This is a genomic window from Delftia sp. PX-1, from assembly GCF_055797465.1.
Map to the genome: position 1 here is coordinate 4,573,290 of NZ_CP184763.1, position 451,286 is coordinate 5,024,575.

Genomic DNA, 451,286 nt, shown 5'->3' on the forward strand with positions numbered 1-451,286 from the left:
GCCTACTGGCTGACCCATCTGCGCTCGCGCGCACCCAGCGCGGCGCTCAAGACCTTCAGGCAATGGCTGCTGGCGCAGCTGCAATAGCCACGGACGCCCGCGGCAAGACCCGCAGGCCGCCCGACTTTGGCCCCGGCGCTATCATCTGCCGCTTTTGGCCCCTAGCCCGGTTCCCGCTCCATGACCCAGACCCTGCCGGTTCTCTACTCGTTTCGCCGCTGCCCCTACGCCATCCGCGCCCGCCTGGCGCTGGCCCATGCCGGCCTGGCCTGCGAGCTGCGCGAAATCAACCTGCGCAACAAGCCGCAGGCGCTGCTCGACGCATCGCCCAAGGGCACGGTGCCCGTGCTGGTGCTGGAGGACAGCCGCGTGATCGAGCAGAGCCTGGATGTCATGCTGCACGCGCTGCGCGCCAATGACCCGGACGGCTGGCTGGCACCGACCAGCGGCTCGCTGCAGGACATGCTGGCGCTGATCGAGCGCAACGACGGCTTTTTCAAGCACGCCCTGGACCGCTGCAAGTACCCCGAGCGCTATACGGCCGAAGAGGTCAACCACGCCCAGGCCGATGCCCTGACCTGGCTGGCCGAGCTGGACGACCAGCTGGAGGCCACCGGCTACCTGTTCGGCCAGAACCCCAGCCTGGCCGACATGGCGCTGCGCCCCTTCGTGCGCCAGTACGCGCGCATCGACGAGTCGCAATGGAACGAGCAGCCCTGGCCGCACCTGCAGGCCTGGCTGCAGCGCTGGATCGACTCGGCCCTGTTCGCCGAAGTGATGGAAACCTACCCGGGCTGGGTGCCCGGCACGCACGGCCCGGTCTTTGCCGCCGGCGGCGTGGGCAGCGACTGACGCCTGCCCGCCCCGTGTGCCCTGCCCCGGGTCGGCAGGGGCTGCGCACGGCAGGCAAAGCTGGCACAGTGGCAGGCTGTTGCCAACCGCATGAGCCTTCGCCGACATGACCCTCGCCACCCTGCTCGTCTTCTCCCTGGTCGCGCTGATCGCGATCATCACCCCCGGTCCCACCGTGCTGCTGGCCCTGGCCAATGGCTCGCGCCACGGCGTGCGCCGCGCCCTGCCGGGCATGCTGGGCGCCGTGCTGTCGGACTTCGTGCTGGTCGGCGCTGTCGCGCTGGGCCTGGGCGCGCTGCTGGCGGCCTCGGAGTTCTGGTTCTCGGTGGTCAAGTGGGCGGGCGCGGCCTACCTGGCCTGGCTGGGCCTGCGCATGCTGCGCAGCCAGGGCGGATCGCTGTCGGCACCCCAGGGTGACGGCAAGGCAGAGACTGGCGCCGACGGCTACAGCGCCCGCACCGTGCTGCTCAAGTCGTTCCTGGTCGCCGTGACCAATCCCAAGGGCTACCTGTTCTGCTCGGCCCTGCTGCCGCAGTTCATCGACCCGGCGGCCGCCCAGGCGCCGCAGTACATCGCCATTGCGCTGGTGTTCGCGCTCATCGATTTCCTGGTGATGCTGGCCTATGCCTTCGCCGGATCACGCGCGGCGCGGCTGCTGCGCGGGCGGGCCGTGATGTGGCTGGACCGCCTGTGCGGCGGCATGCTGCTGGCGCTGGCAGGCTCGCTGGCCTTCTACCGCCGCGCGTCGAACTAGGCGCGCCGCCCAAGAGCCGCGCCTCCCCCGCTGCGTCAGCGCGTCGTCCCCATGACATCGTCCAGCTGCAGCACGGCAGCGGCGTTGGCCGTGGTGGTGGCCAGGGTGTCAATGGCGCCGGTGCGCAGGGCTCCCAGGATGGCCGTGACCTTGCTGGATTCGGCCGCCACGGCGATGACGTTGGGTATGCGCAGCAGGTCCTCGCGGCTCAGGCCGATGACGCGGTCCTGCATGGGGGTTGCGGCCGGCTGGCCGTGGATGTCGATGAAGTCGTAGCCCATCATGTCGCCCACCGTGCCCGCGCGGCGGGCGTCCGAGATCTCCTGCGCGGAAAACCAGCCCATGCGGGCCATGTTGCTGTCCACGCTGACATCGCCCACGCCGATGAGGGCGATGTCGGCGCGGCGCGCCTTGTCCAGGGTGTGCCTGACGGTGTCGTTGTCCAGCAGCGCCTTGCGCAGTTGCGGATCGCCCACCAGGGCCGGCGCATAGAGCGACTCGGACTTGCCGCCAAAGCGCGCGGCCAGGCGGCGCGCGATGTGGTCGGCGTTCATCGCCTCCCCGCCACGGTAGGAGCCGCCGATGGCGCTGACGAAGTGGCACTCCCGCCGTGTGGCGGACAGGGCGTGCTCGGAGACCGAGGACACGTTGCGCCCCATGCCCACGGCCACGATGGAGCCATCGACCAGGATGCGCTCCAGCTCGCTGGCCACCAGCCCTGCCAGCAGTTCGCGCTGCCGGTCGGCATCCTTGTGGTCCACCGCGATCAGCGCGCGCTTGATGTGAAAGCGCTCGGTCAACTGCCGCTCCAGGTCGGCGGAAACCAGCGAATGCGGCCGCACGCGGATCTCGACAATGCCCTCTTCCTGCGCCCGGCGCAGCAGCCGCCCGACGGTGGCGCGCGAGATGCCGAACTCCTTGGACAGTTGGTCCTGCGTGCATCCATCGACGTAGTACAGGGTCGCCAGTCGCGTCAGGTCGCTTTCAGTCAAGGGTGCCTCCAAGGGTGCCGGGAAAGGCGCGCAGTGTAGCGCCGCTCACCGGGCCTCGCCAGCGTGGGGCAGCAGCAGGACCTTGACCGAGTCCATGGAATCGGCCACCCGGATGGCGCTCTCCCACTCCGACAGCGCATAGCGGTGGGTGACGATGCCCTCGGAGGTGACCAGGCCGCGCGCCAGCAGGTCGATGGCAATGGGGTAGCAATGGGCGCTGAGGTGGGCGCCGCGCAGGTCCAGTTCCTTTTCCTCGCCGATGATGGACCAGTCCACCGTGGTCTCGCGCCCGAAGACGCTGAACTCCACGAAGCGGCCGAGCTTGCGCACCAGGTCCAGCCCCTGCGTCACCCCCGAGGGCGCGCCCGTGGTCTCTATGTACACATCGCAGCCATAGCCGTCGGTCAGTGCGTGCACGATGGCGCGGGCATCCTCGCGCGCGGGGTTGATGGTCACGTCGGCGCCGCAGCGGCGTGCCAGCGCCAGGCGCTGGTCCGACAGGTCCATGACCACCAGCCTGCGCGGCGTCTTCAGGCGCGCCACCTGGGCCATGAGCAGGCCCAGCGTGCCCGCGCCGGCGATGACCACCACATCATCGAGCTGGATGTCGCCGCGGTTGACGGCATGGATGGCGCAGGACAGCGGCTCGGTGATGGCCGCATCCTCGAAGGCCACGCTCTCGGGAATCCGGTGCACCACGGCGCGGGCGGACAGGCGCATGTACTCGGCCATGCCGCCATCGGCCACCTGGCCCTGGAAGCCGTAGACATCGTGCACCTCGCACATCCAGCGAAAGCCGGTCTTGCAATAGCGGCAGGCATGGCAGGGCACGATCTGCTCGGCGATCACCCGGTCGCCCAGCTGCACGCCGTGGTGCTCCTGGGCACCCTCGCCCACCTGCACCACATGGCCCCAGAACTCGTGGCCCGCGATCACCGGCGGGCGCACATAGGCGGGGCGGCCTTTTTCCGGATCTCCCCAGAAGCGCGGCGCGCCAGCCCAGCATTTGCAGTCGCCCGCGCAAATGCCGCAGGAAGCCACGCGGATGACCAGCTCGCGCGGCCCGGCCTGCGGACGTGCGACGCGTTCGAGCCGGTAATCCCTGGGGCCGTGGCAGACCACGGCCAGCATGTTCGTATCGGCGGCGTCAGGCAGGGTGTTTTGCATGGAACTCTCCCGGGTTGCAGGTTGTGGACAGGACGTGGGCGCAGCGCTTCATGCCCTGCGGCGTGAACTGTCGAGCAGCACGGCGCCGACGATGATCACGCCCTTGATCAGCTGCTGGTAGTACGAGGACACGCCCAGCAGGTTCAGCCCGTTGTTGATCACGCCGATGAGCAGGGCGCCGACGACCGTGCCGCCCAGGCTGCCCGTGCCGCCCGACAGGCTGGTGCCGCCGATCACCACGGCCGCGATGGCGTCCAGCTCGTAGGACACGCCGGCCTGCGGCAGCGCCGCCGTGGTGCGCGACGCCAGCAAAATGCCGGCCAGCCCCGCGAGCAGGCCGCTGACCACATAGACCAGCAGCACGATGGCGCGGGTGTTGATGCCGCTGGTCTTGGCGCTGCGCAGATTGCCGCCCACGGCGTAGATGTAGCGGCCATACACGGTGTAGCGCAGCACGAAGGCGAACACCGCGACGGCAACGGCAAAGATCACGATGGGCATGGGCACGGGGCCCAGCTGGCCGGCGCCGATGGCAAGAAAGCCGTCGGGCAGCTCGGACACCGGCATGCCGTCGTTGTAGATGTAGGTCAGGCCGCGCGCCGCACTGAGCATGCCCAGCGTGGCCACGAAGGGCGGCACCGCGAACCAGGCCACCAGCAGGCCGTTGACACCGCCCAGCAGCATGCCCACGCCCAGCCCGGCGCCCACGCTCACCGCCAGCCCCTGGCCATCGGCCGCCAGCCAGGCGCCGACCATGCCGGCCAGCGCCAGGATGGCACCCACCGACAGGTCGATGCCGGCCGTCAGCACCACGCACGTCATGCCGATGGCCAGGATGCCGTTGATGGAGGTCTGGCGCAGGATGTCGGCCCAGTTGCCCCAGGTCATGAAATGGGGGTTGGCCAGCGCCAGCGCCGCGCACAGTGCAATCAGCGCGATGACCACGCCGTAGCGCTCGCGCAGGCTGCGCAGGTCCAGCGCGCGCCGCCCCAAGAGCGGCGGCGAAGATGCGGCTTGAAGATTCGTCATGGAGGACTCCCGCGTTGATGGAAGAAAGGCGTGGGGCCGGCAGGCCGCTCACTGGATGGAGTAGCCCCCGTCGATGACGATGTTCTCGCCCGTCAGCATGCCGGCGTGCGTACCGGCCAGGAACACGGCCAGCCGCGCCACCTCCTCGGGCTGCGCAAAGCGGCCCGTGGGGATGAGTGCCCGCATGGCCTCCCCCACCTGCCCGGCCCAGGCCTTGCGGCCCAGCGGCGTGTCCACCACCGTCGGCGAGATGGCGTTGACGGTAATGCCGTCCGTCGCCCACTCCAGCGCCAGCACGCGCGTCAGCCCCACCAGGCCCGCCTTGCTGGCGCAATAGGCGGCATGGCGCCGGAGCGCGACCACGCTGGCCTGCGAGGCCAGGTTGATGATGCGTCCGTGGCGCTGGCGGCGCATGGCCGGGGCCACCGCCTGGGCCAGCAGCAGCGGCGCCGTGAGGTTGACGGCCAGCGTGCGCTCCCACGCCGCCTCGCTGATTTCGCCGGCCGGCTCCAGCAGCGCCACGCCGGCGCTGTTGACCAGGATGTCGATGCGGCCCGTGGCCTCCAGCACCGTGGCCACCGCCTGCTCCACGCCCTCGGGCCTGGTCACATCCACCGCCAGCGCCAGGTGGTGCCGGGGCTCCGCCAGGCTGGCAGCGGCCACGTCCAGTGCCTGCCGCTCCAGGTCCAGCAGGACGACTCGCGCACCGCCTTGGGCGAGCTGCCGGGCAATCGCCAGGCCGATGCCGCCCGCGCCGCCGGTGACCAGGGCCGTGCGACCGTCGAAGTCCCGCTCCAGGCCGGCGGCGCTCATTTGCGCACCTTCTGCAAGAAGGCGTCGGCATTGGCGGGCACGATGGCGGTCCAGGGCACCTCGTAGGATTTGGCCGTGCCATCGCCCCAGGGCATGGCCTGGGCATACTCGCTCCATACCACCGAGCGCGGCCGGTAGGACGGGCCGACAAGGTGGCGCAGCAGCACATCCAGCGCGCCCTGCGCCTGGGCCTGGGCATCCTGGAAATTGGTGGTCATCTCGCCGCGCTTGACGGCCGTGATGGCGGCGGCCACGCCGTCCACGCCCACCACCGGGATGGTCTTGATATCGATGCCCTTGGTCTTGATGGCCTGCACCGCGCCCAGGGCCTCGTCGTCGTTCTGGGCGATCACGCCCTGGATCTGGCCCGGGAATGCGGTCAGCCAGTTCTCCATCAGGCCCATTGACTCGGCGCGCGACCAGTTGGCGGTCTTGCGCGCCAGCACCTTCACGTCCTTGTGGCGGGCCAGCACCTCGTCATTGCCGCGCGCCCGCTCGATCTGTGCCGACTGGCCTATGGGCCCCTCGATGACGACGATATTGCCCTTGCCGCCGATGGCCTTCATCAGCGCCTCGGCCTGCATGCGGCCGGCCACCACATCGTCATTGCCCACGTAGGAGGTCAGCACATCGCCCTGCACGCGCGTGTTGGAGCCCACCACGGGAATGCCGGCCTTCACCGCCTTCTGCACGGGCGCCGCGCCCGCCTTCAGGTCGATGGGCACGAAGAGGATGCCGTCGTACTTCTGCGTGATCATGGTGTCGAACTGGTTGCTCTGCGTCAGCGCGTCGTAGTTGCCGTCGAACACGGTGATCTGCACCATGCCGTCCTTCACGGCCGGATGCGCCTTCAGCTCCTTGGTCCACATCTGCATGAACTCGCCCTTGAGCCCATAGACGGCCGCGCCTATGCGGTAGGGCTTGGCCGGCGCTGGTGCTGGTGCCGCCAGCGGGGCCGGAGCCTGGGCCCGGACCTGCGCTGCGGCCAGGAACAGCCCACCGGCAAGCGCGGCTGCAAGCACGGTGGTGAAACGAAAAAACGGCATGGTCATGTCTCCTGTGTGTTGTGAAAGGCAAGGGGAAAAACGCTGCATGGGCATCGCCCGGGCTCAGGAAGCGAGGTGCATCAGCGCCTCCTGCGTGATGCCGTGGCCGGCCACCACGCGGTCAAGCCGGCCTTTGCGGAAGATGGCAATGCGGTCGCTCAGCTCCAGCAGTTCCGGCGCCTCGGACGACACCACCACCACGGCATGGCCTTGCGCGGCCAGCGAGGCCAGGAAGGCGTACACCTCGCGCTTGGCGCCTTCGTCGATGCCGCGCGTGGGCTCGTCGCACAGCAGGCAGACGGGATTGGTGGCCATGCAGCGGGCCAGCACCACCTTCTGCTGGTTGCCGCCGCTCAGGCCCGACACCGGCATGGCCGGGCTGGCCAGCTTCACGCGCAGGCGCTGCAGCAGGCCGCCCACCAGCACGCGCTCTGCCGCGCCATCCACCACCCTGGCGCGCTGCAGGCCCGGCAGTGCGGGCAAGCTGGTGTTGAAGCGCACCGAGGAGCTCATCACCAGCCCCGTGGCCTTGCGGTCCTCGGTCACCAGGGCCAGGCCCGCCTTGATCGACGCCGCCGGATTGCCGCGCGGCAGGGGCAGCCCGCCCAGGCTCGCCTGCCCCTGATCGGCGCGCGTGAGGCCGTACAGGCAGTTGAGGAATTCGCTGCGGCCCGATCCCATCAGTCCGTAGATGCCCAGCACCTCGCCGGGGGCGACGTCCAGGCTGATGTCCTCGAACTCGCCCCGGCGCGTGAGCCCCTGCACCGACAGCAGCGGCTCGCCCGGCGCCGCAGCCCTGCGCTCGCTGGCGGCAGCGCGGACCTCCCGGCCCACGATGAGCTTCACCAGCTGCCGCCGGTCGATATCGGCCAGCGCGCCGGTCTGCACGAAGCCGCCATCGCGGAACACCGTGTAGCTGTCGGCAATGGTGAAGATCTCCGTCAGGCGGTGCGACACGTAGAGGATGCCGGCGCCCTGCGCGGTCACGCGGCGTATCGCGTCGAAGAGGATGGCGGTCTCGCTTTCGCCAATGGCCGAGGTGGGCTCGTCCATGATGATCAGCTCGCTTTGCCGGCTCAGGGCCTTGGCAATCTCCACCAGCTGGGTCTGCGCCAGGCTCAGGCGGCCCATCTGCGCGCGCGGATCGATATCGAAGCCCAGCTGCCTGAGCAGCGCATCCGCCTGCTCCAGCAGCGCGGCATGGCGGACCACCATGCCGGCGCGCCGGGGCTCGCGGCCCAGGAAGATGTTCTCGGCCACGCTCATGCCCGGGATGGGCGACAGCTCCTGCGTGATGATGGACAGGCGGTGCGCCAGCGCCTCATGCGGCGTGGCGAAATCCACCGGCCGGCCCTTGAGCAGTATCTCGCCGGCATCGCGCCGCAACAGGCCCATCACGATGTTCAGGAAGGTGGACTTGCCTGCGCCATTGCCCCCGCACAGCGCTTGCACGCTGCCCGCCTGCAGCTCAAGGCAGCCGTTGCGCAGCGCAGGGACGCCGCCAAAGCTCTTGGCCACGCCGCGCGCCTGCAGCAGTGCGGTGCCGGTGCCGGTGCTGGTGCCGGTGCCCATGGTCACGCGCCCTGCCCGCGCCCGGCCGCGGCGGCCTGCGAGCGTTCGAAGCCGGTGATGGCATCCACCTTCAGGGCCGAGCTGCCGCCATCGAAGCGCGATGCGAGGAAGCGGTCCACGATGGCCTTGGCCAGCTCCACCCCGATCACGCGCGAGCCCAGCGTGATGATCTGCGCGTCGTTGCTGCGGCTGGCGCGCTCGGCCGAATAGGTGTCATGGGCCTGCGCGGCGCGGATGCCCGCCACCTTGTTGGCCGCAATGGCCATGCCTATGCCCGTGCCGCACAGGAGAACGCCGCGCTCATGGCGGCCCTGGACGATGGCCTGCGCCACCGCGATGCCGATGTCGGGGTAGAGCACCGGCTCGCCGTCGTGCGTGCCGAAGTCGGCCACTTCGTGGCCCTGGGCCAGCAGGTGCTGCTTCACGGCGTTCTTGAGGTCGCAGGCGGCTTCGTCGCAGCCGATGGCCAGCTTCATGGCATCCCCTTCATTACAAAAGACCAACACATGATCATTTGATCATTTTTTTATGAGAGTCTTCTCAATCGAAGAGCAGTTGTCAAACAACGATAGCTATGTGAGTCGGCAAGATGAATACGTAACCTGTTGAATTTTCTACAAAATTCATCAAATCCTATCGTTTTCCCTTGGCTATTGAATAGCCAAAAGGCATTGACACGCCAATTTCAACAAATCAAAAATGACCACTCAATGATCATATGAACAGTCTTCGGCACACCCGCCGGGACTGCACCTGGAGGAGACAAAGGCATGACGACCAACCGCGTGATCAACGACCCCGACCGGGTGGTGGAGGACATGCTCCAGGGATGGATCGCCGCCCATGGCGACACCCTGCGCATCGACGCGGGCAGCCCCCGCGTCGTGCGCCTGCATGGCGCGCCACGCAGGGGCAAGGTGGGCATCGTGACGGGCGGCGGGTCGGGACACGAACCGGCCTTTCTGGGCTATGTGGGCGCAGGCCTGTGCGACGCCGCCGCCGTGGGCGAGGTGTTCTCGTCCCCCACGGCCAGAAGCTTCTACGACGCCATGCGCGCGGCCGATGGCGGCGCCGGCGTGGCCTGCCTGTATGGCAACTACGCGGGCGACAACATGAATGTGGCCATGGCCGTGCAGATGGCCGCGGCCGAAGGCATGGCGGTCAGGACCGTGGTGGCCAACGACGACGTGCCTTCTGCCGCGCGGGGCGACGAGGCCAGCCGCCGCGGCGTGGCCGGCGAGATCCTGATGTGGAAGGTGGCGGGCGCCCGGGCGGCCATGGGCGCCAGCCTCGACGAAGTCATCGCCATCGCCCGGCACGCCATGGCCCGCACGCGCAGCATCGGCATCGGCCTGTCGGCATGCACCATTCCCGCCGTGGGCAAGGCCAATTTCCATATCGAGCGCGGCAGCATGGAGGTGGGCATTGGCCACCATGGCGAGCCCGGCATGTCCGTGCACCCCACGACCACGGCGGCCGGGATGGCCGAGCGCATGCTGGGCGCCCTGCTGCCCGACCTGCCCTTCGCCCCGGGCGACCGCGTGGCCGTGCTGCTGTCCGGCCTGGGCGCCACGCCGCTGATGGAGCAGTACATCCTCTATGGCGAGGTCGCCCGGCGCCTGCAAGAACGCGGCATGCAGGTGGCCTTCCGGCTCGTGGGCAATCTCTTCACCTCGCTGGAGATGATGGGCATCACGCTCACGCTGATGCAGCTGGACGACGAGCTGCTGGCCTGCCTCAACGCGCCCTGCCAGTCAGTCGCCCTCACCGTGGCCGGCGGGCTGCCGCCCCAGCCGCAGGACGCCATTCCAACGCCGCCCTCTGTTCCGGCAAGGACGCCGGCACAGGCCCAGGAACAGGCACAAACCGCCCGTCCCCCAGCCGCAAGGCGCACCAGCGAAGGGCCGGCCATCGCGCTTGATGGCGCGGGCAGCATCGTGCGTGAACTGATCACGGCCATCGTCGGCCACCGGGAGTTCCTGAGCGAGATCGATGGCCTGATCGGCGATGGCGATCACGGCATCAACATGGCCAAGGGCTTTTCCGGCTGCGGCGCACGGCTCGATGCCATGGAGGCCAGCCAGGCGGCGCAGCTGCCTGCGGCGCTGCAGCAGCTGTCCCAGGCCTTGATGGACGATATCGGCGGCTCCATGGGCCCGCTGTACGGCAGCTTCTTCCAAGGCTTCGCCGATGTTCTTGGGCCGGAGCAGGAGATGGATGCCACCCTGTTCGGCCAGGCGCTGGCGCGGGCCGTCGCCGATGTGCAGGAGATGGGCAAGGCCCAGGTGGGCGACAAGACCCTCATCGACACGCTGGCCCCGGCCCTGCAGGCCTACCGGCAATCGCTGCAGGCCGGCGCCGGTTTCCGCGAGGCGCTGCAGGCCATGGAGGCCGCGGCCGAGGCGGGCAAGGAATCCACGCGCCACCTGCAGGCCCGCATCGGGCGCTCGGCCCGGCTGGGGCCGCGCTCCATCGGCGTGCTGGACGCGGGCGCCACGTCCTGCTGGCTCATCCTGAGCACCATGTCTCAGTCGCTGCAGCGGCGACTGGCGCAAGCCTCAGCCTAGGGCTCAGCGCCTGCGGGCAGCGCCGCGCACCAGCAGCACCAAGACGGCCACGCTCATGATGGCAAAGCAGATGAAGGACCAGTTGGCGATGGAGCCGCCCAGAAAGCTCCAGTCCACGGCGGCGCAGTCGCCCGAGCCACGGAAGATCATGGGCACGGCACGGCTGATGGAGTAGTTCTCGATCATTCCGTAGAAGTCGCGGCCGCAGGTGGCGAACTCGGGCGGATACCACTGCAGCCAGCTCTGGCGCGCGGCGACGAAGGCGCCAAAGCCTGCGGCGACCAGCGCCGCGATGCCCCAACCCATCAGCCAGCCGCGCCCGCCGCGTGCGCTGCCCAGGCCCGCGAAGATGGCCACGCCGATCAGCGCGTAGCGCTGCACGATGCACATCGGGCAGGGCTCCAGCCCGACCACATGCTGCAGATACATGCCGAAGGCCAGCATGGCCACGCAGGCCAGGCTGATGAGCGCCAGGATGCGGCGCGGAGCGTTGTCAAACCATTGAAGCATTCTTGTCTTTCGTCACCCGGTTGAATGAAATCAGGGCTGCGGCGCCGGCCCGGCGCTGCAGCCCTGTTCAGCGGGTGCAGGAAACCGTTGCCGCGCCGTCAGATGCCAGCCGCCTCGTCCAGGAACACCTTGGCGCGGCGCGGTGTCACCACCAGGGTTTCCCCCTCGCGCAGCGCCATGTCCCTGAACTGCTGCGCAGGAATCTGCGCCTCGATCAGGCCACCCTCTTCGGCATTGTCCGTGCTTTCGGTGCTCTCCGAAGGAATAAGTTCCAGGCGCGCAATGGGCCCCACGACGATGGCGCGGGCCAGCTGCACGACGATGCCCGTGGGCCGTCCCTGGACGTCCAGGTTCTGGCCGGGCGAGTAGCGCTCCACCTCCAGATCGTGCGGGCGCACATAGGCGAAGGCCTTGCTGTCGCTGGCGCCCTTGGCGTCGTGGCTGTCCAGCTGGGTGCCGTCATCCAGGTAGACGCGGCCATCGCTGGCTCGGCCCTTGAAGAGGTTGACGTCGCCCAGGAAGCCGTAGACGAAGGGCGTGGCCGGGTTGTCCCAGACCTGCTGGGGCGTGCCTTCCTGCTCGATGCGGCCCTGGTTGATGACGACCACGCGGTCGGCCACTTCCAGTGCCTCTTCCTGGTCGTGGGTCACGAAGATGGAGGTCACATGCAGCTCGTCATGCAGGTGGCGCAACCAGCGGCGCAGCTCCTTGCGCACCTTGGCATCCAAGGCGCCGAAGGGCTCGTCAAGCAGCAGCACCTTGGGCTCCACCGCCAGGGCGCGGGCCAGCGCGATGCGCTGGCGCTGGCCACCCGACAGCTGGGACGGAAAGCGGTCCGCGATCCAGTCCAGCTGCACCAGCTTGAGCAGGCTCATCACCTTGTCGCGGATCTGGGCTTCGCTGGGGCGCTGGCTGCGGGGCTTCACGCGCAGGCCGAAGGCCACGTTCTCGAACACCGTCATGTGGCGGAACAGCGCGTAGTGCTGGAACACGAATCCCACGTTGCGCTCGCGCACATGGACGTCGGTCGTGTCCTCGCCGCTGAAGTGGATGCTGCCCACGTCGGGCGTCTCCAGGCCCGCGATGATGCGCAGCAGCGTGGTCTTGCCGCAGCCCGAGGGGCCGAGCAGCGCGATGAGTTCGCCGGACTGGATGTCCAGGCTCACATCGCGCAGGGCCTGGAAATCGCCGAACTGCTTGCTGACGTTGCGTATTTCAATGCTCATGGTCTTGCTCTTGCTCTTTTCTGGTCGGGGCGGGCCTCAGGACACCTGCGGCACACGGGATGCCTGGGAAGCCGGCGTGGGGCGCTCGGGAGGCAGCTCGGCTGCGGCCTCGGCCTGGTGCTCGGCACGCCACTCGGCCACCGACTTGATGACCAGGGTCACCAGGGCCAGCAGAGCCAGCAGCGATGCGGCAGCGAAGGCGGCAACGGACTGGTACTCGTTGTAGAGGATCTCCACGTGCAGCGGAATGGTGTTGGTCTGGCCACGGATGTGGCCCGAGACCACGGACACCGCGCCGAACTCGCCCATGGCGCGCGCATTGCACAAAATCACGCCGTACAGCAGGCCCCACTTGATGTTGGGCACGGTGACCTTCCAGAAGGTCTGCCAGCCCGTGGCGCCCAGCACGATGGCGGCCTGCTCCTCGTCGCTGCCCTGCGCCTGCATCAGCGGGATCAGCTCGCGCGCGATGAAGGGGAAGGTCACGAAGATGGTGGCCAGCACGATGCCGGGCACGGCGAAGATGATCTTGATGTCATGCTCGGCCAGCCAGGGGCCGAACCAGCCGTGGGCACCGAACACCAGCACGTACATCAGGCCCGCCACCACGGGCGAGATCGAGAACGGCAGGTCGATCAGCGTGATCAGAAAGGCCTTGCCACGGAACTCGAACTTGGCGATGCACCAGGCCGCCGCCACGCCGAACACCAGGTTCACCGGCACGGCGATCAGCGCCGTGATCAGCGTCAGCTTGATGGCCGACCAGGCATCGGGCTCCTGCAGGCCGGCGACATAGGCATCCCAGCCCTTGCGCAGCGCCTCGGTGAACACGGCCGCCAGCGGCAGCACCAGGAACAGGCCGATGAAGGTCAGCGCAATGCCCGTGAGAATCCAGCGCACGGCGCGCGGCTCGGTGGTGGAGAGCTTTTCACGCCGGCCCTTCGGGGGCGCCGTGAGCCTGTACAGCACCAGCACGGCGACCAGCACCGCGCCAATGATCTTGAGAAGCAATGCTTCCTGTGGAGACAACGCCATCTCAAGCCCCTCCCGAATGCTTGCGCTGCCATGCCTGCAGCGCGTTGATGACCAGCAGCATCACGAAGGAGAACAGCAGCATCACCACGGCCACGGCCGTGGCGCCTGCGTAGTCGTATTGCTCCAGCTTGCCGATGATGATCAGCGGTGTGATCTCGGAAATCATGGGCATGTTGCCCGCGATGAAGATGACCGAGCCGTACTCGCCGATGGCGCGTGCGAAGGCCATGGCGAAGCCCGTGAGCAGCGCGGGCGTGATGGCCGGCAGGATCACCTTGTAGAAGATCTGCCAGCGCGAGGCGCCCAGGCTGGTGGCGGCCTCCTCCAGCTCCTTCTCCGAATCCTCCAGCACAGGCTGCACCGTGCGCACCACGAACGGCAGGCCGATGAAGATCAGCGCAATGACCACGCCGTTCGGATTGAAGGCCAGCTGGATGCCGTAGGGCTCCAGGTACTGGCCCACCCAGCCATTGCCGGCCAGCAAGGCAGTCAGCGAAATGCCGGCCACGGCCGTGGGCAGGGCAAAGGGCAGATCGACGAGCGCATCGACGATCTTCTTGCCCGGGAACTTGTAGCGCACCAGCACCCAGGCGATCAGCAGGCCGAACACCAGGTTCACGCAGGCCGCCGCGAACGAGGCGCCAAACGTCAGCCGGTACGAGGCCAGCACGCGCGGCGAGGCCACGGCCTCCCAGAACTGGGGCCAGGTGAGCGAGAAGGTCTTGAACAGCAGTGCCGACAGCGGGATCAGCACGATCAGGCTCAGATAAAACAGCGTATAGCCCAAGGTCAGCCCGAAGCCGGGCAAAACGCGCTTGGCGCCGCGCCCCTTGCGCGCCGCACCGGTCGGTGCGGGCACAGGAGCGTCGGCGCCAGGCCTTGGGCTGGTCGGAACGGCAGACACCATGTTGGATTCCAAATCAGCCAGTGTGGGGAGGGGGCCTCAGGCGGACTTCGCCGCCTTCATGCCTGCTTGCGTGCTTACTTGCCGGGGACGTAGATCTTGTCGAACTGTCCGCCGTCGTTGAAGTGCACCTTCTGGGCTTCGGACAGCGAGCCGAAGTACTTGGCCACGGTGAACTGCTTGATGGGCTTGAACACATCGGCGTGCTTCTTGAGCACGGCCTCGGAGCGGGGGCGCAGCGCGTGCTGTGCGGCGATTTCCTGGGCCTCGTCGGAGTACAGCCAGGCCAGGTAGTCGTGCGCCAGCTGGCCCGTGCCCTTCTTGGCCACGGTGCGCTCGACCACGGCCACGGGGTTCTCGGCCACGATGGACACCGAGGGATGGACGGCATCGACCTTGCCCTTGCCGAATTCGCGCTCCACGGAAACCACTTCGGACTCGAACGTGATCAGCACGTCGCCGATGTTGCGTTGCAGGAAGATGCTGGTCGCATCGCGCCCGCCCTTGCCCAGCACGGGCACGTTCTTGTATAGCTGCTGCACGAACTCGGCCGCCTGCGCGTCGGTGCCGCCCTTCTCGCGCACTGAACCCCAGGCCGCCAGGTAGGCGTAGCGGCCATTGCCGCCCGTCTTGGGATTGACCACCACGACCTTCACGTCGGGACGGGTCAGATCGCTCCAGTCCTTGATGTTCTTGGGGTTGCCGTTGCGCACCAGGAACAGCATGGTCGAGGTGGTGGGCGATGCGTCATTGGGGAATTTCTTGGCCCAGTCCTTGGCGACCACGCCGCTGTCGGCCAGGAACTGCACGTCGGTCGTGGTGTTGAAGGTCACCACATCGGCAGCCAGGCCGTCGTTGACGGCGCGCGCCTGGGCGCTGGAGCCGCCGTGCGACTGGTCCACCTTGATGTCCACGCCCTTGGTCTTCTTGTAGTGGGCGACGAAGGCGGCGTTGTAGTCCTTGTAGAACTCGCGCGCCACGTCGTAGGAGACGTTGAGCAGCTGGTTCTGCGCCGATACGGTTCCTGCGGCGGCCAGCGCCAGGGTGGCCAACAAAGTCTTGAGCTTCAAAGAATGCATGGTTCGCTGCCTTTTATTAGTGGACATCTCTGCGGTGGATTCACAGACAGTCACATTGTGCGAACGCTGGCTTAAAACTCAAAAGAATATATTTTTGTTTGTTAATGGCCTGCTTCCATATAAGAAGCCTGGCCCACCGTCTTCGCCAGCCGCCACCTCACAGCCCGGCGGCCCAGGGGGCGCCCGCGCCTGCCGGCACCGCTGCCCGTGCACCGGCAACGCGCGGCGCACGCACGGCAGGCCGGGGTTGCGCGGGCTGCCAGCTGTCACCCTGCATCAACGACTGCAGCAGCGCCAGGCCCAGGGGCCAGTCGCCGAAACCCGATTCGACATTGATGTGTCCCGCGTTCTGCAGCCGCACGAACTCGCTTCCCCAGGCCCGCGCATAGGCGCCGGCCCGGCGGATCGGACAGTAGGGATCGTTGCTGCTGGCCACCAGCACGCTGCGGTACGGCAGCGGCGCATAGGGCACGGGCGCAAAGTCGGCCAGCTGGGCACGGCGCTCGGGATCGGCCGGCGCCACCAGCAGCGCACCCTGCACGCGGGCGCTGGCCTCGGGCCCCATGTGCGCGGCCGTGATGCAGCCCAGGCTGTGGGCGGCCAGCACCACGGGCTCGGGCCGGGACAGCACCAGTTGCTCCAGCGCGGCCACCCAGGGATCGCGGTGCGGCACGAGCCAGTCGTCCTGTTCCACCCGCTCGGCATGCGGCAGCTGCTGTGCCCACAGGCTTTGCCAGTGGTCAGGGCCGGAGTTGCGCCAGCCGGGCACGATGATGATGCGGTGGGGATTCATGGGTTCTCCTGGACTGTCCATTGCTGGACATGGGCCCCGATTGTGGAGAACGCCGCCGACGATCCCAACGAACGATTTGTTGTTTTCTTATGGCGTGGCGGGGTGCAGCCTCAGCGCGCCACCGGCTCGCGCGTGGCGTGGCTGTTGCGCCCCGGCACGGTCTCTCCCAGGAAGTCCAGGAAATGCCGCACGGCCGGCGCCAGGCCGCGCCGCGAGGGGAAGACCGCATGCACGATGCCCTGCGGCGGCTCCCAGCCCGGCAGCAGATGGACCAGCCGGCCTTCGGCCAGTTCCTCATGGCACATGTAGTCGGGCAGCCAGCACATGCCGCTGCCGGCCAGCGCCGCGAATTTCAGCGTCAGCAGGTCATCCACCACATAGCGCGGCTGCAGCTGCAGGCGTTGCTCGCGGCCTTCGGGGCCGACCAGCAGCAGGCTGGACTGGCCATCCACCGCCGACATGGACATGCTGTCCAGGTGCTGCAGGTCGGCCAGTGCACGCGGCGTGCCCTGGCGCTCCAGCAGCTCCGGGCTGGCCACGAGGATCTGGCGCGCCACATCCAGCCGCTTGACGACCATGGAGCCGCTGTCCTCCAGACTGGGGCGCACGCGCAGCGCCACGTCGATGCCCTCCTCCACCAGGTTCACGGGCCGGTTGGTCACCTGCATCTCCACATGCACCAGCGGGCAGCGCTGCAGGAACTGGGGCATGAGCTCGCCCAGCACGGTCTGGGCCAGGGTGACGGGGCAGCTCACGCGGATGGTGCCGCGCGGCTCGGTCTGCACCTCGGCCACGGTGTCGGCGGCGGCCAGGGCCGCATCGCGCATGGCCTGGCAATGGCGCAGATAGGCCTCACCCACCTGGGTCAGCGAGAGCTTGCGCGTGGTGCGCTGCAGCAGGCGCACTCCGAGCCGGGCCTCCAGCTCCGCCACGCGCCGCGACAGCCTGGACTTGGGTATGCCCAGCGCCCGCCCGGCAGAGGCGAAGCCGCCGCGCTCCACGACCTCGGCGAAGTACAGCATGTCGTTGAGATCCATCATGTCGCTCGTCCCTCCCTGTGCTCATTGGCTGCAAATTCAGGACAATCTATCGCAATTTCTGCGGCTTATCAAAGACTCTGTCCAAATTCACAATTGATCCCATCGTCGGCCCTACAAGCTTTCCCGAATGGCCGATCCCAACCGCGATCCCAACCGACATCTCAGGAGCTTTTCCATGCAAGTGCTGCACATCGACTCTTCCATCACCGGCGCCGCTTCGGTGTCCCGCCAGCTGACCGCCCAGACCGTGGCTGCCCTGGTCGCCGCCAACCCCGGCGCCAAGGTCGAGTACCTGGATCTGGCCGTGAACGCCCCCGACCACCTGAACGCAGTGTCCATGGGCTTTCGCACCGGCCAGGCAGCCACGACGGAAGCCGAGCGCGCACAGAACGCCATCTCCGAAGCCCTGGTGAGCCAGTTCCTGGCGGCCGATGTGGTCGTGGTCGGCGCTCCGTTCTACAACTTCACCATCTCCAGCCAGCTCAAGGCCTGGATCGACCGCATCGCCCAGGGCGGCCGCACCTTCCGCTACACCGCAGCCGGCCCCGAAGGCCTGGCCAAGGGCAAGAAGGTCATCGTGGCCTCCACGCGCGGCGGTGTGTACTCCACCAGCGAAATGGGCCAGGCCCTGGAGCACCAGGAAAGCTACCTGAAGACGGTGTTCGGCTTCCTGGGCATCACCGATGTGAGCATCGTGCGCGCAGAAGGCGTGGCCATGGGCGATGAGTCCAAGGCCAAGGCCCTGGAATCGGCCCGCAACGACATCGTGCGTGCAGCGGCTGCCGCCAATCAGGAAGCGGCCATCGCCGCCTGAGCTCGGTCTTGCGCATAAAAAAGCGCAGGCACCCTGACCGGGGCGCCTGCGCTTTTTGCTGGCCGCCGAGCCTGGCAGCCGTCGCAATCAGCGCACCAGCGGACTGGTGCGAACGACGGCGTACGCGCCGGCGATCAACAAACGGTCCTGGCGGTCGAAAGCAATGGCTTTGACGTGCAGCAGCTTGCCAGGCAGCGGCCCCAGCTCGTATGCCAGGGGTGCGCTGTCCACACGTCCTGCCACGATGCTGAGCTGCCCGCTATCCGAGAGCTTTTGGACCAGGGTGCTGCGGTTGCTGGTCACAACGTAGATGCCATTCCTGCTGTCCAGGGCCATGGAAGTCACGTTGTCATCCAGCCTAGCCAGCGTTTGGCCTGTCGTGTAGTTGAGGATTTCTCCACCACGGGCCACCAGCAGTTGCCCATTGCTGGCGACGGCGAGCGCGTTGAAACCTTCGCCTGGCAACGTGGTGACCTCACCATCGGCCGTGACCTGGCGCAGCCTGTTCCAATCCAGCACGAACAGCCGGCCATCGGGCGTACGTCGCATGGCATGGGGGCCGGAAAAAATCGCTGCAGCGCCAACGCCATCCTTAGGACCACTTGAATTGGGCCCACCACCAGCCAGCGCCCGCACTGCGCCCGATGCCTGCTGCACCCAGACGCCCATGCCATTGCGGGGCATGCCTCCACTGAAGACAGCGCACTCTGCACAGGTCAGGCCATCCGCAACAAAGACCTCGCCACTGCCACCTGCTGCAATAGCGCGCGGATACAGATAGTTGCGGGGCTCGCCCCAGTCGCGGTCACCCCCTGTGGAGAAGGTGGACACCACACCTTCCCCCGCAATCCGGCGAATGCGAGAGCGCTCGGGCGTGGGGCAAGGCGGCTGCGGTGACACAGGCGGATATACATCTTCCGACACATAAATATCGCCAAGCGGCGAAAGGGCGAGATCGGTGATTCTCGAAAACCGCGCCTGCGCGCCCACGCCGTTGACCTGACCACAGTGGTCCTGAGCCAGTGCGTCGGGCTTGCTTGCAAGCGAACCCGCCAGCAGCGACATCTGCACAGGCGCCGGCTGCGGCTCGACAACTGAGCCATTGCCATCGCCTCCCCCACCGCCGCACGCCGCCAAAACGGTCACCAATGCCACGCTCAGCGCGCCGCCCCTGCACAGATTTTTCCAGCCCTTTTTTTGCATCTTGTCTCGCCCTTATGGATGAATGTCGTCATGTACGTCACGCCAGCAGTCTAGTGGGCGTTACCAAACAAAACAGGTATCCGCTTTTTCCGCTTCTTTGAAAAATCCAATGCCTGCCTGGCCTTGCACGACACACGAAGCTGTTAGGCTGAACCATCACCGCCATATTCGCGGCTTTGTCCGACACGAACCGTCTGTATTTCAGAAAGTCGGCGGACCTGCCGATATCCAGGCAGCCTCATTGCATTCACTGCCTTCCATCCATGCCAGCCACAAGTCCCCGCCCCCATGTCCGGCCCCGCGGCCCTGTCCATGCCCGCCCTCCGTCCGATGAAAACCTGGTGATCACGGTGATCGCCGTGTCCCTGCTGGCCATCACCGTGGTGGGCATTGGCGTCTACCAGTTCCTGCAGTACCAGCGCGAGCAGGATCAGGAGCAGCTCAATTCCCGCGTGTACCGCAGCTATGTGCGCAACACCGACGAGGCACCTGCGCCCGAGGAGCCCGATCAGCCCGCCGCAGCGCCCACCCCCGCCAAGCCCAGCCAGCAACAACTGAACCAGGAAATGACGCGCAAGCTGCTGGCCCATCCCGGTGTGACGCCCGGTGCCGGCTTTTCGGCGCCCGGTGTCAAGTCGACCGGCGTGGTGATCATCGATGCCATCGACCAGGCCCAGGCGCGCGAGAAGGCATCGTCCGCCGCGCGCCCTGCTGCGGCGATTGCCAACCCGTCTCCCGCTTCCTGACGCTGCCTGAGCTCTGCGCTCGCAGGCCCCACAACGCAAAAGCCCGGCATTGCCGGGCTTTTTTGTGTCTTGAGCGGCCTTGCCGCACCGCTCACTGGTGCTTGCGCGCCCAGGCCGCGAACTTCTGCACGAAGCCGTTCACGAAGTCGCGGCTGCCGGCGCCAATGGAGCCGTCTTCGGCAAACAGGCCGTCCTTGGCCTGGATGAAGATTTCGGGCTGGGCCAGCGTGGGCATGTCCAGGTAGGCCAGCACATTGCGCAGGTGCTGCTGCGCCAGCGCCGTGCCGATGGCACCCACGGAGACGCCGGCCACGGCAGCGGGCTTGCCGGCCCAGACGCTCTTGCCGTAGGGGCGCGAGCCCTGGTCCAGCGCGTTCTTGAGCACGCCGGGAATCGAGCGGTTGTACTCGGGTGTCAGGAACAGCACGGCCTGGGCCGACTGGATCTGGGCGCGGAACTGCTTGACCACGTCCGCCTCATTGCCGTCATGGTCCTGGTTGTACAGCGGCAGGGCATCGATGGCGACCTGCTCGAAGACCAGGCCTTCGGGTGCCAGGCGCGCAATGGCGTCGGCGAATTTGCGGTTGAAGGAATCCTTGCGCAGGCTGCCCACGATGACAGCGACCTTGATCTGGCTCATGCATTGCTCCTGGAGGAAGTGGCGAAAAACGGGTGGGAGGCGTACCTCCCGCAGGCAGCCATTATGTGGCTGCCTGCACGGCGCTTACTGTAGGAAAGTGGGCTTGGCATAGCCCTGGAACTTGCTGTCCACCACGGCCTTGAACTCCGCCGAACGGTAGACCTCGGCCAGGTCCTTGGCCCATGCCGCGCCCTGGTCCTTCTTCTTGATGGCCACGACGTTCAGGTAGTGGTCGGGGGTCTTTTCCAGCGAGACGGCCTCGGTCAGCTTCAGGCCCGAGGAAATGGCGAAGTTGCCGTTGATGATGGCGTACTCGGTGTCGCCCAGCGAGCGCGGCAGCTGCGCGGCTTCCAGCGGGATGAACTTGAGCTTGCGCGGGTTCTCGGCCAGGTCCTTTTCGGACACGCGCAGCGGGTCGATGCCGGGCTTGGCCTTGATCAGGCCGGCCTGCTCCAGCAGCACCAGCGCGCGGGCCAGGTTGCTCGGGTCGTTGGGCAGGGTCACGCGGTCGCCTTCCTTGGCCTCGGCCAGGGTCTTGCGGGTCTTGGAGTACACGCCCAGGGGGGCGATGGGGCCTTGCACCAGCTCCACCAGGTCCAGCTTCTGGTCGGCCGCGAACTTCTGCAGGTAGACACGGTGCTGGAAGAAGTTGGCATCCAGCGAGCCCTGGGCCAGCGCCAGGTTGGGCTGCACGTAGTCGTTGAACTCCACCAGCTTGACCTGGTAGCCCTTCTTTTGCAGCAGCGGCACGATGCCCTGCTTGAGCTGGTCGATGTTGGAGCCTGCCGTGCCGCCGATCACCAGCTGCTTCTTGTCGGCCTGGGCGTGGGCGGGCAGCGCCAGCACGCTGGCAGCGGCAAGGGCGGCGGCCGAGGCCAGCAGGTGGCGGCGCACGAAGGAAAGGGATGCGGTCATGTCGGAATCCTTTTTTTGGGAGGGAGCGGGAAGAAAGAAGAAAGCGGGTCTGGACAGCGCGCTCAGCCGCGCTTGTCCAGGCGGCGGGCCGCCGTGTTGCCCACGAACTGGATGACCTGGACCATGGCCACGAGGATGGTCACGGTGAGCACCATCACATCGGTCTGGAAGCGGTAGTAGCCGTAGCGGATGGCCAGATCGCCAATGCCGCCGCCGCCCACCACGCCGGCAATGGCCGAGTACGACAGAAAGCTCACGGCCAGCACGGTCAGAGCCAGCACCAGGCCCGAGCGCGCCTCGACGATGAGCACGCGCCAGACGATCTGCAGCTCCGAGGCGCCCATGGCGTGCGCGGCCTCGATCACGCCGCGCGGCACGTCGCGCAGGCACTGGTCCACCAGGCGTGCCAGGTAGGGAATGGCCGCCACGGACAACGGCACTGCCGCAGCCAGCGGGCCGATGGAGGTGCCGGCCAGCCAGCGCGTGAAGGGCACCAGCGCGACCAGCAAGATGATGAAGGGGAAGGACCGCACGGTATTGACCGTCCAGTTCAGCACGGCAAAGGCCGGGCGGTTGTCCAGCGACTGGCCGGGGCCCAGCAGGAACAGCAGCACGCCCAGCGGGCCGCCGATCAGCACGGCGGCCGACAGGCCGATGCCCAGCATCAAAAGGGTCTGGCCCATGGCCAGCCACAGCTCGGGCAGGATTTCGACGATGTTTTCAGACATGGGAATGCGGAAGCTAAAAGAAGAGGAAAACGGGACCGGGCGAAAGCCCGTCAGTGCTCGGAGCCGCCCACGGCGCGCAGCACCACGGGGCGGGTGGCGCCGCGTTCGCGCAGGGCCTTGTCGGCACGCTCCACGCGCAGGGCCTCAAGTTCGCTGCCCAGCAGCGTGGCGCGCTGCGGCGCCTCGTAGGCACGGCCCTGCGACAGGGCGGGCAGCGTGAAGCGTTCTGCCACCTGGCCCTGCTCGATGATGGCCACCTCGCTGCACAGCGCATCGACCACGGCCAGCTCGTGCGTGACGATGACGATGGTCACGCCCAGGCGGCTGTTGATGTCCGCCAGCGTCGCCAGGATGGAGCGCGTGGTCTCGCTGTCCAGCGCCGAGGTGGGCTCGTCGCACAGCAGCACCTGGGGGCGCGGCGCCAGGGCACGCGCAATCGCCACGCGCTGCTTCTGACCTCCGGACAACTGGGCCGGATAGCTGCCGGCCTTGTCGGCCAGGCCCACGATGTCCAGGCATTCGCGCACGCGCTGCTCGATCTGGGCGCGCGAGTGGCCGCCATGGATGCGCAGCGGAAAGGCCACGTTCTCGAACACGCTGGCGTTCTGCAGCAGGTTGAACTGCTGAAAAATCATGCCGATGTTCTGGCGCGCCTCGCGCAGCGCGCGGCGGCCCAGGTCGGTCAGGCGCTGGCCAGCCACCACCACCTCGCCGCTGTCGGGACGCTCGAGCAGGTTGATCAGGCGCAGCAGCGTGGACTTGCCCGCGCCGCTCTTGCCGATCAGGCCGAAGACCGTGCCCTGATCAATGTCCAACGACACCGAACGCACGGCATCGAAGTGCTTGCCATCGGCTGTTACAAATTTCTTTTGCAGGTCGCGCAGGCGGATCAGCGCGTTTTCCGGGGCCAAATGGGCGGTCTGGACGGTCATGGAGTCTCGGTTCGGCAGTGAAAACGGTCCTGGGATCGGCAACGGCAGCCTTTGCACCGCCATCTCCAGGCAATGGCGCGCAATTTCCGGGCCCTGTGCTGCGCAGTTGGACGCAGTTGCAAGCCGATGGGCATGCGTTGTCTTGCGTCGTCGCCAAGCACAGGCGAATCCCCAGGATCTGCCGTCATTAGTGTTCTAACGAGTGTGTTGCAAAACGTTGTTCAAACAAAAGAATAAAAAATACGGTGCTTATATCGATTGCCGTCTTTCAAGCCTTGATGTACGGCCTGGACGGCATTGCTAGAATCCGCCCCCGACAGGCCTGTACAACGGCAAGATTCCTTGTGGTTGCGTGCATTACAGGTAAGTACCCGCTTTCATTCGCCATGCCTGAATCCTCCCGAACTGCCGACTGCCCCGCCTGCGCCGCCAGCCTGCGCGTGGAAGCGGTGCGCCTGCGGCGTGGCATCACAACCGTCTTTGATGGCCTGGACCTGCAGCTGGACGAGCCGCGCGTGGGACTCATCGGCGACAACGGCGCGGGCAAGACCAGTCTGTTCCGGCTGCTGTGCGGCCTGGATGCGCCGCAGGCCGGGCGCGTGCTGCTGGACGGCACCGAACTGCACGAGGCCCGCGCCAGGCGGCCGGGCCAGGTCGGGCTGATGTTCCAGAACCCCGACGACCAGATCATCTTCCCCACCGTGGAGGAAGAGCTGGCCCTGGGATTGCGCCCTTCGGGCATCTCGCGGCGCGAGGCCACGGAGCGCGCCCGCGCCCTGCTGAACAGCCGCGGCCTGGCCGACTGGGCACCGCGCGCCGTGGCCGGACTCAGCCAGGGCCAGCGCCAGCAGGTGTGCTGGCTGGCCCTGCTCATTGCCGCGCCGCGCGTGCTGCTGCTGGACGAGCCCTTCGCCAGCCTGGACCTGCCGGGCCAGGCGCGGCTGGCCAGGGACATCGCGGCCGCCGAGCAGCAGGTGCTGGTCTCCACCCATGTGCTGGACCACGTGCGCAGCTTTGGCCGCGTGCTCTGGCTGGAGCGTGGCCAAGTGCGCGCAGACGGCCCCGGCCACGCGGTCTGCGCGGCCTATGAAGCCGACGTGGCCCGCCGGCTGCAAGCGCAGTCCTGACGCAGGAGCCGGCCGCCATGGGAAGCCTCTACAGTGAATACACCAGCTGGCTCCATGCCTGGAGTGCGGGCCGCAAGCTGCTGCTCATGGCGCTGCTGGGAACGGGCCTGTTCCTCATCGATTCACCGTGGCTGCTGGCCATGGCCGGCGCCGCCTGCGGCCTGCTGTGGCTGTCGCTGGGCCGCGCCACCGAGGGCGCACGGCGGCTCATGCTGTCGGTCACCGTGGCCGCCCTGCTGGTGGCTGCCTTCCATGTGTGGATGCAGCATTACGCCCTGGCCGCCGCCAGCGCGCTGCGCCTGGTCTGCGCCTCCACGCTGGGCATGGCGCTGACCGTGAGCACGCGCCCCAGCGATCTGGTCGATGTGCTGGAGCGGCTGCTGGCGCCGCTGGAGCGCATCGGCATCTCCCCCGAACAGGTGGCCCTGCAGCTGGCATTGATGCTGCGTTTCACCGAGCATTTCTTCGTGCAGTGGAAGCGCATGGACGATGCCCACCGGCTGCGCACGGGCCGCGCCGGCGGCCTGCGCCTGATTGCGCCGCTGACCATCCACATGCTGCAGGCCACGCGCCGCGTGTCCGATGCGCTGTGGGCGCGCCTGGGCCGCTGAGGCCTGCCCTGCCGATTTGCCCTTCCGATTTGCCCTGCTGAACTGCCCTTCCTGACCGACAGCGAGAACTCTCCATGACCGCTCCCTCCACCGTCTCACGCGCCTCGGCGCGCTCCATGGCCCAGGTCTCGCTGTTCGCGGCGCTGATGGCGGTCATGGGCCTGATTCCCAAGATCGACCTGCCGCTGGGCGTGCCCATCACCATCCAGTCGCTGGGCGTGATGCTGGCCGGCGTGATGCTCGGCCCCTGGCGCGGCATGCAGTCCATGCTGCTGTTCCTCGCAGCCGTGGCCGTGGGCCTGCCCCTGCTGTCGGGCGGGCGCGGCGGCATTGCCGTCTTCATGGCGCCCTCGGCCGGCTACCTGCTGGGCTACCCGCTGGCGGCCTGCATTGCCGGCCTGGTCATGCGTGCGCTGCCCCAGGGCTCTCCCCGGCGCGCGGCGCTCAGCGCCTTTGCGGCCTCGGCGCTGGGCGGGCTGGTGGCCCTGCATGCCTTCGGCGTGCTGGGCCTCATGCTGATGGCCAAGCTCAGCCTGTCGCAGGCCTTCATGGCCACCTTGCTGTTCGTGCCCGGCGATCTGGTCAAGTGCGTGCTGTGCGCCCTGGTGGTGCACACGGTGGCGCGCGGCATGCCGGACTGGCCGTTCGGAGGCCGCCAGCATGGCTGAGCCATCCGCGCGTCATCCGCTGGCCGCGCCGCTGCAGCACCCGTGGACCCTGGTCCATGGCCCGCTTGAGCATTGGGCGCGGCAGCGCCCCGATGCGATGGCGCTGCAAAGCGAGGCCGGCCAATGGAGCTTTGCCGCGCTGCATGCCGCCGTGCTGCAGCGCTCGGCCGCGCTGGTGGCCGGCCAGGCGCCAGAGATGCTGCTGGTGGACACGGGCGGCAGCGCCAGCACCGTGGATGCCATCGTCGAATTCCTCGCCATCCTGCACAGCGGCCGCTGCGCCGCCGTGGCCGATCCTGATTGGCCCGAGGCCGTGCGCAGCCGCATCGAGGGCTGGCTGCCCACGGCGCCCAGCGCTCTGGCCGAGGCCACGGCCACCGGCGCCTTCTACACCGGCTTCACCTCGGGCAGCACCGGGCTGCCCAAGGGCTTCATGCGCCACCACCGTTCGTGGACAGAGAGCTTTCGCGTCTGCCTGCAGGACTTCGGCGCCGTGGCCGCGCAGCGCACCATGGCGCCCGGGCGCATCTCGCATTCGCTGTTCCTGTTCGGCGTGATGCAGGGCCTGTGGTGCGGCGAAGGCGCCGTGGTGCAGGAGCGGTTCTCGGCAGCACGCTGCCTGGCCAGCCTGGCGCGCGGCGAGGCGCCCTGCCTGGTCGCCGTGCCCAGCCAGCTGCTGCTGATGCTGCAATGGGCCGCACACCGCGCGCTGGCGCCCATCCCCGAGGTGGAACTGATCATGATCAGCGGCGCGCGCTGGATGCGCGCCCAGACCCCAGCCCTGCGCGCGCTGTTTCCGCGCGCACGCATCATCGAGTTCTACGGCGCCTCGGAGGCCAGCTTCATCGCCTGGATGGAGGCCGACGAACAGGCCCCGCCCCAGGCCGTGGGCCGGCCCTTCAGCAATGTGCAGTTGCAGATCCGCCCCGCCACGCAGCAGCCCGGCGACCAGCCCCTGCAGCCGGGAGAGGACGGCCTGATCTACATGCGCAGCCCCATGCTGTTCATGGACTATGTGGGCGAGGCGCGCGACGGCACGGCCGCGCTGCGCGACGGCGAATGGCTGTCCGTGCGCGACATGGGCCATATCGATGCCGGCGGCCAGCTGTGCCTGGCCGGGCGCCAGAGCCGCATGCTCGTCACCCAGGGCAAGAACCTGTTCCCCGAAGAAGTCGAAACCCTGCTGGCCGCGCACCCGGGCGTGGCCCAGGTCTCCATCCAAGGCCTGCCCGACGCGCTGCGCGGCATGCAGGTGCACGCCGTCGTGCAATGGCACGGCGCCGCGCCCGCAGGCTCCGCACAGGCGCTGGCGGCCTGGCTGCGCGACCGGCTGGAAAGCTACAAGCTGCCGCGCCAATGGTGGAGCTGCACCGACTGGCCGCAGACCGCCAGCGGCAAGACCGACCACGGCCGTCTGGCGCGCGCGCTGGCGGCCACTGCCACCGCCACGGCCACTGGCCAGGCACTGCCCAGCGAACCCGCACTGCTGCCCCTGCCATGAACCCGCACGACGCCCCCGTCATCCTGGCCTGGGCGCGCAGCCCTGTCGCCCCCGTGGGCGGTGCATTGCGCGAATTTGCCGCGCACGAGCTGGGCGCGCCCGTGCTCCAGGCCTTGCTGGCCCGGGCCGGCCTGCCTGCCCGGGCCGTGGATGCCGTGGTCTTAGGCAACGCCCTGGGCGCAGGCGGCAACCCGGCCCGCATGCTGGCCCTGGCTGCGGGCCTGCCGGAGCGCTGCGCGGCCCACAGCGTGGATACCCAGTGCTGCTCGGGCCTGGACAGCGTGGCCCTGGCTGCAGGCCTGCTGCTGTCGGGCCAGGCCGATATCGTGGTGGCCGGTGGTGCCGAGGCCTGGAGCCGTGCCCCCATCCGCCAGACGCGCCCGCGCCATGCAGGCGAGCTGCCCGTGCCCTTTGAACGCCCCGCCTTCGCCCCCGATCCCGCACGTGACCCGGACCTGCTGCAATCGGCCGCCGACCACGCGCTGGCCCACGGCATCACCCGCGCCGTTCAGGAGGCCCATGCCATCCACAGCCACGCGCTGGCGCTCGCGCACCGCGACCGGTTGGCCCAAGAGATCGTGCCCCTGGCCGGGCTGGACCACGACGCCTATCCGCGCGCCTTGAACCCGGCCCGCGTTGCCCGCATGCCCGTGGTGGCCGAAGCGGGTGGCGCCGTTGACGCCCATGCACGCCAGCGCCATGCGCTGAGCACACCCACCATCTCGCCCAAGGCCGATGGCGCCGCCCTGGTGCTGCTGGCCACGCCGCAGGCCTGTGCACGCCTGGGCCTGCAGCCACGCGCCCGCTGGGTGGCCAGTGCCTCGCTGGGCCATGCGCCCGAAACACCGCTGGTCGCCGCCGCACTGGCGGCCCAGCAGGTGCTGGAGCGTGCAGCCGCAGCGCTGCAGCTGCCTGGCCTGACTGCGGCAGAGCTCCAGGCTGTGGAGCTGCACGATGCCTTCGCCGTGCAGGCCCTGGCCTTTGCCGAAACCCTGGGCCTGCCGCTGCAGCAGCTCAACGCTGGCGGCGGTGGCCTGGCGCGCGGCCATCCCATAGGCGCATCGGGCGCGGTTGCGCTGGTGCGCATGCTCTCAGACCTGCACCGCACGCCAGCAGCCCACAGACCGGCCCTGGGCCTGGCCGCCATTGCAGGGGCTGGCGGCATAGGCGCGGCCTGCCTGGTGCAGGCGCTTTGAATCCATGGACTCCGCATTTCCCATGTCCGCCAACCCACCGTCCGACACCCTTCCCTTTGGCGATGCGCATGAGGCCCTGGTGCACGCGCGCCGCTCCGTGCGCGCCTACCGGCCCGATCCTGTGCCGGACGCGCTGCTGCACCAGTTGCTGCAATCGGCCCGCCGGGCGCCCAGCGGCGGCAACCTGCAGCCAGGCCAGTTCATCCAGGTGCGCGGCAGCCTGCGCGGCGCACTCACACAGGCGCTGCTGGCCGACTGGCAAGGCGGAGCACCTGAGCGCGAGGACTACGGCTACTTCCCCCGCCCCATGCCCATGGCGCTGCGCAAGCGCCAGGTGGCGTCGGCCCAGGCCCTGTACAGCGCCCTGGGCGTGGCCCGCGAGGACCGCGCCGGGCGCGACGCGCAGTTCGGCCGCAACTACCGCTTCTTCGATGCGCCCGTGGCCCTGGTCGTGAGCATCGACGCCCGCTTCGGCGCAGGCGGCTACATGGACCTGGGCATGACCCTGTACGGCCTGCAAATGGCCGCAGCCGCCCAGGGCCTTGGCAGCTGCGCCATCGGCGCCCTGGCCTCCTACCCCGACACCGTTCGCCGCGTGCTCGACCTTGCGCCCGGCGAGCACATCGTCTGCGGCCTGGCCCTGGGCTGGCCCGACGAGGCCGCCCCCGTCAACCGCACCCAGACCACCCGCGCACCGCTGACCGAATACTTCAGGGTACTGGGAGAATGAAAAAAAGCTGCCAATGGCAGCTTTTGCAATTCAGCCCTCGCTCGCACTGAACACGGCGACCGAAACCGGCGCAACACATAGCGAGGGACACCGAGCAAGGGCCGCCCCGCAGCGAGGGTGTCGTCCCCCTCCCGCGAAGCGAGAGAGGGGGAAGCGGCGTCAGCCGCTCAGGGGGTGCTTCCTATCAAAACGCAGGGATCACCGACCCCTTGAACTGCACATCAATGAACTGGCGCACTTCATCGGAGTGGTAGGCCTTGATCAGCTGCGCCACCCAGGGCTTGCCCTTGTCGGCATCGCGCGCGACCAGGATGTTCACATAGGGGTTCTTGGCGGCTTCCTGCGCAATGGCATCGGTCTTGGGGTTCAGGCCTGCCGAGATCGCGAAGTTGGTGTTGATGGCCGAGGCGTCCAGGTCATCCAGCGAGCGTGGCAGCTGGGCTGCGTCCAGCTCCACGAAGCGCAGCTTCTTGGGGTTGGAGACCACGTCCAGCGGCGTGGCCTTCAGGCCCGCGCTTTCCTTGAGCTTGATCAGGCCCTGGGCCTGCAGCAGCAGCAGCACGCGGCCACCGTTGGTGGGATCGTTGGGGATGCCGAACTTGGCGCCCTGGGGCAGGTCGGCCAGCTGCTTGATCTTCTTGGAATAGATGCCGATGGGGAAATTCACCGTGTCGGCCACCCAGCCGATCTTGTAGCCGCGGTCGCGCACCTGGGCGTCGAGGTAGGGGCGGTGCTGGTAGCTGTTGGCGTCCAGGTCACCGGCAGACAGCGCGGCATTGGGCTGCACGTAGTCGCCGAATTCAACGATCTGGATCTTCAGGCCGTTCTTCTCGGCGACCTTCTTGACCTGCTCCATGATCTGGGCGTGCGGGCCGGCCGTGACGCCGACCTTGATGGGCTTGTCCTGCGCCTGCGCGGGCATGGCCAGCAGGGTCATGGCGGCGGTGCTGGCAATCGCGGCGGCCGTGAGCGTGCGGCGGAGGAAATGGCGCTTGGTGGGCATGGATGCGGTTCCTTGTAACCTGTCAAAAACACAGGCGCACACTGTAGCGCCAACACAGCGCGCGGCGACCGTACCGGCACACTGCGGCTAGACAGTTTTTTCAGTAGCTCACAACCGGCGCCGCAGCGCGGGCGTCAGCGGTCCTGGAACTCGGGCGTTGCCATCACCTGGTGGGCCACGACATCCAGTACGGGATGGGGTTGCTCCTGGCGGTCTATCCAGACCTTGGGCGTGAAGCTGCCCCGCAGCGCCACGGCATCGCCTTCGATCAGATTGCGCAGCACCTCGCAGGCCTGGGCGTCGAATGCAACCACGTTGACCGGGATGGAAGTGCCATCGGATGCCTCGGAACGCACGCGGGCCACCATGAAGGGGCGCCGATTGCGGTCGCTGCGGTGTTCGGGCGTACCGGTGAGTCTGCCGGTAATCAGTCCATCCATCATGTGCGAGACCAGGAAGAAATCGTCAGTTACAAAAGACGCCATTGTAGGTGCAGGTCTTACGCATCCAGACCTGGCGGCGCATCTTCACGGTGCATGGAGTTTTCTGCGCTGGCTGCCCTCGCCATCCGCGAGGGAGCCGCCTGGCGGAACTGCACCAGCCCTTCGCCGCAAGGCACATTCGCGCGCAAAATCGAACGTACAAAGCAAAAAGCTCCTGACGTTTCCGTCAGGAGCTTTGCGTTGTGGTCGGCGTGGCGGGATTCGAACTCGCGACCCCTTGCACCCCATGCAAGTGCGCTACCAGGCTGCGCTACACGCCGAAGCATTGAATTATAGGGACTAAAAACGGGCCTTCAGGGAAAAAGCAGAGATTTTTCAAAAATGTCTGCAAATTCCTGAAATGGCGACGTTCAGCCCCCCGCATCTTCTCACCCCTGATGCGTGGCGCGCACATGGTCCAGCAAGGCCTCCAGCGGATGGCGCACCTGTCGTGCGGACAGGCGCTTGACCTGGCTGCGGCAGGAGTAACCGGTGGCCAGCGGCTCGCCCAGCTCCTGCTTGCCTTCGATCTGCCGGGCCCATGACTGGGTATAGATGGTCTTGGAGGTTTCGAGGTTGCGCGCCTCATGCCCGTAGGTGCCCGACATGCCGCAGCAGCCCGTGGCCTCCACGCTCAGGCGCAGGCCCCGTCGCTCGAAGAGCTGTGCCCACTGCTTGCCGCTGTCGGGCGCGTTGGTCTTTTCGGTGCAATGGGGCAGCAGGCGGTACGCAGTGCCTGCACTGCCCTCGTTCGTGCGCGCCTCGGGCAGCACCTGCTGCAGCCATTCCTGGGGCAGCGCCACCTTGGGCACCTCGCCCATACCCGGCACCTTGAGGTATTCCTGCCGATAGGCCAGCGTCATGGCCGGGTCCAGCCCCACCAGCGCCACACCGGACTGAGCCAGTTGCACCAGCTGCGCGGCATTGCGGATGGCCGCCTTGGCAAAGGCGCCCATGAATCCCTGCACATGCAGCGGCTTGCCATTGGGCAGCAGCGGCGCCAGCCAGACCTGGAACCCCAGGCGCGCGGCCAGCTCGATCAGCACCTGCAGCTGGCCGGTCTCGAAGTAGCGGGTAAAACTGTCCTGCACGATCACCACGCTGCGCGCGCGCTGCTCGGGCGAAAGCGCGGCCAGCGCCTGCGCATCGGCCGCGCGCACCTTCCATTGCTGCAAGGTGGCTGCCAGGTCCAGCCGGCTCAGCAGCGGGCCATCGACCATGCCGATGCGCCGGCTGAGCACATCGCGCATCCATGGCGAGCCCATCACCCCGTTGTAGAGCGCGGGCATGCGCGCCAGCCAGGGCATGGTGAACTCCAGCGAGCCGATCAGGTAGTCGCGCACGGGCCGCAGGTAGCGGCGGTGGTAGAGCTCCAGAAAGCGCGAGCGGAATTCGGGCACGTTGACCTTGACGGGACACTGCCCGGCGCAGGACTTGCAGGCAAGGCAGCCGGCCATGGCGTCATAGACCTCGTGCGAAAAATCGGCCTCGCCGCGGCGCGCCGCGCGGCTGTTGCGCCAGCGCGCGGCCAGGCTGGACAGAAAGGGCTGGGGCCGCTGCGCGACCTCCAGCACGTTCACGCCGGCCTGCCCCTGCAGGCGCAGCCATTCGCGCATCAGCGAGGCCCGACCCTTGGGCGAATGCACGCGCTGGCGCGTGGCCTTCCAGGAAGGGCACATGGCGTCGTCCGGGTCGAAGTTGTAGCAGGCGCCGTTGCCGTTGCAGTGCATGGCCGCGCCATAGCTTTGCCATACGCGCTCGTCGATCTGCCGGTCCAGCTCGCCGCGCGTGGTGACGCCGTCCACCTTTAGCAGCAAGGTCTTGCTGGCCGGCGGCGTGGCGATCTTGCCGGGGTTGAGCTGGTTGTGCGGGTCGAAGGCGGCCTTGAGCTGCTGCAGCGAGGGATACAGCTCGCCGAAGAAGGCCGGCACATATTCGGAGCGCAGGCCCTTGCCGTGCTCGCCCCACAGCAGGCCGCCATGGCGCTGCGTGAGTTCGGCCACCGCGTCGGAGATGGGGCGCACCAGGGCGGCGTCCACGGGGTTCTTCATGTCCAGGATGGGGCGCACATGCAGCACGCCGGCATCGACGTGGCCGAACATGCCGTACTGCAGGCCGTGGCTGTCCAGCAGCGCGCGGAACTCGGCAATGAACTCGGGCAGGTTCTCGGGCGGCACGGCCGTGTCTTCGACAAAGGGCTGGGGCCGCGCCTCGCCCGCCACGTTGCCCAGCAGGCCCACGGCGCGCTTGCGCATGGCATAGACGCGGTGCACCGCTGCATTGCCGGCCGCCAGCGTGTGGCCCAGCCGCTCCACGGAGGTATCCGCGCCCAGGTGCGCGATGAAGGCCTGCACGCGGCCATCGACCTCCTGCGGATCGTCGCCGCTGAATTCCACCAGGTTGATGCCCAGCGTGGGGCGCTGGCCGTCCTGCGGGAAGTACTCGGCCACGCTGCTCCAGACGAAATCCTTCATGGCCAGCAGCAGCACTTTGGAATCCACCGTCTCGATGGACAGCGGCCGGTGTGCCATCAGCGCGCGCGCATCGCGCAGCGCGTCCATGAAGCCCGCGTAGCGCACGTTGACCAGGACCGAGTAGCGGGGAATGGGCAGCACGTTGAGCCGCGCCTCCACCACGAAGCCCAGCGAGCCTTCGGCGCCGCACAGCACGCTGTTGAGGTTGAAGCGCCCGTCGCCTTCGCGCAGATGGGCCAGGTCATAGCCGGTGAGGCAGCGGTTGAGCTTGGGGAATCTGGCCTCGATCAACTCCGCCTGGTCCTCGCTGATGCGCCGCGCCGTGCGGTGCACCTTGCCGATGCGCCCCGAATCGGCGCACATGCGCTCCAGCGCCTGAGCATCCAGCGGCGCGCTGTGCAGGCGCTCGCCGCCCAGCAGCACGAAGTCCAGCGCCAGCACGTGGTCGCGCGTCTTGCCATAGGTGCAGCTGCCCTGCCCGCTGGCATCGGTGTTGATCATGCCGCCGATGGTGGCGCGGTTGGAGGTGGACAGCTCGGGCGCAAAGAACAGTCCGTATGGCTTGAGCGCGGCGTTGAGCTGGTCCTTGACCACGCCTGCCTGCACGCGCACCCAGCGCTGCTCGGCATTGATTTCGAGGATGCCGTTCATGTGCCGCGACAAGTCCATGGTCACGCCATGCGTGAGCGACTGCCCGTTCGTGCCCGTGCCGCCGCCGCGCGGTGTCAGCACCACATCGCGGAACTCAGGCCGCGCCAGCACCTGCGCCGCCCTGGCCACATCCTCGGCGTGACGCGGGTAGATGGCCGCCTGCGGCATGCGCTGGTAGATGGAGTTGTCCGTGGCCAGCACGGTGCGGCTGGCATGGTCCGTGTCCACGTCGCCCTCGAAGCCGGCGGCCTTCAACGCTTCAAGAAACTCAAGGTATTGGGCAGGCACGGGGGCGCTGGCGTGAGGCAGTGGGGCAATCGACATGGAAGGCAAGGTGGGGAGATTTGTTGCTGGCGATCAGCTCAGAAAATCCATGCATGCAATACACGATTTCAGGCCGACCATGGCCGCAAGTATCTCTACACTCTCCCTCTGGAACAAACGAAAATTGCAACCGCGAACACTGCATAAAACTCATGAATTACCGACGCCTGACGCCCTCCATGTCCCTGCTGCTGGTCTTCGAGGCGGCCGCGCGCCACGAAAGCTATGCGCGAGCGGCCGAGGAGCTGTCGCTCAGCCAGAGCGCCATCAGCCGGCAGGTGCAGACACTGGAGGCGCAGCTGGGCATCAGCCTGTTCCGCCGCGAGGGCCGCACGGTGCGCCTGACTGATGTGGGGCGCCGCTACTTCATCGACCTGGGCGCCGCGCTGGGCCGCATACGCAGCGCCACCCTGCAGGCCATGTCACGCCAGTCCGGCGGTGGCACCCTCAACCTGGCCACCCTGCCCACCTTCGGCTCCAAATGGCTGCTGCCGCACCTGCATGGCTTCTACCAGGCGCAGCCCGGGGTGACGATGCACATCCACTCGCGCATCGGCGATATCGACTTCGACAGCGCAGAGATAGACGCCGCCATCACCGTGGGCACGGGAGACTGGTCCGGGCTGACCGCGCATCGCCTGTACCACGAGTTTCTGGTGGCGGTGGCCAGCCCGCAGGCGCTGCAGCAGGCCGGGCAGGCAGCAGCCTCGCCGGACTGGGCGGGCCAGCAGGTGCTGCTCACGGTGGCCAGCAACCGGCAGGCCTGGAGCGAGTGGTTCACGCACTATCGGCTCGATCACCGGCAGATGCGGATAGGGCCGAGCTTCGAGCTGACCTCGCACCTGATACAGGCCGTGCTGGCAGGCATGGGCGTGGGCCTGGTGCCACGGGTACTGGTGGAAGAGGAGATAGCGCGCGGTGAGCTGCATGTGGTGGGAGACGCCATCCCCAGCCAGCGCAGCTACTACCTGGTCTATCCCGAGAGGAACGCGACACTGCCGGCGCTGGCAGCCTTCCGGCAATGGCTGCTTGCAACCTGCGCTGAGGGTTGATTCCTGCGCAACGGCCGCTCCCCTTCAGCGGTTGGTAGCGGTTGGCAATGGCACAAAGAAAAACGGACCACAGCCAGAAGCTGTGGTCCGTATTCATTTATGGTCGGCGTGGCGGGATTCGAACTCGCGACCCCTTGCACCCCATGCAAGTGCGCTACCAGGCTGCGCTACACGCCGAAGAATTCAATTATATACAGCTTTTTGCTCTCAAATAGAAAGCAGCGCACGAATCTGCAAAAGCTCCTCGCGCACGGCCTCCGGCTCCAGCGGAACGCTGGCCGCGGCATCGCCACCGAGCAGCGGCGCGGCAGCCGGCGCCGACACCGCGACACCGGCCTGCAGCGCGGGAACCACGGCAGACCCCGAGGCCTCACGCAGGCGGTTGCGCGCGCCATTGATGGTGAAGCCCTGCTCGTAGAGCAGCTCACGGATGCGCCGGATCATCAGCACCTCATGGTGCTGGTAGTAGCGGCGGTTGCCGCGCCGCTTCATGGGGCGCAGCTGCGTGAACTCCTGCTCCCAGTAGCGCAGCACATGCGGCTTGACGTCGCACAGATCCGCGACCTCACCGATGGTGAAGTAGCGCTTGGCGGGAATCTGGGGCAGAAGTGAAGCCATGGCAAATGTGGATGAAGTCAGGATGTGCAATGCCGCTGGTGCGCGGGCGCCGATCCGGGAAGAAGGCCGAGCCTACTGCACAGCTCGCCTGCAGGCCAGCACCCTGTCGTAAAAACAGCCCATCCACCGCGAGGCAGACAGGCTGGCGACAGCTGGCCATGCAGGCCCGGGCAGGCTTTCCTCAGGCCTGGGAGCCCGATGTGCCTTCCTGGATCTGCTCCTTGAGCTTGCTGCTCGCATGGAAGGTCACGACGCGGCGCGCCTCGATCGGAATGGCCTCGCCCGTGCGCGGATTGCGCCCCGGACGCGGCGCCTTGGTGCGGATCTGGAAGTTGCCGAAGCCCGACAGCTTCACATCCTCGCCCGACACCAGGCTTTGCGAGACCAGCTCGAAGAACGCATCCACCATTTCCTTGGATTCGCGCTTGTTCAGGCCGATCTCGTCGAACAGCAGATCCGCCAGCTGCGCCTTGGTCAGCGCAGGCGAATCAAGACTTTCCACCGCCAGTTCCATCACAGGATCTCCTTTCACGGCATGCACCCTCCATCATGCGCGCAGGCGCGCACCCAGACGCTGCTGCAGCTGCTCGAGCACGGCCTGCACGGCCTGCTCGATCTGCACATCCGTCAGCGAGCTGTCGTCATGGCCCAGCGTCAGGCGCACGGCCAGGCTCTTTTCGTCCTGCGCCAGCGCGCCCGGTGCCGCTGTCTCGCCGGCCTTGAGCGCCTTGGGACGGAACACATCGAACAGCACGGCAGAGCGCAGCAGGCCGCCGGTCTGGGCAGCTTCCACCGCCTGCATGAGCTGGGCATGCGTGGTCTTTTCGTTCACGACCACGGCAATGTCGCGCTCCACGGCCTGGTGCTTGGCCACGGGCTTGAACACCGGCACCTCGCGCGCCAGCACGGCATCGAGCTCCAGCTCGAACAGCACGGGCGCCTGGGCCAGATCCCATTGCTGGCGCCACTGGGGATGCAGCTCGCCGATGAAGCCGATGGACTGGCCATCGAGCAGCACGCGTGCGCAGCGGCCCGGGTGCATGGCCGGATGCTCGGCCGGCTCGAACACGGGCTTGCGCGGCGCCAGCAGCGCCTCGACATCGCCCTTGACGTCGTAGAAGTCGACCTTGGTCTCGCCACGAGCCCATTGCAGCTGCTCGGCAGCTCCCCAGGCCAGGCCCGCCACGCGCATGGGCTGGTAGAAGCCCTTGACCGTGGTGTCGCTGTCAACAACGCTGTCATCCTTGAGGAAGACACGGCCCAGCTCGAACACGCGCACGCGCTCGGCCTTGCGGTCGGCATTGAACTTGAGCACCTGCATGAGCGAGCCGATGAGGCTGGAGCGCATCACGCTGAGCTGGCTTGCGATGGGGTTGAGCAGCTGGATTGGATTGGCGTTGCCGGCCAGATCCTTCTCCCACGCGGCTTCCACAAAGCTGAAGTTGATGGTTTCCTGGTAGCCCAGATCGGCCAGCGCGCGGCGCACGGCGAACTGGCTGCGGCGGTTTTCGGCGCGCAGCTTGGGCGCAATGGGCGCCAGCGGCTTGGTCGTGGGCAGGTTCTCGTAACCCACCATGCGCGCCACTTCCTCGATCAGATCTTCCTCGATGTTGATATCGAAGCGGAAGCTGGGCGGCGTGACGGTGAGCACGCCATCGCCCTGCTCCACCGGCAGGCCCAGGCCGGCCAGCGCATCGTGGCATTGCTGCTGCGTGAGCGGCATGCCGATGACCTTGGCCGCACGCGCCACGCGCAGCGTGACGGGCTTGGGCTGGGGCATGTTGGCCTGCTGGTCGTCGACGGGGCCGCAGACGGTCTCGGGCGTGCCGCAGATCTGCAGCACCAGTTCCGTGATGCGCTCGATGTGCTCGACGGTCAGCTCGGGATCGACGCCGCGCTCGAAGCGGTGGCCCGCATCGGTGGAGAAGTTGTAGCGGCGCGAACGGCCGGCAATCGACTTGGGCCACCAGAAGGCCGCCTCGATGTAGATGTGGCGCGTGTCGTCGGACACGGCCGTGGCGTCGCCGCCCATGATGCCGGCCAGCGATTCGACTTCGCGCTCATCGGCGATCACGCCCACCTGTCCATCGACGGTGACGGTGTTGCCGTTGAGCAGCTTGAGCTGCTCGCCTTCCTTGCCCCAGCGCACCTGCAGGCCGCCGTGGATCTTGTCCAGGTCAAAGATGTGGGAGGGGCGGCCCAGCTCGAACATCACATAGTTGGAGATGTCCACCAGCGGCGCCACGCTGCGCTGGCCGCAGCGCGCCAGGCGATCGACCATCCACTGCGGCGTCTTCGCCTGGGTGTTGACGTTGCGCACCACGCGGCCCGAGAAGCGGCCGCACAGGTCGGGCGCCTCGATCTTCACGGCCAGCCTGTCCTGCACACCCACCGCAGCAGGCGTGAACGACTGGGGCTTGAGCGGCGCACCGGTCAGCGCAGCCACTTCGCGCGCCACGCCATAGACGCTCAGGCAATGCGCCAGGTTGGGCGTGAGCTTGAGCGTGAACAGGGTGTCATCCAGGTTCAGGTATTCGCGGATGTTCTGGCCCAGGGGCGCATCCAGCGGCAGCTCCATCAGGCCGCCATGGTCCTCGGACAGCTTGAGTTCGCGTGCCGAGCACAGCATGCCGAAGCTCTCCACGCCGCGCAGCTTGCCGATCTTGATGAGGAAGGGCTTGCCGTCTTCACCGGGTGGCAGCTCGGCCCCAACCATGGCGCAAGGCACGCGGATGCCCACGCGCGCATTGGGCGCGCCGCAGACGATGGTCAGCAGCTCGGGCCCGCCCACATCGACCTGGCACACGCGCAGGCGATCGGCATTGGGATGCTGCTCGGCAGCCTTGATCTCGCCGACGACGATCTTGGTGAACGGCGGTGCCACGGGCTCCAGCTCCTCCACCTCCAGGCCGGCCATGGTCAGGATGTCGGCCAGCTCTTGGGTGGTCAGCGGCGGATTGCAGAACTCGCGCAGCCAGGATTCGGGAAATTGCATATCAGACTCTTTGGCGTTGGTTCGGTCCGCGCGCCGCGGCGCTGGCGGACCCCATGAACGTATTGACGACTCTCATTCCAAGCCCCCGAACAGCCTGACCATGCGACTGGCGTGGTTCAGGCCGGAGACGCCGAGCAAGAGCCGCCTCGCGGCGAGGGCGTCGTCCCCCTCCCAGGGGGATGGCGCGCAGCGCCTCAGGGGGCGATCCATTTCTAACGGAATTGCGACAGGAAGCGGATATCGCCGTCAAAAAACAGACGCAGATCGTTGACGCCATAGCGCAGCATGGTCAGGCGGTCAGGACCCATGCCAAAGGCAAAGCCGATGTACTTCTCGGGGTCCAGCCCCATGTTGCGCACCACGTTGGGGTGCACCTGGCCGGAGCCGGCCACTTCCAGCCAGCGGCCGGCCAGCGGGCCGCTCTGGAACTGGATGTCGATCTCGGCGCTGGGCTCGGTGAAGGGGAAGAAGCTGGGGCGAAAGCGCAGCACCAGGTCGTCGCTCTCGAAGAAGGTCTTGCAGAAGTCGGTGAAGACCACCTTCAGGTCCTTGAAGCTGACGTTCTCGCCAATCCACAGGCCTTCGCACTGGTGGAACATGGGCGAGTGAGTGGCATCGCTGTCCACGCGGTAGGTGCGGCCCGGCGCTATCACGCGGATCTCGGGCATGCCCTGGCCGGCGTCCAGTCGCTCGCGGTATTTCTTGACGTGCTGCACAGCGTGGCGCACCTGCATCGGGCTGGTGTGCGTGCGCAGCAGATTGGGAGCCTGCTCCGTGCCGCCTTCCACGTAGAAGGTGTCGTGCATGGAACGGGCAGGATGGTCTTCCGGCGTGTTCAGCGCCGTGAAGTTGAACCAGTCGGACTCGATCTCGGGGCCCTCGGCCACATCGAAACCCATGGAGCCGAAGATGCCCTCGATGCGCTCCAGCGTCAGCGACACGGGGTGCAGGCCGCCCTGGCCACGGCGGCGGCCCGGCAAGGTCACATCCAGCACCTCGGCCTTCAGGTGGGCCTGCAGTTCGGCATCGGCCAGGGCCTTGCGGCGCGCGGTCAGCGCGGCCTCGATGCCTTGCTTGGCCACGTTGATGGCGGCTCCGCGCGACTTCTTCTCTTCGACGGAAAGCTGCGCCATGCCCTTCATGAGCTCGGTCACCTTGCCCGACTTGCCCAGAAACTGCGCCTTGGCGTTTTCCAGATCAGCGGGGGTTTGTGCCTGCGCGAACAGCTGCTGCGCGCTCTCGACCAGAGAATCCAACTCGTTCATATCGACTCTTTATCGACTGTGAAAAGAAACAAGGGCTAGCAGCCTTTTCAAGCCCTAGCCCTTGCTGTTTGCGCTGCAGACCATCACGAGGATGGCCGCAGACCGTTATCTCAAGCAGCCAGCTTGGCCTTGACTTGATCAACGATGCTGCTAAACGCAGCCTTGTCGTGCACCGCGATATCGGCCAGCATCTTGCGGTCGATCTCGATGGCTGCCTTCTTCAGGCCGTTGGCGAACTGGCTGTAGGTCAGGCCCAGTTCACGTGCAGCGGCGTTGATACGGGCGATCCACAGACGGCGGAACACGCGCTTCTTGGCACGGCGGTCACGGTAGGCATATTGCCCAGCCTTCATCACCGCCTGCTTGGCGATGCGGAAGACATTGCCGCGGCGGCCGCGGAAACCCTTGGAAAGGGCCAGAACTTTTTTGTGACGGGCGCGGGCCGTTACACCACGTTTGACGCGAGGCATGTGTTTTCTCCTTGTTCGTCAGTGAATTACAGGCCAGCCATCGGCAGCATTTGTGCGATAGAGCCCATGTTGGTCTCATGCACAGACACTGCACCACGCAGGTGACGCTTGTTCTTGGTGGTCTTCTTGGTCAAGATGTGACGCTTGAAGGCTTGACCGCGCTTGACGGTGCCACCGGGACGAACGCGAAAACGCTTCTTCGCGCTGCTCTTGGTCTTCATTTTGGGCATTTGAATGCTCCTGTTGTTTGTGCTCGTGAGGCGGCTCGCAACACTGCGCGCACTTGCTGGCCCCGAGACACTTCTGTGCCAGCCCGGAGGCCGGCAAGAACAAGGGACATGGAAACCATGTCCCTTGCATCGCACGCCCCGCGCAATCGACTCGCGCACGGCCTGCAAATTCTGTCGCCCCTCAACGAAGGGCGAAACCGCGATTATGCCTTATCAGCCACCGCAGGTGCAGCAGAAACTTCTGCCGGCTTGCCGCCAGCTGTGGGCTTCTTGCGCGCAGGGGCGATCATCATCACCATCTGGCGGCCTTCCAGCTTGGGGAACTGCTCCACCTGGATGGAATCCGCCAGATCGTCACGCAGACGGTTCAGCAGGTCCAGACCGATCTGCTGGTGCGTGATTTCACGGCCGCGGAAACGCAGCGTGATCTTGCACTTGTCACCATCGGCCAGGAATCGGCGAATGTTGCGCAGCTTGATGTTGTAGTCGCCGTCGTCGGTACCTGGGCGGAATTTCACTTCCTTGATTTCGATGACGGTCTGCTTGGCCTTGGCTTCGGCAGCCTTCTTCTGTTCAAGGTACTTGAACTTGCCATAGTCCATCAACCGGCAGACAGGCGGAGTGGCCGTGGCGGCGATTTCCACCAGGTCCACGTCCAACTCGCCCGCCATGCGCAGCGCTTCCTGCAGAGGCACGATGCCCAGCGGCTCGTTCTCCGGGCCGGACAGACGCACTTCAGGCGCCATGATTTCACGGTTGAGACGATGCTTGCGCTCTTCACGGTGGCGCCGATCACGAAATTCAGTAGCTATGGTTCTCACCCTTGGATTTAAGTTGCTACAACAGCGTAGCCGCTTGTGTGCAGTACACGCCAAACGGCTAACGCCTTTGGAGATGCTCCGTCAGGCCTTCGCCGCGATGTCCTTGGCCACGAGTTCAATGAACGCGTCGACCGACATCACTCCGAGGTCCTTGTTGCCCCGTGCGCGCACTGCCACTGCACCAGCGGCCTTTTCCTTGTCGCCTGCAACAAGGATGTAAGGCAGCTTTTGCAACGAATGCTCCCGTATTTTATACGTAATCTTTTCGTTGCGCAGATCTGTCGCCACCCTAAGGCCTTGATTCGGAAATGCTTTTTGCAGCTTTTGCGCGACTTCCCGCACATAGTCCGCCTGCGCGTCAGTGATATTGAGCACGGCCGCCTGAACAGGAGCCAGCCATGTCGGCATGGCACCGGCATGCTGCTCGATGAGGATGCCGATGAAACGCTCAAGGCTGCCGACGATGGCGCGGTGCAGCATCACGGGGCGATGGCGATCGCCGTCTTCACCCACGTATTCCGCATCCAGGCGCTCGGGCATGGAGAAGTCGACCTGGATGGTGCCGCACTGCCACTGGCGACCGATGGCGTCCTTGAGCGTGTACTCGATCTTGGGACCGTAGAACGCGCCATCGCCGGGCGAGATCACGTACTCGCAGCCCGAAGCCTCCAGGCTGTTGATCAGCGCGGCCTCCGCCTTGTCCCAGCTTTCATCGGAGCCGATGCGCGCCTCGGGGCGCGTGGCGACCTTGTAGATGATGTCGCTGAAACCGAAGTCCGCGTAGACCTTTTGCAGCAGCGTGGTGAAGGCCAGCACCTCGGGCTGGATCTGGTCTTCGGTGCAGAAGACGTGGCCGTCATCCTGCGTGAAGCCGCGCACGCGCATGATGCCGTGCAGGCCGCCCGTGGGCTCGTTGCGGTGGCACTGGCCGAACTCGCCGTAGCGCAGCGGCAGGTCGCGGTAGCTCTTGATGCCCTGCTTGAAGATCAGGATGTGGCCGGGGCAGTTCATCGGCTTGAGCGCGTAGTCGCGCTTTTCCGACTCGGTCGTGAACATGTTCTCGCGGTACTTGTCCCAGTGGCCGGTCTTCTCCCACAGGGTCTTGTCCAGGATCTGCGGACCCTTGACCTCCTGGTAGCCGTTGTCCCGGTACACGCGGCGCATGTACTGCTCGACCTCTTGCCACAAAGCCCAACCCTTCGGATGCCAGAACACGGTGCCTGGCGAATGCTCGTCGATGTGGAACAGATCCAGTTCACGGCCCAGCTTGCGGTGGTCGCGCTTTTCGGCCTCCTCCAGCATGTGCAGGTACTGCTGCAGGTCGTCCTTGGTAGCCCAGGCCGTGCCGTACACGCGCTGCAGCATCTCGTTGCGATGGTCACCGCGCCAGTAGGCGCCAGCCACCTTCATCAGCTTGAAGAACTTGAGCTTGCCGGTGCTCGGCACGTGCGGGCCGCGGCACAGATCCTCGAAACCGCCTTCGCGGTACAGGCTCACATCCTCGTTCGAGGGGATGCTGGCGATGATCTCGGCCTTGTAGTTCTCGCCCATGCCCTTGAAGTAGGCCACGGCCTCGTCGCGCGGCAGCACGCGGCGCACCACGGGCTCGTCCTTGGCAGCCAGCTCGGCCATGCGTTTTTCGATGGCGACCAGATCCTCGGGCGTGAAAGGACGCTTGTACGAGAAGTCGTAGTAGAAGCCGTTCTCGATGACGGGGCCGATGGTGACCTGGGCGTCAGGAAACAGATCCTTGACGGCATAGGCCAGCAAGTGGGCCGTCGAATGACGGATCACGTCCAGGCCATCTGCATCCTTGGCCGTCACGATGGACAGGGGCATGTCCTTGTCGATCACAAAGCTGGTGTCCACCACCTTGGCGTCGTCGCCCGTGCCAACCTTGCCAGCCAGTGCAGCCTTGGCAAGGCCCGTGCCTATCGATGCAGCCACTTCGGCCACGGTGACCGGACCGGGATACTCGCGTTGCGAACCATCGGGAAGCGTAATGTGGATCATGGGATTCCTAAAAATATTTCTCAGGGGGTGCGCCATCCCCCAAAAGCAAAAAAGCGCGGAGCCGGGTCCGCGCTTTGTTGGGGTCGAGTGAATCTCGTGCAGGCGCGAACCGCCAGCCGCTAGCGGCCGGTGTACATCTCCGATGTAGTTCGCGGTGTCATAACCATGATGCCTTTCTCGCCCTTGTCAGTTGAAAACTCCTTGCATTTTAACCTCAGCAAAGAAAAAGCGCCCGAAGCACAAGGCCCCGGACGCTTTCTCACCCCTATCTACCTGAAGTTGCACTCACCGAAGCCGCGCTTCAGTGGAACTGCTCCTCTTCCGTGGAGCCGGTCAGCGCCTTGACGCTGGACGAGCCGCCCTGGATCACCGTGGTCACATCGTCGAAGTAGCCTGCACCCACTTCCTGCTGGTGCGACACGAAGGTGTAGCCTTGTTCGCGGGCTGCGAATTCGGGCTCCTGCACCATGTTCACGTAGTGCTTCATGCCTTCGCCGTTGGCGTAGGCGTGGGCAAACTTGAAGGTGTTGAACCCTCCAGCAATACGGTAAGTAGCAGATTTTCAAGGGTTTTTCCCGTTTTCGAGCCTGCGCCTCCCGCCTCACCCACACATGCCCCAAACTGTCGCAGTGACCTGTTTGCTGGGTTTTCAGCTTTTGGGCCATCACCCCAGGAATGAGGGGGAGGCTTTGACCCCACGGACCACCCAGCCCCATAGGATGGGCAGGTGATCGCGTGCGTGGCGCACCTCGCTTTGCCCAAATTTTAGGCAGCTTTTTACGCGCTGGGCCTCCAACTTGTGTCCACCACTTTGGCTGCAGCATCCACCGCAGACATCAGAGTCTCATCAGCCAGGTGGCTGTAACGCGCCGTAGTCTTGAGCTGGGAGTGCCCCAAAAGCTTGCTCACCACATAGATGGACTGGCCGGAGTTCACCAGATTGCTGGCGAACGTGTGACGTAGGTCGTGCATCCGCAGTTCAGGCATCCCGGCCTCCTTGCGAACCTTGTCCCAGGGGTGGTACAGGTTGCCAAACGGCTGCTTGGTATTGGGATTGGGCACTACGTAAGGGCACCCGTTCCAACGTGGCAGCGCTTGAAACACCTCCAAAGCCCTTTCAGAGATCGGTACGTTTCGCGGCTTCCCGCTCTTGGACATAGGAATGCGCCAGTTGCGCCGCTCCAGATCGACGTCTTCCCAGCGTGCATCCAACAACTCACGTTTGCGACATCCGAGCAGCAGCAAAAGAGCAACGATGCTCTTGAACTGGGCGGAGCCACACCGGGACAGAACCTCGTGCAGGCGTTGGGTCTCAACCGCACTGAGATACCGCTCCTTCGCGTTGTTCGGGTTGAACAGCACCACACCGTCGGCAGGGTTGGACTCGCTTCCCGGGATGCCTTTCTTCCTCGCCAGATTGAACATGATCTTGAGCAGGATGGGTATCTTGTTGGCATGAGCCAACGCGTAGCCCCTCGTGCGCAGATCCTGGTGAGCCTCGGCCAGCATGTTGGTCGTGATTTCGTCCAGGTGCTTGGCTCCAAAGCGCGGCAGGACATGGCACTTGATGAAGCTCAGCGTGGACTGAAAATTCCTCCGGTGCAGGTGGATGTGCGGCACATAGGTATCGCGGATGAACTCGGCCAGGGTCGGTACCGCACGCAAGGCTTGGCGCTCCTTCAGAGGGTTGCCGCCCAGCTCAACCTCCGAGCGCAACCGCATGGCCTTCTGCCGGGCCTTGTCGTAGCTGACCGCAGCAGCATCACCGATCTTGCATTGGCGCAGCTTGTTGTGGCTATCGTGATAGCGCAGGTAAAAGGTTTTACCCCCTGAAGGTCGAGCCTCCAGAATGAACCCTTTGAGTGCACTGTCGTAATAGTCCACCTTGGACTTTCCGGGCGGGCAAACCGCTTCATGCACAAACTGCGCACTGAGTTTGACAATGGGCATACAGCCTCTCCTTTCATGAAGTTGATTGATAAAGAACCGTGCCCATGGAGATAGGCGCCGAAGCAGTAGGCGCACGAACGCCTCTCCACATGGACATGGATACTCACAAGAAAATGGGTTAACAAAGATGCAGAACAGTCCCACTGAGACCATCACCGCAGGAATCGACGATGATCAAAATCATCGGCTTAGGAAAAATCACTTGAAAACTAGAGGCAACGGCCACCACTGGTTTCACAAGTGAGCACACCACCTTTCACTGTGGCGGGGCCCCCGATCACTATTTCAGAACTCTGGAATCGGCGGATTTCCTGTACGCAGAGGTTTCTCTTCCTCCGGGGGCAGTTCACTTGGCAACTCTGGCAGATACCGTGCAAAGGCATCAGCAAAATCACGCACCTCATAGCCCTTGGGTGTAAAGTCCGATTTCATGCGCACAGTCTTGGTCTTTACTCCATAGGCACTCATGAATTTTGCCAGCTGACGCGCCGAAAGTGGTTTACCGCCACTGTAGGTACCCCAGTCCATATCCTCAGCGTCATGGAGCTTTTGCAACAAATATGCCGACGGGATGTACTTTTCCGAATAGTCAGACAAGACCTCGCGGATATCCTCCAGCAATTGATTGGAAGATGCCTTAGGCGGCGCTGTTTCTTCACAGTTTTTCAGGGCTGCCTCACACGCTTTTTGATACCACTTCTTGCCAAGGCAATTTGCAATGGCTAGCAATGGCTCCCAATTGTCTTGCTGGCGATCACTGAGTTCCTGTGGCATCTCATCCCAGCCCTTCGCCAAGGCATCCTTGTTATCTATAACAAATTTCAGAATACGAGAACGCAGGCCTCTAAAAACCTCTGGATCGGCAGAACGCAAGCGCTGAACATTGTCGCCCTTGGTCTTGCGCCTCATGGGAATCTGGATACCTCGACTCATTGTGGCGCTCGGCAAGTGCCGCTCAAGCATGATTCCGGCCATGACTTTAGGGCCATAAACCACATAGGCACGCTCGACAAGCTCTTTCCCCACGGCCTCTACCCGCAAGACAAATCCTCCTTTTTCGTAGCCCTTGTTCACTACCCCAGCAAATTCTGTTTTCCCCTCCATAAATGTGTCTGCTTCATCGATCAGTAGCGTAGGCATAAAATTAGTGATCAACCTAAAAAGTGCTGCCAAGGTAATATTGGCTGACTCCATTGGTCGAAACACAAATTTCTCCACCACCTTTAGCAGCTGAGTTTTCCCACATTCTTTCTCTGGGGCGTTAATCAGCAACAGAGGGCAACGCTGAAAATCCCTATAGCACCATGTATTAATAGACCACAGCCCCACAATCAAGGCATCATGATCCGATATGATCACGTGATTTTTAATGGCACGCATAATTTCAGTCATCAGCATGCCGCAATCGATCGCACCCTCAAACGGCTCGACATTATTCGCGTCCAGGCTCTTTGAAATGATCGACGAAGTTGAACTCACAGGCTTAGTTTTCATGATCCATCCTTTAAAATTTTTCGGTTGCTTTGAAATTGCACAGTTGAGAAGATGGACTGGCCAATCCGTGGTTCGCTGAGTGCAGGCAGCGATCCAGGACTGAATTCTTCATAAAAACCGCATCCTCGCAACCCACGCCACTTAACCCTCCATGGCGCCCCCTTAAAATTCATGCCAACTCTCGGATCACGGTAATCAAAGCACTAAGGATGGAGGCACAGCAAACAAGGAAATTAAAATATATAAGCCTTAACGTAATTCTGCATGGGATTAAATTTTCTCTAGAAATAGAGCGCCTTCAAGAAGCGAGTCGCAAAAATCTAAGGAATGGAGGCACACCAAACAAGGAAAACAAAATTCCTTGGCTTGGAAGCACTTCTAGCTGGGGAGTTTTTTGAGCTTAGGAAAGAAGTACTTCTGCGAAGGAGCAAAGAAGGCAAGAAGCCAACCATCGCACTCCAAATGTAAAAATTTGAAAAATCTAGTAACCAATGGCAATAATTCTCTTGCTTACAACATCACTGCTTTTCAGGCAACATATTGGGCAGCGCCCCCCCCCTCTGCCCCGATACGCAACATCCGCAACGCCGCAACGTTGTTGCAGGGCATGGCCCGATGGGTGGCGCCGTGGCAGATGTGGCGGAGTTCGGGGAGGGCAGCCCCCCGTGGGCCGGGGTGGCAGCGGGACGGGGCAGCACCTCGCCGCCCCGGCTGGTGCCCAGGTTGCTCCCAGGCGAGCCCGGCAGGGGTCCGGGATCACCCCCCTCATGGGGCGGCCGCCGCACGTCGCCATGGCCCAACCCTCGCCCCCCAGGGCGCAGAGGCTGGAGCGGACTTCCTCCGGGAGCTTGGCTCAGTCTATTTCCGAAAGTAGCCCACCCACAGTGCAGATCCCGCGCCAACCAGAATCACGATCAGCAACAGGGGATACATAAAGGTCAGCGCAGCGGCAGCAGCTATGGCCATGGGACGTGTAGCGTTGAACCACATGCCCAGCACCAATACCGTAACCAAGGCGGCCTGTATGCCCGGGGTCAAGCCCCCTCCTTCGCCTTCCGGCGCGACTTCCCTGCCATGCTGGCGGCACTGCCATCGTCCTTTGCCTTGGGCGGGTTACGCATGATCCCCTCCAGAGTGGCCCCAAGCACATGCTCATGGAGCCGCGTGTTCACCTCGCCCGGCCGGATGAGCCCAAGATCCCGTAGCGCAGCCAGCACGAAGCCGCCTGTGTTGATGGACTTGCCTGGATGCAGGCAATGGAAGCTCTTGGCGGTCAGCTCCTGCGCTCCCGAAACGATCGCCTCGATGGCCGAGGCTGGCGCCCAGTCCTTGCACCACACGCCGTTGCCGGTGCTATCGGCGATACGCAGGTACAGCGCGTTGTCGCCCTTGCCCTGGCCCACCGTGTAGGTGAGCGTGCTTCGGCCCGACACTGACAGGCACTTGCCGTTGTAGATGCTGTCGATCGATACGGGTTGCTGCCCGTTTTCTGTCGCTTCGATTTCACTCATAAAGTTCTCCTTGGTAGATGAATGCGATAGGCAGGTGGCCTATCAGATAAGGTGGCAAAACGCCCTCAGACAAAAAAAAAGCCGCCTCGATGGGCGGCAGGTGGTGGGTGGTGAAGGCAGGTCACTGTGATCTGGCCCTCACCTGGCTGGCGCAATAGGCCGTCAGCAGGGGATCAAGATCCGCATGCTTGGGCACGTAGATCACGACACCGAAGCCGTTATCACTGAGCACCAGGGTCAGCTCGAACCATTCCCGATGGCTTTCGGCGACATCGCAATGGCGGCCAAGAAGTGAAAAACCCAGTTCCGAATCAACAGCAGTGAATGCGTCGCTGGGCTCCAGAACCAGGATTTTGATGAGACTGGACAGGTCATCTACCTCATATTCGGACAACTCCTCAATGCGCCGGCCGATCAAGTCACCCAGCTCGCTACCCAAGGCCTGAGTAAAGGCGTTGTGAATTGATAATGAATCAAAATAAACGTACATAAAATTCCTTTTGACAAAAAAGAAAGCCCGCCGAGGATTTCTCCAGGGCGGGCAAGGGCGGAAATAACGAACTATCGCAATCAACTATCTCTTAAGAACATTTTCACTTCTCTAAACGTCTTTCAACCACACTCTTAAAAGTAGTAAGTGGCACATGTTCATAAAATGGTCGAACTCTTTTGCGAACAAACCCGAGATCTCTTAAAGCGGCCATTATAAATCCTCCAGTATTATTAGATTTCCCATCCTGCAATGCATAAAAATTTTCGCCTGTCAGTTCAGACTGATTTAAAACAGCTGCATCAATTTTTTTCCCACATATCCAGCCCCTCGAAAAACTCCCATCTTTCACATTATCATATATACAAATGTAATAATCCCCATCGCACTCACCAACTGCATAAGTCAGCATTCCGCGCCCGGAAATTTTCCTACATTCGTTCATATAAACGCAATTGATGAATTCTTTAATCTCATTTATATCACTACCAGCCATACTCTCTCCCATCTGGAAAAACCACCATAACATACGATCATATCACGACCCACATTTCCGATTCGGCCGAGCTTTTGCCGTGGCCTCAGAAGAATTTTTAATCAATCATTTTCACTTTTTAACGTAGCGAAAACAACCCCTCCCACGGATACCAGAAAAGGCACTCCCAGCATTACGGTAAACAAAGGTAGCAAACGTCCCGTCCCGATAAGAGAAACACCCTCTGATATCAACCCCAACGTTAACGCGTTGACACCTGTGCTGAACAAGGCGATCAAGTGCCAGGTCGCCATTCCCACCGCCAGCAACAATGTGCCAATCCAGACCCGCTTGAGCACCTTATAGGTCGCTTGCGGAAGGAACGAGCACCAAGCCATAGCAGCGAGCAGCGCAGCCGCCACGCTCGTCTTGGGCCAGAGATACATGAGCAGCAGCACCCACACACAGGCAGAGGAGAGGATGGCCGTGGCCCAGCGGGCGAAGTACTCACTCGCTGACAACTGATCAATGGCCTGCAGATAGGGCCCTGACAGCTTCTCCCCGAACAGCTTCAGCAGCAGACCGCCCAGGATCAGGGTCACGCTCAGGATGATGTTGACCAGGCGGTCATGCATCAAGCCGTTGTTCGTGATCCGTCGCCCTCCCATACCATCGACAGCAACATCGCTGCCCAAGGCGAGGATGAGCAGGGCGATGCCCACAAGCATGATCGCGGTTGAAATCCTCTTCATTCGTTACTCCCTTCTTTAACTTGCCCTAACTCGGCCCTGATCTCGGCTTCGTGACGATTGCTGACCTTGGTGACGTAGTAGCAAGTCCAAATCAGCATTCCCAGGCCAAACCACCACGCCATAAAGAAACCAAGGACGGTTCCCAACATGAGGAGGCCAAATGCCCAGTTTTCTCCTTTGGTGAATCGTTTGTTGGCAAGTGCGCTGATATGTGCATCTACCTTCTTCTTGGCCTCCTGGCCTACTCGCTCTTCCAGCACGGAAGCTGCATCATTTGATACGTGCTCCTTGGTGCCGTGCAGTTGGGCCTCGATCTCCTGAATCTTCTGCGCCGCCTCCTTCTCGGCAGATTCTTTAATCGCCCTCTCTTGGGCTTGCTCCCTTTGCCTCTGTTCAAGCCCCTCCTGCCGCTTGCGTGCCTCCTGGGCTGCCTCATCCTTTTTCAATTGCGCCCTTCTCTCGGCAATTTTTTGGTTCAGGTCCAATTTATTCCTCGCTCAGTAGATTGCTCAACACCGCCCCTGCGGCGACCATGCCCGCTGCCCCGACGGCGGCTCCCCGCCCCTTGCGCTTGGCCGCGTCTTCGGCACGAATCACATCGTCAATGCACCTCGCGGCTCTTGCGGCGCGCTCCGATTCCGGCACTCTCCTTTCAAAAGTGATCATCAAGGTTTCTCTATCTGCAACAACGAGATGCCTCTGCATGACTTTTTCCATAAACACCAAGCGCCATCCTTCCGACGCCATGGCATTGATATAGGCCTCCAGAACTTCTGTTTCGATTCGACCTTCTCCGAGCAAAAGCGAACTAATCGCCCCATCGGCTACGTCAATGACCTTGTACTCGTACTCCATCTAATCCTCCAGGTTGAAAAACACCAGCTCATTTATAAAAATATCCAAATTTATTACCGCCAAACAAAATAAGAAAATAAAATATATTCAATCAAATTCAGGCATATTTAACTAGAAATTCGCCACTATATGAATAATTAATCACTTATACATGTAACGTTTTTCGTGACGACACGTTACCACAGTGTAACGAAACTCGCTACATGAAGTCCGTATCCTTGGAACTACCCAACGTCGTAGGACGCCGTATGCGTGCTCGACGTGAAGCCCTTCAGTGGTCTCAAGAAAAAATAGGAGTGCTAATCGGCATTGATGAGTCATCAAGCCGTGCCCGCATCAGCAGGTATGAGTTAGGAACGCATGAGCCTCCAGTGAAGACCGCAAGGCTGATCGCAGGCGCACTAGGTGTTCCACTCGCCTATTTATATTGCGAAGATGACGAAATAGCCGAACTGCTTTTGGCAATAAAAATGCTCAGCCCTTCTGATCGTCAGCATACAATTGCGTCTTGGTTTAGTCAGCTGAAAGACATCTCGAGCAGAAGAGGCTTGCCTGATTGACTTCACTAGCAACGCTCAATTTTTTAGCGTTGCGGATCTCCATATATGGTATTGGGTATCCAGTCAGCTCAGGCCAAATTCATGAAACTACTTCATTAATATTCTCTTAAATCTCAAATTGACTGGCCACTTGGCAGAATATACATGAACGACACTTCGATAACATTACAGCAGTTACAGTTACCGCTTCTTGCGTCCTCAGCGGCGACTCACTGTGGGTCTAACCCGATTGATGACACGATGCTGTTCGAGTCCCTTTTCTCCGCGACTGCCTTAGAGGCAGTATTCGAAGAGAAATTCGCGAGCACTACTGGAAAAGGTATTGATCGATTGAACGGTTTTCAATTCGCAATAAACGCAAAAGCCTTGTTAGCGAACGCATCGGCAAAGTGTAATTTTGGTACGTATAGGTTCTCTCCGTTCCTCGAAGTTCTAAAAACGAAAGGAAGAGACAAGAACCCTAGATTGATTGGAATTCCCACAGTCAGGGACCGGGTGGTGTTGCATCAGCTGAATAAATTTCTCGCCACCCTTTACCCAGAACGTGTCCCAAAGAACGTAGCGAGTACATTTGTGCGAGAAATCTCAAATGACTTAAAAGGCAAGTCTCCAACAGAAACTTGGATTTGCAGCACTGACATCAAAACCTTTTATGACTCGATCCAGCGTGACCTCACCTTAGAGGTGCTAGCAAAAAGGGTTAAATCTCAGCGTGCACTAAAGTTGATCGGCCATGCGTTGGCAACACCCACCGTGCCAAAGAATACAAAAAAAAACAGGCATTCGGACTACCGGACAGAGGTGGGCGTTCCGCAGGGGCTGGCCATATCAAACATATTGGCGTCAATATACATGCAGGATGTCGACGAAATCATGCCAGAGATGGGCATCACCTATTATCGATACGTTGACGATGTACTGATGTACGGCGACTACGAATCTGTGCAAAAAGCTTTCGCTTCACTTCGAGAGAGACTCAAGCAACGCGGGCTTAGTTTGCATCCCATTGGGTCGGGAAAATCGCACATGCACCAGCTATCTATGCCTTTCGGCTACCTGGGGTATACGTTCGATTGGCCTTTGATCTCAGTGCGAGACTCTACAACCGAACGTTTCCTCCTGTCGATAGCTGCTAAGTTTAGTGACTATAAGCATAATAAGATGCGACGCTTGGAAAGGTTTAAATATCTTACCCCAGACAGACTAAAGAAGATTTTCATCCTCGAACTCAACGAAAGAATCACTGGAGCCATTTCCCAGAAGAAGCGTTATGGATGGATCGCGTACTTCAACCAGATCAGTGACTTGAAGTTACTTCACCACATAGACAAGGCAATCGAGAATATGTTCAAGCGCATGCCGGATTTTTACTGCAAAGCTCCGGCTGATCTAAAGAAACTACGACGCGCCTACTTCGAAATGAAGTTCAACCCACAGGGTGGGTATGTGCGGGACTATGACAAGATCACAACCACGACAGAGATGCTGGCTATGCTCACCGAACGAGGCCGGGTTGGGCCAGATGATGCACTAACTGATGAGCAGATCAAGGCTCGGTACGAGAAGTATCTGCAGCACATTCTGATCGCCATGCACAAGGACGAAGGGGCACTTTATGGCTAAAATAGCTTTGCGGGTGGCGCCTATCGCGCAAGCGATACCTCGCAGGATTTGGTTCCTGCGGGCGGAAGTGCTCTCTACTCTGCGCAGGCATGGGACGTCACGATTTGTGACAAGACCTTCTCAAGGGGATGCTCAGCATCACTGCTAGGGAAGTGGATATGACCTGATTTTTGAGGCGTCCCCCGCACCTCACACCTTGGCACGCTGTTATCAATGAGAAAATTCATCTCGGATCTCCGTACAAAAGCTTGGCGAACTGCAGGATCGCGTTACAACGCAGCTCGGCGTCTGAGGCAACGGGAGACGTTTTCCACTTTCAGCCTTGCAATGCTCTCTGCATTGAGTGTCGCAACGGCGCTGGCACAGCGCATTTACTCGCCACAACCAGGGACACCGCTGGATAACTACCTTACTGCTGTTTCGGTCACGCTTGGTATTTTTCTCCTGACTATTAGTCTTCTCGAGTGGGGCGCCTCTTATGGTGCGAAGGCTGATACCTTGCATCGAAACGCCGAAGAACTGACGGCTTATCAGATCAAGCTGGCGTACATACTTGCAAAAATGGATTCCGGCAAATTGATCGAAGAATCAGAGATTGATGCGCTGCGAGTCGAATATGAAACGATCAAAGATCGCTGCCCCAATAACCACGCACCGTCTGATGACAAGCTTTTCAGAGCTCAACAGCGCATGGCCCCTGAATTTGGAGCAACTGCTAATAAGCCTGGGATGAATTGGTGGGAAGTTCTGTTGGTCAAGGCAAGTTGGAAGTGGTCAACCATCTGGCTTTTTCTCTTAATATGGATAGCTGTCACAATCGTTTTTGTCTACGCCTTTTTTATTCCAAAAACGTAGGATAGCCAGTTCCACCGCCTGTTTGGTCTTCCACGGCCCGCGCCGATGAATGACCTCGGCCTTGTAGAGCCCGTTGATGGTCTCGGTAGGCGCGTTGTCATAGCTGTCGTCCTTGGAGCCCACTGAGAGCTCGATGCCGGCTTCGGCCAAGCGTTCGCTGTAGCGGATGGACAGGTATTGCGAACCCCTGTCGGAGTGGTGCGCCAGCTACCGTCGTCAGGCGGCTTGCGGTCGTACAGCGCCTGCTCCAGCGCGTCGAGCACGAACTCGGTGTGCATCGAGCCGCTCTGCCGCCAACCCACGATGCGCCGGCTGAACACGTCCACCACGAATGCCACGTAGACCCAGCCCTGCCAGGTCGAGACATAGGTGAAGTCCGAGACCCAGAGCTGGTGAGGCCGCCCGGCACGGAACTGCCGATTGACCCGGTCCAGCGGGCATGGCGCCTTGGAATCAGCAATGGTGGTCCGCACCGCCTTGCCGCGTCGCACGCCCTGCAGCCCGAGTTGGCGCATCAGCCGCTCGACGGTGCAACGTGCCACCGCAACACCTTCGCGATTGAGTTGACGCCAGACCTTCTCGGCGCCATAGACTTGGTGGTTGGCCTGCCAGACGCGCTGCACCTGCGGCAGCAGCTGTGTATCGCGCTGGGCTCGCAACGAGCGCAAGGCCGGGCTGCGCTGACACGCGGCGTGGCGCCAGTACGCCGATGGGGCGATCTGCAAGACGCGGCAGATCGACTCAACCCCAAGCTGCTGGCGGTACTGGTCGACGAATGCCTTCAGGACTTGATGCGGCGCAGGAAGGCCTGCCCGTCGAGCTCCGCCTGGGCGAAAAACGCGCTGGCCAGCTTCAATATCTCATTGGCTCGACGCAGTTCCCTGACCTCGCGCTCCAGGTCCTTGACCCGCTGGGCCTCGCTGGTCGTCACGCCTTCGCGCACGCCGGCATCGACCTCGGCTCGCTTGACCCATTCGTTGAGCGTCTGCGGCACACATCCAATCTTGGGTGCGATGGACTCGATTGCCGCCCACAGCGACGGGTACTCCCCACGGTGCTCGTGCACCATCCTGACTGCGCGTTCACGGACCTCGAGCGTGAACTTGTTGACTTCTTCATGGCTTCATCTTCTCAAGAGTTGAAGCCTCCTCAAAACCCGGGGCGATTCAGAGTGGTGCGGGCGCCGCCATGCAGGCGGATTGCTAGTTCTTTCTCCTATTCCAAGCTTAAAAATACACCGTGACTTAAAGGAACCGTACATCCCATTCTATTGACTGTTTGGCGACTCCCATGCCCCAACCCGGATGAACACTGTAGATAACCTGAAATTTCGCATCTATGTGGAGCTAATTTTATTGACTGATACCATAATTCCCATATCTAACTTCAGACATGCAATTTTCATCAATCTCTTAAGAGTACGGATATCTGCATTTTCCGAAGGATTTTTGTCAGTTAACTCATTTTTTAACATATATATAAATTCAAAAACACAATCCTTCTTAGGGGAGAATTTTTCAAAATTTTCTCCATCAAAAATTATTTCAAATTTAATACCTTCATTGACGTCCAAAAATTCAATGTCATACTTTTGGTACTGTTTTATCTTTTTTATTTTCTGAACCTTCGCTTTGATAAACACAAGGCCAGGGTTAAATATTTCAGTTATTTCGCTTACAATTTCAGGCAGCAAAAAATCACCAAAAGCCAAATTTATTCGACTTACAATTGGAAGATTATTACCATCGAAGCATAGACAACCATGATCAATGTCATAGTCGACATTTATTACATTAGTATTCTTGAATACCTCCCTTGAGACTGGGTTCTTTGCAAAAGGGTTATGAAATATAAAAACACCATCTGAAAGATATTCAGGATTAGCAGAAGATACTATATGAGCTTTGTAGTAAGGTATATCTGTATCGTGACGGATATTAATAACTGAATTTATTTTTAAATACCCCTCATCTTTAGATATCGCTAGCGAAGTTAATTTTCCTAGCGTAGCAGTACAGCTAAATATCACGGCAGAAATATGAGACAATTTCCCATCCAGAAAATTTCCAATCTGTATTGGAGCATCTGATCCCGGCTTTTTAATACTCCCCTGCTTTAAATATTTACCCGTTTTATTGTCGATCACTAGGCCATATGCCCAAGCAATCATTGCATAGTGAAATTTATTTCCATAATTAATTTGCTCGTAACCACTAAGCGCAATTAAGTAAGGGGTATTTACATCAAAATGATTGTCTTTTTTGTAATCATCATACTTCTTCACCTTACTCGAGATTGCATTTGCATATCTAGTAATTGACTCCCTCATCTCTAGTTCGAAGTTTTTTTGCTGATATAGAGGCCGAATCATTGAAAATACATCTTCAATGGTTCTAGATTCTTCCCCTTTCCCATTTTGTTTAATATTTGCAACCACCGCCTCAATATACATCGAGTGCGGCTGTTTTATTATGAAATCTGGCCTCTGTTCTGAAAAATCAATCTCAAGACCAGCTTCTTTAAATAAAGCAAATAAATAGAATTCCCAGAAAGACGAATGATAGCTTGTTTGAAATTCTTTAACAATTTTATTATCTCTATCCTCAAACCCCCTCACCCATTCACCAATTATCGATTGCTCCCCCGTAAGAAACAATTGATCTCTTAGCACTAGGTATTTGTTGTGTAATTTTTCTTCTGGAATATTTTTATCTTCAAAGATATCAAGCATATTAATTCGAAATTTGTAAGAAATATATTTATATTAACCAAAAGATTTTTAGTATTTTAGCATCTAGTCATATCTATTCCTGTGAATTTATAGAATCGCGTCGCACGAATAATAATTCATTATTAAAGCTAATACTATCCGCACCCTGAACGCACTTGAGTACGATTGTGAATTCCGTGCCGGTGCAGCAACCGCGTCGCCTCAAAGCTTGAGAAGAAGCGGTAAACCCCCACAACTAATATTCGAATCAATAATCGCTAGTACCCACGAACTCTCAGAATGAAGCCGTCGCCCGGGCACCTGTAGCCACCAACTCCTGCAGCCTGGTTGTGGCTGGATAAAAGCAAAAACCAATTAACTAATGAACCAGCCAACCTGACGACAAATATCAGGAAGACTTTAATATAGTATTAGGAATTTACTCAACTTGCCTACCTTTATAGTTTTCATTGCTACTCAACCTGCGCCACGCTCTATCACCTCGTTCCCAAACAAATTTGCCTTCGGATATCTTTCGAAACTCTCGAAGAACGTCTTTGCCTATAGCAAGATTTCCATTTCATTGGGGTAGTCAAAATTATTGCCAAACTGGTTTTTTATTTTATATACCACTGTTTCTTGGTATAAGAGTGGCTAACACCACTTCGTCACAGACCCCCGCAGAGCAGTTATGCTCGCTGCCCTCATGGCACGACGACCTGTAAGCAAAGAACTGTGGCGACAGCTACAACCCCTCATCCCTGCCTTCGTACCTTCCGCCAAAGGCGGTGCGCGCAAGCTCGCAGTCAGCGATGAAGCCGCCCTCAACGGCATCCTGTTTGTGTTGCAAACAGGCATTCCGTGGGAAGACCTTCCCCAATCCCTTGGGTACGGCAGCGGCATGACTTGCTGGCGCCGCCTGCGCGACTGGAACGCTGCTGGTGTCTGGGAGCAGCTGCACCAGGCCATGTTGACTCGCTTGCGTGAACATGACCAGATTGATTGGAGCCGGGCTAGCATTGATGGCTCCTCGGTACCAAGCCCCCGGGGGGCCAGGAAACGGGCCCCAACCCCACGGACAGAGGCAAGCTCGGCTCCAAGCGGCACATCGTCGTAGATGCCAGAGGCATCCCGCTGGTGATCTTGGTCAGCGGCGCGAACCGGCACGACTCCAAGATGTTCGAGAGGTGCGTGGACGCGATTCCTGCGATTGCAGGCTTGGGAGGGCGCCCCCGCAAAAGACCATCGAAGTTGCATGCCGACAAGGGCTATGACTACAAGCGTTGCCGTGCGCACTTGAGACAACGGGGCATCGCCAGCCGCATTGCCAGGCGAGGCGTTGAGAGTAGCGAGCGACTGGGCAAGCATCGCTGGGTGGTGGAGCGGACCCATGGATGGTTTGCAGGCTTTGGCAAGTTGCGAATCCGCTTTGAAAGACGACTGGATATCCACGAAGCGCTGCTAAAACTGGCAGCGGCGATCATCTGTGCACGCTTCGTGGATCGGTGGTGTTAGCCACTCTAAATAATTTTGAACTTTGAAATGATCGAACATCATTGGGCAATGTCTTTAGCCGTAACCAATTCTTTCTCCTACGCGCTTTAAAATATAGCCAAAATGTGTAGCTCTGCTTACACACACTAATCCAGGCATAAAAAGAGAAGCAGCAGTCTCAATAAAATTTTTGGTTAATGCCACGATTTCGAGAGTGAAGCTTGTTTTTAACTCACAAAATACCTAATACTTCTGGTACACAGCACTTCTTTGATTCGGACCACTTCCGGCACGCGGTAGTTACAAACTCACACTTTTGACTACTTTGAAGTGAAGTGCAATAATTGAAAATAGATTCAAACAGGCGCATCCATAGCAACTCATGTGCTTACTTTAGAATACGTCGTCTTTCCACGAAGGTCACTCTGAATTTTAGAGGAAATTTTGCCTACCAAAGATTTCATGGCTTTCAGCGTATCAGCGAAATACTGAGAATTCACTGGAACTTGCTCTCCATCACCTGCTCTTTGCAGATCGCCGGCTTTTTTTAAATACGTGTCATTTGCGATGCCAGAGTTATGGACAATAATATCGCGAGTAGCCTTCGCCTCAAACCATTGCCTTAAAAGCACTTCATCCAATTCTATGCCCGTGACCTTCTGGAAGTATTCAAATTGAAATTTCGGCGCCGCATAGAAGACTTGCCCCAGTTCTTTTTTAATTAGGTGATCTATTAGCTGATCCTGATTAGCAGCATCAATAAGCTCGTCTACATCAATAGACTTTGTGTGATTGATGCCATGGATACGAGTCTTCAGTCGCCTCTTGTCTGATCGCAGAAGAAGCGTGAGCACATCGTTGAGAAACGCCTCTACTTGTGCAACAGCGTAAACGAAGACCGCGTAAAAGATCTCTCGATCGACCGCTCGTGAGGCTATCTGCTTAAGGTCTTCGGCACTGCGGCCAACCTCCTTGTTCATAGTCTTTGATGGCACCTTGAACCGCTTTTGATTGAGAAACTGCTCATCGGCCTTAGCGGATTCTAGGGCCGCACAAGCGAAAGAGCTCCAAATGTATAGGTCGTTCAACCCCCTCTGATGTACGTTTCGTAGTTCTCCCACACGCTTCGCCACATCCCGCTTGTTCATATGTCGCTCTTCATATTCAAAATTCCACTAAGTGTGTGCCCTGCGTAATTAAGCCAGCATACCGTGGAGGGCTGCTATCCGCCTGAATCATTCACCTCAGGGACCACCTCTGAAGACTGCCTGGTTGACTGGTCACCCTTTGCACTTGTTCATAGAGGTCAGGTCAATAACAATTGTGCGGTTGAAGTTGCAGCCGATCTGCAGCCTAGATTTTGCCTAGCGCGTAGCTAGGCTATGTAGTCGTTTATCAAGTGTCGCCTTGTATCCATTTCATTGGTACGAGTTTGGTGCCGTTGCGCCACTCTTTCAGACCGACAATTCCGGGTATGTCGCCCCAAAGGTCGCGAGACGCGTGATCTAGCACAATGACCTGAAGTTGACCCTTAGCCTGTAATACAACCTTGCTCAAGACCTCAAAGACCTTGTGCACAGCATCAATGTCCTCGTCGCGCAACTGCAACTCCTGTTCTTCCTCGCCTAAATTCTTCGAGACATTTTTAGGAAAGTAGACTTGACTTGGTTGATCCAGAACAAGAAATCCTGGCACAGGGCTGTTCGGCTGGGATATATAAAATTGATGTAAGGCCAAAAGAATAGCTAAGTGGTAGGAAAGCCAATTGGATCCGCTACCTATCTCTGACAGATAGTCATCACGGTCAACGCCACGAACTTTGATAGTGAGATCGTTAATTTCTAGTGAGATAGGGTGATCAGGATTCTCGATATCCAATAGAGGCAACAGTCGCCCAGCGTAACTGTTGACGACATTCAAGGCGTTCCGCTTTCGAGAATCCACATTCTGCTCTCTCAATTCTGAATCTAGCCGCTGAGCCGTCTCACGCAGCTTCACCACTTCGTCAACCAATGCGCTATCGCTGCCAAGCCGTCTATGCAAATCCAGTGCAGCTTCAAGATTTCCAACAAATCGCTCTGCTTTTTTCGCAATGAATTGCCGCTCGCTAGCCTCCTTTGATCGGCCCGATAACGCCCGCTTGCGAAGCTGGACAGCGCGCAGGCGTTCCGTCGCCACGCCAACTTCCGTTGTCACGCGTTGAAGTTCTCGATCAAAGGCCGCAGGCACCTCCTTGTCTATTCCGGCTTCGGCTTCAATTTCCTGCAATCGGGCAGACAGCACTTCAAGTTTGCTGCGGGCCGATGCCGTATGACTGCCGCACATAGGGCAATCAGCCCCTCCTTGAGCGTGACCAGCCAGCCATGTAGACAGCTGCAACCTGCCTCGTTGCAAGGCAATGGCCGCATCATACTGATCACCGCCAACGTACATGCGATTCATCTCCTCCAACCTGTGTCGCAAGGTCGTCAGTTCGCGCGACACCTCGCGCTCCTCGCGCTCCAATTCTGTGAGCTCTTTTAAAGCTTCGGATATGGTTACCACGCTAACGGAAATCGTCAAATCCGTGCGCGCAACAACCTCTTCGAGCATTTCGAGCATCTGCTCTCTTGTCAGTGGTTGCTCGGGCTTAGGTGTCAAGCCCAACTCCTGGGCCTCACTGAATTTAGCAGTAAGGTCAGCCAACCAGCGGACCGATACTTCCTGCGCTTCTTTGAGCTCTCGCTCTTTTCGCCGAAGTTCTGCCTTGGTGCGCTGCAATTCGAACTGCTTGGCCATGAGACTTGGCGTCACGGCTCCTAGTACGTACGGGAAAATTTTACGGAGCTTCTCCCTGTGCTCGTAGCTATTCGTCTTAAAGAACAAAATATCGGGGTTGGCCACAATATTCTGCGGCTGGAATGTGAACGCCGCAAGATCTCGAAAGCTGGGTCGGCCATCGAATCCTATGGACTCGTCTCCACCCGAAAAATCCAGAGTTGACAATGCAGCTAGCTCGTCTAGCAGGCGCTTAACAGCTTCAGCGCTGGTGTTTTTGGTGATGTGATGAGGGATGTCAACAATGGCCTCCGCCTCCATCAAAAACATATCGTCTGTGCTACGCTGCGCACCAGGCTCACGGCGAGCTATCAGCTTGTCACCCTGAGCAGTGGCAACAATCACTCCGAACCACTCGCAGTGCTTACGAATAGTATTCACAGGTATAGAGCAAGTGCTAGCCCCCAAGCAGTAATCGATGATCGGAATGACAGCTGACTTGCCGGTACGAGAGGCGCCACTGATCACATTGACCTTACCCAAATCAAAACGCAGCCGGCGAGGCTTGAAATTCGGATTACGAGGCCAAAGCAGGATTGAACGGATCTGGAAGAACATCAGAGCCTGACCTTTAATGTCGTAATTATTTCATGTAAGGTCAGTGAAGCGCACCAAGCACCGAGCTTTTCCGCATCAATCATCAGTTGCTTAACTTCATCGGGCAGACCACGCGGTTTAGTCTTAGAAAGAGCAATTACCTCACCAAACTCGGCCAGATGAACCAATCTTCCAGCCGCAGCCAACTCAATCGACTGCATTGTCAGCGTTCTCCAGCGCAGCGATCGCTGATGTATCTGCAGCAGTAGGTCCTGCTTGACAACAGCAGAGTCGCCAAATTTGGCTGCAAAAGCCCTCAGTCCCGATCTAGCATGCGTACGCCGCAATAGGTCAGCGGTTGCTTGGTGTAAAACGATAGGTAACACTATAAAGAGCGTGGGTAGTGGAGCTGCAGCATTCGTCGGATGAGTCGCAGCAAAAGCACAACAGAAGCGCCAAATAATTGCCGCGCCCAATGCAGGGTTCTGTACGTTCTGCGCTTCTCTAGCAAGCATCGTCAAGCTACCTTCTTGGCCTGAAGCTGACTAGTGAAGTCGGGATGCCAGCCTATAGACAAATCGTCGGCCAAACGGTGCAAGCAGCCTGGGATGAAGTGATCAGGCGCTTCCTTTTGCTCTACCGCCACTTTCACATCCATACAGTCTGTATAAAGCGCAAGGCCTTGCGCCTCAAATGCTTTACCGCCATGCGCCACTTTGCAAGCAAGTCGTTTGTTCCTCCATGTGCGCTGGAGGCTGATGTCAAGCTCATCGAACGAGGTTGCGTCCACATCACCGCTAATGGCCCATGCCGTACGATCTGCTGCGGCCAGCAAATAGTCGCCCACTGCTTCGAGCTTGTCTTCAAACGGCAATCCGATCAAGTCCAGTTGTCGGACGAAAACACGAGGTAGGTGACTCTGCACCTCCTTGTCACTAGGTCGTTTAGCATGACTTCGAAGCACCATATCACGGTCGATTTTGCGGACATACGCGGTGTACCAAGTATGAAACTCGTCGCGAGCAATGATTGCAGGCTTGCCCATCTCTAAGAGTTCGTCGACGCGACGCTTAACAATGCCACTCATGTGGTCAGCGATATCGCGAATTTTGCTCTGCGTGATCGGATGTGTCTTGAGGATAGCTTCGACGTCTGCCTGAGGGCTTCCCGAGCCACAAGTCAACACAAAGTTCTTGATAACCCGTGCCACTAGCGCCTGATCCGTGTTGAATACTTTATCGACGTAAGGCGCAATTTCCGACGCGACATCGCTACGCTTGGCACACTTCGGCGCTTCGCCCCACATTGTGTCACGTGCCAGCTGAAGGGCGGCCCGTGCCGTATCCAACGTTGTAGAGCAGGAAAAAGCATTTACCAGCGGCCCCGAAACGGTACGTGACACATACATTTCAAAGACAGTGCGGTCGGGCTCGCATCCGCCTTCTGACGCAAGAGTGACCCAGTTTGACAAGGTCTTCCAAAGCGATTTGGCGCGATCCGCCACCGGGTTGGCAGTCAGTGCGCTCTTACTTTGGCCGAGAGTGACACGCTCCGCACCTTCCTGAGCGATATCGTCTAAGTATTCCATACTGCAGGCGCTTCCAGGTTCGGCCCGCAGTAGCAATTGCAAGAGACGGGTGTACTGAAGCCCAATACCCAGTGCTTGGCCCGGGACTTCGGTCTTGCGTTTTCTTGGCAAAGTATCTTTGCTCATTGACATGTTCATATGCTTCTGCAGGGATGATAGCAACACAACCTTACAAATGGCAACAAACAATTCAGCCAAATGCGGCTAATCGTAACCAGCCCGACCAGCAACAACTATTCGTGCAATCCCAGCAAAGAAAAAGCGCCCGAAGCACAAGGCCCCGGACGCTTTCTCACCCCTATCTACCTGAAGCTTGACTCACTACAGCCGCGCTTCAGTGGAACTGCTCCTCTTCCGTGGAGCCGGTCAGCGCCTTCACGCTGGACGAGCCGCCCTGGATCACCGTGGTCACGTCGTCGAAGTAGCCTGCGCCTACTTCCTGCTGGTGCGACACGAAGGTGTAGCCCTTCTCACGTGCGGCGAACTCGGGCTCCTGCACCATGTTCACGTAGTGCTTCATGCCCTCGCCGCGTGCGTATTCGTGGGCGAATTGGAAGGTGTTGAACCAGTTGATGTGGATGCCGGCCAGCGTGATGAACTGGAACTTGTAGCCCAACGCAGACAGCTCTTCCTGGAAGGAGGCAATCTGGCTGTCGTTGAGGTTCTTCTTCCAGTTGAACGAGGGCGAGCAGTTGTAGCTCAGCAGCTTGCCTGGGCAGGCACCATGCACGGCCTGGGCGAACTCGCGGGCAAAGCCGATGTCAGGCACGCCGGTTTCGCACCACACCAGGTCTGCATAGGGTGCGTAGGCCACGCCGCGGCTGATGGATTGCTCCATGCCGTTCCTGACCCGGTAGAAGCCTTCCTGCGTGCGCTCGCCGGTCAGGAACGGCTTGTCGTTGGCGTCATGGTCGGAGGTGATCAGGTTGGCGGCTTCAGCATCGGTACGGGCCAGCACGATGGTGGGCACGCCCATCACGTCGGCGGCAAAGCGCGCGGAGATCAGCTTCTCGACGGCTTCCTGGGTAGGCACCAGCACCTTGCCACCCATGTGGCCGCACTTCTTCACGGCGGCCAACTGGTCCTCGAAGTGCACACCTGCCGCGCCAGCGGCAATCATGTTCTTCATCAGCTCGAACGCGTTGAGCACGCCGCCGAAGCCGGCTTCGGCATCCGCCACGATGGGCAGGAAGTAGTCGATGAATTCCTTGTCGCCGGGGTTGATGCCACGGCTCCACTGGATTTCGTCGGCGCGCTTGAAGGTGTTGTTGATGCGGCGCACCATGGTGGGCACCGAGTCATAGGCGTACAGCGACTGGTCGGGGTACATGGTTTCGCTGGTGTTGCCGTCGGCAGCCACCTGCCAGCCCGACAGGTACACCGCTTCCAGGCCGGCCTTGGCCTGCTGCATGGCCTGGCCCGCAGAGATGGCGCCAAAGGCATTCACGTAGCCTTTCTTGGCACCGCCGTTGATCCTGTCCCAGAGCAGTTCCGCGCCGCGCTGGGCCAGAGTGTATTCAGGCTGCAGGCTGCCGCGAAGACGCACCACGTCAGCGGCGCTGTAGCCACGCTTGACACCCTTCCAACGGGGGTTCTGCGCCCAGTCTTTCTCAAGGGCGGAAATCTGTTGTTCGCGGCTCAGTTGCTGGGTCAGGGATTGGGGCATGTTGCTCTCCTGGGAGGTTGTTGAAACAAGCGGCTTTCTTGCGTCGGCCTTGGGATCAAATTTAAGTCTTATAGAAGACCCGATCAACATCTTGTGTCTTATATAAGACTAAATTTTTTTTCATAAAAATCAACAGCTTATTTTCATATTTTTCAATGTGAAATTGCATTTCTCGTATTGAGAAAAAATGGCGCAACGCAGCAATTCATTTTTTCACAATGCAAAAAGAAGATTCCATGCAGTGAAAATTTGCCACAGCATGGCAAGCATTCGCGACACAGGTATGTCACGGGTGCCTGCCGTGCTCGCAGGTACCATCGCGCGTTCAGGCAGCGCCACCGCCGCCCCAAACTCCACAAGCCGTGAACACCTCCCATCGCAGATCTGCCTATGCCTGCCTGGCGCTGAGCATGTCCCTGGTCGGCAGCTATGTCGCCCTATCCAAGCCCTTGGCCGCCATTTTTCCGGTGCTGTTGCTGGCCTGGCTGCGCTTTGGCATAGGAGCCATCGCCATGCTGCGATGGCTGCGCAAGCCGGCTGACGAGGCTCCCTTGCCGCGCCGCACACAAGGACTGCTGTTCCTGGAGTCGCTGTTCGGCAACTTCCTCTTCACCATCTGCATGGTTACCGGCGTCAGCCTGACCAGCGCCGTCACGGCAGGCGTGACCATGGCCGCCATTCCGGCCGCCGTGGCCTTGATGAGCTGGCTTTTCCTGCGCGAGCGCGTGGCCGCGCGCACCTGGCTGGCCATTGCACTGGCTGTGACCGGCATAGGCTTGTATGCACTGTCGCGCCCCGATGCGGGCACCGCGGCAGCCTCTTCGACCTCGTCGCAGGCATGGCTGGGGCAGATGCTGCTCGTCGGCGCCGTGCTTTGCGAGGCGTTTTACGCCGTGATCGGCAAGCGCCTGACCACATCCCTGGGGCCCAAACGCATCACATCGATCGTCAACCTCTGGGGATTTGCGCTGTCAACTCCCTTCGGGCTGTATCTGGCCTGGCACTTCGACTTCGGCAGCGTGCAATGGAGCATCTGGGGACTGCTGCTGTTCTACGCCCTGGCTGCCTGCGTGTGGACCGTATGGCTGTGGATGACGGGCCTGCGCAGCGTGCCAGCCTCGCAGGCGGGCACTTTCACGGTTTTGCTGCCGATCAGCGCAGCCTTGGTCGGCATGTGCGTGCTGGGCGAACGGGTCACATCCATGCAGGCGCTCGCCTTCGCGATCGCCCTGCTGGGCATTTTTGTGGCTACCTGGCCCGCCCGAAAACTCTCTTCGGAACCTTCTTCCACAAGCGAGGCCCGCCTCCTCTGAGAGCGCTGACTCCGACGGCCCTCCAGCCATGGCGGCCCCCGAAAGGGAGCAGGAATGCAAAAACTCTTCAAAAAACAGCGCCACAGCAACAAATCGAGGCAAAAATTTGACGGGTGAGCTTGGAAGACCGTTTTTTTCCCATTAGCATCAGCCTGCCAGTGGATAGCGACGGTTTTTCGCTGGTAAAGAATCCACTCCATACTAGGAACAAGCAACATGGCAACTGCAAAGAAGGCAACGGCTGCTCCGGCAGCTCCCGCAAAGAAGCGCACTCCCAACGCCGCCTTCATGAAACCCCTCACCCCCAGCCCCGCTCTGGCTGCCGTGGTGGGTTCCACCCCCCTGCCCCGCACCGAGATCATCAGCAAGCTGTGGGTCTACATCAAGGCCAACAAGCTGCAAGACGCTGCCAACAAGCGCATGATCAACGCTGATGCCAAGCTCAAGGAAGTGTTCGGCAAGCCCCAAGTCTCGATGTTCGAGATGGCTGGCCTGATCGGCAAGCACGTCAAGTAATCCCCGGGCCTGCCCCACGGATGAAAGCCGGCCCATGGGCCGGCTTTTCTTTTTTCCGGATGTCTGCCACCGGCGATGCGCCATCGCCCCCCTCCAATGCCATGAGCCAAGTGCCCGCACTGCAAGCCGTTCCCGACGGCATCATCAATCTGGCCGACCACGAGATCCAGGCGCGGCAGCGGTTGGACGACAACGCCTGGGCCTACTTCTCGGGCGGCGCGGCCGATGAGCACAGCCTTGCCGCCAACCGCAGCGCCTGGGATGCGCTCACGTTGTGGCCACGCGTACTCAGGCCTCTTGCAGGGGGAAACACACGGCTGCAACTGCTGGGGCGAGAGCTGGCCTGCCCCCTGCTGGTCGCCCCCATGGCCTTCCAGCAAATGGCGCATGCCGACGCAGAGCTTGCAACAGCCTATGCGGCTGCGGCGCTGGGCGCGGGCATGGTGCTCAGCACCCAGGCCAGCCTGCCGCTGGAGACTGTGGCGAAGGCCGCACAGCTCACGCCGACCCGCGGGCCGCTATGGTTCCAGCTGTACCTGCAGCACGACCGGGGCTTTACCAGGCAATTGATCGAACGGGCCGAGGCGGCAGGCTACGAAGCGCTGGTGCTGACGGTGGACGCCCCCGCCAGCGGCGTAAGGGACCGTGAACGCCGCGCGCGCTTTAGCCTTCCCGCCGGCATTTCTGCCGTCAATCTGCAGGGCCTGGCTCCATCTCCGGCCGTCCGGCTCGCACCGGACCAGAGCGCACTGTTCGACGGCCTGCTGCAGCATGCGCCCACCTGGGATGACGTTGCCTGGCTGCAGCAGCAGACACGCCTGCCAGTGCTGCTCAAAGGGGTGCTGCATCCGGCTGACGCGCTGCAGGCGGCGAGATCGGGCGTGGCAGGCATCATTGTTTCCAACCACGGGGGACGCACGCTGGATACCGTTCCCGCAACGGCCACCGCACTGGCGCGCGTCACCAAGGCCTTGCGCAACTCGGGCCATGCGCTCCCTGTGCTCGCCGACGGCGGCATACGGCGAGGCACCGATGTGCTCAAGGCCATCGCTCTCGGTGCAACGGCTGTGCTGATAGGCCGCCCGATAGTCTGGGGTCTGGCCAATGCAGGTGCCGCTGGCGTGGCCCACGTACTGAGGCTGCTGCGCGACGAACTGGAGGTCGCCATGGCCCTGACAGGCTGTGCAACCCTCGCGCAGGCCACTGTGGAGCTACTGGATACCGAGTAAAGCGCAAGGCCATACAGCCCTACAGACAACCAAGAATTGCAAATGCGATGAATTCTCATTTATAATTTTTCATCTCATCAATAGCCAGCCATTACTGCCTGTAGCCATGATCGTCTGTGTATGTCGCCGGGTTTCCGACCGTGAGATCGCACGCCACGCTCACGCTGGCATGAGCTTTGACGAAATCCAATTCGAATTGGGTATCGCCATGCAGTGCGGCCGGTGCGAGAGTTGTGCCCGGGATGTGGTGGCGCAATGCTGCGCAACCCAGCCCGTGGCGGCCATACACAACGAGATCGCGGCCCAGACCGTCCAGCTTGCCAACAATATCCTGGAGAGCAAAGCATGGTCCTCCTCTCAGCACTTGTCGGCAGCCTGATCCTCGTCGTTACATGCACTTGGTGGATCCTGCGCAGTTGATACTCCGTCTTCCGAGCGACAGCACCCGGCACCTATCCGCTGTCAGCTCCTTCTGTCTCTATGTCCCAGTCTGATCGTTTTGGCCCCCCCGGGGGCCTTGGCCGTAACGTGGCCATCGCGGGTTCGGTCGTGGTCTTGCATGCAGCAACCCTCTGGGCGATGCAGCATGGCCTGCTCCAGCGCGCCCCCGAAGAGGTCATCGTGCCAGCCCAGGTGATCGCGGAATTCATTTCGCCACCCGCGCCCGAGCCCGAGGCCCCCAAGCCACCTCCGCCGCCACCGCCCCCCCCCAAGCCACAGCCGGTCGTGAAGAAGGCGCCGCCTCTGCCCAAGGCCATTGCCGATCCCAAGCCGGCACCTGCGGCGCCGCGAGGCACGCTGGAAGACGAGCCCAAGCCCGTCGTGGAGGCACCGCCGGCCCCCCCGGCACCGCCCGCCCCACCTGCCCCGCCCGCGCCTCCTGCCCCTCCGGCACCGCCCAAGATCGAGCTGCCATCCAACAATGCAGCCTACCTGAACAACCCGGCGCCCAACTACCCTGCCATCAGCCGGCGCATGGGCGAGCAGGGAACCGTGATGCTGCGCATCTTCGTGGATGCGCAAGGCCTGCCTCAGAAGATCGAGGTCAGCAAATCCAGCGGCTACGACCGTCTGGACCAGCAGGCCGTGGACGGCGTCAAGAACTGGAAGTTCGTCCCCGGCAAGAGCAACGGCACGCCAACCCCCATGTGGGTTACGGTCCCGGTCAAATTCACCCTCAATTGATTCTCAGGAGTATCCATGGATTCCCAATTCGGCATTGCCCACGTCTGGACGCAGGGAGACTTCGTCACCCGTGCCGTCGCCGTCATCCTGCTGGCCATGTCGGTGGCCTCTTGGCTGGTGATGATCATCAAGGCCCTGGACATCGTGAAGTTCAAGAAGTACGCCCGCAACGCCCAGGACTTCTGGCACAGCCCCGACCTGGCCAGCGGCCTGGAAAAGCTCGGCAATGACCGGTCCAACCCCTTCCGCTACCTGGTGCTCGAAGGCCGCGAAGCCACTGCCCACCACCGCAAGACCAGCGCCCACCTGCACGACACGCTTGACATCAGCGACTGGGTGACCCGCTGCATGCGCAACGGCATCAGCGAGTTCACGGCCCGCCTGCAATCGGGCCTGGCGATTCTGGCCTCCGTGGGCTCGACAGCTCCCTTCATCGGCCTGTTCGGCACCGTCTGGGGCATCTACCACGCACTGGTCGCCATCGGCCTGTCGGGCCAGTCCTCCATCGACAAGGTGGCAGGCCCCATCGGCGAGGCGCTGATCATGACGGCCCTGGGTCTGGCCGTGGCCATTCCGGCCGTGCTCGGCTACAACGCCGTGGTGCGTGGCAACAAGTCCATTCTCAACGCACTCAACAGCTTTGCCCACGACATGCACGCCTACTTCGTGACCGGCGCCCGCGTGTCCATCGACGGCAAGGAAGCCGGCAATGTGCTGCCGCTGAAGAAAGGCGCGTAAGCCATGGCATTCGGAACAATGGATGATGACGGCGAAGAGGTGATGAACGAGATCAACATGACGCCGCTGGTCGACGTCATGCTGGTGCTCCTGATCATCTTCATCATCACCGTGCCGGTGATGAAGCATTCGGTGAACGTGGACCTGCCCCGCGCCACCAACCAGCCCGAAGACGTCAAGCCCGCCACCGTGCGCCTGGCCGTGTCCGCTGATGGCCAGTACCACTGGAATGGCGTGGCCGTGAGCGATACGCAGTTCGAGGAAAACCTCAAGGCCGAGGCAGCCAAGGAGCCGCAACCCGACCTGCACATCCAGGGCGACAAGGAAGTGCGCTACGAGCGTGTTGCCCAGGCCATGGCCGCCGCCCAGCGTGCCGGCGTGCGCAAGATCGGCTTTGTGACGGACCCCGTCAAGTAGGCCGCGAGAGCGGCATTCGTTGCCTGGCGCTCAGCGACAACGGCCCTTCGGGGCCGTTTTCCATTGCGACCCGCTCTTGGAACAAGCTCGCGAGGTGATCAGGCGTTCGGTCGTTCGGGGGGCAGAAACCACAATGAGAGTAAGTCTCACTTGATTTTCAATTGAGAATTGTTATCATTCACAAAACTTTCCAATTTTTGAGGAATTCCCTGCATGTCTGCCACTTCCGCCGCCACCTCGCATCTGTCCGGCAACTCCACAGCCCAGGCCTTTGCAGCGCTGCAGGCCGCAGCATCCGCAGCCCTCAGCGGGGCCGCCAGCGGACTCGACAGCACCTTGCTGCTCAATGGGCAGAAGGCTGTGACCATCGTGCACAACGGCACACCCTATCGTCTGCAGGCCACCAAGCTGGGCAAGCTCATCCTGACCAAATAACCAAGATTGCAGCCGTCGGCGGGTCATGTTCGGGTCCGCTGACCGCTTCTTTGTTTCATCGTGGGGCGACCTTGGGGCTTCCAGTCCCAAAGGTCGATTAGCCAGCCAACAGAATCTTCGGATTTTGCGTAGCCAAGCATTTTTTCCCTGCGCTGCAATGTGGATCGCTTCAAAGAAAAAGCCCCTGTACCTCAGTACAGGGGCTTTTTCTTTGCCTCATGAATCGGCCCGAAAGGCAGATTCATGCAGGGTGCATCAGGGGCTTTTACAGACCCAGAGCCGCAATGCCGGCGCTGGCCACCTGGGCATCCTCGTTGGCCTTGACGCCGCTGACGCCCACGGCACCCAGGCACTGGCCGTCCTTCATGATGGCCACGCCGCCTTCGAGCAGGCCGTCCACCGTGGGGGCGCTCAGGAAGGCCGTACGGCCGTTGTTGATCATGTCTTCATAGCCCTTGGTGTCGCGGCGGCCCAGGGCAGCCGAACGGGCCTTGGACGGAGCGATATGAGCCGAGACTGCGGCGGCGCCATCGAGGCGCTGCAGCCACAGCAGGTGACCGCCGTCATCGACGATGGCAATGGTCACGGCCCACTTGTTCTTCAGCGCCTCGGCCTCTGCGGCGGCGGCAATGGCCTTCACGTCGGCCAGTTCGAGTTCATGCTTGGTCTTCATAAGATTGCAGTTATCCATTCCATCACAAATGTCCTATAAGCATAGCAATCGTATGAGGACTGACAATGCATGCGCAGAACAAAACATTCGAAACCAAACCATGGCAGCGGCTCGGGGTATTGCAAGCGGCGCGCGAGCCGCCACCTAGAATGGGCAAGTCGCAACAACACTCCTTCGGAGGACTGGCCACATGAATGATCAAGTCACCACACTGGGCTCTGCGGGCTACGGTGTCTCGCAGCAAGAGCGCAATCGCGTATTGCGCAACACCTACTGGCTGCTGGCCCTGAGTCTTCTCCCCACCGTGCTGGGCGCTTGGCTGGGCGTGGCCACGGGCATCACGCGCTCGCTGAGCGGCGGTCTGGGGCTCATCGTCTTCCTGGGCGGCGCCTTCGGCTTCATGTTCGCCATCGAGAAGACAAAGCACTCGGCAGCCGGCATTCCCGTGCTGCTGGGCTTTACCTTCTTCATGGGCCTGATGCTGTCGCGCATGATCGGCATGATCCTGGGCTTCAAGAACGGCTCCGAGCTGATCATGACCGCCTTTGCAGGCACGGCCGGCGTGTTCCTGGTCATGGCCTCGCTGGCCACGGTGATCAAGCGCGACCTGTCGGGCATGGGCAAGTTCCTGTTCGTGGGCGTGCTGGTGCTGTTCGTGGGCTCCATCATCAACGTCTTCATCGGCTCCACGGCCGGCATGATGGCGATCTCGGTGGCGGCCATCGGCATCTTCAGCGCCTACATGCTCTATGACCTCAAGCAGATCATGGACGGCGGCGAGACCAACTACATCAGCGCCACGCTGGCCCTGTACCTGGACCTGTTCAACGTGTTCCAGAGCCTGCTGGCCCTGCTGGGCATCATGGGCGGCGAACGCGACTGATGCCGCACGCGCCAAGGCTGCGCCTTGCGTGCTGCAACACCAAAGGCCTCCTTCGGGAGGCCTTTTGCATGTCCGGGATCATCATTCGTGCAAGGCGGGCTCAACTTTTCCCGGGTCGTGCCGATAATCTCGTCAAGATGACCATGCCTAATCTTCCCCGCACCTTCGCCATCCTGCTGCTGCCCACGCTGCTTGCCGGCTGCAAGCTGGATGATATTCCGGGCCTGGGGCCGGACCCCCGCGCCATCGCCAAGGAGGCCGAGGCCAAGGCCATTGGCGGGGCCTGCCGCCATGCCCTGCGCGGGCTGGAGGATTGCTACACGCTCAACCCCAAATCGCCCAAGGCCCTGGTGTTCGCAGGCTGGAAGGATATGGACGAGTACATGCGCGCCAACAAGATCGAGGGCACGCCTTCGGTCCTGGGCCAGAGTGACCGCCGCCGCAGCGACAAGGAAGATGTGCCTGCCGAGCCTTCGGCAGGACGCAATCGCAGCTGATCCGGCAGGCATCCGGATCCGGCCGCAAAAAAGCCGTGGCGCCCTCAGGCGGCCACGGCTTTTTCATGCAGGGTCTGAGGGGCCGCCGTCAGTCCACGCGACGCTCGAACACCGCCATGCTCTCCACATGGGCCGTGTGCGGGAACATGTTGACCACGCCGGCCGAAACACAGCGATAGCCGGCCAGGTGCACCAGCAGACCGGCATCGCGCGCCAGCGTGGCGGGATTGCAGCTGACATAGACGATGCGCTCTGGAAAGCGCCAGTCCTCATGCCCTGCCGGCAGGGGCTCGGCGCCTTCGGCGCCGATGCGCGCCTGGTGGATGTCGGCCAGGGCCTTGGACAGCGCAAACGCTCCTTCGCGCGGCGGATCGACCAGCCACTTGCCGGCGATGCCGTCGGCGAACAGCATCTCGGGCGTCATCTCGAACAGGTTGCGCGCCACAAAGCGCGTGGGCGCGAGCTTGTCGCCCTCCGCCCGCTGCGCGTTGTTGGCCGCGTAGTTTTCATGGGAGCGCTTGACCAGGGTGTCGCTGCCCTCGATGCCCAGCACCTCGCGCGCCTGCGTGGCCAGGGGCAGGGTGAAGTTGCCCAGACCGCAGAACCAGTCGATCACGCGCTCATCCTTCTTGACATCCAGCAAGCGCAGCGCGCGCGTGACCAGCACGCGGTTGATGTGCGGATTGACCTGGGTGAAGTCCGTGGGCTTGAACGGCATGGTGATGCCGAAATCAGGCAGGCCGTAATCGAGCTGGGCGCCTCCCTGCTCCATAAGGTGCACGGTGTCCGGGCCCTTGGGTTGAAGCCACCACTGCACGTTGTGCTCGGCCGCGAAAGCGCGGAGCCGGGCCTGATCGTCCTCGGACAGCGGCTCCAGGTGGCGCAGCACCAGGGCCGTGACGGAGTCGCCGCAGGCGACCTCGATCTGCGGGCAGGTTTCGCGCGCATCCATGGAGGCGATCAGCGCGCGCATGGGCAGCAGCATGGCATCCACATGGGGCGGCAGGACCTTGCAGGTTTCCATGTCGGCGATGTAGCGGCTCTTGCGCTCGTGAAAGCCCACCAGCACCTTGCCCTTCTTGGCCACGTAGCGCACCGACAGGCGCGAGCGGAAGCGGTAGCCCCACGACGGACCCTCGATGGGGCGCAGCAGCGTCTCGGGCCTGACCTTGGCCAGATGCCAGAGGTTGTCCTCCAGCACGCGCTGCTTGATGGCCACCTGGGCAGCGACGTGCAGATGCTGCATCTTGCAGCCGCCGCAGGCGCCGGCATGCAAGCCGAAGTTGGGGCAGCCGGGGCGCACGCGCTGGGAGGATTCGCGGTGGATGGCCGTCAGGCTGGCGGCTTCCCAGTTGTTTTTCTTGCGATGGGTATTGGCGCTGACCAGCTCGGTCGGCAGTGCGCCGTCGATGAATACCACCTTGCCATCGCTTTTGCGGGCCACGCCCTGGGCGTCCATATCCATGGACAGCACCTGCAGCCAGCCTTCGGGCAGTGCAGGGGCGTCGGCGTCGGCTTCGGGCAGGTTGTCGGGGATCTTGTTGTCGCGGGGTTCACTCATGGGGCCAGATTGTCTCAGGCTCTCCGATTGCCCTGGTGGCGGCCCCCCAAAAAAGCCCCGAACTCGCTTTTGCCTCTCAGGACCGCGGAGTGCTGCTGCGGCCCAGGTCCCGCTGGCGCTCCTGGCGCGCCCGGGCCAGTTGCTCGCGTTCGGCCAGCAGGTTGATTTCGGTGATGCAGTTGAACTCGTCCAGCGTGAACACCATGGTGGCGCCGCGCTCGATCTTTTCCACGGTCTGGTGCAGCGGCAAGGTCAGGTCCACCGGCGGGCGGTTGGAGCGGTAGATCAGTTCCTGCTCGGGCGTGTAGACGGAATAGCAGGCGGCAGACGCAGCCTGCGCCAGCGCGCAGGCGGCCAGCACGGTGATGGCACGCAGGTTTTGCACAGCAGTCATGGTGTTCCCCTCAAAACGGCGGCCCGCCTGTGTATGTACTGGGTGGCAGGCCAGGCTGCCCAGCATTATGGAGCAGCACATGCCGCGCCCCGCCAGGCGCCGCCTCCGCGCTGCAGCCGGTTTTGATTTTTCAGCTTTCTCAAATTTCTCTCTTGACAGAAATTTCAGGCCTGCAGACACTGAGGCCATGCAACTGAGTCCCATCGCACACCGTTTCATCCACCATTGGGGAGACATGGGCAGCTCCTGGGGGGTGAACCGCACGGTCGCCCAGATCCACGCCCTGCTGTTCTTCCATGGCCGCCCGCTCAACGCGGAAGAGATTGCCGACACGCTGGGCGCCGCTCGCTCCAACGTGAGCAACAGCCTCAAGGAACTGCAAGGCTGGGAGCTGATCCGCACCAGCCGCAGGCCTGGTGACCGCCGCGACTACTTCGAGACCTCGTCCGATGTCTGGGAGTTGCTGCGCACCATCGTGCGAGAGCGCAAGCAGCGCGAGTTCGACCCGACCTCCGAGATGCTGCGCGAACTGATCGCCGAGCCCGGTTTCGATGCCGAATCCCCCGACACCCAGGACCGCGTGCACGAGACGCTGCGCCTCATGGAGTCGCTGGGCATCTGGACCGACGAGATGCTGCGGCTGTCGCCCTCCACGCTGGACAAGCTCCTGCGCCTGGGCGCCAGCGTGCAGCGCTTCGTGCGCTCCGAGGCCGCTGACACCCGTGTCAAGCGCGGACGCTGAGCCTGAAATTTCCGTCACAAGAGAAACTGGAGGTCACCATGCGCATTCTGGTCTGCGGCGGCAACGGCTTCATCGGCCGCCATATCGTCAACCTGCTGGCACTGGCCGGCCACGACCCCGTGGCGCGCAGCCGCCATTCACTGCCTGCGCTCGACTACGCCAAGGCCACCACGCCCGACGCCTGGCTGCCGCACCTGGCGGGCGTGGATGCCGTGGTCAATGCCGTGGGCGTGCTGCGCGACAGCGCCTCCCGGCCCATCGATGCCATGCATGCCAAGGCCCCCATCGCCCTGTTCGATGCCTGCGCGGCAGCCGGCGTGCGGCGCGTGGTGCAGATCTCTGCCCTGGGCATAGAAGGCAGTGCCACGCGCTACGCCACCACCAAGCGCGCCGCTGACGAGCATCTGCTGGCACTCACGGCAGCCGGACATCTGCAAGGCTGCGTGGTCCGCCCCAGCGTGGTGTTCGGCGCTGGCGGCGCCAGCAGCGAGATGTTCCTGTCCATGGCGCGCCTGCCGGCGCTGCTGCTGCCGCGCCCCGTGCTGCAGGCCCGCGTGCAGCCCGTGGCCGTGCGCGACCTGGCCGAGGCCGTGGCCGGCCTGGTGACGCGCCCCGAGCCCGTGGGCATGATCGAGATCGGTGGCCCCCTGCCCTTGCCGCTGGCCGCACTGATTGCCAGCCTGCGCGCGCAAATGGGCCGCGCCCCCGCCCGCGTGGGCACGCTGCCCGGCTGGCTCACCCGCGCCAGCGCACGCGCTGGCGACTGGGTCAGCGCCTCGCCCTGGTGCAGCGAGACACTGGCCATGCTGGCCAGCGACAACGTCACTGATCCGGCTGGCCTGCAAGGCCTGCTGGGCCGGCCCGGCGTTGCGCCCTCCCAACTGCTGTCCACCTTGCGCCATGGATGAGCGCCGCTCTCGCACCGTTCCAGCGCCGCTGCGCACCATGCACTTGAGCCTGATCGCCGTCTGGCTGGGCACGGCCCTGGTCAGCGCCATCGAGCACCGCGGCCTGAGCGTGCAGGTGCTGGCCGATGCCGGCATCCACGATGCGGGCTGGCAGACATTCCTGATCTGGAGCGGCCTGCTCGCCGACCTGGCCGTGGGCCTGGCGCTGTGGCTGCTGCCCGGCCGCAAGAGCTATCTGGCGGCCCTGCTGCTGATGGCCGCCATGACCGTACTGGCCACGGCGCTGCAGCCCACGCTGTGGCTGCATCCGCTGGGGCCGCTGCTCAAGAACCTGCCGATCGCAGCCATGCTGCTGCACCTGATGTCGGCGCCCGTCACGTCCAAGGAGTCCGCATGAATCTCTACCTGTTGCTCAAGACGCTGCATATCGCGTCCAGCGTGCTGCTGGTCGGCACCGGCCTGGGCTCGGCCTTCTACATGTTCTTCGCCAACCGCAGCGGCAGCGTCGCTGCCCAGGCCGTGGTCAGCCGCCTGGTGGTGCGTGCGGACTGGTGGTTTACCACGCCCTGCGTGGTCATACAGCCTGTGAGCGGCATTGCCCTGGCCCATATGGCGGGCTGGCCGTTGACCACGCCGTGGCTGGCACTGTCGCTGGGCCTGTACCTGCTGGCCGGCGCCTGCTGGCTGCCCGTGGTCTGGCTGCAGGTGCGCATGGCCGCCATGGCGCGCGGCGCGCACGCAGCGCAGGCCGCCCTGCCCGCGCTGTATGCCGTCTACGCCCGGCGCTGGGAGGCGCTGGGCTACCCGGCCTTCATCGCCATGGCCGTGACCTACTACCTCATGGTCAACAAGCCGATGCTCTGGGGCGGCTGAGCATCGGCAGTGCCTTCAGTGCCTGGCCTCAGAGCTTGGCAATGGACACTTCGGTGGACTTGACCAGGGCCACCACGTCGGAGCCCACGACCAGGCCCAGCTCGTCCACCGAGCGCGTGGTGATCACCGAAGTGACCACGCCCCAGGGCGTCTGCACATCGACTTCGGAGACAACGTCGCCTCGGATGATTTCGCGCACCTGGCCCTTGAACTGGTTGCGCACGTTGATGGCTTGAATGGACATGTTTTTCTCCTGGGGATCAAAAGGAATCAAAGGAAGGTTGGGGAAAACGAAAAGTCAGACCGCCCAGCGCAGGCCATGGGCCGGCACGCCGGGCCAGGCCGTGGTGTCGGTCAGGGGGTTGGAGTCGGGCTCGGCGGCGGGCTTTTGCAGCACGCGGTCGAGAATGCGTTGCTCGATGGCCGCCAGCGCCACGCTGCCGTGCACGCGCGGCCGTGGCAGGGCAATGCGTTCGTCCAGCGCGATGCGGCCGTCCTCGATCAGCACCACGCGGTCGGCCAGGGCCACGGCCTCCTGCACGTCATGCGTGACCAGCAGGGCCGTGAAGCCGTGGCTCTGCCACAGGCCTTCGATCAGGCGGTGCATCTCTATGCGGGTGAGCGCATCGAGCGCGCCCAGCGGCTCGTCCAGCAGCAGCAGTTGCGGGCGGTGCACCAGGGCGCGCGCCAGGGCCACGCGCTGGCGCTGGCCGCCAGACAGGCGCGCCGGCCATTCGCCCTCGCGGTCGGCCAGGCCGACCTGGGCCAGCACTTCGCGGCCACGTTCCTGGGCCGAGGCGGGCAGGCCCAGCGTCACATTGGCCAGCACGCGCCGCCAGGGCAGCAGGCGCGCATCCTGGAACATGATGCGCGTGCCGCCCTGCGCGCCCTGCACGGCGCGGGCGGGCTCGCCGTCCAGCAGCAGGGTGCCGGCCGTGGCCTGTTCCAGGCCTGCGACCAGGCGCAGCAAGGTGCTCTTGCCGCAGCCGCTGCGGCCCACGATGGCGACGAATTCGCCAGGCTCCACCTGCAGCTGCACTTCGTGCAGCACCTCGCGCTGACCGTAGCGCTTGGTCAACCCGCCGGCCTGCAGGCGCACGCCAGGGCGCGGTGCGGATTGGGGGGATGCGGACTGCGGCGCATCGTCGTTCTGGGCCAGGCGGTCGCTGACGTCCAGGCCATCGGCGTCGAACGAGGCCTCCCAGGCCATCGCCGGCGCGGTGGTGTTCAGCTCCACGGCCTGTGCCAGCGTGGTCTTCATGCGGTTCCATCGGCTCATGTCGTGCTCCTTGTGTCACTTGGGCTGGTAGCCCGGATGCCAGCGCAGCCACCAGTGCTCCAGCGCACGCGCAAACCAGTCGGCCAGCTTGCCCAGCAGGGCGTATAGCAGGATGCCGACCAGCACCACGTCGGTCTGCAGGAACTCGCGGGCGTTCATGGTCAGGTAGCCGATGCCCGACTGCGCCGAGATGGTCTCGGCCACGATGAGGATCACCCACATCAGGCCCAGCGAAAAACGCAGGCCCACCAGGATGGAGGACAGCGCGCCCGGCAGGATGACCTCGCGGTACAGCTGCCAGCGCGTGAGGCCGTAGCTGCGCCCCATCTCGATCAGCGCGGGGTCCACATTGCGTATGCCGTGGAAGGTGTTCAGGTAGATGGGAAAGAACACCGACACGCTGATCAGGAACAGCTTGGCGCTCTCGTCGATGCCGAACCACAGGATGACCAGCGGAATCAGCGCCAGCGCGGGAATGTTGCGCACCATCTGGATGGTGGAGTCCAGCAGCGTCTCCGCCCAGCGCAGCGAGCCCGTGAGCAGGCCCAGCACCAGCCCCAGGCCGCCGCCGATGGCCAGGCCACCCAGCGCGCGGCCCGCGCTCACCTGCACATGCTTGAGCAGCTCTCCCGACTCGGCCAGCGCCTGCGCGGCGCGCAGCACATCCAGCGGAGCGGGCAGCACCCGCGTGGACAGCCAGCCCCACGCCGAGGCGGCCTGCCAGACGGCGATCAGCGCCAGCGGCACCAGCCAGGGCACCAGGCGGCGGCCCACGCCGGCCGCAAAGCGCAGCAGCGGCGACCAGGCATCGCCGGCCGGGGGGGCCGAGGAGGCCGGCAGCGCAGTAACGGTACGTGCATCGGACATGCGTGACTCCCTCAGCTTTGCGACGCGCGCGGCGAGTACAGGTTGGCAACGGTCTCGCCCAGCGGCCCGCCCACGCCGCCAGCCAGCCTGTCGCGCACGGACAGCGGCAGCAGCGGGAAGACCAGCTCGGCAAAGCGGTAGGCCTCTTCCAGGTGCGGATAGCCGGACAGCACGAAGGTGTCTATACCCAGGTCCGCGTACTCCTTGATGCGGTCGGCCACAGTCTGCGCATCGCCCACCAGGGCCGTGCCCGCGCCGCCGCGCACCAGGCCCACGCCGGCCCAGAGGTTGGGGCTGATCTCCAGCTCGGCCCGCGTGCGGCGGCTGCCACCGGCATGCAGGGCGGCCATGCGGCGCTGGCCTTCCGAGTCCATGCGCGCGAAGGCGGCCTGGGCCTGGACCACGGTCTCGTCCTTGAGGCGGCTGATCAGGCGATCGGCATCGGCCCAGGCCTCGTCCTCGGTCTCGCGCACGATGACGTGCAGGCGGATGCCGAACTTCACGCTGCGGCCATGGCGCGCCGCCTTCTCGCGCACATCGGCAATCTTCTTGGCCACCTCGGCCGGGGGCTCGCCCCAGGTCAGGTAGGCATCGACCTGCTCGGCGGCCAGGTCGTGCGCGGCTTCGGACGAACCGCCGAAGTACACGGGCGGATACGGCTTTTGCAGCGGCGGGAACAGCAGCTTGGCGCCCTTGACCGAGAGGTGTTCACCTTCGTAGTCGAGCGTGCCGCCCTCATGGCTGCGCTCAAGGATCTCGCGCCAGATGCGGATGAACTCGGCCGATTGCTCGTAGCGCTGCGCATGGTCGAGGAAGACGCCGTCGCCCTCCAGCTCGGCGCGGTCGCCGCCCGTGACCAGGTTGATCAGCAGCCGCCCGCCCGACAGGCGGTCGAACGAGGCCGCCATGCGCGCCGCCAGGCTGGGCTGGTGCAGGCCGGGACGCACGGCGACCAGGAACTTCAGGCGCCTGGTGACCGGAATCAGGCTGGATGCGACGACCCAGGGGTCCTCGCAGGAGCGGCCCGTGGGAATCAGCACGCCCTCGTAGCCCAGGCTGTCGGCCGCGATGGCGACCTGCTTGACATAGTCGTGGCTGAGCGGGCGGGCGCCCTCGGCCGTGCCGAGGTAGCGGCTGTCGCCGTGGGTGGGAATGAACCAGAAAACCTGCATGCGCTGCTCCAGTCAGGGGACGGAATCGAGGAAGGGAATCAAAGGGCGGAAGAAGGCCGCGCCGCCACCGGCTCGGCCAGCCGCGCGTACTCGGCCGCCGAGGGCCGCCAGACGATGTCGGCCACCTGCACCTGGCGCGGAATCAGGCCCAGCCGAAAAAATGCATCGGCCACGCGCTGCTGGTCCACCACGGTCTGCGCAGCCAGCAGGCCCACGGGGGAGCTGGGCCGGCGCGCAATGAAGCGGCTGACCACCGCCGTATCCAGGCCGCTGAAGCCGGCCACCAGGGCCACGGCCTCCTGGCGTGCGCTCTGGGCCAGGCGATCGGCGCGCGTGAGCTCATCGAACAGCGCGCGCAGCACCTGCGGATGGCGCTCCACCAGTCCGCGCGCGGCCAGGTAGAACGAGGCGTTGCCCGACAGGCCTTCGCCATTGGCCAGCACGCGCGGGCGAATCGCCAGCTCGGTGGCCGCGTAGAACGGGTCCCAGATGGCCCAGGCGTCCACGCTCTTGCGCTCGAAGGCGGCGCGCGCATCGGCCGGGGCCAGGTAGACGGGCTGGATCTCGTTCCAGGCCAGGCCCGCCTTGTCCAGCGCGCGCACCAGCAGGTAATGGGCGCTGGAGCCTTTTTGCAGCGCCACGCGCCGGCCCTTGAGGTCGGCCAGGGCGCGCAGCGGCGAGTCCGACGGCACGAGGATGGCCGAGCTCTCGGGCTTGGGCGGCTCGGCGCCCACGTACAGCAGGTCGCGGCCCGCGGCCTGGGCAAAGACCGGGGGTGAATCGCCGGTCAGGCCGAAATCCAGGCTGCCGGCGGCCAGGGCCTCCAGCAGCTGGGGGCCGGCCGGAAACTCCAGCCAGCTGACCTTGGTGCCCGCAAAGCGCTTTTCCAGCACGCCCTGCTGCTTGAGGATGACCAGGTTGACGGCCGACTTCTGGTAGCCGATGCGCAACTGCTCGGGTCCGGCCACGGCGGCCGGCGTCTCTGCGCGTGCGTACTGGCCGGCCAGGCTCCAGCTGAAGGCGGTGGTGCCCAGCAGTTGCAGGGCCTGGCGGCGCACGCGGTCCAGGCGGGGCTTCTTGGGGATGGCGTTCATGGTGCGGACTCCTTGCAGTGGGCTCAGGGACGCGACGCGATCAGGTCCACCGGCGCGGCATGCAGCAGGTTGAGCTTGCGGGGGATGAGCTTGAGTTCGAAGAAGGTGTCGGCGATCTGCTGCTGCTCGGCCAGGATCTCGCGCGTCACGGACGAGGTGCCGAAGCGGGCACGGCTCAGGTACAGCTCGGTGATGGACTTGTCCAGGCCCAGGATGCTGGACAGCTCGGCGGCCGCCGCCGTCTGGTTCTTCGAGGCCCAGCGGTCAATCCCATCGACCTCTTCGATGGCAATGCGCAGCACATCGGCATTGCGCGTGGCGAAATCGCGCGAGGTGAAGTAGTAGGCGCGGTTGTTGACCACGCCCGTGGCATCGGCCAGCAGGCGGGCGTCCAGCGTCTTTTGCGCGGCAGCCAGGAAGGGGTCCCAGATCAGCCAGGCATCGACGGAGCCGCGCTCGAAGGCGGCGCGCGCATCGGCCGGCGCCAGGAAGACGGACTGCACATCGCCGTACTTCAGGCCATGCTTTTCCAGCAGCTTGACCAGGAAGTACTGCACGTTCGAGCCCTTGTTGTAGGCCACGCGCTTTCCCTTGAGGTCCTGCACGCTGCGGATGGGCGAGTCCTTGGGCACGATCACCGCCTCCAGCCCGGGGCGCGGCACGGTGGCGCCCGCATAGACCAAAGGTGCGCCTGCGGCCTGCGCAAAGATGGGCGGGGCCTCGCCCACATCGCCGAAGTCGATGGAGCCCACGTTCAGCGCCTCCAGCTGCACGGGGCCGGCGTTGAACTCGATCCAGCGCACGGATACGCCCAACGGCGCCAGCCGCTTTTCCAGCGTGCCCCGGCTCTTCAGGATGGACAGCCAGCCCTTTTGGTGGCCCACGCGCAGCACGCGGTCACCCGCCTTGTCCTGGGCCAGGGCCGGGCCGCCCACCGTGGCGACTGCTGCGGCTAGGCCCGCGCCCAGCAGCTGGCGTCGGCGCCAGTTGGCTGTGTGTCGGGGGAAAGAATCAAACGAGACCATGACGGACATCCTTGGAAGAGTGGTGCGTGGTGCGTGGCGCAGGCAAAGCGCTGCCCATGCATGCGCGCGGCATGCAGCCAGAAAACAAAAAAAGGGAAGGCGGAGCAAGGGGCAGCCGCCTGCAGGGCCGGGCCTGCAGGCGCACCGCACGGAGTCGTCAGGTGCTACATCGCCGGCTGGCGAAGGCCATGGTCTCGAAGCGAGGAAAAGAGCTGGATGCCACCACGCCTGCCACGCATGCCTTGCCTGCCACGCATGCCTTGTGCATCCGCACGCCTGCCTGCGCCGTGCGGCGCGGGGCCTGCAAAGAGTGACGGGAAGTCAGCAAGATGGACATGGCGGATCGTGGTAGTTGGCAGAGATCTGGGAAAGCGGGTGAATCAGTGGGTGGGCGCCGGCCGGGCCGGCGCGCCGCACTCACTTCTTGGTGTAGATCTGGTCGAAGCTGCCGCCGTCGGCAAAGTGGTCCTTGTCGGCCTTGGCCCAGCCGCCAAACGCCTGGTCGATGGTGACCAGCTCCAGCTTGGGGAACTTGTCCGCGAACTCGGCCTTGACCTTGGCATCGGTGGGACGGTAGTAGTTGCGGCCGGCGATGCGCTGGCCTTCCTCGGAGTACAGGTACTTCAGGTACTCCTCGGCCACGGCGCGCGTGCCCTTCTTGTCCACGACCTTGTCGACCACGGCCACCGAAGGTTCGGCCAGGATGGACAGCGAAGGCACGACGATCTGGAACTTGTCGGGACCGAACTCCTTGAGCGCCAGGAAGGCCTCGTTCTCCCAGGCCAGCAGCACATCGCCCACGCCGCGCTGCACGAAGGTGATGGTGGCGCCGCGCGCGCCCGTGTCCAGCACGGGCACGTTCTTGAACAGCTTGCCGATGAAGTCCTTGGCCTGTGCGTCGCCGCCGTACTTGCGCTTGGCGAATTCCCAGGCGGCCAGGTAGTTCCAGCGCGCACCGCCGCTGGTCTTGGGGTTGGGTGTGATCACCTGCACGCCAGGCTTGACCAGGTCGTCCCAGTCCTTGAGGTTCTTGGGATTGCCCTTCTTCACCAGGAAGACGATGGTGGAGCTGTAGGGCGCCGAGTTGTGCGGCAGGCGCTTTTGCCAGTCGGCCTTGAGCAGGTTGCCGTTCTTGACCAGGGCGTCGATGTCGCCGGCCAGCGCCAGCGTGGCCACGTCGGCGTCGATGCCGTCGATGATGGAACGCGCCTGCTTGCCCGAGCCGCCGTGCGACTGCTTGACGCTCACGTCCTGGCCGCTCTTGGCCTTCCAGTGCTTGGCGAAGGCCTGGTTGTATTCCACGTACAGCTCGCGCGTCGGATCGTAGGAGACATTGAGCAGTTGCACCGACTGGGCCAACGCCGGCAGAGCCGACAGGGTCAAGCCCGCGATCAGGCCGGCGGCGACAGGAAACTTGATAAAGTGGCGGCGAATTTTCATTGGAGTGTCGGTAGAGAGTGGAGACGACGGTCTGGTGCCGTGGAAAGCATTCTCAAAGCCAACTCTTAAAACTCAAACCAATAAGATTTCAGTTTGTTATTCCCAAAACATCTGAATCTCTGCAAGACAAGGACTCAATTCCCCATGGCACGTACCGTTCACTGCATCAAGCTTGGCGTTGACGCTGAAGGCCTGGATTTCCCGCCCTACCCCGGCGAGCTGGGCAAGCGCATTTTTGAAGGCGTGAGCAAGCAGGCCTGGGCCGACTGGCTCAAGCACCAGACGATGCTGGTCAACGAAAACCGCCTGAACCTGGCCGACGCACGCGCCCGCCAGTACCTGGCCCGCCAGATGGAAAACCACTTCTTCGGCGGCGGCGCCGATGCGGCGGCCGGCTACGTGCCTCCTACGGCCTGAGCCGCTTCGTGCCCTTTCACCGCCCCCGTCGCACCGCGCCGGGGGCGGTTTCATTTGCGGTGCCGCAAACGGCCGCCGCCCAGAGACCGCCTACAATGCCCGCCTTCTTGCGCTGGACGGCGCAGTGGCCGCACACCCTGCGGCGCGGGCCGGTCTTCATCCGAGGTTTTCCGTGCTTCCATCCGTCTCCCTGCTGGAATCGTTCCAGGCATCGCAGTTCACCGTCATGCTGGTGATCTACCTCGTGGCCATCACGGCCGAAGCCATGTCGGGCGCGCTGGCGGCGGGCCGGCGCAACATGGACATCTTCGGCGTGGCCGTGATCGCCTTCGTCACCGCGCTGGGCGGCGGCACCATCCGCGACATGGTGCTGGGCCACTACCCCATCGGCTGGACGCAGCACCCTGAATATGTCTACCTGGTCATCTCGGCCGGGCTGCTGACCATCGTCGTGGCGCGCCACATGCACCATCTCAAGCAGGTCTTTCTGCTGCTGGACGCCATGGGGCTGATCGCCTTCTCGCTGATCGGCTGCAACGTGGCGCTGGAGCTGGGCTACCCGCCCGTGGTGGTGGTGATGTCGGGCATGCTGACCGGCATCAGCGGCGGCATTCTGCGCGACGTGCTGTGCAACCAGGTGCCGGTCGTCTTCCGGCGCGAGCTGTACGCCAGCGTGTCCCTGGCCGTGTGCCTGCTGTTCCTGGGGCTGCGCACGCTGGACGTGGGCTCCAACCTCAGCACCGTCGTCTGCTTTGCCGGCGGACTCACGCTGCGCCTGGCCGCCATCCGCTTCAAGTGGCGGCTGCCCGTGTTCTCCTACCAGCAGCGCTGGGAGGAGTAGTTCTGCCCCTTGCCCATGTCCGAACCCATTGACTGGCTGCCCGATGGCACGCCCTACAGCCCGCGCTTCGGCGACCGCTACCACAGCGAACTCGGCGGCCTGGACCAGGCCCGTCATGTCTTTCTGGGCGGCTGCGGCCTGCCGGCGGCCTGGGCCGATGCGCCGCAATGGCGCATCCTGGAGACCGGTTTCGGCTTCGGGCTGAATTTCCTCGTGGCCTGGGAAGCCTGGAAAACCGATCCCCGGCGCCCGAGGCTGCTGCATTTCGTCTCGGCCGAAGCCTTTCCCGTCAGCGCCGACGCCATGCGCCAGGCCATGCCGCGCGAGCCAGGATTGCGCCTGCTGGCCGAGGAGCTGGCCACCCGGTTCCAGGGCCTGCTGCCCGGCGTGCACCGCCTCGCCTTCGAGCAGGGGCGCGTGCTGCTGACGCTGTACATCGGCGATGCCCAGGCCATGCTGCGGCGCCAGCAGCTCACGGCCGACAGCATCTACCTGGACGGCTTCACGCCGGAACTCAACCCCGACCTCTGGAGCGCCGATACCCTGCGCGCGCTGGCGCGCCATTGCCGGCGCGGCACGCAGTTGTCCACCTGGTGCGTGGCGCGCACGGTGCGCGATGGCCTGGCACAGCACGGCTTTCAGGTGCGCAAGGTCGATGGCGTCCCACCCAAGCGCCACAACCTGCATGCCGTCTTCGACCCGGCCTGGCAACCGCGCGGGCCACGTGGGCCGCGCGGGCCGGGAGCGCAGCCGCAGGAAGCCATCACCCCACGGCGCTGCATGGTGCTGGGTGCAGGCATCGCCGGTGCGGCCGCCGCCGCCAGCCTGTCGCGCCGTGGCTGGCAGGTCACCGTGCTGGATGCTGCCGAGGCGCCTGCAGCGGGCGCCTCGGCCCTGCCCGCGGGCCTGTTCTGCCCCCATGTCTCGCCCGATGACAGCCTGCTGTCCCGCCTGAGCCGCGACGGCGCACGCCTGACCCTGGCGCAGCTGCAAATGCTCTCCGGCCAGGGCCTGCTGCAACCGGGCACGGACTGGTGCGATACCGGCGTGCTGGAGCACGGCGTGGAGGCCGCCCCGCGGCTGCCGCGCGACTGGCAATCCCCCGGCCCGGGCGACCACTGGAGCCGGCCCGCAAGCGCCGATCAACTCTCGGCGGCCGGCCTGCCCGCCGACGCCCCTGCCTGCTGGCATGCGCAAGCTGGCTGGGTACGCCCGGCACGGCTGGTGCAGGCGCAACTGGCGCTGCCCGGCGTGCGCTGGCAGGGCCGCGCCTGCGTGGCGCGTCTTGCACGCACCGACACAGCCGGTGGCGCGCCCGTCTGGCAGGCCCTGGATGCACAGGGCAATCTGTTGGCCGAGGCTGAACTGGTCGTTCTCGCCCTGGGCCCCGCAACCAATGCGCTGCTGGAGCACAGCCTGGGCGCCCAGGCCGCCTGGCCGCTGCAGCCCATTCGCGGCCAGGTCAGCTGGGATGTGCACACCCCGGCCAGCGCGCAGGCCATGCCGCCCTTTCCCGTCAACGGCCATGGCAACCTGGTGCCTGCCATGCCGCTGCCCGGCGATGCAGCCGGGCCAGGCTGGGTCATGGGATCGACCTTCGAGCGCGACCAGACCGCGCTGCCGCCCAGTCCCGAAGACCAGGCCGCGGCCCATGCAGCCAATGGCGCCAAGCTGGCGCAGCTGCTGCCACGTGCCTACCAGGGCCTGCAAGGCTTCTTCGACGCACCACCGCGCACCACCTGGGGCGCCGTGCGCGTGGCCTCGCCAGACCGGCTGCCCGTGGTCGGACCGGTGTCCGACCAGGCTCCCGGCCTGTGGGCGCTGACGGCCATGGGCTCGCGCGGGCTCACGCTGTCGCTGCTGTGCGGCGAGCTGCTGGCAGCACGCCTGCACGACGAACCGCTGCCCCTGGATGCCAAGCTGGCGGCTGCCCTGGCCAGCGAACGCCTGGGCCGCAGGCGCTGAGCCGTTGAACCGCCCGGCTGCTGAACGGCCGGGCATTCACACAACGGCCTGAAAGAAAACCCGAGTCTTCCCGCAGACGGTTTTTTGTCACTCGTTATGTTTATCAGTATATATCGCTAGAATCCGGAACCTGTTTTCAAAAGGAAACAACCAGCCGCCCCGCGTCCACTCACACAACCACCGAAAATCGTGCCTCTCCAGCCCCGCTACAGCGCCCCAGCCTCCTCCCCTGCCTTCCGCCTGCAATCCACGCTGGCTCACGCCCTGCTGCTTGCGGGCCTGGCCGCCAGCACCCAGGCACAAGCCCAATCGGGCACGTCTGCAGCACAGTCTTCGCAGACCTTCCAGCTGGGCACGGTCGATGTGCGCGATGATCGTGAAGAGCGCGACGCCATATCTAACTATGAACAACGAACGGACGCCGCCGAGATGCGCCGGCGCAATGCAGACACCGTGGCCGATGCCGTGCGCCTGCTGCCGGGCGCCACGCTGTCGCGTAACAATCGCAACGAGGAAATGATCTACCTGCGCGGCTTCGATCCGCGCCAGGTGCCGGTCTTCGTGGACGGCGTGCCGCTGTACGTGCCCTATGACGGCTATGTGGACTTCGGCCGCTTCACCACGTTCGACCTGTCCGAGATCCGCGTGGCCAAGGCTGGCGCCTCGCTGATGTATGGCCCCAATACGCTGGGCGGCGCCATCAACCTGGTCACGCGCAAGCCGGTCAAATCCGTCGAGGGCGATGCGCGCATCGGCGCAGGCGCAGGCGGCGAACGCAAGGCCGCCGTGAACCTGGGCGGCAATCTGGGCTCCTGGTACTACCAGCTTGGCGCCTCCTACCTGGACGCGGACAGTTTTCCGCTGCCCAAGGGCTTCAAGGACTTCAAGAAGCAGCCCACCGACACGGGCAACTACCGCGACAACGCCTACCGCACGGACAGGCGGCTGTCGTTCAAGCTGGGCCTCACGCCCAATGCCACGGACGAATACGCGCTGGGCTATGTGCGCCAGGAAGGCGAGAAGGGCAACCCCGTGTACACCGGCAGCGCCACGGGCAAGAACGTCATCCGCTACTGGCGCTGGCCCTATTGGGACAAGGACAGCGTGTACTTTCTGAGCACCACGCGCATCAATGCCGACAACCTGCTCAAGACACGCATCTACCACGACACCTACCAAAACGGCCTGGACATGTACACGGACGCGAGCTACTCGCGCCATGACCCCACCAGCAGCTACAAGGACATGAGCCAGGGCGCCAGCGTCGAGTGGGCCAACTACAGTTTCAAGGGCCATGCGCTGCGCCTGGGCGCGCACTACAAGATCGACGAGCACACCGACGCTGCCTCGGCCAAGGACCCCAGCAAGCACTACCGCGACGTGACGCGCTCCCTGGTGGTCGAGGACACGATCTCCCTGGCCGAGCGCTGGAGCCTGAACCTGGCGCTCAGCCACGACCAGCGCGATGCGCGCGAGGTCTACCAGTGGCCCACGGGCTCGGCCAGCGCCACCAATGGCGTGGCCAAGCTCGGCTATGCGCTGGGCGGTGGCAGCGAGGCGTATTTCATCGCCTCGCACAAGACGCGCTTTCCCACCATCAAGGACCGCTACTCGGCACGCATGGGCACGGCCCTGGCCAACCCCGACCTGCAGCCCGAGACCGCCAACCACCTGGAGCTGGGCGTCAGCGGCTCACCCTGGCAGGGCGGCCAGGGCCAGGCCGCGCTGTTCTACAGCCGCGTGCGCAACCAGATCCAGACCGTGGTCGTGGCCTCGGCCGAATGCGGCGGCACCACCTGCAACCAGGCGCAGAACGTGGGGCGCACGCGCAACATCGGCATGGAGCTGTCCCTGGCCCAGCAACTGTCGGCGCAATGGGGCGTGAACGCCGGCTACACCTACCTGAACCGCCGCAACACCAGCGACTCCAGCATCACGCTGACCCACACGCCGCGCCACCGCCTGCTGGCCGGTGTCCAGTGGCGTCCGCTGGCGCAGTGGGAATTCAATGCTGAGGTCGAGACCGAGAAGGGCCGCTACGTGCCGCTGTCGGGCAGCGGCCAGCTGCAGACGCTCAAGCTGCCCGGCTACGGCATTGCCAACCTGCGTGCACGCTACAAGCCGCGCAGCGACATCACCGTGGACTTTGGCGTGGCCAATATCGGCGACAAGTGGTACCAGTTCGATGACGGCCTGCCCATGCCGGGCCGCAGCTGGTATGTCAACCTGGGCTATCGCTTCTGAGGAGCGGACCTGGCGCGAAGCGCCCGCCCACGTCTGCCTGCGCTCCGGGTCCAGCCAAGCTGCCCATGGTCAACGACACCGGGGTCGGGCAGGAGTACAACAGCCCCATTGATACGCATCAACCTGCATGCCATGAACCCGCCCTTCACCACCCTGCCCCTGGCCGCCCTGGTCCATCCCGACGACGAGCATGCAATGGAGCTGCTGCTCGAACGCGTGGCACGCCGCCTGCAAGGCGCGGGCTGGCGCGTGGGCGGCCTGGTGCATCGCCAGGACCGCTATGCCAACGGCAACAAGCGCATGCAGCTGTTCGACCTGCGCAGTGACCGCCAATTCGAGCTGTCCCAGGACCTGGGCTGCGCCTCGCGCGCCTGCAGCCTCAACCCCCAGGCCCTGGCCCAGGCCAGCGCCGTGCTGCGCCAGGCGCTGGACGATGGCGTGGATCTGGTGGTGATCAACCGCTTCGGCATCGTCGAGGCCTCGGGCCAGGGCTTTGCCGCCGAATTCGCGGCCTTTGTCGAAGCCGGCACGCCCGTGCTCACGGCCGTCGCGGCCCGCCATCTTGAAGACTGGCGCAGGTACACCGGCAGCCTGCATGCCGAGCTGGCAGCCGATGAGGTGCAGATCGAGCAATGGTGCCAGGCACAGCTTGAGCGCCGTGGCTGCGCCAGCCCCATCCCCTGACTTTCATGACCGATCTTCTGTTCACCCGCCGCCGCTGGCTGGGCCAGGCCATGGCGGCACTGGCCTCATCGGCGCTTGTTCCCGGCCATGCCCAGGCAACCACGATTGCCGCCCGCATGGGACAGATGCCGGACCCTGCCAGGCTGCGCCGCGTATTCGCGGCCGGCCCCCCCGCAGGCGTGCTGGTGGCCACGCTGGCACCGCACAAGCTGCTGGGCTGGCCCCAGCAGCTGGACGATGTCTCGCGAGCCTATCTGGGGCCCACGCTGCAGGCGCTGCCGCACCTGGGCCGCCTGTCCGGGCGCGGCAGCACCATGCCGCTGGAGTCGCTGCTGAAGCTGCAGCCCGACCTGGTGCTGGACGCCGGCACGGCCGATGCCACCTATATCTCGGCCACCGAGCGGCTGGCGCGCCAGACCGGCCTGCCCTGCGTGCTGATCCAGGGCTCGCTGGCCGACCACGCACGCCAGTTGCGCGAGGTCGGCGCCCTGCTGGGCGAGGCCGCACGTGGCGAAACCCTGGCCCGCCATGCCGATGCCGTGGCGGCGCTGGCGCAGCGTGCCACCCAGGGCCTGGCACCGGCCGAGCGCCCGCGCGTACATTTCGCGCGCAGCGCCAATGGGCTGGAAACAGGGTTGGCTGGCTCCATCAATGTGGAAGCCGTCGAATATGCGGGCGGGCGCAATGTGGCCGCCGATGCAGGGCGTGGCGGGCTCACGCGCGTGTCCATGGAGCAGATCCTGGCCTGGGACCCGCAGGTCATCGTCACGCAGGAACCCGGCCTTGCCGAGCGCATGCGCCAGGACCCGCTGTGGCGCGGCGTGGCCGCCGTGCGCTCGGGCCGCGTGCACTGCGCGCCGGTCTGGCCCTTCGGCTGGCTGGATGGTCCGCCCGGCGTCAACCGGCTGATCGGTGTGCGCTGGCTGCTGGAAAAACTCCACCCGCAGGCGCCGGCCCTGCAGGGACTGCCGCCGTTGGAACGCGAGGTGCGCGACTTCTACCGCCTGTTCTACGGCGCCGACCTGTCGCCCGCAGCGCTGGGCAGGCTGATGGAGACTGCGCGTTGATGCCTGCCACAGGCCGCCGCCTGGGGTGGGTGCTCGCACTGGCCTTGCTGGCCGCCGTGCTGCTGTGGGCACTGGCGGTGGGTCAGTTCTCCATCGCGCCGCAGCAGCTATGGCAGTCGCTTCTGGCGCGCGCCACGGGCACTGCCTCACCCTTGTCCGCCAGCGCCGAGACCGTGCTCTGGAACATCCGCCTGCCGCGCATCGCCGCAGGCCTGGCCGTGGGCGCCACGCTGGCGGCGGCAGGCGCAGCCTACCAGGGCATGTTCCGCAACCCGCTGGTCTCGCCCGACATCCTGGGCGTCTCGGCCGGTGCCGGCCTGGGCGCGGTGCTGGGCATCTTCCTGGGTTGGTCCATGGCGGCCGTTCAGGCTCTGGCCTTTGGCGGCGGGCTGGCCGCCGTGGCCGTGGTGGTGGCCATCAGCACCAGCGTGCGCCGCCATGACCCGGTGCTGGTTCTGGTGCTGGCCGGCATTGCGCTGGGCGCGCTGCTGGGCGCGGGCATTGCCTTGGTCAAGACGCTGGCCGATCCCAATACGCAGCTGCCATCCATCACCTTCTGGCTCATGGGCGGCCTGAGCGCCGTGACCCTGCCCGAGCTGGGTGCCACGGCACCCGTGATGCTGTGCGCCCTGCTGCCCCTGATGCTGCTGCGCTGGCGCATCAACCTGCTGGGCCTGCCCGACGAGGAGGCGCTGGCCCTGGGCGTGCCCGTGGCACGCCTGCGCCTGCTGCTGGTGGCCTGTGCCACGCTGGGCACGGCGGCGGCCGTGTCGCTGGCCGGCATCGTCGGCTGGGTGGGGCTGGTGGTGCCGCATGTGGCGCGCCTGCTGGTCGGCCCCAATTTCGTGCGCCTGCTGCCGGCCTCGGCGCTGCTGGGCGCGGGCTTCGTGGTGGCGGCCGACACCCTGGCGCGCAGCGCGGCACGCATCGAGCTGCCGCTGGGCATTCTCACGGCCCTGGTCGGCGCGCCCTTCTTTCTCTACCTGCTGTCGCGCACGGGGCGCAATGACTGAAGTGCAGGCCCCACCCGTGCTGCAGACGCTGGCCCTGGCCACGGGCCATGGGCGCCGGCGCGTCAGCCAGGGGCTGGACCTGGCCATCACCGCAGGCGAGGTGCTGTGCCTGCTGGGCCCCAACGGCTGCGGCAAGACCACGCTGTTCCGCACCGTGCTGGGCCTGCTGGCGCCGCTGGCCGGAGAGGTGCGCGTGCAGGGCCAGCCCGTGCACAGCTGGCCGCGTGCCGAGTTTGCGCGGCGCGTGGGCTATGTGCCCCAGGCTCAGGCCGGCGTCTTCGGCTTCGAAGCGCTGGACATGGTGCTCATGGGCCGTGCCGCGCGCCTGCCTGCGCTGGCACGGCCTTCAAGTGCCGACCGTGCCCTGGCGCTGGGCTGCCTGGAGCAGTTGGGCATCGCCCATTTGGCGCTGCGTCCCTACACCGAGCTGAGCGGCGGCGAGCGCCAGCTGGTGCTGATCGCACGCGCCCTGGCCCAGGAGCCCGCGCTGCTGGTCATGGACGAGCCCACGGCCAGCCTGGACTTCGGCAACCAGATCCGCGTGCTGGACCAGATTGCCGCGCTGCGTGCACGCGGCATGGCCGTGCTGCTGTCCACCCACCAGCCCGAGCATGCGCTGCAGGTGGCCGACCGCATCGCCCTGCTGGGCCGCGGCGGCCTGCAGGCCTGCGGTGCGGCGGCGCAAGTGGCGACACCGGCCGCGCTCGCTGCGCTCTATGGGGTGAGCGAGGCGGCGGTGGCGGCGCGGCTGCCGGCAATCCCTAAGGTCTGGGCGGGCGCCACTTCCAGCACGGCGGCGGCGTCAAGGGCCGGCCTGCATCCTTGAGCAAGCGCTGCAGCAATTGCTGCTCGCTGTGGATGGAAGGATCGGCCAGCAGCCGGGCAAACCGGGCTCCTCCGTCCTGCATGCCGAGCGGGGCGGACGCTTGCATCAGCCACTCCAACTGGCGGCGCCGGGCCTGGGCCGCGGCGCGCTCGGTCGGGGTTTTGGCCAGCCGGCGTTGAATCGCCAGCCCAAAGCCCTCGTCCAGCACGGTCGATGAGCGCTGCGTCAGCAGGTGGGCTACATGCAGGCAGTCGGCCTCGCGCGCCGGGGTTTTGCCCATCGCTTCGGGTTTGCAGGTATCCAGCAGCGTCTTGTAGCCCGTCAAGGGAAAGGCTGTCCAGATACCTATTGCAGTGATCACCGCGCCTTCCTCGAGCCGGTAGTTCGGACTGCCACCCAGCGCCTGCAGCTCCTGTGCCGTGGGCGGATGGCGCAGCAAAGCGGACTGCATCCAGCGCACGCCGTCATACATGTGCAGGTCCGCGTAGCGGCTTTCGCGCGCTGCAACCAGCAGTTCCTGCGGTCCCAGCGCCTGCTGCATCAGCGCAGAGAAATTGCTGGGCTCCAGCGCCAGCCAGCGGCGGGCAGCCTCGGAGCGCACTTCGCCTTCGTCCTCAGGGGCCTTGGAGGCCAGCAGTTGATAGGCCAGCGCATCCTGCCCTGCCCGCTCCAGCGCGTCCTGGCGCCAGCCCTCGGCCTGGCTGACAGCGCTTTTGTCGCGGGGCGACAGATTGATCAGGATGGCCGCAAAGGCCAGATCGCGCCCGCTGCCGGAACCGGCCAACTGCGCCGCCACGCGATGCAGATACGCATCCCAGGCTGATTCCCGTGCGGAATCGTCGGATTCAGGCGTGTCAGCTGTGTGCGCTGCTGACAACGGGGACGGCGGCGGTGCCGGCTTCTGGGCCTGCGCCTGAGCAGCAGTTGCCAATGCCAAGGCCAGCCCGATGGCGGCACAACGGTTTCGCATTCTGAAATCCTCCCTCTGGCCGGAAAGCATATCGGCCACTCATGCGTTTGACATGCCCAGCCCCACAAAGCCTGCTGCCATTCACTTATATCCATATCCACATACTTGCAGGACAAAACAATCGTTTGCTTCTATAAGGCCATTGCTTACATTTCCGTCCATGCAGGGTTCTGCGCGCGTTTCCCGCAAGTGCCTCGGTGCCACGCAATGAACCCCTGCACCGCCGCCACTGGCGGCAGTCGAAGACCCCACATCCGAAGCGCCATGTACCAATACACCGAATTCGACAAACAGTTCATCCGCCTGCGCGCCGAGCAGTTCCGTGACCAGCTCGAACGCTGGCAGGCCGGCAAGCTCTCGGAGGATGAGTTCAAGCCCCTGCGCCTGCAAAACGGCTGGTATGTGCAGCGCTACGCGCCCATGCTGCGCGTGGCCGTTCCCTATGGCGAGCTGTCCAGCGCCCAGCTGCGCGTGCTGGCCCGCGTGGCCCGCGAGTACGACCAGCCCGACGCCGCCCTGCTGGCCGAGGCCCGCGCCACCCAGGCCAAGCTGGGCGACATTCCCCTGCACGACGGCCGCCGCATCGGCTCCGACCTGAAGTTCGGCTACGGCCACTTCACCACGCGCACCAACGTGCAGTACAACTGGATTCCGCTGTCCAAGGCCGCCGACGTGATGGACCTGCTGGCCAGCGTGAACCTGCACGGCATCCAGACCAGCGGCAACTGCATCCGCAACATCAACAGCGACGCGCTGGCGGGCATTGCCATCGACGAGATCGCCGACCCCCGCCCCTTCACCGAAATCCTGCGCCAGTGGAGCACGCTGCACCCCGAGTTCAGCTTCCTGCCGCGCAAGTTCAAGGTCTCCATCAGCGGCGCCGAGGAAGACCGCGCCGCGCTGGGCTGGTACGACGTGGGCCTGCAGTTGCTCAAGAACGAGGCTGGCGAGCTGGGCTTCAAGGTGCGCGTGGGCGGCGGCATGGGCCGCACGCCCACCATCAGCCCGGTGCTGCGCGAGTTCCTGCCCTGGAACCAGCTGATGAACTACCTGGAAGCCGTGATCCGCGTCTACAACCGCTACGGCCGCCGCGACAACGCCTGGAAGGCGCGCATCAAGATCCTCGTGAAGTCCGAGGGCCAGAACTTCATCGACCAGGTCGATGAGGAATTCCGCCAGATCGTCGAGGTCGAGGGTGGTCCCCACACCATCACGCAAGCCGAGTACGACCGCGTGGCCGCCAATTTCCGCGAGCCCGAGCTGGACCTGTCGCCCGCCAATGCCGAGGCCGAGACCCTGGCCCTGCTCCGCACGGCCGCCGAGGAAGACAAGGACTTCGGCCGCTGGCTGATCAGCAACGTGCGCCCGCACCGCCACCCGCAACTGCGCGCCGTGCTGCTGTCGTTCAAGCGCCTGGGCTACGCGCCCGGCGACGCCACGGCCGACCAGATGGATGCCGCCGCCGCGCTGGCCGACCAGTTCTCGGCCGGCGAGATGCGCGTCACCCACGAGCAGAACCTGCTGCTGCCCTGGGTGCGCCGCGACCAGCTGCCCCAGCTGTACAAGGCGGCCAAGGCCCTGGGCCTGGCCAAGCCCAACATCGGCCTGCTGACCGACATGATCGCCTGCCCCGGCGGCGACTTCTGCTCGCTGGCCAATGCACGCTCCCTGCCCATTGCCGAGGCCATCACCGAGCGCTACCAGGACCTGGACGAGCTGTGGGACCTGGGCGAGATCGACCTGCACATCAGCGGCTGCATCAACAGCTGCGGCCACCACCACAGCGGCCACATCGGCATCCTGGGCGTGGACAAGGACGGCAAGGAGTGGTACCAGATCACGCTGGGCGGCGCCGACGGCTCCCACCTGTCCGGCCCGGCCACGCCCGGCAAGATCATCGGCCCCTCGTTCAGCGCCGCCGAAGTGCCCGGCGTGATCGAGGCCCTGCTGGCCACCTACCGCGAACAGCGCCAAAGCGAAGGCGGCCGTTTCGAGACCTTCATCGCCACCGTGCGCCGCGTGGGCATCGAACCGTTCAAGGCCGCCGGCAATGCAGCCCGCCACCCCGCCAAGCACACCGAGGAAGCGGCCGCCTGACCCCAGGTGAGAGCCGCAGGAGATCCCCATGAAAATCATCGCCGCCCACGAGCACCAAAGCCCGGCCGAAGGCCAGCAGACTGTCATCGCCCCGGCCAATGACGCCGACCCCTTCACGCTGGACCTGACCGGCGTGCAGCGCATCGACCTCAACTTTCCCAAGTTCACCGACGGCCGCGCCTTCAGCCAGGCCCGCCTGCTGCGCAAGCGCCTGGGCTTCCAGGGCGAAATCCGCGCCACGGGCGACGTGCTGATCGACCAGCTGGTGCAGATGCAGCGCTGCGGCTTCGACGTGGCCGTGCTGCGCGAAGGCGTGGACATCTCCGATGCCCAGCGCCAGCTGGACCGCTTCCACGGCTTCTACCAGGGTGATGCCGTCCATCCCGAGCCTCACTTCGTCAAGGCGGCCTGACATGGGTGCGCAAAGCTTTCTGTCGCGACAGGCATCGGCCAAGGCCACCGAGGTCAACGGCCGTGCCAGCAGCGGCTTTGCCGACAAGCTGGCCGCCACCGAGGCCTTGCTGCGCGAGGCAGCGGCGCTGGGCGCCGAGGCCGTGACGCAGGCCTCCAGCCTGGGCGCCGAGGATGTGGTGATCACCGACATCATCCACCGCCTGGGCCTGGACATCCCCGTCTTCGTGCTGGACACCGGCGCGCTGCACACCGAGACCCTGGCCCTGCTGGAGCGCACCCAGTCGCTGCCCGGCCTGAGCGTCAAGGTCTACCGGCCGCAGCTCGAATCGGTGATCCACTTCATCCGCGACAACGGCCAGGACGCCATGTACCGCAGCATCGAGCTGCGCAAGGCCTGCTGCGGCGTGCGCAAGATGGAGCCGCTGGCGCGTGCGCTGGCCGGCAAGAGCGCCTGGATCACGGGCCTGCGCCGCGAGCAGTCCAATGCCCGCGCCGACGTGCCCGCCGTGGACCGCAGCGAGGTCGAGACCAAGGGCCTGACCAAGTTCAACCCGCTGACCGACTGGACCCAGGGCGATGTCTGGCACTACATCGCCAGCCATGGCGTGGACTACAACCCGCTGCACGACCAGTTCTATCCCAGCATCGGCTGCGCACCCTGCACGCGCGCCGTCAGCCTTGGCGAAGACTTCCGCGCCGGCCGCTGGTGGTGGGAGGACGAAGCGGCCAAGGAATGCGGGCTGCACGCCAAGAAGTGAAACGACAGCGTTTGACACCGATTTGATTGGAAACCAAGAAATGAACGCCCGTGTGGACACCTCCGTGCTGAGCCATCTCAGCAACCGCCACCTCGACGCCCTTGAAGAGGAAACCATCTTCGTGCTGCGCGAAGTGGCCGCCGCCTTCGAGCGCCCCGCCCTGCTGTTTTCGGGCGGCAAGGACTCGCTGGTCATGCTGCGCTGCGCCGAAAAGGCCTTCGGCAAGGGCCGCATCCCCTACCCGTTGCTGATGATCGACACCGGCCACAACTTCCCGGAAGTGACCGATTTCCGCGACCTGCGCGCCAAGGAGCTCGGCGCCGAACTCATCGTGCGCAGCGTCGAGGACTCCATGGCACGCGGCACCGTGCGCCTGGCCCATCCGGGCGAAAGCCGCAACGTGCACCAGTCGGTGACGCTGCTGGAGGCCATCGATGAATTCCGCTTCGACGCCCTGATCGGCGGCGCGCGCCGCGACGAGGAAAAGGCCCGCGCCAAGGAACGCATCTTCAGCCACCGCGACAGCTTCGGCCAATGGCAGCCCAAGGCACAGCGCCCCGAACTGTGGACGCTGTTCAACACGCGTCTGGCGCCCGGCGAGCACTTCCGCGTGTTCCCCATCAGCAACTGGACCGAACTCGACGTGTGGCAATACATCGAGCGCGAGCAGATCGCCCTGCCCAGCATCTACTACACGCACAAGCGCGAAGTGGTGGAACGCCGCGGCCTGCTGGTGCCCGTGACCGAACTCACACCGCCGCGTGACGGCGAGGAAGTCGTGGTGCGCGACGTGCGCTTTCGCACCGTGGGCGACATCACCTGCACCTGCCCCGTGGAAAGCGATGCCGCCACGGCGGCCGACATCGTGCTCGAAACCCTGGCCGCCGATGTCAGCGAGCGCGGCGCCACACGCATGGACGACAAGACCAGCGAAGCCTCCATGGAAAAGCGCAAGAAGGACGGATATTTCTGATGACCACCGCAAGCATTGCCGCCGGCGCAGCCGTTGCGGATTCCCCCGCCACCGAGGCCTCCAACGCCTCGGCCCTGCGCTTCATCACCTGCGGCTCCGTCGACGACGGCAAGAGCACGCTGATCGGCCGCCTGCTGGTGGACACGCGTGCCGTGCTCCAGGACCAGCTCGCCGGCGTCACCAAGAGCGGCGAGACCGACCTGGCGCTGCTGACCGACGGCCTGTCGGCCGAGCGCGAGCAGGGCATCACCATCGACGTGGCCTACCGCTACTTCGCCACCGAAAGCCGCAAGTTCATCATCGGCGACGCGCCGGGCCATGAGCAGTACACGCGCAACATGGTCACCGCCGCCAGCAGCGCCGACGCCGCCGTGGTGCTGGTCGATGCCACCAAGCTCGACTGGAAGAACCCGCAGCTCACCCTGCTGCCGCAGACGCGCCGCCACAGCCTGCTGGCCCACCTGCTGCGCGTGCACTCGCTGGTGTTTGCCGTCAACAAGCTCGACGCCGTCGAAGACCCGCAACTGGCCTTCGTCCACATCCGTGGCGCGCTGCAGCGCTTCACGGCCGAGGCCGGCATCGCCTCCGCGGCCACCGTGCCCGTCTCGGCCCTCAAGGGCTTCAACGTGGTCAACGCCGAGCCCGGCTGGGCCGGCTACGACGGTCCCAGCCTGCTGCAACTGCTGGAGCAGTTGCCCAACACGCCGACCGACACCGGCCTGGCGCTGGCCTTCCCCGTGCAGTGGGTGGAGAAATTCTCGTCCTCGGCCGATACCAGCCAGGGCCGCCGCGTGTTCTGGGGCCGCGTGGCCGCAGGCCGCGCACGCGTGGGCGACGCCGTGCAGATCCTGCCCAGCGGCCAGCAGGCCGTGATTGCCCAGGTGCTGGACCATGCCCGCGTTCCCGGCTCCATCGACGCAGGCCTGTCGGCCGGCATCACGCTGGACCGCGAGGTCGATGTCTCGCGCGGCGACTGGATCGTCGCCGCCCCGGTGGCTGCGGCAGCAGTGGCAGACGACGACTTCGATGCCCCCGGGACACAGCCGGCATGGCCCAGCCAGCGCGAGCTGACCGCCACCGTGGCCTGGATGGACGAGCAGCCGCTGGTCCCCGGCCGCACCTACCTGGCGCTGCACGGCCACCGCTGGATCAAGGCCAAGGCCCGCCGCGTGGTGCACCGCCTGAACATCCACACGCTGGCCCAGGAAGAGGCCACCCAGCTGGAGCCCAACGCCATCGGCCGCGTGGAGCTGCTGCTGCAGGAAAGCATTCCCGCGGCGCCCTTCGCCCAGGCCCGCCAGCTGGGTGCGCTGATCCTCGTGGACACGGCCAGCCACGCTACCGCAGGCGCTGCACTGCTGGATTGAGCAACTGGACAGTCCCGCTTCGCGAGCCGGCACATGCCGGCTCGTGGGCTTTCAGAAAACCGCAGCAGTCCGCGCCAGAATCTCTTGCATGTGCAGGACCGTGTTCCGAAAAATTCTAGAATCCCGGGTTGATACCGACATTCACACCGCAAATAAAAGACTCCCATGACTCACGTCGTCACCGAAAACTGCATCAAGTGCAAATACACAGATTGTGTGGATGTCTGCCCCGTGGACTGCTTCCGCGAAGGCCCCAACTTCCTCGTGATCGATCCTGACGAGTGCATCGATTGCGCCGTGTGCATTCCCGAATGCCCGGCCAATGCCATCTTTGCCGAGGAAGACGTCCCCGCCGACCAGCTCGCCTTCATCAAGCTCAATGCCGAGCTGTCGCTGGAAAAGGGCTGGAAGAGCATCACCAAGCGCAAGGCCTCGCTGCCCGACGCCGACGACTGGAACGGCAAGCCCGGCAAGCTGGACCAGCTCGAACGCTGAAGCCGCGCAGCCCATGCAAGACACCTCCGGCGCGCAACCGATCCAGACCGATGCCCTCGTCATAGGCGCAGGCCCGGCGGGCCTGTTCCAGGTGTTCCAGCTGGGGCTGCAAGGCATCCGCTGCCATGTCGTCGATGCCCTGCCCCATGTGGGCGGGCAGTGCGCGCAGCTGTACGGCGACAAGCCCATCTACGACATTCCCGGCATTCCGGTGTGCACGGGCCATGAACTGGTCCAGTTGCTGCAGCGGCAGGTCGCGCCCATGGTCGCGCAACTGCACCTTTCCCAGCAGGTCGCCCAGCTGCAGCGCATGGACGATGGCCGCTGGCTGGCGCAGACCTCGCAAGGCCTTGAACTGCATGCGCGCAGCGTCTTCATTGCGGCTGGCGTGGGCGCCTTTGTGCCCAAGGCGCTGAAGGTGCCCGGCGTGGAGCTGCTGGCTGCAGGCCAGCTCCACTACCATCCCGCCGATCTGGACATGGTGCGCGGCCGGACCGCCATCGTCCACGGTGGCGACGAAGAGGCCGTGGCCGCGGCCATTGCCTGCGCCGACAAGGCCCAGACCACCTGCCTGCTCTACCGCCGCGACGCCTTCCAGGCTTCGGCGCCATTGCTGGAGCGCCTGCAGGAGCTGCGCGACAGCGGCGCAATCCGCGTGGTGATCGGCCAGATCACGCAACTGCATGCCGACTCAGGCCTGCTGCGTGCCGTGCAGTGGATGGATGGCGAAGGGCAGGAGCATGAACTGGCGGCGCAGCAACTGGTCGTCTGCCTGGGCATCTCCCCCCGCCTGGGCCCGGTCGCCGAATGGGGCCTGGCCATGGAGCGCAAGCAGCTGCTGGTGAACCCTGCAACCCAGGCCACCGATGCGCCAGGCATCTATGCGATTGGCGACATCGTCAGCTACCCGGGCAAGCACAAGCTGATCCTGTGCGGCTTCCACGAAGCCACCATGGCGGCCTTTGCCGCCGCCGAGTACCTGCAGGGCGAGAAACCGCTGCTGCAGTACACGACGACCAGCGCACGGCTGCACGCCATCCTCGGCGTTTCCCATCCGGACGCCTGAGCTTGGTGTTCGCCGCCCGGCGACCCTACAGTTCGGCGCGGCAGTGCCGATAAGGTGGGCAGCGTCCACTCATGCACATCAAGCCTATGGTTGCCACTCTAGAAGCCCCTCCCAGCACTGCCGTCGCGCCACCGGCCGATCCGCGCAGCTTCACCTTCCAGATGCCGCTGTTCCGCCCGGGCACGCAGGTCACACAGAACGGGAAGGCCGAGAAGGTCAGCCACGTCATACTGCGCCGCCGTGAACTGATGGTCTATCTGGTCGGCCATGAAGACCCCGTCAGGCCAGAGCGGCTGAGCATCGCACCCTCGATGTTCACCACACAGCGGCGCCCTGAAGCCTTGAGCTGGATTCTTTGACAGGAAACCGGGCCTGGGCCCGGTTTTTCATCGACGATCCTTCGAGACTCAGGCCTCGCCGCGCCCGGCCATCTTCTGGCCCAGGCGCACGGACGCGGCATGTGTCCACTGCGCGTTGAAGCGCAGCCCTGCCGATGCGGGAAACAGCATGACGACGGTGGAGCCCAGCTGGAAGCGCCCCATTTCCTCGCCCTGGCCCAGGACGATGGACTGGTCGTCGTAGCGCCAGTCCTGGATGCGGCCGGGCCGCGGCGGATTGACGATGCCGTGCCACACCGTTCCCATGCTGCCCACGATGGTGGCCCCCACCAGCACCAGCACCATGGGACCGTGGTCCGTATCGAAGACGCAGACCACGCGCTCGTTGCGCGCAAACAGGCCCGGCACGCCGCGCGCCGTGACCGGGTTGACCGAGAACAGTTCGCCGGGCACATAAATCATCCGACGCAACCGGCCGGCACAGGGCATGTGGATGCGGTGATAGTCGCGCGGGCTCAGGTAAATGGTGGCGAAATGCCCGTTGTCGAACTGCCGCGCCAGCTGCGCATCGCCGCCGACCAGCGCCGTGGCGCTGTAGCTGTGCCCCTTGGCCTGGAAGATCTGCTCGCCCTCGATGGCGCCGATCTGGCTGATGGCGCCATCCACCGGACAAACCCAGTCAGCCGAAGCCAGCGGCCGCACACCGGGCTTGAGCGCCCGCGTGAAGAACTCGTTGAAGCTGGCATAGGCCGCAGGATCGGAATCGGCCGCCTCCGACATGTCCACGCCATAGCGTGCAATGAAGCGACGGATGACTGCCGTGGTCAGGTCACCCGCACGCGCCTGGGCCAGGCGCCCCATGACGGCAGTCAGCGCCTGCTTGGGCAAAAGATACTGGGAGAGAACGGCAAGTCGATCAGACATCGAGGTTTTGCTATAAAAGTAATAGAAGCTGTGGGCGGATTCTAGCCAACCCGCGACCATCGCCCCTCCTCGGCCACCGCGGCCTTCAACCCTGGCCGGACCACCCCAAAGCCTCGCGCACGTTTTTCGAGGCCATCTCATCACACGCGGATGACAAAAGCCTCGCCGTCCCAGCACGAATCCGACCTGTGTTTTGCGTACGATGGCCGCTTTGAGCACCGCCCGCACGGCGACGAATACAACACTGTAGAATCAGGAAGTTTAGGTGTTGCCGGGCTTCGTCTTTGCGACACCGTTGTGACCTGGTCCTCTGTCCGGTCTGCGCCTTTTGCGCAGAACATCCACAGCCTTTTCAGCCTGACCACGTACCCCATGTTCTGTGGGCCAGGCAAGGTTTTCGTGGTTCCGACAAATGAGTGCCGCAACCGACCCAGACCTAAGAGATTGAACACATGGCCAAAGAAGAACTGATTGAAATGCAAGGCTCCGTCACGGAAGTCCTGCCTGACTCTCGCTTTCGTGTGACGCTGGAAAATGGACACCAGCTGATCGCCTACACCGGCGGCAAGATGCGCAAGCACCATATCCGCATCCTGGCTGGCGACAAGGTATCGCTGGAGATGTCGCCCTACGACCTCACCAAGGGCCGCATCACCTTCCGCCACCTGGCCAACCGTGGCCCCGGCCCTGGATCGCGTTGAACAGAAAATTCGCACATTGCGAAAATACCCATTTTTTTGACGCTACAATAGCGTTTTAGTCGGAGCGTAGCGCAGCCTGGTAGCGCATCTGCTTTGGGAGCAGAGGGTCGCGAGTTCGAATCCCGCCGCTCCGACCAAATGATTCAAGCCCCTGGTTCGAAAGAGCCAGGGGCTTTTGTCTAACAGAATCCAAAGCGTCCAACGCAGCGCCGCCAGCACGAGCCCTCGCTTCAGGCCAGCAAACCGACCACCGCGACGGTATGGCAGGCGCTGCCGGCAACCACGAACAGGTGCCAGATGCCATGCGAATGGCGCATGCTCGAAAGGCTTCGGTAGAACACCGTTCCTGCCGAATAGAGCAGTCCGCCCGCGAGCAGCCAGGCCAGGGTCTGCGCACCGTGGTGCAAGGCCATCGGCACCGCGCCCCCCAAGCTGAGCCAGCCGAGGCTGATGTACAGGGACAGGCGCGGCGGCGAATCGAAACCAAGTGCACGTATCGCGCCCTGCAATGCGAGCGCCCATACACCGGCAAGCAAGGACCAAGCCCACAAGCCAGAGGGCGCCATCAAGGCAAAGGGCGTGTGGCTGCCGGCAATCAGCAGGTAGATGCAGGCGTGGTCGACGCGCTGCCAAAAACGCTTGCGTGCCCCGGTGCAGCCATGAAAGAGGGCCGAGGCACCGAACAGCGCCGCCAGAGAGAGGCCAAACGCCACAGAGCCCGCAATCTTGCGCGCATCGCCGCCGGCCACCGTTTCGCAGATGAGGCCCACACTGGCCACCACGCCCACGAGCAGGGCTGCCAGATGACTCCAGGTATTGAACCGCTCGCCGGGCTGGCACCAAACGCTCGTGCCGCTCGGCAAGCCTGCCTGCAAGTCTGGCATGAAGCCTCCTGTCGCATGACCAAGGAACGCCGGACGCCGTGCCCGGCTCCGCCACCTTACGGCTCAGACGTGACAGGGCAATGATTGCAACTCACACGCTGCAGCGCCGTCCGCCGGATACCCCACGACGCGCCGCGTCAAATTGCAACGCCAGGCCTTGAAACCATCCACAAACCATCCATATGGATGGCATAAGGATGTTCCATGGCCGCAAACACAACCACCTCCAACCCTCGCGTGAGCGAATCCGAGAAGCTCACCATCAATCTGGGCTATGTCGACCTGGGCCAGATCGACCTGCTGGTCGCCGAAAGCTTCTACGCCAACCGCAGCGATTTCATCCGCACAGCGATACGCAATCACCTGCGCAGCCATGCGGACGCGGTGCAACAGGTCGTCGCCCGCAAGATGCTGGTCCTGGGGATGCAGCATTTCTCCCAGGCCGATCTCATGCGGGTGCAGGCTGCCGGGGAAAAGCTGCAGATCCGCGTGTTGGGCCTGGCCAGCATCGCGCAGGACGTGTCTGCGCAGCTTGCCGCCGAAACCATCGAATCCATCACGGTGCTGGGAGCGCTCCAGGCCAGCCCCGCCGTTCGTGCCGCTCTGGCCGGCCGCATTACCTGAGAACCATTCCATGAAACAGCTTTTTCAAGACATGCTGGGCGAGGCGACACGCCTGACGCGCACCGGCCATCTGCTGGAAGCCACCGAGCTGATTCAGCGCACGCTGCGAGGCCAAAGTGCGCCCACACCCCACGACAAGCCAGCCGCAACCAGTCATCGGGATGCAGGCTGGATCGTCGATGCCGAAGCCCGCTTCATCGACGATGCTCCCGAACTCGCCGTGCCTGCGGGCTCATCGCAGGCAGGCACCTCCAGCGACGAGCAATGGCTGCTCGGCAGCTACTGTCACGGAGGCCGGCAGCTGGCCTATCGGCTGTACGTGCCGCCAGGCAGTGCCCTCGAAGCGGGACCTCGCCCGCTCATCCTCATGCTGCACGGCTGCACCCAAGGGCCGCAAGACTTCGCCGCCGGCACGCGCATGAATGACCAGGCGCGCAGCGCTGGCGTACTGGTGCTCTATCCCGAACAAACACAGCATGCAAACTCGCAAAAGTGCTGGAACTGGTTCAAGGCCCAGCACCAGCAACGGGGCCGGGGCGAGCCCGCACTGCTGGCAGGCCTCACGCGCCAGGTGATGGCCGACCATGGCGCGGACGCATCGCGGGTCTATGTCGCCGGACTTTCGGCCGGAGGTGCAATGGCGGACATATTGGGACGCACCTATCCCGAGCTGTTCGCCGCCGTGGGCGTGCATTCGGGCCTGGCCGCCGGTGCCGCGTCCAATCTGCCCTCAGCCCTCGAGGCGATGCGAAGAGGCGCAGCATCTGGCTCGGCCAGCGGCCCCAGCGTGTGTGCAGTGATCGTGTTTCATGGTGACGCGGACACCACGGTACATCACGACAACGGCGCAGCCGTCGTGCATGCTGCACGCAGCGCGCAAAGCCCCACAGGCGCACCTCGCGTCAGCCAGGGCCATGCGCCGAACCGCCAACGGTTCACCCGCTCTGCCTATATCGCAGCCGATGGCAGTACCGCCATCGAGCACTGGCAACTGCATGGCGCAGGCCACGCCTGGTCCGGCGGCAGCGCAGCGGGCAGCTACACCGCGCCGGGAGGAATCGACGCCAGCGCCGAGATGCTGCGCTTTTTCCTTTCGCACCAGCGTGCGCGCAACTGCTGATTCGGCGCCGCTGCTCGCATTCGCCAACCACATGATTTCAAAGGCTCACAAGGGTTAGGAATGGTTGAGCATGGGCCTATTACTCCGGAAGAGCAGGCTCAGCAATAAATGGGCTGGCCAGGACAGCAAAAGGGCCCCCAGGGCCCTTTTTTGCCTGCATGGATTCAAGCTGCCTCGAAAGGCATGGGAAATCACCGCGAGGCACAAGAGACAAGGCACCAATATGAAATTCAATGATGGGTCGAAAGCTCTGCCAGATGAGATAAGCACAGCCCTGACCATTTCGGAAGCTGGAATGCAAGAGCCTTGTCCATCCTTGTCCATGCTGGAGACCTTGATAAGTCCGGCTACGACTGCGAAGGATATGCAGTGAAAGCCAGGATTTCCTTGGAGGCCTGGCCTGCAGGCCCGCATGGCAGCAGATGCTGCGCAGTAATACGCGGTGGACGCACTGCCAGCGCCAGCGGCATGGTCCGCGAGAGATACCTTTACCGCGCTCTTCCACATGTCCAGCTCGGTCTGGGAGACCTTCGGGCAAGACAGCGCTCAGTCGCACTTTCCCGGACAGCTGCCGGCCGATCGAACCCACACGGGGACCCACAAAAGAAAAGGCCCGCGACTGCGGGCCCTTGATCAGATTCAGATCTCGAAAGCGGTTCGGTCCGCTGCGTCCTTGATCCAGCCGGGAGGCTTGCCCCGGCCGGTCCATGTTGCGCCAGTGGACGGATCACGGTACTTGGCCACACCTGTACCAGCAGGAGACTTGCGCTTACCGGTAGCAAACACGTCTTCCTGGGTCAACTGGAACTGCTGGACCAGTTCACGGACCTTGGCGATGGCACCGCCTTTTTCGGCTTTGAGGACCTCTGCAATGCGAGCCTCGATCTCGGCCTTTTGCTGAAGGAGAGTCTTGTAATCAGATGTCATGGCTTTTTCTTTGGATGCATGCTAGCAAAAACGCATTCTATTCAAAAAATGCTCCGCACCCCAAAGCACAAGCTTTCCACCGCCGTGTGCTGGGACAGAGAAGCCCTTCCGCTTGGCACCCCACAGCCGTGGAGCGAGGCTCCGTGGCCGACGCGGCGGCTGCCCAGATCAATCGCTGCCGCACCTCTGCACACTTGCGCACACCTCTTCGCGCCAAGGAGTCAGCCCCTTGGGCAGCAATGACTTGCCCTCGGCTGCCGCGATGTGGAATGTGGAGATAGTTGCCCCGGCACGTCAAAAGAAACGGTGCTCTCCCCTGCGGCGAGCGATGGCAAAAGCAAGAACGATTCACCGCCCAAACAGGAGTGGCGGATTGATGAGAAGCAACGCAAATAGATCGGGACACTTGACCCATCGCTCTTGGCATGGCGCAGGCCTCGAACGATGCAGCCCCCTCCGAAACCCTGTGGACTGTCTGGCAGCGTCCTTCATGCGCCGGCGCGACCTGAGCTTTCACACGCCCGTCGCCCTGGCTGGCAACCCGACCGCAGATCGGCGTATGCGACTTTGGGAAATGGCAGCAGCCTCTGTGGAACCCGTTCCTACAGCCCTCCAGAATGCGCCAAGCCAGACTGGGACCTTTCCAATCAAGAAGGAATTCCCATGAATCCCAACATCCTCCAGCGCCGCACCTCTCTCGCCATCGTGATGGCCGCCGCACTTTTGGGCGCATGTGCCCAGTCCCAGCCCTCGCCCAACGCGCCGGTCACCGCCGTCATGGGCACGGTCGATCTGAGAGAGCCCATGCCGCTCCCGTCCGATGCCGTGCTGGTTGTGGAGCTGCAGGACACCTCTCGCGCCGATGCCGCCGCCCCCGTGATATCTCAGCAATCCGTGCGGCTTGAAGGCCTCAAGCCCCCGTTCAGCTACAAGCTGCCCGTGGAGCCCAATCGTCTCAATCCTGCGGCGCAATATACGGTGACCTCACGCATCACCCAGGGCAACCAGCTCATCTTCACCAATGACACCGTCCACCCGGTCCTGACCCGTGGAGCAGGCCCGAAGGCCGATATGGTGCTGGTGCGGGTTGCCCCCTGACCTTCCCTAAAAGACAAAGCCCGCAGGACATTCCGGCGGGCTTTATAGCGCAGAGGGCACCAGGCGGCCATCAAGGCATGCCGTTGGCACCATGCGTGCGAAAGCCTGGGCGCTCGCAAAGCCGCTCATAGTACGCCCGGACTGCGGGCAAGTCAGGGCGCTCCATCGGGGCAGACAGCCAGCGGTGGGCAGACAGGCCAAGCACGATGTCGGCAAGGGTGAGTTGCGCGCCTGCAGCAAAGGCGCCTGTGCGCGACAGTTGCTCCTCCAGCATGCGCATGTGGCGATGCCAGTTCGCCATGCTGCTGGCCAGCAGCGCAGGATCCTGATGCTCGGGACTGTTTCTCACCAATCCCATGAAGGCATAGCGCCATGAGTTGTTCAGTTCGGTCGCCTGCCAGTCCATCCATTGCTCGACGCGTGCGCGCTCTGCGGGTGCTGCAGGCAGCAGGTCATGCCGAGCCTGGCGCGCGGCAAGATAGCGGCAAATGGTGTTGGACTCCCACAGCACCAGCGCCCCATCAAGCAGCACGGGAACCATGGCATTCGGGTTGAGTGCAAGAAATCCCGGCTCCTGCGTTGACCGATGGCCCGAACCCCACTCTTCCTGTTCGAACGAGACTCCCAGCTCCACGCAAAGCCACAGCACCTTGCGCACATTGATGGACGATGACTTTCCCAGAATCCTGATCATTCGCAGCCTTATTCGGTTTCGGTGATTTGCAATCCTGCATTGTCCCGTCCAATCCGATGAGGAATGCGGTCAGATTCCCACTGCTGTCGCATGATGCAGACATGCCTCTGGAACAGCTTTCATCCCGCCGAAACCACTCTGGCCCTTCTCCGACCGACACTGACCTGTGGACTGCATACATCGATGCAAGCGCACTGCCCAACCCGGGTCGCATGGCCTTGGGAGCCGTCATCACGGCGCCCGACGGAACACGGCAGCTTCTGTCCCAGGTCTGCCCCGAGCAAGGCTGCAACAACGAAGCCGAGCTGCGGGCCTTGATGGCTGTGCTGCAGACCCTGCTAGGCCTGCAGGCTCGCCGGCTGGCCATCTTCACGGACAGCAGCGTCCTGGTAGAGCAGTTGGCGCCATCGCCCCGCCCCACCAGGCCCATCGTGCGGCTGGCCGACCTTTTCGATCAGGCCCGCGCCATGCTGGCCGAGTTCGAGCATGTGCAACTGCGCTGGATTCCTCGTCACCGCAACACCGAGGCCGACGCGCTGGCCAGAGCGGCCCTTTTGCAGCCGTGACCCCGCGCTTGCCGCACTCAGGCGGACTGCTGCCTGTCCAGCCGCTTGAGGAACACACCAATCTCCTTGACGACCTGGGCATCTCCCTTTTCCTGCGCACAGGCCAACCCCGTGCTCCACGCCTGCCGAGCCCCCGAAGCATCGTCCAGCGCCAGCAATGCCCGGCCCAGAAGCTTCCATGCCACCGAATAGCCGGGATCGAGTTCAGTGGCGCGCTGCAGGTGCGAGTGCGCCACAGCAGGCGCATCGCCATCAAGATACGCCTTGCCCAACGTGCAGCGCATCAAAGCCGAGTCCTTGCCGGACGCCAGGAGGCCCTCGAGCCTTTGCGTCATTTCGTTCATGGTTTCATCCTTTGGTGGCAATGCATGTTCTCGATCCAGCTGAAATTGCGGTCATGCTACAATCTCGCGGTTGTCTGCGCAGGCAATGCTGTATCTCACGCCGGCGCGTCGTGCACTACGACGAAAAAAACAACGGTGACAGCCGCAGAGACGTTCTGCCGTAAAACGATGGTCGCGTAAGAGCCATCGTCCACATCACCCGCAAAAAGCCCGCTTTCAAGCGGGCTTTTTGCATTCCCACTGCATGGCTGGTCTCACGATGGCGTGTGAAAAACAGGATTTACGACTCAGTTGCATGCAACTTCACCCGAGTTAGCTCCGTCAAGCACCTTGTTTCAATTTACACTTGACAACCAGGAAGGACCGGAGGCGCCAGACGCCAGCGCTCTCATTTCAAACTCTTAGCATGTGTCCTTCCAGGATTGATCGCATGGAACGCTCCATTCAGCGCCCCGGCCGCCTCCGCAGCCGGGGCGTTTTTTCTTGACGACGATCGCTCAGGCGCCCTGGCAACAACCGAAACGGGCACAAAGGCAAGTTTTTTCTCAATTCCAGAGAAAAGCACAGGTTTATTTGAGAATGATTCTTGTTTGCGTGTATGATTCAACCCATGCCGCAGCATTCATGGTGTTGCAGCAGTTCAGTTTCATCGTGGGGCGACTCGTCAGGCCAGTTCAGCCTGCAGTCGTTTTTGCCAGCCAGCGGTATGCCGGTTAGCCAGGCTCTTTTTTTAAAGCACGATCATTTCTGGATATTCAATGCATCAGTTGCACTGAGCAGCGTCCACAGCAGGCGCTTTTTCTTCGCCTCAACACTGCCATCGCGCATCCATCGCGCACCGGCCTGCGACTGCACGCCAAATTTCTCTGAACTCCATCGCATCCAGGCAATGCCCTGGCTGCAGATTTCCTTCGCGCAATGCAACAGGCCCGGCCCGCGCCAAGCGCAAGCCGGGCCTTTCCCGTTGCCGGATCAGGAACCGCGACGGCGCAAACGGATGGCCAGCCCGCCCATCATCAGACTCAGCAGAGCCACAGCCCATTCGCTCAGTGAAGGAATCGCCGCTGGCGTGCCGCCGCCGACCGCCGCAGCAGGCACAACCAGTGCAGAGGGATCTTCCACCCGGCCGTTGGCCACCAGATCGTCATCACCCAGGCCACCATCGCGCAGCACGAAGGAGACGACGCGCCCCTGCAGCGTTGCCGGTATCCGATACCAGTGCTGCGTGGCGTTGTCGCTTGTGCGCCCCCACTTCCAGTACTCGGCACCGCTGGGCAGATCACTGGGATAGGTCAGCTTGACAGTCACGAGCGCACCCGCATCACAGCCATCGGTATTCAGCTTCAGCAGTCCGTGGGGCACCACAGCCCCCGGACGCGGTGTGCCAGGCGCCGCCATGACCTGAGGCGGCTCGGCCAGGCGGCAGTTGATACCGCCGCCGGCGACTTCGCCCGATACCGCTATCTGGCCCGACCCGGTGATGTTGAAGCGGTTGGCCTGGTCCACAGGACCTGCAGCAGCCGCCAGCAACGGATAGCTGGCAGTCACAGCCGCATGGACCCCATCGCTCACGCTCAGCTGCAAGCTGGCCGAACCGGCCACCGATGCCAGATAGACGGCGGAGCGAAATTGCTCCGACACCTGAGCGGGGCTGCCGCGCAACTGTATGCCCGGCTGCGCGGCATCGGCGTCCTCCAGTCCAAGCACCTGCCCGTTGCTGGCAACAATGGACAGCGTCACGACAGGGCTGTCGGCATCTGCCACCTGCACATCGGCCAGATCGGCCGCCTGGCCAACCACCACGGATTGCGCATTGGCGGGCAAGCCACTGAGCGATGGTGCCTGCCCACCGAAATTCAGACCCAGCAAAATCGGATTGTGGTCGCTGGAACGATAGGCCGTCGGCGCATAGAAGCCGGCCTGCTGGTCCAGCGACTTGAACTCGAGGTTGTAGTCCAGGACTTCAGGCTCCTCGGCATTGATGGCCCACTTGACCGCGCGCCCCACGCTCGGCTGCAGGCTGGCACTTACCAGCACATGGTCCAGCGAGCCCCACATTCCATCGAACGCATAGGACAGGCCCTGAGACACCTTGGCGTAGCCGCCATCCTCCAGCGCCTTGATGGGGTCCTCCTTCGAGTACGCATTGAAATCCCCGACCAGCACCACATGCGGGCTGGTCGTGCCTGTGGGCCGGGTTGCCAGCCAACTGCTCAGTTGCTCGGACGTCTTCACACGCGCGGCGTTGTTGGCGCCCTGGCCGTCAAGCGCGTCTGCATTGCCCGGGCTACTGAGCACACTGCCCTTGGATTTGAAGTGATTCACCACCAGCGTGAACTGCTCCGTGCTGCCGCCTACCGCAAAAGTCTGTGCAATCGGTACGCGTGCTCCGCCTACGCCTGGGTTGAAGGCGTCGTAGGTGGTGACGCTGGGTGCCGCTGCGCTGCCCACCGGCGTGACACGATCGCTGCGATAGAGGATGGCCACGGTGATCGCATCCGTGCCAGCACCCGCCACCGTACCTGAAGCCTCGCTGAAAGGCGCCTTGACCACTGCATATACGGCGCCGGCAGGCTTGTCCGCACTCGCGTTCAAGGCGTCGGCCAGATCCTGGATGGCGCTGCCCGGGCCAAAGCCGTTGTTCTGCACCTCCATCAGGCCATACACATCGGCGCCCAGCCCCAGCAGATTGGCCACGATCTTGGCGCGCTGCCTGTCCAGCTCGGCAATGCTGTTGGCACCACGAATGCCCTGCTGATTGCCCAGGGGCGTGCTGAACATCACCTGGGAAGAGCCGCTGGTGGCGCCCGTCAGGTTGAAGAAATTGAGCACGTTGGCCGAGGCAATCTTGAGCGATGCCGCCCCCACAGCCTGCTGCAACTGAGCAGCCGAGGGACGCGCCGCCCCCGAGAACTGCGGCGTCTGCGTGGGCTGTACGCGGTAGCTGGTCAGATACGGCTCGCTGGCAGCTGCATCCGAGAACTGATCGAGCACGCCGATGACACGGTCCACGCCATCGCCGGCACGCAGCGTGTTGGAGGCCGACAGAGACTGTCCGCCGCGGCCCGGCACAGAGGCGGGATTCTGTGCGCCAGAGCGATCATCCAAAATGATCTGGCTGCGCTGCAATGTCTGCACATAGGCGGCATAGCCCGTCACGCTGGGCGCATTGAGTTCGGTGTACTGCGCCAGCGGCGCGTCGGCAGACAGCGTGACATTGCCGTAGCGGCCCAGCGTGCGGTTGTCGCTCACCACCAGCTTGCCGCCCGCAGTGGCGGACGCGACCTCCACACGCATCCCCTCCAGACGCTCCCACTGCCCCATGTCGCTGACAGGCAGCGTGACGCGCACGGGCTCCGGCAAGGCGGCCGCGCCACGGACCACGAAGTCCGTGACGGCGCTGAGCTGGGTCTGGTTGCGAAACTCGCTCACCGAGGCGGAGACCTGCACCAGCTTGCCTACCGTGCCCTCATCCACCCCGGGATTCGCATTGCCGTAATAGACGAAGACGCCCTCCGAGGTGGCAGCATCGCCATCGGAATCCGCCTCCTCCTCCTGCACGAAGAAGCCGCTCAACCCTGGCATATAGGCCGTTACCACGGCGCTCACTGTCACCTTCTGCCCCACCAGGGGAGACTGGTCGCCGGAACCCTGGAGTGCAGAAATTCTGGTGATGGGCGGCTCGCCCCCCGTCGTGAAGCCCAGCGCCGTGCCGGTCCACACATTGCCCGAGGTATCCAACACCGGCTCGCCCACGGGAACCAGGCTGTAGGACGTATTGACCGCCAGCCGCACACCCGCGTTGAGCGTGATGGTCGAGCCACTGAATTTCACCTGCGCCGCATCGCCAGCCTGCAGCATTGCCACCACGGTGCTGCCCTGGCGCAGTTCGAAGCTGCCGCTACCGGGTTTCACCGCCTCATCAAAGCTCAGCTTGATTTCGGGATTCAGCGCCACCCCGGTTGCCGCCGCAGCAGGAATGGTGGCCTGCACTGTGGGTGGCGTGGTATCGGGCAGTGCCAGGGCGATGGAGACATCGTCAACGGCCAGGCCGTGATCGTTGCCCACATCATTGAGCTCGATCCAACGCAGCCACAACGTGGCGCCTGGCGCCCAGCCCAGACCGCGCAGATCGCCGCCCACATCATTCACCCGTCCGGCCACATTGCCATCCACCGGGGCGGCAGTACCGGTAGCGATCGGCGATTTCCAATTGAAATTCGCACCGGCAGGCAGCCATTCAGGCACATCGGCAAAGGTCGCGCCCATGCCGTACTCCAGCTCCATGGGCTGCTCGGAGGTGTTGCCGCCATTGCGCCATTGCTCGCCACTGAATCGCAGGCTGATGCCATCCACCGCGCCGCCCGTGTCATTGCGCATCGCCAGCGCAATCCAGCCGGCCACGGCACCCTGGGAGGGGCTGCCAAAGTAAGCTCCACCCGATGCCACACCACCCAATGCACGGTCCGCATCCAGCCCCAGGCTGTAGAAGCTGCCGGCATTGGACGCGCCATTGCCTGCCGCATATGCAGTGATGCCCGCCAGGTTCCTGTTGAAGAGAAACCAGCCCGGCAGGGTGCTGTCATTGGCCCAGGCCAGCCCCGTCCCGGATGCGGCCAGGGTGTCGAAATTCTGCGCATAGGTGCCGGTGAAAGGAACCTGCGCCCATACGCCGGCGGAGGCCGAAAGAAGCAGGCCTGCACCATACAGACGCCAACGATGGCGCTGCAGCGGCGGACTCATCGGATTGGCCGGGTTGAATACAAACGGAATCAGCGTGCGGGCAATGGACATGGATGTGCAATAAAAAAATAATGCGCATCCCCTCGTGGTTGCGCAACTTTCGGTTTATCGCGCATGGACATGACCAGCCTGTGACTCGGCGGATGCTCCCGCGTCCTACGCGCAGACTGGCCGCTCACCCATCTGCCAACCCCGATACGCCATGCATCATTGCACCCAGTTTCTGAATCGTTTCATTGCCGGCCCTGGGGCATTTCCTCCTCCCTCCCTCTCATTCCCCCAGGAAGCCTTCAAAAAGGCACCGGCTCTTTCTTCCCAGGCCAGCGCAAGCCGCTGGCCTTTTTCTTGGGCGCGCCTCGTCGCCACAACCATCCTCGTCACCCGTCTTGAACGCGCCACGTCGCTGGTGGCTTTTCGTGCGTCCGCACACTCCCATACTCTTTTTCTTACTCATAACTTACAAAAAATTCATTCCCGTGATATACACGCGCATCTCCCACTGAAAATCATCATCGCCATGACATCCGACTACAGGGCCCTGCTGCAACAAAAAGCCGATCTTGAGAAAAAGATCGACGCTCTGATCAAGCACGCAAGAACGGATGCGATCACTGAAGCAAAGGCCATGGTGCAGCAATATGGCCTGACGAAAGAGGATGTCTTCCCCTCCGCCAGGGTCAAACCTCGCCAGACCGGACAGCGCAGCGTGGGCGAACCCAAATTCCGCAACCCCGAAACCGGCGCAACCTGGACAGGCCGCGGAAAGCCGCCCAAGTGGATAGAAGGCAAGGACCGCGCAAGCCTCGCCATCTGATCGCCAGCCATATTCAGGCGCGATGCCATACCATGTGCTTCCATCACCAGGAGGAAGCACACATGAGCAAACAGAACTCGGACACGCTGTTGGCTGCAGAACTGGCCGACCACTTCATAGAAGTCATTTTGTCGACCAAGCCCGAACTGCTGGTGTCGGGCATCGGCGGAGTGGCAGACCTGAACCATATACAGCATGGAGCCAAGGCCCTGGCACATTTCCGCCTGACGCTGATCCAGGAACTGTCCCAGCAGCCCATGCCCGACATGAACAGCCACTGAGGCAGGCGCGAGGCAACGAACAGGCAAGAAAAAACCGCCACACACTGAGGTCTTCAGTGTGTGGCGGTGTCTTGGATGGTGGAGCTGGCGGGAATTGAACCGCCGTCCAGTCCTTTATCCATGCTGGTACCGATCTGATCCGTGCGATTTCCGTGCGAATCCTAAAAATTCGACCGACACCATCAGACACCAGAAACGACAAAGCCCCCTCGGCGCCGTGATGGCAGCCGAGGGGGCTTTTTGCGTTTTGGGGTTGGCTAAACTGCGGCATGCTCGCAGCCACCCTCCTTTGCCTTGTCGTCGGCATCAGCGATGGCGACACCCTCACCGCTCGGTGCCCGACCGAAAGCACAGAGCATCCATACAAACAGGTCAAGGTCCGCCTGGGCGCCATCGATGCCCCGGAGAGCCGGCAGCCGTATGGCGCCCGTGCGAAACAGGCTCTCAGCGACTTGGCATACAACAAACAGGCCGAGCTGCGCTGCAACAAGATCGACCGCTACCAGCGCCACGTCTGCAGCGTCTGGGTCGCGCCGGCATCGGCGCCAAATGGCCCACGCACGCTCGACGCTGGACTGGCATTGGTCAGTCAGGGCATGGCCTGGTGGTATCGCTACTACTCCAGCGAGCAGAGCCCGCAGGAGCGCGGGCAGTACGAATTCGCGGAGACAGAGGCCAAGGCCAAGCGCGTGGGGTTGTGGTCCGATCCTGAGCCAGTCGCGCCCTGGGACTGGCGTGCACAGCGTCGCGGCCGCTGATCAACCATCGAGTTTCAGGGCCTGCAGCTGCTCGGCCGGCAGCAACGCCTCTTCCTCGGGCTTCTCTGCTCCACTGCGCAGCACACCCAGCGGCGGCAGCTTGATCAGCGCTTCCGCCTGCGCGGCCGTGCCGTGCAGCCATGCATCCCAGTCGCCGGGCTCCAGCATCACGACCCCGCGCTTTTCCTTGCCGGGCCTGTGCATCATGGACAAGACGGGGTGCCCATCAGCAGGCTGCGTGATCATCGTGTAGTTCGGGACGAGCTCGCCAGTCGCCGGTTCCACCCACTCCGAATACAGGCCGGCCAGGGCCGCAGGCTCCCCATCGGCCCGGCGGAACGACCACCACACATTGCGCGACCCGAGGCCCCAATACGGCTCGACCCAACTCTCGACAGGAATCAGGCAACGCTGGCCCGCACGCCAGGCCGGCGCGAACGTCCAGGACTTTGCGATGGTCTCGCGCCGCGCGTTGTTCGTGGACATAGGCGTCCCGTCGCGGGTAGTCGGCCGGCGCGTGGGTGAGCTGCGCGGGATCATTCCCCACTGCCCCACCTCCAGTTCCCCGCCTGGCTTGATGTACGGACCCAGAGCCAGGGGCGTAACGTGCGGCTTCCACCAGCGGTTCGGCGCCTGTCGCCCCAGCGCAAACGCGCGCTCGATCTCGATCTCTTCCGGCGGGGTGTAGCGATTACACATAAGGCCACCTCTTCACGGGCCGCTCGATCTGGGCCTTGGCCGCAGCGTACTGGCGATTGAGCCAGCTTTGCATCAGCTGCAATGCCGGGTCAATGCCAGCGGCGTCCGGACAGCACAGCCATGTCTGCGGCCACTGCCTCAGCTCCCCCTCGTCCCATTCCACGCCCTGCAGCAGCATTGAGCCATCAGTGCGGGCCTTGAGCATCTCGACGCGGATCATGCCGCGCGTGAGCTCATTGCCTGAGCCACCAGGATCGATGATGTGCACTCTGTCGTCGCCACATTCATTTGTCGTAAGCAGCAGGCCGGTCACTCGGTGCACTCTGCGGAGCGTGTGGACCGGCATGTAGACACCGCAAAAGCGGAGGCGCAGCATTGTCACCGGCCAGCCTGCGTCCAGATGCCCCTCGCGCTCCCGCAGGCTGCCAGGGGAGCAGCCGTCGCGCTTGTACCGTCCCGGCAGGTCGGGCAACCCTGTTGATTCGTGGGACATGACATTTTTACTGTATGAATGTACAGTTATTATGCAAACCCGATCTCCAGGAGGTCCAGATGATCACCCCTCAAGCAACCCAGAAATTCGCCCTGCTACGCATGCCCGAATGGTTCGGCGTGCCTGAGATTGAGCCGCTGCCAGCGCCTCCAGAGGCCTATCGGATCGTGGAAGCGCAGCCTGGGTGGTTCGAGGTTCGAGGTCCCGGTGGCGCACTGGTGTACAGCGGCCTGGGGCCGGTCCAGATTCTGGCGAACCACCATGTATGAAGATGACGACCCGCTGAACTGCCTGCACCCCACAGTGGTATGGCCATCGGGCTGGGCGGCGGTCTGTGGGCAGGAGATCCTCCCGCTGGCCCCGGAGTGCTACCGGGTTGTGCACACGGCTCCATGGTGGTCCATCGTCCTGGACCCGGAGGGCAATGTCGTGTACCGCGGCTTCGGGCCTGTCAGCGTGATCCGCTCGCCTGCGCCATTCTGATTCGGGTCACGGGCACAATGCCGCCCATGATCGACCCCACAAATCCGAAACACACAGTCCACCAGCGCGTCGTCGCCGGCTTCATGGGACATTGGAAGGCCCACGGCAGCGACAAGTACCCGCAACGCTTCCGACTGCCGCCCGAAGAGCTCTACCATCTCGACCACGTCATGCACAAGGGCGAGCACCCGGGAATCATGTGGGGCGTGCCGCTCGAAGCTGACCCCGCGACGAAAGGCGAAATGGTCGCAATCGACGGCACGGTGGTTTCGATAGCGCCGACTGACCCGGCGCCTGCGGCTTAGGCGCCAGCCGCAAGCTTGTCGCGCAGCCGGAAGCCAAGCAGCTCCCAAATTTTCTCCACGGCATCGGCGCGGGCTTCCTTCCGGCCGAGATCAGCGTCGTGCTGGTCCGGGTCGATGGCGCCGTAGTTGATGCCTACGAGCTTGGTGCCATTGCGCAGGCGCAGCACACAGATCGTCAGCAGCGCCAATTCGGCGGGCACGTCGCCGAAGTCGCGCGGGTTCAGCGCCTCAGGGTGGCCGGCGCCTTGAGCGGCGGTGAAGTAGTGCTCGCCCACAATCTCGGCTTCGATGTCAGCGAGCGTCACGCGCGGGCCGCCGCTGGCTGGGGCCTACTCACCCTCGTAGCCGGCGCTGCGCATCAGGTCGTCACTGGCCTTGTGGCATGGGCATGCCGCCACGCCATGCACCAGGCATTTGTGCTGGTCGGCGCGGCCTGGGTAAGCGTTCATCCCACAGCGCAGTTCGGCCAATGACGCAGGAGCCGACTGCACCAACATCGCGTCCAGCGCATCGCGGATGTTGTTGCCCACGGACTTGCCCGGGAATGTGGGATTGGCGACCAATGCCCCCATGCCGTGCGCCAAGGCTAGCTCCAGCTCCTGACGGTGGGAGCGCTCGCGCGATGACACGGCAACGGTCTGCTCCCCGAGCTTGCGGAGTATCTGCTCAGCCAAGCCGGCAATCGGCATCAGCAGCAACGCCACGCCCAGCAGCATGAAAATCCCGAGATCGATGATCTGGGCGGACTGGCTGAACATGCGCCAGCCGGAGATGATCAAGAGCGCGGCGATTGCCACGATGGCAGTGGCCTGCCAGTGTTTTTTCAGAAAGGTCATGGGTTGCGTCCGATAGAGACGCCTGCGGCCGGCAGGCTCGGGATCACGGGCCAGGCGGCACCGAGGGTTTGGACATCAGCTGCGTGTCCTGCAGCCTTTGCTGCCATGTCCCCATACGCTGCGCGGCAGTCTTCAAATACGGCTCCGAGGGCAGTGGCGTACTCAAGGACGGCAGCGGGGGGAGCGTTGGAAAGTCGGCGGGCGGCATCTGCGGTTTGCTCGCGCAGGCTGTCAGAGACAGCGCGCAGCTGGTCAAGATCACGGCGCAGCAGCGCCTCACGGGTCCGGGCAGCATTCAGCGCCTCCTGGTAGTTGGTGTTGATGGACTGCTCTGCCCGGCGCACGCGGGCGTCTGCCGCGCGCTGGGCTGTGCTGACAGCCAGCTTTTCGCCCGCAGCTGCAGCGCGGGCCTCGGCCAGCTCGGCGCCCAGGCGTGCGCCCTGGTAGTTCCAGGTCAAGAACGCGGCCAGGCCGGCAGCGGCCAGATGGGTGATGGCGCGCACGCTCATTGCTGCACGTCCACGCATGCGGCGTGCCGCGCCTGCTGGCGAGTCCAGACACCACGGCAAACCTTGTTGCCGGGCGTGCTGCAGTCGAAGCGCCACCGGGTGGGCTGCCCGCCCGCGCTCCACTGGTAGGCGGCGTAGCCCTGCAGGGGCTGGGCACTGGTCATGAAGCGATACGCTAGGTAGGCATTGCAGGCGCCGGCATAGTCGCCGGCCCGCGTGCGCGCCAGCATCGAGGACCCGCGCCAGGCCCCGCACCCATACTGCCCGGCGAAGTCCACCGCCTGGGCAAACTCGACCTGGTGCACCAGCGTGTCGCCCAACGAATCACGCACACAGGCGCCGTACTGCTGCTCCAGCAGGTTGATGGCCAGCTCGCGCGCCCGTTCGCGGGTGATGGGCGGGTCGGCCATGGTCACGCGCGTGCCGTCCTCGTAGCGCGTGGCGCCATGGCCGATGGTGGGCACATCGCCGCGAACCGGGATGATCGGGTCTGCGCTGAAGCCTTCTGCGGCAATCCAGGCCGCGAGAATGGCCGCGCCAATGCCCAGGCCTGCAGCTGGCATGCGGGCCGTGCTCATGGCGCGCCCCAATCCGTTTCAGGCTCAGGCTTGAGCCCAGCCAAGCGCGCGAGGCGCTGCCGCTGCTGGGCACGCTGATAGTCCTGGCGCCACTTCCAGACCAGATATCCGGCCTGCAGCGCAATGAAGGCCAGGGACGCCACGACGAGCCAGTCGCTCAGCGGCAGACCCCAGACCTTGAACACCCCCGTCGCGGCGGCGCCCGGCGTGGCCTGCATGATTGCGCCGGCAATGTCCTGCCGCTGCTCTGCGCTCAGGTGCTGGTGGATGCCCATCAGCGCGAGCAGGGATACGAGGTATTTCTTCATGGCCCCGATGATTCCGGGGCCGGGCCGCGCTGGCGAACCCTACACGGGGGCCGCAGGCCAGCCGGCCGCGACATCGATCTGCGACAGCGCCAGGGCGTCGTCGGCCGCCGCATCGATCTGGTCCTCGATGCGCTGGCGCGTGCCCGTCAGCAGCCCATGCACCTGCCGGTACTTGTCGTCCTTCTCGCGGATGCGATCGGCCAGCACCAGGCGGTCCAGCCCACGCGCCAGCGCTGCGGCATCGATCCAGGGCGTGGCCGCCGCCGGGTCAGCCTCCAGCGCCCTCGCCTCTTCCGTCTGCACGGGCCAGCTCTCGCGCTCGCTCAGCGGGTAGCCTGCGGCGATCACCTGGATGTGCTTGCGGTACTCTGCGGCCAGGGCCAGACGCAGGCCCGCCGCGATCTCGGCTGCCGGCCGAAGCTCGGCAGGTAGCGGCACCCCACCTGCGGCGAGCCAGGCGCGGTATTCAAAATAGTCGGGGTTTGTATTTGGGAAATTCCGCGTGTCAACGGTTGGCACCTTCGTGTCGCCGTCACGCACCACGTAGCCTTCTGCGGTAAGTCGATATGTGGTCATGAATATTGCCCCCCCGTTTCACGGACCCCTGCAGAATTTCCGGGAAGGTAGTTTTCCCCACCATTTGTTACCACGCTTGAGCTGAATGCACTGCGATAACGAGTTCCAGTCGCAGAACCTGCAAAAGTTGCCTGCACGAAAATCACACTACAGTTTCGCTCGGCTGTAATAAAAGCGTTCGAAAACGCCGGATTATTGGTGATGGTTACTGTATACCCCACAAAATAAGCAGTGCATACGTCGTAAGTGGCAATATGAGAAGCTGCCCCACCGGAGATCTGATAAGATCCTGTTGCTCTAATTTGGGCACCATTAGCAACCAGCAAGTGCTGGCCAGCGGTTTGGCCAAAATTAATGTTTGCCCAAGTTACCAAAATACCGGAGCCTTGCACAAAGATGCAAGCGCCGGATGCGGTTGTCTGCAGTTTCAAGTACTCAAAGTGGTAGCGACCAAAAAATTCACCTCCAAAACAGTCGGCAGAATTTGTGCTTATTACTGTATCTGTTGTGTTGTTGTTTACGCCTCTGATCGTTACCTTGCCAGCGCCTGTGAGGGTTCTAAGAAGAGTGGGGGCCGTCCATGTTCCAATACCGACATTGATCACAATGTCATACAAGCCTAAATCAAGCGATGCTGCTGTATCAACTGCCTTCTGAATCGTCGCAAAAGCACCGCCGGAAGTATTGTTCAGACCAGTATTGCTGTCGTTGCCATCGGTGCGCACGTAGTATGTGCGCGCGGCGGTGAGCAGCTCGCGCACGCCGGGCAGGGTGTCGCCCGTAGGCAGTTGCCGAAAGCGCCCGCCCACTCTTACAAGAGGTCGCCGGACTGTCATATCAGAGGATCACATAGCCCAGGTCATCTGTGACAAGCTCTGTAGCGCTCTTGGCCGTGCCCAGCTCCTGGCAGACCTTGTTCGCGTTGGCCGTGTCGGTGGGGTCGAGCGCTGCGGCGATGACGCCGCCCGCAGTGCCCAGCCAATACCGGCTGCCAGGTGTAAGTCCCGTGAGCGCGGAGTTCGTGGTGTCCAGGGGGTAGACGGTGGCATTTGCAGCCGAGGCCACGGCATCCTTCACAAAGCCATCGGCTTGGCGGCCGTTGCTGTTGTCGGCCAGCCGCACGTTCAGCGCACCAGCATTGGCATGGAAATTCACGAACTTGCCCGCCCCGATGGCCTCGCTTGCCGGTGCGATGGTCGTATTGGCGCCGATCCCGGCGGGCAACAGTGAGGTGTCCAGCCGCCCGTCCGATCCAGTGGCCACGAGCTTGCCGGCATCCGCCGCGCCGGCAGACACGGCCAGGCCGAACAGTTGGCGGGTCTTGCCCGAGACGCGGGCCAAGAATCCCTGGGTGGGTTGAGTTGCCATGGTGCTTACTCCAGTGAAATAGGGTCTTGCAGATTCAGCGCGATGCGCGTGGGGGATGTGGCAGAGCCGATGAGCAGGTCGAATCCGCTTGTGGGGGGCGCTTGCGTCAGCGCTCCGGCGGCGCCGAGATAAACCCGGCCCGGCAGCCAGTGCCAGCCGCTGTCCTCAATGGCGCCCAGTCGCTGCACATTGACCAGCTCACCGGCTTGGGCCGCCGTCAGCGTGATGCCCAGCAACAGGTCGATGTGCGCCGCATCGTCAGCGCTCAGCGCGCGCACCACGCCATTCAGTTCGTACACCGCGAGCAAGGCCGACAGGTTCGTGCCGGCCGTTCGCTGCACCGATGCGCCGCCGGCAGGGCCGGGCTCGCCGGGACGGCCAGGAGGCCCCTGCAGTCCCAGCTCAACGATCTCGGTTTCTTGAACCTGCTCGACCAGCACTGAGTCCTGCGCCTCTTCGGCCAGGATCTCGGTCTCGTGCACGATCAGCACGTCAGTCACGGGTGACCTCCGGGCTCACACAGCAGGAGCCTTCGGCCAAGCGCGTGACCTCGCCACCGGGGTGCACGATCTCCAGATCAAACACCCCGCCGCTCCAAGTGATGGCCGCCGTGGTGCCCGCGTCGACCAGCAGATCCACCGTGCCGGCCGTGCCACCCAGCGCAATTCGGCCGTTCTCCGTGGTCAGTTCCAGCAGCGTGGCTGTGGATTCGATTTCCTCGCGCACCTGCATGCGGGCAGTGCAGCCCGTCAGGTCGATCGGTGTCTTGTCGGGGTTGAGCCAGCGCAGGCGCCGCCGGAATGTGGCGCCTTGGTAGATCGTGAAGTTGAGCTTGGCCGGCTTGGTCATGCCCCGCAGTTTCCCGGCCAGGGTGCCAAGGAGCGAACCCTAGCCGGGGGCGGCATCAGATCTGACCGCTGTAGTTCCAGCTGACACGGCCATCAATCTGGGCCTGAGCTGTCACCATCGACAAGGCGCTGGCCAGTTGCTGGGCCTTTGCAGTGAGGCCCACCTTCGCAGCCTCCATGCGCGCATCGTTGGCATGGGTGACGGCATCATTGTTGGTTCTGGCAACCTGGTACGTGATGTTCATCCCGGCTTCGTATTGCTTGATCTCGGACTCCCATCGACGCGCATAAGATGTCGCCTGAGCCTCAGCGGCAGTTGCGCCGATGCGGTAGCCGTCGACAAGGATGGCGGACTGCCGGGCTGCGCTCTCTGCGCGCGCCGTGGCGGCGGACAGGCGAGCTTTCCACCCGTCCCATTCGAGACCCTTGGCCGAGATCAGGGCCTGGTACCGGGCCACCTCGACGCGCGCCTGCTCGGCCTGGGCACCCACCTTGGATGCATAGGCCTGCGTGAGCGCACGATAAGCGTCCACCTTCGCGGTCTCAGCCCCCACCTGGGTCTTATAGATGTCAACCAGTGCCGTCTGTGCGTTGACCGTGGCCACGAAGGCCTTGACCTCTTCGCCGCCGGCCTGGATACGCGCGCGCTCGAGTTCGACAAGGGTCTGGGCCGCGCCCACGCGGGCCTTGTAGATCTCGACCACCGCCATGCGCCCGTCGATCTCGGCGCGGTAGCGATCCACCAGGGACTTGTTGATGTCGGCCTTGGTCTGCTCGGCCGCCAGCATGGCCTTGTAGACCTCGACCTTGTTGAGTTCGGCCCGGATCACCGTGTCATAGGCGGCAGCATAGGCCTGGTAGCCGGCCAGCAACGCCTTGTAGTGCTCGACCGCCGCATTGAAGGCGGCCAGGGCATTGTCGGCAGTGGTCTTGGCGGTCTCGAACGCCAGCATCTCCAGCTTGTAGGCGTCGTCCAGCAGCGTAGTCTCCAACTGCAGGGCCTGGGTGATGGCGTCCTTGACGTTCTGCTGCTCCATCTCAGCCTGCTTGATGGCCACATCCCGCGACAGGCCCGACAGCTTGTCGTGGAACTCGCGGCGCGCGTCAGCCAGTTGGCCCGCCAGCGCGCCACTGGGCAGCGGGAAGCCCAGAGCTTCGGCGCCGCGCAACACCTCCTGCTCGCGCGCCAGCGCCAGGGCCGTTTCGCGGTCGCGCGCACGGTCCCAGATCTGCTGCTCGACCGCAGGGAGGATTCCGGTGCCGCCCTGCAGACGTGCATTGAGGCTGGCCTTCAGATTGTCCAGCAGCTGAGAAGCATACTTGGCTCCAGGCTGGTACTGGAATGGCGCGGGCTGCAACACGGACAGCGTGGGGATGTCGTCCAGCTTGGCAAGCCAGTCCTCATGCAGATCCACACCTCCAAACGTGTGCGTCTGCAACTGCAGGAATTCCGGCGCACCAGGCAGCACCACATCCGGCGCATCAGGCACGGCTACGTCCCGCAACTGAGGCAGTGTCGGCGCCTGGCCGATGGTCAAGACAGGTGCCTGCCCGAAGTTGAGCGTGGGCGGCACCACATCGAACCCGTCGATGGGCACGTCCCGTATCTGCGCCGACAGCGGCCCGGGCATGTCGGCGGGCTCCACAAGCGTCGCATCGGGCAGCGCTGGCATATCCGGGATGGGCGGCAAGTTCGGCGCAGGCAGCGTCTGCCACCGAACGTCGATCTGCGAAGGCTTATAGAGGCTGTTCCTCAGATCGTCCGTGAAAGACGCAACTTCCTTGGAGGCGGCGTCAGCCATCGCCATGCTGCGCTCGTACTTGTCCTGGACGATCTCTGCGGGTCCATTCAGATCCAGTGCCATTTCATGCTCCTACGCGGCGGGTTTTGGACGAGACCGTCACGACTTCAATGCGGTCCAATGTGAAGGTTTGGCCGGCCGGCGTGCTCAGGCCGAAGCCCATGTAGTTCTGGCGGATGCCGCGGCCTGGCTGGCACCGCGTCTGGCCGGAGGCCCCGAGGGGGAAGCTGTAGGCCCAGCGCTCCGCGTTCGGCCCAAGCACCGCGAACTGCGCGCAGCCGCGCCCCCGCATGGACAGATAGACCATCTCCAGGTGCTTCTTCAGGGTCGATTCGCGTAGCGTGGCTGGCAGCCGCAGCTCGGCGACGATGGGTAGGCCGTCGTCGGTATCACCGCTGGCCAAGGCATATAGGCCCGTGGCGCTGCCGCCATGGGTCGGTGTCAACGCATGGAAATCGTGGCGCGTGTACTCGGACACGGCGCCGCTCAGGGTGTTGCAGACGAGGGTGTTCATACGGAAATCAGGCTTTCGTCGGTGCGCACGCGCGCCGTGTGGTCCATCGGCATCTTCATGATGGTGTGCAGTTCCCGGGCGCCGGTGTCGTCGGCAACAAAGATCCAGCTGCGCAGCACCGTCTGGCGGTCCTCTGCCGTGTACTGCATGAGATTGGCGCAGACAGCGCCGGTCCAGGGGTCTACCGCGGCCGACACTGCGAAATAGTGGGGATCAGCATCTGAAATATCGATGCTGGCGACGATCTGGCCCCGGCACTGCACGAGCACCTCCCCACGATTTGTGTAGACCGTGCCCTCCAGCCTGGATGGCACCGCGAGTGGATACCAATTGCCGTCAGATGTCTGAGCGGATTCATACACCGCCGAATAGTCGCCGCGTTGAATCTTCTGAGCCTGGATCACCAACTCTGTAGTGGGATCGAAAAACAGCACCTGCAGCATCTGCCACGACTCTGCCCAGTCTCGGATGAATCCGGAGGCTGCGTATGTGAGGGTCACGCCATCTGCGACGGTTCGCGTGACAAGCAATTCGCTACTGCTTTGCCCCGCCACGCTGGGGAATGTGATGTCGTGACCATTGATGCGGATGAGCCCCCCCGGATCCGAGTAGTCGCCCGTCAGGAACAGGCCCTCATTCTCAAGCGTGATCGGCCCCCGGATCGGGTCTACACCTATCACTTCACCCGAAAATGACTGCCGGTATGTCCAGTGCTCCAGCCTCCCGCCCCCACCCAGCAGAACCTCGAAATCCCGCCCCTTGCCGTCGTATCCATATGTGGCATTGCCAAAGGAGATAGGACCCATGCGGGTGCCTGTGATGTTGGGCTCCAGCTCAGTGCCGGTGTTGGTGGATTCCTCCCATCCTTCGATGCGATAGCCGCGCTCTGACGTGGCGACAATTGAAAGACTGGCATCGCCAACGGCCAGATCAACGAGCAGGAAATTGCCCAATACCGTGATGAACACAGCGCGCAACCGTTGGCCGTCTGCGCTTGAGGACAGCGAGTCCCATTTGACAGTGTGGCCTGCGGGAATGGGCAACGTAGCGACCAACTCCCCAACTACGCCGCCTGGCGGGCGGTACTGCTGGCCCCACAACTCGATGCGCTGCGGCCCCCCTGCAAACTTGGCCACGGCCTGCATGATCCAAAGGGAGCCATTGGAGTGCTTGCGGAAAAATGGCAGTGGCTCGGCGTCGGATCGAAACTCAGCCACGGGGCGGCGCACGCTGTAGACACTGAATCCAGGCCCGTAGGTGCCATAGCGATAGGCGCGCATATTGGTGCCGCCCAAGGCATCGAAGCTCGGAGGGGGCGGCAACTGGAAGAAGGTGGATACCCCATCCACTCCTGTGAGGTAGAGGTCAGGCAGGCGTGTCTGGAACACGGCCTTGCCGCCGTTGTATCCGTTGACCTTGCGAACACGCCAGCGCCCGGTACAGATGCGTGTGCCAGGAACTACTTCCGGCGTGAGGATGAAGGGCTGCGGGCTCGTCCCGTTGGAGTGCGTGAGCTCCGGCACAAGATCGCCTAACAAGTCCACCATGGTGATGCCGATTCCGCTCTCGCGCTCGTTCGCTGCATCCTCCGGCCAGATCTCCATGGTGGTCGAATTGCCGATGCGCACGATGCGATAGGCCGTGCCGTCGGGCAGCCGACCGGCCTCCACTGGATTGGGCACGACCGACAGCCGCGCCATCATGCAGAAGCGGTAATAGGCCGCCTGAGCCATGCCTAGCTGGTTTGCCGAGGCCGGCGAGCCGTGCACGCGCAGCGCCGGCGGGGCCACCGCGCCGATGGCCTGGCCGTCGGGCCGGTAGGTGTAAGGGTCCCAGATCGTCATTGAGGCACCGCCAGGTACTGCGGGATCTCGTTCACCAGGCGGAACGTGGCGGCAACTTCGCCCACCGGCGTCTTGAAACGGTTGGCCGTGAGACTGAAGGTCTGGCCACCCGCGAAGCCGGCCACGATCTCGCCGCCTGCGATGCACACCATGGCAGGGCCCGAGCCGGTGCCATCGCCCAGCTTCAGGTAGCGACCCGGCGCCGCGACGGCTGATCCCGGCACGACAGGCCCAGTTTGGCGCTCCAGGTAGGCCAGTTGGTCGAAGGTGCTCCCCGACAGAAACACCAGATCCTCGGCTGTGCCCACATAGATGCCATCGTCCACGGGCACGATGCCGGTGATCGGCGCAGGCATGGGGCGGAAGTCGCGCCAGTCGGCCAAGTGCGGCGCCATGGGCCGGCTGGCCCACAGCACATTGCCCTGGGCGACAAGCACCCGACCGCGCCACGCAGCCGTGATGGTGCCCACAGGGAACGGCTGAGCATCCAGCGTGCGGCAGGGCAGCACCAGGGCCGAATTGGGGCCGCCGACTTCAAAGCTGCTGCCCGTGGCAACGCCGGCCAGATAGGCACCCTCCCCGTCCTGGCCGGAGAGGTAGACGTTCAAGGCGTAACCCTCGCGCACCGGCAGACCGTCCAGGCGCAGGCCACCGTCGGCAATCTCAATGGGTGCAGAGCTGATGGCCGGGCCTTCGAGCCGGTCAGCCAGGCGCACATGGCTGAGGTGGTAGCGGTACTGGCCCGGGTGCAACTGCCCGAAGGCCGCGTCTGGCGCGCCCAGGCCCGCCGGCGTGGGCACGCTGCGCTCCTGGTTGGCCAAGCCATCGGTCACACCTTGGATCAGGCCATTTGTCCAAGTCGTGCGGCCGTCGGGAAGGTTGCAGTACCAGACCCGCTCAGGCCCAAGGGATGGGTGGATGACGTGGCGCGTGCCGTCGGGATGGATCGCTGTCAGCTGCGCGCCCACCGTGGCGAGCATGAAGCCGCGGGCCTGGTGCAGGTTCTTGTGGCAGAGGTCGGAGACCTGCGTGATGCCGGCCCGGCGTGTGATCTCGCCCGTGAGCCCGATGTCCACGTTCTCGGCCGCCAGCAGCGCATCACCGCCCAGGCGGTGCTCAGGCAGCACGTTGTTGATGCCGCTGAATTTCTCGTAGGTCAGCATGTGTTCTCCCTGGCCACGGCCGGCATGCCCAGCTGCAGCGGGAAACTGGCGCGTGCGCGGACGGTTGTGGAAGGCAGGCCGGGCGTGCCCAACTCCAGGACATAGGCGCTGGCGGCCAGCAGCTGCGCGGTGGGTAGCGCGATGCTGGCCGTGCCCGCGCGCACCAGATCAATGCCCTGGACTTGCAGCGCCACAGCCACCGTCGGCACGCCAAGCTCCAGAGGCCGGGCGGCGCTGGCCTGCAGGCGAATGCCCGCGGCGGGCATGCCGAGTTCCAGCGCCTGCGCACCCTGGGCCTGCAGCCGGATACCTGCGCCCGACGCGCCCAGCACCAGGGGCTGCGCGCTGACGGCTTGCACCGTCACTGCGCCGGGCCGAGCCTCCGGCGTGCCCATCTCCAGCGGGCGGCCGCTGCGGGCCTGCACCACCTGGTCGGGTGCTACCTGCTCCAGCGTGATGACTGCGAAGTCCGTGCGAACGAGGTCCAGCCCTTCGATGCCCAGGGATGCGTCCAAGCCATTGCGCACGCGCAGCGCGCCCAACTCAAGCGGCTGCGCGCCTTGCGCCTCAAGCACCATCTCCGCCATAGCTCGCCCCGCTGTGACGAGATCAATGCCCGGCGGACGCAGGGCCGTGTTGTAGCGCGCCGTGGCCTGCCCTGCGTTGACAAGATCCAGGCCTGGCGGACGCAGGGGCAGCACAATTCGCGGCGTGCCCAGCTCCATCGGCTGCGCGCCGGCTGCCAACAGCGCAGGCACGGCGACGGCTTGGCCAAAGGTCACCAAGTCAATGCCGACCGTGGCCTCGCCAGCCTCCTCGCCGTTGATGGCGGCGCCGTTGATGAGCGGGTAGCTCATGAGATCAGCCCTCGACGTAGAACCCGCGCCAGTAGAACCGGCCCGAGAACCGGCCACCAGCAGCAGGCGTGTCTACTCGGAAGGTCAGGGAATCCGACAACTGCCCGCCGACAGCGATGGGGATGCGGTGGGACTCGCCGCCGGCCGTGATCTGCGACAGCGAGACCGCATTGGCAAAGCGCGTTGGTCGCGCATCGGAAAACCCGAGGTCCGAGCCGATGGAGACCGTTGGTGGCGTGCTGGCCGTCAGCACGCTGGCGATGAACCCGACCTCTTCGACCACGATGCGTACGCCCTCCAGCCGCACCAGCAGGTCCACCGGCATCTGCACTGGCACCCAGTAGCCCAACGATGGATAGGTGGGGTCCAGCGGCACATGCGTGCCCATGCCCTGGAAGTCCGGCACCGCATCCGCATACACGGCGTTCGCTTGGTTGGTGCAGGCCCAGTACTGGCAGCCATCGGGTGTGCCCGGCACCACCACGTCCCCGTGGGCGAAGTTGCCCGCCGCCCAAGCCGGCGGCGTGCCCAGGTCCACGAACATTGAGCCGCCCACGATGGGCAGGCCGTTGCCCGCGCGGTGCCAGTCGGACGTGGGGTTTGCCAGCAATTGCGGCCACGCGCTCTTGAGAGCGGGATAGCCGAGCGCAGCGAACCGGTCAGCGCCGCTCAGGACCTGGCCGAAGAAGCCCGGCTCTTGCATCTGCATGAAGGACTCCAGCATGCCCGCCGTGAGCCGCACGCTGACCTTGGCACCAGCAGGCCAGGCCATGGGGCCGCCGGCATCCCATGGCAACTCGATCCCGCGATCCACGACCAGGTTCACGCCATCAATCTGGCGGATCCGCACCACCTCCCACTGTCCGGGCATCGTGGCGTCCGTGATGGTCGCGCGCAGGGAGCGCGTGCCGCTGGGGTTGGCAAAGCCGTCCAGGCCCGCGCCCGTGGTCACGATCGTGCCGTACCCCGGATCACCGCTGTCGTTGGTCAAGGCCGAAGCCAGCACGGTCTCGGCGTTGTTGGAGAACAGGTCCATGGCCCTGCCTCCTTACGCCGGCACCAGCGAGAAGATGCGCGCGGTTCCACCAGACCACCCCAGCACCAGGCCGCCACCATTGGTTGCAAGCGGCAGGCCCAACACATCCGTCACGCGCGCGATCAGCGGCGACGTGGCCGGCGTGCCCGTGTCCTTGTAGAGCACCACGCTGCCGATGGTGGAGCCGGTGGGTAGCGCACCGAAGTTGACGGAGAAAGCGTCGAACACACCGCCCGCGACGGACTTGCCGGCAAGCGCCTGGGCCGCGCCGATCACGGCACCCACGTCCGGTAGGAACTCGTGGGCAGCGTCGTAGACGTAGGAGCTGGGCAACAGCGCCACCTTGATGTCGTCGGCAGAGAAGTTGATGGAGCCCGCCCACATCTTCTCGGCGCCCTTCGGGTAGATCGGCAGGTTGATGCGCGCGATCTTCTTGACGCCGTTGTCCCAGGGGATGGTCACGGCGCCGCCGTTGGTGGACATGGGCAGGCCTGTCACCGTGTCCAGGAAGAACAGCACCGGCGACGTGGAAGTGTTGCCCGTGTCCTTGAAGATCACGACCGAGCCGATGGTCGAGCCCGGCGCCAGGGCACCGAAGTCCAGATCGTCCGCATCCAGCACGCCGCCCGTAGTCGTCTTGTTGAGCAGGGGCTGCGCCGTGCCGATGGTCGAGCCGAGCTGGCTCACGAACTCATGCGACACGCTGAAAGCGTAGCCGCTGGGCAGCAGCGCGGCCTTCAAGGTGTCAGTGGAGACATTGATGGAGCCGGAGAGAAGCTTCTCCATGCCCTTCGGATAGCTGGTGTTCGACATTGGAAGCTCCTGCGAAGTGAATTCCCGCAGTCTTCCAATGCCGCCCTTTCAAGGCCAACCCTGCAAGGGGCAAGTCCTACCGCGCCTCCGCTGCCATCTCCCGCATCTGCTGACGAAGCGCCTTGGGCGAGTTGTCCGCAATGCGGTCTGTCCGGTCCTTGCCCATCTCGCGAACCTTCCTCCAGATGTCCGGCATCTTCACGACGATGGGCTGCTCCGGATTGTTCTTGTTCCAATCGGCCAGCCGTTCGCGCACGCGCGCCAGGGCGCCCTCGTCCTTGCGGAACAGCGCATCCGCCCACTGCGCCTTGATCTCGCTGCTGGTCTGGCTGTAGAAGCTCTTGGACCGCTGCATGAAGCTGTTGGCTTCCTGCACCTCGGCCACGCTCTTGGGCTGGAAGCCGACAGCCTTGGCCACCGCCTCGGCCAGCGTGGTGTCGATCACCTTGTAGCCCTTGGTGTCCTTGTACATGCCGCTGGCGGCCATGTCCGCGCCCTTGAACGCATTGCGCACGGCCGTGGGAGACACTTCCAGCGCAGCGCGGCCCGCTGCAGACGGGTCCAGATTCATCACCCCACCCACCAGTTCGCGTCCTGCCGCGAAGCCGCGGGACACCAGATCGCCCGCCGGCCCCACAACCTCCAGCAGATCCCGCTCGCGGCTCTGCTTGGTCAGCAGCAGGCCTGTGCCGGGCAGCAGGTTGCCCATGCCCAGGCGCCCGGACACGTCGATGGGAGCGCCTGGCAGACCAGAGATGCCCTGCTCCATAAACTCGGCCAGCTCCTTGCCCACGATGCCGGCCAGCGCCTCCTTGCGCCACTGCTTGGAACTGAGGTTGTAGCCCATCATCTGGCCCACGCCGTCGATCAGGTCCTCGGCGTCCTCCATGAAGGGCACGCCGCCGGCGCCGCCCATCAGCAGCAGCATGACCAGGGCCCAGCCCACGGCACGCTTGCCCTCCGGGCCGCCCTGCTTCCACATGCGCTGCATCAGTTCCAGGTAGCTGACGGAATAGGTCTTGAATGTGAACAGCGTGCCGCCCACGGCGCCGCGCGCCCAGACAGGCTTCGCCGCCTTGGAGTAGACGAACTGGGTCTCCAGCACGGCCTTGCGCGCGAAGGCGCCCGGGTCATCCATCCCCTGGGCCTTGGCGATACGGAAGGCCGCGATGAAGGTGGAGCGCCGGTTGAACTGCTCGGCCAGGGCGAAGGGCTGACCCCAGGCCACCTTGGCGCGTTCCCAGGCATTGCCGGCCGCCGCGCGCGCATCCCCCGCCCGCGTACCGTCACCCGAGCGCAGGCCGCCCGCGCCGCGCGCCTGGGCCATGAGCTGGTGCACTTCCTGCGGCGAGACCACGCCATCGTCTTCGGCAGTTTGCAGGGCATGGGCCAAGTCCGTCTCATAGCGAAAGCCCTTGTCCATCCAGGATCGACGCATATCGTTCAGTGCCCGTGTCATTTGGCCGCTGGCCGCGCGCATACCTCCGAACTGGCTGAGCCAGGGCAGCGTCACCGCAAAGGGCTGGGTCATGTTGACCACGGCCGAGGCAAGCGAGCCCCCCAGGTACTGCGCGAACAGCATGCCGCGCACGGCCTGGCCCTCTTCCTGGGGATCGCGGATGTAGCTGCGCAGGCCCATGGCCAGGTCTTTCAACTCGCCTTGATCCTTCGGGATGTCGTTGATCGCGCGATCCATGGTGCCCGCGTTCAGGCCCGCCGCGCCCTGGCGCGCATTGCTGTAGATGAAGTTGGCCACCACGCGGCCCACGTCATGGCTGTAGCCCTCAATGCCCTTGCGCTGGATCAGGCGCTTCAAGGCGCTGTGGTTGTTCTTGGTCAGCTTCAGGTATTCATCGAACACCTTGCGCGTGGCCGCGTCGGCTTCCTTGCCCACGACCATGTCCTTGAAGATCTCCAGTGTCTCGGGAGTGATGCCCGCGAACAGCTTGAAGGACTGCTGGCTCATGGTGCCCTGGGTGATCACCGCGCCGGGGAAGGCCTGGGCCATCTGGATCTTGGCCAGGTTGGCGTCCTTCATGGTCTCGTACATGCCGAAGTACTGGCGGTTGCCCTCCTGGTCAACCACGTCCAGCGTGTACCGCCCGAAGCGCGACAGCGGCGCATATCCGGCGTCCTGCAGATCCTTGGCCGTGGCGGCCCGGTCCACCACCATGTTGTTCAGCTGCAGCAGCCGTTCGGCCAGGTCGGGCTTGGCCTTGGCATCCTCCTGCAGCGTGGTGGTCAGCAGCTCCAGGGCATCGGCCAGCTTGGGTGCGTCCAGCACCATGTCGCGCAGGCCGGCGTACTCGTCGCCCAGCGCGCGCATCATGTCCGCCCGGGCCGTCATGTCGATGGAGCGGTCAATGGCCGCGCGGGCTTCGCGGTACAGGGCAATCTGGTTGGGCGTGGCGCCGAACATCGTCTGCAGCTCGGCATCCGTCCAGACCGCGCCGGCCTTGAGCATCTTGCTTTCGAAGCGCGAATTCACCAGCGCTTCGTACTGGGCCAGCGGCAGCCCGCGCCAGGCGCGCAGCATGCGGTCGTCCAGGCGGCCGGCGCGCAGCAGCAGCTGGGCCTTATCGTCGGCGGGCAGGTTGCCGTACTTCTTGGTCAGCTCGTCCACCAGCACGGCCTTGCCGTCCACGTCCCTGCCCCACAGCAGCGTGCCCTCGAAAAGCGGCTTGGCCACGGCCTTGTTGTCGGCGGCGGAAACAGGAGTCTTGCGGTTTTTGCCCACCAGGTCGCTAATGGTGTCCACGCGTGGCAGCAGGCGCGGCGCCCGGTCGGCCGCATCGTTGGCCAACATGGACACGTCATCGATATTGCGCTGGGCGGTCTCGTAGACCGGCTTGAAGGCTGGCGCACGCTCGGCCAGATGGCGCATGGTGCCGATGGTCTTGTCCCAGACGGAGACCTTGCCCGGGTGGGACATCGTCTTCTGGAGCTGGTCCAGAGCGCTGTCCTTGATCTCCGAAAGCCGCGAGCGGCTGAAGCTCAGTTCGTCGCCTGCATCGCCTTGGCGAGGATTGCCTTGATCTGCGCGCTCGCTTCCGCGTCGTCCTTCTTCAGCAATTCGATCTCGGAGTCGCTGAGCCGGCTCGAATCGCGCGAGGTATCGGGCTTCCGACTCGGTGAGCGCGTCGAAGCCGTAGCCTGTGGCTGCACGGAATTGGTCTTCGAGGTCACCATGTTTTTGCCGGAGAGATGCGAGGATTTCAGGAGAGGGCTGGATTTTTGCACTGTACTGCTTGCCGGTCAACGCGACAACGCCCACGACGTCGCCCCCGCCCTCACGAATGTGGCTGGCCAAGGCCGCGAACGTGCCGCCCTGCGTAAGGGTGTCATCCACCAGCAAGTAGTCGCCAGGCTCCACGGTGCCCGCGAAATCCACAGGCGCAAAGATGCGGTCCAGCCCATCCAGGCCGGTGCGCCGCGCGCGATTCGCCTGCACGATGCCCGTCGTCGTTTCGAGGCCCAGGCGTGCAGCCAAGACTTCGGCCACGGCGCGCGGGATCTTGTTGCGACCGCTGGACTCCTCGGCGGCCACCGGCAGCACACGCGGCCGCGCACCACCCAGCGCATCCGCCACCTTCGCCACCATCTCAGGCGTCACGAGGTCCACGGCCAGCCGCGTGGCCGCCGCAACATCCCCGGCCTTTGCCGCAGCGTAGTCGGGATGCTTCGATGCGCTGCCCAGCGTGCTACCGATGATGGCATCCGGGGTGGCGGCTGCTGCATCGGAGCGGCTGAATGTCGGTTCAACCCGATCCAGCAGGGCACGCTGCCCGCGCTCCACGAACCCACGGGCCGGCAGGATGTACGCCTGGATGATGTCGGCATCCGACAGCTTCAGGCGCCCGAACCCGGGCACGTTGGCCCGCAGCCAGTTGCGGATGGCGGCCACGGCCCGGCGCGCGAAATGCAGCTGCGGCGTCTTCTCGGCCATCTCGGCCAGCACTTCCTCGGCGGCGTGGCGCCGGCTCAGATTCGTGACGCCGCGCAGGCCATATTCCTTGATCTTGGCCGCCACCTCCGCATGGCGCATGGTGGCCACCTGGTTGAGGATCTTGTTCAGTTCCGGCCCGAACATGCCGCGCAGGCCGTGGTGGCCCAGCACCTCGTGGTGCAGCACGCGTGCCGCGTCGGCGGGCGTGTTCAGCTTGCTGGCCAGCAGGTAGGCCTTGCCGCGCCAGTAGAAGCCCTCGGGCGCGCCACTGGCCCCGCCGCTGCGCTGGCGCAAGTCCGCGCGCCGCGCCGCCTCCGGCACAGCCGGGTCGGACATGTCGAAGGCCACCACCACCTCGGGGCCGTTGCTCCAGCCCTTGCGGATGGCATCTACTGTCTCGCGCACCTGGCGCACGGCCTGGGCACGCGCCGCATCGGAAAACGCCGCCGGCTCGGGCCGCATGATGCGCAGCAGGTTGGCCATCTGGTCATCGGTCAGGCCCTGGCCATCGGATTCGCCACGGCGGAACGGCAGTTCCTCGGTGCGCTCCACAGGCCCGGCTTTCAATTCGCGTGCGCTGGGCTGCGTGGCATGGGTGCGCTCGCGCACGCCCGGCACATCCTGCCAGCCCGATCCCTGCTTCTCCACCTGGCGCACCGTCACACTCCAGACGCCATCGGCATTGGCGGGCGTGTACGAGACCACGCGGACATGGCTATCCCCGTACCCCTTCACGATGTTGCCCGGGGTGAAGTAGCCGGCGCGGGCAACCTCCTCGGTGGCAGCCTTCTTGGCCAGCACGCCCCGAGGCCGCTTGGGCGTGCCTTCAGCAGTCTCGCTGCCATTCAGTCCACGCTCGGCACGCACCTGGTCTACCAGGTCACGCACGCGCTGGCGCGATTCGGGCACGCTTTCACTTTTGCGTCGAAGCAACCCGGCCAAGTCGAATTTGTTGTCCGTCAGGGGCGTGCCGTCGGCGGGCTCCAGCAGCACGCTATTGGGGTATCCCGCACGGTCCTTGTTCACGCCCGTCAGGATCGTGCCTTTGGAAAACTCAGATCGGTCGCCCTTCTTCCAATCCAGAACCCGGCCTACCAGCGCAAGATCCTTGGCCAACCGTGCTGCGTCCTTTTCCTGGCGTGCCGTGGCGGCGGCCTCCCGCGCAGCCTGTACTTCAGCGGGTGTGCGGGCGGCCAGCGCCGCCTCGCGGGATCGGCCAGCTGCTGCAGACACCCAGGACGCAAAGCGTTCCATGGCCCGATCCAGTCCGCTGTTTCGGTTGCTCGCCTGCTTGGAGTTCAGGCCGCTGCGGCCTGCCACGAAGCCGCTGTACGTGCCAGCGCGCACACGCATCAGCGTACGGTACTGCTGCAAATACTCGCCGCGCAGCTGCTGCAGCTCCGCCTCCACGGCCGCCTTCTGCGCATCGGTCTTGGCCACCGACATGCCATCGTCGCGCTGGGCGGTCAGGAAGGCCTCGAAGGCCGCTCGATCGCTCTTTGCTCGGGTGGTGCCCTGATGCGAAATGCCAGAGTAGCTGGCAGCCGCCTCCTGCAGTGGGAACTCGTCTGGCGCATCGGTCACGGGGACGGCCGCGCGCTTTCCCGCTGGCTTCTTGGTCTTCGCCGCATCGCGCACCCAGGCCTTGAACTCGTCCTGCGTCATTTGCGTGATAGCGCCCAGGCCCGTCCAGCCCTTCTCATAGTTGCCGAGGTAAGTGGCCCGCGCATCGGCCTCGTCGGCCGCGCCCAGCACCACCTTGTGCTCATCGAACGAGCCATCGCGGTTCACCTGGTCCACCACGAACACCGGCAGGTCCGGTTCGCTCGCGCGGTCGGTCATGAACACGTCCACATGGTCCTTGTCCGCGCCCACAGAACCCTTGAAGTAGCCGTAGTGGTTCTGCAGCGGCGGCCATTCAGGCCGGCGGCGGCTGCCGGCCGGGTTCTCGATGCTGATGTCCAAGCCGTTCAGGCGGACGTGGCCCTTCTTGTAGTTGCCCGCCTCCTTCTGGGCATCGGTGGGCTCGGGTAGGTCGTTGGATTGGCTGGTGGCCGCCTCCCGCGCGGCAGCTTCCACGGCTGCAGGTGCTGCAGGTGCATCGGGCATGGCGGCGGCCAGCTTCTCGCGCACCTTGGGCGCGAGGTCAGCCCATGCCCGCGTGTGGGCCCCGGCGCGGGCCGGGGCGTTCAACCCCTTCGCGGCCTTGGCCACCGCCTGGCGCTCGGCCGCCGGCATGCTGGTCCAGCGTTCGCTGGCGGCCAGCAGCTGGGCGCGCCGCGCGTCGTTCCCTTCCTTGGCGATGGCCACGGCCTGCTGCTCGCCCGCCGTGGGCGCTGGCGCAGCAGCAGGCGCTACAGCGGCAGTCTGTTCGCTGCCGCCACTTCGGCCAGGTACAGCAGGTTGCATGCCGGCAGCAGGCTGTCCGGCAGCGCCACCTCGCGGCCCAGCAGACTGCGCATCTGGCGTGCGTCCTGTCGGCTCACCGCCCCCATCCTCCGCAGCAGCCGCAGGGCCTGCTGGGCGTTCATCTGCCAGCCGTACTGCAGGTGCGGGTGAATCATTGGTCTCTCCCTGCGGCGCCATGGCGTCCGCGATCTTGCGTTGCAGATCCGCATTCAGCCGCTCCCATGTGGCGCCAGGTAGGGCCTTGCGGATGACCGGCTTCAGGCCCTCAAGCTTTCCTGCCAAGGCCTTGCGCTCTGCGGTGGGCATGCTGGCCCAGGCCGCGCGCCCGGCGTCGATGCGCTGGGCAGGAGTTTGGACTGGCGCTTGAGCCTGCGGGCCTGGCGCCGCACCTGCTTGCGCGCCATCGTGCTGAGACGAGGTGGTGCCATTGGTCAGCTCCTGCGCAGGGCCAGGACCTGCAGCCGGCGCTCCCTGCGCTCCTGCTGCCGGCGAAGATTCCGCGCGCGGCGGCTGGGCTTGATCGGCTTGTGTGCCATCGATGCTTCCTTGCTGGGTGGATGGATTTGCGGATGCGGCCGGCGCGGTGGCCGGGGTCTGCTGGTCACGCTCGGCGCGGCGGCGCGACAGCTCGCGCGCCAGCTGCAAGCGCACGTTCTTGGCCTGGGCAGAGCGGAATGCGTTGGACAGGTCTTCATCTGTCCAGGTGGCCATGGCCCCGCCCTGAATCTCGCCTGTGGCAGGGTCTGCAGTGACCTGGCGCTCGGTTGCCTTCTTCTTGGCTGGCGCGCGTGCGGCTTCCTCTGCGGCCTGGGCCAGAGCGGTGGCCTGCTGGGCCTGGGCGGACGCGCCGGAATCCACTGCCAGGGCAGCAGCTGCGGACAGCGAGCCAGCAGCAGGATCCAAGCCCATTTCCTCGGAAGGACGCTGCGCGCCAATGGCAGCATCAATGCGCGTGGTATCCAGTTGCGGGGCGGGCGTGATGTCCTGCTCGCGCAGCCGGGCCTCGTCGATGACCGGCTCTTGCTGAGCGGCCAGCTGCCGCACGAATTCATCGCGCACCGTCGACAGGCCAGACGGCACTTCTCCATCGGCCTGGTTCTCGCCGACCTGCTGGAATAGATCCGGGTTGAACGCCTGATGCAATGAATCCGCCGCGGCCTTCCGGTCTTCGGGGGTCAGGGACTCGTCCTGGGCCCGTGCCAGAGCATCCCGGTACTGCTGCTGGCTCTCTGGCCGCACTATCTGGTCGATGGCGGCGCCGTAGGTTGCAACATCCGGCAGGCCCGCAGGCTCTGCGCCAGCGTCCGGGGCCTGAGCGGCAGCATCGCCCGGCTGGCCTGCAGGCACGCGTGGCTCGCGCGCCGCCCGATACCCCGCCGCGCCCCCGCCCATGGCCGCGCCCGACAGCGTGCCCAGCACCACCGCCGTATCCACGTCCTGGGACCAGTCCCTGCCCAAGGCCAAGTTCTGGAAGATCTGCTCTGCCACTGACTGCGGCAGCTCCTCGAGGAATCCTTCGGAGATGGCCCCTTCGATCACCTGGCGCGGAATGCTCTTGACCGCGCGCTGCTGCAGCAGCGGATTGGAGGCCGCCGTGGCCGCGTCGTCGGCGAATTGCTTGGCGATGCCCTTGTTGCCCTGGGCCAGCATGGTCTCGGCATCACCGATGCCAAGGCGCTGCGCCACGCGCCCGCCGGCATAGCCGAAGCCCGCAGTGGCCGCGCCCGTGGCTGCCGCCGCCGCAGCCTGGCCCGGCGAGAGCAGCCCGTCATCGGATTCCTGGCGGATCTGCTCGGCCGCCGAGCCCGCGCCCACGATGCCCTCACCCAGTGCACCAGCAGCTGCAGCGCCCTTCGCGCCAGCCTGGCCCAGCCGCGTTGCCGCACCCAGTGCGCGCGCCGCCACGCCGCCCGCGCCCATGGCCGGCAGAGACTCCACCACGGCGCCGACGATGTTGGAAGGGTTTTCAACAGCAGCCTTGAACTTGCCGCCCGGGCCCTCGGCCTCCTGGAATTTGCGCTGGGCTTCCTTGGTGGCGTCCGAGTGCCATTCGTTGATGGCCTCGCGCGCCTGCTTGGGCCGGAAGCCGACGGCACCTCCCTCATTTTCCAGAAGCTTGCCCGCGCGCCCGCCTGTGACGATGTCGGCCAGACCGACAGCAGCCTCGGGCACGGCCACGGCGCCCTTGGCTGCCCAGGCTGCTGCGTCCCGGGCGTAGTCGCCTACGCTTCGTGTCGCCGCTGGCGCATCAGCGAGGAAAGCATCAACCTCGCTTGCTGGCTGCTGCCGCAAAGTGGTGGCCTGCGCTGCCCCCTTGGCGGGGGCGTCCTTGAGGAAGTCATCAATCTGGCTCATCCCCCCACTCTCCCCTCGAGGGGGAGAGTGGTCGAACCCTAAAGGGGGCAGCTACCATCCTCGCTTCAATATTCTGGAGGGTGGAGCATGAAGGATCTTCAGCACAGGGCGGCCTTTGAGAAGCATGGTGAAACCTATGTTCGGGTACTGGCCGAGCAAACCGACTACGTCGGCAAGGAAGCGCGCGCTTGGCTGGGCGAGCAGCAGGTGAAGCGCGAGGAGGAAGCAGCGAAGCTGCGTGATGCGCGGGAGGAGGAGACGCTGCGCTTGGCCCGAACGGCAAACGAGATCGCTGCGAGGTCAGTGAAGATTGCCTGGATTGGCGCCGGCATCGCCGCTGTAGCTGTGGTCGTCACCGCTGTGATAGCCATCCTCTCCTGAGCCACAGCCCTTGGCCAGGATCTGAATACCTCGGGACACATGGTCTTGCAACCACTCGAGGGTTTCGCCGCGCGCGACCTGTTGCCGCGCCGACTCTTGCGCAGCAGCTTCGGCAAGCTCGACGGCGCGCCGCGCGGCTGCTGCAGCCCGAAGCGCCGCGAAAACGGCAGAGAAGACCAAGCCCAGCGACACGATCAGCGCGCCAGCAAGAATGAGGGTATGAGGATGTGCCATTTCCCCACTCTCCCGGAGCTGGCAGGTGGGGTCGAACCCTAGCCGGGGGCAGATACAGAGCAGCCGCTGCGCCGTGGGGTATATCTGGACCGGTGGGACAGCGGCCCGCTCTGGAGGTCGGCACTTCCTGCTCCATCTGCTGCCCCCGAAGGCGCCGCCGCGCGCTCCAGCAAATCCATGGCGATGTCGATAGCCGCGCGGGCCCTGGAGAAATCGACGGTCCAACTGGTGTCGGGTGCCAGGGGCAGGTCTGGCCGGTCGGTGGCCACGCATCCGCCGTGGAATTCGAACTCGCGGCGCGCGAGCAGCAGCACGTCGCGCACATAGGCCAGGTCTGCGTCGCCCGGCCGCGCGCCTGCTTCAGCTCGCCGCGCAGCAGCCCTCGCACGATGCGCCGTGCCCAGGGCTACGCAGACCAAGACAAGCGCCAGGACCAGCGCACCAGAGAGGATGAGGATGGTGAGATGTGCCATGCCCCAGTGTCAGCACCGGGTCGTGATCGCGCGAACCCTGGGCGGGGGCATGAAAAAACCCCGACGTGCGGGGTCTATATCAGGGCTTCCTGGCAGTACCCGGCGAGAAGCCGAGGATGACCCAACGCAGTGCCGACCAAATGAGCAGCAGTGCTATGGCTGCGCAAATTCCAAAAAATGCTGCATAGCTGGCGCGCTTTATGGTTGCGTCGGAGCCTGTCAAGCAGCGGTCGAATAAACGCCAACCTGAGTCTTCAGGTTCATCCCGTATCACGATGGGCGGCGATGCAGAGCGGCCAGTGACAGCAGCCACGCTTCGGGAAGCATCAGCGATCATCTCATTCATGCGCGCAAGATAAGCATCGTCCTCACACCCTTTCGCTGGTCTTGCCTCTTCCCAGCCTCCTAAGGCGGCTGCAGCTACTACGAGCAGAGAAGCAATTAAAAACAGGCGTTTAAGGCCCTCAAAATAGTTCATGCGAAGAAATGTATCATCTGCACACGCCAAGAGCAGAGCGATTGAGGGGCGTACAGCCTAACGATTGCTGGTGAGGCTTGGTTGCTCCAGCCCACGTGCTGCTCGCTGTGGTGCTGGGCGTGCTGACGCTGCTGATCAGGGGGTAGCCCAGAAACGACGAGGCCCGCACGAGGCGGGGTTCGCAGGTCTACTTGGCTGGCGCCTTGGCGTTTGCAGCCTCTTCTTTTGAGAAATCAAGACGGCCCTGTTGAGCGCCAGGGGGAAGCTCCAACTCTTCCATCTTCAAGCAGTGCATGCCCACGCGCAGCGCTGCCGTCCTCACGTCCTTGTCTTGACTGATGACCAAGCCAGCTCCTTGCGCCTTGCCAATTGCAACTATCTGCCGGTCAACCTTGATCTTCTGCCATGCCGCATCGGATCCATCCTTCTTATCTTTGCGGCCTAGTGATGCTCCATCAAGAATGGAGCACTCATAGGCGGCCGCGCGATCGAAGTTTGCCATTTGGACGAATGTCTTCCTCTCAAAAGCATTGAGAGACTCCAGGCCCGCCGCATCTGCGCCCACCAAATACTCCGCAAGAGCGGGCATTGGCACGACCAAAGAACACTCCTGCTTTTCTATGGTGGCGATGAAGTGCTTCAGTCTCAGTTGAACATCTTCAGATGACTTGCGAGAGACTAGAGCGACCAGGAAATTAGCATCAACCAAGATCCGCTTCGCGTACACAACGACGCTCTGCTTCATTCGTCACCTCTCAGTTGCAGGAGAAGCTGATCAGGATCTTCTACGGACTGCCATCCGTTGTCAGGGGTAGCAGCGAACTGTGCCAGCACTTCGCTGATCGGCGTGCTGTCGAGCACTTCGAAGCTCATAAGGGTGCACTTGCTGGCCTCAGGCAGCCACCCAAAGTCGGTCCTCTTCCAGGTGCCTGACGCCTGAACGCGAATTACTCCGCGACGGAAATGCTCTAGAAGATCACGCGCCAACGCCTCACTCTTGACCAAAATTCTGATGTCACGGTTCAGGTAGTCACGCAGGTGAAGATGCATCGTGTCATCTGCGCCAACGATGCCCGTGACCATCCCGTCAACCGTGGCGGTCTGGAAGATGGCGGGGGTCTTTGCGTCTTGCACGGTCTTGCCTTGGAACAGATAGACAACATTGTTGTTCCGATCCAATACCTGTGCCTGTCGGATGTCATCCTGATCAATCATCTGCTGCAGGCGCGACATCGCCCGCCCTGGGCGGCTGGAAGGCTCCGTCTTCGCCACCACCATCCGCGCATGCGCGTGGTGTTCTCGGGCATAAGGTACCTTGGCCTTGAGGCCCGTGCTGGCTTTCTTGATACCAGCGAAGGTGGGAAGGTTCTCGGCCCCGAGCAGATCGGCGAACGCAGCGATGTACTGGCCAACACGCTCCATGGGTAGTTGGTCAGGATTCCTGCCCATGATGCGCAACATGTAGGCATATCGCTCTTTTGCTGGCTCGTCTTTATTTGCCATCTCATTCCATCCTCTTTCGTTTACTGTATCAGGATGTGAATCAAAGTAGCCAAATAGTAGAGAAGACACAACACCTGCAAATGGCTGCACATGCAGGCTCTGATAAAGTGCCCGCGATGGAGGGTGTATGTTTTTAATGCACAAGGTCGCATGCTCGGCTGTACTTGCAATTGCGGTTCCCGCTTTCGCCGCTGACTACGCCACCTGCCTCCTGGACAAGCTCCCGGGCGTGAAGAACGCGCCGGCCCACGCAGCTGCGCTGAACCTGTGCGCCCAGCAGCACCCTGACAAGTTCTTCGAGGTCCGCCGCGGCTCGGGCCGTGGCCTGCTGGGCCCGAAGTCTCCAGAGCAGTGCACGCTGGACAAGGCGCGCGACACGTCCTGGCAGCCGGCGGCGGGGATGATCATGCGCGCGTGCGGGTGCCTGTACACGCCGAGCGCTGGCCCGACGGACATGTGCGAGCGGTATCCGCTGTCTGCGGAGATTCGCGCGCAGCACCCGCTGGTGAAGACAGATGCCGACCTGCTGAAGCTGGAGACGCACTACAGGAAGATCTACGCCGCGCACCCAGATGCTGATGCGCTGTTCGCGCGCAAGGACTTCTGGGCGTGGGTGACGCAGGACAAGGGCAGGGAGCAGACCCTGACCAAGGGCTCCACGGCCGATGTGGTCAGGGTGCTGGGCGATTTCAAATCTTCAGGCCGCGCCAACACCACGTGGCTGGACAGATCTTCGACAGTGGTAGCGCCAGAGAGCGAAATTGAACGCTTCCTCCGTGACGCCCCACCACAGCGACCCGCCCCTTAGGAATACCCCAGCTTTCGAAGTGCCTCAGCTCGCTGCTGCACCGACAGGCTCGTGTCGTTTTTTATCGCGACAGCCTTCTCGTTCTTCGAAATATCTTCCAAGCGAGCGCCGGCATCCACCTGCTGCACCTCGCCCGTGACGGCGTTGTGCCGGATGATGCTGCCCTGGCTTGTGGAACCATCGGCATTCTTGACCGCAGGTGTGACCGTGACCTTCCAGGGTGACGGATCTGCATCACCACGGATCGCGCGCATCGACTGCTGAGCCTGCTGCTTCTGCAGGGGCGTGGCATTGGGGTCGAGGAGCGTATTGCGCAGCTGCTCTTCCTGGCGTTGAGCCCGGGTCTTGAAGCCGCGCGCTTCGGCCTCGCCCTGCAGGCGCTGCTGCTCGATGCCCACGCGCATGCCCGTGCGCCCGGTTTCCCCGGCCTGCTGCATGGCTTCGCGCTGCAGACCGCCTTCCTGCTGGATGCCTTCGCGCGCCAGGCCCGCGTTCTGGCGCATGGTCTCGGCATCCAGTCCTGGCTGGGCCTGGCGCAGCGCCGAGTCGGTCTGCAGGGCGGCCTGGTAGGCGGCCACGGCCGGCGGCGGGCCGGACTGAGCGCCACCGCCACGGAAGCGGGCCATGCCTGTGCCGCTCCACTCGGGCCGATTCGCGATGCTGCTCGCGCCGGTCTCCAGGTTCTGGAGGTCCTTGCGGGCCTGCCAGTCGTTGCCGGAGTGGGCTACGGTTGGTGCACGGAAGCCGGGGAAGCCCAGGCGTGGCTGCTCGACCTCGGTGCGTTGGCCAGGCGTAAAGCCGCGGGCTGTCGATTGGTCGGCCAGGTTTTGGGCCGCCAGGTCGTTTTGCCGGGAGGGCAAGCCGCGCGGCTGGGCGCCCAAAGCCGCACCCTGTGCACTATCGGAAAAGCTGTTGCCCTGACGGAAGATCCCGGGCTGGATTTCCTGCGGCGCGGCCGAGCTGGGCGGGCCCATGGTGCTGCCGGCGGGAGGCGTGGCCTGCGGCGTTGCAACTGAGCTTGCTGGAGCCGTGGAGGGCGCGGGGCTCGCCATCGTGGAGGCGGCAGCAGGTGCTGCGGCTGCAGCGGCACCGCCTCCGATCCCGGCTCCGACCGCAAGTCCGCGCGCGGCGTTGGTTCCGGAGTTGATGGCACCGCTGATGGCCCCGCCCGTGCGCGCGAGGGCAGACGCACTGCCGCCCAGTGCACCAGGCACAGCATTGGCCAGGTTCGACACATTGCGGCCCAGCTCGGTATTCATGGGATTGGACTGCGAGCCGTCTGGAGCCGGCGCCTTGGGGTAGCCGTCCGTCGGGATCTGGTCCTCAGGCCGGCCACCATTGGCGAAGAACACCTTTGGCTTGAAGCCGCGCGGCACGAATGCCTGCTCGGGTGCTGGTGTGTGGGTGGCATCGACGGCGGCCTGCAGCGCACCAGCGCCGCCCATGGCGTGCACGGTATCGGGAGGCAGGACAAACTCGCCGGGCTTCACCATGGCAGGGATGGAGTCGGGCGCCTGGTTCTGGGCCTCGGCCAGAGCCGCGGCCTTGCTGCGCGGGCGAAAGCCCAGCCGCGGCTGCTCTGCCGCCTGCGCTTCTCGCCGACCTGGTTGAAAGCCGAACATGATGGCTCTCCTCAAAGAATGATGGATTCGGTGACGTGAGGCTGGTCCTCACGGGTTTGGCGGCGCAAATCGGAGTCGGGCCGTCGGCCGAAGTACCGCGTGAACTCCGCCTCAGCCAATGCCGCGCGCGTCGGGTCGAAACCATCCGCGTCTGGCTGGGAGAACGCACGGTGTAGGGCCCAGAGCACCAGCTTTTCATGGCTGAAGGCATGGATCTCGGGCGACTCGCCCGGGCTGCACATGGGTCGCATCGGAAGGCGGTAGCCCTCCAGAATCAGACGCCCGTCGCGCGGCGGCGCCGGCACGAGTCGGATGGATCGTTCGCCCTGCACAGCCCAGCGCATGCAGTCAAGACGCTTGTGGCGCCACCCCGGCTGATGGCGGTCCAGCCATTCAGTGGAAACCAGCGTCAACTCCTGTGGTTCCCGCGCGCCGTCGATCTCGTAGGCGAGATAGGTGATCTCGTACAGGGCGGGGTGCAGAGGATAGGTGGCCTGGCCTTCCTTCACCGGCACTTGGCAGACTTGAGGTCGCTCCACTTCCAACAGAAGCCGGCCGCGCACCGCCGCTTCAGCCACGGCCTCGTTCAGCCAGGCTGTCACCAGTTCCTCGCCCCAAAGGTAGGGCTTCACGCAGTCTTTGGAGTCGGCGCGGAAGCGGTTAATCAGATCCTGGAGCGTCATATCAGCGTGCTCCGAACTGCTCGATCAGGTTGGCCACCTCGGCGCGCATCTTGGCCTCACCCTTGCGCGCGTCGAGCTTGACCTCGTACTTCGCCGCGTATTCGGCCAGGGCGCCCTTGTCCATGCCCTCGATGGTCAGCAGCATGGCCTCGGTGGCCGCGCGCTCTTGCTGCTGCAGCTGCTCTGCCTGCTGCTGGGTGGCCTGCGCCTGCTGGAGCGCTGCGTCGTCCTGCGCCTGCGTGGTGTCAGGCTGTTGCGCCTGCTGGTCCTGCTCGCCCTGCTGGTCGGCAGGCTGCAGCTGCTCTGCCTGCTGCTGATCGACGGGCGCGCGGCGGAACTCTACGAAACGCAGCAGCTTGCGCGCGACGGCCTCGGGCACCAACTTGGTATCGCCAGGCTCCCAATGGGTGGCTGCGTGACGGTCGTGATAGGGCTTCTTGCCCGTGTATTCCAGCTTATCGAACTTCATGATTCGCTCCGTTCATGTGAAACAAGCCGGACAGGCCGGCTTGCTGCATGGTTCATCGCCGCGAGCGCGGCTTCGATCAGGCCACGCCTTCGGGGACGCCCAGCACCACCACGTCCAGCGCGCTGGCCTTGGCGTTGTCCGCGCCGCCCACGGTCAGGATCAGGTAGACATCCTTGGGCAGCGTGATGACCGGGTTGGCAGTGGCGTTGCGCAGGCGCGCCGTGGCGGCCAGGTTCACGGCCGCGCCGAAGTAGTCGTCGTCCTGGGGCACGGCCGGCACATCCACGCCGTCGGCATACTCGAAGCCGATCTTTGCGGTGACGGATGCCGTCATGCCTACGGAAACGACGACCAGGCTGTCGATCAGCTTGAAGCCAGCAGGCAGCAGGCCCAGGCGGATCTTTGTGCCCTGGATGGCGGGCGTCAGGATGTCGCCGCCCAGGGCCGCGCCGGCCGCATTGGTGGCCAGGGTGTAATGCAGGGCGCTCAGGTTGCCCCACGGCGTCGCGCCCAGGCGATTGCTGGCGGACTGCACTTTGGTGATGGTTGCCATGTTGGCCTCCGATGAAATGGTGAAGAACTCAGCGGAGGACAGGCGATCAGCTGACCGCCCGCCCTGGGCCGCGTCAGTTGCGCTCGCCGATGATGCGCACGGCGGTGTCGATGGCCGTCGCACCGTGGTCGGTGAAGTGCTTCTGGCCATTGCCCTGCGACACCAGCCAGCGAATCTTGAACACGCCCATGATGGCGCCGATCAGCAGCTCCATCTTGTCGTCGTGATCGAAGCTCTTCTCGGACCAGAAGAACGGCATGCCGCCGTGCTTGGACTTGCCGAAGGCCTGGGCCAGCGACTGGCCGCCCAGCAGGATCGCGCGGTCCACCGCGTGGGTGGTGCCGAACGAGGCCGGCACCACGCAGGTGCTTTCAGTTTCGGTCGTGTACGAGCCGCAGTAGCGCACCGTGTCACCGGCATAGAAGCGGATCGGCTTGGGCATCTTGCAGATCAGGATGCCGTTCCAGAGGCCCACTTCACCCAAGAACAGGGGGTGGTTGTTGGCCTTGGCAGCACGGGCCAGGGCATTCGCCTGGAACTGGCGGAAGCCGGGGTCCTGGGCGAAAGCGTGGTACTGCGCGGGCGAGACCAGCAGAACGCGCAGCGGCGAATCCTCGGCCACCTTGTCCTCGGGGATCTTGATGGCGGGCGGCGGCAGAGGGATCGATTCCATCGTCGTGCGAATGCTGTCCACCACATCCATGCCGAGCACGTCGGTGGATGCAATGTCCAGCTCGCCCGCGTTGGCGGCCACTGTCTTGATGGCATCGCCGTCCGCCACGAAATGGCGATTGCGCGTAGGGGCCTTCACTTCATTGATGGCGAATTCCGCAAAGTCCGGATGGGCTTCGGTCGGCAGACGCCATTCAATGTTGTCGTGGAAGCCGCGCGCGCCAGCCAGGTGGGTCAGCATCAGCTGGTCCTGATAGCCATTCATCAGCGACAGCGCAATGGGCCGGCCGATGCGACGGAATTCCACGGGGGAATTCATGTTGGTCATCGTGTCGCCCAGGTCCACGGGGAATCGGACCTGGTTCACACGCACGCGGCCGTTGTCCAGCTCGATGCCCGTGCCCTTGCCTTCGGCCATGCGGCTGCCCATGATGGGATAGGCGTTGGTGGGCTGCACGAAGTGGAACTCCACCTCGGAGCCCTTGCCGCGCGTCAGATCCACCGAGCGCACGATGGGCATGTCGGTGGAGGTCTGCTTGCTCAGGACGGCGCTGACGTGAGCCTCGCCTTGGGGGACGGTGCCCACCATGCGGTTCAGCGTCGAATTGCGCTGCATGGACTGAGCGAACAGCCCGGCAGCCTGGACGAATTGGGCATTCGGCGAACCGGTTGCCACATTGGTTTTTCCGGACATATGTCCTCCGTCTTGGGGAGAGGGCTGCCTCATCACGAGGTGGCCCGGGTTTCAAAAAATATTCAGCGGTTCACGCCAAGCTGTTCATCAAGGCATCGATCTTTGCCGGTGACATACCGCTCATCACGTTGAGCAGCGCCGCGGGGTTGTTGGCCAGTGCCTGCGCGCGCTCCGCTTCACTGGCACCAGCAGCCGCGCCCGTCAGTTCGGACAGACTCACCGGCACGGCCTGCTCTGCGTCAGCTTTTGCCTTTGCCACGGCCGCGTCCACGGCATTGGCAGGAGCGGCAGGGCTGGCGGCGGGAGCAGCTGCGGACCGGGCACCCTTGAAGGTGCTGAAGACTTCCACGATCTCGGCAGCGGAACCGTTCTGCAGGACATTGGCCACGGCTGCGCGCGCAAAAGCAGGCTGGGCATCCACCCACTGCTTGAACTCGGCAGAGTCGGCAATTTCGTCCGCGTCGGCATGGGCTGCATAGATCGCGTTGTCGTGCGCCTGCCGGGCGCTGACCTGTTCACGCTGCTGCAGCGGCTGCATCGCCTGGGCCAGGCGCGCGTCCACCAGTGCAGCAGCACGCTGGTCCACCAGCGCAGCCACGCCCTTGGCGATCCCCTCCTCCGAGAAGTCGCCGAACAGAGTCATGTCCACGCCTTGTGCGGCTGCGGCTTGGGCAATAGCCAGATTCTTGTCGGCCGAGGTTGGCGCCGCGCCCGCTTGCTCGCGGGCCACGGCATCCGCCTGGGCCTGAGCGAGGTTGCTTTGCTGACTGCGGGTCAACTGGTCGATCTGAGCCTTCAAGGTGGCGTTCTCGCTCTCCAGCGAGTCGCCGCGCGCCTTGAACTGGTCACGCTCGGTGCGGGCCTGGGCCAGCTTTTCAAAGGGGATCGTGTAGCTGCCCGACTTGCTGGCAATGGGCGCACCGGCCGGCTCGTCATCCTGAGCGGGCGTCGCGCCTGCAGCAGGTGCAGGAGCAGGGGATGCTGCAACAGCGGTGGCTGCAGCAGGAGCGGCAGAAGGCGCTGCAGCGGCTTGCTCAGCACCAGGGGTGGCAGTTGCGGGAGTAGCAGTGCTCGCGGCGTTGCTGGCTTCGGCGGTCTGGGCCGCATCCGCGTCCAGATCCAGTTGGCCTGCAAAGGCGGATTCGAGCAGTTGCTCAGGTGACATCGGCATGTAGGTGCTCCACATCCCCGGCTATCCGGCCGGGCCTGTTTGAGGGGGCACGCAGATTCGAGGATCAGGCCGGGGCCGAAGCCCCGACCATCACGCTCTCCAGCTGCGGGAGGTGCCGACCCATCACGGGCAGGCTTCTCGTCTCTGGCTTTCGCCTTCAACGTGGAACACAGTGTCGGTCGCCATGCGCGCCGCAGCCAACTCTGGACGGAGTGAAGCGCTACAGGTTGTCGGCTGGGGTGGCGGTCTCGATCCCTTGCATGCCGCGCGCCGGCTCCTGCGGGATGGGCGGGAATGCAGGGCTGGTGTTCTCGCGCACCTGGCCGATGTCGCCGGCCGCGCCCGGCCCGCCCGGCTGAGGCGCGGGGCCGCCGGCCGCCACGTCCGGCACCGGGAAGTCTGGATCGTCGCCACCAGGGTTGGGCTTCTGGTAACCAGCGCCCTGCATGATGGCGTCCGCGATGGGCGCGATGGCAGGATTCATGGCGACCTGGGCCCCGCCCTGCATCGCCGAGAAGGCGGCCTGCACGCCTACCTGCACAGCGTCGGCCATCACCTTCTTGATCTGGGCATCGGTGAGGCGCTCCTTCATTTCCAGCTCGCGCGCCTTCAGCTCGTGACCTGCCTTCACCAGCGCGGCCTGCACCTCCTGCTGCACACGCTGCTCGATCTGCTCCGGCGTCTGCTGGCCAGTTGCCGCGCGGATGGCCTCCACCACCTGCTTCTTGCGGGGCAGATCCATCAGGTCGATCAGGAATGGCAGCGCGACCACCTGGATATGCTCCGGCAAGGACTTCACCGCCTCGGACAGCGAGCTGAGCTGCTGGCCTCGGAAGCTGCTGGTGCTCGGCACGTCCTCCAGAGCGACCTTCATGCGCGTGCGCAGCACATCGTTGGACCGATAGGCCAAGCCTGTGTCGGGGTCCTCTTCGGCCTTGTTCAGCACCACGGTGCGCGGTGGGTTGAGCACGTCGCCCTCGATCACGATGGTCTGCTCCTCGTCGCCCATGTCCTCGATGATCAGCGACATCAGCAGCTCGCCGACCATCGTGCGCCCGTCCTTGGTGTTGTCCATCAAGTCAGCCATGCCGATCTGGGACTGCTCCACCTGGGTGGTTTCCTGCAGTCCGCTGCGCGCGGTGCCGGCCTGGCCCTGCATGGCCGGCGTGACGGGGCTGACACGGCCCAGCGCGCGCCGGCTGTCTTCCATCAACTGGAAGTGCTGTGCATCGAGTTGGAAATCGCGGTGCACCTGAAAGCGCGCGCCCTCCTGCTGCATGTGTTCTGCGTCGAGAACAATGTCTGCGTCAGGCCTGGCCAGTTGCTGACGCAACTGCGCATCGGTCATCGCTGTGGCGCCCTTGGTCCGCTCCACTCGCTGCGAGGCCATGCCCCAGCGCAGCTTTGCCATGGTGCTGTTCAGGTTGTCCTGCGGGAAGAGCATGTCGCGCACCAGGCCGAAGGGCATGCCCGTCTGGTCTTCCCGATAGCCCCAGAACGGCACGTATGGAAAATGCTGGTGCGGGTATGGCGTGGGGCCGTCGTGCAGGCAGATGGGACCGATCCAGTAGGACCGGCGCAGCCGCGTGACGGTCTCGCGCGACAGCGTGCCCGCGCCCGAGGCCACGGCCAGGCGGTGCTGCTGGTTGGATTCATCGAACTCAACCACGCGGCCGCCGCGCAGGCGCAGCACGAGCGCCGGCACCCAGCGCCGGTACCAGAGTTCGCAAAGGCTGAGTTCATCGGTCTCGGAGCGGTACCAGGCATGCTCGCGCGGAGTCCAGGCCCGGGAAACATCCAACCCCGGCACCAGGCCTGTGGAGTAGCCGCCCTCGCCCAGGTAGCCGCCGTATCCGCCAGGACCAGATGCGGAGTCGGCGCGCATGATCAGGTCCCGGTGCTTGGGAAATGCCGCCGCGACACGGTCTTTGCGGATGAACCGCTCCCGGAGCAGCCAGTGCGCATCGGACAGGTCATCCTCCTGCGCTCGGATGTCCCACCAGATTTCATTGCGGTGCACATACCGGCAGCGGTAGGGATAGGCAAAGGGGTCGCTGGCCCGCGCGACCTCCACCCAGCCCAGGCCCACGCTCACCTGGGGCTTGAAGGCATCGCTGATCGCGCGATCTGCACGGCTGTGGCGTTCGGCCTGGTTCAGCCGGAAATTGAGCGCATCGGCCACGTCCTGGCCACCCGGGTCGCCGTCGGGAGTCACGCGCCAGTCGGTCCGCGTCTTGGCCTCGTATCCGCACACGGCCGCAATCGCTGGGCCGATGATGTTCTCCTTGGCCGGCGGGATGCCGAAGCGCTTCATGCGCGCGAGTAGTTCGCTGCCGAGCTGGTTGCCGTCGGCATAGTCGGCTTCCATGTCGGCCTGCCGGCGCCACGGCGGCTGCTCCAGGATGTCATCGATGATGCGGGCATATTCGTGCGGCGTCAGCGCCGCGCCCAGGTCTGCAGTGCTTGGGGGGGTTGCATAGTTCATGGCAGTGCCTCACGCGCGCCAGTCCGGCGCATCCTCTTCCTCTTCGGGCTCAGCGCGCGCGCCGTACCCATCGTCATTGGGGTTGAAGAGCCCGCTTTCCTTGGCTTGGGCCCACTGCCGAAGCGCGTCCGCGCCTTCCGTGCAGCCGTTGGACTTGTCGGGCTCATCGATGAATTTGTTCAGCGCCCGGCTGAATTTCTTGCTGTAGCCGCGCAGGCGCTCCAGGCCGAAGGCACAGGCTTCCCGGTCGAACCAGGCGCCGCGCAGGTGCTTGCGCACCAGGTTGACGCCTGTCTGCAGCTCGGTGATGCGCGGCACCACGGTGAATTTCTGGCCGGGCATGAGGGCCTGCAGCTGCTGCTTGGTGGATCGGTTGGTGTCGCCCAATCGCTTGTGATTCGCGTCGTGCGGCAGGAAGTGCGCGCCGAACACGTAGCCGAGGCCCTGCAGGTGCCGCACGTAGTGCCGCAGGTCTTCCTCGTGCTCTTCGTAGTAGTTGATGAAGCGGTCCTCGCCGCGCAGGGACTGCATGAACCAGATGGCCGTCCCGTCCGCGCGCCCGATGTCCCAGAAGGTGTAGACGGGCATATCCAGCTCTGGCACCGAGGTGATGCCGCCGCGCTTCGTGAGCGCGACCATGGCCTTGGCGTAGTACCGGCCCGCGCTCGACTGCTGGAATGCCTCGGCTGGCGTGGATGGGTATTCCTGCCACATGCGCTCAGGAGCGCCGGGGAAGTCAGCCTCCTGGGTGGCCACATACCAGGCCCTCTGCTCTAGATCGATGGTGCACTGCATCTCGACCTCGACCTGGTCGAAATAGTCGTGCTGCTCGCGCGTGACATGGACCAGGCCCGCGTCCATGCGGTAGTTGGGCTCCTGCCACCATGCGTAGAAGTGGAAGCGGTAGTCGCGCGGGCTTAGCTTCTTGTGCGTGTAGTGCAGGGCCTCCGCACGCTGGGACAGGTGGTAGAACTCGCCGTTGGCGCCTTCGGCCGTGCTCTCGATCACTAGGATGCCCGTGGTGGGCACGGCCGGGATGGAGCCGGTCATCACCTCCTTGGCCTTGTGCGGGAAGCGCGCCGAGATCTTGCCCAGCTCGGAGACGTGCAGCCGGTGGATGGTGCCCGAGCGCATGGAGGTGGCCACGCGCACGCTGCTGTTGTTGTGGGCAAACAGCAGTTCCACCGCGCTATCGCGCGCCAGGGGGAAGCGGTCGCGGATCTCCTCGGGCAGGTTCTCGTAGGCGTACTTCACCTTGTCCCGGAAGATGGCCTCGGCCGCCTCGCGGTCGTGCGCGATGATGCCGCAGCGCTGGTCCGCATTGAACAGCGCATGGTCCAGCCACAGGATTGCGATCAGGGTGGTGAAGCCCAGCTGCCGCGCCTTCAGAATGATGTTGCGGTGCCAGAGCCGGCTGATGAAACGCTTCTGAGCGCGATTGGGCCGGAAGGGCATGGTGAAGGTGTCAGCCTCTTCCCCATCCTTGGAATCGCCCTTGACCATGATCTTGTACAGGCAGCCGGAGAACAGGCGCCATTCGGGATCACGCAAGCATCGCTCCAGCTCCTCGGGCGTGTCGGGGAGCCGGTTCAGGGGAGCACTGTGGACGCGCGCGGCCACAGCCTCAATCCCCCTCGTCCGTCGGGTCTTGCTTCACCTGCAGCGTGGAGCCCGCGCGGGGGCCTGTGCGCTCCGGGTCATCTGCAATGGGCGCGAAGCCGTTGCCGTTCTCCTTGGAGATGCGATGCAGCAGCGCGGCTAGCGGGTCCGACTTCTGCCGGTTGTCCCTCTCGTACATGCCCAGGTACTTCCAGATTTTTTCTGCGAAGGCCTCCTTGCTGTGCGTCAGCACCTGCAGGCCGTCTTTCGTGCGCTTCACGCCGGCATACAGCTGTGCAGCGGCTGGGCTCAGGTAGCGGGTGTCCTTGATGACCTCGCGTGCATATCCATCCCCAACGCATGCAGTGCAGTCCGGGTGCGGCGGCCGGTGGGGGTTGAAGCCGATGCCGCCTTCTTCATCGAAATCCTCGGGCGCCTTGCCTTCAGCGCGCCATGACTCGCGTGCATGGTTCATCTCGCTGACGGTGCGCTGGTAGCGGAAGTTCTCGCCCCAGCAATGGCGGCAGCAGGCCACCTTGGTCTCGATCAGCTCACGCGCATCGGCTGTGGCGATCAGCCAAGCCTGCTGGAGCATGGCGTCGGCAGTGATCTGCGTGCGCTCCTGCTGCTGCTTTCGGGCTTCCGCAATCGCGACTTGGATGTGAGGTTTTGACAGGTTCTCCGAGGCGATCTGCCGGGCTGTCTTGGCGCTGTAGCCGGCCCGGATCGCTGCCTGGGTGCCATTCAGGTCAACCAGGAATTCATCGATGAACTTCGATTCCCTCGCGGTCAGCGCCTGCGCGTCCGTGCGCTTGACGGCTGCCCTTTTGGCCGGCGCCTTCTTCAATGCCGGTTTCTCGGTAGCGCTCGGCATCTTCTTGACCGCTGGGCGCTTCGCAGGAACGGCAGAGCCTGCGACCTTCTTCACGGCTGCAGGCTTCTTGGGGACTGGTTTCTTAGGAGGCTCGGACTTGCCGGCAGGACGTTGGGCCATAGCCGGAAGTGTTCCGGCATGGCCTAGGGCCGTCGAACCCTAGCCGGGGTGACGCATCACCCCAACGACTACCTGCCGAAATTCAGACCAGCAGCTGGTCCTGCATCAGCAGATCGCCCTGGCGCGGGTCAGCCTTGCGCTGCACCTTCAACGCTTCCACCTTGCGCTCAAGCGCTCTCCGCTTTGCCACCTCCTCCAGAAGTTGGTCCTGCAGCTCAGTGACGCGCGCCAGGGCCGTGTGCTCGAGCGCGATACCGGCATAGGCCTGGCCCACCATCCCGCCCTCGGTCCTGCTGAAGTGGACGACATGCTCTCCGATCTCCAGGATGGAGCGCCCATCGGTCAGGTGCGTGACCGTCACAGCGCGCGCTGGGCCATGCTGGTGCACAGGGCGATAGCACTGCTTCACCGCCGAAATCATCCCCTCGCCGCGCAGCACCTTGATCCGGTCGTCCACCGTGGTGAGGTTCAGGCCCGTCATCTTGTGGATGCGGTCACGCGTGGGCTCCTCACCCGCCTCATGCAGCTGGCGGATCGCCTCATAGACCTGCGTCAGCGTGGGCACGGCCTCGACAGCGCCAGTGTCCGGGTTCCCGCCGGCTGTTTTGTGGATTGTGCTGGTGGTGGCTTGGTTCATGCGGTTTCACTCCAGAGGGGAAGTCGTGCTGGCCATTGGCCGGATTCGAGGATCGTGTGGCGGGTGATGCGGCCCCACTCCAGGCCGTAGGCGCGGTGCTGTTCGCGGCCGCCTTCCATGAGGCGGTATTGGTCATATGGGATGTGGCAGCCTTCAATGCCTGGGCGAGCGCAGCACAGCGGGAAGCCTGTGCGGTCATCGGTCTTCAGGCCCATGCCCTTGCCGAGGTTCAGGTGCGCGTGCTGGGAGAACCCGCAGATGCCGCACCACATGCACGGGAGCGCTGCGACGGCGCGGCGGTAGGCTTCGCATTGGAGGATCTCGGCCTTGGGCACGACCAAGCCCGTGCTGGCCCCGCCCATCACAACGATGCTGGTGCACGCCATCCCGGCCGTGGCGCGGGCGCTGTCCATGGCGCGGGCCGCACGCTGCGCCAGGCGCTCTTCGCGGTCCAGATTGATCGTGCCTGCCACAGGCCATGAACTCTTGGACTTGAACGGCCTGCGTGTCAGCGCCATGGATGCACCCCCCGCCAGGAATCCAGCCGGTTCATTGCCTCCCACGGGAAGGTGTCGAACACGCCGCTGGCGGGCAACGCTGGGCGGACAGGGCAACGCTGATACAGGATGTTTGCTCCGTTCAACGCTGCCCGCGTCAGAGCGGCCTCGCCCTCGGGATTGGGATGAGCCATCAGCTCATCCACCAAAGGCTTCCACGAAGGCGGAAGGATGAAACTGGGCCTGCTGGTCGGGCGGTCGATCAGTTCACGGGCCATTTCGGAGACAAGCATTACCCTCATCGGACATCCCCTTCAACATCGACCTGCACCAGAAAGCCGTGGTCGTCCATGACGCACACGCGCGTCGGGCCGTACTGCTCCAGACGGCAGCAGCGGTTTTCCGACCAGACGGAGAAGCGGTAGCGGCCCAGGGCATCGGGGCCTTCGATGCGCTCACGCATCGCGGCGCCCCGCCACAGGGGCGGGTGTTGGGACGCGGCGCGCACGGGGCCGCGCTGGCCACGGCGCGGAAGATCGGGGCGGAAATCAAGCATGTGCGCCGCCCTCCCCTGCGCCGGCATCGAAGTCCTGCACCTCCAGACCCAGCACGCGCGCCACAAAGCTCTCCAACCGGGCGCCGCGCGACTGCTTCCAGCCCGGCAGCCGGTGGACGGCATCGCAGGTGCACAGCTGCGGCAGCGCCAGACGCATGTAGCCGGCCCAGCTCCCGCACGCTGGCGCGGGGTTCTCGGCCGGGTTCTCGACGTGGTGGCCCTGGGCGCGCAGCATGGCGGCGGCGCGGTTGAAGGCCGGGTAGTTGAACTCAGGCAGCCCCGACATCGGGCCGGCGATGTAGATGCGCTTCATGGCCGGGCCCTCCGGAAGGACCACGCGATCATTGCGGCGTCACGCTGGTGCTGATTGCTGCGGCCAGCCCAGCCGGTCAGGCGGCCGAATGTGGCGGCATCGATCTTGGCGCCGTGGGCTCCGCCGGCCTTCGCGCTGGGCGGCATGCCGTGGCATGGGATGCCCAGCGCGGCGCACAGGCCAACGATGAGCTTGCACCAGGCGTCGATCTCGCCGACGTTGCGGGCGATCTTCTTGCGGGCGCCGTCGCTGCCCTTGGCCGTCCAGGTGCGGCGCGCGGCGCGGCTGTCCTCGAAGATGACCAGCGTGGGCCGGCGCTCCTGCAGCACCAGGGCGATCTGTGCTGGCTCGATCTCCTCCAGAACCTGCAGCTGGCCGTCCACGATCCAGGCCAGGCCCGTGTGCTTGCCCGGATCCATTCCCAGCACCGTGATCGGGCCCTGGTGGCCAGCCGGCAACGTCACGCGCGGGGCGGCGGGCGCCAGGCGAGCGCCTGCAGCTGCTGCACCACCTGCTGCTCGATGTCCACGAACAGCCGGGACTCGTCCCTGTCCAGCTCCCTGGCCCTGGCCTTGACGTACTTCCACCACCCGGGTTGCTGAGCCAGCTTGACGAGGTGCGCCACGGCTTCCCCGCTGAGATTGATTTGATGTTGCTGCCATTGGTTATCAGACGACGATGAATTCATGGGTGTCGCTGCCGTGGCTGTTGACCAGCAGCTCGCGCAGGCGGCGTTCGGTGGCGCGGTGCGCGCGGATGAAGGTGCGGGCCGGGATCACCTCCAGCACCTGGCCGTAGGCCTCGCCGAACTCGACCAGGTGGCCCAGCTGCACGGCGTTCAGGCGCATCTCCTGGCCGTGCCCGTGCTTGCGGCCCAGGTCCACGACTGCCGCGACGGCATCGGCAAACAGGCTCTGGGCCTCAGGCTCGGTGAAGACGCCCATGCCCAGCAGCGTTTCGGAAAGGTTTGCGGCGTCGGCCAGATCGCGCCAGTGCTGCACCGTGGGTGCGGCGTAGCCCACGGCATGCACGGCGGCCAGGACTGCAGCAGCCAGGGGCTCGCGCTTGCGCTGGTGCAGCGGCTGCCGTTCGCTCGCAGACAGCTCCTGCGCGAGCGAGTAGGCATAGGGCAGCGCCAGGTAGGCACGGGTAGCGGCCGGATGGATGGCGCTCATGGCTGGCTCCCCTGCTGGTGCTGCGCCACGGCGGCGGCTGTGCGGCGCTTGGCTTGACCCAGGCGCATGCGGGCGGCGCGGGCCTGGACCTGGGCACGGGTGAAGCGGTTCGTGCGGCGCGCGGCCTCGTCGCGCAGCTCGGCCAGGCGGCGGCGCACCTCCGGCGTTGCGTCCTTGGTCGGGAGCACCTTGCCGGCCAGCAGTGCCACCGGATTGATCGCGGGCGCGGCCAGAGCCAGGCGGCCATGCTGGACGTGGTCGCGTGCCGCTTCGGCGGAAAGCAGGCCCTGCTGCACGGCCTGTGCCAGCGTCTCGCCGTTGAAGATGGCCTCGGGCAACGTCACTCCGTTTTCCAGGGCCAGCACCACGGCGGTGGGCGCCGGCAGCTGGCCGCGCTCCCACGCATTGCGCAGCGCCAGGGCGCGCAGCTCGCGGTCGGTACCGAAGGACACCAGAGGCGCAGGCAGCCGCTTCGTGGCGCGGGCCAGGCTGGTGATGCGCTCGTAGGCCGACAGGAACGACATGCGGGCGCCGATCTTGTCGCCGCCGGCGGCCACCGTCGCGGCGATGGCCCAGGCCTCCTGCATCTCGCTGTTCCAGACCACGGTGGCGCGCTCATCCTGAGCCTGCAGGACGGTGGCCCACGCCTCATTGGGGGTCAGGCGGCCGGCCAGCGCCTCCAGGCGCTCGATGATCACCTTGGGCGTGAGCCGGCCTGTGTGCTCGGCGCGCACGCGGGCCAGGGCCAGCTTCAGGACTTCCTGCGGAAAGCCGGCCAGGTCATCGGCCATGACGGCGGCCGCCGTGGGGGTGATGGCATGGCCCAGCAGTTCGGCAGTCTGAGCCAGTTGCTGCAGCAACCACCGCAGTTGCTCGTGGTTCAGCATGCGCCGCCCTCCCCTGCTGCTGCGCGTGCCGCGAGCAGGATGCCCATGGCGTCATCGGCCACCGAAGCATTGGCGTCCAGCTGGTCAGCCTGCCGGGCACGGGTGCTCGTCATGGTGTGGCCGGTCTGGCACTGCGTTGCCCACTTCTCCGCGTTCTGCTGCAGCAGGCGAACGGGGTGCATCTCCCGGACGATGAAGTCCTCCTGCACACGGCGCACGTAGTGCACGGCGATGCGGGGGGCGACCTCGGCGCCAACACGGTCGATGAAGTTGCAGATCTGGCCGCCCACCGTCTGGTTCCAGACGGGCCAGCTGTGGTACCGGCCCTCGTAGGCAATGGCGTAGGCGATCCAGGTCTTGTGGGACTTGGTGTCGGGGCCGGGGTAGCGCAGCTCAGCAGGGATCTCGTGGATGGTCCCGTTGGGTGCCGTCACACGCATCGGCTCAGCAGCAGCGTGGGGGGCTTCAGCCCCCGTCGCAATACTCTCTGCTGTAGTCTCTGAAGTAGTCTCTGTTGTAGTCTTACTTAGTTTAGATTGCGGGTTTCCTGCAGACCTGTTTGCAGCTTTCCCGCGAACCTGTTTGCGGGATTTCTGCGAACCTGCTTGCGGGGTTCCCGCATCCTTGATTGCAGGATTCCTGCAATCTTGTTTGCAGGGGGTCTCCAGGCCCTCCAACTGGCTCACCAGCGCATCGATGCTGACCCGGAAATACAGCTTGGCGGGGATGCCGCGGCGGGCCTCCTCCATGAGGCCGAGCGACAGCAGCTTCTTACGGGCGGTCTCCTGCTCAGTGCGGCTGAGGCCTGTTTCATCCTCCCATTCCACCTGTGTCTTGAAGAACCAGCCGTCGTCGTCAGAACCACGGTTGGCCCAATACACGGCCTGGGAGAGCATCAGCGCGCCTGTGATGCCGGCGCCAAGGTGCACAAAGGAACGCTGGAAGGCGATGGGCCGGTCCAGCATGGAAGCGAGATTCATGCGCGCTCCCCTTCCGCCAGGCGGGCCTGGTGCTGGCCCCACAGGCCGGCGATCCAATTCACGCCCTTGGGTGTGAACTTCGTGGCGTTGAAGGCGTGATCGTTGACATGGGCCACGCCCGTCTTCACGACAAAGCGGCCAGCATCGATGTGGCACTGGTGCGCAGTCCATTCGCCGCCCAGGCGGTACATGATCTTTTCGTCCTGCAGCCACGCGCGGAACTCGTGCTCGTTCGCGCCCAGCAGCTTGGCCACCTGACGGAAGCCCTTTGCGCCATTGGCGGCCACGTAGCGATCCACGTATTCAGCCTTGGGCGCGGCCAGTGCCAGGGCGGCCTGCTGCTGCTCGATCTGCTCGGCTTGTTCGGCGGCCAGACGGAGCGCCTGAGACATCGTGCGCGGCACCGCCGGGGCGGCCTGGGCCTCCAGCTCCTGCCAGCGATCCACCAGCCGCGCGGTGAACTCAGGAGACAGCTGCGCCACCACGACATAGCTGTCGCGTTTGCACAGTTGGTAGACGCTCACGGTCTGGCCGAGATGGTTCCGAACTTCCTGCAACGCAGGGAGTTGGATCACGCCGCGCGCGCCAAGGCGCTCGATGGAGGTCTTCACGTTGTCGTGGCGGGACTCCACCAGGGCGGCGATTTCTTCGCTGCTCATGGTCAGCACAGCGGCGGAAATTGCAGTGATCGCATTCATCGGGCAGGCCCTCCGAATTCGGGGCTACCAAAAGGCCCTATGAGCTTGGCCAGCGCCTCGGTACGCTGCGCGTCATGGTTCACTTTCTCCACCACCATCTGCCGATAGGTCTTGCCGTAGACCAGGGCGTACACGCAGTCGCGCAGCACCATGGATGTGTCCGTGGCCTGCTGGCCGCAGTGGCGCAGGAACAGGTCGGCCGTGGCCTCGTCCACCTTGGTGCGCAGCGGGATGTCCAGCTTGCCCAGCGGGCCGGCAATGCCGCGCGCGAACATGGGCCCGCCAGCTTCTTCGTCCAGTTGGTCCTGGACACGAGCCAGCACGCGCTCGGCCTGCTCAGCGTCGAGGTCGGCAAGAGCTGCCTGGATCGCCCGGAAGGCGGCCGCTTCAGCCCGGCTCAGCTTTTCGTGGGTGTCACGCATGCGGGACTACTCCTTGGATGTGGTGACAGGTGGAGGGGCGTCGGGATGCCAGCGATTGAGGCGCGACCAACCCAGCAGCCAGCTCAGGACAGGCGGACGCGACGCGGGTGCATTGGCCGTACCGTTGGAGCTGTCGAAGTCGCCGAAGGCATCCCCATGAATGGCGCGAAGAATCGCGTTGCGCTCTTCCTCGCTACCGTGCATGAGGCGATGCCTGATCACGAACCGTTGGTGATCGCGCTTGGCCTGCACGGTCGCCTCGCGTTTCCTGCGCAGTTCCCGCAGGCGCTGCACAGTGGGCGGGGCCTTGTCTCCCCAGCGGTACGGCTTATGCATGGCCCTGCTCCTGGGGGGTGGGCTGCGCAAGCTCAGGCCAGATGTCCTGCCAGTCGTTGGGGCGCAGGTCTCGTCGGGAGACCACGCCGCAGGACAGCGCTTCAATCCTTGGGCTGAGCGCCTTTGGGACCGGGCGGCGCCTCTTGATCCACTGATTCACAGTGGGCGCGGAAACCTGGAGCGCGCGAGCCAGGGCAGCTTGGCTGCCAACAAGATCGACAACTGCCTGAACCGCAAGTCCGGGGTGTGAGTACGTCATACCCCATGATAAGGCTCTGCCTAATTTTTATCAATAGGCATTGCCTACGCACACTCACACATGGAACATTAGGCAATGCTTACTGGTGAAAAATTAGGCCAAGCCATCGCTGAAGCCATCGAACTGAAGGGCGTCTCCAAGAAGGAGGTAGCCGAGCACTTTGAGGTGAGGCCTCCATCCATCCAAGACTGGGTGAATCGCGGGACCATCAGCAAGGACAAACTCCCAAAGCTCTGGAGCTACTTCGCAGACGTGGTCCAGCCTGCGCACTGGGGGCTGCCCGATTACCCGCCAGGGACTACCGCCGAGACGTCCAAACAAGGGGAAAACGTGATCCAGGTCATCGATGACACCCCACCGCCCGGCTACGTACGCCTGCAGCATCTCTCGGTCCGGCCGTCAATGGGTCCTGGCTCGCACATGGACGAGGCCGTGCAGATCGTCCGGCATCTCGATGTCTTGGAAAGCTGGGTTCGCAAGAAGATCGGGACAGTCAATCCCGAGCGCATCAAGATCATGACGGGCAACGGCCACAGCATGAAACCGACGATTCAAGATGAAGACCTAGTGTTTGTGGATATGGGGCAGCGGACCATTGACGCCCAGGGGATTTACGTCATTGATGTTTACAACCGCCTCTTGTTAAAGAAAGCACTAATACTCTCTGACGGCACACTGGTCCTTCGCAGCGACAACATCGTGGACTATCCCGACGAAGAGCGAATTGATCTTCGCAAGGCATCTGAGTGCATCAACATTGCCGGCAAGGTGTTGGCGTGGTGGACTATGAAGCATTGAAAAACGAGTTGCTCATGGCTATAGACGGAACAATTCAAGATTTTGCACTCGCAAGTGTGCGGCTTCATCTTTCCCAACAAGTGAACGCAAGAGCCCTGCAAAGTGCCGTGGAAGAACTTATTGATCTACTCCAAGAGATGCCAAGCGTTTCGCAGCAGGCTATTGGAAGGCTAGAGGTGGTACGCCAAAAGACCTCAGATCAAATTGCAGAAGCAGAAGAGCGAACCGACGAACTTATTGCCGCGTTGGAGAAACTCGTAAATGGTTGAGCACATAGACGAGGTCTCTCGCAAGAGAGATCAGATAATGCGAGGGCTGGAGCTGAAAGCGCACTCCGGGCAGAGGTTGAAAGGCGGCGGTCCACCAACGGATAATGGAGACATGGAAGCACGCGTCGCCGCCCTAGAAGAGGCCGTCAAAAATCTGCCCACCAAGGCAGATTTGGATACGCTGCGTCGTGAAACGAAGGCGGAGTGGTCGGAGTTCACCAACGCATCTAAGGCAGAGTTCGCCGCGTTACGCGCAGACATAGCGAAGAGCCAAGCCGACATGCATAAGGCAATCGCGGACAACCACCGTTGGACCCACGGGGCACTTATTGGCATTGGGACGATTGCAGTCGCTGGCATCATCGGCGTCATCTCGACAATCTGGACGGCTGGGAAGCCGCCACCCCAGTCCGTACCATCTTCGCCCCAACAACCCATCATCATCAATGTGCCATCTCCGGGCGCGACACCGAAGCCATAAGCGCACTACCCTGCCCAAGAAAAGCATGCCCGCCTCGAGCGGGCTTTTTCATGGACGCTGGCTGGCGAGGTACACGCCATGTAACAAATTACTGTACACACATACAGTTGTCATGCATACTAGAACTGTGTTTTTAACCAGCACCAAGGATGCACATGACCACTTCCGCCCTCACCTCACTCCGAGTCACCCTTCAAGACTGCATCGGCATCGAGCACGACATCAAAGCCAAGGCTGAAGCCCGATTTGCCAAGGTGATTGAACGAAGCTTCCCAAACCAAGAGGCCATGACCCGGGCCTACAAGCTCTTCAACGATGCGGCCGAGGGCGGCGTAATCGGGAAGGCCAACGAGCCAGTGGCGCTCGCCTGGCAGAAGGCCTATGAGGCGGCCCAGCAAGCCGGACTCCAGGGGATTGCAGTGGAGGAAGCCTACTTCGAAGTGCGTCTGCACTGAGTGCATCCAATATGCACCGAAATAATAAGGCAACGCCTATTGCAGAAAATTAGGCATCGCCTTATCATCACACTCAACCTCCCTGCCACCGCACATGCGGACCGACTGGGAAGTTGGGCACCACGGCATCGACCGGCGCGCTCTGGCTCTTGCAGCAAGCACGGCTGGGTAAAGACAGGGCGCCGCGGGCATGGCGCGGTTGGAATGTTGAACCTGCCGGTGCGAAGGCTAGTAGCGCTCTGCCCCTGGATGGGATCAGGCATCGCGAACGAGATATGGCGCCGCATGTATGCCGGACTTGAGCCGGCAGCAGGCGAGCTACCGCTGCACTGCGAACCGCCTCCTGGGTCAAGAAAACGGGAGTGAGGCATGTACTGGGATGCCAAGAAAAGAAAAGCCCAGATCAACGCCCTCCCCGAGCGCATCGGGGCGAAACAAAAGAGGCTTCTCGATTCGGGAGGCCTCTTTTGTTTCCACCACCACCCACCACAGGAGAGACCACCGTGAACCAGACCAACTCCCTCGCCCATCTCGGCGCCGCCCCTGCCCGCGGAGTCAGCGCCCTGCACGCCGCTGCCCAGGCCCAACCCGTCAGCCAGGTCGAAGCCGCGCTCAGCAACGTCGATGCAGGCATGGATGACTTGAAGAACACCATCAGGCGCATCTCGGGCCGGCTGGAACCCGTAATGTCGGCCGCAGGCATCTCAGCCGAGGGCAGTGCACACGAAGCCGAACCTGCATCCTCGACGCCGCTGGTGCGCCGCCTGAACGAGCTGGCCAACCAGCTGCGCCAGGACTGCGCCGCCCTGCAGGACCTGGAGCGGCGCCTGGCGCTGTGAAGGCACGCGCTGCCAATCCCGAGTGAGCGGATTGACAGCGGGATAGAAACACGCCCCGGCCAAGCGCCGGGGCCATCAAGAGTGCTGACTGGTGGGCGCGCGCCTTGGAGTGGCCCGCCCCGAAAGTGCGCTGCAGGTGGTATCTGCTGGGGCCAGCCAGCACCCTTGATGGCAAATCGTGACAGGCATTTGCCCGCCTGCAAGCAGTGAAAGTCTAGCCACCGTCGATAGAGGGAAGCCGGGGCTTACACGGCATGCCATCATCCATACCCTGGCCACGGGGTCGCAGAGGCTTAGCAGGCCGCAGCAGGTGGGAGCCCTGCACCTTTTACTTCCCGTTCACATTTGCCTGGCCGTGGGCAGAGTATCGTGGACGCAATCAGTTTCCACGCCGAGCCTGGGTTCCTCCTCCCTCCCTCTCTACTTCCCAGGCGCGCCTTTCAAGGCATCGGCACTTTCCATCAAGGCCCTGCAGCTTCACCAGTTGCAGGGCCTTTTGTTTTTTGGCCCGCGCGGCCGCAATCAGGAGCCCCCATGGAAATCAAGATCGAATTGGACCTGCCCGCAATCGTCGCCCAGGCCGTCAGCGCTGAGCGCATCCAACCCATCGTAGACAAGGCCATCGCAGAAGCGGTCAAGGATGCAATCAACGATGCCACCGGCTATCGCAGCAAGTTCCGCGATGCCATGAAAGAGCAGCTCAGCGAAGCCATGCCGCACGGCCTGCGAATTGATGACGTTGCCAAGTTCCAGCATGTGCTCAATGCAGCAGTTTCCAGCGCTGTCCAAGGTGAGAACGCGAAATCTGTGCAGACGGCCATCACGTCTGCAGTGGGCAGCTTCATGCCAGATCTTCCCGAACGCATCAAGCTCTCGGTTTTGCTGCAGCAGGCGCGCAGCGGATTCCTCAAGGAATCCCACGAGGCCTTCTATGCCGAACTCGAAATGAGCGAGTACAGCGGCGGTGGCGGATGGCTTTATTTGGACGGCGAAGAATCCACACGCGGAAAGCACTCTGCCTCCATGCGACTCGCCTTCACCAGGGAAGGTCAAGTCTATTCGCTCACGCTGAACGACAAGGTGGTCACCCCGATGAGCCTGCCAAACGCAGTCGGTGAATTTGAGGCCACGCTTCTTGCTCTTTATGTCGGCCGCACAAGCCTGGAAATCGATATGCATGAGCACGACGTTAAGTCCGCAGCCAGCGAGCAATACGACTGAGCCACTGTTTCGTGGGGGCCGCTTCGTGCGGCATTTGGCCCGTCCTGCAGCAATGTGGGGCGGGCGCTTTTTTGGAATCCACCATGAGAACCAGATTCACCCGGCTGCGCGGCGATCGCGGCCAAGCGGCCTATGAGCCGCGCTCTCTTGCCGAATGGAAAGAAGAAGAGCGCCTGTTGGCAGAGGCTGCAGCCCAGCGCCGACAGCAGCAAGCCACCAACCCCACGAATCCGCCTCCTGGCGGATTTGTTGTTTCTGGAGAGCCCAAATGCAACGAGTGATCCCATCCGAGCCCTTCAATCCTGACCCCGACGCGCGCTTTCTGCGCACTGCCTCCCGCCCTGGTCCTGTGGTCGAGCCAGGCCCTACGCCCACGCCCGGCGGCTGGCTTCTGTTGTGCGTGGTCCTGCTTGTGGCTCTGGCGCTCAGCGCATGTGCTGATGCCGGCGCGGCCCAGGAGCCCGCGGCCAGCGCAGCGGACGTGCAGCGCGCGCACAGCGCCGCCCAGGCCTGCCCGCCCGGCCATGCCGTGGTCTGGAACGGGCCGCAATCCATGGAATGCCTGCGCGAGCTGCCATGACCAAGCTTCTCGGATTCTTCCTCTGGTCCGCCTTCTCGGCTGCCGGCCTTGCTGCTGCGGTCGCCATCTCCGGAGCACCCCTTTTCTGAACATGGAGCACCAGCTCATGAGCCATTCCACAGAAACCATCGAAGGCGTGCGCGTCACCCACGAGATCACGTCCAACCACCACGCTCATGCAATGACGCACGTGGCCGAGCCGATCATCGAAATCCTGAGCGCCTACGGCCAGCGAAACGGCAACACGTTTGCCCTGTACGGCGGCCTGTACGCCATGGGTTGCGCCCTTGCCAGCGTCGGCGCGAACCTGGAGCGCGGCGTGGATCTGCGTCAGCAGCTCGAACCCATGCTCGCCGGCTACAAGGCGATGCGCGAGTCCCAGCTCAAGGCACAGGCCCGCTGATCGCCATGCCGAATCCCGAGAAGCTCAACCTCTCGCAGATCTGCGCCGCCTTCGCACCCGTGCTGCAGCTCAGCGCCGCAAACCTCGTGGCCCTGGGCGTGCCCTTCGAGAAGGACCGCAGCGCGGTGCTGATGAACGCCCGCGACCTGCCCCGCCTGGCCGACGCCCTGATCGACCAGCTCTATGCCAAACGCGAAGAGTTCCTGGCCGGGCCTGCGCCGCGCGCGCCAGCGATCCCTGCGCCCGCCATCCAGCACCTGCCCGCCGACGACACCGAAGGCGGCGCGATATAGCCGGCCCTCCCCTGCTCTCCCTCAACGCCCACCACCTGGTGGGCATTTTTTTACCTCAACCAGATAGGAGCATCCCGTGAGCAAGCTCATCAATCCCACCCTCAAATCCAGGCGCCAGGCCTTCGCCGACTTCCTGGCAAACAGCGCGCCCTTCCTGGGCGAGGAAGCCACCGAGGCCCTGAACGACCTGGTGCACGCCACCACGGAAACGGGCAAAGCCGGCTCGCTCACCTTGACCATCAAGATGAAACCCATCGGTGGCAAGGCCGGCCAGATGGAGCTGGACACCGATGTGAAGACCAAGCTGCCCGCGCCCACGAAGGGCCGAACCATCCTCTTCACCACCCCCGACAACAACCTGCAGCGCAGCGATCCTCGCCAGCAAACGCTGGATGGCGTGCGCGACGTGTCGCAGGAATCCATTGCCCAGAAGGAGCTGCGCCAAACCGCCGCAGCCCCTGAGCAGCAGCCCGGCCTGCGCGTCGTCGGCTGACTCCCATTCCCTCAACCCAGTCCCTCAAGGAGAACCCCGTGGACCTGCAAGACACCAAGACCGAAACCGCCAGCCGTGAAATCCAGGCAGCCAGCCATCAAGACGTGCGCTTTGTCGGCGCCGGCGCGCCCATCGTGCTTCTGCCCGAAGGCTTCACCGCTGAAGACCTGAGCCACACGCTCGCGGCCCCGACCCGCAAGAAGGGCACGGTGCAGTTGAACGATGCCGAATCGTTCATCGCCGTGGTCAACGACCAGAAGGGTGAATCCACTCGTCTGTTCAGCACCATCGACCCGCCCACCTTCACTGCCGTGTTCAATCACATCGCGTTCGGCAGTGGCTGGGGTGATCACCAAGCTCGCTACAACGCTCCCCTCTCGCCGGAGTGGAAGGCGTGGACAGGCATGGATGGCAAGAAGGTGGGCCAGGTCGAGCTCGCGCAGTTCATCGAGAGCAACCTGGTCGATGTCGTCTACATCGCTGCCGACCCGGCAGCGCGCGAACCAGGCAGCCCGGACGGCTCCACGTTGCTGGAGGTCTGCCGCACGCTGGAAGCCAAGAAGAAGGTGGACTTCAAGAGCAGCGTACGGCTGTCGGACGGCTCGACCCAGTTCACCTATGACGAAGACGTGCAGGGCAGCGCGCGCCAGGGCCAGCTGCAGGTGCCCGAGCAGTTCAGCCTGGGCATTCCCGTCTTCGAGAACGGCGACAAGTGGCGTGTGGATGTGCGCTTCCGCTACCGCATCGACGGCGGCAACCTCGTCATGTGGTTGGAGCTGGTCCGTCCGCACAAGGTGGTTGAGCAGGCCGTGAAGGACCTGCGCGAAAAGATCGCCGCCGCCACCGAGCTGCAGATCCTCAACGGCGCGCCGAACACCGCGCGCAACTGATTGCGGGGGCGCCTATCTTGGGCGCCCTTTGCGAACTCCCCCGTCATGGCCACACCACCTGAAAAGGTCTGCACCACCTGCGGCGAGCCATGGCCCGCCGACGTGGGCTTCTTTCGCGCCCTGGTCAAAAGCCCCGACGGGCTGGCCGACCAGTGCAACGCCTGCGTGTGTGACAAGTACCGCCGCTATCGCATCCGCAACCCCTCCCGCCCGCGCGCCACCGACATGCTCGCCAGCATCTGGATGCGGCCGGCGGCCCCAGCCTCAACAGCATGAACCAAGACACCGAACACCAGCCCACACGCGCCGAGCGCGATCTGCCGGCCGCGCACCGCGCCGCCGAACGTGCCCGCGCCATCTGGTGGGACGAGCAGAAGCCCACGCACTGCTTCGGCTGTGGCGCCGAACTGCCCGAAGACCACAACCGCGGCGATGCCCTGCCCTGCGGCCACTGATCACCACGTCCCAGAAAGGAAACCCTGAAATGACCGAATACCAGAACCTGCTGGCCCGCAAGGCCGAACTCGACGCCCAGATCGCCCAGGCCCAGGCCGAGCGCAAAGCCGATGGCATCGCCGCGGCCCGCGCGCTGATCCAGGAGCACGGCCTGACCGCTGCCGATGTCTTCCCCGCCGCGAAGGCCAAGGGCAGCGTGGGCGCCCCGAAGTACCGTGACCCAGCCACAGGGGTCACTTGGACCGGGCGCGGCAAGCCCCCGAACTGGATCAATGGGAAGGACCGTGCTCCGTTCCTGATCGCTCCCACCGAATAGGCCGCAACCAAGAACCAGGAGCCAACCATGCGCATGATGTGCCCCCACTGCAGCGAGTTTGCATACACCCGCACTAGCCTGCCGCTGACCAACACCAGCCGCGAGACCATCTTCCAGTGCCGCAACATCGACTGCGGTCATGTCTTCTCGGCGGTCACCGAGATCAACCGGACGATCGTGCCAAGCGCCAGGCCGAACCCACTGGTGATTCTTCCAATGGGGGCGCGGATACGGCGGACCGAGGAAGGTTCGCAACCCCGCAAGGCCATCAAGCCTCCGTCTGAGCCCAAATTCCGCAATCCAGACACAGGTGCCACCTGGACTGGGCACGGCCGGGCGCCCGGGTGGATTGCCGGCAAGGACCGCACGCCCTTCCAAATCACGCCCGCCTGACCCCCGAGGCATGAGCACAGCGCATGGGCGCTGTCCTGATACCTCCCCTCCCCCGAAGCCACCCGGCCCCGTGCCGCGAGTGGCTTTTTTTGGCCCAAATTTCGAGGAACCCCATGCAAACACCCCAATTCATCTTGGGCCTTGAAGACGAGCTTGTCGTAGACGAGTTCGCCTGCGGCGGCGGCATGTCCGAAGGCATCGAGCAGGCCATTGGCCGCCATGTGGACATCGCCGTCAACCACGACAGCGATGCGTGCAGCATGCACGAGGCGAACCACCCCCAGACCGAGCACTACCGCAAGGACGTGTTTGAGGTCTGCCCGCGCAAGGCCACGCGCGGCCGGCCCGTGGGCCTGCTGCACATGTCGCCAGACTGCACCCATCACAGCCAGGCGCGCGGCGGCCAGCCCCGTTCCAAGAAGCTGCGCGGCTTGGCCTGGATCGGCGTGCGCTGGGCAGGCATGAAGCGCCCGCGCATCATCACGTTGGAGAACGTCAAGCAGATCCTGCTATGGGGGCCGCTCATTGCGAAGCGCTGCCCAAAGACGCGCCGCGTCGTCAAGCTGGACGGCTCCGTGGCCGCGCCCGGCGAGCGCGTGCCGGTGCACGAGCAGCATCTGGTGCCCGATCCCAAGCATGTCGGCCGCACCTGGCGAGCGTTCGTGCGGGCGCTGGAGCGCCTGGGCTATGTCGTGGAATGGCGTGTGCTCTGCGCTGCAGACTACGGCGCCCCGACGACACGTAGCCGCCTGTTCATGGTGGCCCGCTGCGACGGCGCGCCTATCCACTGGCCGGAGCCTACGCACTTCAAAGAACCGAAGAAGGGGCAGAAGCGCTGGCGGTCGGCCGCCGAGTGCATCGACTGGAGCATCCAGGGGCGCAGTATCTTCGAGCGCGAGAAGCCGCTGGCCGATGCCACGCTGCGTCGCATCGCCCACGGCATGAAACGGTACGTGCTGGACAGTGCGGACCCGTTCATCGTGCAGATTGCAAACTGGTCTCGGCATGGGCTGTCCAGCACGAAAGACCCGCTGTCCACTGTCACGGCCTGGCCTCGCGGCGGATCGCACGCGGTGGCCGCGCCTGTGATGGTGCAGGCCGGCCACGGCCAGGGCACTCCGGACGCGCCACGCTGGAGCTACGGGGCCAAGGATGTCCACCAGCCCGTGGGCACCGTGACGGCCAGCGGCGGCGGTCAGGCGCTGGCCGTGGGCACCATGGTGCAGATGGGCTACGGTGAGCGTGAGGGCCAGGCCCCTCGCGCGCTGGACTTGGAGCAGCCCATGGGCACCGTGGTGGGCGCTGGCAAGTTCGCGGCCGTGGCCGCCTTTGTCGAGCAGGCGAACGGCGGATTCAACGCCACGCCGGCCCACGATGCGCGCTCGCCGATGACCACCAGCACGGCCAGCGGATCGCAGCAGCGCGTCGTCACCGCCCACCTGACCACGCTGCGCAGGAACTGCATCGGCAAGGAAATGCGGGAGCCATTGCCCGCAGTGACTGCCGGCGCGGAGCACCACGCACTGGTCGAGTACCACCTGTCGCCCGAGGCAGAGGCCGGCGCGCTGCGCGTGGCTGCATTCTTGATCCGCTACTACGGCCAGGGCGGCCAGCTCGGCGAGCTACGCGAGCCCATGTCCACCAGCACCACCAAAGACCGGCTGGCACTGGTCACGGTCTGGCTGCGCGGCACGCCCTACGTGGTCGTGGACATCCAGCTGCGCATGCTCACGCCGCGCGAACTCTACAACGCCAACGACTTCCCCCGCACCTACGTGATCGACCGGGGGCACGACGGCCGCGTCTTCTCCAAAACCACCCAGGTGCGCATGTGCGGCAACGCCGTGCCGCCATCGCTTGGCCGGGCCGTCATCGCAGCCAACTGGACCAGCCGAGCGGCGCTGCGGAAGGCGGCATGAGCGTCACCCCACCCCAGGCCGCGTGCCAGCAGCTGCTGCAGCGCGCCAGCCACGTCATTTCCAAAACCGCCAGCGAATGGCGAATCGACAGGAGCAACCCATGACCCACATCCTGATCCCGCGCACGCCCAGCCTGGCCCTGCTGCGCCCCTTCATTGAGTGCCCTACACCTGAACTTGACCAGGCCTGGGCTGCGATGGTTCGCATCGCGGAGGTCCAGCACGCACGCGACGGCCGCGGCTGCCTGGCCCAGATCGAGGAGCCAGCCAAGCCTCTGGCCGAGATCTGCTCCGCAAGCCACGACGATGCCGAGTTCGGCGAGCGCGCGATCAAGCCTCTGTGCGACATCAGCGGCTTCGAGTACGGGACGCCGCTCTACGCCGGGGCAGCTCCTGCCGCTGTGGCTGGTCCGGCCTGGGACAAGACGCGCGACTCCCTGGCAACGCTGCTGTTGGGGCTGGCGCGCCGTCCATTTCTGGACTTCGATGTTGCCTGCATCGCACTGGACGCTGCAACGGAGTCGGGCATGCCGCTGGCCTACATACGCGGCGCCCAGGCAGCGCCCGCCCTGGAAGCGCCTGCAGCCCCGACAGAAAGCCCGCTGGACGACAGCGAGTTGGAAGACCTGGCCGAATCGGCATGCCAGGAGGCGCTGTCCTTCGGCGTGTCGAGCGATTCATTCCTGCGCCTGGCCAAGACAGTTCGCCTCCGCGCCACGGCAGCAGCGCCCCAGGCACCTGCTGCGCCCTCGGTCGCGCCCGCGCAGGGCGATCCTGCGGCCTTGCTGCAACTCGCAGAAGTGCTCGAGAGTGGGCGGTCATTGATCGACATCGAGCGCAAAGAAGCTGCGCACGCGCTCAGGCTGCAAGCTGCGGCAGCACCTGCTGCGCCCGTGACGCCGGTCGAAGCCATGGCCGCCCTCAAAGCTGCCTTTGCCTCCGACCCCGAGTACGCATGGTCCTGGCACTGCGCCATCTGGTCGTGCGCCCACGACGAGGGCCTGGCCACGAGCGCGGCGAATCGCGCTGCGGCGCGCCTGATGCATATGGCCTTCGACTGCGACACCAGCAAGAACCAGCACTTCTGTGACGAGCATCGAGTGGCAGCACCTGCTGCGCCTGCAGTGGATGCCGCCAGCGACACGGCGCTGCTCGATGCCATGGAGCGCGAGCGCATCGCGGTCATCCCCGAGTTTGAAGGCCCCTGGGATGCACAGATCTTTGGCGAAGACGAAGCCGCCCTGGCATGCGGCAGCGGCGCGACGCCCCGCAAAGCCATCGCCGAAGCAATGGCATCGCTCGAAGCCCGCAAGGCCCACGACGCAGCCCAGGCCAAGGAAGGCGGTGCGTGATGGCACTTCCTGGATACACCCCTGCCGTCAAGCAGGCAGACGACGCGATGCGTGCTGCGCGGGCCGCGATCATGGCCGCGCTGGAGAGCGACTTCCCCAAGGGCTGCCAGGTTCGCGTCCACCACGGGCGCGGATGTTTCGAGGCAACCGTCGTCGGCTGGGGCGCGTACGGAGAGCCGCGAATCACACTCCGGCACAACCGGACGGGCCGCCATTTCCGCCGGGGCGCTGAGTACGTGGAGGCCATCCCAGCCCAGGCAGCAGCCAAGGGGGAGTGAGCATGGGATACACCCTCAAACCACGGCACAGGGCGGTAAGCGACTTCGACGCCGGCGGATTCTCGTGGCCGTGGATGTTGGATGCCGGCGTTGGCCTGCCCCTGGGCTATGGCAAGGCCTTCGTGCCTGGGCAGTACGTCGCGCGGAATCGCAAGGATGGACTGTGCGTTTCCGCAAACGATGGCGCCCGGGTCTCGGCCTCCGAAGCGAAGCAGATGGCGCAGATCGCTCGCTGGGTGGCCGACCTGCAGGACAGCCTGTATGCCGAGTGGGAAAAGATGCCGGCCAGCGAACAGCAGCGCATGCGTGACGACCGCACCCGCCTTTACACCCTTCCCGTGCGCCGCGACTTCGTTGAGGAAACGCGCGCATTTGCTGACTGGGCCGAGAAGTCGGGAGGCTTCCGTGTTTGGTAACGAACCACAGCGCCCACTGGGCACAAGGAGAGCACATGAAAGAACGACCGATCCTGTTCAGCGGGCCGATGGTCCGCGCCCTGCTGGCCGGCACGAAGACCATGACTCGAAGAGTGGCCAAGGTGGAAAGCACGCTGGGCATCGATTCGATCCTGGCGCCGCGCCGGGCCGGTGGCCATGCCGCCACCTACCTGCTGCCAGACCAGGCTGCGGAGGCCGCTGTGTGCTGCCCCTACGGCCAGTCCGGAGACAGGCTCTGGGTGCGCGAGACCTTCTACGCCTGGGGCCGCTGGGAGACTCGGTTCAGCTCGAAGAAAGGCCGCGACGAGTGGCACTTCGTGGACATGACGCTGGAGTGCGGCAAGGCCTATCAATATGCCGGTGACCGTCCTCAGCCTCTCGCGGGTAAACGCGACGGCGGCACTCTGCCCAAATGGTTCAAACGGCCAGCGATCCATATGCCCCGGCCCGCCAGCCGCATCCTGCTGGAAGTGACCGGCGTGCGTGTGGAGCGCCTGCAGGACATCAGCGAGGCCGACGCACTGGCCGAGGGCGTCCCGCATAGCCTGAATCTCCCCGGCGGCAGGTTCGCGCGGGAGAACTTCGAACACCTTTGGTGGACCATCAACGGCGACGGATCGTGGGAGTCCAACCCCTGGGTCTGGGTCGTGGAGTTTGAGCGCGCCCAGGCGCAGCAGAAAGGACAGACCCCGTGACCACAGCACCAACACCCCTGGCCGGCGTCAGCGCGATCCAGCCGAAGTCCCCCGCGGCCGGCTCCGGCTGGACCCGGGCCGATCACATCCTGGCCATGGCCCACGAACTGGACGCCATGGGCTACCCCTGGCAGGCCTGGGCCCACCAGGAGAACGGCCTCCTTGTCATCTCTGCCGTGGAGAAGCCTGAACCCGAGCCGGGAGAGTTCGACGCGGGCCCCGAGTACCACCTGAGCATCAGCGCCATGGGCAGTCGCTGCAGCAGCGCCGACGCCATGTGGGCCCTGGGACAGTTCGACCTGGCAGACGCCAAGGAAGACAACCACGTCCCCAGCGGACGCGTGCGCAACTTCTGGCGGCCGGTGGCCGACCGGCTCAGCGGCTTTGAATGCCCGTGCCAGGACAGCGAGCCGGCCATGCGCGAGGACAAGGGCGATTTCATCTGGAGAGGTGCACCACGATGATGGCAAGCAAGAAGCACAAGGAATGGCGCGACAAGCGCGCGCCACACCGAGACGAGAACCAATCACCTGGCCAGCACCCGCTGGCCTTTGTTTTTGAAAGGCCCGACAGATGAAAAGCGCTTCCAACACTGCGGCCTTGGTGGCCGCCGAAGAAAATGCCGCCGCCAATGGCCCCGAGTGGGTACTGGCAAGCAAGTACGAGGAAATGACAGGCGTCACCCGCGAAACCGTCAAGCAGCGCAAGAAAAACGGCACTTGGAAAATCGGCCAGCAGGTCGCCGTCGTTTCCCGCCGCCTCTACGTAAACATTAAAGCAGCTGACAAATGGATAAGCGACCAAAACTCGAAACACCACCTGGCGTAACTGTCCGGGAATTTGCCACCGGCAGCCGGATTCAGATCGCGTTCACTTTTGAGGGCCGGGAGTGCCGCGAAATGCTCCCTGCCGGCCCTGTGAACAAATCCAGCATCCAGCGCGCGGCGGTCCTGCGCGAAGACATCCGCGCCAAGATCAAGGCGGGAGACTTCGACTATGCCGAGCACTTCCCCGAGAGCCCGCGGGCCGGGGTGAGCCGGAAAAAGGCTGGCCTCATGCGTGCTCTGCTCCAGAAGCAACTGGAGACCTATGAGCGCCAGGTACAGAACGGCCAGCTCTCGCCATCGACATACAACGGGTATGCGAAGGTGATCAACGGGGAGCGGATGAAGCACTGGCACGAGGTGCAGGCCTCGGACGTGACGCCCAGCATGCTGCGCGAATGGATCACGGAGATGGACTGCACATCGAAGGCAATCCGAAATATGCTGATCCCACTGCGATCAGTCTTTGAAGACGCGCTCAATGATGGGTTGATCGAATTCGACCCATTCGAGCGCATCGCATTGACGAAGCTGATCCGCCAGACCAGCCGGGCCAGCGACTATGTAGTCCAACCATTCACCCGCGCGGAGCGCGAAGCCATTTTGGTGGCGTGCCGCGAGGACGAGCGCCCCATGCTCCAGTTCTGGTTCAACTCTGGATTGCGTCCGGGTGAATTGCAGGCGCTGCAGTGGGAACACATCGACTTCGACAAGCGGATCGCGCGCATCGTGCTCAACCAGGTGGCCGGCGTCGTCAAGGCTCCGAAGACCGAGGCCGGCAAGCGGGACGTGGAACTCAATGCCGAGGCAGTCGAGGCGCTGAAGCAACAGCGCTCGGTCAGCCAGGCCCGCGGCGCCAGGGTCTGGCTGAACCCGCGCACCTTGAAGCCATGGACCACTGACGCCCAAATCCGGAAGACGCTCTGGCTGCCGGTGATGGAGCGGGCCGGGATCGAGTACCGCAACCCGTACCAGATCCGGCACACCTATGCGTCCACGCTGCTGACCGCCGGCGCCAACCCCTGGTATGTGGCCCAGCAGCTTGGGCACGAGGATGTAGAGATGGTTTTCCGGACCTACGGCAAGTTCATCGGCGAGGACTACCAGAAGCCCAGGGCGGAACTGCGGCTCGTCAGCGGGTCGTAGCCCGTGCGAATCGCGTGCGAAATCGGTGCGATTCTGGAGACACCGCAGGACACTTCAGGGCAAGAAAAAACCGCCACACACTGAGGTCTTCAGTGTGTGGCGGTGTCTTGGATGGTGGAGCTGGCGGGAATTGAACCCGCGTCCGCAAGCCTTCGCCGGGCAGATCTACATGTTTAGCGTTCTGTTTTGAGTCTCGCCTCCCGAGTCGCGCAGGCGCACGCTACCCGGGATGCCAGCTTCCTTGGATCTTGCCACGTACTAAGAAGCCCAGCACGCAGCCAGCTGATGTGAATTCCCTTGCAGCCGGGAGGTATTGCTACCCCCTTGCCCAGCCCATCAGCGTGCTGTTGCAAGGCTCACCGGATTTAAGCGGCGAGTGCGAAACGTTCGTCGTTTGCAGTTAGTTTTTTGAATGGAGATTTACGAGCGTCAATCAAGCTCGACATGCACCACACCGGTCCCGAACCCACGTCGAAACCAGGACAGCCCCAAGGCTCCTATCTTAGCCTCTTTCCAGCAGTTTCAAGAGCTCCAGCGGAGAATTGATTTGCGCATCCGCCTGCCAGTGCAGCGTATCGCCGGCTGCGCCAAGGTAGCCGTAGCAAGCCGCCACGGTCTTCATGCCTGCGGCCTTGCCTGCAACGATGTCGCGCTCGTCGTCACCGACATAGACAAAACTCTCGGGAGGAAGGCCGATACGCGCGGCAGCCTCCAGCAAGGGTGCAGGATGGGGCTTTGCATGGGGCGTGGTGTCGCCGCTGACGACGGCTGACGCAGTTGCGAACAGCGGCATCTGTTGCGTCAGCGGGTCGGTAAAGCGCATGGACTTGTTCGTGACCACGCCCCAGGGCATGGACACAGCCTGGAGTCGTGCAATCAGTTCCTCGACACCCTCGAACGCATAGGTGCGCTCTGTCATGCATTGCTCGTAGTTGCGGAAGAACTCCTCGCGCATCTGCGCAAACTCGGGCGAGTCGGGCGTGAGCCCGAACCCCACCCCCAGCATGCCCCGCGCCCCCGCGCCCGCCATGGGTCGATATCGCTCATAGGGAATTGAAGGCATACCCCGATCCGTACGCATCCTGTCTGCGGCTGCACCCAGGTCTGGTGCACTGTCGATCAAGGTGCCGTCCAGATCGAACAGCACGGCTCGGACTTCTTTCCACATGCAGCTTACCCCTCAGCCCGGCGCGTGGCCAGCATGTAGTTCACAGATGTGTCTGCACTGAGCCAGTAGCGCCCTGTGATGGGGTTGTGCTGCAGGCCCTTGCTAGCCTGCAGATCAAGGCCAGCCTGACGGGCGAACATGGCGAGTTCGCTGGGCTGGATCAGTTTCCCGTACTCATGCGTTCCCTTGGGAATCATCTTGAGCAGGTATTCTGCCGCGACGATGGCCAGACCGAAGGCCTTTGCACTGCGGTTGATCGTGGAGAAGAACACCCAGCCGCCAGGCTTGACCAGCTCAGCACAGGCCGATACCACGGAGGCGGGATCGGGCACATGCTCCAGCATCTCCATGCAGGTCACCACGTCAAAGGAACCAGGCTGCTCCTGGGCCAGACGCTCCACACTCACTTCGTGGTAGTGGATGTTGGGCGTACCCGTCTCCAGTGCATGCAGCTGGGCCACGCGCAATGCCTTGGTGGCCAGATCGATGCCAACCACTTCGCGCGCACCCTTGCGCGCCATGGAGTCGGCAAGGATGCCGCCGCCACACCCGACATCCAGAATTCTGCGCCCCTTCAAGGGAACTTGCGCATCGATCCAGTCAAGCCGCAGCGGATTGATCTGATGCAGGGGTTTGAACTCACTTTCCGGGTCCCACCAGCGATGGGCCAGGCTGGAGAATTTCTCCAGCTCCGCCGGGTCGGCGTTGAGGTTGATTGCGTTGCTCATGGAGTCGATTGTCGGCGATTGCAGCGACCGTTCAGCCATAAAAAAAGCCCCGTTGCCGGGGCTTTTGCGAGAAGCAATCGAAAGATTACTGGGCGGCGCGGGTGCCGACCACTTCGATTTCCACGCGACGGTTCTTCGCGCGGCCTTCCTTGGTCTTGTTGTCGGCGATGGGCTGCTTTTCGCCCTTGCCTTCAGTGTAGACGCGGTTCTTTTCGATGCCCTTGGACACCAGGTAAGCCTTCACAGCTTCAGCGCGGCGAACCGACAGCTTCTGGTTGTAGGCGTCAGAGCCAACGGAGTCGGTGTGACCCACGGCGATGACCACTTCCAGGTTGATGCCCTTGACCTTGGAGGCCAGGTCGTCCAGCTTGGCCTTGCCTTCGGGCTTCAGAACCGACTTGTCGAAGTCGAAGAAAGCGTCGGCAGAGAAGGTCACCTTGGAGGCCACGGCCGGAGCGGGTGCCGGTGCGGGTGCGGGAGTTGCCGGAGCGGGCGTTGCGGCGGGAGCCACAGCGGCGGCCACAGGCTTCAGAGCGCCGTCGCAGTCAGCAGCTGCAGTGGCGGGCGTCCAGTTGGCATCGCGCCAGCACAGTTCGTTCGTGCCGTTCTTCCACACCAGTTCGCTGGTGCCGTTTTGCCAGTTGTCGATGGTCTTGCCACCGTCAGCAGCCTTCACTTGTGCGCCAGCGGCCGTTGCGAGGGCGGCAGAGGCAAACAACATCGCCACTTTGTTCAGTTTCTTCATGGTTCTCCTCTTGGGGAAAAAGCCGCAGCAGGGCTGCGAATCTGTGGACGTCATCAGTGACCATCACCAAAAACGTTGAATTGATTGTGCCATACGTCACATGCAGACGGACCGCCAAGCGGGGGCCAACAAGTAGGACAGCGGCGGAATTCCAGGGTTATGTTGCTCGGCTGCTACACGTCATTCGACCTAAAATGGGCCTTTTCCCGCCGTCAGAGTATCGCCACACATGACCCAGTTTGCTAAAGAAACCCTGCCCATCAGCCTCGAAGAGGAGATGCGTCGCAGCTATCTCGATTACGCGATGAGCGTGATCGTGGGCCGGGCGCTGCCCGATGCGCGAGATGGTCTCAAGCCTGTGCATCGGCGCGTGCTTTTTGCCATGCACGAGCTCAACAACGACTGGAACCGGCCGTACAAGAAGTCGGCGCGTATCGTCGGTGATGTGATCGGTAAATACCACCCGCACGGCGACAGTGCGGTGTACGACACCATCGTGCGCATGGCGCAGGATTTCTCGCTGCGCCACATGCTGGTGGACGGTCAGGGCAACTTCGGTTCGGTGGACGGGGACAGCGCGGCGGCGATGCGTTACACCGAAATCCGCCTGTCCAAGATTGCCCATGAAATGCTGGGCGATATCGACAAGGAAACGGTCGATTACGGCCCGAACTACGACGGCAGCGAGCGCGAGCCGCTGGTGCTGCCTGCGCGGCTGCCCAATCTGCTGGTCAACGGTTCCTCGGGCATTGCCGTGGGCATGGCCACCAATATTCCACCGCACAACCTCAACGAGGTGGTGGACGCCTGCCTGCACCTGCTGCAGACGCCCCAGGCCACCATCGACGAGCTGATGGAGATCATCCCCGCGCCCGACTTCCCGACGGCCGGCATCATCTATGGCATCAACGGTGTCAAGGAGGGCTATCGCACGGGTCGCGGACGCGTGGTGATGCGTGCCAAGTGCCACTTCGAGGACATCGACCGCGGCCAGCGCCAGGCCATCATCGTCGATGAGCTGCCCTACCAGGTCAACAAGAAGACGCTGCAGGAGCGCATGGCCGAGCTGGTGCACGAAAAGAAGATCGAGGGCATCAGCCACATCCAGGACGAGTCCGACAAGTCGGGCATGCGCCTGGTGATCGAGCTCAAGCGCGGCGAAGTGCCCGAGGTCGTGCTCAACAACCTGTACAAGCTGACCCAGCTGCAAGACACCTTCGGCATGAACATGGTGGCGCTGGTCGATGGCCAGCCCAAGCTGTGCAATCTGAAGGATCTGGTCGAGGTCTTCCTGCAGCACCGCCGCGAAGTGGTCACGCGCCGCACGGTCTATGAACTGCGCAAGGCGCGCGAGCGCGGCCATGTGCTGGAAGGCCTGGCGGTCGCGCTGGCCAACATCGACGACTTCATCGCCATCATCCGCAACGCGCCCACGCCACCTGTGGCCAAGGCCGAGCTGATGACGCGCAACTGGGACAGCAAGCTGGTGCGCGAGATGCTGACGCGCACCCGTACCGATGGCGGCGTGGTCAATGCCGACGACTACCGCCCCGATGGCCTGGAACGCGAATTCGGCATGCAGGCCGATGGCCTGTACCGCCTGTCCGAGACCCAGGCCCAGGAAATCCTGCAGATGCGCCTGCAGCGCCTGACCGGCCTGGAGCAGGACAAGATCGTCGCCGAGTACAAGGACGTGATGTCCATCATCGAGGACCTGCTGGACATCCTGTCCAAGCCCGAGCGCGTGTCGGCCATCATTGGCGACGAACTCAAGCAGATCAAGGCCGAGTTCGGCCAGAGCAAGGTTGGAGCCCGCCGCAGCACGGTCGAGTACAGCGCGCAGGACCTGTCCACCGAGGACCTGATCACGCCCACCGACATGGTGGTCACGCTCAGCCACACGGGCTACATCAAGAGCCAGCCGCTGTCCGAGTACCGCTCGCAAAAGCGCGGCGGCCGCGGCAAGCAGGCCACGGCCACCAAGGAAGACGACTGGATCGACCAGCTGTTCATCGCCAACACGCACGACTACCTGCTGTGCTTCTCCAACCGCGGCCGCCTGTACTGGCTCAAGGTCTGGGAAGTGCCGGCGGGCTCGCGCGGTTCGCGTGGCCGCCCCATCGTCAACATGTTCCCTCTGCAGGATGGCGAGAAGATCAACGTGGTGCTGCCGCTGACGGGCGAGTACCGCAGCTTCCCGGCCGACCACTATGTGTTCATGTCCACCAGCATGGGCACCGTGAAGAAGACGGCGCTGGACGAGTTCTCCAACCCGCGCAAGGCCGGCATCATCGCCGTGGGCCTGGACGAGGGCGATTTCCTGATCGGCGCAGCCCTCACCGACGGCAAGCATGACGTGATGCTGTTCAGCGACGGCGGCAAGGCCGTTCGATTCGACGAAAACGACGTGCGCCCCATGGGCCGCAATGCGCGTGGCGTCAAGGGCATGACCCTGGAAGAGGGCCAGAGCGTGATCGCAATGCTGGTGGCCGAGGACGAATCGCAAAGCGTGCTCACGGCCACGGAAAACGGCTACGGCAAGCGCACGTCCATCGTCGAGTACACGCGCCATGGCCGAGGCACCAAGGGCATGATTGCCATCCAGCAGTCCGAGCGCAACGGCAAGGTGGTCGCCGCCACCCTGGTCCACGCCGATGACGAAATCATGCTGATCACCGACACTGGCGTGCTGGTGCGTACCCGGGTCTCGGAAATCCGCGAGCTGGGCCGAGCCACCCAGGGCGTGACGCTGATCTCGCTGGACGAAGGCGCCAAGCTGGGCGGCCTGCAGCGCATCGTCGAAAACGATGCCAACGAAGTCGAGGGCGAGGCCACGGGCGAGGAAGCCCCGGGCGGCGACGAAGCCGCTGCCGAAGGCACGGGCGAGCCCGCCTGATGACCCGGCCGCCGCTGGGGCTGCCTCCCACACCGGGAGTGCAGCCGTAGCGGCGGCCCAGATTTTTGACAGTTGCAGGCCCCGCCCGAACTGGCGCCTGCGCGTGACTTGACAGTGAACTCCATGAACCGCCCTTACAACTTCTCCGCCGGCCCTGCCGCCATTCCCGCCGAAGTGCTGCAGCAGGCAGCCGCCGAAATGCTCGACTGGCACGGGTCCGGCATGAGCGTGATGGAGATGAGCCACCGCGGCAAGGAGTTCATCTCCATCTACGAACAGGCCGAGGCCGATCTGCGCGAGCTGCTGGCCGTGCCGCCCGAATTCAAGATTCTGTTCATGCAGGGTGGCGGCCTGGCCGAGAACGCCATTGTTCCGCTGAACCTGTCGCGCGCCGGCACGGTGGACTTCGTGCTCAGCGGCAGCTGGAGCCAGAAGTCGGCCAAGGAAGCACGCAAGTACGTAGCCGATGCACACATCGCAGCCAGCGGCGAGGACAGCCAATTCACCACCCTGCCCGCCCCTGAAAGCTGGCAACTGAGCCGTGGCGCCAGCTACGTGCACATCTGCAGCAACGAAACCATCCATGGCGTGGAGTTCCAGGAACTGCCCGACCTGAAGGCGCTGGGCTGCGATGCTCCGCTGGTGGTTGACTTCTCCTCGCACGTGGCCTCGCGCCCCGTCGATTGGAGCCGCGTGGGCCTGGCGTTCGGCGGTGCGCAAAAGAACCTGGGCCCGGCCGGCCTGACCCTGGTCATCGTGCGTGAGGACCTGCTGGGCCACGCCCTGCCCGCCTGCCCTTCGGCTTTCGACTACAAGACCGTGGCCGACAACCAGTCGATGTACAACACGCCGCCCACCTGGGGCATCTACATCGCGGGCCTGACCTTCCAGTGGATCAAGCGCCAGACCGAAGGCGGCCTGACCGGCGTGGCGGCCCTGCAGGCGCGCAATATCGCCAAGGCCGACCTGTTCTACCAGTACGTGGACCAGTCCTCGTTCTACGTGAACAAGGTCGCTGCCAATTGCCGCTCGCGCATGAACATCCCTTTCTTCCTGCGCGACGAGTCGCGCAATGACGCCTTCCTGGCCGGAGCCCGGGAACGCGGCCTGCTGCAGCTCAAGGGCCACAAGTCCGTCGGCGGCATGCGTGCCAGCATCTACAACGCCATGCCCATCGCTGGCGTGCAGGCGCTGGTGGAGTACATGCGCGATTTCGAACAGCGCAACGCCTGACCGACCACACCCCTTCCATGAGCACCCCACCCCAAGCCTCTCCCGATCTGGCGCATCTGCGCGTGCAGATCGACGATATCGACCAGCAACTGCTGGATCTGCTGAACCGACGCGCCCGCGTGGCCGAGCAGGTCGGCGAGGTCAAGAAGCGGGAAGGCACGCCCTTCTTCCGCCCTGACCGCGTGGCCCAGGTCATCCAGAAGATCGAGTCCGCCAACCCCGGCCCGCTCAAGAACGCCCATGTCTCGGCGATCTGGCGCGAGATCATGTCGGCCTGCCTGGCTCTGGAGTCACCCCAGCGCGTGGCCGTGCTGGGCCCGGCGGGCACGTTCTGCGAGGAAGCGGCCATCCAGTATTTCGGCGGCGCGGCCGACCTGATGTACTGCAACAGCTTCGACGAGGTGTTCCACGCCACGGCCGCGGGCAGCGCGCAGTACGGAGTGGTGGGCGTGGAGAACTCCAACGAAGGCGTGGTCACGCGCTCGCTGGACATGTTCCTGCATACGCCCTGCCACGTGGTGGGAGAGGTCAGCCTGCTGGTGCGCCACAACCTGCTGCGCAGCACCAGCACGACCGAAGGCATCAAGGTGGTTGCAGCTCACCCCCAGGCCCTGGCCCAATGTCAGGGCTGGCTGTCCAAGCATCTGCCACATGCCGAACGCCGCCCGGTGTCCAGCAACGCCGAAGGCGCCCGCCTGGCGGCGCTGCACCCCGACATCGCCGGCCTGGCCAGCGAACGCGCGGCCCAGCAATTCGGCCTGCACGTGGTGGCGCATGCCATTCAGGACGATGCCTACAACCGTACGCGCTTCGCCGTCATCTGCCTGCCGCATACGCTGGCGACGCCCGCACCCAGCGGGCAGGATTGCACCAGCATCATCATCTCCGTGCCCAACCGTCCCGGCGCCGTGCATGACCTGCTGGTACCGCTCAAGCGGCACGGCGTCTCCATGACGCGCTTCGAATCGCGCCCCGCACGCACCGGCCAGTGGGAGTACTACTTCTACATCGACCTCGAAGGTCACCCGGCCCAGCCCAACGTGGCCAGCGCGCTGCAGGAGCTGCGCGAGCTGTGCGCCTTCTACAAGGTGCTGGGCACCTATCCGGTCTCCAAGTGATGCAGCCGTTCGAACAACTGGGGTTGATCGGCTGCGGCCTCATGGGCGGCTCGTTCGCGCTGGCGCTCAAGCAGGCCGGGCTGGTCAAGCGTGTCGTGGGCTACAGCAAATCCCCGTCCACCACCGAGCGCGCACGCCAGATGGGCGTCATCGATGTGGAGGCACCCTCGGCCCTGCTGGCCGCCGCCGGCGCAGACCTGGTGCTGCTGGCGGTGCCCGTGGCGGCCACCGAGGCCACGCTCAAGTCCATCAAGCACCTGGTCACGCCCGGGATGATGATCATGGACGTGGGCTCCACCAAGGTCGACGTGGTGCATGCCGCCCGCTCGGCATTGCGCGACCAGCTCGGCTCCTTCGTGCCGGCCCACCCCATTGCGGGCAAGGAAGTCTCGGGCGTCGAGCATTCCGACCCCCAGCTGTACAAGGGCGCACAGGTCATCCTGACGCCCACGGAACGCACACTGACCGAGCACCTGCAAAAGGCCCAGTCCCTGTGGGAGCTGCTGGGCTGCCGCGTGCGCGCCATGTCGCCAGAAGCCCACGACAGCGCCTTTGCCACGGTCAGCCACCTGCCGCATCTGCTGGCCTTCGCCATGATGCAAAGCGTGATCACCCAGCCCGATTCCGATGAGGTGCTGTCCCTGGCCGGCCCCGGCTTCCGTGACTTCACGCGCATTGCAGCAGGCGACCCCAAGATGTGGCGCGATGTGCTGCTGGCCAACAGCGAACAGGTGCTGGCGCAGTCGCGCCAGTTCCAGCAGGCGCTGCAGCAACTCGAATGCCTGATCCAGGCCGGCGACAGCCAAGGCCTGGAAGACCACCTGACCCTGGCCAGCGCGGCGCGTGCCCACTGGCGCATGGGCGTACCGCGCCGCTGACGCGCAACGCCGGCCGCGCTCCAAGCGCCCCCAAGCGCATCTGTGGATTGCGGCCAGCGCGGCCGCAATGCCTTCCGACAGCCTGTTTGCCTCCGAATTGCCATGTTCAGTACCGCCTTCCTCGATATCCCCCCTCTTTCCCGCGCGCAGGGCACGGTGAGCCTGCCAGGCTCCAAGAGCATCTCGAACCGCGTGCTGCTGCTGGCAGCGCTGAGCCAGGGCACGACCGTGGTCCACGACCTGCTTGACTCGGACGACACGCGCGTCATGCTCCGTGCCCTGCAGCAACTGGGCTGCACGGTGGAGCCCGCGACCATCACCCTCGGCCAGCCTGTGCGCATCACCGGCCTGGGCGGCGTCCTGCCCTCCGGCGCCAGTGCCGAGCTGTTCATGGGCAACGCCGGCACGGCCATGCGGCCGCTGACAGCAGCCCTGTCCGTGCTGGGCGGCGACTTCCAACTCAGCGGCGTGCCGCGCATGCATGAGCGCCCCATCGGCGATCTGGTCGATGCGCTGCGCCAGCTCGGCTGCCGCATCGACTATCTGGGCAACGAGGGCTTTCCTCCGCTGCACATCCGCCAGCCCGATTTCTCGCAGCTGCCGCACAGCCCCATCCAGGTGCGTGGCGATGTCTCCAGCCAGTTCCTGACCTCGCTGCTGATGGCACTGCCGCTGCTGGCCACCACGCGCGACATCACCATCGAAGTCGTGGGCGAGCTGATCTCCAAGCCCTACATCCATATCACGCTGGAGTTGCTGGCCCGCTTCGGCATCGCCGTGCACAACGAGAACTGGCAGCGCTTCACCATCCCGGCCGGCAGTCGCTACCGCTCGCCGGGCGAGATCCATGTCGAGGCAGACGCCTCGTCGGCGAGCTACTTCATCGCACTGGGCGCCATCGCCTCGGACAGCGCCGAAGGCATCCGCATCCTCGGCGTGGGACTGGATTCCATCCAGGGCGATATCCGCTTTGTCGAAGCCGCGCGCGCCATGGGCGCCGAGGTGGAGGGAGGCCCGAACTGGCTGCGCATCCGCCGCGGCGCCTGGCCGCTCAAGGCCATCGACCTGGACTGCAACCACATCCCCGATGCCGCCATGACGCTGGCCGTCATGGCCCTGTATGCCGATGGCACGACCACGCTGCGCAACATCGCAAGCTGGCGCGTCAAGGAGACCGACCGCATCGCGGCCATGACCAAGGAGCTGCGCAAGCTGGGCGCCGAAGTCGAGGAAAGCGTGGACTTCATCCGCGTCACACCACCCGCATCCACCGCCGCATGGCGCGCGGCCAGCATCCACACCTACGACGATCACCGCGTGGCCATGTGCTTCTCGCTGGCGGCCTTCAACCCGGCCGCCCTGCCGGTGCGCATCGAAGACCCCAAGTGCGTCGCCAAGACCTTCCCCGACTACTTCGAGGCCCTGTTCTCGGTCTGCGAGACCGCCCGTGCCCGCATCCCCGTGATCTGCATCGATGGCCCCACCGCCTCCGGCAAAGGAACCATCGCCGCCGAGGTGGCCGAGGCCCTGGGCTACCACCTGCTGGACTCGGGCGCGCTGTACCGCCTCACAGGACTGGCCGCGTCGCGGGCCGGCATGGTGCTGGACGAATCCCACGCCCCGCAGATTGCCGCGCTGGCGCGCGCGCTGCCCGTGCGCTTTGATGCCGAGCAGCGCATCTGGCTGGGCGACGAGGATGTCACCCTGATCCTGCGCAGCGAGGAGTCGGGCATGAACGCCTCGCGCGTCTCGGCCCTGCCGGCCGTGCGCGATGCACTGGTGGACCTGCAGCTGTCCTTCCAGCAGCTGCCGGGGCTGGTCGCCGACGGCCGCGACATGGGCACGGTGATCTTTCCCCATGCTCCCCTCAAGGTCTATTTGTCGGCCTCCGCCGCCTGTCGCGCCGAGCGCCGGCATAAGCAGTTGATTTCCAAAGGAATTGCCGCTAACATAAGCGCCCTTCGGGCAGACCTTGAAGCACGCGATGCGCGGGACATGAACCGCAGCGTTGCACCCCTCAAGCCCGCCCAGGATTCCATGCTGCTTGACAGCTCCGAGCTTTCCATCGAAGAGGTGGCAGAGCAGGTGCTTTCATGGTGGCAGGAACGCCAGCCGTTCGGCCGCGACTGATTGCCAGTTGCGCCGCACGGTCGGCAACCCGCCCTTAGGGCCCAGACATGGCGGCACCGCCCCGTGTACGGCCCGAGGTTCATAGACTCCAACCCCGTGGTTGAACCCACAACACCTCCGCAAACAGTCCTAGAAACGCTTGGCAATGGTGCCAACGGAAACCTGTTTGCGGGCAAGGAAATACATGTCTGAATCTTTTGCCTCCCTGTTTGAAGAATCGCTGCAACGCACGGAAATGCGTCCTGGCGAGGTCATCACCGCTGAAGTCGTGCGCGTCGAGCACAACTTCGTCGTCGTGAACGCTGGCCTGAAGTCGGAAGCCTATGTGCCGATCGACGAATTCAAGAACGACCAGGGAGAAATCGAAGTCCAGGTGGGCGACTTTGTGTCGGTCGCCATCGGCTCGATCGAAAACGGCTACGGCGACACCATCCTGTCGCGCGACACCGCCAAGCGCCTGGCCTCGTGGCTGGCTCTGGAAAAGGCCCTGGAATCGGGCGAATTCGTGACCGGCACGACCTCCGGCAAGGTCAAGGGCGGCCTGACGGTGCTGGTCAACGGCATCCGCGCCTTCCTGCCCGGTTCGCTGATCGACACCCGTCCGATCAAGGACCTGACTCCGTACGAAAACAAGACGATGGAGTTCAAGGTCATCAAGCTGGACCGCAAGCGCAACAACGTGGTGCTGAGCCGCCGCGCCGTGGTCGAAGCCTCGATGGGCGAAGAGCGCGCCAAGCTGATGGAGACGCTGAAGGAAGGCGCCATCGTTCAAGGCGTGGTCAAGAACATCACCGAATACGGTGCGTTCGTGGACCTGGGCGGCATCGACGGCCTGCTGCACATCACCGACATGGCATGGCGCCGCGTGCGTCATCCCTCGGAAGTCGTGCAGGCTGGCCAGGAAATCACGGCCAAGATCCTCAAGTTCGACACCGAGAAGAACCGTGTCTCGCTGGGTCTGAAGCAAATGGGCGACGACCCGTGGATGGGCGTTTCGCGCCGCTACCCCTCGAGCACCCGCCTGTTCGGCAAGGTCACGAACATTGCCGACTACGGCGCGTTCGTCGAGCTGGAACCCGGCATCGAAGGCCTGGTGCACGTCTCCGAAATGGACTGGACCAACAAGAACATTGCTCCGACCAAGCTCGTGACCCTGGGTGACGAAGTCGAAGTCATGGTGCTGGAGATCGACGAAGACAAGCGTCGCATCTCGCTGGGCATGAAGCAGTGCAAGGCCAACCCCTGGCAAGAGTTCGCGCAGAACACCAAGCGCGGCGACCGCGTCAAGGGCCCGATCAAGTCGATCACCGACTTCGGCGTGTTCGTGGGCCTGGCTGCCGGTATCGACGGCCTGGTGCACCTGTCCGACCTGTCCTGGAACGAGCCCGGCGAAGCTGCCGTGCGCAACTACAAGAAGGGCCAGGAAGTCGAAGCCATCGTGCTGGCCGTGGACGTCGAGCGCGAGCGCATCTCCCTGGGCATCAAGCAGCTGGACAGCGATCCCTTCACGACCTTCGTGACCGTGAACGACAAGGGCCAGATCGTGTCGGGCAAGGTCAAGACGGTGGACGCACGCGGTGCTGAAATCGACCTGGGCGAAGACATCGTCGGCTACCTGCGCGCTTCGGAAATCGCCGTGGACCGCGTGGAAGATGCCCGCTCGGTGCTGAAGGAAGGCGACGAGATCACCGCCGTGGTGGTCAATGTGGATCGCAAGACCCGCAACATCCAGCTGTCGATCAAGGCCAAGGACCAGGTTGACCAGCAAGAAGCCATGGCTTCCCTGTCCGCCCAGTCGGCCAAGGAAAACGCCGGCACGACCAGCCTGGGCGCCCTGCTGCGCGCCAAGCTGGACAACTCCGACAAGTAATCAGCAGCCAGTCTGCTGACCGCTGAAGGTCGGATGCGACGGGTGCCTCCGGGCGCCCGTCGCCATTTCAACCCCTGATTCCTATCCTTGATGACCCGATCCGATCTCGTCGAAGAACTCGCAGCACGCTTTGGCCAACTGAGCCAGCGCGACGCCGAGCAGGCCGTCAAGACGATTCTTGACGCCGTCAGCGATGCCCTGGTGCGCGGCCATCGCATCGAAATCCGCGGCTTTGGAAGTTTCTCGGTCAACCACCGCCCGCCCCGCATGGGCCGCAATCCCCGCAGCGGCGAGGCCGTCCACATTCCGTCCAAGCGCGTGCCGCACTTCAAGCCCGGCAAGGCCCTGCGCGAAGCCGTGGACCTGCGCCCCGGCGCGGCGCCCGACACGGTTGCCACCAGCTCCGCAGGCACCGGCCCTGCCGCCTGAAAGCCGGCTTGCCGGCTGCGCGCACTGCAGCCGTCGTCACCGCCAGGCTCTAGAATCGTTCCCGTCACACAAGGGAACACATGAAGTACTTCCTGTGGCTGCTCAAGGCGGCCATTTTTTTTACGCTGTTCGCCTTCGCACTGAACAACCAGCAGGACGCGACGGTGCACTTCTTCTTCGGCACCTCCTGGACTGCGCCGCTGGTACTGGTGGTGCTGGCCGCCTTTGCCCTGGGCCTGATCGTGGGCGTGCTGGGCATGGTGCCGCGCTGGCTCAAGCACCGCAATGCCGCGCGCTCGACCCAGGTCCCCGCGCCTGCAGCCGAAGGAGCGGCGCCAGCCACGGCGCCCAAGGCGCCCCCCTCCCCCATCCTGCCGGGCGACGTGCATGGAATTTGATCTGAGCTGGATACTGCTGGGCCTGCCCGTGGCCTTCGTGCTGGGCTGGCTGGCCTCGCGCTGGGACCTGCGGCAGATCCGCGCCGAAAACCGCCAGGCGCCCAAGGCCTATTTCAAGGGCCTGAACTTCCTGCTCAACGAGCAGCAGGACAAGGCCATCGACGCCTTCATCGAAGCCGTGCAGAACGACCCCGACACCTCGGAGTTGCACTTCGCCCTGGGCAATCTCTTTCGCCGCCGCGGCGAATACAACCGCGCCGTGCGCGTACATGAGCACCTGCTGTCGCGCGGCGACCTCAGCCGCGTGGACCGCGACCGCGCCCAGCACGCGCTGGCCCAGGACTTTCTGAAGGCAGGCCTGCTCGATCGCGCCGAGGACGCGCTGCGCCGCCTGGAAGGCACGGCCTTCGAGGCCGAGGCCCGCCTGGCCCTGCTGGCCATCTACGAGCGCTCGCGCGACTGGACACAGGCCGCCGCCATTGCTCGCCGCATGCAGGATGCCAACCAGGGGGACTTCAGTGGCCGGCTGGCGCACTACCTGTGCGAAGACGCCCAGTCCTTGCTCACGCAGGGCCAGCAGGCCGAGGCGCTGCAGCGGCTGCAGCAAGCCATCACCACAGCACCCCAGGCTGCGCGACCGCGCCTGGAGCATGCCCAGCTGCAGCATCGCATGGGGCAATCGGCCCAGGCCTTGCAAACGCTGGAGAGCCTGGCCGAGCAGTCCCCCGCCGCGCTGCCGCTGGCAGCCCAGTTGCTGGTGGACATCGCCGCCGCCACAGGCCAACGCCAGCATGTCCACCAGCTGCTCAGCCAGCAATACACCCAGGCACCTTCGCTGGACCTGCTGCAGGCGTTGGTTGCGCTGGACGCTCAAATTGAAGAACAGAGCACCGATGGTGAAACCAAGGCACCGGGACGCGCCCGCCTGGTCCAGCATCTGGACAGGGAACCTTCCCTGGTGGCTGCTGCGCAGTGGCTGGCTGGCGAGAAACTGTCCGAGGAGCAATACCACCCAGCCGTGCAACGCGCGCTGGACCACGCCGCCAAACCGCTGACCCGCTATCGCTGCGCGGCCTGCGGCTTCGAGGCTCGCCAGCATTTCTGGCACTGCCCCGGCTGCCAGAGCTGGGACAGCTACCCGGCCCGGCGCGTCGAGGAGCTGTGATGGGCCGGGGTGGCGAAAGGCGGCCATATCCCCGGCACCGCGTCACCCCCATTGGCAAACACGGCATGGCCAGTGTATTTTCAGAGTATTCCTAGAAACCGCCCTGGAGGGCGCGTGGCCATTGGCTTTGGGCGCGTGCGGCCGAGCCTGCGCCGGCCTTCTGGAGCCCGCGACTGCCTGGCGGCACGCCAGAGGCCTGCATAAGATGCTTCTGGGTCGCAATGTTGCGGCCCTCAACATTGAGGGATCAGGAGGTTTGTATGTTCAGAAAATTGATGGCTGGCTTCATTGCGCTGCTGTGGTCCGTGATGGCTTTGGCCGCTGTGGAAGCCAACAAGGCGAATGAAGCCGAACTGACATCCATCAAGGGCATAGGCCCGGCCATGTCGGCACGCATTCTCGAGGAACGCAAATCAGCCCCCTTCAAGGACTGGCCCGACTTCATCGCACGGGTCAAGGGTGTGGCGGAACCGACAGCCACCAAGTTTTCGGGCGAAGGCCTGACTGTCAACGGCAGCAGCTACAAAGGCCACAGCGCCAAGCCTGATGCCAAGGACACTGCGACCAAGGGGGGCAAGGACACGGCCGCCCAGGGCGCCAAACCGACCAAGGAGCAGGCGGCAAAGCCGGCCACTCCAGCCAAGGCCGGCTCGGCCTCCTGAAGACGCGAACTGTCTCTATCCAACCCGCTTCGGCGGGTTTTTCATGCGTACGACCCTCGGGGTATGCGCGGCCATAGCCTGAAACATGCTCAGGTTTTCATAGCGAAGCAAAAAACCTTGCCCGTAAAATGGACCGCCCATGCCCCTGATCACCCTCATACTCCTACCCTTCATCGGCAGCCTGATTGCCGCAATGCTGCCCGCCAATGCGCGCAATACGGAGTCGACTCTGGCCGGCGTGATCGCATTGGGCTGTGCCATACAGACCGCATTGCTGTTTCCACAGATCGCCGATGGGGAAGTGCTGCGCCAGGAGATCGAGTGGCTGCCGGCACTGGGACTGAACCTGGTGATCCGCATGGACGGCTTTGCCTGGATGTTCTGCATGCTGGTGCTGGGCATAGGCTCGCTGGTCGTGCTGTATGCGCGCTACTACATGTCGCCGGCCGATCCCGTGCCGCGCTTTTTCTCTTTCTTTCTGGCCTTCATGGGCGCGATGGCGGGCGTGGTGCTGTCGGGCAACATCATCCAGATTGCCTTCTTCTGGGAGCTGACCAGCCTCTTCTCCTTTCTTCTGATCGGATACTGGCACCATCGCAAGGATGCACGCCGCGGCGCGCGCATGGCGCTGACGGTGACGGGCACAGGCGGCCTGGCCATGCTGGCCGGCATGCTGGTGCTGGGCCACATCGTGGGCAGCTATGACCTGGACAACGTGCTCATCGCCGGCCAGCAGGTGCGTGACCACCAGCTGTACCTGATCGCCCTGGTGCTGATCCTGCTGGGCGCGCTGACCAAGAGTGCGCAGTTCCCCTTCCACTTCTGGCTGCCGCACGCCATGGCCGCGCCCACGCCGGTGTCGGCCTATCTGCACTCCGCCACCATGGTCAAGGCCGGCGTGTTCCTGCTGGCGCGCATGTGGCCCGTGCTGGGCGATACCGATGCCTGGTTCTGGCTGGTGGGCGGAGCCGGCGCGGCAACCCTGCTCATCGGCGGCTATCTGGCCATGTTCCAGCACGATCTCAAGGGATTGCTGGCCTATTCGACGATTTCCCACCTGGGCCTGATCACGCTGCTGCTGGGCCTGAACAGCAAGCTGGCCGCCGTGGCTGCGGTGTTCCACATCATGAACCACGCGACCTTCAAGGCCTCGCTGTTCATGGCCGCGGGCATCGTCGACCATGAAAGCGGCACGCGCGACATCCGCCGCCTCTCCGGCCTGCGGCACATGATGCCCATCACGGCCACGCTGGCCTGCGTGGCCAGTGCGGCCATGGCGGGCGTACCGCTGCTCAACGGCTTCCTGTCCAAGGAAATGTTCTTCGCCGAGACCGTCTACCTGGATGCCGCTCCCTGGGTGCGCACGGCCTTGCCGGTGGCAGCCACGGTGGCGGGCATGTTCAGCGTGGCCTATTCGCTGCGCTTCACCATCGACGTCTTCTTCGGCCCCAAGGCCACCGACCTGCCGCATGACCCGCACGAGCCTCCGCACTGGATGCGCGTGCCCGTCGAGCTGCTGGTGCTGGCCTGCCTGGTGGTGGGCATGCTGCCGGCGTGGGCGGTGGGCAGCTTTCTCGCAGCGGCCGCCACGCCCGTGGTCGGCGGCGACCTGCCCGAGTACAGCCTGGCCATCTGGCACGGCTGGAACATGCCCTTGATCATGAGCCTTGTGGCGTTGATTGGCGGCATCCTGCTGTACATGCTGCTGCGCTGGCAGCGCCAGGCCGGCCATATGGATACCGCGCCGCTGGTGGGGACGCTCAGCGGCCAGCGTGTTTTCGAGAACCTGCTGGCCCGCCTGTCCCTGCTGGGCCGCTGGTCGCGCCGGCGCCTGTCCACCATGCGCCTGCAGTGGCAGATGCTGTGGCTGGTCTGCACTGCCGTGCTGGCTGGCGTTCTGCCCCTGTGGCTGCAAGGCATCAAGCTGGGCGACCGGAGCATGCTGCCGCTGTCGCCCGCCTTCGTGATGCTGTGGGCCGTGGGCATTCTCTGCGCCCTGGGTACGGCCTGGAAGGCCAAGTACCACCGGCTGACGGCGCTGATCATGCTGGGCGGCGCCGGCCTGTGCACCTGCCTGACCTTCCTGTGGTTCTCGGCGCCTGACCTGGCGCTGACGCAGCTGGTCGTCGAGGTCGCCACCACGGTGCTGATGCTGCTGGGCCTGCGCTGGATGCCCAAGCGCGACAAAAGCCTGCACATTCCCGTGCTGTCCGCCGAGCTGCGCGCCCGCTCGCGCCGCATGCGTGACCTGCTGCTGTCGCTGGTTGCAGGTGGCGGCATGGCCTGGCTGGCCTTCGCCATGATGAGCCGCCCCTTCTATGACGGGGCCTCCACCTTCTTCCTGGAACATGCGCTCAGCGATGGCGGCGGCACCAATGTGGTCAACGTCATGCTGGTGGACTTCCGGGGCTTCGACACCTTCGGCGAGATCGTGGTGCTGGGCATCGTGGCCCTGGTCGTCTATGCGCTGCTCAGGCGCTTTCGCCCGGCCCGCGAGACGCTGGACCTGCCCGAGCAGCAGCGCTACATGCCTGGCGACCTGCAGACCGATCTGTTCAATCCGCGCAACGCAGGCGATACGGCCGTGGGCTACCTGATGGTGCCCGCCGTGCTGGTGCGGCTGCTGCTGCCGTTTGCCGCCCTGGTTTCCGTCTACATCTTCATGCGCGGCCACAACGAGCCCGGCGGCGGCTTCGTGGCCGGCCTGGTGTTCTCGGTCGCCTTGCTGATGCAGTACATCATCTCCGGCACGCAGTGGGTCGAGGCCCACCTGCCGATCTTCCCGCGCCGATGGATCGGTGTCGGCCTGCTGTTCGCACTGGGTACCGGCATGGGCTCCATCGTGGCCGGCTATCCCTTTCTCACCAGCCACACCTTCCATATGACCCTGCCAGTCGTCGGCGACGTGCATCTCGCCAGCGCCCTGTTCTTCGACATCGGTGTGTTCTCGCTGGTGGTCGGCGCGACCATGCTCATTCTGACGGCCATCGCCCACCAATCGGTGCGCAGCCACCGCTACCACGCCCGTCTGCTGGAGGAGCAGCAGCAACAGGCCGAAGAGGCCGAAGCCGCCGTGCAGCAGGCCACCGCTGCAGCGCTTGCACGAGGAGGTTTCTGATGGAAGTCGTGCTTGCCATTGCCATCGGCGTACTGACGGGCTCGGGCGTGTGGCTGCTGCTGCGCCCACGCACCTACCAGGTCATCATGGGCCTGGCCCTGCTGTCTTACGCAGTCAACCTGTTCATCTTCAGCATGGGCCGCCAGGGCCTGGCCATCGACAAGGAGCCCGTGCTGCGCGCCGGCGTGCCGCAGGATCTTGCGCACTATGCGGACCCCATGCCGCAGGCGCTGGTGCTCACGGCCATCGTGATCGGCTTTGCCATGACGGCACTGTTCCTGGTGGTGCTGCTGGCATCGCGCGGCACCACGGGCACCGACCATGTGGACGGAGCCCATTCCCGCACCGAGCAGGAGATGCCATGAACGAGCTGACCGCCCGTCTCATGCCGCACCTGATGCTGGCGCCCATCGTGCTGCCCATGCTTTCGGCAGCGCTGATGCTGTTGCTGCGCGAAGAGCGCCAGCGCCTCAAATTCGCTCTTGGACTGGTATCCACCCTGATGGGGCTGGGCGTGGCCGTGATGCTGATGCTGTGGACCGACCAGGCCGGCGCGCCCGTCAACCTGGGCGTCTACATGCCGGGCAACTGGCCCATGCCCTTCGGCATCTCGCTGGCACTCGACCGCCTGACCGGCATGATGCTGGTGCTGACCTATACGGTGGCCCTGGCCTCGCTGGTCTTCTCCAGCGCCCGCTGGCACCGAGCGGGGATGCACTTTCACTCGCTGTTCCAGTTTCAGCTGATGGGCCTGAGCGGCGCCTTCCTCACGGCGGACCTGTTCAACCTGTTCGTGTTCTTCGAGATCATGCTCGCGGCCTCCTATGGACTGGTCCTGCATGGTTCCGGGCGGACACGCATCCAGGCGGGCCTGCACTACATCGCCATCAATCTTGCAGCCTCGTCGCTGTTCCTGATCGGCGTGTCCATGCTCTACGGCCTGACCGGCACGCTGAACATGGCCGACCTGGCACGTGCCATCCCCCAGGTCAGCAGCGACGACCGCGGGCTGCTGCATTCGGCCGCTGCCATCCTGGGCATTGCCTTCCTGACCAAGGCAGCCATGTGGCCGCTGAACTTCTGGCTGGTGCCGGCCTACAGCGCAGCCACCGCTCCCGTGGGCGCCGTGTTCGCGCTCATGACCAAGGTGGGCGTCTACGTGGTGCTGCGGCTGTGGACGCTGCTGTTCAGCTCCGAGGCCGGCGCCTCCGCCCTGTTCGGCAGCACCTGGCTGATCGTCGGCGGCATGCTGACCATGGCCTTCGGCGGCCTGGGCATGCTGGGCTCGCAGCGCCTGACGCATATCGCAGGCTTTGCGGCCGTTCTCTCTTCGGGCACCTTGCTGGCCGCCACGGGCTTTGGCCAGAACGCCTTGACGGCCGGGCTGCTGTACTACCTGCCCAGCTCCACCCTGGCCGTGAGCGCCCTGTTTCTGATCGCCGACGTGGTGGACCGCTGGCGCGTGGATGACGATGCGGGCGAGCCCTATGAGGATGACGAGGCTCCCTTCCTCAACGCCGAACTGCTGCCCACGGAGGGCTTCAACCTCGACGAATCCGAAGAGGTGCTGATCGGCCGCGCCATTCCCGCAGCGGCCGCCTTCATCGGCCTGAGCTTCATGCTGGCCACCCTGGTGGTCACCGGCCTGCCCCCGCTTTCGGGCTTTGTGGGCAAGTTCGCCATGCTGTCTGCCCTGCTCAACCCGCTGGGCCTGGGCAACTCCAGCGGCTTCCAGGCCGGCTGGGCCGGCTGGGTGCTGGTGGCGCTGATGATCGCCACGGGACTGCTTGCCCTGCTGTCGCTGGTGCGCGCCGGCATACGCCATTTCTGGGCGACCGAGGAGCAGAACTCGCCCTCGTTGCGTGTGGCCGAAGGCCTGCCCATCGCCGTGCTGCTGGCCTGCTGCGTGACGCTCACCGTGCAGGGTGGCCAGCTGATGGGCTACACGCAGCGTGCGGCCGATGCGCTGCTGGCGCCCGATGTCTATGTGCGCTCCGTCATGGGCACGCAGCCTGAGCCGAGCCCGGCAGAAAAGAAGGCGCGGCTGGAAGCCGGCCCCGAAGGCGCCGCGCGCGCCGCTGCCCAGGCCAGCGGCGCCCCCATGCCCGCAGGCATAGGCGATGCAGGCCCAACGGCCGGCAAGGAGGATTCCCGATGATGAAAACCCTGCTGCCCGCGCCGCTGCTGTCGGTGGCGCTGTTCCTGCTGTGGCTGCTGCTCAACCGCTCGTTCAGCAGCGGCCAGATCCTGCTGGGCGCCTTGCTGGGCCTGTTGCTGCCGCTGCTGCTGCGCGGCCTGCGCCCCTTGCCCGTGCGCGTGCGCCATCCGCTGACCATCGTGCGCCTGGGGCTGCGCGTGGTCTGGGACACCTCGGTGTCCAACTTCAACGTCGTGCGGTTCATGCTGTTTCCGGGCATGCGCAAGCACCCGGCCAACTTCGTGCGCATCCCGCTGGAACTGCGCGACCCCAACGGCCTGGCCGTGCTCGCCATGATCGTGTGCATCACGCCCGGCACGGCCTGGGCCGAGATCTCGCGCGACCGCTCCCAGCTCATGCTGCATGTGCTGGAGGTCGATGATCCCGAAGAGATCGTCCAGCACGTCAAGCGCTCCTACGAGCGCCCCCTGATGGAGATTTTCGAATGATGCCCTGGTTCCACTGGACTTTGATGTTCGCGCTGGGCCTGCTGGTCGCCGCCATGGGCTGCGCCGTGCTGCGCCTGCTCAAGGGCCCGCACGCCCAGGATCGCGTGCTGGCGCTGGACTGCATGTACCTCAACGGCATGCTGGCCATGCTGCTGATGGGCATCATCTATGACAGCACCAGCTATTTCGAGGCCGCCCTGCTGGTTGCGCTGTTCGGCTGCGTGGGCTCCACGGCCATGGCCAAGTTCCTGCTGCGCGGCGAGGTGATCGAATGATGCCGGAAACCACCACGCTGCCGCTGTGGTGCCAGATCCTGGTGGCTGTGCTGGCGCTGGGCGGCGCCATCATCGCCTTTCTGGGCTCCATGGGCCTGTGGCGCCTGGACAGCTATTTCGAGCGCGTGCATGCGCCTTCCATCATCGCCACCATGGGCTGCTGGCTGATCATGCATGCCACCTGGATCTACTTTTCCGTCAGCGGACAGAGCCTGGCCGTGCATGCGCTGCTGATTGCGGTGTTCATCTCGGTGACCGTTCCCATCACGACCATCTTCCTGATGCGTGCAGCCCTGTTCCGCGCACGCCGTGCGGGCCAGGACGTGCCGCCGCCGCTGAGCAGCGTCGTGCGCAACGAGCCGGCCGAACACCCGGACGTCTGAAGCGCAATCGGGCCTGAAAATACCCGCCGATGCGGCAGGCAGCGGCAGGCAAAAGCCCTACTGCCAACTGTCCAGCATACGAATTCGCCCACGGCTGCGTCAATGCGCCAAAGCACCCGGTGCACGAGCCCCGCGGCTATGAGTTTGTGAGCGTATAGTGCAGTCATCATCTGCGCTGGCAACGTATTTGATGGAACGGCCACAGGCGTGGCCGCCCTGGTTTTTCCTGTGTACGAGGGTTCATGCAAATCTCTTCCCCCCTGACCGATACCGATCTGGCCAACGGCTGGTCGGCCCTTCACAACCAGGCACACAACGGCATGGCATTGCAGCAGAACTCCAATCGCCTCGCCTTCGCGGACCCGGAATTCATGTTCCGCCGCGAAACCCGCGGCATCCGCATGCAGCTGGAGCTGCTCAAGCCGGACCTGGCCCAGATCGAGCGCGGCATCGAGCACACCGTCGTGGTCTATGGCAGCGCCCGCTTCGTGGACCTGGAGCAGGCCGAGCAGCAATTGGCCGACGCACAGGCCAGCGGCGATCCCCAGCGCGTTGCCTTGGCCGAGCGCGCCGTGCGCAATGCGCACCGCTATGAACAGGCCCGCGCCTTCACGCGCATCGTGGCCGCCGACAGCCTGAACCAGCCGCCCGAGGAGCGCCTCTACATCTGCACCGGCGGCGGCCCCGGCATCATGGAGGCGGCCAACCGGGGCGCCCATGACGTGGGCGCACCCAGCATCGGCCTGAACATCGAGCTGCCGCACGAGCAAAACGGCAACCGCTTCATCTCGCCGGACCTGAGCTTCAAGTTCCACTACTTCGCCCTGCGCAAGATGCATTTCATGATGCGCGCCAAGGCCCTGGTGGCCTTCCCCGGCGGCTTCGGCACGCTGGACGAGCTGTTCGAGGTGCTGACCCTGATGCAGACCGGCAAGACGCATTCGGTGCCCGTGATCCTTTTTGGCACCGAGTTCTGGAAGCGCCTGCTCAACATCGACCTGATGATCGAGGAAGGCACGATCTCGCCCAAGGACCTGCAGCTGTTCCGCTATACCGATGATCCGGTCGAAGCCTGGGCGCTGATCAAGCAGTTCCACGCTGGCGGCTGGTAAGCCGCCAGCGGCCGGCAGGCCGCCACCGCGTCGCAAGGCGATCTGCGCACCAAGGCGCAGGTCGCTTTTTTTCATTCCGGCTTGCGCGGCGTCAGCCCCATGAACCAGGCCGTGCGGATGCCCGAGGCCACGGCCGCGCCCACCACCCAGAACAGGGCCGAGACGCCGATCAATGCCCCCGCCGAGCCGAACAGCACGGGCATGGCCACGCTGGAGGCATTGATGGCCATGAGCCGCAGGCCCAGTGCCTCGCCATGGCGGTGCTCGGGCGTGATCTGGTGCAGCATGCTCATGACCATGGGCTGCACAGATCCCAGTGAAAAACCCAGCATCACTGAACACATGCCCATGGTCAGCGCCGAGTCCATGAAGGGGTACAGAGCAAAGACGAAGGCGGTGATGGCCATGGCACCGGAGATCACGGCGCCTTCGCGCAGGCGCTCGGCCACCAGCGGCATGGCCAGGCGGATGGCAGCGGCCGCCACGGCAAAAATGCCCAGCAGCGTGCCGATGACCGAGGCGCTCAGGCCCTTCTCATGGCCCAGCAGCGGCAGTACGAAGGTGTGCACGTCCCAGCATGCGGACTGCAGCCAGTTGACCAGCAGCAGGTTGCGGAAATTGCGGTCTCGCAGCAAGTCCCAGGCATGCTGCTTCGGACCGCCTATGGGCGCACGCACGGGCGGCAGCTCCTGCGTGTGGCGCACCCAGCTCCAGGCCAGCACGGGCACCAGGGCCAGCAGGCCGAAGGCGACGCGGTAGCCCATGGTGCTGCCCTCGCCGCCAAAATTCGCGTGATCGATCAGCAGCCCGGTGCTGAAGGGCCCGATGAAGTTGGAGATGGCCGGGCCTATGGCCAACCAGCTGAACACCTTCTTGAGCGCCACCGCATCGTGGGTGACACGGCCCGCATGGCGCTGCACGGCAATCACCACGGCGCCGCTGGCTCCGCCCGTCAACAACGCCGCAAGGCATAGCACCGGATACAGCGGCAATGCCAGCGCCAGCGCGCAGCCCCCGCTGGCCGCCAGCATGGACAGGAAAAACGGCTTTCGAAAACCATGCTTGTCCGCGAAGCGCCCGGCCGGCAGCGCCAGGAAAACCTGGGTCAGCGCGAACAGCGCCAGCAAGATGCCCACGGCCGCCGCGCTATAGCCCTGCTGCAGGGCCAGCAAGGGCGCTGCCAGCCGCATGCCGGCCATGGTGGCATGCACGCTGACCTGCGCCATGATGACCTTGAACAGGGCCAGGTTCATCTCAATCCTGCTCCGATCCCGGCTCCATTCCGGCCGCAGCGTCCTTGTCATCCGGCAGGCCGGGCCGCGCTGCACTAGAGGTCGGCGCGGGCAGCTCCTGCACGTCGCGCAGCTGGCGCTGGATGGCGCGCGTGCGCACGCCCACCTGCTCGAAGCGCTTGGCCGCCGCGTCTATGGACTTGCGCGTGGCATCCACCACTTCGCCGAACTTGGCGAACTCGGTCTTGACCTGGCCGAGCACCGCCCAGACCTCGGACGAGCGCTTTTCGATGGCCAGCGTCTTGAAGCCCATCTGCAGGCTGCTGAGCATGGCGGCCAGGTTGGCCGGGCCGGTGACCATCACGCGGCAGCCGTTCTGCACGGCCTCGACCAGGCCGGGGCGGCGCATGACCTCGGCAAACAGGCCTTCGGTAGGCAGGTAGAGCACGGCAAAGTCCGTGGTGTGCGGCGGGCTCACGTACTTGCCGTGGATCTTGCGCGCCTCGAACTTGATCGATGCCTCGAAGGCATTGCCTGCCGAGACAATGGCCGCCTTGTCCGCCGCATCCTGGGCGTCGAGCAGGCGCTGGTACTGCTCCACCGGGTACTTGGCGTCGATGGGCAGCCAGACCGGCGTCTCGTCGCTGCGTCCGGGCAGGCGGATGGCGAACTCCACCATGTCGTCGCTGCCGGGCACGGTCTTGACGTTGCGCGCGTACTGCTCGGGCGTGAGCACGTTCTCGATGATGGCGCCCAGCTGCAGTTCGCCCCAGGTGCCGCGCGTCTTCACATTGGTCATCACGCGCTTGAGATCGCCCACGCTGCCGGCCAGCGTCTGCATCTCGCCCAGGCCCTTGTGCACCTGCTCCAGCCGGTCGCTGACCAGCTTGAACGATTCGCCCAGGCGCTGCTCCAGCGTGGCATGCAGCTTCTCGTCCACCGTGCGCCGCATCTCTTCCAGGCGCGCCGCATTGTCCGACTGGATGGTGGCCAGGCGCTCGTTGAGCGTGCCGCGCAGCTGCTCGGCATGGACCTGGCTGGATTGCGCCAGTCCGCCCAGCTGCTGCTGGATGTCGTTCTTGAGGGAGTCCAGCGTGCTGCGCGTGGTCTGCGCCAGCGCCTCGAAGCGCTCCTGCACATGGGCGTTGAAGCGCTGCGTGCTTTCGCCCTGGGCCTCGCGGGCCTGGGCGCTGTCGGCGGCCAGCCGCACGGTGAGCCGGCCCAGTTCCATGCGAAAGGCTGCCAGCGCCTCGCCCTGCTCGCGCCGCGCCGCCTGGGCATCGAGCTGGGCCTGGGCCAGATGGGCCTGCAGCTGCTGCGACACGCGGTCCAGCCCGCCATCGCTCTTGGCCACGGCCATCTGCGTGGCCTGGGCACCGCGCTCGAGCTGCTGCAGCCGCACGTCCAGCATCTGCAGCGCCTGCAGCGCCTGCAGCACCTGCTGGGGCGCCACCCCGTCCTCGCGCTGCGCCGAGCGCCTCCACAGCAGCCAGATCACGGCCGCCTGCCCCAACAGCAGCACGGCCCAGGCCGCCCACCACACTCCGGATATCTGGGTCAAGATTTTGCTTGCGCTCCATGCAGCGGGAAGCGGCCAGGGCCAGCCTTCCCGCGATTGTCACAACACGGTGTTCAGGCCTTGGCGCGCGCGCCGGCGGCCGCCGCTTCGGGCTGGTTCACGGGCGTGCGCGGGCCCTTGCCGGACAGGAAGTCGATCAGGTTGTCGGCCGCCAGCTCGGCCATGGCGCTGCGCGTGCCCATGGTGGCGCTGGCGATGTGCGGGGTCAGCACCACGTTGGGCACGGTCAGCAGGTCGGGATGGACCGAGGGCTCGCCCTCGAACACGTCCAGGCCTGCTGCAGCAATGGTCCTGTCGCGCAGTGCCCTGGCCAGCGCCGCGTCATCGACGATGCCGCCGCGCGCGATGTTGATCAGCGTGGCCGTGGGCTTCATCCGGGCGATCTCGGCCGCGCCTATGGTGTGGTGGTTTTCCTTGGTGTAGGGCAGCACCAGCACCACATGGTCGGCCATGGCCAGCAGTTCATCCTTGCCCACGTAGCCGGCCTTGCATTCGGCTTCCAGCTCGGGCGACAGGCGCGAGCGGTTGTGATAGACCACCTTCATGCCGAAGCCATGTGCCCCGCGTTTGGCGATGCCCTGGCCGATGCGGCCCATGCCGATGATGCCCAGCGTGCTGCCGTGCACTTCCGAGCCGGCAAACAGGTCGTAGCGCCAGGAGTTCCACTTTCCGGCGCGCAGGTAGTGCTCGCTCTCTGTCACGCGGCGGGCCGTGGCCATCAGCAGGGCAAAGCCGAAATCGGCCGTGGTCTCGGTCAGCACGTCGGGGGCATTCGTGCCCTGCACACCTGCAGCCGTCATCGCAGGCACGTCGAAGTTGTTGTAGCCCACGGCCATGTTGGCCACCACCTTCAGGCGCGGGCAGGCGGCCAGCAGCGCCGCATCGATGGTCTGCGAGCCCGTGGTCAGCACGCCATCCTTGTCCTGCAGATGCCGGGCCAGTTCCTGCGGGCTCCAGACCACGTCATCCTGGTTGGACTCGACCTCGAAGTGCTGCTCCAGCTTGCGCACCACTTCGGGCGGGATGGCACGGGCGATCAGGATGCGGGGTTTGCTTGCCATGTCTGTCTCTTTCCTTGTCTTGGCGTTAGGCGGTTCTTCAGCGGAACCAGATGAAGCTCATCAATACGAACAGCGGCACCAGAATGCACAGCGACCAGGCCATGTAGCCGAAGAAGCTGGGCATCTTCACGCCGCGCTCCTCGGCAATGGCCTTGACCATCAGGTTGGGCGCATTGCCGATATAGGTGTTGGCGCCCATGAACACCGCGCCCGCCGAGATGGCGGCCAGCGTCGAGGCCATGGCCGTCATCATCTGAGCGGCGTCTCCGCCCGCCGTATTGAAGAACACCAGGTAGGTCGGCGCGTTGTCCAGGAACGAGGACAGCAGGCCCGTGGCCCAGAAATACATCAGCGGATCGGGCGTGCCGTCGGCGCGCGTCACGGCCCCCACAATGGCGCCGAAGGGTCCGGCCGTTCCCGCCTTGAGCATGGCGATCACTGGAATGATGGTCAGGAAGATGCCCGCGAACAGCTTGGCCACTTCCTGCATCGGCCCCCAGCCAAATTCATTGGCCTGGTGCACGCTGCGCGGCGTGAGCCTGAGGGACAGCACAGTCACGGCGACGAGGCCCGCATCGCGCACCAGACCCGGCAGGCCCACATGCGTGCCGGCCAACACCAGGCCGGCATCGGTACGCCACAGGCCGCTCATCAGCACCAGTGCCACCACGGCCAGCAGCAGCACGAAGTTCACGCCGCCATCAAAACCCAGGCGGCTGGCGCGGCCCAAGGCATCGACGCTGGGCGTGGGATCGGGCAGATCCGCTTCGCCGGCCTTGCGCAGCAGCCAGGCATCGATCGCGTAGAACAGCGCCAGCAGCGCGCCCACCAGGAACAGCGTCTCGGTGAAGATGTGGCGTACCGTCCAGAAGAAATCCACCCCCTTGAGAAAGCCCAGGAACAGCGGTGGATCGCCCAGTGGCGTCAGCGAGCCGCCGGCATTGGAGACGATGAAGATGAAGAACACCACCACATGCACCTGGTGCCTGCGGTTGTCGTTGGCGCGCAGCAGCGGCCGGATCAGCAGCATCGAGGCGCCCGTGGTCCCCATGAAGCTGGCCAGCACGGCGCCGATCGCCAGGATGGCCGTGTTCAGCCCCGGCGATCCCTTGAGATTGCCGCGCACATAGATGCCGCCCGACACCGTGTACAGCGCCGTCAGCAGGATCACGAACGGCAGGTATTCGGCCAGCAGGGCATGCACCAGGTTGGCCATGGCCGCGCCCACGCCGAACACCGCCGCGAAGGGCAGCAGAAAGACCAGCGCCCAGGCGGCCGTCACCTTGCCGAAATGCCGGTGCCAGAAATGGGGCGCCGCCAGCGGCACCAGGGCGATGGACAACAGCATGCCCGCAAACGGCACGCCCCAAAGTACCGAAAGCTGGCCGCCGTCGATATCGGCGGCCAGGGCCCAGGATGGCGCGCAGGTGGCCAGCAGCGCCAGCAATCCGCGCAATGCCTTCATGGTCCCGTCTCCTCTTTGTTCTCTATTCACTGTCCCCTCCTGGCGGCAGGTGGTGCCGCAATCAAGCCTGCGCCGCAGGCGGCGCAATCTCGAACACCTGGCGCAGGTAGGCCAGGTACTTCTCGTCATCGCACATGCTCTTGCCCGGCGTGTCCGAGAGCTTGGCCACGGGCTGGCCGTTGCAGCGGGTCATCTTGATGACGATCTGCAGCGGCACATGGTCGGGCGCGTCGCCCAGGTCGTTGGTCAGGTTGGTGCCTATGCCGAAGGCCAGCTGGCAGCGCCCGTGGAAGCGCTGGAACAGCTCGATGGTGCGCGGCACCGTCAGGCCGTCGCTGAAGATCAGCGTCTTGGTCAGCGGGTCGATGCGGTTGGCGCGGTAGTGGGCCAGCAGCCGCTCGCCCCATTCGAACGGGTCGCCGCTGTCGTGGCGCGCACCGTCGAAGAGCTTGCAGAAGTACAGGTCGAAATCGCGCAGGAAGGCCGACATGCCGTAGACGTCCGACAGCGCAATGCCCAGGTCGCCCCGGTATTCGCGCGCCCAGGATTCGAAGCCGAAGATCTGGCTGTCGCGCAGGCGCGGGCCCAGGGACTGGCAGGCCTGCAGGTATTCATGCGCCAGCGTGCCCAGGGGCCGCACGCCCAGCTTCATGGCGTACAGCACATTGCTGGTGCCGGCGAACTGGCCTTCGGTCTCCGCGGATGCGCCGGGCCGGCCCAGGCGTGCGCACAGCACGCGCAGCACCTCTTCATGCCAGGCCCGCGAAAAGCGGCGGCGCGTGCCGTAGTCGGCAATCTTGAGCTGCTCCAGGCCGGGCTGCTGCAGCAGCGCAATCTTGGCGTCGAGACGGCGCCGGCCTTCCGGAAAATCGGGCACCGGCTGGGTGTTGCGGAAGTACACCTCGTTGACGATGGCCAGCACGGGAATCTCGAACAGGATGGTGTGCAGCCAGGGCCCACGGATGGTGATGTCGATCTCGCCATTGGGCAGCGCCTGCACCGTGATGCATTTCTCGTTGAGGTGGAACAGGCCCAGGAAATCGACGAAGTCGCTCTTGATGAAGCGCAGCGAGCTCAGATAGGCCAGCTCCGCGTCCTGGAAACGCAGGCTGCACAGCGAGCGGATCTCGGAGCGGATCTCGTTCACATAGGGTGCGAGCTGCACGCCGGGGTTGCGGCACTTGAAGCGGTACTCGACCTGTGCTCCGGGAAACTGGTGCAGCACCACCTGCATCATCGTGAATTTGTACAGGTCGGTATCGAGCAGGCTGGTGATGATCATGGACAGAGCCGGGCGGTAAGCGCCCCAGCGGTCAGATGGCAGACAGCTTTCGAGTGTAGGCCATACACACGCTGCCGCGCTGCGAGCGCACGCCTTGCATGCGCCCCGGACGCCATCAGCCGCGCAGCAGCGGCTCCAGCACCTGTCGCAGCGCCTGCGGAATCTGGGCAGGCCGGCGCGTCTGCCGGTCCACATAGACATGCACGAAATGCCCGGCCGCCGCCGTCAATGGCTCGCCCTGCGCGAACAGCCCCACCTCGTAGCGCACGCTGGAGCCACCGATGCGGGCCACCCGGATACCGGCCTCCACCTCCTGCGGGAAGGCCAGCGGCGCAAAGTAATTGCATTGCGTCTCTATGACCAGGCCTATCGTCTCGCCCGCGTGGATATCCAGCGCGCCCTGCTCGATCAGATGGGCATTCACCGCCGTATCGAACCAGCTGTAATACACGACGTTGTTGACGTGCCCGTAGACATCGTTGTCCGACCAGCGCGTGCTGATGCGTCGGAATGCCGCATAGGCCGAACGGGGCTGCGGCGCGGGGCGGCTCGGGGGCGATTCATTCATGGCGGCCATTGTGCCGCCGGCCGAATGCGCCCTGTCCCCAGCCACTGTCGCCACCACGACGCGCACTGCTGCCAATCACTCGCCAAGCGAGTAAGCATGCAAACCGAAAAATGTCGTCAAACCGACATAAAACCAATTCAAAATCAAAGACTTACAAAAAACCCACAGCTTTGCCGATTTTTTTGCTGCACCGCAGCATCAGGTACTTGATTCCTTTTTTGCAATCCCTACAATAAGACCCATGCTGCACTGCAACATGACACTCAGTCAGGTCAGCGCAGGCAATTCCCCGTAACCCGAGACCCCTGTGGTCCGTTTTTCTGGAGACTGACATGAGCTTGACCCCTGACCAAATCCTGAGCGCACAAAAGGCCAACCTGGAAACCCTGTTCGGCCTGACGAGCAAGGCCTTCGAAGGCGTTGAAAAGCTGGTGGAACTGAATGTGACCGCCTCGCGCGCCGCACTGAACGAAGCCGCCCAGCACACCCAGGCCGTCCTGAGCGTGAAGGATGCGCAGGAGCTGCTGTCGCTGCAGGCCAACCTGTTCCAGCCCCTGGCTGAAAAGACCGCTGCCTACAGCCGCCACCTGTACGACATCGCCAGCGGCACCGGTGCCGAGCTGGCCAAGGCCTTCGAAAGCCAGGCGTCCGATCTGCAGAAGAACTTCAGCGCCCTGGTGGACACCACCGCCAAGAACGCACCCGCAGGTTCCGAAACCGCCGTGGCCGTGATGAAGAGCGCCGTGTCGGCTGCCAACAATGCCTTCGAGTCGGTGCAAAAGGCCGTCAAGCAGGCTTCGGACCTGGCGGAAGCCAACTTCACGGCCGTGACCAACACCGCCAGCGAAGCCGTCCAGTCGGCCCAGACCCGCAAGCGTTGATCACGCCGTCTTACAACAGGGTTGCGTGCAAGAATTAGTGATTACCCTCATAATTGCATGCATCCCGGGTCGCAAGACCTGACCAGTTGTCTCCTTGGATCCTCTCGAAACCCCCGTTTCTGGATCCTTTCAAAACCCAGTCCTTGGACTGGGTTTTTTTTCGTGCGCTTTTTCGCGCGCCATGGCTCGCGGCCCACCAGGGACCACCGCGCACAAGCCCTTAGACGGGCCCCACCCTTTATTAAGAACAATTCGCGTTTGACCTATCATCGCGCTTTGCCAACAAAGAGAGGCCTGTCTTCATGTCGAAATCCCTGAAAGCCCTGTTTGCCGCTTGCGCCCTGGTGGCTGCCGGCACAGCCATTGCCGACTCCCAGGTCGTCAACCTCTACTCCGCGCGCCACTACTCCACGGACGAGGAGCTGTACAACGGCTTCACCAAGGCCACCGGCATCAAGATCAACCGCGTGGACGGCGACGACGCCGGCATCATTGCGCGCCTGAAGGCCGAGGGCCAGGCCTCGCCGGCCGACGTGATCCTGCTGGTCGATGCCGCGCGCCTGTACCGCGGCGAGGTGGATGGCCTGTTCCAGCCCATCCACTCCAAGCTGCTGGAAGACGCCATTCCCTCCAACCTGCGCGCCCAGCCCACGGCCGATGGCATCAGCTGGTTCGGCCTGTCCACACGTGCCCGCGTCATCGTCTACAACAAGGCCAAGGTCCAGCCCGCCGACGTGCAGAACTACGAATCGCTGGCCGACCCCAAGTTCAAGGGCCAGCTGTGCATCCGCTCGGGCTCGCATCCCTACAACCTGAGCTTGTTCGGCACCGTGGTCGAACACATGGGCGAGCAAAAGGCAGAGGGCTGGATCCAGGGCATGAAGGCCAACCTGGCCCGCCCGCCCAAGGGTGGCGACACCGACCAGATCAAGGCCGTGGCCTCGGGCGAATGCACCATCGGCGTGACCAACAGCTACTACCTGGCGCGCATGATGCGCTCGGGCAAGCCTGAGGACCAGGCCGTGGTCGGCAAGATCGGCGTGGTCTTCCCCAACCAGTCCAGCTGGGGCACGCACCTGAATATCGCGGGCGGCGCCGTGGCACGCCATGCCAAGAACAAGGACAACGCCGTCAAGTTCCTGGAGTACCTGGCCAGCCCCGCCGCCCAGAACTACTTTGCCAACGGCAACAACGAGTGGCCAGCAGCCAAGGGCGTGGAACTGGACAACCCTGCCCTCAAGGAAATGACCGGCGGCAAGCCCTTCAAGAGCGAGACCATCCCGATCACGGCCGTGGGCAAGAACATGACCAAGGTCCAGCAAATGCTGGACCGTGCCGGGTTCCAGTAATCCCCATCGCGCCCATCACCAGCCCGGCACTGCCGGGCTTTTTCTTGGGCGCGACATGGCTGCGGCCGGGGCTGCATGCATAATTTGAGAGTTACGTTTACGTCAACGTCAGATAACCAAGGAGACATTCCATGCAGATCAAGGACCGGGTATTCATCGTCACGGGCGGCGCCTCCGGGCTGGGCGAAGGCACGGCGCGCATGCTGGCGGCCGAGGGCGGCAAGGTGGTGATAGCCGACATGCAGGCGGACAAGGGCGAGGCCGTGGCGCACGAGATCGGCGGCGTCTTCGTCAAATGCGACGTGAGCCAGGAGGCCGATGGCCAGGCCGTGGTGGACAAGGCCGTGAGCCTGGGCAAGCTGGCAGGCCTGGTGAACTGCGCAGGCATTGCGCCAGCCGAGAAGACCGTGGGCAAGAACGGCGCGCACAACCTGGCGCTGTTTTCCAAGACCATCACGGTCAACCTGATCGGCAGCTTCAACATGATCCGCCTGGCCGCCGCCGCCATGTCGGCCAACGAGCCCGAGAGCACGGGCGAGCGCGGCGTGCTGATCTCCACGGCCAGCGTGGCGGCCTACGACGGCCAGATCGGCCAGGCGGCCTATGCGGCGTCCAAGGGCGGCGTGGTCGGCATGACGCTGCCCATTGCGCGCGACCTGGCGCGCAACGGCATCCGCAATATGACGATTGCCCCCGGCATCTTCGGCACGCCCATGCTGTTCGGCATGCCGCAGGAAGTGCAGGATGCGCTGGCCGCCGGCGTGCCCTTCCCCAGCCGCCTGGGCACGCCCCAGGACTATGCCAAGCTGGTGCGCCACATCCTGGACAACGACATGCTCAATGGCGAGGTGATCCGGCTGGATGGGGCCATTCGGCTGGCGCCGAAGTAAGCACCCCCTGAGCGGCTGCGCCGCTTCCCCCTCTCTTTCTCGCTTCGCGAGGGAGGGGGACGACACCCTCGCGGCGGGGCGGCGCGGCCGGCATAGGCCCTTGCTCGGTGTCCCTCGCTTTGGGCCGTGCCGGTTTTTGAGATATGCGCGTTGTCACACCGTGGTGTCTGCAGGCGTGTCTGCAGGCGCTCTGGCCATCATCTCCAGCCCCTTGCGCAATGCAGGGAACAGGCTGTGCTGGAAGTTGTTCCAGCGCAGCTCAAGAATCGTGTCTTGGGGATCGATGTCGGTGCCCAGCACGTCGGCGATGACTTCGCCGGAGTCGATGCCGTTGTCCACGTAGTGAAAGGATGCGCCGGTCTTGAACAGGGGCGGGACCGGGCGCTGTTCCATGGTCTTCCAGTCCACGATCTTGTAGCCTTGTGCGCCATGCAGCGCGTCCAGCGTGGCGCAGGCGCCCCGGCGTTCATAGGGCGACTCCAGGCGCGTGATGCCGGGGTGGATGTTGGCGATCCTGCGGTGGAACAGGGCCCCGGGCCGCACGAGCCGGTCCAGGATGACGAGCAGGCCATCCAGCACCACCCGCTCGGCACCCAGCTGCACCAGCCTGTCCTGCAACTGCGCCTCGAACATCTGCTTGCCCACGGCGCGCTGCGGATCGTTCAGCGGCAGGCGCCGGTAGGAAGACGGCACGGCCATGAGCAGGTCATTGACCCTGCGCCCCTGGATGCGCAGGTCCGGCGGATAGAACCAGCGGCCGCCCGGCTGGTAGCTGAAGCCGTAGTCGCCGATCTTTTCGCGGTCGCGCGGCGAGGCCTCGTCGTCGTCGTGGATCACGGCCTCCAGGCTGTAGATATCGCCCAGCGGGCTGGTGTCCAGCAACTCGCCCAGGTATTCGAGCGGCGACTTCATGTAGCGCGTTGCGCCCTTGTAGGCGATGTGCTGGCCGGCCTGGTCGGCGGCGGCGTTTCTCAGGGACCAGATGTAGACGAGTTTTGTCTTTGCCATGTTCGTGGATCCAGCAAGAATTCAGATGTCGGCCAGCACGCCTTGACTGGCCAGTCCGGCCGGGCTGGCCGCCACCGGCTGCGCCCCGTCTTGCGGCTGGACCATGCGGCCGGCCTCCATGCGCACGATGCGGTCGGCCAGGTGGAAGTAGCGATCGTCATGGGAGATGACCACCAGCAGGTGGCCCCTGGCGCGCAGCTCGGGCAGCAGCTCGGTGTAGAACAGGTGGCGGAAGCTCGGGTCCTGGTCGGCCGCCCATTCGTCGAAGACCAGCACGGGCCGGCCCTCCAGATAGGCGTGGACCAGGGCCAGCCGTTTTCGCTGCCCGGTGGACAGGTCGATGGTGCTGAAGCTGCCGTTGCGCACGCTGACCTTGTGGGCGATCTCCAGCCGCTGCAGGTAAGGCAGCGCGGCCTCGGGCAGCGCGGCGGCCTGGCCTTCCTCGCCGCCGGCCACCAGGTCCTCGAACAGGTAGAAGTCCGAGAACACCGTGGTGAACAGCTGGCGGTAGTCATCGCGCGTCTGCGCCGTGACGGGCTGGCCGTCGTGCAGGATCTCGCCCTGCTGGGGCGCATACAGGCCCAGCAGCAGCTTGATCAGCGTGGTCTTGCCCGAGCCGTTGTCGCCCACCACAAAGACCAGTTCGCCCTTGCCCAGCTTCAGGTCGATGGGGCCGATCTCGAAGGCCTTGCCGCCTTCGGGCGCATCGAAGGCATAGCGCACGCTCCGCAGCTCCAGGCCGCGGTCCAGGCGGACCTCGCCGGGCGGGCTGTCCAGGTGCAGGTGCGGCTCGGGGCTGGCAAAGCGCGCCGACAGGTCGGCAATGCGCTGCAGCGCCACCTTGGCACGGCCCAGGTTGGGCAGCGCGCCCGCGATCTGGTCCATGGGGCCCTTGAGGAACAGCAGCACCAGCACGAAGCCGCTGAGCACCACGGGCTCGGTGGTGCGCAGCGCGGCCCAGCCCAGGATGAGGGCGATCAACAGAAAGAACAGCGCCGAACCGAAGGCCGTGGCCAGCACATAGGTGTTGATGGCGCGGCTGTTGATGCGGCGGATGGCATCCACCGTGCCGCCGATCTGCCCGTCGAAGATGCGGCCCCGGCGCGCGCGGTGCATGCGCAGCTCCTTGGCGCCTTCGCTGATGGCGCGGTAGGCCTTGTGCAGCACTTCCTCGTGATCGCGCGCCTTCCAGAACCCCGCCACGCCGCGCGACTGGGCCAGCGCCTGCAGGCTGACGCCCAGCACCAGCGCCACCACCAGCATGGCAAACAGCGGCGGCGACAGCAGGGCCAGATAGGCCAGGCAGCCCAGCGCAATGGCCAGGGCGATCACGTTGGAGGCCAGCACGAAGGCCACGTCGCTGATCATGTCCACGTCCTGCGTGAGCACGGGCATGAGGCGGTGCGTGCGGTAGCGCTCCAGCGCGTCGATGGGCGCGGCCAGGATCTTGCTGGCCAGTTCCTTGCGCAGCCGGGCCACCAGGCGCTGCCCCACGAAATTGCCCGACATGTCCGACGCGGCCCGGCACACCAGCACGGTGGCGCACAGGGCGATGAAGGTCAGCAGCAGCCCGCCGGCCAATCCGCCTGGGCGGTTGAGCACCTGGTTGATGGTCGCCAGCAGCGCCACCGTGGCCCCACCCGCGCAAATGCCCGTTACCACGGACAGCGCCATCCACGGCAGGAAGGGCCTGAGCAGGCGCAGTACCTCGGAGGGCGGTCGGCTGGCGTTTTCCATAAGGGATTCCTCTGGCGCCCGTGGGCGCATGGCCTTGCAATGCCGGCGCGGCCCGGCGTTTCCTGGAGCGCGGCGCACGGCGAGCGCTCCCTACTCCCTGCAAGACGTGCGTGCGCCAAAAATGTTCACCGCCCAGGCGATGAACAAATTCCGCCGCCCAGCGTCATCACGGGGAAGGGGCAGCGCGGGCGCCATGCCCTGCACCGGCCCGCCCTGCCTTGTCTGCCGCACACCCGAAGGACGCCATGGCTCTCCACCCCGACCTGCAAGCATTTCTTGAACTCGCCAACGCCCAGGCATCCAGCCGCCCGCGCATGAGCCAGATGACGGCAGCGCAGGCGCGCGCCGCCTACGACAACGCCACGCTGGCGCTGGACCTGCCGGGCGACGATCTGCCCACCGAGGACCTGGAGCTGCCCACGCGCGACGGCGCACGCATCCGCGCCCGCCTCTACCGGGGCGAAGCGCAGGCTGCGTCCGCGCCCTGCCTGCTGTTCTTTCACGGCGGCGGCTATGTGCTGGGCGGGCTCGAATCGCATGACAGCCTGTGCCGCAGCCTGGCGCTGGGCACGCCCTGCAATGTGCTGGCCATCGACTACCGGCTGGCGCCAGAGCACCGCTTTCCCACCGCCTTCCTCGACGCACACGACGCCCTGGCCTGGCTGCTGGAGCACGGCGGCCGCCATGGCCTGGACGCGCAGCGCCTGGCCATTGGCGGCGACAGCGTCGGGGGCACGCTGGCCACGGCCCTGTGCATCGCCGCGCGCGACGCGGGCATGCCCCAGCCCTTGCTGCAGTTGCTGCTCTACCCCTGCACGGCAGCGCAGCAGGACAGTGACTCGCATGCGCGCCTGGCCACCGGCCATCTGCTGGAAGGTGACACCCTGGCCTGGATGTTCGGCCAATACCTGCGCAGCGATGCGGACCGGCAGGACTGGCGCTTTGCCCCGCTGCAGGCATCCGACCTGGGCCGGCTGGCCCCCACGCTGATGGTGCTGGCCGAGTACGACCCGCTGATCGACGAAGGAAAGCGCTATGCCGAGCGGCTGCAGGCCGCCGGCGTGGCCGTGGACCTGCAGATCTACGCCGGCATGGTCCATGACTTTGCGCGGCTGGGCGCCCTCACCGAAGAGACCGAGGTGCTGCGCGGCCGGATCTGCAAGGCACTGGCCCATGCCTTCCAGGCGGCCCGCAGCCCGGCCCTGGCATGAACATTTGCCGCGCCTGCGCGTCATCCCGGTCATGAGGCTGCCCTGCGTCCCTTGCGTCCCTTGTGCCCTTGCCCCCATCCGTGTCCCGCACGCGGGGCACTCCACCTGAAAGAGTCCACGTGCGTCCAGCCGAAGCCACCGCTACACCGTCACCGGACGCCTCCGGCGCCAGCTACCTCGCCCATGCAGGCGCCGAGACGATCAGCGTCTTCGGCGATGGACAGCGGCTGCGCCTGGAGCGTTCGGGGTCCGTGGATGCCGGCAGGCCCGGCAAGCACAGTCTCTGGAACCTGTCACCCGCGGCCGCGCCAGGCCTGCTGCGGCTGCAATGGCTGGGCCCCTGCTCGGGCATGCCCGAAGCCGATGAACTGCTGGCCGCGCTGCAGGCCGGTTTCGGCCTGCACCCGGATGCCCGGGAAATCGAGCTGTCCCTGCCCCGCCTGCCACCGGGCCTGCGCGACAGCATCGCCACAGTGCAGCCAGGCCAGGCTCCGCGCGTGGCAAGAAGCGTGCTCTGGCAGCAGCCCCTGTGGCTGCCCCGCCCGCGCCCACCCTATGCGCTGCACTACACGATCAGCGAAGGCCGGCGCCACCCCGTGCGCCTGCACAAGCCGCGCGGCGAGGTCTACCGCCGCTTCATCCCCTGGCTGGGCCGCACGCTGAGCTTTCGCACCGTGGAGCCCGAGGCCGACCTGCCCCTCATCCACCGCTGGATGAACGACCCGGTCGTCGCGCATTTCTGGGAGGAAAGCGGCGACCTTGCCCACCATCGCGCCTATCTGCAACGCATGGCCGGCGACCCGCATGCGCTCGGCCTCATCGGCTGCTTCGACGGCGAGCCCTTCGGCTACTTCGAGGCCTACTGGGCCAAGGAAGACCGCATCGCCCCCTTCTATGACGCGGGCGACCATGACCGGGGCTGGCATGCGCTGGTGGGGGAGGCACCGTTTCGCGGCAGACCCTACCTGACGGCCTGGCTGCCCTCGCTGTCGCACTACCTCTTTCTGGACGACTGCCGCACGCAGCGCATCGTCGTGGAGCCGCGCGCCGACAACCGCAAGATGCGCAAAAGCCTGCCGCGCTGCGGCTATGCGCTGGTCAAGGAATTCGACTTCCCGCACAAGCGCGCCGTGCTGGGAGTGCTGCTCAGGGAACGCTTTTTCGCAGACGCCTTGTGGATACCGCAGACCGACGCAGCCGCGCCGGACGCACTGGACGCATCGACCCAATGAAAGGACCTTCCATGCAAACCCACCCGCTGATCGGCATCGGCTTCGGCCCCTCCAACATTGCCCTGGCCATCGCCCTCAAGGAGCGCGAAACCACCGCGCGGGCCATGCACCCCGTCTTCATCGAAAAGCAGCCGCGCTTCGCCTGGCACCGGGACATGCTGCTGGAGCAGGCCCACATGCAGGTGTCCTTCCTCAAGGACCTGGCCACGCTGCGCAATCCCACCAGCCGCTTCACCTTCATCAACTACCTGCACGAGAAGGGCCGGCTGCAGGACTTCATCAACCTCAAGACCTTCTTTCCCAGCCGCCACGAGTTCAACGACTACCTGGCCTGGGCCGCCTCCAAGTTCGAGGACCGCTGCGTCTACGGCCAGGAAGTCATCGAGGTGCTGCCTGAAAAACGCGACGGCAAGGTGGAGCTGCTGCGCGTGCGCTCGCGCGATGCGGCCGGCAACGTGCATGAGCGCCTGGGCCAGAACCTGGTCATGAGCATCGGCGGCACGCCCAGCATTCCCGAACAGTTCAAGCCCCTGCGCGGCGATGCGCGCGTCTTCCACTCCAGCGCCTACCTGCGCAGCATTGCAGAGCATGCCAGGCCGCTGCGCATCGCCGTCGTGGGCGCGGGCCAGAGCGCCGCCGAAATCTTCATGGACCTGCACAGCCGCTACGCCAAGGCCGAGATCGACCTGGTCATGCGCGCCCGCTCCATCCGCCCCTCGGACGACAGCCCCTTCGTCAACGAAATCTTCAACGCCGACTTCGTGGACCATGTCTACAGCCGCCCGCACGACGAGCGCGGCGCCCTGCTGCGCGAGTTCTGGCACACCAACTACGCCTGCCCCGACCTGGAGCTGATCGAGAGCATCTTCAAGGTGTTCTATGAACAGAAGGTCGTCGGCGACACGCGCCACCGCTTCCTGCGCCGCCACGAGGTGCAGGACGTACGCGCCGCCAGCGACGGCATCCACCTGGGCCTGCGCGACCTCAACAGCGGCATCGACCATGCATCGCGCTACGACGTGGTGGTGCTGGCCACCGGCTATGCGCGCGAGCACCACAAGACCCTGCTGGACCCGCTGGCCCCCTACCTGGGCGACTTCTCCGTGAGCCGCGACTACCAGGTGCACACCACGCCGGACTTTCGCCCCGCCATCTTCCTGCAGGGCGCCTGCGAGGGCTCCCACGGCCTGAGCGACACCCTGCTGTCGGTCACCTCGGTGCGCACCGGCGAAATCGGCGACGCCCTGCTGGCAGCGCAAGCCCAAAAACCCGATGTTGCGCGCACAGAACAGCTGGCGCTGCAGGACTGAAAGATCGCACCGGGCATGATGGCGCACGAATCTCCCATGCCATAATTTGAATGCAAACCATTTGCATTTGAATTCGAATCACCTGCGCCGCTGAATCCCATACCCGCTGCTGCACCGCCCCGGCCCTGGCCGGGGTTGCGGCATCCGGTAGGCCCATCTCTGTACGGACCCAGGGGTTCCAACCCATCGCCCTTGCGGAAAGGCAGGTATCCGGATGCGTGACCTGATCCAGGAACTCGTGGCTCACTATGGCGATCTGCGCCGCCAGCTCACGCGCGATCTCCGGGATCCGCACTATGCGGCCGATATCGCGCAGTCGAGCTTCGAGCGGGTCTATGTGCACGCCCTGGGCCTGCGCAGCGGCAAGAAGGCCGAAACCCTGCCCGATGCCGACATCGAATCCCCGCGCGCCCTGCTGTTTCGCGTGGCACGCAACCTGTGCATAGACGATGCGCGCAAGCGCAAGACCTCCCAGGACTGGACGCGCCAGCAAATGGCGGTGCAGCACAGCGCACCCTCCAGCGAAACCCTGGCCGCCCAGCGCCAGATCCTGGACCGCGTCGTCCAGGCGCTGGAAAGCCTGCCGCCGCGCCGGCGCGAAGTCTTCATCCTCTTTCGCGCGCACGGCTACACGCGGGCAGAGATCTCCGAGCAGCTGCACATCACCGAAATGGCCGTCGCCAAGCACATGGTGCGCGCCACGCTGGACTGCTCGCGCGTGCTGGCCCAGCTGCGCTCCGAGCTGATCGAGGACCATGCGCTGGGCAGCGCCATGGATTTCGACAACAGTACACTGACCGACGACGCATCCTGACCCCCCCTTTCCATGGCAAGTGCACCTAGCGAGCGCATGGTCGAGCATGCGCTGACGCTGATCGTTCAAAGCGAAATCGCTCCCGACCCGGTGGCCCACCAGGCACGCCTGACCCTGGGCGAATGGCGCGAGAAATCAGCCCGGCACGATGCCGCCGCACGCGAGGCGCACCTGCGCTGGAACATGCTCGGCGGCCTGTCCGGCGGACTGCGCGAGCAGTTCCAGGAAACCGCCCTGCTGGCGGACAGCGTCTCGCGCTCCACCAGGAGCGTCCAGCGCCGCAAGCTGCTGCTGTCGTTTGCAGGGCTGCTGGGCACCGGCGCGCTGGCGGGCCGGGGCGCCTACTGGTACTGGCAGCAGCCCCTGCACACCTCGGCCTATGCCACGCGAAACTCGCAGATGCTCAAGGTCACGCTGGCCGACGGCAAGGCGCCGCTGCAGGCCAGCCGCATCGAGCTGGCGCCCCAGAGCGCCATTGCCGTGACGCTCTACCGCCAGCGCCGCAGCGTATCCATGTCGCGCGGGGAAGCGCGATTCGAAGTGGCATCGGACCCCGACCGCCCCTTCGAGGTCATCACGCGCGAGGCGCGCATCGAGGTCGTGGGCACGGTGTTCACCGTGCGCGACCGCGGCGGCCCCGTCACCGTGGGCGTGGAGCATGGCCATGTCAGGGTCCGCGTGCTGGGCAGGGATGCGCAGGATACGACGGGCCCGGCGGCGGCAACGCTGGACCTGCTGCCCGGCCAGGTGGTGGACATCCGCAATGGCCAGCCCGAGGCCGTGCGCCAGGCCGATGCCGCCACGCTGTCCGCCTGGCGCGAAGGCTGGCTGGTCTTCGAGAACACCCCGCTGGCCGAGGCCCTGGCCACCGTCAACGCCTACCGCACCCAGCCCATCGAAGCCGCCGATGCGCGCGTGGCCGCGCTGCGCCTGACGGGGCGCTTTCGCGCCAACGACTCGGCCGGCCTGCTGGCCGTGCTGCCCTCCATCCTGCCGCTGAGGGTGCGCCCGCAGGCCGATGGCAGCGTGCTGCTGCAGGCGCTCTGAACGGCGCCTTCGGTTCCCCGACAAAGAAAAGGCCACGGCCGGATCGCTCCAGCCGTGGCCCATGGACCATGCCCGCTTACCAGCGATAGGTGGCCGTGCCGATCACCTTGCGGGGCTCGCCGTAGAAGCAGCCGTAGGAGCAGCTGGCGATATAGGTCTTGTCGGTCAGGTTGGTGAGGTTCAGGGCGAAGCGCCAGGGTCCGGTGGTGTAGCTGACCATGGCATCCACCAGGGTGAACGCCGGCAGCGAGACGGGAACGCCATAGGCCAGGCCGCGTGTCTGGCCCAGGTACCTGGCGCCCATGCCCACCTTGAGGCCGGCAAGCCCGAAGTCGCCAAAGCTGTAGTCGCCCCACAGCGATATCTGGTTGTAGGGCACGCCGATGGAGCGCTTGCCCAGCTCGTCCGGCTGCAGGGGGCTTGCCTGCGTGGTGCGCGCATCCGTGTAGGCATAGGCGGCAATGATGTTCACATTGCGGCCGATGGAGCTTCGCGCCTCCAGCTCGAAGCCGCGGGAGCGGACTTCACCGGCCTGGATGTTGAACGCCCTGCTGGCGTCCTGGGGATCGGGCACGAGCAGGTTCTGGCGGGTGAGCTGGAAGACCGCCGCCGAAACCATGGCCCGGGAGCCGCTGGGCTGGTAGCGGACACCGGCCTCGTACTGCTGCCCCGTCGTGGGCTTGAACCGCGATCCAAGGCGGTCCTGGCCCTGGGTGGGCTCGAAGGACTCGCTGTAGCTGAAGAAGGGGGCAAGGCCATTGGCGGCGAGATAGACCACGCCCACCCGGCCCGTGAAGGCCGAGCTTTTCTCATTGGCCGCGCTCACGTCCCCGGTGAAGAAGTTCGTCTCGTTGAAGCGGACCTTGTCATAGCGGCCGCCCAGCAGAACCACCCACTTGTCATCGATCTTGATCTGGTCCTGCGCATAGATGCCGAGGCGCTTGTAGTCGTTCTTCCAGGACGAGCGGTAGTAGGGGGAGACAGGCCCCACCGGCTTGCCGTAGACCGGGTTGAAGACATCGAGGTCGGCGGCCTGCTGTTCATAGCGCTCGGTCTCGTGCTTTGGCAAGGCGTAGTCGAAGCCCACCAGCATGGTGTGCTTGATGCGGCCCTGGTCCAGCTGGTACTGCAGCGAGGTATCGGTCACGAAGGCCGACGAGCGGTCCCAGCGCGGCTGGTAGTAGCGCTCCACCACCGAGCGCTGGTCGGCGGACAGGCCCCAGCCGTCCGTGCTGAAGTAGCTGCTCTTTGCGTTGTAGTAGCGCATGCTGTTCCTGAGCTTGAGCTTCTCGGAAAAGGCATGTTCGAAAAGATAGCCGATGGAGTAGCGGTCCAGATCGAATTTGTCCCGCCCCGCCTCTCCGATGAAGCGGTTACGGGGAATCTGTCCATTGATGTTGGGCAGCAGGGTGCCGTAGGCGGGCAGCCCGTAGACGTAGGTGGTGCGGTCCTTCTGGACCTCGGCCAACAGTGTCAGCGAGGTGTTCGCATCGGGCTGCCACTTGAGCGATGGGGCGACATAGGTTCTGTCATCGGGGACACGGTCGATGAAGCTGTCGCTGTCGCGCTTGAGCGCCACCAGCCGGTAGGACCATTTGCCCTCGTCGTCCAGGGCGCCCGCAAAATCACCCGAGACCTGCCTGCGCCCGAAGCTTCCGGCGTCGATGTTCAGCTCCCGGATTTTTTCCGTGGTGGGCCGCTTGCTCACGGTGTTGACCACGCCGCCCGGGGAGACCGAGCCAAAGATCACCGAAGAGGCGCCCTTGAGCAGCTCGATGCGCTCCAGGCCGTAGGGCTCCTGCCGTCCGTCGTAGATGTTGGCCGTGAACAGGCTGCCGTCCCGGTACATGCCCGTGGTGCGGAATCCGCGCAGGTACAGGCTGTCCGAGGTGCGGTCCAGGCCCTCGGCGCGGGTGACGCCGGCCGCGTAGCCCAGCGCATCCTGCAGGCTTTGCGACTTCAGCGTCTCGATCTCCTGGGCACCGATGACCGTGATGGACTGCGGTGTCTCCAGGATGGGCGTATCGGTCTTCGTGCCCGTTGAACTGCGCCGGGCGACATAGCCCTGCACGGGGCCGGCTGCGGTTTCGCTGTCCGTGACGTTGATGGTCGGCAAGGTCGCGCCGGAGACCGCGGGACGGCGGATGGCGAAGCCTCCGTTGTTCATCCTGATGGCTTCCAGGGACGTGCCGGCCAGCAGCTCCCGCAAGGCCTGCTCCGATGTCAGGCGGCCGTTGACGGCGCGGGAACTGAGCCCGGCCACCAGGTCGCCTGCGGCAAACATCTGGGTTCCCGTCTGGCGGGACAGCTCGTTGATGGCCGAAGCCAGGGCCTGGGCCGGCACATGGATATCGAACACTTGGGCAGCCTCCTGCCCTGTGGCCTGGGCCACCGCCTCGGTGCTCCAGAACGAGACGGAACCAAAGGCCGTGGCAAGGGCCAGGCTCAGCAGATGTTGACGGGGCAAGGAAGGCATGGTCGAAGAATTTCCAAAGGCATTGAATGAGACTGGTTACCAACCGGGCACGGACCTCCGCCCGGGTTGTTGTGCATTCCAAAGACGTTCTGCGCGCAAAAATGGAGACAAGGTGTAACCCCGTTTTCACGAAAAAGACCCGGGACGGGGCGGGCCGGGGGGGGGCACCCCGGCCGCCGTTGCCCCTCAGTCCAGCGCGTACTCCAGCGCCAAGGCGTCGAGGATTTCGGCTGTCAGCCTCTCGTTCCTCATGATGGCGTAGTGGTCGGCGCGGATCACCGCGCCCTCTGCCCTTTCGGCCCTTTCGACCCCCTCGGCCCCCTCCTGGCGCAGCTGGTGCGCGAGCCGCAGCCGGTGCCCGGCCGCGGTTTCATCGCTCCACCAAAGGCTTGCCGCCGCTTGCACGGGCGCCAGGGCCTGCGCCTGCAGCGCCAGGTGCTTCAGGTGCAGGGTGGTCAGAAAGGCCTGGGCCAGGTCGGCGCCGTCCATGCAGGCATGGCCGCTCGGTCCCCCCGGTCCCTGCCTTGCAGCTTCGCGGCCCAGCGCGGCAGCCAGCAGATCGGCGCGGGGCGGCACCGATGCATCGATGTCCGCAAGGTCCTCGATGCGTGCCAAGGGCAGCATCTGCGAGACGAAGAGCCGGAAGTCATCCCACCACGACGGGGACCCGGCCGTATCGCCAGCAGGCACGAACGGGTCCACCAGCCCCAGGAAGCCCACCGTCTGTCCCTGGCCTTCGAGCCGGGCCGCGATCAGGGCCGCCAGGCTGCCGCCCAGGGACCAGCCGAGCAGGTGGTAGGGGCCGGCGGGCTGTACCTGCCTCACCATCGCGCAGTAGTCGTCGGCCATCTGCTCCAGCGAGCGGTCGCGGTAGCCGGGATCGCCCAGGCTGCGGCAGGGTATGGCGTGGACGGTGCGCCGGTCCTGCAAGGCCCGCGCCAGCGGCTGGTAGTCAAACACCGTGCCGAACCCGGCATGCACGCAAAACAGCGGTGGCGCAGCCTCACACACGGCGTTGAGCGCCACGACGCCCCCAGCTCCACCGGCGCCGGCTGAGCGAAGCTCCAGCAAGCCGGCAATGGTGGGCCGCTGCAGCAGGTCGCGCAGCTTGAAGTCCAGCTGCGGATCGCCCAGCTTGCGCACCTTGGCGTGCATCCTGAGACTGAGCAGGGAGTCCCCGCCCAGTTCGAAGAAGTTGTCGGTCTCGCCCACGCGTTCCACGCCAAGCACCTCCTGCCAGATGCGGGCCAGCGCCATGGCCGACGCTGTGGACGGTGGCACGTGAACCCGCGCGGCATCTGCCTGCGGCAGCGGCAGCGCACCACGGTCGAGCTTGCCGCTGACCAGTCTTGGCAGGGCGGGCAGGACCAGCGTATGGGCCGGCAGCATGTAGTCGGGCAGGTGCTCGCCTGTCTGCTGGCGGATGCGCTGGACCAGGGACTGCGCGGCCGTGCCCTCCTCCCCCACCACATAGGCCACCAGCTGCTTGCCTGTACCGGCATCCTGGACCAGCACGGCGGCATCGACCACGCCGGGCACGGCCCGGACGGCCTTCTCGACCTCGCCCAACTCGATGCGGAAGCCCCGGATCTTGACCTGGTGGTCGGCCCGGCCTATGTACTCGATGTTGCCGTCCGGCATCTCGCGCACCAGGTCCCCCGTGCGGTACAGGCGGCCGCCACCGCCGTCGAAGGGGTCGGCGACGAAGCGCTCGGCCGTCAGGCCGTGGCGCGACAGATAGCCGCGCGCCAGGCCGTAGCCGCCGATGTACAGCTCGCCCACGACGCCGTGCGGCACCCGGTGCAGGTCGGCATCCAGGATGTGCACCGTGCGCTCGCCCACGGGCCGGCCGATGGGGGCGTAGGCGCAGTCGAAGGTCTCGCTGGCCTCGGCCTTCCAGATCAGCGGCGTCACCACCGTCTCGGTGGGGCCGTAGCCGTTGATGAGCAGGCGCGGGCGCAGGCTCTGGCGCACCTTGTCGTAGGCGGCCTTGGGCATGGCCTCGCCACCGAAGACGTACAGCTCCACCGGCGGCGGCTCCTGCGACTGTTCTGCGGCCCAGTCCGCGATCTGCGCCAGATAGGCCGGCGGGAACGCGGCATTGGAGATGCCGTGGTGGCGCAGGGCCTCGCAGGCCTGCTCCGCCGTCCACATCTGCGGCTCGCGCAGCACCAGGCCGGCGCCGATGCTCAGGGCCGTCAGCCAGCGCTCATGCGCGCCGTCGAACGAGAAGGACATGAAATGCAGCTCACGCGAGTTCGCCCGCATGCCGTAGATCCCGGCCGTGGCCGCGCAGTGCATGGCCAGCGGCCCGTGCTCGACCACCACGCCCTTGGGCTGCCCGGTCGAGCCCGAGGTGTAGATCACATAGGCCAGGTCGCGCTCATGCACGGCATGGGCCGGCGCCGCGTTGCAGGCCTGGGTGAAGTCCACCTCCTCGGCCACCACCAGATGGGCCACAGCGGGCGTGCCCAGCTTGTGCAGCGCCGCCCTGTGGGCGATCAGGTGGGAGGCACCGCTGTCTGCCAGCATGAACCTCTGGCGTTCGGCGGGCGACGCCGGGTCCAGGGGCAGGTAGGCCGCGCCCGCCTTGAGCACGGACAGCAGGCAGATCACCATTTCCAGCGAACGCTCCATGGCGATGCCGACGATGGCGCCGCGCCCCACGCCGGCCTGCACCAGGCGGTTGGCGAAATGGTTGCTGCGCGCCTGCAGCTCGCCATGGCTGATGGTCTGCTCGCCCATGACCAGCGCCACCGCGCCCGGGTCCCGGTGCGCCTGCAGCGCCATGCCGGCATGCACGGGCAGGAATGGCGTGCGGCAGGCATCCGTGCCCGTGCCTGTGCCCGCCGGCCCATCGCGTCCGGGCTCGGGCAGCAAGGCGATGTCCCGCAGGCAGTGCACGCCCTCGCCCGCCATGGACGCCAGCACCTGCCCCAGTTGCCGCAGCAGGGCCTGCACGGTGTCATCGCCGAAGCTGCTCCGCTGGTAGATCATCTTGAGCGACAGCACATCGCCCAGCCGCACCTCCAGGTCCATGGGATAGGAGGTCACGTCGATGGCATGCGTCACCGCAAACCGCAGATGCGGGTCGTCGTGCGCGGACAGCACGGCATCCATGGGGTAGTTCTCGAACACCAGGATGCTGTCGAACAGGCCGCGCTGGCCCTTGCCCGCCCAGCGCTGGATGTCCGAAAGCGACGTCTGCTCATGCTCGCGCGAGGCCAGGTTCTGTGCCTGCAGCGTGCGCAGCCAGGGGCCCAGCTCCAGCGCGCCGTCGCAGGCCACGACCACCGGCAAGGTGTTGATGAACAGCCCCTGCATTCTTTCCACGCCGGCCAGCTCGGGCGGGCGGCCTGCCACCGTGGCCCCGAAGGCCACCGTGGCCTGGCCCGTGTACCGCGCCAGCACCAGCGACCATGCGGCCTGCACCAGGGTGTTGGCCGTCACGCGCTCGCGCTGGGCAAACTCCACCAGCTGCTGCGTGGCACCGGCATCCAGCGCGGCGCCGGCCTCGTGGTGCCCCTGACGGGCTGCAGGCAAGGCACCAGGCCGGACAGCAGGCCGGGCAAGCGCATCCACCAGCAAGGTGGGCTCGTGCAGCGGCTGCACCAGGCGCCTCCAGTAGGCCTCGCTGGCCCCGTGGTCCAGGCCTTGCAGCCATGCGATGTAGTCGCGGTAGCTGGTGTCCACGGGCTCCACGGCAATGCCCTTGTAGTCGCGCAGCACCTCGCCCAGCAGGCTCGATGAACTCCATCCGTCCGTGAGCAGGTGGTGGGCGGTCCAGATGCAGTGGTGGCTGCCATCGGACACGCGGACCAGGGCCAGCCGCATCAGCGGCGGCTTGCTGAGGTCGAAGGCCGCGAACTGCCCGGCGGCCAGGGCATCCAGGGCGCCCGCCACATCCTCGCTGTGCCGGCAGTCATGCTCGGTGATGTCCAGCAGGACCTGCCGGGCCACCCATTGCAGCGGCAGGGACGCATCGGCCAGGAAGCCGCTGCGCAGCACGGCATGGCGGTCCAGCACCGCCTGCCAGGCCTTTCGGAAGCGCGCGGCATCCAGGCCATGCGCGTCGATGCGCAGCTGGGTGACATAGGACAGCCCCGAGGGATCGGACAGGCTGTGGAACAGCATGCCCGACTGCATGGGAGACAGCGGATAGAGGTCCGCCAGATTGCCCGCAGGCAGGTCCAGGCCGTCCAGCTGCGCCTGCGTGACCCGGGCCAGCGGGAAGTCCGAGGGCGTCACCCCCTGCGCGCCGCTCAGGCAGTGGTCGATCAGCCCTTCCAGCTCCTGCCGGTAGCGCCCCATCCAGGCCTGCACATCGGCCGTGTCGTGGCGGGCCGTGCTGAAGGCGGCCGTCATCACCAGCTCGCCGTCGTAGACGCGGCCATTGATGGTGAACTCGTGCGACAGCGGCGCCGAGGCGTCGGCCGGCATGCCGCTGCCCTCGGCAGCCGGCAGCCATTGGGCCGCGCTGTCAAAGCTTGCATCGAACTGCCCCAGGTAGTTGAAGACCAGGCTGGCCTGGGGCAAGGCCCGCATGGCCTGCCTTTGCTGCGCCGTGCCCAGGTACTTGAGCACGCCATGGCCCAGGCCGTGCAGCGGCACCTCGCGCAGGCTTTGCTTGACGCGCTTGATCGCGTCGCCAGGGCCTGTGCCTGCATCGAGCGCCACCGGGAAGACGCTGGTGAACCAGCCCACGGTGCGCGAGACGTCCACGCCGGCCGACAGCTCCTCGCGGCCATGGCCCTCCAGGTCCACGAGGATGCGCTGCTGCCCGCTCCACGCGCACAGGGCGCGCCCCAGGGCGGCCAGCAGGATGTCGTTGATCTGCGTCCTGTAGGCGGCCGGCACGCGGCTGATCAGGGCCTCGGTGCGCTCGCGGTCCAGCCGCAGCTCGACGCTGGACTGCCATGCCAGGGTGTTGGCCCCCTCGGGGCGGGCACAGGGCAGGCTGGCCGGCACCTGGGCCAGCGCCTGCCAGAAGGCCAGCTCGCCGCCGCATTGCGCGGCATGGGCCTGCAGCGCCTGCGACCAGCGCTGGTAGCTGGCGGTCTTGTGGACCCTGGCGGGCTCCAGGCCCTGCAGCCGGCTGGCATAGGCCGAACGCAGGTCCTCGAGCAGGATGCGCCAGGAGACCCCATCGACGACCAGATGGTGGGCCACCAGCAGCAGGCGCCAGCTGCCGTCGCCCACCTCGATGCACAGCCCGCGCAGCAGCGGCCCGTGGACGATGTCCAGGCTGCGCTGCGCCTGTTCGCACAAGGCCTCGATCGCGCCGGCATCCCGTGCCTGGCGCACCCACAGCAGTGCCTGCAGGTCGGCCTCGGACGGGCTTGCGTAGGCCTGCTCCCAGGCGCCCTGCGCCGTGGGGCGAAAGCGCAGGCGCAGGCTGTCGTGCCGGGCCAGCAAATCGGCCAGGGCCTGGCGCAGCGGCGCAGGCTGCAGCGGCTGCGTGCTGCGCAGCAGCAGGGCCTGGTTCCAGTGGGATCGCTGCGGCACGTCCGTTTCGAAGAACTCCGCCTGAATGGGCAGCAGGGGAACGCTCCCCTGGACCGGGGTCTCCTGCTCCACGGCCTCGTCCTGCACGGGCTCGGCCACACGCGCCAGCTCGGCAATGCTTTGCCGCTCGAACAGCTGCCTTGGCGACAGCTTCCAGCCGAAGCGGCGCAGGCGCGAGACGATCTGCAGGCTCAGAATGGAATCACCGCCCAGCGCGAAGAAGTTGTCGCTGCGCCCCACCCGCTCCAGGCCCAGCACCTCGGCCCAGATACGGGCCAGCAGCGCCTCCAGTTCGCCCTCGGGCGCCTGGCTGGCGGCTGGCATGGCGAACGCGGGCAGGGCCTGCCGGTCCAGCTTGCCGTTGGCGTTCTGCGGCAACTGGTCCAGCACCATGATGGCGCCCGGCACCATGTAGTCGGGCAGTACCGTGGCCAGGCGCTCGCGCATCTCCTGCCCGTCCAGGGTCCGCCCGCTGCGGGCAGACACATAGGCCAGCAGCCGCGTGCCCGCCGGTCCCTCGCCGGCCACGACCACAGCCTCGCGCACATCGTCCAGCGCCAGCAGTTGCGACTGCACCTCGCCCAGCTCGATGCGCAGGCCGCGGATCTTGACCTGGTGGTCCACCCGCCCCAGGTACTCCAGCTGGCCCTGCGCATTCCAGCGCACCAGGTCGCCCGTGCGATAGAGTCTTGCGCCATCGCGGCCGAAGGGGTCGGCGACAAAGCGCTCCGCGCTGAGCCCTGCCCGGTTCAGGTAGCCGCGCGACAGCAGGGGCCCGCCTATGCACAGCTCGCCGGCCACGCCCAGGGGCACGGGGCGCATCCGGTCGTCCACCACCCACATGTGCCGGCCCGCCAGGGGCCGGCCTATGGGAAGGTCCTGCGGCGCCGCGCCGGCGCCTTCCACCAGGCCCGTGCAGTCGAAGAGGGAGGCCGTGACGGTGGCCTCGGTCGGGCCATAGGCATTGAGCAGCCTCACATGGCCCAGCCCGGCATCGCGCCAGGCCTGCAGGCCGGCGGCCGGCATGGCCTCGCCGCCCACATGCACCTGCCTGAGCCGCCCGTACCCGCGCAGGCCCTGGCGCGCAAAATCCTGGACCAGCAGCAGCCAGTAGGCGGTGGTCAGATCGGCCACGCTGATCTGCCTGGCCATGAGTTCCCTGTGGAAGGTGGCGCTGTCCCAGAGTTCGGGCCCGCGCAGCACCATGGCCGCGCCGGCCACCAGCGGCGCGAACAGCTGCTCGATGCAGCCATCGAAATTCAGCGTGGCGAACTGCAGCACGCGGTCCTGCGGCGACAGCGCGGCAAAGCCGACGGCCAGCTGCGCCTGTTCGGCCAGGCAGCGGTGGGAGATGCCCACGCCCTTGGGGCGGCCGGTGGAGCCCGAGGTGTAGATCACATAGGCCAGGCATTCGCCATGCACGGCGGCGCCGGGGTTGTGGTCGGGCCCCGGCATCGCGCCGATGGCATCCAGGTCCAGCGCCTTCACGCGACCGGCCACCGCAAGCCCCAGGCGGGACTGCGTGAGCAGGCAGGCCATGCCGCTGTCCTCGACCATGTGGGCCAGGCGCTCGGCCGGATAGCCGGGGTCCAGGGGCACATAGGCCGCGCCCGACTTGAGCACGGCCAGCACGGCAACCACCATCTCCACCGAGCGTTCCACCGCAATGCCCACGCGCACCTCCGCGCCCACTCCCTCGGCGATCAGGCGGTGCGCAAGGCGGTTGGCACGCCGGTTGAGCTGCGCATAGCTGATGCATTCGTCGCCAAAGACCAGGGCCGTGGCCTGGGGCCGCTCGTCCACCTGCTGCTCGAACAGCCTGTGCACCAGGGGCTGGGCGTCGCGGCGCGGCGGGTTGCATCCAGACTGCACCGATTGCGCCCATTGCGTCAGCTGCGCCCATTCATCCCGGTCCAGCAGCTCGATATCGCAGGCCGGCAGCGCGGGCGTTTCGGCCAGGACCGCAACAATGCCTTCCACGGCGGCCAGCATGTAGGCGCACAGGCGCTGCGCGCCCACGGTCTTGCTGGCCTGTCCGACCAGGCGAAAGCCCTGGCCCAGGTCATCGATGGACATGTCCACCGGGTAGTTGGTGCGCTCCTGCCCGCCCAGGGCCGTCATGCCTTCCCACGCGCCCGAGGCTGCGTCCGCTGCGGCGCCCTCCTGCGGCGCCACGCTGTAGCGGTAGTTGAGCAGGGCCGAGAACAGCGGCGTTCCCCCCGCCAGAGCGCTGCAGCGCTGCGCCAGCGACAGCGTGGCGTGCTCGTGGTGCATCAGCCCCGTCAGCAGTTCATGCGTCTGGCGCAGGCATTCCTGCACGCTGCGGCCGCCCAGCTGTATGCGCAGCGGCAGCGTGTTGATGAACATGCCCAGCGCGCTGTGCGCGCCCTCCCCGCCCTGCATGCGGCCAAAGAGCACGGTGCCGAACACCACGTCGTCCTTGCCCGTGGTCCTGCCCAGCACCAGCGCCCAGGCCAGGTGGAACAGGCTGGCTGCACTCACCCCATGGCGCTGCGCCTGCCGGCGCAGCTCGCGCGACAGTTGTGCATCCAGCGCAAGCCTGGCCTCCTCCACCGCGCTGCCGTCTCCCTGCACATCCAGCAGGCCAAACGGCGCCGTAGGTTCATCCACATCGCCGAGCATGGCGCGGAAGAAGTCCTCATGCTCGCTGGTGCTCACGCCCAGGCGGGCCTGGGCCACGAAGCGCCTGAACGGCAGGGGTCTGGGCAACTCCGCCTCGCGGCCCTGGGCCATCAGCGCGATCTCCTCGACGATGCGTTCCAGCGTCGTGTGGTCCAGCACCAGGTGGTGGGTCAGCAGCTGCAGCAGCCAGCGCCCGTTGGGCGCATCCTGCGCCGCCACGGCGCGGATCATGGGCGCGCGGCGCACATCGATGCGCTGCACGCGCGGGTCCAGCACGGCCTGCAGCCGGCTGGCCACATCCGTTCCTTCCCCTTCACCTTCGCTCTCCTCCAGCCAGTCGAGCAGCACCTGTGCCTGCCGCCAGACCACCTGCACGGGCTCGGCCAGCCCTTCCCACAGCACGGCCGTGCGCAGGATGTCGTGGCGTGCGATGACCCGGTTGAGCCGTTGCACAAAGCCCAGCAGCCGCTCGCGCGTGTCGAAGCCCAGCAGCGTGGGCGTGGCATAGGCGTCGCCCTGCGGGTGCAGGGTGTGGTGGAACAGAATGCCTTCCTGCAGCGGCGCCAGCGGATAGATGTCCTGAATGTTGGCCGCGCCACCGGGCACGGCGGCCTCGACCCGTGCGATCTCCTGCACGTCCAGCGCCGCCAGTGTCAGCATGGCGGGCGTGATGGCCGTGCAGCCTTCGGGGATGCCGTTGGGCGGCACCTGCACCTGGGCGGCGTCGTCCGCCTGCATCAGCTGCGCCGCAAAATCCGCCAGCTGCGGATGCTGGAACAGGCTGCGCACCGAGGCCGACAGGCCATGCGCGCGCATGCGTTCCAGCATGCCCATGGCCAGCAGCGAGTGCCCGCCCAGCTCGAAGAAGTTGTCGCGCCGCCCCACGCGGTCCTGCCCCAGAAGCTCAGCCCATATCGCCGACAGCTGCTGCTCGACCCCGTTGTGCGGCGGCTCGTATCCACGCTGCGCCCATTCGGGCTGGGGCAGGGCCTTGCGGTCCACCTTGCCGTTGGCATTGAGCGCAAGCGCAGGCAGCACGACGATGGCCGAAGGCTGCATGTAGTCCGGCAGCCGCCGGGCCAGCGCCTGGCGCAAGGTTTCGGCCAGCCCCGCATCGGCGTCCGGGCCGGCCACATAGGCGACAAGGCGTGCGCCCGCCGCGCCCGATGTGGCTTGCGCCGCGACCACCACGGCCTCGCGCACGCCGGGCTGGGCCAGCAGATGGGCCTCGATCTCGCCCAGCTCGATGCGCAGGCCGCGGATCTTCACCTGGTGGTCCAGGCGCCCCAGGTACTCGATCTGGCCGTCGCCGTTCCAGCGCACCAGGTCGCCCGTGCGGTACAGCAGGCCGCCCTGCGTGTCCAGCGGGTCGGCCACAAAGCGCTCGGCCGTCAGTGCGGGGCGGTTCAGATAGCCGCGCGCCAGGCCCATGCCGCCCAGGTACAGCTCGCCGGCCACGCCCTGTGGCGCCGGCCGCATGGCGCAGTCCAGCACATAGGTGCGGATGCCGCTGATGGGCCGGCCGATGGGAACCTGGCGCCGCCCGTCGTCGCGGCAGCGCCAGTGGGTGACGTCGATGGCCGCCTCGGTCGGGCCATAGAGGTTGTAGAGACCGGCTCCGGGCAGCAACCTGAAGACGGCGTTCTGCGCCTCGGCCGACAGGGCCTCGCCGCTGCACAGGATGCGCCTGAGGCCCGTGCATGCCGCAACGCCCGCATGCGCCACAAAGGCCTGCAGCATGGAAGGCACGAAGTGCACGGTGGTGACGCCATGGCCCGTGATCAGCGCCACCAGCCTTGCGGGGTCACGGTGATCGCCAGGCGCGGCCATCACCAGCCGGGCGCCGACCATCAGGGGCCAGAAGAACTCCCAGACCGACACATCGAAGCTGAACGGTGTCTTTTGCAGCACGGCGTCCGAGGCATCGAGCGCATAGGCCTGCTGCATCCAGGCCAGCCGGTTGTGCAGGGCCGCATGCCGGTTGGCCGCGCCCTTGGGGCGGCCCGTGGAGCCCGAGGTGAAGATCACATAGGCCAGATGCTCCCCATGCACGGCAACCACGGGGTTGCGCTGAGATTCACCGGCCACATCGATGCGGTCGATGTCCAGCCACTGCAGATCCTCGCCTGCGGGCAGGCGCTCGCGCAGCGCGCTGTGGGTGAGCAGGCGCCGCACGGCGCCGTCTTCGATCATCTGGGCCAGCCGTTCGGGCGGGTGATCGGGGTCCAGGGGCACATAGGCGCCACCGGCCTTCATGATGGCCAGCAGGCCCACCACCATCTCGATGGACCGCTCCATGGCGATGCCCACCCGGGTCTCCGGCCTCACGCCCAGGGCCATCAGCCGGTGTGCCAGCTGGTTGGCGCGGCGGTTGAGCTGGTGGTAGCTCAGCACCTGATCGCCAAAGACCAGCGCCACGGCATCCGGCCGTGCCTGGGCCTGGCGCTCGATCAGCTGGTGCACCGGCTGCATCCCTGGTTCGGTTCGGGCGCCCAGGCTCCAGGCCTGCAGCTGCGCCCATTCCTTGCCGTCCAGCATGTCCAGCGCCGCAGCCTCCAGGCCGGGCTCGCTTTCCAGCGCGTGGACCAGGGAGGCCACGGCCGACGCCATGTATCCACACAGCCGTTCAGCCCCCAGAGCAGCATCGGCCTGGGCCACGATGCCAAAGCCTTCGCCCAGGTCGTCGATGGACACGGTCACGGGGTAGTTGGTGCGCTCCTGCCCGCCCAGCGCCGTCATGCCTTCCCATGCGCCCGAGGCTGCGCCCGCTGCGCCCCCCTCCTGCGGGGCCACGCTGTAGCGGTAGTTGAGCAGGGCCGAGAACAGCGGCGTTCCCCCCGCCAGAGCGCTGCAGCGCTGCGCCAGCGACAGCGTGGCGTGCTCGTGGTGCATCAGCCCCGTCAGCCCCGCATGCGTCTCATGCAGGCAGTACTGCACGCTGCGCCCGCCCAGCCGACCGCCCAACCGTATGCGCAGCGGCAGCGTGTTGATGAACATGCCCAGCGCACTGTGCGCGCCCTCCCCGCCCTGCATGCGGCCAAAGAGCACGGTGCCGAACACCACGTCGTCCTTGCCCGTGGTCCTGCCCAGCACCAGCGCCCAGGCCAGGTGGAACAGGCTGGCTGCACTCACCCCATGGCGCTGTGCCTGCTGCCGCACGCTGCGCGCCAGGGGCTCGTCCAAGGCCAGCCTGGCCTCTTGCACCGCACTGCCGTCGCCCTGCACATCCAGCAGGCCAAACGGCGCCGTGGGCTCATCCACATCGCCGAGCATGGCGCGGAAGAAGTCCTCATGCTCACTGGTGCTCACGCCCAGCCGGGCCTGGGCCACGAAGCGCCTGAACGGCAGGGGCCTGGGCAGCTCCGCCTCGCGGCCCTGCGCCATCAGCGCGATCTCTTCGACGATGCGCTCCAGCGTCGTGTGGTCCAGCACCAGGTGATGCGTCAGCAGCTGCAGCAGCCAGCGCCCGTGGGGCGCATCCTGCGCCGCCACGGCGCGGATCATGGGCGCGCGGCGCACATCGATGCGCTGCACGCGCGGGTCCAGCCGCTGCTGAAGCGCGGCGGCCACATCGCCTTCGCCCTCGCGTTCACCAGGCTCCAGCCAGTCGAGCAGCACCTGCGCCTGCCGGCAGACCACCTGCACAGGCTCGGCCAGCCCCTCCCACAGCACGGCCGTGCGCAGGATGTCGTGGCGTGCGATGACCTGGTTGAGCCGTTGCACAAAGCCCAGCAAACGCTCCCGCGTGTCAAAGCCCAGCAGCGTGGGGGTGGCATAGGCGTCGCCCTGCTGGTGCAGGGTGTGGTGGAACAGAATGCCTTCCTGCAGCGGCGCCAGCGGATAGATGTCCTGGATGTTGGCCGCGCCACCGGGCACGGCGGCCTGCACCCGCGCGATCTGCTGCGCGTCCAGTGCCACCAGCGTCAGCATGTCGGGCGTGATGGCCGTGCAGCCTTCGGGAATGCCGTTGGGCGGCACCTGCACCTCATGCCGGGGCAGGCCCTGCTCGCGGCGCAGCGCCAGCGCCAGATCCGCCAGCCGGGGGTGCTGGAACAGCGTGCGCACCTGCGTCACCCAGCCCTGGGCGCGCATGCGCTCCAGCAGCTTCAGGGCCAGCAGCGAGTGCCCGCCCAGCTCAAAGAAATGGTCCTGGCGCCCCACGCGCTCCACGCCCAGCACCTCGCTCCAGAGTGCGGCCAGCCGCTGCTCGCCGTCGCCCACGGGCGCCTCGTAGTGCAGGCTGGCCAGCAGTTCAGGCTCGGGCAAGGCGGCCCTGTCCACCTTGCCGTTGGCATTCAGGGGAAGGCGGTCCAGCACCATGATGGCGGCCGGCACCATGTAGTCCGGCAGTTCAAGGGCCAGGCGCTCGCGCAGTTCGGCCGCCGTGACCTGCAGCCCTTCATGCGCCGAGACATAGGCCGCCAGGTGCATGCCCGCCGGGCCCTTGCGGGCCACGACCACGGACTCCCGCACCTGCGGCTGGGCCAGCAGCCGGGCCTCGATCTCGCCCAGCTCGATGCGAAAGCCTCGGATCTTCACCTGATGGTCCAGGCGCCCCAGGTACTCCAGCTGGCCTTCATCGTTCCAGCGCACCAGGTCGCCCGTGCGGTACAGGCGGCCGCCGCCCTGGTCGAACGGGTCGGCGACGAAGCGCTCGGCGCTCAGGCCGGGCCGGCCCAGGTAGCCCTGCGCCAGCGCCTGCCCGCCCAGATAGAGTTCGCCGGCCACGCCTGCGGGAACCAGTCCCAGATCCTGGCCCAGCACCAAGGCCTTGGTCGCGCTGACGGGGCGGCCGATGGGGACCGGGCTGCGGCCATCGTCGCGGCAGGTCCAGTGCGTCACGTGGATGGCGGCCTCGGTCGGGCCATAGAGGTTTTGCAGGCTGACGCCGTGCAGGCGGCGCAGGGCCTCGCGCTGTGTCTCGGCCGGCATGGCCTCGCCGCCGCAGATCACATAGCGCAGGCGGGTCTCCTCCTCGATACCTTCATGGGCCAGAAACGCCTGCAGCATGGCCGGCACGAAGTTCAGCGTGGTGATCTGGTGGCGGCGGATCAGCGCGACGATGCGCTCGGGATCGCGGTGGTCGCCGGGCCGGGCCACCACCAGGCGCACGCCCGCCGTCAGCGGCCAGAAGATTTCCCAGGCCGAGACATCGAAGCCGAAGGCCGCCTTGTGCAGCACCGCGTCGGCCCGCGTGAGCCGGTAGTGGTCCTGCATCCAGGCCATGCAATTGGACAGCGCGGCATGCCGGTTGGCCGCCCCCTTGGGCCGGCCGGTGGAGCCCGAGGTGTAGATCACATAGGCCAGATGGTCGCCATGGACCGCCACTCCGGGATTGTGGTCAGGCCCTGCGTCCAGGTCCAGATCGTCGAGCTCGACCACGTTCAGCGCCTGCGCGAACGGCAGGCGCTCGCGTGCCTTGCGCTCGGTCAGCAGCAGGGCAATGCCGCTGTCCTGGGCAATGTAGGCCAGGCGGTCCACCGGGTACTCCATGTCCAGCGGCACGTAGGCGCCGCCGGCCTTGAGCACCGCCAGCAGTCCCGCCACCATGTCCACCGAGCGCTCCAGCGCAACGCCCACGCGCACGTCCGGCCCCACGCCCAGGGCCATCAGCCTGTGGGCCAGCCGGTTGGCACGGGCGTTGAGCCGGGCCGAGGTCAGCGCCTCGTCGCCATGGACCAGGCAGACGGCATCGGGCTGCTCCCGCACGCGGGCCTCGAATTCCCGGTGCACGGGCAGGGCCTCGGGATGGGCCTTTCCATTGAGGCTCCACTGCAGCAGCCTGTCCCGTTCATGCGCGGGCAGCACCGCAATCGCGGTCACGGGCTGGCCGGGGTCGCACGCCAGGGCATCGGCCAGGCCGTCCAGCGCCTCGTGCATGTAGCCGCACATGCTGTGGGCATTCACCGCATCGATCACATGCGCGATCAGCGTGAAGCCCTCGCCCGTGTCGTTGACCGACAGGCCGAACGGGAAGTTGGTGCGCTCGTGGCTTTGCAGTATCTGCACGCCGGTCCAGGCATCGCCGGCGTCCGCATCCTGCAGCGCCGTGTGCCGGTAGTTGAGCAGGGCCGTGAACAGCGGCGCCCCGCCGGCCAGGCCGCTGCAGGACTGGGCCATCGACAGGCTGGCATGCTCGTGCTGCAGCAGGTCCGTCAGCGCGGACTGGGTCTGGCGCAGGGCCTGGGCCACGCCACGACCGGCCAGGCGAACGCGCAGCGGCAGCGTATTGATGAACATGCCCAGCGCGCGGGCCGCGCCCTGCTGGGCCTGCATGCGGCCAAACAGCACGGTGCCGAACACCACGTCGTCCCTGCCGCTGGTCCTGGCCAGCACCAGGGCCCAGGCCAGGTGGAACAGCGCGGCGGCGCTGACGCCGTGGCGCCGGGACTGCTGCCGCAACCGGGCGGCAAGGCCGCCGTCAAGCACCTGCCGCACCTCGTTCGTGCGCGCTCCGTCGCCCTGGACATCCAGCAGCCCGAAGGGCGCCGTGGGCTCCTGCACATCGCCCAGCATGGCGCGAAAGAACGCCTCATGCCCGGCCGTGCCCTCGCCCGAGCGCGCCTGGGCCACGAACCGGCGGAACGGCAGCGGCCGGGGCAGCGCACTGGAGCGGCCCTGCTGGATCAGCGCGATCTCGCCGATCACCTGCTTGAGCGTGGTGTTGTCGTCCACCATGTGGTGGGCCAGGATCTGCAGCAGCCAGCGCTGGCCTGGCGCGTCGTGCGCGGCCACCAGGTGGATCAGCGGCGCCTTGCGCAGGTCGATGCGGTAGCCCCGGGCGCAGGCGGCCAGCCGGGCCAGCGCGTCCTGCGCGTCCTGCGCGTCCTGCGATGATGCCGCTGTTCCGCCCTCCTCCAGCCAGGACAGCGGCAGGCGGGCCTGCCGGCAGACGACCTGCACGGGCGTCGCCAGGCCCTCCCAGAACACGGCCGTGCGCAGGATGTCATGCCGCGCGACCACCTGGTCAAAGCTCTCGGCAAACCGCTGCAGCCGCTCGCGCGAGTCGAAGCTCAGCGTGTGCGAGGTGACATAGGCATCGCCCTCGGACTGCAGCAGGTGGTGGAACAGAATCCCCTCCTGCAGCGGCGCCAGCGGGTAGATGTCCTGGATGTTGGCCGCACCTCCCGGCACCGCCGCGGCAATGCGAGCAATCTCCACCTCATCCAGCGCCACCAGGGTCAGCATGTCCGGCGTGATCGCCGTGCAGCCTTCGGGGATGCCATTGGGCGGCACGTCGATCTCGCCGGCCACCTGCGCCCCTTGCTCACCCTGCGGCTCCTGCTGTTCCTCCAGTACCGCCTGCGCAAACTCCGCCAGCCTCGGATGCTGGAACAGCGTGCGCACCTGCACGCGCAGGCCCTGGGCGCGCACGCGCTCCAGCAGGCCCAGGGCGAGCAGCGAATGCCCGCCCAGCTCGAAGAAGCCGTCCTGCCGGCCCACGCGCTCCACGCCCAGCACCTCGGCCCAGATCTTCGCGAGCGTTTCTTCCAACTCGCCCTGCGGTGCCTCGTATTCCTGCGCACTCGCCATCTCCGGCTCGGGCAGCGCCTTGCGGTCCACCTTGCCGTTGGCCGTCAAAGGCAGGGCATCGAGCACGACGATGGCCGAGGGCACCATGTAGTCGGGCAGCGCCTGGCCCAGGCGCTGCTTGAGCTGGCTTTCCTCCACCGCGTCACGCAGGGAGACATAGGCGATCAGCCTTGCGCCCTCCTTGGCCAGCACCACCGCCTCGCGCACCTCGGGCTGGGCCAGCAGCTGCGACTGCACCTCGCCCAGCTCGATGCGGAAGCCCCGGATCTTGACCTGCTGGTCGGCACGGCCCAGGTATTCGAGTTCGCCCTGGGCACTCCAGCGCACCAGGTCGCCCGTGCGGTACAGGCGCTCGCCCGTCTCGCTGAACGGGTTGGCAATGAAGCGCTCTGCCGTCAGTCCTTGCCTGTTGAGATAGCCCCGTGCCAAGCCCTCGCCTGCCACGTACAGCTCTCCGGCCACGCCCTGAGGCAGCAGGTTCAGGCTGCCGTCGAGCACATACAGGCCCAGGTCCGGAATCGCCACGCCCACGGGGCTGCGTCCGCCCTCCAGATCCTTCCGGGTGATCTCCCGGTACGTCACATGCACCGTGGTCTCGGTGATGCCGTACATGTTGACGAGTTGGGGGCTCTGGTCACCGAAGCGGTCGAACCAGGGCCGCAGGCTCTCGGGCTCCAGCGCCTCGCCGCCGAAGATCACCTGGCGCAGCGCCAGGCCAGCACTGCCTTCTTCATCCTGCTCCACGGCATGCACCAGTTGCCCGAAGGCCGAAGGTGTTTGATTGAGAACCGTTACGCGCTCCGCACGCAGCAAAGCCAGGAAGTCCTGGGGCGAACGGCTGACCCAGTAAGGCACCACCACCAGCCTGCCGCCCGTGCACAGGGCGCCAAAGATCTCCCAGACCGAGAAGTCGAAGGCGTAGGAGTGGAACAGGGTCCAGACATCGTCAGGCCCGAAGCCGAACCAGGCATCGGTGGCGTCCAGCAGCCGTGCCACGTTGCGGTGGCTCAGTTGCGCGCCCTTGGGGCGGCCCGTGGAGCCCGAGGTGTAGATCACATAGGCCAGGCTGTCGGCCGAGACTTCAACCTGCGGATCGGTATCGGGTTCGCCCGACAGGTCCAGCATGTCGATCTCCAGCACCTGCAGCGCAGCAGCGCCGGGAATGCGCTCGCGCAGCGCAGCCTGCGTCAGCACCAGAGAGATCCCGCTGTCGGCCACCATGTGCGCCAGCCGGTCGGCAGGGTAATCCGGGTCCAGCGGCACATAGGCGCCACCGGCCTTGAGGATGGCCAGCAGTCCCACCACCATCTCCACCGAGCGCTGCATGGCAATGCCCACGCGTGTCTCCGGCCGCACGCCCAGGGCGATCAGACAGTGGGCCAGGCGGTTGGCCTGGGCGTCGAGTTCGGCGTAGGTCAGTCGTGCGGACTCGCAGGTCAGCGCCACCGCATCCGGCCGCTGCTGCGCGCTTGTGGCAAAGCGCTGGTGCAGGCAGGCGGGCTGCGCAGGGTTGAGGGCAGGTCCATTGCGGGTACTGCGGCGCGCACTGCGGTCCAGAAGCTGCGCCTGCTCATCGCCGGGCAGCAGTTGCACCTGGTCCAGCGCGCACTGCGGCGCATGCGCCAGCGCCTGCAGCAGCAGCGACAGATGCGCGCCCATGCGCTGCACCGTGGCCGGCTCGAAGCGCTCGCGCGCATAGGCAAAGCCCAGCTGCAGGCTGCCGTTGGCGCGGCGGCTGGCGTGCAGGGTCAGCTCGAACTGGGCGGCCAGGCCGTCCAGCTCCAGCTTCTGGATCTCCAGGCCCGCCAGGCCGGCGGCCTCTTCGTGCTGGTAGTTCAGCATCACCTGGAACAGCGAGCTGCCGTCCAGGCTGCGGCGCGGCTGCAGCGCCTCGACCAGTTGCTCATAGGGCAGGTCCTGGTGGGCCAGGCCCAGGCGGACCCGCTCGGACAGCTGGGCCAGCAGCTCCTGCAGGCGCATGCGGGGATCGAGCCGGCCACGCATCACCAGCGTGTTGACGAAGAAGCCGACCAGCGGCTCGGCCTCGGGCTGGTTGCGGTTGGCCACGGGCACGCCCACGCGGATATCGGTCTCGGCGGTATAGCGGTGCAGCAGGGCCTGGAACCCGGCCAGCAGCGCCACGAAGAGGGAGGTGCCCTGCTCGCGGGCGCGCTGCTCCAGTCCGGCCACCAGGCTGGCGGGCAGCTCCAGCCGGTGCCAGGCGGCATGCCAGCGGTTCTCGGCGCCCGGCGCGCGGGCATGGTCGGCGGGCAGCTCCAGATGCAGGTCCTGCCCCCCGGCCAGCTCGGGCAGCCAGTAGTCCAGCAGGCGCTGCCTTTCCCCGGCCTCCAGCCAGTCGCGCTGCCAGGCGGCGTAGTCGGAGTAGGCAATGGGCAGCGGCGGCAGGCGGGTCGGGCGCTGCTGCACCAGTGCCGCGTACAGGCCGGCGAACTCCTCCAGCAGGATCTGCATGGAGCGGCCGTCGGAGATGATGTGGTGCATCACCACCACCAGCAGGTGCTGGCGGCTGTCCAGGCGGACGGCGGCCACGCGCAGCAGCGGTCCGCGCGTCAGGTCAAAGGGCGTGAGGCACAGGCGCGAGGCTTCGGCCAGGGCCCGGTCGTGGCGCTGTGCGGCGGGCAGGGAGCTGAGGTCGATCAGCGGCAGCTCCAGGGCCAGCTGCGGCACGATGCGCTGCCGCGCCAGGCCGTCGGGGCTTTCCTCGAACACCGTGCGCAGTCCGCCGTGGCGCTCCAGCAGCACGCCGAACGCCTGCCGCAAGGCCGCCAGATCCAGCTCGCCATGCATCCACGAGGCCTGGGCGATGTGGTAGGCCGAGCTTTGCGGGTCCAGCTTCCACAGGAACCACTGGCGCAGCTGCGCATGGGACAGGGCTTCGGTCTGGTCGGGCGATGGTGCGCGCACCGGGATGGGGAAATGCGAGAGATCCAGTCCCTCGGCCCGGATCTTTTGCAATGCCAGCGTGCGCTGGGCAGGGCTCAGGCTTGCAAAGCGCTCGGCGATTTGGCGCAGGCGGCCACGGTCCATCAGATATCTCCCAGAGTTTCGAGAAAGGAATCCAGCGCATCGAGCGCCTGCGCATCCGCGCCTGTCGTGCCTGTTGCACCCGCAGCACCCGCAGCATCCGCGCCGCCATGGGCCGGCAGGCGCACCAGGCCCGCCATGTCCTGCAGCACCGGGGTGCGGAAAATGTCCTGGGCGGTCAGCCCCGCAGCGCCTGCCCCCTGCAGCCGCGCCAGCAGTTGCACCACCTTGAGCGAGTGCCCGCCGCGCTCGAAGAAGCTGTCGCGGCGGTCCACGCGGCCACCGCCCAGCAGCTCGGACCAGAGCCCGGCCAGCATTTCCTCGGCCTGCCCCGAAGGCGCCTCGTAGGACTGCCCGGCCGGCGCCTGCGCCGCAGGCAGCGCGGCACGGTCCACCTTGCCGCTGTTGTTCAGCGGCAGCGTGTCCAGCACCACGATGGCGGACGGCAGCATGTAGTCGGGCAGGCCGCTGGCCAGTCTTGCGCGCAGTGCCGCAGCGTCCAGGGGAGGGCCTGCATGCAGTGATGCATGCAGCGGTGCATATAGCGACGCATGCAGCGATGCATGTAGAGATACATGCGCCACAAGGCGCGTATCACCGCCGGACCCCGCTGCCGTGACCACGGCCTCGCGCACCTCGGGCTGGGCCAGCAGCGCGGCCTCCACCTCGCCCAGCTCGATGCGGTGGCCGCGGATCTTGACCTGGTGGTCCAGCCGGCCCAGGTATTCCAGCGCGCCATCGGCATTGCGGCGCACCAGGTCGCCCGTGCGGTACAGGCGTTCGCCAGCCGCGCCCGGTCCCGCGAAAGGATCGGCCACAAAACGCTCTGCGCTCAGGCCCGGCCGCTGCCAGTAGCCGCGCGCCAGGCCCTGGCCGCCAATGAACAGCTCCCCGACCACGCCTTGCGGCACGCAGCGCAGTCCTTCGTCAAGCACCAGCAGCCGGGTGGCCGCGATGGCCTGGCCCAGCGTGGCGGCATCGCCCTGCACCTGCTGCAGGCTGGACCAGATCGTGGTCTCGGTCGGGCCGTAGAGGTTCCAGAGGTCCACGCCCGCCGCGCGCAGCAGGGCGATCAGGTCCGGCGCAAGCGCCTCGCCGCCGCACAGCGCCTTCAGGGGCCGTGCCGCCTTCCAGCCACCGGCCAGCAGCAGGCGCCAGCCCGAGGGCGTGGCCTGCATCACGCTGGCGCGGCTGCGCTCCAGCAGCGCCGCCAGCGCGGCCGCGTCGCGCACCTGCTCGCGCCCGGCCACCACCAGCTGCGCGCCCACGGCCAGGGGCAGGAAGATCTCCAGGCCCGCAATGTCGAAGGACACGGAGGTCGTGGCCAGCACCACGTCCTGCGCCTGCAGGCCCGGCTGTGCCGCCATGGACTGCAGGAAGTTGGAGAAGGCCGCATGCCGCACCACCACGCCCTTGGGCCGGCCGGTGGAGCCCGAGGTGTAGATCACATAGGCGGCCTGGTCGCCATGCACCTCGACGCGGGGCGCGCGTTCCGTGCCTGCCTGCGGCCCTGGCTCCCTTGCCTCCACTGCCTCCAGCACCTCCAGTACCTCCAGCGCCTCCAGTTCCAGCACCTTCGGCACGCTGGCGGCGAGCAAGGCCAGCCGGCCCGGCGCCAAGCCCGAGGCCAGCGCCAGGCAGGCTCCGCTGTCCTGCAGCATGTACCGCATGCGCTCATCGGGCAGGGCTGGATCGACGGGCACGTAGGCAGCGCCCGCCTTGAGGATGGCCAGCAGGCCGGCCACCATGGCGGCCCCGCGCTCGGCCACCAGGCCCACGCGCTGCCCAGGCCGCAGCCCCTGGGCGCTCAAGGCCTGCGCCAGGCGGCTGGCCCGCCGGTCCAGATCGCCGTAGCTGAACACCTGTCCGTCCGCAGCCAGGGCCGGGGCCTGGGGCCGCTGCCTTGCCTGCGTCTCGAACATGCGGTGCACCGGCAAGGCCTGCGGCCAGGAGCGGGGGTTGCCGGCCTGCGCCAGCAGCGTCTGGCGCTCGGCCGGGGGCACCACGTCCAGCGTGCGCAGGTCGCGGCCGGGCTGCTGCTGCAGCGCCTGCACCAGCGCCTGCAGGGCCTGCTGCATGTAGGCGCAGACGCGCCCGGCCCCTACGCTGCGCACCACCTGGGCGACGAGCACAAAGCCCTGGCCGTCGTCATCCACAGCCATGCCCACGGGATAGTTGCTGCGCTCGGGGCGACCCAGCACCTGCACGCCGGCCCGGGCCAGCTCTTGCGCAGCGCCCTCTGCCGCGCCATGCCGGTAGTTCAGCAATGCGCTGAACAGCGGCGTTCCCGCAGGCAGGCCGCTGCAGCGCTGGGCCAGCGACAGGCTGGCATGCTCGTGCTGCAGCAGCGCCGCAAGCGCCGCCGCCGTGCTGCGCAGGCCCTGGAGCACGCTGCCTTCGCCCAGCGGCAGGCGCAGCGGCAAGGTGTTGATGAACATGCCCAGCGCCTGGTTCGCACCGGCGCCGCCGTCCATGCGGCCCATCAGCACGGTGCCGAAGACCGGCTCCTGCCTGCCGCTGGTGCGGGCCAGCACCAGCGCCCAGGCCAGGTGGCAGAGCGCGGCGGGGCTGACGCCGTGCGCACGCGCCTGGCGGCGCATGCCCTGGGCCAGTGGGGCGTCCAACCGCAGGCGGGCCTCCTCCATGCCCCGGCCATCGCCTTGCACGTCCAGCAGGCCGAAGGCGGCCGTGGGCTCCTGCACATCGGCCAGCATGCGGCGGAAGAATCGCTCGTGCGCCTCGGCCGCCACGCCCTGGCGCGCCTGCGCCACAAAGCGCCGGAAGGGCACGGGCACCGGCAGCTCGGCTGCACGGCCCTGCTGAAGCCGCAGCACTTCCTGCAGCAGCAGGTCCAGCGTGATGCGGTCCATCACCAGGTGGTGACTCAGCAGTTGCAGCAGCCAGCGGCCTTGCCCGGCATCGTGTGCGGCCCGCGCCCCTATCATCGGCGCCTGCCGCACGTCCAGGCGCAGGTCGTGGCTGCGCAGTTGCTCCAGCATCTGCGGCACCAGTGCCTCATGTGCCTCATCCGCATCAGGCCACTGCAGCTGCAGCGGTGCCTGGCGCAGCACCACCTGCACGGGCTCGGACAGCCCCTCCCAGAGCACGGCCGTGCGCAGGATGTCATGGCGCGCAATCACCTGGTTGAGGCTGTGCACGAAGGATTGCAGCTGCTCGCGCGCCCCGAAGCTCAGCAGGTTGGGCGAGACGAACACATCGCCCCCGGACTGCAGCAGGTGGTGGAACAAAATTCCCTCCTGCAACGGCGCCAACGGGTATATGTCCTGGATGTTGGCCGCCCCACCGGGCACCGCAGCGGCGATGCGTGCAATCTCATCGTCATCCAGCGCCACCAGGGTCAGCATGTCCGGCGTGATCGCCGTGCAGCCTTCGGGGATGCCGTTGGGTGGCACATCGATCTCGCCGGCCACCTGCTCACCCTGCTGCTCCTGCTGTTCCTCCAGCACCGCCTGCGCAAACTCCGCCAGCCTCGGGTGCTGGAACAGCGTGCGCACCTGCACGCGCAGGCCCTGGGCGCGCACGCGCTCCAGCAGGCCCAGGGCGAGCAGCGAATGCCCGCCCAGCTCGAAGAAGCCGTCCTGCCGGCCCACGCGCTCCACGCCCAGCACCTCGGCCCAGATCTTCGCCAGTGTTTCCTCCAGCTCTCCCTGCGGTGCCTCGTATTGCTGGGCGCTGACCATCTCCGGCTCGGGCAGCGCCTTGCGGTCCACCTTGCCGTTGGCCGTCAAAGGCAGGGCGTCAAGCACGACGATGGCCGAGGGCACCATGTAGTCGGGCAGCGCATGGCCCAGCCGGTCCTTGAGCAAACCGTCTTCGGCTGGCGAATTCAGCGAGACATAGGCCACCAATCGCGCCCCGCCTGCACCCTCCCTGGCCAACACCACGGCCTCACGCACTTCAGGCTGGGCCAGCAGTTGCGACTGCACCTCGCCCAGCTCGATGCGGAAGCCCCGGATCTTGACCTGCTGGTCGGCACGGCCCAGGTATTCAAGTTCGCCCTGGGCACTCCAGCGCACCAGGTCGCCCGTGCAGTACAGGCGCTCGCCCGTCTCGCTGAACGGGTTGGCAATGAAGCGCTCTGCCGTCAGCCCTTGCCTGTTGAGATAGCCGCGTGCCAAGCCCTCGCCCGCCACGTACAGCTCCCCGGCCACGCCCTGCGGCAGCAGGTTCAGGCTGCCATCGAGCACATACAGGCCCAGGTCCGGAATCGCCACGCCCACCGGGCTGCGTCCGCCCTCCAGATCCTTCTGCGTGATCTCCCGGTACGTCACATGCACCGTGGTCTCGGTGATGCCGTACATGTTGATGAGTTGGGGGCCCTGGTCACCGAAGCGGTCGAACCAGGGCCGCAGGCTCTCGGGCTCCAGCGCCTCGCCGCCAAAGACCACATGGCGCAGCGCCAGGCCAGCACTGCCTTCTTCATCCTGCTCCACGGCATGCACCAGTTGCCCGAAGGCCGAAGGTGTTTGATTGAGAACCGTTACGCGCTCCGCACGCAGCAAGGCCAGGAAGTCCTGGGGCGAACGGCTGATCCAGTACGGCACCACCACCAGCCTGCCCCCCGTGCACAGCGCGCCAAAGATCTCCCAGACCGAGAAGTCGAAGGCATAGGAATGGAACAGGGTCCAGACATCGTCAGGCCCGAAGCCGAACCAGGCATCGGTGGCATCCAGCAGCCGTGCCACGTTGCGGTGGCTCAGTTGCGCGCCCTTGGGACGGCCCGTGGAGCCCGAGGTGTAGATCACATAGGCCAGGCTGTCCGGGCTCACATCGACCTGCGGATCGGTATCGGGTTCGCCCGACAGGTCCAGTAGGTCGATCTCCAGCACCTGCAGCGCAGCAGCGCCGGGAATGCGCTTGCGCACCACAGCCTGCGTCAGCACCAGAGAGATCCCGCTGTCGGCCACCATGTGCGCCAGCCGGTCGGCAGGGTAGTCCGGGTCCAGCGGCACATAGGCGCCACCGGCCTTGAGGATGGCCAGCAGGCCGACCACCATCTCCACCGAGCGCTGCATGGCAATGCCCACGCGGGTCTCCGGGCGCACGCCCAGGGCGATCAGACAGTGGGCCAGGCGGTTGGCCTGGGCGTCGAGTTCGGCGTAGCCGAGAACGTGGTGCTCGAAGGACAGCGCCTGCGCCCCGGCCCGCGCCAATGCCTGGCTGGCGAAGCGGCCGTGCAGCGTCTGCGCTGCGGCCGGCCGACCGGCAGGCAGGCCGGCGGCGCGGCCCCATGCCTGCTGCCTGTGCAGTTCGGCCGCGCCCAGCAAGGCGACCTCGCCCACCTTGCGGGCCGGATCATCGGCCAGCGCCTGCAGCATGGCCACATAGTGGCCGGCCAGCGCGCCGATGGTGGAAGCCTCGAACAATTCGCGGGCATAGGTCAGGCGCAGGTGCAGGCGGCCCTGCGCATCGTCGGTGGTGTCCACGGTCAGCTCGAACTGGGCGCCCCGGCCCTGCAGCGCATATTCCTGCAGCTCCAGCCCAGGCAGTTGCTGCAGCGCGCTGCGGTCCTGGCGCTGGTGGTTGAACAGCACCTGGAACAGCGGCTGGGTGCCGGCGTTGCGTTCAGGCTGCAGCGCCTCGACCAGTTGCTCGAAGGGCAGGTCCTGGTGGGCCTGCGCGCCCTGGGCGGCCTGCCGGGCCTGGTCCAGCAGTTGCGCCAGGCCCATGCGCCCGTCCAGCGTGGCGCGCAGAACCTGGGTGTTCACGAAAAAGCCCACCGTGCCCTGCGTTTCCACCCGGTGGCGGTTGGCAATGGGCACGCCCACGCGAATGTCTTCCTGGCCCGTGTAGCGGTGCAGCACGGCCTGCAGGCCGGCCAGCAGCAGCACGAACAGCGTTGCGTCCTGCGCCTGGGCGCGGCGGCGCAGGCTGCCGACCAGATCGGCCGGCAGCTGCAGGCCATGGCTGGCGGCCACATGGTCCGCGCCGGGCCGGCGCGGGTGGTCGGTGGGCAGTTGCAGCACGGGGTGCGTGTCGCCCAGCTGGGTGCGCCAGTAGGCCAGTTGCCGCTGCCGCTCGCCGGCCTCCAGCCACTGGCGCTGCCAGGCCGCGTAGTCGGCGTACTGCAGCGGCAGGGGTGCGGCCTGCGGCACCTGTCCCTGGCACCGTGCGCGGTACTGCTGCACGAATTCATCCACGATGATCTGCATGGACCAGCCGTCGGAGACGATGTGGTGCATGGCCACGACCAGCAGATGCACCTCGGCCGACTCCCGGATCAGGCCCACGCGCAGCAGCGGCCCGGCCTGCAGGTCGAAGGGCTGGCGGTGCACGGCGGCCGCCGCCTGTTCCAGTTGTTCCTGGCGCTGCGCAGCGGGGAGTTCGGACAGATCCGTTTGCTCGACCCGCACACCGCCCTGTGCGGCGATCACCTGCACCACCTGCCCGTCCCCGCCCATGCGGAACACCGTGCGCAGCGACTCGTGGCGCGCCACCAGCGCGTCGAAGCTTTGCTGCAGCGCCAGCACATCGAGCGTGCCCAGCAGACGCAGCGCGCCGCTGATGTGATAGGCCGTACCGGCCGGCTCCAGCTGCCACAGGAACCACTGGCGCAATTGCGCAAAGGACAGCGGCAGCGGGCCACTGCGGTCGGCCCTGGGCAGGGGCGCCGCGCCTTCGGTCTGCTCGGCGCCGGCGACCGGCCCCTCCACCAGCCGTGCCACACCCGCCGGCGTCTTGCCCGTGAACAGCTGCTTGGGCGTGAGCTTGACGCCGCGCCTGCGGGCGCGCGCCACCAGCTTGAGCGCGAGGATGGAGTCCCCGCCCAGCGCGAAGAAGTCGTCATGCCGGCCCACGCGCTCCAGGCCGAAGAGGTCGGCCCAGACGGCGGCCAGTGCCTGCTCGGCCTCGCCTTGGGGCGCCTCGAAAAGATCGGCGGCCGCCTGCTCCGGCACGGGCAGGGCCTTGCGGTCGATCTTGCCGTTGGCCGTCAGGGGCATGCCCTCCAGCACGGTGATGCTGGCGGGCACCATGTACTCGGGCAGCGCCTGCGCCAGCGCGGCGGCCCACCCCGGCCTGTCGGCGGGAACGCCCGCCTGGGGCACGGCATAGGCATGCAGCTGCATGCGCCCGTCGCCGCCCCCATCCCCATCCCCATTCCCATTCCCATCCAGCCGCGCCACGACTTCGGCCTGGGCCACGCCGGGCACGGCCTGCAGCGCCAGCGCCACCTCGCGCAGTTCCACGCGGTAGCCGCGCACCTTCACCTGGTCGTCCATGCGGCCCAGGAACTGCAGGCTGCCATCGGCCAGCATGGTCACGCGGTCGCCCGTGCGGTACAGGCGCTCGCCCGGCTGGAACGGGCTGGCCACGAAGCGCTCTGCCGTCTGCCCGGGCCGGGCCTGGTAGCCGCGCGCCAGGCCCGGCCCGCCCAGGTACAGCTCGCCGCTGGCGCCCCGAGGCACGGGCTGCAGGTCGGCATCCAGCACCAGGGCGCGGCTATTGGCCAGCGGCCTGCCCACGGGCAGGCTTTCGCCGCCGCGCAGCGCCTCGCCCGCCTCCTGGGTGAGGATGCCCACCGTGGTTTCGGTGGGGCCGTAATGGTTGAGCACGCGGCAGCCGGGCCTGAGCGCGGCGATGCGGTCGATCAGCGGCCAGCGCGTGGCCTCGCCGCCCAGCACCAGGCGGCTGGCAGGCAGCACGTCAGCGGGCATGCCGGCATTCAGCAGCCCCTGCAGATGGCTGGGCACGATCTTGAGCACGTCCACCCGGTGCTCTGCCATGTAGCGCGCGAAGCCGTCGGGGTCGAAGGCCAGTTCGGGCGCCATCAGATGCAGCGCGCGCCCCGAGCACAGCGCGCCGAACAGCACGGTGTGCCCCAGGTCCGCCGCCACGGTCGAGACCATGGCCATGCTGCGCGCCGCCTCGGGCAGGTCCAGCCGCTGCAGCACGGCCTGCACATAGTGGGCCAGCGCCCCGTGGCTGACGACCACGCCCTTGGGCTGCCCGGTCGAGCCCGAGGTGTAGATCACATAGGCGCCCTGTGCGGAATGCGGCGGCGCGGCCGGCGGCGCCTGCCCCGCAATGCACGGCTCCTGGCAGGCATTCGGGTCCAGGCTCAGCAGGGGAACGCCCGCGTCCCAGGCGGGCGCCTGCTGGCAGAGCATCAGCACCGCGCCGCTGTCGCGCAGCTGCCAGGCCAGCCGCTGCGCCGGCAGGCCGGGGTCCAGGGGCACACAGGTGCCACCGGCCTTGAGCACGGCGAGCAGGCCCAGCACAAAGGCGCAGCTGCGCTCGGCATGCAGGGCCACGCGCACATCGGCCCCCACGCCGCGCGCCAACAGGGCCCGGGCCAGCTGGTCGGACTGCCGGTCCAGCTGAGCGTAGTCCAGGACAGAGCCTGCGTCCCTGACCGCCGTGCCATCGGGCTGGGCCTGCACGGCGCGCGACCACAGCTGCAGCACGCTGTCGGCGCCAAAGGCCTGCACCGGGCCTGCAGACTCCGACACGCGGCCTGGCAGTGACAGTTCGCCCAGCCTGGGCTGCCTGTCGCTGATTGCGGCGCTGACCTGCCGCGCAAGGTCCTGGAACGCGGCGGCCATGTCGCGCACCACGGCCTCGTCGAACAGTTCATCGGCGTAGATCAGCACGCAGTCGATGCCGTCCTGCCGGTCGGTGAAGTCCAGGCTCAGGTCGAAATGCGCCTGGCCGCTGGAGACGGCCTGCATGGCGATCTCCAGGCCGGCGATGTGGCGCGCGGCCGAGGCATCTTCCTGCTGGGTGCACTTGACCTGGAACAGCGGGTGAACGCCCGGCTGGCGGGCCGGCTGCAGCGCCTCGACCAGCAGGTGGAACGGCAGGTCCTGGTGGGCCTGCGCGCCCAGCACCGCCTCGCGCACCTGCGCCAGCAGCGCGCCGAAGTCCTGCGCGGGATCGATGTGCGTGCGCAGCACCAGCAGGTTCAGGAAGTAGCCGATCAGCCCATGCGTCTCGGCCTTCTGGCGGTTGGCCACGGGCGTGCCCACGCGCAGCTCGCGCGTGCCGCTGAAGCGGTACAGCACCAGCTTGAGCAGGGCCAGCATCACCATGAACAGCGAGGCGCCATGCGCGCGGCCCAGGGCGCGCACGCGGGTGGCCAGCGCGGCGGGCAGCGTGAACTCCAGGCGCTGCTCCTGTGCTTCCTGCACGGCCGCCCTGGCCTGCTTCATCGGCAGGGCCAGGGCCTCGTGCTCGGTGCCCAGCCGGGCACGCCAGTAGTCCAGCTGCCGCTCGCGCTCACCGGCATCGAACCAGCGGCGCTGCCAGACGGCATAGTCGGCGAACTGCAGGGCCATGGCCGGCAGGCGCGATGGCTGCTGCGTGCGCAGGGCCTCGTACAGGTGGAACAGCTCCTGGATCACGATGCCGTTGGACCAGCCATCGCCCGCAATGTGGTGCAGCGACAGGCCCAGCACATGCTCCTGCGCGCCCAGCCGGCACAGGACGGCGCGCAATGGCGTTTCCGTGTCCAGCGCAAAGGGCTGGCGGGCCAGCAGCAGCACCTGGCGCTGCGCCTCGGCCTGCGGATCGCCGTCCGTCCATGCGCCCAGATCGACATGGCGCAGGGGCACGGGCGCGGCGGGCTGGATGGACTGCCGGGGCTCGCCGTCCTCGCCGGCCGGATAGCAGGTGCGCAGGATCTCGTGGCGCTCGGCCAGGGCCTGCAGCGCCTGCTCCAGCGCCCACGCATCCAGCGGCCCCTTGAGCGACAGCGATCCCACCATGTTGTAGGCGGGGCTGGCGGGCTCCAGCCGCCAGGTGAGCCAGAGGCTGCGCTGCGCGGGGGACAGGGCAATGGCCAGCGTGCGGTCGCAGCGGGTGATGGTGTGGGCCGTGTTGCGGGCGTCGCCGTCCGGCAGGCCACCTGCGCCACCTGCGCCAGATGCAGCGGGTGCGCCGGATGCACCCCGGAGCCTCAGGGCCAGTGCGGCGCGCTGCGCATCGGACAGGCGGGACTTGCGGGAATCGAGATCGTTCAGGGACATGGTGGTCTTCTCACGCAGATGCGAAGGCGGCAAGGGCATCGCCTTCATCGGTAACGGTGGCCTCGATCTCCTCGATCAGCCGGGTCTCCACCAGCACGGCCAGCTCGCCGACGGTGGGGGCCTTGAAGAAGGCCGCAGGGTGCAGCTCGACACCAAAGCGCTTTTTCACGCGGCCCAGGATCTGCAGGGCCAGCAGCGAGTCGCCGCCCAGCTCGAACAGGTTGTCGTCCACGCCCACCGGGGCAATGCCCAGCATGTCGGTCCACAGCGCGGCCAGGGCCTGCTGCAGTTCGCCTTCGGCCGCAACGTAGGCGGTCTGCAGCGCCGGGCGCGGATGGCCGTCACAGGCCTGCGATCCGTTGGCAGGTTCGGCGAAGGCTTCGGCAGCAGGTTCTGCCAGCGCATCCACCAGCCCGGCATCGATCTCGCCCAGGCGCTGCTGCAGGTCGGTGGTGGAGATGACCACCTGGTGCGGCACATCGCCGTTGACGATGCGCTCGAACACCGCTGCCGCTTCTGCGCCGCTCCAGCCTATGCCCTCGGGAATGCGCATGCCGGCGGCCATGCCCAGGTCACGCCAGGCGTCCCAGTCCACGGAGATGACGGGCCAGGCGCGCTGGCGGCTGGCCAGTGCCGCCAATGCATCCATGCAGGCATTGGCGGCGGCGTAGTCGCTCTTGCCCAGGCCTGCGGTGAGGCTGGAGATGGACGAGCACAGCAGCACGAAGTCCGGCGCCTGCACGTCCTGCACGTCCTGCACGTCCTGCGTGCCCAGCGTGCCCAGCAGGTCCAGCAGCAGCCGGGTGCCGCGCAGCTTGGGGGCGAACGTGCGCTCCACGCTGTCCCGCGTGCGGGTGGACAGCATGCCGCTGTTGGCATGGCCTGCGGCATGGACCACGCCATGCAGCGTGCCAAAGCGCTGGTGCGCCTGCGCCAGCGCCGCCTGCATCTGCGCGGCGTCGGCCACATCGGCGGCCAGGGTCAGCACCTGGGCGCCCTCGGCCTCCAGGGCCAGCAGCTGCAGCAGTTGCTGGCGCAGGGTGCTCGGCTGCCCGTCATCGGCGGCCAGCGCCTCCCATTGGCTGCGTGCTGGCAGCGCCGTGCGGCCCAGCAGCACCAGGCGGGCCTGCCAGTGCGCGGCCAGATGCCGGGCCAGCGCCAGGCCCACGCCGCCCAGGCCGCCCGTGATCAGGTACACGCCCTGCCTGCGCAGGCGCGGCGCCGCGGCGTCCTGCCATTGCAGGGGCTCGTAGGTCTTGCGCCAGCGGTGGGCACCGCGCAGGGCGATGGCCGTGTCGGCCGCGCGCATCCCATGCGGCGCGCAGGCTTCGTCCAGCAGCTGGCGCGCCAGCCGGGCCTGCATTGCGGGCGAACCCGCCTGCACCACATCGACGAAACGGCAGTCGATGGACGGGCATTCCTGCCCTATCGCCTTGCACAGCGGAAAGACGGCGGCCATCTCGGGGTTCAGCGCTTCCGCTCCGGTCACATCTTCCGAACCGCCTGCGGCCACCAGCAGCAGCCGCCGTGTGCGCGGGCCTCCAGCTCCGTGCGCACGGGCCTCCAGCGCCTGCGCCAGGGCCAGCACGCTGTGAAAGCCGCGCTCCAGCGGCGCAGGGGCGGCCGCGTCCATGGCCCACAGGTGGTAGACGGCGCCCACGGGGCCGAACTGCGCCTGCACCGCATCGAGCAAGTCCTCGCAATCGCGGCGCTCGCCGGGGCGCACGGCATGCCGGCACGGGGCCAGGCAGGCGGGGGCAGCGCCCGCTTCCACGCAGACCACATCGGCGCCCTGCGCGCGCAATGCGTGCACCAGGGCCTCGGCCGTGGCACTGCCGTCGCCAAACACCAGGGCCACCTGGGCTGCGGCTGCGGCGGTGCCTGCCTCCCACCGCAAGGGACTGCGCTGCCAGGCGGCGGCGTAGAACGGACCCGCGGTCGCCGAGGGGCCTGCCGTGCCTGCCGCTTTCGGTGCATCGCCACCCTGCCCCGCAGCCTGCACCCAGAAGGAGCGGCGCTGGAAGGCATAGGTCGGCAACGGCACGCGCCGGCCTGGCCGCCCGCCCCGGCAGGCAGTCCAGTCGATGTCCACGCCCGCGCACCACAGTCCGGCAACGGCCTGCGCCAGCAGCTGCGCGCTGCGTGCGGTCTGCTGGGGATGGGCCTGGCTGGGCCAGATGCCGGCCGCCGTGGCGGCGCGCGGGTGCTGGCGAGCCAGGGCGGCAAGGGCCTGGCCGGGGCCCACCTCCAGCAGCACGCGGCCCGGCACGCTCAGCAGCTCGTCCAGCCCGTCCGCAAAGCGCACGGTATGGCGCAGGTGGCCGGCCCAGTAGGCGGGGTTCATGGCCTGCTCGGCCGTGATGGGCTTGCCGGTCACGCTGGAGATGAAGGCCAGGCGCGGCGCATGCCGGGGCACGCTGGCCACCACCTGCTCCAGCTGCGCCAGCAGGGGCTCGGTCATGGTCGAGTGCGAGGCCACGGCAATGTGCAGCCGGCGGGCGGTGATGTCGCGCGCGCGCAGCGCCCCTTCGGCCGCCTCGATGGCGGCCAGCGGGCCGGACAGCACGCACAGGCGTTCGCCGTTGACGGCACCCAGGTCGCAGCCCGCATCCAGCAGGGATTGCAGCTCGGCCTCGGCCAGGGGCACCGAGGTCATGGCGCCCTGCGGCAGCGACTGCAGCAGGCGGCCGCGCGCCGCGACGATGCGCAGGGCATGCGGCAGCTCGAACACGCCGGCCAGGCAGGCCGCCACATACTCGCCCAGGCTGTGGCCCAGCATGGACACGGGCTGCACGCCGCGCGCCATCCACATCCGGGCCAGCGCATAGCCGATCACGAACAGTGCCGGCTGGGCCTTGTCCATGGCGGACAGCGCCGCGTCGGCCTCCACCTCTTCACCCGGGGCGGGGAACAGCCACTGGCGCAGGTCCCAGCCTGTTTCGGCCTGCAGCAGCTCGCAGCAGCGGTCCACCTCCTGCCGGAACACACCGCCGTCGCGGTACAGGTCCAGGCCCATGTTGGCGTGCTGCACGCCCCCGCCCGGGAAAAGAAAGGCCACGCCGGGCGGCTGTGCCGGCACCTCGGTGGCCTGGCCTGGCGGCGCAGCAGCAGCAGCAGCAGCAGCAGCAGCAGCAGAGAGGTGCAGGCCCTCCACCGCCATGCCCATGCCGTCTGCCACCACGGCACGGCGATGGCCGAAGGCGCGGCGGCCCTGCTGCAGGGTGTGGGCCACATCGTCCAGCGACAGGCCGCTGCCGGCCTGCTGCAGATGGGCGGCCAGGCGGCGCGCCGCTTCATCCAGCGCACGGGGGCTGCGTGCCGACAGCGGCAGCACCTGCCAGCCCCGGGCTGCATCCGCCTGTGTAAGGGAAGGGGCGGCAGAGGTGGCAGGGGCGGCAGCAGCCTCCTGCAGCACCACATGGACATTGGTGCCGCCAATGCCAAACGCGCTCACGCCCGCGCGGCGCGGCGTGGCCGCCTGGGGCCAGGGCCTGGCCACGGTGTTGACATGGAAGGGACTGCGCTCGAAGTCGATCTGCGGGTGCGTCCGCTCGAAATGCAGGCTGGGCGGCAAGGTGGCATGCCGCAGCGAGAGCACCGTCTTGATCAGGCCCGTGACACCGGCGGCCGCATCGAGATGGCCGATATTGGTCTTCACCGAGCCGATGGCGCAGTAACCCCTGCGCTGCGTGCTGGCGCGAAAGGCCTGGGTCAGCGCCGCGATCTCGATGGGGTCGCCCAGCGCCGTGCCCGTGCCATGGGCTTCCACATAGCCGATGGTGTCGGCCGGCACGCCCGCCAGGGCCTGCGCCGCGCGCACCACGGCGGCCTGGCCGTTGACGCCGGGCGCCGTGAAGCCCACCTTGTCTGCGCCATCGTTGTTGGCGGCGCTGGCCAGGATGACGGCGTGGATGGTGTCGCCGTCGCGCAGCGCATCGTCCAGGCGCTTGAGCACCACAATGCCCGCGCCGCTGCCCTGCAGCGTGCCTGCGGCCTGGGCATCGAAGGCGCGGCAATGCCCGTCCGGCGAGAAGATGGCGCCGGCCTGGTAGCGGTAGCCGCCGTTTTGCAGCAGGTTGAGCGAGACGCCCCCGGCCAGCGCCATGGCGCATTCATGGCCCAGCAGCGCCTGGCAGGCGGTGTGCACGGCCATCAGCGAGGTCGAGCAGGCCGTCTGCACGGTGACGGCCGGGCCGCGCAGGTCCAGCTTGTAGGCCACGCGCGTGGCCAGGGCATCGGCCATGTTGCCGCTCATCAGGCCCAGCAGGTCGGCGACCTGGGCGCCAGGGCCCGGCGCATGGCGGGGCAGCAGATGGCGCATCAGGTAGACGCTGGCGCCCGTGCCCGCATACACGCCGATGGCGCCGGGGTAGCGCCGGCCCTCGTAGCCCGCATGCTCCATCGCCTGCCACGCGCATTCCAGGAAAAGGCGGTGCTGCGGGTCCAGTTGCTCGGCATCGCGCGGGGTGTAGCCGAAGAAGTCGGCATCGAAGAGGTCCATGCCGGCCAGCGGCACGCCGGCCTTCACGTAGCCGGCATCGTCCAGCAGGGCCTGGGGCACGCCCAGGGCGCGCAGCTCATCGTCGCTGTAGCGCTTCACGGACTCGACGCCGTCACGGATGTTGGCCCAGAAGCGGTCGATGTCGTCGGCGCCCGGAAAGCGCCCGGCCATGCCGATGACGGCGATCTCCAGGCCGGTGGTTTCGGAGGCAGAAGACATCAGAGGGTCCTTTCGATGTGGCGCTTGCGCTGCAGCAGCGCCTCGCGGCGGCGCTGGGCCGCGTCCATGCCGTCCCGGGCGGCGGCCGCCTGCGCGGCGCCGTCACCGTCGCCCCCGCCCTCGCTATCTGCGCCCTGCTCGATGCGCCGCGCCAGGGCCGACACCGTGGGGTGCTTGAAGAGATCGACCAGGGACAGCTCCCGGCCCAGCCGCGACTCCAGCAGGCCATGCACGCGGATGAGCTGCAGCGAATGCCCGCCCAGGTCGAAGAAGTTGTCGCTGGCGCCTATGCGCTCCACGCCCAGCACCTGGGCCCAGAGGGCGGCAATGGTCGCGGCCACACCGTCCTCGGGCGGCTCGTAGGCCTGGCGCTCCAGGGACGGCAGGGCGGGCGCCTCGGGCAGCGCCTTGCGGTCCACCTTGCCGTTGGCGTTCAGGGGCAAGGCATCCAGCACGGTGATGGACGAGGGCAGCATGTAGTCGGGCAGGGCCGCGGCCAGCGCGCTGCGCAGCGCGGCCATGTCCAGGCACTGCCCCTGCTGCACCGAGACAAAGGCGGCCAGCCGCGCGCCGTCGGCCGCCTGGCGGGCCACCACCACAGCCTCGCGCACGGCGGGGTGGGCCAGCAGTTGCGCCTCCACCTCGGCCAGCTCGATGCGAAAGCCGCGGATCTTCACCTGGTGGTCCACGCGGCCCAGGTAGTCGATCTGGCCGTCGCCGCGCCAGCGCACCAGGTCGCCCGTGCGGTACAGGCGCTCGCCCGTGCGGCTGGCGGGATCGGCGACAAAGCGCTCGGCGCTCAGGCCCGGCCGCCGCCAGTAGCCGCGCGCCAGGCCCACACCGCCCAGATACAGCTCGCCGGCCACGCCGCGCGGCACCTCGTTGAGCGCGGCATCCAGCACATGGGTACGCAGCCCGGCCACGGGGCGGCCTATGGGCACGGACAACGCGCCCTCGTCCCGGCAGTCCCACCAGGTGACCTCGATGGCCGCCTCCGTGGGGCCGTAGAGATTGAGCAGGCGGGTGCCGGGGAAGGCCTGCAGCACGGCCGCCTGCAATTCGGCGGACAGGGCTTCGCCGCTGCAGATGATGCGCTGCAGCCCCTGGCAGGTGGCGGCCGCCGGGTGCGCCATGAAGGCCTGCAGCATGGACGGCACGAAGTGGATGGTGTTGACCTGGTGGCGCGCTATCAGCTCGGCCAGGCGCCGGGGATCGCGGTGGTCGCCGGGGGCGGCCAGCGCCAGGCGTGCGCCGGTGGTCAGCGGCCAGAAGAACTCCCAGAAGGAGATGTCGAAGCCGAAGGGCGTTTTCTGCAGCACCGTGTCGCCCGGGCCCAGCGGCTGGTGCATCTGCCCCCACGCCAGGCGGTTGCACAGCGAACGGTGGCGGTTGGCCGCGCCCTTGGGCCGGCCCGTGGAGCCCGAGGTGTAGATGACATAGACCAGGCTGTCGCCATGCAGGGCAACGGCCGGGTTGTGGGCCGGCATGTCCTGCAGCCGGGACGCCAGGCCCGGCACATCGACCAGTCGGGCCCTGCAGATGGCCGGCAGGCGGTCCCGCACCTGCGGCTGCACCAGCACCAGGGACACGCCGCTGTCCTCCAGCATGTAGGCGATGCGGTCGGCCGGGTGCTCGGGGTCGATGGGCACATAGGCCGCGCCGGCTTTCATGATGGCCAGCAGCCCCACGACCATCTCGATGGAGCGCTCCATGGCAATGCCCACCGGCACGCCGGGCCGCACGCCCGATGCGATCAGGTGATGCGCCAGTTGGTTGGCGCGCGCATTGAGCTCGGCGTAGCCCAGCGTGGCCTCGCCCAGGCACAGGGCCGGGGCATCGGGGCTGCGCGCCACCTGCTGCTCGAAGCGGCGGTGCACGATGTCGCCGCCGTGCAGGACCTGGTCATTGCAGCTCCAGGCCGCCAGTTGCTGGCGTTCGTCGGGACCCAGCAGCGGCACCTCGTCCACGGCACATTGGGGCTGCCGGGCGAGGGCCTCCAGCATGGCCGCATAGTGGGCGGCCAGGCGCTGCATGCTGCCCGGCTCGAACAGCTCGCGGGCATAGACCAGGCTGATGCCCAGGCTGCCATCGGAGCGCTCGCGGACTTCCACGGTCAGCTCGAACTGCGCATCTGCGGCAGCCAGCGGCTGGCCGGCCACGGTCCAGCCCGGCACCTGCTGCAGCGCGTGCCAGTCCTCCACCAGATGATTGAACAGCACCTGGAACAAGGGGCTGTGCGCCAGGCTGCGCTGCGGCTGCAGCGCCTCCACCAGTTGCTCGAACGGCAGATCGTGGTGGGCCTGCGCGCCCTGCGCCGCCTCGCGGGCCTGCTGCAGCACGTCGGCCAGGCGCATGCGCCCGTCGATGCGGTTGCGCAGCACCAGGGTGTTGACGAAAAAGCCGACCACGCCCTGCAGGTCGGCATGCGCGCGGTTGGCCACGGGCACGCCGACGCGGATGTCCTCCTGCCCCGTGTAGCGGTACAGCAGCGCCTGCCATCCTGCCAGCAGCAGCGTGAAGAGCGTGTCTGCCTGCTGGCGGGCCTGCGCGCGCAGCGCCTGCAAGGTCGCGCCGGACAGCTCGAAGCCGTGCCGTCCCGCCCGATAGCGTGCCAGCGCCTGGCGCGGATGGTCGGTGGGCAGGGCCAGCACAGGCTGGGCCTCGCCTGGGGGCACCTGCAACCGTTCCAGCCAGTAGGCCAGCGAGGCCTGCTGGCCTTGCTGGGCCGGCTGGCCCTGCTCCCGCTGCCAGACGGCGTAGTCCACGTACTGCAGCGCCGGGCCGCTGTTCGGGGCGCCGGAATACAGCGCCGCCAGATCGTCCAGCAGGATCTGCATGGAGGCGCCGTCGGAGACGATGTGGTGCATCACCAGCGCCAGGATGTGCTCATGGGCCTGCAGCCGCACCAGGGCAGCCCTGGCCAGCGGCCCCTGCTGCAGATCAAAGGGCTGGGCGCACAGCGCCTGCAGCCATTGGGCGGCGTGCTCCTCGCGCTGCGCGGGCTTGCCCTGCGCGGCATCCAGCCACTGCAGCTCCAGCCTGCCCTGGGGGTCCAGGCGCTGCTCGACCTCCCCATCGGGCCGGGCGTTGAATACCGTGCGCAGCGAACCGTGCCTTTCGGCCAGGCCCTGCACGGCCGCACGCAGGGCGCCTGCATCCAGCGGCCCGGTGATGCGCAGGGCGCCCTGCACGTGGTAGGCCGTGCTGCGCGTATCCATCTTCCAGAGAAACCATTGGCGCTGCTGGGCCGGCGTCAGCGGCAGGGGCATGGCGCGACGGGCCTCGGCCAGCGGGGCAATGCGCTGCAGCGCCGTGCCCGGCTGGCGCTGTTGGCACAGCCGGTCGATGTCCTGCGCCTGGTCGCGCAGCCGCGGGTGCTCGAAGACCCGCCCGGCCGGATACGCCAGGGACCATTGCCGGCAGATGCGCGCGGCCAGCCGCACGGCGGCCAGGGAGTTGCCGCCTTGCGCGAAGAAGTTGGCCTCGCCGGCCGGCCCGTGCTGGGCATCGCCACCGAGCACCTCGCGCCACAGGCCGGCCAGCGTGCCTGTGGTGGGATCTGCCGCGCCCGCCTCCTGCGGTGCCTGGCTGCCGCCGCCCGCGAAGCGGCCCGACTCGAACACGGCCCAGGCATCCAGCGTGCGCGCGGACCAGCCCTGGCGGCAGGCTGTGCGCTGCAGCTTGCCGCTGGAGGTGCGGGGCAAGGCGCCGGGGTTGAGCAGCACGATCACCGTGGGCGCCTCGCCGCACTGCGCGCCCACGGCGGTGCTCAGTGCATCGACCAGGGCCTGGGCCGGCACCAGTTTTTGCATGCCGAACGAGACTTCGGCAGCAATGCCTATGCCTTCCCGGCCATCGATGTCCACCGCAAACGCGGCCACGCGTCCCTTGCGCACGGCTTCGACCTCGGCCTCGACCACGCGCTCGATGTCCTGCGGGTAGAGGTTGTGCCCGCGCACGATGATCAGGTCCTTGATGCGGCCCGCCACATGGACCTGCCCAGCATGCACGAAGCCCAGGTCGCCCGTGCGCAGCCAGCGCCGGCCTGCATGCTCGACAAAGGCCTGCTGCGTTTGCTGCGGCTTGCCCCAGTAGCCCTGGCTGATGCTGGGTCCGTGCGCCCAGATCTCGCCCACGCGGCCGGGCTCCAGCACCTGCAGGCTGTGCGGATCGACGATGGCCACGGCATGGCCGGGAACGGCGGGGCCGCAGCCCACCAGCGCGGTGGTCTGCGAGGCGCCGGGGCTTTCCTCGGCCCGGCCCTGGCCCAGGGCCTCGGTATCGAAGGACGTGATCGTGGCGCCTGCGCCGCAACTGCCGCCGGTGATGAACAGGGTGGCTTCGGCCAGGCCGTAGCAGGCATAGGCCGCGTCGGGCCGCAGGCCGCAGGCGGCAAAGCGCTGCGCGAAGGCCGTGACGGTGTCGGCACGCACGGGCTCGGCACCGGTATAGGCCAGCCGCCAGCTCGACAGGTCCAGCTGCGCCAGCTGCGACGGCTTGATGCGCTCCAGGCACATGCGGTAGGCGAAGTCGGGGCCGCCGCTGATGGTGGCGCGGTGGCGCGAGATCAGCTCCAGCCAGCGCACGGGGCTTTCCAGAAAGAGGCGCGGCGAGGTCAGCACCAGCGGCAGCCCGCTGTACAGCGGCTGCAGCAGTCCGCCGATCAGGCCCATGTCGTGGTACAGCGGTGCCCAGGACATGAAGCGGTCGCCCGCGCCGATGTCCATGCGCTGCTGGATGGCGGCCTCGTTGGCGATGAGGTTGCCGTGGCTGACCATCACGCCCTTGGGCGCCGAGGTGGAGCCCGAGGTGTATTGCAGAAAGGCGATGTCGTCGGCAGCCGGCGCATGGGGCCGCCAGGCGTCGGCATCGGCCAGGTCCACCTGGTCGGCGGCCACGGCGGCAATGCCGGCAAAGCGCGCATCGGCGCCGGGCAGGGCCTGCATCACTTCGGCCGTGCTGATCACGCAGGCCGCATCCGCGTCGCCCACGATGCCCAGCAGCCGCTCCAGGTGCTGCACGCGCAGCGATTCCAGCGGCGGCACCGGCACGGCGATCACGCCCGCGTAGAAGCAGGCCAGCATGCTGGCGGCGTAGTGCTCGTCGTTGTCCATCATCACCAGGGCGCGCGCGCCCACGGGGCACATCTGCTGCAGCCGGGCGGCCAGCGCGCGCACGCGGCGGTCGAAGTCGCCATAGCTGTGGCTGCGCTCGACCACGCGGCCGTCCTGCACGGTGGCCACGGTGAGCCAGATGTCGTCGGGCCGCTGCTGCGCCAGCCCCCTCAGATGCTCGACCAGGCTGGCCGGAGCCTGGCCTGCTGCCGCGATTGCACTTTGTCCACTCAGCATGTCAGCTGCCTCCCGGGTTCTCAGAAACGGTCCAGATTGCTGCGCGGCTCGGCCATGGCGACGATGACCTTGCGCGGCCCCTTGAAGGGCGAGCGGGCATGGGCCACGAGCATGTTGTCCAGCATCAGCACGTCGCCCTGCTCCCAGGGGAAGCTGACGGTCTCGGCGTCCAGCGCGGCGCGCACCTCGGCGAAGATGTCGTCGCCAATGGTGGAGCCGTCGGCGAAGAAGGTGTTGCGCGGCAGGTTCTCGATGCCGTAGACCTCCTCCAGCACCTCGCGCTCCTCGGGCTCGCGCGCCGAGATGTGGAACAGGTGGGCCTGGTTGAACCAGACCATCTCGCCCGTGACGGGGTGGCTTTCCATGGCCTGGCACAGCTGGCGCGTGCGCAGGCCGTCGTCCTCCTTCCACTCCCAGTCCATGCGCGCATGGCGGCAGAAGGCCTCGACCTCGGCGCGGCTTTCGGTGTTGAAGACCTTCTGCCAGGGCACGTCCATCTCGCCGAAGTTGCGCACGTACAGAATTCCGGGCTCGAACAGCTCGCGGATGCGCGCCGGAATGCGGCGGTAGACCGCACGGCTGTCGGCAATCGGCGTCTCGCCGCCCTCGGGCGATGCGGTGACGCAGTGGAACCAGATCTTCATGGGCCACTCGCGCGTGTAGGCCTGCTCGTTGTGCAGCGGAATGCTCTGGTGGGCCGGGTACTCGGTGGAGGTGTAGACGCCCGCGCCGCTGGAGGCCTCGACCGCGCTGCGCGGCGTGGAGGCGAATTCGTACTTGAGCAGCGGGTGGCCGAAGGCCGAGGCGAAGCGCTGGAAGGTCTCCACATCGGGCACGCCAAAGCCGCGCAGCAGCACGCCGCCCGTGGTCAGCAGCGCCTCGTCGATGTCGCGACGCAGCGGCGGCAGCGCGGCCAGCAGGTCCTGGCCCGGCTGGGCGGGCGTGATGAGCTGGGGAAGCAGCGAGCCCGCGGGGGCCTTGCGCTCGAAGCGCTGGAGGGTTTCGTTCATGTCGATTCCTTGGTGCGCCACGCAAGAGCTGCCGCGTAGCCCGGCGGCGCTGGCAGCGCCATCGCTTGAAAACCATTCCAGTCGGGGACCGCGCAGGCGATGGCCAGCCGTCCGTCCCCTCCCGGGCTGATGCCGATGGAGCGCAGGTGCTCGGCCACGCCAATGCCGATGGCCTTGAGCACGGCCTCCTTGCCCACCCAGCGCTGGTAGAAGGCCGCCAGCCGATCAGGCGCACGGCGCACGCTGGCGCGTTCCTGGTCGGTGCAGACGGCGTCGAGCATGACCTCGGCATCGAGGTCGGGCTTGTGCTGCTCGATGTCCACGCCCAGGTGCAGCACGCCACCGGGATCGGCCAGCGCGATCAGCGCATGGCCGCCCGAATGCGAGACGTTGAACACAGGCGCCCTGTGCGGCTCGTCATCCACGAAGGGCTTGCCGTGCGTGCCGATGGCCAGGGGCACATCGGCCGGGCAGCAGCCCAGCCTGCGCCCCAGCAGCCGCCGCGTGGCAGCGCGCGTCTGTGCGAAGCGCAGCCGGTCGGCGGCCCGCACGAAGCGCGCGGCGCGACCGCGCTCCTCGGGGGTCAGGTGCGGCAGGCTGTCGCTCAGTTCGGCCGACAGGTCCAGGTCCAGCCTGAAGACCTCGATGCCCTGGCTCATGGCCTCACGCACGGACACGAGCTGCATGGATTTCCCCCTGGAGTGACTGGGACCCGGCCAGGCGCTGCGCCAGCACGGCCAGCACATCGCCTTCGCGCTGCCTGATGAAGAAATGCCCGCCCTCGAACCAGTCCAGCGTGAAGGCCCCGGCGGCCTCCTGCGACCAGGCCTGGACGCGGGGCGCCTCGATGTCGTCCTGCCGCCCCGCAAAGACGTGCACCGGCAGCGGCAGGCCCGCAGCGGGCACATGGCCGAAGCTCTCGCAGACGCGGTAGTCGGACCCCAGCACATCCAGCGTGATGCGCATGAGCTCGGGGCTGGCAAACACCTCTTCGGGCGTGCCGCCCTGCCTGCGCAGATCGGCAATCAGCGCCGCATCGTCGCCCTTGCCCGCAAAGCGCTCGGGATCACGGCAGGCCGGTGCCGGGCTGCCCGAGGCAACCAGGGCCAGCGGCAGCTCCCTGCCCTGCTCGCGCAACTGCCGCGCCATGCCGAAGGCCAGCAGCGCGCCCATGCTGTGGCCCAGCAGCGCAAAGCGGCCGCGCATGGCCTGGCGCTGCTCGGCGCACAGCAGCGAGACCAGCTGCCCGAAGTCCTCGACCGCAGGCTCGCCCAGCCGGCTGCCCCGCCCCGGCAGCTCCACGGGCGCAATGCGGATCCAGTGGGGCAGCAGCCTGCGCCAGCGCAGGTACATGGTGGCGCTGGCGCCTGCGCACGGCAGGCACAGCAGGGTCAGCGGCGCGTGCATGCGCGTCAGCCCGCTGCGGTTTCGGTATCGGTATCGGCCTTGTGCAGCGCGGCGCCGGCACCCGCCTGTTCCTGCTGCTGCATCCACACGCGCAGCGACTTGGGCCGCATGTCGGTCCAGGTGGCGTCCACGTAGTCGAGCACGGTTTTCTTGTCGCCCTTCACGCCCTCCACGGCGGTCCAGCCGCCGGGCACGGCCTTCCAGTGCGGCCAGATGGAATACTGTTCCTCGTGGTTGACCAGAACGATGAAGGTTTCGTCTTCGCGGTCGAAGCAGCTTGTAGACATGCAGGCGTCCTTAATGCGGTTGAACATCGGTGAGGCCAGTACGGGATCGCGGCGACCCGGTACTGCGCCTCTGTTGAACATGACGTTCCGAACCCGAAACTGTTCACGCCGCGTGCGCGCCGGTTCCGGGTCGTGCGCCGGGCTGCACCGTTCAATGGTGGTCCAGCAGCGAGCGGTGGACATGGATGGCCTTGCAGGCGTCGGCAATCCTGGCGTTCACCAGGCCCAGCGCGCACTCCATGTGCTCGGCGATCTGGCGCTGCGTGAGGCCCTTGATGCGGTACAGCTCGAAGGTCTCCCGTGTCTTGGGCGGCACCTCGTCCAGGGCCTGATCGATCAGGCGTATGGCCTGGGACTCGAACAAAAGGCGCTCGGGCGAGCGGCCGTCCGGTATCTCCAGCGTCTCCACATCCACGCCGTGGGTGCGGTAGGTGTTCTCGCGCTCCTGGCGGCGCAGGTAGTCCAGCGCCATGTTGCAGACGGCGCGCGTCCAGTAGGCGGCGGGCCTGGCGATCTCGGCATCGCTGCGCATTTCGGCAACGCGCAGATAGGTGTCCTGCACGGCCTCGTCGGCCAGTTCGGGATTCCTGAGAATTCTTCGCGCGACCCTCACCAACTGTCCACGCGAAGCAATGAAGACCTCTTCCAGCGAAGAATGTGTGTGATTCAAGGACACGATGCAGTTCCTCTCGCAAGCTAGGCAAGAACATCAAGGGGAAATGTCGACCGCAGGTCGATGGACGGCCGGCGTGCCGCCCGTGCAATAGGGCGGAGCGGGCCTCGGCACAGGCGGCAAGCGGCGGCACAACCGCTGACCGCAGGGCATCAGTGCGCGCCGATGCGCATCGGCGTGACTTGGGAGGCAGGCCTAGATCGGGCCTAGATCGGCCTCATGACGGCCTCAGGGCGGCGGCCGCCCTCGCCGGATCCATGCGTCCTGCAACAGGATCGGCAAGGGCTGTGCAGCCTTGCAGACGTGCTGAAACTTGAACCGGGACCATGGCATGCAGTGGCGCTCCTTTGACGTTTTCCAACATTGAAATGAGAAGCATTACCAGTTCCGGCGACAGGACCGGGCCTGGAATGGCTGCTCACACCTGCCTGGAAGACGTCCCGCCAGTGCAAACGGAGACACGGCTATCGGCTGTGGAAAATCGGCAGGCATCGCCTATGGCGCATCGCATCACCATGGCTTTCCCTCGCCGTGGATGATGGGCCTGGATCATGACGGACTGGTGATGCCCGATACATCGGGATGGAAGCAGGAACTGCCTGCAGCGCAGGCCCCTGCCATCGCACTGGGCAGGCCCCATCGAGACGCGGCGCGCAGCGAAACTGCAGACGAAAAAAAGCCACCTTGCGGTGGCTTCTTGTCTGCGCAAACGCGGCGGTTTGCACAAGGAATCTGGCGGAGTGGACGGGACTCGAACCCGCGACCCCCGGCGTGACAGGCCGGTATTCTAACCAACTGAACTACCACTCCTGGCAGACAGCTTTTGCGCTCTTGCGAGCCAAGTGCTGCAAACTTGGCGACCCTACGGGGATTCGAACCCCGGTACTCACCGTGAAAGGGTGATGTCCTAGGCCTCTAGACGATAGGGTCAATCCTAGAACTTGCGTAAATACTCAAGTCTCAATTTTTGGTGGAGGTAAACGGGATCGAACCGATGACCTCTTGCATGCCATGCAAGCGCTCTCCCAGCTGAGCTATACCCCCTTGCTGCAACGTTGCACTGCTTCGTTGCTGCGATTCAAAAATTGTAGCACAGCGTTTTTGGGGCAATTCCGGAATGCATGACTTTTTTATGTCGTCCTGCATTCCGGCGCCCTGCTGCAGCCCGGGTCAGGCCAGGCTTTGCCCGTCGCGTATGCGGTGGATCTCGGCGATGTCCACCACCCAGACCAGGCCGTCGCCGACCTGGCCCGAGTGACAGGCCGAGGTGATGGCCGCGCGGATGGGCTCGACCATGGATGCCTCGGCCAGCACGCAGACCATGATCTTGTCGGAAAAGTCGGTCAACTCCTCCTTCACGCTGCGCTTGTCGATGGCGGCCGGGGCCGTGAAGCCCTCGGCACGGAACAGCGTCACGCCGGGGAAGTTGGGAATGGCGCGCAGCGCGTCGCGCAGGCGCTCCAGGCGGCTGGGGCGCACGATGGCCCGGATTTCCTTCATGGTCATTGCAGTGTCTCCTTCATCAGGCTTCCAGCGGTTTTTCGTCAAACCAGCGGTACAGGGTCGGCAACACCACCAGCGTGAGCAGGGTGGACGAGATCAGGCCACCGATCACCACGATGGCCAGCGGGCGTTGCACCTCCGAGCCGGGGCCGGTGGCGAACAGGAAGGGCACCAGGCCCAGCAGCGCGACGGTGGCCGTCATCATCACGGGGCGGAAGCGCTGCACGCAGCCTTCGCGCACGGCCTCGGCCACGTTCATGCCATCTTCGCGCAGCTTGCGGATGCAGGAGACCAGCACCACGCCGTTGAGCACCGCAATGCCCCACAGCGCGATGAAGCCCACCGATGCCGGCACGCTCACGTATTCGCCCGTGACGAACAGGCCTATCAGTCCCCCGATGGAGGCGAAGGGCAGCACCAGGATGATCAGCCCGGCCAGCTTGACCGAGTTGAACAGCAGGAACAGCAGGAAGAAGATGGCCACGATGGTCAGCGGCACGATGATCTGCAGCGTGCCCATGGCGCGCTCCATGTTCTCGAACTGGCCACCGTACTTGAAGTAATAGCCATCGGGCAACTGCACTTCACTGTCGATGCGCTGCTGCACTTCGGTCACGAAGCCGCCCAGGTCGCGCCCTTCCACGTTGGCTCCCACCACCACGCGGCGCTTGCCGCCTTCGCGGCTGATCTGCGCGGGGCCGTCCACCAGCTCGATGCGGGCCACGCTGCTCAGCGGCACCTGGGCGCCCGTGGCCGTGGTCAGCAAGGTGGCGCCGATGGCGGCGGGCGAGCCGCGGAACGGCTCGGGGAAGCGAACCACCACGTTGTAGCGGCGCTCGCCCTCGTAGACCGTGGTCACTTCCTTGCCGCCGATGGCCGACTCGATCACGCCCTGCACGTCGGTGACGTTCAGGCCGTGGCGGGCGATCGCCTTGCGGTCGATATCCACGGTCAGCGCCTGCTGGCCTGACAGGCGCTCGACGCGGATGTCCGTGCTGCCCGGCACGCTCTTGAGGATGCGTGCGACCTGCTCGGACACGTCGCGCAGCTCGCTCAGCTCGTCGCCGAAGACCTTGATGGCCAGTTGCGAGCGCACGCCCGTGACCATTTCGTCCACGCGCTCGGAGATCGGCTGGGACAGCACGATCTGCACGCCCGGGATCGAGGACAGGCGCTGGCGGATGTCTTCGTCGATCTCGTCCTGGGTGCGGTCGGACTCGGGGTCCAGCAGCACGATGGGGTCGGACTCGTTGGGGCCTGCGGGATCGGCCGGCGATTCGCCGCGTCCGAGCTTGGAGACCACGCTGAGCACGCCGGGCACTTCGGCCACGGACTTCATCGCCGCCATTTCCATGCGGATGGACTCGTCCAGCGAGATGCTGGGCACGCGGTTGATCTGCGGCGTCAGCGCCCCCTCCTTCATGGTGGGCATGAAGGACTTGCCCAGCAGCGGGAACAGGCCCAGCGAGCCCAGCAGCAGCGCCACGGCCACGGCCAGCGTGGCGCGGTTGCGCGCGGTGGCCAGGTCCAGCAGGCGCAGGTAGTGGCGCTTGAGGAAGGCGATCAGGCGCGTGTCATGGTCCGCGCCGCCCTTGAGGAAGTACGAGCACAGCACGGGCGACAGGAACAGCGACACGGCCAGCGAGACGGCCAGCGAGATCGCGATGGTCAGCGCCAGCGGGCCGAACATCTTGCCTTCGATGCCTTGCAGCGTCATCAGCGGCAGGAACACCAGGATGATGATGGCGATGCCGAAGATGGTGGGCGTGGCCACCTCGGTGGTGGCCGACAGCACGGTGCGCACGCGTGCGCCCATGCTGTCGCCGGCCTGGCCGAGCTTGTGGAACACGTTCTCCACCACCACCACGGTGGCATCGACCATGAGGCCGATGGCGATCGCCAGCCCCCCCAGCGACATGAGGTTGGCCGAGATGCCCCAGCGGTTCATCATGATGAAGGTGGTCAGCGGCGTGATGATCAGCGTGGCCACCACGATCAGGCTGGAGCGCACGTCACCCAGGAAGATGAAGAGCACCACGACCACGAGCAGGATGCCCTCGATCAGCACCTTGCCCACGGTCCACAGCGCCGAGTCGACCAGATCGGTACGGTCGTAGTAGGGAACGATCTGCAGGCCGCCGGGGAGCATGCCCTTGGAGTTGATCTCCTGCACGCGCTCCTTCACGCGGGTGACCACCTCCTTGGCATTGCCGCCGCGCATCATCAGCACGATGCCGGAGACGCCTTCGGTATAGCCGCCCTTGATGATGGCGCCCTGGCGCACTTCCTGGCCCAGCTGGACTTCGGCCACATCGCGCACGAAGACCGGCACGCCGCCTTCCTGCTTGAGAACGATGTTGCCGATGTCATCCAGCGACTGGACCAGGCCCACGGCGCGGATCAGGTACTGCTCGGTGACCTGGGGCAGGATGCCGCCGCTGGCATTGGCGTTGTTGTCGGCGATGGCCTGGACCACATGGCGCACGGACAGGCCGTAGTGGCGCAGCCGGCCGGGATCGACCTCCACCTGGTACTGCTTGACGTAGCCGCCCTGCGAGTTGATTTCGGCCACGCCGGGAATGGAGCGCAGCAGCGGGCGCGCCACCCAGTCCTGGATGGTGCGGCGCTCGGTCAGCTCCTCGGGCGTGAGGGCCCGCTTGCCGTCGTCGGGATGGTCCAGCGTGTACTGGTAGACCTCGCCCAGGCCCGTGGACACCGGCCCCAGCACGGGGATGATGCCTGCGGGCATGCGCGGCGTGACCTCCATCAGCCGCTCGGTGACGAGCTGGCGTGCAAAGTACACGTCGGTGGCATCGGTGAAGACCAGGGTGATGATGGACAGGCCGCTCTTGTTGAGCGAGCGCATCTCCACCAGGCCCGGCATGCCGGTCATGGCGATTTCCAGCGGCACGGTCACGAAGCGCTCGATTTCCTCGGGCGAACGGCCTGGCGCCTCGGTGGCCACCTGGACCTGGACGTTGGTCACGTCAGGAAAGGCATCCACCGACAGATTCATGGCGGCGCGCAGGCCGAAGCCGCACAGCACCAGCGAGAGCACGATCACGATGAGCCGCTGGCTCAGTGCGGCCCGGATCATGGAAGCGATCATGGGCTTACTCCAGCTCTGCGCGCTTGCGCTCGTTGTTCAGGTGGAAGGCACCCGTGGTGACGATGACCGTGCCATCGGCCACGCCCTTGTTCACGGGGCGCATGCCGCCGCTGGCGGTGCCCAGCTCGACGGGCGTGAGGCGGTAGTGGTTCTCGCCCTTCTTGACGAAGACATGGTCGCGGTCGTTCTCGCGCACCACGGCCTCGGCCGGCACGGCCAGCAGCTGGCGCACCTCGCCCTGGATGCGCATGGTGGCCAGCATCTGGGGCTTGAGGTCGCGCTCGGGGTTGTCCACCTGGGTGCGGATGGTGACGGTGCGGGTCTCGGGCGTCACGGTGTCGCCCACATGCACGATTTGGCCGGACAGCACGCGCTCGCCCAGGGCGGGCACGGCGATCTCCACGGCCTGGCCGGCACGCACGCCGCTGGCCATCTGCTCGGGGATCGCGCCCACCACCCAGACGCTGCTCAGGTCGGCCACGGTGAACAGCGGATCGCCGGGCTGGGTCACCTGGCCGGAGCTGACCTTGCGCTCGATCACCACGCCGGCCCCTGTGGACAGCACGGCCGCATGCGACTGCAGCGTGCCCTTGTCGCGCAGCTGGGCGATGGCGCTGTCGGGAATGCCGATCAGGCGCAACTGGTCGCCGGCAGCGCGCTGCTCGGCGCGCGCAATCGACAGCTCGGACTCGCGGCGCTGCAGCTCGGCCGAGCCGATGACGTCGGCGGCTATCAGCTGGCGCGCGCGCTCCACGCCGCGCTCGGCCAGCGTGGCGGCGGAGTGTGCACGCAGATAGGCCAGCTGGGCGGTGGTCAGCTCGGGGCTGGCCACGCGGGCCAGCACCTGGCCCGCGCGCACGCGGTCGCCCACTTCGACCAGCACTTCGGTCACGCGTCCCGTGGCGGCCGCGCCAATGCGGGTGACCTGGCGCTCATTGGCCTCGATGCGGCCGGACACCTCCTGCAGCAGCGCGATCTGCGCCTGCGCCACGGGCTTGACGGCGAAGTTGGGCGCCATCTCGGCGGTGACGCGGACCTCCATCGGGTCCTGCTCCTGCGCAGCGGCCGCTGCGGGCGCCGCCTTGGCTTCGGCCTCTTCGTTCTTGCCGCAGGCGCTCAGCGCCAGCGTTGCGGCCAGCAGGCCGGCCAGGGCCAGGGAGTTCACCAAGGTGCTGCTGCCTGCGCGGGCGGCGATGGGTTGCGGATGCATATTCAAGGACATGTTCGTTTCTGATTTCGGGTGTGAGGCAGGGACGGCGCGCTTCACAGCGCGGACGGATCGTCGTAGCGGCCCGCCAGGTATTCGAGCTGTATGCGCGCCGCCTGCAGCTGGTAGCGCGCGTCGAGCAGGTCTGCACGGATGGAGCGCAGCACGCGCTGCGCATCGAGCACATCGAGAATGCCGCGCTCGCCGAAGCGGTAGGCGGCCTCGGCCACGCGCAGGGCCGACTCGGCCTCGCGCACCGAACCCTGGCTCAGTGCCTGGGTGCGCAGTCGCGCCATCTCCAGTTCCTTCCAGGCCTGCAGCGTCTGCTGGCGCAGCTCGATCTGCCGGCCTTCCAGCTGCAGACGCGCGCGCTCCAGCTCGGAGGCCGCCTCGTCGATGGGGCCGCGGTGCTGGTCGAGCAAGGGGATCTGGATGCTCACGCCCACCGTGTTCAGGCGCACGTCGGGCTCGCGCGTCTGGCCGTAGCGCAGCTCCACGCCCGGCCAGCGCGAGGCCTTGGCACCGTCAAGCCGCGCCTGGGCACGCTCGACCTCTGCCTTGAGCTGGCGCAGTTCGGGATGCTCCATGGGATCGATCTCGCCCATGTCCTCGATGCGCAGCGGATCCTCCAGCGACACATCCAGGCGGAAGCGCACGGGCAGCTGGCCTGCGGCCAGGCGGCCCAGCGCCAGCTGCGCCTGCTCGGCACGCAGCCGCGCAGTCTGCTCCTGCTGGCGCGCCTGGATGATTTCGGCATCGGCCTTGATGATTTCGTAGCGGGCCGCCTCGCCGCTGTCCACGCGGACGCGGACGCGCTCATGGGCCTGCTCCAGAAGGCGCACCGCCTCCTTGGCGGCCTCGACCTCCGCCTCGCGCAGCACCATCTCGTAGGCGCGCAGCCGCACCTGGGCCACCAGCGCATTGCGCGTGGTCGCAACGAAGTGCACCGAGCCCTGCTCGCCTGCCCTCGCGGCCTCCACGCGCGCACCTCGCACGGCGGGGTTCTCGATGGGCAAGGCCACGGCCCAGCCCTGCACCGTGCCGGCTGCCGCGCCCGGAACGCGGGCGCTGTTGCGGCCCTGGTTCCATTCGAGCTTGGGATTGGGCAGCGCCGAGGCGCTGACCACGCCTGCGCGCGCCGTGGTCCGGGACTGCTCGACAGCGCGCAGATCGGGGTTGTGGTCCAGCACGGCGCGAACGACCTCGTTCAGGCTCAGCTGGGGCAGGCGCTGTGCGGCGGCCGAAGCCACCGAAGGCGCCTCTGCGGCCGAACCGGCCTTCGGCACGATCGGCGTACGGGACGCCGCGGCCTCGGCGGCCTCGGCGGCGGCCGGAGCCGCCTGCGTCAGGGGCGCCTGGGACGCCTGGGGCTTGCCAGGGGGGTGGGCCTGCGCCGAAGCGCCAGCACCCCAGCCCACCAGCAGGCTGCAGATCGCGCCTTGCAGGACCTTGCGCGAACAGGATGGAAAACGGGCGGGGGCCATTCCCGCCAATACCGTTGGATTCACCATGGCATGCATCTGCCGCAAAGCGACAGTCGAGGGGTTGAGTAAAAGATGGGCCCTTCCCTGCGGACCACGCGGGAACGGGCATGGCCGCGCCGTGCGCAGTCAGCGCGCGGACGACGGCATGGCGTGCACGCCAGCAAGGCGCGCACGAGCAGTGATCAGGCAGTGGGATGCGTCAGCCGACAAGGGGCGCAAGGGGCACAAGGCATGCCTGCGCCGCAATATGCGGTCAGCCGAGCAGGGAAGGTCTTGGAGGGCGCAGCAACTGGCCCGGGGCGGGCGACAGGTGCGCCTGGGAATAGGTCGAAGGCGGGGCCCACAGCGACACCACCTGCACGGCGATGGGCTCGGGCGGCCAGTACATCTCGGCGGAACGGTCCTCGCCGCAGGCCAGCAGGGCCAGCAGCTGGCGCTTGTTGCCGCTGTGTGCCGTCAGCTCGGCAAACTCGGTCTCGTCGTCTTCCTCCACTTCCGCGAGTTCCTCGAGGAATTCCTCATCGATGGTCACGACGGGATGGTGCGCCAGCAGGCCATCGCCTTCCAACCCATCGGAAGATGCCGAAGCTGCCACCTGCCCGCAGAAGATGGACAGCAGCATCAGCAACGAAAAGACAAACGATGGCGCAAGGCGCATGGAGCGGGGCAGACGAGTCGGTGAAAGATGGACGCCCTGCAAACAGGACACCGTCTATTGTTACGAATGTTGAGGGAAAGTTCCGGGTTTGCCCTTAAAAAATCTGGGCAATAGATCGTGTTTTGTGCACAAAGGCTTTCCATGTGAAGAAGTCACACCGAAAACTGCAACAACCAGAAACAAAAAAGCCACCTTGCGGTGGCTTCTTGTCTGCGCAAACACGAGGGTCTGCACAAGGAATCTGGCGGAGTGGACGGGACTCGAACCCGCGACCCCCGGCGTGACAGGCCGGTATTCTAACCAACTGAACTACCACTCCTGGCAGGCAACTTTTGCGCTCTTGCGAGCCAAGTGCTGCAAACTTGGCGACCCTACGGGGATTCGAACCCCGGTACTCACCGTGAAAGGGTGATGTCCTAGGCCTCTAGACGATAGGGTCAATCCTAGAACTTGCGTTACAAACTCAAGTCTCGATTTTTGGTGGAGGTAAACGGGATCGAACCGATGACCTCTTGCATGCCATGCAAGCGCTCTCCCAGCTGAGCTATACCCCCAAGAATCCGATACTGGCGGAGTGGACGGGACTCGAACCCGCGACCCCCGGCGTGACAGGCCGGTATTCTAACCAACTGAACTACCACTCCTGGCAGACAGCTTTTGCGCTCTTTCGAGCCAAGTGCTGCAAACTTGGCGACCCTACGGGGATTCGAACCCCGGTACTCACCGTGAAAGGGTGATGTCCTAGGCCTCTAGACGATAGGGTCACAGCCTGTGATCCGCCGATAAAAAAGCGCCTTCGTGTTTCAAAGGCGCTTACATACCAAGCGACAAATTTTGGCGGAGTGGACGGGACTCGAACCCGCGACCCCCGGCGTGACAGGCCGGTATTCTAACCAACTGAACTACCACTCCTGGCAGACAGCTTTTGCGCTCTTTCGAGCCAAGTGCTGCAAACTTGGCGACCCTACGGGGATTCGAACCCCGGTACTCACCGTGAAAGGGTGATGTCCTAGGCCTCTAGACGATAGGGTCAATCCTAGAACTTGCGTTACAAACTCAAGTCTCAATTTTGGTGGAGGTAAACGGGATCGAACCGATGACCTCTTGCATGCCATGCAAGCGCTCTCCCAGCTGAGCTATACCCCCTTCATGCTGCAATCGCTGCTTCTTGTTAGTTGCTGCGTTTGCATCAGAGACTCGAATTATAGACAGGTTTTCAGCGGTTTTTCAAACGCGCCAGAATTTTTTCACGACCCAGCAGCTCCAGCACCGCGTCCACCGAAGGCGTGTGCGCTGTGCCCAGCGTCAGCACGCGCACCGGCATGGCCAGTTGCGGCATCTTCAGGCCCTGGGCCTTGAGCACTTCCTTGATCAGGGCAGCAATGGCTTCCTTGCTCCACTCCACCGAGGCGATGCCTTCGGCGAAGGCGTCCAGGGCGGGCGCCACGGCGTCGGTCACGTGCTTTGCCAGGTCTTCGGCGTTGCGGTCGAAGGCGTCCACGTAGAACAGGCGCACCCAGCCGGCCAGATCGACCAGGGTTTCGCAGCGGTCCTTGAACAGGGCGCAGATGCGCGGCAGGCGGTCGTCTGCGTCGAGCAGGGCCTGGTCCAGCCCGGTCTTGAGCACGAAGGGGCGCACCAGCTCTGCCAGGGCCGCATCGTCCAGGGCCTTCAGGTGCTGGGCGTTGACCCAGCGCAGCTTGGCCTCGTCGAACTGGCCTGCGCTGCGGCCCAGGTGGTCGAGGTTGAACCACTCCAGGAACTGGGCGCGGCTGAAGATTTCGTCGTCGCCATGGCTCCAGCCCAGGCGGGCCAGGTAGTTGACCATGGCGTCGGGCAGGTAGCCTTCGTCGCGGTACTGGGTGACGGCCTTGGCGCCGTTGCGCTTGCTCATCTTCTCGCCCTGCTCGTTGAGCACGGTGGGCAGATGGGCGAACACGGGCACGCTGGCGCCCAGGGCCTCGAAGATGTGGATCTGGCGCGGCGTGTTGTTGACGTGGTCGTCGCCACGGATGACATGGGTGATGGCCATGTCCATGTCGTCCACGCAGACGCAGAAGTTGTAGGTGGGCGTGCCATCGGGGCGCGCGATCACCAGGTCGTCCAGCTCGCTGTTCTGGAACTCGATGCGGCCCTTGCACTTGTCTTCCCAGGCCACGATGCCGCCCTTCGGCGTCTTGAAGCGCAGCACGGGACGCACGCCTTCGGGCACGGGCGGCAGCACCTTGCCTTCCTCAGGGCGCCAGGTGCCGTCGTAGCGCGGCTTTTCCTTGTTGGCCATCTGGCGCTCGCGCAGGGCGTCGAGTTCTTCCACGCTCATGTAGCAGGGGTAGACATGGCCCGAAGCCTGCAGGCCGGCCAGCACCTCCTTGTAGCGGTCCATGCGCTGCATTTGATAGAACGGACCTTCGTCATGGTCCAGTTGCAGCCAGGCCATGCCTTCGATGATCACGTCCACCGAGGCCTGGGTGGAGCGCTCCACGTCGGTGTCCTCGATGCGCAGGATGAAATCGCCGCCCGTGGCGCGCGCAAAGGCCCAGGGATACAGGGCCGAGCGGATGTTGCCCAGGTGGATGAAGCCCGTGGGAGACGGGGCAAAACGGGTACGTACTTTTTGTGTCATTGCAGGGTATCCAGTCCGCGGGAGAGATCGTTCTTGAGGTCGCCCAGGTATTCCAGTCCGACGGAGATGCGCAGCAGGCCCTGGCCGATGCCGGCGGCACGGCGCTGCTCTTCGCTCAGGCGGCCATGCGAGGTGCTGGCCGGATGGGTGATGGTGGTCTTGACGTCGCCCAGGTTGGCCGTGATCGAGCACACCCGGGTGCTGTCGGCCACATGGAAGGCGTTGGCGCGCAGCTGTTCGGCGCCCTCGCCCACCACGTCGAAGGACAGCACGCCGCCGCCCATGCCGTTTTGCTGGCGCATGGCCAGCTCGTGCTGCGGGTGGCTGGCCAGGCCCGGGTAGTAGACGCGGGCGACCTTGGGATGGGCCTCCAGCCAGGTGGCCAGCTCCAGCGCGGAGGCGCTTTGCGCCTTCACGCGCAGGGACAGCGTCTCCAGCCCCTTGAGCACCACCCAGGCGTTGAACGGTGCCAGGTTCAGGCCGCCGCTGCGCAGGAAGGTGCCCATGACCTTGTCCACCAGTGCCGTCGTGCCGCAGACGGCGCCCGACATGACACGGCCCTGGCCGTCCAGCAGCTTGGTGCCGGAGTGCACGACCAGGTCGGCGCCGAACTTGGCAGGCTGCTGCAGCACGGGCGAGGCAAAGCTGTTGTCCACGGCCAGCAGCGCGCCATGGGCGTGCGCCAGCTCGGCCAGCGCGGCGATGTCGCACAGGTCGGTCAGCGGGTTGGTCGGCGTCTCGGCGAACAGAAGGCGCGTGTTGGGACGGATGGCCGCCCTCCAGGCCTGCACATCGGTCTGCGAGACAAAGCTGGTCTCCACGCCGAAGCGCGCCATCTCGCCGCCCAGCAGCTTGATGGTGGAGCCGAACATGGACTGCGAGCAGATCACATGGTCGCCGGCCTTGAGCGTGGTCAGCGCCACCAGCAAGATGGCCGACATGCCCGTGGACGTGGCCACCGCGCATTCCGTGCCCTCCATGGCGGCCAGGCGCTGCTCGAAGCTGGTGACCGTGGGGTTGGAGGTGCGGCTGTAGGTGTAGCCGGGCTCTTCATTGGCGAAGCGGCGTGCGGCCGTTGCACAGTCGGGCTGCACGAAGCTGCTGGTCATGTACAGGGCTTCGCTGTGCTCACCCCACTGGCTTCGCTCCACGCCCACGCGCAGGGCCAGCGTATCGGGATGCAGGCCTTCGGGAAGTGTCTTGTTGGTCACGTTGATGGTCCTTGGGGATCGGGCGCAGCCCGCCAGCGGTGGCGGTGCCCGGAAAAAAGGAGCTAGAAGCACTTGTCACCTGGCGGCTTCCAGGGCCTTGCGGCCCTGGACGCTCCAGCACCAGCGCTTTTAGCTCATTTGTCAAAAAAGGCGGGCCACAGGCCCGCCCGACATTGTCACTGAATGCCCTGGCGCTCAGGCTTCCTGGGCATTGGGCAGGGACAGGCGCGACGCATCGCTGGCCTCTTCCTCCCCGCCCCGGTTACGACCCTCGTTGAGCGCCGTGACCTCGTCCTCGGAGATGTCGCCCGTGATGTAGACGCCGTCGAAGCACGAGGCCTCGAAGCCCTGCACCTGCGGATTGATCTTGCCCACGGTCTGCTTCATGGCGGCCACGTCCTGGTAGATCAGCGCGTCGGCGCCGATGACCTGGCGGATTTCCTCGACCGTGCGGCCATGCGCCACCAGTTCGGCGCGCGTGGGCATGTCGATGCCGTAGACGTTGGGATGGCGCACCGGAGGAGCGGCCGAGGCCAGGTAGACCTTGACGGCGCCGGCGTCACGCGCCATCTGCACGATTTCCTTGGAGGTGGTGCCGCGCACGATGGAGTCGTCCACCAGCAGCACCTTGCGGCCCTTGAACTCGCTGCCGATGGCGTTGAGCTTCTGGCGCACGGATTTCTTGCGCGAGGCCTGGCCCGGCATGATGAAGGTGCGGCCCACGTAGCGGTTCTTGACGAAGCCTTCGCGGTAGGGGATGCCCAGCAGCTGGGCCAGCTGCATGGCGCTGGGCCGGCTGGATTCCGGAATCGGGATGATGGCGTCGATCTCGTTGGGCGGCACGGTGGAGACCACGCGCTTGGCCAGCGTCTCGCCCATGTTCAGGCGCGCCTGGTAGACGGAGATGCCGTCGAGCACCGAGTCCGGACGGGCCAGGTACACGTACTCGAACACGCAGGGGTGCAGCTCGCTCTTTTCGGCGCACTGGCGGGTTTCGACCTGGCCGTCGCTGTGCACGAACACGGCTTCACCCGGAGCGACATCGCGCTCGAGCTGGTGCAGCGTGCCTTCCAGGGCCACGGATTCGCTGGCCAGCATCACCGTGCCGTCGGCGCTGCGGCCCATGCACAGGGGACGGATGCCGAAGGGGTCGCGGAAGGCCAGCAGGCCGTAGCCCGCAATCAGCGCGATCACGGCGTACGAGCCCTTGATGCGCTTGTGCACGGCGCTGACGGCTTGGAAGACGTCTTCGCTCTTGAGCGGTGCGCCGCTGCTGGCGCGGGCCAGCTCGTGGGCCAGCACGTTGAGCAGGACTTCGGAGTCGCTCTCGGTGTTGGTGTGGCGGTGGTCGGTGTCCGACAGTTCCTCGCGCAGCTGCTTGGCGTTGGTGAGGTTGCCGTTGTGCACCATGACGATGCCGAAGGGCGCGTTCACGTAGAAGGGCTGGGCCTCTTCCTCGCTGGTCGCGTTGCCGGCCGTCGGGTAGCGCACCTGGCCCAGGCCCACCGTGCCCGGCAGGGCGCGCATGTTGCGGGTGCGGAACACGTCGCGCACCATGCCCTTGGCCTTGTGCATGAAGAACTTGCGTTCCTGCTGGGTCACGATGCCGGCGGCATCCTGGCCACGGTGCTGCAGCAGCAGCAGGGCGTCATAGATCAGTTGATTCACGGGCGCGGTGCTGACTACACCAACGATTCCACACATAGTTGCGTTCCATCCGTTTGCGAAGGTCGCCCTTCGCTGTCTGGGCCGTAGCAGCCACCCATTGGCCACGCCTGCGCCCGATTTCTCTATCCAAACTGTTTCTGCCAGCCGACTCCTGCGCTGCAGCGCCTTGTCATGCAGCCGGCAGATAGCGTCCCCATTCCTGCGGCAGCTGCGGCAAAACCGCAGCCAGCGCCTGCATCAGCCACGGCGCCAGGGCTGAATCCTGCCACCACTGTCCCTGGTGCAGCGGCGTGTAGCTGATCACCATCGTTGCCACCAGGGCCAGCAGCGCCCCGCGCAGCACGCCGAACAGCGCGCCCAGCGTGCGGTCCACGGGCCTCAGGCCCACCGCCTCGATCAGCCGGCGCGACAGCCAGGACACCAGGCCCCAGCCGAACAGCGCCAGCACGAACAACAGCACAAAGCCTGCGGCATAGCGCAGCTGCATGTCCCAGTCCTGCATGGGCAGCCACAGCGCCACGTCGGCCGCCCAGATGCGGGCCACGACAAAGGCCACCAGCCAGCCGAGCAGCGACAGCACCTCATACACCAGCCCGCGCCAGGCGCCTAGCAGCATCGATGCCAGCACGCAGGCCAGCAAAACCCAGTCCACCGTGGACATACGCTATCTCTGTGCGCCTGTGCTGCTTTGCAAGATGTACGTCACCGCCTCAGAGCTTGAGCACCGACGCCGGCAGGCCCTGGGCCTTGACGCGCGCCGCCGCCTTGTCGGCTTCGGCACGGCCGTTGAACGGGCCCACACGCACACGCGTGCGCTTGCCGTCCTTGGTGTCCACCACCTGCGTGAAAGTCTTCAGGCCCGCCAGCTCCAGCTTGGCGCGGATTTCCTGGGCCTTGCCGGCATCGGAGAAGGCGCCGACCTGCACGATGAAGCGCTCGTCCGTCGCCGCAGCAGCCGCCGGCGCCGCCGGCGCGCTGCGACCTTCCAGCAGGGCCCGGGCACGCGCGGCGTCGTCGCTCCTGGACGGCTCGGGCTTGGGTTCGGGCTTTGGCTTCGGCTCGGGTTTGGGTTCGGGCTTGGGCTCCGGCTTGTGTTCGGGTTTGGCCGGCTCGGGCTTGGGCCTGGGTTCCGGCTTGGGCTCGGGTTTGGTCTCAGGCTTGGCGGCGGGCTTGGGCTCAGGCTTTGCCTCGGGCCGGGTTTCGGGCTTTGCTTCCGGCTTGACCGGAGCCACCTGCGAGACGGCCGGCGCCACGGGCACGGAAGGCCTGCCCATGGGAACCTCTTCCTCGTCGGCGCCCAGCGAGGCCTGGGCCGGCACGCGGCCTGCCGGGGATGCGGCGCCCTGGTGCGGATGGGCGTCCACGGCATTGGCGCCGGGCACGACCAGAGGAGCGACCTTGTCGCGGTCGGGAATCTCGATGGGGATGTCCACGGGAATCGGACGCGGCTGGGTGTCGAACAGCAGGGGGAATCCCACCACGCCCGCCAGGACCAGCACGGCCGCGCCGATGAGGCGGTGGCGCGCCCGGCGGCGCATGACATCGACGCTTTCCGCCTGTCCCAGCCGTGTGGGCCGCCTCGATGCGGACGACGAATCACCGTCGTCTTTTTTGCCGGGCCAACGAAAATTGAAAAATGCCATGGAGTGCGGACTCGTTCAGATCGGCCACCACAGGCAGCCACGATGGCCGTTTGCGGTGCGGATCACTGGATTCAGGTGCCCAGATGCTTGGCGTTCAGCCGGGGCGGGCCGTCCTGCAGCACGCCGCCCACCGTGAAGAACGAGCCAAAGACCACGATTCTATCAGTGGGACCTGCTGCAAGAACCGCGGCATCCAGCGCCAGCTGCGGGTTTGCGAAGGTGGCCAGCGAGATCTCGCGCGGCACGCCCGGCGCGGGCGGCAGGGCTTCGATCTTCTGGCGCAGCACCTCGGCGCTCTCGGCGCGCGGCGTGGGCAGGTCGGTCAGATACCAGCGGTCGATCAACGGGGCAATCCTGGCCAGCATGGGCGCCAGGTCCTTGTCGTGCATGGCGCCGAAGACCGCATGCGTGCAGGGAAAGTAGCCCATGGCATCGAGGTTGGCCGTCAGCGCCGCCACCGAATGCGGGTTGTGCGCCACGTCCAGCACCAGCGTGGGCTGGCCCGGAATGATCTGGAAACGGCCCGGCAGCTCGACCATGGCCAGCCCCGTGCGCACGGCCTGGGCCGTGACCGGAAGGCGGCTGCGGATGGCCTCGAGCGCGGCCAGCGCACCCGATGCATTGACCAGCTGGTTGGCGCCGCGCAGCGCCGGATAGGCCAGACCGGCATAGCGCCGCCCGCGTCCGGCCCAGCCCCACTGCTGCTTGTCGCCCGAGAAATTGAAGTCCTGGCCCAGGCGCCAGAGATCGGCGCCAATGGCCTGTGCATGGTCCAGCACGCTTTGCGGCGGCATGGGATCGCTGACCACCACAGGCCGGCCGGCGCGCATGATGCCGGCCTTCTCGCGGCCGATGCTCTCGCGGTCCGGCCCCAGGAATTCCACATGGTCGATGTCGATGCTGGTGATGACGGCGCAATCGGCGTCGATCACATTGGTGGCATCCAGCCGCCCGCCCAGGCCCACCTCGAGAATCGCCACATCCAGCCTGGACTGGCTCATCAGCCGCAGGATGGCCAGCGTGGTGAATTCGAAATAGGTGAGCGCCACTTCCGTGCCCTGCACGCGCGCCTGCTCCACGGCCTCGAACTGCGGCAGCAGCTCGGCGGCCTTCACGATCTCGCCGCCCACGCGGCAGCGTTCCTCGAAATGCACCAGATGCGGCGATGTGTAGACGCCGGGGCGAAAGCCCGATTGCAGCGCCACGGCCTCCAGCATGGCGCAGGTCGAGCCCTTGCCGTTGGTGCCCGCAACCGTGATCACGGGGCAGTCGAAACGCAGGTCCAGGCGCTGGGCAACTTCGCGCACGCGATCCAGGCCCAGCGCAATATTCTTGGGGTGCAGGCGCTCGCAATAGGCGAGCCATGCATCCAATGTGGGAAATGAGGTGTGCATACTGCGCGCTATTGTTACCCAGGGACAGTGTCCTTATGGGGTCCTCGCCATCCATTGACTGCGGCAACTGCAACCAATCATGACCACTGCAAACACTGTGACGCTCTACGGCATTCCCAACTGCGACACCGTCAAGAAGGCCCGCGCCTGGCTCACCGACCAGGGCATCGCCTACGAATTCCACGACTTCAAGAAGCAGGGTGTTCCCGCCGAGCAGTTGCCCGCCTGGATGCAGGCTGTCGGCTGGGAAAAGCTGCTCAACCGCCAAGGCACGACGTGGCGCAAGCTCGATGCCGACACCCAGGCCGCCGCCCAGGATGCGGCCGGTGCCGCAGCCCTCATGCAGCAGCAGCCCAGCGTCATCAAGCGCCCGGTCGTCCAATGGCCGCAGGGACGCATCACCGTGGGTTTTGCGCCCGACGCCTGGGCAGAGATGGCCCACGGGGGCAAGCGCTGACTCTGCCATCAGGCCTGGAACAGCTTATTACGTGGATTTACGCGACCGCAAACTGCTTTCCAGGCCCGAGGAATACACTTGCATGGAGCCTGGCAGGAAATACCGCCAGCGCAACAGGAGTGCAATCATGAAATCCCTGGTTCTTTTGACGCTGGCGGCCACGACCGCCACCGTGGCCCTGGCCCAGGAGCAAGGCCGGGTGCTGTCGGTGACCCCGGTGACCCAGCAGGTGGCCGTGCCCCAGCAGGTCTGCCGCGATGAAAACGTCTATACCGGCCAGCGCACCTCGGGCGCGGGCGCCGTTCTGGGTGCCCTGGCGGGCGGCGTGGTCGGCAATGCCATCGGCCATGGCGGCGGACGCGCGGCCGCCACGGCGGCCGGCGTGATCGGCGGCGCTATGCTGGGCAACCAGGCCGAGGCCACGGGCCAGCCCCAGTACCAGACGGTGCGCAACTGCACCACCCAGACCTACTACCAGAACCGCGCCGTGGCCTATGACGTGGTCTACGAGTACGCAGGCCGCAACTACACGACGCGTACCACCACGCCGCCCGGGGACTGGATCGCGCTGAGCGTGCAGCCCGCCGCCAACAGCGCGGCCTATGGCAGCAACGGCTACTACGGCACCAACCAGCCGCCCCAGGCCGCGTACTCCACCGCACCCGTGCCGCCGCCCGTGGTCTACCAGAACAACTACTACGACGGCGGTGGCTACTACGCCCCCCAGCCTGTGCAGCCCGTGTATTCGGCCGGTGACTATGTGGCTCCCGTGGTGATTGGAGCAGCCCTTGCTGCCGGCGTGTACTACGCCTCGCGCCCCAGCTATCACGGCTGGCGCGGCGGCTACCGCCACGGCTGGCGCCGCTGAGACGGACCTGCGCATGCAAAGCCCCGACAAGGGGCTTTTTGCATGGCGGCGGCCAGCAGGTACGGGCAGCGGCCGGGTGCTGGCCTAAAATGGGCGGTTTAGTCCACCCTCTGCCCAGCTTCCATGACCACCGAAACCATCTCTGGCATCACCCTGACCACCAAGGCCAATGTCTATTTCGACGGCAAATGCATCAGCCACGGCTTCACGCTGGCCGATGGCACGAAGAAGTCTGCCGGCGTGGTGCTGCCCAGCCAGCTGACCTTCGGCACGGCCGCCGCCGAGATCATGGAATGCGTGGCCGGCTCCTGCGAGTACAAGCTCGACGGCTCGGACCAGTGGCTGACCTCCAAGGCCGGCGAGTCCTTCCAGGTGCCTGCGAACTCCAAGTTCGACATCCGCGTGACCGAGGCCTACCACTACATCTGCCACTACGCCTAAGAGCGCCTGAGCGCCTGGGCAGACCGACGCATTCGCCCTGACGGCGCCCAGGCACCTTCCGTGTTTTCCGGCAGCCGCGTCCCGCACGCCAGCCGCCATCGTTATTGAGAGAAGCATCGTATGGAAACCATCCTGCAAAACGTCCCCGTCGGCCAAAAGGTCGGCATCGCCTTCTCGGGCGGCCTGGACACCAGCGCCGCCCTGCGCTGGATGAAGAACAAGGGCGCCCTGCCCTACGCCTACACGGCCAACCTGGGCCAGCCCGACGAGGCCGACTACGACGAAATCCCCCGCAAGGCCATGGAGTACGGCGCCGAGCAGGCCCGCCTGATCGACTGCCGCGCGCAGCTGGCCGGCGAAGGCATTGCCGCCATCCAGGCCGGCGCCTTCCACATCTCCACGGGCGGCATCACCTATTTCAACACCACGCCCCTGGGCCGTGCCGTGACCGGCACCATGCTGGTGGCCGCCATGAAGGAAGACGACGTCAACATCTGGGGTGACGGCTCGACCTTCAAGGGCAACGACATCGAGCGCTTCTACCGCTACGGCCTGCTGACCAACCCCGCGCTGAAGATCTACAAGCCCTGGCTGGACCAGACCTTCATCGACGAGCTGGGCGGCCGCGCCGAGATGTCGGCCTTCATGACCAAGGAAGGCTTCGGCTACAAGATGAGCGCCGAGAAGGCCTACTCGACCGACAGCAACATGCTGGGCGCCACGCACGAGGCCAAGGACCTGGAGTTCCTGAACAGCGGCATCCGCATCGTCAACCCCATCATGGGCGTGGCGTTCTGGAAGCCCGAGGTCGAGGTCAAGGCCGAGGAAGTGTCGGTGACCTTCGAAGAAGGCCGCCCCGTGGCCCTCAATGGCAAGGAAATCGCCGATCCCGTGGAGCTGTTCCTGGAAGCCAACCGCATCGGTGGCCGCCACGGCCTGGGCATGAGCGACCAGATCGAGAACCGCATCATCGAAGCCAAGAGCCGCGGCATCTACGAGGCCCCCGGCATGGCCCTGCTGCACATCGCCTACGAGCGCCTGGTGACCGGCATCCACAACGAGGACACCATCGAGCAGTACCGCATCAACGGCCTGCGCCTGGGCCGCCTGCTGTACCAGGGCCGCTGGTTCGACCCGCAGGCCATCATGCTGCGCGAAACCGCCCAGCGCTGGGTGGCCCGCGCCGTGACCGGCACCGTGACGCTGGAGCTGCGCCGCGGCAATGACTACTCCATCCTGAACACCGAATCGCCCAACCTGACCTACGCGCCCGAGCGCCTGTCGATGGAAAAGGTCGAGGACGCGCCCTTCAGCCCCGCCGACCGCATCGGCCAGCTGACCATGCGCAACCTGGACCTGATGGACACCCGCGACAAGCTGGCCATCTACGCCAAGGCCGGCCTGCTGTCCCTGGGCACCAGCACCGCCCTGCCCCAATTGGGCGGCAAGGAATGACCTACACCCCCTGAGCGGCTGACGCCGCTTCCCCCCGTTGCACGGCGCCTCTCTACTCGCTTCGCGAGGGAGGGGGACGACGCCCTCGCTGCGGGGCGGCCCTTGCTCGGCGTCCCTGGCATGGGACGCGCCCGCCAAGCACGCGACGCCATGGGCCAGAAAATCGCACACTTTCATCCCACAAGCCGCCGCAAGGCGGCTTTTTTACGCCCCTGCTACCAGTGCGCGCCCTCGAAACGCTGCACGAGAAAATCCAGCAGCGCCCGCACGGCCACCGGCAGATGGCGGCGCGAGCTGTACAGCGCATGCACGGTCAGCGGCTGCGGGCGCCAGTCGGGCAGCACCAGCTCCAGCTGGCCGTTTTGCAGCATGGGCTGGACCAGGTAGGTTGGCTGCAAGGCAATGCCGGCGCCTTCGACGGCAGCGGCGGCCAGCACGGTGGCTTCGTTGGCGTTGAACCAGGTGGTGACGGCGATCTGCTGCTCATCGCTTTCATCGTCACGGCGAGTCAATTGCCAGACATTGCGCCCCACGCGCATGTGTCCCAGGCAGCGGTGCGCCTGCAGCTGGGCCGGTGCCTGCGGCCGGCCAGCCGCATCCAGATAGGCGGTCGAGGCCACCAGCACCGATTCGCAGACGGCCAGCGGCCGGCCGATGAGTGCGGCGCCCGGATCGGCGCTGATGCGTATGGCCAGGTCGATGCGCTGCTGCACCAGGTCCAGCGCGCCGTCGTCCACCAGCAGGTCGATCTTGAGGTGCGGGTGCAGCCGCATGAACTGCGCAATGGCCGGCGCCATCTGCGCATGGCCGAAGGACATGCTGCAGGTCACGCGCAGCAGGCCGCGCAACTGGCTGTCGCCGGCGCGCATCTCGCCTTGCACCTCATCGGCCAGGGCCAGCATCTGCTGGCTGTAGCGCAGGCACTGCGCACCGGCATCGGTGAGCGAGACACGGCGCGTGGTGCGGTGCAGCAGGCGCGCGCCCAGCCACTGCTCCAGCGACTCCACATGGCGCGTGGCCATGGCGCGCGACAGGTCCAGCCGCTCGGCCGCCGCCGTGAAGCTGCCGCATTCGGCCACCGTGGCAAACACCTGCATCGCCAGCAATCGGTCCATGGATATGCTCGATTTCTGCAACAAACAAGCGCATATTCTGCCGTTTATCTGCTCGATTTCAAAAACTAAAGTACCACCCATGGCAGCACGGCGCTGCCACCCGTTTCTGTCTTGTGCTTTTTTCAAAGGAAATCGACATGCTTCGCACCACCTTGCTTTCGCTCACCCTGGCCCTGTCGGCCGGCCTGTCCCACGCCCAGGCGCCCGCCCCGCTGCAGATGAAGGTCTACCAGGCCGACGAACACAGCTTTGCCGTGACCTCCACCCTGATCACCGGTGCCAAGGAGGCCGTGGTCGTGGACAGCGGCTTCACCCGCGCCGACGGCCTGCGCATTGCCGCCAACGTGCTGGACAGCGGCAAGCAGCTGACCACCATCCTCATCAGCAATGCCGACCCCGACTACTACTTCGGCGCCGAAGTGCTCAAGAGCCTGTTCCCGCAGGCCAAGGTGGTGGCCACGCCGGCCGTGCGCGAGAAGATCGAGTCCAAGCTGCAGGGCAAGCTGGCCTTCTGGGGCCCCAAGATGGGCGCCAACGCCCCCAGCCATCCCGTGCTGCCCGAGGCCCTGCAAGGCAATACGGTGATGGTGGACGGCCAGGCGCTGGAGCTGCGCGGCACCACCGGCCCGCTGGCCCACCGCCCCTATGTCTGGGTGCCTGCGCTGCAGGCCATCGTCGGCAACGTGGGCGTGTTCGGCAACCTGCATGTCTGGACGGCGGACACGCAAAAGAGCGCCGAGCGCAAGGCCTGGCTGGCGCAGCTGGACGAGATGCAGGCCCTCAAGCCCGCTGTCGTCGTGCCCGGCCACATGCAGGCCGGCACGGCCATGGACGCCAGCGCCATCGCCTATACACGCGACTATCTCCAGCGTTTCGAGGCCGCCGCCGCCAAGGCGGGCAACAGCGCCGAGCTGATCGGTGCCATGAAGCAGGCCTACCCGCAGGCCGGCATGGCGCTGTCGCTGGACATCGGCGCCAAGGTGAACAAGGGCGAGATGCCATGGTAAGCATGCACTTTCGCAAAAATCCTCATGGAACCTGCATGCTGCGCCCTTGATCCAACCAGCTGCCGCCCTCATTCGTCGTGGCGGCAGGAGGTGCAGCCATGAAATACATGAAGCATTGGCAGGACCCGCTCAACGTCCTGCTGGGAGTCTGGTTGGCAGTCTCGCCCTGGGTGCTGGGGTTCCAGGACCAGATGGCGCCCACGGCCAACGGCGTGGTCATCGGACTGGCGCTGATTGCCGCTGCGCTGGGAGCCATCTTCATGCCCCGCGCGTGGGAGGAATGGACCGAAGGCCTGCTGGGTCTGTGGATGGTGATCTCGCCCTGGGTGCTGGGCTTTGCCGGCCAGATGGACGCCATGCGCAATGCCGTGGTGTCGGGCATCGTGGTGCTGGTGCTCGCGCTGTGGGTGCTGATGACCGACAAGGACTATATGGACTGGCGCAGTCACTCCGCCCACTGAGGCGCTGATGCGCAGCGGCCCGCAGGCGGCAATGCCCTGCGGGCCGCTGTTTTTTTGCCGCCGTGCCCCTCAAGAACCGCCCAAGGACCGCCCAAGGCCGCTCAGACCACGACGGGCTCGGGCTCCAGGCGGATGCCGAATCGCTCGTAGACGCTGGTCTGTATCGCTCCGGCCAGCGTCATGACCTCGCCGCCCGTGACGCTGCTGTCCACGCTGTGCCGGTCGCCCCGGTTGACCAGCACCAGGGCCTGCTTGTCATACACCCCGGCGCGGCCCATGGACTTGCCCTTCCAGCCGCAGGCATCGATCAGCCAGCCGGCGGCCAGCTTGATGGAGCCGTCGTCCATGGGGTAGTGCACGATGCGGGGCTCGCGCGCAATGATGTCGGCGCACTGCTCGGGCGTCACCGTCGGGTTCTTGAAGAAGCTGCCCGCGTTGCCGATGTGCTCCGGATCGGGCAGCTTGGCGCGGCGGATCTCGCACACCCAGTCGAAGATCTGGCGGGCCGTGGGCTCGGCCACGCCCGCCTCGGCCTGGCGGCGCTGCAGGTCCAGGTAGCCCAGGCCGGGCTTCCAGTCCTTGGGCAGGGCCAGGCGCACGCGCGTGATCACGGCGCGGCCCTTGAGGCCCATGCCGCGCGGCGGCACGCCGCTCATGCGCGCACGCGCCACGGGCGTGGGCTCGGCCGGCGCATGCTTGAACACCGAGTCGCGGTAGCCGAAGGCGCATTGCGCGGCATCCAGCGTGAAGGACTCCCCCGTGGCCAGGTCGATGGCATCCAGCGACTCGAAGCGGTCCTGCAGCTCCAATCCGTAGGCGCCGATGTTCTGCACCGGCGACGCGCCCACGGTGCCGGGAATCAGCGCCATGTTCTCCAGGCCGCCGTAGCCCTGCGACAGGGTCCAGGCCACCAGGTCGTGCCAGCGCTCGCCGGCACCGGCCTCGACGATCCAGTGGCGATCGGTCTCGCGCAGCAGGCGCATGCCCGCTATCTCCATCTTGAGGACCACGGGATCGACGTCGCCCGTGATCACCACATTGCTGCCGCCGCCCAGCACGAACACGGGCTGGCGGCCCCACAGCGGATCGGCCAGGAAATGGCGCACGTCCTCGTCGCTGCGCACGCGCACCAGGGTGTGGGCACGGGCGGCGATGCCGAAGCTGTTGCAATGCTGCAGCGGAACATTTTTCTCGACTAACATCGACCGGATTGTCGCACCGCCTCCCTGCGCCGCCGGCCCCGCGCCCGCATCGCCCGGCCGCGCGCTGCGGTACTTTTTCAGAACATTTACAGGAAATATTTGCCATGCCTTCTTTTGACACCGTGTGCGAAGCCGACTTCGTCGAAGTGAAGAACGCCGTGGAGAACACCGCCAAGGAAATCGGCACACGCTTCGACTTCAAGGGCACCTCGGCCGCCATCGAGCTCAAGGACAAGGAAATCACGCTGTTCGGCGATGCCGACTTCCAGTTGCAGCAGGTCGAGGACATCCTGCGCAACAAGCTGACCAAGCGCAGCGTGGACGTGCGCTTCCTGGACATCCAGAAGGCCCAGAAGATCGGCGGCGACAAGCTCAAGCAGACCATCAAGGTCAAGAACGGCATCGAGGCCGAGCTGGGCAAGAAGCTGCAAAAGCTGATCAAGGACAGCAAGCTCAAGGTGCAGGCCGCCATCCAGGGCGACGCCGTGCGCGTCACCGGCGCCAAGCGCGACGACCTGCAGGCCGCCATGGCCCTGATCCGCAAGGACCTGGCCGACCATCCCCTGTCCTTCAACAACTTCCGCGACTGATCGCCTGGCACCCGCCTCTGCGCCACAAGCCACCCCATGCGCCACCTACGTGCCGTACTTCTGAGCCTGGCCGCAGCGGCCGCGCTGGCTCCACCGTCGGCGACGGCGCAGTCCGTGGCGCTCAGCGGCGTGCTGGGCAGCAAGGCCTTGCTGGTCATAGACGGCGGCACGCCGCGCGCGCTGGCGGCGGGCGAAAGCCTGCAGGACGTGCGCGTGCTGCAGGTATCGGGTGACACGGCCGAGGTGGAAATCAAGGGCCGCCGCCAGACATTGCGCCTGGGCGAGGCGCCCATCAGCCTGGGCGGCCGGGGCGCGGCGGCGGGCGATCCCGCACTCGGCCGGCGCGTGGTGCTCAAGGCCGACAACCGGGGGCACTTCATCGAACGCGGCCAGATCAATGGCAAGACCATGGTCTACATGGTGGACACGGGCGCCAGCTCGGTCGCCATCGGCCGGTCCGACGCCGAACGCATGGGCCTGCCCTTTCTCAAGGGCCAGCCGGTGATGATGCGCACCGCCAACGGCGATGCCCAGGGCTGGCGCCTGCGGCTGGATTCGGTGCGCGTGGGCGATGTCGAGGTCTTCGGTGTGGACGCCGTGGTCGCCCCTCTTCCCATGCCCTATGTGCTGCTGGGCAACAGCTTTCTTGCCCACGTCCAGATGACCCGCCAGGGCAGCGAGATGGTGCTGGAGCGGCGCTGATGCGGCCTGCATGCGCCCCGCTTCCCGCCCCCCGCCAACGATGAGCCGACGCCCCGACGATTCCTACGAAGACCTGCTGGGCCTGTGGTCCGACCTGGAGGCCGCACTGTCCGTGCTGCTGTCCGCGCCGCTGCAGGTGCAGGGCTTCCTGGTCAAGCTGCAGCAGATCGACCTGTGGCTGCAGGAGCTGATCGCCCACGACAGCGATGCCGCGCTGTACCTGATGTTCCAGCGCGCCTGCTCGTCCACCGTGGGCTACAGCGCCTCCCATGCCCTGGTCTGCGCCTGCCTGTGCCATGTGCTGGCGCGCGAGCTGCGCCTGGACGAGTCCGAACACCGCACCCTGGTGTATGGCGCACTGACCATGAACATCGGCATGAACGCGCTGCAGGACGAACTGGCGCTGCAGCGCGAGCCGCTGACCCCCGCCCAGCAGCAGGCCGTGCAGCGCCACCCGCTGCACAGCCAGGCCCTGCTGGCGCGGCTGTTCGTCAACGATGCGCTGTGGCTGGAGCTGGTGGGCCACCACCACGAGGCCGTGCCGCAGCAGCCGCTGTCCACGCTGGCGCCCGTGCAGCGGCTGGTCCGCATCCTGGGCACGGTGGACCGCTACGCCGCCCTGATCAGCCCGCGCAAGTCACGCGAAGGCCGCAGCGCCGCCGAGTCGCTGCGCGCGCTCACCCAGCAGCAGCGCTACTCCGACGAGGTGGGCTTCGCGCTGGTGCGCGCCGTGGGCCTGTGCCCGCCGGGCACCTATGTGCGGCTGGACAACGGTGACATCGCCGTGGTGCTGCGCCGTGGCGAGCCGCCGCAGCCGCCGCTGGTGGCCAGCGTGATCGGCGCCGACGGCGCCAGCCTCTACCCGCCCGTCATCCATGAAGGCGAGGACGGCCCCCGCATCCGCTCGGCACTGGCGCGCGCCGCCATCACGCTGGAGCTGGACCCGCGCACGCTGGCCCAGCTGGGCGTGCTGGCCGCACGCGGCAGCCAGTCGCTGTACCGCATGGTGCAGATGCCCGGGCCTGTCTGACCGATCTGGCGCCTGAAGCGCGCGACACCGGCGCCGCGGCCCGTGTCAGGTCCGCGCGCCAGCCCACAGGCCCGCATGGTGGCCACGCGTGAAGGCCTCCTCCAGTACCGAGTAGCCGGCCCAGTCGGAATGTGCGAACCACAGGCGGCGCGTGCCCGGCGTGGGCAGCAGGGCCACGCGCTCGCCGGCGCACAGCGCGCTGCGCCCCCGGTGCAGCGACTGCAGCGCCACCTGGCTGAGCAGCTGCTGGTCACCGGGCCGGGGTATGGCCATGGCGTGGCCGTAGCGCGTGATCTCCATGCGCGTGGCCTTGTGCAGCAGGTCGGGATGGGGGACGAGCAGGCTGCCGACGATGCGGTCCCGCCAGAAGCCGAAGGGCTGGCCCAGCAGTTGGGCGCGCCCGTCAGGCCAGTCGCCCAGCGCCTGGTAGTAGCTGAGCACCGTGGGCCGGGGCGTGAGCCGGTCCAGGCCCTGGTGGCCCGCGTCCACATAGCCCAGGCCGCCCGCATTCGGATCGGCAAACAGCACGTTGTCCCAGGCCGGATCGGCGCCGGGCCGGTCGGCCAGCGGCCGCTGCAGATGGATGTTGGCCACCAGCCAGGGCGCCCAGTCCAGCCGGCCGGCCACCGCGCGCAGGAAGTCCGGCGCATCGCGCACCACGCGTGCCGCGATGAAGCTGGGCAGGGCCACGATGCAGCGCGCGGCCAGCCAGCGCTCGTGCTGCTGGCGACCGTGGTGGTAGACGTCGATCTCCACACCGTCGGCACCTTCGGCGATGGATAGCACGCTGCAATCGGTCTGCAGGTCGGTGGAGCCCAGCCCGGCCACCAGTTGCTGCGACAGCCAGCCATTGCCCTGGGGCCAGGTCAGCACGGCATCACCCGCGTCTTCGGGCGTGCGCTCATCCTGGCGGCGCGGGGCCGAGAAGCCGTGGCGGCTGGCGAAATAGTGCAGGCCCGCCCAGGCCGACACCCGCGCCAGGCCCGCGCCGAAATCGTCGCGGCAGCAGTACTCCAGATACCAGATCAGCTGCGCATCATCGATGCCCTGCTGGACCAGCCAGGCCTGCATGGTCTGGCCGTCCAGCGCGGCATGGGCGGCGGGCAGCCGGCCCTCGCGCTGCCAGACACGGATGGACGGCATGGCAAAGGGCGCCCTGTCCATCTCCTGGGCCACGCTGCGCGCAAAGAGTTCGTACTGCTCCAGCGTGCGCGGCGCCACGCCATCGACGGGCAGCAGGCCCTCATGCCAGGCGCCCTGCCAGAACAGGCGCTCCTGCGGGCTGTGGCACAGATGGCGCTCGTCGTACTGCCAGCGGCCCGCGCGGCGCTGGCGCAGGCCCAGGGCCTCGAGCCAGTCCTGGACCTCGGATGCATCGTCGCCAGGCAAGGGCAGATAGTGGGCGCCCAAAGGACAGGCCAGCCCGGACATGCTGCCGCCCTGGCTGTTTCCGCCCATGGCCGGCTGCGTGTCCAGCAGTGCCACACCCTGCACCCCCGACAGCTCCAGCGCCCGCGCAGCCGCCAGGCCCGCCATGCCGCCACCGGCGATCACCACGTTGGCACGGTGCACCACGGCCGGCGCCGGCAGCGCCAGGCCCTGGCCCAATCGCTGCCAGAACGCGCGCAAGGCATGGCCGCGCTCCAGCGCCACGCCGCTGAAGCCACCAGGCAGGTCTTCCAGACGAGGCGGCGTTGGCGTGCAGCCGGCCAGGCCTGCGGCCGCACCGCCGGCCAGGCCCTGCAGCCATTGGCGCCGGCTCCACAAAGACGGGCGGTCGGGGCTCAACGCTCCACCCTGCCCCATTCGCGTTCGTAGGTATTGACCAGCACCTGGTTGGACAGGCGGTTGACCTCGGCCGGCACACGCGCCATGTCCAGCGGAAAGTCGAACATCAGCGCCATGGTCTGCGCGCTCAGAAAGCGCAGGCCCGCAGGCAGTGCATCGGGCTCGCGCCAGGGCCGGTGGCTGGCGATGACGAAGCCCCACTCGCCAAAGCTGGGCACATGGGCGTGGTAGGGCGTGGCCTGCAGGCCGATGGATTCGATGGTCTGCACCACGGTCCAGTAGCTCTTGCGCGCGATCAGGGGCGACGTGGTCTGCACCACGGCATAGCCGCTGGCGGCCAGGCGCTTGTCCAGCAAGGCATAGAAGCTGTTGGTGAACAGCTTGCCGATGGCGAAATTGGTCGGGTCGGGGAAATCGACGATGACGACGTCGAAGGTGTCCTGGTCCTGCTGCAGCCAGTGGAAGGCATCGGTGTTGACGATGCGCACGCGCGCATCGCTGAGCGCATCGCCGTTGAGCCGGCGCAGCATGGCGTTGTCCTTGAACAGGTCGGTCATGGCCGGGTCCAGCTCCACCAGGGTGACCGACTCCACCGAGGGGTACTTGAGCACCTCGCGCACGGCCATGCCGTCGCCGCCGCCCAGCACGGCCACGCGCTTGGGCGCGCCATGCGCGGCCATCACGGGATGGACCAGGGCTTCGTGGTAGCGGTACTCGTCGCCTTGCGCGAACTGCAGGTTGCCATTGAGGTACAGCCGCGCGCCCTGGCGTCCCTGCGTCACCACGATGCGCTGGTAGGGCGAGCTGCTGGAGAGCACGATGCGGTCCTGGTAGAAATGGTCGTCGGCCAGGCGCGTCAGATGGTCGGCTCCCCAGATGCCCGTGCCCAGCAGGGCCAGCACGGCCGCGCAGGCCAGGGCATGGGCGCGCGGGCGCCGCAGTTCATGCCGAAACAGCAGCAGCGCCCACACCGCCACCGCCGCGTTCATGAAGCCGAACAGCAGCCCCGTGCGCACCAGGCCCAGCTTGGGCACCAGCAGCAGCGGAAATGCCAGCGACACGGCCAGCGCCCCCAGGTAGTCGAAGGTCAGCACCTGGGACACCAGGTCCTTGAGCGTCACATTGCGCTTGAGGATGCGCATCACCAGCGGAATCTCCAGCCCCACCAGCGTGCCCACCACCAGCACCATGCCGTACAGCAGGAACCGGAACGCACCGGGCGCGTAGGCATTGGCAATGAACAGCGTGGCCGGCAACGCACCGCCGATCAGGGCCACCATCAGCTCGATGCGCAGAAAGTGCGCAGGCAGGTGGTCCTCGAAATAGCGCGACAGCCAGGAGCCTATGCCCATGGCGAACAGGTAGCTGCCGATGATGGTGGAGAACTGCAGGACGGAATCGCCCAGCAGATAGGAAGCCAGCGCGCCCGCAGCCAACTCATAGAGCAGGCCGCAGGCCGCGATCACGAAAACGCTGACCAGCAGGGCGATGTCGATGGGGCGCGCCGGCTGCGCGCCGGCAAGAGAGGCTGAGGTTTGCACGGCCGGTATTGTGCGCGATGCGCCCCCCGTGTGCGCGAGAGGCGCCGTGCAACGGGAGAAGGCGCCGCGCGCCTCCTGGGGGTTCCGTCAGAACTGGTAGTTGGCGCTGACCAGCACGCTGCGCGGTGCGCCCGGCATGGAGCTGGAGCGCCAGTACTGCTTGTCGAACAGGTTGGACAGGGCCACGGTCACGGTCCAGGCGTCCTGGCGCCAGCCCACCAGCGCATCCCAGCGCGAGTAGCCGGGCAGGAGGGCCGTGTTGGCGGCGTTGGTGAAGCGGCTGCCCGTGTAGGTCACGCCGACTTCGCCATACCAGGGTCCCTTGGGCGCATAGCGCAGGAACAGGTTGCCGTTGCGCTTGGCCGTGTCACGCAGGTACAGGCCCACGTTGGCGGGATTTTGCGCGTCTTCAGCCACCTTGGCCTGCATGAAGGCCACGCCGCCGCGCACATACCAGGAACCGGCCACACGGCCGGCCGCGCTGAACTCGATGCCGCGCGAACGGTCCTTGCCCCGGATGGCCCAGGTGTAGGGATCGTTCTCGGGATCGGGGCGGTAGCGGATGTTGTACTTCTCCAGCTGGTAGACGGACACCTGGGTGGACAGCGCGCCGCCCAGCCAGTCGCTCTTGACGCCGACCTCGGACTGGCGAGAGTACTGGGGCTCGTCGTCCGGCACCGCGCCCACGGCGGTTTCCACGGTCAGGATGCCGCGCCCGCCATAGGGCGAGTAGCTCTTGTTCCAGGACGCATAGAAGCTGTGCTCGCGCACCGGCTGCCACACCACGCCCACGCGCGGGCTGAAGCCGTTGCCGTCGGTCTTGCGCGTGAGGTTGGCGATCTTGTTGGTGCTCTGGAAGTCATAGCTGTCGTAGCGCAGGCCCAGCAGCAGCTTCCACTGCTCGGTCAGGCTGACCAGGTCCTGCATGTACAGCGCCTGGCCCTTGCCCTTGTGATAGTTGTCCTGGGTCGGCTTGCCCTGCGCCGGACGGCTGGGCCAGACGATGGGCTGCAACGGGTCATAGGCGAAGGTGCTGCCGGGCTGGCCGACGCGCGGCGCGCGCTCTTCCTCGCTGGCCTCCAGGCCCACCAGCAGGTCGTGCTTGATGCTGCCCGTGCTGAACTTGCCCGTCAGGTCCAGCGTGTTGGACAGCGTGGTGTTGCGGGTCTGCTGCCAGGCGTAGTTGGGCGTGATCTTGCCGGTCGCGGCACGATAGGTGCCGGCGAAGTAGTGGTCGAAATCCTGGCTGGCCTCGCGCTTGCTGGCCACCCAGCGCAGACTCCAGCGGTTGTTGAAGTCGTAGGACAGGTCGGAGCGCAGCACGCGCAGGCGGTCTTCCACATAGTCGCCCGGCGCCGCAAAGCCCTTGCGGATGGAGACACCGGCCGGCAGCTGGTCGTAGACCGGACCGCGATCGGGCACGCGCCAGACGTTGTCATAGGTGTACTGGCCGGTCCAGCGCCAGCCCGTGCGCGAGTCCACCAGGATGCTGGGCGAGACCATCTCGTTGCGGTTGCGTATGCCTTCGCGGAAGCTGTGGGCCTGCTCGCGGTCGGCCGTCAGTCGCACGGCCACGTTCTCGTTGAGCACGCGGTTGATGTCGATGGTGCCGCCCACGTTGTCCCAGGAGCCGCCGCGCAGCGTGATGCTGCTCTTGGCATCGAAACGCGCCTGCTTGCTCACCATGTTGACCACGCCGCCGCCTGCGCTGCGGCCATAGAGCACCGAGGCCGGGCCCTTGAGGATCTCGATGCGCTCCACATTGGCGGTGCTGCGGCGCACCTGGCCGCTCTCGCGCACGCCGTCGCGGTAGATGTCGCTCTCGTCGGCCTTGAAGCCTCGGATGTACACGCCTTCGCCGCGCATGTCGTAGCTGGTGTTCACGCCGGGAACGCCGTCCAGCATGGTGGCCAGGTCGTTGATGCCGTAGTTCTTGTACTTGTTGACCTCCAGCGTGTCGATGGTCTGCGGGATGTCCTTGGGCGCCAGGTAGGTCTTGGTCGCCGTGGTCACGCCTTCGGGCCGCACGTCGTCAGGGTCGTACTGGGAGGCGTTGACCTGCAGCGTAGGCAGGGTGTGGGCCTGTTGAGGCTGCGTCTGCGTCTGTGCCTGGGCCGGATCGGCTGGAACGGCTGGGGCGGCCTCCTGGGCATGGACCGCGCCCGCCAGCGCGGTGGTGATGATGCCAGCGGTCACACCCACTGAAAGCCTTGCCCTTCGGGCAGCTTGATGGTCTGTCATGGAAACCCTCTCTTCGAATGAAGGGGGCGATTTTATTTAGAATGCAAACGAATATCATTTGCAAACTCACTATCGACAAGGAATTTGTTGCGACGCAGCAACGCCGCCATGCGCAGCGCAGCCGCACCTTTTCAGGCGGGCTGCGTGTCGGCAGGAGATGGGGAATGCGGGGGCCAGGCGGCCCCGTTCAGTGGATGGCGGCAGCGACGATGATGCTGATGCCCAGGCACATGGCGGCCACCACCATGGCCAGCGCCTTGTTGTGCTTCTCGACGATCTCGGCCCACATGTCCACGGGTGTGATCTTGTCGATGATGAAGAAGCACAGCCAGAACACCACCACGCCTACCAGCGCATAGAGGATCGAGCCGAAGAAGGCGGCGGGGTTGAGCCAGTCGAAGTTCATGATCAGTTTCTCCGTTGTTTACTTGTGGCTGCCGCCCGAGGTGTAGCCACCCCAGGAGCCGCCGCTGCTGCGGGTGTAGCTGTTGCAGTTGGCGTCGGTATTGGGGTCGCAGTTGGGGCGCGATGCGCAGCCGCGCAAGGTGACGAACACCAGCCAGAGGATGAGCAGCCCGATGATGATGGTCCACAGCCCGAAGCGGCTGCCCGACATCACACCGACCTGCGAGCGGTCACGCAACTGCTTGAGGCCGAAGGCCATTGCCAGCGTGGTGGCCGAGACGGCGCTGCCATGCGACCAGGTGGTCTCGCCGCTCTCGGTCTCGCTGGCCAGGAAGGCCTTGTTCTGCGCGCCTGCGCTCACATAGTCCACATTGCGCGTGGTCTGGCCGCGCTGCACGGGCCAGTAGAACTCGCCCAGGGCGTAGGTGGTCTCGGCCGTGTAGCGCGATTCAAGCTGGTACTGCCGGCCCATGTACTTGGCCGTGCTGCGGTTCTTGGAGAGCTTGGGCACGCCCGTGGTCACGCGGGCCATGCTCCAGCCATCGGAGGAATCGACCAGGAATGCGAAGCCGGCCTTCTGGTTGAACAGCAGGTACTCCTCCCAGCCAAAGCTCTCGTCGTCGCCAGGCTCCTGGCCCATGCGGTGCTGAAAGCCCACCACCTGCCATTGCTGGCCTTCCAGCACACCCTTGCTGCCCAGCGGGATGGCCGGGCGCACGGGCTCGTTCTGTTCCGCATAGGCCAATTCCTTGCCAATGCCCTGGCTCAGGTCCACCAGCGACCCGCAGCTGGGGCAGCTCAGGCTCTTGGTGGTGGAAAAGCGCACGGGCACCACAGCGCCGCACTTTGGGCAGTTGAAGTGCCGGCCCTGCTCACCCTTGAGCGAGGCGCCGTCGCGCAGCCCCTGCATCCTGAGGTCGTCCAGCACCACGCGCTCGCCCAGGCTCAGCGCGGGCGGCTGGACGGAGAAGTCCACGGACAGCACCTGGCCCTGCTCGCTGCGCAGCTCCACCAGCCGGTACGGTGTGCCGGGCTCGGGCAGCTGCGCCAGCTCGCCCTGGGCCGATACCAGCCGCGCGTTCTGCACGCTGCTGACCGTGAAGCTCTTGCCGCCCAGCACACGCTGCGAACCCAGCAGCCAGTCGGAGGCCTTGAACGGCCCGTTGCGCAGGGCCTCGGCCTCCCAGGGCCAGGACCAGACGAACTGGCCGTTGTCCTCGCTCAGGAAGCCCAGCGCGCCATCGCTGAACGCGGCCACCCATTCGCTCCAGGCGCCCGCCTCGCTCTTGAGCTGCAGCCGCCCGACCAGGGTGAAGTGCTCGGGCTTGCCGTTGCGCAGCATCTGGCCCGTGGCGCCGATGCGCAGGGGGCTGTAGTCCTCGAAGACCTCGGCCATGGAGCCACGGCGCTGCAGCACATCGCCCTGGCGCACCACGGTGCTGCGGCAGAACTCGCAGACGGCATAGCTGGCCTGGGCGCTGGCAAATTCCACGGGCGCGCCGCAGCCGGGGCATGGTGCGCGGTACACGCGCTGCGATGGACTGGATGCCATGTGAGAGAGTCGTCAGTGAAGAGAGGGCCTGGAGCGTGACCGGCCGGCCACGCCCCGCACGCAAGCTGCGCCCGTGGTGCGCAGCGCGGCGGCGACGGTCAATGCGGCTTGCCTTTGGCCGTGCCGGGCTTGGCCGCGGCGGCTGCCGGGTCGGCCTTCTTGCTGCCCAGCCTGGATTCCTTGCCGGCCATCAGGCGCTGGATGTTCTCGCGGTGGCGCCAGATCAGCAGGGCCGCCATGGCGACGATGGCGGCGGCAATCGGTGTCTCGGCATACCAGACCACGCCACTGCACAGCAGGTAGTAGACGGGGGCGAACACGGAGGCCACCAGGGCCGCCAGCGAGGAATAGCGGAAGAACACGGCAATGATCAGCCAGGTCAGCGCCACCGCCAGGCCCAGCCAGACGCTGATGCCCAGCAGCACGCCCAGGGCCGTGGCCACGCCCTTGCCGCCCTTGAAGCGGAAGAACACCGGGTACAGGTGGCCCAGGAAGGCAGCCAGCGCCACCATGGCCACCGTGCCGTCGCCCATGCCGAAGCGGCTGCCGAACCATTGCACCAGGGCCACGGGCAGCCAGCCCTTGGCGGCGTCCAGCAGCAGGGTGACGGCCGCTGCCGCCTTGCTGCCGGAGCGCAGCACATTGGTGGCGCCGGGGTTGCCGCTGCCATAGGTACGCGGATCATTCAGGCCCATGGCCCGGCTGACGATGACGGCGAACGACAGCGAGCCGATCAGGTAGGCCGCCACGGTGGCGAGAAGGGGGTAGAGCGCGTTCAATTGAAGTCCTTGGCCGGTCTGTGGAGCGCCGGCGCGCGATCCGGCCGGCCCTGATGGCCCGCCCTCCCTGATCGCCGACACATGTTTTTCATCAGGACCTGCGCGAACCCGGTGGAGGCGGCGGCCGCCTTCCCGTGTGCGCAAGTCGTGTTCATTTCTTCAGGGCATCTATTCTGCCAGCGCGCAGTGCACGGGCCGTGCATCCAGCAGCCGCACGCAGACCTGCGGGTCCAGCTGCACCAGAAAGCCCCGGCGCCCGCCGTTGATGGCGATGCGCGGCAGCGCCAGGATGCTCTCTTCGATATAGACCGGCATGTCGCGGCGCGTGCCGAAGGGCGAGGTGCCGCCGACCAGGTAGCCGCTGTGGCGGTTGGCGACTTCGGGCTTGCAGGGCTCCACGCTCTTGGCCCCGATCTGCCGCGCCAGGTTCTTGGTGGAGACCTTGCAGTCGCCATGCATGAGCACGATCAGCGGCCTGGCGTCCTGGTCCTGCATCACCAGGGTCTTGACCACCATGTGCTCGTCCAGGCCCAGGCTGGCCGCGCTGTGCTCGGTGCCGCCGTGTTCCAGGTACTCATAGGGATGCTCGGTGAACTCCACCTTGTGGGCGCGCAGCAGCTGCGTGGCCGGTGTCTCGCTGACATGAGAGTTTCTCTTGGACATGAATTTTTTATCGTTTTACAATAATTTTTTATCGATTCATCAATACAAGGCTGTGCCATGAACTATACGCCCCACGCCGCGGGCAACGCCCTGAGGCGCCACTCCCAGGCGGCGCGCATCCTGATTGCCCTCGGTGCCGTCGCGCTGCTGGCCCTGCCGGCAGCCGCCCTGCTGTCGCCGCAAGATCTTTCGGGCCAGGCGCAAGGCCTGCTGGGCATGCCGCCCGGCCAGCCGCTGGACATGGCTGCGCGCTGGCGCACCGCACTGGTCAGCCTGCTGCCCGTGGGCTGCGGGCTGTATGCGCTGCGCCAGCTGTGGACACTGTTCGGCGAGTACCTGCAGGGCCGTGTCTTCGGCCAGCAGGCGCAGCACGCCCTGATGCGCTTTGCCTGGACGGTGCTGGCGGGCGCGCTGGCCCTGCCCTTCACGCGCGCGCTGATGTCGGTGGCGGCCAGCATGGGCAATCCGCCAGGGCAGCGCTTCGTCACGCTGGGCCTGTACTGGCACGATGGCCTGCTGGTCCTGCTCGGCGTGGTGCTGGTCTCCATCGCCCATGTGATGCTGCAGGCGCGGCGCATCGCCGACGAGAACGCGGGATTCGTATGAGCGGCGTTCCCATCACGATCCACCTCATGGTGCTCCCCGGCCAGCGCCCGCTCTCGCTGCACCTGTACGAGGCCGCATTGGTGCTGCTGGGCCTATTCCTGCTGACCCTGGTGATCTTCCTTCGCGACGCCAACCGATTCCGGGATGGCGACTGAACCATGCCCATCATCGTCCACCTCGATGTGATGCTGGCGCGCCGCAAGATGCGCTCGCGCGAACTGGCCGAGATGGTCGGCATCACCGAACAGAATATTTCCCTGCTCAAGAGCGGCAAGGTGCGCGGCGTGCGCTTCGACACGCTGGAGCGCATCTGCGAGGCACTGCAGTGCCAGCCCGGCGACCTGCTGGAATGGGTGGCAGGGCCCGAGGCTTGAGCAGCGGACGGCTGCGGCTGATCGCGGGCCTGCTGCTGTCGCTGCTGCTTCATGGGGCGCTGCTGTGGCAGGGTCTGGCCCCGGACAATGCGCGGCCCGGCAGCGGGCAGGCCGAGGCGCACCGCCTTCAGGTGGTCTGGGTCGAGACGCCGACTTCCACGCCGACGCCGGCCCCCTCTCCTGCTCCAGCGGCTGCCCGGCCCGGAGCGGCGCCCGCGCCTACGCGACGGCCGGACACCGCCGCCGTCGCACCGCCATCAAGGCAAAGCGCAGGGGCTGCAAAGGCCACGGAGCAGGCCGCGACAGCCGCCGCGCAAGCGCCTGTGCTCGCCGACACCGAGGCCGCTCCGGACGCCGCGCGCAGCGCCAGGGCCATGGGCCGCCTGCTGGACTCGGCCGCAGGCCGCGAGGCCGTGCAGTCGGCGGCCCGGCAAGGCCTGGTCAGGCCCCAGATCCCTGCGCAGCGCGAGGACCCGCTGGCCAGCGGCATGCGCGAGGCCGCCCAGGGCGACTGCATGAAGGGCGAGTTCAAGGGCGGCGGCATGGGCCTGCTGAGCCTGCCCATGCTGGCGGCCGCTGCGCTCAAGGGCGAGTGCAGCCGCTGAAGGCGCAGGGCCGAGGCCTATTGCGCAGGGTCGCGCACTTCCCAGCGGATGGCGTCGATGGCCGACAGCAGTTCGGGCGACAGTTGCGTGCCCCAGGCGTTCAGGTCCTCATCGAGCTGGGCCACCGAGGTCACGCCGATGATGGTGCTGGCCACCTGCCACTTGGTGTAGCAAAACGCCAGCGCCAGCTGCGTGGGCGTCATGCCGTGCTCGCGCGCCAGCGCGTTGTAGCGGCGCGCGGCGGCCAGGGCTTCGGGCCGGCCCCAGCGCTGCTTGCGCACGGACTCGTAGCGCGCAATGCGTGCGGCCTGCGGCGCAGCGGGATCGGTGGGAGCATGCACGTCGAACTTGCCCGTGAGCAGGCCGAAGGCCAGCGGCGAATAGGCCAGCAGCGAGACACCCAGGCGGTGGCAGCTTTCGTCCATGCCGTTTTCCCAGCTGCGGTTGAGCAGGCAGTAGGCGTTCTGCACCGAGGCCACGCGCGGCAGGCCGTGCTGCTCGGCCAGGCGCACGAATTCGTGCACGCCCCAGGGCGTTTCGTTGGACAGGCCGATGTGGCGCACCTTGCCTTCACGGACCAGGCGGCCCAGCGCCTCGAGCTGCTCGTGGATGCCGGTCTGCGAGCTTTCCTTGGCCGGGTCGTAGTACAGCTGGCCGAAGGCCGGCACGTTGCGCTCGGGCCAGTGGATCTGGTAGAGGTCGATCACGTCCGTGCCCAGGCGGCGCAGGCTGCCTTCGCAGGAGGCGGCGATGTCGGCCGCCGTCATGCCCTTGCCCTCGCGCACCCAGGGCATGCCCCGCGAAGGACCGGCCACCTTGGTGGCCAGCACGACCCTGGCGCGCGCGCCGGGGCGCTGGGCGAACCAGCGGCCGATGATGGTTTCGGTGGCGCCACAGGTTTCGGCGCGTGCGGGCACGGCATACATCTCGGCCGTGTCGAAGAAGTCCACGCCGCGCTCCAGCGCGCGGTCCATGATGGCAAAGGCCTCGGCCTCGCCGACCTGCTCGCCGAACGTCATGGTGCCCAGGCAGATGGGGCTGACTTGCAATGCGCTTTGACCGAGCGCCACCGGTTGCATCGAGGGGGAATTCATGGGCACCGAGTGTAGGGCCGCCCGTGTTTACCCTGACGACAGCGCGCCCACCCGGCCAGGGCCGGGCGGGCGCGTTGCGTCCGTCGGGATCAGGCGCCCTGCGGTGCCTCGGTCTGCAGCACGCCGCGGTTGATCTGGTCGCGCTCCATGGACTCGAACAGGGCCTTGAAATTGCCTTCGCCGAAGCCTTCGCGGTAGTTGCCCTTGCGCTCGATGAACTCGAAGAACACGGGGCCCAGCATGGGCTGGGAGAAGATCTGCAGCAGCAGGCGCGGCTGGCCGCCCTCGGTCGTGCCGTCCAGCAGGATGCCGCGCGCCTGCAGCTCGCCCACGGGCTGGCCGTGGCCGGGCAGGCGGCCTTCCAGGTTCTGGTAGTAGATGTCGTTGGGCGCGGTCAGCAGCGGAATGCCGGCCATCTGCAGCTGGTCGATGGAGTCCAGCAGGTTGTCCGTCAGCAGCGCGATGTGCTGGATGCCCTCGCCGTTGAACTGCATGAGGAATTCCTCGATCTGGCCGCCGCCCTGGCGCGATTCCTCGTTCAGCGGAATGCGGATCAGGCCGTCGGGCGCCGTCATGGCCTTGGAGGCCAGGCCGGTGTACTCGCCCGAGATGTCGAAGTAGCGGATCTCGCGGAAATTGAACAGCTTGCTGTAGAAGTCCGCCCAGTAGGTCATGCGGCCGCGGTAGACGTTGTGCGTCAGGTGGTCCACCACCTGGAAGCCGTGGCCCTTGGGGTTGCGGTCCACGCCGGGCAGGAACTCGAAGTCGATGTCGTAGATGGACTTGCCTTCGTCGAAGCGGTCGATCAGGTACAGCGGCGCGCCGCCGATGCCCTTGATGGCCGGCAGGCGCAATTCCATGGGGCCGGTGGGAATTTCCACGGGCTGCGCGCCCAGCTCCAGCGCGCGCTTGTAGGCCTGGTGCGCATCCTTGACGCGGAAGGCCAGGCCGCAGGCCGAGGCGCCGTGCTCGGCCGCGAAATAGGCGGCCTGTCCCGGCTCATTGTTGATGATGAAGTTGATGCCTCCCTGGCGGTACAGCAGCACGTTCTTGGAACGGTGCCTGGCCACCAGCGTGAAGCCCAGCTTCTCGAACAGCGGCTCCAGCACGCCGGGCGTGGGCGATGCGAATTCCACGAATTCGAAGCCCATCAGGCCCATCGGGTTGTCGAACAGGTCTGCCATGGTTGGTTCTCCTTGAAGGTTTCAACGGGGGATGTGCGCGGGTTCCAGTACGGATTCCAGCACAGGCGTGGGACGTTGGCGGAACACGAGGCGATAGGCCCCGTAGACCACCAGGACCCAGATCGGAATGGCCAGCGCGGAGGACCGCACCGACGGTGTCAGCAGCATCACGCCCACCACCAGGGCCATGGCGGCCAGGCAGATGGCATTGGTCAGCGGCGCGGCCGGTGCGGGAAAGCCCAGCACGGTCCCGCGTGCCGCATGCGCCCGGCGAAAGCGCCAGTGCGCCACGATGATGATGGTCCAGGTGATCACCAGGGCCGCCACGATCAGCGACATCAGCAACTCCAGCACACCGGCCGGCGCCACATAGTTCAGCACGATGGCCAGCGCCGTGAAGATGGCCGGATAGACGATGGCCCGCACCGGCACGCCGCGGCGGTTGACCTGCATCAGCGAGCGCGGTGCATTGCCTTCGCTGGCCATGCCGTACAGCAGGCGGCTGTTGCTGTAGACCATGCTGTTGTAGACCGACAGCGTGGCCGTGAGGATCACAAAGTTCAGCAGATGGGCGGCCACGTTCTCGCCCAGGCCCGAGAACACCAGCACGAAGGGGCTGCTGCTGTAGGTGTCGCCGCCGGCCTTGAGCTGGCCCAGCAGGTCGGTCCAGGGCATCAGCGACATCAGCACGGCCATGGAGCCGATGTAGAACACCAGCACGCGGTAGATCAGCTGGTTCACGGCCTTGGGGATGACGGTGCGCGGCTGGTCGGTCTCGGCCGCCGCGAAGCCCAGCATCTCCACGCCGCCGAAGGCGAACATGATGAAGGCGAAGGCCATCACCAGGCCTGAGAAGCCGTTGGGGAAGAAGCCGCCGTGCGTCCACAGGTTGCGCACGGTCTGCTCGGGCCGGTCGGCGCTGAACAGCAAATACAGGCCTGCGCCGATCATGGCCATCACGGCCACGATCTTGATCAGCGCGAACCAGAACTCGAACTCGCCATAGGCCTTGACGTTGATGAAGTTCACGCCGTTGATCAGCACGAAGAACACCGCCGCCGTCACCCAGGTGGGTATGCCGGGCCACCAGAACTGGATGAACTTGCCTGCGGCCGTCAGCTCCAGCATGCCCACGAGCACATACAGCGCCACACAGTTCCAGCCCGCCAGAAAGCCCGCGAAGCGGCCCAGGTAGCGGTTGGCGAAATAGCTGAACGAGCCCGCGTTGGGCTCCTCGACCAGCATCTCGCCCAGGAAACGCATGATGAAAAAGATGATCAGCCCGCCAATGGCGTAGCCGAGCAGCACGGACGGGCCGGCCAGCTCGATGATGCCGGCCGAGCCCAGGAACAGGCCCGTGCCGATGGTGCCGCCCAGCGCGATGAGCTGGATGTGGCGGTTCTTGAGCCTGCGCTCCAGATGGCCCTGCGAAGAAGAACTGTGCATCAAGGGGGTGCTCCGGCTCTCAGCAAGGCGCGCGGCGGCGCAGGGGTTGGAACACTTCGGTGGTCTTCACGGCAATGTCTCCTCGTGGGGTGCCTGTTGGAATGCGGGGCCTTGTGCGCCCCTTGTTGATGGGTATCAACTATAAAAAACAATAAATTATTATTTCTTGTAATTTATCCCTATGGACAAGCCCAAGAAGAAGGAGTAGCGAAGGCGATCGACGCATTGCCGCCCGCCATGCCGCACTCCGGCAACGGTTGAACGCCCGCAACAAACAAAAACAATCTACTATTATTTTTTTGCCCTCTGGAGCCCAGAACATGACGACGTCCGCCACGCAGCGGCGCGCACGCACGCCGCAGACCGAGCGTGTGGAGACAACGCAACGCAAGATCATCGACTCCGCCCTGGCGCTGCTGCGCGAGGGCGGCTTCAAGAGCGCCACGCTGCAGGCCATCGCGCGCGGCGCCGATGTGTCGCTGGGCGCGCTGCAGCACCACTTCGAGAGCCGCGATGCGCTGATGGAGCGGCTGGTCATCGAGGTCATGGAGCCGCTGAGCGACCAGGGCACGGTCTGGCCCGACAAGGCCCTGCCCCTGCGCGAGCGTGCCGAGGCCTTCGTCACCCTGGCCTGGGACAACATCTTCGGCGCGGCCAACTACCAGGCGGCCTGGAGCATGTTCTTCGGCTGCAAGGCCTCCCCCTCGCTGTTCGACCGCGTGGACGCGCGCCGGGTACATGTGGACAGCGTGTTCTACACCCGCTTCCTGGACGTCTTCCCCGAGATCGCGGCCCACCATCCCCGCCCCCAGGGCTTTGCGGCCATGGCCTTCGCCATCCTGCGCGGCACCGGCGTGCTGGAGCTGTTCGAGGTGGGCGAGCAGGAACGCCAGGGCAGCCTCGATGCGCTGGTCGAGGCCATCGTCCAGGCAGGCACCCCTCAGGCCGGCGGCGGCGCCGCCGCCTGAACCTCGGTCAACCCCCAGACCCTGCGCAGCTGCGACAGCGTGGCCACCAGGGCCGGGTCGTGCTCGGCCTCGCGCGGGTGGATGAAGCCCAGCTGCGCCGACACGCGCGCATGCGGCCAGATGGCCACGCAGCCATGCTCGGCCGCGGCCAGGGCGCGGTCCTCGCGCAGCAGCGCCAGGCCCAGGCCGGCGCGCACCAGGCTCTCGGGCGCGGCGGCGGCATCGCTTTCCACGATCTGATTGGGGCTCAGCCCCTGGCGGGCGAACAGCGCCAGCAGCAGGGCCTGCTCATGGTGCTGCGCTGGCGCGCCGATCCAGGGCAGTTGCGCCAGGTCCTTCCAGCCCGATTGCAGGACGCGCTCGCGCAGCGCGGGCGGCGCCGCCACGCGGTAGTGCAGTGTCTGCAGCACCAGCGCGCCCAGGTCGCGCGGCATGTGGGCGCCGATGTAGAACGCGCCCTGCAGGCCGCCGGCCGCGACCTGCGCGCGCAGCTCCTCGGCCCAGCCCTGGCGTGTCTTGATGTCCAGCAGCGGCAGCGCCTCCACCAGGCCATGCAGCAGCGAGCCCAGGCGCAGCGCCTCGGGGTCGGCCACCGTGCCCAGCAGCAGCTGGCCGGTGACCTCGCCCTGCAGCTCGCGGGCCTGGCCCTGCAGCCGACCCGCTGCATCCAGCACCTGCCGGGCGGGCTCCATCAGGGCCTCGCCGGCCCGCGTGAGGCTGATGCGGCCCGGGCGCCGGTCGAACAGCGCCACGCCCAGCTCTTCCTCCAGCGCCTTGATCTGGGCCGTGATGGCGGGCTGCGTCAGATGCAGGGCCTCGGCCGTGCGCGTGACGCTGCCCAGCGTGGCCGCCGTGACGTAGGCGCGCAGCTGATACATCTCCATGGGCGGCCAGCCTAGCGCAGGCGCCAGGGCCTGCGGCCCGGGCAGGCCCGGGTTTCAGGGAACATCCCTAGCCGTCTCATCGTTCACTCATCGAGGTAGCGCAGCTGCGTGGGCTCGATGCCCAGGCGCACCGGCATGCCCATGGGGAACATGGCAATGCCTGCGTAGTGCGCCTGGTCGGCGACCACGGCCACCTCGCCCACGCGCACGCGGTAGCGCGAGAACTCGCCCAGGAATTCGGCGCTCTCGATCTGTCCTTCCACCCACACACGCGAGGCATCGCCCGCATCGTCGCGCACCGCAATCTGCACCTGGTGCGGCCGGAAGGCCAGCGCAGCGCGCCCCGGCACGGGCGGCTGGGCCGGGCGCGGCAGGGTCAGCGTGCCCAGGCCCGGCACCTTGAAGACCAGCGACTCGCCTGTCGTTGGCAGCACCTCGCCCTCCAGCACATTGGCCGTGCCGACAAAGCCCGCCACGAAGCGGTTGGCCGGATAGTCGTACAGTCCCGCCGCCGAGCCCACCTGCTGCAGCACGCCCTTGTCGAGCACGGCCATGCGGTCGGCCGTGGTCATGGCCTCTTCCTGGTCGTGGGTGACGAAGATGGTGGTCAGGCCCAGCTTGCGCTGCAGGCTGCGCAGTTCCTCGCGCATCTGCACGCGCAGCTGCTTGTCGAGGTTGGACAGCGGCTCGTCCAGCAGCAGCAGCTTGGGCGCGATGACCACGGTGCGCGCCAGCGCCACGCGCTGCTGCTGCCCGCCCGACAGCTGGCCCGGGCGGCGCTGCGCGTACTGCGACAGGCCCACCAGCTCCAGCACTTCGCCCACCTTGCGGCGGATGGTGTCGCGGCTTTCGCGGCGCTCGACCAGGCCGAAGGCCACGTTGTCGTACACCGTCATGTGCGGCCACAGCGCGTAGTTCTGGAACACCATGCCGATGTTGCGCGCATGCGGCGGCACGCCCGTGATGTCCTGCCCGCCCACCAGCAGCTCGCCGCGCTGGTGCCGGTTGAAGCCCGCGATCAGCCGCAGCAGCGTGGACTTGCCCGAGCCCGAAGGCCCCAGCAGCGCGAAGAACTCGCCGGGCTCGATCTTGAGGTTGACGTCGCGCAGCACTTCGTTGCTGCCGTAGCTCAGGCTGATGTGCCTGCATTCGAGGGAGACAGGGTCCAGGTGCATGGCGGTTCACTCCGAAGTCGATTGCACGGTGGCGCGCGAGCGCTCCACGAAGCGGTGCGAGAAATACGTGCCCAGGCCGACCACGACCACGGCCAGCACGCCCAATGCCGCACCGGGCCCGCGCCCCGAGATGCTTTGCATGTACAGGTAGATGCCGTAGCTCATGGGCGCCTGGCTCTGGGCCGAGGCCAGCATGATGGTGGCCGACAGCTCCACCGCCGCCGTGATGAAGCTGGTGACGAAGCCGGCCAGGATGCCGCCGGCCATCAGCGGCACCATCACGCGCCGTATCACGCTGGTGCGGCCCGCGCCCAGGCTTTGCGCGGCCTCCTCCAGCGAGATGTGCACCTGCTGCAGCGCCGCCATGCACGAGCGCAGCGCATACGGCAGCCGCCGCACCGCATAGGCCAGCATGATCAGCACCCAGGTGGTGACGATGGGCGTATCGGTGAAGGGCAGGTTTACGCCCTTGAACAGCCGCAGGTAGCCGATGGCCAGCACCAGCCCCGGAATCGCCAGCGCCACCGAGGCCAGGTAGTCCAGCCACTGCCGGGCAGGCAGCCGGGTGCGCAGGATCAGGTAGGCGATGGCGGTGCCGATCACCACGTCGATGCCCGCCGCCATCAGGCAGTACAGCAGCGTGTTGCCGATCATGTAGCCCGAGTCGGTGAACACCGTGGCGTAGTGCTCCAGCGTATAGCTGTCGGGCAGCACCGAGAAGCTCCAGACCTTGGAGAAGGACATCAGCAAGATGCCGATGTGCGGCGCCAGCACCACCAGCAGCACCAGGGCGATCCAGCCATAGGCCAGCAGCGCCTCCCAGGCCGACAGCCGGCGCTTTTGCAGCGCGCTGCCGCCCTTTTGCAGCGTGGCGTAGTCCTTGCCCTTCATCACCCGCGCGGCCAGCCACAGGGCGACGATGGAGAACGCGATCATGATCACGCTGATCACATAGCCCAGCGGATCATCGAGCCCCACCGAGGTGATGCGCAGATAGGCCTGGGGCGCCAGCATATTGGTCACGCCCATCACCAGCGGCGTGCCCAGGTCGTCGAACACCTTGACGAACAGCAGGGCCGCGCCCGCCAGGTAGCCGGGCATGGCCAGCGGAAAGATCACGCGCCGGAACAGCCGGAAACCGCGCGAGCCCAGGTTCAGCGCCGACTCCTCCATGGCCCCGTCGATATTGCGCATGGCTGCCACGAGGTTGAGCAAGATGAACGGGAAGTAGTGGATGCTCTCCACGAAGATCACGCCCGTCAGCCCCTCCATGATGGGCACGGTGAAGCCGAACCAGTCGTCCAGCAGCAGGTTGACCGAGCCGCTGCGCCCGAAGATCAGCTGCAGCGCCACCGCCCCCACGAAGGGCGGCATGATCAGCGGCAGCACGCCCAGCGTCTGTATCAGCAGCGCGCCCCGGAACTCGAAGCGCACCGTCAGGTAGGCCAGCGGCACGGCGATCAGGCTGGCGAAGAACACGCTGGCCAGGGACACGCCCAGGCTGTTGAAGAACGACTCGCGGAAGACGGTCTGGCCGAAGAAATTGCCGAAGTGCCCCAGCGTGAGCCCGCCGCCTTCATTGACGAAGGCGGTGTAGACCACCATGCCCACGGGCACGATGAGAAAGGCCAGCAAAAAGGCCAGGATCAGCGCGAAGGCCAGCCAGGGCCCCCAGCCCGACGGAATGCGCCGTGCGCGCGCAGCAAGGGGGGCGACGACGGGCGCCGCCATGGAATCGATGCTCATGCGAATGCTCCGCAGCGAAAGAGACTGTCAAGGGGAGTGCATGCAGGCGCCCGGTGCCGGGCCCCTGCGCCCGCCACTTACCGGGCCAGGCCGCGCGCCTCGGCGGCCAGCTTGCCTGCGCGCTCGTAGTTGGCACGCGCCTTGTCGGCCCACATCTGCTCCAGGCCCGTCAGCTCCTTGGACACGGCCACATCGCGCCGGCTCTTGCGGAACAGCTCCAGGAACTGCTCGTCCTTCACATTGGCTTCGCCCACCAGCGGCGAGTAGGCAATGTCGCGCGCCTGCGCCAGCAGCTCCTGCCCCTTGGCATTGGGCTTGGCCTGCAGGGCCTTGTGCGCCTCCTGGATGGCGCGCGTGGCCGCCTGCAGCTCCTTGAGGCGGAAGGTCACCATCTGGTCGAACAGGCTGATCACCACGGCATAGCGCGACTCGGACAGGTTGGCGTCGAACTGCACCTTGGCGCGCTGCGCCACCTCCTGCGGCACGGGGTAGCCGGCCGGCGCCTTGAGCTGGCTGTAGGGCAGGATGGGCAGGCGGCTGATCTTGGGGTCGAACAGCAGCTGCTGGCCCGGCACCGACATGGTGAAGGCCATGAACTTGCGCGCCTCGTCGGCATTCTTGGCGCCCGCGATCAGCGCGATGTTGGCCGGCACCACGGCCGTCATCGCCGGATAGGCGAAGTCCACCGGGAAGCCCGAGTACTTGCCCGCCAGCCCGAAGAAATCGATCACGATGCCTATGCCGTACTGGCCGTTGTTCACGCCATCGGGCACGGCAAAGCTGCGGTCGGTCACGGCGGCGGCGTTGCCCATCATGGACAGCAGCTGGCGCCAGCCCTTGTCCCAGCCCTCGCCCTGCAGGATGGTCTCCACCGTCAGCTGCGTGGTGCCCGAGCGCGAGGGCGAGGAGATGGCGATGTGGCCGAAGTACTCGGGCCGCGTCAGGTCGCTCCACTCCTTGGGCGCCGCCAGCTTGTGCGCCTTCAGGTAGCGCGTGTTCCACATGATTCCGTAGCCGGCCAGCGCCTGGCCGTAGTACAGGCCCTGCGGGTCGTTGAGCGGGTAGTTGCCGATATTGGCGGGCGCGGCCGGATTGCGCGTCTCGGGCGCGGCGGTCAGCAGCTTGTTGCGCGCCAGCACCTCGAAGGCATCAGGGGCGCTGGCCCACATGATGTCGGGCCGCTGGCCCTCGGGCAGCTCGCGCACATAGGCCACGGCGGCCGTGGTGTTCTTGTTCAGGATCTCGATCTTGATCCCCGGATTGGCCGCCTCGAAGGCCTTCTGGTAGGCCGTGGTCAGCTCCTTGGGAAACGAGGTCAGCACCGTCACCGTGCCGGCCTGGGCCGCCATGGCGGCGCCCCACAATCCTGCGGCCATGGCGGCCGTCAGCCATCTGCGTTGCTGCATTGCTGTCTCCTTCGGGTTGTTGTGCGGTCGATCTGCAACCCACTGTAGGCAGCGCCGGCCCGGCCGGCCAATCATTGTTTCTGATGCCGTGCATCAGCGGCGGCGGCGCTCGGGTTACTACCTGCGGGTCTGCCGCCACAGGGAAATCCCGCGCCACCGCTGTCCCGCCCCTGACTGCTGCACAGCAGCAAACCGGAATAATCGGCGGGATGCTGCAAGCCCCCTCTTCCCTCCCCGCCACGGCCGCTGAAGAAGCGCCCATCTACGCTCCCACACGCCCCTGGCGCTCGCGCATGGTGCCGGTGCGCACCATGGAGTACCACGTGCGCGAGTGGGGACCTGTGGATGGCGATCCCGCGCTGGCGCCGCTGGTGCTGGTGCACGGCTGGATGGATGTGGCGGCCTCCTACCAGTTCGTGGTCGATGCCTTTGGCGAGGCCTTCATGGCGGGGCGCCGCATCATCGCGCCGGACTGGCGCGGCTTCGGCCTGAGCCGGCCGGCATGGCCTGCCGACCGGCATGACTTTGCCGACTACCTGGGCGACCTGGACCATCTGCTGGACACCCTGGTGGGCGATATGCCCGTGGACCTGGTGGGCCACAGCATGGGCGGCAACGTGTCCATGATGTATGCGGGCGCGCGGCCTGCGCGCATACGCCGGCTGGTCAACCTCGAAGGCTTCGGCATGCCGGCCACCCGGCCAGACCAGGCGCCTGCGCGCTATGCGCAGTGGATGGACGAGCTGCGCCAGCTGCGCAGCGGCGGCATGGAACTCAAGAGCTATGACAGCGTGCAGGACGTGGCGCGCCGGCTGATGAAGACCAACCGCCGCCTGCCCGAGGACAAGGCGCTGTGGCTGGCCCACCACTGGGCGGCGCCCGATGCGCAGGGCCGCTGGGAAATCCTGGGCGACACGGCGCACAAGCTCATCAGCGCGCAGCTGTTCCGCGTGGAAGAAATCCTGGCCCTGTACCGTGCCATCACCGCGCCCGTTCTGGCCATCGAGGCCAGCGACGACAGCCTGGGCATGTGGTGGAAGGACCGCTACACGCTGGCCGAGTACCACGAGCGCATCGGGCAGATTGCCGACTGCCGCACGGCCGTGGTCCGGGACGCCGGCCACATGCTGCACCACGACCAGCCGGCGGCCGTGGCCGGGCTGATCGAGCAATTCCTCGGCACCTGAGGCCTGCGCGCGCCGCTACTGCAGCCTAATGCAACCTACTGCGGCCGCAGCATCATGGAATGGCGCCAGCGCGCGGGCGCCATCTGCAGCGGCCGGTAGCGGCCGTCGGCCCATTCGGCAGACATGTCCGCATAGCGGCTGGACAGGGCCACGCCGCTTTGGCCGGTCTGGTAGATGAACAGCGAGCGCTCGGGCTCGGCCAGGTCGTAGATGGCGCGCAGCGATGCCGCATGGCGGTTGGCGAACGGCGCCCTGGCATCGCCGGGCAGGTACTGGCCCACGTTGACGGTGTAGCTGTCGCCGCCCGAAGGCACGCTGACATTGAAGATGCCCGCCAGCAGCCCCACGCTGCCCAGCGGCCGGTGGCTGCTCAGGGCCGCATGCACCGCGCCCCAGCGCCAGCGGCCCAGGTCGCTGCCCTGCGTGGCCTGCAGGCGCGCCAGCGCCCGGTCCAGCGCCTGGCTGACCTGGGCGCTGCAGCCCGCCGCTGCGCACCACCAGCCATCGCGGCGCTCCAGCATGCCTTCGATGCCCGCGCGGTAATCGCGCTTGCCATAGGTGGCCGCAAAGGTCTGGGCGCCAATGCGCGGGATCACCAGGCCGCGCGTGAGTTCGTCCACCCAGGCGGCAAAGATCAGGGGCGCGGCCTGCGCGGCATCCATGCGGCCGTCGAACTGCGCCATCACCCGGCGCGCCTGCCCGGCCAGCGGATGTGTGGCCGGCGCTTCGTCCAGGGCCTTGAGCATTTGCGGCAGCAGGGCACGGGCGGCCAGCGAGGTCTGGTCGTTCTGGATGGAGGCCATGCTGACCACGTCGTGCCTGTCCTTCGCATCGATGAGTTCGGTGATGCGCTGGTGCCGGTACGGCAGGCTCCAGTCCTGGGTGAGGAAGTGGGCATAGCCCTCGCGCGTGATGCGCTGGTTGGCGGTGGCCAGATAGCCCTGCGCCGTTCCATCGTCCTGCGGGGCCTGGTCGTAGGGCAGCCAGCCCTGCCAGTCGTAGCGTGCCTCCCAGCCCGGCGCGGGCGCCACGCCGCGCAGGTCGTTGTCGGCCGCGCGCAGCGGCACCCGGCCTGCGGCCTTGAAGCCGATGTCGCCATGGACATCGGCCGCGACGATGCTCTGCATGGGCGAGTGGTAGTCGGCAAAGGCCTCGAACAGCTGGGCCACGCTGCGCGCCTCGTTGGCGCGCAGGCCGGCCTGCACGGTGAGGTTGTCGGTGTCCAGCGCGGCCCAGCGCAGGGCCACGGCGTAGCGGCGCTTGTCGAGCACGGCCTCGTACTGGGGCTGCACATCGCTGATCACGGGGCCGTGGCGCGTGCTGCGCAGCGTGAGCTGCACATCGGCCCGGCCCTTGACCCTGATGCGCTCGCTGCGCTCGGTGAAAGGCGCCCAGCCGTCCGGCGTGCGGTAGCGGCCCGGGTTGCCTGGATCGATCTGCTCCAGGTACAGATCCTGCACATCGGGATTGGTGTTGGTAAAGCCCCAGGCCACCTCGCGCGTGCGCCCCAGCACCACGAAGGGCAGGCCCGGCAGGGTGGCCCCCACCACATCGATGGGCGCCAGCGGCGTGCCGTCCTGCGCATGGCCGGCGGGCGACTGCAGGCGCGCGTAGTACCAGATGGCGGGCGCGCTCAGGCCCAGATGGGGATCGTTGGCCAACAGGGGCTTGCCGCTGACCGTGCGGCTACCCGACAGCACCCAGTTGTTGCTGCCCTTGCCGTCGTTGGTGCCCGCATCGCGCACCATGTCGCGGGACCAGCGGGCCCAGGCATCGCTCGCCTCGCCGGCGGCAGCCACCTTGGGCACAGACGCCGCCTGTGCCTCCTGGCGGTACACGCCCAGCCCTCGGTAAAGCGCGGCCAGATCGGTGGCGGTGGCCGGCGCCTCGCCCGGATAGGGCGGCATCAGCTGCCACAGCTGCTGTGTGTCCAGTTGCGAGAGCGCGGCCAGCCGCGCGAACTCGTTGCCCCAGTTGCCGCCCAGGTCCAGCGCCATCATCAGCGCCCAGCCCACGCTGTCCTCGGGCGCCCAGGCCGAGCTGTCGCCTCCGCCCGGCGTGGTGCCCAGCAGCATGAATTCGGGCACCTGCGGATGCTGGCGCATGGGCAGGGCCGCATAGAAGGCCGCGATGCCCTCGCTGTAGGCCTGCAGCGCCTCGCGCGCGTTGGCGGGCAGGGATGCGTACTGGCGCCGCGCCGCGCCGCGTATGTCCAGCGCACGCATGAGCTTGTCGGTATCCAGCGTGGCCGGCCCGAGGATCTCGGACAGCGTGCCGTGCATCAGGCGGCGGTTGAACTCCAGCTGCCAGCCGCGCTCCTGCGCATGCACATGGCCCAGCGCGCGCCACAGGTCCTGCGGCGTGAAGGCGCTGATGTGGGTGATGTCGGCCTCGTCGCGCCGCACACGCACGGGCTGCTCCAGGCCGGCCAGCGTGAGCTGTCCGTCGAGCACCGGCTGCACGCGCACGGCATAGATGGCCACCGCGCTGCCGGCCAGCAAGGCCGAGCCGACCAACGCCACGGCGCCCACGCTCCACCATCGCGAGTTCAGGATTCGCATGATTCCCATTCTTCTCCCCTCCCCCTGCCTTTTTTCATATCGTAGTGTTGCAGTTTGTAGCATATGAACTGGTCCATTGCTCACATTGCTCACGACGAATCGTCAGCAAGTCTGGTCCCGCCTTCAGGCGACAATCAGCGCCCGCCCTGCGCAAATGGATGCAGGGCGCCAGACAGAAACAGGAAGTACCAGGAATGTGGCCTTTCAGCCTCTTGAAGAAGCTCAGCCAGGACCCGCCCGTGGGCCAGCCCCGTGGTGACTACATAGGCTGCTACCTGCTGGGAACCGAGGCGCCGGGCCAGGCCGGCGTCAGCTACGTCTCGCTGGCCACCACGCGCGAGCAGCTGCAGGCCGATGCCCGCGCCTACCTTGAAGGCTTCGTGCGCGACCACCCCGAAGCGGCCGACACCGACCTGTCCGCCATCCGCTCCCTGCTGGAGAACCTGCCCCAGCGCCTGGACGCCCACCTGTCCGGCGACACGCGCGTGCCGCTGGCCGAGCAAGGCGGCACCGTGCTCTTCCTGCGCACCGGCATGCGCGCCCGCCGCAAGGAAAACGGCCGGTATCTCGAATAGCAGTCAGCCCCCACCGCCACCGTACAGAGCCTCAAAAACTGGCGCGGCCAAGAACAAGGGACAGCGAGCAAGGGTCTACGCCGGCCGCGCCGCCCCCCCGCGAAGCGAGAGAGGGAAGGCGCGCAGCGCCTCAGGGGGAGTTCTGCTTGTGCACGTCTTGCCAGCGCAGCATGTCGGTCACGCGCTCGGCCTTGTCGGCATCAAAGCCCAGGCGCTCCACCCGCTCGGCCGGATTGGCCCAGGTGCCGAACAGCAGATCCCAGACGGGCAGGCCGTAGTTCTGCGCATGGTGGCCGTACTGGTGGTGCACGGTGTGCATCTCGGGCCGCTGCACGATGTATCCCAGCCAGCGCGGCGTGCGGATGTCGGCATGCAGGAACAGGTCGAACGCCCCCGTGAGGCCGATGGCGAAGGCGGCAGCCAGCGGGCTGGCCCCCAGCACCCAGTAGCTGGACAGCGCGCTCAGCAGCACGGCGGCGGCCGTGTCCATGGGATGGGCGAAAAACGCCGTGAGCGCCTCCACGCGCGGCGCGCTGTGGTGCAGCTGGTGGAACAGGCGCCACAGCGTGTCCGACCGGTGCGTGGCGCGGTGCCACCAGTAAAAGACAAAGCTGGTGAGCACAAAGCTCAGTGCGCCCACGGCCCAGGCCGGCCATTGCCGGCCCACGTCCAGCAGCGCATGGCGGCGGATGCCGTCCGAGAACAGATGGCCTACCGCCAAGGTGGTGGCCAGCGTGCCCAGGCCCAGCAGCGTGGACAGGATCAGCCAGCGCCGGTCGCAGTGGTTGCGCGAGGCCGGCGCGATCACCTCGCGCGTGAAGATGCCGACGAACATCAGCGCCAGCAGCGGGTAGGCCGCGAACTCCCACATCTGCAGCATGCCGTCTGCTCCTTGCCGCTCAGTGCACGTGGCCCCAGTAGATCAGCGCATCGCGCCCTTCGACAGACAGCGACACGGGTGCGCCCACGGGCAGCATCACCTTGGTCGGCACATGGCCGTAGGGCAGGCCCTGCAGCACGGGGCACTTGACCTGGCTGCGCAGCCAGTCGATCACGGTCTGCAGCTTGAAGCCCTTGTCGTGCGAGCTGAGCTTGAACTCGCTGAACTGGCCGAACACGATGGCCTTTTGCTGGGCCAGCACGCCGGCATGCAGCAGCTGGGTCAGCATGCGTTCCACGCGGTAGGGATGCTCGCCCACGTCTTCCAGGAACAGGATGCCGCCCTTGATCTGCGGGAAGTACGGCGTGCCCAGCAGGGACACCAGCACGGCCAGGTTGCCGCCCCACAGCGTGGCGCCGCCGCTGATGTAGAAGTCCTTGACGGCAGGCTTGCCGTCTTCGCGCAGGCCGATCTTCGGCATCTGCCAGCCCGCGCCCTCGCCCTGGCCGCTGAGCAGGTCGTTGAAGCAGTCCAGCATGATGTCGTCCACGCCGCCCTCGGCATCGGGGCGGCCGAAGTCGTGCACCAGCAGCGGGCCGGCCCAGGTGGTGGCGCCGGTCTTGGCCAGCAGGGCCAGCGACAGCGCCGTGAAGTCGCTCAGGCCCACGAAGCGCGTGCCGCCTGCGATGGCCTTGGCCACGGCCTTGTACTTGATGCCCGGCAGGATGCGCGTGAGGCCGTAGCCGCCGCGCGTGGGCAGCGCCAGGTCGGCACCGCTGGCCGCCGCACGGTCGATGGCCGCCAGGCGCGTGGCGTCGTCGCCGGCAAAGCGCTGGTGGCTGCTCAGCGCATCGGCATCGATCTCCACCTGGTGGCCCATGGCCTCCAGGCGGCGCACGGCCCGCTTGAAACCGGCCTTGTCGCGCACGGCGCCGGCGGGCGAGTAGATGTAGATGTGGCGCGGACCCTGGTCATGCGCGTGGCCGCAGCAGCTGCCGTCGGCGGCGTGCACATGCTCGTGGTCGTGGGCATCCCCATGGTCATCGGCACGCCCGTGGCCATGCGCGCAGCACTGGCCGTCGGCTGAATGCACATGCTCGTGCGAGTGATCTGCGGGAGCAGAAACGGGGGCTGAAACGGTAGCGGGAGCGGCTGCCGTTTTGCGGGGGGTGCGGGAACTGCGCGAAGTGGCCAAGGTGGTTCCATGCCGGCCCTGGCCGGCATGCTCCATATTGCAAGGGGAGTGAAGACGGGGACCTGGCGCCGCGCAGCCCCGGCAAGGGGCCGGCGGCGCTGGCCTATGGGCGGAAGTATTCCACAGCGTCGGCCACCATGCCGGCTGCGCACAGGGGAACCCAATGGCCGCACGGGGATAGGCGCAGCTGCGCCGGCGGCAGCTGTGGCAGCGCCTGCAGCCAGGCCTGGCGCCATGCGGGCGCAGGCAGCAGCGCATCGTGCTCTCCGCCCTGCACCCACAGGCGCTGCTGCTGGCTCCACTGCGCCAGCAACGCCATCGGCAGCGCAGGCATTTCGGCCCGCACGCGGGGCCAGGCCTGCAGCGCGGCGCGGTGGCCGGGTTGGGAAAACGGCAGGTTCCAGGCCTGCGGCTGTGCGCCGGCCTCCTCGCCCGCCTCGCGCATGGCGCGGCCCACGGGCCATGACGGCTTGCGCGCCACCTGCGCAAACCATTGCATGCAGGCATCGGGCGCCAGGCCTGCGGGCCAGGAATTCATGAGCCAGGCGCCGCAAAAACGGGCGGGCTCGGCCTGCGCCACGGCCAGGCCCAGGTGCACGCCATCGTCATGGCCGACCAGCACGATGTTCCGCAGGTCCAGCGCCAGCACCAGCTCGCGCAGCACTTGCACATGCCAGGCCGCGCTGTGCGCCTTCTCCTTCTTGGGCTGGTCGCTGCGGCCAAAGCCCGGCAGGTCGGGAACGACCACGCGATGGCCGGCCTGGAGCCACCCGGGCAGCATGGGCTGGAACAGCTGGCCCCATGCCGGGCTGCCGTGCAGGCACAGCCAGGTCAGCGGTGCATCATGCGGTCCTTCATCGACCACGGCCAGGCGCAGGCCTGCCAGCGCCGGCAGGTCGCTGCGCCACTGCGGCTGGGCAAAGCCGCCAAAGGTGGAATCCGCATGGCGCAGCGCCGTGTCCTTGAGCGGATGCGGCTGGGCCGCGCGCTGCTCGGCGCGGCGCATGCGAAAGAAGTCCGACATCAGGGCCGCGCATTCGCCGGCCAGCACGCCGCGCGTCACCTGCGTGTGGTGGTTGATCTGCGGCAGCGCAAACACGTCCAGCACCGATCCGGCCGCGCCCGTGCGCGGCTCGGCCGCGCCATAGACCACGCGGCCCAGGCGCGCATGCAGCATGGCGCCGCTGCACATGGTGCACGGCTCCAGGGTCACGTAGAGCGTGCAGTCGTCCAGCCGGTAGTTGCCCAGGTGCGCGGCCGCATCGCGCAGCGCCAGCACCTCGGCATGGGCCGTGGGGTCGCCCTGGGCCACGGGCGCGTTGCGGCCCTGGCCGACGATGGCGCCGTCCTTGACGATGACGGCGCCCACGGGCACCTCGCCCGCCTGGGCGGCGGCACGCGCCAGTTCCAGGGCGGCGCGCATCCAGGCCTCGTCGTCGGCCTGCGGCAAGAAAGGGTGTTCGGCAGCCACGTTGTCAGCGCGTCAGGGCAGCGCCTTGCGCACGCCCTGCGCGTAGTGGTACAGCGTGACCACCGGCGCCTGCAGCTCGCCCTGGGGCGTGAAGGCAATCGGCGCCGTCACGCCCTCATACCGGGTCTGGCGCAGATAGGGGATATAGGCATCGGGCCGGATGGAGTCGGCCCGCACCATGGCCTGGGCCAGCACCATGGTGGCATCGTAGGCGTAGGGGCTGAAGACCTGGTACTGGTCGGCAAAGCGCTGGTCATAGCGCTGCTTCCAGGCGGTGCCGCCCGGCATGCGCTCCAACGGGCTGCCGCCGACGGCGCAGGTCACGTTGCGCAGCGGCGCCGCGTTGCCGGCCAGCTCGGGCAGGCGCAGCGTGCACTGGCCGTCGCCGCCCAGAAAGCGCACCTTGTCCATGGCCAGCTGGGCCATCTGCCTGAGCATGGGGCCGGCCTGGGCATCCAGGCCGCCGAAGAAGATGGCGTCGGGCTTCTTGCCCTTGATGGCCGTGAGGATGGGGACGAAGTCCGTGGACTTGTCGCCGGTGTACTGCTTGTCCACGATCTCGATGCCCTGCTCGCGCGCCTGGGCCTCGAACAGCGCCACGATGCCCTGGCCGTAGGCCGAGCGGTCATCGATGATGGCCACGCGCTTGACGCCCAGCTTGCCCACGGCGTGGGACACCAGCGCATCGACCATGGCGCGGTCGTCGGCGATCACGCGGTACGTGGTGTCATAGCCCGACTGGGTGATGGCCGGGTTGCTGGCCGCCGGCGTGACCATGACGATGCCGCAGTCCTGATAGATGGACGTGGCCGGCAGCGTGGTGCCCGACTGCAGGTGGCCGACCACGGCCGCCACCTTCTTGTCGCACAGGCGCCGGGCCAGGGCCACGGCCTGGCCGGGGTCGCCGCCGTCGTCGCCTGCCTCCAGCTTCCAGTGCAGCTTGCGCCCGCCGATCTCCAGGCCCTTGGCATTGAGATCGTCCAGGGCCATGCGCACGCCGTTTTCCTCATCCTTGCCCAGGCTGGCAATGGGGCCGGACACCGGCCCGGCATGGGCAATGCGCACCACCAGGGGCGCATCGGCTGCACCCGGTGCAGCGGCCGTACCGGGTGCAGCCGCCGCAGCGGAAGCCCCTGCCGCCTGCCCGTTGGCCGGGCCGCTTCCCGGCAGCGCCCAGGCCAGGCCGCCGCTGCCCAGCATGGCGCACAGCAGGGCAGGGCCGGCCCACGGGAAATGGCGAATCGAGGCGTGCATGGCAACTCCTGGAAAAAACGGTCAATCAGTGAAACGGCGCCTTGGCCAGCGAAATCCGCTGCGGCGTGGCCAGTCTGGCGCTGCCCGGCCGGTCAAGGACTGGCGCAGCGAAAGCGCACCAGGCAGAGGGCGGAGCAGGCACGGGCCAGGGTGTCCGGCATGGCGGCCCGGCCCGTGCAGTGCGCATCCTAAAGGATAGGCAAAAACCGGCGCTGCGCGTCCGGGCATCGGGCGCATACCCCCTGGCGCACGTTTTTTCGGGGCTGCGGCGATAATGCTGCGCCTCACCGCAAGCGGGCTGCGAGGTTTTCGTCGCCGGACCGCCCCAAGACAAAAAGCGGCCCCCTTGGGGGGCAGCGGACCTTGCGCAGCAAGGGTAGCGTGGGGGCCAGTTTTCCCCCGCATTGCGCCCGACGCCCGGCCCCCCACGCCGGTGCGGGTACGAACACAGAACACCACAAAGCCCCATGTCCCTCCTGCCCCACCAGCTCGAACTCCTGTCTCCCGCGCGCGATGCCGACATCGGCATCGAGGCCGTGAACCATGGCGCCGACGCCGTCTACATCGGCGGCCCGGCCTTCGGCGCGCGCGCCACGGCGGGCAACGACATCCGCGACCTGCAGCGCCTGATCAACCACGCGCACCGCTTCGGCAGCCGCATCTTCATCACGCTCAACACCATCCTGCGCGACGATGAACTGGAGGCCGCGCGCAAGATGGCCTGGCAGATCTACGAGGCCGGTGCCGACGCGCTGATCATCCAGGACATGGGCCTGCTAGAGTTGGACCTGCCGCCCATCCAGCTGCACGCCAGCACCCAGACCGACATCCGCACGCCCGAGAAGGCGCGCTTCCTGCAGGATGCCGGCCTGTCGCAGATCGTCGTTGCGCGCGAGCTGGACCTGCAGCAGATCGCCGCCGTGCGTGCGGCCACCGACCCGGCGCGCACCACCATCGAATTCTTCGTGCACGGCGCGCTGTGCGTGGCCTACTCGGGCCAGTGCTACATCACCCACGCCCACACGGGCCGCAGCGCCAACCGCGGCGACTGCAACCAGGCCTGCCGCCTGCCCTACGAGGTGCTGGACGCCAGCGGCCGCATCATTGCCCACGAAAAGCACGTGCTGTCCATGAAGGACAACAACCAGAGCGACAACCTGCGCGCACTGATCGACGCCGGCGTGCGCAGCTTCAAGATCGAGGGCCGCTACAAGGACATGGGCTATGTGAAGAACATCACGGCCCACTACCGCAAGCTGCTGGACGAAATCATCGAGGAGCGCGAATTCTCCGACACGCCCCTGGCGCGCTCGTCCTCGGGCAGCACCACGTTCAGCTTCACGCCCGACCCCGACCAGAACTTCAACCGCGAGTTCACCGACTACTTCGTCAACGGCCGCAAGGACGACATCGGCGCCTTCGACACGCCCAAGACACCGGGCCGCGCCATCGGCTGGGTCACCAAGGTGGGCGAGAACTTCGTGGAGATCGAGACCTCGAGCCGCGACACCGAACTGCACAACGGCGACGGCCTGTGCTACTACGACCTGCAAAAGGAACTGGTGGGCCTGCAGATCAACCGCGCCGAGTCGGTGGATGCGAAGAAGTCGCTGTGGCGCCTGTTCCCCAAGGACCCCATCGCCGGCTTCAAGGATCTGCGCAAGGGCCTGGAAGTCAACCGCAACCGCGACATGGCCTGGGTGCGCACGCTGGACAAGAAGTCCAGCGACCGCCGCATCGGCCTGTGGGCCGAACTCAAGGAAACACCCGACGGCTTTGCGCTCACGCTGACCGACGAGGACGGCTTCACCGCCACTGCCGCCATCGCGCAGGAACACCAGGCCGCCACCGACGCAGCCCGTGCCGAGGCCACGCTGCGCGAGCAGCTGGGCCGCTTCGGCGCCACCATCTTCTCCGTGCATGACATCGGCCTGCAGCTGAGCCAGCCCTGGTTCGTGCCGGCCTCGGCCCTGAACCAGCTGCGCCGCGACACCGTCGCCGCGCTGGAGGCCGCACGCCAGGCCGGCTTCGTGCGCCTGCCGCGCGCCCTGCCCGTGGAGCCGCCCGTGCCCTTCCCCGAGGACACGCTGACCTACCTGGCCAACGTCTACAACCAGAAGGCGCACGACTTCTACATCAAGCACGGCGTCAAGGTCATCGACGCGGCCTACGAGAGCAAGGAAGAAGAAGGCGAAGTCAGCCTGATGATCACCAAGCATTGCGTGCGCTTTTCCATGAGCCTGTGCCCCAAGCAGGCCAAGGGCGTCATCGGCGTCAAGGGCACGATCAAGGCCGAGCCGCTGCAGCTGATCAACGGCAAGGAAAAACTCACGCTGCGCTTCGACTGCAAGCCCTGCGAGATGCACGTGGTCGGCAAGATGAAGCGCGCGGTGATCAACCAGCACGCCAAGGAAATGCAGGAGTTTCCGATGCAGTTCTACCGCACGCGGCCCGTGCCTTCGGCCAGCGCCTGACAGGCCTGGGCCTCCACCCACAAGCGCCCGCGCTCCGTCAGGGCCGCCAGCCACCGCCCCTCGTCCTGCTCCAGCCTGACCCAGCCCGGCCCCGGTGTGCCGGCAATGGGCGCATCGCCCATCAGCGCCAGGCAGCGCATGAGCACGCTGGCGCCCTGCCCCAGTCGCTTGCCCAGCCTGGGCAGGGACATGGGTGCGGGCTCGGTGGCCAATTCGCGCAGGATGGCGGCGGCCAGTTCTTCCATGCCTTGCACTTCAGGCCGCCATTTCTTCCAGCGCGGGAGACGGCACGGCAGGCAGCCGGTGCGCCACCAGCTGCACGGGAATGGACTTGGAGCTGGGCGTGCCCGCCACGATGGCCGTGGCCGACAGCGGCACCAGCGGATTGGTCTCCGGATAGTAGGCAGCGATGCAGCCGCGCGGAATGTCGTAGGCCACGAGCCTGAAGCGCTCGGCGCTGCGCTGCTGGCCGTCATCCCACACCGTCCGCAGGTCCACCCAGTCGCCATCCTTCATGCCCAGGGCGCGGATGTCCTCGGCATGGATGAAGACCACGCGGCGCTGTCCGAAGACGCCGCGGTAGCGGTCGTCCATGCCGTAGATGGTGGTGTTGTACTGGTCGTGCGAGCGCGTGGTGAACAGCGTGAACACCGGCGATGCGCCGGGGCTGCGCGCGGCGCGCGCGCGGTGCACGGGCGTGTCGCGCGGCACGGCGTGCACGAAGAAGCCGGCCTTGCCCCGGGGCGTCTCCCAGATGCGCTCGCTTGCCGCATTGCGCAGCTTGAAGCCGCCCGGCACGGCCACGCGCGCGTTGAAGTCGTGGAAGTCGTCGAAGACCTGCTCGATCAGCTCGCGTATGCGTGCATAGTCGCCGGCCAGCTCCAGCCAGGGCACGGGCCGCTGCGCGCCCAGCGTGGCGGCCGCCAGGCGCGCGACGATGGCGATCTCGCTGAGCAGGTGCTCGGACGCAGGCGGGTTGATGCCGCTGGAGATATGGACCATGCCCATGGAGTCCTCCACCGTCACGCCCTGCGGCCCGGTGGCCTGCATGTCGATCTCGGTGCGGCCCAGGCAGGGCAGGATCAGCGCCTCGCGGCCGTGCACCAGGTGGCTGCGGTTGAGCTTGGTGGTCACATGCACGGTCAGGTCGCAGCGGCGCAGCGCCTGCCAGGTGGCATGCGTGTCGGGCGTGGCCGCCGCGAAGTTGCCGCCCAGCGCGAAGAAGACCTTGCCCCGGCCCTCGAGCATGAGGCGGATGGACTCGACCACGTCCACGCCGTGGGCACGCGGCGGCTCGAAGCCGAAGACCTGCTGCAGCCGGTCCAGCAGCGCGGCCGGCGGCTTTTCCCAGATGCCCATGCTGCGGTCGCCCTGCACATTGCTGTGGCCGCGCACCGGACAGGCGCCCGCACCCGGGCGGCCGATGTTGCCGCGCAGCAGCAGCAGGTTGACCAGCATCTGCACGGCGGCCACCGAATGCATGTGCTGCGTGATGCCCATGCCCCAGCAGACGATGGTGCTGCGGGCGGCGATGTAGACCTCGGCCGCCGTCTGCATCTGCGCGCGGCTCAGGCCGGACTCGGCCTCCAGCAGGCCCCAGTCCTCGGCCCGCAGGTCCTCGGCCAGGGCCTCGAAGCCGGTCGTGTGTTCGGCGATGAAGGCATGGTCCAGCACGCCGCCGCACCCGTGCCCCAGTGCATCGTCCTGCGCGATCACATGCTTCATGATGCCCTTGACGGCCGCGATGTCGCCGCCCACGCGCAGCTGGAAGTAGTGCGTGCTGATGGGCGTGGCGCCCAGGGTGGCCATCTCCAGCTTGCTTTGCGGGTCCTGGAAGCGCTCCAGCCCGCGCTCGCGCAGCGGGTTGAAGCTCAGGATGCGCGCGCCGCGTTTGTGGGCTGCGCGCAGCTCGCCCAGCATGCGCGGGTGGTTGGTGCCGGGGTTCTGGCCGAAGATGAAGATGGCATCGGCCTGCTCGAAATCGGCCAGCTGCACCGTGCCCTTGCCCACGCCGATCTGCGGCTTCATGCCGCTGCCGCTGGGCTCGTGGCACATGTTGGAGCAGTCGGGGAAATTGTTCGTGCCGTAGGCGCGCACGAACAGCTGGTACAGGAAGGCCGCCTCGTTGCTGGCGCGGCCCGAGGTGTAGAAGATGGCCTGGTTCGGGTCGGGCAGCGCGTTCAGGTGGCGGGCAATCAGCGCAAAGGCGTCGTCCCAGGCGATGGGCCGGTAGCGGTCGCTGGCCGCGTCGTACACCATGGGCTCGGTGAGCCGGCCCTGGTCTTCCAGCCAGAAATCGCTTTGCGCCATGAGCTCGGCCACCGTGTGCCGGGCAAAGAATTCGGGCGTCACGCGGCGCGCCGTGGCCTCGGCCGCCACGGCCTTGGCGCCGTTCTCGCAGAACTCGAAGGTGGAATGGTGGTTGCGGTCGGGCCAGGCGCAGCCCGGGCAGTCGAAGCCGTCGGGCTGGTTGGCCGACAGCAGCGTCTTGGCGCCCTTGACGGCGATATCCTGGCGCATCAGGGCCTGGCTCACGCTGCGCAGTGCGCCCCAGCCGCCAGCGGCGCCCTTGTAGAACTCGATCTTTTGCTCGGACATGGGCCAGGAGTGTTCCGCCTGTCCATGATCCAGGTCAAATCACATCTCCAAATGGAGAGATTCAGCAAAGATATGAGCACGGCATCCTTGCCCTGCGCCATGCTGGCAACCTCAGCCCCGGACCACCGATGAACTCCACAGCCATACACACCGCCATCCCCGAAGACGCCGCGCTGATCGCTCCGCTGTTCGACGCCTACCGCCAGTTCTACGAGCAACCTGCGGATGCCGACGCGACGCTGGCCTTCATCACGGCGCGGCTGGAGCGCGGCGAATCCGTGATCCTGCTGGCCCGCCGACCGGACGGCAGCGCCCTGGGCTTTTGCCAGCTCTACCCCTCGTTCTGCTCGGTGCTGGCCGCGCCCATCTACGTGCTCTACGACCTCTTCGTGGTGCCCGATGCGCGCCGCCTGGGCGTGGGCCGCGCCCTGCTGCTGGCGGCCGAAGCCCATGCCCGCGCCACGGGCCATGCACGCATGGACCTGACCACGGCACGCAACAACCTGCGCGCCCAGGCGCTGTACGAGTCGCTGGGCTGGGTGCGTGACGAAGTGTTCCTGACCTATGCGCGCCATCTGCAGGCTTGAGCCGCCAGCGGCCTAGCGCAGAACCCGCAGCTCCCGCGCCAGCGCCACGGCCTGGGTGCGGCTGCGCGCGCCCAGCTTGAGGTTGATGCTGCGCAGGTGGGTGCGCACCGTGCTGTCGGAGACGAAGAGCTTCTCGGCCATGGCCGCATTGGAGTAGCCCGAGGCCAGCAGTTCCAGCACGCGCAGCTCCTTGCGGGTCAGGGGCTCGGCAAGCGCCGTGGCCGGCGCCGGGTCCTGGGGCGCATCCGCTGCCTGCAGCTCGGGGGGATCGGCGGGCTCGGCAGGCTCGCCCAGGGCAGACAGCAGCCGCTGCGCATGGGCGGCAGCCTCTGGCTCCGCCGCTTCCGTGCGGCGCGACAGTGAGGACGACAGTGAAGGAGACAGTGAGGGCGACAGCACGCGCTGCAGCACGGGCGCGAGCAGCGGCCCCTCATCGAGCATCAGGCGCACAAAGCCTTCGCTGGCCCCGTGGCGCAGCGGCTGGGCCAGCATGGCGGCTGCGGCGTCCAAGTCGCCGCAGCCCGCCTCGGCCAGCGCGCACAGCACCTGCAGCTTGAGGCTGCGGTGGCGGCGCCCGCGCAGTTGCGCATCGGCCAGCAAGGGGGCGATGGCATCGCGCACGTCACGGCAGTCGCCAAAGTGCAGCCCCCAGCGCAGCCGGGCGATGGCGATGTCCTCCACCTCGTGCGGCGGCAGGCGCAGGCGTTCCACGCGCGGCCATACGCCAGGGTCGTCGGCACGCTCCAGCGCCTCGGATGCGGCCGCCCGGTTGCCCTGCAGCACGAAGATGCGCGCATGTTCCAGCCGCGCGCTGGCCGTCACGCGCGGCAGCTGGCGCTCGTGCCCCAGGTATTCCAGTTCGGTGAGCAGGCCCACGGCGGCATCCACGTCGCCGCGCAGGAAGGCGATGCGCGCGCGCATGCGGTAGCTGGCGATCACGTGGTCGGGCAGGCCCACATCGCGTGCCAGCGGCAGGTAGACCTGCAGCAGGTGATCGGCGCCGTCGATGTCATTGCCCTCGTAGAGCACCCCCGCGTACAGGACGCCTGCCCAGGCATTGCCGTTGGTGGGGTTGTAGGCCGCGCTGCGCGGCGTGGCAGCCAGCGCCACCCTGAAACGCGCTGCCGCCTGGCGCAGCCGGCCGGCGGACAGGTCCAGCACGCCTTCCATGGCCTCGGTGTACATGCGGCTGAACAGGCTGCCGGCCTGGGTGCTGCGTGCCGCATCCAGCAGGCGGCGGGCCTCGTCGGTATCGCCCAGCACCGATGCCACGTAGGCCATGGCATTGGTCAGCGAGCTGTCCGCAAAGGGCCGGCAGCTGGGCAGGCGCGCCAGCGCCTCGCGGCCCAGTGGCGCAGCCTCTTCCACGCGGTCCATCATGGCCAGCAGCAGCGGCCGCAGGGCGATGACCAGGGCCTGCGCGGCAGGGTCGGCGGCCATGCCGGGCTCCAGCGCATCCAGCCACAGCTGTGCCTGCACGGGACCACGGGTGAAGCAGTCGGCATAGGCGGCCACGGCCTGCAGCAGCGGCTCGCGCGCCAGCAGCGGCGCCGGCAGGGCCGTGAACCAGCGCGACAGCAGGCGCATGCGGCCCTGCTCCATCAGCGCCTCGGCATGGCGCGCCAGCAGGGACAGGGCATGCGGCAGGTCGCCGCCTTCCAGCGCATGCTCGATGGCGGGCACGGGCCGGCCGCAGGATTCGTACCAGCCGCTGGCCGCCAGATGCAGGCGCTGCACCTCGCCGGGGCGCTCGCGCTGCAGCTGGGCGCGAAGGAAGTCGGCAAACATGCTGTGGTAGCGCCAGCTGCGCCTGCCCTGCCCTTCGTCGGCCAGCGGCAGCAAGAACAGATGGGCCTGCTCCAGCGCCTGCAGCATGGCGGCGCCATCGGCGCGCGGCACCAGGGCCTGGCAGACCTGGGCATCCAGCGTGCGCAGGATGCTGGTGCGCAGCAAAAAATCGCGCACGGGCGCGGCCTGCTGTGCCAGCACGTCCTCGGCCAGGTAGTCGGCCACGGCACGCTCCGAGCCCGAGAAGCGCTCGATGAAATCGCTGTGCGCCCCATGCCGCTCCAGCGCCAGCGAGGCCAGCCACAGCGCGCCTATCCAGCCTTCGGTCTTGTCCACCAGGCGCGCCACGGCCTCGCGCGGCAGCGCGCAGCCGCGCAGGCGAAAGAACTCCTCGGCCTCGGCCGCTGAAAAGCGCAGCAGCGCCGCATCGATCTCCAGCAGCTGGCCGCTGGTGCGCAGCCGCCCCAGTCCCAGGGCCGGCAGCGCGCGCGAGCCTATGACCAGCCGGCCGTGCACGGGCAACTGCTCCATCAGCTGGCGCACCAGGCCCAGCACGGCATCGTTGTGCAGCACCTCGAAATCGTCGATGAACAGCGCAAACGACCGGCCTTCGCCGGCCAGCGACTGCAGCGCCCGGGACAGCTCGCCCGGCCCGTCCGCCTCGCGCTCGGCCATGCCGCCCAGGCCGCGCACGGCCGCACCCAGGCATTGCAGAAAGCGCGAGACATCGTTGTCGGCGGCATCCAGCGTGAGCCAGGCCGTGGCCTGCCCTTCGGCCTGCAGGCGCTCGCGCATCTGGCGCATGGCCGTGGTCTTGCCGAAGCCGGCCGGCGCACGCACCAGCACCACGCGGGCGCGCAGCGCCTCGGGCCAGCGCGCGGCCACCGCCAGGCGCGCCACCTGGGCTGCGGCCGCGCGCGGCGGGCTCAGCTTGGCCTGGGGCACATAGCCGGAACCGGGAGCAGGAATGGGCACTGGGGACGGCATGCGGGCGAGGAGCACATGGCAGGAGTGAAGGAGCGGGCACTTTCGTCGGTTTCGACGATGGCGGCAATGCGGGGTGATTCCTAGACTGGCCTGCAGATCATAGGTAGCGCAGCGCGCCCTGTCGCGAGCCAAGGCGACAGGGCGCGCGGCAAAGACTCTCTCAAAGGAGACCCACACATGAAGCTTGACGCAAGCATCGGCGCCGTCGTCACGGGCGGGGCATCGGGCCTGGGCGCGGCCACCGCGCGCCGCCTGGCCGCCAGGGGCGTGCGCGTCGCCCTGTTCGACCTCAACGAGACGGCCGGGCAGGCGCTGGCGCGCGAGACAGGCGGCCTGTTCTGCCGCGTGGACGTGACCGACGAGGCCAGCGTGGACGCGGGCTTTGCCCAGGCCCGCGCGGCCCATGGGCAGGAGCGCATCCTGGTCAACTGCGCGGGCACGGGCAATGCCGTCAAGACGGCCAGCCGCGACAAGGCCACGGGCGAGATCCGGCACCTGCCCGTGGCCAATTTCGACCGCATCATCCAGATCAACCTGGTGGGCACCTTCCGCTGCATCGCCAAGTCGGCGGCGGGCATGCTCACGCTGGAGCCGCTGGCCGACGGCGAGCGCGGCGCCATCGTCAACACGGCCTCGGTGGCGGCGCAGGACGGGCAGATGGGCCAGGCCAGCTACTCGGCCAGCAAGGCCGGCATCACGGGCATGACCCTGCCCATCGCGCGCGACCTCATGGGCGAGGGCATCCGCGTGAACACCATCCTGCCCGGCATCTTCGACACCCCGCTGCTGCAGGGCGCGCCCGACAACGTGAAGGCGGCGCTGGCCGCCTCCGTGCCCTTCCCCAAGCGGCTGGGCCAGCCCGACGAATACGCCCACCTGGCCGAGACCATGATCACCAACGGCTACTTCAACGGCGAGTGCGTGCGCCTGGACGGCGCCATCCGCATGGCGCCGCGCTAGGCGCACCGCCCAGTCACCACGGCAGGCACCGTCCCCGCGTTTTCCCTGGCCGGAATCGTCGATTGCGACGATGCCCGGCCCGCGCCGGCCGGGCCACCATCCCCCCCAGGAATACAGGAACAGGAGACATATCCATGGCACAGGCATACATCGTCGCCGCCACGCGCACGGCGGGCGGCAAGCGCGGCGGAAAGCTCTCGGGCTGGCATCCGGCCGATCTCGCGGCCCAGGTGCTGGACGAGCTGGTGCGCCGCAGCCAGGCCGACCCGGCCCAGGTCGAGGACGTGATCATGGGCTGCGTCAGCCAGGTCGGCCAGCAGGCGACGAACGTGGCGCGCAACGCGGTGCTGGCCTCGTCCCTGCCCGAGTCCGTGCCGGGCACCACGGTGGACCGGCAGTGCGGGTCGTCCCAGCAGGCCCTGCATTTCGCGGCCCAGGCCGTGATGTCGGGCAGCATGGACATGGTGATCGCCGCAGGCGTGGAGAGCATGTCGCGCGTGCCCATGGGCACGCCCAACGCCCTGCCCGCCAAGTCCGGCCTGGGCGTGTACATGAGCCCGGCCATGCAGCAGCGCTATCCGGGCGTGGAGTTCAGCCAGTTCATGGGCGCCGAGATGATGGCCGGCAAGTACGGCCTGGCCAAGGACCAGCTGGACGCCTATGCGCTGCAAAGCCATGAGCGCGCCGTGCAGGCCGCGCGCGAGGGCCGCTTCGACCGCGAGATCCTGGCCGTGCAGGCGCGCAGCGCCGAAGGCGGTGCCGAGGGCGAAGGCCAGCCGCACACGGTGGACGAAGGCATACGCTTCAACGCCACGCTGGAAGGCATTGCCGGCGTCAAGACCATCCGCGAGGGCGGCTGCGTGACCGCCGCCACGGCCAGCCAGATCTGCGATGGCGCCAGCGGCGTCATGGTGGTCAGCGAGCGCGGCCTCAAGGCCCTGGGCGTGCAGCCGCTGGCGCGCATCCACCACATGAGCCTGCTCGGGCACGACCCGGTGATCATGCTGGAGGCCCCCATCCCCGCCACCCAGGCCGCGCTGAAGAAGGCCGGCATGCGCATCTCCGACATCGACCTGTACGAAGTCAATGAGGCCTTTGCCCCCGTGCCCCTGGCCTGGCTGCAGGCCACGGGCGCCGATCCGGCGCGGCTCAACGTCAACGGCGGCGCCATTGCGCTGGGCCATCCGCTGGGCGCCTCGGGCACCAAGCTCATGGCCACGCTGGTTCACGCCCTGCATGCACGCGGCGGGCGCTACGGCCTGCAGACCATGTGCGAGGGCGGCGGCATGGCCAACGTCACCATCATCGAGCGCCTGTAGGCGCCGCCATGCCACCGTGCGGCCGGCGCGGCCCGCGCCGGCCGCCCACCATCGGGGGGGAGGGAAAGCCATGAGCCAGGACTCGCAGCCCCTGCTGCGCATCGAAGGCGTTTCGCTGCGCTTTGGCGGCATCGTCGCGCTGGACGGCGTGAGTTTCGATGTTGCGGCAGGCCAGATCTGCGGCCTCATCGGCCCCAACGGTGCGGGCAAGAGCAGCCTGTTCAACTGCCTGTCGCGGCTGTATGCCTGGCAGGCCGGCCACATCCGCTTTCGCGGCCAGCCGCTGGCCACGCTGGCGCGCCACCGCATGGCCGCGCTGGGCATGGGCCGCACCTTCCAGAACCTGGCCCTGTTTTCCAGCATGACGGTGGCCGACAACGTGCGCCTGGGCACGCACAGCCACCAGCACGCAGGCTTTGTGCGCGACGCCCTGCGCCTGCCCGGCGTGCGCCGGCGCGAGGCAGAAGCCCGCGCCCAGGCACAGTCGCTGATGGCCCTGCTGGAGCTGACGGGCGTGGCAGAGCGCCGCGTGGCCGACCTGCCCTTCGGCACGCAAAAGCGCGTGGAGCTGGCGCGCGCCCTGGCCTGCCGCCCGCAGTTGCTGCTGCTGGACGAGCCGGCCTGCGGCCTCAACCATGAGGAGCTGGCCGGCCTGGGCGACCTGATCCTGTCGCTGCGCGACCGGCTGGGGCTGACCGTGCTGCTGGTGGAGCACCACATGGGCCTGGTCATGCGCGTGAGCGACAAGGTCGTGGCGCTGAACTTCGGCCGCAAGATCGCCGAAGGCACGCCGGGCGAGGTCCGCGCCCATGCCGAAGTCATCCGCGCCTACCTGGGTTCGGACATGCAGCCGCAGGATCAGGACAGGGAGGTGGCGCATGCCGGCACTGCTTGAAATCCGCGGACTGCATGCGGCCTACGGGTCGGTGCGCGTGCTGGACGGCATCGACATGGACCTGGCCGAAGGCCGCGTCACGGCCCTGCTGGGCGCCAATGGCGCGGGCAAGACCACCACGCTGCGCGCCATCTGCCGCCACCTGGTGGACACACGCGGCGAGGTGCGCCTGGCCGGCGAACGCATAGACCGGCATAGCACCGAGCGCATCGCGCGCCAGGGCGTGGGCCATGTGCCCGACGGGCGCGGCACCTTCGCCCAGCTCAGCGCCGAGGACAACCTGCGCCTGGGCGCGCAGGCCCGGCCCACGAGCGCTGCCCGTGCCGACGTGGGCGGCGATATGGAGCGCATGTTCGGCTACTTCCCCCGCCTGCGCGAGCGCCGCGCCCAGCAGGCCGGCACGCTGTCGGGCGGCGAGCAGCAGATGCTGGCCATTGCCCGCGCCCTCATGGGCCGCCCGCGCCTGCTGCTGCTGGACGAGCCCTCCTTCGGCCTGGCGCCGCTGGTGGTGCGCGACATCTTCGGCATCCTGCGGCGCATCAACGCCGAGCAGGGCATGACCATCCTGCTGGTGGAGCAGAACGCGCGCCTGGCGCTGGAGCTGGCGCACAGCGCCTACCTGCTGGAGACCGGCCGCATCGTGCTGCACGGCCCCAGCGAAGCCATGCGCCGCAACGATGCGGTGCGCCAGGCCTATCTCGGGGAGTAGCGGCCATGGACGCCTTCATCCACCAGTTGCTGGCCGGCCTGGCCACGGGCGGCATCTACGCCACCGTGGCGCTGGCCCTGGTCATGATCTACCAGGCCACGCACCACATCAATTTCGCGCAGGGCGAGATGGCCATGTTCTCCACCTTCATCGCCTGGGCGCTGCTGCAGGCGGGGCTGCCGTACTGGTGGGCCTTCCTGGCCACGGTGGCGCTGTCCTTCGTGCTGGGCGCGGCCGTGGAGTTCGCCATCATCCGCCCCATGCACAAGGCGGCGGACCTGGCCCAGGTGGTGGTCTTCATCGGCCTGCTGATCGTCTTCCACAGCCTGGCCGGCTGGATCTTCGGCTACACCATCAAGGAGTTCCCCAGCCCGTTCCCGGCCGACGCCTGGTATGGCAGCGCCCTGATGTCGGCCCATGAGGTGGGCACCATCTTCGTGGCGCTGTCCATCGTGGCCCTGCTGTTTGCCTTCTTCCGGCTCACGCCGCTGGGGCTGGCCATGCGCGCGGCCGCGCAGAACCCGGCCTCCTCGCGCCTGGTGGGCATCTCCGTGGGGCGCATGCTGATGCTGGGCTGGGGTCTGGCCGGCGCCATCGGCGCGGTGGCCGGGATGATGGTGGCGCCCGTGGTTTTCCTCGATCCGCACATGATGAGCGGCGTGCTGCTGTATGCCTTTGCGGGCGCGCTGCTGGGCGGCATCGACAGCCCCGCGGGCGCCGTGCTGGGCGGCTTCATCGTGGGCGTGCTTGAAAACCTGGTGGGCAGCTACGTGGTCGGCACCGAACTCAAGCTCTCGGTCGCCCTGGTGCTGATCGTGGGCGTGCTCATCGTGCGGCCGGCCGGGCTGATGGGCCGCAAGGTCGTCAGGAGGGTTTGAACAATGTCCCCCCTGAGCGGCTACGCCGCTTCCCGTTGCACGGCGCCCCCTCTCTCGCTACGCGGGAGGGGGACGACACCCTCGCTTTTGGGCCACGCCAGTTTTGTGCCAAACGCCCTGGAGAACAATGATGTCCACACGATCCGCCTCCTCGTCTGACGCGCTGGTCGCCTCCATCAGCGCGCGCCGCCCCCTGCCCCTGGGCACGGTACTGATCGCGGCGCTGGCGCTGGCGGCCTGCTCGCTGGTCTTCGTGGCCAAGGGCTACCAGCTGTTCCAGGCCACCATGGTGCTGGCCTATGCCGTGGCCCTGGTGGGGCTGAACATTCTCACGGGCTACAGCGGCCAGATCTCGCTGGGCCATGGCGCCTTCTTCGCCATAGGCGCCTATGCGGCCGGCATCCTGATGGACCGCGCAGGCCTGGCCTACTGGCTGGCCGTGCCTGCAGCGGGCCTGGTGAGCCTGGCGGCGGGCTACCTGTTCGGGCGGCCCGCGCTCAGGCTGGAAGGGCTGTACCTGGCGCTGGCCACCTTTGCGCTGGGCGTGGCCATGCCCCAGCTGCTCAAGTACCGCCACCTGGAGGCATGGACCGGCGGCGTGGGCGGCATCGTGCTGACCAAGCCCGAGGCGCCCTGGGGCCTGCCGCTGGATGCCGACCAGTGGTTCTACCTCTATGCATTGGCCGTGGCGGCGCTGCTGTTCTGGATGGCGCGCAACCTCATAGACAGCGGCAGCGGCCTGGCGCTGCGCGCCATCCGCGACCACGCCATGGCGGCCGAGGCCATGGGCGTGGACAACGCGCACTGCAAGTCCATGGCCTTTGCGATTTCGGCCGGCTACACGGGCGTGGGCGGCGCGCTGTCGGCCATTGCCGTGCAGTTCGTGGCGCCCGACTCCTTCACCATGTTCCTGTCCATTTCGCTGCTGGTGGGCGTGGTGGTGGGCGGCGTGGGAACGCTGTGGGGCGCGCTGTTCGGCGCCCTGTTCATCATGTTCATCCCGGGGCTGGCCGAGCAGGTGTCCAAGGCCGCGCCCTGGGCCGTCTACGGCACCGTGCTCATCGTCTTCATGTTCGCCATGCCCGGCGGCGTGATGGGCCTGCTGCACCGACTGGGCCGACCGGGCCGGCCGGGCATGCACCTGCCCCGGCAGCGGCCGCGTGCCTGACTTTCCATCCCCACCCACAGGAGTCCCCCATGAATTCCAGTCCGGCCGTCCGCATGGAACGCCACGGCAACAACGGCGACAGCGGCAACAACGGCGAGATCGCCCTCATCGTCCTCCAGGACAGCGCCCGCATGAATCCGCTGGGCAGGCCCTTGCAGCTGCGGCTGCGCGAACTGCTGGCCGAGGTGCGCGAGGACACCTCCCTACGCGCCCTGGTGCTCACCGCCGAGGGCCGGGGCTTTTGCGTGGGCGCGGACCTGTCGTCCATGGGCGGCGCACAAGGCGGCGCACAAGGCGGGGCACAAGGTGGGGCACAAGGCGGGGCCCAGGCCGATGGCCGCACGCTGGGCGAGCAGACGGCCGACAACATGCAGCAGCTGTCCAACCGCCTCATCCTGGACCTGCAGCAGTTGCCCGTGCCCGTGGTCTGCGCCATCAACGGCGCGGCAGCCGGGGCCGGCGTGGGCCTGGCACTGGCCGGCGACGTGGCGTTGGCGGCGCGCTCGGCCTACTTCTACCTGCCTTTCCTGCCGCGCCTGGGCATCGTGCCGGACCTGGGCACCACCTGGTTCATCGAGCGCCGGCTGGGCCGTGCGCGCGCCCTGGGCCTGTCCCTGCTGGGCGACAGGCTGGGCGCGCAGCAGGCTGCCGACTGGGGCCTGGTCTGGGCCTGCGTGGACGACGAGGCCCTGCGCGAGCAGGCCCTGGCCGCGGCCGCCCGCCTGGCGCGGCTGCCGGCCGGTGTCGTGCTGGAAGCCCGCCGCGCGCTGGACCACGCAGCCGCTTCCACGCTGGAGCAGCAGCTTCACTACGAGGCTGAACGCCAGCGCGAGCTGGTGGGCGCGCCGGCCTTCATGGAAGGCGTGCAGGCCTTCATGCAAAAGCGCGAGCCCGTGTTCGCGCCACGCCAGCCGGGCTGACCACCGCGCCTTCCCGCCACACCTTCCCGACGCACCTTGCTGCGCCCGCACATGCATTCGTCGGAATCGACGATGGGCGCGCGCCGGGCCGGTTCCTACCATGGACCGGCCACCACAAGAAAAGCGGGCACGGCGCCCGCAAGCCAGGAGACCACCATGCGCAACCCCTTCGTCCGCGGCCCCCGGGCCCTGATCGCCTGCCTGGCGCTGGTCCTGCCGGCCGTCACCCCGGTGCCAGCCCAGGCCCAGACCCAGAAGAAGTACGACACCGGCGCCAGCGACACCGAGATCCGCATCGGCAACTTCGTGCCCTACTCAGGTCCCGTGTCGGCCTATGGAACCATAGGCAAGACCCATGCGGCCTACTTCGCCAAGATCAACGCCGAGGGCGGCATCAACGGCCGCAAGATCACCTACCTCTCGGCCGACGACGCCTACAACCCCGCCCAGAGCGTGGAGCAGACGCGCAAGCTGGTCGAGCGCGACGGCGTGCTGCTGATGTTCGGCGCGCTGGGCACCTCGCACAACCAGGCCGTGCATCGCTACATGAACCAGCGCAAGGTGCCCCAGCTGTTCGTCTCCACGGGCGCCACGCGCTGGGGCGATCCGAAGAACTTCCCCTGGACCATGGGCTGGCAGCCCACCTACCAGCTCGAAGGCCGCACCTTCGCCCAGCACATCCTGGCCACGCGGCCCCAGGCCAAGGTGGCCGTCCTGATGCAGAACGACGACTTCGGCAAGGACTACCTCAAGGGCGTGCTCGACGGCTTCGGCGAGCAGGCCAAGCAGCGCATCGTCGTGCAGCAGACCTACGAGGTCGGCGACCCCACGGTGGACAGCCAGATGGTGGCGCTCAAGGGCTCGGGGGCGGACACCTTCATCAACATCAGCACGCCCAAGTTCGCGGCCCAGTCCATACGCAAGGCCGCCGACATCGGCTGGAAGCCTGCGCACTACCTGGTCAGCGTCTCGCTGTCCATCAGCTCGGTGCTCAAGCCTGCGGGCCTGGACAACGCGCGCGGCGTGATGACGGCCAGCTACCTGCGCGAGCCCTCGGACCCCACCAACCAGGGCACGCCCGAGCTGGCCGGCTACCTGGCCTTCATGAAGCAGTTCTACCCGGCCGGCGACCCCAACGATTCGCTCAACGTCATCGGCTACTCCCAGGCCCAGACCCTGGTGCAGGTGCTCAGGCAGGCCGGCGACGAGCTCACGCGCGCCAACATCATGAAGCAGGCCGCCAGCCTGAAGATGGACCTGCCCATGCTCTACCCGGGCATCAGCCTGCAGACCGGTGCGGACGATTTCTTCCCCATCAAGAAGATGCAGCTCGTGCGCTTCGACGGCAGCCGCTACGCGCCCGTGCAATGACCCCGGCCATCAGGACAACGACAGGAGACACCCCATGCCCGCCTTGCAAGGACTGATGCAGGACCGCCCGCTCATGATCTCGTCGCTGATCGAGCATGCGGCGCGCTTTCACCCGCACACCGAGATCGTCTCGCGCCTGCCGGAAACCCGGGACGGTGGCCTGCACCGCACCGACTGGGCCGGCATGCGCCGCGCCTCCTGCCAGGTGGCCAACGCCCTGCAGTCGCTGGGCGTGCAGCCTGGCGAACGCGTGGGCACGCTGGCCTGGAACAGCTGGCGCCACCTGGCGCTGTACTTCGGCGTCTCGGGCAGCGGCGCGGTGCTGCACACCATCAACCCGCGCCTGTTTCCCGAGCAGATCGAATACATCGCCAACCATGCCGAGGACCGGGTGCTGTTCTTCGACGTGACCTTCGCGCCGCTGGTGGAAAAGCTCGCACCGCATCTGAAGACCGTCACCACCTATGTCTGCATGAGTTCGCGTGAGCACATGCCCGCGCTGGACCTTCCCGGCCTGCACTGCTGGGACGAGCTGGTGGGCAACCAGAGCGAGGACTTCGAGTGGCCCGAGTTCGACGAGCGCACGGCCTCGTCGCTGTGCTACACCTCGGGCACCACGGGCCACCCCAAGGGCGTGCTGTACTCGCACCGCTCCACCGTGCTGCACACGCTGATGGAGCTGGCGCCCGACACCTTCGGCCTGAACGCGCGCGAGACCGTGATGCTCATCGTGCCCATGTTCCATGCCAACGCCTGGGGCACGCCCTATGCGGCGGCCATGGCCGGCGCACGGCTGGTGCTGCCCGGCCCCCACCTGGACGGCCAGAGCGTCTACGAGCTCATGCGCGACGAGAAGGTCACCTTCTCCCAGGGCGTGCCCACCGTGTGGCTGATGCTGTTCCAGTACCTGGATGCGCATCCCGACATCGACCCGCGCGCGCTGGGCGTCAAGAGCATAGGCATCGGCGGCGCGGCCGTGCCGCGCGCCATGCTGGAGCGCTTCGAGAACCAGTTCGGCGCCCAGGTCGTGCAGGGCTGGGGCATGACCGAGACCAGCCCCATCGGCGTGGTCAGCAAGCTGCTGCCCCGGCACGACGCGCTGTCGGGCGAGGAACTGGTCAAGGTCAAGCTCAAGCAGGGGCGCGGCGTCTGGGGCGTGGACCTCAAGATCGTGGACGACGACGGCCGGCCCCAGCCCTGGGACGGCCAGGCCCGGGGACACCTGCGCGTGCGCGGCCCCTGGATCGCCAGCGGCTACTTCAAGGGCGAAGGCGGCTCGCCCGTCGATGAGGAAGGCTTCTTCACCACGGGCGACGTGGCCACCATCGATGCCGACGGCTTCCTGCAGCTGGTGGACCGCGCCAAGGACGTGATCAAGTCGGGCGGCGAGTGGATTTCCTCCATCGACGTGGAGAACGCCGCCATGGGCCATCCCGGCGTGGCCGAGGCCGCCATCATCGGCGTGGCCCATCCCAAGTGGCAGGAGCGGCCGCTGCTGCTGGTGGTGCCGCGCGCAGGCCACAGCGTCAGCCGCGAGTCCATGCTCGATTTCCTGTCCACGCGCATCGCCAAATGGTGGCTGCCCGACGATGTGCTGCAGGTGGCCGAGCTGCCGCACACGGCCACGGGAAAACTGCTAAAGACCAAGCTGCGCGAGGAGTACAGGAATTACCCCCTGAGCCGCTGAGCGGCTTCCCCCAATGGGGGACGACACCTTCGGTGCGGGGCGGCCCTTCCTCGGTGTCTCTCGCTTGGACAACGCAAGTTCCATAGCGCTCTGCTCTATGGTTCATTGAAGAAAAGAGAACAAAGGAGACCTCCATGCCAGGACCGCTTGAAGGCGTGCGCGTGGTCGAGTTCGCGGGCCTGGGCCCGGGGCCGTTCTGCGCCATGCTGCTGGCCGACATGGGTGCCGAGGTGCTGCGCATCGCGCGGCCCGGCACGCCGGTCGATGCGCAGGACATCACCACGCGCAGCCGCAGCCAGGTCGAGATCGACCTGCGCGGCGAGGAAGGCCAGGCCTCGGCCCTGGCGCTGATCGCACGCGCCGATCTGCTGATCGAGGGCTTTCGGCCCGGCGTGATGGAGCGCCTGGGCCTGGGGCCCGAGCCCTGCCTGGCGCGCAACCCGCGCCTGGTCTACGGCCGCATGACGGGCTGGGGCCAGCACGGGCCGCTGGCGCATGCGGCGGGGCATGACATCAACTACATCGCCATCTCCGGCGCCCTGCACGCCATCGGCCGCGCGGGCGAGGCGCCCGTGCCGCCGCTCAACTACGTGGGCGACTTCGGCGGCGGCGGCATGCTGCTGGCCGTGGGCCTGCTGGCCGCCCTGCACGAGGCCGGGCGCAGCGGCCGGGGCCAGGTCATCGACGCGGCCATGACCGATGGCACGGCCCTGCTGTCGGCCTTCATGTACGGCTTCAAGGCCAAGGGCCAGTGGAGCAACCAGCGCGGAGAGAACCTGCTGGACGGCGGCGCGCACTTCTATGACACCTATGCATGCGCCGACGGCAAATACATCGCCATAGGCGCCATCGAGCCGCAGTTCTACGCCGAGCTGCGCCAGCGCTGCGGCATACAGGACCCGCTGTTCGACGCGCAGCTGGACGCCGCGCGCTGGCCCCTGCTCAAGCTGCGCCTGGCCGACGTGTTCCGCACGCGCACGCGCCAGCAGTGGTGCGAGCTGCTGGAAGGCAGCGATGCCTGCTTCGCGCCCGTGCTCGACTGGGACGAGGCGCCCCAGCACGCCCACAACCGCGCGCGCGCCACGTTCACCGAGGCCGGTGGCGTGCTCCAGCCCGCGCCGGCGCCGCGTTTTTCGCGCAGCGTGCCCGAGCAGCCCCGCCCCCCGCGCGCCGCCAGCCTGCAGGACACGCTGGCCGCCTGGAACGCCCGCTCCTGAGGAAACCCCATGCCCATGTATCTCACCCAGGCCATCCACAAGGGCCGCCGCGAAAGGGCCGGCGCCACGGCGGCCATCTGCGGCGCAGAGCAGGCCAGCTGGTCGCAGCTTGCGCAGCGCATCGAACGCTGTGCCGGCCTGCTGCGGGCGCTGGACGTGGCGCCCGGCGACCGCGTCGGCATGATGGGCCTGAACTCCATCCGCTACCTTGAATACTTCTATGGCTGCTGGTGGGCAGGCGCCGCGGTCAACCCCGTCAACATCCGCTGGAGCGCGCACGAGGTGGCCTACTCGCTGGACGACTGCGACACGCGCGTGCTCTTCGTGGACGATGCCTTCGCGCCCCTGGTGCCCCGGCTGCGCGAGCTGTCCTCCAGCCTGCGCACCGTGGTGTTCTGCGGCACCGGCGCCGCGCCCGAAGGCGCGCTGCACTACGAGCAATTGCTGGCCGCCGCCACGCCCTGCGCCGACGCGCTGCGCAGCGGCAACGACCTGGCTGCCGTGATGTATACGGGCGGCACCACGGGCCGGCCCAAGGGTGTGATGCTCAGCCACGACAACCTGTTCATCAACGCCCTGTCCAATGCCAGCAACGTGCCGCGCCAGCATGTGAAGGTGGGCATGGTGGTCACGCCCATGTTCCATGTGGCCGGCTGCGGCCTGGCCCTGCTCATGGCCCAGCGCCTGGTGCCCCAGGTCATCGTGCCGGCCTTCGACGAGCTGGCCATCCTGAACGGCATCCAGCAGCACGGCGTGAACGAGCTGTTCCTGGTGCCCACCATGATCCGCCGGCTGATCGAGCATCCGCGCCTGGCCGAATTCGATCTGTCCAGCCTGCGCCTCATGCTCTATGGCGCGGCGCCCATCGATGCCACCTTGCTGGAGCGCGCCATGCAGCTACTGCCCGGCGCCGACTTCGCCCAGGCCTACGGCATGACCGAGCTGTCGCCTACCATCGTGTCCATGGGCCCGGCCGAGCACCGTCCCGGCCCGCAGCGCGAGCGCCTGCTGCGCGCGGCCGGCCGGCCCGTGACCATTGCCGAGGTGCGCATCGTCGATGGCGAGGGCCGCGAGCTGCCGCCCGGCGAGGTGGGCGAGATCACGGCGCGCGGCCCCATGGTCATGCAGGGCTACTGGAACAGGCCCGCCGAGACGGCCGCCGCGCTCAAGGACGGCTGGATGCACACGGGCGACATGGGCCGGCTGGATGCCGACGGCTACCTCTTCGTCGTGGACCGGCTCAAGGACATGATCGTCAGCGGCGGCGAGAACGTGTATTCGGCCGAGGTCGAGAACGCCATCGCCCAGCTGCCCCAGGTCGCCATGTGCGCCGTCATCGGCGTGCCCGACGAACGCTGGGGCGAGCGCGTGCACGCCGTGATCGTCGCGCGCGAGGGCCAGCCGCTGACCGAGGCCGAGGTCATCGCCCACTGCCGCGAACGCATCGCGGGCTACAAGTGCCCGCGCTCGGTGGAGTTCCGCAGCGAGCTGCCGCTGTCGGCCGCGGGCAAGCTGCAGAAATTCCAGCTGCGCGAGCCCTATTGGCAGGGCCGCGAACGCCGCATCAACTGAACCCCTCAATCCACCGGTCCAAGCCATGCCACTGCAACTGACACGCTCCTGGAGCACCCCCGAACTGGAAAGCCTGCGCGCCACCGCCGTGCGCTTTCTGGAAACCGAAATGCAGCCGCAGGACGAGGCCGCACGCCAGCGCGGCAACGTGGGCCATGCCATCTGGCGCCGCGCCGGCGAGCTGGGCCTGCTGTGCACCGACATCCCCGAGGACTACGGCGGCGGCGGCGGCGACTTCCGCCACGAGGCCGTGATCCACGAGGAGATGGCGCGCCGCGCCCTCTCGGGCATGAGCAACTCCGTGCATTCCATCGTGGCCCACTACCTGCTCAACCACGGCACCGAGGCGCAAAAGCGCAAGTACCTGCCCGCCATGGCGCGCGGCGAGCTGGTGGGCGCCATCGCCATGACCGAGCCCGGCGCGGGCTCGGACCTGCAGGGCGTGCGCACCCGCGCAGAACTCAGGGACGGCCGCTACCGCATCAACGGCAGCAAGACCTTCATCACCAACGGACTGCTGGCCGGCCTGATCCTCGTGGTCTGCAAGACCGACCCGGCCCAGGGCGCGCGCGGCACCTCCATCCTCATCGTGGAGACCCGGGACTGCGCGGGCTTTCGCGTGGGCCGCGTGCTCGACAAGATGGGCATGAAGGCCCAGGACACCTCGGAGCTGTTCTTCGACGACGTGACCGTGCCGCAGGACGCGCTGCTGGGCGGGCGCGAAGGCCAGGGCTTCTACCAGCTCATGGGCGACCTGCCCTACGAACGCCTGATCATCGGCCTGGCCGCCCTGGCCTGCATGGAAGGCGCCTATGAGGCCACGCTGGCCTATGTGCGCGAGCGCCGCGCCTTCGGCCAGGCCATTGCCGACATGCAGAACACCCGGTTCAAGCTCGCCGAGGTGGCCACCACGCTGACCGTGGGCCGCGCCTTCATCGACCGCTGCGTGGAGCAGCTGGTGGCCGGCACGCTGGACACGGCCACCGCCTCCATGGCCAAGCTCTGGGGCTCGGAAGCGCAGGGCCGCGTGCTCGACGAACTCGTGCAGCTGCATGGCGGCTACGGCTACATGAACGAATACATGGTCACGCGCATGTACGCCGATGCGCGCGTGCAGCGCATCTACGGCGGCACCAGCGAAATCATGAAGGAAGTGATCTCGCGCGTGCTCTGACGCTCCGATCCCCTGGCGGCGCCAAGCGCTGCCGCAGTCCCCCTATCCCTTCCCCGGCAGCACAGGAGACAGCAGCCATGACCCTCGACGACCTCATCTACAAGCCCGGCCTGCTCCAGGGCGAACGCATCCTCGTCACTGGCGGCGGCACCGGCCTGGGCCGTGTCATGGCCGAGGCCTTTCTCATGCTGGGCGCCGACATCCACCTGTGCGGCCGGCGCGGCGCCGTGGTCGAGCAGACAGCGCAGGAGCTGGTGCAGCAGCACGGCGGCCGGGCCACGGGCCATGCCTGCGACGTGCGCCAGCCCGAGGCCGTGGAGCAGATGATCGAGGCCATCTGGGCCGACGGCGGCGCGCTCACGGGCCTGGTCAACAACGCGGCCGGCAACTTCGTGAGCCGCACCGAGGACCTGTCCATGCGCGCCTTCGACGCCGTGGCCAACATCGTCATGCGCGGCAGCTTCAACCTCACGCTGGAGTGCGGCCGCCGCTGGCTGGCCGAGGGCCGCAAGGCCAGCGTGCTGTCCATCCTCACCACCTGGGTCTGGAACGGCTCGGCCTTCACCGTGCCCTCGGCCATGGCCAAGTCGGGCGTGCATGCCATGACGCAGTCGCTGGCCGTGGAATGGGGCAACCGGGGCATACGCTTCAACGCCATCGCGCCGGGCCTGTTTCCCACCGAAGGCATGAGCGCGCGGCTGAACCCGCAGGGCGGCGAGCATGTGCGCGCCGACAACCCCATGGGCCGCAACGGCCGCATGCCCGAGCTGGCCAACCTGGCCGTCTTCCTCATGAGCCGCCAGGCCGAGTACCTGACGGGACAGACCATCGCCATAGACGGCGGACAATACCAGGCGACGGGCGGCAACTTCGCCGGGCTGGCCAGCTGGAGCGACCAGGACTGGGCGAATGCGCGCAGCGCCATCGAATCGCGCAACGCGGCCGACCGCCAGCAAAGAACCGCATAGACACAAGGAGACAAGCCATGAGCCAAGAACGCGTGCGCATATCGGTGGACCACGGCGTGGCCGAGGTGACCCTGGCCCGGCCCGACAAGATGAATGCTCTGGACCCCGCCATGTTCGACGCACTGATCGACGCATTGGCGCGGCTGCGGGACACGCCCGGGTTGCGCGCCGTGGTGCTGCATGGCGAGGGGCGCGCCTTCTGCGCGGGCCTGGACATGGGCAGCATGGCCGGCATTGCCGACGGCCAGCAGACGGCAGACATGACGGACCTGGCCGCGCGCACGCACGGCATTGCCAACCGCTTCCAGCAGATCTGCTGGGGCTGGCGCGAACTGCCCGTGCCCGTGATCGCCGCCGTGCACGGCGTGGCCTACGGCGGCGGCCTGCAGCTGGCGCTGGGCGCGGACATCCGCCTGGTGGCCGAGGATGCGCGGCTGTCCATCATGGAAATCAAGTGGGGACTGGTGCCCGACATGGCCGGCTGCGCGCTGGCCGCGCCGCTGGTGCGCGGCGATGTGCTGCGCGAGCTGGTCTACACGGGCCGCATCGTGCCCGGCCCCGAGGCCGTGGCCCTGGGCCTGGCCACGCGCGTGAGTTCCGCGCCGCTGGAGGAAGCGCGCCACCTGGCCCGCCAGATCGCGGCCAGCAGCCCGCACGCCATGCGCGCGTCCAAGCGCCTGATGCAGCTCAGCGAAACGGCATCGCCCCAGGACATCCTGCTGGCCGAGGCGCGCGAGCAGCAGGCCCTGCTGGGCAGTGCCAACCAGGCCGAAGCCGTGCGCGCAGGCCTGGAAAAACGGGCCCCGGTGTTCAGCGACCAAGGCCTTTAGACACCTCTTGAAACAACCACCGGACCCTGCCCACGGGTCCGGCGCGGCCATCCGTAATTACCCTTAATCGACGCCCTTTCGCCACTGCGCTGATTTTTTAGGCATTCCGTGGAAAGCCTTGCAGGGCGCGGATTCGGCAAGTTACACCCGGAGTTTTCCACAACTCCGTCCACATGCATCGGGGATAAAAACCCGGGGCCGAAGGGACATGCAGGAGCAGGCATACTTGACGGCTCGCCTCGGCCTCCCCCCTTTCCCATGCCCCGCCTGCACGCCCCCAGCAAGGAAGACAGCCGCCTGCTGCCGCCTTTTTCCGCCCTGCCGGAACGCTGCATCCACGTGCCCGCCACCGACGCCGAATTCGCGGCCGCCCGCGCCGCGCTGATGGCCGCGCCCGTGCTCGGCTTCGATACCGAGAGCAAGCCTCTTTTCCACGCCAGCCAGACCGACACCGGCCCCCATGTGGTGCAGTTGGCCACCTGCGACCAGGCCTGGCTGCTGCAGCTGCACCATGCGCAGGCACGCGCGCTTGCGGCCGACGTGATGGCCAGCGAGGCCATCTGCAAGGCCGGCTTCGGGCTGGACCATGACCGCAGCGCGCTGCCCGCGCGCCTGGGCGTGGCGCTGAACAACGTGATCGACCTGGACCGCGTGTTCAAGCGCCATGGCTACGCCAGCTCGGTAGGCGTGCGCGCGGCCGTGGCCCTGGTGCTGGGGCAGAACTTCCAAAAGTCCAAGAAGATCTCCACCTCCAACTGGGCTGCACCGCAGCTGAGCCTGGCCCAGCGCCACTATGCGGCCAACGACGCCCACGGCGCCGCCATGGTGCATGCCGCGCTGCCGGGCTGGGAGCTGCGCCAGCCGGCAGCGGCCCAGCGGCCTTCCAGGCCTGCGCTTGAACCGCGCGGGCCACGCGAGTCCAGCGCCCCGCAGACGCCCCAGACAACGCGTCCGCCCCGCACCGCTCGCCTGCTGCAGGCTGCGGTAGCGCCGGCCAAGTCCTAGAGCGTTTCCTCTTCCTTCACCAGCCGCACCCGGTCCCGGCCTGCGCGCTTGGCCTCGTAGAGCATGGCGTCGGCACGCGCGAGCGCCTGCTCCAGCGTCTGGCCCGACGCCATCCAGGCCACGCCGAAGCTGGCGGTGATGCGCACCTCGTCGGGCAGCCCGCTGAAGCCCATCAGGCGCAGCTGGGTCTGTATGCGCCGGGTGATCGACTGCACGGCCAGCGGGTCCGCACGCGGCAGCAAGGCCACGAACTCTTCCCCGCCAAAGCGGGCCACCAGGTCCTGCTGGCGCGTGCTGCGCAGCAGCAGTCGCGCAAAGCGCTGCAGCACTTCGTCACCGGCCGCGTGGCCCCAGCCGTCGTTGACCCGCTTGAAATGGTCCAGATCACAGACCAGCACGGCGGCTGACAGCTGAGGGTGCTCGGCCCGCCGGCGCTGCACCTCCTCCTTGAAGGCGCGCCGGTTCAGCAGCCCTGTCAGCGGATCGCGGTCGCGTTCCTCATGCAGCTCCTGCACGGTGTCGCGCACCGCCGCCGCCAGGAACACAATGGCGAACAGCAGGCCGAACACCAGCAGGCTCAGCTGCTTCGCCAGGCACGCGGAAGAAACGCCCAGCCATTCACTGGCCGCGTCGGCCGGTGGCGAGGCGCCAGGCGGTGTCAGCCACAGCGCACGAACGAAAAAGCTCAGCGCAAAGACCACGAACACCCCCAGCAGCAGCCGGTCCCAGTCCGTACCGGGATGCCTGCGCGGCAAACGCCACAGCGGCAGGGCCAGTTGCAGTCCCAGGCCGAAATTGAGCACATGCTGGCGCGCCTGCGCATCGGGAACGACCCAGGCGTAGTAGCCCAGCACCGCCAGCACTGCGCTGCCAAAGACAGCCGCCAGCGGCGCATCCGGTCGCACGCCCTGGCGCATGGCCATGGCCTCGGTGATGAACCAGGCCGCACACAGTTGCAGCGCGGCCGTGGCCAGCGCATTGACGGGCACGGCCGCAGGCCGCTCCAGGACCTGCAGCAGCAGCGCCAGGCTGAATCCGGTGAAGGCGAGGGACATGCTGCGCAACTCGCGCCGGGCACGCAGATGCCGCCAGCAGACATAGAAACAGCCGGCCAGCAGCGAGGTGCACAAGGGCACCGCCAGCGCCAGAAAATGTCTTGCTGTCAACGTCACCATCAACTCCCGAATGGAGTCTAGCGATCAGGTCACGTTACAACACGTTGTTAACAAAAATACACATTCACTCACGATCCTGGCAAAGCCAGGCCGGACATATCTGCGCACGGCAGAGGAGCAACCGGTCTGCGGCGTATATGTTCGTAACCAACGCATCGTTGGGCACCGGAGGCCGGCACGCCACAATGCCAACCGTCCTCCGCTTGTAAAACCTCAGGACTTACGCAAACAGGATGCGGGAACGCGCCGCTGCCCATGGCAAATGGCCCGCCCTGCCCTTCTTGCGTAAGCCGTCACCAGAAAGGCAATCTTCCATGCGCATCGAAACCCTGGCCGTCCACGCCGGCTACTCGCCCGACCCCACCACCAAGTCGGCCGCCGTGCCCATCTACCAGACCGTGGCCTATGCCTTCGACAGTGCCCAGCATGGCGCCGACCTGTTCGACCTCAAGGTGGCCGGCAACATCTACACGCGCATCATGAACCCCACCACCGACGTGCTGGAAAAGCGCGTCGCGGCGCTGGAAGGCGGCATTGCCGCCGTGGCCGTGGCCTCGGGCATGGCCGCCATCACCTATGCCATCCAGGCCATCGCGGAGGCAGGCGACAACATCGTCTCGGCCAGCACGCTCTACGGCGGCACCTACAACCTGTTCGCCCACACCTTCCCGCAGCAGGGCATCACGGTGCGCTTTGCCGATCCGCGCGACCCGGCCAGCTTCGCCCAGCACATCGACGAAAAGACCAAGGCCATCTTCATCGAGTCCATCGGCAACCCGCTGGGCAATGTCACCGACATCCGCGCCCTGGCCGACGTGGCCCACGCCCACGGCGTGCCGCTGATCGTGGACAACACCGTGCCCAGCCCCTACCTGCTGCGCCCCATCGAGCATGGCGCCGACATCGTCGTGCACTCGCTGACCAAGTACCTGGGCGGCCACGGCAACAGCGTGGGCGGCGCCGTCGTGGACAGCGGCAAGTTCCCCTGGGCCGAGCACAAGGCCCGCTTCAAGCGCCTGAACGAGCCCGATGTCAGCTACCACGGCGTGGTCTACACCGAGGCCCTGGGCGAGGCAGCCTACATCGGCCGCGTGCGCGTGGTGCCGCTGCGCAATACCGGCGCCGCACTGTCGCCGCACAACGCCTTCCTGATCCTGCAGGGCATAGAGACGCTGGCCCTGCGCATGGACCGCATCTGCGAGAACACCCAGAAGATCGCCGAGACGCTGCAAAGGCATCCCAAGATCGAGTGGGTGCGCTACGCCGGCCTGCAGGACCATCCCGACCACGCCCTGGTGAAGAAGCAGCTGGGCGGCCGCGCCTCGGGCATCCTGTCGTTCAGCCTCAGGAACGGCAGCGGCGACAGCGACACCCGCGCCGCCGGTGCGCGCTTCCTGGATGCGCTGCAGCTGTTCACGCGCCTGGTCAACATCGGCGACGCCAAGTCCCTGGCCACGCACCCCGCATCGACCACGCACCGCCAGCTCGACGCCGAGGAACTGGCCAAGGCCGGCGTCACCGAAGGCATGGTGCGCCTGTCCGTGGGCATTGAGCACATCAGCGACCTGCTGGCCGACCTGGAGCAGGCGCTGGACAAGGTCTGAGACGCCCTCAGCGCCTGCGCGAGCGCTCGCGCAGTTCCTGCGAGGAATAGAAGATCAGCGGGTCCGGCGTGCGCTGCGGATTGGCGCAGGGCTCGATGGCATGGCCGCGCGGCGGGGCGCAGCGGGCCAGGTCACGCAGCTGGGCCTGGGTTCGTTCGGCATGGCGCGCGGCGGTCTCTCCTTCGGAGGGGCGGCTGCCGGGCACGATCAGGCGCAGCTCCATCTTGCGGATGGCCGGCTCCACGGCGTAGGTGCCCTGGAACTGCAGCACCACGCGGCGCTCGGGCAGGTCCACCGTGGCCAGCACGGCACGCATGGGCACGGGAATCATCGCTCCCGACTGGTAGCGCACCAGCACGAAGGGCGCAAAGGGCTTGGGCAGCTTCAGCGCCAGCGTCTGGCCCTTGCCGTTTCCATTGCCGTTACGCGCATCGGCACGCACACGCAGCTGTCCGCCATCGGGCAGATAGCGGTCCAGCCGCCAGCCGGTGGCCACGCGCTGCGCGCCCACACAGGGCGCGTAGTAGTACTCGGTGGGGTCGGCATCCTTGCCCGTGTACAGCATCTGGGCGCCTTCATGCTCGGTCAGCGTCTTGATGGCCGCATCGGCGCCATCCGCCTGGGCGCCGACCAGCGTGCCGCCGCGCACGAACACGCCCGTATACGGGAACCAGGTGGTGCGCTGGTTGGCCACGGCGCCATAGGGCTTGCATTCGGTGGACATGCTCTGGTCCTGCATGTCGGCATGCGGGGCCACGGGCTCGCCGCCCTGGCCGCCGCCCTGGTCGGCCAGGGTCAGGCGGCCATCGGACTCGATGGTGAAGGTGGCCTTGGCCACCATGGAGTAGTAGCGGCCGGCTGCGTCTTCGCCGATCAGCAGCAGGCTGGGCAGGGGCGTGAGGTTGGCCACCTCGGGCTCGGCGCGCGGCGTGTCGGCCGGGGCCTGGGCAGGCACCTGGGGCCGGGGCTGCTCCTGTGGCTGGCTGGGCGCCGGAGCCTGGGGCGGCGCAGTGGCGCAGCCGGCAAGGACCAGGGACAGCGGCATGGCAAGAACAAGCGAACGCAACAACATGGAACTCCCTCGGATCATTGAGGCCGACGATGCTACTGCATGCACCGGCGGGCGGCGCAATGCATGGGGATGCGGCAGGGGCAGGCTCAAGCCGGATCCCGCGCCAGCCGCAGGCCGGTCATCTGCCAGCGCGCCTGCGTGGGAAAGAAATTGCGGTAGCTGGCGCGCACATGGCCTGGCGGCGTGAGGCAGGAGCCGCCCCGCAGCACATACTGGTTGACCATGAACTTGCCGTTGTATTCACCCACGGCGCCCTCCGCGATCTGGAAGCCCGGGTAGGCGCCGTAGGCGGACTGGGTCCATTCCCAGACCTCGCCCAGCGCAAGGCTGCCGGGCTGCATGGCGCGCGGGTGCACGGGGCCGGGAGGCTCGTCGTGCTCGGGGCGCTGCGCCATGGGCGCGGCAAAGGCCGCCTCCCATTCCGCCTCGGTAGGCAAGCGCGCGCCGGCCCAGCGCGCATAGGCGTCGGCCTCGAAAAACGAGATGTGGCAGACGGGGCGGCGCCCGTCCAGCGCCAGCGCGCCATGCAGGCTGAACTCCTGCCACGTGCCGTCCGATGCGCCATCCAACGCGCCGCCTGCATTGCGCCGCCAGTACCAGGGATGCTCCAGTTGCTGCGCGCAGCGCCAGTCCCAGCCTTCGGCCAGCCACCACTGCGGCTGGGCATAGCCGCCGTCCTCGACGAAGCGCAGGAACTCGGCATTGCTCACGGGCCGCTGCGCGATCTCGCAGCCTTGCACAAACACCTCGTGGCGCGGGCGCTCGTTGTCGAACGCAAAGCCCTCGCCGCCATGGCCCACGGCATGCATGCCACGCGGCACGGTCTGCCACTGCAGCGGGGCAGGCGTTCCATCTGCCGGCCCAGGCGCAGGCATGCCCTCTTCCTGCTCTCGATAGGCAGGCCACAGCGGGTGGCACGACAGCAGGTGCTTGATGTCGGTCAGCAGCAGTTCCTGGTGCTGCTGCTCATGCTGCAGGCCCAGCTCCAGCAACGCGGCCAGACGCGCAGGCGGCTGCGTGCCCCAGTCCTCGAACATCTGCAGCATGCGCTGGTCCACCGCCTCGCGGTAGGCCAGCACCCGCGCCAGCGAGGGCCGGGTCAGCAGCCCGCGCTGGGCACGCGGATGCCGCGCACCCACCTGCTGGTAGTAGGAGTTGAACAGCACGCGGAAGTCGGCATCGAAGGGCGGCACGCCGGGCGCGTGCTCGGCCAGGACAAAGGTCTCGAAGAACCAGGTGGTATGCGCCAGATGCCATTTGGCAGGGCTGGCATCGGGCATGGACTGTACGCAGGCATCCTCGGCGGACAAGGGGGCGGCCAGCAGCACGGTGGTCTGGCGCACGGCCTCGTAGCGCTGCACCCAGCGGAAGACGGCGGGCATTTCACGCATGGGCATGGATCACGGCAAACCACTGGCGCTCATCGGTCCAGACCTGGCAGGCCCCGAAGCCCGCACAGGCCAGCATGTCCAGGAAGTCGGGCAGCGGGTATTTGTAGCTGTTCTCGGTATGTATGGTCTCGCCGGCCGAGAAATGCCGCAGCCCCTGGGGCCAGCCCACGATCAGCGGGCGCCGCGCGCGCAGGTGCATCTCGATGCGCGAGTGCTCGGTGTTGAAGAAGGCCACATGTTCCCAGTCGCCCTCATTGAAGTCGCTGCCCAGCAGGTGGTTCACATGGCTGAGCAGGTTGAGGTTGAAGCGCGCCGTCACGCCCTGGGCATCGTCATAGGCAGGCTCCAGCCACTGTATGGGTTTGGGCAGGTCTATGCCGATCAGCAGCCCACCGTCGTCGCTGAGCAGGGCCCGCATCTGGCCCAGCATGCGCTGGGCCTGTTCAGGGTCGAAGTTGCCTATGGACGAGCCCGGGTAGAACAGCAGCCGGCCGGCCTGCGGGATATAGGGCGGCAGGGCCAGCGGCTCGGTGATGTCGGCCGTGACGGCGTGGGCCTGCAGCTGCGGAAACTCCTCGGCCAGGCGCCGCACGGACTGGCGCAGGAAGGCGCCCGCAATGTCCACGCCCACGAAGTGCCGTGGACGCAGGCTGCGGCACAGGCCGCGCACCTTTTCGCAGTTGCCGGCACCCAGCTCGATCAGCACCTCGCTGCCGCGCAGGGCCTCGGCCATGGCCGGACCGGAGTCGGCCAGGATGGCAGCCTCGGTGCGCGTGGGGTAGTACTCGGGCAGCCGCGTGATCTGCTCGAACAGGTCGCAGCCGCGTGAGTCATAGAGAAACTTGGGCGAGACCCGGGCCTGCGGCTGCATCAGCCCGTGCTGCAATTCGGCCAGGGTTGCTCGCAGGGCGCTGTCTGCCAGCTCCGGCGCAGCCTCTCTCCTGCCACCTTCGGCCGGTGTGCGCGGGGCCGAAGGCAGGGGCAGGGGCACGCGCTGGGCGCGCGACGCCAATGGAGGGGAAGACACGGAATGATCGTGGGCATACAGCATGGTGGGGGCCTCGCGTTGTGCGCCGACCGCCTCAGCATGGTGAATGCCGCGCCCCCGCCTTGCAGCGGGGAGCGGTCGCCAAGGGGGCGGGCAGCCAGAATGAAGCCTGCAAACTGGCGTCCCGCCTCGCAAGGCGCGCGCCGACAGGCCGAGGCACCAGCCTAGGCGCCCGCCCCGGGCACGCGGGTAGGACAGTTTCCAGCGAGCGTGTCTTTTTCATGACCTGCAGATCTGGTGCGCTGCAGCATGCCGGACGAAAAAAATCCGGTATGCCGCGAACGGCATACCGGACCAAGTACCCATCCTTGCCTCACTACGCGCTGCCGGATGAAGCAGCGCGTGCCTCGCTCATGATCCGAAGATCAGAAGCGATAGCCCAGTCCCACGCCAACCAGCACGGGGTTCACCTTGAAGGTGCCCACCTTGGTGCCGCCAGCGCGCACGTCCGTCTCGATGAAGACCTTCTTCACGTCGAAATTCAGCGACCAGTTCTTGTCCAGCGCATAGTCGAAGCCGATCTGCAGCGCGCCGCCGAAACTGTTCTTCTTGATGGAGGGGTTCAGCGCGGCTTGCACGGCGGGATCGAAGTTCACGCTGGAAAAGCGCGTGAAGTTGACACCGGCGCCCACGTAGGGCTTGAACGCGCCGAAATTGGTGAAGTGGTATTGCGCCAGCAGCGTGGGCGGCAGGTGCTTGAGGCTGCCGATCTGACCCAGGCCGTTGGCACGCAGGTCATGCTTTTGCGGGTAGGTCAGCACCAGCTCGGCCGCGATGTTGGGCGTGAAGAAGTAGGACACGTCCAGCTCGGGCATCCACTTGTCATTGATCGACAGGCCCAGGCCCGTGCTGTCCTTGTTGACGCTGTCCAGGTGGACGGCGCGCACGCGCACCATCCAGGGGCCTTCGGCCTGCTGCGCAAAGGCGGCACCCGACGACAGGGCGCAAACGGCAGCAACGGCGAGCAGAGTTCTTTTCATGATGGAGAGTCTTGGAGTAGCCCGGGGCAAATCCCGTAGCTGTATTGCAGCAGGGGCAGGCAAGGCCGGTCTTGTCCTAGCTCAAATCCGAAGGTGGGCGCCGTCGCATGGCCGGATCGCGTTGGATGCATGCAACGCATTGCGCGGCAGGCCAGTTGCGGCCAGGCTGCAGCCATTGCTCAAATAGAATGCGAATCATTATCAAATCCGCTTCCCCAGGAACCCGCTCCATGGCCGCCGCGCCTTCGCACCCCGATATCGCCCTGCTCTACAGCGACCACCACGGCTGGCTGGTGGGCTGGCTCAGGCGCAGGCTGGGCAATCCCTGCGATGCGGCCGACCTGGCCCAGGACACCTTCATTCGCGTGCTGGGCAAGCCCCAGTCCCTGCATGGCGTGCGCGAGCCGCGCGCCTGGCTCACCACCATCGCCAACGGCCTGGTCGTGGACCACACACGCCGCGCCGCGCTGGAGCGCGCCTGCCTGGACGCCATCGCCAGCCTGCCCGAGCCGCTGGCGCCCTCGGCCGAGGAGCGCCATCTGCTGATCGAATCCCTGGTGCGCATGGACAACCTGCTGGCCGGCCTGCCGCCCAAGGCCCGCAGCGCCTTTCTGCTCTCCCGCCTGGAAGGCCTGAGCTACCCCGAAATCGCCCTGCAGCTGGGCGTGTGCCTGAGCTCCGTCGAGAAATACATGGCCACCGCCATACGCCACTGCCTTGCCCTGCGCAGGGAACTGACGGCGTGAGCACAGACCAGGCCCCCCAGGCGCTGGAACAGGCCATTGCCTGGGCCGTGCGGCTGGCCTCCGGCACGGCCACCGATGCCGACCGCGCCGCCTGCCAGGCATGGCGCAGCAGCCACGCCGCGCACGAACAGGCCTGGCAACAGGTCCAGGCTGTGGAGGCCCAGTTCGCCCTGCCCGCCGGCCAGGCGGGCCTGGCCCACGGCGTGCTGCGGTCCGCCGGCCCAGGGCCGGCGCGAGGCCGGCGCGCAAGCCTGCAGCGGCTGCTGTTCCTGGGCCCCGCTGCCCTGCTGCTGGGATCCATGGCTTGGCGCTGGGCTGCACCGCGCGAGCAGATCGCGCTGGAAACGGCCATTGGTGAGCGCCGCAGTACCCTGCTGGCCGACGGCAGCCGCCTGCACCTGGCACCGGACACGCTGGTGCAGGTGGATTTCACCTTGCTGCGCCGCGTGGTCCGCCTGGCACGCGGCGAGATCTTCATCGACACCGGCAGCGACCCGCGCTCCCTCGCAGGCCGACGCTCCTTCTGGGTGGAAACGCCGCTGGCCCGCTTCGAGGCCCTGGGCACCAGCTTCGGCGTGCGCCACGAAAAACACCCGGACACGGCCACGCGCCTGTACGTCACCGAGGGCCGCGTGGCCATCCATGTCAGGGCGCTGGACGGCACTGCGCCAGGCCCCCTGGACGCCATCGTCGCCACCTCCGGCGAAACCCATGTGCTGCACGCCGGCCAGCACCGCCCTGTGCGCCTGCCCGACGAAGGCCTGGTGCCCGACGCATGGACCGACGGCGTACTGGTCGCCCGCCGCATGCGCCTGGACGCCTTCGTGACCGAGCTGTCACGCCAGACCGGCATGCCCATGGAATGCGCCGACGACGTGGCTGCCCTGCGTGTTTCAGGCGTATTCCAGCTGGACGAGCCGGATCCGGCGGGTCGTGCGCTGGCCGCCATTGCCCGCACGCTGCCTGTGCGTGTGGAGCGCGGACAAGGTGCAGCCAGCGGTGCCCGCAGCGCCATGCGCCTGGTCAAAGCCTGAGCCGGAATTTTTTTCAGGCAGTCATTACGGGTTTCACACCGCCCGTTCGGCATAGGAGCAAAGACATCGCTTTTTCCTTTGCCGCTTCTCAAGGACTGCCTCCATGCCCAGCCTGCCCAGCACCCGCCGCGCCGCCCATCCACCCTCGTGCACACGCCCCACGGCGCTGGCTGCACAGGCCTTGATGCTGGGCCTGTTGATCACGCTGGGCCTGCCCATGACCGCCCTGGCCCAGAGCCCGAGCTCCGCCCCGGATGCCAGATCCATCCGGTTCGACCTGCCGGCCGGTGAACTGGAGACCAGCCTGCACAGCCTCGCGCGCCAGGCAGGCATCACCCTCTCGTTCGATCCAGCCCTGGTCCAGGGCCGACAGTCGGCGGCGCTGAGCGGTACGCGCGGCGTGCACGAAGGGCTTGCCGCCCTGCTCGCCCCGCACCAGCTGCAGGCCACGCGCACGGCCGAAGGCGGCTGGGCCGTGCACCGTGCGCGGCCCGGGGCCGCGGCCGAGCATGCACTGCCTACCGTGAACGTGCTGGCCGATGCCGAGCATGAAAGCGCCTGGGGCGCCGTGCCCGGCTACGCGCCGCGCCGCAGCGCCTCGGCCATGAAGATGGATGTGCCGCTGCTGGAGACGCCGCAGCAGGTCAGCATCATCGGCGAGGCCCAGATCCGCGACCAGGCCATCTCCAGCGTGGCCGAAGCCGTGCGCTACAGCGCGGGCGTGCGTCCCATGGACTACGGCATCACCGATGACGACGTGGCCGTGCGCGGTTTCTATCTGACCGGCACGGGCCTGTACCGGGACGGCATGCGCATGGTCCACAACGGCTTCATGACCAACCTGGAGCCGTATGGACTGGAGCGGCTGGAAGTCGTGCACGGCCCGGCCTCGGTGCTGTACGGCCAGTCCGCGCCCGGCGGCCTGATCAATGCCGTCACCAAGCGCCCGCGCGCCGGCATGCAGCGCGAAGTGGGCGTGGAATTCGGCAGCCACGACCGGCGCCAGCTCACGGCCGACATCGGTGGCGCCATCAATGAACAGGGCACGGCGCTGGCACGGCTGACCGTGCTCAAGCGCGAATCGGGCACGCAGTGGAACGGCCTGCGCGCCGACCGCAGCTACATCGCCCCCTCCTTCACACTGCTGGGCGAGCGCACCAGCCTCACCGTGCTGGCGCAGTACCAGGAGGACGAAACCGGCTTCGTCATCCCCTACTACCGCCAGACGCCTGCGGGCTGGTCGGCAACGGACATCAACGTCAGCGGTCCGGGATCTGGCCACCACAAGCGCAACGCCAGCGTGGGCTGGCTGCTGGAGCACCGGCTGAACGACCAGCTCACGCTGCGCAACAACCTGCGCTACCTGGATGGCCGCAACGACCGGCGCGAGATGCGCAACCGGGGCCTGACGGCCGACCAGCGCGGCATGGCACGCCTGGCCATGGTGCGGCCTGACGCCGAACAGACCTGGGTCATGGACACGCAGATCGAAGGCCGCCACCGGACGGGTGCCGTCTCGCACCAGTGGGCCGTGGGCTTCGACTACTACCGCTCCAGGCTCGACTGGCGCATCTACTCGCTCAACGGCGCCGTGGCGCCGCTGGACCTGGTCAACCCCATCCACATCGCGCCGAACTGGGATGACAACTACCTCAGCGACCGCGCGCTGGCACGCACGCACCAGGCGGGTCTGTACGTGCAGGACCAGATCAAGTTCGGCGAGCGCTGGGTGCTCAGCGCCGGCCTGCGCCGCGACAGCGCACGCATAGACACCGACTACGACGCGCGCGCCGCAGCCACCGCGCCCTTCGCCATCACCACCGTGCGCCGCACCGACAGCGCCGTCACCGGGCGGCTGGGCCTGATCTACCTGGCACCCAGCGGCCTGGCTCCCTATGTGTCCTTCAACAACTCCTTCCAGCCGCCGCTGACCACGGTCACGGCCACCGACGCCAACGGCAGGCCCTACGAGCCCGAGACCGCGCGCCAGTTCGAGGCCGGCCTGCGCTACGCGCCGCCGTCGGCCGGCTACACGCTCAGCGCCGCCGTGTTCGACCTGCGCAAGCGCAATGTGCGCACGCCATCCACACTCAACCCGCGCTTCGACGTGCAGACCGGCGAAGTGCGCAACCGGGGGCTGGAACTGCAGGCCCAGGGCGAGATCGGCGGCGGCTTCTCGGCCATTGCGGCCTATACCTACCTCGACTCCAGGGTCACGCGCAGCAACAACGCCATCGAGATCGGCGCGCGCCCCGGCGCCACGCCGCGCCATGCCGCATCGCTGTGGGGCAAGTACCAGCGCGGCGCCCTGGAGCTGGGCCTGGGCCTGCGCCACATCAGCGCCACGCCTGGCGAGCTGCCCATGGACGGCGTGAAGACCCCCATGAACGACGCCTACACGCTGTGGGACGCCATGGCCGCCTACACCACCGGCCCGTGGCGCTTCTCGGTCAACCTCAGCAACCTCACCGACAGGCAGTACCGCACGCAATGCAACACCTTCCGTGGCGGCGCGCAATTTTGCGCGCTGGGCTTCGGGCGCGAGGTGCGTTTGGCGGCGGCCTATCGGTTCTGAGTGCCTCCATTGCCGCCCGCCAGGGCGGGACCAATGCAGGCCCCGCTCTTGGAAACGCCTGGCGGACAGCAACAGACAGCCCACTCGGCATGCATCTGCAGCACGCTCGGTGCAGCTTGCATCCGGCACAGCGAATCGCGGACCTGCTCGTCTGGATCGGATGGCGTTGCACCGCCGCAGCTGCATTGGTTCAGCCGCGCACCACGCCATCGACTTGACATTTCGCCCAGTCCACACCGCGCTCTGCTGGCGACAATCAGGTCTTTGAAAGGCGCGCATGCACTACGGCAAATCCCAGGCCATTGGAGACAAGAGCATCTTCATCATCGACACCGCCATGAGCGTGGTCGATGGCCGGCTCTACTACGAGTACTGCAACAAGGGGGACAGCACAACGTCCTTTCTGCGCGCCGTTGATGTGGCCACCGGCAACGTGCTCTGGGACCACCGCATGCGCGAGAGCGAGGGCATGTCGTGGTTCGTGGACGAGCGGCATCTGATGCTCTGCGACCAGGTGCTTGATGCCCGCACCGGCGAATGCCTGTTCGACTTCCATGCCGTGCCGGGCATGCAGGCCAGGCATTGGCCCGTTCCCGTGGAGCTGGACGCGCATCGCTGGCTCGTCGCGATGGAGGAGAGCAGTCCCGAGGGCCGCTATCTGCTGCTGGACCGTCGCACCTGGCAGGGCAGCACGCTGGCGCTGGGCCTGCAGGGTGCGTTTGTGCTGGAGGGGGCGGTCTACGGCTGGATCGTCCACCCTGAGCGCTCGGAGCTGCGGCGCTGGCATGAAACCGACGGGCACACCGAGCATGTGCTGTGGGTGGACAGTGCCCGCGACCTGTACTCGCCCGCCATTGCAGGCGCGTGGGCCGTGTTCGGCCCCGGCAGCAGAGACCACGTGGACATTGATGCACCCTGGCTTCGCATCCATCCTTGCAGCGGCGAAGTCCTGGCCATCACACCTCCCGTTCAACCTGACGATGAGCGCCGGCATGTGCATGCCCAGCGGGCAGCGCATCGTGACGGCGTGGTCTATTTCTGCTTTGCACGCCAGGGCATGTATGGCTATGACATTCGCAGCAACCGTTTCGGACCGTGCCTGTCGCCTACCCATGTCAGCGCGCCGCAATGCCATGCCGGCGTCCTTTATGGAATACAGGACAGGCACGAGGACGGCATGGAGCGGGCCTATCTTGTCGCCGTGGACCCGGACACCGGCGCCCCGCTTTGGGAAACCCCGTGCAGCAGCCGCAACTACAGGCATCTGAGCGTGAGCGAATGCGGTGTCTTTCTGGGCATTGCGGGCGGCAAAATCCAGCACCTTCCGCCAGCGGGCCGCAGGCGCAGCACCCCAACGGCAGAGCCTGCCAAACGCGCCGAAAGCGCCAAAAGCGCCAAGGCCGCCACCCGGCCAGTACGCACCGTGCCGCCCGAGTCTCCCTATGCACACATGCTGGACGACATGCCCACGCTGCTCGATGCCCTGCAGGCGCGCGCCTGCGCGCAGAGCCCGAATAGCACCCTCACGGCCGTGGCCGTCTCCAAGCCCTGGGCCATGGTGGCCTGCATCGAATATGGCGAGGACCCCGACTTCCCCCATCTGCGCCTGCTGGATCTGCAAACCGATGCCTGGATCGCGCTCGACTGCAACGACCTGATCGACGCACCCATGATTGAAGGCATCACGTTCGTGGATGGCCAGGACGGGCAGCTGGACCTGCTACTGCATGACGGCGGCCGCCACACCATCCACATTGACCTGCCCGCACGCACCGTGCGCTGGAATGCCGAGCAGGCATAGGACAAGACAACGATGCCGCTTGCACGCCCCTGCAATACGCACTAAGTTGGAGGGCCGGCCCGGCCATCGGCGCCGGCTGCAGAATCTGCACGTATCCCATTCCTGCCCGTCTCTTTCATGACCACCCTCAAGCTCTACTACGCTCCCGGCACCTGCGCCCTGGCCGCCCGCATCGCCCTGATCGAGGCCAATGCGCCCCATGAAGTCGTCAAGCTCGATTTCTCCAAGGGCGAGCAGCGCAGCCCCGAATACCTGGCCATCAATCCCAAGGGCCGCGTGCCCGCCCTGGTGACCGAGCGCGGCGTGCTCACCGAAACGCCGGCCCTGCTCGCCTATATTGCCCGGCGCTTTCCCGAAGCCCGGCTTGCCCCGCTGGACGATGCCTATGCCTTCGCCCACATGCAGGAGTTCCACGGCTACCTGTCCTCCACCGTGCACGTGGCCCACGCCCACGGCCGGCGCGCAGGCCGCTGGGCCGATGACGAAGCGGCCATTGCCTCCATGCAGCGCAAGGTGGCAGCCAACATGGCCGAATGCTTTGGCGTGATAGAGCGCCACTACCTGGGCGACGCGCCCTGGGTGCTGGGCTCCGACTATTCCGTGGCCGACGCCTATCTGTTCACCATTGCCGGCTGGCTGGAGGGCGACGGCGTGGACATCGCCGGCTTCCCCAAGGTGCAGGCGCACTTCAAGCGCATGGGCGAGCGCGCTGCCGTGCGCGGGGCGCTGGGGAGCTGAGGGGGGAGGCTGCCCGCGGCCTGCGATGGCCGCGCTCAGCCAAACAGATCGCTGTGGGTTCCAAGGCGCTTGAAGATGACGATCTCCATGTCCTTGGCTTCGGGATGCGGATCAATGCGATAGATCAGCAGGAAGTCCACTCCCAGATGGATATCCCGATCGCCCGCCCGCGTCCCATTCATCGTCGGCGATCAAGGCGTGATCGCTCCACTGCGCCGCCAGCACCTGCTGCGCCGTGTGGGCAATGAGCAGGCCGCCGACCTGGTTCACCAGCGTCATGTCGTAGCGGCCTGATGCCGCCATGCGCTGGTAGTCCTTCTTGAAGGTCTTGGTGTACGCGATGGTGCGCAGCCTGTAGCCCTTCTTGCCGGCCATCAGGCTTCATCCCTTTCCATGGCCTGCAGCATGGCTTCAACAGAGGCATGTCCAGGTTCACCGCCTCTGGCGATTTCTCTCGCCTCCAAAGTGGCCTGCCGGTTTGTCTCGCTACGCAGCCGCATCGCCTGCACCTGCTCCGCCGTCAGCCGCAGGTCAAAGGGAATCCCGTTGTGCAGCACAACGCCCTGCAGAAACATGCGCACGGCGGCGTTCACATCCATGCCCAGCGTAGAAAGTATGTCGGCAGCGCTGTCGTAGATCTTGTCATCTACGGTAGTACGGATGATGGTCATTTTTCGCTCCTTTGAGGTCACTTGCCGACCTATTCTAGGCAATCACAAATCAAATGTTGCTGCAACCTTCCACACGCATTCACTTGCAAAAACAAAAAACCAGACAGCCATTCGTAAATTTCCCTTGGCAGTCCACCAAGCCCCAGACCTCTACCGCCGCCCCCAAGCCTTGCCTAAAGTCGCCAGGACAGGCAGGGGCGTTGCGCAAGGCGGCGCCTTTTCGCCATTCCAGAAACGACGGATTCAGACGACAGGGTGGAGCATGCAAAGACAAGCCAGGGTGATTGCCATCAACAACCAGACAGGGCTCATCGGTCTGCAGCCGGAGGGAGAGGACAGCTGCGTGCTGGCGCAGCAGCTCGATACCCGCCCCGTGAATACGGGCCAGATGCTGTCAGGGGAGATGGACAGCGTGGGCATGGAGACGTTTGTGAACGCGCAGACGCAGGACCGCATCGAGGTCTTTGTCGAGGCCTACGGGCTGTCTGCGGAGGCCGTGGAGCTGGCGATGCGCTGAGTGGGCCGGCCAGCGAAGGCGCGGGTGCCGGTCTCAAGGCCGCGCCCACTGCGCCAGCGTGTGCCGCGCCAGCGCCTCGACATCCAGCGGAGACCGGGGGTCCACCGCCAGCTCTCCCAGCATCACCATGGCCTCGGGAATCTGGTTGCGCTCGCGCAGCAGCAGGGCCTTGTTCAGCAGCAAAAAGCCGCGGGTCTGGGCATCGGGGCCGGCCTTCAGGCCGCTGTCCAGCAGGGCAAGGCATTGGTCGGGGTCGTCCTCCATCAGGGCGGCTGTCTTCCAGGCGGGGGCGAAGCCAGGGGTTTCGCGGGTCATGGCCAGGGCGGCCTGGCGCACCTTGCTCCTGTCGGTCTCCCACTCCAGGGCGAGGTAGCGCAGATAGGTGCCTTGCGGGAGCTTGCCATCGCGCTCCATGCGCAGGCTGTGCACGGCCGTCTTGGCCATGAAGAAACCCCTGGGAGCCATTGCATCCACGCGCCGGTAGTGGCGATAGGCCGCATCGAAGTCCTTTTGCAGCAGGTAGGTGAATGCGGCGTCGTAGACGGGATAAGGCCAGTCCGGCGCCAGCTTCGAGGCGGTCTCGAAATGCGCCAGCGCAGCCCGGTTGTCACCGCGCTGCCCTGCGGCGCGGCCCAGGGCATGGGCATCGCGCGCCGCCTGACTGACGGGTGTGGCGCGGGGCAGTTCCCAGCTGAAACGGCCATCGGCCTTGTCCAGGTCGCTGCGCTTGAGCACGCGGTCGGCGCTGTCCTTGAAGACGATGTCGTCGGCTGCCATGGCGGGCGCTGGCGCCAGCAGCTGCAGTGCCAGGGCCATGGCGGCAAGCAAGGGGAGCTTCATGGTGTGCTGAGCTTGGTTCGGGAAAGCCGATATTAGGGCGCAGAAGCAGACGCAGACGCAGACGCAGGAGCGGAGCCGGCAGAAGGGGATTCACCTGCAGGCCTGCCAGTTGAGGGGGCCGTGGCGGCGGCACGCCTTCCCCTGCCCCTGGCGCGCGGACGGGCAAGGTGATTCATTTGCCATTCCAGCGATTCGGTATCGAAGTCGAAGGCATCCAGCAGGGCAATGGCTTTCCTGGCCTCCCTGAAGTCCACTTCCGTGACGGGCGGACTGTGCCGCAGCGACAGATCGTGCTTGAGCAGCCATTGCTGCAGATCGGCCAGCGCGACGATGGAGATGCCCTGGTTGATGAGCTGTGACGCGGTAACTTGCGCCAGCATGGCCGGCGTCAGTTGCCTGCAGGAGCGCAGGCCCAGGACCTGCCTGAGCTTGGCCACCAGGGGAGTGCGCAGCTCGAACTGGGGCAGGCTCTCGAAATGGGCCAGGGATTCGAGGTACAGGTCCGGCTCCGCATGTATGGCGTCCAGGTCGTTGGGCAGATTCAGCAGTTCGCAGATGCGATTGAGGGCGGTGCGTGCGCGTTCGGTGCCGAGTTTCTCGGCCTTGCCCGCTTGCGCGACCGAGCAGCCGGCGATGACGGAGCGCAGCACATTGGCCTTGGTGAGATTGGAAATCATGGAATCCCCCTGATGAAAATCCAGGGACCCGCGCGGAATCAGCTTCAGCCGCCCGGTCCCGACAATGGCTCTGGCGCGGCGATGGGCCGTTCACGGAACCTCGGAGGCCAGCAGGCGCAAGTGCATTGCGCCGCCGCCAAGGGACAGGAGGACGCCAGGCCTTGCAGAGTTCCAGGGGAAATGCACGTGCTTGCGCCCACAGTCAAATGCGATGCGCTGAGGTGCAAATTCCATGCAGATTCCATCGAAAAGGGGGCCTGACGGCCCCCCTGGTGTGCTCTGCCGGCTGCAGCCCCGGCAGGCCTTGCTTGCGGCGACTCAGCGGCGGCGCAGGCGCTTGATGCCTTCGACAGCCGCCAGCACGATGGCGCCGGCCACGATGCCGGCCACCGCGTTGAGCACATTCACCGCCAGCACGCGCCACAGGCCGCCCAGCGCGCCCTGGGCCACGGCATCGCCCAGGCCCTCCACGGCGTGGTGCAGCGCAGGCACGCCGTGCACGAGGATGCCGCCGCCCACCAGGAACATGGCGGCCGTGCCCGCAACGGACAGCCCCTTCATGAGCCAGGGCGCGGCGGCGACGATGCCCCGGCCCAGCGCGCGGGCTGCGGCGCTGGCACGCTGGCCCAGCCACAGTCCCAGGTCATCGAGCTTGACGATGCCGGCCACCAGGCCATAGACGCCCAAGGTCATGATGAGGGCAATGCCCGCCAGCACGGCGACCTGCTGCCCGAACGGCGCCGAGGCCACGGTGCCCAGGGTAATGGCGATGATCTCGGCCGAGAGGATGAAGTCGGTGCGCACGGCGCCCTTGATCTTGTCCTTTTCCATGGCGACGAGATCGACGCTCGCATCGGCATTGGCCTGGGTGAGGCGCTCGCGCTCCACGGCATCTTCCTCGGGCGAATGCAGGAATTTGTGGGCCAGCTTCTCGCAACCCTCAAAGCACAGAAAGGCGCCGCCGACCATGAGCAGCGGCGTGACAGCCCAGGGAATGAAGGCGCTGATGAGCAGCGCCGTCGGCACGAGGATGACCTTGTTGACCAGCGAGCCCTTGGCCACGGCCCAGACCACGGGAATCTCGCGCTCGGCGCGCACGCCCGTGACCTGCTGGGCGTTGAGGGCCAGGTCATCGCCCAGCACGCCGGCCGTCTTCTGCGCAGCCACCTTGGTCATGACGGACACATCGTCGGCCATGGCCACGCTCTTGCGGGCCGCGACCTTGGTCATGAGGGCCACGTCGTCAAGGATCGCTGCAATATCGTCAAGCAGCATCAGCAAACCAGCACCAGCCATCGCGTTTCTCCAGTGAATTGTTGGGGGGCCTTGCGGCCTGGGCGCCATCATGGGGCACGGGCATGTCCTGCCCGTGTAGGAGAGGCCCGGCGGCCGGCCGGGCCACCGGCCTGAGCGGCCATCCGCTACTTGCTTGTCTTGAAGCCCTGCCCTGCCGCCCAGGCCGCCACGTCGTCGCGGCGGATGGCGGCGGCCATGAGCTGCGGGAAGGCGTCCGGCGTGCAGGCAAACGAGGGCACGCCCAGCGCGGCCAGCTTGGCGGCCAATTGTGCATCGTAGGCAGGCGCGCCTTCGTCGCTGAGCGCCAGCAGCGTGATGAACTGCACGCCCGACTCCACCAGCTCGGAGGCACGTCGCAGCAGGCCGCTTTCCACGCCGCCTTCGTAGAGGTCGGAGATGAGCACGACGATGGCATTGCGCGGCTCGCTGATCAGGCCCTGGCAGTAGCCCACGGCGCGGTTGATGTCGGTGCCGCCGCCCAGTTGCACGCCGAACAGCACGTCCACGGGGTCGGAGAGCTTGTCGGTCAGGTCCACCACCGCCGTGTCGAAGACCACCAGACGGGTAGCGACGGCCGGCAGGCTGGCCATGACGGCACCGAAGATGCTGGAGTAGACGACGGAGTTGGCCATGGAGCCGCTCTGGTCTATGCACAGGATGACTTCGCGCTGCGGGCGGCGGACCTTGCGGCCGTAGCCGACCAGGGTCTCGGGCACGATGGTGCGGTAGTCGGGCTGCCAGTGGCGCAGGTTGGCGCGGATGGTGCGGTTCCAGTCGATCTCGGAATGGCGCGGGCGGCGGTTGCGCTGGCTGCGGTCCAGCGCGCCCGAGACGGCGCTGCGCATGGGCTCTTCCAGGCGGCGCATGAGGTCGTCCACCACCTTGCGCACGACGATGCGCGCGGTCTCCTTGGTGTTCTGCGGGATGACGGAGCCCAGGGAGATGAGGTCGGCCACCATGTGCACGTCGGGCTGCACATGCTCCAGCATTTCGGGCTGGAGCATGAGTTCGCGCAGGTTCAGGCGCTCCATGGCGTCGCGCTGCATGACCTGCACGACCTGGCTGGGAAAGTACTTGCGGATGTCGCCCAGCCAGCGCGCCACGCTGGGCGAGGAATTGCCCCGGCCGCCCCGGCGCGAGAGGCTGCCGTCCTTGTTGTCTTCTTCGTAGAGCGCGGCCAGGGCCTTGTCCATCTCTTCGAGGGAGCCGCCCTTGGCGCCCAGCCCGCCGCAGCTGCCCTCGGCCGGCTGGCCCAGCACCAGGCGCCAGCGCTGCAGCCGGTTGGTGGGCTGGACGGCGGGGTCCTGCGGATCGGCGTCGGCAAGGGATGCATCGTTCACGGTGGCAGCGGTGTTCATGGCTGGGCCTCCTGCGGGCTGGACAGCAGTTGCGCGGGCAGGTTCAGGCCCAGCAGTTGATCGAGTACGGGAAGGGCAAGCACGGCGCGCGCCTCGTTCCAGGCGCCGTCGTCACCGCCGCCTGCCGCGCCTGCGGCACCTGCGGATGCAGCCGCCACGACGGCCGCACTGCCCTGCCCTCGCCGGGCCTTTTCGCCCAGGCTCTGGCGGTCATGGTTGGAGAAGGCCGAGAAGCTGCGGCGCACCAGCGGCAGGATCTGGGTGAACTGGGTCTCGCCCAGCTGGGCCAGCCAGGCATCGACGGCGCCCCAGATGGCGTCGTCGTGCAGCAGCACCAGGGCCTGGCGGTTGAGAAAGCCGTCCAGCCAGGCGGCAGCGTCCAGCGGCGGCACGCCCAGCGAGAGATTGCGGCCCAGTTGCGTGGCCACGGCCTCGCTGTCCAGGCGGTGGGCATCCAGCAGCAGGCGGCAGGACGTGCCGCGCAGCAGGGCCGCGCCGGCATCGCCCAGGGCAATGCTGCGCAGGGCGCCGAACCAGACCTCGCGCGGCTCCTCGGCATCGCGCAGACGCAGGGCTTCATGGGCCTGCAGCACCGTGGCCTGCATGTGCCTTGCGGCGTCTTCATCCAGCGCCATGCAGGCCAGGGGCAGGCCGATGGCGGCACGCAGCGCCATGCTGTCGATCACCGTGGCCAGCGCCTGGGTGTCGGTCTGGCGCACGCTGCCGTAGCGCAGCACATTGGCCAGCGGCGGCAGCGCCTGCATGAGCTGGGAAACGTCGCCGGTGCTGGCAGAGCGGTCGGCCAGGTCGTGCATGAGGGCATCGACCAGGTGCGGCAGGTCGGCCAGCAGGGCGTCGTCGATGGTCCTGGCCAGCTCGGGCAGCGGTGTCTCGGGCGTCAGCGCCTGGCGCACCTTGGCGGCTGCAGCCTGCACCAGGGTGCCGCCGTAGCGGCTGGCCTCGATGACGCGCACGGCCAGCTCGGGCTCCCACTGCAGCTGCCAGCTTTCGCGGAAGGTGCCCCGGTTGCGCTGCTGGTCGGTGGTGACGCTGCCCCACTCTATGCCCAGCAGGCGCAGCCGGTGCAGGAAGTGGCTGCGGTCGCGGTCCGTGTCCTTGCGCAGGTCCAGGGCCAGGACCTTGGCGGCCGCCTCGGGCTTGAGGCGCAGGCTTTTTTGCTGCTGCTCGATGTCGCGCTGCAGCGGCACCTGGGGCACGTCGGCGGGCACGCCGCCGATGCGGTCGCCCACGCTGAGTTCGCGCTCGATCAGGCGCAGCGGAGCGCGCTCGCCCATGCTGATGACGGTGACGATGGCCTCGTCCAGCTCGGGCAGGCCCGGGCTGGCGTGGCCGCGCAGGGCGGCCAGGCTTTCGGCCAGGCGCGTGGCCTCGATGATGTGGGCGCTGGAGCAGTCCAGGTCCTTGGAACGCAGCAGATGGGCCACGCGCGCCAGCCAGCCGACGGTGCGCCGGGTGCTGGCGCGTGCCGGGTCGGCAGCAGGTGCGGACTGGAGCAAGGACTCGGGCGCAGGCTCGGAGCAGCGCCACAGGTGTTCATACCAGCCCGGCGAATCCACGCCCGCGCCATAGCCGCTGGACGAGCACAGGTTGCGGTAGGTCCAGGGCGCCCAGGTGGCCTGGACCTTGGCCTTGGGCAGGCCCTTGAGCGTGGCGGCATCGGCCTTGGCGGTTACCTGGGCCTGCAGGGCCGGCACATGCCATGCGCCGCAGACCACGGCAATGCGCTGGTGGCCGGCCTTGACGGCCTCGCGCATGCACTGGCGCATCCAGGCTTCGCGCAGCGCCTCGCGCCGGGCGTGGCGTTCTCCGCGCACTTCGTTGGGCAGCTCGGCGCGCACCACGGCCATGGCTTCGGCAATGCCCTCGAACAGGGTGGCGCCGTCGCCGCGCTCCTCGACCATGCGGTTCCACCAGCTTTCGCCGTCGGGGTAGCCTGCGGCCTCGGCCAGCAGGTCCAGCGGATCGCGCCAGTCCCGCCTGCCGGGGTCCGAGGGATCGACGGCGAGGTCGGCAGCCGGCACGGACTGCGTGGTGTCGTCGCGGTCCAGGGCCTCGGCGGCATTGCTCTGGAGCTGGCCGCCGTCTGCCGCAGCGACGCCGGAATCGGAGCCGGTGTCGGCATCCTGGCCTTCATCGCCCGCATCCTCGCCCGCATCACCTGCATCTGCTGCCGCCGCCTCGGCCCGGCGCCGCTCCTGCTCGGCCATGTCCAGCGCCATGCGGTGGGTCTGGGGCAGGTCGATGAAGCGCGTGGCCACGCCCTGGCGCGCCGCCCATTGCAGGGCCTGCCATTCGGGCGAGAACTCGGCGTAGGGATAGAAGGCGGCATGGGCCGGGCTGTCCTGCACATAGACCAGCATGGCCACGGGCGGCTGCAGGTCGGCATGCTGGAGCATGGGCAGCAGGGACTCGCCCTCGGGCGGGCCTTCGACCAGCAGGCAGTCGGGCTGCAGCTGCTCCAGGGCCTGCAGCAGGCTGCGCGCGCAGCCCGGGCCATGGTGGCGGATGCCGAAGAAATGAAGCGGATTGGCAGAGGTGGCCATACGGGAAGTGCGCAGGAGATGCGCAGAAGATGCGGTCGGTCAGCGGAGCGGGAGTGCGGGCTTCAGAGCTGTTCGCGGCAGGCGCGGTACAGGTCCTTCCAGTCGCTGCGCTCCTTGACCACGGTCTCCAGGTATTCCTTCCAGACCACGCTGTCCTGCACCGGGTCCTTGATCACGGCGCCCAGCAGGCCCGAGGCCACATCGCCCGCGCGCAGCACGCCGTCGCCGAAATGCCCGGCCAGCGCCATGCCGCTGTTGATGACCGAGATGGCCTCGGCCGTGGACAGCGTGCTGCTGGGCGACTTCACGCGCACGGTCTTGCCGTCCTCGGTCTGGCCGTTGCGCAGCTCGCGGAAGATCTGCACCACGCGGCGCACTTCCTGCAGGGCCGGCGGCTCGGCGGGCAGTGCCAGGGCGCGGCCCTGCTCGGCCACGCGCTTGGTGACGATCTGCACTTCCTCGTCCTGCGATGCCGGCACGGGCAGGACCACGGTGTTGAAGCGGCGCTTGAGCGCGCTGGACAGCTCGTTCACGCCCTTGTCGCGGTTGTTGGCCGTGGCGATGACCGAGAAGCCCTGCACGGCCTGCACCTCGGTGCCCAGCTCGGGCACGGGCAGGGTCTTTTCGGACAGCACGGTGATCAGCGTGTCCTGCACGTCGGCCGGGATGCGGGTCAGCTCTTCGATGCGGGCGATCTTGCCCAGCTTCATGGCGTTGACCAGGGGGCTGGGAATCAGCGCCTTCTCGGACGGGCCGTGGGCCAGCAGCTGGGCGTAGTTCCAGCCGTAGCGCAGCTGCTCCTCGCTGGTGCCGGCCGTGCCCTGCACCAGCATGGTGGAGTCGCCGCTGACGGCGGCCGACAGGTGCTCGGACACCCAGGACTTGGCCGTGCCCGGCACGCCGTACAGCAGCAGGGCGCGGTCGGTGGCCAGGGTGGAGACGGCGATTTCCATCAGGCGCGGATTGCCGATGTACTTGGGGCTGACCTCGAAGCCGTTGCCGAGCTTGCCGCCCATCAGGTACTGGAGCACGGCCCAGGGGGACAGCTTCCAGTTGGGCGGACGCGGACGGTCGTCCACCTTGCGCAGGGCTTCGAGTTCTTCGGCGAATTGCTGTTCGGCATGCTGGCGCAGGACTTGGCTCATGGTGTGCTTCCGGAAAGGGATGGGAATGGGATTCGGTAGGGGGTGGGTGGCAAAGCGCGCCCGGCCTCAGGCCTGGCCGCGCAGTGCGATGAAGGCCTGGTGCAGGCCCAGGCGCAGCTCGACGATGCGCTCCAGGTGGCCGCGCATGCGCTCCTCGTCCCAGGGCCGCGCGCGGCTGCGTTCGAGGCGCGCCTGCTGCTGGGGCGTGAGGGGAATGGCCGGGGCGGCTGTTGCTGCAGATGCCGAAGCGGCTGCGGTCTCTGCAACAGGCTCGGCCGGGGGCTCCGGCGCGGGCTCGACCTGTGCATCCAGCACCGAGGGTTTGCGCCACAGCTCGGCAAAGCGCTCCAGCGCGGTCACGTCCAGCATGCGCGCGCAGGACAGCAGGGCCTGGTCGGCGCGGTAGCTGTGCCAGTTGCCCGTGATCTGCTTGCCGCCCACGGCCACATGCAGTGCCTCGGTCAGCCGCGCCGACAGCGCGGGCGAGAGCAGTTCGGCACCGCCCAGCGACTGGGACATGCCCTCGATGGCGTCGATGAGCTTGTGCCTGTCGCGCTCGAACTGGGCAATCCAGCGGGACTCGCGTTCTTCGGGGGACAGCCGGGCCATGAGGGCGGGCAGCAGCGCATCGTGGCGCATGTCGCGGCCCAGGGCCTGGGCGGCATCGATCCATTCCACGTCCAGCTGGTACTGCAGGGCCCGCACCCAGCCCTGGCGCAGCGAGGATTTCCAGTCGCTGCGCCGGCTCCACTCCATCACTTCCAGGGGTGTCAGGCCCAGGGCCCGGGTCCAGAAGGACACCGGGGTGAGCTGCACCATCTGCTCCAGCAGCCAGGCCTTCTTGCCGCCACGGAAGTAGGCATCGGGCTTGAGCGTGATGCCGTCGCGCTCCCATTCCTTGAGGCCTTCCTCGGGAGGCTCCACGATCCACTGGCCCTTGTCGTCCTGCTGCAGCATGGACTGCATCCAGCCCATGACGCGCTGGCTGTGCGCGCTGTCCGGCAGGCACGAGAGCATTTGCGCCGCGTTCTCGCGGATTTCCTTGCTGCGGTCGGACAGCAGTTTTTCGAGCAGCGGCTCGTCGTCCATGCCCAGCCCCACGGTCAGTGCCTGGACCATGGGCAGGCGCTCCTTGGCGCCCAGCTCCTTCAGGCTGCCTTCCAGCCGCGCACGGGCCTGGGCGGCATCGGCCGCGCGCTCGCTGCGCAGCAGGGCCACGCGCTGCTCGACCGAGCCCTCCTGCCAGACCAGTTCGGGGTCGGCGGTTTCCTCCACGCCGCTGGCATAGCTCCATTGCGGATTGAGCGCGCCCAGCCAGCGCCCGCGCTCGCCCAGCACCGGGGCCAGCCACTGGCGCAGCTCCACGGACTGGCGGCCCTGCTCCAGCGCAGGCACCAGCAGGTCATGGGGCAGGCGCTGGCCCGCCTGGTCCAGGGTGCGCAGCATCGAGGCCTGCAGCTCGAACGGTCCGTCCTTGAGCACGTCGCCCATCAGGGTCTGCAGGCGAGCATCGGCAGGCGCGGGGCGCGATTCTGCAGGCGCCGCGGCCGGCACGGCCAGCGGCGCCGGCAGGCGCACCTGCGCGCCGGGCTGCCAGCCTGCGCGCTCGAACACGGCCGCCACGGCGCTGGCGCGCAGCAGTTGCTGGGCGGGCGAGTCGCCGGGCAGGTCCGCCCGGGGCAGCAGCGCGGCCTGCACGGCCTGCTGCGACCACGGGGCAGACGGATCAACGCCCGAAGCCAGCGCAGGCGGCACGGCCAGCCGGTCCGAGCCGACCATGGCCGATTGCTGCAGCGCAGTCCAAAGTTGTGTGTTGCTCATACCGGTTCACCCTGGTTCTGCCAGATACATTGCCGGGCGCTTTCGCCCTCGCGGGCCTGCCAGGCGCTCAGCAGGCGCCAGCGGCCCACGGCCGGGCCGGGCTCCCATTCGCCAAACAGCTGCATGGGCGCGCCGCCGCTGAGCGCCAGCAGGCGCCAGGCTTCGGCATCGTCAATGGCCACGGGAACGGGTTGCACAGGCGCGGCAGTGCCGTCAGCAGACACGCCGGGCGCAGCCGCCGATGCGCCCGGCGCATCGGGCCAGGCCGCAAACCATTGGCCCTGGGCAGGCACCAGGCGCAACCCTTCCTGGCACAACGGCTGCGTGGCCTGCAGCGGGTTGGCGGCAATGCGCCGGCCCATCTGCTGCAGGACGTCGCCCACGGCCGAGGTGTCCAGCGGGCTGGCGCCCTCGGCAGGCAGCGCAGGCCCGTTGCCGTTGGCGGCAATGGCGCGCAGCGGCGCATGGCCCGGGTAGAAATTCAGCGCGCATCCGTAGCGATGGCCAGGCACCCAGGCCGATTCGAAGCCGCGCCCGCCCTGCGCATAGTCCAGCACCAGGGCCATGCGGCCCGTGCGCTGCCCGTGCAGCCAGACGCGGCGCTCCATGAGCCGGCCTTCGCGCTCGATCATGCGCAGGCCGGCCACCAGCCATTCGTCCTCGACCAGTTGGCCGCGGGCCTGCACTTCGGCCTTGTCCATGGGCCAGCCCAGCGCGGCCATCACGTCGGCCTTGACCTCGGGGCTGAGCGATTCACGGCGGCGCACGGCGTCGATGATCAGCTGCCAGTGGCCCAGCTGCACCAGCATGTCGCGTGGCCAGTCGCGGTGGCTGTCCACCAGATCCCGGCAGTCCTTGATGCGTGCCGCCATGCCCGTGGCCTGCGCATCGACCATGCGCGCGGCCATGGTGTTCCAGCGCTGGCGCATCTGCGTGTCGCCGGCCTGGTTGGCCAGGCCCGCGCGCACCATGTCCTGCATCCACAGCGACAGTTCCTGCAGGCCCGCCTCGACCTTGTCCCAGCGCTTGTCTTCGCGCCTGGCCTGCTGCCTGGCCGCGACCTCGGGATCGGGTGGCGGCTCGGCCGCCGCGGCGGCTGCCTTGGCCTCCTTCTTCTCGGCCTTTTCCTGGCGGCTGTCCAGCCAGGTCTGCACCCAGGCTGGTGGATCGCCGCCCTCGGTGACCTGGCCGCCCGCACGCATCAGCATCAGCGCCAGCCCATGCTTGCAGGGGAACTTGCGGCTGGGGCAAGAGCATTTGAAGGAGGGTCCCGACAGGTCCACCTGGGTCTGGTAGGGCTTGCTGCCGCTGCCCTGGCACTCGCCCCACACCGCCACATCGTTGGCACCCATGGTGGGCCATTTGGCGGGCGATTGCAGCCCCTTGGCGGCCTTGCTGGAGGAAGCGTCCGGCGATAGCGCCAGCACTTCGCTCTCTGTTCCTAATACACGCGACACCGAAGCTCCCTCTCCAAGTGTTTGTCATCGCCAGGCGCATTGAATGAAGAAACGACCGCGCCCGGCAAGCCCGAAAGCCTATCAGCAATAGTTATCGGCAATTTGAAACAAATCACAACAACGTCAAACCTCTCTCCCATGAACCGGGAACCCCATGGCGCGCAGCCAGCTGCGCTATATCAGCGCATGCATTGATGGCACCAAGCCGTACCAGCCTTCAGGCATTGCAAAAGACGCCGGAAACACGCATTCACCATTTCCTGCGATGCACATCGCCACCCATTGAAAGCAAGCACTCATTCCGCACTGAAAACGGTTTCATTCCATTGCACTGGCAACCATTGCAATCCGCTGGCCATTGCGATAGCCCGACAGTGCGTTCAAACCGGAGCCAGGCAAGGCCGGACCAGACCCTGGCTGGGGGATGGGCTCTCGAAAAACCGGATGTGCCAGGCAAATATACTGTATATTCATACAGCCATGGAGCTGCAACGCAAACTTTTCATCCTCGCCGACGCCGCCAAGTACGACGCCAGCTGCGCCTCCAGCGGATCGCAGGGGCGCGACTCGCTGGACGGCAAGGGCATGGGCTCGGTCACCGGCATGGGCATCTGCCACAGCTATGCGCCCGACGGGCGCTGCATCTCGCTGCTCAAGATCCTACTGACCAATGTCTGCATCTTCGACTGCCGCTACTGCATCAACCGCAAGAGCTCCAACGTGCAGCGCGCCCGCTTCACGGTGGCCGAGGTGGTGCAGCTGACGCTGGACTTCTACCGGCGCAACTGCATCGAGGGGCTGTTCCTGTCCAGCGGCATCATCCGCTCCAGCGACTACACCATGGAGCAGCTGGTGGAAGTGGCCCGCCGCCTGCGCGAGGAGCATGACTTTCGCGGCTACATCCACCTCAAGACCATCCCGGATGCCGCCCCTGAATTGCTGGCCCAGGCAGGCCGCCATGCCGACCGCCTGAGCATCAATGTGGAACTGCCCACGGCCAGCGGCCTGGCGCAGTTCGCGCCTGAAAAGGACGGCCGGCGCATACGCCAGGCCATGCAGGGCGTGGACCGGCATGTGCAGGCCTGGCGCGCGGCCACGCGCGAGCAGCGCCAGGCGCAGTCCCTGCCCGGCGCGCCCGCGCAGCGCGCCGCCGTGCCGCGCTTTGCGCCGGGCGGGCAGAGCACGCAGATGATCGTGGGCGCCGACCGCGCAACCGATGCCGACATCCTCGAGTCCAGCCATACGCTGTATGCGGGCTACGGCCTGCGCCGCGTGTACTACTCGGCCTTCAGCCCCATTCCCGATGCCTCGCGCGACCTGCCGCCGCAGGCACCGCCCCTCATGCGCGAGCACCGGCTCTACCAGGCCGACTGGCTCATGCGCTTTTACGGCTACGGGGCGGGCGAGATCGCGGCGGCCAGCCGCCACGGCATGCTGGACCTGGAGATCGACCCCAAGCTGGCCTGGGCACTGGCCAACCGCCAGCAGTTCCCCGTGGACCTCAACCGTGCTCCGCGCAGCCTGCTGCTGCGCGTGCCGGGCCTGGGCACGCAGACGGTGGAGCGCCTGCTGGCGGCGCGCCGCGTGCGCCGGCTGCGGCTGGACGACCTGCTGCGGCTGCGCGCCCCCGTGCAAAAGGCCCTGCCCTTCGTGCTGATCGACGGCCACCGCCCCCTGCTGGGCGAGACCGACTCGGCCGCGCTGCGCACGCGGCTGATCGCGCAGTCGCAGGCCAGCCAGGCCCAGGCGCGGCACAGCGGCATGCGCGTGCAAAGCGCACTGCAGGCCAGCCTGTTCTAGAACCTGGAGCACGCCATGCACGGACAGGCCCTCACCATCGAACTCGACAGCCCCGACGACTGGCCCGGCTTTCGCGCAGCCTGCAGGGCGCTGCTGGCCCATGGCGCCGACCCCGCCCTGGTGCGCTGGCGGTGGCCCGACACGCCGAGTGCGCAGCCACTCGGCGCGGGGGTGGACCTGTTTTCCAGCGCGCCGCAGCAGGCCATGCCCGCCTCGGCGCTTGCCGGGCTGGCCGGCCCCGGCGAGGCAGGGCTGTCCCTGTCGGACACCCAGATGTCCGCCCTGCGCCATGCCTGCATGCACCGCGCGGCAGGCCGCTTCGAGCTGTGCCACCGCTGGCTGGCGCGCATGCAGGCCCGGCCCGAACTGCGGCTGGATGCGCTGGATGCGGACTGGCGCGCCATCGAGGCCCTGGCCCGCCCCGTCTCGCGCGAGATCCACAAGATGCACGCCTTCGTGCGCTTTCGGACGACACAGCGGCAGAACCTGCCCGAGCTGCACATCGCCTGGTTCGAGCCCGAGCACCACATCGTGCGCGCGGCGGCACCCTTCTTCTGCAAGCGCTTTGCCAACATGCACTGGGCCATCCTCACGCCGCAATGCAGCGTGCACTGGGACGGCCATGCGCTGCGCCTGGCGCCCGGCGCACGCCGCAGCGATGCCCCGCCAGCCGACGCGGGCGAGGCCCTGTGGCTGACCTACTACGCCAGCACCTTCAACCCCGCGCGCCTGAAGGAGCAGGCCATGCTGCGCGAGATGCCGCGCCGCTACTGGCACAACCTGCCCGAGACGGTGCTGATCTCCACCCTGGTCCAGCAGGCCCGCGCGCGCACGGGACAGATGCTGGAGCAGTAAGGACAGGCGCAAAAAAACAAAGGCCCCGAAGGGCCTTTGTCTGCTTTGCAGCGTCGCTCAGTGCATCAGCCCAGCCACTTGCGGGCGTTGCGCCACACGCGCATCCAGGGGCTGAATTCCGACTTGTCGCCGTTGGTCCAGCTCATCTGCACGTTGCGGAACACGCGCTCGGGGTGGGGCATCATGGCCGTGAAGCGGCCATCGGCCGTGGTCACTGCCGTCAGGCCGCCGGCCGATCCGTTGGGATTGAACGGGTACTGCTCGGTGGCCTTGCCGTGGTTGTCCACATAGCGCATGGAGGCGATGGCCTTGTCCGCATTGCCCCGGAAGCGGAAGTTGGCAAAGCCTTCGCCGTGGGCCACGGCGATGGGCAGGCGGCTGCCGGCCATGCCCTGCAGGAACAGGCTGGGCGACTCCAGCACTTCCACCATGGACAGGCGCGCCTCGAAGCGGTTGCTCTGGTTCTGCGTGAAACGCGGCCAGTCCTGGGCACCGGGAATGATGTCGGCCAGCTCGGCAAACATCTGGCAGCCGTTGCACACGCCCAGGCCGAAGGTGTCGCTGCGGCCGAAGAACTGCTGGAACTGCGCGGACAGGCTGTCGTTGAAGGTGATGGAGCGCGCCCAGCCGATGCCGGCGCCCAGCGTGTCGCCGTAGCTGAAGCCGCCGCAGGCCACCACGCCGGCGAAGTCCTGCAGCTGCGCGCGGCCGCTTTGCAGGTCGGTCATGTGCACGTCCACGGCGTCGAAGCCGGCCTCGGTGAAGGCGTAGGCCATTTCCACATGGGAGTTCACGCCCTGCTCGCGCAGCACAGCCACGCGGGGCCGCGCGCCCAGGTTCAGGAAGGGTGCGGCCGGGTTCTCGGCCGGGTCGAACGTCAGGTGCAGGTGCATGCCCGGGTCGGCAGGCTCGCCGGCTGCGGCGTGCTCGCTGTCGGCGCAGGCCGGGTTGTCGCGCTGCTGGGCAATCTTCCAGCTGACGGCATCCCAGACCTGATGCAGGTCGCTGAGCGAGGCGCCGAAGACGGACTTGGCATCGCGCCAGACCTGCAACTCGCCCTTGCCCGCATCGACCTTGGAGGAGGCAGGACGCGTCTTGCCGATGATGTGGCTGCAGGTGGACAGGCCATGCTCGCGCAGGGTCTGCAGCACGGCGGCGCGGTCGGCCGTGCGGATCTGCAGCACGGCGCCCAGTTCTTCGTTGAACAGCGCGCGCAGCGTCATGTCGTCGCGGCGGCCGCTGATCTGGGAGGCCCAGTTCTTGCCTTCGCCCGAGTCCATGCGGCTGTCGCTGATGCCGTCGCCTTCGGTGACCAGCATGTCCACGTTGATAGCCACGCCCACATGGCCGGCAAAGGCCATCTCGGCCACGGTGGCCAGCAGGCCGCCGTCGCCCTTGTCGTGGTAGGCCAGGATCTGGCCCTTGGCGCGCAGGTCGTTGACGGCATCGACCAGGGCAATCAGGTCCTTGGCGTCATCGAGGTCGGGCGTCTCGTTGCCGGTCTGGCCCAGCACCTGGCCCAGGATGGAGCCGCCCATGCGCATCTTGCCGCGGCCCAGGTCCACCAGCACCAGGGTGCTGTCGTCTTCCGAGGCGTCCAGCTGGGGCGTGAGCGTGCCGCGCACATCGTCGATGGAGGCAAAGCCCGTGATGATCAGGCTGACCGGCGAGGTCACCTTCTTGACCTGGCCGCCCTCGTTCCACTGGGTGCGCATGGACAGGCTGTCCTTGCCCACGGGGATCGAGATGTCCAGCTGCGGGCACAGCTCCATACCCACGGCCTTGACGGTGGCGTAGAGCGCCGCGTCTTCGCCGGGCTCCCCGCAGGCCGCCATCCAGTTGGCCGACATCTTGACCCTGGACAGTTCGATGGGCGCGGCCAGCATGTTGGTGATGGCCTCGGCCACGGCCATGCGGCCCGACGCCGGCGCGTTGATGGCCGCCAGCGGCGTGCGCTCGCCCATGGCCATGGCCTCGCCCTTGAAGCCCTGGAAATCGGCCAGCGTGACGGCCACGTCGGCCACGGGCACCTGCCAGGGGCCGACCATCTGGTCGCGGTGGGTCAGGCCGCCCACGGCGCGGTCGCCGATGGTGATCAGGAAGCGCTTGGAGGCCACGGTGGGGTGGGCCAGCACGTCGATCACGGCCTTTTCCAGGGGCACGCCGGTCAGGTCCATGGGGGGCAGCTCGCGCTGCACGGTGGCCACGTCGCGGTGCATCTTGGGCGGCTTGCCCAGCAGCACGTTCATGGGCATGTCCACGGGGAACTTCTGGTCGCCCGAGGCCACGGCCGTGTCCTCCAGCACCAGCTGGCGCTCCTCGGTGGCCGTGCCGATCACGGCAAACGGGCAGCGCTCGCGCTCGCAGAAGGCCGTGAATTCGGCCAGCGATTCGGGCGCGATGGCCAGTACATAGCGTTCCTGGCTTTCGTTGGACCAGATTTCCTTGGGCGCCAGGCCGGATTCCTCCAGGTTGACGGCGCGCAGGTCGAAGCGCGCGCCACGGCCCGCATCGTTGGTCAGCTCGGGGAAGGCATTGGACAGGCCGCCGGCACCCACGTCGTGGATGGCCAGGATGGGGTTCTTGTCACCCTGGGCCCAGCAGTGGTTGATGACTTCCTGGGCGCGGCGCTCGATCTCGGGGTTGCCGCGCTGCACGGAGTCGAAGTCCAGCTCGGCCGCGTTCGTGCCGCTGGCCATGGAGCTGGCAGCGCCGCCGCCCATGCCGATGCGCATGCCGGGGCCGCCCAGCTGGATCAGCAGGGTGCCGGCGGGGAATTCGATCTTGCGCGTCAGCTCGGAGTCGATCACGCCCAGGCCGCCCGCGATCATGATGGGCTTGTGGTAGCCGCGCATCACGGCATCGGCACCCACGCCGACCTGCTGCTCGTACTCGCGGAAATAGCCGGTCAGGTTGGGACGGCCGAACTCGTTGTTGAAGGCCGCGCCACCGAGCGGGCCCTCGATCATGATCTGCAGCGGGCTGGCGATGTGCTCGGGCTTGCCCACTTCGCTGCCCCACAGCTTGGAGACCGTGAAGCCCGACAGGCCGGCCTTGGGCTTGGAGCCGCGGCCCGTGGCGCCCTCGTCGCGGATCTCGCCGCCCGCGCCGGTCGATGCGCCGGGGAAGGGAGAGATGGCCGTGGGGTGGTTGTGCGTCTCCACCTTCATGAGGACGTGGTTGACGGCCTTCTTCTTCTGGTAGCTGGGCGCCTTGATCTTGTCCAGGGCTGCCTCGAAGGTGGCGACGAAGCGCTCGACCTCATGGCCTTCCATGATGGAGGCGTTGTCCGAGTACGCGACCACCGTGTGCTGGGGCGAGACCTGGTGCGTGTGGCGGATCATGCCGAACAGGCTCTTGTCCTGGGCCACGCCGTCAATGGTGAACTGGGCGTTGAAGATCTTGTGGCGGCAGTGCTCGCTGTTGGCCTGCGCGAACATCATCAGTTCCACGTCCGTGGGATTGCGCTGCAGGCCCTTGAAGGCGTCGACCAGGTAGTCGATCTCGTCGTCGGCCAGGGCCAGGCCCCATTGGCGGTTGGCAGTCTCCAGCGCCGCGCGGCCGCCGCCCAGCACATCGACGAACTCCATGGGAGCGGCTTCCAGGGCGGAGAACAGCTGCTCGGCCTCGGCGCGCGTGGCGAAGACCGATTCGGTCATGCGGTCGTGCAGCAGGGCCGCGATCTGCGCGGTCTGCTCGGCCGACAGCTCGGGCTTGCCACCGAGCAGGCCGCTCTTGAGGACCACGCGGTACTCGGTGATGCGCTCGACGCGGAAGACTTCAAGGCCGCAGTTGCGCGCGATATCGGTGGCCTTGGAGGCCCAGGGCGAGATCGTGCCCAGGCGCGGGGTGACCACCAGGGCGGTGCCATCGGCCGGGCCTTGCGGGCCTTCGTAGGGATCTCCATAGGTCAAGAGCGCCTGGAGGCGCTCTTGCAATGCGGGCGTGGGTGCGGCGTCCGTGGCCACCAGGTGCACGAAGCGCGCGGCAATGCCGGTGATTTTGGGATGGATGGCGACCAGGTCGGTCAGAAGCTGCTGGGCGCGGAACGAGCTGAGAGCGTTTCCACCCTCGAACTGTGTCAGATGCAAGGTCACGTGGCGGCCTGTTGGGTGAGGAGGCTTGTGAAAAGCGCCCTGCGGCCCCGCCCGGCTGGGGGCAGGCCGCAAGGCGCTGAATCGGTGAGGCCGCCATTTTACCGGGCTGCGCCGTCCCGGTGGCGACAGCCGCCCCTTACCCCTGCACGTCCAAAGGCGCAATGGGATAATTGCGGGCATGAGCATCACCATCAAGAGCGCCGAAGACATCGCAGCCATGCGCGTGGCATGCCGCCTGGCTTCGGAAGTGCTGGACTACATCACCCCCCACATCAAGCCCGGCATCACCACGGCCGAGATCGACCGGCTGGGCGCCGAATGCATGGCGCAGCAGGGCACGGTCTCCGCCACCATCGGCTACCAGCCGCCTGGCTACCCGCCCTATCCCGGGCACCTGTGCACCTCGGTCAACCACGTGGTCTGCCACGGCATCCCCAATGACAAGCCGCTCAAGAAGGGCGACATCGTCAATGTGGATGTCACGGTCATCACCAAGGACGGCTGGTACGGCGACAACAGCCGCATGTTCCTGATCGGCGAGTGCTCCATCGCGGCCAAGCGCCTGTCGGCGCTGACCTTCGACGCCATGTGGCTGGGCATCCAGCAGGTCAGGCCCGGCGCCACGCTGGGCGACATCGGCAACGCCATCCAGACCTTTGCCGAAGGCCACGGCCTGTCGGTGGTGCGCGAGTTCTGCGGCCACGGCATCGGCCAGAAGTTCCACGAAGAGCCGCAGATCCTGCACTATGGCCGCCCCGGCACGGGCACCGTTCTCGAAGAGGGCATGGTCTTCACCGTCGAGCCCATGCTCAACCTGGGCAGGCGCGAGATCAAGGAACTGGGCAAGGACGGCTGGACCATCGTGACCAAGGACCACAGCCTCTCGGCCCAGTGGGAACACACCCTGGTGGTGACCAAGACGGGCTACGAAGTCATGACCCTGTCGGCCGGCTCGCCCGCGCTCCCGCCCTTCGTGACCGCCACGAGCTGCTGAGGCTCGGCATGTTTCTTGCGTGATGCGCAGGCAAAATGGCACTGCGCCCGGGGCACCCGCTCCAGGCGCCTCCCCTGCCCTGGCAGCGCATGAAACAGATCACTGACCACACTCCTTCCAACTCTGCGCCCGCAGCCCCGGATTCGCTGGAGCAGTTGCGCGCGCAGTACGCCCTCGATCGCGGACGCTGGATAGGCTCGCTGCTGGCGCCCACCATGGGCCGGCGCGGCGTGCGCCTGGTGCTGCAGCACCTGAGCGATCTGGCCGACACGCTGCTGCGCGCGCTGTGGCACCGCGCCGGCATGCCTGCCGAGGCCTGCCTGGCCGCCGTGGGAGGCTATGGCCGCGCCCAGCTGTTTCCCTACTCCGACATCGACGTGCTGGTGCTGCTGCCGGCCACCGGCACGGCAGACCCGGAGCTGACCTCGCGCATAGAAAAGTTCATCGGCAGCTGCTGGGACGCGGGCCTGGAGATCGGCTCCAGCGTGCGCACGCTGGCCGAATGCCTGCAAGAGTCCGGGCGTGACCTCACCGTGCAGACCGCCTTGCTGGAGTCGCGCCGCATCTGCGGAAACGAGCCGCTGTTCGGCGAGTTCCAGCAGCGCTACCAGGCACAGATGAATGCGCGCGCCTTTCTGTCCGGCAAGCTGCTGGAAATGCGCCAGCGCCACAACAAGTACGAGAGCACGCCCTACTCGCTGGAGCCCAACTGCAAGGAATCGCCCGGCGGCCTGCGCGATCTGCACACCATGATCTGGCTGGCCCGCGCCGCAGGCCTGGGCCACAGCTGGCAGGCCCTGGCGGAAAAGGGACTGATCACCGATTTCGAGCGCCAGCAGCTCGAAGACAACGAGGCCATGCTCAGCCTGATACGCGCGCGCCTGCACGCCGTGGCGGGCCGGCACGAGGACCGCCTGGTCTTCGACCAGCAGACCGCCGTGGCCGAGGCCTTTGGCTACCGCTCCACCTCGGCCGAGGGCCGCAAGCTGGCCATGCGCGCCAGCGAGACGCTGATGCGCCACTACTACTGGGCAGCCAAGGCCGTGACCCAGCTGTGCCAGATCCTGCGGCTGAACATCGAGGAGCGCCTGAACCCGCGCCCCACGCCGCGGATCCGGCTGAACTCGCGCTTCTACGAGAAGGCCGGCACCATCGAAGTGGCCAGCGACGATCTGTACGAGCGCGAGCCGCATGCCATCCTCGAAACCTTCCTGATGTACGAGACCCATGTGGGCCTCACCGACCTGTCGGCACGCACGCTGCGCGCGCTGTACGGCGCGCGGGACCTGATGGATGCGGCCTTCCGGCGCGACCCGGTCAACCGCGCCACGTTCATGAAGATCCTGCAGCAGCCCAGCGGCATCACGCATGCCATGCGGCTGATGAACCAGACCTCGGTGCTGGGGCGCTACCTGTGGCCCTTCCGGCGCATCGTGGGCCAGATGCAGCACGACCTGTTCCACGTCTACACGGTGGACCAGCACATTCTCATGGTGCTGCGCAATGTGCGGCGCTTTTTCATGGCCGAGCATGCGCATGAGTATCCGTTCTGCTCCCAGCTGGCCAGCGGCTGGGACAAGCCCTGGCTGCTGTACGTGGCCGCGCTGTTCCACGACATCGGCAAGGGCCGCGGCGGCGACCACTCCATCATCGGCGCCGTGGAGGCCAAGCGCTTTTGCCGCGCCCACGGCATTGCGCGCGCCGACGCCGAGCTGATCGAGTTCCTCGTGCGCGAGCACCTGACCATGAGCCAGGTCGCGCAAAAGCAGGATCTGTCGGATCCCGAAGTGATCCAGGCCTTTGCCGAGCGCGTGGGCAACGAACGCAACCTCACGGCGCTGTACCTGCTCACCGTGGCCGACATCCGTGGCACCAGCCCCAAGGTGTGGAGCGCCTGGAAGGGCAAGCTGCTGGAGGACACCTATCGCCTGACCCTGCGCGTGATGGGTGGCCGCGCGCCCGACGCGGCCGCCGAGATCGAGGCGCGCCGGCGCGAGGCGCTGGTGCAGCTGGCGCTGACGGCCCAGCCCTTCGAGTCCCACAAGAAGCTCTGGGACACGCTGGGCGTGGACTACTTCATGCGCCATGAGGCGGCCGACATCGCCTGGCACACACGCCACCTGTCGCGCCACGTGGGCACCACCCGCCCCGTGGTGCGTGCGCGCCGCTCACTGGCGGGCGAGGGACTGCAGGTGCTGGTCTACGCACCCGACCAGCCCGATCTGTTCGCGCGCATCTGCGGCTACTTCGACCGCGCAGCGTTTTCCATCCTGGATGCGCGCGTGCACACGGCCCACAACAGCTATGCGCTGGACACCTTCCAGGTGGTGGCGCCCGCCATGCAGGAGCAGTACCGCGAACTGATGCACATGGTCGAGAACGACCTGGTCGCCGCCCTGATGGAGGGCGGACCGCTGCGCGAGCCCTCGCCCCGGCGCCTGTCGCGCCGCGTCAAGAGCTTCCCCTTCGCGCCGCGCGTCACGCTGCGACCCGACGACAAGGCCCAGCACTGGCTGCTGTCCATCTCGGCCACGGACCGCGCCGGCCTGCTCTACACCGTGGCGCGCATCCTGGCCCAGCACCACCTGAGCGTGCAGTTGGCCAAGGTCAGCACGCTGGGCGAGCGCGTGGAGGACAGCTTCCTCATCGAGGGTGCGGAGCTGCAGAACAACCAGCGCCAGCTGCTCATAGAGACCGAGCTTTTGCAGGCCCTGGCAGTCTGAGCCGATTGCGCAAAAAAAGCCCGCCCTGTTGTGCAGGGCGGGCTCGTCGGGTTCATGCGCTGGCAGGCGGGGATGCAGCCATCAGTGCATGGCGGACGCAGGCGCCGACACCGTGGCCACTTGCTTGCCCTCGCGGTCATAGAGCTTGCCATCGACCACCCGGTCGCCATCGGCCAGGGCAGACAGCACGGCCTCGCTGAGCACGCGCTCCGATCCGGCGCCGAACACCGATGGCTCTTCGGGGTTGCCCTGCTTGAAGTGGTTGAAGACCAGGTTCAGCAGCAGCACGGTCACCGCAGTGGAGCTGATGCCCGAATGGAACATGGTGGCGAACCAGTCCGGGAAGTGGTGATAGAAGTCCGGCTTGACCATGGGCAGCACGCCCATGCCGATGGACGCCGCCACGATGATCAGGTTCATGTTGTTGTGATAGTCCACCTTGGCCAGCGTGCGGATGCCGCTGGCTGCCACCGTGCCAAAGAGCACCAGGCCCGCGCCGCCCAGCACCGAGGGCGGCACGCAGGCCACGATGCGCCCCATGATGGGCAGCAGTCCGAAGGCGATCAGGATCAGCCCGCTGAAGGCCACCACATAACGGCTCTTGATGCCCGTGACCGCGACCAGGCCCACGTTCTGGGCAAAGGCGCTCTGCGTGAACGAACCGAAGAACGGGGCCACCACGCTGGACAGCATGTCGGCACGCAGGCCGTCGGCCAGGCGGCGCGAATCCACGCGGGTGCCCACGATGTCGCCCACGGCCAGGATGTCGGCCGAGGTCTCCACCAAGGTCACCAGGATCACGATGGACATGGAAAGCGTCGCCGCCAGGCTGAAGGTCGGCCAGCCGAAGTGCAGCGGCATGGGCACGGCGAACCACGCACCGCTGCCCACCTCGGAAAAGTCGGACTTGCCGATCATGGCCGCCACCGCCGTGCCGATGACGATGGCCAGCAGGATGGACAGGCGCGAGATCATGGCGTTGCCCAGCTTGCTCAGCGCCAGCACGATGACCAGGGACAGCCCGGCCAGGCCGATGTTGCCCATGCTTCCGTAGTCGGCCGCCTGGGGATTGCCACCCATGGCCCAGTGGGCGGCCACCGGCATCAGCGACAGGCCGATGATGGTGATCACGCAGCCATTGACCAGCGGAGGAAAAAAGCGCGTGAGCTTGGAGAAGATGGGCGCAATGATCAGGCCGAACACCGAGGCAAAGAGCACAGCGCCCAGCACCCCCTGCATGCCGCCGCCCGTATGCAGGATGCTGACCATGGTGGCCACGCCCGAGAAGGACACGCCCTGCACCAGCGGCAGGCGCGAGCCGAAGAACGGAATGCCCAGCGTCTGCAGCAGCGTGGCCAGCCCGCCCATGAAAAGGCAGGCCGTGATCAGCAGGCCCGTGTCGGCCGCCGACATACCCGCCGCATTGGCCATGACCAGGGGCACGGCCACGATGCCGCCGTACATGGTCAGCACATGCTGCAAACCATAGAGGGTGTTGGCCGTGAGGCCGAGTTGCTCGTCCTCCGGGCGGATGTCTGCGCCCAGGGCCGGCGCATTGCCAGAACTTTTTTCCATCGCTGTCTCCTTGTCCTCTTGTTCACAGAACGCCGGACAAGTACGCGGCAGCCGGATGGCGGCAGGCGCGCCCCCGCGCACCCTTTGCCGCCGACCCGATAGGCCGCGCTCTCCTGCATCCTGCATCGCGAAGCCCGGTGGCTGCTTGGCAGCTCTTGGCGGGCGCACGCACACAATCCCCGCCTTCGCGGGAAGTGCCACTGTACGGCGCCAGCATGGAAAAATTGTCTACCGATTTGTATACAAAGACCTGACCGCAGATCCTGGAATTACAGCGGCAAGCAAGTCCGCTCAGTCATCCTCGGCAGCGCTGATGCCGGGGAACAGCACATCGGTGAAGCCGAACTGGCGGAAGTCGCGCATGCGCATGGGATAGAGCTTTCCCCAGAGGTGGTCGCACTCATGCTGGACCACCCGCGCATGAAAGCCATCCACCGTGCGATCGATCGCATCGCCAAAGACATCGAAGCCCGTGTAGCGGATACGGCTCCAGCGCGGCACCATGCCACGCATGCCGGGTACGGACAGGCAGCCTTCCCAGTCCATCTGTTCGTCTTCGCCGATGGGCGTGATGACCGGGTTGATGAGCACGGTGCGCGGCACCACCGGTGCATCGGGGTAGCGCGGATTGGGCAGGCCGGAGCCGAACACCACCATCTGCAGGTCCACGCCAATCTGCGGCGCGGCCAGCCCCGCGCCATTGGCGGCATGCATGGTGTCCAGCAGGTCGCTGAGCAGCAGGTGCAGTTCGTCGGTGTCGAATTCGGTCACGGGCTGGGCGACGCGCAGCAGGCGCGGATCACCCATTTTCAATATGGTGCGTACAGTCATGGCAGTGCACGGTGATGCAGGAAATGCGGGTCGCCAAGCATAGCGGGCGACCGCGCACCGTGACCACACCCACCTGCTTCGCCCCCCGATCCCCCCCTCTCGCCCCCCTTGGCCGCCATGGCTACACCGCGCTGGCACAATCGCAGCATGCCCAGCACCGCCAGAGAGTCATCCGCCGCGTCCTCAGAGGACCGTGACACAGGCGCGCAGCAAACACCCGCGGCACAGGCCAGGCAGCCGGATGCCACTGCGCAGGCAGGCATGGCGCAGGCGCAGGCCTTCAATGATGATGATCCCCCTCCCCTGCACCGCATGCCGGCCGCGCCGTTGCGCTGGGCGCTGCAGCTGTTTGCCTGCCTGAGCCTGGCGACGGGCATTGCCGGCATCTTCATTCCAGGATTGCCCACCACGGTGTTCGTGCTCATGGCCGGATGGGCCGCGGCGCGCAGCTCGCATCGCATGCACACCTGGCTGTGGCGCCATCGCCTGTTCGGGCCCATGCTGCGCAATTGGGCGCGAGGTGGCTGCGTGAGCCGGCGCGCCAAATGGAGCGCCAGCGCCATGATGAGCCTGTGCGCCGTCCTCCTGCTGTGGACACGCCCGCCCGCCTGGGTACAGGCCGTGGCGCTGACGTCCATGGGCTGCGTGCTGGTGTGGCTGTGGTTCAGGCCAGAGCCCTGAGAATGAAGGCCTGCGGCAGGCCTGCTGAAAAAAATTCCCCGAGTTTTCTGTGACGTGTTTTTTACGTCATATAATCTAGGTCTTGTTCCTCAATAGCTCAGTTGGTAGAGCGCCGGACTGTTAATCCGTAGGTCCCTGGTTCGAGCCCAGGTTGAGGAGCCAAAGAATTTCAAGACCCTGCAATCGCACAGGATCTTTGTCGACAGACACGTATTCCTCAATAGCTCAGTTGGTAGAGCGCCGGACTGTTAATCCGTAGGTCCCTGGTTCGAGCCCAGGTTGAGGAGCCAAATTTCAGCGGCCTTGCAATCGTACAGGGCCCAGCACCAACATATTCCTCAATAGCTCAGTTGGTAGAGCGCCGGACTGTTAATCCGTAGGTCCCTGGTTCGAGCCCAGGTTGAGGAGCCAGATGAAAAGCCCGCATGCCAGCGCATGCGGGCTTTTTTGTTTGCTCAGGCTGCGCGCACCATGCCGACAGTCGGCGTGCTCGGCGCTGCGGCAGGGGCGGCCGAATCTACGGTGACAGGCTTGCCGTGCTTGGCATGTGCGCGACGCGCACCGTGCGCAGCGCGCGCTTGCTCCACGCCCTCTTCCCATGCACGCAGCTCTTCCTCCAGCCGCGCAGCCCGCTCCGCATACATGTCCGCAGAGGACTTGTAGTACTCGGCAGCAATGGTGTGCTCCAGCATCGCCATGCGTGCCTCCTGCAGGTAGGCCCGGGTGCGACGGATATAGCGCGGCTCGGCAAGGCTTGCGCCAAAGATTTTGCTGAAAAACATCGCTCATCCTCCTTCGATGTCTTCGCAGCGAAAGCCATGCATCCGCAAGAAGACAAGCCCAGGATAGCCAACCCGGCCTGGCGGCGCTGTCCCCCGGCGGGACAAGGCCGCGTAGGAGGTTCACTTACCCCGGCCAGGCGATGCTCTCGCATCCACGCAACCCTCTTCACCATGGTTTGTGCAAGACTGCGGCTGCAGAGAAGCACGAATCCATTATTTTTCAGCCCGCACCCGATCATGTCCTACCCCCTCCCATGGCTCATTCCCCACCAGGCCTTCCCTCCTGTGGAAACGGCATGGGGCCCCAACGACCCGATTCCGGGCCTGCTGGCCGCAGGCGGCACGCTGGATGCGGCGCACCTGCGCATCGCCTACAGCCAGGGCATTTTTCCCTGGTTCAGCGAAGGCCAGCCCACGCTATGGTGGTCGCCCGATCCACGCATGGTGCTGCAGACATCGCAGTTCCGGCTGCACCGCAGCCTGCGCAAGACATTGCAGCGCTTTCGCTCCACCGCCGGCTGCGAGATCCGCATCGACAGCGCTTTCGAGGCCGTGATGCAGCACTGCGCCCAAACGGTGCGCCGTGATCAGGATGGCACCTGGATCGTGCAGGAAATTCTCGACGCCTATACCGAACTGCACCGCCAGGGTGCAGCCCACAGCGTGGAAACCTGGATCGACGGGCGCCTGGTGGGCGGCCTGTACTGCGTGGCGCTGGGCCGCGCCGTATTCGGCGAGTCCATGTTCGCGCATGCCACAGACGCATCCAAGATCGCACTGTCGGCACTGGTGGCGCTGTGCCGGCACCAAGGCGCCGCGCAAATCGATTGCCAGCAGGCCACGCAGCACCTGGCTTCGCTGGGCGCGCGCGAGATGCCCCGCTCCCAGTTCCTGCGCACCGTGGCAGAGCAAAGCCAGCTGCCGCCCATGCACTGGCAATTCGAAAACGTATACTGGAACGAGTTGCTGCCGCCGTCCGGTGACGCCGGCAGCACATCACCGGCTGCCGCCAGCACACCATGACGCACCCGAACGATCTTCCGCTGCAGGCCCTGCAGTTCTACGCCACAGCCGCCTATCCCTGCAGCTACCTGGATGGCCGGCTGGCGCGTTCGCAAGTGGCCACGCCCAGCCACCTGATCCAGAACAGCGCCTATTCGGAGCTGGTCTCCCTGGGGTTTCGCCGCAGCGGAATGTTCACCTACCGGCCGTATTGCGATGGTTGCCGGGCCTGCGTGCCCATGCGCATCCTGGTCCACGATTTCCGCCCGGACCGCAGCCAGCGCCGTGCCGCCGTGCGCCACGCCGATCTCACGGCATCGATCCAGCGCCTGCATTACTCGAACGAGCATTACCAGCTGTACCTGCGCTACCAGCAAAGCCGTCACAGCGGCGGCGGCATGGACCACGACAGCGTGGACCAGTACACGCAGTTCCTGCTGCAAAGCCGCGTCAACTCACGGCTTGTGGAGTTCCGCGCACCGGCGGCCGACGGCGCAGTCGGCAGGCTGAAGATGGTCTCCATCCTCGATGTGCTGGAAGACGGGCTGTCCGCCGTCTACACCTTCTACGAGCCCGATGACCAGGCCAGCTACGGCACGTTCAACGTGCTGTGGCAGATCGATCAGGCACGCTCCATGAGCCTGCCCTATGTCTATCTGGGCTACTGGATCGCCGACAGCCAGAAGATGAATTACAAGGCGCGCTTTCTTCCCCATGAAGTGCGCGTGGACGAGCGCTGGCAGCGCGTGGATCAGCTGCCACGCTGATATGGCGCCACCGCGCCCTTTTCAGCGACATTTCTTATGCACATGGCCGCTGTTTGCAGGCGGCACATATGCCGCCAAGCCATGCCCGCCGCTAGAATGACCGAATCCCGAAATCCCCTTGCGCCTCATGAAAAAAGACGATAACGCGGCCTCGCCCAAGCCCAGCGTCCAGGTCCTGGAACGCATGTTCACGTTGATCGACGTGTTGGCCTCGCGTGAGGAAGCAGTATCGCTCAAGGAGATCAGCGAGCGCACCGGCCTGCACCCCTCCACCACGCACCGCATTCTCAACGATCTGGCCATCGGCCGCTTCGTCGACCGCCCCGAATCGGGCAGCTACCGGCTGGGCATGCGTTTCCTGGAGCTGGGCAACCTGGTCAAGGCCCGCCTGAGCGTGCGCGAAGCGGCCCTGATTCCCATGCGCCAGCTGCACAAGCAGATCCAGCAGCCGGTCAGCCTCAGCGTGCGCCAGGGCGATGAAATCGTCTATGTGGAACGCGCCTACAGCGAGCGCTCGGGCATGCAGGTGGTGCGCGCCATCGGCGGCCATGCGCCGCTGCACCTCACATCCAATGGCAAGCTGTTTCTGGCGGCCGATGATGCGCAGCAGGTGCGCGCCTACGCCACACGAACCGGACTTCCCGGCAAGACGCACTTCAGCATCACGCGGCTTGCCGACATGGAAAACGAGCTGGACAAGGTACGCCACCATGGCGTCGCCCGCGACAACGAGGAGCTGGAGCTGGGTGTGCGCTGCATGGCCGCCGGCATCTATGACGACCAGGGCAAGCTGGTGGCCGGCCTGTCCATCTCCGCTCCCGCCGACCGGCTGGACGAAAGCTGGTTGTCCAAGCTCCAGGCCACCGCGCAGGAGATCTCGGGCGCCCTGGGCTTCAATGCGGTCCGCCCTGCAGCCCCGCCCCCCAATCCCTACGCGCGCAGCAGCCACTGATCTGCAAGCAGCCATCCGCAAGCAGCAAAACCGGTCATCAAAAACAACAAAGGCGCCCAGGGCGCCTTTGTTGTTGCGAGGGAGGAAACTCAGCCCTTGACCTTGTGGATCATGGAATCGCCGGCCACCTGCCCCATGGATTCCACCCAGTGGCGTACGCGCTCGGCATCGCCCAGGCGGCTGAACTTTCCGGCAGAGTCCAGGAAGACCATGATGATCTTGCGGCCAGCCACCTGCGCCTGCATGACCAGGCAGCGACCCGCTTCGGAGATGTAGCCGGTCTTTTGCAGGCCGATATCCCAGGTCGGGCTCAGCACCAGGCGGTTGGTGTTGTTGTACTGCAGCGTGCGGCGGCCCACGGCCACTTCATAGCCGGGCGAAGTGGTGTACTCGCGTACCAGCGGATCACTGTGCGCCACATTCACGAGCACGGCCAGATCACGGGCGCTGGACTGGTTGCGGCTGGACAGCCCGGTGGGCTCCACGTAACGGGTATCGGTCATGCCCAGCAGGCGCGCCTTGGCATTCATCTGCTGGACGAAGGCATCCAGGCCACCTGGGAAGGTGCGACCCAGCGCATGGGCAGCACGGTTTTCGCTGGACATCAGGGCCAGGTGCAGCATTTCGGCACGGGTGAGCGTGGTGCCCACGGCCAGGCGCGAACTGCTGCCCTTTTCGGTATCCACATCATCCTGCGTGATGGTGATGGATTCATCCATGGGCAGATGGGCCTGGGAAATCAGCAGACCCGTCATCAGCTTGGTCAGCGAGGCGATGGGCAGCACGGCATGGTCGTTCTTGCTGAGCAGCACTTCGTGGGTGTCCTGGTCCATGACCAGGGCCACGCTGCTCTTGAGATCAAGAGGATCGGCCACTGCATGCAGCCCGGCCATCTGCCCGAACGACAGGCGTGGCTCGTAGGCAACGGCACGAATGGGGCTGGCAGCGCTGCGGGCGGCCACGCGGCTGGGCTGGCGCGCGCTCTTGGCAACGCGCTTGCCCTGAGGAGCCGCCGTGGCGCGCTCCTTCACGGCCTTCTTCTTGACAGGGGCCACGGCCACCTGTTTCTTAGCAACTTTCTTGGCCGGTGCGGCATGCGCGCCCGGGGCAGTGAGAGCACAACTCAGGGCCAGCAACGAGAGAACCTGAGCAAATCGACCGAGGCGGGCACGGCGTAGGGTGGGCATGAGAAATGCTCCAAGCAGCAAGAATTTGTGACTAGACCTTACATTAATCGAAAAAGTCGCACTGTGACAATAACTTGTGCGACTTTTCGATAATTTAAATGAAATTATAAGGCGAGTGCTCACCCCTGCGCAGCCACGACCTCTGCATTGCTGTGTAATTTGTTCAACGCGCTCAGATAGGCCTTGGCCGAGGCCACGACGATGTCCGGGTCCGCTCCCACGCCGTTGACCACGCGCCCGCTGCGCTGCAGGCGAACGGTCACTTCGCCCTGGCTCTCGGTGGAGCCGCTGATGGCGTTGACCGAGTACAGCAGCATCTCGGCACCGCTCTTCACCTCGGACTCGATGGCCTTGAACGAGGCATCGACCGGGCCATTGCCGTCGGACTGGGCCTTGATCTCACGACCATCGCGGCTGAACACCACCGACGCGTGCGGGCGCTCACCCGTTTCGCTTTGCTGGGCCAGCGAGATGAACTGGAAGGGATCGGCCTGCTGATGCGCATCCTGCTCGGTCACCAGGGCCAGGATGTCCTCATCGAAGATTTCACTCTTGCGGTCGGCCAGTTCCTTGAAGGCCGCAAAGGCAGTGTTGATCGCGGCCTCGCTGTCGAGTTCCACGCCCAGCTCCTGCAGGCGCTGCTTGAAGGCATTGCGGCCGCTGAGCTTGCCCAGCACGATCTTGTTGGCGCTCCAGCCCACATCCTCGGCACGCATGATTTCGTAGGTGTCGCGCGCCTTGAGCACGCCATCCTGATGGATGCCCGAGGCGTGGGCGAAGGCGTTGGCGCCCACGACGGCCTTGTTGGGCTGCACCACGAAGCCTGTGGTCTGGCTGACCATGCGGCTGGCGGCCACGATGTGCTGGGCGTCGATGTTGACGTCAAGGCCGAAGTAGTCCTTGCGCGTCTTGATGGCCATCACCACCTCCTCGAGCGAGCAGTTGCCCGCGCGTTCGCCCAGGCCGTTGATGGTGCACTCGATCTGGCGCGCCCCGCCAAGCTTGACGCCGGCCAGCGAGTTGGCCACGGCCATGCCCAGGTCGTTGTGGCAATGCACGCTCCAGACGGCCTTGTCGCTGTTGGGCACGCGCTCGCGCAGGTTCTTGATGAAGGCGCCGTACAGCTCCGGAATGGCGTAGCCCACGGTGTCGGGCACGTTGATGGTGGTCGCGCCTTCGGCAATCACCGTCTCGATGACGCGGCACAGAAAGTCCGGGTCGCTGCGGTAGCCGTCTTCGGGGCTGAACTCGATGTCGGCGATCAGGTTGCGCGCAAATCGCACCGACTGGCGCGCCTGCTCCAGCACCTGCTCGGGCGTCATGCGCAGCTTTTTCTCCATGTGCAGCGCACTGGTGGCGATGAAGGTGTGGATGCGCGCGCGGCTGGCGTCCTTCAGAGCCTCGGCCGCACGGGCGATGTCGCGGTCATTGGCACGGGCCAGCGAGCAGATGGTGGAGTCCTTGATGGCGCGCGCAATGGCCTGCACCGACTCGAAGTCGCCATTGGAACTCGCCGCAAAACCGGCCTCGATCACATCGACCTTCAGCCGCTCGAGCTGGCGCGCGATGCGCAGCTTTTCGTCGCGGGTCATGGAGGCACCGGGCGACTGCTCGCCGTCACGCAAGGTGGTGTCGAAAATGATCAATTGGTCGGTCATGGGAGTCTCGTCTTTCTTGTGGATGCGAATCTCCTGCCCACGGGCAGGTGATGAAAAAAGCCGGTGCGCTTGTGGCTGCACCGGCTAGGCAATGGAATTTAAGCGGCAACCGCCTCCTGCACCGTCACCTTCTCGGCAGAGGGCACGCGCTGCAAGCCCGACATGATGGCCCGGAACGAAGCGGAGACGATATTCGCATCAACCCCGACGCCGTAGCACACGTGCAACTCGTCCACGCGCAGTTCCACGTAGGCAATGGCCTTGGCATTGGCCCCCTCGCCGATGGCATGCTCGTTGTAGTCCAGCACGCGCACGGCCCGGCCGCTGTGCTCGCTCAGCGCCTGCACGAAGGCATCGATGGGCCCCGTTCCTTGCGCCTCGACCGTGCGCTTGCCGCCGTCAACAGACAGATCGGCCGACAGGCTGACCACGCCGTCGTTCTCGCTGAGGCGGTAATGCGGTGCCTGCACGGATTGCAGGCCGTACTCGCGCTGGAACAGCGACCACAGGTCGGCCGCGGCCAGCTCCTTGCCGCTGGCGTCCATCTCGCGCTGCACCACCTGGCTGAACTCGATCTGCAGGCGACGCGGCAATTGGAGGCCATACTCGCTTTCAAGCAGATAGGCGATGCCGCCCTTGCCGGACTGGCTGTTGACGCGGATCACGGCCTCGTAGCTGCGGCCCAGGTCCTTGGGGTCGATGGGCAGATAGGGCATGTCCCAGATGTCGCCGTCCTTGCGATCGGCGAAGGCCTTCTTGATGGCATCCTGGTGCGAGCCCGAGAACGAGGTGTAGACCAGATCGCCCACATAGGGATGGCGCGGATGCACGGGCAGCTGGTTGCAATGCTCGACCGTGCTGCGGATGCCGTCGATATCGGAGAAATCCAGGCCAGGCGACACGCCCTGGATGTACATGTTCAACGCCACGTTGACCACATCGAGGTTGCCCGTGCGCTCGCCATTGCCGAACAGGCAGCCTTCAAGGCGGTCCGCACCGGCCATCAACGCCAGCTCGGCCGTGGCCGTGCCCGTGCCGCGGTCATTGTGCGGATGCACGGACAGCACGATGGAGTCGCGGCGCTGGATGTGGCGATGCGTCCACTCCACCATGTCGGCGAAGATGTTGGGCGTGGAGTGCTCCACGGTGGTGGGCAGGTTGATGATGCACTTGCGCTCGGGCGTGGGCTGCCATACATCGGTGACGGCATCGATGACGCGCTTGGAAAACTCCAGCTCGGTGTCCGAATACATCTCGGGCGAGTACTGGAAGGTCCACTGCGTCTGGGGATAGCCGGCAGCGATCTCGTTGAACATGCGGGCATTGGTGGTGGCCAGCTCGACGATCTCGTCCTCGCTCATGTTCAATACCACGCGGCGCATCACGGGCGCGGTGGCGTTGTAGAGGTGGACGATGGCCCGGGGCACGCCTTCGAGCGCCTCGAAGGTACGGCGGATGAGGTGCTCGCGCGCCTGGGTCAGCACCTGGACGGTCACGTCATCGGGAATGCGGTTTTCCTCGATGAGCTTGCGCATGAAGTCGAACTCGACCTGGGACGCGGAAGGAAAGCCGACCTCGATTTCCTTGAAGCCGATCTTCACCAGTTGCTCGAACATGCGCATCTTGCGATCGATGTCCATGGGCTCGATCAGCGCCTGGTTGCCATCGCGCAGGTCCACGCTGCACCAGACCGGGGCCTGGGTGATCACCGCATCGGGCCAGCGGCGGTCTTGCAGGCGGACCGGAGCGAACGGACGGTACTTGGTCGAAGGGTTTTGCAACATGGCTGAAGTGCTTTCTATCGTCTAGGTAAAAACAAGACCCACCTGCTCCAGCGACCCCACAAACGCAAAACGGCCCGTCGCTGGTGCAAACGGGCCGTGAAAGTAGGAATGTACGCGCGCGCTACTGTCTCTGCCCGTGGGACATCAGTAGTAGAGCTAGCGACAGGTATTGCATGCGGGTCACTTTAGCACAGGTTCTCAGGCGCTGTGAAGATGCTGCGGCGCATCATTTGTGCAGGCCGCGCTCTTCAGGCTCATCGGTCGAGGTGCTGATGACGCTGGTGCGCTGGCCCTTGGCCTTGCGCCATGCATAGACGCCGTAGCCCGAGAAACCGTAGAGCAGGAACACGCCGAACAGCACGATGGGCGGATGGATATTGATGATGGCGATGCCCAGGGCGATCAGCACGATGGCCGCAAAGGGCACGCTCTTCTTGAAATGCACGTCCTTGAAGCTGTAGAAAGGCACGTTGGTGACCATGGTCAGGCCCGCGTACAGCGTCAGGAAGAACATGATCCAGGTGATCTGCGTCCAGCTCAGCCAGGCATCCTGGCCGCGCAGCAGGCCCGCCTCGTCCAGCAGCCAGATGAAGCCGGTGACCAGCGCTGCAGCGGCGGGCGAAGGCAGGCCCTGGAACCAGCGCTTGTCCACGGTGCCTGTGTTGACGTTGAAGCGCGCCAGCCGCAGCGCAGCGCAGGCGCAATAGACGAAGGCTGCAATCCAGCCCCAGCGGCCAATGCCCTTGAGCGCCCACTCATAGGCGATCAAGGCGGGAGCGGCGCCGAAGGACACCATGTCTGACAGCGAGTCCATCTGTTCGCCAAAGGCGCTTTGCGTATTGGTCATGCGTGCCACACGGCCGTCAAGGCTGTCGAGCACCATGGCGCAGAACACGCCTGCAGCAGCCAGTTCGAAGCGGCCATTCATGGCCATCACGATGGCGTAGAAGCCACCGAACAGCGCAGCCAGCGTGAACAGGTTGGGCAGGATGTAGATACCCTTGCGGCGCTTGCGCACCACCACGCCTTCGATTTCGTTGGACTCATTGTGGTTTTGCATCAATCCGGCCTCCAGCACAGCGCACGCAAGCGTGAGCAGCTATTAAAACAATAGTATTCTAAGGGAGCGGACAGTGCCGCCCCGAAAGGGTCAGTGTACCTGCGCACCGCCCCCCTTCTGTGCACGAAAAAGGCCACCCGTCGGGGTGGCCTTGTCCTGCACCTTGCGTAGGCCGCATGCGCGACCCATGCAAGATGGAATGCAGCAATCTCAGTTGCGGCTCTGGTCAACCAGCTTGTTCTTGGAGATCCAGGGCATCATGGCGCGCAGCTGGCCGCCCACCTTTTCGATGGCGTGTTCGGCGTTCATGCGGCGGCGGGCCGTCATGCTCGGGTAGTTGGTGCGGCCTTCCTGGATGAACATCTTGGCGTATTCGCCGGTCTGGATGCGCTTGAGGGCAGCACGCATGGCTTCGCGCGACTTGTCGTTGATGACTTCTGTACCCGTCACGTACTCGCCGTATTCGGCGTTGTTCGAGATCGAGTAGTTCATGTTGGCGATGCCGCCTTCGTACATCAAGTCCACGATGAGCTTGAGCTCATGCAGGCACTCGAAGTAGGCCATTTCGGGAGCGTAGCCGGCTTCGGTCAGGGTCTCGAAGCCCATCTTCACCAGTTCCACCGCGCCGCCGCACAGAACGGCCTGCTCGCCGAACAGGTCGGTCTCGGTTTCTTCCTTGAAGTTGGTTTCGATGATGCCGCCCTTGCCGCCACCGTTGGCCATGGCATAGGACAGGGCCAGGTCACGGGCCTTGCCGGACTTGTCCTGGTACACGGCGATCAGCGAAGGCACGCCGCCGCCCTTCAGGTACTCGGAGCGCACGGTGTGGCCAGGGCCCTTGGGGGCGACCATGATCACGTCCAGATCGGCGCGCGGCACAACCTGGTTGTAGTGGATGTTGAAGCCGTGGGCAAAGGCCAGCGTGGCGCCTTGCTTGATGTTGGGGGCCACGTTGTTGGTGTAGACCTCGGGGATGTTCTCATCCGGCAGCAGGATCATGACCAGATCGGCGGCCTTCACGGCGTCGTCGACTTCAGCGACGGTCAGGCCTGCCTTGGCGACCTTGTCCCAGGAAGCGCCGCCCTTGCGCAGGCCGACCACGACCTTCACGCCGCTTTCGTTCAGGTTTTGAGCGTGTGCGTGGCCCTGGCTGCCGTAGCCGATGATGGCAACGGTCTTGCCCTTGATCAGGCTCAGGTCACAGTCCTTGTCGTAGAAAACTTTCATGTTGGCTCCAGGCTTCGTGTGTGTGTAGGGGTTGAAAGGGGAAGGGGACAGGTTTCAGGTGCGTTGCAGCGCATCAAACGCGCAGGATGCGTTCGCCGCGGCCGATGCCGCAGGAGCCGGTACGCACGGTTTCCAGAATGGCCGTGCGGTCCAGCGCCTGCAGGAAGGCGTCGTTCTTGGATTGGTCGCCGGTCAGCTCGACCGTGTAGCTCTTTTCGGTCACGTCGATGATGCGGCCGCGGAAGATGTCGGCCATGCGCTTCATCTCCTCGCGTTCCTTGCCCACGGCGCGGACCTTGACCATCATGAGCTCGCGCTCGGTATAGGAGCCTTCCGTCAGGTCCACGACCTTGACGACCTCGATCAGGCGGTTCAGGTGCTTGGTGATCTGCTCGATCACGTCTTCGGAGCCATTCGTCTGAATGGTCATGCGCGACAGCGATGCGTCTTCCGTGGGAGCCACGGTCAGCGATTCGATGTTGTAGCCGCGGGCCGAGAACAGGCCCACCACGCGCGACAAGGCTCCCGGCTCGTTTTCGAGCAGCACGGCAATGATGTGTTTCATGAAAGAAAGATTCCTCTTTTCGCTGCCCTCCCCCGGCGCCGGTAAACGTCGGGCTTGGCAGGCAATAGATTCGTCAAGGGGTTGCCGCCTTGAGGGCGGCTACTGAAGAAGATGCGGCAGGAACAGGCCCTGGCGAACCCGGCCAAGGGCTCGCTCAGAGGTCGTCAGCTCCCAGCAGCATCTCGGTGATCCCACGGCCGGCCTGCACCATGGGGAACACATTCTCGGTGGGATCGGTGCGGAAGTCCATGAACACCGTCCGATCCTTGAGCTTGCGGGCCTCGCGCAGGGCGGGCTCCACGTCCTCGGGGCGCTCGATCAGCATGCCCACGTGGCCATAGGCCTCGGCCAGCTTCACGAAGTTGGGCAGCGAGTCCATGTAGCTGCTGCTATAGCGGCCCGAGTACTCGATCTCCTGCCACTGGCGCACCATGCCCAGGTAGCGGTTGTTCAGCGACACCACCTTGACCGGCGTGTTGTACTGCAGGCAGGTGGCCAGCTCCTGGATGTTCATCTGGATGGAGCCTTCGCCCGTGATGCAGAACACCTCGGATTCAGGCTTGGCCAGCTTGATGCCCATGGCGTAGGGCAGGCCCACGCCCATGGTGCCCAGGCCGCCGGAGTTGATCCAGCGGCGCGGCTCGTCGAAGCGGTAGTACTGCGCAGCCCACATCTGGTGCTGGCCCACGTCGGACGTGATGTAGGCATCTGCGTCGCGGGTCATGTTCCACAGCGTCTCCACCACGTACTGGGGCTTGATGACCGAGCCGTCGCCACGGCTGTACTGCAGGCAGTCGCGGCTGCGCCAGCCTTCGATGGTCTCCCACCACTGGCCCAGGGCCGCAGCGTCGGGACGGGCGCTGGCCTCGCGGATCATGGAGATCAGCTCGGTCAGCACTTCCTTGACGTCGCCGACGATGGGCACGTCCACCTTCACGCGCTTGGAGATGGAGGAGGGATCGATGTCGATATGGATGATCTTGCGCTCCACCGACATGAAATGCTTGGGGTTGCCGATCACCCGGTCGTCAAAGCGCGCACCCACGGCCAGCAGCACATCGCAGTTCTGCATGGCGTTGTTGGCTTCGATGGTGCCGTGCATGCCCAGCATGCCGAGGAACTTGCGGTCGCTGGCCGGATAGGCACCCAGGCCCAGCAGCGTATGCGTGACCGGGTAGCCCAGCATGTCGACCAGGGTGCGCAGCTCGTTGCAGGCATTGCCCAGCAGCACGCCGCCACCCGTGTAGATATAGGGACGCTTGGCAGCCAGCAGCAACTGCAGCGCCTTGCGGATCTGGCCGGCATGGCCCTTGCGCACCGGGTTGTAGGAGCGCATCTCCACCTTTTCGGGGTAACCGGTGTAGAGAGCCTTCTTGAAGGACACATCCTTGGGGATGTCCACCACCACGGGGCCGGGGCGGCCGGTGCGCGCGATGTGGAAGGCCTTCTTCATGGTGTCCGCCAGCTCGCGCACATCCTTGACCAGGAAGTTGTGCTTGACGATGGGGCGGGTGATGCCGACGGTGTCGCACTCCTGGAATGCATCGGTGCCGATGTAGGCCGTCGAGGTCTGGCCGCTGATCACGACCAGGGGAATGGAATCGGTGTAGGCGGTGGCAATGCCGGTGACGGCGTTGGTCAGGCCGGGACCCGAGGTCACCAGGGCCACGCCGACTTCACCCGTGGCACGGGCAAAACCGTCTGCCGCATGCACAGCCGCCTGCTCGTGGCGCACCAGCACATGCTGAATGGTGTCTTGCTTGTAGAGGGCGTCGTAGATGTACAGGACCGCACCGCCCGGATAGCCCCAAAGCTGCTTGACGCCTTCGGCCTGCAGGGACTTGACGAGGATCTCGGAGCCCATCAGCTCCTGGGATGCATGGGACTGCGACGCCGCTGCTGCCGCGCTGGAGTACTCGGCTTTGGAAATTTCCATGATCAACCTTTGTGAATTTCTCTAACGAAAAACCTTGGGTGCCCCTTGCCTGAAGCCCTTGTGAGGCCGGTGCGGGACTTAGGACCAACAGACATGGGCGAGTGAGTAAACGCCGGACCGTGACCCGTTTGCCTTTTTGAATTGCAGCAGACATTATCGCACTGCAACAAGCCTGTGCGCCATCGTGCGAAAAAAATTGACACTGCGGTGCGATAATCGGGTCCCGCGTCCGTTCAGCCCCCTCAACGAGCCCCTCATCCGGGCCTGCGTTCCTTTTGGCAACCGAGCAAGAACTATCCGACTTCCTCAAAAGCGTAGAAAAGCGTGCCTTCAAGCGCAGCTTTTTCCACGTCCGGGACGAGGAGGCGGCGCTGGACATCGTGCAGGACAGCATGCTCAAGCTGGCGCAGCACTATGGCGACAAGCCCATCACCGAGCTGCCCATGCTCTTCCAGCGCATCCTGTCCAACAGCACCCTGGACTGGTTTCGCAGGCAAAAGACGCAGAACGCCCTCTTCACCCGCATGAGCGATCTGGAGGCCTCGGCCGGCGACGATGCGGACTTCGACTGGCTCGAGACCTACGCCGACTCCGCACAGAACGGCGAAACCGCCCGCAGCGCCGAGGATCTGACCGAGCGGGCGCAGATTTTGCAAAGCATTGAAAAAGAGATACAGGAGCTGCCGGCGCGTCAACGCGAAGCATTCCTGATGCGTTATTGGGAAGAGATGGACGTTGCGGAGACCGCTGCCGCGATGGGGTGTTCCGAAGGAAGTGTAAAAACACATTGTTTCCGCGCCATCCAGACATTGAGCAAGGCACTGAAGGCCAAAGGAATCGAGCTATGAAGACTGCGCCCACTCTCACTCTCCACAGCGAAATGGCGGCCGACCGCATCGCACGCCGGATCACCGCGCGCCTGGGTGACGGCGAGGCGTTGCTGCCATACGACATCACCGAGCGGCTGCGCGCTGGGCGCGAGCGCGCCCTGTCCGTTCGCCGGCGCGAACTGCGCGCTGCGCCCGTGCAGGCTGCCAGCGCAACCCAGGCTCAGGGTGGCGCCATGACGCTGGGCTCTGGCGACGAAGGCGGCACCTGGTGGCGCGCGCTGATCTCGGCCGTGCCGGTGCTGGCCCTCATCATTGGCCTGGTGGTCGTCAACGTGCAGACCGATCAGATTGGCCTGACCGAGGTTGCCGAGGTCGATACGGCCCTGCTGACCGATGACCTGCCCCCTGCCGCCTATGCCGACCCCGGTTTCATCCAGTACCTGAAGACTTCGGCCACCAACACGGAACGCTGATACCCGCCTTGCCTGCCTGCATGCCCACTGATTCACGCGCTGCGTTCCACCGATCACCCGCCGCCATCCTGGCGGCGGTGCTGTTGATGGCGCTGGCCTGGACCGGCTGGCGCGTCGTGCAACAGGTGCGGCTGGCGCCCAGCACGGTGTCGCCGGCCACCATTGCGGCCTCCAAGACCCTGCATGGCGACGCAGCCACGCGCCAGCGCGCCACGGCCCTGGCCTCAGGCCCACGCTGGGCCGAGCTGACGCCTGCGCAAAGCAGGGTACTCGAGCCCCTTTCCGAGCGCTGGTCCATGATGGACGCGCTGCAAAAGCGCCGCTGGATGGCATTGGCCGAAGGCTGGGACAAGCTCAGCGAAAAGGAGCAGGAAAAGCTGCGCGACCGCATGCAGACCTGGTCCAGCCTCAGCGCCCAGCAGCGCAGCCAGGCCCGCCTGAATTTCGCCCTGACCAACCGCCTTGCCACGGACAAGCGAGCCCAGTGGGAGGCCTACCAGGCGCTCAGCGACGAAGAAAAACGCCTTCTGGCTGCACGCGCCGCGCCCAAGGTCAAGGGCGCCGCCAACGCCATACAGCCCGTGGCGCCCAAGCGTCTGGCGCGGATTCCTGCGGCCTCGGTGGCACCGGCCACCATTCCGAATCCCCCCAAGATTCCACCAGCCACCATCTACAATCCGCCGCCTCCGGTTCCACCGGTCGCGCCGCCTTCGGCCGTGGAAACCCATCCCGTGCGCCCGCCTGCGCTGGTGGAGACAGCCCCGGTGGAAGTGCCTTCGGCCACACCCATGCCCTTGCCGCCCATGGAACTGCATGACGGCGCCGAGGCCACCCCACAGCCCTCGCACGGCGAAGCAGCCCCTTCGCATTGATGCAGCGCCCCGACACGCCCGCATGACGAACGCCACCTCCCCCGCCTCCACGGCAGCCGGCTCCGCCGCCGATCCACGGATGGCCCCGCGCCTGGCCCGGCGCATGGCCTGCTGGCTATATGAGGGCATGCTGCTGTTCGGCGTGGTCTTCATCGCCGGATATCTGTTTGGCACCTTGTCTCAGACGCGCAACGCCATGGACAACCGCCATGCGCTGCAGGCCTTCATGTTCGTGGTGCTGGGCATCTATTTCGTCTGGTTCTGGTCCAAGGGGCAGACATTGGCCATGAAGACCTGGCACATCCGCCTGGTGGATGCTGCAGGCCAGCCCGTCAGCCAGCTGCGCGCCCTGCGGCGCTATGTGCTGAGCTGGATCTGGCTGCTGCCACCGCTGGCGGCCTACTCCACCGGCGTGCCGGCCTTGACCACCTTGGTGCTGCTGGTGCTGTGGGTGGCACTCTGGGCCCTGCTCAGCCGCCTTCATCCGCGCCGCCAGTTCTGGCATGACGCCTGGGCCGGCACACAGCTGATCCACCAGGCCCCGCCGCCCAGGAAAAAACGCTGAGCGGCAAAGGCAGCATCGCATCTCCTACACTCCCCAGCATGCCCGCCGCTTCACCCAAGTCCAACGACAGCACGCCTGTCAATCCCCAGAAAAGCCGCACGGGCCTGAACCGTGTCTGGCACGCTGCGGGTTATTCGCTGTCCGGCCTTCGTGCCGGATGGAATGAGAAAGCCTTCCGCCAGGAAGCGCTGGCCGCCATAGTGCTGATCCCTGCCGCCTTCTGGCTGGGACGCAGCTGGATCGAGGTCTCGCTGCTGGCGGGCACGGTCTTGCTGGTGCTGATCGTGGAATTGCTCAACAGCGGCATCGAGGCCGTGGTCGATCGCATAGGCCCCGAATGGCACGCCCTGTCCAAGCAAGCCAAGGACATGGGCAGCGCCGCCGTGCTGCTGGCGCTGCTGCTGTGCACGGGTGTCTGGCTGGCGGCTCTCTATCAACGGTTCATTGCATGACAAATCCCACGTTTTCCATTTGTGTGTATTGCGGCTCGCGCCCCGGCGACCAGCCCGGATTCATCGAGGCCGCCCGCGCCACCGGCCGCTGGATTGGCGAGCACGGCGGCCAGTTGGTCTACGGCGGCGGGCGCAGCGGCCTGATGGGCGAGGTGGCCGAGGCCACGCGGCAGGCCGGTGGCCGCGTCGTGGGAGTGATCCCGCAGGCGCTGGTGGACAAGGAGCTGGCCAACCATGCCTGCGACGAACTGCACATCGTCCAGACCATGCACGAGCGCAAGGCCATGATGGCCGAGCGCAGCGATGCCTTCGTCGCCCTGCCCGGCGGCATAGGCACCTTCGAGGAATTGTTCGAGGTCTGGACCTGGCGCCAGCTGCGCTACCACGACAAGCCCATCGGCCTGCTCAATGTGGACGGCTACTACGACAGCATGCTGCAGTTCCTGCAGACCTGCGTGGGCCATGGCTTCATGGGCGAGTGGCAGATGGGACTGATAGAAAGCGGCAGCGACATCCCCGCACTGCTGCAATCCCTGGTGCAGAACGCGGGCACGGGCCTGGAAACGGCCCCCTTGCGCGCCGTGATCTGAAACGGAAACGGCCACCCGTTCAGGGGTGGCCGCTGGAATCCGGATGTCGAGCCCAGGGCGCCGCGTGCGCCCTGCACTGCTGCCGGGTTCAGATGGCTCCGTCGTCGAGTTCGCCGGTACGGATGCGCACCACGCGCTCCACGGCGGTGACGAAGATCTTCCCGTCACCGATCTTGCCCGTGCGGGCCACGTTGACGATGGCATCCACGCAGCGGTCCACGTCTTCCGTGCGGACCACCACCTCGATCTTCACCTTGGGCAGGAAGTCCACCACGTACTCGGCGCCACGGTAGAGCTCGGTATGGCCCTTCTGGCGACCAAAGCCCTTGACCTCGGTGACGGTCAGGCCGTTGACGCCGCAGTCGGCCAGTGCCTCGCGGACCTCTTCCAGCTTGAACGGCTTGATGATGGCGGTGATCATTTTCATGGGGTGAACTCCTCAGTGCATGCAATACGGGGCAAGACGGCTGGCCAGGAAACCCCGCCGCCTCAGGTGCTTCAAGCGCGAAAGCGGTTGGTGATCGGGTAGCGCCAGTCCTTGCCGAAGCTGCGGCGCGTCAGCCGCGGCCCCACGGGCGCCTGGCGGCGTTTGTATTCGTTGATCTGGATGAGGCGCGTCACTCGCTCCACATCGGCGCCGGCATATCCGTCGGCCACGATGGAGGCGATGCTTTCGTTATTTTCCATGTATCGGCGCACGATGGCGTCGAGCACCTCATAAGCGGGCAGGCTGTCCTGGTCTTTCTGGTCCGGGCGCAGTTCGGCGCTGGGCGGGCGCGTGATGATGCGATCCGGAATGGGGTCCAGCCCCGTGCCGAACGGATCGTTGGCATTGCGCCAGCGCGCCAGCGCAAAAACCTCGGTCTTGAGCACGTCCTTGATCACGGCAAAGCCGCCGGCCATGTCGCCATAGAGCGTGCAGTAGCCGGTGGACATCTCGCTCTTGTTGCCGGTGGTCAGCACCACGGAGCCGAACTTGTTGGACAGGCCCATCAGCAAGGTGCCGCGGATGCGGGCCTGCAGGTTCTCTTCGGTCGTGTCCTCGGGGCGGCCCGCGAAGGCCGGAGCCAGGGCGGCCTTGAAGGCCTCGAACTGGGGCGCGATGGAGATTTCGTCATAGCGCACGCCCACACGCTCGGCCATGTCGCGCGCATCGATCCAGCTGATGTCCGCCGTATAGGGCGAAGGCATCATCACCGTGTGCACCTTGTCCGCGCCCAGCGCATCGACCGCAATCGCCAGCACCAGGGCCGAGTCGATCCCGCCCGACAGGCCCAGCAGCGCGCCGGGGAAACGGTTCTTGCCCACGTAGTCGCGCACGGCCAGCACCAGGGCGGACCACAGCGCCGGCAGGTGCTCCACCGGTGGCTGCACATCGGCGGCCAGCGTCAGTTCCTGCGCGCCGGCACGCACTTCCACCAACGGCAGCGCCTCGGCAAAGGCCGCCGCGCGTGCGGCAATGCTGCCGTCGGCGTGCACGGCAAAAGAGCTGCCATCGAAGACAATTTCATCCTGGCCACCGACCAGATGTGCGTAGACCAGGGGCAGGCCGGTCTCACGCGCACGTGCAGCCAGCGTGGCTTCACGTTCGGCCTGCTTGCCCTCATGAAAGGGCGAAGCATTGATCACGGCCAGCAATTGCGCACCCGCCGCGGCAGCCGCGCTTGCCGGCCCGGGATGCCAGGCGTCCTCGCAGATCAGCAAGCCCACGCGAACTGCCTGGACCTCGACCACGCAAGGCGACTGGCCGGCCACAAAGTAGCGCTGCTCGTCGAACACGCCGTAGTTGGGCAGGCATTGCTTGGCGTAGCTGCATTCCACGCGCCCGTCGCGCAGCACACTGGCTGCATTGCGCAACGCGCCACCAGCGCCGGGGTCGCGCCAGGGATGGCCCAGCACCAGCGCCAGGCCCGGCCATTGCGCGGTCTCCAGCGCCAGCTGCTGCACGGCCTGATCGCAGGCGTCCAGAAAGGCGGGACGCAGATAGAGGTCTTCGGCCGCATAGCCGCACAGGGCAAGCTCGGGAGTCAGCAGCAAGCGCGCTCCCGTGGCATAAGCTTCACGGGCTGCGGCAATGATTTTCTGGACATTGCCGGGCAGATCGCCCACGACAAAGTTGAGCTGGGCAGTGCAGATGGAGAGCGTCATGGAATGCAATGGAGCCAACAGGGCCGACAAGGCCACCCCACAGCGCAAGGCGGCAGCGCGCGTCACACGGGCCTGCAAGGAATGGCATGGCTGAAACCGCAATTATCACCCGCGTGCTGGACAGCGTGCAGCAGCTCGATGCCCAGGCCTGGAATGCGCTGCTGGCATCGCAGGCTGCGCCCACCCCCTTCATGCGCCACGAGTACCTGAGCGCGCTGGAATCCAGCGGCAGCGCCGTACCGCAAACCGGCTGGGCCGCCCGCGTGGTCACGCTCTGGCAGGGCGGCGAGCTGGTCGCCGCCTGTCCGGTCTACGCCAAGGCGCATTCCTATGGCGAGTACGTGTTCGACTTTGCCTGGGCGCGTGCCTACGCCCAGCATGGGCTGGATTACTACCCCAAGGGCGTGCTCGCCGTGCCTTTCACGCCTGTGCCGGGCAGCCGGCTGCTGGCACGCACGCCGCTGCTGCGTGCGGCCCTGGTGCGCGCCGTGCGCGAATGGGCCCAGGCGCAGCAGCTGTCTTCCCTGCATTTGCTGTTCAGCGATGCCGAGGATCTGGCAGCCTGCGACGCCGACGGCTGGATGCAGCGCAGCACCGTGCAGTTCCACTGGAGCAACCAGAACGCCGGGGGCGCGGGCCACCGGGACTTCGACCACTTTCTGTCCACGCTGAACCAGGAAAAGCGCAAGAAGATTCGCCAGGAACGGCGCAAGGTGCACGAGGCCGGCGTGCGCTTTCGAGCAGTGCATGGCCCCGACATGAGCGCCCAGGACTGGGCCTTCTTCTACCGCTGCCACGAACGCACCTATCTGGAACACGGCAACGCCCCGTACCTCCAGCCGGCCTTCTTCGAGGCCATGGCGCACCAGATGCCCGAGAACTGGCTGATGTTCGTCGCCGAGCGCGACGGCCAACCCATGGCCTGCAGCCTGATCGCACTCGATGCGGCAGCCGCACGGCTTTCGGCCGGCAGTTGCGACCGCGACACGCCGCAGATCCCGCACATCCCGCAGGGCACGGCCTACGGCCGCTACTGGGGCGCGCTGGAGCGCGTGGACTGCCTGCATTTCGAGGCCTGCTACTACCAGCCTATCGCCTGGTGCATAGAACGCGGGATTGCGCACTTCGAGGGAGGCGCCCAGGGCGAGCACAAGATGGCGCGGGCGCTGCTGCCCGTGGTGACGCCCAGCGCCCACTGGATTGCCCACCCGTCCTTCGCCGACGCCATCTCGCGCTTTCTGGACCGCGAGGGCGAAGGCATGGCCGGCTATCTGCAGGAGCTGCAGGCCCACAGCCCGCTGCGCCAGGACTGAGGCTCAGAAGGTTTCCCAGTCGTCATCGCCCTGACCGGGCTGGCGCGGAGCCGGCTTGCCTGTTGCTGCGGGCCCAGGGCGTGGCTGGATGGGAGGCGTGGCATCGCGCTCAAGCCGGCGGGCCAGTGTCTCGCCACCCGCTGCAGCACCGCCGCCCCCCAAGGCCGCAGGCCGTGCGGGGCTGGCCGGCGGGGCCGGCCGGACAGGCTGCGCTGCGGCGCGTGGCGCGGCGCTGGCCTGCGCCACCATCCTGTTCGGCACATGCGCATGGCTGTCCATGGCACCGCGCGGCAGCTGGAACACGGCCACGGCCTCGACCAGGTCCTGCGCCTGCTTGCGCAGCGAGGCAGCGGCGGCCGCGCTTTCCTCGACCAGGGCAGCGTTTTGCTGCGTGGTCTGGTCCATTTGCGTGACGGCTTCGCTGACCTGGGCGACGCCGGAGCTCTGCTCGGTACTGGCCGCGCTGATCTCGCCCATGATGTCGGTGACCTGGCCGATGGCAGCCACCACTTCGGTCATGGTCGTGCCTGCGCGGTCCACCAGTTGCGAGCCCTGCTCCACACGCTCCACGCTGGCCGTGATCAGCGCCTTGATTTCCTTGGCCGCCTCGGCGCTGCGCTGCGCCAGCGATCGCACCTCGCCCGCGACCACGGCAAAGCCCCGGCCCTGCTCACCGGCACGCGCAGCCTCCACCGCGGCATTGAGCGCGAGGATGTTGGTCTGAAAGGCAATGCCGTCGATCACGCCGATGATGTCGCCGATGCGCCGGCTGCTGTCATTGATGCCCTTCATGGTTTCCACGGCCTCGGCCACCACGTCGCCGCCGCGGCGCGCAACGCTCGATGCATTGAGCGCCAGCTGATTGGCCTGGCGTGCGTTGTCGGCGTTCTGGCGCACGGTGGAGCCCAGCTCTTCCATGGATGCAGCCGTCTGCTCCAGCGCGCTGGCCTGCTCCTCCGTGCGGCTGGACAGGTCGGCATTGCCGGAGGCAATCTGCGCACTGGCCGAGGCCACGCCTTCGGCGTTCTGGCGCACGCTGCGCACGGTCTGCACCAGGCTGGACTGCATGCGCTGCAGCGCGCCCAGCAGCAGGCCGGTTTCGTCATGGCGGTCGATGTGAATGGTCCCGCCCAGATCGCCATTGGCCACGCGGTCTGCGGCATCGACCGCATGGGCCAGCGGCGTGCGGATGGAGCGCGTCAGCCACAGCCCGGCCAGCACGGCCAGCAGCACGGCGGCCAGCGCCGCCACGCTGAGGACGACGACCGAGCGCCCATAGACAGCCTCGGCATTGCGGCTTTCCTGCACGGCCGCATCGCTGTTGAGCTTGACCAGCAGATCCAGCGTGTTCGACGAATCGTTGTAGAGCTTCAGCGACTCGCCGCCCAGCACGGCCTGGGCCTTTTCCTTTTCGCCCTGGCGTGACAGCGCCAGCACCTGCTGGCTCAGTTGCTGGTAGCGCTCGCGTTCCTGGAGCAGCTGGGCGTAGAGCCTTCGCTCTTCGTCGGAAGACAGCAGCGGCTCGTAGGCCTTCTTGCGCTCGGCCAGGCGGCGCTGCAGTTGCTCCAGCTGCTTTTCCGAATCGGTCTTGTAGGCGACATCATCATTGTTGACGTGGCGCACCTCCAGCAAGCGGGTACGCACGACATCGGTGCCTATCTGGTTGATCACTTCCACGCTGGGCATGGCATTGCCGGTGATGACTTCCATGCTGGTGCGCATGGAGCGCAGTTGCACCAGGGCCGCGGCCACCACGGCCAGCAGCAGCAGCACCAGCAGGCCGAAGGTGCCCAGCATGCGCGTTGAAATCTTGAGGTTTTTCACATTCATCTCTCTTGTAGAGGTCCCGTCATCTTGTTGCGTCTTGCTCTGTCTCGCGCCATGGGCAGGCTATCAGCCAGGCCCGGCGCGAACCTTGCAGAAACAGGCCAGCCGCACCGGCCGATGGCAGCTGGCAGGCAAGGCTTGGAGAGGGGGAGGACGGGACCCCGCGGGAGCGCGGTCTGCTGGATGGCCGATGGCCGCCAGGCCAGGCGGCCATGAGAACAAGGTAATCATGGGATATCCCTTCGTTCCGAGCGAACGAGGCCAGGAGCGGCCGTTCCTCAATCTGTAAGAATAGGACTACATCTATTTACATTCTGCCAGTATCCAAGCATTGTTCAGGACAAGTTCAGGTACTTGCAGTAGGCAGAAACCTTCACTGGAGGATTTGCGCCACAGCCTCCTGCCACCCGGCGTGAGCAAGCTCAACGCAGCACGCAAAAAGAAAGCGGCCCCATGCAGGGCATGGGGCCGCCAGAGGATGGGGCGCAGCTGCGGGCAAGGCCTCAGAACGCGGCCCACTCCTCGTCGTCGGCGGTTGCGGTCCTGCTGACCTGGGCTGGCGTGGCATGTTTCGCTGGCCGGGCTGCGATGGGCGCCAGGACCGGCGGTGATGCCAAAGGGGCGGCCGCCGTTGCGCGCGGCACCGCCACGGCCGCCTTGGCGGTCTCAGCCACCTCGGGGACCGCTGTCGAGTCTTCCGGCGCCGTGCGAAACACCGATACCGATGCCACCATGGCCCGCGCCTGCTGCTGCAGCGACTGGGCAGCGGCCGCACTTTGCTCGACCAGGGCGGCGTTCTGCTGGGTGGCCTGGTCCATTTGCGTAATGGCATCGCCCACCTGGGCCACGCCCGCGCTCTGCTCGCTGCTGGCGGCGCTGATCTCGCCCATGATGTCGGTCACGCGCCGGATGGCGGCGACGATTTCGGACATGGTCTCGCCGGCCTTGTCCACCAGCTGCGTGCCCTGCTCCACACGCTGCTCGCTGGCCTGGATCAAGGCCTTGATCTCCTTGGCCGCCTCGGCACTGCGCTGGGCCAGCGTGCGCACCTCGCCGGCCACCACGGCAAAGCCCCGGCCCTGCTCGCCAGCGCGGGCCGCCTCCACGGCGGCGTTCAGCGCCAGGATATTGGTCTGGAAGGCAATGCCGTCGATCACGCCGATGATGTCGGCGATCTGGCGGCTGCTGTCGTTGATGCCCTTCATGGTGTCCACCACCTGGGCCACAACCTCGCCGCCACGCGCGGCAATGCCCGAGGCGGAGGCAGCCATCTGGTTGGCCTGGCGCGCGTTGTCCGCGTTCTGGCGCACGGTGGCGCCCAGCTGCTCCATGGAGGCCGCGGTTTCTTCCAGAGCACTGGCCTGGCTTTCGGTGCGCGCCGACAGGTCCGCATTGCCCTGGGCGATCTCGCCAGCGGCCAGCGCCACGCCGTGCGCATTGCCGCGCACATCGCCCACCAGCTCGGCGAGCTTGCGGCGCATGTCCTCCTGTGCGTTGATGAGCTGGCCCATTTCATCCCGGCGCCGGCTGGTGACCGGCTTTTCCAGATGGCCGGCCGCCACATTGCGCGCCACGGCCACGGCCTGGGCCACCGGGCCGGTGACAGCACGCGTGATGGCCCAGCCCACCAGGGCCGCAATCGCCACCACCGCGGCCAGCGTGCCCAGCACCCAGATGCGGGCCAGGTCAAAGCCTGCCTGCGCCTGCTGCCGCGCCTGCTCGCCCGCCTCGCGCTGCAGGGTCAGCAGGCGGCCGGCGCTTTCGGCCAGCTTGCCGAACTGCGCCTCGGACTCGCCGGCGAACATCAACCCCATCTCGTCGGCCATGAAGGCCTGCTCCTCGGTGGTGGAATAGTTGCCGGCGCGCGCACGCTCCAGCAATCGCGCATGCATGGCCAGGAACTGTTGCTTGAAGCCGAGGTAGTCGTCGAAGGCCGCGCGCAAGGCCTGCTGGTCGATCAGCGAACGCAGGGCCGTCTCATGCTCGCCAATGGTCTGCAGCCGGTCCTGCACCTGCTTGGCAAAGCCATCGACCTCGGCCAGGCTGCGCGCGGAGGCAATGCCGGCCTCGTGGCGGCGCAGGCGGTTGTATTCGGATCGCATGGCGCCCGCATGGAACATGCTGGGCAGGGCCACATCCGACAAATGCAATGCGTTGCGGTGCATCTGCGCCAGTTGCAACCAGGCTACCGCCCCCAGAACCGCCGAGAACAGGACCATGATGAGGAATCCCATGCCCAGCTTCGTGCCCATGCGCCAATCTGCCACCTTCATTTGCTCGCTCCCGGGCCGATGTCCCCATCAGCGCCTGATTGATCTGTCCAAACCCTGATCCATGACAAAACAAAAAACGCACCCGGCGCCTAGGCACCGGGTGCGTTTCAAATTGTATCAACTGCGAAGCGGGCATTTACCTCAGCGCAGTTGAGACTCCCTCGACGGGAGTGAAAGGGATCAGCCCTTGTAGTTGGCGATGCCGTCCACGACTTCCTTCTTGGCCTCGTCCACGCCCTTCCAGCCCAGAACCTTGACCCACTTGCCCTTTTCCAGGTCCTTGTAGTGCTCGAAGAAATGCTGGATCTGCTTGAGGGTGATCTCGTGGATGTCTTCCAGCGTGTTGATCTTGTCGTAGGCGGGCAGCAGCTTTTGCGTGGGCACGGCCAGGACCTTGCCATCCACGCCGGACTCGTCTTCCATGAGCAGGATGCCGATGGGGCGGCAGGCCACGACCACGCCCGGGGGCAGCGGGAAGGGCGTCATCACCAGCACGTCCACCGGATCGCCGTCGCCGGACAGCGTCTGGGGCACATAGCCGTAGTTGGCCGGGTAGTGCATGGCCGTGCCCATGAAGCGGTCCACGAAGACGGCGCCGCTTTCCTTGTCCACTTCGTACTTGATGGGATCGGAGTTGGCCGAGATCTCGATCACGACGTTGAAGGATTCAGGAGCGTTCTTGCCCGGTGTGACTTTGTCGAAAGACATGATGGATAAGCAGAGTTGAAACGAAAGAGCCCCCGCAGGGGATAGCAGCGTGATTTTAGGCGCAGGCACACGCCCCCACGGATGGCTCCGCAGGAACGCCCGCCATGCTAAGGGCGCAAGCCTGCGCCAAGCTTGCAGCGCCCGGTCTCAGGCGTGTGCCCCGCCCGCGCGCCGGCGCACGGGGCCGCTGCGCTGCTCCACCGCATGCTGCACTTCGCGGCGCAGGCCCAGTGCAAAGCCCAGCTCGGCCAGCACGAACAGGGGTCCGATGACCAGGCCCAGGATGTCGTCCAGGAAGGCTGGCTTGCGGCCCTCGTAGTAGTGGCCCACGAACTGGATCACCCAGCCCACGGCAAAGATGCCCAGCCCCCATCCCAGCCAAGCCCCCAACGGCAGCATGGCGATGGGCTGTGCCAAGGCCAGCATCAGGGCAAGCACCACAGCCATGGCAATGCCGTAGCGCAGGTCCAGCAAACAGTAGTAGATGCCTGCCGCCAGCGCCGCCAGCAAGGCCAGGCTCAGCGGCAGGGCAGGCAGGCCGTCGCCCAATGGCATCGCCCATTGCAGACGTGCCAGCAGGATCACCACGGCCCACATGATCAGCGGCACGCCAAAGAAGTGCGTGAGGATGTTGCGTGGATCACGGTGATAGTCCGCGTACTGGGACAGTTGGTCGATGAGGGTTTTCATAGGCTGCACCGGCAGTGGATGTTGCGCAACCATGGTGGTGTCATCAAGGATTGGCGTCTGTCATGGATCCGACACAAGCCTCATCGCACACCTCGGGCTTACCCGCACCGGCAGCTCCGGCAGCCACGGCAACTGCCGCCGCCACGCGCGGCGTACGGCGCCGCGCAGTGGCCGGTCCGCCGGGCATGGCCGATCTCTGGGCCACCGTCGAGGCAGGCCGCTGGTTCCACGCCCTGCCGCCAGAGCTGGCCGCGCAGCTCAAGGCACTGGCCCAGCCCCGCACGCTGGCCGCAGGCGACTGGCTGTTTCGCCGGGGCGACCCGCCCTGTGGCCTGTACGCGGTGGCGCGTGGCGCCCTCAGCATCTCGGGCACGGCCGCCTGCGGCGAGCAGGCCCGCACGGCGCTGCTGGCCCTGGTGGAGCCGCCGATGTGGCTGGGAGAGATTGCCCTGTTCGATGGCGCACAACGCACGCACGATGCCCAGGCCGCCACGGCCTGCATCGTGCTTCACGTGCCCCAGGCACCGCTGATGGAGTGGCTGGCCGCCCACCCCGGACACTGGCAAGCGCTGGCGTTACTGCTGACGGACAAGCTGCGCGTGTGCCTGGTGGCGCTGGAAGAGCACACGCTGCTGCCGGCCCCCCAGCGCCTGGCGCGGCGCCTGGTGCGCATGGCCGAAGGCTTTGACCAGTGGCAGCCCGACGGCCAGGGCCGCCAGCGTTGGCGGCGCGAGCTGGATGTATCCCAGGAGCAGCTGGCGCGCATGCTGGGCCTGTCACGCCAGACCACCAACCAGATCCTGCAGGAGCTGCAACTGGCCGGCTGCCTGCAGTTGCGGCGCGGCAAGATGGAGGTGCTGGACCGCCAAGGCCTGCGCGACGCGGGCTGGCCTGCGCAGTAGGCAGGCGCGCTGCAACGCCCGGGACTGGACAAGCGTCCCGGGCGCCCCACAATCGGGCTCCATGCAATACCACCACATCGGCAATGCGTCCGTGCCTACGGAATCGGGACGCACGATCCCCGTGCTGGACCCGTCGGACGGGCAGGCTTTCGACGAGCTCCAACGCGGCTCGCCCCAGGACATCGACCTGGCCGTGCGCTCTGCGCGCGAATGCCAGGACAGCGTCTGGAGCAAGCTCTCGGCCGCCGAACGCGGGCGCCTGCTGATGCGCCTGTCGGGCAGCGTGCTGCAGCATGCCGATGAACTCACGGCCATCGAGCAGCGCGACTGCGGCAAGCCCACGCGCCAGGCCCGCGCCGATGCGCTGGCGCTGGCGCGCTACTTCGAGTTCTATGCAGGCGCCTGCGACAAGCTGCACGGCGAGACCCTGCCCTATCAGCAAGGCTACAGCGCCCTGACCTGGCGCGAGCCCCACGGAGTGACCGGCCATATCGTCCCCTGGAACTACCCCATGCAAATCCTCGGCCGCAGCGTGGGCGCAGCGCTGGCCGCGGGCAATACCTGCGTGGTCAAGCCCTCGGAAGACGCCTGCCTGTCCGTGCTGCGCGTGGCGCGGCTGGCCACCGAGGTCGGCTTTCCGGCAGGCGCCTTCAACGTGGTCACCGGCCTGGGACACGAGGTGGGCGAGGCCCTGGCGCGCCATCCAGGAGTGGACCACCTGAGCTTCACGGGCAGCCCCGGCGTGGGCACGCTGATCCAGCAGGCTGCAGCCGAACGGCACTGCCCCGTCACGCTGGAGCTGGGCGGCAAGAGTCCGCAGATCGTGTTCGCGGATGCGGACCTGGACGCCGCCGTGCCGGCCATCGTCAACGCCATCGTGCAGAACGCCGGCCAGACCTGCTCGGCAGGCTCGCGCGTGCTGATCGACTCGCTGATCTACGAGCCGCTGCTCGAACGCCTGGGCCAGGCCTTCGAGGCGCTGCGCGTGGGTCCGGCCGCCATGGACCTGGACCTGGGTCCGCTGATCCGCGCCAGCCAGCAGCAGCGTGTCTGGGATTTCCTGTCCGACGCCCAGGTGGCAGGCATTGCCGTGGTGGCGCAGGGCCAGATCGTGGAGCATGCGCCCGACAGCGGCTTCTACCAGGCGCCCACCCTGCTGCGCGACGTGCCACCCGAGCACCGGCTGGCGCAGGAAGAGATCTTCGGCCCCGTGCTCTGCGCCATGCCCTTCCATGACGAGGACCATGCCGTGCAACTGGCCAACGGCACGGCCTACGGCCTGGTGGCCGGCCTGTGGACCCGTGACGGCGCGCGCCAGCTGCGCCTGGCGCGGCGCCTGCGCTGCGGCCAGGTCTTCGTCAACAACTACGGGGCGGGTGGCGGCGTGGAGCTGCCCTTCGGCGGCGTCAAGTCCAGCGGCCATGGCCGCGAAAAGGGCTTCGAGGCGCTCTATGGCTTCACCACGCTGAAGACCGTCGCCATACGGCATGGCTGATCCTGGCGCATGACGGAAAATCGCAAGGTGCCCGGCGCCAGCCGGCCGCACGCGACAGAAAGAAGAATTCCCCATGCCCTTGTCTCCCGTTCCCGACCGCACGCCCCAGCATGAACGCGACGTGCGCTACCGCAGCTACGCCCGCGCCGATGGCCTCTGGGACATCGAAGGCGAGCTGCGCGACAGCAAGACCCATGACATCGAACTGAGCGGCGGCCGCCACATGCCGGCCGGCACGGCCATACACCACATGTGGATACGCACCACGGTCGATGCCCGCCTGGCGGTGCAGGCCATCGAGGTCGTCATGGACTCCCATCCGCTGGGCCACTGCCCCGAGGCCACGCGGGCCCTGCAGAAAATGGTCGGCTGCAGCATGGCGCGCGGATGGCGCAAGGCCATCAACGAGAACCTGGGCGGCGTGGCCAGCTGCACGCATCTGCGCGAGCTGCTGTTCAACATGGCCACGGCCGCCTTCCAGTCCGTGCCCGGCGTCTTTGGCGATGCCGACCCCAGCCAGCCGCCACGCCACCTGGGCCAGTGCCTGGGCTGGGACTTCAATGGCCCCGGCGTGGCGCGCTACTACCCGCAGTTCGTGGGCTGGCAGCCCGGCACAGGCGGCGTGGCCCCGACCCCGGCGACCACAGCAACCACCGAAACCCAGGGGGCCTGACCCCCGACCGAGGAGCAAAGCCCGATGCGTGTCCAGGACAAATCCATCATCGTCACAGGCGCCGGCAGCGGCATAGGAGCCGGCATCGCCATGCGGCTGGCCGCCGAAGGCGCACATATCGTCGTCAACGACATCGACCGCGAGGCCGGCACGCGCGTGGCACAGGCCATCAACGCCGTGGGCGGCCGCGCGCTCTATGTGCAGGCGGACATGACGCAGGGCGAACAGGTCAAGGCCCTGGTGGCCGCCACACTGCAGGCCCACGGCCGGCTCGATGTCTTCGTCAACAACGCAGGCTGGACGCACCGCAACCGTCCCATGCTCGAAGTCAGCGAGGCCGAGTTCGACCGGGTCTATGCCATCAACGTCAAGAGCATTTATCTCTCGGCCATCCACGGCGTGCCGGCCATGCGCGCCAATCCGCCGATGGCCGATGGCCGCCCCGGCGGCGGCAGCTTCATCAACATCGCCTCCACGGCAGGCCTGCGCCCGCGCCCGGGGCTGACCTGGTACAACGGCTCCAAGGGCGCCGTCATCGTGACCAGCAAGTCCATGGCCGCGGAACTGGGCCCGGAGAACATCCGCGTCAACTGCATCAACCCCGTCTTCAACCCCGACACAGGCCTGGCCGCCGAGTTTGCCGGCGGCCCCGTGGACGAGGAGCGCCGCGCGCGCTTTCGCGCGACGATTCCGCTGGGCCGCTTTTCCACGGCGCTGGACGTGGCCAATGCCGCGCTGTATCTGGCCAGCGACGAGGCGGCCTTCATCAGCGGCACCTGCATCGAGGTGGACGGAGCGCGCTGCGTCTAGACGCAGATCAAGATCTGCAGGCTTGCGCAGAGCCTGGACATAGGCATTCGGGCAAAATCGCGGGCATGGCAGAACGAGTGATCCCCCTGGTCGACGAGCGCGCCCCCACGCGCCCGGCCACCGTGCCAAGACTGCTGCAGGCGCCCACCGGCGATCTGCGTGACAGGCTTGGCCGGCCGCTGCGCGACCTGCGCATCAGCATCACCGACCGCTGCAACTTCCGCTGCAGCTACTGCATGCCCAAGGAAGTCTTCGACAAGAACTACCGCTACCTGCCGCACGGCTCGCTGCTGAGCTTCGAGGAGATCACGCGCACGGCCCGCCTGTTCGTGCAGCATGGCGTGCGCAAGATCCGCCTGACCGGCGGCGAGCCGCTGCTGCGCAAGAACGTGGAAACGCTGGTGGAGCAGCTGTCTGCCCTGCGCACGCCCGACGGCCATCCGCTGGACCTGACGCTGACCACCAACGGCTCGCTGCTGGCGCGCAAGGCCCGGGCGCTCAAGGCGGCCGGCCTGAACCGCGTCACCGTCAGCCTGGACGGGCTGGACGACGCGGTGTTCCGCAGCATGAACGACGTGGACTTCCCGGTCTCCGACGTGCTGGCCGGCATCGAGGCGGCCCAGGCGGCAGGCCTGGGCAACATCAAGGTCAACATGGTGGTCAAGCGCGGCACCAACGAGGACCAGATCCTGCCCATGGCGCGCCACTTCCAGGGCACGGGCGTGACCTTGCGCTTCATCGAATACATGGACGTGGGCGCGACCAACGGCTGGCGCATGAACGAGGTCCTGCCCTCCGACGAAGTCATCGCCCGGCTGCGCGCCGAGCTGCCCCTGGTGCCGCTGCAGGCCAGCAGCCTGGGCGAGACCGCCGTGCGCTGGGGATATGCCGATGCGCAGGGCCTGCACGATCCCTCGCTGGGCGAGGTCGGCGTGATCAGCAGCGTCACCCACGCCTTTTGCGGCGACTGCAACCGTGCGCGCCTGTCCACCGAGGGCCGGCTGTACCTGTGCCTGTTCGCCTCCGAAGGCTGGGACCTGCGCAGCCTGCTGCGCAGCGGCGCCAGCGACGAGGAAGTGGCAGCCGCGCTGGCCCCCATCTGGCAGCAGCGCACCGACCGCTATTCCGAACTGCGCGCCAGCCTGCCGTCCAGCACGGACACGCAGCGCAGGCGCATAGAGATGAGCTACATCGGCGGCTGAGCCCGCGCGTCGCGCGCGGCTCCCTTTCCCCTTCCCCTCGGTTTCTCCATCACAAGCCACACATGCCCGTTTCCTCCCTGCCCGACACCCTGCCCTTGAGCGACATCACGGGCTGCGTGCTGGCAGGCGGGCGCGGCATGCGCATGGGCGGCATCGACAAGGGCCTGCAGCCCTTTCTGGGCCAGCCGCTGGCGGGCCACGCGCTCAGCCGCCTTGCGCCCCAGGTCGGGCATCTGATGCTCAACGCCAATCGCCATGCCGAGGCCTATGCGCAACTGGGCGCCCCCTATGGCGCCCCGGTCTGGCCCGATGCCGAACCCGACTACCCCGGCCCGCTGGCCGGCTTTCTGAGCGGCCTCACCCATTGCCAGACACCCTGGCTGGTCTGCGTGCCCTGCGACACGCCGCTGTTCCCCCAGGACCTTGTACAGCGGCTCGCGCAGGCTGCGCTGGCGCAGCAGCCTGCGGCCGACATCGTCGTCGCCCATGGCTGGGAACGCTCGCTTGATACAGATCAATCCAGGCTGCGGGCCCAGCCCGTGTTCTGCCTGATGCGGTCATCGCTGCGTGATAGCCTGCAGTCCTTCATACGTTCGGGCGGCCGCAAGATCGATGCCTGGACGGGCCAGCACCGCTGCGCCACCGCCCTCTTCGATCGCGCGGACGACAGCCCGCTGGCCTTTGCCAACGCCAACACGCAGCAGGAGCTGCAGGCCCTGGCGCAGGCCCTGGCGCAGGCCGCGGCCTGTGTGCCCGTGACGCCGCCGTGACCGGCCTTGCCCCACCGGATTCCGTTCTGATGACCGCCACCTTCCAGCCCGCCTCCGCCCCCATCGCCTCCGCCCAGGACCTGAGCGTTGATCAGGCACTGTCCCAGCTGGCCAGCCTGCTGCAGCCCCTGGGCCCGGTGGCGGATGTGGAAACACTGGCGCTGGCCGACGCGCTGGACCGCATGCTGGCCGAAGACATCGTCTCCCCCATCGACGTGCCCGCACATGACAACGCCGCCATGGATGGCTATGCCTTCGACGGCAGCCAGCTGCAGGCCGGCGCCCCGCTGGTGCTGCGCGTGGTCGGCCAGGCCCTGGCCGGCAAGCCCTGGCATGGCACGGTGCGGGCGGGCGAGTGCATCAAGATCATGACGGGCGCCGTGCTGCCGCCCGGTCTGGACACGGTGATCGCGCACGAACGCACCGAGCCCGCCGATGCGGCCTCGCCCGACCATGTACGCATCCCCGCCGGCAGCGTGCGCACCGGAGACAACCGCCGCAGGCGCGGCGAGGATCTGAGCCAGGGCTGCGTGGCGCTGGCGGCGGGCCAGCGCCTGCATCCGGCAGCCCTGGGCCTGATCGCCAGCCTGGGCCAGTCTCAGGTGCATGTTCGCAGGCGGCTGCGCGTGGCCTATTTCTCCACGGGCGATGAAATCCTGCACCCCGGCACGGCGCTGCGCGAAGGGGCGGTCTACGACAGCAACCGCTTCAGCCTCATCGGCCTGCTGCAGCGCATGGGCGTCAAGGTGCTGGACCTGGGCGTGGTGGCCGACCAGCCCGAAGCCTTGCAGGAGCGCCTGCGCGAAGCCGCCTCCCTGGCCGACGTGGTGCTGACCAGCGGCGGCATCAGCGCGGGCGAGGCCGACCATACGCGCGCCATGCTGCAACGCATGGGCAGCGTTCATTTCTGGCGCCTGGCCATGCGGCCGGGCCGGCCGCTGGCCGTGGGCCTGTTGCAGCCCGATGCGGGCACGCCATTTGCCGCCAGCCGGCCACCGGCACGCACCACGGTACTGATCGGCCTGCCTGGCAATCCCGTGGCTGCCATGGTGAGCTTTCTGGTCTTTGTACGACCGGCGCTGCTGCAGCTCATGGGCACCGCCGCCGTGGACGGTGAACCGGCCGCCCTGCCCCAGGCTGTGGCTGCGCAGGCCCTGTCCAAGCGGCCCGGCCGCACCGAGTACCAGCGCGGGATTCTGTCCAAGGGCGCCGATGGCCGCTGCATGGTGCGCACCACGGGGCCGCAGGGCTCGGGCGTACTCAGTTCCATGGCCGAGGCCGACTGCCTCATCGTGCTCGAACATGAGCGCGCTGCCGTGCAAGCCGGCGAAACCGTGTCCATCCTGCCGCTGCAGGCCTTTCCCTGACAGGAGATTGCCCCATGCCCTTCCAGTCCAAGCACCTGACCGACGCCCCCGATCGCAGCACCGTCGATACGCTGCCCGGCGCTACCTTGCTGGAGTTCGGCACCGCCTGGTGCGGCCACTGCCAGCGCGCGCAACCGCTGATTGCCCAGGCGCTGGATGCCGCCCCGCAGGTGGCCCACATCAAGGTGGAAGACGGCCCCGGCAGGGCCCTGGGACGCAGCTACCGCGTCAAGCTCTGGCCCACCCTGGTCTTTCTGCGTGACGGGCAGGAGGTGCAAAGGCTGGTGCGGCCCCAGCAGGCCCGCGAGATCGAGGACGCGCTGGCCCGCATCACCGCCCAACCCTGACACTTGCGGCGCAGCCGCTGCCTGTGTATCGCCGACAATGGCCCGCATGCCGTCCCAAAAGAAGCCTGCCGATTCCGCGCCCAAGAAGCCCCGCCGCAACAGCGGCCGCCCGCTGGCTGACGATGCCGTCGGCCGGGACATCATCCTGCAGACCACGGTCAACCTGCTCAAGACCCGCACGCCGGAGCAACTGAGCATTCTGGAAATCGCGGCGGCGGCCGGCGTCACGCGGGCGCTGGTGCGCTACTACTTCAGCAGCCTCAAGGGACTGCTGCAGGAAGTGACGGAGTCCTTGATGCGCGAGTTGCAAAACCGCATGGAAGTGGCGCTCAGGACGCAGGGCACGGTGGAAGAGCGCGTCTACCAGCGCCTGCTGCTGCGGCTGGATTTCATGCGCGAGCACCCGCAGTTCGAGCGGCTGGCGCTGTCCGAGATCTACCACTATGAAAGCGAAGAAGAGCCTCCGCCCTCGGGCACGCCGCTGCAGCGCATCACGCGGCGCGGGCTGGAGCTGACCTCGACCATGCTGATGGACGGAGCGCAGGCCAGCCACCCGGCACAGGTGGACCCGCGCTTCATCCACCTGGCCATCCTCAGCATTTCGGCCTTCCTGCCCACGGCACGGCCGCTGCTGGCCGAACTGTTCGGGGAAGGGCCGCAGGCAGACCAGCAGGTCGAGCACTATCTGCGCTTCATGTCCCACCTGCTGGCCGAGCGCATCAGGCAGGATGCGCCGGCGCAAGACCACCCACCACACCCGGGCCACCACCCGGATTGACTTGCGCCGGCGCCCGCTGCTCCCTCCTTTCGTCCGGTGCGCCGCCCTCAGTCGGACTGTATGCCCAGCTCCTTGACCAGCCGCCCGAAGCGCTCGAGGTCGCTGGCATTGGTCTTGCCCAGGCGCTGCGGCGGGCCGCCCACAGGGACGGTTCCCAGCGTGGCCATGCGTGCCACCACGTCGGGCATCTTGAGGACCTCGTTCAGGTGCGTATTCAGCAGCCCGACCACGTCGGCAGGCATGTTCCTGGGGCCGAACAGGCCGTACCAGGCCGTCAGCTCCACGTCCTTGTAGCCCAGTTCGGCCAGCGTGGGCACGTCGGGCGCCAGCGGCGAGCGCTGGGCGTCGGCCACGGCCAGCGCCACCAGCTTGCCGCCGGGCAGGTAGGGCGCGATGGAGCCCAGCGTGCTGTAGGTGAAGGGCACATGGCCGCCCACCACGTCCGTGACCGCAGGCGCCACCCCCTTGTAGGGGATGGACTCGAAGCGGGCGCCCGTGGCGCGCCGGACCATCTCGCCCAGAAAGTGCATGGGCGAGCCATTGCCCGGGGTGGCGTAGCCCAGCGAACGGCCCTGGCTCGCGGATACGGCCTCCTTGAGCGTGCGCACGCCCGCGCCGGGTCCGGCGACAAGGAACAGCGATGTGGAGCCGACCTCGATCACGGGCGTGAATCCGTTGAGCACGTCATATCCGTGGCCTGCGCCCAGCTTGAGCACCAGCTGGGCCATGGCAAAGGTATTGGGCGCCAGCAGCAGCGTATAGCCATCGGCCGGCGCCTTGGCCACATAGCTGCTGCCGATGGTGCCGCTGGCGCCTGCGCGGTTGTCCACAAGCACCGACTGTCCGATGCGGGCCGACAGCTTCTCGCCCAGCAGGCGCGCCAGCGCATCGGTGTCACCGCCTGCGGGATAGGCCACGACGATGGTGACGGGCTTGTGGGGATAGGCCTGCGCCTGGGCAGGACCGGCCAGCAGGGCCATGGCCAGGGCCATGCCTAGGGCAAGCGTTTTGCGTTTCGCTTTCATGGGGTGGGCTTTCATCGTGGGTTTTGTCATTTTCAGCAAAGGCCGGGGCCGGGCTCACGCCTGGCGTATCGCCACACGGTGCATGCGCCGCGCTGCGGGGTGGTAGTCGTTGACCGCGTAATGCTGCGTGGCCAGGTTGTCCCAGATGGCCACCGAGCCCTTGCGCCAGCGAAAGCGCACCTGCCATTCAGGCACCTTGGCCAGGCCGCTGAGCATGGCGATCAGGGCCGCGCTCTCGTCGCTGGTCACGCCCTCGATGTGCGTGGTGTAGAGCGAGTTCACAAAGGCCACGGGCAGGCAGGTCACCGGGTGCACCAGGACCACGGGCTGCTCCAGCGGCGGATGCTTGAGGCGCGTGGCCCGATAGGCCTCGCCCGAGGGATCGCGGCGCATCAGGCTTTGCCTCAGGGCCGGCGCCTCCCAGTTGTGGGTGGCGCGCAGCGTGCGCAGATAGGCCTGCAGCTCGGGCGCCAGCGAGGCGAAGGCCGTGGTCATGCTGGCCCACATGGTGTCGCCGCCCGTGGGCGGCACGTCCACGGCGTAGAGGCAGGCACCGGCGGGCGGCTTGGTCTGCCAGGTCAGGTCGGCATGCCAGATGTCGGTGCCGGTGCGCGTGCCCTGGCTGATCAGCAGCTCGACATGGGGATCGTCCGGGTGCGAGGGAAAGGTGGAGGACACAGGCTCGACCTTGCCGAACACCTGGGCCACGCGCACCTGCTGCGCAGGGTCCAGCGTCTGGTCGCGGAAGAAGATGACCTGGCGCTCGGCCAGCAGCTTGCGCAGCGCGTCCGCATGGTCATGCACCTGCGCCGGGTCCGAGAGATCGATGCCGTATATCTCCGATCCTATGCACGGGGTGATGTGTTCGACTTGCATGAAATTCCTTTTCTCAAAAAAAGCGGGTTGGGGGGTGATCAGGTGGACGCGATGTCCTGCGGCAGCGGCATGGAGCGGAACCGGCGGCCCGTGGCATGGAACATGGCCGTGGCCACGGCAGGCGCCGTGGGACCCAGGGCCACTTCGCCGCAGCCCTGGGGCGGCCGGTCGCTTTCGACCAGGACCACCTCCACGCGGGGCATTTCGGACAGTTGCAGCAGCGGGTAGTCGTGGAAGTTGCTTTGCTGTACCGCGCCCTTGTCGAAGTCCAGCCGGCTCTTGAAGGTGTTGGTCAGCGCAAAGCCGATGCCGCCTTCCACATTGGCCTTGACCAGGCCCGGATTGACCACGCGGCCTGCATCAATGGCGCAGATGGCACGCTCCAGCCGCACGCGGCCTTCCACAACACGCAATTCCATGACCAGTGCGACGAAGGTCTGGAAGCTCTCGCCCCGCCCCGTGTAGACGTTGAAGGTCATGGCGCGGTGCAGGCCTGCCGGCGCGGGCTGCTCCCAGCGCGCGGCGCGCGCCGCCGCATCCAGCACGCCCAGCGCCAGCGGCTGGCCGGCCAGCAGGCGGCGCCGGTACTGGTAGTCGTCCACGCCTGCGGCGTGGGCGAGTTCGCTGATGAAGCTCTCCAGGAAGAACACGCTGGACGTGGTGCCCACGCTGCGCAGGTAGCTCAGCGGTATGGGCTGCTGCACGTCCACGGCATCCACCAGCAGGTTGGGCACGCCGTAGATCAGGTCGTAGATGGACTCGACCATGGTCTCGTCCCAGCCGCCTGCATCGGCCATCTTCTTGGGGTTGATGGCCCCGTACAGCGACTGTCCCGAGATGCGCGCATGCAGAGCGGCCGGCATGCCGTCGGCGCCGAGCACGGCGCTCAAGCGCCCCGATGCGCCGGGCCGGTAGTAGGAATGCCGTATGTCGTCCTCGCGCGAGCGGATGACCTTGACGGGCCGGCCCACGGCCTTGGATGCCGCTGCCGCATGCAAGGCGAAGTCGGGCATGTACTTGCGCCCGAAGCTGCCACCGAGGAAGGTGGTGTGCACGATGACCTTGTCCGCAGGCACGCCGCAGGCCTTGCCGAGTTCGCCGCGCAGGAAGTCCTGGCCCTGGTAGGGCCCCCAGGTCTCGACCTCGCCGTCGCGCACATGGACAGTGGCGGCCAGCGGCTCCATGGTGGCGTGCGTGATGTAGGGCGAGTGGTAGTCGGCCGTGATGGTCTTGCCGGCCGCCAGCACTTCACGCGGCTTGCCCAGGCTGCGGGCCACGACAGCCTTGTCGTTCGACAAGCCTGCGACGAACTGCGCATGGATGCGCTCGCTGTCCACGCCGGCCGCCGCGCCGGCGTCGAATTCGATGTCCAGCGCATCGGCAGCCTGCTTGGCAATCCAGTACGAATCGGCCACCACGACCACGGTGCTGGGCTCGGGGTCGGGCCACTGCGTGGTGCGCACGACGGCATGCACGCCAGGGCGCGCGCGCACCTCTGCCTCGTTGCGGATGCGCACGATGCGCCCCGTCACGCTGGGCGCCATGCGCACGGCGCCGATCAGCATGCCGGGCACCTCGACATCGATGCCGAACACCGCGCTGCCGTCGACCTTGGAAGGCGTATCCACACGGCGCAGGTTACGGCCGATCAGGCCCTGCTCGGAAGCCGACTTCATGCGCGGCCGCGCGGCCAGGGGCAGCCTGGAGGCATCGGCCACGATCTCGCCATAGCCCACGCTGCGGCCCGTCGCGGGGTGCAGCACGCGGCCGGCACGCGTCATGCACTGGGAGGCACGCACACCCAGGCGGCTTGCGCCGGCGCGCAGCAGCACATCGCGCGCCTGGGCGCCGGCCAGGCGCATGCGTTCATAGAAATAGTTCATGGACATGGAGGCACCCACGAACTGCTGGAACGGCATCTCGCCCGCATCGTTGCGATAGGCGTCGCGACCCGTGACGAAGCGCACGGTCACGCTGGCCCAGTCGGCATCCAGTTCATCGGCCAGCACCTGGGGCAGGCCTGTGTAGATGCCCTGGCCGACCTCGCACTGCGAAACGCCGATCACCACCTGGCCCGAAGGCTCGATCCAGACCCAGTCGCCGATGGCTGCTGCCGCCGCCGCACCGGCTGCCGGCGGCGCGGCCTGCGCCAGCGGAATCAGCAGGCTGCCTGCAGCAGGCGCCACCAGCAGCGCAGCGGCGCTCTGGAGCAGGTGCCTGCGCCGCAGCGAGATGGCCGAATCGGCCACGCGGCCCCGTTCATTGCTTGGACGCTGCGGCATGGATGGCCTCCCGGATACGGTGGTAGGTGGCGCAGCGGCACAGATTGGTCATGGCCTCGTCGATCTGCGCATCGGTGGGCTGCGGATGGGCCTTGAGCAGTGCGGCAGCGGCCATGACCATGCCGGACTGGCAGTAGCCGCACTGCGGCACGTCCTTGTCCATCCAGGCCTTCTGGATGGGGTGGGAGCGGTTGCTGGACAGTCCTTCGATGGTCGTGACCGCCTTGCCGCCCACCGTCGAGACGGGCAGCACGCAGGAACGCACGGGCTCGCCATCGACATGGACCGTGCAGGCCCCGCACATGCTGATGCCGCAGCCGAACTTGGTGCCCGGCAGCTTGAAGTGGTCGCGCAGCACCCACAGCAAGGGGGTCTGCCCGTCGCCGTCAAAGGCCACGCTTCGGGAATTGAGGGTGAATTTCATCGTGGGGTCTCCAATGCGCCCGCATCGACCGGGCTGCATGTCTCATGCCTCTCAGAACGAGTGGTGTATGCCTGCTGCAATCACGGTCTGCGTGCGCCCGCTGGCAACGCCCACGGAATTCATCGCCGCCACGCCATCGGAGGCGCGCTGGTGCGTGACCGAGGCATGCAGCTGCGTGCGCTTGGAGAAGGCGTAGCGCGCGCCCAGGTGGACCTGGTTCCACTTCGTCTGCTCGAAACGGCTGAAGGAGTAGCCGGTGTTGATGGTCACCGCCTGGCTGGTCTGCCAAGCAAGGCCCAGGTCGAGCGCGCTCATGTGGCTGGAGGCTGCGCCGTACTTGAGCGTGGAGCGCGTGAGCAGCGCGTTGAGCCGGACCGGAAGCGCATCGAGCTGGTAGCCGCCGCCGATGCCCAGCACCTGGAAGGTATCGAGCACCAGCGGCCGGCCCGCCACCAGGTCCTGGCCCAGCGCGTTCGCCAGGCCCGTGCGCCCGGCGATATCGAAGGCACGGCCACGCGCATCGGTGTAGGCCACGGCCAGATTGAGCTTGGCACTGGAATAGCTGCCCATGACGCTGTAGGTACGGTTGGCCTGCGAGCGGCCCGGCACCTCGCCAAATCCATACTGCGCGCCGAACTGCATACCGCCCATGCGCGGCGTCAGGTAGACCACGGAGTTGTCCACGGGGAACTGGCTGGACAGGCCGTCCAGGTTGCCCGGGTGGTACAGATAGAAGTTGTAGAGCTGGTAGCCATTGCCCCATTGGCTCAGCGTGCCGGCCGTGAAATCGACCTGGCGCCCCAGCCGCAGCGTGCCCAGCGAAGCACTGTCCAGGCCCACCCAGGAAGCCCGGTTGAAGTAGCTGGTGGGCGAGATCGGCGAGCCGATGTCCGTGAGGAATCCGTTTTCCAGCTGGAACGAGGCCTTCAGGCCGCCCCCCAGGTCCTCGGAGCCGCGCAGGCCCCAAAGGTCAGGCTGGGAGATGGCCGAATCCATGCGCGTCAGCCGGCTCCCGCGCACATCGCTGATCCAGGGCATGGTCAGGTCCATGCTGCCGTACAGCGTCACCGAACTCTGGGCAAGCGCCGCTCCCGCGCCGCCCAGCATCGCCAATGCGGCAATTGCTTTGTATTTCATCGCAAGGCTCTTTCATCGTGAGATGGTTTAAAAATTCCACAAGTGGCAATTTCAAACACCACACCACGGAAGATGCCTGGCAGGGCGTGCATTAATTTCCACTTATGGAAATATTAGCCGCACCCATCGAGTCCTGTGTCTGGGGTTTTCATCTACCGCGTTTGAGGTAGTCCTCGGGAAGAGGAGCAAGGGACAGGCATTGCACCTGTCCCGCACAAGGCGTTCAGCGTCCCAGCGCCTGATCCACGCCCATGTTGGCCAGCGCGTCGGCGCGCTCGTTGCCGGGATCGCCCGCATGGCCCTTGACCCAGCGCCAGTCGATGCGGTGCCCGCCACCCTGCACCAGGGCGTCCAGCCGCTGCCACAGCTCCACGTTCTTGACGGGCTCCTTGGAGGCCGTCTTCCAGCCCTTGGCCTTCCAGCCGTGGATCCACTCGGTGATGCCCTTGAGCACGTACTGGCTGTCGATGTAGAGCACCACGTCGCAGGGCCGCCTGAGAGCAGACAGCGCCTCGATCACGGCCATCATCTCCATGCGATTGTTGGTGGTGTTCAGCTCGCCGCCGAACAGCTCCTTCCTGGCGCTGCCAGCCTCCAGCACCACGCCCCAGCCGCCAGGACCCGGATTGCCCTTGCAGGCACCGTCCGTATAGATAACAACTTGATTCAAAAAAAATCCTTGATATGAATGGCCCGGCCGCCAGGCCGGTTGGAATGCAGATCACCGTCCGGCGCGGCCTGTGCCGGCATGCGACGGGCGACCGGCACCGTGGCGCCCGACACGACCGCACGGCCGCGCCAGGCAGGCTCCAGCATGCGCGCCCCCGGCACACGCTTGACGGCCACCACGCAGTACACACCGCCCAGCATGGGCCAGCCCAGCCGCCCCACGCGGTCCATGAACTGCCAACGGCGCAGCCAGCGATCCGTCTGCACGGCGGGACGATAACAGCCGAATTGCACGGCCTCGATCTCGAAGGCCAGCAATCGCAGCCAGTCGCGCAGCCGCCAGTAACCCACGCCCCAGCCCACATCGGGCAGGTACACGCCACGCTCGGCACGCCGCTGCACGCCCAGCAAACTGGCAGGATTGAGTCCGCACACCACGATGCGGCCTTCAGGCATCAGCACCCTGGCCGCCTCGCGCAGCACGGCATGCGGGTCCGGCGAGGTCTCCAGCGTATGGGGCATCACGACCAGGTCGAGGCTGGCCTCGGGAAATGGCAGCGCGGCGGGATCGGCCAGCAGCGCCACGGGAACCTCCAGCGGGGCAGCGCCGTCCGCTGGCGCCGCATCCTGCGTGGAATCCAGCGCCAGCCAGCGGTGCGGCATGCGGTTGGCACGCAGCCCCTGGAGCATGGGCATGCCCAGCTGCAGGCTGTGATAGCCGAAAATATCGGCCACCGCCTCGTCACAGCGCTGCTGCTCCCATTCCAGCAGGTAGTGGCCGAGGGCAGATTGCGTCCAGTGATGCATCCCTATAATTTTGCTGCTCATGAACCTGTTGCCCATTCCTGCTTTTTCCGACAACTACATCTGGCTGCTGCATGACGCCGGGCAGGCCCTGGTCGTCGATCCCGGCGATGCAGCGCCCGTGCTCGCCACGTTGCACCGGCTGGGCCTGCAGCTGCAGGGCATTTTAGTCACCCACCACCATGCCGATCATGTCGGTGGCGTGGCCCAGCTGCACCAGGCCACGGGCGCCCAGGTCTGGGGTCCTGCCTACGAGCAGTTGCCCGAACCCGTTCAGCGCGTGCAGGGAGGCGATGCCGTGCAGGCGCTGGGCGGCCCCTGGCAGGTCATCGATGTGCCAGGCCATACCAGCGGCCACATTGCCTTCTACAGCACGGCGGCACAGGCACAGCCCGTGCTGTTTTGCGGCGACACGCTGTTTTCCGGGGGATGCGGCCGCCTGTTCGAGGGCACTGCGCAGCAGATGCAGCAATCGCTGGACGATCTGGCCTCGCTGCCGGGCAATACACTGGTGTGCTGCGCACATGAGTACACAATGTCCAACCTGCGCTTTGCTCAGGCCGTGGAACCAAACAACGAAACCCTGGCTCACTACCAGCGGCATTGTCAGGCGTTGCGCGAGGCCGGTCGGCCCACGCTGCCATCCCTGATGGAGACCGAGCGCTCCATCAATCCCTTTCTGAGAACGCGCGAATCCGCGGTGGCCGCGGCCGCCGCAGGCTTCGACGCACAGGTGAGACAGCAGGACCCAGCCAGCGTGCTGGCCGGCCTGCGCCAATGGAAAAACGTCTTCTGATGAAACTGCTACACACCCTGCTGCTGGGCAGCCTGCTGGTTCTTGCCGGCTGCGCCACCACCAGCGGCCCGGACTTGGCCGGCACGACGGATCCCTCCCCCAGCCCCGCACCCCACTCCCCCATGTATCCCAAAGGGCCGCTGAGCCCGCTGGGCACAGGCAGTGCCAGCAACGGCGACGTGGCCTCGCTGGAGACCACGGGCGATCTGTGGGTACGCATACGCCAGGGCTTTGCCATGCCCGACCTGGACCAGGATCTGGTCAAGGACCGCGAGCAGTGGTACGCCAGCCGTCCCGACTACATACAGCGCATGACCGAGCGCTCCAGCAAATACCTGTTCCACATCGTCGAGGAACTGGAGCGGCGCAACATGCCCACCGAGCTGGCGCTGCTGCCCTATATCGAGAGCGCCTTCAACCCGCAGGCCGTCTCCACCGCCAAGGCGGCCGGCATGTGGCAGTTCATGCCGGCCACCGGCACCTATTTCGACCTCAAGCAGAACGCCTTCCGCGACGACCGCCGCGACGTGCTGGCCTCCACGCGCGCCGCGCTGGACTACCTGCAAAAGCTCTATGACATGTTCGGCGACTGGCACCTGGCCCTGGCCGCCTACAACTGGGGCGAAGGCAGCGTGGGCCGCGCCATCAAGCGCAACGAGAAGCTGGGGCTGCCCACGGGCTACACCGACCTGCAGATGCCGGCCGAGACCCGCATGTACGTGCCCAAGCTGCAGGCCGTCAAGAACATCGTGGCCAACCCCGATGCGTTCAACACCGAGCTGCCGGTGATCGAAAACCACCCCTACTTCCAGACCGTCACCATCACCCGCGACATCGACGTGGAACTGGTGGCCAAGCTGGCCGACGTATCGACCGAGGACTTCAAGGCGCTGAATCCCAGCTTTCGCAAGCCGGTGATCTTTGCGGCCGGCACGCCGGAGATCCTGCTGCCCTGGGACAACGCCAAGGTGTTTCGCCGCAACATGCAGGCCTTCGACGAAGGCCAGTACGCGAGCTGGACCGTCTGGACCGTGCCCTCCACCATCAGCGTGGCCGAGGCGGCCCAGCGCGTGGGCCTGGGCGAGTCCGACCTGCGCGCCCTCAACAACATTCCGCCGCGCATGCTGATCAAGGCCGGCTCCGCGCTCATGGTGCCGCGCGGCGCCAACGTGCGTGCCGACGTGGCCGGCCACGTGGCCGACAACGGCCAGATCAGCTTTGCCCCCGAGATCATCACGCGCCGCACCACCATCAAGGCACGCAAGCGCGACACGCTGATCAGCGTGGCCAACCGCTACGGCGTCAGCGTGTCCAACCTGGCGGACTGGAATGACCTGAAGTCCTCGGCCACGCTGCATGCAGGCCAGTCGCTGGTGGCCTATCTGCCGGTACGCGCCAGCAGCGGCGGCAACGCCCGCGCAGCCAAGTCCACGGGAACCGCACGCAAGGTGGCCGTTCAGCCGCAAAGCCGCAACGCCAAGGCGGCCGTCACCACGGCACAGCGCGGAGGCAAGCCATCCAAGGTGAAAAAGCGCTGAGGAATCCCTCTGGCACCCGCGTCACGGAGCCCGCTTTCGCGGGCTTTTTTGCGTGCGGCCGCCGGGCTCAGGTGTGAAAGCGCTGGCGGGACTGGCGCACGAATTCGTTGGTGTACGAGCGCTCCAGGTCAATGCCGCCGCGCGCCAGCGCAGGGTCGAGCCGGACCAGCGCACGCAGGGCCGTGGCGGGCCCGTCATCGGGCATCATCCCATCGGGCGAAATCGTGGTGCGCATGTGCTCGAAGGCCGACAGATAGGCGCGCCGGGAGCCCAGCAGATAGGGCGCAGGCACGGCCCGCAGCACGTCCATGGGCGCGGCAGTCTGCAGCCACTTGAGCGAGCGCACCATGGCGTTGCTGAGCGCCTGGGCCTTGGCCGGGTTCCTGCGCAAGAAGGCCTGTGTCGCATACAGCGTGCCCGAGGGCATGGAGCCGCCGTACAACTGCGCGCTGCTGCGCAGATCACGCAGGTCCCGCACGATGCGCACGGCGCCCTTGTCCTCCAGCACGCTCATCAGCGGGTCCGCATGGCACAGCGCATGCACACGCCCGGTGCGCAGCGCCTCCATGGCATCGGGCCCAGAGCCCACGCCCACCAGTTGCACCGCAGCGGGATCCAGGCCATCGCCCAGCAGCATCAGCTGCATGGCCCGGGCCGTGGATGCGCCCAGCGAGGAAACACCCACGCGCCGCCCGCGCAGATCGGCCAGCGTCTGGTAGCGCGGCATCCAGCGCGCAGCCACGCCCAGCGCGATCTGGGGTGCACGCCCCTGCACGACGAAGGCCCGCAGCTGGCTGCCGCGCTGCTGGGCAAGAAGCGTGTGTTCATAGGCGCCCGCGCAGACATCGGCGGCGCCCGACTCCAGGGCCTGCAGCGACTGCGATCCGCCTGGATAGTCCTCAATGCGCACGGCCAGGCCTTCGGCCTCGAAATAACCCAGCTGCTGCGCAATCACCAGCGGCAGGTAGTACAGCAGGCCCTGGCCGCCCACGGCAATCGTCAGCAGCTCGGCCGAGCCGAGCACAGGGAGCGACCAAAGAGGAGCCAGCCCCAGAAGGCTCAACAAGGTTCGGCGATCAAGCACGTGGGAAGACATGATGGTTATTTTGCTGCAGTGCAACACGATCATGCCCAGAGCCCGCATACGCAGCATCGGTGCTTGCCCGTACGTGAAACACCGCAGGGCCTGTGGTGCAGGCCCTGCGCGGGACGAGGGCGCCGGATGTGGCCGCAGGCCTCAGCGGTAGCCTGCGAAAAACAGCAGCAGATTCACCACCAGGGCCAGGGCCCAGGCCAGACTGCGCAGCGTGGCGCGGTCCATCACATAGAAGGCTATGTAGGCGATGCGCAACACCACGAAGGCCACGGCAAGGCCATCGACCCGCGCCGCTGGCGCGCCCAGTTGCCAGGCAACCAGCAAGGCGCCAATGAAGAACGGCAGGCACTCGAAACTGTTGGCCTGCGCCGCATTCGCCCGCGCCTGGTAGCCGGTCTGCTGGGCGAGCCAGGCGCGGGGGTCGTGGTTGTCGAAGCCGCGCTGCCCCGGCCGGTGCTTCATTCCGGGCGCCTTGGCGATGTAGGCGCAGACCAGCGGCAGCAGGGCCGCCACCAGCAGGCACCAATGGGCAAGGGAAAAACCGCCGGGCGGCAGGACGACAGAGGTCGGCATACGGGCTCCTGATGAAAAGACAAGGAATGCTGGCCGCCTCCACCACTACCGGCGATCCACCAGCGCATGGGCGATCGTACCCAGGTCCACGTACTCGAGTTCGCTGCCGATGGGCACGCCGCGCGCCAGCCGCGTCACATGGATGCCGCGCGCTTTCAGCGCCTCGCTGATCGCATGGGCCGTGGCCTCGCCCTCGGCCGTGAAACTGGTGGCCAGGATCACCTCCTGCACCTTGCCGTCGCCGGCGCGCTCCAGCAGGGATGACAGATTCAGGTCGCGCGGACCTATGCCGTCGAGCGGAGACAGCCGCCCCATCAGCACGTAGTAGTAGCCGTTGTAGGCCCCCGTGCGTTCCATGGCCCCCATGTCGGCAGGCGCCTCCACCACGCACAGCCGGGCCGCGTCGCGCCCGTCGTCCTGGCAGATGGAGCAGATGCGGCCTTCGGTGAAGGTATGGCAGCGCTCGCAATGGCTTACCGACTCCACGGCCGTGGTCAGGGCACGGGCCAGCTGCCGCGCGCCGTCCTGGTCGCGCTGCAGCAGGTGAAAGGCCATGCGCTGCGCAGACTTGATGCCCACGCCCGGGAGCCTGCGCAGGGCTTCGATCAGACCATCGAGCGATTGCACATCCGACATGGCGGCTTCCTTTCAATGAAGAAGATTCTCAGAAAAAAAGCGACCTGCAAGGGCAGATCGCTCGATGGCCGCTCAACGCAATTGAGTGGCTGGGGAAACCGTCACGGCCTCTCCTGGCTGTTCGGCACAACCTCTCGGGGCCAGCCTCAGAAAGGGAACTTCATGCCGCCCGGCAGGCCGGGCATGCCGGCCGTGAGCTTGCCCATCTTTTCGTTGGAGGTTTCTTCTGCCTTGCGCACGGCAGCGTTGAAGGCGGCAGCCACCAGGTCTTCCAGCATGTCCTTGTCTTCGGCCAGCAGGCTGGGGTCGATGGTGATGCGCTTGACGTCGTGCTTGCAGGTCATGACCACCTTCACCAGGCCCGCGCCGGACTCGCCTTCCACCTCGATGTTGCCCAGTTCATCCTGGGCCTTCTTGAGGTTGTCCTGCATGGCCTGGGCTTGCTTCATCAGGCCGGCCAGTTGTCCTTTGTTGAACATGTGAGTTCCTTCTTCTGTAGGGTAAAAACGAAACGCTCTAGAGCGTGTCAGGGCTGAATGGATACGGGCTTGATACTGCCAGGCACGATTTTCGCGCCATGGCTGCGGATCAGGGTCTGCACCAAAGAATGATTCATCACGATGTCTTCGGCAATGCGCTGGCGCTCATGGCTGGCCACCGCATTGCGCCGCGCGGGGCTGTCCACCACGGCGCCCTGCTCGACATGCAGCTGCCGGGCCAGGCCGGCAGCCTCCAGCGCCACACGCAGGCGCTCGCGCGTGGCGGGCTGGGCCAGCGAGCTGCTTTCCACACGCAGCGTCCAAGTATCGCCCTCGCGCGCCACCAGCTGCGACTGCAGCGCCAGCTGGCGCGCCAGCGCAGTGACGGCCTCGGCCTGCACCAGTTGCTGGACGGCAGCGTGCCAGACATCGCCCTCGGCCGTGCGCTCCACGGTCGGCGCGGGAGGCGCATCCGGGGACTGGCGGCCACGTTCGGGAGCGAAATCCTGCACATCGATCTGAGTGTCGATCTGCGGTTCGGACTGCCGTGCCACGGCAGCGGCAGGCGGCTCCAGGGCCAGATCTCCGTCATCGCTCCAGCGGCCTTCGTCGGCCCAGCCTTCATCGGGCATCCCGGCCCAGGCACCCTCGTCCGGCGCATCGGCATCCTGCACCTGCGGCGCCTCATCGGCAGAAGAGTCTTCGTCTTCCTGCACATCGTCCACGGGCTCATCCACAGGCTCGTCCAGGGGCTCCTGGGCGACACCGGCGGCCGGCTTCACCTCTGGAGCAGCGGAAGGCCTGGCCTCCTGGACAGGCGCAAGCACAGGTTCCGACCTGGCAACTGCGGCCACGGCCACGGGCGCCTGAACAGGCGCTGGAGCCGCAACGGCTTGCACCACGGGAGCGACCACGGCGGGCGCAGCGGTCACGGGAGATGCGACAGGCGCGACGGGAGCAGGAGGCGCAACCGGGACGGGCATGGCCGCCTTGGCTGGGGCAGCGGGAGCCTCGGGCAAAGCGGGCTGTGCGGGCCGCGTCTGCGCAACGGGCGCGGGAGATTCAGGCTTCGCCGTGGAGGGGGTCAGCGCTGGAGTTTTTTTTTCAGCCGCGCCCGGGGCGGGCTCTGCAGATTGCGGCTTGAACGCCAGCAGCCGCAGCAGCGCCATGGTCAGCGCCGCGTACTCGTCGGGTGCCAGGCCCAGTTCGGCCCGACCATGCAGGCAGATGCTGTAGAGCAGCTGGGTTTCGTCGCGCGGCATCAGCAGCGCAAGACGGGCAATTTCAGCGGCCTCCGGATCGCTGGCGTCGGCGGCCATCTGCGGCACAGCCTGCGCCACAGCCATGCGCTGCAGCACGGCGCACATTTCCTCCAGCGTGGAGGCTGCAGACAGGCCATTGCGGCGCAGCGCCTCGGAGGTTTCCACCACCACCTGGCCATCGGCCTGGGCGAGTGCCTCGATCAGGCGGAACACATGGCTGCGGTCCACGCTGCCCAGCATCTGGCGCACCATGGACTCCTGCAGCTGGCCGCTGCCAAAGGCAATGGCCTGGTCGGTCAGCGACAGCGCATCGCGCATGGAGCCGCGCGCGGCGCGAGACAGCAGGCGCAGGGCCTGGGGTTCGGAAGCCACGCCTTCCTGGCCGAGCACCTGGCCCAGATGCTCCAGCACGGTCTCGGGCGCCATGGGCCGCAGGTTGAACTGCAGGCAGCGGCTGAGCACGGTCACGGGCACCTTCTGCGGATCGGTGGTGGCCAGCACGAACTTCAGGTACTCGGGTGGCTCTTCCAGCGTCTTGAGCATGGCGTTGAAGGCCGTGTTCGTGAGCATGTGCACTTCGTCGATCATGAAGACCTTGAAGCGTCCCTGCACCGGCTTGTAGACGGCCTGCTCCAGCAGGCTTTGCACCTCGTCCACCCCGCGGTTGGAGGCGGCGTCCAGCTCGGTGTAATCGGGAAAGCGGCCGCTGTCGATTTCGGTACAGGCGGCGCAAACGCCGCAGGGCGTTGCCGTGATGCCGCCCTGGCCATCGGCGCCCTGGCAGTTGAGCGACTTGGCCAGAATGCGCGAGACCGTGGTCTTGCCCACGCCGCGCGTGCCGGTGAACAGATAGGCATGGTGCAGGCGCTGCTGCGTCAGGGCATTGGTGAGCGCCTGAACGACATGCTCCTGCCCCACCATTTCGGAGAAATTGCGGGGGCGGTATTTGCGGGCCAGCACAAGATAAGACATCCCGCGATTCTACGGGGCTGAGCACCCTCGCCCGGTGCGCCCCGGGTTTGGCCAGCCTTGTCGCCCGGGCAGCCCGGTGTTTGCCCCTATAATCGAGAGTGACGGGCCTCCTCGCATGGGGAAGCGGCCAACCGGGTCAGGTGGGGAACCAAGCAGCCCTAACCGTGAAACCAGTGCCGAGGGCAAGGCTCGTCACCTTCCATTGAACAGCAGGCCCTGCGGGCGCCTGCCCCGTCCACGCCCGCAGCGGCCCTTCTCTCCTCAACGCGTCTCGCCATCCACCTTCAGATAGCGGGCAACGCCCTGTGCCGCGTGCACGCCGCTGGCCATGCATGCCGTCAGCAGGTAGCCACCCGTGGGAGCCTCCCAGTCCAGCATTTCGCCGGCACAGAAAACGCCGGGCGCAGCCACGCACATGCCATTGGCATCCAACGCCTGCAGCCGCACGCCACCTGCGGTGCTGATGGCCTCGTCGATGGGCCGGGCCGCCACCAAGGTGATGGGCAGGGCCTTGATGGCCTGGGCCAGCCGCGCGGGATCGGCCACGCCGTCCTTGCCCAGCACCTCATGCAGCACGGCGGCCTTGATGCCGTCCAGGCCCAGGCGCCCCTTCAGATGGCTGGCCAGGCTGCGTGAGCCACGCGGATGGCGCACCTCCGCCAGCACGCGCTCGGGTGTCAACTGGGGCAGCAGGTCGAGATGGACGGTGGCATGCCCGTCGCGCGCAATGACTTCGCGCAGCGCGGCAGAGACGGCATAGACCAGGCTGCCCTCCACGCCCGTGGTCGTGGCCACGAATTCGCCCTTGCGCGAGAAAACGTTGCCCCGGCCATCATCAAAGGACAGCGCCACCGACTTGAAAGGCTGGCCGGCAAAGCGCTCGGTGAAATAGGGGCTCCAGCCGCGCGCAGGCTGGGGGCTGGCCCCCAGCAGCTCGGCCATGAATTCCCTGCGATCGATCTGCCCGCCCGGCGCCGCACCGCCCAGGCCCACATCGAACCCGCAGTTGGAGGGCTTCAACGCAGCGACTTCCACGCCGCGCTGCTCCAGCCAGGGCATCCAGGCGCCATCCGAGCCCAGCCGCGCCCAGCTGCCGCCGCCCAGCGCCAGCACCACGGCCTTCGCGTGCACCTGCAGCCGCCCTTCGGGGGTATCAAAGCCCAGCGCATCGCCATCCTGCCAACCCAGCCAGCGGTGGCGCGTGTGCAGGACCACGCCCTGGGTCTGCAGACGCACCAGCCAGGCACGCAGCAAGGGCGCAGCCTTCATGTCCTTGGGGAATACGCGGCCCGAACTGCCCACAAAGGTTTCCACGCCCAGCTCGCCGGCCCAGGCACGCAGCTGATCCGGGGGCAGCAGCTCCAGCCAGCGCGACACCTCGGCACTGCGCTCGCCATAGCGGGAGACAAAGGCGGGCAGGTTTTCGGAATGGGTCAGGTTGAGCCCGCCCTTGCCGGCCATGAGGAACTTGCGTCCTGCGGAGGACTTGGCCTCGAACACATGGACAGTCAGCCCCTTGCCGGCCAGCCCTTCGGCCGCCATCAGGCCCGCAGGCCCGGCGCCGATCACCGCCACATCGCAGTCCATCGTGCGCGCCGCCGCGCTGTGTTCAAAAGCATCCATCACATCAGTTCCCATTCCAAGCTCGCATTCAACTTTGCGCTGCCGGCAGACTCATATGCCTGCAGCGCGGGCGCGCAGAATACCCTGCCGCAGGCCGGCCTGCGCGCAGGCGCCACTAATTCCCGATGACCCCGCAACCCTGCTGCCGCCCCGTAAACAGCTATGACAGTCATAGCATCCAGCTACCGCCCATACGGTGCAGCAGGTGATAGGTTTCTGTCACAATCATTTCGCGGTGCGGATTTTCCTGCGCCTTCCTCATTGCGAAAAATCAAGGACATCACCCATGGCCAGCGAACTGATCAAACACATCTCCGACGCAAGCTTTGAAGCTGACGTCTTGCAACCCGGCTCCACGGTGCTGGTCGATTACTGGGCCGAATGGTGCGGTCCCTGCAAGATGATCGCCCCCATCCTCGACGAAGCAGCCCAGACCTACAAGGACAAGCTGTCCATCGCCAAGATGAATGTGGACGAGAACCGCGAGATCCCGGCCAAGTTCGGCATCCGCGGCATCCCCACGCTGATGCTGTTCAAGGACGGCCAGCTGGCTGCCACCAAGGTCGGCGCCCTCAACAAGGCACAGCTGTCTGCTTTCCTAGACCAGCACCTGGCCTGATTCTCATGGCTGCCCCCTACACCGGGGCAGCCAAACATGCGGCCCGGCGCTGACCGCTGCACCGCATCGCACTGGCGCACAAACCCTGCGCCAGCGCAAATTTCCCTATGACCTGCGGATTTTTTCCTGTCATAATGCCCTTCATCACCGGCCTTATGCATCGAAGGCCGCGCTGAGACCCTCAGGCAAGCCAGCCCACTTCCACAGTGTTTCGCTTGGCTCAACGCCTCCCCCTGGTTTCTTTCCACTCCGTTCTGGAGTCTCTCCATGCACCTTAATGAACTCAAGGCACTGCACGTGTCTGAAGTCCTGAAGCAGGCCGAAGCGCTTGAGATCGAAAACGTCGGTCGCATGCGCAAGCAAGAGTTGATGTTCGCCATCATCAAAAAGCGCGCCAAGGCCGGGGAACAAGTGTTCGCCGACGGCGTGCTGGAAATCCTGCCGGATGGTTTCGGCTTCCTGCGCAGCCCCGACACCAGCTACACGGCCAGCACCGACGACATCTACATCTCGCCCAGCCAAGTCCGCCGCTTCAACCTGCACACCGGCGACATGATCGAAGGCGAAGTGCGCACGCCCAAGGATGGCGAGCGCTACTTTGCCCTGACCAAGCTCGACTCCGTCAATGGCGGCTCGCCCGAGCAGAACAAGCACAAGGTGCTGTTCGAGAATCTGACCCCCCTGTTCCCCACCCAGCAGCTGCGCCTGGAGCGCGAGATCAAGGGCGAGGAGAACATCACCGGCCGCATCATCGACATCATCGCCCCCATCGGCCGCGGCCAGCGCGCGCTGATCGTCGCGCCGCCCAAGAGCGGCAAGACCATGATGATGCAGAGCATCGCCCACGCCATCACGGCCAACCATCCCGACGTTCACCTGATGGTGCTGCTGGTCGATGAGCGCCCCGAAGAAGTGACCGAGATGCAGCGCTCGGTCAAGGGCGAGATCATCGCCTCCACCTTCGACGAGCCCGCCACGCGCCACGTGCACGTGGCCGAGATGGTGATCGAGCGCGCCAAGCGCCTGGTCGAACTCAAGAAGGACGTGGTCATCCTGCTGGACTCCATCACCCGCCTGGCCCGCGCCTACAACAACGTCGTGCCCTCGTCGGGCAAGGTGCTGTCGGGCGGCGTGGACTCCAACGCGCTGCAGCGCCCCAAGCGCTTCTTCGGCGCGGCGCGCAATGTGGAAGAAGGCGGCTCGCTGACCATCATCGCCACGGCCCTGGTCGATACCGGCAGCCGCATGGACGAAGTGATCTTCGAAGAGTTCAAGGGCACGGGCAACAGCGAACTGGCCCTGAACCGCCGCCTCTACGAAAAGCGCGTGTTCCCCGCCATCGAACTCAACAAGAGCGGCACGCGCCGCGAAGAACTGCTGCTGGCTCCCGAGATCCTGCAGAAGACGCGCATCCTGCGCCAGTTCATGTACAACATGGACGAGATCGAGGCCATGGAGCTGATGATCAAGAACATGCGGGCCACCAAGACCAACGTGGACTTCTTCGACATGATGCGCCGCGGCGGCTGATCTCAGAGATCCAGCCCACGGCACCTCTGCGAACGCCTCGCTCACGCGGGGCGTTTTGCATTCAGTTCACCATGCAGCGGCAGCCGTACCCAGGGCGCAAGCCGCACGCTCCCAGTGCATGGGAGCGCCCGCCACCTCCACCGGCGCCCGCAGGCGTCGCGCGGGCCCCCAGGAAGTGGCCTCGACGGCCGCGCCGAAATCCGCACAACCGTCCACCGGCGCCAGCGTGCAGGGGTCCGGATCACCGACGCCCTGCCCCGCCAGGAGATGGGCCGTGCGCGCCAGCGAGGCGCGCACCGTGCTTCCGCCCAGCCCCTGGCTGCGCCGCACCAGCGCCATCACCACGGCGGCCGCCATCAGATAACCCGTTGCATGATCCAACGCCTGCAGCGGCAACGGCATGGGCCGGTCGCGGCCCAGCCGGTGCATGCCCGCATCGGCAATGCCGGCGCTCATCTGCACCAGACTGTCGAAACCGCGCCGCTGCTGCCAGGGCCCGCTCCAGCCATAGGCATTGAGCGACACGTCGATGAGCGAAGGATTCACCTGCCGACGCCACGCGGCACCGAATCCCAGGCCTTCCAGCGCGCCGTCCCGGTAGCCATGGACCAGCACATCGGCCCCGGCCAGCAGTTGCTCGAACACGGCACGATGCTGTGGCGCCCGCAGGTCCAGCCGGGCACAGCGCTTGCCCAGCGTGACCTCGGGCACCGTGCCGGGCTCCTCCCAGCCCGGCGGATCGATGCGCAACACCTCGGCGCCGTGACCCGCCAGCCATCGCGTGGCAGCGGGGCCGGCCAGAATGCGCGTCAGGTCCAGCACGCGCAGCCCCTGCAGCGGCCGTCTGGCCGATGGCTGCCAGGCACCCGCATGCCGGCTCGATTGCGGATGCGGATGTGGATGCATCTGCCACGCCAGCAAGGGCTCCCGCTGCACTGCGCGACCCTGCGGGTGCGCGGCCCATTCAGACAGCCCGCGCATGGCTGCGGCACAGCCGCCTTGCGCCACAACGGCCGACTCCAGTTCTTGTGCTGCCCAGCGCTCGACCGCGGCAGCCACGGCCTCGCGTTCGGCGGGCGCATCCAGAACGGCCAGTGCCGCTGCACGGTGATGGGGCGCATTGGTATGCAGGCGAATCCAGCCGTCCGCCGTGCGGTAGTCGCCGGCCACGGAATCCCACAGCGCGGGCATCTCCCAGCCCTGCGGATGCAGGCTATGGCCAAACCACAAGGAGGCAAGCCTGCGATCCACCACCACACGCGGCGCTGCAGCGTCGAGCTGCGCGATCAACTCGGATAGGCAAAGGCCTGCCACGCCCAGGCTGGCGGCCGCCAGATCGGAGACCGGGAACACGGAGGCCAAGGACCCACGACCTCGCTGCTCCAGACGTTGGAGCGCCGCCGGATCACCATCCAGCGCCTCCCAGATCTGGCCGGTGCAATGGTCGAAAGCGCAGGGAAAAGGGAGACGGGACATGGAGCACTCCTGGCAGCTGAAACAAGGCTTGGAGTTCGCACCATAGGTTCCTGGTAAATATTGTCAATATTGATTCAATTAATCAACATATGATCGACCCATGCCCGACTACCTGAACTCCACCGAGGCCACCGCGCTGCTGGGCGTGAGCCGTGCCACGCTGTACGCCTATGTCAGCCGAGGCCTGCTGCAGGCTCACGCCGCAGACACGCCGCGCCAAAGCCGCTACCTGCGCGAAGAGGTCGAGCAGCTCGCACGCCAGCGCGGCCAGGGCCGCAAGCCGCGCGAAGTGGCGCAGGCCGCGCTCAGCTGGGGCCTGCCGGTGCTGGAGTCCTCGATCACATTGATAGAAAAGGGCCGCCTGTACTACCGGGGCGAGGACGCCGTGCATTGGGCGCGAACCCGCACGCTGGAGGAGACAGCCGCCCTCCTGTGGCAATGCCCGACCCAGGCAGCCTTCGCTGCAAACGCCGTGGAGGCCGCGCCTTTGCTGTCCGACCTGCAGCAGCGCATGGCAGGCCAACCGTGCGAAAACACATTGCTGCCCCTGTTCACCGTCGCCAGCGATGACACGGCCACCGCGGCCTGGCAGCAATCACCCGAACGGCTGGCGGCAGGCTGCGGTGCGCTGTTGCGCCTGCTGGCTGCCTGCCTGCTGGGCACCGTGCCGGACAAGGCCGCCATCCATCTGCAATGCGCACGGGCCTGGAAGCTGGACGCGCCAGGCGCGGACCTCGTGCGCATGGCTCTGGTGCTGTGCGCCGACCATGAACTCAACGCATCAGGCTTCACGGCGCGCTGCGTGGCCTCCACGGGCGCAAGCCTGCGCGCTGCCGTGGTGGGAGGCCTTGCCGCCTTGACAGGCGGGCGCCACGGCGGCACGACCGCGCGCGTGGAAGCGCTGTGGGACGAGGTGGGCGAGCAGCAGATCGCCACCCGCCTGCGCCAGCGTCTGGCGCGCGGCGAATCCCTGCCCGGCTTCGGCCACCACCTCTACCCAGATGGCGACGTGCGTGCCGCCCTGCTGCTTGACATGCTGCCGGCGCATGGCCCGGCAACGATGCTGGCCAAGGAGGTGATGGCGCTGACGGGGCAGGCGCCTTCGGTCGATTTCTCGCTGGTGGCCCTGCGACGGCATCTGCAGCTGCCGCCGGGCAGCGCCTTCGGTCTGTTCGCGCTGGGCCGCTGCGCCGGCTGGCTGGCGCAGGCGCTGGAGCAGCGTGCCACCCGGCAAATCATCCGTCCGCGCGCGGCGTACACGGGCCCCAGGCCTGCGGGTTTGGCACGGAACTGAGCACTATGCGATAATGCAGGGCTTTTTCTTGCGGAAAGTACGCTTGATTTGAACCGCTACAAAGGTTGCAGCGGGTCAGGCACGGCTACCGCACTTGCATCAGAAGGAAAGATCATGAAAGAAGGCATCCACCCCAACTACCGCGAAGTGCTGTTCGTGGACCTGTCCAACGGCTTCAAGTTCGTGACCCGCTCCTGCGTGAACACGAAGGAAACCGAAACCTTCGAAGGCAAGGACTACCCCCTGTTCAAGCTGGACACCTCGTCCGAGTCGCACCCCTTCTACACCGGCACGCAAAAGTCGGTGGACAACATGGGCGGCCGTGTGGAGCGCTTCCGCAACCGTTTCGGCAAGAAGTAAATCCTGCTTCTCCGGCCAGAAGGGCAGCACGGGCAACCGCGCTGCCCTTTTGTTTTTCGCAGTCCGGCCAATCCATGCCGGCCAGGCATGCCCCATTCTTTTCGAGGCCCTTGCTTCGCGTATTCTTGCGCCCTCCGTTGCAGAAAGTCCTGTGAGTGAACCAGCCCACCCCTGCCATCGTTGCCCAAAGCGCCGTGCGCCGCCTGCCGCGCTGGTCGCTGCTGCTGCTGTGCCTGGCCTACGTCGTGCCCGGATATGTGGGGCGCAGCCCCTGGCGCATGGCCGACATGGAGGCCTTCGGCTACATGCGGGAGCTGGCCCTGGGCCATACCTCCTGGCTGGCACCGCGCATGGCGGGGCTGCTACCCGAATCCGAAGGCCTGCTCTCGTACTGGCTCGGTGCGCTGGCCATGCAGGGAGCACCTTCCTGGCTGCACCCGGAGATGGCAGCACGCCTGCCCTTCATCGCCATGCTGGTGATCACGCTGGCGGCCACCTGGTGGGGCGTGTATTACCTGGCGCGCACACCGGGCGCACGCCCCGTGGCCTTTGCCTTTGGCGGTGAGGCCCAGCCTACCGACTATGCGCGCGCCATGGCCGACGGAGGGTTGCTGGCCCTGGTGGCCTGCCTGGGCCTGGCCCAGCTCTCCCACGAAACCACCAGCTACATGACCCAGCTGGGCTGCGCGGCCCTGCTGTTCTTTGCCGCCGCCGCCATGCCCTACCACGGCCGCACGGCCACGCTGGCATTGCTGCTGGGCCTGCCCGGCCTGGCACTGAGCGGCGCGCCGACCGTGGCCACGCTGTTCGGCCTGGGCGGTACCGCCATGGCTTTCTTCTCGCGCACCTGGGGCGACGAAGCCACGCCCGCCCCACGCGCATCACGCCTGTGGACCGTGCTGTGGCTGGCGGTGACGATCTTGGCGGCCGCGCTGTCCTGGTGGCTGGACCAGTGGGCCTGGCGCGTGGTGGACAGCGGCACTGCCAAGGAATGGCAAAGCCTGGTCAGGCTGCTGCTGTGGTTCAGCTGGCCCGCCTGGCCGCTGGCACTGTGGACGCTGTGGGTCTGGCGCCGCCAGATCGCCACGCCCCGGCGCTATCCCCATCTGGCGCTGCCGCTGTGGTTTGCCATCATTCCGGTGATCGCTTCGTTGAGCACGCTGCCAGCAGACCGCGCCCTGCTGCTGGGCCTGCCCGCCATCGCCACGCTGGCGGCCTTTGCCCTGCCCACGCTGCGCCGCAGCATCAGCGCCCTGATCGACTGGTTCACCCTGCTGTTCTTCAGCGCCGCGGCCATTGCCATCTGGGTGATCTGGCTTTCGCTGCAGACCGGCATTCCCGCCAAGCCCGCCGCCAATGTGGCAAGGCTGGCCCCGCAGTTCACGCCGGAATTCTCGGTGCTGTCCTTCGCCGTGGCGGTGGCCGCCACCCTGGCCTGGTGTGTGCTCGTGGCCTGGCGCACCTCGCGCAACCGTGCGGCCATCTGGAAGAGCCTGGTGCTGCCCGCCAGTGGCGCCACGCTGGCCTGGCTGCTGCTGATGACGCTGTGGCTGCCGCTGATGGACCATGCGCGCAGCTTCGAGCCACAGATGCGCCTGGTACTGGCCGAACTGCCCAGGGACGGCAGCTGCGTTCAAACCTATGGCCTGCCGCGCGCCCACATTGCCGCGCTGCGCTACTACGGTGACATCGATACCCAGCGCCTGAGCATGGCCGGTGCCGCGCGCTGCGACTGGATGGTGGCCGAGGAAGAAACCTGGCTGGATCCTCACAGCGCACGCCTGCAGGCCACCTGGGAGACCGTGGCCCGCGTGGTACGCCCCACCGACCGCAAGGACTTCCTTCTGGTCTTGAAACGCAGGCCTGAGGCGAGGCCCGTCCAGGTCAAGCCATGAACCTGCCAGCGCACGCCCCCCTGAGCGCAGAGCGACGCACCATTGCCCAGCATGCCTTGACTGTGCTGGCCGGGCAGCTGGCCGTGATGGCCTTCGGCGTGACCGACACCATCGTGGCGGGCCGCTATTCAGAGGAGGCGCTGGCGGCGCTGTCCGTGGGATCAGCCATCTTCGTGAGCGTCTACGTCTCGCTGATGGGCATTTTCCAGGCCCTGCTGCCGCTGTGGGCCGAGCACCGCGGCGCCGGACAGCCCCAGGTCATAGGCCGCACGCTGCGGCAGGCCATGTACATGCTGCTGGCGGCCTGCGCCGTGGGCATGGGCGTGCTGCTGTTTCCCGATGCACTGCTGCGCTGGGCCGATGTTCCGCTGCCGCTGCAGGTACAGGTGCGGGCCTATCTCTCGGTGCTGGCCTGGAGCCTGCCGGCCGCCCTGCTGTTTCGCATCTACAGCACGCTCAACCAGGCGCTGGGCCACCCCTTGCTGGTGACCTGGCTGCAGCTGGTGTCGCTGCTGATCAAGATCCCTTTGTCCATCTGGCTGGCCTTTGGCGGAGCCGGCCTGCCGGCCTTGGGCGCCGAAGGCTGCGCCTGGGCCACGCTGATCGTGAACTACGCCATGGTCGCGCTGGCCTTGTCTTTGATGCGCAGCCAACGCCTGTACGCACCGCTGGCGCTGTGGCAGCGCATGGAGCCGCCGGACTGGCCCCAGCTGGCGCAGTTCGCGCGCCTGGGCATTCCGGCGGGACTGGCGATTCTGGTGGAGGTGACATCGTTCACGCTGATGGCCTTGTTCGTGGCGCGCCAGGGCACGCTGGCCTCGGCCAGCCACCAGATCGCCGCCAACCTTGCGGCGCTGTGCTACATGGTGCCTCTGTCACTGGCCATTGCCACCAGCGCACGGGTCAGCTACTGGCGCGGCGCCGGCGACGAGGTCACGGCGCGGCGCCTGGTCGCCATGGGCTGGCGACTGGCGGCAATGGGCGGATTGGTGCTGGCCTGTGCACTGTTTCTTTCCCGCGAGGGCCTGGCCCGCATCTACAGCGGCAACCCCGAGGTGGTGGCCATCACCGCCAGCCTGCTGGCCTGGGTGGCTGCCTACCATGTGGCGGACGCCATCCAGACTTTCTGCATCTTCGTGCTGCGCTGCTACCGCATCACCGTGGCGCCACTGGTCATCTATTGCCTGCTGCTATGGGGTGGCGGTCTGGCCGGCGGATACTGGCTGGCCTATGGCACGGACAGCGTCCTGCCCGCCTGGCTGCACCCGGGCACGCCCGCCCCCTTCTGGGCCGGCAGCGCCTGTGCGCTGCTGGTGACCGCAGTGGTGTTCAGCGCGGTCGTACGCAAGGCCACAAACCGCTGAGCGGGTAGCGGCCATCCGTCAGAGCGCGCTATGCGGCGCGGCTGCCCCGGCTGTCGCTGCTGTCACGGGCCTCGGGCGCAGGAATGCGCACCCGGCTGGCCGGAAAGGTCACCGAAAACTCCGATCCCTGGCCCGGCGCGCTGGTGATGCCCAGCTTGGCACCATGGCGCTGCAGCACATGCTTGACGATGGCCAGGCCCAGGCCCGTGCCGCCGGTATCGCGCGAACGGCTGCGGTCCACGCGGTAAAAGCGTTCCGTCAGGCGCGCCAGGTGCTTGGGCTCGATCCCTGGCCCGGAGTCCTGCACGGCAAAGCGTGCCGATCCATCGGGCAAGGTCTCCCAGGTGACGTCGATGCGCCCGCCTGCCGGTGTGTAGCGCATGGCGTTGGCCAGCAGGTTGGAGAAGGCGCTTTGCAGTTCGGCGCTGGCGCCGGCCACCTCGCCGGCCTGCGCCAGCATCTCGGCCGACGGAAAGCTCAGCGCATGCGGCAGGGATTGCTTGCGCGTCAGCATGGACGACAGGCCGCGCGCCTCGTTTTCGCAGCGCTGCATGAGCTGGGCCACGGGCACCCATTCGTTGCTGCTGGGCAGCGGACTGCCCTCCAGGCGCGACAGCGCCAGCAGGTCTTCCACCAGATGCTGCATGCGCTCGGCCTGCTGGGCCATCAGGCCCAGGTAGCGGTTGCGTTCCTCGGGCTCCAGCGGCAGGTTCTGCAGCGTCTCGACAAAGCCCACGAGCACGGTCAGCGGCGTGCGGATTTCATGCGAGACGTTGGCCACGAAGTCACGGCGCATGGCCTCGGCCTGCTCCACCGCGGTCACATCGCGCGCCAGCAGCAGCTTGCGCCCTTCGCCATAGCCGTACAGTTGCACCGACAGCTTGACGGGGCGCGAGGCCGTGCTTTCGCGGCCCTGCATGACCAGATCGCGCGAGAAATCCTGGGTGGCGAAATAGGCGCTGAACTCGGGGTCGCGCACCAGGTTGCCAATGCTTTGCAGCAGGTCGCGTTCGGCATCGAAGCCGAACTGGCGCGCCGCGATCTGGTTGCACCATTCGATGCGGCCGTCGGCATCCAGCAGGACCACGCCGTTGGGACTGGCCTGCAGGGCAGAAAGAATGTCATTGAGCCGCTGGTCGCCCTGCTGCACCTGCTGCACGCTCTGGCGCAGCCAGCGGCGCATGCGCACGCTGGCTTCTCCCCAGATGCCGCTGAGTTCAGGCGCCTCCCGCAGCTCCGACTGGCGCAGCCAGGACAGCAGGCGCATGGCGTTCCAGCTGTCCACCAGCCACCAGATCCAGCCCGCGCACAACGCACCCGCCAGGGCCGCCACGGCCTGTGACGCCATGCCGGGGCTGGAGGCCGCCATGGCGCCCCACAGCCACCATCCCAGCAATGCGCCCGCGATCTGGGACGCCAACAAGCGAAAACCTCGCCAACCCATACTTGCGCCTTCTTTGCGTTGTATTCGCTGCCTGGGGCAGCGGCGCCCGGGCATGGCCTGCGGGGGCCATGCGTGGATTCATTGGAACGCAGGACCGCCTCAGGCCAGCGCCTGCGCGCTGAGCCGGTAGCCGGCGCCCCGCACCGTTTCGATCAATGCACCGGCCATGCCCAGCGCCTCGCGCAGCCGCTTGACGTGGACGTCCACCGTGCGCTCCTCGATGAAGACGTGATCGCCCCAGACTTTGTCCAGCAACTGGGCACGGCTGTGCACACGCTCGGGGTGCTTCATCAGATAGTGCAGCAGCTTGAACTCGGTGGGGCCCACCTTGATCATGTCGCCCTGCCAGCTCACGCGGTGCGCGGCGGCGTCGAGCACCAGCTCGCCGATGCTGACCTTGTCCTGGATCTGCTCGGGCGCGCGGCGCCGCAGCACGGCACGGATGCGCGCCAGCAGCTCCTGGGTCGAGAAAGGCTTGGTGATGTAGTCATCGGCACCCGCATCGAGCCCCGCCACCTTGTCCGGCTCATCGCCGCGCGCCGTGAGCATCAGGATGGGCACGGCCTTGGTGCGGCTGTCGGCGCGCCACTTGCGCGCCAGGGCCAGACCGCTGGCACCGGGCAGCATCCAGTCGAGCAGGATCACGTCGGGCAGCACGGCATCGAGCTCGCGCTGCGCGGTCACGCCGTCCTCGGCCCAGACCGGCTGGAAGCCGTTGTGCCGCAGGTTGACAGCGATCAGCTCCGCGATGGCGGGCTCGTCCTCGACGATAAGGACCATGGGCATCTTCTTCATCCGTTGTTCGCCTCCGGCACTTACAGCACTGCCGACTCGATGGCATCCATGGTCTGGTGGCGGACATCCTTGCCCTCCACCAGATAGATGATCAGCTCGGCCACATTCTTGGAGTGGTCACCGATGCGCTCAATGGCCTTGGCCAGGAACAGCAGGTCCAGGCTGGCGGAGATGGTGCGCGGGTCTTCCATCATGTAGGTGATGAGCTTGCGCACGAAGCCGTCGAACTCCTGGTCGATCAGGTCATCTTCCTTGAGGATGGCCACGGCCGCCTTGGTGTCCAGGCGCGCAAAGGCGTCCAGCGTCTTGCGCAGCAGGCCCGAGGCCATCTCGGCCGCAGTGCGCAGGTCGCCCGTGGGCAGGGAGCGTGCGGCGCCGCTTTCGATGATGGACTTGACCATGCGCGCCATCTTGTGCGCTTCGTCGCCCATGCGCTCCAGGTTGGCCGTGGCCTTGGAGAAGGCGATCAGCAGGCGCAGATCGCGCGCCGTGGGCTGGCGCCGGGCAATGATGGACGACAGTTCGTGGTCGATCTCCACTTCCATGGCATTGACGCGCTTTTCTGCGGCATCGACCTGCTCCACGGCCTCGATGCTGAAGCGCGACAGCGCATAGACGGCCTGGCGGATCTGGGACTCGACCAGGCCGCCGAGTTCCATGACGCGCGCCGAGACGCGGTTGAGTTCGCTGTCGAACTGGCTGGAAAGATGTTTTTCGGTCATCGATGGCTCCTGCTCAGCCGAAGCGGCCGGTAATGTAGTCTTCCGTTTCCTTGCGCTGGGGCTTGAAGAACATCTGCTCGGTGTCTCCGAATTCCACCAGGTCGCCCAGGTACATGTAGGCCGTGTAGTCGCTGCAGCGGGCCGCCTGCTGCATGTTGTGCGTGACGATGACGACGGTGTAGTCGTTCTTCAGCTCGGCAATCAGCTCCTCGATCTTGGCCGTGGAGATCGGGTCCAGGGCCGAGCAGGGCTCGTCGAGCAGCAGCACTTCGGGCTTGATGGCAATGCCGCGTGCAATGCACAGGCGCTGCTGCTGGCCACCGGACAGGCCCGAGCCGCTTTGCTGCAGCTTGTCCTTGACCTCGCCCCACAGGGCCGCCTTGCGCAGTGCCCATTCCACACGGTCGTCCATGTCGGAGGAGCTGAGGTTTTCAAACAGCTTCACGCCGAAGGCGATGTTGTCGTAGATGGACATGGGAAACGGCGTGGGCTTCTGGAACACCATGCCGACCTTGGCACGGATCAGCGCCACGTCCTGCTTGCTGGTCAGCAGGTTCTCGCCGTCCAGCAAGATCTGGCCTTCGGCGCGCTGCTCGGGATACAGCTCGAACATGCGGTTGAAGGTGCGCAGCAGCGTGGACTTGCCGCAGCCCGACGGGCCGATGAAAGCCGTGACCTTCTTTTCGGGAATGTCCAGGTTGATGCCCTTCAAGGCGTGGAACTTGCCGTAGTAGAAGTTCAGGTCGCGCACCGTCAGCTTGGAAGAGGTCAGCGCGCTGGAAGAGGTCGCAGTCATTGCGGAATCCTTGTCCTGGTTGATTGCTTGTTGCTGCATTACTTCTGGCGTGTCAGGAAACGCGCCAGGATATTGAGACCGAGCACCGCCACGGTGATCAGGAACACACCGGCCCAGGCCAGTTGCTGCCAATTCTCGTAAGGGCTCATCGCGAACTTGAAGATGGTCACCGGCAGGCTGGCCATGGGCTTGGACAGGTCGGCATTCCAGAACTGGTTGTTCAGCGCCGTGAACAGCAGCGGGGCGGTCTCGCCGGCAATGCGGGCCACGGCCAGCAGCACGCCGGTGATCACGCCGGCGCGCGCTGCACGCAGCGTCACCATGATGATGACCTTCCACTTGGGCGTGCCCAGCGCGTAGGCGGCTTCGCGCAGGCTGGCAGGCACCAGCACCAGCATGTTCTCGGTGGTGCGGATGACCACGGGAATCACGATCAGCGCCAGCGCCACCACGCCCGCATAGCCGGAAAAGCTCTTGAAGCGCGCCACGACCACGGTGTAGACGAACAGGCCGATCACGATGGACGGCGCCGACAGCAGGATGTCGTTGACGAAGCGTGTGGTATTGGCCAGCCAGCCACGCGCATCGTATTCGGCCAGGTAGACACCGGCCATCACGCCGATGGGCGTGCCCACGAACGTGGCCAGCGCCACCATGATCAGCGAGCCGAAGATGGCGTTGGCAATGCCACCGGCCTCATTGGGCGGAGGCGTCATCTCGCTGAACAGTGCCAGGCTCAGGCCGCCGATGCCCAGGGTGATGGTCTCCCACAGAATCCAGATCAGCCAGAACACGCCGAAGGCCATGGCAGCCAGGGACAGGGTCAGCGCCACCTGGTTCACACGCTTGCGCTGGGCATACTTGGCCTGGCGCACGCGCGACAGCTCGGCGGCATTGATCATCTTGGTGGAGGTGCTGCTCACGAGCGTGCTCCTTCATTCTTTTGCAGGCGGTTGAGCAGGACCTTGGAGCAAGCCAGCACCACGAAGGTGATGAAGAACAGCACCAGACCCAGATAGATCAGCGAGGCCTGGTGCAGGCCCTCGCCCGCTTCGGCGAACTCGTTGGCCAGGGCCGAGGTGATGCTGTTGGCAGCCTCGAAGACCGACAGCGAGTTGAGCTGGTTCATGTTGCCGATCACGAAGGTCACGGCCATGGTCTCGCCCAATGCACGGCCCAGGCCCAGCATCACGCCGCCGAGCACGCCGGTCTTGGTGTAGGGCAGAACCACCTTCCAGACCACTTCCCAGGTCGTGGAACCCAGGCCATAGGCAGACTCCTTGAGCAGGGCCGGAGTGACCTCGAACACATCGCGCATCACGGAGGCGATGAAGGGAATGATCATGATGGCCAGGATGATGCCGGCCGACAGGATGCCGATGCCCACCGGCGGGCCGGACACGAAGGCCTCCAGATAGGGAACGCCCTGGAACAGCTTTTGCAGGGGCTGCTGCACATAGGTGGACAGCACGGGGCCGAACACCATCAGGCCCCACATGCCGTAGACGATGGAAGGCACGGCGGCCAGCAGCTCCACGGCCGTGCCCAGCGGGCGCTTGAGCCAGGCCGGCGACAGCTCGGTGAGGAACAGCGCGATGCCGAAGCTCACGGGCACCGCAATCAGCAAAGCGATGGCCGAGGTGGCCAGCGTGCCGTAGATCATGACCAGGCCGCCGAATTCGTTGCGAACGGGGTCCCAGACACTGCGGCCGAGGAAACTCAGGCCGTATTCATAGATGGCGGGCCAGGCACCGACCAGCAGCGAGGCCAGGATGGCCAGCAGCAGGCCCAGCGTCAGCAGCGCGGCCAGACGCGCGAGAGCGCCAAACAAGCGATCCGCCACGCGCCCCGACAGCATCGGGGGGCGTAGCGGAGAAGGTGTGCGTCGCTGGGAAGCCTGTGCAGAGGCGGCCAGCGAGTTCGAGGGCGACGTTGTGGACACGTGAGGCGCCTTTATTCGCGGTTTGTGAAGGGATCAGGGGAGCCATGATGCACCTGCCGGCGGTGCGCCATGGTCCCCTTTTCAGGGTTTACTTCAGGGAAATGGCAGTGCCGGAGGTGTCCTTGATCTGGCCCCAGGATTGGAAGATCACGTTCTTGACGGCGTCAGGCATGGGCACGTAGTCCAGGTCGGTGGCGGTCTTGTCGCCGGACTTGTAGGCCCACTCGAAGAACTTCAGCGAGGCAGCGGCCTGTGCAGGCTTGTCCTGGGCCTTGTGCATGATGATGAAGGTGGCCGAGGTGATGGGCCATGCCTCCTTGCCAGGCTGGTTGGTCAGGATCTGGTAGAAGCTCTTGGCCCAGTCGGCACCGGCAGCAGCGGCCTTGAAGGTGGCGTCATCAGGGGACACGAAGGTGCCGCCTGCGGTCTGCAGCTGGGTGTAGGTCAGCTTGTTTTGCTTGACGTAGGCGTACTCGACGTAGCCGATGGAGTTGGGCAGGCGACCCACGAAGGCGGCCACGCCTTCGTTGCCCTTGCCGCCTGCGCCCGTGGGCCAGTTCACGGCCTTGCCTTCGCCAACCTTTTCCTTCCACTCGGCATTGACCTTGGACAGGTAGTTGGTGAAGCCGAAGGTGGTGCCCGAGCCGTCAGCGCGGCGCACGGGAGCGATGGTGGCATCAGGCAGGTTCACGCCCGGGTTCAGGGCCTTGATGGCCTCGTCATTCCACTTGCTGATCTTGCCCAGGTAGATGTCGCCCAGCACCTGGCCGGTCAGCTTGAGCTGGCCGGGCTGGATGCCCTTGATGTTGACCACGGGCACGATGCCGCCGATCACGGTGGGAAATTGCACCAGACCCTTCTTGGCCAGTTCTTCATCCTTGAGCGGCTCGTCGGAGGCGCCGAAGTCCACGGTCTTGGCTTCGATCTGCTTGATGCCGGCGCTGGAGCCCACGGACTGGTAGTTGATCTTCACGCCGGTGGCCTTGTTGTAGTCCGCAGCCCACTTGGAGTACAGCGGAGCCGGGAAGCTGGCGCCTGCGCCGGTGGCTTCCTGCTGAGCCAGGGCCTGGCCCACGCCGCCCGCAGACAGAGCACCAGCCACCAGAATGTGAATCACAGACAACTTCATGTACAGACCTCTTAGGGGTTGAAAGATGCGATGGCTGGACTGTAAGAAGGCTTTGTGACATTGATGTGACATGGAAAAAAGGCGTCACAAACAGCAGGCCTTCCCATGTAAGAACCCGGTCATCGCGATGTCACAATTCCGTCTTAGTCTTGTGTGTCGCACGAGCAGGCACCAGACAGGTGCAGCCCTGCCCCCTCGGACATCGCTGTGCAATCGTGCTCGACGAATCTTGATTGGCGTTTCTTTCATGGCACCAGAATCCCTGCTCGCTGCCGTTGACCTCGGGTCCAACAGCTTTCGCCTCGAAATAGGCCGCGTCGGCAGCCACCAGCGCATAGAGCGCGTGGAATACCTCAAGGAAACCGTGCGCCAGGGCAATGGGCTCAACGAGCGCCATGAACTGACTGACGAAGCCATGCAACGCGGCTGGGACTGCCTGGCACGCTTTGGCGAACGGCTGGCCGGCTTTGCGGCCGACCAGGTCCGCGCCGTGGCCACACAGACCCTGCGCGAGGCCCGCAACCGCGATGTCTTCATCGCGCGAGGCAGCACCCTGCTGGGCTTTCCCATCGAAGTCATCTCGGGCGAGGAAGAGGCCCGGCTGATCTATCGCGGCGTCTCCAGCCTGCTGCCGCCGTCGTCTCAACGGCGTCTGGTGGTGGACATTGGCGGGCGCTCTACCGAAGTCATCATCGGCCAGCATGGCGAAGCGCGCCAGGTGGCCTCCTACCCCATAGGCAGCGTGGCCTGGAGCACGCAGTTCTTTGGCGGGGGCACGCTGTCGCGCGCGCACTTCTCGGCCGCCATCAAGGCGGCGCAGGCAGCCCTCACCCAGACCGTATCGGCCTATCCAGCCACCGCCTGGGACTGCGCCTATGCATCGTCAGGCACGGCCAACGCCGTGGGCGACATCCTGGCTGCCAACGGATATTCCGGCGGGCTGATCACGCCCGACAGCCTGCGCTGGCTGCATGAGCAACTGATGGAGGCCGGCCATGTGGACCGCATCCGCCTGGCCGGACTCAAGGAAGACCGGCGAGCCGTCATCGCCGGCGGCCTGAGCATTCTGATGGCCGCCCTGGGCCTGCTGGGCATCGACGAACTGGAGGTTGCACAGGGCGCGCTGCGCCAGGGCGTGCTGCACGATCTGCTGGAACACGAGCCGCCTGCCGATCGCGAAGCCGCCGAGATCGCGGCGCTGCAACAGGACTTCGGCATTGACACATCCCACGCTCTGCGTGTTCGCAAGGTGGCACGCTGGGCCTGGCAATCGCTGCAGGCGCAGCAGCCGCCCGATGCACTGGCCACGCACGCACTGGACACGGCTGCCAGCCTGCATGAGATCGGCATGCGCATCTCTCTGAGCGCCTACCACCGCCACGGCGCCTACATCACCGAACACTGCAGTGCTGCCACCTGGCCCGTGGAGCTGCGCGAACGCATCACCCAGCTGGTGCTTGGCCACCAGGGCAAGCTGCGCAAGCTCGAGGCTGCCATCGAGGACCGGGCTGTGGCCTGGCCATTGCTGGCGCTGCGCCTGGCCGTGCAGCTGTGCCACGCCCGGCGCGATCCCGATCTGCAGGGCATGCGCCTGCACCGCTCGGACAGCGTCTTTCACCTGACCGTGCCGGAAGGCTGGACCAGGAGCTACCCCCAGTCCGCCCAGTTGCTGCGCACCGAAGCCGTGGCCTGGCAGAAGACGCCCTGGACGCTGCAGCTGCATCTGCACTGAACGCCGAACGTCTCCGGCTGCCGCAGCGACAAGCAAAAAAGCCCTGCCAGCGCAATGCGTTGGCGGGGCTTTTCGATTGCACAGGGCAGGCGCGCGGCGCCCTGACAGGATATGCGGCTCAGGCCCGAGGGCCGTAACGCTCCATCAAGGCGTTCTGCGCCCCCAGGCCCGTGGTCGGATAGGGTGCGCGCTGGTAGGCGCCATTGGCTTCCAGCGTCCAGGCGTCGCGGTTGTCATGCAGGCTGGCGACAAGACATTCGTCTATCACCTGCTGGCGCAACGCCGGATCGCGCACAGGCCAGGCCAGCTCCACCCGGCGCATCATGTTGCGGTTCATCCAGTCCGCACTGGACAGCAGCAGTTCCTGCTGATTGCCCCAGGCGAAGTAGAAGACGCGCGAATGCTCCAGGAAGCGGCCGATGATGGAGCGCACGCGGATGTTGTCCGTCCAGCCCTTGCGCTGCGGCGGCAGCATGCAGGCGCTGCGCACGATGAGATCGATGCGTGCGCCCTGCTGACCGGCACGCACCAGGGCCTGCATGAGCAACTCGTCAGTCAGCGCATTCATCTTCAGCACAATCCGCGCCTCTTCGCCGCGCTGTGCGGCCTCGCCCACCTGGGCAATCAGCGCCAGCATGCGATCGTGCAGCTGGAACGGTGCAATCACAAGCTGGTGCAGCTTGGGCAAGCGGTTGTGGCTGGACAGGTGGCTGAACACGGCATCCATGTCGGCCGTGATCTGCGCATCGCAGGTCAGCTGGCTGATGTCCGTGTACAGGCGCGCCGTGCGCACGTTGTAATTGCCGGTGGACAGGTGACCGTAGCGCTTGAGCTGGCCGCTGCGCTTTTCGCGCCGGGTAATCAGCAGCATCTTGGCGTGCGTCTTCAGGCCCAGCACGCCGTAGACCACCTGGGCGCCTAAGGCCTCCAGCTTTTCGGCGGAGTTGATGTTGGCCTCTTCGTCAAAGCGGGCCTTGAGTTCCAGCACGGCCAGCACTTCCTTGCCGCGGCGAACCGCCTCGGCCAGCAACTGCATGATCTCGGAGTCCGATCCCGTGCGGTAGATGGTCTGCTTGA

Annotated in this window: 400 protein-coding genes, 17 tRNA genes, 2 other RNA genes, 3 pseudogenes and 1 other annotated feature (2 of these 423 cut by a window edge); of the genes and pseudogenes, 186 read left to right on the plus strand and 236 right to left on the minus strand. The window is 66.4% G+C overall.

Features of this window, described 5'->3' with window-relative positions; all coding sequences use genetic code 11:
* The 3 genes from ACN20X_RS20940 to ACN20X_RS20950 form a co-directional block, all read left to right on the plus strand.
* Positions 1-87, plus strand: the 3' end of a protein-coding gene (locus tag ACN20X_RS20940) for a LysR family transcriptional regulator (protein WP_012206374.1). Its footprint begins 771 nt before the window's first position; only the last 87 of its 858 coding nucleotides appear in the window; the start codon falls outside the window, past its left edge; its stop codon occupies positions 85-87.
* A gap of 93 nt (positions 88-180) precedes the next feature.
* On the plus strand, positions 181-852 hold the full coding sequence (locus tag ACN20X_RS20945) for a glutathione S-transferase (RefSeq protein WP_473209849.1): 672 nt from the start codon (positions 181-183) through the stop codon (positions 850-852).
* 106 nt (positions 853-958) lie between these two features.
* Positions 959-1,606 carry a LysE family translocator gene (locus ACN20X_RS20950; RefSeq protein WP_197943794.1) on the plus strand — a complete coding sequence of 216 codons (648 nt, stop codon included), beginning with the start codon at positions 959-961 and terminating at the stop codon, positions 1,604-1,606.
* Positions 1,607-1,641: 35 nt separating this feature from the next.
* Here the strand turns inward: ACN20X_RS20950 and ACN20X_RS20955 are convergent, their stop codons facing one another.
* From ACN20X_RS20955 to rpiB, 7 genes are all read right to left on the minus strand, one after another.
* Positions 1,642-2,598: a sugar-binding transcriptional regulator gene (locus ACN20X_RS20955; protein ID WP_012206377.1), complete on the minus strand. Its 957-nt coding sequence runs from the start codon at positions 2,596-2,598 to the stop codon at positions 1,642-1,644.
* 45 nt (positions 2,599-2,643) lie between these two features.
* On the minus strand, positions 2,644-3,765 hold the full coding sequence (locus ACN20X_RS20960; protein ID WP_180319177.1) for an alcohol dehydrogenase catalytic domain-containing protein: 1,122 nt from the start codon (positions 3,763-3,765) through the stop codon (positions 2,644-2,646).
* 48 nt (positions 3,766-3,813) lie between these two features.
* Positions 3,814-4,794 carry an ABC transporter permease gene (locus tag ACN20X_RS20965; RefSeq protein WP_012206379.1) on the minus strand — a complete coding sequence of 327 codons (981 nt, stop codon included), beginning with the start codon at positions 4,792-4,794 and terminating at the stop codon, positions 3,814-3,816.
* 48 nt (positions 4,795-4,842) lie between these two features.
* On the minus strand, positions 4,843-5,607 hold the full coding sequence (locus tag ACN20X_RS20970) for a GolD/DthD family dehydrogenase (RefSeq protein ID WP_473209850.1): 765 nt from the start codon (positions 5,605-5,607) through the stop codon (positions 4,843-4,845).
* Positions 5,604-6,653, minus strand: a complete 1,050-nt coding sequence (locus tag ACN20X_RS20975; RefSeq protein ID WP_473209851.1) for a substrate-binding domain-containing protein — start codon at positions 6,651-6,653, stop codon at positions 5,604-5,606. The genes ACN20X_RS20970 and ACN20X_RS20975 overlap by 4 nt, the downstream gene beginning before the upstream one ends.
* A gap of 63 nt (positions 6,654-6,716) precedes the next feature.
* Positions 6,717-8,225: a sugar ABC transporter ATP-binding protein gene (locus ACN20X_RS20980; RefSeq protein WP_473209852.1), complete on the minus strand. Its 1,509-nt coding sequence runs from the start codon at positions 8,223-8,225 to the stop codon at positions 6,717-6,719.
* A gap of 2 nt (positions 8,226-8,227) precedes the next feature.
* A complete protein-coding gene (gene rpiB, locus ACN20X_RS20985; RefSeq protein WP_012206383.1) occupies positions 8,228-8,701 on the minus strand; it encodes a ribose 5-phosphate isomerase B in 474 nt (157 codons plus the stop codon).
* A gap of 294 nt (positions 8,702-8,995) precedes the next feature.
* Here rpiB and dhaL point away from each other — a divergent pair, with 294 nt between their 5' ends.
* Positions 8,996-10,792, plus strand: coding sequence for a dihydroxyacetone kinase subunit DhaL (gene dhaL / locus ACN20X_RS20990; protein WP_473209853.1), 1,797 nt, complete (start codon positions 8,996-8,998; stop codon positions 10,790-10,792).
* A gap of 3 nt (positions 10,793-10,795) precedes the next feature.
* Here the strand turns inward: dhaL and ACN20X_RS20995 are convergent, their stop codons facing one another.
* The 7 genes from ACN20X_RS20995 to ACN20X_RS21025 form a co-directional block, all read right to left on the minus strand.
* Complete coding sequence (locus tag ACN20X_RS20995; protein ID WP_473209854.1) at positions 10,796-11,302, minus strand: disulfide bond formation protein B; 507 nt, start codon at positions 11,300-11,302, stop codon at positions 10,796-10,798.
* A gap of 98 nt (positions 11,303-11,400) precedes the next feature.
* Complete coding sequence (locus tag ACN20X_RS21000) at positions 11,401-12,528, minus strand: sulfate/molybdate ABC transporter ATP-binding protein (protein WP_016448258.1); 1,128 nt, start codon at positions 12,526-12,528, stop codon at positions 11,401-11,403.
* 36 nt (positions 12,529-12,564) lie between these two features.
* Positions 12,565-13,563 carry a sulfate ABC transporter permease subunit CysW gene (gene cysW, locus ACN20X_RS21005; RefSeq protein WP_473209855.1) on the minus strand — a complete coding sequence of 333 codons (999 nt, stop codon included), beginning with the start codon at positions 13,561-13,563 and terminating at the stop codon, positions 12,565-12,567.
* Between the two features lies 1 nt (position 13,564).
* Positions 13,565-14,470, minus strand: coding sequence for a sulfate ABC transporter permease subunit CysT (gene cysT / locus ACN20X_RS21010; protein WP_026062881.1), 906 nt, complete (start codon positions 14,468-14,470; stop codon positions 13,565-13,567).
* Positions 14,471-14,544: 74 nt separating this feature from the next.
* Complete coding sequence (locus ACN20X_RS21015; protein ID WP_026062880.1) at positions 14,545-15,546, minus strand: sulfate ABC transporter substrate-binding protein; 1,002 nt, start codon at positions 15,544-15,546, stop codon at positions 14,545-14,547.
* Positions 15,547-15,703: 157 nt separating this feature from the next.
* Positions 15,704-16,339, minus strand: a complete 636-nt coding sequence (locus ACN20X_RS21020; RefSeq protein WP_016448261.1) for an RBBP9/YdeN family alpha/beta hydrolase — start codon at positions 16,337-16,339, stop codon at positions 15,704-15,706.
* 110 nt (positions 16,340-16,449) lie between these two features.
* Positions 16,450-17,379 carry a LysR family transcriptional regulator gene (locus ACN20X_RS21025; protein ID WP_016448262.1) on the minus strand — a complete coding sequence of 310 codons (930 nt, stop codon included), beginning with the start codon at positions 17,377-17,379 and terminating at the stop codon, positions 16,450-16,452.
* 175 nt (positions 17,380-17,554) lie between these two features.
* Here ACN20X_RS21025 and ACN20X_RS21030 point away from each other — a divergent pair, with 175 nt between their 5' ends.
* Positions 17,555-18,193 (plus strand): FMN-dependent NADH-azoreductase, encoded by a 639-nt coding sequence (locus ACN20X_RS21030; RefSeq protein ID WP_016448263.1) that lies wholly within the window; start codon positions 17,555-17,557, stop codon positions 18,191-18,193.
* Between the two features lie 87 nt (positions 18,194-18,280).
* On the opposite strand, the gene ACN20X_RS21035 is transcribed toward ACN20X_RS21030, so the two are convergent.
* Complete coding sequence (locus tag ACN20X_RS21035; RefSeq protein WP_016453283.1) at positions 18,281-19,396, minus strand: NHL repeat-containing protein; 1,116 nt, start codon at positions 19,394-19,396, stop codon at positions 18,281-18,283.
* 341 nt (positions 19,397-19,737) lie between these two features.
* On the opposite strand from ACN20X_RS21035, the gene ACN20X_RS21040 reads away from it, so the two are divergent.
* Positions 19,738-20,142 (plus strand): hypothetical protein, encoded by a 405-nt coding sequence (locus tag ACN20X_RS21040; protein ID WP_017407339.1) that lies wholly within the window; start codon positions 19,738-19,740, stop codon positions 20,140-20,142.
* Positions 20,143-20,233: 91 nt separating this feature from the next.
* Here the strand turns inward: ACN20X_RS21040 and ACN20X_RS21045 are convergent, their stop codons facing one another.
* From ACN20X_RS21045 to ACN20X_RS21060, 4 genes are all read right to left on the minus strand, one after another.
* Positions 20,234-20,782, minus strand: a complete 549-nt coding sequence (locus ACN20X_RS21045; protein ID WP_016453285.1) for an NADPH-dependent FMN reductase — start codon at positions 20,780-20,782, stop codon at positions 20,234-20,236.
* 84 nt (positions 20,783-20,866) lie between these two features.
* On the minus strand, positions 20,867-21,697 hold the full coding sequence (locus ACN20X_RS21050; protein WP_016453286.1) for a MetQ/NlpA family ABC transporter substrate-binding protein: 831 nt from the start codon (positions 21,695-21,697) through the stop codon (positions 20,867-20,869).
* Positions 21,698-21,759: 62 nt separating this feature from the next.
* On the minus strand, positions 21,760-22,425 hold the full coding sequence (locus ACN20X_RS21055) for a methionine ABC transporter permease (protein ID WP_012206396.1): 666 nt from the start codon (positions 22,423-22,425) through the stop codon (positions 21,760-21,762).
* A gap of 50 nt (positions 22,426-22,475) precedes the next feature.
* Positions 22,476-23,357: a methionine ABC transporter ATP-binding protein gene (locus tag ACN20X_RS21060; RefSeq protein ID WP_016453287.1), complete on the minus strand. Its 882-nt coding sequence runs from the start codon at positions 23,355-23,357 to the stop codon at positions 22,476-22,478.
* A gap of 386 nt (positions 23,358-23,743) precedes the next feature.
* Between ACN20X_RS21060 and ACN20X_RS21065 the strand changes: the two genes are divergently transcribed.
* From ACN20X_RS21065 to ACN20X_RS21090, 6 genes are all read left to right on the plus strand, one after another.
* Complete coding sequence (locus ACN20X_RS21065; RefSeq protein ID WP_016453288.1) at positions 23,744-24,484, plus strand: energy-coupling factor ABC transporter ATP-binding protein; 741 nt, start codon at positions 23,744-23,746, stop codon at positions 24,482-24,484.
* A gap of 17 nt (positions 24,485-24,501) precedes the next feature.
* Entirely contained in the window at positions 24,502-25,095 is a 594-nt protein-coding gene (locus ACN20X_RS21070) for an energy-coupling factor transporter transmembrane component T family protein (RefSeq protein ID WP_016453289.1), read from the plus strand.
* Positions 25,096-25,169: 74 nt separating this feature from the next.
* On the plus strand, positions 25,170-25,763 hold the full coding sequence (locus ACN20X_RS21075) for a biotin transporter BioY (protein ID WP_016448270.1): 594 nt from the start codon (positions 25,170-25,172) through the stop codon (positions 25,761-25,763).
* Positions 25,756-27,264 carry an AMP-binding protein gene (locus tag ACN20X_RS21080; RefSeq protein ID WP_016453290.1) on the plus strand — a complete coding sequence of 503 codons (1,509 nt, stop codon included), beginning with the start codon at positions 25,756-25,758 and terminating at the stop codon, positions 27,262-27,264. Before ACN20X_RS21075 ends, ACN20X_RS21080 begins: the two co-directional genes overlap by 8 nt.
* Entirely contained in the window at positions 27,261-28,460 is a 1,200-nt protein-coding gene (locus ACN20X_RS21085) for a thiolase family protein (RefSeq protein ID WP_016453291.1), read from the plus strand. Before ACN20X_RS21080 ends, ACN20X_RS21085 begins: the two co-directional genes overlap by 4 nt.
* A gap of 4 nt (positions 28,461-28,464) precedes the next feature.
* On the plus strand, positions 28,465-29,190 hold the full coding sequence (locus ACN20X_RS21090; RefSeq protein WP_016453292.1) for a nitroreductase: 726 nt from the start codon (positions 28,465-28,467) through the stop codon (positions 29,188-29,190).
* A 184-nt stretch (positions 29,191-29,374) separates the two neighbouring features.
* Here the strand turns inward: ACN20X_RS21090 and ACN20X_RS21095 are convergent, their stop codons facing one another.
* The 4 genes from ACN20X_RS21095 to ydiJ form a co-directional block, all read right to left on the minus strand.
* Positions 29,375-30,193: a MetQ/NlpA family ABC transporter substrate-binding protein gene (locus ACN20X_RS21095; protein ID WP_016448274.1), complete on the minus strand. Its 819-nt coding sequence runs from the start codon at positions 30,191-30,193 to the stop codon at positions 29,375-29,377.
* A 134-nt stretch (positions 30,194-30,327) separates the two neighbouring features.
* A complete protein-coding gene (locus tag ACN20X_RS21100) occupies positions 30,328-30,678 on the minus strand; it encodes a single-stranded DNA-binding protein (RefSeq protein ID WP_012206405.1) in 351 nt (116 codons plus the stop codon).
* Positions 30,679-30,879: 201 nt separating this feature from the next.
* Positions 30,880-30,956, minus strand: a tRNA-Pro gene (locus ACN20X_RS21105).
* A gap of 108 nt (positions 30,957-31,064) precedes the next feature.
* Positions 31,065-34,124: a D-2-hydroxyglutarate dehydrogenase YdiJ gene (gene ydiJ / locus ACN20X_RS21110; protein ID WP_473209856.1), complete on the minus strand. Its 3,060-nt coding sequence runs from the start codon at positions 34,122-34,124 to the stop codon at positions 31,065-31,067.
* 53 nt (positions 34,125-34,177) lie between these two features.
* Here ydiJ and ACN20X_RS21115 point away from each other — a divergent pair, with 53 nt between their 5' ends.
* A complete protein-coding gene (locus tag ACN20X_RS21115; protein ID WP_080649852.1) occupies positions 34,178-35,176 on the plus strand; it encodes a LysR substrate-binding domain-containing protein in 999 nt (332 codons plus the stop codon).
* Positions 35,177-35,276: 100 nt separating this feature from the next.
* Here ACN20X_RS21115 and ACN20X_RS21120 read toward each other — a convergent pair.
* The 18 genes and pseudogenes from ACN20X_RS21120 to ACN20X_RS21205 form a co-directional block, all read right to left on the minus strand.
* A tRNA-Pro gene (locus tag ACN20X_RS21120) sits at positions 35,277-35,353 on the minus strand.
* A 30-nt stretch (positions 35,354-35,383) separates the two neighbouring features.
* Positions 35,384-35,794, minus strand: a complete 411-nt coding sequence (locus ACN20X_RS21125) for a MerR family transcriptional regulator (protein ID WP_016453295.1) — start codon at positions 35,792-35,794, stop codon at positions 35,384-35,386.
* Between the two features lie 181 nt (positions 35,795-35,975).
* Positions 35,976-36,308 carry an integration host factor subunit alpha gene (locus ACN20X_RS21130; RefSeq protein WP_016448314.1) on the minus strand — a complete coding sequence of 111 codons (333 nt, stop codon included), beginning with the start codon at positions 36,306-36,308 and terminating at the stop codon, positions 35,976-35,978.
* Positions 36,309-36,341: 33 nt separating this feature from the next.
* A complete protein-coding gene (gene pheT, locus ACN20X_RS21135; protein WP_016453296.1) occupies positions 36,342-38,789 on the minus strand; it encodes a phenylalanine--tRNA ligase subunit beta in 2,448 nt (815 codons plus the stop codon).
* Positions 38,790-39,001: 212 nt separating this feature from the next.
* A complete protein-coding gene (gene pheS / locus ACN20X_RS21140) occupies positions 39,002-40,054 on the minus strand; it encodes a phenylalanine--tRNA ligase subunit alpha (protein WP_012206411.1) in 1,053 nt (350 codons plus the stop codon).
* 110 nt (positions 40,055-40,164) lie between these two features.
* The gene (gene rplT, locus ACN20X_RS21145) at positions 40,165-40,524 is read right to left on the minus strand and encodes a 50S ribosomal protein L20 (RefSeq protein ID WP_012206412.1); all 360 of its coding nucleotides are present in this window, start codon (positions 40,522-40,524) and stop codon (positions 40,165-40,167) included.
* 26 nt (positions 40,525-40,550) lie between these two features.
* Positions 40,551-40,754 carry a 50S ribosomal protein L35 gene (gene rpmI / locus ACN20X_RS21150; protein WP_012206413.1) on the minus strand — a complete coding sequence of 68 codons (204 nt, stop codon included), beginning with the start codon at positions 40,752-40,754 and terminating at the stop codon, positions 40,551-40,553.
* Positions 40,755-40,957: 203 nt separating this feature from the next.
* Positions 40,958-41,575 carry a translation initiation factor IF-3 gene (gene infC, locus ACN20X_RS21155; RefSeq protein WP_012206414.1) on the minus strand — a complete coding sequence of 206 codons (618 nt, stop codon included), beginning with the start codon at positions 41,573-41,575 and terminating at the stop codon, positions 40,958-40,960.
* Between the two features lie 81 nt (positions 41,576-41,656).
* Positions 41,657-43,588 carry a threonine--tRNA ligase gene (gene thrS / locus ACN20X_RS21160; RefSeq protein ID WP_016448317.1) on the minus strand — a complete coding sequence of 644 codons (1,932 nt, stop codon included), beginning with the start codon at positions 43,586-43,588 and terminating at the stop codon, positions 41,657-41,659.
* 301 nt (positions 43,589-43,889) lie between these two features.
* Positions 43,890-44,120 (minus strand): annotated as a pseudogene (locus tag ACN20X_RS21165) (isocitrate lyase); the annotation flags it as partial.
* A gap of 245 nt (positions 44,121-44,365) precedes the next feature.
* Positions 44,366-45,538 carry a tyrosine-type recombinase/integrase gene (locus tag ACN20X_RS21170; protein ID WP_473209857.1) on the minus strand — a complete coding sequence of 391 codons (1,173 nt, stop codon included), beginning with the start codon at positions 45,536-45,538 and terminating at the stop codon, positions 44,366-44,368.
* A 285-nt stretch (positions 45,539-45,823) separates the two neighbouring features.
* Positions 45,824-47,032, minus strand: a complete 1,209-nt coding sequence (locus ACN20X_RS21175; RefSeq protein WP_473209858.1) for a DUF3631 domain-containing protein — start codon at positions 47,030-47,032, stop codon at positions 45,824-45,826.
* A gap of 1,034 nt (positions 47,033-48,066) precedes the next feature.
* Positions 48,067-48,543 (minus strand): hypothetical protein, encoded by a 477-nt coding sequence (locus ACN20X_RS21180; RefSeq protein WP_043792829.1) that lies wholly within the window; start codon positions 48,541-48,543, stop codon positions 48,067-48,069.
* A gap of 121 nt (positions 48,544-48,664) precedes the next feature.
* A complete protein-coding gene (locus tag ACN20X_RS21185; protein ID WP_473209859.1) occupies positions 48,665-49,033 on the minus strand; it encodes a hypothetical protein in 369 nt (122 codons plus the stop codon).
* 103 nt (positions 49,034-49,136) lie between these two features.
* On the minus strand, positions 49,137-49,529 hold the full coding sequence (locus tag ACN20X_RS21190) for a hypothetical protein (protein WP_473209860.1): 393 nt from the start codon (positions 49,527-49,529) through the stop codon (positions 49,137-49,139).
* A gap of 101 nt (positions 49,530-49,630) precedes the next feature.
* The gene (locus ACN20X_RS21195) at positions 49,631-50,260 is read right to left on the minus strand and encodes a hypothetical protein (protein WP_473209861.1); all 630 of its coding nucleotides are present in this window, start codon (positions 50,258-50,260) and stop codon (positions 49,631-49,633) included.
* A complete protein-coding gene (locus tag ACN20X_RS21200; protein ID WP_473209862.1) occupies positions 50,257-50,745 on the minus strand; it encodes a hypothetical protein in 489 nt (162 codons plus the stop codon). The genes ACN20X_RS21195 and ACN20X_RS21200 overlap by 4 nt, the downstream gene beginning before the upstream one ends.
* Position 50,746: 1 nt before the next feature.
* Entirely contained in the window at positions 50,747-51,115 is a 369-nt protein-coding gene (locus tag ACN20X_RS21205) for a DUF4177 domain-containing protein (protein ID WP_310043463.1), read from the minus strand.
* Between the two features lie 203 nt (positions 51,116-51,318).
* On the opposite strand from ACN20X_RS21205, the gene ACN20X_RS21210 reads away from it, so the two are divergent.
* From ACN20X_RS21210 to ACN20X_RS21220, 3 genes are all read left to right on the plus strand, one after another.
* The gene (locus ACN20X_RS21210) at positions 51,319-51,675 is read left to right on the plus strand and encodes a helix-turn-helix domain-containing protein (RefSeq protein ID WP_392458613.1); all 357 of its coding nucleotides are present in this window, start codon (positions 51,319-51,321) and stop codon (positions 51,673-51,675) included.
* A 144-nt stretch (positions 51,676-51,819) separates the two neighbouring features.
* Positions 51,820-53,298 (plus strand): reverse transcriptase domain-containing protein, encoded by a 1,479-nt coding sequence (locus ACN20X_RS21215; RefSeq protein WP_392458615.1) that lies wholly within the window; start codon positions 51,820-51,822, stop codon positions 53,296-53,298.
* A gap of 213 nt (positions 53,299-53,511) precedes the next feature.
* Entirely contained in the window at positions 53,512-54,153 is a 642-nt protein-coding gene (locus ACN20X_RS21220; RefSeq protein WP_392458617.1) for an SLATT domain-containing protein, read from the plus strand.
* Here ACN20X_RS21220 and ACN20X_RS21225 read toward each other — a convergent pair.
* The 3 genes and pseudogenes from ACN20X_RS21225 to ACN20X_RS21235 form a co-directional block, all read right to left on the minus strand.
* Positions 54,145-55,222: pseudogene (locus ACN20X_RS21225) on the minus strand (IS3 family transposase); the annotation flags it as partial. The gene ACN20X_RS21220 and the pseudogene ACN20X_RS21225 overlap by 9 nt on opposite strands.
* Positions 54,864-54,995 (minus strand) — a sequence feature (AL1L pseudoknot). (Overlaps the previous pseudogene by 132 nt.)
* 267 nt (positions 55,223-55,489) lie before the next feature.
* Complete coding sequence (locus ACN20X_RS21230; protein WP_473209863.1) at positions 55,490-56,884, minus strand: hypothetical protein; 1,395 nt, start codon at positions 56,882-56,884, stop codon at positions 55,490-55,492.
* A 418-nt stretch (positions 56,885-57,302) separates the two neighbouring features.
* Positions 57,303-57,431: pseudogene (locus ACN20X_RS21235) on the minus strand (DUF6953 family protein); the annotation flags it as partial.
* Between the two features lie 138 nt (positions 57,432-57,569).
* Here ACN20X_RS21235 and ACN20X_RS21240 point away from each other — a divergent pair.
* A protein-coding gene (locus ACN20X_RS21240) for an IS5 family transposase (protein WP_156815040.1) occupies positions 57,570-58,378 on the plus strand; the annotation gives its coding sequence in 2 pieces (ribosomal slippage) (positions 57,570-57,900 and positions 57,900-58,378; 810 coding nt in all).
* A 359-nt stretch (positions 58,379-58,737) separates the two neighbouring features.
* Here the strand turns inward: ACN20X_RS21240 and ACN20X_RS21245 are convergent.
* The 5 genes from ACN20X_RS21245 to aceA form a co-directional block, all read right to left on the minus strand.
* Complete coding sequence (locus ACN20X_RS21245) at positions 58,738-59,505, minus strand: hypothetical protein (protein ID WP_473209864.1); 768 nt, start codon at positions 59,503-59,505, stop codon at positions 58,738-58,740.
* A 247-nt stretch (positions 59,506-59,752) separates the two neighbouring features.
* Positions 59,753-61,732, minus strand: a complete 1,980-nt coding sequence (locus ACN20X_RS21250) for a DUF3732 domain-containing protein (RefSeq protein WP_473209865.1) — start codon at positions 61,730-61,732, stop codon at positions 59,753-59,755.
* Positions 61,732-62,226 carry a three component ABC system middle component gene (locus ACN20X_RS21255; protein ID WP_473210824.1) on the minus strand — a complete coding sequence of 165 codons (495 nt, stop codon included), beginning with the start codon at positions 62,224-62,226 and terminating at the stop codon, positions 61,732-61,734. Before ACN20X_RS21255 ends, ACN20X_RS21250 begins: the two co-directional genes overlap by 1 nt.
* A 2-nt stretch (positions 62,227-62,228) precedes the next feature.
* A complete protein-coding gene (locus ACN20X_RS21260) occupies positions 62,229-63,497 on the minus strand; it encodes an ABC-three component system protein (protein WP_473209866.1) in 1,269 nt (422 codons plus the stop codon).
* A gap of 136 nt (positions 63,498-63,633) precedes the next feature.
* Positions 63,634-64,965, minus strand: a complete 1,332-nt coding sequence (gene aceA / locus ACN20X_RS21265; RefSeq protein ID WP_473209867.1) for an isocitrate lyase — start codon at positions 64,963-64,965, stop codon at positions 63,634-63,636.
* 362 nt (positions 64,966-65,327) lie between these two features.
* Here aceA and ACN20X_RS21270 point away from each other — a divergent pair, with 362 nt between their 5' ends.
* The 8 genes from ACN20X_RS21270 to ACN20X_RS21305 all read left to right on the plus strand — a co-directional run bounded on the left by ACN20X_RS21270 (position 65,328) and on the right by ACN20X_RS21305 (position 70,798).
* Complete coding sequence (locus ACN20X_RS21270; protein ID WP_026062532.1) at positions 65,328-66,278, plus strand: DMT family transporter; 951 nt, start codon at positions 65,328-65,330, stop codon at positions 66,276-66,278.
* Between the two features lie 216 nt (positions 66,279-66,494).
* Complete coding sequence (locus tag ACN20X_RS21275) at positions 66,495-66,794, plus strand: SWIB/MDM2 domain-containing protein (RefSeq protein WP_012206418.1); 300 nt, start codon at positions 66,495-66,497, stop codon at positions 66,792-66,794.
* A gap of 101 nt (positions 66,795-66,895) precedes the next feature.
* Positions 66,896-68,023: an alpha-hydroxy acid oxidase gene (locus ACN20X_RS21280; RefSeq protein WP_473209868.1), complete on the plus strand. Its 1,128-nt coding sequence runs from the start codon at positions 66,896-66,898 to the stop codon at positions 68,021-68,023.
* Positions 68,024-68,129: 106 nt separating this feature from the next.
* Positions 68,130-68,402, plus strand: coding sequence for a (2Fe-2S)-binding protein (locus ACN20X_RS21285; protein WP_016448321.1), 273 nt, complete (start codon positions 68,130-68,132; stop codon positions 68,400-68,402).
* A 101-nt stretch (positions 68,403-68,503) separates the two neighbouring features.
* Positions 68,504-69,208 (plus strand): energy transducer TonB, encoded by a 705-nt coding sequence (locus tag ACN20X_RS21290; protein WP_016448322.1) that lies wholly within the window; start codon positions 68,504-68,506, stop codon positions 69,206-69,208.
* Positions 69,209-69,223: 15 nt separating this feature from the next.
* Positions 69,224-69,946, plus strand: coding sequence for a MotA/TolQ/ExbB proton channel family protein (locus tag ACN20X_RS21295; RefSeq protein ID WP_016448323.1), 723 nt, complete (start codon positions 69,224-69,226; stop codon positions 69,944-69,946).
* A gap of 3 nt (positions 69,947-69,949) precedes the next feature.
* Positions 69,950-70,363: an ExbD/TolR family protein gene (locus tag ACN20X_RS21300; protein ID WP_016448324.1), complete on the plus strand. Its 414-nt coding sequence runs from the start codon at positions 69,950-69,952 to the stop codon at positions 70,361-70,363.
* 213 nt (positions 70,364-70,576) lie between these two features.
* Positions 70,577-70,798, plus strand: coding sequence for a hemin uptake protein HemP (locus tag ACN20X_RS21305; protein WP_016448325.1), 222 nt, complete (start codon positions 70,577-70,579; stop codon positions 70,796-70,798).
* 265 nt (positions 70,799-71,063) lie between these two features.
* On the opposite strand, the gene ACN20X_RS21310 is transcribed toward ACN20X_RS21305, so the two are convergent.
* Positions 71,064-71,471: a GlcG/HbpS family heme-binding protein gene (locus ACN20X_RS21310; protein WP_017405970.1), complete on the minus strand. Its 408-nt coding sequence runs from the start codon at positions 71,469-71,471 to the stop codon at positions 71,064-71,066.
* Positions 71,472-71,661: 190 nt separating this feature from the next.
* Here ACN20X_RS21310 and ACN20X_RS21315 point away from each other — a divergent pair, with 190 nt between their 5' ends.
* Entirely contained in the window at positions 71,662-72,354 is a 693-nt protein-coding gene (locus tag ACN20X_RS21315) for a Bax inhibitor-1/YccA family protein (RefSeq protein WP_012206426.1), read from the plus strand.
* 68 nt (positions 72,355-72,422) lie between these two features.
* Positions 72,423-72,851 (plus strand): hypothetical protein, encoded by a 429-nt coding sequence (locus tag ACN20X_RS21320; RefSeq protein ID WP_016453299.1) that lies wholly within the window; start codon positions 72,423-72,425, stop codon positions 72,849-72,851.
* Between the two features lie 88 nt (positions 72,852-72,939).
* Here ACN20X_RS21320 and rlmD read toward each other — a convergent pair whose 3' ends face one another.
* Both rlmD and ACN20X_RS21330 read right to left on the minus strand, forming a co-directional pair.
* Positions 72,940-74,412: a 23S rRNA (uracil(1939)-C(5))-methyltransferase RlmD gene (gene rlmD, locus ACN20X_RS21325; RefSeq protein WP_016453300.1), complete on the minus strand. Its 1,473-nt coding sequence runs from the start codon at positions 74,410-74,412 to the stop codon at positions 72,940-72,942.
* 76 nt (positions 74,413-74,488) lie between these two features.
* Entirely contained in the window at positions 74,489-74,806 is a 318-nt protein-coding gene (locus ACN20X_RS21330; protein ID WP_016453301.1) for a hypothetical protein, read from the minus strand.
* 187 nt (positions 74,807-74,993) lie between these two features.
* Here ACN20X_RS21330 and ACN20X_RS21335 point away from each other — a divergent pair, with 187 nt between their 5' ends.
* From ACN20X_RS21335 to ACN20X_RS21350, 4 genes are read left to right on the plus strand one after another with little or no spacing between them, the layout of a single operon-like run.
* Complete coding sequence (locus tag ACN20X_RS21335; protein ID WP_016453302.1) at positions 74,994-75,548, plus strand: GbsR/MarR family transcriptional regulator; 555 nt, start codon at positions 74,994-74,996, stop codon at positions 75,546-75,548.
* A 38-nt stretch (positions 75,549-75,586) separates the two neighbouring features.
* The gene (locus ACN20X_RS21340; RefSeq protein WP_016448330.1) at positions 75,587-76,456 is read left to right on the plus strand and encodes an NAD-dependent epimerase/dehydratase family protein; all 870 of its coding nucleotides are present in this window, start codon (positions 75,587-75,589) and stop codon (positions 76,454-76,456) included.
* Positions 76,449-76,853 carry a DoxX-like family protein gene (locus ACN20X_RS21345; RefSeq protein ID WP_016453303.1) on the plus strand — a complete coding sequence of 135 codons (405 nt, stop codon included), beginning with the start codon at positions 76,449-76,451 and terminating at the stop codon, positions 76,851-76,853. Before ACN20X_RS21340 ends, ACN20X_RS21345 begins: the two co-directional genes overlap by 8 nt.
* A complete protein-coding gene (locus tag ACN20X_RS21350; protein WP_012206433.1) occupies positions 76,850-77,329 on the plus strand; it encodes a DUF2269 family protein in 480 nt (159 codons plus the stop codon). Before ACN20X_RS21345 ends, ACN20X_RS21350 begins: the two co-directional genes overlap by 4 nt.
* Before the next feature lie 28 nt (positions 77,330-77,357).
* Here ACN20X_RS21350 and ACN20X_RS21355 read toward each other — a convergent pair whose 3' ends face one another.
* The 7 genes from ACN20X_RS21355 to ACN20X_RS21385 form a co-directional block, all read right to left on the minus strand.
* Positions 77,358-77,573: a TOBE domain-containing protein gene (locus ACN20X_RS21355; protein WP_012206434.1), complete on the minus strand. Its 216-nt coding sequence runs from the start codon at positions 77,571-77,573 to the stop codon at positions 77,358-77,360.
* Between the two features lie 54 nt (positions 77,574-77,627).
* Positions 77,628-78,608, minus strand: a complete 981-nt coding sequence (locus tag ACN20X_RS21360; RefSeq protein ID WP_126312041.1) for an ATP-binding cassette domain-containing protein — start codon at positions 78,606-78,608, stop codon at positions 77,628-77,630.
* Positions 78,609-78,623: 15 nt separating this feature from the next.
* A complete protein-coding gene (gene ssuC, locus ACN20X_RS21365; protein ID WP_016453305.1) occupies positions 78,624-79,475 on the minus strand; it encodes an aliphatic sulfonate ABC transporter permease SsuC in 852 nt (283 codons plus the stop codon).
* Between the two features lie 11 nt (positions 79,476-79,486).
* Complete coding sequence (ssuD, locus tag ACN20X_RS21370) at positions 79,487-80,647, minus strand: FMNH2-dependent alkanesulfonate monooxygenase (protein WP_012206437.1); 1,161 nt, start codon at positions 80,645-80,647, stop codon at positions 79,487-79,489.
* Between the two features lie 38 nt (positions 80,648-80,685).
* Positions 80,686-81,741, minus strand: coding sequence for an aliphatic sulfonate ABC transporter substrate-binding protein (locus ACN20X_RS21375; protein WP_160854626.1), 1,056 nt, complete (start codon positions 81,739-81,741; stop codon positions 80,686-80,688).
* Positions 81,742-81,764: 23 nt separating this feature from the next.
* Positions 81,765-82,766 (minus strand): sulfonate ABC transporter substrate-binding protein, encoded by a 1,002-nt coding sequence (locus ACN20X_RS21380; protein WP_016448337.1) that lies wholly within the window; start codon positions 82,764-82,766, stop codon positions 81,765-81,767.
* Between the two features lie 417 nt (positions 82,767-83,183).
* Complete coding sequence (locus tag ACN20X_RS21385) at positions 83,184-84,206, minus strand: sulfate ABC transporter substrate-binding protein (RefSeq protein WP_012206440.1); 1,023 nt, start codon at positions 84,204-84,206, stop codon at positions 83,184-83,186.
* Positions 84,207-84,350: 144 nt separating this feature from the next.
* Between ACN20X_RS21385 and ACN20X_RS21390 the strand changes: the two genes are divergently transcribed.
* The 8 genes from ACN20X_RS21390 (at position 84,351) to ACN20X_RS21425 (ending at position 93,263) form a co-directional block, all read left to right on the plus strand.
* Positions 84,351-84,623: an oxidative damage protection protein gene (locus tag ACN20X_RS21390; RefSeq protein WP_012206441.1), complete on the plus strand. Its 273-nt coding sequence runs from the start codon at positions 84,351-84,353 to the stop codon at positions 84,621-84,623.
* Between the two features lie 172 nt (positions 84,624-84,795).
* Positions 84,796-85,464 (plus strand): trimeric intracellular cation channel family protein, encoded by a 669-nt coding sequence (locus tag ACN20X_RS21395; protein ID WP_016453307.1) that lies wholly within the window; start codon positions 84,796-84,798, stop codon positions 85,462-85,464.
* Between the two features lie 15 nt (positions 85,465-85,479).
* The gene (mnmC, locus tag ACN20X_RS21400; RefSeq protein ID WP_016453308.1) at positions 85,480-87,429 is read left to right on the plus strand and encodes a bifunctional tRNA (5-methylaminomethyl-2-thiouridine)(34)-methyltransferase MnmC2/FAD-dependent 5-carboxymethylaminomethyl-2-thiouridine(34) oxidoreductase MnmC1; all 1,950 of its coding nucleotides are present in this window, start codon (positions 85,480-85,482) and stop codon (positions 87,427-87,429) included.
* 189 nt (positions 87,430-87,618) lie between these two features.
* Positions 87,619-89,673 carry a TonB-dependent receptor plug domain-containing protein gene (locus ACN20X_RS21405; RefSeq protein ID WP_016453309.1) on the plus strand — a complete coding sequence of 685 codons (2,055 nt, stop codon included), beginning with the start codon at positions 87,619-87,621 and terminating at the stop codon, positions 89,671-89,673.
* A gap of 132 nt (positions 89,674-89,805) precedes the next feature.
* Entirely contained in the window at positions 89,806-90,357 is a 552-nt protein-coding gene (locus tag ACN20X_RS21410; protein ID WP_016448340.1) for a DUF2478 domain-containing protein, read from the plus strand.
* 5 nt (positions 90,358-90,362) lie between these two features.
* Positions 90,363-91,424, plus strand: coding sequence for an iron ABC transporter substrate-binding protein (locus ACN20X_RS21415; RefSeq protein ID WP_016453310.1), 1,062 nt, complete (start codon positions 90,363-90,365; stop codon positions 91,422-91,424).
* On the plus strand, positions 91,424-92,437 hold the full coding sequence (locus tag ACN20X_RS21420; protein ID WP_016453311.1) for a FecCD family ABC transporter permease: 1,014 nt from the start codon (positions 91,424-91,426) through the stop codon (positions 92,435-92,437). Before ACN20X_RS21415 ends, ACN20X_RS21420 begins: the two co-directional genes overlap by 1 nt.
* Positions 92,430-93,263, plus strand: coding sequence for an ABC transporter ATP-binding protein (locus tag ACN20X_RS21425; protein WP_046985783.1), 834 nt, complete (start codon positions 92,430-92,432; stop codon positions 93,261-93,263). The genes ACN20X_RS21420 and ACN20X_RS21425 overlap by 8 nt, the downstream gene beginning before the upstream one ends.
* Here ACN20X_RS21425 and ACN20X_RS21430 read toward each other — a convergent pair.
* A complete protein-coding gene (locus ACN20X_RS21430; protein WP_227469514.1) occupies positions 93,199-94,047 on the minus strand; it encodes a hypothetical protein in 849 nt (282 codons plus the stop codon). The genes ACN20X_RS21425 and ACN20X_RS21430 overlap by 65 nt on opposite strands.
* 450 nt (positions 94,048-94,497) lie before the next feature.
* Between ACN20X_RS21430 and ACN20X_RS21435 the strand changes: the two genes are divergently transcribed.
* The 8 genes from ACN20X_RS21435 to ACN20X_RS21470 all read left to right on the plus strand — a co-directional run bounded on the left by ACN20X_RS21435 (position 94,498) and on the right by ACN20X_RS21470 (position 101,762).
* A complete protein-coding gene (locus ACN20X_RS21435) occupies positions 94,498-96,330 on the plus strand; it encodes a nitrite/sulfite reductase (RefSeq protein WP_016453314.1) in 1,833 nt (610 codons plus the stop codon).
* A gap of 28 nt (positions 96,331-96,358) precedes the next feature.
* The gene (locus tag ACN20X_RS21440; protein ID WP_016453315.1) at positions 96,359-96,742 is read left to right on the plus strand and encodes a DUF934 domain-containing protein; all 384 of its coding nucleotides are present in this window, start codon (positions 96,359-96,361) and stop codon (positions 96,740-96,742) included.
* Between the two features lies 1 nt (position 96,743).
* Positions 96,744-97,502, plus strand: coding sequence for a phosphoadenylyl-sulfate reductase (locus ACN20X_RS21445; protein ID WP_013801647.1), 759 nt, complete (start codon positions 96,744-96,746; stop codon positions 97,500-97,502).
* A 40-nt stretch (positions 97,503-97,542) separates the two neighbouring features.
* Positions 97,543-98,475, plus strand: coding sequence for a sulfate adenylyltransferase subunit CysD (cysD, locus tag ACN20X_RS21450; RefSeq protein WP_016448348.1), 933 nt, complete (start codon positions 97,543-97,545; stop codon positions 98,473-98,475).
* The gene (locus ACN20X_RS21455) at positions 98,475-99,842 is read left to right on the plus strand and encodes a sulfate adenylyltransferase subunit 1 (RefSeq protein ID WP_016453316.1); all 1,368 of its coding nucleotides are present in this window, start codon (positions 98,475-98,477) and stop codon (positions 99,840-99,842) included. The genes cysD and ACN20X_RS21455 overlap by 1 nt, the downstream gene beginning before the upstream one ends.
* Before the next feature lie 165 nt (positions 99,843-100,007).
* Positions 100,008-100,337 (plus strand): ferredoxin FdxA, encoded by a 330-nt coding sequence (fdxA, locus tag ACN20X_RS21460; RefSeq protein ID WP_012206456.1) that lies wholly within the window; start codon positions 100,008-100,010, stop codon positions 100,335-100,337.
* 13 nt (positions 100,338-100,350) lie between these two features.
* Complete coding sequence (locus tag ACN20X_RS21465; RefSeq protein WP_473209869.1) at positions 100,351-101,403, plus strand: NAD(P)/FAD-dependent oxidoreductase; 1,053 nt, start codon at positions 100,351-100,353, stop codon at positions 101,401-101,403.
* A gap of 71 nt (positions 101,404-101,474) precedes the next feature.
* Complete coding sequence (locus ACN20X_RS21470) at positions 101,475-101,762, plus strand: hypothetical protein (protein ID WP_016448351.1); 288 nt, start codon at positions 101,475-101,477, stop codon at positions 101,760-101,762.
* Positions 101,763-101,810: 48 nt separating this feature from the next.
* Here the strand turns inward: ACN20X_RS21470 and asd are convergent, their stop codons facing one another.
* Complete coding sequence (gene asd, locus ACN20X_RS21475; RefSeq protein WP_034347821.1) at positions 101,811-102,665, minus strand: archaetidylserine decarboxylase; 855 nt, start codon at positions 102,663-102,665, stop codon at positions 101,811-101,813.
* Positions 102,666-103,117: 452 nt separating this feature from the next.
* Here asd and infA point away from each other — a divergent pair, with 452 nt between their 5' ends.
* Both infA and ACN20X_RS21485 read left to right on the plus strand, forming a co-directional pair.
* The gene (infA, locus tag ACN20X_RS21480) at positions 103,118-103,366 is read left to right on the plus strand and encodes a translation initiation factor IF-1 (RefSeq protein WP_012206460.1); all 249 of its coding nucleotides are present in this window, start codon (positions 103,118-103,120) and stop codon (positions 103,364-103,366) included.
* Between the two features lie 60 nt (positions 103,367-103,426).
* A tRNA-Pro gene (locus ACN20X_RS21485) sits at positions 103,427-103,503 on the plus strand.
* Positions 103,504-103,596: 93 nt separating this feature from the next.
* On the opposite strand, the gene trhA is transcribed toward ACN20X_RS21485, so the two are convergent.
* Positions 103,597-104,250, minus strand: coding sequence for a PAQR family membrane homeostasis protein TrhA (gene trhA / locus ACN20X_RS21490; RefSeq protein WP_473209870.1), 654 nt, complete (start codon positions 104,248-104,250; stop codon positions 103,597-103,599).
* A 204-nt stretch (positions 104,251-104,454) separates the two neighbouring features.
* Here trhA and ACN20X_RS21495 point away from each other — a divergent pair, with 204 nt between their 5' ends.
* Complete coding sequence (locus tag ACN20X_RS21495) at positions 104,455-104,874, plus strand: CopG family transcriptional regulator (RefSeq protein WP_473209871.1); 420 nt, start codon at positions 104,455-104,457, stop codon at positions 104,872-104,874.
* A 10-nt stretch (positions 104,875-104,884) separates the two neighbouring features.
* Complete coding sequence (locus ACN20X_RS21500) at positions 104,885-105,994, plus strand: extracellular catalytic domain type 1 short-chain-length polyhydroxyalkanoate depolymerase (protein WP_473209872.1); 1,110 nt, start codon at positions 104,885-104,887, stop codon at positions 105,992-105,994.
* A 639-nt stretch (positions 105,995-106,633) separates the two neighbouring features.
* Here the strand turns inward: ACN20X_RS21500 and ACN20X_RS21505 are convergent.
* Positions 106,634-106,921 carry an H-NS histone family protein gene (locus ACN20X_RS21505; RefSeq protein ID WP_016449500.1) on the minus strand — a complete coding sequence of 96 codons (288 nt, stop codon included), beginning with the start codon at positions 106,919-106,921 and terminating at the stop codon, positions 106,634-106,636.
* Positions 106,922-107,584: 663 nt separating this feature from the next.
* On the opposite strand from ACN20X_RS21505, the gene ACN20X_RS21510 reads away from it, so the two are divergent.
* A complete protein-coding gene (locus tag ACN20X_RS21510; RefSeq protein ID WP_016449501.1) occupies positions 107,585-108,019 on the plus strand; it encodes a YbaY family lipoprotein in 435 nt (144 codons plus the stop codon).
* A gap of 70 nt (positions 108,020-108,089) precedes the next feature.
* On the opposite strand, the gene ACN20X_RS21515 is transcribed toward ACN20X_RS21510, so the two are convergent.
* Positions 108,090-108,713, minus strand: coding sequence for a glutathione S-transferase family protein (locus ACN20X_RS21515; RefSeq protein WP_016453322.1), 624 nt, complete (start codon positions 108,711-108,713; stop codon positions 108,090-108,092).
* 101 nt (positions 108,714-108,814) lie between these two features.
* Here ACN20X_RS21515 and ACN20X_RS21520 point away from each other — a divergent pair, with 101 nt between their 5' ends.
* Complete coding sequence (locus tag ACN20X_RS21520; RefSeq protein ID WP_080649851.1) at positions 108,815-109,279, plus strand: ribonuclease HI family protein; 465 nt, start codon at positions 108,815-108,817, stop codon at positions 109,277-109,279.
* Positions 109,280-109,296: 17 nt separating this feature from the next.
* Here ACN20X_RS21520 and ACN20X_RS21525 read toward each other — a convergent pair whose 3' ends face one another.
* The gene (locus tag ACN20X_RS21525; RefSeq protein ID WP_016453324.1) at positions 109,297-109,623 is read right to left on the minus strand and encodes a tetratricopeptide repeat protein; all 327 of its coding nucleotides are present in this window, start codon (positions 109,621-109,623) and stop codon (positions 109,297-109,299) included.
* A gap of 483 nt (positions 109,624-110,106) precedes the next feature.
* On the opposite strand from ACN20X_RS21525, the gene ACN20X_RS21530 reads away from it, so the two are divergent.
* Entirely contained in the window at positions 110,107-110,340 is a 234-nt protein-coding gene (locus tag ACN20X_RS21530; RefSeq protein ID WP_152683542.1) for a hypothetical protein, read from the plus strand.
* A gap of 255 nt (positions 110,341-110,595) precedes the next feature.
* On the opposite strand, the gene ACN20X_RS21535 is transcribed toward ACN20X_RS21530, so the two are convergent.
* Positions 110,596-114,417, minus strand: a complete 3,822-nt coding sequence (locus ACN20X_RS21535) for an ExeM/NucH family extracellular endonuclease (RefSeq protein WP_016453325.1) — start codon at positions 114,415-114,417, stop codon at positions 110,596-110,598.
* 466 nt (positions 114,418-114,883) lie between these two features.
* Between ACN20X_RS21535 and ACN20X_RS21540 the strand changes: the two genes are divergently transcribed.
* The 3 genes from ACN20X_RS21540 (at position 114,884) to ACN20X_RS21550 (ending at position 116,219) form a co-directional block, all read left to right on the plus strand.
* Complete coding sequence (locus ACN20X_RS21540) at positions 114,884-115,180, plus strand: H-NS histone family protein (protein WP_016453326.1); 297 nt, start codon at positions 114,884-114,886, stop codon at positions 115,178-115,180.
* Between the two features lie 62 nt (positions 115,181-115,242).
* Positions 115,243-115,461: a hypothetical protein gene (locus tag ACN20X_RS21545; protein WP_016453327.1), complete on the plus strand. Its 219-nt coding sequence runs from the start codon at positions 115,243-115,245 to the stop codon at positions 115,459-115,461.
* 269 nt (positions 115,462-115,730) lie between these two features.
* Positions 115,731-116,219, plus strand: a complete 489-nt coding sequence (locus ACN20X_RS21550; RefSeq protein ID WP_473209873.1) for a thermonuclease family protein — start codon at positions 115,731-115,733, stop codon at positions 116,217-116,219.
* Here the strand turns inward: ACN20X_RS21550 and ACN20X_RS21555 are convergent, their stop codons facing one another.
* Together ACN20X_RS21555 and ACN20X_RS21560 are read right to left on the minus strand one after the other, a co-directional pair.
* Complete coding sequence (locus tag ACN20X_RS21555; protein ID WP_473209874.1) at positions 116,220-116,918, minus strand: SOS response-associated peptidase; 699 nt, start codon at positions 116,916-116,918, stop codon at positions 116,220-116,222.
* Complete coding sequence (locus ACN20X_RS21560; RefSeq protein ID WP_017404337.1) at positions 116,911-117,411, minus strand: hypothetical protein; 501 nt, start codon at positions 117,409-117,411, stop codon at positions 116,911-116,913. The genes ACN20X_RS21555 and ACN20X_RS21560 overlap by 8 nt, the downstream gene beginning before the upstream one ends.
* 59 nt (positions 117,412-117,470) lie before the next feature.
* Between ACN20X_RS21560 and ACN20X_RS21565 the strand changes: the two genes are divergently transcribed.
* Both ACN20X_RS21565 and ACN20X_RS21570 read left to right on the plus strand, forming a co-directional pair.
* Positions 117,471-117,680 (plus strand): hypothetical protein, encoded by a 210-nt coding sequence (locus ACN20X_RS21565; protein WP_392444996.1) that lies wholly within the window; start codon positions 117,471-117,473, stop codon positions 117,678-117,680.
* A 240-nt stretch (positions 117,681-117,920) separates the two neighbouring features.
* Positions 117,921-118,199: a hypothetical protein gene (locus ACN20X_RS21570; protein ID WP_473209875.1), complete on the plus strand. Its 279-nt coding sequence runs from the start codon at positions 117,921-117,923 to the stop codon at positions 118,197-118,199.
* Here ACN20X_RS21570 and ACN20X_RS21575 read toward each other — a convergent pair.
* From ACN20X_RS21575 to ACN20X_RS21660, 18 genes are all read right to left on the minus strand, one after another.
* Positions 118,196-118,504: a Gp49 family protein gene (locus tag ACN20X_RS21575; protein WP_473209876.1), complete on the minus strand. Its 309-nt coding sequence runs from the start codon at positions 118,502-118,504 to the stop codon at positions 118,196-118,198. The genes ACN20X_RS21570 and ACN20X_RS21575 overlap by 4 nt on opposite strands.
* 24 nt (positions 118,505-118,528) lie before the next feature.
* On the minus strand, positions 118,529-119,035 hold the full coding sequence (locus ACN20X_RS21580; protein WP_473209877.1) for a hypothetical protein: 507 nt from the start codon (positions 119,033-119,035) through the stop codon (positions 118,529-118,531).
* On the minus strand, positions 119,032-119,544 hold the full coding sequence (locus ACN20X_RS21585) for a hypothetical protein (protein ID WP_473209878.1): 513 nt from the start codon (positions 119,542-119,544) through the stop codon (positions 119,032-119,034). Before ACN20X_RS21585 ends, ACN20X_RS21580 begins: the two co-directional genes overlap by 4 nt.
* A complete protein-coding gene (locus ACN20X_RS21590; RefSeq protein WP_473209879.1) occupies positions 119,541-120,122 on the minus strand; it encodes a glycoside hydrolase family protein in 582 nt (193 codons plus the stop codon). Before ACN20X_RS21590 ends, ACN20X_RS21585 begins: the two co-directional genes overlap by 4 nt.
* Positions 120,119-120,430, minus strand: a complete 312-nt coding sequence (locus tag ACN20X_RS21595) for a phage holin family protein (protein WP_013802597.1) — start codon at positions 120,428-120,430, stop codon at positions 120,119-120,121. The genes ACN20X_RS21590 and ACN20X_RS21595 overlap by 4 nt, the downstream gene beginning before the upstream one ends.
* A 39-nt stretch (positions 120,431-120,469) precedes the next feature.
* A complete protein-coding gene (locus ACN20X_RS21600; RefSeq protein WP_473209880.1) occupies positions 120,470-120,868 on the minus strand; it encodes a hypothetical protein in 399 nt (132 codons plus the stop codon).
* Positions 120,869-121,002: 134 nt separating this feature from the next.
* Entirely contained in the window at positions 121,003-121,767 is a 765-nt protein-coding gene (locus ACN20X_RS21605) for a hypothetical protein (protein WP_473209881.1), read from the minus strand.
* A 76-nt stretch (positions 121,768-121,843) separates the two neighbouring features.
* Complete coding sequence (locus ACN20X_RS21610; protein ID WP_473209882.1) at positions 121,844-122,374, minus strand: hypothetical protein; 531 nt, start codon at positions 122,372-122,374, stop codon at positions 121,844-121,846.
* 5 nt (positions 122,375-122,379) lie between these two features.
* On the minus strand, positions 122,380-122,874 hold the full coding sequence (locus tag ACN20X_RS21615) for a hypothetical protein (RefSeq protein ID WP_473209883.1): 495 nt from the start codon (positions 122,872-122,874) through the stop codon (positions 122,380-122,382).
* Positions 122,867-123,223, minus strand: coding sequence for a hypothetical protein (locus ACN20X_RS21620; RefSeq protein ID WP_099733745.1), 357 nt, complete (start codon positions 123,221-123,223; stop codon positions 122,867-122,869). Before ACN20X_RS21620 ends, ACN20X_RS21615 begins: the two co-directional genes overlap by 8 nt.
* 55 nt (positions 123,224-123,278) lie before the next feature.
* Positions 123,279-125,087 carry a hypothetical protein gene (locus tag ACN20X_RS21625; RefSeq protein ID WP_473209884.1) on the minus strand — a complete coding sequence of 603 codons (1,809 nt, stop codon included), beginning with the start codon at positions 125,085-125,087 and terminating at the stop codon, positions 123,279-123,281.
* A gap of 1 nt (position 125,088) precedes the next feature.
* Complete coding sequence (locus ACN20X_RS21630) at positions 125,089-125,538, minus strand: hypothetical protein (protein ID WP_046988994.1); 450 nt, start codon at positions 125,536-125,538, stop codon at positions 125,089-125,091.
* A complete protein-coding gene (locus ACN20X_RS21635) occupies positions 125,535-127,382 on the minus strand; it encodes a hypothetical protein (RefSeq protein ID WP_473209885.1) in 1,848 nt (615 codons plus the stop codon). The genes ACN20X_RS21630 and ACN20X_RS21635 overlap by 4 nt, the downstream gene beginning before the upstream one ends.
* Positions 127,379-128,545, minus strand: coding sequence for a hypothetical protein (locus ACN20X_RS21640; protein WP_473209886.1), 1,167 nt, complete (start codon positions 128,543-128,545; stop codon positions 127,379-127,381). The genes ACN20X_RS21635 and ACN20X_RS21640 overlap by 4 nt, the downstream gene beginning before the upstream one ends.
* The gene (locus ACN20X_RS21645; protein ID WP_473209887.1) at positions 128,539-129,402 is read right to left on the minus strand and encodes a hypothetical protein; all 864 of its coding nucleotides are present in this window, start codon (positions 129,400-129,402) and stop codon (positions 128,539-128,541) included. Before ACN20X_RS21645 ends, ACN20X_RS21640 begins: the two co-directional genes overlap by 7 nt.
* 4 nt (positions 129,403-129,406) lie before the next feature.
* Positions 129,407-130,438 (minus strand): hypothetical protein, encoded by a 1,032-nt coding sequence (locus ACN20X_RS21650; protein ID WP_473209888.1) that lies wholly within the window; start codon positions 130,436-130,438, stop codon positions 129,407-129,409.
* Between the two features lie 12 nt (positions 130,439-130,450).
* Positions 130,451-131,251, minus strand: a complete 801-nt coding sequence (locus ACN20X_RS21655; protein WP_473209889.1) for a hypothetical protein — start codon at positions 131,249-131,251, stop codon at positions 130,451-130,453.
* A gap of 76 nt (positions 131,252-131,327) precedes the next feature.
* A complete protein-coding gene (locus tag ACN20X_RS21660; RefSeq protein ID WP_473209890.1) occupies positions 131,328-139,961 on the minus strand; it encodes a PLxRFG domain-containing protein in 8,634 nt (2,877 codons plus the stop codon).
* An 87-nt stretch (positions 139,962-140,048) separates the two neighbouring features.
* Here ACN20X_RS21660 and ACN20X_RS21665 point away from each other — a divergent pair, with 87 nt between their 5' ends.
* A complete protein-coding gene (locus ACN20X_RS21665) occupies positions 140,049-140,342 on the plus strand; it encodes a hypothetical protein (protein ID WP_473209891.1) in 294 nt (97 codons plus the stop codon).
* 272 nt (positions 140,343-140,614) lie between these two features.
* Here ACN20X_RS21665 and ACN20X_RS21670 read toward each other — a convergent pair whose 3' ends face one another.
* From ACN20X_RS21670 to ACN20X_RS21685, 4 genes are all read right to left on the minus strand, one after another.
* Positions 140,615-141,049: a hypothetical protein gene (locus ACN20X_RS21670; RefSeq protein WP_473209892.1), complete on the minus strand. Its 435-nt coding sequence runs from the start codon at positions 141,047-141,049 to the stop codon at positions 140,615-140,617.
* A gap of 79 nt (positions 141,050-141,128) precedes the next feature.
* Entirely contained in the window at positions 141,129-141,527 is a 399-nt protein-coding gene (locus ACN20X_RS21675; RefSeq protein ID WP_473209893.1) for a hypothetical protein, read from the minus strand.
* A gap of 187 nt (positions 141,528-141,714) precedes the next feature.
* Positions 141,715-142,272 (minus strand): type II toxin-antitoxin system VapC family toxin, encoded by a 558-nt coding sequence (locus tag ACN20X_RS21680; RefSeq protein ID WP_473209894.1) that lies wholly within the window; start codon positions 142,270-142,272, stop codon positions 141,715-141,717.
* Entirely contained in the window at positions 142,269-143,030 is a 762-nt protein-coding gene (locus tag ACN20X_RS21685; protein ID WP_473209895.1) for a hypothetical protein, read from the minus strand. Before ACN20X_RS21685 ends, ACN20X_RS21680 begins: the two co-directional genes overlap by 4 nt.
* A gap of 136 nt (positions 143,031-143,166) precedes the next feature.
* On the opposite strand from ACN20X_RS21685, the gene ACN20X_RS21690 reads away from it, so the two are divergent.
* On the plus strand, positions 143,167-143,838 hold the full coding sequence (locus ACN20X_RS21690) for a hypothetical protein (protein WP_473209896.1): 672 nt from the start codon (positions 143,167-143,169) through the stop codon (positions 143,836-143,838).
* Here the strand turns inward: ACN20X_RS21690 and ACN20X_RS21695 are convergent.
* The 23 genes from ACN20X_RS21695 to ACN20X_RS21805 all read right to left on the minus strand — a co-directional run bounded on the left by ACN20X_RS21695 (position 143,835) and on the right by ACN20X_RS21805 (position 161,540).
* A complete protein-coding gene (locus tag ACN20X_RS21695; protein WP_473209897.1) occupies positions 143,835-145,460 on the minus strand; it encodes a hypothetical protein in 1,626 nt (541 codons plus the stop codon). The genes ACN20X_RS21690 and ACN20X_RS21695 overlap by 4 nt on opposite strands.
* Positions 145,461-145,471: 11 nt before the next feature.
* Complete coding sequence (locus ACN20X_RS21700) at positions 145,472-146,143, minus strand: phage adaptor protein (RefSeq protein ID WP_473209898.1); 672 nt, start codon at positions 146,141-146,143, stop codon at positions 145,472-145,474.
* Position 146,144: 1 nt separating this feature from the next.
* Positions 146,145-146,612, minus strand: a complete 468-nt coding sequence (locus tag ACN20X_RS21705) for a hypothetical protein (RefSeq protein WP_473209899.1) — start codon at positions 146,610-146,612, stop codon at positions 146,145-146,147.
* 76 nt (positions 146,613-146,688) lie between these two features.
* The gene (locus ACN20X_RS21710) at positions 146,689-147,165 is read right to left on the minus strand and encodes a hypothetical protein (protein WP_473209900.1); all 477 of its coding nucleotides are present in this window, start codon (positions 147,163-147,165) and stop codon (positions 146,689-146,691) included.
* Positions 147,166-147,238: 73 nt separating this feature from the next.
* Complete coding sequence (locus ACN20X_RS21715; protein WP_473209901.1) at positions 147,239-148,531, minus strand: phage capsid family protein; 1,293 nt, start codon at positions 148,529-148,531, stop codon at positions 147,239-147,241.
* A 70-nt stretch (positions 148,532-148,601) separates the two neighbouring features.
* The gene (locus ACN20X_RS21720) at positions 148,602-149,702 is read right to left on the minus strand and encodes a hypothetical protein (protein WP_473209902.1); all 1,101 of its coding nucleotides are present in this window, start codon (positions 149,700-149,702) and stop codon (positions 148,602-148,604) included.
* 220 nt (positions 149,703-149,922) lie between these two features.
* Positions 149,923-152,187 (minus strand): portal protein, encoded by a 2,265-nt coding sequence (locus ACN20X_RS21725; RefSeq protein WP_473209903.1) that lies wholly within the window; start codon positions 152,185-152,187, stop codon positions 149,923-149,925.
* A 9-nt stretch (positions 152,188-152,196) separates the two neighbouring features.
* Positions 152,197-153,807, minus strand: coding sequence for a terminase (locus tag ACN20X_RS21730; RefSeq protein WP_473209904.1), 1,611 nt, complete (start codon positions 153,805-153,807; stop codon positions 152,197-152,199).
* 4 nt (positions 153,808-153,811) lie between these two features.
* A complete protein-coding gene (locus tag ACN20X_RS21735) occupies positions 153,812-154,714 on the minus strand; it encodes a terminase small subunit (RefSeq protein ID WP_473209905.1) in 903 nt (300 codons plus the stop codon).
* A 148-nt stretch (positions 154,715-154,862) separates the two neighbouring features.
* Positions 154,863-155,417, minus strand: coding sequence for a hypothetical protein (locus tag ACN20X_RS21740; protein WP_126312996.1), 555 nt, complete (start codon positions 155,415-155,417; stop codon positions 154,863-154,865).
* A complete protein-coding gene (locus tag ACN20X_RS21745) occupies positions 155,414-155,935 on the minus strand; it encodes a hypothetical protein (protein ID WP_473209906.1) in 522 nt (173 codons plus the stop codon). Before ACN20X_RS21745 ends, ACN20X_RS21740 begins: the two co-directional genes overlap by 4 nt.
* Positions 155,926-156,207, minus strand: coding sequence for a hypothetical protein (locus ACN20X_RS21750; RefSeq protein ID WP_473209907.1), 282 nt, complete (start codon positions 156,205-156,207; stop codon positions 155,926-155,928). Before ACN20X_RS21750 ends, ACN20X_RS21745 begins: the two co-directional genes overlap by 10 nt.
* A gap of 5 nt (positions 156,208-156,212) precedes the next feature.
* Positions 156,213-156,470: a hypothetical protein gene (locus ACN20X_RS21755; protein ID WP_473209908.1), complete on the minus strand. Its 258-nt coding sequence runs from the start codon at positions 156,468-156,470 to the stop codon at positions 156,213-156,215.
* Positions 156,463-156,783 carry a DUF4406 domain-containing protein gene (locus tag ACN20X_RS21760; protein ID WP_473209909.1) on the minus strand — a complete coding sequence of 107 codons (321 nt, stop codon included), beginning with the start codon at positions 156,781-156,783 and terminating at the stop codon, positions 156,463-156,465. Before ACN20X_RS21760 ends, ACN20X_RS21755 begins: the two co-directional genes overlap by 8 nt.
* Complete coding sequence (locus tag ACN20X_RS21765) at positions 156,780-157,247, minus strand: hypothetical protein (protein ID WP_473209910.1); 468 nt, start codon at positions 157,245-157,247, stop codon at positions 156,780-156,782. Before ACN20X_RS21765 ends, ACN20X_RS21760 begins: the two co-directional genes overlap by 4 nt.
* Positions 157,244-157,408 (minus strand): hypothetical protein, encoded by a 165-nt coding sequence (locus ACN20X_RS21770; RefSeq protein ID WP_473209911.1) that lies wholly within the window; start codon positions 157,406-157,408, stop codon positions 157,244-157,246. The genes ACN20X_RS21765 and ACN20X_RS21770 overlap by 4 nt, the downstream gene beginning before the upstream one ends.
* A 43-nt stretch (positions 157,409-157,451) precedes the next feature.
* Positions 157,452-157,958 (minus strand): hypothetical protein, encoded by a 507-nt coding sequence (locus ACN20X_RS21775; protein WP_279493048.1) that lies wholly within the window; start codon positions 157,956-157,958, stop codon positions 157,452-157,454.
* Positions 157,955-158,845: a hypothetical protein gene (locus ACN20X_RS21780; protein ID WP_047218035.1), complete on the minus strand. Its 891-nt coding sequence runs from the start codon at positions 158,843-158,845 to the stop codon at positions 157,955-157,957. Before ACN20X_RS21780 ends, ACN20X_RS21775 begins: the two co-directional genes overlap by 4 nt.
* A complete protein-coding gene (locus tag ACN20X_RS21785) occupies positions 158,839-159,825 on the minus strand; it encodes a hypothetical protein (RefSeq protein ID WP_047218034.1) in 987 nt (328 codons plus the stop codon). Before ACN20X_RS21785 ends, ACN20X_RS21780 begins: the two co-directional genes overlap by 7 nt.
* Positions 159,822-160,484 (minus strand): phage antirepressor KilAC domain-containing protein, encoded by a 663-nt coding sequence (locus ACN20X_RS21790; RefSeq protein ID WP_227472665.1) that lies wholly within the window; start codon positions 160,482-160,484, stop codon positions 159,822-159,824. The genes ACN20X_RS21785 and ACN20X_RS21790 overlap by 4 nt, the downstream gene beginning before the upstream one ends.
* A 35-nt stretch (positions 160,485-160,519) precedes the next feature.
* Positions 160,520-160,945 (minus strand): hypothetical protein, encoded by a 426-nt coding sequence (locus ACN20X_RS21795; RefSeq protein ID WP_047218032.1) that lies wholly within the window; start codon positions 160,943-160,945, stop codon positions 160,520-160,522.
* Between the two features lie 6 nt (positions 160,946-160,951).
* Complete coding sequence (locus tag ACN20X_RS21800; RefSeq protein WP_047218031.1) at positions 160,952-161,281, minus strand: hypothetical protein; 330 nt, start codon at positions 161,279-161,281, stop codon at positions 160,952-160,954.
* Positions 161,274-161,540, minus strand: coding sequence for a transcriptional regulator (locus ACN20X_RS21805; RefSeq protein WP_082138064.1), 267 nt, complete (start codon positions 161,538-161,540; stop codon positions 161,274-161,276). The genes ACN20X_RS21800 and ACN20X_RS21805 overlap by 8 nt, the downstream gene beginning before the upstream one ends.
* Positions 161,541-161,615: 75 nt before the next feature.
* Here ACN20X_RS21805 and ACN20X_RS21810 point away from each other — a divergent pair, with 75 nt between their 5' ends.
* From ACN20X_RS21810 to ACN20X_RS21920, 23 genes are all read left to right on the plus strand, one after another.
* A complete protein-coding gene (locus ACN20X_RS21810) occupies positions 161,616-162,338 on the plus strand; it encodes a S24 family peptidase (protein ID WP_051940901.1) in 723 nt (240 codons plus the stop codon).
* The gene (locus ACN20X_RS21815) at positions 162,320-162,607 is read left to right on the plus strand and encodes a hypothetical protein (protein ID WP_126312992.1); all 288 of its coding nucleotides are present in this window, start codon (positions 162,320-162,322) and stop codon (positions 162,605-162,607) included. The genes ACN20X_RS21810 and ACN20X_RS21815 overlap by 19 nt, the downstream gene beginning before the upstream one ends.
* 112 nt (positions 162,608-162,719) lie before the next feature.
* Entirely contained in the window at positions 162,720-163,088 is a 369-nt protein-coding gene (locus ACN20X_RS21820) for a hypothetical protein (protein WP_126312991.1), read from the plus strand.
* A 155-nt stretch (positions 163,089-163,243) separates the two neighbouring features.
* The gene (locus tag ACN20X_RS21825) at positions 163,244-163,543 is read left to right on the plus strand and encodes a hypothetical protein (RefSeq protein ID WP_047218094.1); all 300 of its coding nucleotides are present in this window, start codon (positions 163,244-163,246) and stop codon (positions 163,541-163,543) included.
* 503 nt (positions 163,544-164,046) lie between these two features.
* Entirely contained in the window at positions 164,047-164,382 is a 336-nt protein-coding gene (locus ACN20X_RS21830; RefSeq protein WP_052862669.1) for a hypothetical protein, read from the plus strand.
* Positions 164,383-164,916: 534 nt separating this feature from the next.
* Positions 164,917-165,603: a hypothetical protein gene (locus tag ACN20X_RS21835; RefSeq protein WP_047218029.1), complete on the plus strand. Its 687-nt coding sequence runs from the start codon at positions 164,917-164,919 to the stop codon at positions 165,601-165,603.
* A gap of 83 nt (positions 165,604-165,686) precedes the next feature.
* Positions 165,687-165,884: a hypothetical protein gene (locus tag ACN20X_RS21840; protein WP_126312990.1), complete on the plus strand. Its 198-nt coding sequence runs from the start codon at positions 165,687-165,689 to the stop codon at positions 165,882-165,884.
* Entirely contained in the window at positions 165,872-166,183 is a 312-nt protein-coding gene (locus ACN20X_RS21845; protein WP_047218028.1) for a hypothetical protein, read from the plus strand. The genes ACN20X_RS21840 and ACN20X_RS21845 overlap by 13 nt, the downstream gene beginning before the upstream one ends.
* Positions 166,184-166,289: 106 nt before the next feature.
* Positions 166,290-166,586, plus strand: coding sequence for a hypothetical protein (locus ACN20X_RS21850; RefSeq protein ID WP_126312989.1), 297 nt, complete (start codon positions 166,290-166,292; stop codon positions 166,584-166,586).
* Positions 166,587-166,591: 5 nt separating this feature from the next.
* Entirely contained in the window at positions 166,592-166,879 is a 288-nt protein-coding gene (locus ACN20X_RS21855; RefSeq protein WP_047218026.1) for a hypothetical protein, read from the plus strand.
* 76 nt (positions 166,880-166,955) lie between these two features.
* A complete protein-coding gene (locus tag ACN20X_RS21860) occupies positions 166,956-167,372 on the plus strand; it encodes a hypothetical protein (RefSeq protein WP_034369364.1) in 417 nt (138 codons plus the stop codon).
* Positions 167,373-167,410: 38 nt separating this feature from the next.
* Positions 167,411-168,262 carry a YfdQ family protein gene (locus tag ACN20X_RS21865; RefSeq protein WP_047218025.1) on the plus strand — a complete coding sequence of 284 codons (852 nt, stop codon included), beginning with the start codon at positions 167,411-167,413 and terminating at the stop codon, positions 168,260-168,262.
* Positions 168,263-168,307: 45 nt separating this feature from the next.
* Positions 168,308-168,538 carry a hypothetical protein gene (locus ACN20X_RS21870; RefSeq protein ID WP_034369360.1) on the plus strand — a complete coding sequence of 77 codons (231 nt, stop codon included), beginning with the start codon at positions 168,308-168,310 and terminating at the stop codon, positions 168,536-168,538.
* A complete protein-coding gene (locus ACN20X_RS21875; protein WP_473209912.1) occupies positions 168,535-168,717 on the plus strand; it encodes a hypothetical protein in 183 nt (60 codons plus the stop codon). The genes ACN20X_RS21870 and ACN20X_RS21875 overlap by 4 nt, the downstream gene beginning before the upstream one ends.
* A 29-nt stretch (positions 168,718-168,746) precedes the next feature.
* On the plus strand, positions 168,747-169,034 hold the full coding sequence (locus ACN20X_RS21880) for an H-NS histone family protein (protein WP_473209913.1): 288 nt from the start codon (positions 168,747-168,749) through the stop codon (positions 169,032-169,034).
* Between the two features lie 27 nt (positions 169,035-169,061).
* Positions 169,062-169,427 (plus strand): ogr/Delta-like zinc finger family protein, encoded by a 366-nt coding sequence (locus ACN20X_RS21885; protein ID WP_289087188.1) that lies wholly within the window; start codon positions 169,062-169,064, stop codon positions 169,425-169,427.
* Between the two features lie 113 nt (positions 169,428-169,540).
* The gene (locus tag ACN20X_RS21890; RefSeq protein ID WP_473209914.1) at positions 169,541-171,346 is read left to right on the plus strand and encodes a DNA cytosine methyltransferase; all 1,806 of its coding nucleotides are present in this window, start codon (positions 169,541-169,543) and stop codon (positions 171,344-171,346) included.
* 100 nt (positions 171,347-171,446) lie between these two features.
* Positions 171,447-172,697, plus strand: coding sequence for a hypothetical protein (locus tag ACN20X_RS21895; RefSeq protein ID WP_473209915.1), 1,251 nt, complete (start codon positions 171,447-171,449; stop codon positions 172,695-172,697).
* 280 nt (positions 172,698-172,977) lie between these two features.
* Positions 172,978-173,391, plus strand: coding sequence for a hypothetical protein (locus ACN20X_RS21900; protein ID WP_473209916.1), 414 nt, complete (start codon positions 172,978-172,980; stop codon positions 173,389-173,391).
* Positions 173,392-173,426: 35 nt separating this feature from the next.
* On the plus strand, positions 173,427-174,107 hold the full coding sequence (locus ACN20X_RS21905) for an ASCH domain-containing protein (protein ID WP_473209917.1): 681 nt from the start codon (positions 173,427-173,429) through the stop codon (positions 174,105-174,107).
* Positions 174,104-174,571, plus strand: coding sequence for a hypothetical protein (locus tag ACN20X_RS21910; RefSeq protein WP_473209918.1), 468 nt, complete (start codon positions 174,104-174,106; stop codon positions 174,569-174,571). The genes ACN20X_RS21905 and ACN20X_RS21910 overlap by 4 nt, the downstream gene beginning before the upstream one ends.
* Before the next feature lie 109 nt (positions 174,572-174,680).
* On the plus strand, positions 174,681-174,935 hold the full coding sequence (locus ACN20X_RS21915) for a hypothetical protein (RefSeq protein ID WP_046984231.1): 255 nt from the start codon (positions 174,681-174,683) through the stop codon (positions 174,933-174,935).
* Positions 174,896-176,077 (plus strand): tyrosine-type recombinase/integrase, encoded by a 1,182-nt coding sequence (locus ACN20X_RS21920; protein ID WP_473209919.1) that lies wholly within the window; start codon positions 174,896-174,898, stop codon positions 176,075-176,077. Before ACN20X_RS21915 ends, ACN20X_RS21920 begins: the two co-directional genes overlap by 40 nt.
* Positions 176,078-176,189: 112 nt before the next feature.
* Here ACN20X_RS21920 and ssrA read toward each other — a convergent pair.
* The 4 genes from ssrA to ompA form a co-directional block, all read right to left on the minus strand.
* Positions 176,190-176,567: a transfer-messenger RNA gene (gene ssrA / locus ACN20X_RS21925) on the minus strand.
* A 12-nt stretch (positions 176,568-176,579) separates the two neighbouring features.
* On the minus strand, positions 176,580-177,245 hold the full coding sequence (locus ACN20X_RS21930) for an HAD-IA family hydrolase (protein ID WP_016449508.1): 666 nt from the start codon (positions 177,243-177,245) through the stop codon (positions 176,580-176,582).
* Positions 177,246-177,250: 5 nt separating this feature from the next.
* Entirely contained in the window at positions 177,251-177,973 is a 723-nt protein-coding gene (gene ubiG / locus ACN20X_RS21935; protein ID WP_016449509.1) for a bifunctional 2-polyprenyl-6-hydroxyphenol methylase/3-demethylubiquinol 3-O-methyltransferase UbiG, read from the minus strand.
* Positions 177,974-178,058: 85 nt separating this feature from the next.
* Entirely contained in the window at positions 178,059-178,718 is a 660-nt protein-coding gene (ompA, locus tag ACN20X_RS21940) for an outer membrane protein OmpA (RefSeq protein WP_016449510.1), read from the minus strand.
* Between the two features lie 229 nt (positions 178,719-178,947).
* On the opposite strand from ompA, the gene gyrA reads away from it, so the two are divergent.
* The 17 genes from gyrA to ACN20X_RS22025 all read left to right on the plus strand — a co-directional run bounded on the left by gyrA (position 178,948) and on the right by ACN20X_RS22025 (position 199,031).
* Complete coding sequence (gyrA, locus tag ACN20X_RS21945; RefSeq protein ID WP_016454362.1) at positions 178,948-181,614, plus strand: DNA gyrase subunit A; 2,667 nt, start codon at positions 178,948-178,950, stop codon at positions 181,612-181,614.
* Between the two features lie 123 nt (positions 181,615-181,737).
* Positions 181,738-182,847: a 3-phosphoserine/phosphohydroxythreonine transaminase gene (serC, locus tag ACN20X_RS21950; RefSeq protein WP_016449512.1), complete on the plus strand. Its 1,110-nt coding sequence runs from the start codon at positions 181,738-181,740 to the stop codon at positions 182,845-182,847.
* A 17-nt stretch (positions 182,848-182,864) separates the two neighbouring features.
* Entirely contained in the window at positions 182,865-183,965 is a 1,101-nt protein-coding gene (gene pheA / locus ACN20X_RS21955; RefSeq protein WP_016449513.1) for a prephenate dehydratase, read from the plus strand.
* Positions 183,965-184,843, plus strand: a complete 879-nt coding sequence (locus ACN20X_RS21960; protein ID WP_473209920.1) for a prephenate dehydrogenase — start codon at positions 183,965-183,967, stop codon at positions 184,841-184,843. The genes pheA and ACN20X_RS21960 overlap by 1 nt, the downstream gene beginning before the upstream one ends.
* A gap of 102 nt (positions 184,844-184,945) precedes the next feature.
* Positions 184,946-186,973 (plus strand): bifunctional 3-phosphoshikimate 1-carboxyvinyltransferase/cytidylate kinase, encoded by a 2,028-nt coding sequence (locus ACN20X_RS21965; RefSeq protein ID WP_473209921.1) that lies wholly within the window; start codon positions 184,946-184,948, stop codon positions 186,971-186,973.
* A gap of 145 nt (positions 186,974-187,118) precedes the next feature.
* Positions 187,119-188,843 (plus strand): 30S ribosomal protein S1, encoded by a 1,725-nt coding sequence (gene rpsA / locus ACN20X_RS21970; RefSeq protein WP_255247313.1) that lies wholly within the window; start codon positions 187,119-187,121, stop codon positions 188,841-188,843.
* A gap of 90 nt (positions 188,844-188,933) precedes the next feature.
* The gene (locus ACN20X_RS21975) at positions 188,934-189,272 is read left to right on the plus strand and encodes an integration host factor subunit beta (protein ID WP_016449517.1); all 339 of its coding nucleotides are present in this window, start codon (positions 188,934-188,936) and stop codon (positions 189,270-189,272) included.
* Positions 189,273-189,352: 80 nt separating this feature from the next.
* Positions 189,353-189,670 (plus strand): LapA family protein, encoded by a 318-nt coding sequence (locus ACN20X_RS21980; RefSeq protein WP_016449518.1) that lies wholly within the window; start codon positions 189,353-189,355, stop codon positions 189,668-189,670.
* A complete protein-coding gene (gene lapB / locus ACN20X_RS21985; protein WP_016454366.1) occupies positions 189,660-190,835 on the plus strand; it encodes a lipopolysaccharide assembly protein LapB in 1,176 nt (391 codons plus the stop codon). The genes ACN20X_RS21980 and lapB overlap by 11 nt, the downstream gene beginning before the upstream one ends.
* Before the next feature lie 260 nt (positions 190,836-191,095).
* Positions 191,096-191,497 (plus strand): ComEA family DNA-binding protein, encoded by a 402-nt coding sequence (locus tag ACN20X_RS21990; protein ID WP_016454367.1) that lies wholly within the window; start codon positions 191,096-191,098, stop codon positions 191,495-191,497.
* Between the two features lie 139 nt (positions 191,498-191,636).
* Positions 191,637-194,615 carry a monovalent cation/H+ antiporter subunit A gene (locus ACN20X_RS21995; RefSeq protein ID WP_016450500.1) on the plus strand — a complete coding sequence of 993 codons (2,979 nt, stop codon included), beginning with the start codon at positions 191,637-191,639 and terminating at the stop codon, positions 194,613-194,615.
* A complete protein-coding gene (locus ACN20X_RS22000; protein WP_016450499.1) occupies positions 194,615-194,980 on the plus strand; it encodes a Na+/H+ antiporter subunit C in 366 nt (121 codons plus the stop codon). The genes ACN20X_RS21995 and ACN20X_RS22000 overlap by 1 nt, the downstream gene beginning before the upstream one ends.
* Positions 194,977-196,773 carry a monovalent cation/H+ antiporter subunit D gene (locus tag ACN20X_RS22005; RefSeq protein ID WP_016450498.1) on the plus strand — a complete coding sequence of 599 codons (1,797 nt, stop codon included), beginning with the start codon at positions 194,977-194,979 and terminating at the stop codon, positions 196,771-196,773. Before ACN20X_RS22000 ends, ACN20X_RS22005 begins: the two co-directional genes overlap by 4 nt.
* On the plus strand, positions 196,770-197,261 hold the full coding sequence (locus tag ACN20X_RS22010; RefSeq protein ID WP_016450497.1) for a Na+/H+ antiporter subunit E: 492 nt from the start codon (positions 196,770-196,772) through the stop codon (positions 197,259-197,261). The genes ACN20X_RS22005 and ACN20X_RS22010 overlap by 4 nt, the downstream gene beginning before the upstream one ends.
* The gene (locus ACN20X_RS22015; RefSeq protein WP_012206532.1) at positions 197,258-197,536 is read left to right on the plus strand and encodes a K+/H+ antiporter subunit F; all 279 of its coding nucleotides are present in this window, start codon (positions 197,258-197,260) and stop codon (positions 197,534-197,536) included. Before ACN20X_RS22010 ends, ACN20X_RS22015 begins: the two co-directional genes overlap by 4 nt.
* Positions 197,533-197,919, plus strand: a complete 387-nt coding sequence (locus ACN20X_RS22020; RefSeq protein WP_016450496.1) for a monovalent cation/H(+) antiporter subunit G — start codon at positions 197,533-197,535, stop codon at positions 197,917-197,919. The genes ACN20X_RS22015 and ACN20X_RS22020 overlap by 4 nt, the downstream gene beginning before the upstream one ends.
* A gap of 242 nt (positions 197,920-198,161) precedes the next feature.
* Positions 198,162-199,031 (plus strand): LOG family protein, encoded by an 870-nt coding sequence (locus ACN20X_RS22025; RefSeq protein ID WP_016450495.1) that lies wholly within the window; start codon positions 198,162-198,164, stop codon positions 199,029-199,031.
* A 71-nt stretch (positions 199,032-199,102) separates the two neighbouring features.
* Here the strand turns inward: ACN20X_RS22025 and ACN20X_RS22030 are convergent, their stop codons facing one another.
* From ACN20X_RS22030 to ACN20X_RS22055, 6 genes are all read right to left on the minus strand, one after another.
* A complete protein-coding gene (locus tag ACN20X_RS22030) occupies positions 199,103-200,284 on the minus strand; it encodes an MFS transporter (RefSeq protein ID WP_016450494.1) in 1,182 nt (393 codons plus the stop codon).
* Position 200,285: 1 nt separating this feature from the next.
* Complete coding sequence (locus tag ACN20X_RS22035) at positions 200,286-201,785, minus strand: DNA recombination protein RmuC (RefSeq protein ID WP_473210825.1); 1,500 nt, start codon at positions 201,783-201,785, stop codon at positions 200,286-200,288.
* 110 nt (positions 201,786-201,895) lie between these two features.
* Positions 201,896-202,903: a 2-hydroxyacid dehydrogenase gene (locus ACN20X_RS22040; RefSeq protein WP_016450492.1), complete on the minus strand. Its 1,008-nt coding sequence runs from the start codon at positions 202,901-202,903 to the stop codon at positions 201,896-201,898.
* A 37-nt stretch (positions 202,904-202,940) separates the two neighbouring features.
* Positions 202,941-204,368 (minus strand): sodium:proton antiporter, encoded by a 1,428-nt coding sequence (locus tag ACN20X_RS22045; RefSeq protein ID WP_026062206.1) that lies wholly within the window; start codon positions 204,366-204,368, stop codon positions 202,941-202,943.
* A gap of 61 nt (positions 204,369-204,429) precedes the next feature.
* Positions 204,430-205,650, minus strand: coding sequence for a nicotinate phosphoribosyltransferase (gene pncB / locus ACN20X_RS22050; protein ID WP_016450490.1), 1,221 nt, complete (start codon positions 205,648-205,650; stop codon positions 204,430-204,432).
* 115 nt (positions 205,651-205,765) lie between these two features.
* A complete protein-coding gene (locus ACN20X_RS22055; RefSeq protein WP_473209922.1) occupies positions 205,766-206,227 on the minus strand; it encodes an acyl-CoA thioesterase in 462 nt (153 codons plus the stop codon).
* Between the two features lie 323 nt (positions 206,228-206,550).
* On the opposite strand from ACN20X_RS22055, the gene ACN20X_RS22060 reads away from it, so the two are divergent.
* From ACN20X_RS22060 to ACN20X_RS22070, 3 genes are all read left to right on the plus strand, one after another.
* Positions 206,551-207,099: a phasin family protein gene (locus ACN20X_RS22060; protein ID WP_016450488.1), complete on the plus strand. Its 549-nt coding sequence runs from the start codon at positions 206,551-206,553 to the stop codon at positions 207,097-207,099.
* Between the two features lie 302 nt (positions 207,100-207,401).
* Positions 207,402-208,448 carry an extracellular solute-binding protein gene (locus ACN20X_RS22065; protein WP_016450487.1) on the plus strand — a complete coding sequence of 349 codons (1,047 nt, stop codon included), beginning with the start codon at positions 207,402-207,404 and terminating at the stop codon, positions 208,446-208,448.
* A gap of 131 nt (positions 208,449-208,579) precedes the next feature.
* Complete coding sequence (locus ACN20X_RS22070) at positions 208,580-209,338, plus strand: 3-hydroxyacyl-CoA dehydrogenase (protein ID WP_016450486.1); 759 nt, start codon at positions 208,580-208,582, stop codon at positions 209,336-209,338.
* A gap of 153 nt (positions 209,339-209,491) precedes the next feature.
* Here ACN20X_RS22070 and ACN20X_RS22075 read toward each other — a convergent pair whose 3' ends face one another.
* Together ACN20X_RS22075 and ACN20X_RS22080 are read right to left on the minus strand one after the other, a co-directional pair.
* Positions 209,492-210,346 carry a formyl transferase gene (locus tag ACN20X_RS22075; RefSeq protein WP_016454380.1) on the minus strand — a complete coding sequence of 285 codons (855 nt, stop codon included), beginning with the start codon at positions 210,344-210,346 and terminating at the stop codon, positions 209,492-209,494.
* 21 nt (positions 210,347-210,367) lie between these two features.
* Positions 210,368-212,083 (minus strand): cyclic peptide export ABC transporter, encoded by a 1,716-nt coding sequence (locus ACN20X_RS22080; protein ID WP_473209923.1) that lies wholly within the window; start codon positions 212,081-212,083, stop codon positions 210,368-210,370.
* A gap of 245 nt (positions 212,084-212,328) precedes the next feature.
* Between ACN20X_RS22080 and ACN20X_RS22085 the strand changes: the two genes are divergently transcribed.
* The 5 genes from ACN20X_RS22085 to ACN20X_RS22105 all read left to right on the plus strand — a co-directional run bounded on the left by ACN20X_RS22085 (position 212,329) and on the right by ACN20X_RS22105 (position 217,697).
* The gene (locus tag ACN20X_RS22085) at positions 212,329-213,294 is read left to right on the plus strand and encodes an alpha/beta hydrolase (RefSeq protein ID WP_473209924.1); all 966 of its coding nucleotides are present in this window, start codon (positions 212,329-212,331) and stop codon (positions 213,292-213,294) included.
* 119 nt (positions 213,295-213,413) lie between these two features.
* Positions 213,414-214,526 (plus strand): GNAT family N-acetyltransferase, encoded by a 1,113-nt coding sequence (locus ACN20X_RS22090; protein ID WP_016454383.1) that lies wholly within the window; start codon positions 213,414-213,416, stop codon positions 214,524-214,526.
* Between the two features lie 11 nt (positions 214,527-214,537).
* Positions 214,538-215,836 carry a lysine N(6)-hydroxylase/L-ornithine N(5)-oxygenase family protein gene (locus ACN20X_RS22095; protein ID WP_016454384.1) on the plus strand — a complete coding sequence of 433 codons (1,299 nt, stop codon included), beginning with the start codon at positions 214,538-214,540 and terminating at the stop codon, positions 215,834-215,836.
* A 214-nt stretch (positions 215,837-216,050) separates the two neighbouring features.
* Entirely contained in the window at positions 216,051-216,650 is a 600-nt protein-coding gene (locus tag ACN20X_RS22100; RefSeq protein WP_209672274.1) for an RNA polymerase sigma factor, read from the plus strand.
* Positions 216,651-216,662: 12 nt separating this feature from the next.
* Entirely contained in the window at positions 216,663-217,697 is a 1,035-nt protein-coding gene (locus ACN20X_RS22105; protein WP_473209925.1) for a FecR family protein, read from the plus strand.
* A 76-nt stretch (positions 217,698-217,773) separates the two neighbouring features.
* On the opposite strand, the gene ACN20X_RS22110 is transcribed toward ACN20X_RS22105, so the two are convergent.
* The 32 genes from ACN20X_RS22110 to folC all read right to left on the minus strand — a co-directional run bounded on the left by ACN20X_RS22110 (position 217,774) and on the right by folC (position 278,833).
* Entirely contained in the window at positions 217,774-220,173 is a 2,400-nt protein-coding gene (locus ACN20X_RS22110; RefSeq protein ID WP_016450478.1) for a TonB-dependent siderophore receptor, read from the minus strand.
* Positions 220,174-220,359: 186 nt separating this feature from the next.
* Positions 220,360-238,902, minus strand: coding sequence for a non-ribosomal peptide synthase/polyketide synthase (locus tag ACN20X_RS22115; RefSeq protein ID WP_473209926.1), 18,543 nt, complete (start codon positions 238,900-238,902; stop codon positions 220,360-220,362).
* Positions 238,902-248,885, minus strand: coding sequence for a non-ribosomal peptide synthetase (locus tag ACN20X_RS22120; RefSeq protein WP_473209927.1), 9,984 nt, complete (start codon positions 248,883-248,885; stop codon positions 238,902-238,904). The genes ACN20X_RS22115 and ACN20X_RS22120 overlap by 1 nt, the downstream gene beginning before the upstream one ends.
* A gap of 10 nt (positions 248,886-248,895) precedes the next feature.
* On the minus strand, positions 248,896-253,605 hold the full coding sequence (locus tag ACN20X_RS22125; protein WP_473209928.1) for a type I polyketide synthase: 4,710 nt from the start codon (positions 253,603-253,605) through the stop codon (positions 248,896-248,898).
* Positions 253,605-258,956: an amino acid adenylation domain-containing protein gene (locus ACN20X_RS22130; RefSeq protein WP_473209929.1), complete on the minus strand. Its 5,352-nt coding sequence runs from the start codon at positions 258,954-258,956 to the stop codon at positions 253,605-253,607. Before ACN20X_RS22130 ends, ACN20X_RS22125 begins: the two co-directional genes overlap by 1 nt.
* 20 nt (positions 258,957-258,976) lie before the next feature.
* Positions 258,977-259,966: a TauD/TfdA family dioxygenase gene (locus tag ACN20X_RS22135; RefSeq protein ID WP_016450666.1), complete on the minus strand. Its 990-nt coding sequence runs from the start codon at positions 259,964-259,966 to the stop codon at positions 258,977-258,979.
* Positions 259,963-260,652 (minus strand): 4'-phosphopantetheinyl transferase family protein, encoded by a 690-nt coding sequence (locus tag ACN20X_RS22140; protein ID WP_016450665.1) that lies wholly within the window; start codon positions 260,650-260,652, stop codon positions 259,963-259,965. The genes ACN20X_RS22135 and ACN20X_RS22140 overlap by 4 nt, the downstream gene beginning before the upstream one ends.
* Positions 260,630-261,373: a thioesterase II family protein gene (locus tag ACN20X_RS22145; protein WP_034363656.1), complete on the minus strand. Its 744-nt coding sequence runs from the start codon at positions 261,371-261,373 to the stop codon at positions 260,630-260,632. The genes ACN20X_RS22140 and ACN20X_RS22145 overlap by 23 nt, the downstream gene beginning before the upstream one ends.
* Positions 261,374-261,378: 5 nt before the next feature.
* The gene (locus ACN20X_RS22150) at positions 261,379-261,660 is read right to left on the minus strand and encodes an MbtH family protein (protein ID WP_034363732.1); all 282 of its coding nucleotides are present in this window, start codon (positions 261,658-261,660) and stop codon (positions 261,379-261,381) included.
* A 151-nt stretch (positions 261,661-261,811) separates the two neighbouring features.
* Positions 261,812-262,336, minus strand: coding sequence for a sigma-70 family RNA polymerase sigma factor (locus tag ACN20X_RS22155; RefSeq protein WP_016451429.1), 525 nt, complete (start codon positions 262,334-262,336; stop codon positions 261,812-261,814).
* A 730-nt stretch (positions 262,337-263,066) separates the two neighbouring features.
* Positions 263,067-263,143 (minus strand) — tRNA-Asp (locus tag ACN20X_RS22160).
* Between the two features lie 44 nt (positions 263,144-263,187).
* A tRNA-Glu gene (locus tag ACN20X_RS22165) sits at positions 263,188-263,263 on the minus strand.
* Between the two features lie 38 nt (positions 263,264-263,301).
* Positions 263,302-263,377: transfer RNA gene (locus tag ACN20X_RS22170), tRNA-Ala, on the minus strand.
* 126 nt (positions 263,378-263,503) lie between these two features.
* Entirely contained in the window at positions 263,504-263,839 is a 336-nt protein-coding gene (locus ACN20X_RS22175; protein WP_016450797.1) for a P-II family nitrogen regulator, read from the minus strand.
* 16 nt (positions 263,840-263,855) lie between these two features.
* Positions 263,856-266,945 carry an efflux RND transporter permease subunit gene (locus ACN20X_RS22180; protein WP_016450796.1) on the minus strand — a complete coding sequence of 1,030 codons (3,090 nt, stop codon included), beginning with the start codon at positions 266,943-266,945 and terminating at the stop codon, positions 263,856-263,858.
* A gap of 4 nt (positions 266,946-266,949) precedes the next feature.
* Positions 266,950-268,167 (minus strand): efflux RND transporter periplasmic adaptor subunit, encoded by a 1,218-nt coding sequence (locus tag ACN20X_RS22185; RefSeq protein ID WP_016450795.1) that lies wholly within the window; start codon positions 268,165-268,167, stop codon positions 266,950-266,952.
* Between the two features lie 41 nt (positions 268,168-268,208).
* Positions 268,209-269,663, minus strand: a complete 1,455-nt coding sequence (locus ACN20X_RS22190; RefSeq protein ID WP_016451428.1) for a TolC family protein — start codon at positions 269,661-269,663, stop codon at positions 268,209-268,211.
* Positions 269,664-269,889: 226 nt separating this feature from the next.
* Complete coding sequence (locus tag ACN20X_RS22195; RefSeq protein WP_017407525.1) at positions 269,890-270,258, minus strand: hypothetical protein; 369 nt, start codon at positions 270,256-270,258, stop codon at positions 269,890-269,892.
* 278 nt (positions 270,259-270,536) lie between these two features.
* A tRNA-Asp gene (locus tag ACN20X_RS22200) sits at positions 270,537-270,613 on the minus strand.
* Between the two features lie 44 nt (positions 270,614-270,657).
* Positions 270,658-270,733, minus strand: a tRNA-Glu gene (locus ACN20X_RS22205).
* Positions 270,734-270,772: 39 nt separating this feature from the next.
* A tRNA-Ala gene (locus ACN20X_RS22210) sits at positions 270,773-270,848 on the minus strand.
* 13 nt (positions 270,849-270,861) lie between these two features.
* Positions 270,862-270,938 (minus strand) — tRNA-Asp (locus ACN20X_RS22215).
* 44 nt (positions 270,939-270,982) lie between these two features.
* Positions 270,983-271,058 (minus strand) — tRNA-Glu (locus tag ACN20X_RS22220).
* Positions 271,059-271,129: 71 nt separating this feature from the next.
* Positions 271,130-271,206: transfer RNA gene (locus ACN20X_RS22225), tRNA-Asp, on the minus strand.
* A gap of 44 nt (positions 271,207-271,250) precedes the next feature.
* A tRNA-Glu gene (locus ACN20X_RS22230) sits at positions 271,251-271,326 on the minus strand.
* A 38-nt stretch (positions 271,327-271,364) separates the two neighbouring features.
* A tRNA-Ala gene (locus tag ACN20X_RS22235) sits at positions 271,365-271,440 on the minus strand.
* A 70-nt stretch (positions 271,441-271,510) separates the two neighbouring features.
* On the minus strand, positions 271,511-272,917 hold the full coding sequence (gene gltX / locus ACN20X_RS22240) for a glutamate--tRNA ligase (RefSeq protein ID WP_043790118.1): 1,407 nt from the start codon (positions 272,915-272,917) through the stop codon (positions 271,511-271,513).
* Positions 272,914-274,128 (minus strand): O-succinylhomoserine sulfhydrylase, encoded by a 1,215-nt coding sequence (locus ACN20X_RS22245; RefSeq protein ID WP_288897659.1) that lies wholly within the window; start codon positions 274,126-274,128, stop codon positions 272,914-272,916. Before ACN20X_RS22245 ends, gltX begins: the two co-directional genes overlap by 4 nt.
* Positions 274,129-274,323: 195 nt before the next feature.
* The gene (purF, locus tag ACN20X_RS22250; RefSeq protein ID WP_016449259.1) at positions 274,324-275,832 is read right to left on the minus strand and encodes an amidophosphoribosyltransferase; all 1,509 of its coding nucleotides are present in this window, start codon (positions 275,830-275,832) and stop codon (positions 274,324-274,326) included.
* Positions 275,833-275,965: 133 nt separating this feature from the next.
* Complete coding sequence (locus tag ACN20X_RS22255) at positions 275,966-276,457, minus strand: CvpA family protein (protein ID WP_016451425.1); 492 nt, start codon at positions 276,455-276,457, stop codon at positions 275,966-275,968.
* 49 nt (positions 276,458-276,506) lie between these two features.
* A complete protein-coding gene (locus tag ACN20X_RS22260) occupies positions 276,507-277,439 on the minus strand; it encodes an SPOR domain-containing protein (protein WP_473209930.1) in 933 nt (310 codons plus the stop codon).
* A 71-nt stretch (positions 277,440-277,510) separates the two neighbouring features.
* Positions 277,511-278,833: a bifunctional tetrahydrofolate synthase/dihydrofolate synthase gene (gene folC / locus ACN20X_RS22265; protein WP_016449256.1), complete on the minus strand. Its 1,323-nt coding sequence runs from the start codon at positions 278,831-278,833 to the stop codon at positions 277,511-277,513.
* A gap of 79 nt (positions 278,834-278,912) precedes the next feature.
* Here folC and ACN20X_RS22270 point away from each other — a divergent pair, with 79 nt between their 5' ends.
* From ACN20X_RS22270 to argG, 4 genes are all read left to right on the plus strand, one after another.
* Positions 278,913-279,290, plus strand: a complete 378-nt coding sequence (locus tag ACN20X_RS22270) for an ArsC family reductase (protein WP_016449255.1) — start codon at positions 278,913-278,915, stop codon at positions 279,288-279,290.
* A gap of 127 nt (positions 279,291-279,417) precedes the next feature.
* Positions 279,418-280,158: a glycine zipper 2TM domain-containing protein gene (locus tag ACN20X_RS22275; protein WP_016449254.1), complete on the plus strand. Its 741-nt coding sequence runs from the start codon at positions 279,418-279,420 to the stop codon at positions 280,156-280,158.
* A gap of 123 nt (positions 280,159-280,281) precedes the next feature.
* On the plus strand, positions 280,282-280,599 hold the full coding sequence (gene ppnP, locus ACN20X_RS22280; RefSeq protein ID WP_012206574.1) for a pyrimidine/purine nucleoside phosphorylase: 318 nt from the start codon (positions 280,282-280,284) through the stop codon (positions 280,597-280,599).
* Between the two features lie 120 nt (positions 280,600-280,719).
* Positions 280,720-282,054 (plus strand): argininosuccinate synthase, encoded by a 1,335-nt coding sequence (gene argG / locus ACN20X_RS22285; RefSeq protein WP_016449252.1) that lies wholly within the window; start codon positions 280,720-280,722, stop codon positions 282,052-282,054.
* Positions 282,055-282,269: 215 nt separating this feature from the next.
* Here the strand turns inward: argG and ACN20X_RS22290 are convergent, their stop codons facing one another.
* Complete coding sequence (locus tag ACN20X_RS22290) at positions 282,270-283,169, minus strand: LysR family transcriptional regulator (RefSeq protein ID WP_016449251.1); 900 nt, start codon at positions 283,167-283,169, stop codon at positions 282,270-282,272.
* Between the two features lie 137 nt (positions 283,170-283,306).
* On the opposite strand from ACN20X_RS22290, the gene ACN20X_RS22295 reads away from it, so the two are divergent.
* Both ACN20X_RS22295 and ACN20X_RS22300 read left to right on the plus strand, forming a co-directional pair.
* The gene (locus ACN20X_RS22295) at positions 283,307-284,176 is read left to right on the plus strand and encodes an MBL fold metallo-hydrolase (RefSeq protein WP_017407584.1); all 870 of its coding nucleotides are present in this window, start codon (positions 283,307-283,309) and stop codon (positions 284,174-284,176) included.
* A 98-nt stretch (positions 284,177-284,274) separates the two neighbouring features.
* On the plus strand, positions 284,275-284,637 hold the full coding sequence (locus ACN20X_RS22300) for an SPW repeat protein (protein ID WP_016451422.1): 363 nt from the start codon (positions 284,275-284,277) through the stop codon (positions 284,635-284,637).
* A gap of 101 nt (positions 284,638-284,738) precedes the next feature.
* Here the strand turns inward: ACN20X_RS22300 and murB are convergent, their stop codons facing one another.
* Complete coding sequence (gene murB / locus ACN20X_RS22305) at positions 284,739-285,839, minus strand: UDP-N-acetylmuramate dehydrogenase (protein ID WP_016449248.1); 1,101 nt, start codon at positions 285,837-285,839, stop codon at positions 284,739-284,741.
* Between the two features lie 104 nt (positions 285,840-285,943).
* Here murB and ACN20X_RS22310 point away from each other — a divergent pair, with 104 nt between their 5' ends.
* From ACN20X_RS22310 to ACN20X_RS22320, 3 genes are read left to right on the plus strand one after another with little or no spacing between them, the layout of a single operon-like run.
* A complete protein-coding gene (locus tag ACN20X_RS22310; RefSeq protein ID WP_012206580.1) occupies positions 285,944-286,429 on the plus strand; it encodes a YajQ family cyclic di-GMP-binding protein in 486 nt (161 codons plus the stop codon).
* Between the two features lie 36 nt (positions 286,430-286,465).
* The gene (locus tag ACN20X_RS22315; RefSeq protein WP_016451421.1) at positions 286,466-287,131 is read left to right on the plus strand and encodes a retropepsin-like aspartic protease family protein; all 666 of its coding nucleotides are present in this window, start codon (positions 286,466-286,468) and stop codon (positions 287,129-287,131) included.
* Positions 287,132-287,171: 40 nt separating this feature from the next.
* Entirely contained in the window at positions 287,172-288,161 is a 990-nt protein-coding gene (locus tag ACN20X_RS22320) for an HD-GYP domain-containing protein (RefSeq protein WP_016451420.1), read from the plus strand.
* 45 nt (positions 288,162-288,206) lie between these two features.
* On the opposite strand, the gene ACN20X_RS22325 is transcribed toward ACN20X_RS22320, so the two are convergent.
* The 7 genes from ACN20X_RS22325 to ybaK all read right to left on the minus strand — a co-directional run bounded on the left by ACN20X_RS22325 (position 288,207) and on the right by ybaK (position 297,130).
* Entirely contained in the window at positions 288,207-289,967 is a 1,761-nt protein-coding gene (locus ACN20X_RS22325; protein WP_051139109.1) for an FAD-dependent oxidoreductase, read from the minus strand.
* The gene (locus tag ACN20X_RS22330) at positions 289,946-291,490 is read right to left on the minus strand and encodes a polyamine aminopropyltransferase (RefSeq protein WP_016451418.1); all 1,545 of its coding nucleotides are present in this window, start codon (positions 291,488-291,490) and stop codon (positions 289,946-289,948) included. The genes ACN20X_RS22325 and ACN20X_RS22330 overlap by 22 nt, the downstream gene beginning before the upstream one ends.
* Before the next feature lie 87 nt (positions 291,491-291,577).
* Positions 291,578-293,731, minus strand: coding sequence for a TonB-dependent receptor (locus tag ACN20X_RS22335; RefSeq protein ID WP_016451417.1), 2,154 nt, complete (start codon positions 293,729-293,731; stop codon positions 291,578-291,580).
* A 187-nt stretch (positions 293,732-293,918) separates the two neighbouring features.
* The gene (locus tag ACN20X_RS22340; protein ID WP_016449242.1) at positions 293,919-294,137 is read right to left on the minus strand and encodes a DUF350 domain-containing protein; all 219 of its coding nucleotides are present in this window, start codon (positions 294,135-294,137) and stop codon (positions 293,919-293,921) included.
* Between the two features lie 18 nt (positions 294,138-294,155).
* Complete coding sequence (locus tag ACN20X_RS22345) at positions 294,156-295,688, minus strand: DUF4178 domain-containing protein (RefSeq protein WP_016449241.1); 1,533 nt, start codon at positions 295,686-295,688, stop codon at positions 294,156-294,158.
* Positions 295,689-295,786: 98 nt separating this feature from the next.
* Positions 295,787-296,467 carry a glycerol-3-phosphate 1-O-acyltransferase PlsY gene (gene plsY / locus ACN20X_RS22350; RefSeq protein WP_016451416.1) on the minus strand — a complete coding sequence of 227 codons (681 nt, stop codon included), beginning with the start codon at positions 296,465-296,467 and terminating at the stop codon, positions 295,787-295,789.
* 168 nt (positions 296,468-296,635) lie between these two features.
* The gene (ybaK, locus tag ACN20X_RS22355) at positions 296,636-297,130 is read right to left on the minus strand and encodes a Cys-tRNA(Pro) deacylase (RefSeq protein WP_016451415.1); all 495 of its coding nucleotides are present in this window, start codon (positions 297,128-297,130) and stop codon (positions 296,636-296,638) included.
* Positions 297,131-297,187: 57 nt separating this feature from the next.
* Here ybaK and ACN20X_RS22360 point away from each other — a divergent pair, with 57 nt between their 5' ends.
* Genes ACN20X_RS22360 through ACN20X_RS22375 form a run of 4 tightly spaced genes read left to right on the plus strand, consistent with a single transcriptional unit; the run spans position 297,188 to position 298,715 of the window.
* The gene (locus ACN20X_RS22360; RefSeq protein WP_016449239.1) at positions 297,188-297,736 is read left to right on the plus strand and encodes a DUF2975 domain-containing protein; all 549 of its coding nucleotides are present in this window, start codon (positions 297,188-297,190) and stop codon (positions 297,734-297,736) included.
* Positions 297,733-297,891, plus strand: a complete 159-nt coding sequence (locus tag ACN20X_RS22365) for a hypothetical protein (RefSeq protein WP_016449238.1) — start codon at positions 297,733-297,735, stop codon at positions 297,889-297,891. Before ACN20X_RS22360 ends, ACN20X_RS22365 begins: the two co-directional genes overlap by 4 nt.
* 3 nt (positions 297,892-297,894) lie before the next feature.
* Positions 297,895-298,110 (plus strand): helix-turn-helix domain-containing protein, encoded by a 216-nt coding sequence (locus ACN20X_RS22370; protein ID WP_013801570.1) that lies wholly within the window; start codon positions 297,895-297,897, stop codon positions 298,108-298,110.
* The gene (locus tag ACN20X_RS22375) at positions 298,107-298,715 is read left to right on the plus strand and encodes a hypothetical protein (protein ID WP_016449237.1); all 609 of its coding nucleotides are present in this window, start codon (positions 298,107-298,109) and stop codon (positions 298,713-298,715) included. The genes ACN20X_RS22370 and ACN20X_RS22375 overlap by 4 nt, the downstream gene beginning before the upstream one ends.
* Before the next feature lie 17 nt (positions 298,716-298,732).
* On the opposite strand, the gene ACN20X_RS22380 is transcribed toward ACN20X_RS22375, so the two are convergent.
* The 3 genes from ACN20X_RS22380 to ACN20X_RS22390 form a co-directional block, all read right to left on the minus strand.
* Positions 298,733-299,794 (minus strand): aldo/keto reductase, encoded by a 1,062-nt coding sequence (locus tag ACN20X_RS22380; protein ID WP_034347720.1) that lies wholly within the window; start codon positions 299,792-299,794, stop codon positions 298,733-298,735.
* A gap of 104 nt (positions 299,795-299,898) precedes the next feature.
* Entirely contained in the window at positions 299,899-300,993 is a 1,095-nt protein-coding gene (hppD, locus tag ACN20X_RS22385) for a 4-hydroxyphenylpyruvate dioxygenase (protein ID WP_016451413.1), read from the minus strand.
* A 21-nt stretch (positions 300,994-301,014) separates the two neighbouring features.
* Complete coding sequence (locus tag ACN20X_RS22390) at positions 301,015-302,439, minus strand: amino acid permease (RefSeq protein ID WP_016451412.1); 1,425 nt, start codon at positions 302,437-302,439, stop codon at positions 301,015-301,017.
* Positions 302,440-302,759: 320 nt separating this feature from the next.
* On the opposite strand from ACN20X_RS22390, the gene ACN20X_RS22395 reads away from it, so the two are divergent.
* A complete protein-coding gene (locus ACN20X_RS22395) occupies positions 302,760-303,407 on the plus strand; it encodes a TetR/AcrR family transcriptional regulator (protein WP_016449233.1) in 648 nt (215 codons plus the stop codon).
* Here the strand turns inward: ACN20X_RS22395 and ACN20X_RS22400 are convergent.
* From ACN20X_RS22400 to ACN20X_RS22415, 4 genes are all read right to left on the minus strand, one after another.
* Entirely contained in the window at positions 303,380-304,291 is a 912-nt protein-coding gene (locus ACN20X_RS22400; protein ID WP_016451411.1) for a LysR family transcriptional regulator, read from the minus strand. The genes ACN20X_RS22395 and ACN20X_RS22400 overlap by 28 nt on opposite strands.
* Before the next feature lie 83 nt (positions 304,292-304,374).
* Entirely contained in the window at positions 304,375-305,466 is a 1,092-nt protein-coding gene (locus ACN20X_RS22405) for an ABC transporter ATP-binding protein (protein ID WP_016449231.1), read from the minus strand.
* Between the two features lie 6 nt (positions 305,467-305,472).
* A complete protein-coding gene (locus ACN20X_RS22410; RefSeq protein ID WP_473209931.1) occupies positions 305,473-307,212 on the minus strand; it encodes an ABC transporter permease in 1,740 nt (579 codons plus the stop codon).
* 77 nt (positions 307,213-307,289) lie between these two features.
* The gene (locus tag ACN20X_RS22415; protein WP_473209932.1) at positions 307,290-308,618 is read right to left on the minus strand and encodes an ABC transporter substrate-binding protein; all 1,329 of its coding nucleotides are present in this window, start codon (positions 308,616-308,618) and stop codon (positions 307,290-307,292) included.
* 209 nt (positions 308,619-308,827) lie between these two features.
* Between ACN20X_RS22415 and ACN20X_RS22420 the strand changes: the two genes are divergently transcribed.
* Positions 308,828-309,805, plus strand: coding sequence for an alpha/beta fold hydrolase (locus ACN20X_RS22420; protein ID WP_016451408.1), 978 nt, complete (start codon positions 308,828-308,830; stop codon positions 309,803-309,805).
* A gap of 35 nt (positions 309,806-309,840) precedes the next feature.
* On the opposite strand, the gene ACN20X_RS22425 is transcribed toward ACN20X_RS22420, so the two are convergent.
* Positions 309,841-312,375 (minus strand): penicillin acylase family protein, encoded by a 2,535-nt coding sequence (locus ACN20X_RS22425; protein ID WP_016451407.1) that lies wholly within the window; start codon positions 312,373-312,375, stop codon positions 309,841-309,843.
* Between the two features lie 185 nt (positions 312,376-312,560).
* On the opposite strand from ACN20X_RS22425, the gene ACN20X_RS22430 reads away from it, so the two are divergent.
* Entirely contained in the window at positions 312,561-312,941 is a 381-nt protein-coding gene (locus ACN20X_RS22430; RefSeq protein ID WP_016451406.1) for a hypothetical protein, read from the plus strand.
* Positions 312,942-313,071: 130 nt separating this feature from the next.
* Here ACN20X_RS22430 and ACN20X_RS22435 read toward each other — a convergent pair whose 3' ends face one another.
* The 4 genes from ACN20X_RS22435 to ACN20X_RS22450 form a co-directional block, all read right to left on the minus strand.
* On the minus strand, positions 313,072-313,821 hold the full coding sequence (locus tag ACN20X_RS22435) for a sterol desaturase family protein (protein WP_016449226.1): 750 nt from the start codon (positions 313,819-313,821) through the stop codon (positions 313,072-313,074).
* Between the two features lie 19 nt (positions 313,822-313,840).
* On the minus strand, positions 313,841-314,833 hold the full coding sequence (locus ACN20X_RS22440; RefSeq protein ID WP_034347717.1) for an LD-carboxypeptidase: 993 nt from the start codon (positions 314,831-314,833) through the stop codon (positions 313,841-313,843).
* Positions 314,834-315,119: 286 nt separating this feature from the next.
* The gene (gene tadA, locus ACN20X_RS22445; protein ID WP_016451404.1) at positions 315,120-316,439 is read right to left on the minus strand and encodes a tRNA adenosine(34) deaminase TadA; all 1,320 of its coding nucleotides are present in this window, start codon (positions 316,437-316,439) and stop codon (positions 315,120-315,122) included.
* 60 nt (positions 316,440-316,499) lie between these two features.
* Positions 316,500-317,741 (minus strand): branched-chain amino acid ABC transporter substrate-binding protein, encoded by a 1,242-nt coding sequence (locus ACN20X_RS22450; protein WP_016451403.1) that lies wholly within the window; start codon positions 317,739-317,741, stop codon positions 316,500-316,502.
* Between the two features lie 467 nt (positions 317,742-318,208).
* Here ACN20X_RS22450 and ACN20X_RS22455 point away from each other — a divergent pair, with 467 nt between their 5' ends.
* On the plus strand, positions 318,209-320,215 hold the full coding sequence (locus ACN20X_RS22455) for a peptidase U32 family protein (protein WP_310043793.1): 2,007 nt from the start codon (positions 318,209-318,211) through the stop codon (positions 320,213-320,215).
* On the opposite strand, the gene ACN20X_RS22460 is transcribed toward ACN20X_RS22455, so the two are convergent.
* Together ACN20X_RS22460 and ACN20X_RS22465 are read right to left on the minus strand one after the other, a co-directional pair.
* The gene (locus ACN20X_RS22460; protein WP_133072524.1) at positions 320,179-320,460 is read right to left on the minus strand and encodes a hypothetical protein; all 282 of its coding nucleotides are present in this window, start codon (positions 320,458-320,460) and stop codon (positions 320,179-320,181) included. The genes ACN20X_RS22455 and ACN20X_RS22460 overlap by 37 nt on opposite strands.
* Positions 320,461-320,470: 10 nt before the next feature.
* Entirely contained in the window at positions 320,471-322,813 is a 2,343-nt protein-coding gene (locus ACN20X_RS22465) for an FdhF/YdeP family oxidoreductase (protein WP_473209933.1), read from the minus strand.
* Positions 322,814-322,941: 128 nt separating this feature from the next.
* Between ACN20X_RS22465 and ACN20X_RS22470 the strand changes: the two genes are divergently transcribed.
* The gene (locus ACN20X_RS22470; protein ID WP_473209934.1) at positions 322,942-323,400 is read left to right on the plus strand and encodes a GNAT family N-acetyltransferase; all 459 of its coding nucleotides are present in this window, start codon (positions 322,942-322,944) and stop codon (positions 323,398-323,400) included.
* 12 nt (positions 323,401-323,412) lie between these two features.
* On the opposite strand, the gene ACN20X_RS22475 is transcribed toward ACN20X_RS22470, so the two are convergent.
* Positions 323,413-326,175: a winged helix-turn-helix domain-containing protein gene (locus ACN20X_RS22475; RefSeq protein ID WP_473209935.1), complete on the minus strand. Its 2,763-nt coding sequence runs from the start codon at positions 326,173-326,175 to the stop codon at positions 323,413-323,415.
* A gap of 177 nt (positions 326,176-326,352) precedes the next feature.
* On the opposite strand from ACN20X_RS22475, the gene ACN20X_RS22480 reads away from it, so the two are divergent.
* The 15 genes from ACN20X_RS22480 (at position 326,353) to ACN20X_RS22550 (ending at position 342,848) form a co-directional block, all read left to right on the plus strand.
* Positions 326,353-327,135 carry an SDR family NAD(P)-dependent oxidoreductase gene (locus tag ACN20X_RS22480; protein WP_392444592.1) on the plus strand — a complete coding sequence of 261 codons (783 nt, stop codon included), beginning with the start codon at positions 326,353-326,355 and terminating at the stop codon, positions 327,133-327,135.
* A gap of 134 nt (positions 327,136-327,269) precedes the next feature.
* Complete coding sequence (locus tag ACN20X_RS22485) at positions 327,270-328,454, plus strand: acetyl-CoA C-acetyltransferase (protein ID WP_203400610.1); 1,185 nt, start codon at positions 327,270-327,272, stop codon at positions 328,452-328,454.
* Positions 328,455-328,524: 70 nt separating this feature from the next.
* Complete coding sequence (locus tag ACN20X_RS22490; RefSeq protein WP_016449217.1) at positions 328,525-329,349, plus strand: ABC transporter ATP-binding protein; 825 nt, start codon at positions 328,525-328,527, stop codon at positions 329,347-329,349.
* Positions 329,333-330,058 (plus strand): ABC transporter ATP-binding protein, encoded by a 726-nt coding sequence (locus ACN20X_RS22495; protein WP_473209936.1) that lies wholly within the window; start codon positions 329,333-329,335, stop codon positions 330,056-330,058. Before ACN20X_RS22490 ends, ACN20X_RS22495 begins: the two co-directional genes overlap by 17 nt.
* A gap of 5 nt (positions 330,059-330,063) precedes the next feature.
* Entirely contained in the window at positions 330,064-330,936 is an 873-nt protein-coding gene (locus ACN20X_RS22500; protein ID WP_034363620.1) for a branched-chain amino acid ABC transporter permease, read from the plus strand.
* Positions 330,937-331,066: 130 nt separating this feature from the next.
* The gene (locus ACN20X_RS22505) at positions 331,067-332,104 is read left to right on the plus strand and encodes a branched-chain amino acid ABC transporter permease (protein ID WP_016449214.1); all 1,038 of its coding nucleotides are present in this window, start codon (positions 331,067-331,069) and stop codon (positions 332,102-332,104) included.
* A 29-nt stretch (positions 332,105-332,133) separates the two neighbouring features.
* Positions 332,134-333,024, plus strand: a complete 891-nt coding sequence (locus ACN20X_RS22510; RefSeq protein ID WP_473209937.1) for an enoyl-CoA hydratase-related protein — start codon at positions 332,134-332,136, stop codon at positions 333,022-333,024.
* 156 nt (positions 333,025-333,180) lie between these two features.
* Positions 333,181-334,395: an ABC transporter substrate-binding protein gene (locus ACN20X_RS22515; RefSeq protein ID WP_473209938.1), complete on the plus strand. Its 1,215-nt coding sequence runs from the start codon at positions 333,181-333,183 to the stop codon at positions 334,393-334,395.
* A gap of 34 nt (positions 334,396-334,429) precedes the next feature.
* Entirely contained in the window at positions 334,430-336,082 is a 1,653-nt protein-coding gene (locus tag ACN20X_RS22520; RefSeq protein ID WP_047472337.1) for a long-chain-fatty-acid--CoA ligase, read from the plus strand.
* Between the two features lie 134 nt (positions 336,083-336,216).
* Positions 336,217-337,299, plus strand: a complete 1,083-nt coding sequence (locus ACN20X_RS22525; RefSeq protein ID WP_012206624.1) for a CaiB/BaiF CoA transferase family protein — start codon at positions 336,217-336,219, stop codon at positions 337,297-337,299.
* A 9-nt stretch (positions 337,300-337,308) separates the two neighbouring features.
* Positions 337,309-338,871, plus strand: coding sequence for a long-chain-fatty-acid--CoA ligase (locus ACN20X_RS22530; RefSeq protein WP_070080962.1), 1,563 nt, complete (start codon positions 337,309-337,311; stop codon positions 338,869-338,871).
* Between the two features lie 25 nt (positions 338,872-338,896).
* On the plus strand, positions 338,897-340,045 hold the full coding sequence (locus ACN20X_RS22535) for an acyl-CoA dehydrogenase family protein (protein ID WP_013801539.1): 1,149 nt from the start codon (positions 338,897-338,899) through the stop codon (positions 340,043-340,045).
* Between the two features lie 77 nt (positions 340,046-340,122).
* On the plus strand, positions 340,123-341,013 hold the full coding sequence (locus tag ACN20X_RS22540) for an SDR family oxidoreductase (RefSeq protein ID WP_016449208.1): 891 nt from the start codon (positions 340,123-340,125) through the stop codon (positions 341,011-341,013).
* A gap of 17 nt (positions 341,014-341,030) precedes the next feature.
* Positions 341,031-341,843: a crotonase/enoyl-CoA hydratase family protein gene (locus ACN20X_RS22545; protein WP_016449207.1), complete on the plus strand. Its 813-nt coding sequence runs from the start codon at positions 341,031-341,033 to the stop codon at positions 341,841-341,843.
* Positions 341,844-342,101: 258 nt separating this feature from the next.
* The gene (locus tag ACN20X_RS22550) at positions 342,102-342,848 is read left to right on the plus strand and encodes a 3'-5' exonuclease (protein ID WP_016449206.1); all 747 of its coding nucleotides are present in this window, start codon (positions 342,102-342,104) and stop codon (positions 342,846-342,848) included.
* Here ACN20X_RS22550 and ACN20X_RS22555 read toward each other — a convergent pair.
* The gene (locus ACN20X_RS22555) at positions 342,845-344,023 is read right to left on the minus strand and encodes a GGDEF domain-containing protein (RefSeq protein ID WP_016449205.1); all 1,179 of its coding nucleotides are present in this window, start codon (positions 344,021-344,023) and stop codon (positions 342,845-342,847) included. The two genes, ACN20X_RS22550 and ACN20X_RS22555, sit on opposite strands and share 4 nt — an antisense overlap.
* A 314-nt stretch (positions 344,024-344,337) precedes the next feature.
* On the opposite strand from ACN20X_RS22555, the gene ACN20X_RS22560 reads away from it, so the two are divergent.
* Positions 344,338-345,627 carry an O-acetylhomoserine aminocarboxypropyltransferase/cysteine synthase family protein gene (locus tag ACN20X_RS22560; RefSeq protein ID WP_016449204.1) on the plus strand — a complete coding sequence of 430 codons (1,290 nt, stop codon included), beginning with the start codon at positions 344,338-344,340 and terminating at the stop codon, positions 345,625-345,627.
* 7 nt (positions 345,628-345,634) lie between these two features.
* On the opposite strand, the gene ACN20X_RS22565 is transcribed toward ACN20X_RS22560, so the two are convergent.
* From ACN20X_RS22565 to ACN20X_RS22580, 4 genes are all read right to left on the minus strand, one after another.
* The gene (locus ACN20X_RS22565; RefSeq protein ID WP_016449203.1) at positions 345,635-346,699 is read right to left on the minus strand and encodes a hypothetical protein; all 1,065 of its coding nucleotides are present in this window, start codon (positions 346,697-346,699) and stop codon (positions 345,635-345,637) included.
* Positions 346,700-346,785: 86 nt separating this feature from the next.
* Positions 346,786-348,096 (minus strand): ergothioneine biosynthesis protein EgtB, encoded by a 1,311-nt coding sequence (egtB, locus tag ACN20X_RS22570; protein WP_016451388.1) that lies wholly within the window; start codon positions 348,094-348,096, stop codon positions 346,786-346,788.
* On the minus strand, positions 348,083-349,141 hold the full coding sequence (gene egtD, locus ACN20X_RS22575; protein WP_016451387.1) for an L-histidine N(alpha)-methyltransferase: 1,059 nt from the start codon (positions 349,139-349,141) through the stop codon (positions 348,083-348,085). The genes egtB and egtD overlap by 14 nt, the downstream gene beginning before the upstream one ends.
* A gap of 362 nt (positions 349,142-349,503) precedes the next feature.
* Positions 349,504-350,118 (minus strand): OmpW/AlkL family protein, encoded by a 615-nt coding sequence (locus tag ACN20X_RS22580; RefSeq protein ID WP_016449200.1) that lies wholly within the window; start codon positions 350,116-350,118, stop codon positions 349,504-349,506.
* A 230-nt stretch (positions 350,119-350,348) separates the two neighbouring features.
* On the opposite strand from ACN20X_RS22580, the gene ACN20X_RS22585 reads away from it, so the two are divergent.
* The 5 genes from ACN20X_RS22585 (at position 350,349) to ACN20X_RS22605 (ending at position 357,012) form a co-directional block, all read left to right on the plus strand.
* Positions 350,349-350,864 (plus strand): sigma-70 family RNA polymerase sigma factor, encoded by a 516-nt coding sequence (locus tag ACN20X_RS22585; RefSeq protein ID WP_016451386.1) that lies wholly within the window; start codon positions 350,349-350,351, stop codon positions 350,862-350,864.
* Positions 350,861-351,898, plus strand: a complete 1,038-nt coding sequence (locus ACN20X_RS22590) for a FecR family protein (protein ID WP_016451385.1) — start codon at positions 350,861-350,863, stop codon at positions 351,896-351,898. The genes ACN20X_RS22585 and ACN20X_RS22590 overlap by 4 nt, the downstream gene beginning before the upstream one ends.
* A gap of 103 nt (positions 351,899-352,001) precedes the next feature.
* Positions 352,002-354,473, plus strand: a complete 2,472-nt coding sequence (locus tag ACN20X_RS22595) for a TonB-dependent siderophore receptor (protein ID WP_016451384.1) — start codon at positions 352,002-352,004, stop codon at positions 354,471-354,473.
* A gap of 277 nt (positions 354,474-354,750) precedes the next feature.
* Positions 354,751-356,274 (plus strand): hypothetical protein, encoded by a 1,524-nt coding sequence (locus ACN20X_RS22600; protein WP_016451383.1) that lies wholly within the window; start codon positions 354,751-354,753, stop codon positions 356,272-356,274.
* Positions 356,275-356,391: 117 nt separating this feature from the next.
* Positions 356,392-357,012, plus strand: a complete 621-nt coding sequence (locus tag ACN20X_RS22605) for a glutathione S-transferase family protein (RefSeq protein WP_016449195.1) — start codon at positions 356,392-356,394, stop codon at positions 357,010-357,012.
* 35 nt (positions 357,013-357,047) lie between these two features.
* On the opposite strand, the gene ACN20X_RS22610 is transcribed toward ACN20X_RS22605, so the two are convergent.
* Genes ACN20X_RS22610 through ACN20X_RS22620 form a run of 3 tightly spaced genes read right to left on the minus strand, consistent with a single transcriptional unit; the run spans position 357,048 to position 357,683 of the window.
* The gene (locus tag ACN20X_RS22610; protein ID WP_264567160.1) at positions 357,048-357,194 is read right to left on the minus strand and encodes a type II toxin-antitoxin system YafQ family toxin; all 147 of its coding nucleotides are present in this window, start codon (positions 357,192-357,194) and stop codon (positions 357,048-357,050) included.
* On the minus strand, positions 357,124-357,387 hold the full coding sequence (locus tag ACN20X_RS22615) for a type II toxin-antitoxin system YafQ family toxin (RefSeq protein ID WP_016451382.1): 264 nt from the start codon (positions 357,385-357,387) through the stop codon (positions 357,124-357,126). Before ACN20X_RS22615 ends, ACN20X_RS22610 begins: the two co-directional genes overlap by 71 nt.
* Positions 357,387-357,683, minus strand: coding sequence for a type II toxin-antitoxin system RelB/DinJ family antitoxin (locus ACN20X_RS22620; RefSeq protein WP_016451381.1), 297 nt, complete (start codon positions 357,681-357,683; stop codon positions 357,387-357,389). The genes ACN20X_RS22615 and ACN20X_RS22620 overlap by 1 nt, the downstream gene beginning before the upstream one ends.
* A 262-nt stretch (positions 357,684-357,945) precedes the next feature.
* Between ACN20X_RS22620 and ACN20X_RS22625 the strand changes: the two genes are divergently transcribed.
* A complete protein-coding gene (locus ACN20X_RS22625; protein ID WP_016451380.1) occupies positions 357,946-358,200 on the plus strand; it encodes a hypothetical protein in 255 nt (84 codons plus the stop codon).
* 33 nt (positions 358,201-358,233) lie between these two features.
* Here ACN20X_RS22625 and ACN20X_RS22630 read toward each other — a convergent pair whose 3' ends face one another.
* The 8 genes from ACN20X_RS22630 to ACN20X_RS22665 form a co-directional block, all read right to left on the minus strand.
* Positions 358,234-359,040: a hypothetical protein gene (locus ACN20X_RS22630; protein ID WP_473209939.1), complete on the minus strand. Its 807-nt coding sequence runs from the start codon at positions 359,038-359,040 to the stop codon at positions 358,234-358,236.
* Between the two features lie 32 nt (positions 359,041-359,072).
* A complete protein-coding gene (locus ACN20X_RS22635; RefSeq protein WP_016451378.1) occupies positions 359,073-359,717 on the minus strand; it encodes a hypothetical protein in 645 nt (214 codons plus the stop codon).
* A 318-nt stretch (positions 359,718-360,035) separates the two neighbouring features.
* Positions 360,036-361,013, minus strand: a complete 978-nt coding sequence (locus ACN20X_RS22640; protein WP_016449189.1) for a DUF808 domain-containing protein — start codon at positions 361,011-361,013, stop codon at positions 360,036-360,038.
* A gap of 125 nt (positions 361,014-361,138) precedes the next feature.
* On the minus strand, positions 361,139-362,371 hold the full coding sequence (locus ACN20X_RS22645; RefSeq protein ID WP_016449188.1) for a VWA domain-containing protein: 1,233 nt from the start codon (positions 362,369-362,371) through the stop codon (positions 361,139-361,141).
* A complete protein-coding gene (locus ACN20X_RS22650; RefSeq protein ID WP_016449187.1) occupies positions 362,368-364,935 on the minus strand; it encodes a DUF5682 family protein in 2,568 nt (855 codons plus the stop codon). The genes ACN20X_RS22645 and ACN20X_RS22650 overlap by 4 nt, the downstream gene beginning before the upstream one ends.
* 62 nt (positions 364,936-364,997) lie before the next feature.
* Complete coding sequence (locus ACN20X_RS22655) at positions 364,998-366,080, minus strand: AAA family ATPase (RefSeq protein ID WP_016449186.1); 1,083 nt, start codon at positions 366,078-366,080, stop codon at positions 364,998-365,000.
* Between the two features lie 66 nt (positions 366,081-366,146).
* A complete protein-coding gene (locus ACN20X_RS22660) occupies positions 366,147-367,901 on the minus strand; it encodes a DUF5691 domain-containing protein (RefSeq protein ID WP_016451377.1) in 1,755 nt (584 codons plus the stop codon).
* On the minus strand, positions 367,898-369,358 hold the full coding sequence (locus ACN20X_RS22665; protein ID WP_016451376.1) for an SWIM zinc finger family protein: 1,461 nt from the start codon (positions 369,356-369,358) through the stop codon (positions 367,898-367,900). Before ACN20X_RS22665 ends, ACN20X_RS22660 begins: the two co-directional genes overlap by 4 nt.
* Positions 369,359-369,838: 480 nt before the next feature.
* On the opposite strand from ACN20X_RS22665, the gene ACN20X_RS22670 reads away from it, so the two are divergent.
* A complete protein-coding gene (locus ACN20X_RS22670) occupies positions 369,839-371,158 on the plus strand; it encodes a putative DNA modification/repair radical SAM protein (protein WP_016450772.1) in 1,320 nt (439 codons plus the stop codon).
* A gap of 15 nt (positions 371,159-371,173) precedes the next feature.
* Complete coding sequence (locus ACN20X_RS22675; protein ID WP_016451374.1) at positions 371,174-372,013, plus strand: TIGR03915 family putative DNA repair protein; 840 nt, start codon at positions 371,174-371,176, stop codon at positions 372,011-372,013.
* A 65-nt stretch (positions 372,014-372,078) separates the two neighbouring features.
* On the opposite strand, the gene purL is transcribed toward ACN20X_RS22675, so the two are convergent.
* Positions 372,079-376,110, minus strand: a complete 4,032-nt coding sequence (gene purL / locus ACN20X_RS22680; RefSeq protein ID WP_016450770.1) for a phosphoribosylformylglycinamidine synthase — start codon at positions 376,108-376,110, stop codon at positions 372,079-372,081.
* Positions 376,111-376,288: 178 nt separating this feature from the next.
* Here purL and map point away from each other — a divergent pair, with 178 nt between their 5' ends.
* The gene (gene map / locus ACN20X_RS22685) at positions 376,289-377,104 is read left to right on the plus strand and encodes a type I methionyl aminopeptidase (RefSeq protein ID WP_016450769.1); all 816 of its coding nucleotides are present in this window, start codon (positions 376,289-376,291) and stop codon (positions 377,102-377,104) included.
* 89 nt (positions 377,105-377,193) lie between these two features.
* Positions 377,194-379,827: a [protein-PII] uridylyltransferase gene (locus ACN20X_RS22690; protein WP_046986780.1), complete on the plus strand. Its 2,634-nt coding sequence runs from the start codon at positions 377,194-377,196 to the stop codon at positions 379,825-379,827.
* A gap of 81 nt (positions 379,828-379,908) precedes the next feature.
* Here the strand turns inward: ACN20X_RS22690 and ACN20X_RS22695 are convergent, their stop codons facing one another.
* Positions 379,909-381,402, minus strand: a complete 1,494-nt coding sequence (locus ACN20X_RS22695) for a nucleobase:cation symporter-2 family protein (RefSeq protein ID WP_016450767.1) — start codon at positions 381,400-381,402, stop codon at positions 379,909-379,911.
* A gap of 291 nt (positions 381,403-381,693) precedes the next feature.
* Positions 381,694-382,233, minus strand: a complete 540-nt coding sequence (gene def, locus ACN20X_RS22700; protein WP_016450766.1) for a peptide deformylase — start codon at positions 382,231-382,233, stop codon at positions 381,694-381,696.
* Positions 382,234-382,494: 261 nt separating this feature from the next.
* Between def and ACN20X_RS22705 the strand changes: the two genes are divergently transcribed.
* The 4 genes from ACN20X_RS22705 to ACN20X_RS22720 all read left to right on the plus strand — a co-directional run bounded on the left by ACN20X_RS22705 (position 382,495) and on the right by ACN20X_RS22720 (position 383,325).
* A complete protein-coding gene (locus ACN20X_RS22705; protein WP_016451371.1) occupies positions 382,495-382,914 on the plus strand; it encodes a YbaN family protein in 420 nt (139 codons plus the stop codon).
* Positions 382,915-383,000: 86 nt separating this feature from the next.
* Positions 383,001-383,076 (plus strand) — tRNA-Asn (locus tag ACN20X_RS22710).
* Positions 383,077-383,128: 52 nt separating this feature from the next.
* Positions 383,129-383,204: transfer RNA gene (locus ACN20X_RS22715), tRNA-Asn, on the plus strand.
* Between the two features lie 45 nt (positions 383,205-383,249).
* Positions 383,250-383,325: transfer RNA gene (locus ACN20X_RS22720), tRNA-Asn, on the plus strand.
* Positions 383,326-383,369: 44 nt separating this feature from the next.
* On the opposite strand, the gene ACN20X_RS22725 is transcribed toward ACN20X_RS22720, so the two are convergent.
* Positions 383,370-383,696: a hypothetical protein gene (locus ACN20X_RS22725; RefSeq protein WP_016451370.1), complete on the minus strand. Its 327-nt coding sequence runs from the start codon at positions 383,694-383,696 to the stop codon at positions 383,370-383,372.
* Between the two features lie 237 nt (positions 383,697-383,933).
* Between ACN20X_RS22725 and aat the strand changes: the two genes are divergently transcribed.
* From aat to ACN20X_RS22740, 3 genes are all read left to right on the plus strand, one after another.
* Positions 383,934-384,719 carry a leucyl/phenylalanyl-tRNA--protein transferase gene (gene aat, locus ACN20X_RS22730; protein WP_473209940.1) on the plus strand — a complete coding sequence of 262 codons (786 nt, stop codon included), beginning with the start codon at positions 383,934-383,936 and terminating at the stop codon, positions 384,717-384,719.
* Positions 384,716-385,465, plus strand: coding sequence for an arginyltransferase (locus ACN20X_RS22735; protein ID WP_016451368.1), 750 nt, complete (start codon positions 384,716-384,718; stop codon positions 385,463-385,465). The genes aat and ACN20X_RS22735 overlap by 4 nt, the downstream gene beginning before the upstream one ends.
* Before the next feature lie 127 nt (positions 385,466-385,592).
* Positions 385,593-386,417, plus strand: a complete 825-nt coding sequence (locus ACN20X_RS22740; protein WP_016447410.1) for an IclR family transcriptional regulator — start codon at positions 385,593-385,595, stop codon at positions 386,415-386,417.
* An 89-nt stretch (positions 386,418-386,506) separates the two neighbouring features.
* Here ACN20X_RS22740 and ACN20X_RS22745 read toward each other — a convergent pair whose 3' ends face one another.
* The 7 genes from ACN20X_RS22745 to ACN20X_RS22775 form a co-directional block, all read right to left on the minus strand.
* The gene (locus tag ACN20X_RS22745) at positions 386,507-387,604 is read right to left on the minus strand and encodes a serine hydrolase (protein WP_016447411.1); all 1,098 of its coding nucleotides are present in this window, start codon (positions 387,602-387,604) and stop codon (positions 386,507-386,509) included.
* A 119-nt stretch (positions 387,605-387,723) separates the two neighbouring features.
* Positions 387,724-389,262 (minus strand): 2-isopropylmalate synthase, encoded by a 1,539-nt coding sequence (locus tag ACN20X_RS22750; RefSeq protein ID WP_016447412.1) that lies wholly within the window; start codon positions 389,260-389,262, stop codon positions 387,724-387,726.
* 98 nt (positions 389,263-389,360) lie between these two features.
* A complete protein-coding gene (gene leuA, locus ACN20X_RS22755) occupies positions 389,361-391,046 on the minus strand; it encodes a 2-isopropylmalate synthase (RefSeq protein ID WP_016451367.1) in 1,686 nt (561 codons plus the stop codon).
* Positions 391,047-391,272: 226 nt separating this feature from the next.
* Positions 391,273-392,106: a CDP-diacylglycerol--serine O-phosphatidyltransferase gene (gene pssA, locus ACN20X_RS22760; RefSeq protein ID WP_012206663.1), complete on the minus strand. Its 834-nt coding sequence runs from the start codon at positions 392,104-392,106 to the stop codon at positions 391,273-391,275.
* A 210-nt stretch (positions 392,107-392,316) separates the two neighbouring features.
* The gene (ilvC, locus tag ACN20X_RS22765; protein ID WP_016447414.1) at positions 392,317-393,333 is read right to left on the minus strand and encodes a ketol-acid reductoisomerase; all 1,017 of its coding nucleotides are present in this window, start codon (positions 393,331-393,333) and stop codon (positions 392,317-392,319) included.
* A 73-nt stretch (positions 393,334-393,406) separates the two neighbouring features.
* Positions 393,407-393,898 carry an acetolactate synthase small subunit gene (gene ilvN / locus ACN20X_RS22770; protein ID WP_012206665.1) on the minus strand — a complete coding sequence of 164 codons (492 nt, stop codon included), beginning with the start codon at positions 393,896-393,898 and terminating at the stop codon, positions 393,407-393,409.
* A gap of 154 nt (positions 393,899-394,052) precedes the next feature.
* A complete protein-coding gene (locus tag ACN20X_RS22775; RefSeq protein WP_016447415.1) occupies positions 394,053-395,834 on the minus strand; it encodes an acetolactate synthase 3 catalytic subunit in 1,782 nt (593 codons plus the stop codon).
* Between the two features lie 275 nt (positions 395,835-396,109).
* Between ACN20X_RS22775 and ACN20X_RS22780 the strand changes: the two genes are divergently transcribed.
* From ACN20X_RS22780 to ACN20X_RS22805, 6 genes are read left to right on the plus strand one after another with little or no spacing between them, the layout of a single operon-like run.
* Positions 396,110-396,682: an RNA polymerase sigma factor gene (locus ACN20X_RS22780; protein WP_016447416.1), complete on the plus strand. Its 573-nt coding sequence runs from the start codon at positions 396,110-396,112 to the stop codon at positions 396,680-396,682.
* A complete protein-coding gene (locus ACN20X_RS22785) occupies positions 396,679-397,137 on the plus strand; it encodes a DUF3619 family protein (protein ID WP_016447417.1) in 459 nt (152 codons plus the stop codon). The genes ACN20X_RS22780 and ACN20X_RS22785 overlap by 4 nt, the downstream gene beginning before the upstream one ends.
* 20 nt (positions 397,138-397,157) lie before the next feature.
* Entirely contained in the window at positions 397,158-398,009 is an 852-nt protein-coding gene (locus ACN20X_RS22790) for a DUF3106 domain-containing protein (protein WP_016451365.1), read from the plus strand.
* Between the two features lie 22 nt (positions 398,010-398,031).
* Entirely contained in the window at positions 398,032-398,574 is a 543-nt protein-coding gene (locus ACN20X_RS22795; RefSeq protein ID WP_016447419.1) for an RDD family protein, read from the plus strand.
* A 38-nt stretch (positions 398,575-398,612) separates the two neighbouring features.
* The gene (locus tag ACN20X_RS22800; protein WP_016447420.1) at positions 398,613-399,026 is read left to right on the plus strand and encodes a diacylglycerol kinase; all 414 of its coding nucleotides are present in this window, start codon (positions 398,613-398,615) and stop codon (positions 399,024-399,026) included.
* Positions 399,023-399,616 (plus strand): LOG family protein, encoded by a 594-nt coding sequence (locus tag ACN20X_RS22805; RefSeq protein ID WP_016447421.1) that lies wholly within the window; start codon positions 399,023-399,025, stop codon positions 399,614-399,616. The genes ACN20X_RS22800 and ACN20X_RS22805 overlap by 4 nt, the downstream gene beginning before the upstream one ends.
* An 88-nt stretch (positions 399,617-399,704) precedes the next feature.
* Here ACN20X_RS22805 and ACN20X_RS22810 read toward each other — a convergent pair whose 3' ends face one another.
* Both ACN20X_RS22810 and ACN20X_RS22815 read right to left on the minus strand, forming a co-directional pair.
* Positions 399,705-400,043, minus strand: a complete 339-nt coding sequence (locus ACN20X_RS22810) for a P-II family nitrogen regulator (protein ID WP_012206673.1) — start codon at positions 400,041-400,043, stop codon at positions 399,705-399,707.
* Positions 400,044-400,114: 71 nt separating this feature from the next.
* Positions 400,115-401,764: an NAD+ synthase gene (locus ACN20X_RS22815; RefSeq protein WP_016447422.1), complete on the minus strand. Its 1,650-nt coding sequence runs from the start codon at positions 401,762-401,764 to the stop codon at positions 400,115-400,117.
* 86 nt (positions 401,765-401,850) lie between these two features.
* Here ACN20X_RS22815 and ACN20X_RS22820 point away from each other — a divergent pair, with 86 nt between their 5' ends.
* Complete coding sequence (locus ACN20X_RS22820; RefSeq protein ID WP_047218371.1) at positions 401,851-403,077, plus strand: GNAT family N-acetyltransferase; 1,227 nt, start codon at positions 401,851-401,853, stop codon at positions 403,075-403,077.
* Positions 403,078-403,080: 3 nt separating this feature from the next.
* Here ACN20X_RS22820 and ACN20X_RS22825 read toward each other — a convergent pair whose 3' ends face one another.
* The 4 genes from ACN20X_RS22825 to ACN20X_RS22840 all read right to left on the minus strand — a co-directional run bounded on the left by ACN20X_RS22825 (position 403,081) and on the right by ACN20X_RS22840 (position 408,575).
* Entirely contained in the window at positions 403,081-404,907 is a 1,827-nt protein-coding gene (locus tag ACN20X_RS22825) for a methyl-accepting chemotaxis protein (protein WP_279494803.1), read from the minus strand.
* A 500-nt stretch (positions 404,908-405,407) separates the two neighbouring features.
* Positions 405,408-407,177: a methyl-accepting chemotaxis protein gene (locus ACN20X_RS22830; RefSeq protein WP_126312146.1), complete on the minus strand. Its 1,770-nt coding sequence runs from the start codon at positions 407,175-407,177 to the stop codon at positions 405,408-405,410.
* A 180-nt stretch (positions 407,178-407,357) separates the two neighbouring features.
* On the minus strand, positions 407,358-407,885 hold the full coding sequence (gene ppa, locus ACN20X_RS22835) for an inorganic diphosphatase (RefSeq protein WP_013801496.1): 528 nt from the start codon (positions 407,883-407,885) through the stop codon (positions 407,358-407,360).
* Positions 407,886-408,032: 147 nt separating this feature from the next.
* Positions 408,033-408,575, minus strand: a complete 543-nt coding sequence (locus ACN20X_RS22840) for an Mpo1 family 2-hydroxy fatty acid dioxygenase (protein ID WP_016451358.1) — start codon at positions 408,573-408,575, stop codon at positions 408,033-408,035.
* Positions 408,576-408,637: 62 nt separating this feature from the next.
* On the opposite strand from ACN20X_RS22840, the gene ACN20X_RS22845 reads away from it, so the two are divergent.
* From ACN20X_RS22845 to ACN20X_RS22885, 9 genes are all read left to right on the plus strand, one after another.
* Positions 408,638-409,477 carry a Crp/Fnr family transcriptional regulator gene (locus ACN20X_RS22845; protein ID WP_016447427.1) on the plus strand — a complete coding sequence of 280 codons (840 nt, stop codon included), beginning with the start codon at positions 408,638-408,640 and terminating at the stop codon, positions 409,475-409,477.
* Between the two features lie 61 nt (positions 409,478-409,538).
* A complete protein-coding gene (locus ACN20X_RS22850) occupies positions 409,539-410,972 on the plus strand; it encodes an aldehyde dehydrogenase family protein (RefSeq protein WP_016447428.1) in 1,434 nt (477 codons plus the stop codon).
* A 73-nt stretch (positions 410,973-411,045) separates the two neighbouring features.
* A complete protein-coding gene (locus ACN20X_RS22855) occupies positions 411,046-411,645 on the plus strand; it encodes a DUF2889 domain-containing protein (RefSeq protein ID WP_016447429.1) in 600 nt (199 codons plus the stop codon).
* Positions 411,646-411,669: 24 nt separating this feature from the next.
* Positions 411,670-412,455, plus strand: coding sequence for an SDR family oxidoreductase (locus ACN20X_RS22860; protein WP_016447430.1), 786 nt, complete (start codon positions 411,670-411,672; stop codon positions 412,453-412,455).
* 65 nt (positions 412,456-412,520) lie between these two features.
* Complete coding sequence (gene moaA / locus ACN20X_RS22865) at positions 412,521-413,657, plus strand: GTP 3',8-cyclase MoaA (protein WP_016447431.1); 1,137 nt, start codon at positions 412,521-412,523, stop codon at positions 413,655-413,657.
* A gap of 62 nt (positions 413,658-413,719) precedes the next feature.
* The gene (gene mobA, locus ACN20X_RS22870; protein ID WP_473209941.1) at positions 413,720-414,427 is read left to right on the plus strand and encodes a molybdenum cofactor guanylyltransferase MobA; all 708 of its coding nucleotides are present in this window, start codon (positions 413,720-413,722) and stop codon (positions 414,425-414,427) included.
* A gap of 29 nt (positions 414,428-414,456) precedes the next feature.
* Positions 414,457-415,794, plus strand: coding sequence for a molybdopterin molybdotransferase MoeA (gene moeA / locus ACN20X_RS22875; RefSeq protein WP_279494802.1), 1,338 nt, complete (start codon positions 414,457-414,459; stop codon positions 415,792-415,794).
* 14 nt (positions 415,795-415,808) lie between these two features.
* On the plus strand, positions 415,809-416,141 hold the full coding sequence (locus ACN20X_RS22880; protein WP_034365530.1) for a thioredoxin family protein: 333 nt from the start codon (positions 415,809-415,811) through the stop codon (positions 416,139-416,141).
* A 46-nt stretch (positions 416,142-416,187) separates the two neighbouring features.
* A complete protein-coding gene (locus tag ACN20X_RS22885; protein WP_223275354.1) occupies positions 416,188-416,919 on the plus strand; it encodes a TetR/AcrR family transcriptional regulator in 732 nt (243 codons plus the stop codon).
* Between the two features lie 47 nt (positions 416,920-416,966).
* Here the strand turns inward: ACN20X_RS22885 and ACN20X_RS22890 are convergent, their stop codons facing one another.
* The 7 genes from ACN20X_RS22890 to ACN20X_RS22920 form a co-directional block, all read right to left on the minus strand.
* Entirely contained in the window at positions 416,967-417,944 is a 978-nt protein-coding gene (locus ACN20X_RS22890; protein ID WP_189354318.1) for a Bug family tripartite tricarboxylate transporter substrate binding protein, read from the minus strand.
* A gap of 54 nt (positions 417,945-417,998) precedes the next feature.
* Positions 417,999-418,820, minus strand: coding sequence for a TauD/TfdA dioxygenase family protein (locus ACN20X_RS22895; protein WP_016451352.1), 822 nt, complete (start codon positions 418,818-418,820; stop codon positions 417,999-418,001).
* 38 nt (positions 418,821-418,858) lie between these two features.
* Positions 418,859-421,102 carry a xanthine dehydrogenase family protein molybdopterin-binding subunit gene (locus ACN20X_RS22900; protein ID WP_070080957.1) on the minus strand — a complete coding sequence of 748 codons (2,244 nt, stop codon included), beginning with the start codon at positions 421,100-421,102 and terminating at the stop codon, positions 418,859-418,861.
* On the minus strand, positions 421,080-421,526 hold the full coding sequence (locus ACN20X_RS22905) for a (2Fe-2S)-binding protein (protein ID WP_017404538.1): 447 nt from the start codon (positions 421,524-421,526) through the stop codon (positions 421,080-421,082). Before ACN20X_RS22905 ends, ACN20X_RS22900 begins: the two co-directional genes overlap by 23 nt.
* A gap of 51 nt (positions 421,527-421,577) precedes the next feature.
* A complete protein-coding gene (locus ACN20X_RS22910; RefSeq protein WP_034365538.1) occupies positions 421,578-422,663 on the minus strand; it encodes a porin in 1,086 nt (361 codons plus the stop codon).
* 223 nt (positions 422,664-422,886) lie between these two features.
* Positions 422,887-423,333, minus strand: coding sequence for a ribonuclease HI (rnhA, locus tag ACN20X_RS22915; protein ID WP_016447441.1), 447 nt, complete (start codon positions 423,331-423,333; stop codon positions 422,887-422,889).
* Positions 423,330-424,139, minus strand: coding sequence for a class I SAM-dependent methyltransferase (locus ACN20X_RS22920; RefSeq protein ID WP_016451349.1), 810 nt, complete (start codon positions 424,137-424,139; stop codon positions 423,330-423,332). The genes rnhA and ACN20X_RS22920 overlap by 4 nt, the downstream gene beginning before the upstream one ends.
* A gap of 19 nt (positions 424,140-424,158) precedes the next feature.
* On the opposite strand from ACN20X_RS22920, the gene gloB reads away from it, so the two are divergent.
* Both gloB and ACN20X_RS22930 read left to right on the plus strand, forming a co-directional pair.
* A complete protein-coding gene (gene gloB, locus ACN20X_RS22925; protein WP_016447443.1) occupies positions 424,159-424,932 on the plus strand; it encodes a hydroxyacylglutathione hydrolase in 774 nt (257 codons plus the stop codon).
* Positions 424,932-426,470 carry a transglycosylase SLT domain-containing protein gene (locus ACN20X_RS22930; RefSeq protein ID WP_016447444.1) on the plus strand — a complete coding sequence of 513 codons (1,539 nt, stop codon included), beginning with the start codon at positions 424,932-424,934 and terminating at the stop codon, positions 426,468-426,470. The genes gloB and ACN20X_RS22930 overlap by 1 nt, the downstream gene beginning before the upstream one ends.
* 67 nt (positions 426,471-426,537) lie before the next feature.
* Here ACN20X_RS22930 and ACN20X_RS22935 read toward each other — a convergent pair whose 3' ends face one another.
* From ACN20X_RS22935 to dnaX, 5 genes are all read right to left on the minus strand, one after another.
* Positions 426,538-427,623: an ABC transporter substrate-binding protein gene (locus tag ACN20X_RS22935; RefSeq protein WP_016447445.1), complete on the minus strand. Its 1,086-nt coding sequence runs from the start codon at positions 427,621-427,623 to the stop codon at positions 426,538-426,540.
* Between the two features lie 84 nt (positions 427,624-427,707).
* Positions 427,708-428,139: an MAPEG family protein gene (locus ACN20X_RS22940; protein WP_016447446.1), complete on the minus strand. Its 432-nt coding sequence runs from the start codon at positions 428,137-428,139 to the stop codon at positions 427,708-427,710.
* Between the two features lie 45 nt (positions 428,140-428,184).
* Positions 428,185-428,775, minus strand: coding sequence for a recombination mediator RecR (recR, locus tag ACN20X_RS22945; RefSeq protein WP_016447447.1), 591 nt, complete (start codon positions 428,773-428,775; stop codon positions 428,185-428,187).
* Positions 428,776-428,921: 146 nt separating this feature from the next.
* A complete protein-coding gene (locus ACN20X_RS22950; RefSeq protein ID WP_012206701.1) occupies positions 428,922-429,254 on the minus strand; it encodes a YbaB/EbfC family nucleoid-associated protein in 333 nt (110 codons plus the stop codon).
* A gap of 47 nt (positions 429,255-429,301) precedes the next feature.
* Positions 429,302-431,488, minus strand: a complete 2,187-nt coding sequence (dnaX, locus tag ACN20X_RS22955; protein WP_473209942.1) for a DNA polymerase III subunit gamma/tau — start codon at positions 431,486-431,488, stop codon at positions 429,302-429,304.
* Between the two features lie 100 nt (positions 431,489-431,588).
* Between dnaX and ffs the strand changes: the two genes are divergently transcribed.
* An RNA gene (ffs, locus tag ACN20X_RS22960) (signal recognition particle sRNA small type) lies at positions 431,589-431,685 on the plus strand.
* Between the two features lie 64 nt (positions 431,686-431,749).
* On the opposite strand, the gene ACN20X_RS22965 is transcribed toward ffs, so the two are convergent.
* Positions 431,750-433,126 carry a TIGR03862 family flavoprotein gene (locus ACN20X_RS22965; protein ID WP_016451345.1) on the minus strand — a complete coding sequence of 459 codons (1,377 nt, stop codon included), beginning with the start codon at positions 433,124-433,126 and terminating at the stop codon, positions 431,750-431,752.
* A gap of 271 nt (positions 433,127-433,397) precedes the next feature.
* Here ACN20X_RS22965 and trxA point away from each other — a divergent pair, with 271 nt between their 5' ends.
* Both trxA and rho read left to right on the plus strand, forming a co-directional pair.
* Positions 433,398-433,730, plus strand: coding sequence for a thioredoxin TrxA (gene trxA, locus ACN20X_RS22970; protein WP_016447450.1), 333 nt, complete (start codon positions 433,398-433,400; stop codon positions 433,728-433,730).
* Between the two features lie 267 nt (positions 433,731-433,997).
* Entirely contained in the window at positions 433,998-435,260 is a 1,263-nt protein-coding gene (rho, locus tag ACN20X_RS22975) for a transcription termination factor Rho (protein WP_016447451.1), read from the plus strand.
* Between the two features lie 66 nt (positions 435,261-435,326).
* On the opposite strand, the gene ACN20X_RS22980 is transcribed toward rho, so the two are convergent.
* Positions 435,327-436,736 carry a CoA transferase gene (locus ACN20X_RS22980; RefSeq protein WP_016451344.1) on the minus strand — a complete coding sequence of 470 codons (1,410 nt, stop codon included), beginning with the start codon at positions 436,734-436,736 and terminating at the stop codon, positions 435,327-435,329.
* Between the two features lie 100 nt (positions 436,737-436,836).
* On the opposite strand from ACN20X_RS22980, the gene ACN20X_RS22985 reads away from it, so the two are divergent.
* The 4 genes from ACN20X_RS22985 to ACN20X_RS23000 all read left to right on the plus strand — a co-directional run bounded on the left by ACN20X_RS22985 (position 436,837) and on the right by ACN20X_RS23000 (position 441,649).
* The gene (locus ACN20X_RS22985) at positions 436,837-438,030 is read left to right on the plus strand and encodes a citrate/2-methylcitrate synthase (protein ID WP_473209943.1); all 1,194 of its coding nucleotides are present in this window, start codon (positions 436,837-436,839) and stop codon (positions 438,028-438,030) included.
* A gap of 114 nt (positions 438,031-438,144) precedes the next feature.
* Positions 438,145-438,390, plus strand: a complete 246-nt coding sequence (locus ACN20X_RS22990; RefSeq protein WP_012206708.1) for a type B 50S ribosomal protein L31 — start codon at positions 438,145-438,147, stop codon at positions 438,388-438,390.
* Between the two features lie 155 nt (positions 438,391-438,545).
* Positions 438,546-440,285, plus strand: coding sequence for a hypothetical protein (locus ACN20X_RS22995; protein ID WP_016447454.1), 1,740 nt, complete (start codon positions 438,546-438,548; stop codon positions 440,283-440,285).
* Positions 440,282-441,649, plus strand: coding sequence for an MATE family efflux transporter (locus ACN20X_RS23000; RefSeq protein WP_016451342.1), 1,368 nt, complete (start codon positions 440,282-440,284; stop codon positions 441,647-441,649). The genes ACN20X_RS22995 and ACN20X_RS23000 overlap by 4 nt, the downstream gene beginning before the upstream one ends.
* Before the next feature lie 28 nt (positions 441,650-441,677).
* On the opposite strand, the gene phoR is transcribed toward ACN20X_RS23000, so the two are convergent.
* From phoR to pstS, 7 genes are all read right to left on the minus strand, one after another.
* Positions 441,678-443,072, minus strand: coding sequence for a phosphate regulon sensor histidine kinase PhoR (gene phoR, locus ACN20X_RS23005; protein WP_016447456.1), 1,395 nt, complete (start codon positions 443,070-443,072; stop codon positions 441,678-441,680).
* A 120-nt stretch (positions 443,073-443,192) separates the two neighbouring features.
* Positions 443,193-443,888, minus strand: a complete 696-nt coding sequence (gene phoB / locus ACN20X_RS23010; protein ID WP_016447457.1) for a phosphate regulon transcriptional regulator PhoB — start codon at positions 443,886-443,888, stop codon at positions 443,193-443,195.
* A 20-nt stretch (positions 443,889-443,908) separates the two neighbouring features.
* Positions 443,909-444,610 carry a phosphate signaling complex protein PhoU gene (phoU, locus tag ACN20X_RS23015; protein ID WP_016447458.1) on the minus strand — a complete coding sequence of 234 codons (702 nt, stop codon included), beginning with the start codon at positions 444,608-444,610 and terminating at the stop codon, positions 443,909-443,911.
* A gap of 13 nt (positions 444,611-444,623) precedes the next feature.
* Positions 444,624-445,406, minus strand: a complete 783-nt coding sequence (gene pstB, locus ACN20X_RS23020; protein ID WP_016447459.1) for a phosphate ABC transporter ATP-binding protein PstB — start codon at positions 445,404-445,406, stop codon at positions 444,624-444,626.
* 38 nt (positions 445,407-445,444) lie between these two features.
* Positions 445,445-446,308: a phosphate ABC transporter permease PstA gene (gene pstA / locus ACN20X_RS23025; protein ID WP_034347746.1), complete on the minus strand. Its 864-nt coding sequence runs from the start codon at positions 446,306-446,308 to the stop codon at positions 445,445-445,447.
* 17 nt (positions 446,309-446,325) lie between these two features.
* Positions 446,326-447,264, minus strand: coding sequence for a phosphate ABC transporter permease subunit PstC (gene pstC, locus ACN20X_RS23030; protein WP_016447461.1), 939 nt, complete (start codon positions 447,262-447,264; stop codon positions 446,326-446,328).
* A 172-nt stretch (positions 447,265-447,436) separates the two neighbouring features.
* Positions 447,437-448,477, minus strand: coding sequence for a phosphate ABC transporter substrate-binding protein PstS (gene pstS, locus ACN20X_RS23035; RefSeq protein WP_016447462.1), 1,041 nt, complete (start codon positions 448,475-448,477; stop codon positions 447,437-447,439).
* A gap of 247 nt (positions 448,478-448,724) precedes the next feature.
* Between pstS and ACN20X_RS23040 the strand changes: the two genes are divergently transcribed.
* A complete protein-coding gene (locus ACN20X_RS23040; RefSeq protein WP_209671534.1) occupies positions 448,725-450,209 on the plus strand; it encodes a Ppx/GppA phosphatase family protein in 1,485 nt (494 codons plus the stop codon).
* A gap of 118 nt (positions 450,210-450,327) precedes the next feature.
* On the opposite strand, the gene ppk1 is transcribed toward ACN20X_RS23040, so the two are convergent.
* A protein-coding gene (gene ppk1, locus ACN20X_RS23045) for a polyphosphate kinase 1 (RefSeq protein ID WP_047473911.1) crosses the window boundary here: on the minus strand, positions 450,328-451,286 show its end. 1,486 nt of this gene lie beyond the right edge of the window; the window shows 959 of its 2,445 coding nt (coding positions 1,487-2,445); its start codon lies off the right edge, out of view; it ends in the stop codon at positions 450,328-450,330.

Excerpts from the sequence above, each read along its gene's own strand:
- argG (WP_016449252.1), top strand. The coding sequence starts at position 280,720 with ATGGAAACCATCCTGCAAAACGTCCCCGTCGGCCAAAAGGTCGGCATC.
- ACN20X_RS22660 (WP_016451377.1), bottom strand. The coding sequence starts at position 367,901 with ATGAGCAACACACAACTTTGGACTGCGCTGCAGCAATCGGCCATGGTC.
- ACN20X_RS21785 (WP_047218034.1), bottom strand. The coding sequence starts at position 159,825 with ATGAATCTCGCTTCCATGCTGGACCGGCCCATCGCCTTCCAGCGTTCC.
- rpiB (WP_012206383.1), bottom strand. The coding sequence starts at position 8,701 with ATGAAGCTGGCCATCGGCTGCGACGAAGCCGCCTGCGACCTCAAGAAC.
- ACN20X_RS21705 (WP_473209899.1), bottom strand. The coding sequence starts at position 146,612 with ATGAAGTTCGATAAGCTGGAATACACGGGCAAGAAGCCCTATCACGAC.
- ACN20X_RS22410 (WP_473209931.1), bottom strand. The coding sequence starts at position 307,212 with ATGAGCATCGATTCCATGGCGGCGCCCGTCGTCGCCCCCCTTGCTGCG.
- ACN20X_RS22425 (WP_016451407.1), bottom strand. The coding sequence starts at position 312,375 with ATGGGAATCATGCGAATCCTGAACTCGCGATGGTGGAGCGTGGGCGCC.
- rpmI (WP_012206413.1), bottom strand. The coding sequence starts at position 40,754 with ATGCCCAAAATGAAGACCAAGAGCAGCGCGAAGAAGCGTTTTCGCGTT.
- ACN20X_RS21340 (WP_016448330.1), top strand. The coding sequence starts at position 75,587 with ATGCGCATTCTGGTCTGCGGCGGCAACGGCTTCATCGGCCGCCATATC.
- ACN20X_RS22880 (WP_034365530.1), top strand. The coding sequence starts at position 415,809 with ATGCCCTTCCAGTCCAAGCACCTGACCGACGCCCCCGATCGCAGCACC.
- ACN20X_RS22625 (WP_016451380.1), top strand. The coding sequence starts at position 357,946 with ATGCAAAGACAAGCCAGGGTGATTGCCATCAACAACCAGACAGGGCTC.
- ACN20X_RS22790 (WP_016451365.1), top strand. The coding sequence starts at position 397,158 with ATGCCCACTGATTCACGCGCTGCGTTCCACCGATCACCCGCCGCCATC.
- ACN20X_RS22690 (WP_046986780.1), top strand. The coding sequence starts at position 377,194 with ATGAAACAGATCACTGACCACACTCCTTCCAACTCTGCGCCCGCAGCC.
- ACN20X_RS22315 (WP_016451421.1), top strand. The coding sequence starts at position 286,466 with ATGCGCCACCTACGTGCCGTACTTCTGAGCCTGGCCGCAGCGGCCGCG.
- ACN20X_RS21900 (WP_473209916.1), top strand. The coding sequence starts at position 172,978 with ATGGGATACACCCTCAAACCACGGCACAGGGCGGTAAGCGACTTCGAC.
- ACN20X_RS22520 (WP_047472337.1), top strand. The coding sequence starts at position 334,430 with ATGCCCGCCTTGCAAGGACTGATGCAGGACCGCCCGCTCATGATCTCG.
- ACN20X_RS22185 (WP_016450795.1), bottom strand. The coding sequence starts at position 268,167 with ATGTCCTTGAATATGCATCCGCAACCCATCGCCGCCCGCGCAGGCAGC.
- gloB (WP_016447443.1), top strand. The coding sequence starts at position 424,159 with ATGAACCTGTTGCCCATTCCTGCTTTTTCCGACAACTACATCTGGCTG.
- ACN20X_RS21610 (WP_473209882.1), bottom strand. The coding sequence starts at position 122,374 with ATGGCAACTCAACCCACCCAGGGATTCTTGGCCCGCGTCTCGGGCAAG.
- ACN20X_RS21835 (WP_047218029.1), top strand. The coding sequence starts at position 164,917 with ATGGAAATCAAGATCGAATTGGACCTGCCCGCAATCGTCGCCCAGGCC.
- ACN20X_RS21245 (WP_473209864.1), bottom strand. The coding sequence starts at position 59,505 with ATGAACAAGCGGGATGTGGCGAAGCGTGTGGGAGAACTACGAAACGTA.
- ACN20X_RS22800 (WP_016447420.1), top strand. The coding sequence starts at position 398,613 with ATGCCCGCCGCTTCACCCAAGTCCAACGACAGCACGCCTGTCAATCCC.
- ACN20X_RS22950 (WP_012206701.1), bottom strand. The coding sequence starts at position 429,254 with ATGTTCAACAAAGGACAACTGGCCGGCCTGATGAAGCAAGCCCAGGCC.
- ACN20X_RS21195 (WP_473209861.1), bottom strand. The coding sequence starts at position 50,260 with ATGAAGAGGATTTCAACCGCGATCATGCTTGTGGGCATCGCCCTGCTC.
- folC (WP_016449256.1), bottom strand. The coding sequence starts at position 278,833 with ATGCACACCTCATTTCCCACATTGGATGCATGGCTCGCCTATTGCGAG.
- ACN20X_RS21015 (WP_026062880.1), bottom strand. The coding sequence starts at position 15,546 with ATGCATTCTTTGAAGCTCAAGACTTTGTTGGCCACCCTGGCGCTGGCC.
- ACN20X_RS21000 (WP_016448258.1), bottom strand. The coding sequence starts at position 12,528 with ATGAGCATTGAAATACGCAACGTCAGCAAGCAGTTCGGCGATTTCCAG.
- ACN20X_RS22055 (WP_473209922.1), bottom strand. The coding sequence starts at position 206,227 with ATGGCCGCCATGAATGAATCGCCCCCGAGCCGCCCCGCGCCGCAGCCC.
- ACN20X_RS21500 (WP_473209872.1), top strand. The coding sequence starts at position 104,885 with ATGAAACAGCTTTTTCAAGACATGCTGGGCGAGGCGACACGCCTGACG.
- ACN20X_RS22735 (WP_016451368.1), top strand. The coding sequence starts at position 384,716 with ATGACGCACCCGAACGATCTTCCGCTGCAGGCCCTGCAGTTCTACGCC.
- serC (WP_016449512.1), top strand. The coding sequence starts at position 181,738 with ATGAACCGCCCTTACAACTTCTCCGCCGGCCCTGCCGCCATTCCCGCC.
- ACN20X_RS23040 (WP_209671534.1), top strand. The coding sequence starts at position 448,725 with ATGGCACCAGAATCCCTGCTCGCTGCCGTTGACCTCGGGTCCAACAGC.
- ACN20X_RS22450 (WP_016451403.1), bottom strand. The coding sequence starts at position 317,741 with ATGCACGCCTCGATTCGCCATTTCCCGTGGGCCGGCCCTGCCCTGCTG.
- ydiJ (WP_473209856.1), bottom strand. The coding sequence starts at position 34,124 with ATGTCGATTGCCCCACTGCCTCACGCCAGCGCCCCCGTGCCTGCCCAA.
- ACN20X_RS21960 (WP_473209920.1), top strand. The coding sequence starts at position 183,965 with ATGCAGCCGTTCGAACAACTGGGGTTGATCGGCTGCGGCCTCATGGGC.
- ACN20X_RS22740 (WP_016447410.1), top strand. The coding sequence starts at position 385,593 with ATGAAAAAAGACGATAACGCGGCCTCGCCCAAGCCCAGCGTCCAGGTC.
- ACN20X_RS22650 (WP_016449187.1), bottom strand. The coding sequence starts at position 364,935 with ATGGCCACCTCTGCCAATCCGCTTCATTTCTTCGGCATCCGCCACCAT.
- ACN20X_RS21285 (WP_016448321.1), top strand. The coding sequence starts at position 68,130 with ATGATCGTCTGTGTATGTCGCCGGGTTTCCGACCGTGAGATCGCACGC.
- ACN20X_RS21775 (WP_279493048.1), bottom strand. The coding sequence starts at position 157,958 with ATGAGCGCCATCCATCCGGCCGCTACCCGTGCCTACCTGGCGCTGCCC.
- ACN20X_RS21355 (WP_012206434.1), bottom strand. The coding sequence starts at position 77,573 with ATGTCCATTCAAGCCATCAACGTGCGCAACCAGTTCAAGGGCCAGGTG.
- pstC (WP_016447461.1), bottom strand. The coding sequence starts at position 447,264 with ATGCTGTCGGGGCGCGTGGCGGATCGCTTGTTTGGCGCTCTCGCGCGT.
- ACN20X_RS22475 (WP_473209935.1), bottom strand. The coding sequence starts at position 326,175 with ATGCCGTCCCCAGTGCCCATTCCTGCTCCCGGTTCCGGCTATGTGCCC.
- ACN20X_RS22095 (WP_016454384.1), top strand. The coding sequence starts at position 214,538 with ATGCAAACCCACCCGCTGATCGGCATCGGCTTCGGCCCCTCCAACATT.
- ACN20X_RS22030 (WP_016450494.1), bottom strand. The coding sequence starts at position 200,284 with ATGAACCTGGCCCTGTTCAAGGTCATCATGGCGCAGGTCAGCGTGCAT.
- ACN20X_RS23000 (WP_016451342.1), top strand. The coding sequence starts at position 440,282 with ATGAACCTGCCAGCGCACGCCCCCCTGAGCGCAGAGCGACGCACCATT.
- ACN20X_RS21100 (WP_012206405.1), bottom strand. The coding sequence starts at position 30,678 with ATGGCGTCTTTTGTAACTGACGATTTCTTCCTGGTCTCGCACATGATG.
- ACN20X_RS21470 (WP_016448351.1), top strand. The coding sequence starts at position 101,475 with ATGCACATCAAGCCTATGGTTGCCACTCTAGAAGCCCCTCCCAGCACT.
- moaA (WP_016447431.1), top strand. The coding sequence starts at position 412,521 with ATGGCAGAACGAGTGATCCCCCTGGTCGACGAGCGCGCCCCCACGCGC.
- ACN20X_RS21275 (WP_012206418.1), top strand. The coding sequence starts at position 66,495 with ATGGCAACTGCAAAGAAGGCAACGGCTGCTCCGGCAGCTCCCGCAAAG.
- ACN20X_RS21445 (WP_013801647.1), top strand. The coding sequence starts at position 96,744 with ATGGGTGCGCAAAGCTTTCTGTCGCGACAGGCATCGGCCAAGGCCACC.
- ACN20X_RS21330 (WP_016453301.1), bottom strand. The coding sequence starts at position 74,806 with ATGACTGCTGTGCAAAACCTGCGTGCCATCACCGTGCTGGCCGCCTGC.
- ACN20X_RS22115 (WP_473209926.1), bottom strand. The coding sequence starts at position 238,902 with ATGGACCGTGGCCGCCTGCGCCAAATCGCCGAGCGCTTTGCAAGCCTG.
- ACN20X_RS22585 (WP_016451386.1), top strand. The coding sequence starts at position 350,349 with ATGGCCGCCGCGCCTTCGCACCCCGATATCGCCCTGCTCTACAGCGAC.
- ACN20X_RS22605 (WP_016449195.1), top strand. The coding sequence starts at position 356,392 with ATGACCACCCTCAAGCTCTACTACGCTCCCGGCACCTGCGCCCTGGCC.
- dnaX (WP_473209942.1), bottom strand. The coding sequence starts at position 431,488 with ATGTCTTATCTTGTGCTGGCCCGCAAATACCGCCCCCGCAATTTCTCC.
- ybaK (WP_016451415.1), bottom strand. The coding sequence starts at position 297,130 with ATGTCCAAGAGAAACTCTCATGTCAGCGAGACACCGGCCACGCAGCTG.
- ACN20X_RS22370 (WP_013801570.1), top strand. The coding sequence starts at position 297,895 with ATGCCCATCATCGTCCACCTCGATGTGATGCTGGCGCGCCGCAAGATG.
- ACN20X_RS22260 (WP_473209930.1), bottom strand. The coding sequence starts at position 277,439 with ATGGCATTTTTCAATTTTCGTTGGCCCGGCAAAAAAGACGACGGTGAT.
- ACN20X_RS22985 (WP_473209943.1), top strand. The coding sequence starts at position 436,837 with ATGCCCGACTACCTGAACTCCACCGAGGCCACCGCGCTGCTGGGCGTG.
- ACN20X_RS22910 (WP_034365538.1), bottom strand. The coding sequence starts at position 422,663 with ATGAAATACAAAGCAATTGCCGCATTGGCGATGCTGGGCGGCGCGGGA.
- ssuD (WP_012206437.1), bottom strand. The coding sequence starts at position 80,647 with ATGCAGGTTTTCTGGTTCATTCCCACCCACGGCGACAGCCGCTACCTC.
- ACN20X_RS22180 (WP_016450796.1), bottom strand. The coding sequence starts at position 266,945 with ATGATCGCTTCCATGATCCGGGCCGCACTGAGCCAGCGGCTCATCGTG.
- ACN20X_RS21800 (WP_047218031.1), bottom strand. The coding sequence starts at position 161,281 with ATGCATAAGCCGTACCGCTGGGGAGACAAGGCCCCGCCCACTGTGCAG.
- ACN20X_RS21230 (WP_473209863.1), bottom strand. The coding sequence starts at position 56,884 with ATGCTTGATATCTTTGAAGATAAAAATATTCCAGAAGAAAAATTACAC.
- ACN20X_RS22750 (WP_016447412.1), bottom strand. The coding sequence starts at position 389,262 with ATGACCGACCAATTGATCATTTTCGACACCACCTTGCGTGACGGCGAG.
- ACN20X_RS21550 (WP_473209873.1), top strand. The coding sequence starts at position 115,731 with ATGCTCGCAGCCACCCTCCTTTGCCTTGTCGTCGGCATCAGCGATGGC.
- ACN20X_RS21795 (WP_047218032.1), bottom strand. The coding sequence starts at position 160,945 with ATGCGTGACACCCACGAAAAGCTGAGCCGGGCTGAAGCGGCCGCCTTC.
- ACN20X_RS21745 (WP_473209906.1), bottom strand. The coding sequence starts at position 155,935 with ATGGCGCTGACACGCAGGCCGTTCAAGTCCAAGAGTTCATGGCCTGTG.
- ACN20X_RS21350 (WP_012206433.1), top strand. The coding sequence starts at position 76,850 with ATGAATCTCTACCTGTTGCTCAAGACGCTGCATATCGCGTCCAGCGTG.
- ACN20X_RS22025 (WP_016450495.1), top strand. The coding sequence starts at position 198,162 with ATGCAAATCTCTTCCCCCCTGACCGATACCGATCTGGCCAACGGCTGG.
- pheA (WP_016449513.1), top strand. The coding sequence starts at position 182,865 with ATGAGCACCCCACCCCAAGCCTCTCCCGATCTGGCGCATCTGCGCGTG.
- ACN20X_RS22630 (WP_473209939.1), bottom strand. The coding sequence starts at position 359,040 with ATGAAGCTCCCCTTGCTTGCCGCCATGGCCCTGGCACTGCAGCTGCTG.
- ssuC (WP_016453305.1), bottom strand. The coding sequence starts at position 79,475 with ATGTCCGATGCACGTACCGTTACTGCGCTGCCGGCCTCCTCGGCCCCC.
- gltX (WP_043790118.1), bottom strand. The coding sequence starts at position 272,917 with ATGACACAAAAAGTACGTACCCGTTTTGCCCCGTCTCCCACGGGCTTC.
- ACN20X_RS22530 (WP_070080962.1), top strand. The coding sequence starts at position 337,309 with ATGCCCATGTATCTCACCCAGGCCATCCACAAGGGCCGCCGCGAAAGG.
- asd (WP_034347821.1), bottom strand. The coding sequence starts at position 102,665 with ATGTCTGATCGACTTGCCGTTCTCTCCCAGTATCTTTTGCCCAAGCAG.
- pstB (WP_016447459.1), bottom strand. The coding sequence starts at position 445,406 with ATGACTGCGACCTCTTCCAGCGCGCTGACCTCTTCCAAGCTGACGGTG.
- ACN20X_RS22270 (WP_016449255.1), top strand. The coding sequence starts at position 278,913 with ATGACCACTGCAAACACTGTGACGCTCTACGGCATTCCCAACTGCGAC.
- ACN20X_RS21050 (WP_016453286.1), bottom strand. The coding sequence starts at position 21,697 with ATGACCGCATCCCTTTCCTTCGTGCGCCGCCACCTGCTGGCCTCGGCC.
- ACN20X_RS21070 (WP_016453289.1), top strand. The coding sequence starts at position 24,502 with ATGGGAAGCCTCTACAGTGAATACACCAGCTGGCTCCATGCCTGGAGT.
- ACN20X_RS20980 (WP_473209852.1), bottom strand. The coding sequence starts at position 8,225 with ATGGGCACCGGCACCAGCACCGGCACCGGCACCGCACTGCTGCAGGCG.
- ACN20X_RS21515 (WP_016453322.1), bottom strand. The coding sequence starts at position 108,713 with ATGATCAGGATTCTGGGAAAGTCATCGTCCATCAATGTGCGCAAGGTG.
- ACN20X_RS21060 (WP_016453287.1), bottom strand. The coding sequence starts at position 23,357 with ATGACCGTCCAGACCGCCCATTTGGCCCCGGAAAACGCGCTGATCCGC.
- ACN20X_RS21375 (WP_160854626.1), bottom strand. The coding sequence starts at position 81,741 with ATGAACGCCATCCCCAAGAAGCCCCGCCTGGACCGCGTGCGCCGCCAG.
- ACN20X_RS22645 (WP_016449188.1), bottom strand. The coding sequence starts at position 362,371 with ATGAACACCGCTGCCACCGTGAACGATGCATCCCTTGCCGACGCCGAT.
- ACN20X_RS21810 (WP_051940901.1), top strand. The coding sequence starts at position 161,616 with ATGCTTACTGGTGAAAAATTAGGCCAAGCCATCGCTGAAGCCATCGAA.
- ACN20X_RS22815 (WP_016447422.1), bottom strand. The coding sequence starts at position 401,764 with ATGACGCTCTCCATCTGCACTGCCCAGCTCAACTTTGTCGTGGGCGAT.
- ACN20X_RS22455 (WP_310043793.1), top strand. The coding sequence starts at position 318,209 with ATGTCCCTCCTGCCCCACCAGCTCGAACTCCTGTCTCCCGCGCGCGAT.
- ACN20X_RS22075 (WP_016454380.1), bottom strand. The coding sequence starts at position 210,346 with ATGGCAAAGACAAAACTCGTCTACATCTGGTCCCTGAGAAACGCCGCC.
- ACN20X_RS22420 (WP_016451408.1), top strand. The coding sequence starts at position 308,828 with ATGCTGCAAGCCCCCTCTTCCCTCCCCGCCACGGCCGCTGAAGAAGCG.
- ACN20X_RS21635 (WP_473209885.1), bottom strand. The coding sequence starts at position 127,382 with ATGACGATCTGGGACCCTTACACCTACCGGCCCGACGGCCAGGCCATC.
- ACN20X_RS22295 (WP_017407584.1), top strand. The coding sequence starts at position 283,307 with ATGCTTCGCACCACCTTGCTTTCGCTCACCCTGGCCCTGTCGGCCGGC.
- ACN20X_RS22360 (WP_016449239.1), top strand. The coding sequence starts at position 297,188 with ATGAACTATACGCCCCACGCCGCGGGCAACGCCCTGAGGCGCCACTCC.
- ACN20X_RS21510 (WP_016449501.1), top strand. The coding sequence starts at position 107,585 with ATGAATCCCAACATCCTCCAGCGCCGCACCTCTCTCGCCATCGTGATG.
- ACN20X_RS22930 (WP_016447444.1), top strand. The coding sequence starts at position 424,932 with ATGAAACTGCTACACACCCTGCTGCTGGGCAGCCTGCTGGTTCTTGCC.
- ACN20X_RS22805 (WP_016447421.1), top strand. The coding sequence starts at position 399,023 with ATGACAAATCCCACGTTTTCCATTTGTGTGTATTGCGGCTCGCGCCCC.
- egtB (WP_016451388.1), bottom strand. The coding sequence starts at position 348,096 with ATGCCCATGCGTGAAATGCCCGCCGTCTTCCGCTGGGTGCAGCGCTAC.
- ACN20X_RS22400 (WP_016451411.1), bottom strand. The coding sequence starts at position 304,291 with ATGGAGATGTATCAGCTGCGCGCCTACGTCACGGCGGCCACGCTGGGC.
- ACN20X_RS21360 (WP_126312041.1), bottom strand. The coding sequence starts at position 78,608 with ATGAGCCGATGGAACCGCATGAAGACCACGCTGGCACAGGCCGTGGAG.
- ACN20X_RS22110 (WP_016450478.1), bottom strand. The coding sequence starts at position 220,173 with ATGCCTTCCTTGCCCCGTCAACATCTGCTGAGCCTGGCCCTTGCCACG.
- ACN20X_RS21205 (WP_310043463.1), bottom strand. The coding sequence starts at position 51,115 with ATGGAGTACGAGTACAAGGTCATTGACGTAGCCGATGGGGCGATTAGT.
- ACN20X_RS21905 (WP_473209917.1), top strand. The coding sequence starts at position 173,427 with ATGAAAGAACGACCGATCCTGTTCAGCGGGCCGATGGTCCGCGCCCTG.
- ACN20X_RS22550 (WP_016449206.1), top strand. The coding sequence starts at position 342,102 with ATGCCCCGCCTGCACGCCCCCAGCAAGGAAGACAGCCGCCTGCTGCCG.
- ACN20X_RS21580 (WP_473209877.1), bottom strand. The coding sequence starts at position 119,035 with ATGACCTTTCTGAAAAAACACTGGCAGGCCACTGCCATCGTGGCAATC.
- ACN20X_RS21965 (WP_473209921.1), top strand. The coding sequence starts at position 184,946 with ATGTTCAGTACCGCCTTCCTCGATATCCCCCCTCTTTCCCGCGCGCAG.
- ACN20X_RS21180 (WP_043792829.1), bottom strand. The coding sequence starts at position 48,543 with ATGAGTGAAATCGAAGCGACAGAAAACGGGCAGCAACCCGTATCGATC.
- ACN20X_RS22565 (WP_016449203.1), bottom strand. The coding sequence starts at position 346,699 with ATGTTGTTGCGTTCGCTTGTTCTTGCCATGCCGCTGTCCCTGGTCCTT.
- ACN20X_RS22595 (WP_016451384.1), top strand. The coding sequence starts at position 352,002 with ATGCCCAGCCTGCCCAGCACCCGCCGCGCCGCCCATCCACCCTCGTGC.
- ACN20X_RS21030 (WP_016448263.1), top strand. The coding sequence starts at position 17,555 with ATGCAAGTGCTGCACATCGACTCTTCCATCACCGGCGCCGCTTCGGTG.
- ACN20X_RS22085 (WP_473209924.1), top strand. The coding sequence starts at position 212,329 with ATGGCTCTCCACCCCGACCTGCAAGCATTTCTTGAACTCGCCAACGCC.
- ACN20X_RS21020 (WP_016448261.1), bottom strand. The coding sequence starts at position 16,339 with ATGAATCCCCACCGCATCATCATCGTGCCCGGCTGGCGCAACTCCGGC.
- ACN20X_RS22290 (WP_016449251.1), bottom strand. The coding sequence starts at position 283,169 with ATGGACCGATTGCTGGCGATGCAGGTGTTTGCCACGGTGGCCGAATGC.
- ACN20X_RS22775 (WP_016447415.1), bottom strand. The coding sequence starts at position 395,834 with ATGGAAATTTCCAAAGCCGAGTACTCCAGCGCGGCAGCAGCGGCGTCG.
- ACN20X_RS21345 (WP_016453303.1), top strand. The coding sequence starts at position 76,449 with ATGGATGAGCGCCGCTCTCGCACCGTTCCAGCGCCGCTGCGCACCATG.
- ACN20X_RS20950 (WP_197943794.1), top strand. The coding sequence starts at position 959 with ATGACCCTCGCCACCCTGCTCGTCTTCTCCCTGGTCGCGCTGATCGCG.
- ACN20X_RS21710 (WP_473209900.1), bottom strand. The coding sequence starts at position 147,165 with ATGGCAACCATCACCAAAGTGCAGTCCGCCAGCAATCGCCTGGGCGCG.
- ACN20X_RS22130 (WP_473209929.1), bottom strand. The coding sequence starts at position 258,956 with ATGCTGAGTGGACAAAGTGCAATCGCGGCAGCAGGCCAGGCTCCGGCC.
- ACN20X_RS21685 (WP_473209895.1), bottom strand. The coding sequence starts at position 143,030 with ATGGCAAATAAAGACGAGCCAGCAAAAGAGCGATATGCCTACATGTTG.
- ACN20X_RS22545 (WP_016449207.1), top strand. The coding sequence starts at position 341,031 with ATGAGCCAAGAACGCGTGCGCATATCGGTGGACCACGGCGTGGCCGAG.
- ACN20X_RS22005 (WP_016450498.1), top strand. The coding sequence starts at position 194,977 with ATGAACGAGCTGACCGCCCGTCTCATGCCGCACCTGATGCTGGCGCCC.
- lapB (WP_016454366.1), top strand. The coding sequence starts at position 189,660 with ATGGAATTTGATCTGAGCTGGATACTGCTGGGCCTGCCCGTGGCCTTC.
- recR (WP_016447447.1), bottom strand. The coding sequence starts at position 428,775 with ATGTCGGATGTGCAATCGCTCGATGGTCTGATCGAAGCCCTGCGCAGG.
- ACN20X_RS22525 (WP_012206624.1), top strand. The coding sequence starts at position 336,217 with ATGCCAGGACCGCTTGAAGGCGTGCGCGTGGTCGAGTTCGCGGGCCTG.
- ACN20X_RS21820 (WP_126312991.1), top strand. The coding sequence starts at position 162,720 with ATGGAAGCACGCGTCGCCGCCCTAGAAGAGGCCGTCAAAAATCTGCCC.
- hppD (WP_016451413.1), bottom strand. The coding sequence starts at position 300,993 with ATGGCAGACCTGTTCGACAACCCGATGGGCCTGATGGGCTTCGAATTC.
- ACN20X_RS21980 (WP_016449518.1), top strand. The coding sequence starts at position 189,353 with ATGAAGTACTTCCTGTGGCTGCTCAAGGCGGCCATTTTTTTTACGCTG.
- ACN20X_RS21665 (WP_473209891.1), top strand. The coding sequence starts at position 140,049 with ATGAAGGATCTTCAGCACAGGGCGGCCTTTGAGAAGCATGGTGAAACC.
- ACN20X_RS21045 (WP_016453285.1), bottom strand. The coding sequence starts at position 20,782 with ATGAGCCAGATCAAGGTCGCTGTCATCGTGGGCAGCCTGCGCAAGGAT.
- ACN20X_RS21700 (WP_473209898.1), bottom strand. The coding sequence starts at position 146,143 with ATGACGCTCCAGGATCTGATTAACCGCTTCCGCGCCGACTCCAAAGAC.
- ACN20X_RS21315 (WP_012206426.1), top strand. The coding sequence starts at position 71,662 with ATGAATGATCAAGTCACCACACTGGGCTCTGCGGGCTACGGTGTCTCG.
- ACN20X_RS21095 (WP_016448274.1), bottom strand. The coding sequence starts at position 30,193 with ATGCCCACCAAGCGCCATTTCCTCCGCCGCACGCTCACGGCCGCCGCG.
- ACN20X_RS21220 (WP_392458617.1), top strand. The coding sequence starts at position 53,512 with ATGAGAAAATTCATCTCGGATCTCCGTACAAAAGCTTGGCGAACTGCA.
- ACN20X_RS22620 (WP_016451381.1), bottom strand. The coding sequence starts at position 357,683 with ATGACCATCATCCGTACTACCGTAGATGACAAGATCTACGACAGCGCT.
- ACN20X_RS21640 (WP_473209886.1), bottom strand. The coding sequence starts at position 128,545 with ATGCTGACCTACGAGAAATTCAGCGGCATCAACAACGTGCTGCCTGAG.
- ACN20X_RS21590 (WP_473209879.1), bottom strand. The coding sequence starts at position 120,122 with ATGAGCACGGCCCGCATGCCAGCTGCAGGCCTGGGCATTGGCGCGGCC.
- ACN20X_RS22890 (WP_189354318.1), bottom strand. The coding sequence starts at position 417,944 with ATGAAAGCGAAACGCAAAACGCTTGCCCTAGGCATGGCCCTGGCCATG.
- ACN20X_RS22405 (WP_016449231.1), bottom strand. The coding sequence starts at position 305,466 with ATGCACCTGGACCCTGTCTCCCTCGAATGCAGGCACATCAGCCTGAGC.
- ACN20X_RS22640 (WP_016449189.1), bottom strand. The coding sequence starts at position 361,013 with ATGGCTGGTGCTGGTTTGCTGATGCTGCTTGACGATATTGCAGCGATC.
- egtD (WP_016451387.1), bottom strand. The coding sequence starts at position 349,141 with ATGCTGTATGCCCACGATCATTCCGTGTCTTCCCCTCCATTGGCGTCG.
- ACN20X_RS21215 (WP_392458615.1), top strand. The coding sequence starts at position 51,820 with ATGAACGACACTTCGATAACATTACAGCAGTTACAGTTACCGCTTCTT.
- ACN20X_RS21465 (WP_473209869.1), top strand. The coding sequence starts at position 100,351 with ATGCAAGACACCTCCGGCGCGCAACCGATCCAGACCGATGCCCTCGTC.
- mobA (WP_473209941.1), top strand. The coding sequence starts at position 413,720 with ATGCCCGTTTCCTCCCTGCCCGACACCCTGCCCTTGAGCGACATCACG.
- ACN20X_RS21250 (WP_473209865.1), bottom strand. The coding sequence starts at position 61,732 with ATGTTCTTCCAGATCCGTTCAATCCTGCTTTGGCCTCGTAATCCGAAT.
- ACN20X_RS22340 (WP_016449242.1), bottom strand. The coding sequence starts at position 294,137 with ATGAACTTCGACTGGCTCAACCCCGCCGCCTTCTTCGGCTCGATCCTC.
- ACN20X_RS22365 (WP_016449238.1), top strand. The coding sequence starts at position 297,733 with ATGAGCGGCGTTCCCATCACGATCCACCTCATGGTGCTCCCCGGCCAG.
- ACN20X_RS22895 (WP_016451352.1), bottom strand. The coding sequence starts at position 418,820 with ATGCAAGTCGAACACATCACCCCGTGCATAGGATCGGAGATATACGGC.
- ACN20X_RS22900 (WP_070080957.1), bottom strand. The coding sequence starts at position 421,102 with ATGCCGCAGCGTCCAAGCAATGAACGGGGCCGCGTGGCCGATTCGGCC.
- ACN20X_RS22380 (WP_034347720.1), bottom strand. The coding sequence starts at position 299,794 with ATGCAACCGGTGGCGCTCGGTCAAAGCGCATTGCAAGTCAGCCCCATC.
- ACN20X_RS22555 (WP_016449205.1), bottom strand. The coding sequence starts at position 344,023 with ATGGTGACGTTGACAGCAAGACATTTTCTGGCGCTGGCGGTGCCCTTG.
- ppnP (WP_012206574.1), top strand. The coding sequence starts at position 280,282 with ATGACCACCGAAACCATCTCTGGCATCACCCTGACCACCAAGGCCAAT.
- ACN20X_RS21175 (WP_473209858.1), bottom strand. The coding sequence starts at position 47,032 with ATGAAAACTAAGCCTGTGAGTTCAACTTCGTCGATCATTTCAAAGAGC.
- ACN20X_RS22470 (WP_473209934.1), top strand. The coding sequence starts at position 322,942 with ATGAACTCCACAGCCATACACACCGCCATCCCCGAAGACGCCGCGCTG.
- ilvN (WP_012206665.1), bottom strand. The coding sequence starts at position 393,898 with ATGAAACACATCATTGCCGTGCTGCTCGAAAACGAGCCGGGAGCCTTG.
- pheS (WP_012206411.1), bottom strand. The coding sequence starts at position 40,054 with ATGAACGAGTTGGATTCTCTGGTCGAGAGCGCGCAGCAGCTGTTCGCG.
- ACN20X_RS21725 (WP_473209903.1), bottom strand. The coding sequence starts at position 152,187 with ATGAACTATGCAACCCCCCCAAGCACTGCAGACCTGGGCGCGGCGCTG.
- ACN20X_RS21305 (WP_016448325.1), top strand. The coding sequence starts at position 70,577 with ATGTCTGCCACTTCCGCCGCCACCTCGCATCTGTCCGGCAACTCCACA.
- ACN20X_RS21390 (WP_012206441.1), top strand. The coding sequence starts at position 84,351 with ATGGCACGTACCGTTCACTGCATCAAGCTTGGCGTTGACGCTGAAGGC.
- ACN20X_RS22080 (WP_473209923.1), bottom strand. The coding sequence starts at position 212,083 with ATGGAAAACGCCAGCCGACCGCCCTCCGAGGTACTGCGCCTGCTCAGG.
- phoB (WP_016447457.1), bottom strand. The coding sequence starts at position 443,888 with ATGAAGAAGATGCCCATGGTCCTTATCGTCGAGGACGAGCCCGCCATC.
- ACN20X_RS21655 (WP_473209889.1), bottom strand. The coding sequence starts at position 131,251 with ATGTCGAACACCAGCTATCCGAAGGGCATGGAGAAGCTTCTCTCCGGC.
- pheT (WP_016453296.1), bottom strand. The coding sequence starts at position 38,789 with ATGCAATTTCCCGAATCCTGGCTGCGCGAGTTCTGCAATCCGCCGCTG.
- ACN20X_RS21560 (WP_017404337.1), bottom strand. The coding sequence starts at position 117,411 with ATGTCCCACGAATCAACAGGGTTGCCCGACCTGCCGGGACGGTACAAG.
- ACN20X_RS21585 (WP_473209878.1), bottom strand. The coding sequence starts at position 119,544 with ATGAGCGTGCGCGCCATCACCCATCTGGCCGCTGCCGGCCTGGCCGCG.
- ACN20X_RS21440 (WP_016453315.1), top strand. The coding sequence starts at position 96,359 with ATGAAAATCATCGCCGCCCACGAGCACCAAAGCCCGGCCGAAGGCCAG.
- ACN20X_RS22150 (WP_034363732.1), bottom strand. The coding sequence starts at position 261,660 with ATGTCTACAAGCTGCTTCGACCGCGAAGACGAAACCTTCATCGTTCTG.
- rho (WP_016447451.1), top strand. The coding sequence starts at position 433,998 with ATGCACCTTAATGAACTCAAGGCACTGCACGTGTCTGAAGTCCTGAAG.
- ACN20X_RS21870 (WP_034369360.1), top strand. The coding sequence starts at position 168,308 with ATGGCCACACCACCTGAAAAGGTCTGCACCACCTGCGGCGAGCCATGG.
- cysT (WP_026062881.1), bottom strand. The coding sequence starts at position 14,470 with ATGGTGTCTGCCGTTCCGACCAGCCCAAGGCCTGGCGCCGACGCTCCT.
- aat (WP_473209940.1), top strand. The coding sequence starts at position 383,934 with ATGTCCTACCCCCTCCCATGGCTCATTCCCCACCAGGCCTTCCCTCCT.
- ACN20X_RS21290 (WP_016448322.1), top strand. The coding sequence starts at position 68,504 with ATGTCCCAGTCTGATCGTTTTGGCCCCCCCGGGGGCCTTGGCCGTAAC.
- ACN20X_RS22390 (WP_016451412.1), bottom strand. The coding sequence starts at position 302,439 with ATGCACAGTTCTTCTTCGCAGGGCCATCTGGAGCGCAGGCTCAAGAAC.
- ACN20X_RS22465 (WP_473209933.1), bottom strand. The coding sequence starts at position 322,813 with ATGTCCGAGCAAAAGATCGAGTTCTACAAGGGCGCCGCTGGCGGCTGG.
- ACN20X_RS22125 (WP_473209928.1), bottom strand. The coding sequence starts at position 253,605 with ATGTCTTCTGCCTCCGAAACCACCGGCCTGGAGATCGCCGTCATCGGC.
- ACN20X_RS21840 (WP_126312990.1), top strand. The coding sequence starts at position 165,687 with ATGAGAACCAGATTCACCCGGCTGCGCGGCGATCGCGGCCAAGCGGCC.
- ACN20X_RS21085 (WP_016453291.1), top strand. The coding sequence starts at position 27,261 with ATGAACCCGCACGACGCCCCCGTCATCCTGGCCTGGGCGCGCAGCCCT.
- ACN20X_RS22335 (WP_016451417.1), bottom strand. The coding sequence starts at position 293,731 with ATGACAGACCATCAAGCTGCCCGAAGGGCAAGGCTTTCAGTGGGTGTG.
- ACN20X_RS22670 (WP_016450772.1), top strand. The coding sequence starts at position 369,839 with ATGGAGCTGCAACGCAAACTTTTCATCCTCGCCGACGCCGCCAAGTAC.
- ACN20X_RS22725 (WP_016451370.1), bottom strand. The coding sequence starts at position 383,696 with ATGTTTTTCAGCAAAATCTTTGGCGCAAGCCTTGCCGAGCCGCGCTAT.
- ACN20X_RS21495 (WP_473209871.1), top strand. The coding sequence starts at position 104,455 with ATGGCCGCAAACACAACCACCTCCAACCCTCGCGTGAGCGAATCCGAG.
- ACN20X_RS20965 (WP_012206379.1), bottom strand. The coding sequence starts at position 4,794 with ATGACGAATCTTCAAGCCGCATCTTCGCCGCCGCTCTTGGGGCGGCGC.
- ACN20X_RS22135 (WP_016450666.1), bottom strand. The coding sequence starts at position 259,966 with ATGAACGAAACCCTCCAGCGCTTCGAGCGCAAGGCCCCCGCGGGCTCG.
- ACN20X_RS22480 (WP_392444592.1), top strand. The coding sequence starts at position 326,353 with ATGAAGCTTGACGCAAGCATCGGCGCCGTCGTCACGGGCGGGGCATCG.
- ACN20X_RS21090 (WP_016453292.1), top strand. The coding sequence starts at position 28,465 with ATGGACTCCGCATTTCCCATGTCCGCCAACCCACCGTCCGACACCCTT.
- ACN20X_RS21825 (WP_047218094.1), top strand. The coding sequence starts at position 163,244 with ATGACCACTTCCGCCCTCACCTCACTCCGAGTCACCCTTCAAGACTGC.
- ACN20X_RS22045 (WP_026062206.1), bottom strand. The coding sequence starts at position 204,368 with ATGAAGGCATTGCGCGGATTGCTGGCGCTGCTGGCCACCTGCGCGCCA.
- ACN20X_RS21850 (WP_126312989.1), top strand. The coding sequence starts at position 166,290 with ATGAGCCATTCCACAGAAACCATCGAAGGCGTGCGCGTCACCCACGAG.
- ACN20X_RS22965 (WP_016451345.1), bottom strand. The coding sequence starts at position 433,126 with ATGGGAACTGATGTGATGGATGCTTTTGAACACAGCGCGGCGGCGCGC.
- phoU (WP_016447458.1), bottom strand. The coding sequence starts at position 444,610 with ATGACCGAAAAACATCTTTCCAGCCAGTTCGACAGCGAACTCAACCGC.
- ACN20X_RS22615 (WP_016451382.1), bottom strand. The coding sequence starts at position 357,387 with ATGGCCGGCAAGAAGGGCTACAGGCTGCGCACCATCGCGTACACCAAG.
- ACN20X_RS20970 (WP_473209850.1), bottom strand. The coding sequence starts at position 5,607 with ATGAGCGCCGCCGGCCTGGAGCGGGACTTCGACGGTCGCACGGCCCTG.
- ACN20X_RS21310 (WP_017405970.1), bottom strand. The coding sequence starts at position 71,471 with ATGAAGACCAAGCATGAACTCGAACTGGCCGACGTGAAGGCCATTGCC.
- moeA (WP_279494802.1), top strand. The coding sequence starts at position 414,457 with ATGACCGCCACCTTCCAGCCCGCCTCCGCCCCCATCGCCTCCGCCCAG.
- ACN20X_RS22860 (WP_016447430.1), top strand. The coding sequence starts at position 411,670 with ATGCGTGTCCAGGACAAATCCATCATCGTCACAGGCGCCGGCAGCGGC.
- ACN20X_RS21620 (WP_099733745.1), bottom strand. The coding sequence starts at position 123,223 with ATGACCAAGCCGGCCAAGCTCAACTTCACGATCTACCAAGGCGCCACA.
- def (WP_016450766.1), bottom strand. The coding sequence starts at position 382,233 with ATGACTGTACGCACCATATTGAAAATGGGTGATCCGCGCCTGCTGCGC.
- ACN20X_RS22905 (WP_017404538.1), bottom strand. The coding sequence starts at position 421,526 with ATGAAATTCACCCTCAATTCCCGAAGCGTGGCCTTTGACGGCGACGGG.
- ACN20X_RS20960 (WP_180319177.1), bottom strand. The coding sequence starts at position 3,765 with ATGCAAAACACCCTGCCTGACGCCGCCGATACGAACATGCTGGCCGTG.
- ACN20X_RS21520 (WP_080649851.1), top strand. The coding sequence starts at position 108,815 with ATGCCTCTGGAACAGCTTTCATCCCGCCGAAACCACTCTGGCCCTTCT.
- ACN20X_RS22840 (WP_016451358.1), bottom strand. The coding sequence starts at position 408,575 with ATGAAAACCCTCATCGACCAACTGTCCCAGTACGCGGACTATCACCGT.
- ACN20X_RS21690 (WP_473209896.1), top strand. The coding sequence starts at position 143,167 with ATGCACAAGGTCGCATGCTCGGCTGTACTTGCAATTGCGGTTCCCGCT.
- pncB (WP_016450490.1), bottom strand. The coding sequence starts at position 205,650 with ATGATCATCACCAGCCTGCTCGATACCGACCTGTACAAATTCACGATG.
- ACN20X_RS21300 (WP_016448324.1), top strand. The coding sequence starts at position 69,950 with ATGGCATTCGGAACAATGGATGATGACGGCGAAGAGGTGATGAACGAG.
- mnmC (WP_016453308.1), top strand. The coding sequence starts at position 85,480 with ATGTCCGAACCCATTGACTGGCTGCCCGATGGCACGCCCTACAGCCCG.
- cysW (WP_473209855.1), bottom strand. The coding sequence starts at position 13,563 with ATGGCGTTGTCTCCACAGGAAGCATTGCTTCTCAAGATCATTGGCGCG.
- ACN20X_RS21855 (WP_047218026.1), top strand. The coding sequence starts at position 166,592 with ATGCCGAATCCCGAGAAGCTCAACCTCTCGCAGATCTGCGCCGCCTTC.
- infA (WP_012206460.1), top strand. The coding sequence starts at position 103,118 with ATGGCCAAAGAAGAACTGATTGAAATGCAAGGCTCCGTCACGGAAGTC.
- trhA (WP_473209870.1), bottom strand. The coding sequence starts at position 104,250 with ATGCCAGACTTGCAGGCAGGCTTGCCGAGCGGCACGAGCGTTTGGTGC.
- ACN20X_RS21570 (WP_473209875.1), top strand. The coding sequence starts at position 117,921 with ATGATCGACCCCACAAATCCGAAACACACAGTCCACCAGCGCGTCGTC.
- leuA (WP_016451367.1), bottom strand. The coding sequence starts at position 391,046 with ATGTTGCAAAACCCTTCGACCAAGTACCGTCCGTTCGCTCCGGTCCGC.
- ACN20X_RS21650 (WP_473209888.1), bottom strand. The coding sequence starts at position 130,438 with ATGGACCTGTTCTCCAACAACGCCGAGACCGTGCTGGCTTCGGCCTTG.
- thrS (WP_016448317.1), bottom strand. The coding sequence starts at position 43,588 with ATGATCCACATTACGCTTCCCGATGGTTCGCAACGCGAGTATCCCGGT.
- fdxA (WP_012206456.1), top strand. The coding sequence starts at position 100,008 with ATGACTCACGTCGTCACCGAAAACTGCATCAAGTGCAAATACACAGAT.
- ACN20X_RS21845 (WP_047218028.1), top strand. The coding sequence starts at position 165,872 with ATGCAACGAGTGATCCCATCCGAGCCCTTCAATCCTGACCCCGACGCG.
- ACN20X_RS21545 (WP_016453327.1), top strand. The coding sequence starts at position 115,243 with ATGAGCAAACAGAACTCGGACACGCTGTTGGCTGCAGAACTGGCCGAC.
- ompA (WP_016449510.1), bottom strand. The coding sequence starts at position 178,718 with ATGAAGAAACTGAACAAAGTGGCGATGTTGTTTGCCTCTGCCGCCCTC.
- ACN20X_RS21435 (WP_016453314.1), top strand. The coding sequence starts at position 94,498 with ATGTACCAATACACCGAATTCGACAAACAGTTCATCCGCCTGCGCGCC.
- ACN20X_RS22500 (WP_034363620.1), top strand. The coding sequence starts at position 330,064 with ATGGACGCCTTCATCCACCAGTTGCTGGCCGGCCTGGCCACGGGCGGC.
- tadA (WP_016451404.1), bottom strand. The coding sequence starts at position 316,439 with ATGCGCGCCGCCCTGGAACTGGCGCGTGCCGCCGCCCAGGCGGGCGAG.
- ACN20X_RS22745 (WP_016447411.1), bottom strand. The coding sequence starts at position 387,604 with ATGCCCACCCTACGCCGTGCCCGCCTCGGTCGATTTGCTCAGGTTCTC.
- ACN20X_RS21625 (WP_473209884.1), bottom strand. The coding sequence starts at position 125,087 with ATGGCACTGGATCTGAATGGACCCGCAGAGATCGTCCAGGACAAGTAC.
- ACN20X_RS22655 (WP_016449186.1), bottom strand. The coding sequence starts at position 366,080 with ATGAGCCAAGTCCTGCGCCAGCATGCCGAACAGCAATTCGCCGAAGAA.
- ACN20X_RS21675 (WP_473209893.1), bottom strand. The coding sequence starts at position 141,527 with ATGAACTATTTTGAGGGCCTTAAACGCCTGTTTTTAATTGCTTCTCTG.
- ACN20X_RS22845 (WP_016447427.1), top strand. The coding sequence starts at position 408,638 with ATGGATCCGACACAAGCCTCATCGCACACCTCGGGCTTACCCGCACCG.
- ACN20X_RS22600 (WP_016451383.1), top strand. The coding sequence starts at position 354,751 with ATGCACTACGGCAAATCCCAGGCCATTGGAGACAAGAGCATCTTCATC.
- ACN20X_RS21760 (WP_473209909.1), bottom strand. The coding sequence starts at position 156,783 with ATGAAGCGCATCTACATCGCCGGCCCGATGTCGGGGCTGCCTGAGTTC.
- ACN20X_RS21755 (WP_473209908.1), bottom strand. The coding sequence starts at position 156,470 with ATGCTTGATTTCCGCCCCGATCTTCCGCGCCGTGGCCAGCGCGGCCCC.
- ACN20X_RS21875 (WP_473209912.1), top strand. The coding sequence starts at position 168,535 with ATGAACCAAGACACCGAACACCAGCCCACACGCGCCGAGCGCGATCTG.
- ACN20X_RS22810 (WP_012206673.1), bottom strand. The coding sequence starts at position 400,043 with ATGAAAATGATCACCGCCATCATCAAGCCGTTCAAGCTGGAAGAGGTC.
- trxA (WP_016447450.1), top strand. The coding sequence starts at position 433,398 with ATGGCCAGCGAACTGATCAAACACATCTCCGACGCAAGCTTTGAAGCT.
- ACN20X_RS21595 (WP_013802597.1), bottom strand. The coding sequence starts at position 120,430 with ATGAAGAAATACCTCGTATCCCTGCTCGCGCTGATGGGCATCCACCAG.
- dhaL (WP_473209853.1), top strand. The coding sequence starts at position 8,996 with ATGACGACCAACCGCGTGATCAACGACCCCGACCGGGTGGTGGAGGAC.
- ACN20X_RS22610 (WP_264567160.1), bottom strand. The coding sequence starts at position 357,194 with ATGAATGGGACGCGGGCGGGCGATCGGGATATCCATCTGGGAGTGGAC.
- ACN20X_RS20975 (WP_473209851.1), bottom strand. The coding sequence starts at position 6,653 with ATGCCGTTTTTTCGTTTCACCACCGTGCTTGCAGCCGCGCTTGCCGGT.
- ACN20X_RS21630 (WP_046988994.1), bottom strand. The coding sequence starts at position 125,538 with ATGAACACCCTCGTCTGCAACACCCTGAGCGGCGCCGTGTCCGAGTAC.
- ACN20X_RS21185 (WP_473209859.1), bottom strand. The coding sequence starts at position 49,033 with ATGTACGTTTATTTTGATTCATTATCAATTCACAACGCCTTTACTCAG.
- ACN20X_RS22920 (WP_016451349.1), bottom strand. The coding sequence starts at position 424,139 with ATGCATCACTGGACGCAATCTGCCCTCGGCCACTACCTGCTGGAATGG.
- ACN20X_RS21930 (WP_016449508.1), bottom strand. The coding sequence starts at position 177,245 with ATGTGGAAAGAAGTCCGAGCCGTGCTGTTCGATCTGGACGGCACCTTG.
- ACN20X_RS21990 (WP_016454367.1), top strand. The coding sequence starts at position 191,096 with ATGTTCAGAAAATTGATGGCTGGCTTCATTGCGCTGCTGTGGTCCGTG.
- ACN20X_RS21540 (WP_016453326.1), top strand. The coding sequence starts at position 114,884 with ATGACATCCGACTACAGGGCCCTGCTGCAACAAAAAGCCGATCTTGAG.
- ACN20X_RS21455 (WP_016453316.1), top strand. The coding sequence starts at position 98,475 with ATGACCACCGCAAGCATTGCCGCCGGCGCAGCCGTTGCGGATTCCCCC.
- ilvC (WP_016447414.1), bottom strand. The coding sequence starts at position 393,333 with ATGAAAGTTTTCTACGACAAGGACTGTGACCTGAGCCTGATCAAGGGC.
- rpsA (WP_255247313.1), top strand. The coding sequence starts at position 187,119 with ATGGTGCCAACGGAAACCTGTTTGCGGGCAAGGAAATACATGTCTGAA.
- ACN20X_RS22490 (WP_016449217.1), top strand. The coding sequence starts at position 328,525 with ATGAGCCAGGACTCGCAGCCCCTGCTGCGCATCGAAGGCGTTTCGCTG.
- ACN20X_RS21425 (WP_046985783.1), top strand. The coding sequence starts at position 92,430 with ATGACTGAAGTGCAGGCCCCACCCGTGCTGCAGACGCTGGCCCTGGCC.
- ACN20X_RS22060 (WP_016450488.1), top strand. The coding sequence starts at position 206,551 with ATGAGCTTGACCCCTGACCAAATCCTGAGCGCACAAAAGGCCAACCTG.
- ACN20X_RS22435 (WP_016449226.1), bottom strand. The coding sequence starts at position 313,821 with ATGCTGCAGATGTGGGAGTTCGCGGCCTACCCGCTGCTGGCGCTGATG.
- ACN20X_RS21565 (WP_392444996.1), top strand. The coding sequence starts at position 117,471 with ATGATCACCCCTCAAGCAACCCAGAAATTCGCCCTGCTACGCATGCCC.
- ACN20X_RS21410 (WP_016448340.1), top strand. The coding sequence starts at position 89,806 with ATGAACCCGCCCTTCACCACCCTGCCCCTGGCCGCCCTGGTCCATCCC.
- pstA (WP_034347746.1), bottom strand. The coding sequence starts at position 446,308 with ATGATCAATGCCGCCGAGCTGTCGCGCGTGCGCCAGGCCAAGTATGCC.
- ACN20X_RS22120 (WP_473209927.1), bottom strand. The coding sequence starts at position 248,885 with ATGTCCCTGAACGATCTCGATTCCCGCAAGTCCCGCCTGTCCGATGCG.
- ACN20X_RS22495 (WP_473209936.1), top strand. The coding sequence starts at position 329,333 with ATGCCGGCACTGCTTGAAATCCGCGGACTGCATGCGGCCTACGGGTCG.
- ACN20X_RS21065 (WP_016453288.1), top strand. The coding sequence starts at position 23,744 with ATGCCTGAATCCTCCCGAACTGCCGACTGCCCCGCCTGCGCCGCCAGC.
- ACN20X_RS21505 (WP_016449500.1), bottom strand. The coding sequence starts at position 106,921 with ATGACATCTGATTACAAGACTCTCCTTCAGCAAAAGGCCGAGATCGAG.
- ACN20X_RS22935 (WP_016447445.1), bottom strand. The coding sequence starts at position 427,623 with ATGCTGCGTATGCGGGCTCTGGGCATGATCGTGTTGCACTGCAGCAAA.
- ACN20X_RS22885 (WP_223275354.1), top strand. The coding sequence starts at position 416,188 with ATGCCGTCCCAAAAGAAGCCTGCCGATTCCGCGCCCAAGAAGCCCCGC.
- ACN20X_RS21025 (WP_016448262.1), bottom strand. The coding sequence starts at position 17,379 with ATGATGGATCTCAACGACATGCTGTACTTCGCCGAGGTCGTGGAGCGC.
- ACN20X_RS21170 (WP_473209857.1), bottom strand. The coding sequence starts at position 45,538 with ATGCCCATTGTCAAACTCAGTGCGCAGTTTGTGCATGAAGCGGTTTGC.
- ACN20X_RS22140 (WP_016450665.1), bottom strand. The coding sequence starts at position 260,652 with ATGCAGCTCGTGTCCGTGCGTGAGGCCATGAGCCAGGGCATCGAGGTC.
- ACN20X_RS21535 (WP_016453325.1), bottom strand. The coding sequence starts at position 114,417 with ATGTCCATTGCCCGCACGCTGATTCCGTTTGTATTCAACCCGGCCAAT.
- ACN20X_RS22580 (WP_016449200.1), bottom strand. The coding sequence starts at position 350,118 with ATGAAAAGAACTCTGCTCGCCGTTGCTGCCGTTTGCGCCCTGTCGTCG.
- ACN20X_RS21320 (WP_016453299.1), top strand. The coding sequence starts at position 72,423 with ATGTCCGGGATCATCATTCGTGCAAGGCGGGCTCAACTTTTCCCGGGT.
- ACN20X_RS22395 (WP_016449233.1), top strand. The coding sequence starts at position 302,760 with ATGACGACGTCCGCCACGCAGCGGCGCGCACGCACGCCGCAGACCGAG.
- rlmD (WP_016453300.1), bottom strand. The coding sequence starts at position 74,412 with ATGAGTGAACCCCGCGACAACAAGATCCCCGACAACCTGCCCGAAGCC.
- ACN20X_RS21280 (WP_473209868.1), top strand. The coding sequence starts at position 66,896 with ATGAGCCAAGTGCCCGCACTGCAAGCCGTTCCCGACGGCATCATCAAT.
- ACN20X_RS21670 (WP_473209892.1), bottom strand. The coding sequence starts at position 141,049 with ATGGCACATCTCACCATCCTCATCCTCTCTGGTGCGCTGGTCCTGGCG.
- ACN20X_RS21130 (WP_016448314.1), bottom strand. The coding sequence starts at position 36,308 with ATGGAACTGGCGGTGGAAAGTCTTGATTCGCCTGCGCTGACCAAGGCG.
- ACN20X_RS21055 (WP_012206396.1), bottom strand. The coding sequence starts at position 22,425 with ATGTCTGAAAACATCGTCGAAATCCTGCCCGAGCTGTGGCTGGCCATG.
- ACN20X_RS22560 (WP_016449204.1), top strand. The coding sequence starts at position 344,338 with ATGCGCATCGAAACCCTGGCCGTCCACGCCGGCTACTCGCCCGACCCC.
- ubiG (WP_016449509.1), bottom strand. The coding sequence starts at position 177,973 with ATGAGCAACGCAATCAACCTCAACGCCGACCCGGCGGAGCTGGAGAAA.
- map (WP_016450769.1), top strand. The coding sequence starts at position 376,289 with ATGAGCATCACCATCAAGAGCGCCGAAGACATCGCAGCCATGCGCGTG.
- pssA (WP_012206663.1), bottom strand. The coding sequence starts at position 392,106 with ATGCAAAACCACAATGAGTCCAACGAAATCGAAGGCGTGGTGGTGCGC.
- ppa (WP_013801496.1), bottom strand. The coding sequence starts at position 407,885 with ATGTCTTTCGACAAAGTCACACCGGGCAAGAACGCTCCTGAATCCTTC.
- ACN20X_RS22705 (WP_016451371.1), top strand. The coding sequence starts at position 382,495 with ATGGCGCAGGCGCAGGCCTTCAATGATGATGATCCCCCTCCCCTGCAC.
- ACN20X_RS22430 (WP_016451406.1), top strand. The coding sequence starts at position 312,561 with ATGTGGCCTTTCAGCCTCTTGAAGAAGCTCAGCCAGGACCCGCCCGTG.
- ACN20X_RS21995 (WP_016450500.1), top strand. The coding sequence starts at position 191,637 with ATGCCCCTGATCACCCTCATACTCCTACCCTTCATCGGCAGCCTGATT.
- ACN20X_RS21080 (WP_016453290.1), top strand. The coding sequence starts at position 25,756 with ATGGCTGAGCCATCCGCGCGTCATCCGCTGGCCGCGCCGCTGCAGCAC.
- rplT (WP_012206412.1), bottom strand. The coding sequence starts at position 40,524 with ATGCCTCGCGTCAAACGTGGTGTAACGGCCCGCGCCCGTCACAAAAAA.
- ACN20X_RS21805 (WP_082138064.1), bottom strand. The coding sequence starts at position 161,540 with ATGACGTACTCACACCCCGGACTTGCGGTTCAGGCAGTTGTCGATCTT.
- ACN20X_RS21880 (WP_473209913.1), top strand. The coding sequence starts at position 168,747 with ATGACCGAATACCAGAACCTGCTGGCCCGCAAGGCCGAACTCGACGCC.
- ACN20X_RS21385 (WP_012206440.1), bottom strand. The coding sequence starts at position 84,206 with ATGAAAATTCGCCGCCACTTTATCAAGTTTCCTGTCGCCGCCGGCCTG.
- purF (WP_016449259.1), bottom strand. The coding sequence starts at position 275,832 with ATGTGTGGAATCGTTGGTGTAGTCAGCACCGCGCCCGTGAATCAACTG.
- ACN20X_RS22460 (WP_133072524.1), bottom strand. The coding sequence starts at position 320,460 with ATGGAAGAACTGGCCGCCGCCATCCTGCGCGAATTGGCCACCGAGCCC.
- ACN20X_RS21295 (WP_016448323.1), top strand. The coding sequence starts at position 69,224 with ATGGATTCCCAATTCGGCATTGCCCACGTCTGGACGCAGGGAGACTTC.
- ACN20X_RS21525 (WP_016453324.1), bottom strand. The coding sequence starts at position 109,623 with ATGAACGAAATGACGCAAAGGCTCGAGGGCCTCCTGGCGTCCGGCAAG.
- ACN20X_RS22675 (WP_016451374.1), top strand. The coding sequence starts at position 371,174 with ATGCACGGACAGGCCCTCACCATCGAACTCGACAGCCCCGACGACTGG.
- ACN20X_RS21780 (WP_047218035.1), bottom strand. The coding sequence starts at position 158,845 with ATGCTGAACCACGAGCAACTGCGGTGGTTGCTGCAGCAACTGGCTCAG.
- ACN20X_RS21750 (WP_473209907.1), bottom strand. The coding sequence starts at position 156,207 with ATGCTTGTCTCCGAAATGGCCCGTGAACTGATCGACCGCCCGACCAGC.
- ACN20X_RS22000 (WP_016450499.1), top strand. The coding sequence starts at position 194,615 with ATGGAAGTCGTGCTTGCCATTGCCATCGGCGTACTGACGGGCTCGGGC.
- ACN20X_RS22065 (WP_016450487.1), top strand. The coding sequence starts at position 207,402 with ATGTCGAAATCCCTGAAAGCCCTGTTTGCCGCTTGCGCCCTGGTGGCT.
- ACN20X_RS21645 (WP_473209887.1), bottom strand. The coding sequence starts at position 129,402 with ATGAGCTACCCGCTCATCAACGGCGCCGCCATCAACGGCGAGGAGGCT.
- ACN20X_RS22070 (WP_016450486.1), top strand. The coding sequence starts at position 208,580 with ATGCAGATCAAGGACCGGGTATTCATCGTCACGGGCGGCGCCTCCGGG.
- ACN20X_RS21885 (WP_289087188.1), top strand. The coding sequence starts at position 169,062 with ATGCGCATGATGTGCCCCCACTGCAGCGAGTTTGCATACACCCGCACT.
- ACN20X_RS22015 (WP_012206532.1), top strand. The coding sequence starts at position 197,258 with ATGATGCCCTGGTTCCACTGGACTTTGATGTTCGCGCTGGGCCTGCTG.
- ACN20X_RS22190 (WP_016451428.1), bottom strand. The coding sequence starts at position 269,663 with ATGGTGAATCCAACGGTATTGGCGGGAATGGCCCCCGCCCGTTTTCCA.
- ACN20X_RS21075 (WP_016448270.1), top strand. The coding sequence starts at position 25,170 with ATGACCGCTCCCTCCACCGTCTCACGCGCCTCGGCGCGCTCCATGGCC.
- ACN20X_RS22830 (WP_126312146.1), bottom strand. The coding sequence starts at position 407,177 with ATGAAGGTGGCAGATTGGCGCATGGGCACGAAGCTGGGCATGGGATTC.
- ACN20X_RS22040 (WP_016450492.1), bottom strand. The coding sequence starts at position 202,903 with ATGGCAAGCAAACCCCGCATCCTGATCGCCCGTGCCATCCCGCCCGAA.
- ACN20X_RS21695 (WP_473209897.1), bottom strand. The coding sequence starts at position 145,460 with ATGTTCGGCTTTCAACCAGGTCGGCGAGAAGCGCAGGCGGCAGAGCAG.
- ACN20X_RS22695 (WP_016450767.1), bottom strand. The coding sequence starts at position 381,402 with ATGGAAAAAAGTTCTGGCAATGCGCCGGCCCTGGGCGCAGACATCCGC.
- ACN20X_RS21420 (WP_016453311.1), top strand. The coding sequence starts at position 91,424 with ATGCCTGCCACAGGCCGCCGCCTGGGGTGGGTGCTCGCACTGGCCTTG.
- ACN20X_RS22940 (WP_016447446.1), bottom strand. The coding sequence starts at position 428,139 with ATGCCGACCTCTGTCGTCCTGCCGCCCGGCGGTTTTTCCCTTGCCCAT.
- ACN20X_RS21035 (WP_016453283.1), bottom strand. The coding sequence starts at position 19,396 with ATGCAAAAAAAGGGCTGGAAAAATCTGTGCAGGGGCGGCGCGCTGAGC.
- ACN20X_RS22510 (WP_473209937.1), top strand. The coding sequence starts at position 332,134 with ATGAATTCCAGTCCGGCCGTCCGCATGGAACGCCACGGCAACAACGGC.
- ACN20X_RS22855 (WP_016447429.1), top strand. The coding sequence starts at position 411,046 with ATGCCCTTGTCTCCCGTTCCCGACCGCACGCCCCAGCATGAACGCGAC.
- ACN20X_RS22635 (WP_016451378.1), bottom strand. The coding sequence starts at position 359,717 with ATGATTTCCAATCTCACCAAGGCCAATGTGCTGCGCTCCGTCATCGCC.
- gyrA (WP_016454362.1), top strand. The coding sequence starts at position 178,948 with ATGACCCAGTTTGCTAAAGAAACCCTGCCCATCAGCCTCGAAGAGGAG.
- ACN20X_RS22100 (WP_209672274.1), top strand. The coding sequence starts at position 216,051 with ATGCGTGACCTGATCCAGGAACTCGTGGCTCACTATGGCGATCTGCGC.
- ACN20X_RS21720 (WP_473209902.1), bottom strand. The coding sequence starts at position 149,702 with ATGCCGATGTCACCTGAGCAACTGCTCGAATCCGCCTTTGCAGGCCAA.
- ACN20X_RS21975 (WP_016449517.1), top strand. The coding sequence starts at position 188,934 with ATGACCCGATCCGATCTCGTCGAAGAACTCGCAGCACGCTTTGGCCAA.
- ACN20X_RS22175 (WP_016450797.1), bottom strand. The coding sequence starts at position 263,839 with ATGACCATGAAGGAAATCCGGGCCATCGTGCGCCCCAGCCGCCTGGAG.
- ACN20X_RS21895 (WP_473209915.1), top strand. The coding sequence starts at position 171,447 with ATGACCCACATCCTGATCCCGCGCACGCCCAGCCTGGCCCTGCTGCGC.
- ACN20X_RS21555 (WP_473209874.1), bottom strand. The coding sequence starts at position 116,918 with ATGTGTAATCGCTACACCCCGCCGGAAGAGATCGAGATCGAGCGCGCG.
- ACN20X_RS22255 (WP_016451425.1), bottom strand. The coding sequence starts at position 276,457 with ATGTCCACGGTGGACTGGGTTTTGCTGGCCTGCGTGCTGGCATCGATG.
- pstS (WP_016447462.1), bottom strand. The coding sequence starts at position 448,477 with ATGAAGTTGTCTGTGATTCACATTCTGGTGGCTGGTGCTCTGTCTGCG.
- ACN20X_RS21740 (WP_126312996.1), bottom strand. The coding sequence starts at position 155,417 with ATGAACCAAGCCACCACCAGCACAATCCACAAAACAGCCGGCGGGAAC.
- ACN20X_RS22825 (WP_279494803.1), bottom strand. The coding sequence starts at position 404,907 with ATGAATGTGAAAAACCTCAAGATTTCAACGCGCATGCTGGGCACCTTC.
- ACN20X_RS21335 (WP_016453302.1), top strand. The coding sequence starts at position 74,994 with ATGCAACTGAGTCCCATCGCACACCGTTTCATCCACCATTGGGGAGAC.
- ACN20X_RS21660 (WP_473209890.1), bottom strand. The coding sequence starts at position 139,961 with ATGAGCCAGATTGATGACTTCCTCAAGGACGCCCCCGCCAAGGGGGCA.
- ACN20X_RS22785 (WP_016447417.1), top strand. The coding sequence starts at position 396,679 with ATGAAGACTGCGCCCACTCTCACTCTCCACAGCGAAATGGCGGCCGAC.
- ACN20X_RS20945 (WP_473209849.1), top strand. The coding sequence starts at position 181 with ATGACCCAGACCCTGCCGGTTCTCTACTCGTTTCGCCGCTGCCCCTAC.
- ACN20X_RS21125 (WP_016453295.1), bottom strand. The coding sequence starts at position 35,794 with ATGGCTTCACTTCTGCCCCAGATTCCCGCCAAGCGCTACTTCACCATC.
- murB (WP_016449248.1), bottom strand. The coding sequence starts at position 285,839 with ATGTTAGTCGAGAAAAATGTTCCGCTGCAGCATTGCAACAGCTTCGGC.
- ACN20X_RS21255 (WP_473210824.1), bottom strand. The coding sequence starts at position 62,226 with ATGCTTGCTAGAGAAGCGCAGAACGTACAGAACCCTGCATTGGGCGCG.
- ACN20X_RS21210 (WP_392458613.1), top strand. The coding sequence starts at position 51,319 with ATGAAGTCCGTATCCTTGGAACTACCCAACGTCGTAGGACGCCGTATG.
- ACN20X_RS22300 (WP_016451422.1), top strand. The coding sequence starts at position 284,275 with ATGAAATACATGAAGCATTGGCAGGACCCGCTCAACGTCCTGCTGGGA.
- ACN20X_RS22345 (WP_016449241.1), bottom strand. The coding sequence starts at position 295,688 with ATGGCATCCAGTCCATCGCAGCGCGTGTACCGCGCACCATGCCCCGGC.
- ACN20X_RS22820 (WP_047218371.1), top strand. The coding sequence starts at position 401,851 with ATGGCTGAAACCGCAATTATCACCCGCGTGCTGGACAGCGTGCAGCAG.
- ACN20X_RS21715 (WP_473209901.1), bottom strand. The coding sequence starts at position 148,531 with ATGTCCGGAAAAACCAATGTGGCAACCGGTTCGCCGAATGCCCAATTC.
- ACN20X_RS21790 (WP_227472665.1), bottom strand. The coding sequence starts at position 160,484 with ATGAGCAGCGAAGAAATCGCCGCCCTGGTGGAGTCCCGCCACGACAAC.
- ACN20X_RS21415 (WP_016453310.1), top strand. The coding sequence starts at position 90,363 with ATGACCGATCTTCTGTTCACCCGCCGCCGCTGGCTGGGCCAGGCCATG.
- ACN20X_RS21380 (WP_016448337.1), bottom strand. The coding sequence starts at position 82,766 with ATGGTCTCGTTTGATTCTTTCCCCCGACACACAGCCAACTGGCGCCGA.
- ACN20X_RS21915 (WP_046984231.1), top strand. The coding sequence starts at position 174,681 with ATGAAAAGCGCTTCCAACACTGCGGCCTTGGTGGCCGCCGAAGAAAAT.
- cysD (WP_016448348.1), top strand. The coding sequence starts at position 97,543 with ATGAACGCCCGTGTGGACACCTCCGTGCTGAGCCATCTCAGCAACCGC.
- ACN20X_RS22325 (WP_051139109.1), bottom strand. The coding sequence starts at position 289,967 with ATGGGGCAGGGTGGAGCGTTGAGCCCCGACCGCCCGTCTTTGTGGAGC.
- ACN20X_RS22990 (WP_012206708.1), top strand. The coding sequence starts at position 438,145 with ATGAAAGAAGGCATCCACCCCAACTACCGCGAAGTGCTGTTCGTGGAC.
- ACN20X_RS22795 (WP_016447419.1), top strand. The coding sequence starts at position 398,032 with ATGACGAACGCCACCTCCCCCGCCTCCACGGCAGCCGGCTCCGCCGCC.
- ACN20X_RS22505 (WP_016449214.1), top strand. The coding sequence starts at position 331,067 with ATGTCCACACGATCCGCCTCCTCGTCTGACGCGCTGGTCGCCTCCATC.
- ACN20X_RS22485 (WP_203400610.1), top strand. The coding sequence starts at position 327,270 with ATGGCACAGGCATACATCGTCGCCGCCACGCGCACGGCGGGCGGCAAG.
- ACN20X_RS22850 (WP_016447428.1), top strand. The coding sequence starts at position 409,539 with ATGCAATACCACCACATCGGCAATGCGTCCGTGCCTACGGAATCGGGA.
- ACN20X_RS22540 (WP_016449208.1), top strand. The coding sequence starts at position 340,123 with ATGACCCTCGACGACCTCATCTACAAGCCCGGCCTGCTCCAGGGCGAA.
- ACN20X_RS21190 (WP_473209860.1), bottom strand. The coding sequence starts at position 49,529 with ATGGCTGGTAGTGATATAAATGAGATTAAAGAATTCATCAATTGCGTT.
- ACN20X_RS20995 (WP_473209854.1), bottom strand. The coding sequence starts at position 11,302 with ATGCTTCAATGGTTTGACAACGCTCCGCGCCGCATCCTGGCGCTCATC.
- ACN20X_RS21890 (WP_473209914.1), top strand. The coding sequence starts at position 169,541 with ATGCAAACACCCCAATTCATCTTGGGCCTTGAAGACGAGCTTGTCGTA.
- ACN20X_RS22310 (WP_012206580.1), top strand. The coding sequence starts at position 285,944 with ATGCCTTCTTTTGACACCGTGTGCGAAGCCGACTTCGTCGAAGTGAAG.
- ACN20X_RS22275 (WP_016449254.1), top strand. The coding sequence starts at position 279,418 with ATGAAATCCCTGGTTCTTTTGACGCTGGCGGCCACGACCGCCACCGTG.
- ACN20X_RS21920 (WP_473209919.1), top strand. The coding sequence starts at position 174,896 with ATGGATAAGCGACCAAAACTCGAAACACCACCTGGCGTAACTGTCCGG.
- ACN20X_RS21680 (WP_473209894.1), bottom strand. The coding sequence starts at position 142,272 with ATGAAGCAGAGCGTCGTTGTGTACGCGAAGCGGATCTTGGTTGATGCT.
- ACN20X_RS21115 (WP_080649852.1), top strand. The coding sequence starts at position 34,178 with ATGCAATACACGATTTCAGGCCGACCATGGCCGCAAGTATCTCTACAC.
- ACN20X_RS22535 (WP_013801539.1), top strand. The coding sequence starts at position 338,897 with ATGCCACTGCAACTGACACGCTCCTGGAGCACCCCCGAACTGGAAAGC.
- ACN20X_RS22145 (WP_034363656.1), bottom strand. The coding sequence starts at position 261,373 with ATGCACGCGCCGCTGACCCTGCTGTGCCTGCCGTGCGCAGGCGCCAGC.
- ACN20X_RS22415 (WP_473209932.1), bottom strand. The coding sequence starts at position 308,618 with ATGCAGCAACGCAGATGGCTGACGGCCGCCATGGCCGCAGGATTGTGG.
- ACN20X_RS22105 (WP_473209925.1), top strand. The coding sequence starts at position 216,663 with ATGGCAAGTGCACCTAGCGAGCGCATGGTCGAGCATGCGCTGACGCTG.
- ACN20X_RS22980 (WP_016451344.1), bottom strand. The coding sequence starts at position 436,736 with ATGTCCCGTCTCCCTTTTCCCTGCGCTTTCGACCATTGCACCGGCCAG.
- ACN20X_RS22020 (WP_016450496.1), top strand. The coding sequence starts at position 197,533 with ATGATGCCGGAAACCACCACGCTGCCGCTGTGGTGCCAGATCCTGGTG.
- aceA (WP_473209867.1), bottom strand. The coding sequence starts at position 64,965 with ATGCCCCAATCCCTGACCCAGCAACTGAGCCGCGAACAACAGATTTCC.
- ACN20X_RS22320 (WP_016451420.1), top strand. The coding sequence starts at position 287,172 with ATGAGCCGACGCCCCGACGATTCCTACGAAGACCTGCTGGGCCTGTGG.
- ACN20X_RS22515 (WP_473209938.1), top strand. The coding sequence starts at position 333,181 with ATGCGCAACCCCTTCGTCCGCGGCCCCCGGGCCCTGATCGCCTGCCTG.
- ACN20X_RS22195 (WP_017407525.1), bottom strand. The coding sequence starts at position 270,258 with ATGCTGCTGTCCATCTTCTGCGGGCAGGTGGCAGCTTCGGCATCTTCC.
- ACN20X_RS22010 (WP_016450497.1), top strand. The coding sequence starts at position 196,770 with ATGATGAAAACCCTGCTGCCCGCGCCGCTGCTGTCGGTGGCGCTGTTC.